Here is a 461373-nt window from a genome sequence, read left to right as displayed (position 1 = left end):
ATCTAATTTTAACTGAACATGTAATCCCCATGGTCCATCGCAGCCACGATCCTCGAGGATTTCAATCATAATGGAACGTGCTATCACATCACGACTTGCTAAATCTTTAGTATTAGGAGCGTAACGTTCCATGAAGCGTTCGCCATATTTATTTAGTAAATAACCACCTTCACCACGACATCCTTCGGTTATCAATACGCCAGCACCAGCAATGCCTGTTGGGTGAAATTGCCACATTTCCATATCCTGTACCGGAACACCTGCACGTAACGCCATCCCTATACCATCACCAGTATTAATATAAGCATTAGTGGTAGATTGATAAATACGTCCAGCTCCTCCAGTAGCTAAAATAGTAGCACGTGTTTTAAAATAAACTATCTCACCATTTTCAATACAAATAGCAATACAACCAACAATAACATTATCTTGATTTTTAACTAAATCTAATGCGTACCATTCAGAAAAAATAGTAGTATTATTTTTTAGATTCTGCTGATAAAGAGTATGTAATAAAGCATGTCCTGTACGGTCAGCTGCTGCGGCAGTACGTGCTGCTTGTCCACCACCAAAATTAAGAGATTGTCCACCAAAAGGACGTTGATAAATACGACCATTATCTAAACGAGAAAAAGGTAATCCCATACGCTCAAGTTCTAGCACTGCTTCTGGACCAGTTCTGCACATGTATTCGATAGCGTTTTGATCTCCAATATAATCAGAACCTTTAACAGTATCATACATGTGCCATTCCCAATTATCTTCATGATTATTACCTAACGCGACAGTAATACCACCTTGTGCCGATACTGTATGAGAACGAGTAGGAAAAACTTTAGATATTAGCGCACAGGATAGCCCTATTTGAGAAATTTGTAGTGCAGCACGCATACCGGCGCCACCAGCACCAATAACAATAGCATCAAACGTTCTGACAGGCATTTTCATTGAAAAATCCTATATTAAAATAGCTCCACACAATACATAAACTAACAATGTAATAACGACTATTAGTTGTAATACTAGTCGTATTGCTAGAGGCTTAATATAATCAGTAAGTACTTGCCACAATCCAATCCAAGCATGCACTAGAATCGAGAGTAATGTTAGCATTGTAAATACTTTAGTAATCGTTAAAGAGAAAAAATTATGCCAAATTTCATAAGTAACATACGGCACAGTAATAATAAAGCCGCAGAGATAAAAAATATATAAAAGAATAATAATTGCAGAAGCACGTAGCAATAACCAATCATGTATACCATTACGCCCTAATGCAGAGACATTATTTACCATAGAAGTACTCCAACTAAAATCGATAGCATTAAGGTTAATATTATTATCACTTGAGCAGAGCGAATACCTGTTACTAAATCTTCTTTTATATAATTAAAATCCATTAATAAGTGACGTATACCACCACAAAGGTGATAAGCAAGTACAGTAAGTATTATCCAAAAAATAAATTTAACTACGGGATGACTCAAAATAATAGTAGCTTGCATAAATCCTTCTTGAGAAGAAAGAGAAATACTTAATAACCACAAGAAGATACCAATAGTAACAAAGGTTATTATGCCAGAGATGCGATGTAAGATAGATACTATCGCGGTAACAGGCATTTGAATCGTTCGTAAATCTAAATTGACAGGTCTTTTTTTTTTCACAGTTTGCCTATGCAGCTTTATTTTATTTTATTTTTTCCAGTTCTGAGTAAAACTCAATTAGTACTAAAAGCAAAAAAATATTAAGATAGTGTGCTAATAAATAGCATATTTAAACTTATTAATTGCTATAATGCTAGATGTTCTTACTTTAAGAGAATCTGAAAACCCAATAAGAGTATAAGTGGTTCATATTATTATTACAATTCTCTGCTAAAATAATTAGTAATATTTCTTCTAAACATGATTAAGATTAATTCTTTAGAGAATAAAATATTTCTTATTTAAGAGGCATCTAACGTAATAGTAATAAAGAGTATAGACAAGTTGAACTAGGATACTATTCTTAATAGTATCCACAGGTTAAAGTCTATATCCTTTATGTAATTTACTACAATACTTTGTGTAATAAAATTATGATGAATATAACTCTATACATCTATAGCTATAATTATTTTTAATAATTTTAATTTTTTAAAATTTATTTATTTTAATTAAAAATTAAGATACGTTGGATATTTACGCATCACTAAAGTGGCATTAGTGCCACCAAAACCAAAACTATTAGACATTACTGTAGTTAATTCACGTTTTGTTATTTTAGTAATAATATTCATGTCTCGTGCTGCTTTGTCAATATTATTAATATTAATACTAGGGGCAATAAAACCGTGTTTTACCATTAGTAATGTATAAATAGTTTCATGCACCCCAGCAGCACCTAAAGAGTGACCAGTCATTGCTTTAGTTGCTGAAATTGCTGGGGCGTGATTGATAAAAACTTTTTTAATAGCATCTAATTCTTTTAGATCACCCAAAAATGTAGAGGTACCATGAACATTAATATAATCAATAGAGGTATCTTCTACGCCTATCATAGCCATTTTCATGCAACGAACAGCACCTTCACCAGAAGGTGCTACCATATTATCACCATCAGAGGTCGCACCATAGCCAATAATTTCAGCATAGATATAAGCATCACGTGCTAATGCATGCTCTAGCTCTTCAACTACTACCATGCCACCACCACCAGCAATAACAAAACCGTCTCGATCTTGATCATAAGGACGTGAAGCTTTCTCTGGTTCATCGTTATATTTAGTCGAAAGTGCACCCATGGCATCGAATTCGCATGCCATTTCCCAGCAAAGTTCTTCACCTCCACCAGCAAAAACTATATCTTGTTTACCTAATTGTATTAATTCAACGGCATGACCAATACAATGAGCAGAAGTAGCACAGGCAGAACTAATAGAATAATTTACACCTTTAATCTTAAAAGGGGTTGCTAAACAAGCTGAAACTCCAGATGCCATTGCTTTAGTTACCATATAAGGACCAACATTTTTCACGCCACGAGAACGCATTACATCAGAGCCAGCAACTTGATTTTTAGGAGACCCCCCACCAGAACCAACAACTAGACCACTACGTTCATTAGATACCTGACCTGGTTCAAGACCAGAATTTTTAATAGCTTCTTTCATTGCAAGGTAAGCATAAACAGAAGCATGACTCATAAAACGTGATACTTTACGGTTAATTAAATGAATAGGATCAGTCTCGTATTTAATGTTACCCCATACGTGACTTCGCATACCTATATCTATGAACTCTTTTGACAAAGTGATACCAGAACGTCCTGCTTTCAAAGATGCTAATACTTCCTCTTGGTTATTACCTATGCTTGAAATAATACCTAGACCAGTAATCACCGCATGTTTCATTTAATACCTCTTTAAAATTTTATTATATCTAGGACGTTATTTCACACTTTAGCGTACAGTTGTATACCGAACAAGTCCGATTAAAATAAAATTTAATAGACTTATTTAGAAACTATAATTTATCTAATTTCCATTACAAAACCCTTGAATAACTTAAAATTAAATGCCTCTAATTAATAATAATATATAGATATTTACTTAACTTTTTTATCAACGATTACTTAAGTTTTTAAGGTATGTCTTTTTTATGATTTTTTTATTTTAGTATCTTTATTACTTTATATTTCTGCTTAATGTAGCTTGGTAGACCTTAAAACGACTATTCTGCGCAAGAATTTCATGGCTACCAAAAACAGCATCAAGCATAGAGGAATAAGGTAAAAACGCATTAGCTACTATACGTAATTTTCCACTAGTATTAAGATGTTCCTTAGCATCACGGATTAACCTATCTGTTATGCGTAGGCAAGTTTGTGATCTTTCATGAAATGGAGGATTAGAAATAATAAGGTCAAAATAACCATCAATATCAGAATAAAGATTGCTAGCAATTACTTTTGCATTAATATTATTAATACTTAAAGTAACACGACTAGCTTCAATTGCAGCAGCACTAACATCGCTAAGGATTAGTTTAATTTTAGGTGAATTTTTAGCTAAAACTGCAGCTAATACACCACTGCCAGATGCTATATCTAACACGCTTCCTTCTAGATTTGGTTTAAAAGTAGAAAGTAATAATTGACTACCTGCATCCAAGTGGTTACGACTAAAAACACCTGGCAAAGTTTTTATTATTGTGTCACTAACCTGATAACTATACCACCAACTATTATAGTTAAATTTTACTTGCTTATCTAAGCGACCGTAATATAGCCTACAACGATATGCGCTATCAATTTTTCTCATTTTTATCATAGAAGTTAATATTTTTTCCACGCTACGTACGCCACTACGATTTTCTCCGATAATAAAAATATCGCTACCAATTACTAGTAAAGATAGTAAGTTAGATAATTGAAATGCAGCTTCTTGTTTGCTTTTTGGCCAAAAATAAAGTAGTGTATTACAGTCTGTAATTATATTTTTATTTGCTAGTAAACTGAATTGAACTTTTTTTTCTAAAGTATCTTTTAGCGTTTGCCAATAATTATATTGACTAGTATGAACTTGCGTTTTTATTGTTTTAAATTTTGCTGGTAAATCATCTTGTAAATTACCAGCAAATAAAATAGAACGTTGAGCAAATTCATTGCGATGACGCAGTAGCATTTTGCTAGTTGTAGTTAGCATTAACATTAAAATTTTCCTTGTAACCTATTAAATCATTATAATATTGTATTATTTAGTTTAGTTATTATTAAGGTTATTGGTGTGTATCTGATTGGTTTATTAGCATAACAATAAATTAAGTTTATTATTGATAGAAAAATGGCATCAAGAAGAGACTGGTTATTACAACAATTTGGAATAACGCAATGGACATTATATAACCCAACTATTTTACAGGGTGATGTTACTATTACTCTACCAAAAAATATTCGTTTACTGATTGTGGCACAATCGTTACCTAATTATACTGACCCAGTACTCTGTGATATTTTACTTAGTTTACGTCTTGTTCCTAAACAGACTTACAGGTTAACTCCATATCAGGTTATGATGTTGCCAAAGCAAACTCAGTGTAATAGTTGGCGTTTAGGCATTGATGAACCCTTAGCTATTAAGGGAGCGCAATTATATAGTCCAAATTTAATTGATCTTTATCATAATAGTTATGCTAAACGTGTACTTTGGCGGCAAATTTGCCAATTTGAAACAGATTTCTATTCTAATACTAGCAGATTTAACGCGTACCCACTAGATTAAGTAAAGGTCATACTTTTATAGATTTAAAAAATTTTATCAGCAATCATAGCAAATTATATCTTGCTATAAATTATAGTATTAATTATTAAATAGTAGGTTATGTAATTACATAAAAAGCATGGGATAAAATAATATTTATGATAACATATAGGTATATCATAAAATTAAGAATAACTAATAGGTTAACTCTAATTAATTTATATATTAAAGATAGTTAAATGTATTAATAATACTAACACAATAATAATATTAAACTATTCATACTAATAGAGACTTGTTTTTTATTTTAAAAAGAAACTTATATCTATTGTATATTTATATAAGATTAGATTTTTTAAATCTTATAAAGAGATAATAATAATATAAAAATATTTATTTATTTTTATGATTATCTACTTATTAAATTAGCATAATAAAATGTATTGTTAGTACATGCAAAAAGTATGTTAATCTATAAATAAATTAATAAAAATATTTTGATAGTATATTTATATTTTATTAAGTAAGTTTTATTAATTAGATCTGTTTCTTATAATGGATAATTATTCGATTTAGTAAATATTACGATAATCTTTTATCAAAAAATACTGAAAGAATTCTAATAAAAAATTTAAAAAAATTTCTTAAGCAACTTGGTGATTTTTTAAAATGGGTAAAAATGTCGTCGTATTAGGGACTCAATGGGGTGACGAAGGTAAAGGTAAAATTGTTGACTTACTAACTGAACGAGTTGACTATGTTGTGCGCTATCAAGGAGGGCATAATGCTGGTCATACTTTAGTTATTAATGGCGAAAAAACAGTTCTTCATTTAATTCCTTCTGGTATTTTACGCGAAGATGTGATCTGTATTATTGGTAATGGTGTTGTTTTAGCGCCAGATGCTTTAATAAAAGAAATTAAGCAGCTTAAAGAACATGGCGTTCCGATAATTAAACGATTATTAATTTCGGAAGCCTGCACATTAGTCTTACCCTATCATGTTGCCCTAGATAATGCACGTGAGGAGGCGCTTAATGAAAATACTATCGGAACAACAGGTCGTGGCATTGGCCCTGCTTATGAGGATAAAATTGCTCGTCGTGCTTTGCGTGTTGGTGATTTATTTGATAAAGAACTCTTTATTGCTAAGTTAAAAAAAATTATAGCATATCATAACTTTCAATTAGTGCATTATTATAAAGTTGAAGGAATTAATTATAAAAAAGTACTGGATGAGATATTAGCTGTTTCAGATATTTTAACTTCAATGGTAGTTGATGTTGTACAGTTATTAAATAATGCACGTAAAAAAGGTGCTCGAATCATGTTTGAAGGTGCACAAGGTGCCTTGCTGGATATCGATCATGGCACTTATCCTTATGTGACTTCATCTAATACTACTGCTGGTGGTGTTGCTACAGGTTCTGGTGTAGGACCATGTTATTTAGATTATATTTTAGGTGTTGTAAAAGTCTATACAACTCGTGTTGGTGCTGGACCTTTTCCTACTGAGTTACATGATGATAATGGTAAATTTTTATGCAGTCAGGGGCATGAGTACGGTGCTACTACTGGTCGTAAGCGTCGTACTGGTTGGTTAGACATTGTAGCACTACGTCGCTCTATTCAGCTTAATTCTATTTCTGGGTTTTGCCTTACTAAACTAGATGTATTAGATGGTTTAAAAGAAATTAAGATTTGTGTTGGTTATAGCGTACAGTATAAACCTAAGATTAGTACAAATATTAAAATAACTAATAAAACAATAACTAAGACAATGTCTGAGATAACTCAATTAACAGCAAAGAACTGGGAAAATATTGAACCTATTTATGAAATATTACCAGGTTGGCAAGAAACTACTGTTGGCATAAAGGAGTACTACAAATTACCACAAGCAGCTCGTAATTATATTAAACGTGTAGAAGATTTAACGGGCATATTAGTAGATATTATTTCTACTGGTCCTGATCGTTCAGATGCTATCATTCTAAAAGATCCTTTTATGTGTTTAATGAAGTAATATAACATTAAACAATAAAAATAGATTATAATTATAATAATATACTCATGATAATTATTAATTAAATATTAATCATAAATAATATTGTACTAACTTAATATATAGAATACTTTACTTCGTAATAGTTTACTTACTTCGTTAATATAAAGAATAGAACCTAAAATTATAAATTATTAAAAAATGTAAGTGATTAATGAATTAATACTATCAATAATAAAAATCTAAAATAATTTACAAACATTTCTTTCTTTATAATTAATAAAATATAAATATTGTAATTTATATTACACATAATAATTTTTTAGATAGATTATTGAATAAAACTCTTTAAATGATACTCTACTAGTGCATAGTACTCCTTAATTTCATGTGATAAATAATAATTTTACAATAAATATTTTATAAAAAATAACTATATGAAAAATATTTATAATAGGCTTATTAATAACTTAACTTTTATTTTTTCCATTTTGGAAACTCCATTGCATCATATTTAACTATGTGGGTGCCACGAGTAAACTTATAACTAAACCAGATTACTAAAAATAATGGCATACCAATATATGTTGCTACTAAGGTATACCAATCAATTTTATTTGCTAGAAAAGCTTGATAATTTTGTCCTAAGGTAATAGCAAAACATAACACAAAGGCAAAAATTGGTCCTAATGGAAAAAAAGCAGAGCAGTATGGTAAATCATTTAGATTAAACCCTTGTGCTATATATCCTTTACGAAAACGGTAATGGCTAATAGCAATCCCTAACCAGGCAATAAAACCAGTCATCCCAGAGGTGTTTAATAACCATAAATAGATAATCTTATTACCAAACATTGAACTTAAAAAACATAAACCTGCTACTGCAGTAGTAGCATACAACGCATTATGAGGTACTTTACTTTTTGATAAACAAGCAAAAATCTGTGGAGCCTTGCCTTCTTTTGCTAAAGTAAATAACATGCGAGTAGAAGCATACATTCCTGAATTACCTGCTGATATTACTGCTATTAAAATTACTACATTCATTACTGCAGCTGCAGACAATAGTCCAGCATTTTGAAATACTAGGGTGAATGGACTAAGACTAATATCTTTTGTATTATTACGTAATAAATTTGGGTCAGTATAGGGGATAACTAAGCTAATGATTAATATCGTAAAAATATAAAATAATAAAATACGCCAAAAAACTTTTCGAACTGCTTGTGGGATGCTTTTATCTGGATTTTTTGATTCTCCAGCAGCAATACCTATTAACTCAGTTCCTTGAAAAGAAAAACTAACAATCATTGCTACTCCTATTATTGCAGAAAAACCACCAGCGAAGGGAGCGTCATCAATTATCCAATTATGCCAACCTGTGTTTTCACCACCACATATAATTCCAGTTATCATTAAAACACCAACAATAATAAATAGTATGACTGTAGTAATTTTGATTAATGATAACCAGTACTCTATTTCACCAAATCCTTTAACTGAAATATAATTAAGCAAAAATATTAGACTAAGGAACAAAGCGCTCCATATCCAACCTGGTGTTTCTGGAAACCAATAGTGCATTACTAATTGAGCCGCAACTAAATCAACGGCAATAGTTATTGCCCAGTTATACCAATAATTCCATCCTAGAGCAAAACCAAAACCTTCTTCAACATATTTTGAACCATAAGTAGAGAATGAACCGGAAACAGGCATAAATGCTGCTAATTCACCAAGACTAGTCATTAGAAAATAAACCATTAAACTAATTAGTGCATAAGAAAGTAAGGCTCCACCTGGACCTGCCTGTGAGACTGTTGCGCCCGAGGCAATAAATAAACCAGTGCCAATAGAACCACCTATAGCAATCATCGCTAAATGTCGTGATTTTAGTTGGCGACGTAATCTTGGGGCATCTTGTTGTTCCTGCATACTAATATCTTGTTGGATCACTCTTAGTCTCATCCATTAATAATAGAATAAAATAAGATTATAACAAATCTTAATAAAGGCTAGTAAGTATTATATATCGTGATTATTTTTATTAATAAATAATAACTAATATTAATGTATTATTAATTATTTTTATAATTAACTTATATGACTCTAGCATATTTTATATTGAATGTATTTTCATAATAGCGTGTATTATATATTTAATTAGTGATGTATTTTTTTATTTTTAATTTAAACATAATATAAAATATATACATTAAATTTAGTATCTAGTCTTTTAATTCCGTTATTATTGTTAAATTTACTATTATATTACTTGCTATAAAGTTTTTCATTTTAAGTAGTAAATGCTTAATATATTAATTTTAAATTATTTAATTTTTTTATTTATCTTATATTATTAAATAGAGATATAAATAGTGTTTTATTATATATTTTATCAAAAAACTAAATTGTATTAGCGATTAAAGTTAGTTATCAAAATAACTATAGCATTGTTATGTTTATAATAACTAGAATACTATTTATATAAATGGTAATAAATTACATATTTATCTTTTATAATAGCACTTTAATTAAATAGATATATATTTAATAAGTTACTAATAATACTTGAAATTTATTCAAAGTTTTTCTTGCTTGATGACATTTTATTAAAAATAATTTAAACAAAAATAATATATATCATTTACTTTTAGTAATATAGTTATGTGTAATATACTTAGTAAGTAATTCATTAAAATAGAATAATACATTAGTAAAATATCTATTTTTCTAAAGCTATTAATACTAGTAATGCAGCATCTCCCCCCCATTTTTTAGGTGCTTGATGAAATGCTAATATATCTGGGTGTTGAGCTAACCATAGTGGTATTTGTTGTTTTAAAATATGTTTACCATAACCATGTATCACGTTAGCACAATGTATGCGTTCATGTTTACAAACTATAAGCATCGCTGCTAGTTCTTGTTTAGCTTGTCTTTGGGTTAAACCATGCAGATCTAAAAATATATCTGGTAAATAATCTCCACAACGAAGTTTTTTGATTTTAAAATTCGCAGTATCCTGACGTATATAACTGGTTAGGTCTTTATTATTTAATTGTGTATAATATTCATCAAAAAAATAATAATTTGTAGCAATTTTTTTTTGTAATAGGTTAATATATTGTTTTTTATGTTGTTTTTGTGGTTTAAAATAATCCATAAACGTATCTTGTTTTAGTTTTTTAGTCCCTATTATTGACATTTTAAAGAGATGTTGTTCTTCATCACTTAGCTGATATTTTTTTTTCATTTTATCTATTATTCCATTTATTTATTATAAATTACTATATTATGCCCATCTAATAATGCTTTTTATTAATATCTAGGTAAATGAATTTTAATAAAAACCAGTCTAGAAGCTGGTTTTCATTACTGTTTAAGATAATCTAATTATTATACATTAGTAAAACGAGACTGTGTTGGTGCTACAGAAACTGCCGTATCACTACCACGAGATGTAAAACGTAAAGCATCACGACTATTACGACTACGTTTACCATTATTTTCACTACGTTCGCTACTATAAGAACGATACGGAGCAACATTTTCAGTCCCAAATAGACGATTGCTACTACGACGCTCATTGTGTTCATGTTCTCGTAGTTGCACGTCACCTAATAGTTGCATATTTATAGGCTTATTTAAAATACGAGTACGAGTAAGATGTGAAAAGGTATTTTTTAATATTGCTTTTGGTAGTTCAATAGTTGAATATGCAGGAAATAATTTAATATTACCGATATAACGGCTACTGATATCACCTTCGTTAGCTATAGCACCAACAATATGACGAACTTCCACACCATCATTACGACCTACTTCAATACGATACAATTCCATATCGCCAATATCACGATGTTCACGTCTTACTGGGCGGTCGTTACCTACTCGATTATCGAAACGGCGTTCCCTATTATAATCACGATAGCGTGTTTCATAACGTGGACGCGGAGCTTCGGGTGGTAAAATAAGTGGCCGTTCACCCTGTGCCATTTTCAATAATGCTGCTGCTAGCATCTCTATATCAAAGCTTTCTTCTGGCTGTAATTTAGCTAGTAATGCACGATATTGATCTAAATCACGACTTTCTAGTTGCTGGCTTACTTTCGTAGAAAACTTAGCTAGTCGGCGTTCACTAAGTAATTTCGTATTAGGTAATTCAACTTCAGTAATAGTTGAATCTATTATACGTTTAATATTACTTAATAAACGGCGCTCACGGTGCTCAACAAATAGTAAAGCACGACCTGTACGGCCCGCGCGACCTGTACGGCCAATACGATGAACATAAGATTCTGCATCCATTGGAATATCGTAATTAATTACTAAACTAATACGTTCAACATCCAAACCGCGAGCAGCAACATCAGTTGCGATTAAAATATCTAGGCGCCCGTCCTTTAAACGCTCTAATGTCTGCTCACGTAGTGCCTGATTCATATCACCATTCAAGGCTGCGCTATTATAACCATAATTTTCTAAAATCTCAGTAACCTCTAGTGTTGCATTTTTTGTACGTACAAAAATAATAGCTGCATCAAAATCTTCAGATTCTAAAAAACGTACTAGCGCTTCATTCTTACGCATACCGCCATAAACTATCCAGTAACTTTGATTAATATCTGGACGAGTTGTCGTATTTGATTGAATACGTACTTCTTTTGGTTCTTTCATAAAACGGCGAGTAATACGACGAATAACATCTGGCATAGTAGCAGAGAACAGGGCAGTTTGGTGTTCCGCCGGGATTTGCGCCATAATAGTTTCTACGTCTTCAATAAAACCCATGCGTAACATTTCATCTGCTTCATCTAATACTAAACCACTTAAACTAGATAGATCAAGATTACCCCGTTTTAAGTGATCTAATAGGCGACCTGGAGTGCCAACAATAACTTGTGGTTTTTGGCGTAACGCACGTAATTGAATGTCATAACGTTGACCACCATAGAGTGCTACAACATTAACTCCTTTAATATATTTAGAAAAATTAGTTAATGCTTTAGAAACTTGAATGGCTAATTCACGTGTTGGTGCTAAAACTAGCACTTGTGGAGATTTAATGTTCGCTTTAATATTATGTAATAGTGGTAATCCAAAGGCTGCAGTTTTACCACTACCAGTCTGTGCCATACCAAGAACATCATAACCATTTAATAATTGTGGGATACATTGTAGTTGGATTGGAGATGGTTTTTCATATCCTAAATCAGTAAGAGCAGTAATAATAGGAACAGATAGTCCTAAATTAGTAAAAGAGGTTTCAAATTCAGTAGTCACGTATAAATGCCTCATTAGCAATGGTGGCCAGTCTACATAACTTGTCGAAAAAATTTTCTATTGTTTTCATTGAAAAGTTTTAACTGGCTCGATTTAGATTATAAAACAAATAACAAAGCTACCTTATATTAAGATAATTTCATTAATAAAAATAAAATATATCAGAATAATAATTGCTTGTTAGTTAATAGATTTCTTTTAAAATATTTGATAGTAACTCGTTCACTAAAGTTTTAAAAGATATCTCTTATTGATGTAATTTTAATAGGATGTTTTATTTTTAACTTAAAGTATTAGGTCTAATAATACATATTAATATTCAATAAAATTATAAATATTGTTAGTTACTATTAATGTAAATAATATACAAGTAATACTTTTGTTTCTTTAATTTAGGTAATATATTCTTAAATAGAAGTTAGTTTTACTTAGATGCTCAGCGAGAGAAGTATTATCTATTACGTCTTCCTTGAATTTTTTCAGCAAGATTTTCTTTAATTTTGCTAAAATAAATTTGATAATATCCGTCCTTATTATCCTCTGACCAATTTTTATATGGAAGGGATTATTTAGAGTATCTTCATAAAGTGCTTACTAATTTTCAGCGTTAATAGAAAAGAATTACTGTAATAGAAAAAACACCCCAATTTAAATGTGTATAATTATAAATTAGATTAAATTTTAACATAGAATAAATAGTTTATAAGTAGTATTAAAGTTACCTATTTATATAAATAAATTCTCAGATAGTTAAAAACCTTTATTATATAGGATAAAAATTAATATTTACAAAAATTATTTTACGTAAATATTCATAATCTACATCTATTATATAGTATTTTATATTAATATAAAAGCTGTACGCATTCATCATCCATTAAATATTAACTGATAAAAATTTACTCTATTTAAGTTAAATAACTTCCTCTTGTAATAGCTTAGATTAAAATAATTAAATTTCGTATTTATACTAATAATAATCACTTAATCCTATTAATATAATTAGTACGACGAATAATACTAGTATAAGAGAAGTTTCATTTTTTAATTTTTAAAAATAAATATAATCTAGTATTCTTCATTTTTACTTAAATATGATTTTATCTAATTAACTACAGTTAAATATAAGAAGTCTAGAGTGGCGCTATTTACTTTGTGTTAGGGTTTATTCTGTTTTAGAGTACTATTTATTTCTGTATCTAAATTTAAGCTTAGGTTTTCTAAACTAGAAACATTACTATTAGTAGTAAGGGCTTCCTTAATACTAAGACGTATGCGACCTTGGCGATCAATTTCCATTACTTTAACTGATACTACTTGTCCTATTTGTAGATGATCAGTTACTTTATCTACACGTTTATTAATAATTTGAGAAATATGAACCAGACCTTCTTTCCCGTTTCTAGTAGTAATAAAAGCACCAAAATCAACGATACGAGTAACTTTACCTGAATATATGCATCCAATTTCAAGTTCGGTAGTAATTTCATTAATACGACGAATAGCATATTTTGCTTTTTCGTTATCTGTTGCTGCAATTTTAATGGTGCCATCATCTTCAATTTCAATAGTAGTACGAGTTTCTTCAGTTAATAAGCGAATCACTGAACCTCCTTTACCGATAACTTCCCTAATTTTATTAGGATTAATTTTGATAGTATGAATACGAGGTGCAAATTTTGAAATATCACTACGAGAAGTGCTAATTGCCTCTTCCATTATATCTAGAATATGTAAACGTGCTTTTTTTGCTTGATATAATGCTTTATGTATAATTTCACGAGTTATACCTTCAATTTTAATATCCATTTGTAATGCTGTTATTCCTTGGCTACTACCAACTACTTTAAAATCCATATCACCAAGATAATCTTCATCTCCAAGGATATCTGATAGGATAACAAAATTTTCACCTTCTTTGATTAAGCCCATAGCAATCCCAGCTACAGCTGCTTTAATTGGAATACCAGCATCCATCAAAGCTAAAGAAGCACCACAAACAGAGGCCATAGAAGAAGAGCCATTAGATTCAGTAATTTCTGCAACAACACGTATAGTATAAGGGAAGATCTTTTGATCTGGCATCACAGCTAATAAACCACGTTTAGCTAAGCGACCATGACCGATTTCGCGACGTTTAGGTGATCCTATCATTCCAGTTTCACCAACACAATATGGAGGAAAATTATAATGTAGTAGGAATGTATCAGTACGTTCCCCTGTTAATTCATCAATACTTTGTGCATCACGGGTAGTACCTAAAGTAGTCGTAACTAGCGCTTGTGTTTCACCGCGGGTAAAGAGTGCAGATCCATGAGTACGGGGTAAAATACCAATACGTATATCTAAGTTACGTATCATATCTTTTGAACGACCATCAATACGTGATTTACCTGTTAACACACGATCACGAACTAGTTTTTTTTCAATATCATCTAAAATATCTTGAATTTTTAATATATTTAAGGTTTTATCTTTTTCTAATAGCTCATTAATAATTTTAATTTTGATAGCATTAATTTCAGTATAACGTTCTTGTTTTTCAATAATATAATAAGCGTTTTTAAATGGATTAATTGCTAATTCTTTAATGAATTTATATAACTCTTGATTGATTTTTTCTGGTTGCCATTCCCATTTAGTTTTGCCAACATCTACAACCATAGCATTAATATTTTTAATAATAATTTGTTGTTGCTGATGACCAAAAACTATAGCGCCTAACATTTGATCTTCACTTAAGATATCAGCTTCTGATTCAACCATTAATACTGCGTCAGGAGTGCCAGCAACAACTAAATCAAGACGACTAGTTTTTAATTCTGTTGTTGTCGGGTTAAGTAAATATTTATTATCAATAAAACCAACACGTGCTACACCTATAGGACCATTAAATGGAATACCTGAAAGACAAAGAGCAGCAGAAACCCCTATCATTGCGACAATATCTGGGTTAATTTCTGAATTTACTGACATAACAGTTGCAATAATTTGAACTTCATTAAGAAATTCTTTTGGAAATAATGGACGAATTGAACGATCAATGAGACGTGAAATTAAAGTTTCACTCTCACTTGGACGGCCTTCGCGGCGAAAAAAACTACCTGGGATACGTCCAGCAGCATATGCTCGTTCTTGATAATTAACTGTTAGCGGAAAAAAATTTTGATCAGCTTTAGTTTTTTTTTGACCTACAACAGCAATAAATACTGTGGTATCATCGATACTAACCATTACAGCGGCTGATGCCTGGCGTGCTATCATGCCAGTTTCAATGGTTACGATATATTGGCCGTATTGAAACTTACGGATAGTTGGATTTAACAAAATAGCATCCTTATTACTTAATGAGGGTGTTTAATAATAAATAGTTATCAGAAGAAAGGGGCCTAGATTGGCCCCTTTCTTCTAAAATTAGGTCAACTAATGACGCAAACCTAAACTTTCAATCAAAGTAGAATAAAACTCTATCTTTGTGTATTTTAGGTAATCTAAAAGTTTACGACGTCTAGCTACCATACGCAGTAAACCACGACGACTATGGTGATCTTTTTTGTGTTTAGCAAAATGCTTTTGCAAATGGTTAATTTGAGCAGTTAAAAGTGCAATCTGAACTTCACTAGAACCAGTATCATTAGTATTACGACCAAACTTAATAATAATATTAGCTTTTATTTCAGTATTTAGAGACATTGTATCACTCCATATAACAAAATTAAGATAAGTGCCAATCTCTAATTCAGCAACTTAAGATAAAACTACATTATTCTACTCCTTGATATTATAGATGACAAGATAACAGTTTATTAATAAACCTCGAAACTAATGTTATCTTATAAAATACTAATCTTAAGAATAGTTATGACTAATAAGAAAAATTAATTTATTATATCATAAATTTTTTATTTTTAATTCTTTAAATATAATATATATAATCTTACACTTAGACTATATAATAATTTTAATATAATTATATTGCTTTTAACTAACTTAGAATTTAGCATTACGTTCATTAGTTATGGTATTATCTAGCCAACACTTATACAGTAAAAATCCTAGATATATACGAATAGCAATATCTGTAATATAGAAAACACTAATCTAAGGTAGTAAGTTAAATAAATTAAACTTTAATGGCACCTAATAAAATTACTAATAAATAGATATAATAGTGACATTACTTAAATATAAAAATCTATTACGTATTAAAATACATTAAATTTTACTATAAGATATATTAATAATAAATAGAATTTCTTTAAATTAATTAGAAAAGACATACCTTAAAAACTAAGTAATTATTAATAAAAAAGCAAATTAGTTACCTATATAACTATTTTTAATAAAAGATATTATGATTTTAGATTATTCAAGAGCTTTATATATAAATATATCTTAAAATTAAAATAGTAATAGATATAAATTATTTAAGACTAGTAAAATTTATTTAAATTTAATATCACTTAAAAAATAAAAAAATCTTTTACACTAAAAGATAACTTAATTATAATTTATTAGCTAGTATACATTAAATAAAATGCTATTAATATGATTAAACAATTTAAAGTTATATTATATTTTACTGAAATAAAGAATAATAGTTTAAATTAAGATATAATTTAACTACAGTAATTTATAGCATAAAAATTAGATAAATAAGAGTTTTTAAATTTATTCCCTGCGATTATTAAATTAGTTTTATTACATATAAAAAGACTAATCCAAAAAATTTTAAATAAAAAATTAATATAAAATATCTTTTATTTTTTATAACTTTATTTAAGTTGCGTTATAAAATCCTTACTGTATGTAATCTACCCTACTAATGAATAGCCTAATAATAGCGTTTAATATAATCGATTTACTATTGCTAGCAGTACCTATTACTAAAATTAAATTATCTTTTGCTACATTAGTTAATATTATTATAAGAATAATTAAGGTGTTTATTTTGTGATAATAACTAAATACTAAATATAAAATAATAAGTAATTTTTATTGTTACTAAAAAATTATTTTTTAATTATTAAATTTTATTGTAATCAAAAATTGAACTATTCTTTTTCTATATAGTTAATACTATATAAGTTGAATACTTTTGTTAATAAATATTAATTAAGATTAATATTTATTAATTATTTTATAAGAACTTATGTTTTATCTGTTATAAGTTTAAACATTGTTTTTTATTTAAAGTTGCTGCTATAATATTTGCGTTTGGCTGTTATTTAACAAATTTTATTGTTATAAGCGCTATTAACATATATTAGTATGTACTCGTGGTTTATAATAGCTATAAAATTATAGATTAAATATCTTATGTTTTATATTAAAAATAACAAACTAATTAAAATTTATTATAGACTCTTAGTCTATATGAGTACGAGGTAATACTTATTTAATAAAATATATATAATATGAGAAAATAGATTATATTAATAATGTAAAACTACATATTTTTTTCAAAGAAGTATTTTATTTATGGTAAGTAAAAAAATTAAATCTACGTATTTATTAAGGGGTTTTCTTAGTTAAAAACTTATTTTTAGTAAAAGCTATATTCATAAAGAAATAGAAAAATTTATTATTTTGTATAGAATTAAATATTAGAATAATACTTCTTTAATTAAATATATTTAAATAAAAGTTTTTATTAAAGTATTTTACTTAATTTTATATCAATGGTAATCTAAAAATAGCTTAATAATTAAATAGTAATATTTAGTTAATACGCTTATGTTAAATTTTTTAATCAAAATTAATATCAGCAATAAAATAATACATAGTAGATTTTAGTACATGATTTATAGTAGTCAGCAAAAAAGTATTTATTGATTATTTTAGATATATTATTAGAGCTTACAATAATTCATTAATAAAAAATATTATTAACATTAACTAAAAAATTTTAAAAAATAGATTTTTTAGAGCTAAAAGAATTATTTTTAAATGGATGCGCTTAATTTAGAAATAAAAGCTAAAAGTTACTTTTATTTATGCTATTAGCACTTTGATGTAAATTAGTAGTGTTACTTTTAGTGTAGATAATTACATAAAGTTTTGTATTAAACTCTATTTATATATCATAATTTTAATAAAAGTAATTATATTATATAATTTGTAGGATAAAACTTTAATCTAAAGAGATACTTCTATGAAAAATCGTAAAATTGTTTTTATTGGTGCAGGAAATATGTCTCGTGCAATTATTTCAGGATTAATTTTTAGTGGTTATCCTGCTACGAAAATCAGTGTTTGTGCTCCTTCTGCTGATAAACGTAATGCCTTATCTAAAGAATTTAATATTACAAATAGTAGTAATAATATTGCTTCAACTCAACAAGCAGAAGTTATTATATTAGCAGTAAAACCACAAGTTATGATTGAAGTTTGCCAGTCTCTACAGGATGGAGGAATTAATTTTTCTAACAAATTAATCTTATCAGTTGCTGCTGGAATTAAAATTTCACGTTTTTACGATTTATTAGGCGATAAACTTAATATAATTCGTGTTATGCCAAATATGCCTGTGTTAGTAAGAAAAGGAATGAGTGGTTTATTTGCGCCAACACATATTAATCAGGCAGATCGTAATTTTACAGAATATCTTTTATGTTCAATTGGTAAAATTTGTTGGCTAAAAAGCGAACAAGATATTAATAAAGTTATTGCTACTACTGGTAGTGCCCCCGCTTATTTTTTCTTATTAATGGAAGCTATGCAACAACAAGCTATTAAGCAGGGGTTTAATGAAGCAACAGCACGGTTACTAGTACAACAAGCAGCATCTGGTGCTTTAGCACTAGTTGAAGCTAATTCACAGTTACCTTTATCTAAATTACGTGAACAAGTTACCTCTAAAGGAGGTACTACAGCAGCAGCATTAAAGGTTTTTAAAGAACAAGATTTATCTGGCATTATTTCTTGTGCTATGCAAGCAGCAACCTTTCGTGGAGAAGAAATGGAAAAATTATTTTAGTTATAATTTTTGAATAAGAATGCATATCATATAATAGGTTTTGTAAAAATTTAATGCAATTAAGGATTAAAAATCATTTATGCTAACATTAATTTTTTTAACTAAAACTATCATTGATATTTACGTTATGTTATTATTATTACGAATCTGGATGCAATGGATTCATAATGATTTTTGTAACCCATTTGCGCAATCTATAATAAAATTTACTCAATTATTTGTTTCTCCTTTACGTAAAATACTGCCATCATTAGGAGTAATCGATACAGCATCATTGTTACTAGTATTTTTACTAATAACGATAAAGTATCCGTTGTTATTATTAATTCAAGAGAAAAGTATTGTATTGAATCCCTATAATCTTTTATTAAGTATTATCTCTTTAATTAAAGCAGTAGGTCATCTTATTTTTTGGATGATGACAATTAGGACATTAATGAGTTGGATTAGCCAAGGTTATAGTTCAATAGATTATCTATTATATCAATTAACTGAACCACTGATAATCCCGATTCGTTGTATTATTCCATTGATAAATGGTATTGATTTTTCTCCAATAATAGTAATATTAATTTTATATACAATAAATTATCTAGGAATAGATTTACTCGGTGAGCTATGGTTAGCTCTCTAAAAAACTTATCTTAATTCTCTTATATTAATCGTATTTTAACCAAGTACTTTATTAAAAATAAGTTTAGAATCTTTATTTACTCTTTTTTATATATAAAATATTATGCATTTTTATCTATCTTATTTATCTAAGTGCCTCTCAAAAAGATTCAGAATTTAATAGAAAATAATTTCGCAGAAAAACTAGATTAATTAATTAAAATTTATTAATGTAAAAAATTTTATTAGTCTCTAATAATTTAGATAAAGCAATATAATTAGTAGACTCGCTATTTGGTTATAATTTACGTATTATTATGTAAATAATGAAATATTATCTATATTAAAGACCATAGCCTTACTTATTAAAAAGCTATTTTAAAAACGCATTGTCTCATATAATTATAAATTTCTCTTTCTATTACCAATAACTCTAATTTAATTATAAATGTATTAAGAGAGTACTAGAAATATTTTTAACTCACTATATTGATAATTATCATGTTAGTGATAGCAAAAAATATAAAGAAGCTACTAATTAGTATGAAAGATATATTTAACTAATAATAAAGAATACAGTTTTATTTCGTATTGATTTATATGTCATATGACTAATCTAATTCCATTCATACTACACAGTTATTAGTAAGAAAAAATAATTTATGATAAAATAGGTAATGAAGAATTTTAGTTATTATTCTATTTTTATATTTTTTAATTCTACTATTATGTATTAGAATTCAAAGATATAAAATAGGTATCTTTTATTATTCTTAAACATCAAAAATTATTGTTAAATACTTTTAAAAATGATTCAATTACCATTAATAAGTCTTTATATTCATATTCCGTGGTGCATACAAAAATGTCCTTATTGCGATTTTAACTCTCATATATTAAAAGGAAAAATTCCTCATGAAGAATACGTTAAGCATTTACTAGCTGACCTTGATGCTGATATACCACTTGTCAATGGAAGAGAAATTAGCACTATTTTTATTGGTGGTGGTACCCCAAATTTACTAAGTGCTGAAGCAATACAGCAATTATTACAAGGTATAAGGGAGCGATTACCATTAGTAAAATATGCTGAAATAACAATGGAAATAAATCCAGGTGTAATTGAATCAGATTATTTTAGTCATTACAAACATGCTGGAGTTAACCGTATTTCTGTTGGCGTACAAAGTTTTGACAACCGTAAACTTATGCAAATTGGACGTATGCATAATAGTAATGAAGCTAAACAAACAGCAATTTTAGTAAAAATGTTACAATTACGTAGTTTTAATCTAGATTTAATGTATGGATTACCTAATCAAATATTTTTAGAAGCTATTGAAGATCTTTATAAAACAATTATCTTAAATCCATCTCATATCTCTTGGTATCAACTTACTATTGAACCAAATACTAATTTTAACTCTCATCCTCCTATTTTACCAGACGAAGATACATTATGGGAAATTTTTCAACAAGGGCATTATATTTTAAGCAATGCAGGTTATCAGCAATATGAAATTTCAGCGTATGCCAAACCGGGCCATAAATGTCAACATAATCTAAATTATTGGCGTTTTGGTGATTATCTTGGTATTGGTTGTGGTGCTCATAGTAAAATAACCTTTAATGATAGTCAAATATTACGTATAATAAAAACAAAGTATCCACGTAAATTTATGCAAGGTAAATATAAAAATCAACAGTATAATGTTAAAAAAACTGAACGTCCATTTGAATTTTTTATGAATCGTTTTCGTTTATTAGAAAGGATACCCCGTATTGATTTCTGTAATTTAACAGGATTAACAGAAAGCACGATTCGTTTTCCTATTGAACAAGCTATAGTTAAAGGTTATTTGGAAGAGACTAATAAATATTGGCAAATTACTGAAAAAGGAAAATTATTTCTTAATTCATTATTAGATTTGTTTTTATTATAAAATTATTAATAAATCAATTAACTCTCCTAACACTTTATAAGTAATTTAGTATTTTATTTCATTGATATACTATCTTGCTTTTAACTATAAATAATATTTTCTTATCATAATCCTATTACGTACTACAAATTTTACATTACTTAGTACTTATATCTTTCATATACTTGTATGTATATATAATTTTTTATATTTTATACGTTTTAGACTAATAATACTTAATGCTTTTATAAAAAAATTAAACTGATAATTCATACTTTTATTTTAATAACATTGGATTAGTAATATAAAAAGTAAGTTTAACTAGGTATTATCATTGTTGTTAACTTACATATTATCATCTTATTATGCTTTATAGCTAATAAGAATTAGCCATATACTAAGTATTTTATCTTATTATTCGAGATTTTTAATCTAAATAATACTATTAATAATTAGGTTAGCTAGTAGCTTAAAAGCTTTTCTTAGTAAAGAATAATTTGCTGAATTATTCTATTATTTATCTGAATATTAGCAAAATTATATGATAATACTATAAATTTTTAATAAGTAACTTACTTTCATAAACTTTAAGATTAGTTATTTATTAATTAAATTTATCATATAGATTATTTTAATATATATTTTATATTTATAAATGCTAAAACTAGTAGTATCGCTTTTCTTAGATATGTATGCAGTAGCATCTAGATTAATTTAATTCTTTACTAATTATATATTGCCTATAAATCCAGGTTAGTAATTATATATTACATATATTATTAATTTATAAAGCAAGCTAGAAAATTTATTTAAGTACGGATTATTATCTATTAATAATTACTAATAAAATCGTACTGAGTAAACTTTAGTGGTAGCGTAAAAGTTACGATATTAATATAGTTGAAAAATATTATTTTATTTTTTTATTATTTCTTTGAAAACTCTTATTTATCTAATTTTATATTATAAATTACTATAATTAGATCATATCTTAATTTAAATCATTATTACATATTTTAGCAATAATCTAATATAATTTTAGATTAATTAATTATACTAATAGTATTTTATTTAATACATACAACTTAATAAGTTATAATTAAGTTATCTTTTAGTACTAAAAAATTTTTTCTTTATTTTTTAAGTGATATTAAGTTTAAATGAATTTTATTAGTCCCAAGTAATCTATATCTATCATTATTTTAATTATAAGATATATTTATATATAAAACCATTAAGTAACCTAAAATTATAATGTCTTTTATTAATAACAGTTATATAGGTAACTGCTTTACTTTTTATTAACGATTACTTAGTTTTAAGGTATATCTTTTATTTTTAATAAAATTTTTTATGTTTTTGTTGGTTTAAACAGTATTTAGTAGCATTAATAAGTATACGCTGATGCTATATATTACTTTTGATGCATAATTATTACTTATCTTATAGTTTTAAATAATAGAAAAAATAACTATGATATTCTCATAGATAATTAAGAATTATTAATAAATAATTATCTAAATATATGAGTTTTTAACTAATGTTATTTATTTATACTTATCTACTAGTTAAGTATAGTGTAGATCTTATTACTTGATGTGTAAGATAAAAATAATTAATATTAAAATATTAGAATAATATTAATTATTTTTATCTTCTTTAATTTTAATGTTATGTTTATTTTAAATAAATATTAATTATAATAAATCTATTATTAATATCTAAATTGTTAGTTTTTAGTAAATATTATTTTTTATTAGTAAAGTACTAATAATATTTTTTACATTATTAATATTGATACTATACAATAAAATAGGTAGCTTAAAATTTTAATAATATAAAATTAAATAATTAAAGATTTAGTTTCTTGAGAAGATATATTTCATATATAAAATATAGATAATAAAATTATTACAATAAATCATTAAATAATGAATAGAGTATTTTACTAAAAGTTGAATAAATTTATTTTAAAATATAGATAATACCACAAAGTTAAGATACTTAGAAGGTAATAATCCATAGTATAAGCATATAAAAAACAAAAATATTTTATTATAAAAATGTATAGTACATAATAAATTTTATAAAAAACTTAATGATTATATGGGCGTAGATAAAGGACTAACAAACATAATAAACGTTGCAATGCTCCCTGATTTTTATACAAAACATTAATAGCTTGTTGTCCATGATAAAAAAGGCGATTTTTATCACTAAGTAAAAAATTTATTTTCTGCACTAATGATAAGATATTAGTAACTGTAATTAACCCTTCTGCTTTTATTAATTTAGTACAAATCTCTTTAAAATTAAAAGTATATAGCCCCATAAGGATAGGTATAGAATGAGCGGCAGCTTCTAATGGATTATGTCCGCCATATTTTACTAAACTTCCACCAATAAAAGCAATATCAGCGATGCCATATAATAGTAAAAGCTCACCCATAGTGTCGCCAATAACAACCTGAATATTAGCTGAAGGAATTTTATTACAGCTACGTAATATATAATTCAAACCAGCTTTTTTAACCAGTTCTATTACTATAGAAAAACGTTCAGGATGTCGTGGTACTAGAATTAGTAATAGATTTGGATGCATTAATAATAATTTACGATATGCGGATAATAACAGTATTTCTTCACCATTATGAGTACTAGTAGCTATCCATACTGGTCGATGTGGTGCCCATTTACTACGTAAATTAGCGGCATTAGTAGCTAGTTCTGGCGTAATAGTAATATCAAATTTTAGGTTACCTATGATATTGAGTTGACAGCGCTTTAATCCCAGAGAAATAAAACGCTCTCCATCTTCATGGCATTGTGCGACAACTAAAGTAATACGCTGCAACATCTGGCGAATAAAGTAACCTAATTTTCGATAACGCGCTGCTGAACGTTCTGAAAGGCGCGCGTTAACGACGATTAATGGGATAGATCGACGATATAATGTATAAATTAGTGTTGGCCATAATTCAGTTTCCATGATAATTACTAAATGGGGATTAAGTTCATTAAGAAAACGATTTATAGCACACGGAAGATCATAGGGTAAATATACATGATAAACTTTATTATTTAAAATAGATTTTACCAGTTCAGATCCTGTGGGAGTCATGGTAGTTACTGTAATTGGCATATTAGGGTAATGGTAACGCAAGGCTTTAATTAATGGAATAACTGCTAATGTTTCGCCAACTGAAACGGAATGTAATAAAATACCATTAGCTACTACCTTACCAGTACAAAAACCATAGCGTTCCCCCCAACGTTGACGATAAACAGGAACTTTATGACTACGTAATAGTAAATATAGCCATATTAATGGTTGAATAAGATAAAATAGTATTTGATATAAACATAATAACATGAAGTTCCTATAATTTATTAATCCTAGCATACTATTAATATAGTAATATTATAATTAATTTATGTAGATAATATCATATTATTTTAATATATTATTACTTAATTTTTTAATTATAAAATCAGTAATTTCACTAATTGATATTAGTTCTGGATTATCTTTTTTATTAGCACTGCGATTTTTGTATTCTACTTTTTTATTTTTTAAAGTACGATCACTAATTACCACACGATGTGGTATGCCAATTAATTCCATATCAGCAAACATTATACCTGGACTTTCTAGGCGATCATCTATAATAACTTCAATATTTTGATTAATTAAATTTTTGTATAATTTTTCCGTAAATTCTTTTACTTGAGAAGAAATATGCATGTTAATTGGTATGATAGCAATCTGAAATGGAGCAATTGTATCTGGCCAAATAATACCACGATTATCATGGTGTTGCTCAATAGCAGCAGCAACTACACGAGATAAACCAATACCATAACAACCCATTATTATCATTTGATTAGTGGAATCTTTACATTGCAACGTTGCTTTCATTACTTCTGAGTATTTATTGCCTAGTTGAAAGATATGACCAACTTCAATGCCACGTTTAATCTGTAATGTTCCTTGTCCATCAGGACTATTATCACCCTCTTGTACATTACGGATATCTGCCACTTGCGGTAATGGTAAATCACGATCCCAATTAATACCAAAATAATGTTTATTATTAATATTAGTGCTAGCACTAAAATCACTCATTATAGCAACAGAGCGGTCAGCAATAATAGATGAAGATATTAGGTTAATTGGCCCTGAAGAACTTAATTTTGTATTTACCCATTCTCGAATTTCTTGATCATTAGCAAAAATAAGTGGAACGGCAACTTGAGGTAATTTTTCTATTTTTATTTTATTAAGCTGGTGATCACCGCGTAGTAACAACGCAATCAGTTTATGTCTGTTTGTTTCTGTTTTATATGCATGCACAAAGAACGTTTTTACTGTTTTTTCGATCGGTATTTTAAACTGCGCTACTAGATCAGCAATAGTTTTTACATATGGCGTATCAATAATACGTAAGTCTTCAGTAGCTATTGCTCGTGTCTGTATTGGTGTTACTGCTTCAGCTAGTTCAATATTTGTCGCAAAATTAGATTTAGTTGAGAAAACAATATCATCCTCACCACTATCTGCTAATACCTGAAATTCATGAGAAATATTGCCACCAATTGAACCAGTGTCAGCTAATACTACACGGAAATCTAAACCAATACGAGTAAAAATTTTTTTGTACGCGGCGTACATAGCATCATAAGTTTCTTGTAAAGATGTTTTTGTAGTATGGAAAGAATAAGCATCTTTCATTAGAAATTCACGAGCACGCATTACACCAAAACGTGGTCGCACTTCATCACGGAACTTAGTTTGAATTTGAAAAAGGTTAAGAGGCAATTGTGTATATGAATGAATATTGTTACGAATAAAATCAGTTATTACCTCTTCATGGGTAGGACCAAGTACGAAATGTCGCTTATTACGATCAATAAAACGTAGTAGTTCAGAACCATATCCTTGCCAACGCCCAGTTTCTTGCCAGAGACTTGCTGGTTGCACTATTGGCATAGACACTTCAATTGCCCCAACTTTACTCATCTCTTCACGTACAATATTTTCGACTTTTCTTAATACTCGAATACCAGTTGGTAGCCAAGTATAAAGTCCTGTAGCTAATTGACGTATCATACCTGCGCGTAGCATCATTTGGTGGCTACTAATTTCAGCATTAGCAGGAATTTCTTTTAGTGTAGCAAGTAGATATCGACTGGTGCGCATGATGTATTAGTTACCATAAAAATTAAAAATTATTTCTTATAAAATCTGTTACGTGCTACATATTCTATATTGTATAGCACTTATAATTTTCATGTACTCGTTGTACATAGTAATTACTACACTCTATTTATTTTAAGTTGTAGTATTTATGATAATTCTATAGAAAACTAATAATTTTACATTTAATTATTAGTTTTCTATAGAATTATCATAAATAATCTAACTAGTTCTTTATTAAACTGCTATTAAAAATTTTATTAGCTATAGTGATACTTTATTAGATTAATAGGTCTCAATAAATTTTTTATATTTTTGTTTCTTTATTATGTGTGTAAGTAGTAATCAAATTAACATAAAGTAAATCTTAATTTTTTAATAACAAATTATATTAATCAATATTAAATTAATCTAACTACTGTAAATATTATTAATCATTATGAGGTAACTTTACTAATTATTAAATAATATAGTAATTGAGGAATTTCTAAATCAATAAATTTTATATTTTAGCACTTTATTACATTTAAAATAATAGAAAATAGGATAGTATTATTTTTTAGTTTTAGTAAGTCTTGTTTTTGTGATAGTAATAAAGTACGATTAAGACTAAAAGAATTATTAAGTAGAACTATTTTTGAGTTAGATTTAGTTTATCTAATAATTTAGTTTTTTGAATAAAATAATATGACAAACAAAAAACATAACTAATCATACTAATTTATAATTTTAATCTTCAATTTATTAACCTAAATAAAGAGTATATTATAAAATATTAACATTAATATTATTCTTATTAAGCACTTTATTAAGTAGTATATAATTATTAAAAATTATAAGTTATGCATTTAAACTATACTATCCTAGTTACTTTTTAATAATTTATGTATCTACTTACCCAGAAGTATTTATAACACTGATCTTAATATATTATAATCTTCTTCTTTTTATCTATAAGTTATAAGAATTAAAGAACTAATTAATATACTAATTACTAGGTAGATTTTAATTTTATAAACATATTTTTCTATTTAATATAAGTTAATGGGTCGATAATTAGTAATTCTCAAAACCTATTTAAAATTTGTAATATTCTATGAAATTTCATTAAATATAAACCCAATGTAATCATTAATTTTTTTAACTATAAAAAGAACTATATAAGTTTGTTATTAAAACAGTGATTAGTATTAATACTAATTAATATTTATCACTAAAGTGATTATGTTACATAATTCCTATTATATTAATAATAAATAAGATTAAATTAAAGTACTATGTAAAAAACTATAATATGATATTATTTCTCTATTTTTTATGAAATTATTTAAATAATATTTGAACTTCGACTATAAATATAAAATGATAGTATTTTTTTTGATTTATTTTCATTTAAGCATCATTCATGATATTTTAGTGGATATTCAAAGTAAACATATTACTGATAATTTAAGATATTAATGATTTAATTATCAGTAAATTATATTAGACAGATTAAAGTGGTGCAATACTAATGCAGTATTTATTACTATATAATTATAACTTGTATATCCATATTGATAGGTAATATAACTAACCTAGTACAATAGTTTTCTTCCAGTAATATATAACTAATTAGAATAATTAAAATAATAATCACTACATTAACTAAACTAGGTAACTCTTTAAGGTGATAACACTTTTTTAAAAATTAATAATGGTATAACCCCTATTACTTAGACTATTTGAATTAAATCAAATAGGATTTCTAATATATTCTTAGTTATACATGTAATAAAAGAACAGTACTTATGGATAATAGTATAATAGAACCTACTAGATTAATAAAAGTACTAATTATAAACGAGTAAAATAAATAATCTATACTAGTAAGATAATAAAATAATAAAATAATAAAATAAAATATTAACTAGCGTGGGTAATAATTTATACAATGTAGTATTTAAAATTATTTGTTATAGATAAAATAAATATAGTAATACTTAACAGTAATCTACTAATAAAACTAAAAAATTAGAAATAAAGTTATTGATGCTTACTAAATACTTTAGTATAGTAACTAAATAATTATTTTAGATATAATCTGAAGTATCTACTTTTATATGATAGTACTATAAAAATATAATAGTAATTCATCCTTTTTATGCTTCATTGTATATTTTAACTAACATAATGTCAAATTTAACTCTATTAATATAATCTAATTATAAACTAAAAATACTAATATTGATATTAAAGAGATATCCTAATTACAAAATTAATGGTACATTAATAGATTAATCAGTAATTCTAATTTCAATAAGAAAAAATATAATTTAATTCTGATTATACATTAAATGTTGTTTTATAATCATTAGGAGTATGTAAAAGTAACGTAGCTAAATAAATTATTATACTAAAGGTATTTATGAATAAAAAATATTTTTTACTAATACTATCTATTTAATTAATTTATTTACATTAATTATAGTAATTTGATTAAAATATGTTTTGTTATATTTATTTTATGAGTGATTAATAAGATAGTTAATTCCAAATAGTAGTTAATATCTTTTAATAATTTTAAAATATAGTAGAATAATTTATTATAGGATTTATAACTATAAGTTATTTCATCATATAATAAAATTTTAGGATTACTTGATAAAAAACATATAACAACTATACATTATTTTTATTTGTTAGAAATAGTTAATTGGATAGTATTTTATTTACCTATTAATCTAACTAAATTTAGTGATTTACTTATTCTTCTATTTATTTAGTATAAGGTAAATTATTTAATTATAATAATAAAGTATTATTACCACAATAGTATGGTAAAATAAATTAAAATGTTAAAAATTATTTTAATTTAACGTTAAATCTTTATAAGTTACTTTATGAATAATTATGGTGAAATCTTATTCATTAATTAATGCTCAACTACTAGTGATATACTTCAGCATGTTTGCATGGAGAATTAAGATACTCTTCCTACTTCAGAAGCACTGATAATATTATAGATCTATTTAATAGAAATATGAATTTTACTTACTTTTAGTTTTAGTACTTTACTAATGTAAGAAAAATCTAATTACATTATTCTAATTTTTTACTATAAAGTTTATTGTAAAAATAAAAATAAAATTAAATATAATCAATATCTACATTAAATACTTAGATATCCTGATAGTTAAGAAGATAAATAATGTCATTCAAATAATTAAGTACATGGGTAATGCCTTTTTAAAATATTAAATAATTAATAATAATATGATACTAGATAAATTATCCCTGTATCAAGGGACTACTAAATGAATCAATCTATTCCAGCGATATTTTTAGATCGAGATGGTACTATAAATATTGATTATGGGTACGTATATAAAATTGATGATTTTCAATTTATAGAAGGTGTAATTGAGGCTTGTCGTAAATTAAAGGCTATGGGGTTTGCTTTGGTACTATTGACTAATCAGTCTGGTATTGCCAGGGAAAAATTTACAGAAGCACAGTTTATAACTTTAACTAAATGGATGAATTGGTCATTAGCTGATAATGGTGTAAATCTTGATGGTATTTATTTTTGTCCACATCACCCTAAAAGTAATGCAGATAAATATCGTCAGTTTTGTTATTGTCGTAAACCATCACCTGGTATGTTACTACGGGCAAAAAATGAGTTGCACATTAATATGGCCGCTTCTTATATGGCTGGAGATACAATTGAAGATATGCAGGCTGCTCAAGCTGCACACGTTACTTCTAAAGTATTATTAAGAAGCGGAAAGAAAACAACTGCAGCTGCTATAGCAGCTGCTGATTGGGTATTAGATAGTCTTGCTAATTTACCTACAATGATTAAAAAAAGATAAATAATCTAAATTAGTTTAAATAAATATAAAAAATAAAAAAATTTATTTCAAATTATATTATTCTCAAATAGATTCTTGCAATCTCTACTTTATTAGAAAAATAATCAATAATAATTTATTTAAAAATATCTAATAAAATAAAAAATTTAAGAATAAAAAATCTTAACTCTAGATATTAATAAACATTAAATTTACTTTTTCATATTTTATAAAAAATCAGTTTATACAGATACTGATAAATTATTAATATATTATTTTAATAATTTATCAGACAATCTGTGTGGGCACCAGTAATATACTATCGCTTAGTTTTGAAAGATACTAAGTAAAAGTAAGAATAAAGTGCTAAAGATATAAATATATCTATAGTTATTTTGTTTGTATGTTTTTGATGCAAAATAATTAAGATAAATTTTTTATATTAAAACACAAAATATTAAATAAAATTGAAGAGTTTGATCATGGCTCAGATTGAACGCTGGCGGCAGGCCTAACACATGCAAGTCGAGCGGCATCGGAAAAATAGCTTGCTATTTTTGCCGGCGAGCGGCGGACGGGTGAGTAATATCTGGGGATCTGCCTGATGGAGGGGGATAACTATTGGAAACGATAGCTAATACCGCATGATGTTATAAAACCAAAGCGGGGGATCTTCGGACCTCGCGCCATTAGATGAACCCAGATGGGATTAGCTAGTAGGAGAGGTAATGGCTCCCCTAGGCAACGATCCCTAGCTGGTCTGAGAGGATAACCAGCCACACTGGAACTGAGAGACGGTCCAGACTCCTACGGGAGGCAGCAGTGGGGAATATTGCACAATGGGCGAAAGCCTGATGCAGCCATGCCGCGTGTGTGAAGAAGGCCTTCGGGTTGTAAAGCACTTTCAGCGAGGAGGAATGAATCAATACGAAGAATATTGTTAATAGACGTTACTCGCAGAAGAAGCACCGGCTAACTCCGTGCCAGCAGCCGCGGTAATACGGAGGGTGCGAGCGTTAATCGGAATTACTGGGCGTAAAGGGCATGTAGGCGGTTTCTTAAGTCAGATGTGAAATCCCTGAGCTTAACTTAGGAACGGCATTTGAAACTGAGAGCCTAGAGTCTTATAGAGGGGAGTAGAATTCCAGGTGTAGCGGTGAAATGCGTAGATATCTGGAGGAATACCAGTGGCGAAGGCGGCTCCCTGGATAAAGACTGACGCTGAGGTGCGAAAGCGTGGGTAGCAAACAGGATTAGATACCCTGGTAGTCCACGCTGTAAACGATGTCGATTTGTAGGTTGTAGTTATAAACTGTGACTTACGGAGCAAACGCGTTAAATCGACCGCCTGGGGAGTACGGCCGCAAGGTTAAAACTCAAATGAATTGACGGGGGCCCGCACAAGCGGTGGAGCATGTGGTTTAATTCGATGCAACGCGAAGAACCTTACCTACTCTTGACATCCAGAGTAGTTAGCAGAGATGTTGACGTGCCCTTTGGGTAACTTTGAGACAGGTGCTGCATGGCTGTCGTCAGCTCGTGTTGTGAAATGTTGGGTTAAGTCCCGCAACGAGCGCAACCCTTATCTTTTGTTGCCAGCACGTAAAGGTGGGAACTCAAAAGAAACTGCCAGTTATAAACTGGAGGAAGGTGGGGATGACGTCAAGTCATCATGGCCCTTACGAGTAGGGCTACACACGTGCTACAATGGCGTATACAAAGAGAAGCAAGCCTGTGAGGGTAAGCGGATCTCATAAAGTACGTCGTAGTCCGGATTGGAGTCTGCAACTCGACTCCATGAAGTCGGAATCGCTAGTAATCGTAGATCAGAATGCTACGGTGAATACGTTCCCGGGCCTTGTACACACCGCCCGTCACACCATGGGAGTGTTTTGCAAAAGAAGTAGGTAGCTTAACCTTTAGGATGGCGCTTACCACTTTGTGAACCATGACTGGGGTGAAGTCGTAACAAGGTAACTGTAGGGGAACCTGCGGTTGGATTACCTCCTTATCTAAAGATAAGTATTTATCTGGTGTCCACACAAATTGTCTGATAAAAGTAAAACTAAACTTAGCTTAGTTTTATATCTTGTTGGGTCTGTAGCTCAGGTGGTTAGAGCACACCCCTGATAAGGGTGAGGTCGGTGATTTAAGTCCACTAAAACTTGACAATAACATAAATAATAGACTATTATAGTATTATAGTAATAAAAAATTATAGTATTTGTATCTTATTTAAAAAATTATAATGATGATATTATTAATTTTTTATGTAGTGGGAAGTCTCCTGCGTATAAGGCATGAGGTTAGTAATTCAATCCCGCTTAGCTCCACCATATAAAAACTATTTTATAATATATTGATATTAAAAGTAAAAATATATTAAGGAATAGTTGCTCTTTAATAATCTAGATCAAGTTAAAGTTAAGATAACAAAGTTATGCGTTATATAAAGTTAACGTATATCATTGTAATAACTTAAAACCTAAAGATAATTTTGGGTTGTAAGGTTAAGTAGTAAAGCGTACAGGGTGGATGCCTAGGCAGTCAGAGGCGAAGAAGGGCGTGCAAATCTGCGAAAAGCGTCGGTAAGCTGATATGAAGCGAGATAACCGACGATTCCCGAATGGGGCAACCCAGTGTAATACGTTACACTATCGTTAGATCAATACATAGTTTAACGAAGCGAACCGGGAGAACTGAAACATCTAAGTACCCCGAGGAAAAGAAATCAACCGAGATTCCCTTAGTAGTGGCGAGCGAACGGGGAGCAGCCTAGAGTATATTTATTGTTAAGGGTATTAGAGGAATGGTTTGGAAAGACCAGTAATAAAGGGTGATAACCCCGTACTTAAAAATACGCTAACATTTTACTCAAAAAGTAGAGCGGGACACGAGAAATCCTGTTTGAAGAAGGGGGGCCCATCCTCCAAGGCTAAATACTCCTGACTGACCGATAGTGAACTAGTACCGTGAGGGAAAGGCGAAAAGAACCCCGGCGAGGGGAGTGAAAGAGATCCTGAAACCCTGTACGTACAAGCAGTGGGAGCCTTGTATAAGGTGACTGCGTACCTTTTGTATAATGGGTCAGCGACTTATATTTTGTAGCAAGGTTAACTGTTTAAGGGAGCCGTAGGGAAACCGAGTCTGAACAAGGCGATAAGTTGCAAGGTATAGACCCGAAACCCGGTGATCTAGCCATGAGCAGGTTGAAGATAGGTTAACGTCTATTGGAGGACCGAACCGACTTATGTTGAAAAATGAGCGGATGACTTGTGGTTGGGGGTGAAAGGCCAATCAAACCGGGAGATAGCTGGTTCTCCCCGAAAGCTATTTAGGTAGCGCCTCGTGAGGTTATCTTTGGGGGTAGAGCACTGTTTCGGCTAGGGGGCCATCCCGGCTTACCACCCCGATGCAAACTACGAATACCAAAGAATATATCACGGGAGACACACGGCGGGTGCTAACGTCCGTCGTGAAGAGGGTAACAACCCAGACCGCCAGCTAAGGTCCCAAAGTTATGGTTAAGTGGGAAACGAAGTGGGAAGGCGAAGACAGCCAGGATGTTGGCTTAGAAGCAGCCATCATTAAAAGAAAGCGTAATAGCTCACTGGTCGAGTCGGCCTGCGCGGAAAATGTAACGGGGCTAAAACCATACACCGAAGCTGCGGCAATAATCATTACATTTGTAATAATTATTGGGTAGGGGAGCGTTCTGTAAGCCGTAGAAGGTAAATAGAGATGTTTACTGGAGGTATCAGAAGTGCGAATGCTGACATAAGTAACGATAAAGCGGGTGAAAAACCCGCTCGCCGAAAGACTAAGGGTTCCTGTCCAACGTTAATCGAGGCAGGGTGAGTCGACCCCTAAGGCGAGGCTGAAAAGCGTAGTCGATGGGCAACAGGTTAATATTCCTGTACAGTTTGTTATGACGAAGTGGTGACGGAGAAGGCTATATTATCCAGGAGATGGTTTACCTGGTTTAATCGTGTAGGAAGTGTAGTTAGGCAAATCCGACGACACATAATTCTGAGGCGAGATGAGGAAGTATGTAAAGTACTTAAGTGATAAATGCCCAGCTTCCAGGAAAAGCCACTAAGTGAGATGTAACAAATAATCGTACCCAAAACCAACACAGGTAGTCAGGTAGAGCATACTAAGGCGCTTGAGAGAACTCGGGTGAAGGAACTAGGCAAAATGGTGCCGTAACTTCGGGAGAAGGCACGCTAATATAAGTGAAGCACTGAAAACGTGCTGAGCATATGTAAGTCGCAGAGACCAGCTAGCTGCAACTGTTTATTAAAAACACAGCACTGTGCTAACACGTAAGTGGACGTATACGGTGTGACGCCTGCCCGGTGCCGGAAGGTTAATTGATGGTGTTATCTATAAAGAAAAGCACTTGATCGAAGCCCCGGTAAACGGCGGCCGTAACTATAACGGTCCTAAGGTAGCGAAATTCCTTGTCGGGTAAGTTCCGACCTGCACGAATGGCGTAATGATGGCTAGGCTGTCTCCACCCGAGACTCAGTGAAATTGAATTCGCTGTGAAGATGCAGTGTACCCGCGGCAAGACGGAAAGACCCCGTGAACCTTTACTATAGCTTGACACTGGAAATTGAGAATTAATGTGTAGGATAAGTGGGAGGCAATGAAATGTAGGCGCTAGTCTATATGGAGCCGTTGTTGAAATACCACTCTTTAGTTTTTGATTTTCTAACTTAGCGCCGTAATCCGGTGTAAGGACAGTGTCTAGTGGGTAGTTTGACTGGGGCGGTCTCCTCCTAAAGAGTAACGGAGGAGCACAAAGGTTAGCTAATCACGGTCGGACATCGTGAGGATAGTGCAAAGGCATAAGCTAGCTTGACTGCGAGAGTGACAGCTCGAGCAGGTACGAAAGTAGGTCTTAGTGATCCGGTGGTTCTAAATGGAAGGGCCATCGCTCAACGAATAAAAGGTACTCCGGGGATAACAGGCTTATACCGCCCAAGAGTTCATATCGACGGCGGTGTTTGGCACCTCGATGTCGGCTCATCACATCCTGGGGCTGAAGTAGGTCCCAAGGGTATGGCTGTTCGCCATTTAAAGTGGTACGCGAGCTGGGTTTAGAACGTCGTGAGACAGTTCGGTCCCTATCTGTCGTGGGCGTAGGAAGATTGAGGGGGGCTGCTGCTAGTACGAGAGGACCGGAGTGGACGCATCGCTGGTGTACGGGTTGTCATGCCAATGGCATAGCCCGGTAGCTAAATGCGGAAGAGATAACCGCTGAAAGCATCTAAGCGGGAAACTTGCCCCAAGATTATTCTTCCCAGAGATAAAAATCTCCGAAGGGACGTTTAAGACGAAGACGTAGATAGGCTGGATGTGTAATTACAGTAATGTATTGAGCTAACCAGTACTAATGACCCAGGAGTCTTAACCTTACAACACCAAAGTTGTTTTTATGTTAATTTAACTTGTTTCTAGAACGAATATTTTAAAAAAAGAGTTTTGCCTGGTAGTCTTAGCACGATGGTCCCACCTGATCCCATTCCGAACTCAGAAGTGAAACGTTGTAGCGCCGATGGTAGTGTGGGGTTTCCCCATGTGAGAGTAGGACACTGCCAGGCTTCATATTTTACATTATCAATATTTTACGTTGATAACATAAGAGAATTAGTGGTGCGGTAGTTCAGTTGGTTAGAATATCGGCCTGTCACGCCGGGGGTCACGGGTTCAAATCCCGTCCGCACCGCCATTATAATTTTTACGTATACAATGATTTTTTAATAAATCATTGTATATTTATTATTAATTTTTTATTGCTTTAAAGCATTACTAACAACTACTCTAAATAAACTTTTAATTTATTTAAATATTTTTGAAAAATTTATTAATACTTTTTATATTACTATATAAAATTAGTAATACATTTATACAAATTAATTTAATACTAAAATATTAGCTCTTACACCATTGTTTAAATTTATTAATTAAAGCATTTGTTGAGCTATCATAACTAGAAATATTTGTACTGTTCTGTAATTCAAGTAAAATTTTATGAGTTAATTGTTTACCTAGTTCTACGCCCCATTGATCAAAACTAAAGATATTCAAGATTACTCCCTGTGTGAAAATCTTATGCTCATACAAAGCAATTAATAATCCTAGACTAAATGGAGTAATTTCACGTAGTAAGATTGAGTTAGTTGGTTTGTTTCCTTCAAAAACTTTGAATGGTATAATATTTTTTGTTTGTGCTAAATTTTTACTAGTAAATTCAGTTTCTACTTCAACTCTAGTCTTACCAAATGCTAGCGCTCTTGTTTGAGCAAAAAAATTTGATAATAATTTAAAATGATGATCATTAAGTGGATTATGACTGATAGCTGGGGCAATAAAATCACAAGGAATTATTTTACTACTTTGGTGAATTAATTGGTAAAAAGCATGTTGACCATTAGTACCAGGTTCGCCCCAAATAATTGAACCAGTTTGGTAATTTACCTGTTGACCATTACGATCAATACATTTACCATTAGATTCCATATTACCTTGTTGACAATAGGCAGGAAAACGATGCATATATTGATCATAAGGGAAGATAGCTTCAGTTTCTGTACCAAAAAAATTACTATACCAGATAGAAATTAGTGCTAATAAAATTGGTATATTCTGTTTAATTGGAGCGTCTTTAAAATGACAGTCCATTGCGTAAGCGCCATCTAATAATTTTAAAAAATTATTAAAGCCAATTGACAATGCGATAGGTAAACCAATAGCAGACCATAGAGAGTAACGACCACCCACCCAATCCCAGAATTCAAACATATATACTATATTGATACCAAATTCACTTACTGCTTTATTATTAGTAGATAATGCTATAAAATGTTTTGCAATATCTTTTTGACTAGCTGTTTTAAGAAGCCATTTACGAGCACTATGAGCATTAGTCATTGTTTCTTGGGTAGTAAATGTTTTAGATGCAATCAAAAATAGTGTTGTTTCCTGTTTAAGTGTTTTTAATGTTTCAGTAATATGAGTGCCATCAACGTTAGAAACAAAATGTATTTGTAGATGATTTTTATAATAGTAAAGTGCCTCAGTTACCATATAAGGACCAAGATCTGAGCCACCAATCCCAATATTAACCACATCAGTAATTGCTTTACCGCTATAGCCTTTCCAAACTCCATCTATAACGTCCTGACAGAATTTTTTCATTCTTGTTAGTACATTATTCACTTTTGGCATTACATTTTCACCATCTAGTAAAATAGGATTATTACTACGATTACGTAAAGCGATATGTAAAACTGCGCGGTTTTCTGTACGATTAATTTTTTCACCGTTAAACATTGAATTAATTGCGTCTTGTAAATTAGTCTCCTTTGCTAGAGCTTGTAATTTTTTCATAGTTGTAGTAGTAATACGATTTTTTGAAAAGTCTACTAATAATTGATCATCAAATATAATTGAAAATTTATTAAATCTTTCTTTGTCTTCAGCAAAAAGATCACGGATATGCACATTTTTTATTTTTTTAAAATGTTGCTGTAATGCTATCCAGGCAGGAGTATGGCTAGGATTAATATTTTTCATGATAATATTCTTCGCTCTGAGAGAAAAATACAATCTATTTTTTATATGGAATGGCGATATGATATAATTATATTTAATAATAAAAGTAATTATATTAATATATTATTTATTATTTTTTTGTGATTAACATACTTAATTTCTATTAAGCGCTATTATTTGTATATATTAAGACTTATTTTCTTTAATAACTACATATTTTAGTAAAAATGTTAATAAAAATAGTAATCTTAACATTATGTAGAAATGAATTATTTATATATTAAATATTAAATTATAAGACTATTAATATAGCATAATTTAGCATAAAATATTAAATTTATTCTATGTAATAGTGTTATTGTTTGGTAATTTGCCTATATCTCTAATAATATAATGAATAAATATAATAAATTAATTAGCTACTTATACCTATAAATTGCTTATCTTAGATTAAGCATATTATCTTAAGGTAAATGATTTATATCGTGAACTTTAAAGATCAGTATAATACCAATATTGATTTAATTTATTAAAAATAATAAATTTTACTAGAATAAAATAATTTATAAGATTACTATACATTATTAATATTCACTCTAATAACTTTAGATATAAATCTAAAGGTTTAAATTACTTTATATTTTTATATTTTTATATTTTTATATTTTTATATTTTTATAAAAAGAATATTAATTTAATAAAGAAATTTAGTATTTTTTAATACTAATTTAGTTTTTTGCTAAAAATAATTAATATTATGATATTAAGTTTAAATAATAATAATTAAATTAATTAGTTATAAAATTTTAAAAATTTTTTAATTAACATTCTATTTATTAATAGCAATAAACTTGTACACACAGGAGTTTTATTATTTTCAAATATACTAGAATATTAAAGTTATAGCAAAACATAATGCAGTAAAAATTATAAAATAATACTATAGCTATTTAATAATAATTGTATTAATAGATGCTAAATATTAGGATAAATGAATTTCTTTAGCTTAGAAAATTTTATATTTTCAGATTAATAATAAATTAATAATACTGTTAACAGATTATCATTAATAAAACTTATATAAGTTAAGGTAAGTAATTTTTAGTAAAAGTATAATCACTAAAAATATAGCTAATACCATTCAAGTAATTTGCTTAAGCTAATACTATAACATCTTAGATATTACATAATAAATAATCTTAAGTTAACTAATATCTTTAGTTGAGACTAAGTTTTTATCTTGACGATTATATATTATAGATTATGTAATAATAACGAAGAATAAAAGATAATTAAATAGCTAATAGTTATTTCTTATAAATTTTCAATAAGTATATTTTTATCAAATAATTAGTAATTATTTTGATGTTAAATGGTTTTTAAAAAAGGTTAATAATTAATCTAGTATTTATTATATATATGATACTATATAGTGTTATATATGTTAGTAAAGCTAAAGACTTCAAAACATCTTATTTATTACTTTATACCAGACAAGTAACCTGAAATAAAGCATTTAGTTAAGAATATTGTTCAAATTAATATTACAGTAATATATACTAAAACTGAAGTATTTCACTAAAATATAATAATATTAAATATTATTAGTTATGATATAATGTTTCATTAGATATAATAAACTTTACCTATTTATTTTTCTTAGTGTAGATATTTATCCTTATCTACCATGCATCGTAAAGTAATATATTAAAAAGAGAATATTTCAATTTAATTCTTAATCCCTGTGCAATGCAAAAAAATATTAGTATTAATATAAAAGTTATTTCTTATGCATAAATACTATCTTAGTATTTATTCTAATCATTCTTATTTTTATTTATAACATTAAATTAGCTATTGCTTAACTCCATATACAAAAGATTTTATCGGTAATAAAAAACATTAATAACAAGTAAACTATATTTGCTAATACCTCACTAATAAAGATTAATAAGTATTAATTTAATTAATTTTCCCAGATAGAAACTATTAGCTAAGTATTTTCTTTTTAGAATCTAGTTATATTCTTAATTGAATTAAAATTCTATATCAAATAATGGAAAAATAATTTTTTTGGAAAAATATTAAGATCCTATATAATAAGAATTACCTTTAATACATGCTAGCTATATATCCATGTTTTATTTATTTGTTAAAGTAAATTATTAGGTAGTTGCAGTTATTTATCTAAAATTCAATACAGAACAGACTATGTGAGGTAATACAGAATTTTATCAGTCTTATATCTGTAGGATAATTAACTATAGAATTTACCTAGGAAAATTTTTGTTAGATTTTAGTTTATTTATAATAGATTTACTTTTAATATTGTTAATTAAAGTAACAAGTCATAAAATTTAGATATAAAGTATCTATATAATATTTATTTCATTATTTAAAATTAACGCGTACTAATTCTATAGTTACATTAATAACTTATTCATAAAAATAATCTCTATCTAGAAAAAACGTAAGAGTTATTATTGTTTTAAGGTTTAAGATGATAAATTAAATAAAATACTTTAATATTAGTTATATGATATAAAATAGACAGTATCTTCTTGTATTATTTTTAAAGGTAATTATACCATAATGTTATAAAAATTAATGTAACGCTATGATAAAGCACTAAATAATAATTATATTCATGATATTATTTTAGTTAATTAAAAAGATTAACTTATTTAGGTTATTAGTATATTTTCTTTATTAAATATTACTTAATATAGATAAAACTATTACCAATAACTATCACAAATAAGTATGATCATGAAAATAGATTAGAAACATTATTTTTATTAAATAAAATGAATAATAATTATTACTGTTAAAGTTAACTGTTTTTGAATTTAATTTAATAAATCCATAATGATTCACATAATCATGTCATAATTAGATATTGGCAAGTAATACTACTTAAAAATAAAAATATTAGTATGCTAAAAAATATTTAAGGCATAGATACTAAAAATATCAAATTTTATTAAAGTATATAAAAGGATTACAAGCATTGCTTAACACTAAAATTGAAACACTTATAAGAGTGCCAAGTATTTAGTAAATATTGGTTAAAAGAATTTACTATACATTAAAATATAAAAGTTAATGTTGCATTATACTGTCCTTTATCTCTATCAAACTAGTATATCACTATGCAATTGAATATACCGACCTGGCTTACTTTATTTCGTATTGTACTTGTTCCGTTTTTTGTTCTAGCATTTTACTTGCCTTTTACATGGGCGCCAATGTTTTGCGCTATTATCTTTATGTTTGCTGCAATAACTGATTGGTTTGATGGTTTTTTAGCTAGACGCTGGAAACAAACTACTCGTTTTGGAACATTTCTTGATCCAGTTGCGGATAAAGTAATGGTAGTTATCGCTCTTATACTTATTATAGAATATTATCATATTTGGTGGATCACATTACCTGTAGCAATTATGATTACACGTGAAATTATCATATCTTCATTACGTGAATGGATGGCAAAAATAGGTAAAGGTAGCAGTATAGTTGTTTCTTGGATGGGTAAAATGAAAACAATGGCACAAATGTTATCATTAGTAGGTTTGCTTTGGAGACCAATACCTATTATTGAATTTACTAGCATTATCTTACTTTACGTTACTATGGTATTAACCTTTTGGTCAATGTTTCAATATTTAAGTAGGGTATATAAACCTTTTAAGAAATTACATAATTTTTAAATAAAATAAAATAAAATAAAATAGAAATCTTATAAAGATTACTAATATACATAGTAACAAATAATATTAAAAATACAGTAATAAATAGCTACTATTTTTTATTTATAAATAATTATTAATTAAAAGTAATGCTAATATTTTTTTAGAAAAAAATAATCAACCTAATAGATACATGTACAATACACGACTAAATACCGCAAGTGGCACTATAACTAAAATAGTACTTTATTGTAAGAGGAAACACACGATAAAGGGTGATGAACACAAGGGTATATGCATATATTTTTCCCTAGTTAATACAAATAAGTCTGCTGTACAAAATTTTAATTTTTTTAAACTTAAATAATACATATTTTACGTTAATACTTTTCTATAAACTAACTATAATCATTAATCCTAAATTTTAGGAGTTTACTCTATTACCTAGAAGTACATAATTAATAATGATTATTAATATAAAAATAATTATGGATAGTAGTACTACAGTATAGTTAGATAGCTGAGTTTTTTGTTTTTAAAATTTATTTTTATCGTATATTAACCTACATTTATCTGTCTTAATATTGATTAATATAATACTAAATTTAAAGTACTATAATTTCTATTTAGTTAATCAATAGTAGTAGCATATATGCATAAATAATAAAAAGAAAGATACTTATATTCTATTAGTTAATAGAAATAACAATACATAATTTTGTGTTAAATTAAAAAATAAGCTTTAGGCTTAAAATAAAAATAAAAAATAAAAATAATAATAGAGAATTCAAGACATGATAGAACAAATTAAAATTGATAGAAACTCTAAACAAAAAGAAATAAAATATCTACAGCGTAATCTTTCTAATCGTCATATTCAATTAATTGCTATTGGTGGTGCTATTGGTACTGGATTATTTATGGGTGCAGGCAAAAGTATAAGTATTGCAGGTCCATCAATTATTTTTGTATATATGATAATTGGATTTATATTATTTTTTGTAATGCGTGCTATGGGTGAGTTATTATTATCTAATATAGAATATAAATCGTTTAGCAATTTTGCTACTGATTTATTAGGATCTTGGGCTGGATTTTTTACTGGCTGGACTTACTGGTTTTGTTGGATTATTACTGGAGTAGCTGATATTATTGCTGTTACTGCCTATATACAATTTTGGTTACCAGAATTTTCATATTGGTTCTCTTCTTTATTAGTTATTTTACTATTATTATCATTAAATTGGGCAACAGTAAAAATATTTGGTGAAATAGAATTTTGGTTTGCAATGATTAAAATCATATCTATTATGGTATTAATTATCATTAGCATTACTATGGTATTAATGAGTTATCCATCTATTTCTGGCTCTGTCGCTTCATTTAATCATCTATGGAGTGATGATGGTGGCATGTTTCCCCAAGGTTTAATGGGATTTTTTGCTAGCTTTCAAATAGCTATTTTTTCTTTTGTTGGTATTGAATTAGTTGGAACTACTGCGGCAGAAACGAAAGATCCTAAAGTAATCTTACCTCGTGCTATTAATGCTATTCCTATTCGTATTATTTTATTTTATATTTTTTCTTTAATGATGATTATATCTGTTATTCCTTGGAATTTTATTACTATAGATAAAAATCCTTTCGTTGAACTATTTATCTTAGCTGGCTTACCTACCGTTGCAAGTATAATTAATTTTGTTGTGTTAACTTCTGCATTATCTTCCGCTAATAGTGGAATCTTTTCTACTAGTCGTATATTATTTGGTCTTGCACTAGAAGGAGATGCACCTAAACAATTTAGTCAGTTATCACGTTATTCTGTACCAATATTTAGCTTAACATTCTCTTGTATTTGTTTATTAGGTGGTGTTATATTAATATATCTTATACCTAATATAATTACTATTTTTACTCTTGTGACTACAGTATCTGCTATTTTGTTTATGTTTGTATGGACAATTATTTTGTGCTCCTATCTGGTATATCGTAAAAAACACCCAGAACTACATGGAAGATCTACCTATAAAATGCCAGCTGGGATTTTAATGTCAGTGGTCTGTTTAATTTTTTTTGCTTTTATTTTAATATTGCTTGCCTTTGAAACTCATACCCGTCAAGCATTAATGGTCACACCATTATGGTTTATTATTTTATCAGCAGCATACTGGTTGTTACAAAAATATAAAATAAAACTACAATAAATAAATCTTCTATATTCATAATATTTTATATACTATAAATATAGTATAATTAAAATATAAAGATTATAGTTAATTAAACTGTGACTTTAATATACATATTAAAATGTATATTTTAACTTTTCTTTAATTATCTAAGTAATATAAAATTATTTATATTTTATTTCAATCTTATCTTATATAATTATAATATTTATGTATTATAGTTAAATATTTATATCTTATTCATTTACATGAACATGTAATTTTATACTGTACTATATAAACTTAATTATAAATTTTAATTTTATAAAAAAGAGTAGTACTCTATTATTTATTACTTATTTATAAGTTTTATAATAAGAAAATAAAATATTTAACTTATTTATTAAATTATTAAAAATTACTTAATAGCAACAACATATAACCTTACAGATTAAAAAATAAATAATTTTATAATTATTTATTTTTTAATCTAACCACGAATGTAATACTAGTTCAATAACGCTAAAATTAAAATATTACTTATAACTAAATATATTCTATATTTTTTCTCTTCGAAAAATTTTAATATTAGTAAACCCTTGTTCATATAAATAAAGTGCTTGTAAACGGCTCATAATACCACTATTACAATATAATAAATAAGTTTTACTTTGATCAAGTTTACTAAATTCACTATTTAATTTATAAAATGGCAAAATCTGCACTTTATCTAAATTTAGAGGTTTCTCTTCTTGCTCATTTTTAGTACGAATATCTAATACTATATCGTTATTAGTTAACTGAGTTACAGTTTCAATTTGTACTAATAACCCAGCACTTTGTTGTATAATTTTATGATCAAATTCACGCATATCTGTCTTTTTAGCTTCATTTATTACACGATTAAGAATAGAAAAATCAAAATTAGATTCTTCAGTTTCAATTTGTGTTTTTACTGCTTTTACTGTTGGTTTTTTCGAAATTATGCCACAATATTCCGGAATAGCTCTCGTGAAATCTTCAGTACCAATTTTTCTTGCTAATTTAATAATTTCCTCTTTATCATAAGAGATCAGTGGTCGCAAAATTAGTGTATCGGAAGCATTATCAATTAAACGTAGATTTGTTAATGTCTGACTAGATACCTGCCCAAGAGCCTCACCTGTTACTAAGGCCTGTATTGCATAGCGCTCGGCTATTTTTGATGCCACACGTACCATCATACGTTTTAGCACTACCCCTATTTGACTGTCAGTCACTTTTTCTAAAATTTCAGTGATAATTGGAATAAAATCAATCGTAATAAAACGTAACCGATGTGATTGACTAAAACGACGCCATAAATGATAGGCAACTTGCTTAACATTAGTTTCATAAACAGAGCTACCAAAATTAAAAAAACAAAAATTTACACGACAGCCACGACGCATTAACATATAACTTGATACTCCTGAATCAAATCCACCTGAAATTAATGATAATACTTCTTCTTGCGTACCAATTGGAAACCCTCCTAATCCCTTATAACGCGCTCTAATTAAAGTTAATTTATCTTGATCTATCACTAATTGTATTTTTATTTGCGGGTTAGTAAGATCAACCTTAGTGTTTTTGATATATTGTTTAAGGGCATCTCCAATATAACGTTCTACATAACTTGAAGTAAATTCATGTTGACCACGACGTTTTACCCTTACACAAAACGTTTTATCAATTAACATTATGCGATAAAATTCTAATGTATGCTCAAAAATATGATGTATATTTGTATAATGTCGCTCTTCAACATCAAGAATATGGTGGATACCAGGTATCCGTGTTAACTCATCACAAATTTCTAATGAAAATTTACTATTTTTTGTACGTACTTCAATATAATCCCAATAGCGAATAACTACTAATAAATTATCATATGATTTAAGTAGATTGCGAATATTAGTAGTAAGAATTTTAGTAAATCGTAAACGGACTGATTGACTTTTAATAGTAATTTCTGGAAATAATTTAATAATAAACTTCATAGTAATTTTTACTAAATAGTTAGTAACTGTGTATGTAACAAATAAATCTTTAACAAAACTATAATTTTACAGTACAAGAATAATAAATTATCTATTATTTTAATTTATTATTCTTGTTACAATATAATAAGAATTAGCGTTATTTATCATATTATCGTTTATATTGATATGTTAAATAAATTTAACTCTGTATATCTAGAATCTGTTTAAAATCTCTTATACTTACTTATATAATGATAATAATGTTATAAAAATCTATTTAAATTTTTTAGTTAATTTTTATGCGAGAAAAAATAAATAGTTTATTTTTAGATGTAATAAAAATAGAAAAATAAACATTTTGAATACGTTTTAAATAAATTTTTTAATTAAATGATAGTTAATATAAGAAACTCTAAATATTCTAATAAAAGAAAGCTATATTAATGAGTATTAATAATAAATATTATATTATGAATGATAATGCGTAGATTTTTCTGGTAATTTCATAAAACGAAAGAAATCACTATCAAGACTAAGTATCATTATATCATTAGAACTAAAACTTTTTACGTAAGCACGTAGACTTCTAATAAAAGCATAAAAATTAGGATCCTTACTGAAGGCCTCAGAAAATAATCTAGCAGTTTCTGCATCACCTTGACCACGCGTAATACGTGCTTGACGTTCTGCTTCTGCTAGTGTAAGTGTTACTTCATAATCAGCAGTTGCTCGCAGTTTTTCTGCCTCTTCCTGACCTTGTGAGCGATGGCGACGAGCTACTGCTTCACGTTCCGCACGCATACGCTGAAAAATAGCGTCAGAGACTTCAGTGGGTAAATTAATTTGTTTAATCCGTACGTCAACAACTTCAATACCTAAGGCTGCCATACTATTTGGGTTAACTGCTAGTTGTTTGCCATGAGTTTCTTGTTCAACTCGAGCTGCTGCAATTACAATTGCATCATCTGCATCAGTAATAATTATTTCATCATCAACTGTGCCCGTATTTAAAGCATTACGTACATCAGATGTAAGTTTACCACGAGAATCAGTTACAATATCCTTTACATCTAAACGACCAATTTCAGAACGTAAGCGATCACTAAATTTACGTTTTAGCAATACCTCGGCTTGTGAAACATCTCCACCTCCTGTCGCTAGATAGTAACGACTAAAATCACTAATGCGCCATTTTAAATAGGAATCAACAATAAGATCTTTTTTCTCTTTAGTAACAAAGCGATCTGCTTGGTTATCCATAGTTTGAATACGTGCATCTAATATTTTTATAGTTTCAATAAGCGGTAATTTAAAATGAAGTCCTGGTACATAAACTAATGGCTTATGATCATTATCACGTAGTACTTTGCCAAAACATAGTACAATACCATGCTGGCCTTCCTGTACAATAAATACTGATGCATAAAATGTCATTACTATTACAGTTATGGTAAATAAAAAAAGTTTACGCATTGATTATTCTCTCCCTACACGAATGGAGACACTACGCCTAGTGTTAGTTTGATCTTGATTTGAGAGATTATCTGTACTTGTACTTTTTATATTCTTACTTTGACTATTTTTAGCAGTCAAAGGTTGGTTTAGATTAATTAAACTAGTATTTTTATTATTATTAACTTTATTTGACGTTATCTGTTTATGTAGCATTTGATCTAGAGGAAGTATCATTAAATTTCCTCCTTTACTATTAACTAATACTTTACGGCTATGACTTAACACATTTTCCATAGCATCAATATATAGTCGTTCACGTGTAATTTCAGGCGCAGCCTTGTATTCAGGTAATAATTTAGCAAAACGGGCAACTTCACCATATGCTTCTAACACTGTGCGTGCAGCGTAAGCTTTAGCATCTTCTAACAAACGCTTAGCTTGGCCATTAGCACGAGGTTGAACCTCATTAGCATAGGCTTCTGCTTCACGAATATATTGTTGCTCATTCTCACGAGCTGCAATTGCATCGTCAAAAGCTGCTTTTACTTCTTCTGGTGGACGAGCAGTTTGAAAGTTAACATCAAGTAAAGTAATTCCCATTTTATATGGTCGGATAGTTTCTTCTAAGACACGTTGTGTTTCGCTTCGAACGATGGTACGTCCTTCCGTAAGAATTTTATCCATGGTAAATTTTCCAATAACTCCTCGTACAGCACTATCGGTTGCTTGGCGTAAACTATCGCCAGGATAAATTACGTTAAACAAGTAAGCAGCAGGGTCAGTAACCCTATATTGAACATTCATTTCAACTCGTATAACATTTTCATCAGAAGTTAACATAACACCAGCTGCTGCTAATTCTCGTACTGCCTCAACATTAACTGGAGTGACCTCATCGATAAAAATAGGCTTCCAATTCAATCCTGGCTGTACGATACGGTCTAATTTTCCTACACGAGTTACTACACCACGTTCAGCTTCCCTAATAGTATAGAAACCGCTGATTGCCCACGTGACAATCATAACTATTACTATAGTGCTAACAATACGACCAAACCTCCAATCAGATACGCTGATATTATTATTACCCTTCCTTTTACTACCATAATTACTTAATTTTATACTTAGTTTACGGATGATATCGTAAAAATTAGGTATTTTCTTCTTATTACTGTTTTTATTATTTCCGCTGAGGTTGCCGCTATGATTACTACTTCCCCACGGATCGCGGTCTTGTCCGTTATTACCGGGCTGATTCCACGCCATGTTTAGCTCCACTTTATAATTGGTTTTCTTTGTACCAAGAGTTTTGCTCTAAGAAATAAATCATTTATTATACAAAATTTAATTTTATAATAATACCTGTTTAACCATTACTATGGGCTAAGTGATATAATTAACTAATTTTATTTTGTTTATATAAATGATGCTATTTATAAAAAGTTAAATCTCTCTTCTATTTAGGAGTAATTTTAATTTATGTTATATTATCTTATAGTTAAGGCATTCGCTTAATGCTTAAAATCGTAATGACTAGCTTTATTTTATGTTAAGACTAATATTAGAATAGGTATATTTTTATATCATAACCAATACGTAACATTATTCTAAATAATTTTATAAAATTTATTAATTACTATGTAAACTATTATTATATTATTATTAACATATAGATCTATATTATTATACAATAATAATAAGGTTATTATATTTTCTGTAATATTATTTTAAAGGTAGCAACTAAATATTTAGTAGATACCATATAAAATTAATTGTTTTCGTTAATATAACATGTTTAGCATCTATTGCATTGATGCATATAAAATAGATTAAAAGTAGCAAAAGGTTAGGCAGATATTACGTAGATTGATTGCTACGCTATATGCATGCCTTCCTATTTGTATAATTTACTACTTATTCTAATTAATCTATAATTAAACTAATACAATTACTAATAAATAATTTTTTAGTTTTTTAATTTAATTTTTTTTACTAGCTATTTAAAACTATATACTCCTTTAATTGTATTCTATACATATCTAATCATATACTAACTTAATAATAATAATAATAATAATATGGTATAATTACATTAATTTAATTTGTAAATTACTTTTAATAATATTTACCTTTTAAATCTATACTAAAGAAAAATAGTCATTTAAACTTATACAAACTTATGTATTTTATTTTTTAATAGTAAATATACTAGTATAATTAACACTATACTTTATAAAGTTAAATAGTAAATATATACTTAAGTAGATAAAAATTGCTAGCTTAAAAATATAAAATTATATTTTTATACTATTACATATCCTTATTTATTAATCATGTTTATTATTAAGCGTCATTATTTTTTATCTACTACTGTTGTAGTACAAACAATAGGGTTATTATCCTTACGGTGTAATACTTGACGGTCAGGTACGACAGTAGAAATAGCGTGTTTATAGACCATTTGGTTCACTTTACTTTTTAAGACAATAGTAAACTGATCAAAAGACTCAATCTGCCCCTGAAGTTTAATACCATTAACCAAATAAATAGAAACAGAGACCTTCTCACGACGTAGTTCATTTAGGAAAGGGTCTTGTAAAGATTGCCCCTTATTAGTCATTCCATTTTTTCCTTATTATTTATTGTTTATAAGTAAGTAACTAGCATCTTGAAGAAAAACTACGTAAAAATTTAGCCATAATATTTTGAACAATTATGTGTAATTACTCATGTTATGTGTCAATAACTTGTATTATAGAATCTAAAGTTTGTTGTGGTTTATCACTATCGAACCATTGAACAGTATTCCAGCTTCGTAGCCAAGTTATTTGGCGTTTTACAAGTTGACGTGTCGCACAAATTCCGTGGTAAACCATGTCATTATAGTTATAATCACCAGTAAAGTAAGACCACATATGGCGATACCCAATACAACGCATAGATGGCATATCCTTATGCAAATCTCCACGCTCAAAAAGCGCCTTAGCTTCCGCTTCAAATCCAGTATCTAACATATGATGGAAACGAGATTCAATTCGCTTATGTAAAAAATTACGATGCATAGGCGCAATTGCAAATTGATAAACCCTGTATGGTAAAGCTTTACCAGAAGTTTTTATCAATTCGGTTAAAGAACTGCCAGAAATAAGAAATATTTCCAGCGCTCTAATTAGTCTTTGAAAATCATTTTTATGAATTCTTTTTGCTGTAAGCGGATCCACACTAGCTAACCGTTGATGCAAAGCTGCCCATCCTAATTTTGTTGCTTGCTGCTTAAGTTGCTGACGTATTGCAGAATTTGCTGATGGTAAAGGTGATAAACCCTCTAAAAGGGCTTTAAAATATAGCATAGTACCACCTACTAGTAATGGAATACGCCCGGTAGAGCTAATTTTAGTTATTTCTTTTAATGCATCTCGACAAAAATTTGCAACAGAATAAGATTCAGCTGGATCACGAATATTAATTAAGCGATGTGGTGTTATTGCTAATTCTTGAACACTAGGCTTTGCAGTGCCAATATCCATACCACAATAAATTAGCGCAGAATCAACACTAATTAATTCTACTGGTAAATACTGTCGCAACGCTGTTGATAGCGCTGTCTTACCAGAAGCAGTTGGTCCCATAATAAAAATTACACTAGGACGAGTTACATTCTTAATTTTATTCATGTAGTAATATTATCAATGTACACTATATATTAACAAATTGTAAAAAAATCCTATTAGTGAAGATAATACTAAATAAAAGTAAAAGTATTCAATATTAGTTAATAACTATATTTTTTATAAAATATGCTATATCTTATATTTATTACTAAGATATATAGTAAGTTACACAGTCAAAACTTAGACAGTATTTTATCCTACTTAGATAAATAAATTAATAATTCTAGTATTAATTTTTACAAATTTAATTATTTTATATATAAAGTTACTTAATATTATAAGTCTATGGCGCTTATATGTAATAATTTTATTTTATTTAGATCAAGATGTAATGTAATGGGTAAAAATATATCTATAATATATGTAGTAATTAGTAAGTTATACTTATTACGAGTAGTGCTTAATGATAAATAAAACTATAGTGTAATCTTCTAATAACTATATCTAATTAACATATAACAGGATAGAAATATTATTAATACCTAACTTAAGCTATGATAAGAATTATTCTTAATACTATAATGATTAATATAAATTATTTTATATTAATCCTGTATAATAAATTATTACTATTAATATTCTAGTGTTATTTTTAAATAATTTTTATTATATGTATTTATTAAATCTAGCAGAAATGCTAGCTTAAACTACTAGTCAGATATTTCTAATACAACTCCAATATTTAATACAAGCTAGACGTAAGATTATAGAGCTTAGATTATATACTTTTTATTGTTAAGCTTTATGTTAGAAAACTACAGTAATAATTTAATAAATAAAATAATAGAAACCTAACTTAACGGAATTATTCCTTTTATTTTATCTAATATGCATTGATATTAACTTAATAGCGATTAAAAAAATTTAGATAGAGCATATTAATAGTACTGATAACTATCCTTAATAAATTTTTTATTAGATTAACGGATGATATAGTTTATAATGTAATTACTATCATACACTTATTAACTTAATATTATCTATCTTTCTAAGATTAACACTATTAGTCTTAGTTTTACATGAGTATTGCTAATAATCTTCTAACAAGAAGCTATCTATACAATATGAAATAATAAATAAAGATACTAAAAAAAATTTATTGTTTAATTAGTACTGGATATAGTTTAACTTAAAAATAATAAAAATATTTAATATTAGACAAGTATAAATAAACATAATAATTAAAACTAAGATTATGTTTAGATAATTATTTATTATAATCCTCAAGTATTTACAATAGAATTGTAGTTATTTTTTTGTTAGCTAAAATTATAAGATAAGTAATAATTACATATTAAAAAGTAATATGCAGTATTAGCGTATACTTATTAACACTACTAAATACTGTTTAAATTGACAAAAACATAAAGAGTTTTATTTAGAAAAAAGACATACTTTAAGAAGTAAGTAGTCATTAATAAAAAAGTAAAACAGTTATCTATATAATTTTTACTAATAAAAGACAATTTAATTTTAATTTTAAATTACTCAAGGGTTTTATGTATAAATAAATCTTATTATTAAAATAATAATAAATATAAATTATTTAAGACTAGTAAAATTCATTTAAATTTAATACTACTTAAAAAATAAAAAAAATTTTTTTAATACAAAAAGATAACATAATAATTATAAGTTATCAAGCTAGTATACATTAAATAAAATGCTATTAGTATAATTAAATAATCTAAATTATATTGGATTATTACTAAAATAGGTAATAATGGTTTGAATTAAGATATAATCTGACTATAGTAATTTATAATATAAAAATTAAATAAATAAGAGTTTTTAAGAAATTTAATGAACAAATTATATTAAATATTATAACGTAATTTACTAATCTGTAAAGCTAAGTAATTAGCAATTTTTAAAATTTTATTTTTGGTATTTATATTTCATAAAATATTTTTATTAAACATAGGATACTAATCCATGGCGTCTTAGGTTACTACTTGTAAAGTATCTTGCTTAATAAAATGCTGATGCTACTATTATTATAAATATTTCTTAGCTATTTTAATTGCTTTTAAAATACTTTGCTTAAAGTAGAAATTAGCCACTGACGTAGCTAGTCAGTGGCTTCTATCATGTAAAAGTACTAACAGTTGAATAACTAAAATAATTAAAGAATAGCTAAAATGAAGAAGCTTACAAAAAAGTAGATATACAATAATCTATTGATTATATATTTTAGCAATAGTTATACTTTAATTAGTAATTATTTAGTATTGATTAGCAATATAGCATTTAATTCTCATGAAGATTAGTAATAAATAATATAGGATTTATTTAATTTTTATCCATATATTATTCTAAATTTTATAATATTAGCGTCAATTTACCTGACAACTTGATGCTGTCGATAGTATACTAAATCTTTAATTGTAAGTACTGGCATTTTATGTTGTTTGGCAAACATAATTACTTCTAGCATTCGCGCCATACTACCATCATCATTAGTAAGTTCACACAATACTCCAGCAGGCTTTAATCCTGCTAATTGAACTAGATCAATAGCTGCTTCAGTGTGTCCGCGTCGAGAAAGTACACCATTTATTTCTGCACGTAACGGGAAGACATGACCTGGACGATTTAAATCGGTAGGTTTTGCATTATCAGCAATAGCTGCAAGGATAGTTGTTAGCCGATCTGTTGCCGAAACCCCTGTTGTTACACCTTTTGCTGCTTCAATACTTACAGTAAACGGAGTTTTGAACTGACTAGAATTTTTATTAACCATCATAGGTAATTCAAGTTGACAACGACGATCTTCAGTAATACACAAACAAACAATACCGCTACCATGACGGATACTTAATGCCATTTGCTCTACGGTCATTGTTTCTGCCGCAAAAATCATATCACCTTCATTTTCACGATTTTCATCGTCCAGTACCATAATACCAAGACCATTACGTAAAGCACATAATGCATGCTTTACCCGATCTATAGAAGGGCCAAATTCAGAGCATAGTGTTTGATCCACAGTAAAAAACCTCAATAAAATAAGTTTTCATAGACACCACAAGGGGATGAATTACTATTTAGATCTTTATATATACTGATCTAAAAATAAGATTTAGAACTATATCGTTAATTATTCATACAGGCAATCCATAAAATTAACTTATAGTAAAACCTATTTATTACATATTACTAATAGTTTTATTAAATAAGTAATACTACTAAAAAGTTTATCTAAAATGGATCAAGTATTAGATTTATAGTATCTTAACTACAAATTTCATTATTTTTTAAAATCTAATTTTAAAATATATTTTTGAATTTAGAGTCTGCATCAGACTTCTTATAAAACTAGTACTTATATAGAAGTACTAGTTTTATAAGAAGTCTAATAGATTTTATTATAAAAAATAAATACTATAACTTTAATGTATTTTTTAAATTGCTATATCTTTATTTTTTAGTTATTATAAGTATAATAAATTATTTTATTGCTAATATTTATAATACAATATTTAGAACTATATAAACTTTATTTATTACACTCTACTACAAATAAAATTATATAAATTAGATAAATAGTATTATAAGATTTTATGTATAGGTTTTATTTCTATCTTAATGAATTAAAAGTTAATAACTAAATTGTTTACTAGCAGTAATTCTTTATTTTATATAATCTAATTATTATATACTAATTAAAATACCGGAATATTTGAAAAATTATTATATATTTAATTTACTTATTTAAGTAATTAGTAATATAATTACCACATCAATATATAATTATAACATATTATTTTAGCTAATATTTACTAATTTAATTTTTTTTTCATTTAATAAAAATGTAAACTTATAACTAATAATATTGATATTATTAGTTATATTTTGTAACCTTTATTTAAATTAAAGGTTAATGATAAGTATTTTAAATAAATAATAAAGTAAAAAGATTTAATAATTTTTTAAATAAAAAATTTAATTCATTAACATAATACAGAATAAAAAATATTTTTATTATTAATAAATTTTAAGATAATATTACTAATTATAGATTTTTATGAATTTATTAATTAGATTTAATCTGTAATTTATTTTTCTACTATTATTATTATTGATATAAATAGTAATATCTTTATTTAAAATAATAAACAAAATACTATATTAAGTAGATAGTTATTAATATATTATCTTTAATACTTATTATATTTTACCATATAATCTATACGAAGTAACGCTAAAATGATATGCAGAATTTTTAGCAGGACACTTTATTATTTAGTAAATTTGAAATATATTGGGAATAAAAAATTCAGCTAAAATAACACTAATTAAATACTATAATCTTGATCAATATTATTATATTAATTATAATAAAGACGTAGCTCTTTATGTTATATTGCTGATTTCTTTAGTCTATACTATTTCTACCTACATTATTTTTGCTAAAAATTAGTATAGTATTAGCTTAAATATAAAAAATTAGTGTCTATTTAAAAAGTTACCAAAACATAGTATAATGTTTAAGAAAAATATTTTTAATTAAAAAGACTCCTTAATTACTTAATTAATTACTAATACCAGTTTTCTAGCTAAAGATAGTATTTAAGATTCTTTATTTATAGGTAGGTATTACTTTAATTTTTTAGATATATTTACTTAATCATTCATTATCAAAAATAATTTTAAATTGTAACTTTAAAATAATTTATTATTAAAATTCTATTATGAATACTATTTTTAAGAATGTTTTAATTACACAATAAAATATTTAGACATTGATTCTAATCCTAGAAAAGATTAGTTAAAAAGTAACGATGACACATAATAAATATTATGTATTTTAGCTATTATTAACCCATTAACTTTCTTACAAAGATCTAGATATTTAAATAAATAGTAATATGTTTAGTACGTAGTAATTGATATATGAAGGTATTAAATGTTACATGATAAGTTTTATAAAAATTCATTAATATCTGTATCTCAAATAACTTTTATATAAAATTAAAAATTATCTTATTTTTCCTATTTTTATCTAGTATTATATCTACATTTAATCTAATCCAATAACTAAGGCATAGATGTAATAATATTTATAAGTAATAACTACATTAGTTATTATATTGATAGAAATGTTATATAAAGTTAGTTTTATATTTAATTTTAAAAATTTAATATTAGAGACTAATAAATTATATGCTTATTAAAATTTAAGTTATCAGGTCAACTAAGAAATAGTAGTAACTATTATATTACAAATTATAAATTAGTTTAATTTAAATATAATAAAAATTATCTAAATCTTTACAAGAACTAAAAATATTTTAATAATTTACCTAGATCATTAATAAATAATACTGACATATCTATTTATACAATTTTAGCTTCATTTTATAAATCTTTAAAATAAATTGAAAATCTTTTATTATTAGTTCTATATTAACATCTCTGATTATTTAGATTATCCTTAAGTATTAGGAAGTAATTATATTTATTTTATTTATGATATGATAGCTAATACTATAGCTTAATAATAATTAATGACTTAAATACTATTTGTATTTAAATTTTTTAGTTTATTGTAAAAAACTAAAATATCTTATTTATACTAGATTTATTATAAAATCTAGTATAATAGACTATATTATAAATTTTATATTGAGTATATTTATAATTATCCTTATTACTATATATAATAATTATTATACTTAAGATACTTGAACTTTGTAATATTTACTAAGATTTTATCTTTTTATTAAAAAACAAGTTTATTAAAATAATAATAATTAATCTATTTCCAAATTAATAAATAATAATATTTTTTGCCACGACGCAGTAAGCTATAGCGCCCAAATAAGCGATCGGTCTGAACAAAACAGTATGATTTATCAAACTGTTTTACTCCATTTAGAGTAATTGCACCTGAATCTATTAGGGCGCGAGCTTTATTTCGTGATGGAGCTAACTCAGCATTAACCAGTACTTGTTGTAAATCAGTATTATAAGTTAACTCAATAGTAGGCATACCATCTTGTGCTAATTGAATAAAATCTTGTTCGTTCATTTCATATAAATTACCAGAAAAAAGACTATGTGTTATACGTTGTGCAGCTGCTAATCCTTCTTTATGGTGTATTAACCTAGTAACCTGTTCTGCCAATATTTTTTGTGCTTTTGGTGCTTTATTGCTATTTCTATCTTCATCCTCTAACATGCTAATTTCTTTTAATGTCATAAAAGTAAAAAATTTTAGGAAATGATAAACATCAGCATCAGCAGTATTGATCCAAAATTGATAAAATTTATACGGGCTAGTTTTTTTAGCATTTAGCCAAATAGTACCACTTTCTGTTTTACCAAACTTAGTACCATCAGCTTTAGTAATTAGTGGTACTGTCAGACCATAAACCTTCTTTTTATATAAACGACGCGTTAAATCTATACCTGAAATAATATTGCCCCATTGATCAGAACCACCAATTTGCAGTTCTACTTTTAGAGTATTATTTAAATAAGCAAAATCATAACTTTGTAATAAATTATAAGAAAATTCAGTAAAAGAAATGTTACCATTATCATGATGTAAACGACTTTTTACCGCTTCTTTATTAATCATTTTATTAACTGAAAAGTATTTGCCTATATCACGTAAAAAATTTAATACCTTCATATTAGCAAACCAATCTAAATTATTAACTATAATTGCACTATTATTATAACAGTTAAAATTAAGAAATAATGTAATCTGTTTGTGGATTTTTTTTAACCATTGGTTAACTACTTTCTTATCATTTAATTGACGCTCGCCTGCTTTAAAGCTAGGATCACCTATTAGTCCTGTTGCGCCACCTATTACTACAATTGGTTTGTGACCTGCTAACTGAAAGCGTTTTAAACAAAGTAAAGGAACAAGATGTCCTAAATGCAAACTATCAGAAGTAGGATCAAACCCACAATATACTGAAATAGAACCTTTTGTTAATCTATCTATTAAGCCATTTTCATCTGTAACCTGAGCCACAAGCTCTCGCTCTTGTAATTGTTGAATCAAATTATGATTCATTATTAATGGCTCCATTATTTATTAATTTAATAAAAATATGAATTAAATATAGTTAATACGATTTAAAAATCTATTTCTGTAAAATATCAATAAATATAATAGATTTTTATAGAACTTAGATATACAGGCAGTCAATTTTTCAATCATCGTATTCTATAAATCTTTTTCTAGTAAATAAAATTATATACAAATATAGCTTTTTTTGCCAAAATTCTATACTATCAAAAATCACGCAAAATCTCCAAAAAAAATCTAGCATAGAAATATTAGATAACTAAAATTTTTTTAATATAATAAATTAATTTTTCTTATATTTTTTGATTAAGAGTACTTATAAATTAATTATATACTTAGTATTAATCTAATTATAAATGAATCAATGAATGAAGTAATTTTTTTTCAGTAGCATATAATTTTAGTTTTACTTAATAAAATAACTTACCTATTTAATTTATATTAAGGAAATAATAAGTTAATATAAAAAATTTTTCTAAATATAATATTTTATAGCCTTTAAATTAATAAGAAATATTATTCCTTAATACTATAATCTTTAATTAGTACTAAATACTAAGAAAGTTATTCGTAGTTATCTATAACGACTATACATATAACATTAGAGTTAACTAGATGCACTTTATAAATTTCAGTCAATAGTGTATAAAGTTAAACTAAAGGATAAAAGGCAAAAAAATTTACTTATTATAATCGATAATATTTATATCACTTATCAGTAATAATAAATTTATTATTAACCATATATAATCCTTGTAATGTGCTAATAAGAATCTTTACCATATTCATGGTAAATAAGATGCAATCAAAAAACGTATGTAGTAGTATAATTATCTTATAGTTAGATTTTAATTTTATTTTAACTACCTTCTTTCATTAAACGAATTGTATAACTTAGTTATTAATTTCTTTTTATTTTATATTTTTAAAAAATTAAATTAGTACTTAATTATATTTAAAAATAAGCATAATTAGTTTAATAATAGCTATTATTTTAATAGAAATTTTTATAATAAAATTATTAATTTTCTTTATTATTGCAATAACCTTAAATAGATATTTGAATTTTTTTATATGTTATTAAATAGTATCTTACCGTGTGTTAGGTAAAATAAGTATAAAATATAACTTTATATTATAATGTATCTATTCAATTAGTAAAAGATTTAAGAAAAAAATAAATTCATTATTATTAGTATAATTATAGATAATATTAGGTAGATTTTATGGGTAATATTACTAGAATAATAGAAGATAAAACTTATTTATAATAGTAAGCATAGTTACTTAGTATATTAAAATTCAGCAATATAAAATAAATTAAATAATATTAAGTATATAACTAGAAATTTATAATAATAATAACTTTATGATTTTAGTTACATAAAAATAAGGTGCAAATAAATTTAGTACAAGTCTATATTGTTATGTTAATTAGTAGTAGCAGTAATATTAACACCATTGTATAGTGATTTTTTATGCTATTATAAAGTTTAAGATTAAAATAAAACTAAGCATATTATAAAAATAAATAAATTTTTTGTTACTTATTACTTTTTATAGTTTACATTATTCTCTTTTTGCTTATAAGAATAGTATTATTTTTAGTAATTACTTAATATCATCTTATAATATATTAATTAAAATCTTTTATCTATTTTTTAATAAACTTATTAATTTACTTAATAAGTTTATACTTTATTAGTAACGCTATCTTTATAGTATAGCAAACACTAAAGTAGATATACTAATTTATTAATTCTTTTATCTCTAATTAATTAAAATACGAATAGGTAAAGATTATTTAATACTTATTAATTTTTACAAATCATGTCTAAAACAAGAAGTTTTACCTAAATTATAAACATTGTATACTACAACTTAATAAGATTAAGTAACTCTTATATTTTTAGCCTATTATTAATTATTGTTTACCATTAACAATTAATTGTATTAGATTAAATCTTAATATCAATTCTACATAATTATTAATTTAAAAAAAGTTTATTATATTAATAATAAAATTATTTATATAAGTTTTCTATTTATAATTAATTAATTTAATCTATATTATTAGTTCTTATACCATACAAAGTTATAGTAATAATTAACTTTACTCCTTCTTTTATTTCTTTTCTAAAATTAGACTGTAATGATAGTTTTAATAAATAATTAGCATTATTATCCATAATGTTATTAACATTTGATTTATTTATCTAATACTTTTTAAGTATATTGCTATAAATTTTTTTAATTTAAAAATTATTGGTCATATTAAATATGAAATTATATGTAGATTTTTTATAGATACTTAATATTTTTAGCAGTAATTTTATAATTTATTAAATATATAGTACTTTACTTACTCTAAAATTATTAGTTAATACCTCCTAGATATTAAAATTACAATAAATTTCTAATTGATTAGATGTATATTTAATTAGGAATATCTTGAATTAATTAACGATACGTATATTTCTAGAGATATTTAATAATTTTTGTATTCATCAATTATATTCTAGATGATATTACTATTAATATCTTAGTTAAATGAATCTTAAAATAAATTATGTATATTACGCTATGTTTTCTAATAAACTAATTCTTTAAATTATATTAAAAAAATTATTTTTTCTTAATATTATACATAATTTCTATTTTATAAAATTTAATATACTATAATCTAAATAGTATATAATAGATAATAAATTATTAATTATTATTACCTAGAAAAGTTAACCTATTATTTATAATAATATTAATTATACTAACAGAATAAATAATAAATTAATTTTTATTAAAAAATTTTTTTATAAAAAATCTAAAATAAATATATCTTTTAACTATATAGCAATATTAATATAAATAAATTTATTAAACTAAACAATAATAATTATTATTATATAATTTAACTGACAATAGTAATTGTTATAATTAAACAGTATATAAAATATATAATATTTATTATTTAACTAATTTTTTTAATATGATACTTATCATAAATTAGATTAAATAAAAAAATTTTTTATTTAAATTTAATTAACTATAAAAATAATCAAATTATTTTACAATTTTAAATTGTAATGGCTAAAATATATTAATATATAACTATTTTTAAAATTAATAACAAATATAGTTTTTATTATATGGTGAGTGCTATATATAAGTTATTCTATTAGATAATACCTATTATAAAAGCTTGCGTTAAATAATTACCTAATTTTTTTACAAAAATTATTTATTAAATAACAAATCTCAGTACTTCTCTCATTAGTGTCTTACTATTTAGTAATAAATATGTCTACAAACGTTATGATTTGAAGTATGAAGCACTTATTCTTACAAAAAAATAAAAAATAAGCATAAATTTTTATTTATGAACACTACTATGAATAGAATAATTTTATTATGCTTAAATATCGTAATTAAGGTTATTTTTGTGGTACTCTTAGTAAAAGTGAAGCTATTTAATCATAGCTTTTGTTAAATTAATATATAGAGGTGCTAGTATGGAACAATATCCACGTCCTAATAGTTCTATTATTGAACGAATCAACACAGACATTCAGACATATATGGCAAAAGTTTACGGCTGGATGAGTTGTGGTCTTTTACTAACGGCTATTATTGCTTGGTACGCGGCTAATACCCCTGCTATCATGAATCTTATTTTTTCTAGCCAAATTACTTTTTTTGGACTTATTATTATTCAATTAGGTTTAGTTTTTATTATTTCAGATATGATCAATCGTTTAAGTATAACCTTAGCAACTAGTTTATTTATGCTATATTCTACTTTAATGGGTTTAACCATATCTAGTATTTTTGTTATATATACAAACTCATCTATTGCTAGTACTTTTATTATTACAGCAGGGATGTTTGGAACTATGAGTTTCTATGGGTATACTACTAAACATGATCTAAGTAGTCTTGGTAACATGTTATTTATGGGACTTATAGGTATTCTCTTAGCTTCAATAGTTAATATTTGGCTTAAGAGTAACATGTTAATTTGGGTTACTACTTATATTAGTGTTTTACTATTTGTTGCTTTAACTGCCTACGATACTCAGAAACTAAAAAATATGAGTAGACAATTAAATACTAGTGATCAAGATAGATTCCATAAGTATACCATAGTTGGTGCATTAATGTTATATCTTGATTTTATTAACTTATTTTTAATGTTATTACGTATTTTTAGTAATCGTCGTTAATCAAATAGATAACCTAGAGTATTTTTAAAAAAAATTAGTTCTTTTCTATATCTTTAGCCTGTAAATCTGCATGATAAGAAGAGCGAACAAAAGGGCCACAGGCAGCATGGGTAAACCCCATTGCTAATGCCTGTGTTTTCATTTGATTAAATTCATCAGGACTAACATAACGCTGAACAGGTAAATGGTTTCGACTTGGTTGTAAATATTGTCCTAACGTTAACATAGTAACGCCATGGCAGCGAAGATCATGCATTACCTCAATAACTTCGGTATTAGTTTCACCTAAACCAACCATTAGGCCAGATTTAGTTGGAATTTTTGGATGCCGGATATTAAAGCTTTCTAATAGCTTAAGTGATCCCTTATAATTTGCTCCTGGTCGTACCTGTCGATAGATTCGCGGAACATTTTCTAGGTTGTGATTAAATATATCAGGTGGAGTTAATGTTAAAATATCTAACGCTAGATTCATACGTCCACGAAAATCTGGCACTAATATTTCAATTTTAATTGCTGGGTTACTAGCTCTAATATGGACTATACAATTAGCAAAATGTTGCGCACCACCATCATGCAAGTCATCTCGATTGACTGAAGTAATTACTACGTAACGTAGATCCATACTTTTAATAGTTTGCGCTAATTTTTTAGGTTCATTACTATTAAGCACCATAGGACGACCATGAGAAACATCACAAAATGGACAACGACGTGTACATATTGCTCCTAAAATCATAAATGTTGCTGTTCCATGATTAAAGCATTCAGATAAATTAGGACAGGAAGCTTCTTGGCATACTGTATATAAACCATTTTTTTGCATTATAGCTTTAATTTTTTGAATTCTGCTTGAATCAGTAGGAAGCTTTATTTTCAACCACTCAGGCTTAGATAATTGTGCTTGCTGCTTAGTCATAAAAGTTTTAACCGGAATTAATGTTGTCTTATCTAAATTATGGTATTTTGTACCAAGTTTTATAGAGACGAATTTATTCATAGTATAGATTCCAATTTTAAAATAGGTTTTTGTTAAATCTAAGTTTGATGAATAATTTTCGTATAACCTAGCTGTTGAATAAATTTATCTATTAAAATCATTTGTATTTTTTTAAAGGTTATAACTTTATTAGTTAATGCACTGATTTGTGTCATTTTCATATTGGCATGACCACAAGGATTAATGTGTAAAAAAGGTTCTAAATCCATCTTGACATTAAGTGCAAATCCATGCAATGAACATCCCTTACGGATACGTAATCCTAAAGAACAAATTTTTTGTGGGTTAGATTTTAAAACATACACACCTGGTGCGTAAGGGCATGAATAAGAAATGATTCCAAAGTTATCTAATGTTTGTATGACTGTATTTTCTATTGCTGTAACTAGTTGACGTACACTAATTTTTAATCGTTTTAAATCTAACATGACATATATAACTTGTTGACCAGGGCCATGATAAGTAACTTGCCCACCACGATCACTCTGGATTATAGGAATCTCTTTAGGAGGCATTAATAAATGTTCAGCTTTACCTGCTTTACCCTGAGTAAAAACAGGAGGGTGTTGTACTAACCAAATCTCATCTAAAGTATTGTGCGTACGATACTCAGTAAAATTATGCATAGCCTGACATACTAGCATGTAAGGCTTTAGCGCTAGCTGACGTAAAATAATCTGTCGTGATTGTAAAGAACTCATGGATTATAATACTATACGTACTAATGGTAACTTACCTAATTCATGATATAACATTTCTATTTGCTTAATACAAGTTGCAGTAATAGTAATAGAAACTGAATTATAATTATTTTTATTACTAGATTTAATTTTTGGCATATAGTCTCCTGGAATATGACGTTGTACTACGGCAAGTATTTTATCAATAAACTGATCATCAGCAAAACCAATCACTTTATAAGTAAAAAAACAAGGAAATCTAAGTAACTTACCTAATTTATTTTTCATCTCTATTCCTATTATTAACTTTTAACCAAACAAGTGATGGAATACTAATTTGATATAATCAATGAAACATTTAAAGATACTACCTTGTTTTACTTCTTTCATAACAACTAATGGATGCTGAGCAATAATCTTACCATCAAGTTGAAAGTTAATAGTACCTACTACTTGGTTTGTTACTAATGGCGCGTATATTTCTGGGGTATTAAGAGTATAACTAACCTTTACATCTGGTCCTTTACCACGAGGAATAGTAAGATAAACATCTTTTGCTGCACTTAATTGAACTGTATTGTCATTACCAAACCAAGTAGGTTTAGAAATAAATTCCTTATTAGCCTTTAATGGTACAATAGTTTCAAAAAAACGAAAGCCCCAGGTTAATAGTTTTTTACTTTCAATTTCACGTTCTTTAAATGATTTACTACCTAGAACTACCGAAATTAAACGCATCTGTCCTTCCGTTGCTGAAGCTACTAGATTATAGCCAGCAGCTAAAGTATGACCAGTTTTAATACCATCAACCTTAAGGTCTTGATCCCAAAGTAAACCATTACGATTTAACTGCCGAATATTATTAAAGGTAAATTCTTTTTCTTTATAAATAGCGTATTCATTAGGTACATCGTGGATTAATGCCTGACTAATTAATGCCATATCTCGTGCTGAACTATACTGTTGATCGGCATCTAATCCATGAACTGTTTTAAAATACGTATTTTGTAATCTAAGAGTAGTTACGTAGTTATTCATTAAATTAACAAAAAAATCTTGATTACCAGCAATATAATCAGCCATAGCAACACAGGCATCATTACCTGATTGTAAATCAATACCACGGATTAATTTAAAAACTGGCACGGTATCACCAGGCTTTAGAAACATCAATGAAGAACCTTTGAAAATAGGATTATTTGTCGCCCACGCATCGTTACTAATAATTACTTTATCATCTACACTAATTTTACCTAATTTAACAGCCTGACCAATAACATAACTAGTCATTATTTTTGTCAAGCTAGCAGGGGCATGTCGTACATCAGCATTATTTTCAGCTAATACTTTTCCAGAGTTATAATCCATCAATATATAGGCTTTTACATTTATTTTTGGTTCACTAGGAATCATAGTTATTAAATTAACATCATCAGTATTAGCGAAGGAAGTAGTACTAATAATAATAATACTAATACTAATACTAATACTAATTAATACTATATTTTTAATTAAACTAAAAGTAGTAATATATTTCATAATTTATACTTATTATTTATCAAAGCAAATATATGTAATATATTACATAATAAACTCTAAATTTTAAATAATATTTTTCTATGTGCATGTATTAAATTAATATACTAAAAATTTATCATTAGAATAATTACACTAAACAATCGTAGCTAATTAAAGTAAAAAGAATACTAACAATAGGTAAAATCCACTTACCATACCAATATTAATAAATACATACATAAATAAAAAATTAGCATTAAAGCGTTAGTTATTATACAACTAAAATAATCTGTATATTAGAGCTATTGTTACTATTCCACGCATAATAATAGGATAGAATATTAACAGGATTAATACACCATAACCCTAATTTTTGCTAACACTACAAAAATAAAAAATCAATATTGTATTAAGAAAATTATAACTATAATTAAGTATCTTGTAGTAATCCTTAACAAATAGGCTATTAAATTTAATAATAACTTTTAACTAGTTAATATAACAACTAGTATCTAAAAGATCTTTTTCTAAATTAAATAACATAATTACTTAATCATACTAATAACCATGCATAAAAAACTAAAAAATAAGAAAATCCTACTAGAAACAAAGTAGTAATACTAATTACAAGTTAGCTACTCTAGTTAAAAACAAGATAAATAATCTAAAGAATAATTAAAAAAATTAAAATACCTAAATTATATTTTTTACTATTATGAATAAAATAGATATAAAAATAATAATTAATATAATAATAATATTTTTAATAAAGATAAATAAATATTATGATTTATAAAGTATGGACTATTAAAGAAACAATAACTTTAATAATCTATAATAATTATAAATATAATATACCTAAATTAAGTTAGCACTATGCTCCTTTGCTAATTTTATCTAAATATATCGCACCTAACGCCAATAAAATAATATAGGTAAGTAAAAATAGAGCGCTAAATTTTTAATATATTTGTAATGAGATTTATACTATTAATAATATTGTAATAAACCTACGATAATCTAAGTAACCTAGCTTATTATTTCTGTTTCTTATTTGCTGATATTTTATATAGTAAAAATACTATAGTACTAATGATATAATACTATAAATCAATAATAAAATATTAATATATATTTTTGATAATAGTAATCTTATTTATTAGTTTTTAGTTATTATTAAATCTTTTAAAATTAAGTAGATCTTATTATATTAATTGTAATTAAGCATTATTGTAAATAAGTAAAATATAATCTATAATTTAGTAAAAAATTACATCTATAATAGCACTCTTACTTTTATTATCTAATAAGTTGCTATTACCATGATTAGATTTACGGATGATACAAAGAAATTGTTAGTTTATAATTAAATAAATGTGTAGTAATTTTATTAAAATAATAGTTTTTACAAACATAAACTTGTATTGTACTTAATTTTATGACATTCTTGTAGTTGTATATTTTTAAAATCCTAACAATTCATATAATTAATGTAATTAGTTGTATCATATACTTTATTTTTTACTATCCCTTAATAATTAGATTGCTATTAGCCATTACCGTTTTAATGAATATTACCAATCTATAACTGCTTCTTTTACTAATAGAACATTAAACATTATTAATTTTAATATTTAATAGTAAATAAATATTTAATAATAAATAAATATTTTTAACCGCACCTTATTAATTAGTATTATTAATACTTTTACTTTATTTATGTGTTAACGTAATACAATACATTTTTTAGATAAATTAATATCAGCATACTTACTATATCTAAATTTTATAATCTACTCTAATAACTTATTAATTCCTATGCTATAATAATCTAGCAAATACTTATTAATCCCTCTATTACTTTAGCAAAATTTAAATATTTATGTTACAAATTTTTAATTGTAAAAATATTTTTTAGGTTTAGTGACTATAGCTAACTAAGTTTAAATAAACTAATATTTCTATTACTAACGCTGATGCTAAGTTATAGATACTATAATAATATATAGTATTATTATTAATATCATCTGATAAATATCCTGTATCATACGATTAATAAGTAAATGATCAAGATCCTTTAATAATATATAACAATCTTTATTAGAGATGTCACTAACAAATAAATTAGCATTATGACTATAGTTAAAAACTAAAGAATTGATACCTTTTCATTTTGTAGATTAGTTATTATTATAGTAAGCCTAATCATCTTTTATTAACTACTTAATATAGATCTATAGTTTTAAATCTAGTATCAGATAGATACCTTTTCTATTTTATGTAATTGCTACTAATATGATCTTATCATGATCATTAATTATTAATTTCAATTACTCTATAACTTATTATGTCATTTTACTAGGATCTATTTTATTTAGACATTAAATATATTTATTATTAATTTTAGAATATAGTTAATTACATGAATAAACGTAGAACTATAAGGATAATAAAATTATTAATAACTATTAACTTTTATACTTAAAAACAGAATTAGTTAACAGAAAAAAATATAATTTGCATCTTTATAACAGAGTTTTAACTATATTAGAAATAAAAGATATAAATGCTTGTATTTTTTTAAAGTTAATAATATACTTACTTATTAAATTAATAATTAAATTTAACATTTGTAAGATTATTAATAAATTTCTCTATTTTTTCTGATATGCTTATATTTGATAAACAACATAGTTTAACATTAAGTAAATATTACTATAATTATAAATTGTATAACTAATTAATACTAGTAAAAAAGTTTAATATAATCCTTAACATAGCTTGTATAATAATCTTTAAAAAATATTATCTATATATAATAAAGATTAGTTGTTAATATGTTACTTAATAATAAAATATTACAAAATATATTAAATATATATAATAAAAATAACTAACTTAGTTGAATAATTATAAAATAAACTAATTTTTTATTATTTAATAATTAGTATTATAATTCACTTAAATTCATTATCTAATAGTTCTCTATAATAGAGAGAATATATGTTAAATTTATAGCATAATAAATATTTTTTATAACTAAAATACATAACTAAAGGATAAAACATAATATTAGCAAAAGTAATTATTTTTATGCTATATAATATTAATTTAATAAATACTTTACTAACTAAGGTATTTATCAAGATGTACTAAAGATATCTAGAATAATAATTTGAAAATTTTACTTGTAGCGGCTAGCATTAATTTTAATTTTTGTCTTAAGTACTTATGTTGATTTATAAAGTATTTATTTAGAGAGATAACATAAGTAATTAGCAACATTCATTTATACTTAAATGGTATTTTTTGTTTTGAATAACAATTACTTATATTTTTACTATTAACTCTAAAAGAATTAAATATAAAAATAATCTAATAAAATTAGATAAATTATTTTTAATAAAACTAAAATAAATTAAATATAACTTTTTAATTATTATTTACTAAAAAATTAACTATTAATTTTTATTAATTATTACTATAATATATCAATATTAGTATTATTATTGCTAATAAAATGTATTTTTCAAAGCTAGCCATACTATATTCATTAATATTTACGAACTAATTATTATCCATAAGTCAAAATTAAAAATAACATGTAAAATAATTATTTTTAACAACTATTAATCAATAAAAGTGATATGTTACATAGTAACTATTATTTTAAATATAAATAGGTTCAAATAAAATCACAGGATTGCTGCTGTAACAATGTAATTTTTATTAATTAATATAGAAATAAAGTTAACCTTCTATTTTGATAATATCAACAAATTTTTAATTATAGAATGTAATAAATAATATATTTATTACTCTCTTATTTTTACGCTTAATAAATTTTACTTTTATTTATTTTTGTAGTGAAATTTGAATAAATTAGTTAGGCTTATAGTATATTTTAATTAATATTAATAATAATTCATTAAATTATAGGAATATATTACATTAATGCTTACTAGTTATTGCCTATATTATTTTAATAATCTTGCTTATTTTTAGTAATAGTTTTTAGAATAGGTAGTTACAAATAGTGAATGATAGTTTATTAGAGTTATTTCATTACAATCATGTTATAAAGGTAGTAATCCATTACTAGAATAAGTACTAGTATTACTAGATACATTTAATAGAGTCATCACTTTTAGGCATATCTACACATTCTAACTTAAAATAAAAATAACAAAGATCTTAGTCATAATAAGTCTTAATTAAACATATATAAAAGTATAAATATTATATTCAAGGTATTATAACTCTATCCAATAATATTTTATTTAAGTGATTAATAAACTTTTATAAAACTACATTCATGCTATATAGTGAGGTATATAAAAACTTAACATTAATTTTATTTTATAACCTGGGTTCTATAAGAAGTCTAATGAATACAACGAATCAAACAGTTATTTCTGCTTCTACACTTTATGTAGTACCAACACCAATCGGTAACTTAGGTGATATTACTTATAGAGCATTAGAAGTGTTACAACAAGTTAGTATAATAGCAGCAGAAGATACACGTCATACAGGTTTATTATTACAGCATTTTGCTATTAAGACTAATATGTTTATATTTCATGATCATAATGAAAAAAAACAAGCAACAAACCAACTATTAAAAAAATTACAAGCTGGTCAAAGCGTAGCTCTAGTTTCTAATGCAGGAACACCTTTAATTAATGATCCTGGTTATCATTTAGTACGGTGCTGTCATAAAGTTGGCATAAAGGTAGTACCTTTACCAGGAGCTTGCGCTGCTATCACTGCGCTTTCTGCAGCGGGTATCGCTTCAGATCGCTTTTATTATGAAGGATTTTTACCTGCTACAAAAAAAGCACGTAAAGATAGGTTGCAATTGCTTGTTAAAGTACTACCAACTTTAATTTTTCTTGAATCAACCTATCGACTTAAAGAAAGTTTAGCAGATATAATTAGCATATTTGGTTCAGTACGTTATGTAATACTTGCGCGAGAATTAACAAAAATTTATGAATCAATTTACGGCGCGCCAGTGAAAGAACTTTTAGCTTGGGTACAAGAAGATAAATATCGTAGTCGTGGTGAAATAGTATTGATTGTTGAGGGATATAAAGCTTTAATTAATGATTCAATACCTGCAGAAGCATTACGTACTTTAACATTATTACAGCAAGAACTACCATTAAAAAAAGCGGCAGCATTAACTGCTAAAATTCATAGTATAAAAAAAAATATTTTGTATCGTTATAGCATAGTTTAAGAAAAATTTAAAATAAGTTTTAATGACATTTTATTATAACCTTGTTATAATTATTCAAGGAGTTAACCAGACAGTCGCCGTTTTAACGTAATTTTTTAAAAGAATTATGATAGAGGGGAGGAAAGTCCGGGCTCCACAGAGCAAGGTGCCAGGTAATTCCTGGGAGGCTTAAGCCTACGACAAGTGCAACAGAGAGTAGACCACCAATGGCTCGTGCAAACGAGATCAGGTAAGGGTGAAAGGGTGTGGTAAGAGCGCACCGCGCAACTGGTAACAGTTTTGTGGCATGGTAAACTCCACCTGGAGCAAGGCCAAATAGAGGTTCATATGGTGCGGCTCGCATTGAACCTGGGTAGGCTGCTTGAGCTAGTAAGTGATTATTAGCCTAGATGAATGACTGTCTACAACAGGACCCGGCTTATCGGTTAACTCCCCAATACAAAACGTTAAATAATAATATTTATTATTATTTTTGTGAGTTTTTTAGAAAATTATAATACCTTATAGAAAAGTTGATATAACTATATATAAGGCATTAACTACCTATAGTATAATAGGTAGTTAATATAATAGTTTTTTAATAATCTATCAAATAAGGGAATTATAAAATAATAAAGAATAACAGAATTAAATTATTCTAATTTAAAAATATAATAGTATAAATTTTTACTTTATGCTACATATTAAATAACATTAAAAATTAATAGCACTATAACTAAAAACTTAAGTATAATATTATATATTATACTATACAAAAACTTGCTTTGATATTTTTTATTAATTGCTATTAAGTTAACTAACTAATCAAAAAGCTTAGTTATTTAATATAATATTAAAATTTTTTAATAATAAATTATTAAATACTATTATTACTTTTTCAATACTCTAGATATCATAAAAAATATTACTATGAGTAATAAGGTTATTATAATTAACTTAAATACTATTAATTAAAGAAGTAAATATTAATTTTAAATTAGATCATAAATTTTTATCTTTATTATGATTTACATTAATGTGTTTTTTACGCCATATAAAAAAAAGTGAACCAAATAAGCTAATCACGAGTAATACTATTGGTAGTAATATTAAAAAAAACATTATTTGATCTTCATATTTAATAAAAATTGGCATTTTACCTAATACGAACCCTAAAGAAGTAAGGATAAAGACCCAAAGAAAACCACTAACTGAATTGAAAAACTGAAAACGTGTATTACTTAAACCAGTAATACCAGCAATTGTCGGTAATAAAGTACGAATAAAAGCCAAAAAACGACCTAATAAAAGAGCAGATAAACCATGATGATATAACAATTGGCATGACCTTTCATAATAATGAATAGGAAGATAGGCAAGCCATCCTTTCATGATTTTAGTATTACCCAACCATCGACCCTGAATATAACTCAACCAACCTCCTAAGCTAGCGGCTATTGTTAGCACAATTATTGTAATAGAGAAATTCATTGTATCCTTTGCTACTAACACACCAACAAGAATAAGCAGGCTATCACCTGGTAAAAAAGCAGTAGGTAGTAAACCATTTTCAAGAAAAATTATTATAAATAATAAAATATAGACAGCATAAACTAAAGAGGGGTTCGCTAACATTTCATAATCTTGTTGCCATAGTGCGTGTAAAAGTTTTAAAAAAATATCCATATGTTCTTCCTGGTAACCAAGCCTCTTTTGAAACTTCTACATAATATGTATTCCATATAGTGTAATACTTTCCCATTCTTGTATGCTAAATACACTTCTTATACTTTATTTTTTAATTACTTTTAGGAAAGTAAGATTAAAAATATTACTATAGTAAAATCACGGATATAAAATAGATAAATATAGAATAATAGGTAATGTTTATTAATTATTAGCTAAATGCAATAATTATTTAATGCGTATATATAAAATATATTCTTTAGAAACCTATTTTAAATCTCTTATTATTATCATATTTTAATTAAATAATTAATTAAAACTTATTTAGTATACTTATTTGTTTTTTCGTATATAAAAAGTAAAACTATATTTTACCTATTTTTGACCATTTTGCTTAAATAAAATATCATTTCATATCATGTTGGTCAAAATAGACGGTTAATTAGTAAGAGTGAGTATTTATTTCTATGCTTAATCAAGGACAATCTTTAAAACATCTTAATACTTTTGCTTTACCTGTATACGCTACTCAGGTAATAAGTGTTAATTCAGTTAGCGCATTAATTGCTACCTGGAATGAAGCAAGAATAATAGATCAAGCTATTTTATTACTTGGTGAAGGCAGTAATGTGTTATTTATTGAAGATTTTTCAGGAATCTTATTATTAAATCGAATCAAAGGTATTAGTTATACTGAGGATAATAGTGCTTGGTATTTACATGTCGGTGCTGGTGAAAATTGGCATTATTTAGTTTGTTATACATTACAACATTGTATAAATGGACTAGAAAATTTAGCCTTGATTCCTGGTTGTGTTGGTGCAGCTCCAATCCAGAATATTGGTGCCTATGGAGTTGAGTTACAAAACGTCTGTCAATATATTGATTTACTTGATCTAAATAACGGCACAAGTCAGCGTTTGATGGTTGAAGATTGTAAATTTGGCTATCGTGATAGTATTTTTAAACATTCTTATAAAGAAAGTTTTGTTATTATTGCAGTAGGGATTAAATTAATTAAAGCATGGATTCCAACATTAAGTCATAGTGATTTAAATCAGTTAGATCCATCAACCATTACTGCTAAAGAAATTTTCAATAAAGTTTGTGCTATACGTAGGCGTAAAATACCTGATCCAACTATTACAGGGAATGCTGGTAGTTTTTTTAAAAACCCAATAGTCAGTAGAAAAAAGGTAATGGAGATCTTAAAAAAATATCCCAAAGCTCCTTATTATATTCAGCCTAATCATTGTATAAAATTAGCAGCAGGGTGGTTAATAGAGAACTGTGCTTTAAAAGGATATCGTGTAGGAGGTGCAGCAGTACATCAACAACAAGCTGCAGTGTTAGTTAATATTAATAATGCTGTTAGCCAGGATATATTAAATTTAGCTCGTCATGTATATAAACAGGTGGCTACGAAATTTGCAATTTATTTAGAGCCAGAAGTTAATTTTATTGCAGCGAATGGGAAAATTAATCCATCAGAGTGTGTTAAATGAAAAATATTAAACTTCATTTAAAATTAATAAATATATTGGCTGATGGTTTTTTTCATTCTAATGAACAATTAGGTAATATTACAGGAATGAGTTATGTAGCTATTTATAAGCATATTCAAATTATTAGAGAGTGGGGACTAAATATATTTACCTTATATGATAAAGGTTATTACCTACCTTATCCAATACAATTACTTAATAAACAACTAATACTTAGCTATACTCCTTTAAGACAGGTGAATGTTTTATCTATAGTAGACTCAACTAATCAATACCTATTAGAACATATAAATGAACTTCAATCTGGTGACGCTTGCGTTGCTGAATATCAAAGTGCTGGTCGGGGACGATATGGTCGTCAATGGATATCACCATTTGGTGTTAATCTTTATCTCTCTATGTATTGGTATTTAAAGCAAGGTTGTTCTGCTACTATTGGGTTAAGTTTAGTTATTGGTATAGTTATAGCAGAAGTATTAAAAAAGCTAGGGGTACACGATATCCGTGTAAAATGGCCAAATGATATTTACTTATATAATAAAAAATTAGCAGGGATCCTAATAGAATTAATAAGTAATACTGGTAATGGTACTCAATTAATTATTGGAATAGGTATTAATATTTTAATGCGAAGATCACACACAGAATTAATTGATCAAGATTGGATTAATTTAGAGGAAGTAGGAATTAATATTGATCGTAATCAATTAACTGTAGAGTTATTATCTGTATTGCAATATGAGATATCTCAATTTGAAAAAAATGGATTAACAGATTTTATTCCACGCTGGTTTAGATTAGATAATTATCTTAATCGCCCAGTAAAACTAATTATTGGAGATCAAGAAATACTAGGTATAAATATAGGTATTAATCTACAAGGTGCATTATTATTAGAACAAAATGGTATAAAAAGAATCTATTTTGGTGGTGAGATATCACTTCGTGGTCTGTAGATTAACTAATATTCTGTTAGTTAGCAATTAAAAAATTAAAAATAATATTATTTATATAATTACTATAATAGTATGCTAACTCTATTAAATGTTATTTAAATTCTATTTCTATTAGAGATAATTAAAAAATAATTACTATTATAATATAATTAGTGTTGTATTTATAATAATAAAATAAAAAATATTTTAGATAAAAAATTTAAATAAAATATTAGATAATTAAATAAAAATTTATAATATTAGTTACTAACTATATGACGAATATATAATTCAATTATTTATTTTATTAAATAGATTTGTTACCTGATGATTTTTATTTATAATTTTATTTAAATCAAGCTATAAATAATATAATAGATATAGTATAGTTTAATTAGATTAAATCTCTTATAACTAAAATTATAAAATAAAATAAATTTTTTTAAAAAAATATTATTATTTAAGAAATTCATTAAAAAATTTTATGAATATGAAGATATAATTAAATATAAAATAATAAAAGCGCTTTAATCTATTTAAAATAATTATTTTAGTTTTATTATTCTAAATATCTTTGTGTAGGGTTTAATGCTAGTAAAGATGGTAAGATAGATTTCGTAATTAATAGTATTTTAGGAGAATATAGTGATCTTTTAAAAAAATATTAAAATTTTAATAAATAGTCATTACCCATAATTTTATAAATTTAAGATGCTAAAATTAGTCCTGTATTTATTTTGTATTCATATAGAAAGATTGCATTAATAAAGTTTTAGATAAATTAAATACTAAGGCTATCATACTATAAAAATAATATTAAAAAATACTTAAGAACCTGTCTAGAATCTATTGCATAACACGTGTATTACTTTGTTTTACAGAGGAGTTATATGTTTACGATTTATTACTCCAATCAATTAGATATATTAAAAGAATTAACTGCTATTATAATGGAGCGCAATCCTTTAAAAAATCCTTTTCAGCAAGAGGTAATACTAGTACAAAGTTCAGGTATGGCGCAATGGTTACAGATTCAGTTAGCACAAAAACTTGGTATTGCAGCAAATATTCAGTTTCCTCTTCCTGCAGCCTTTATTTGGGATACCTTTACTAAGGTGTTGCCTAATATTCCTAAAGAAAGTGCTTTTAGTAAACAGGCAATGAAATGGAAATTAATGTGGTTATTACCCACTTTACTTGAAAATCCTATTTTTACTGAAATAAAACATTATCTAGGTGATAATAATGAAAAGAAAAAAATTTATCAATTAGCAACACGGATAGCTGATCTTTTTGATCAATATTTAGTTTATCGTCCTGAATGGTTAAAAAAATGGGAAAATGGACAGTTAATTGATGGACTTGGTAATGCGCAACAATGGCAAGCACTTTTGTGGGCAGAATTAATACAATATACCCATCAACTAAAACAATCTAAATGGCATAGAGCTAATCTTTATCAGCATTTTATTTATAGATTACATGAAAATAATATATGTCTTTCTAGTTTACCTAAGCGTGTGTTTATCTGTGGTATTTCTGCATTACCTCCTATTTATTTACAAGTTTTACAAGCCTTAGGGAAACATATTGAAATTCATCTAATGTTTACTAATCCTTGTCGTTATTTTTGGAGTGATATCCAGGATTATACGTTTCTAGCAAAGCTAGAAAATCGTAAAAGACGTTATTTTCAAGGATCTTTGTTACCTAATTTATTTCGTAATCCACAGTTAATAAATAAATTATTTAATACTGAAGGCCAACAAAATCTTAGTAACCCATTACTTGCTTCTTGGGGAAGATTAGGGCGAGATTATATATATTTATTATCACAATTTGACGATACTCAAGAGGTCCATGCCTTTGTAGATATTGAACCTAATAATCTCTTGCATACAATACAGAATAATATTCTAGAATTAGAAAATCATACAGTCATCGGCGTTAATGAAAAAACTTTTACTCATAGTAATCAAAAACAATTATTAGATTTGCAAGACTATTCAATTAGCATACATGTCTGTCATAGTCCACAGCGGGAGATAGAAGTTTTACAGGATTATATATTAGATTTATTATCGGTTAATGAACAGTTAACAATACGTGATATTATTGTAATGGTAGCTGATATTGATAATTATACTCCATATATCCAAGCTGTATTTAGTAACGCAACTGCTGAGCGTTATTTGCCCTTCACTATTTCAGATCGTAAATCTAGTCAAGTTCATCCTATATTACAAACATTTATTACATTGCTTAATTTACCACAAAGTCGCTTTACTTCAGAAGAGGTATTAGCACTATTAGAAATTGATAGCTTAGCAAAAAAATTTGGTATCGATAAAAGTGAATTACGTTACTTGCGTCAATGGGTAAAAGAGGTGGGTATACGTTGGGGATTAGACGATGATAATGTGCGACAATTTTCTCTACCACCAACTGGTCAGCATACTTGGAAGTTTGGATTAACTCGTATGCTTTTAGGCTATGCTATGGATAGCAAAGCAGGTGACTGGCAAGGAATATTACCTTACGATGAATCAAGCGGTTTAGCTGCTGAACTAGTTGGACGGTTAGCGGAAATGATTATGCAACTTAGTTTATGGCGTCAACAACTAATTAATATACGCACACTAGCAGAATGGTTACCTATATGTCAACAATTACTTAACGCTTTTTTTGAACGTTCTGAAGATAATGAAGAGATTTTAGCATTAATAGAACAACAATGGCAAAAAATTATTAATTATGGTGAAGCAGCGCAATATCCTGATAATATACCTATTACTTTATTACGAGATGATTTGATATCATACTTTAATAACGAAAAGATAAGTCAGCGTTTTTTAGCTGGATCAATTAATTTTTGTACACTAATGCCAATGCGCTCTATTCCTTTTAAAATTATCTGTTTATTAGGTATGAATGATGGTAACTACCCAAGAACAGTGCCTCCATTAGGTTTTGATTTAATGGCACAACAAGCACAAAGAGGTGATCGTAACCGTCGGGATGATGATCGTTATCTTTTTCTAGAAGCATTAATATCTGCTCAACAACAGCTCTATATTAGTTATATTGGTAACTCTATTCAGGATAATAGTAAATGCTATCCTTCAGTCTTAGTTAGTGAACTCCTTAACTATCTAATACAAAGTTATTATATACCGGGAGATGGTAACCTTAATGCTGATGATAGTGCTAAACGTGTAGCTCAGCATATTGTTAGGCAACATACATGTAATCCTTTTACCATAGATAATTTTATCATTAACTGTAAACAGCAAAGTTATGCAGTAGAATGGTTACCAGCAGCACAAGCTCATGGTCAAATATATCCTAATTTTAGTTGCCCCCTAGTGACGAAACCATTAACTAAACTAACTCTAGATGATTTAATACGTTTTTATCGCCATCCAGTACGTGCTTTTTTTCAATTACGCCTTGGCGTAAACTTTGTAATTAAAGAAACAGAATTATCTACTGAAGAACCTTTTATCTTAGATAATTTAGCGCGTTATCAATTTAATACTTTATTTTTAAATACCTTAATAGAGCAAGAAGACATTAATAAATTTATTGCCAGATCCAAGGCTTCAGGTACTTTACCTTATAGTTCTTTTGGAGAAATATATTGGCAGAGTCAACAAAAAGAAATAGCATCACTTGCAAAACAAATCCGTAGTGAGCGTAGTAAATATCATAGTATAGAATTAGATATTAAATTGGGAGAAACTAAACTAGTTGGCTGGTTACATCGAGTACAAACTGATGGATTGCTCCGCTGGCGACCAACAAAACTAACAGCTATGGATGGAATGTTACTATGGTTAGAACACCTTGTTTATTGCCTAGCTGGGGGTAATAATGAAAGTCGGATATATGGTTGCAAAGGAACTATGTGGCGGTTTAAATCTTTATTACAATCTGACGCACAACACTACTTACAACTTTTATATACTGGATATCAGCGAGGAATGAGCCAACCTTTATTGCTATTATATAAAAGTGGTTGGTCATGGTTGATAAATTGTTTTCATACAGAAACTGGACAAATTTGCTGGAATGAAAAAACACAAACTAAAGCTAAAGAAAAATTATTGCAAACATGGCAAGGTAATTTACAACAAAATACAGGAGAAAAAAAAGATTTTTATATCCAACGTATTTTACAGATAATAGATGATAAATATCTACAAATTATCTTACAAGAAGCTGAACGTTATTTGTTACCAATAGCTCGTCATGGTTTAATTAAATGCTAATTATTACAATAATCTTATAACTTAATATTTAATGTATAAATAATTTATTTTTGCACAATATTAAGATTATTTATCTATTTATATTTTATTAACATGCATTAGCTATTAAAGAAAATAAGCTCTAGTCTATATATAAATAATAATATACTTTAATATAGGAAATATTAATCTAAAGTAGTGAGTTAAATAAATTATTATTACTTAACATCTAATAAAATTATTACCAAATAAATATAATGGTATTTTGCTTAGTATAGAGAACTATTCTGATGCTTATTAACAGAAATATTTAATATTTAGCAGAAATACTCAAAGTATTTATCATACATTTAAGCATATCAAGCTTTGCTATAAAATTTTAGCATAGACTCTATGATTTACGTTTTAGCAATTAGAATACGTATTAATTCATTAAGTGTCCTTAAGAGATGTTGTTAATTATTGATGCTTTTAATTATAATGTTAATAATAAGATTTTTTATTGATGCTGATATTATATTAAATAGGGAACGCAAATAAGATTAAGTAATGAGTAAAATATTTAGTAGTTTGTTATATATTCTTAAGTTATTTTTTAATTTTGTTATAATCTTAAATATTTCTCTAACTAAGCAAAAATACTTACTAACTATCTTATAGATGTTTTTTAATAATAATTAAATAGTGTCTATTCAACTATTACTGAAAAACATCTTTTTATATATATTTCTTTATTTTCTTAAATTATGCTTCTTAATTCGTAGTAAAATACTTAATAATTTTCTAAGATTCTATTATAAATATTTTTATTACTATGCCTAAAAGAAAAAATAAACATAAAAGTATAGTTTTTCATATGAAATAAAAGAAATTAGTGAATATTTTAAGTTAGTTTTTGATAAATAATTTGATTAAACACAGTGAATATAAAAAATTTTAAATAGGTTCTAAAAAATAACGATATAAATAATAATTAGAGTATTGACAGATAAGAAATTTATTCAAACCTATAAGGAAGCAAAATGACTTTTACTTTAATATTAGCTTATTTATTAGGCTAGATCCTTAGTATTTACTAGTCCAAAGATTCTATAGTCATAATAGGATTACCTTTTAGTTTAAAGTTTTCCGTATCTATTTACTACTATTATTTATGGTATTTTGTTGGTTAATAGTACACTTTATTTTCCGTAATATCTCTCTAGAAAAAATGTAAACTAATATAGTTTTGCCATTAGTTATTCACCTAATATTAGTATTTATGTTATCTGTTTATTTCTATGCATATCAACATACAGTAAGGGTTCTTTAACAAATACTTCATTAGTAATTGCTTTATGGAAGGATTTATCTTAGTCATAACCACATAACACTATTACCTACATTAATTTAGTTCATTTATCAATGGATTATAGGAAGAATATATGAATATAATTTGGACTGTAATTTTATTAACTACGATATAGAGGGAGGTTACCAGTGGTTTGTTATTTCTAGAAGTCCTAGAAAAAATTTATTATTTTAGTTCGTTATTACAATAGTATGACATTAAATGAATACTATATATTCGCTATTAAAATAGTTACTACATAGCTAACAAGTACTAGTTTATTAGTTACCTTAATTAGTACTATGACTGCATAATTTATTAGTAGAGTCTATTTACTAGAAACAGTTATAAATATTACTTATATCGAAGCTGTGTATAATGGAGTTATCCTTAGTATTATTATTATAGCAATATTAATATTTACATGTATTTAGCTAGAGTATAGGACATATATTTATTATATTAGTGAATCTTAATCATATTATTCTAACACTAATAATAAAAGTGCTTCTACTATTTTGCAGCTAAATATTTTTAGCAATAAATAGTAATTATTGTATCAATAAATAATCTTTAGTTACTACAATTATTAGTAACTTTTATTAAAGATTTATACCTTAATTGACGATCTAACAAAATCAGTAATGAAAAATAAACTTATCTATATTCTAATCTATCAATGCTGTTACTTAGATTATTGTCACTACTAACAGTATGACGACCACTAAAAATAATTATTTAATTTAATCTATTGGTTTTAAGTATTCTAGAAACTATATTTTTATAACTATTAGTACTCAGGATATATTAACAAAATGCTAATGCTTATAGCGCGCATGCTTAACTCAATAATATTTCTCATTCTATGCTATACTCTACTTGTTAGTTTAGATATTAAATTAATAAGTCTACGCCCAATTATCTCCTTATTCTTACTAAGTTTATTGGCTTTTATATTAGTAATCAATTTACAAATTAACAACTAATCTATACTAAAAGCTAGATAATATTAAATAATTTTTATAAAATCTACTGAGTAGTATGTCTTAGATTTTACTTAACTTAAAATAGTTATATCTTAGAGATAGTTTTAAATAAATATTACAAATGATCATGCTAAATCGTTTAATAGTAAATTATACCTCTTTTAAAAAAACAATACTCTTATTCTTGCATGAGTATTACTAATAATCTCTTAAACAAAAAAGATCTCTGTATAATATAAAGAAATAAATAAAAATGCTAAAAGAAAAAAATTTATTATTTAATTAGTATTAGATATAGTTTATATTAAAAATAATAAATATATTTAATACTAGATAAGTATAAATAAATAATAATAATTAAAATTAAGATTATGTTTAAATGGTTATTTATTAAAAATACTCAAATATTTACGATAGTGTCATAGTTATTTTTTGTTAGTTAAAATTATAAGATAAGTAATAATTACATATTAAAAAGTAATATACAGTATCAGCGTATACTTATTAACACTACTAAATATTATTTAAACTGATAAAAACATAAAAAGTTTTATTTAGAAAAAAGACATACTTTAAGAACTAAGTAGTCATTAATAAAAAAGTAAAACAGTTATCTATATAATTTTTATTAATAAAAGACAATCTAATTTTAAATTACTCAAGGGTTTTATGTATAAATAAATCTTATAATTAAAATAATAATAAATATAGATTACTTAAGACTAGTTAAATTTATTTAAATTTAACATTACTTAAAAAATAAAGAAAATTTTTTAGTATTAAAAGATAACTTAATTACAAGTTACGTTAGATCATTACTAAAATAGGTAATAATGGTTTAAATTAAGATATAATCCAATAACTACAATCATTTATAGCATGAAAATTAGATACAAGAGTTTTTAAAAAAGTTTAATGATAAAGTTAGAAACTTATCATCTTTAGATTTATATAAAGCTAAAGATGATAATCTTACATAAAACGATTAAGATATAAAGTAATTTATCATTATAGAAAATTCTATTATTGTAGAAAAATTAGTGAAACGCAACATAACTAATCTTTATAAATTTTAAGTTATCAAATAAGATATTAATATATTAGATAATCTAATATATTTAGACTTAATTTTAATCAATTATAGTTTTTTATTTTTATATAAAATACGCTAATAATATAATTTGAAGAAAGTAAAATTGAATAGCAGTATAATTTTTTATATAATAAAAAGCTAATAGTAGTAGCAATTAATCTTTATTTTTACTATTAGTTATTAACTAACTATAAATATAGTCAAATATAATTTTTATCTATTAAATATATAAATATGAAATAAAAATATATCATAATAAAAATATTACTCTTAATATAACCTAACAATGAAAATTATATAATATAAAAAATTAAGAAAAATAAATTAATTAAATATTAGTTATGATACGCTTAATTAACTTTGGTCCATGAAAAATAAGTCCTGAGTAAATTTGAATTAAAGTAGCACCAGCTGCTATTTTTTCTCGAGCGGCGATTAATGAATCAATACCACCAACACCAATAATAGGTAGTTGACCTTGTAACTTTTGTGATAAACGCCGAATGATAGTAGTACTAGAAAGTTGCAACGGACGACCACTTAAGCCGCCATTCTCTTGACAATATGGCAATCCTTGAATTAAAGAATAATCTAAAGTAGTGTTAGTAGCAATTACTCCATCAATTTTATATTTGATTAATGCATTAGCTATTTGAGTTAATTCTTCTTCTGTTAAATCAGGAGCAATTTTTATTGCAATTGGTACATATTTACTATATTTTTGATGTAATTCAATTTGTTTATTCTTAATTACTATTAATAAATCATTAAGTGCATTTCCATATTGTAGCAAACGTAGTTTAGGAGTATTAGGTGATGAAATATTAATTACAATATAATCAGCATAAAGATAAATTTTATCCATACATATTAAATAATCATTTTTACTTTGCTCAATTGGAGTATCTTTATTTTTGCCAATGTTTATACCAAGAATGCCACTAAAATTTGCTTTCTTAACATTATTAATTAGATTATCAACCCCTTTATTATTAAATCCCATGCGATTAATAATCCCTTCTGCTGTATTAATTCGAAATAAACGTGGTTTATCATTACCTAATTGTGCTCGTGGTGTTACTGTTCCAATCTCAATAAATCCAAAACCCATAGAAGCTAAAATATTAATATATTCACCATTTTTATCTAACCCGGCAGCTAAACCTAATGGGTTTTTAAATAACAGCCCCATACAATTAACTACTTTTGTTGGTACTGATTGACGCAATAAGAATGCTAAAGGTGTTCCTGTAATTCGTTGTAACCCTTTCAGTGTTAATTCATGTATACGCTCAGCATTAAATTGAAATAAAACTTTTTTAATCAGTGAATAATGCATTTTGTTCTTATACCCCTATGAATTTATTTAAAATTACTTATACTTATTATATTTAGTTAAATAATTTATTAAAAAATATACTCAACATGTTTTTATTTTTATAGAAATAGTAAATTATATCTTTTTACCTATTTTCCTAAACACTAAAAAGATTTAAATAGTTTTAGTTAATAGTTTATTAAAAAGTTAGCATCAACTGTTGTTATAAATAACACCTACTACTAAATTTACTGTAGTTAAATCTTACTATTTAAGATATAAAATATTTAGTTTAAATTTATTATTTTCTAATAAAAGATAAATATCATTTATTTTTATAAGTATTTTACTGTAATTTTAGCTTACAAACGCGTTACTACTACTTAGTCATTATGTATATCCTTTGTTTTATATAAAAAATTAATATAAGATTTAAATAATAAAAGATTTATTTTATAGTAGCATTATATAGCTTACTAAACTAGTAGATATATTTTAGCAATTACCTAACTAATAATGAACGGTTATTCATTTTCTTTTCTATTAATATACGTATTCTACGTAAAGTAATAAATAGAATCTTAATACTATTTACAAACTAAAGATTTAGATATTATTATGTATAGCTGGCTAAATAAATCTAAATACTTGGCAATTTAATATACGTTAATAGTATATTAGTTTATATCTAATAATAAATTAAATTAAATTAAATTAAATTAAATTAATATAATTTTAGCAACCATAATTATGTAAAATGTATATATTGTATTTAAGAATATAATATACGATGATAAATTTTTTAATAATAAGTTTATTAATAAATCACTATATTTTAAAAATTTTTCTTAGTAATTTATATTTTTAAAGATACGAAGAATACTTGCATAATTTTATCTATACTAAAATTTATAATATAAATAATAACTATTTTATCATTACATTATAGATTAGTTTTATTACATGATACGGTTAATTATACTAGATAACTACATTATATATCATATTGTATTATACATTATAATAAAATAGAAAATACTAATTTAAAGTAGTGAATTAAATAAATCAAACATTACTTAACATTTAATAAAATTATTACTAAATAGATATAGTAGTGTTTTTGTTTAGTATAGAGAACTATTCTAATACCTATTAATACAGGATACTTAATATCTAATAAAAGTATTCATTAATACTTTTAATTATAATATTAATAAAAATATTTTCTATACCTAAAATAATCTAAGACTTGATAACTAAAGCATCTTAAATTAATAGTTATTATTAAGGACAATATATATTTTGTAGATACTAGAATATTTAAAATATAATATTAAAAATCGAGGTAGTATTTTTAATACTTTCCTACTTGTTTTTTATATCTAAAATTTTATAATAGCACCTTTATAATTTTATTTTACTTAGTTATAAGAGTACTGTTATATGTTGTTAATAATACAATTTAAGGAAAAAGTTAGTATCGAACTTGTTATATACTATGATATTTTAATAAAACTAAATATACTTTTAAGTAACATTAAGATGCTGTTAAATTTATAATTCTATGTTTCTATGTATAAAAATACTAGGTAAAATTTAATTTACAGGAATAAGTATTATACATTATAATAATTTTTATAATATTATAATCAAGGCTATAAATTAATTTCTTCATAGAAAATATTAAGACAAATTAAATAAATAAATAAATAAATAAATAAATAAATAATAGTTTAGAAATTAATCGTAGCAAAATACTAATAATAGAATAATGATATAGTAATAAAAAATAGATATAAAGTATATGAATTAATTTTTTTCTAAATATTCTTATGTTATGTTTATACAATAATTAATAAAATAAACAAAAGAATAAAGGTAGATTACTTTTATATAGAGTAAAAGGAAGAAATAAGTATTTTAGTATGTTTTTGATAAAATTTTAAATAAGATTAGAGATTTTAAATAATTAATAGGCTTTATGACTAACATGATATTAAGTTTTAATATTAATCATATTATGACATATATAGTATATATAGTACTTAGTATCTTAATATTATTTATGTATTTTATAGTTAAATAATCTTGAATTATATTGTGTCTATATTAACGTAAGAATTATCATTATATTAATATTATTAATATGTTTTTACTCGTAATAATTTAGGTATAGATAAATTTAGATACGATATCAACTAATAAGATAACAACTATCGTAATAAAAAAATTTAAATTATATTTTTTATTATCTAGTTTTTAAAATGTTAGGAAATGACTACTAAGAATGACTTAATATTATTATTTATTAATACTAATATAAATATATTGATATTAATAGCATTATTAGTACATTCTATATTAAGATTTATACAAGTATTCACGTTAATGCATCTAATACCTCGATTATTAAAAATAATAACAGAATATCACTAAAGCAGTAGTTTATGTTCTTATTAAATAGTTAAAGATTAATACTGATAATGGAATTGTTTATTATAAGGTTAAATTTATTGTTATGTTAGTTAATATTTAACCTGTAAATATTAACTATACTACTGCAAATAAGGCAATAGTTATAAATTTAATATTCATAGCTAGTAAGATAAAAAACTAAAGAAGGAAATACATATTCAATGGCTATTTTAGGTCTAGGTATTGATATTGTTGCTATAGCACGTATCAAAATTATTGTTATGCGTTCTAATAATAAACTTGCACAACGTATCCTTCATCCATCAGAATTAAAAAGTTATTTACAACATCAACAGGCAATTCGTTTCCTAGCAAAACGTTTTGCTGTTAAAGAAGCAGCTATGAAAGCTTTAGGAATAGGGATGCATAATGGTCTAAGATTTAATCAATTTGAAGTATTCAATAATAAATTAGGTAAACCATTTTTACGATTGCATCAACGAGCTAAAGAACTAATGACAGATCTTGGTATGACATCATTGCATGTTTCATTATCAGATGAAGAGCACTATGCTTGTGCTACTGTTATTATTGAAGGATGCGCAAGCTAGTAAACTCTTAGAGAGCTATCATTTAGAGAAGAATATGTTTACTAAACATAATGATGAATATTGGATGAATCAAGCATTGATATTAGCACAGCGTGCGCAGGCAGAAGGTGAGGTACCGGTAGGCGCGATTTTGATTTTAGATAATAATATAATTGGTCAAGGTTGGAACCGTCCCATTGCCTATCATGACCCTACGGCCCATGCAGAAATTATAGCTTTGCGTCAGGGAGGGAAAAAACAAAAAAATTACCGTTTACCTAATACTACCCTGTATGTGACGTTAGAACCATGTATGATGTGTACTAGTGCTATAATTCATAGTCGTATCTATCGTCTAGTATATGGAGCTAGTAATAAAAAAACTAGGATATTAAGCTCAATATTAGATATTTTACATTATCTTGGCATAAATCATCATATAAAAATCAGTACTGGAGTATTAACTGAAGCCTGTTCACAATTATTAAGTACTTTTTTTAATAAGCAGCGACTACAACAAAAAATAAAAAAACTTACTCAACAAGATAATGCATAATAGACAATGTGTGTCTATTAATTAATATATATTAATAAACTATTTTTATTGCGTTATGCTATTATCTTATTATCTAATATCGATAAAGATATATCCTATTTTCTGTAAAATAATATTAATATTTATAATTAGGATAGTATTTAATACTATATAGATATTTTATTATATTATAGATCAATAATTATTCTTAATTATAACATAACAACTCAATAGCATACTTAATTAATTACCTAATAATATAGCATTCTATGTACTTAAACATAAGGAAGTGTAGTCATTTGATATCTACTACTATCACTAATTACATATAACTTTAATTTATTCTATATTGATTAATCCTAAAAATAGAATAAAAAAATTTAATTTTATAACCTATTCTAGTATAAATTATTATATATTTTGTAATTTTAGTTATTAGTATAATTACTTATTTTAACTAAGTACTAATATACTTAAAATATATAAACATTGTAATAGATTTTATCTTTTTTTAAAAAAGTTTTTCTAGTATTTATGCTATATAAATAACTATGATTTTAATATTAGTATGTATTAATAATTTTTATATTTGTTATTTATTTAATTAGGGACAGTAACTAATTTTATAAATTATGCTAATAGCTTTACATAAGAAATATAATTATTAATATATTTAAATAATATTATTATTAAATATATATTTTAGTGTTACATTTAATAGAATTATATGCATTATATCTTAACTTATATCTATTAAGGATCTATATTTTTCTTTTATTAAGCATATACATGACATTTTACTAAAAATTATGAGTTAGAGTATAATTTATAAAAATATTACTAGATTCTTAATAAAAAGCTAAACCTATAACTTAAATTTTTTTCTACTAAAAGTATTGATTTATTAAATTAGTAGTATTAGTTTAATAATTCACTGTTACTTTAGTGGTAATAATTGTATAAATTTTTTTATAAATAAAATATTATTTTTATAATATTATAACTATCTTAAAAAGAATTTTAAAATAGTTCTTAAAATTATTATAATGTTTAATTTTAATAAATAATAAATAAATCAATACTAACATAATATAAAAATATAAATTTTTATATTATGTTAGTATATTTTAATATGTTAGGATAATCTTTTGGTAATAGTTATTTTCTTCTCTTGATCTTACTTATTAGTAAGTAAAGATTTATTTTACTGATAATATAATACCTGAGTAATATATTCTAATTCATTTACTATGATCTTATTTTATTAGTCTACCTAATTTTAACTACAAAGATGTTTTTATATTATTGTTATATTAAAAACATAAAAATATTAGTTACTAATACAAAAAATGTTATCCACCTTACTAAGATTATCTCATAGTAGATGCATATTTCCGTTTTCTATAAATAACTTATAATATTACATTAATGCAGGATTAAGTATTAAGTATTATTAAAAATTAGTATGCACTAATTATTAAAAACGAAATTATTAGAATTATATTCTAGATAATAATATTATCATTGATAATGCAAATATCTACCAGAATTTTTTATCTACCATTATTATTAATTACTAAAATTGATATCATAAAGGTTATACTAATTGTTACTAGTATCTTTATTAGTAGCTACATATTTTACTGAAGATCATGATATATTAGACTGTAAGTAGTACTTCATATCATTATAAAAGATAAATATTTTAAATTTTATTGATATCCTATTATTTAGTGATAACTAATAATTAGCTAATTTTAGTTACTCTAAATAATCTAAAAATATTCATAAATATGATTTGTTAAAATTAGAATTTACTAGTATTAAAATTTTATAATCATTTATAATATAGTAAATAAAGTTTTTAATTAAGCTCCATATAAATAATATTGATCTTAGAAATCTACATATTAATAAGCATTATATTAATATCTGCTAATATAGGAATATTAGACTCTATTATAGAGTAATAGTTATTCAACCTTTTTGTAAGCATTAATTTATATAATTTTATTAATTTTTTTACTTTAATAGTAGCTGCTTTAAACATACTTACCGTGAACAAGTACTAACTTTATCTAGTTCTTGTATATAGTTACCTATAATTTAACTATCTTACTCTAACAATCTAAGATTATTAGAGTAAGTTTTTGCTTAGCTTATAATAATAACTAAGGATTTTAAATCCTGTAGAATAGCCTTAATTTCTTTAATTTATTTCTGTACTTATTTAGGCTTAATTAATACTAATAAATGACCTTATTAAACTTTATTATTAATTTTTCTATATAAATATTATATTTAGCTCATAATTTTAATATTAATATTTATTTTATACACTATATTAAGTTTACTAATTGCTAGTACATACTATAATAGTGCTATTATAATTTAATTTAAATAAAATCTAAAAAATAGAAAGATAATATTATCTTAACAATAAAAACTACTACTAGATACTTTAGATGTAAAGCCTTAGAGTATATAGTAATAGAAAATATTATTACTATATATAACCAAAAACACCAATAATAAAGAATATTTTATTAAAGTACTTTTACTTAATGATATTAAACTAATCATTAAGTTATTATAAAATATATTACTAAATTCTGTTAGTTAATACTAATAAATAACATAATTATATTTGTTTCATTGTTAGAAATTATTAATAATTTATCTAGTTCTATATATAAGAATTAGACTAAACAATATTAGTACTAAAGGATATCACTCTTTTTCTATTGCTGTTATTAAGTTACATTATGCTAGTTATTTAAAGTTTAGTAATAATTAAATCATTAACTCTATAATAATAATTATATAACTTATTTAAATAAAATTATAATCTTAATATAATTCAAAAAATTAGATATATAAAAAATTATTAACTCTTTATAGTGCGTATATTAAATAAGATTAATCTATTAGAATCATCATTCTTAGCTATGGAGCTATGTTACTATTAATATTTATTATTTATTATTTAGTTAAAAAGAAAATTTGAGGTAATAGATGAGTAATAGTTATCTAGTATTTCCTAACTTTGATCCAATTATTTTATCTATTGGCCCGATATCTCTTCATTGGTATGGTCTAATGTATTTAGTTGGTTTTATTTTTGCTATGTGGCTTGCTATTCGCAGAACGAACAAACCAAATAGTGGTTGGAACAAAGAAGAAGTTGAAAATTTACTATATACAAATTTTTTAGGTATTTTTATTGGTGGTCGTATTGGTTATGTATTATTTTATAATTTTGAATATTTTTTAAATAATCCACTTTATTTATTTAAAGTATGGGATGGTGGCATGTCATTCCATGGCGGATTAATTGGGGTTATCTGTGTCATAATACGATTTGCTCAACATACTAAACGTAGTTTTTTACAAGTATCAGACTTTGTAGCTCCCTTAGTTCCTTTTGGTTTAGGCGCTGGTCGTTTAGGTAATTTTATTAACGATGAACTCTGGGGTAGAGTGACAATTAATACGCCTTGGGCAATGTTATTCCCTAGCTCCCACAATATAGATATCACTATTGCTTCTACAAATTCTAAGTGGCAAAATATATTTAACCAATATGGTCTTTTACCGCGTCATCCGTCACAACTTTATGAAATGATTCTTGAAGGCTTAGTATTATTTATTCTTCTAAATTTATTTATTAAAAAACCAAGACCAATGGGAAGCGTTTCTGGTTTTTTTCTAATAAGCTACGGCTTATTTCGTATTATTATTGAATATTTTCGTCAGCCAGATGCACAAATTGGTTTATTTAATGGATTTATTACTATGGGGCAAATTCTTTCTATGCCTATGGTATTAGTAGGTATGATGATAATGATTTGGGCATATCGTCGTATTTAGCTATAATTTTTGCGAGGTAATATGCACCAGTATCTAGATCTTATGAATAAAGTATTAGTCGAAGGTGCCAAAAAAACTGATCGTACCGGTGTAGGTACATTGTCAATTTTTGGGTATCAAATGCGTCTTAACTTACAGAATGGTTTTCCATTAATAACAACTAAGCGCTGTCATATACGCTCTATTATATATGAGTTATTGTGGTTTCTTAAAGGTGAAACTAATATTCATTATTTAACAGATAATAAGGTTACCATCTGGGATGAATGGGCGGATGAAAAGGGTAATCTTGGACCAGTATATGGTAAACAATGGCGTGCCTGGTCTACTTCTGATGGACGTCAAGTTGATCAACTTACTAAAATAATTGAACAATTAACGTGTAATCCTAACTCACGTCGTCTAATAGTATCTGCGTGGAATGTTGGTGATCTGGAGCAGATGGCGTTGGCTCCTTGTCATGTTCTTTTTCAATTTTATGTAATAAATAAAGTACTCTCATGCCAATTATATCAGCGTTCATGTGATGTCTTTTTAGGTTTACCGTTTAATATTGCTAGCTACGCATTGTTGATACATATGATAGCTAAGCAATGTAATCTTATTGTTGGAGATTTTATTTGGACCGGAGGAGATGTTCATCTTTATAATAATCATCTGGAACAAGCAAGATTACAATTAAGCCGAGAACCACACCCGTTACCTAAATTAGTAATAAAAAATAAAAAAAAATTATTATTTGATTATTGCTTTGATGATTTTACTATTGAAAATTATCATCCACATCCAATGATTATAGCTCCAATTGCCATCTAAGGATCTATCTAAAATTCGCTATAATACTAATATAATATATAATATAAAGCTTATCTAATATAATAGTTATTTAGAATTTCTCTGATTAGTTAGTGTTATATATATTTATATATTACTAACTTAATAGAAGTTTATAGTAAAAGTTAGCCTTTTATTATTATCTGCTATTATATAAAGAATAGTTTCTGCTAAATAAGCATAAAAATAAATACTTTTTATTTTTTAATAAATTTAAAATATTACTGATACTTTATTATATAGAAAACCTATTTTAAAATCCACATATTAATGTTATCATATAATTGATTATTGCTAATTTTATTTTTTTCTAATTTTTTACCGTTAATTAATAAATAAATTATTTATAATATCTTAATATCGCTATTGTTAATTTCTAATATAGTTAAATATAGTTAAATATAGTTAAATATAGTTAAGATATAAAGATTTTTCATTAATTTGATTAACCGTTAACACAAGTAAGATAAGAGATTCTTTTTTATAGATAGCTTAAAATTTATTTATCAATAGTATTTAATTTATCTAGTTATAATGCTATATAATTATATAAATATACATTAAAAGCTAGATAATTAGTAAATAAATAAAATATAGGAGAAAGTTTATTATAAATACTAATACTGATAGTAGTATATTAGTTATGTTAAAATTATGATAGCAATATCACTAGGGAACTAGTGAGGCTAGCGTATTAATATCAACACTACTTACCATTACCACTAGTAGTAATGGTATAACTGTTTTTCTTTGTTACTAATATTATCATGTTACCTTATGTTTATTAGCTAATTACCAATATTGTTCGTTACTAATATGTCCTATTTTACTACTTCTTATATATTTTTTCATCTGATGGATATCTTGTAATATTTTTTGTGTATCGCGTATCATTTGTGGATTACCACATAACATGATATGACTATTTTTAGCAGTAATTTTTAATCCTACAGTTTTTTCTAGAGCATTATTTTTAATTAGTTCAGGTATACGTCCATATAACGAGTTAATAAATTTTTCTCTACTAACAATAGTACAGATACGTAATTTACCGTTATATTCTATTTCTAATTGTTGCATCAAAGATAAATAACTAAGATCACAACCTAATCTTACAGAATGCACTAATACTAGATGGTTAAAGCGTTCTAAATCTTTTTTTTCCTGTAAAATTGATAAATAAGGTCCAATACCTGTACCGGTTGCTAACATCCATAAGATATTACATTGAGGAATTTCTTTTAAAATAAAAAATCCAGCAGGTTCTTTGCTTATCATAAGCATCATTCCGGCTGATAATTGACATAAATAGGGGCTAAGCTCACCTTGAGGCACATTAATTAAATAAAATTCAAGATTTTTATTACTTGGAGCATTAACATAAGAGTAAGCACGCTGTACCCGTTTATTATTAATCTTTAGTGCTAATTTAGCGTATTGACCTGGAAGAAAACTGTCTACTGGTGCCATAACTTTAATGCTATATAAACTACTTGTATAACGCACAACATTAATAACCTTACCGCTAACCCATTTGGTCATAACTTTTTACTACTCCCTATCAGTATAATTTTATTTAATCTACTTTAGTATAAAATAATATTTACTTATTTTTTGATGCGAAGAATAGGTGTTTTACCTACAATAACAGTACCAGAGAGTTTGATTAAACCTTTTATTTCATCCATATTTGAAATAACTACTGGCGTGAAAATAGATTTTACTTTTTTTGTTAGTAAAGCAAGATCAAACGCAATAATAACATCACCTTTTTTAACCTGTTGACCTTCTTTAGCAAAACGTATAAAACCCTCACCTTTTAGTTCGACCGTATCAATACCAAAATGAACAAATATTTCAATACCATCATTGGATTTAATAGAAAAAGCATGATTAGTCTCAAAAATTTTACCAATAATTCCATTAACCGGAGCAACTACTTCATTGCTAGTAGGATCGATAGCAATCCCATCGCCTACAATTTTTTCAGCAAAAACAATATCTGGCACATCTTCAATATTTATAATTTTTCCAGATAATGGAGCTACTATCTCAATAGTACTATCATTTTTCTTATTATTTGAAACTAAAAATTTTAGTCTTTCAAATAATCCCATGATTTTCTCCTAGTTATTAACTATTTAGTTATAGTCTATAAATTATAAGTGTTAAGTTTTTTTACTGCGATAAAATCATTAATCAGTTTCATTACACCCGATACCGTAGTCTGAGCAAGAGCTTCTTCTGCTAATATTTTTATGTCTTTAAAATGAGTATTACGAATGATCTGTTTTATACATGGAATTAAAGGAGCGCTCATACTAAATTCATCTAATCCCATGCCAAGAAGCAATAATGTAGCACATTTATCTCCTGCAAGTTCACCACACATGCCTGTCCATTTACCTGCGACATGTGAAATATCAATAACCTGTTTGATTAAGCGTAAAATAGCTGGAGACATTGGTTTATAAAGATCAGAAATAAGCTCATTACCACGATCGACTGCTAAAGTATACTGAGTTAAATCATTTGTTCCAATACTAAAAAAATCAACTTCTTTTATTAAAATGTCAGCAATAACTGCAGCTGCTGGTGTCTCTATCATTATCCCTACTTCAATATTCTCATCGAAAAGTTGACGTTTTTTTTGTAATTGTTCTTTTAATTTAGCAAGCTCTATTTGTAATTGATGTACTTCTTCAACCGAGATAATCATTGGAAACATAATACGTAATTTACCAAAAACTGATGCACGTAAAATTGCATGTAATTGAGTACGTAAGATTTCTCTACGATCAAGAGAAATTCGAATAGCTCGATAGCCTAAAAATGGATTATCCTCTTTTGAGAGTTTCATATAGGATAAATTTTTATCACCACCAATATCCATAGTACGAATAATTACTGGTCGCGAATTAAATGCTTCTGCAACAATTTTATACGCCATAAACTGTTCTTCTTCTGTTGGCAGACTATCGCGATCCATAAATAAAAATTCAGTACGATACAAACCAATGCCTGATGCACCATGTCGCTTAGCTATTTGAATATCACGCGGAGTACTGATATTAGCTACTATTTTAACCTGATACCCATCTAGTGTTATAGCAGGTAAATTTTTCTCTTGCGCTAAAGTATTTTTCTTTAAAATATAATCATTTCTCTGTTTTGTTAATAGAGCGATTATCTCATTAGTTGGATTAATATAGATATGATTTTTAACTGCATCGAGGATTAAATAATCATTATTTTTTACTTTTTTACTCATATTACCCGTACCAACAATAGCTGGTAATTCTAAGGAACGTGCCATAATTGATGTATGGGAAGTAGTGCCTCCAACATCAGTAATAAAACCAAGCACCTTATTAAGATCAAGCTGTGCAGTTTCAGATGGTGATAAATCTGTCGCTACTATAATTACCTCTTCTGAAATAGCACTTAAATCAACAACAGCTAAACTAAGAATATTTTTTAGTAGGTGTTTACAAAGATTAGCTGTATCAATAGCACGTTCTCTAAGATATTTATTATCTAGTTCCTGCTGTTTTTTTACTTGTTTTTGGAATACGGAATTAACAGCAGCACCTGCCGTTATATGTTGTTCCTTAATTAAAATAATAATTTCCTGTTCAAGTTCTTCGTCTTCTAACAGCATAATATGACCCGCAAAAATATCTGCTTTTTCTTCCCCTAAGCTTTTAACTGTTTTACTTTTAATAACAGTTAATTGCTTACAAGCTTTAGCCCGACCAGCTCTAAAAGCAGCGATTTCCTCTACCACCTGTTCATTCGAGATTTTTTCTCGATTGAGAATAATTTCATCTTCTTGTAACAAAAGTGCTTTGCCGAAAGCAATACCTGGTGATACTGAAATGCCTGACGTCATACTTTATCCTACTCATATACTGGTTTAAAAATTATATTCTCTATTTAAGTTCATTAATTAGATGCGCTAGATGCTCTACAGCCTCTTTTGCGTCTTTACCCTCAGCAGAAATTGTCATAATAGCTCCTTGATTCAGACCTAGAGTTTGTAGTTTAAATAAACTTTTTGCATTTACAGGATTACTGTCTATAGTAACAGTAATCTCAGAATGGAATTTTTTTGCTTCTTTAACAAATATAGCAGCAGGACGGGTATGTAAACCATTGGGTGAGGTAATAATAACTTTTTGCTTAAACATGCAATTTTTCTCAACTTATCGGATTGATATTATAAAGATCAAGTATAATGAAAAGTGTAGAATAAACTTGTTAAAATAATAAATTAGTTAACTACTAAACTTTAAGGGCTAAATTAATTATAGTGTGATATGAATCTTTATTTAGTCTACATGAAAACTAATTAGATTAATTTTTTTACTTTTTAGCATAAAGTACTAATTTGTAATTTAATCATTCTTAATGACATCTATAACATTTGCTATGCCTATTAATTTCCTATGGTCTCGAAACTTAGAGTATCATATAGGTAATTTTTACTAACTAACCATAAGTTATATGAGTAATAAATAAAAATAACGAATATAACTTTTATTATAAAATATAAGCATAGATTTGTACTGATGTACATTGGATTTATTACTTAGTTGTTTATTTATGTCATAGAGTTATAAAATCTATAGTTAAACTTATTAGTAATAAAAGTTAAAGGATAGATATATATTCTAGCAATAATCTATGGATACATTAAAAATTATAGAGATTTTAATAATGTAAAATTTGCGTCTAATGTTAATTATTATTAGTTTAAGTGTTATAATTACCTTGTTATTTAATATCCTTTGGATTAACCATAGAAACATTTTTTACTTTTTTGTAATTTCTTAGATAAATATCTATGATATAAAGATAAAAAAATCTATTGGATGAAGAAGTAGAAGAAATGTGCATGGTTGTGTCTATTTCTCATCAGGTAGATCTTATTTTGTTAGCATAACCTAAATAAGTTTACAATAAATTAAGAAAAATCTTGTATTTATACTAACGATATTAATAAATGAAAATAACCTAATGATATCACTAATACCACAAACTACGATAATACTATCAGTACTGACTAAAGAAACTAAACAAGAAGAAAAAGTTGAGTAAAAAATAAAAAATAAAGCAAGAAATATTAATAAAAACTATATTAATACTTAATATTTTAGTTTATCTAAGTAGCTTAATTATAGATTAATAGTTATTAAAAAGTATTCATCAAGCAGGATTATACTTTAATAAAATTAATATTTTCCATTATTACTTTAATTCAGCAAGTAATTACACGATATTATTTAATTTAATAAATATAGTTAAACTAAGATTTTTTGATCTTGTAAATATAACAAATTTTACCATATCTAGTATATCTCTCTTAATAGTTATACCTTCTTGTGGTGATGCTTATCAAAATTTTAAGTTTATGTTATAATCAGCTCAATGCATTGCTAATAATCTAGCCGTATAGTATAAGATGATGAGCATATTATTATAACACCATAGAAGTTTGAAATTTATAAAATGCGTATCCATCAAATATTAGATATAACTAGTAAATTATGAAACTGATAATTCAACAAATTAATCAACTATGTACTATATTGAATCATCATAGATATCGGTATCACGCTTTAGATGATCCAGAAATATCAGATGCAGAATATGATTGTTTAATAAATGAATTGTATAAATTAGAAAATAAATACCCTGAGTTCATTAATAAAGATTCACCAACTCAACAAGTTGGTATAATACCTCAGAATATATTCGAACAGGTAAAACATATAACTCCTATGTTATCATTAGATAATGTTTTTAATGAAGAAAGCTATTTAACTTTTAACAAACAACTATATGCTAACTTAAACAGTACAAACTTTGATATTAGCGCACAATTAGCTTTCTGTTGTGAACTTAAAATAGATGGTGTAGCAATTAATTTATTATATGAAAATAGTGAATTAGTACAGGCAGCAACTAGAGGCGATGGTAATATTGGAGAAAACGTTACACGTAATATAAAAACTATTCACAGCATACCTTTACGTCTACATGGTAATAATATTCCACAGAAAATTGAGATTCGTGGTGAGATTTTTGTATCACAACGCGATTTTATATATTTCAATGAAGAAGCAAGACGTAAAGGGAATAGGGTTTTTGCTAATCCACGTAACTTAGCAGCAGGTTCTTTACGTCAACTTGATCCTTATATTACAGCTAAAAGACCATTATCATTTTTTTGTCATAGTGTAGGTTTATTAAACTGGGAATTATTGCCACAGAGTCATATGCAGTGTCTGATGCAATTTAAAAACTGGGGTTTACCAGTTGATAATCATACTAAACTTTGTATTGGTAGTAATCAAGTTATTACTTTTTACCATCAAATTGAACAACAACGGGATAGCTTAGGTTTTAATATTGATGGTCTAGTTATTAAAGTTGATAATCTTTTATTACAAAAAAAATTAGGTTTTAGTACACGAGCACCTCGTTGGGCAATAGCATTTAAATTTCTAGCTCAAGAGAAAATAACGCAAGTGCATGACGTAGAATTTCAAGTTGGACGAACAGGAGTCATCACTCCAGTTGCTCGGTTAAAGCCTGTGAAAATAGCTGGTGTAGTCATTAGCAATGCAAGTTTATATAATACTGATGAGATAAAACGTTTAGGTTTACGTATCGGTGATACTGTAATAGTACGACGTGCAGGTGATATTATTCCACAGATTGTTAGCGTAATAATCAATGTGCGGCCTACAAATACACAAGAAATTATTTTTCCCTTATATTGTCCAATTTGTGGCTCAGATATCAAGCAAATAGAAGGTAAAGTTATACTACGTTGTAGTGCCGCGATATCTTGTGCTGCACAACATAAAAAGGCTATAAAACATTTTGTTTCTCGCCGAGCATTAAATATAGAAGGTATAGGAGAAGAATTAATTGAACAATTAATAAAAAAAGAATATATACAAAATCCTGCTGATTTATTTTATTTAACCGTTGAAAAATTAATTAGATTAAACAGGATAAGTTATAAGTCAGCACAAAATCTAATTTATGCATTAGATAAAGCAAAACAAACAACTTTTACTCGTTTTCTTTATGCACTAGGTATCCGTGGTGTAGGAGAAGTAATAGCGGCAAATCTGGCTGTACATTTTCGTAATTTAGAAAACTTACAAGCTGCTAATATTGAGGCATTTAAAAAAGTACACAATATAGGTACAGTTAATGCTACACGTATTATTCATTTTTTAGCACAAAAAAATAATAAACAGATTATTGCTGCACTTAAAAATATTCTATATTGGTCAGAAGTCTCGAAACCAAAAGAAAATATTACTGTTAAAACTAATAATCCATTCGCAGGTAAAATAGTAGTATTAACTGGTCGTTTAACTATATTAAATCGTAATGATGCTAAAGATCGTTTATGTGCTTTAGGCGCAGAAATTAAGAATTCTATTTCAAATAAAACTAATTTAGTAATTGCTGGCTTGTCTGCTGGTAAGAAACTTCAAGAAGCTCAAAAATTGAATATTAATATTATCAATGAGATCGAAATGATAAATCTATTTAATAATTAATCTTTTTGTATATTTTATTACTAATAAATAAAAAATAAAGTAGCAACTAAAATACAATACAGTAAAATTTATTAAACTGCATTGTATAACTTAATTTTATCATCAACAATAATATTATAAATAATAGAATCTAAATAATTAATTAACTATAATGAATGCATTAGAGTTAATTAATTAAATACATCTTAATACTAGTTATAGTAATTAAATAATAAGTATAATACATAGATTAATTTAATTGAAAACTAAAGTAACTAATAATAAATTTATCATTACTAATTTTAATATTAATACTAAATTAAAATTAGTAATGATGATAGAATAAATAAATTACTATATCTTTTTATTAGTATTTTTATTAATAAAAAGCTAAACTACATTGATTATGTAACTAACATTATATATAAGAAAAATATTTAATATAAATAATAGTAATACTATTATTTAAGCGTACCTTTTTCATTAATTATAATGCTAATAAAATTAATTATACTAAGGATAATAATTTAATAGATTTATAGAATCATATTAAATAATAATACTCTCTCTATAATTTTTTATTAATATCTAGAAATATTTTCTTTTAAGATCATATTATAATATGATATCTCTATGTATAATTAATTTCTATAATTAAGAATATTATTCTTTGGTAATAGTATTACTTATATTTAAATTTATTTGTAATTAAATGTTATTACTTTAATTTAATAGTAAACGTAGTTAGTTTATGTAGTACTATCATACACTATTTAATAAACTTTAAATTTATACTCTACTATTTATTACCTGAATTATTATCCTGTATAATAAGTAAAAGAAAAACATTCTAGTTTAGATAAAATATTTTTAAAATTAGTACTTATTATACTTAGTACATCTTATTTTTAATATATTAGTAAAGTTTTATATTTAATAAATTTTAAGGTATGTTAAGTTAGTAATTAATTAAATCCTAAAAAAGGTATAAATGGTACATGACTAGAGTTATTACAGCAACAAATATCATCATAATTTGAAAAGCAAAAGATATAAATATTACATAAAATATTTTAACTAATAAATATAGTCTTTCATTACTAATTACTGTGATAGCAGCATAATACTTCACTTTAATACTAATTATTATAGTAATCTCATGAGAAAAAATGATAAATCAATTATATTGGGTTATTTTAAAGTAATTAAAATATTAATAAAATAATAGCATATTATTAAAATTCATCCATCTAACCTTTATGCTAATAAAATTTTTCGTTATTATTCCTGTTTTTTGATATTACGCTTGATATAACCTTATAAGTTATGGGTAAATAGTTAGTATTTTACTACATAAACAGTAGTCAATAGACTTTTATCTAGTCATAGTTCATTATATGAAGTCAAGACATCTAATACGCATTAGGTTTATGAGAAGTCTGATTATTTATCAATATCTTATTAAATTATAACATGTAAAGAGTACGGAATCATACTTATGGATATTCGTAAAATTAAAAAGCTTATTGAACTAGTTCAAGAATCTGGTATTGCAGAATTAGAAATTTTAGAAGGCAAAAGGTCAGTACGTATTAATAGAACACCAGCAGTACCTTATTACCCAATGATGCAACAACCTTCTTTTACACCCATAGACCCTTCTGTACCTACAACTGCAATAAAATCCACGGTAGTTGAATCTTCTGCATTAGTTAATACTAGTGGTCATATTATATATTCACCCATGGTTGGTATCAGCTATCTCTCTCCAAGACCGGGAGAAAAAGCATTTGTTGAAGTAGAACAAAAAGTAGTTGTTGGTCAGATTTTATGTATTGTTGAAGCAATGAAAATGATGAATGAGATTCAATCAGATAAAGCTGGTATAGTAAAAGCTATTTTAGTAAAAAATGGTCAACCAATTGAATATAACCAACCTCTTATCATTATCGAATAAAGAGGCACTTATGTTAAAGAAAATTGTTATCTCCAACCGAGGAGAAATTGCATTACGTATTTTAAGAGCTTGTCAAGAACTAGGAATCCATACAGTTGCAGTTCATTCTACTGCTGATCGTGATTTAAAGCACGTATTACTAGCAGATGAAAGCGTTTGTATTGGTCCTGCTCCTTCAATACATAGTTATTTGAATATTCCAGCTATCATTTCAGCTGCTGAAATTACTAATGCAGATGCTATCCATCCTGGCTACGGTTTCCTATCTGAAAATGCAGATTTTGCTGAAAGAGTAGAACGTTCAGGATTTATTTTTATTGGTCCTGAACCAGAAACTATTCGCATGATGGGAGATAAAGTATCAGCAATTACTGCCATGAAGAAAGCTGGTATTCCTTGTGTTCCTGGTTCTAATGGTTTATTACAGAATGATACAGAACAAAATAAAGAAATTGCAAAAAAAATTGGGTATCCTATTATTATTAAGGCATCTGGTGGAGGAGGAGGGCGTGGAATGCGCGTAGTGCATAGTGAAACTAGTCTAGAACAATCCATTACCTTAACCCGCAGGGAGGCTAAAGTTACTTTTAATAATGATAATATTTATATGGAAAAATATCTTGAGAATCCGCGTCATATTGAAATTCAGATTCTAGCTGATGGCCAAGGTAATGCTATTTATTTAGCTGAACGTGATTGTTCAATACAACGCCGTCATCAAAAAATTCTCGAAGAAGCACCAGCTTCTGGCATTCTTAGCAGTGTAAGACATCATATTGGTAAATGCTGTGTTAAAGCTTGTATTAATATTGGGTATCGTGGTGCTGGTACTTTTGAATTCCTCTATGAAAATGAGGAGTTTTATTTTATTGAAATGAATACTCGAATTCAAGTTGAACATCCAGTTACCGAAATGATAACCGGTATAGATATAATTAAAGAGCAATTACGTATTGCTGCTGCTCAAATACTTAGTATAAAACAAGACAATATAAAAATTTCTGGACATTCTATTGAATGTCGTATTAACGCTGAGGATTCAAATACTTTTTTACCTAGCTCCGGTAAAATTACACGTTTTCATGCGCCAGGGGGATTAGGTGTACGTTGGGATTCACATATTTATGCAGGTTATACTGTACCATCTTATTATGATTCAATGATTGGCAAACTTATTACTTATAGTGAAAATCGTGATATTGCTATCTCTCGTATGAAAAATGCATTAGGCGAGTTAATTATTGATGGCATCAAAACTAATATTGAATTACAAAAACGAATTATTAATGATCCTATTTTCCAACAAGGAAGTACTAATATCCACTATTTAGAGAAGAAACTTAGATTACAAGAAACCTAATTTTTGTCCTTCCTAAGGAGCTACATGCTCCTTAGACTCTTTTTACTAATGAATATACCTAGAAAAAAGTTAACTATAAACTGGAAATTTTTTACAAATCTTCAAAACTTTTACTTTAGTTGCCTGAATAATATCTTTATTCTTAATATTATCTAGAATATCACATATCCAATCTGCTAATTTACATGATTCAAACTCTTTAAAACCTCGACGCGTTATAGCTGGTGTGCCGATACGAATACCAGAAGTAATAAATGAACTAAGAGGATCATTGGGTACTACATTTTTATTAACAGTAATATTAGCATAACCTAAGGCAGTATCAACATCTTTACCTGTTAGTTTTTTATCTATTAAACTTATTAAAAATAAATGATTATCAGTACCACCTGAAACTACTTTATAACCACGCTTTAGAAATATCTTCACCATTTCTTTAGCATTCTTGATTACCTGCTGCTGATAAGTTTTAAAGTTAGGTTCTAATGCTTCTTTAAATGCGATAGCTTTAGCAGCAATTACGTGCATAAGGGGCCCCCCCTGAGAACCAGGAAATACGGCAGCATTCAATTTTTTGTAGAGAGTTACACTATCTAGTCTTTTATCATTATATGTAGTAATATTAGCACTATTTTTAGCAAGAATTAACCCACCACGTGGACCTGCTAAAGTTTTATGGGTAGTAGTAGTGACAACATGAGCATGAGGGAGTGGGGTATCATAAATTCCAGCAGCCACTAATCCTGCTACATGAGCCATATCAACAAATAAATAAGCATTAATGCTATCGGCAATCTCACGCATTTTAGCCCAATTAACTATGTTAGAATAGGAGGAAAAACCACCAATGATCATTTTTGGTTTGTGATTGTAGGCTAAATATTTTAGCTCCTGATAATCAATTTTTTCAGATTTATCAACACCATAAGAAATAATATGATATAATTTTCCAGAAAAGTTTACAGGTGAACCATGAGTTAGATGACCACCATGAGCTAAATTCATACCCAGTACAGTATCACCTGGTTTAAGCAAAGCCATATAAACAGCTGCATTTGCTTGTGAACCAGAATGTGGCTGTACGTTAGCGTAATCAGCAACAAATAATTGTTTAGCACGTTCAATTGCTAATTGTTCAACTAGATCGACATATTCACAACCACCATAGTAACGTTTTCCTGGATAACCTTCGGCATATTTATTAGTTAACTGCGAACCATGAGCCTGCATTACTAGTGAACTAGCATAATTTTCAGATGCAATTAATTCAATATGTTCTTCTTGACGCTCTACTTCTTGTTTCATTGCTTGCCATAATTCTTTATCATAATTAGCAATATTTATTCTACGTTTTAACATCTAGATCTCCTAATTAAATGTACAGCTAATAAGCTATTTACCTAGATTAGTAATCCTACATATTTTAATGTAATAAAAAGTTTAATATAAGTTAAATTAGGAATAGTCAATTACTTTTATAAATAACCTTCTTGTATAAATTATTACATGATGTAAATAGTTTATTTTGTAATGTAATGAATAAATAAACGAATAAATAATAGTAGATTTAGTTTTACTAAAAATTAATATTATTTTTATTAGTATTAGCTAATTAATAATTTATCTTCTATTGATATTAATAGAGAATTTTTTATATTAATAATTTATTATGGTACAAATTAGTTTTAAATATTTCGTTAAATATGCAATAAGTAATTAACATATAAATTTTATCCTAACTTAAAAGTATTTATTTAGTAAATATATTATATTATAAAGTTTATTTAATAATAATTTATTAGCCTACTATATTAATTCTGTAAGATAGATAGAATCTCTCATGTCACATGTGCTTTTTAGAACTAAATAAAATATATTCTGTAATCACTATTACTATTAATTAAGATTTAAGATTACGGTTGATAATAGAGAAAACATAATTAATTAATTTTAATTAAATTAGTATAAACATAGATAATCAACTTAGTATTAGGAATGCACTTAAGCGCATCTATATAGGTAATTATATTATATTACTATATAATTTTTGCATGATTTTCAATATACTATTAAGTATAGTTTATTTGTACTGCTTTTTTAATACATATAATCTCACTACTTATAATGATTTATTACTTATGCCTAACTCAGTAACTAATATTTTTTATGCACTATATTTTTTAGTTAAAATACTGCTATTATAACTAATATATAATATTTTTTATAAAAATGTCTTTAATATTTAAGTCTTACTAATACGAGATAGTTACTATAAATTTATTAATTTCTTATTGAATAATGTCATAGATTATCTGTATATTTTATTTGTATGATAAATATCACGCTAGTTTGTTTGTTATGCCTAGATTATACTAATACTTTACTAGACTTATTACAAAACTATTAGTGGATTTATAACCAATTAATGAACTTTAAATTTTTCCAAAAATGATACTTTATAGTAATTTATGTTTTAGATCCATTAATTATATAGAGGAACAGCGGCTCAATGAATAACCTTGCTACAAAAATCACCCCGGTTAACATCGAGGAAGAGCTGCAACGCTCCTATTTAGATTATGCAATGTCCGTTATAGTCGGACGCGCGCTACCTGATATTCGTGATGGGCTAAAGCCTGTGCATCGTCGTGTACTATTTGCAATGAGTATATTAGGTAACGATTGGAATAAAGCTTACAAAAAATCTGCCCGCATAGTTGGTGATGTTATTGGTAAATACCATCCTCATGGTGATAGTGCAGTCTACGACACTATTGTACGGATGGCTCAACCATTCTCATTACGCTATATGTTAATAGATGGACAAGGTAACTTTGGTTCAGTTGATGGCGATTCTCCTGCTGCAATGCGTTATACTGAAATTCGTATGTCAAAAATTGCTCACGAACTACTAGTAGATTTAGAAAAAGAAACTGTTAATTTTGTGCCTAACTATGATAATACGGAGCAAATTCCAGAAGTTATGCCAACTCGGATTCCTAATCTTCTAGTTAATGGTTCGGCTGGTATTGCTGTAGGGATGGCAACTAATATTCCACCACATAATCTTTATGAAATCATTAATGGTTGCCTTGCTTATATTAAAGATGAAAATATTAGCATTGAAGGTTTAATGAAGCATATTAAGGGACCAGATTTTCCTACAGCAGCAATTATTAATGGTCGACAAGGAATTATAGAAGCCTATCATACTGGACGTGGTAAAATTTATCTTCGAGCACAAGCTAAAGTAGAAACTGATATTAAAATTAAGCGTGAAACTATTATTGTAAGTGAAATCCCTTATCAGGTAAATAAAGCACGACTACTTGAAAAAATTGCTGAGTTAGTAAAAGATAAACGAATAGAAGGCATTAGTGCACTACGGGATGAGTCCGATAAAGATGGGTTACGTATCGTAATTGAAGTAAAACGTGATGCTACTGGAGAGGTAGTACTAAATAATTTGTACTCGCTTACACAATTACAAGTAACTTTTGGAATTAATATGGTTGCTTTATATAAAAATCAACCCCGATTACTGAATTTAAAAGATATTTTACGAGAATTTATTCATCATCGTCGTGAAGTTGTTACTCGTCGTACTCTATTTGAATTACGTAAAGCACGTAATCGTGCCCATATTCTCGAAGCTTTGGCAATTGCTTTAGTAAGTATTAATACTATTATTGAACTTATTCGTATAGCAAAAAATAGCACTGAAGCAAAAGATAGCCTAATGAAACAATCATGGCAGTTAGGCAATCTTACTAAGGTGCTAGAACAAACGAAAGATAATGCTATCTATCCTGAAATATTAGAAAATAATCACAATATTCATAAAGGACAATATTATTTTAGCGAACAACAAGCACAGGCTATTTTAGATCTACGCTTGCATAAATTAACTAGCATTGAACATGAAAAGTTAATAAATGAATATGAAGATTTATTAAAAAAAATTAGTGAATTAATTTTAATTCTGGCTAATTCAGAAAAACTTTTAAAAGTCATTTATGAAGAATTAATAAAAATTAAAGATGAATATACAGACAAACGTCGTACTAAGATTACTGATAATATTATAGATATTAATGTAAAAGATTTAATTAATCAAGAAGATGTGGTTGTAACTTTATCACATCAAGGTTATATTAAATATCAGCCACTAAATGATTATCAAGCACAACGTCGTGGTGGTAAAGGTAAAACAGCAGCACGAATTAAGGAAGAAGATTTTATTGATCAACTTTTGATTGCAGATACTCATGATACTATCTTATGTTTTTCTAGCAGAGGTCGCCTCCACTGGATAAAAGTTTATCAGTTACCAGAAACAAGTCGTAATGCACGTGGTCGTCCAATTGTTAATTTATTAAGATTAAAAGAAAATGAACGTATTACAACTATTCTTCCAGTGCAGGCATATGAAGCAAAGCGCCACGTTTTTATGGCTACAGCCTGTGGTATTGTAAAAAAAAGTATACTAACTGATTTTTGTAATCCACGTAAAGATGGTATTAATATTATTAATTTAAAAGAGGATGATGAATTAATAGCTGTTGCGTTAACAGATGGTAATGATGAAGTAATGTTATTTGCTACTTCTGGTAAAATGGTACGTTTCCCAGAAGAACGCGTACGTTCTATGGGTCGTAGTGCAACAGGTGTGCGAGGGATGAAGCTTAAATATAATGATCGTCTTGTATCACTTATTATTCCTAGTGGCGAAGGTCAGATTTTAACAATTACTGAAAACGGTTTTGGTAAATGTACTCCTTCTGATAAATATCTAATTAAGTCTGGTCGTGGTAATGAGGGGGTACGCTCAATCAAAGTTAGTAAACGTAATGGTAAGCTTGTTGGTGCTATTCAGGTTATGGCTAGTGATCAAGTTATAATTATTACTAATACAGGTACATTAGTACGCATAAGAGTAGCTGAAATATCGATTGTAGGTCGCCAAGCTCAAGGAGTAACTCTAATTCGCACAAAAGAAAATGAACATGTAGTTGGCCTGCAACGTGTAACAGAACAAAACAATAAAATATTTAATAATAAAGATAATACTTAGGAGGTATCATCTATAGATTAATGAGTATTAAATAAGATAGAACTACTTATAAAAAATTTAGTAAATAATTTAAAATTAAGATATAGTGATCTTCATTAGTATTTAATATCTAAGATTATTTATATTATAAATAATGTAGATTTAAGTTATTTAGTAATTTTTAAAAAATTTGATATTAGTTATTAACTATTATAGTAAGATAGATATAAAATATTAGCACATTTTTTTATAAAAACTTTTTTGTCATTTAATAGAAAAGTTTTTAATTAATTCTTAAAATAAAATAATAATTTATATTATACATTATAGATAGGTTTGTTATATAATTATAAGACACATATGATAGTATCTATTAACCCTATGCATAACTTGTTTAATTTTAATTATTAATTATATTTATAGTATTAGATTTATCTATAGTAATTATTTACTATAATAATCTTTACTAAACATAACTAATATTGAAATTTAAACTATAAATAACTTTAAATATTTATTACGAAAAGTATTTTATACTAAATAATAATTTTTTATAGCATCGACTTTATTATTTTTAATAAATTTTATTTTAAATTACTAGGCAATACAAGAACAAATTTAATATTGTTTTTAACAATAGTAGATATAGTATATAGACAATAACATTAGAGAATATAATAAAATTTTAATAAAATAGTAGAATTGCCACGTATATTTAATAATAAAAAAATTTTTAACTAGATTAAAGCGTTATTTTTTACCTATTAATGATAAAAATATTTATTTTATATTAGAAAATAAAATCTTGCTGTAGCAAGATTTTATTACTAGTATAAAATAGGTAAATTTAAGGTTATATTTAACTAATACAAAAAAATTTAATAGGTAATTAAATTATATAGAATACTATTATTATAGTGTAGTATTTTATAAAAACTTATCAAACTTAGATAGCTTATTTATAGATCTTGCTATTTTATATGATACTATTTAAAAATAATCATATTTAAATAGCTACTAACTAACAAAAGAGTTAGGGTAATTAATTAGTTACCTTAAAATAAGTACTAAAATTATTTTTTAATATAAAGACAATACTCTATTAAGATTAAAATAATTTAAAATAAGTAAATTATTTATTTTTAAACTCTGATTAGCTTAGATTTTTATTAATTAATAGATTAATAGTAAGAATGTTTGCCACGCTGATGCTCGGTGATATCTCTTACTCCTTTTAGTTCAGAAAAAGTTTGCAATAATTCTTTCTCAATGCCTTCTTTTAAGGTGACATTAACCATAGAACAACCGTTACAACCGCCACCAAATTGTAAAATAGCAAATGCATCATCAGTAATTTCAATTAAGGTTACCTTCCCACCATGACTTGCTAACTGCGGATTAATCTGTGATTGTAATACATACTCTATTCTTTCCATTAATGATGCATCATCAGTTACTTGACATATTTTTGCATTAGGAGCTTTTAAGGTAAGTTGAGAACCAAGCTGATCAGTAACAAAATCAATTTCAGCATCTATTAAATAAGGCGCACTTAGTTTATCAACAAAAGCAGACATTTGTTTAAATTTTAATTCAGTATCTGTTACTTGAATTGTATCTTGAGGACAATAGGATACACCACATTCAGCCATAGGGGTGCCAGGATTCATAACAAATACACGAATTTGCGTTCCTTTTTTTTGGTTTGCTAATAATTTAACAAAATGATTTTGAGCATTATCTGTTATTTTTATCATGGCATTTAACTCAATAATTAATTTTTTATTAACTATAACACGCTTAACTATAATACGCTTATTAATAGCATAGAGACAAGTTATGATAAAATATTATATTATAATAATATAATATTTTAATCTGAGAGCATATTAGCAATTTTAATCACAATATAGTAAAAAATTTACAATTTACTTTAGATAAAGTTATAAAAATAAAAAGTTAATTATGAAATATTTTTATTCTAGCTAGTTTATATTTAATATGGTAAATACCATATAATACTAATTTTTTAATAACTATTAATTAATAATATGCTATTATTAATTAATAAAATAGGTAATGATATGTTTCTGCTATATTTATTGATATAAGTTATAACTTTATTACATAATTTATTTTTATTTATATTAGTTTTTAAGATTATATAGTTATAGTAAATTTAATTTATTAATCTTTTAATTAGATAAGATCTAAATAGTTATTTTTAATTATTTTTAAAATTTTATAAACTTATTTATTGATAAGTCTTTTATTTTTTTTATACCTTACTAATAGTTATTTGACTAGATAAAATTAATAAGAAAAAATTTTATAGAGAATAATTAGTTTTTTCTTATTAATTTATTAATTTATATAAATAATATATACTTAAATATTTTTATTAAAAATAATTTTATTATACATTTTATAATTTTTTATAATACAAGAAGTATTATATGCTAATTAATAGATTCAATAATAGTAATAGTAATTTATAATAATAATGTTTCTATTAAAAATAGTGCTTCAAAACATATTTTTTGATTAAAAGATAACATATAAATTATTTTATTACCTTTAATTTGATAAAGAGATTTTAAGTTATTACTTAAAAATAAAACAAAATTTTCTGTATCATTATATTAACATTAGTAATATTTTATTAGATAAAACCTATTAGACATTATATTTAATATCTTTATAATTTAATATAATTAATTATCATATTTTGTTATGATATTAAAAATAAATATTTTATATTAACCTAATATACTTCTTTTTGATATAACTTAAAGTTAATTAGAAAAATTTTTTAAATCTTACTAAAATAAAATTAATAATATTATTAGGAAATATTATATAAATAATTAGTTTCTATAGATTAAATACAGGATTATCTATAATAATTTTAAATTATTCTTTAATTATATATATTAAATACAAAGAAATATAATTATATTTATGAAGTATTTTAAGCAATAGTAAATACTAAAACTATAATCTATTAATTTCAATATTAAATGCACTATTATAGTAGTTTATTACTTATTAAAAATATTTAAATTTATAAAATATAGATATATTATAACTAAAAGTAAAAAGTAATTAATACTATTCCGCTAAAATATACTCAATACCTGTATGTAATTTATTTTATTCCTTAATAAAATATAAGTGATATATATTAATCTTAAGCACTAATGTACTCATTACAACATCATAATTTATTATTGATCTATATAAAAATAGTTTTTAAGAAATATATTTAAAAGTAATGATTTTATAGTATTCATTCCTATTTTAATTTTATTGCTTCCCACAAATATTTATTTTTTATTAATTTTTTCTATTTATTATTTCTTCTACAAAAAATTTTTTATAACTAAAGTAATTAGAAAATATTATTTCTAATAAATTAGTTTTAATAGGTATATAATCTTAATTAAACTATACTTAGCACAAACTTAAAAATTATTATACTAATTCAATCAGTTTTTAGCGCTAATTTTTTAGCACTATAGATTTTTATTATGATAAAATAATACAGTTATGCTAGTAGTATAAGAAGATTAAAACTTATAAAATTAACTAAGACCTATAATCGTAATATTTTTACTTTATAATGAGTAGTGTAATTAATAGAATAATTAACTTTGATAAATCTTTGTCTAAAAATACTACTACTGTAGCAGTGCTATATTATTATAAGAATTTATAATAATTTTATAATCATTTAAGATATAGATAATTTATAATACTAGTAATTGTAAAATGATTAGTAGAATTAATCTAATATTAGTTTTTAATAGTCAGTTAATAGTAAGTAAATTTACAAATTACTTTTTCTATCATAACTTCTTTTGATTTTTTTAACTTAATATTTCATTGTGGCATAGTAATAGTACTACTATATAGATGCTAATAATTTTATTACTATGATATTAAAAGTTAGGTAACTTTAATATCATAGTGTAGTTATTTTAAAATATCATCTTTACATATTTTATTTAATACTATGCTAAATAATACGCATTAGGTTATAGTAAATTCATAGATATTCACTAGTTATTTCATTGTTGCATACCTAACATTAATCTTTATACCAGAATTTTATTCTAAAAAATAAGCGTAATTAATACTTTAGATAGTATCCGGTAATTATTTATCAATAGTACTTAATACTATATAATTATCATTAAACCCTATATAAAATAAATATAGCTAATTTTACATACAATATTACGGGTTATTATTTCAATATCTACATATACTTTAGTAGTAATTTTATCGTTAATAATAATCATATTAGTTTTAACTTAGATTTTTTTATAAGCAATGCTAATTTTTTGTATTCTATTACAAAATTATATCAAATACTATATTATAAATTTAGCTAGTTATTTTACTAGGATACCTCTTTTAAAATAGATTTTAAAATAAAGAGATATTTTATCATTTTTATCTTGTAGGAATTATAAATTAATTTATGCTATTTTATTTTTTGCTAAAATTTATACTTTATTCTAAGTAGACTAGACCTAACAGGTATAGATAGATTCACATATAGATGACTATCATAAGTTTTTATTTTGAAGGTTATTTATTTTTAGTAAAATATTTTTAATTACCTTCAAATATATTTGAACATTTTTATTAAAAATAGTGGTTCCAGATAAAAATTAAATTATAAAAAATAAATAATACAAATATTAACTATACTATTTTAAAAATTTATTTAAAATAACTAGAGTAAAAATTAATTAAAAACTAAATAATAAAATATATTTCATATAAAGTAACTAATAACCTTAAGTTTATTATTAATGAAATATTCATATACAACAAATTTAGATAAAAAATTAAAAATTATATATTCTATTAAAAAATTATTAGAAGATTGTTATGTAATTAAGATATTCTTTAAAATTAAGAGCTAACTCTAACTAAATCAGATTATAACTATCTAGAGCTATGATCTGATTTTTCTAAGAATTTTCTAATATAAGGTAAAATAATTTAGTAAATTATTTATATTGGAAAAGTACTCTTTATTTTTATAATTCTCCAAATTAAAAATATACTAATTTTTATGTTATTAGTCGTATGATAATTCTTTATATATCTTCTAGATAGCAGAAATAAATAAAAAATTTAAATTTAAAATAAATAATTAATATTTGTTATTATCTAACCTCTTACTCTAGAAGAAAAAGGTATGTAGTACTTCTAAGTACTATATATTTAAAGATATTATTTATTATAAAATAGCAGATATTTATTAATAAAATCACTAAACTTATTGCTTGGTAGATACTTTTAAAAAATTTAAGTTATTAATAAATATAAAATTTTTAATAAATTTAGATAAAAATAATATTAGTTGTTTGTCTTTATCTTAGTCATATATTTAATTCTTTAGAATTTAAAAATTAATATCATACAACATAATAACTTTTATTATAATATATTAATTAATATTAATACATTACTGTTTATTTTCATAAATAATCTATATTATTCTTACCATAAGGTTTTAGACTTAAAAAATAAATAAGAAAGTATTAAAATACTATCTTATTTTTTAATATTACATCTTAAGTATTCTAGTATTTATATAATATACATTACCTATAATAATAACTGCTGCTTTGAGATACTTTAATTATCAAGTCTTAGGCTATTTAGGTATAGAAAATATTGTTATTAATATTGTAATTAAAAGCATTATAATTAATAATATCCCTTAGTTATGCCTAATAAATTAGTACATATTCTATAGTGACTAAAACGTAAATCATAGAGTTCATACTAAATTTTATAGCAAAGTTTAATATACCTTAATGTATGATAGATACTTACAATGCTTCCACTCTAGATATTAAGTATCCTGTATTAATAAGTATTAGAATAGTTCTCTATACTAAGAAAAATACTATTATATCTATTTAGTAATAATTTTATTAGATGCTAAGTGATGTTTAATTTATTTAACTTACTACTTCAAATTACTATTTCCTATACTAAAGTATATTGTTATTTATATAAATTAGAATTTATTTTTCTTTAATAGTTAATACGTGTTAACGAAATGTTAATGAATAATTAATCTTGATATTATGTAAAAATAAATTATTTATATGTTAAATCTTAAATTATAAAATTTTAATTTCTCACTTTCTATTTATTTAATCTTTCGTATAATAAAGCTTTTATTTATTATATAGTTTTAACTAATAAAAAATAAGTATGATATTTTATAGATATTTAAAAGTTATTATAAGTAGTTCTATAAACATAATCTGAATTATAATTTTTTTGCTAACGTTTATTTGCTTTATTAAATATCTTTATTTTTCTTTTACGATATTTTTATTGCTTTATGTTTCATAAAGTATTTTAAATATCATAAATCACATGTTATTAATTTTATATTATAAAATACTTGCAATTTTAATTTTTTTAGTTTTCAATAAAGAATAATAAATACATAGGATATTTAAAATAATAAATGGCACTATTAATGCTATTAACTTAAATACTTTAAAATTTACCCATATATCTTGTGGTAACTAAAATACAATATAAAAATTAATTATACTCTATAAATTAAGAAAATAATACCTAAGCTATATTGAATTTTAATTATACAATATCAGATAATGTTAATCTTTATTTTGGTATACTATAAATCAGTGATTTTTTCAGTACTTATTAACTAATTAGCAAAATAATAGAGAAAAGAATATAAATAATAGTTACTTTTCATTTAATAAATAAATTACTATAGAAAGAAAAGTTAAAAAGTTAGAAATAATGATTATAATTGAAGTAATTAGTATTATTTCATCTATTTTACAATATTTAATTATGATAAAAATCAAAACTGATAATATAGTTAATAACAATATAGTGAAAGTAACAAAATATCGTATATTTTATAAAAAATAAAGAATATTATTAACGAAATAAAATTTAGAAGTTATTTCACTAAAAACTTATTTACTTATATGACACTAATTATAACTAATATAATTAAATATAGTTTATTATAAAATTAACTATTATGTAATAGCATATGTAGACGAAATAAGTATACTAATAGTAATGCAGATAATAAATTATCTAATGTACTTAGTATAATATCTATAATTATGGGCGTAGAAATAACTATATAGCTAATTAATAGCAATAATAATAATTTTGCACTAAACCACAATATCATTGTTGGAGCTATTAAACGCATATTAGTAAAAGCTAATTTTGCACTGCTTTTAATTACAGTAGAAATTCTAATTTTTTTATTAGTGATAATCATTGGTGTTAAAGAGACAGCTAAGGCAATAACTATACCAGGTAAAATAAATAACGTTAATCCAAACTGAATAAATAATGTGCAAATAAATATTAAAAGAGATAATCGTGGTAATGTTGAAAGTGAAAAAATTACTATTTGCCACACATTAACGTGATATCCTTGAGACACTAATATCATTAAGGATAACATAGTACCAATTAATAGCACATTACCTAGTAATGTTGAAAATGCAGTAACAGCTGATAATTTAAGTAATATCATTTGTTGCTCAGGAGTCATTGATCGTGCTATTTCTTTAATCCCTACCCCCTTCAATGATTCAAAATTATTTTTTACTGTACCTAAAATTTTTAATTGCTCAGCATCAGGAGTAAATGTCTGATTTAATATGATAGTAATTAAGGCAGTTAGTAACGCTAACAGCAGAATATTAAATAATTGGCTACGTGCAAAATTAAAACTGTCACGGTATAAAATATTAGCCACAATAGGCATGTAAGTACTCCTCTAGATTTAAAAATAAAATAATATTTACCAGTGACTATGCTCTGTTATATTTATTTTTCTATAAATTAAAGATAAAAATAAATTTGTGTAGTTCTAAAATAAATATATTAAAATTTTTATATTTTGGATAAAACCTATTTAGAATTGTTGTAAGAGCTTATTAAATCTATTTTGAGTCGTCTTAAGAAACGTTTAGACAAGAAAATAGATAAAAGATATAGCTTACTCTTTTATATATAAAAGTAGTAAATAAGCATTTTAAAATTATTTTTAATAAAATATTAGTAAGAATAAAAGATTTAGAAAAAGATTTAGGCACAATAATAAAGAACGAGTTTAGTCTCTAGTGTAGTTATTTTGCTTATATTTTATTATAGATAATTTTACTTCAAAAATAATATAAATAATTTTTTTATTACTTAGTAGGCAGGTTGCCTATAGAATCATAAAAAAGCTTAATTTTTACTTAATATTTAAAAGTTTTAGCCTTAATTTCTATAAATCTAAAAAATTTTTATCTCAAATATAGTTAATTTATTCTAATAATTATTATTATAACATTAATAGATTTCTTTCAAAACTAATATTCCATATAAACATAAGCTAGTTTAAAAGAGGTTTGTTATAGATTTTATTAAAAATAATTTAAAATCTTTTATATTTACTGATATTTTATTAAGAACTATTTTAAATATTCATTACTTTATAATTTTACTTAACAAAAAATATAATTTTATAAAAAGTCTATTAATATAGTTTTTTGAATTAAGTAATTTATGTAAGAATAATGGGATAAATAGTTCTACTATTTAATTTTAGCCAATAAATACAGTAATATTAGTTATCTAAAAGGATTACTGTTCTTATGATCACGTTTTATACTGTAATTAGTTGGCTTTTTTTCTTCAGTTATTGGTTGCTTATTGCTGGAGTAACATTACGAATATTAATGAAACGTCGTGCTGTTCCTTCAGCAATGGCGTGGCTATTAATTATCTATATTCTGCCATTAGTTGGAATCATTGCTTATTTTTTATTTGGTGAATTATATCTTGGAAAGAGACGCGCTGAACGTGCTAAGTCAATGCAACCTTACACTACTAATTGGCTAAAAGCACTACAAAATTATCAACATATCTTTACTACCCAAAATAGTGACGTAGCTATTCCATTATTTAAGCTGTGTGAGCGACGCCAAGGGATTGGCGGTGTTAAAGGTAATCAGTTAGAATTACTCACTCATGCTGATGATACTCTTAAAATATTGATTCAAGATATTAAACGGGCTCGTCATAATATAGAAATGGTATTTTACATTTGGCAATCTGGCGGGTTAGTTGATCAGGTAGTTGAATCATTAATAGCTGCCGCAAGTCGTGGAGTGCATTGTAGATTAATGTTAGATTCTGCTGGTAGTCGACAGTTTTTTTGTGGTTCCTTTCCTATAAAGATGCGTAATGCAGGTATTGAAATTGTTGAAGCACTTAAAGTTAATTTATTTCGTGTATTTTTACGACGAATGGATTTACGCCAGCACCGAAAAGTTATATTAATTGATAATTTTATTGCTTATACTGGCAGCATGAACATGGTTGATCCACGTTGTTTTAAACAAAATGCAGGTGTAGGACAATGGATTGATTTGATGGTTCGAATGGAAGGTCCAGCTGCTACAACTATAGGAATAGTCTATGCTTGTGACTGGGAAATCGAAACAGGTGAACGGATTTTACCTCCTCCACCTTGTATAAATAAAATACTTTCCGCACAAAAAAGTAACCGTATTATTCAAGTTATTGCTTCAGGTCCAGGTTTTTCTGAAGAATTAATCCATCAGGCATTATTAACAGTGGTCTACGCTGCACGTCGACAGTTAATTATGACAACACCTTATTTTGTTCCTAGTGATGATTTATTACATGCCATTTGTACCGCCGCGCACCGGGAGGTTGATGTTAATATTATTGTACCTCGGAATAATGATTCCATGATGGTACGTTGGGCAAGTCGCTCATTTTTTACTGAATTATTAGAGTCAGGAGTAAAAATTTATCAATTCAAAGATGGTTTATTACATAGTAAAAGTGTATTAGTTGATGGACAACTTAGTTTAATTGGTACTGCTAATTTAGATATGCGTAGTTTATGGTTAAATTTTGAAATTACTTTGTTAGTTGATGATGCTATTTTCGGTAGTACTTTAGCAGGAATTCAAGATGATTATATAGCACATTCAGTTTTGCTCGATGCAGATCAATGGGCAAAACGTTCTTTTAAATCTCGAATAACTGAACAACTTTTTTATTTTTTTAGTCCATTACTATGATGACAACCTTATAACTTAATTTAAATAAAATCATAAAAAATAAAGAGATAACGTCATATTAACTCTTATTTAAAGTACTTCAATTTAAGTCTATGATATTCGATATAGTAGATATTATCTAATATTATTACTTTTATTAAAAACATTAATTAATATTAATATATTAATATTTATTTTTGCAATCAATTTACATAGATTTTCCACTATATTAGTAAGTATCATGATAATTTTTATATCGAATAATAATATTATTATATTTATCTTAATGACAAATTTACTTATATTTTAAGTAAAGTTAATTTGTTTAATCTACTAACAGGCTCATGTTTCCTGTACTTTAGAGTTTATTCTAAATCTTTTTTACTATGCTTATAAAAAATAATTAAAAGCATATTTTTAACGAAATATAGTAACAGTATAGTATAGTTTTGATTATATAATAGATACTATCAAATATAAATATATGATGTAATTTACATATGATAGTTTTATTATAATAAAACTATTCTACCATATCAGCGATATAACAAATTTAGCATAAATTTTAATTAATCCTAGTCTATTATCTTTAAATCTAAACGCTCGAGTTCAGCATGATAACTAATTATATTTTTGTAACTGGAGGAGTTGTATCTTCTCTGGGTAAAGGTATTACCTCTGCCGCTTTAGCTGCTATACTCGAAGCTCGCGGCCTTAAAGTAACTGTAATGAAACTAGATCCTTACATTAATGTAGACCCAGGAACAATAAACCCAACACAACATGGAGAAGTCTTTGTTACTGAAGATGGAGCAGAAACAGATCTAGATTTAGGGCATTATGAACGTTTTATCCGTACTAAAATGACACGCCATAATAATTTTACTGCTGGTCGTATTTATTCTCAGGTTTTACGTAAAGAACGTCGAGGAGATTATCTAGGTGCAACAATTCAGGTTATTCCGCATATCACTAATGCAATAAAAGAAAGCATTATTAAAGGAGGTTTCAAGTATAATATTATACTAGTTGAAGTTGGTGGTACCGTAGGAGATATTGAATCGCTACCATTTTTAGAAGCTATTCGTCAAATGGCAGCAGATGTTGGTCGTGAACATGTTTTATATATACATTTAACATTAGTCCCCTATCTAGCGTCTGCAGGCGAAGTAAAAACTAAACTAACACAACACTCGGTTAAAGAGTTACTTTCTATCGGTATTCAACCTGATGTATTAATTTGTCGTTCTGATCGTAAAATTCCTGCTAATGAGCGAGCCAAAATTGCATTATTCTGTAATGTGCAGGAAAAAGCAGTAATATCTCTTATAGATGTTGATTCTATTTATAAAATTCCTGGATTACTACAACTGCAACACCTAGATAATTATATCTGCCAGCATTTTAATTTAATCTATCCTAAAGCGGATCTATCTGAATGGCAACAGGTTTTATGCCAGGAATCAAATCCACAAGGGGAGGTTACTATTGGCATAATTGGTAAATATATAGAATTACCAGATGCTTATAAATCAGTAATTGAAGCATTAAAACATGGAGGGTTGAAAAATCGTTTGATAGTAAAAATTAAGCTTATTAATGCAGAAAAGGTAGAAACACAGGGTGAGAATATACTTCAAAAACTAGATGCGATCCTTGTTCCAGGTGGTTTTGGCTATCGAGGTGTAGAAGGCATGATTAATACAGCATGTTATGCGCGAGAAAATAATATCCCTTATTTAGGTATTTGCTTAGGTATGCAGGTAGCTTTAATCGAATTTGCTCGTAATGTTGCTGTTATGAAAGATGCTAACTCAACAGAATTTGTGCCAGACTGTCAGAATCCAGTAATTGCGTTAATTACTGATTGGTATGATAAAAAGGCAGTTACTGACATCTGTAAAAAAAGAAGTGATTTTGGTGGAACTATGCGAGTAGGTGGACAACAATGTTACTTAATTAAGGGCAGTAAAGTACGGCAGATGTATGGTGCTACTATCATTACTGAGCGTCACCGTCACCGTTATGAGGTAAATAATATGTTATTGCAGAAAATTGAAGAGGCTGGGCTCTCTGTTGCTGGGCGTTCTGCGGATAATAAATTAGTAGAAATTATTGAATTACCAAAACATCCATGGTTTATAGGTTGTCAATTCCATCCAGAATTTACTTCTACACCACGTGATGGACATCCATTATTTATCGCTTTTATTAAAGCGGCCAGTGACTACCAGAAATCAGTAAAAATAGTTTAGCTTATGTATGCTAGAGGAAAACTTAATGTCCAGAATTGTTAAAATTATCGGTCGTGAGATTATTGATTCTCGCGGCAACCCAACTGTAGAAGCTGAAGTACATTTAGATGGTGGTTTCATGGGATTAGCTGCTGTACCTTCAGGGGCATCTATTGGTTCTCGTGAAGCACTTGAATTACGTGATGGTAATCAAAAATATTTTTTTGGTAAAGGTGTAACTAAAGCTGTTACTGCAGTAAATAGTGTTATTGCTGCTGCTATCAATGGTAAAGATGCGAAAAATCAAATAAATATTGATAAGACTATGATTGATTTAGATAGCACTGAAAATAAATCTAAATTTGGTGCAAATGCTATTTTAGCAGTATCCCTTGCGGTAGCAAAAGCAGCAGCAGCGTCCAAAGGCATGCCTCTATATGAACATATAGCCGGATTAAGTAGCACGCCATTAGATAGACTTTCGCTACCATTACCCATGATGAATATTATTAATGGTGGTGTACATGCTGATAATAATCTTGATATTCAAGAATTTATGATTCAACCAGTTGGTGCTTCATCATTTAAAGAGGCACTACGTATCGGTTCTGAAGTATTCCATACTTTAGCAAAAATTTTAAAAAAGGGGGGGTTTAATACAGCTGTTGGCGACGAAGGTGGCTATGCACCTAATTTAGCGTCTAACACTGCTGCATTGCAAGTTATTAAAGAAGCTATAGAACAAACTAGTTATGTACTAAATAAAGATATAACTATGGCAATAGATTGCGCAGCTTCAGAGTTGTATAACAAAACAACTGGGAAATATGAGTTAAAGGGTGAAGAAGCAACCTTTAGTTCAAAGGAATTTACTCATTATTTAGAAAAATTAACTCAAGAATACCCTATCACTTCTATAGAGGATGGTCTTAATGAGTCTGATTGGGATGGTTTTATTTATCAGCATAAGGTGTTTGGTAAAAGAATTCAATTAGTAGGGGATGATTTATTTGTAACTAATGCTAAAATTTTGCAAGAAGGGATTAAGAAAGGTATTGCTAATGCTATTTTAATTAAATTTAACCAAATTGGTTCTTTAACTGAAACACTAGATACTATTAAAATGGCAAAAAAAGCAGGTTATAATATTATTATCTCTCACCGTTCAGGGGAAACAGAAGATGCTACTATTGCTGATTTAGCAGTAGGAACTGCTGCAGGTCAAATTAAAACTGGTTCTATGAGCCGTTCTGATCGAATTGCTAAGTACAATCAACTTATTCGTATTGAAGAGGCATTAGGCAAACAAACTGGTAAACCAGCAAAGTGTAGCTGGTTAGAAGCTAAAAATTAACTATAATAATTTTTATAATAATAAATAACCTGCTATGACAGGTTATTTATTATGATTTAATAAAAAATTTAATTAATTTAAGATATTTATTATATATTTTAAAGAAGTCTAATTATTTTAATTTAAAATGGTCTATTATTATAACGTTTATTTGCTATATCCCAATCCACTACATTCCAAAATGCTTTAACATAGTCAAGGCGTCGGTTTTGATATTTAAGATAATAAGCGTGTTCCCATACATCTAAAGCAATAATTGGATAACCAGCAGATACGCCCATGATAGTTTCACCCATTAATGGGTTATCTTGATTAGCCGTAGAAACTACTGCTAACTTATTATCTTTACTTACTAACCAAGTCCATCCTGAACCAAAACATGTTACCGCTGCTATTTCAAACTTAGTTTGAAATTCTTTAATCGTACCAAAATTAATTTCGATAGCTCTTTTTAAGTTGCCAGCTAGAATGGTACCAATTTTTAGGCCTTGCCAAAATATGCTATGGTTAGCGTGTCCACCAGCATTATTACGCATAAAAGTACGTTTTGTATCAGGAACTTTATTTAAATCTTTAATTAATTCTTCAACTGGCTGTTCTGCTAAGTATGGGTAAATCTCTAATATAGTATTAGCATTGTTAATATAAGTTTGATGGTGTTTAGTATGATGAATCTCCATTGTTTCCTTATCGAAATAGGGTTCTAATTTATCATAAGCATAAGTAAGGGTAGGTAATAAATAACTCATATCATATCTCCATAAGTTTAATTAGTTGATAAATTATTACATAAAGACCTTATATCATATAAAGATAGCATTACTATGCTAAATTAAATACTATAATATACTTAGAAACATATTTAAAATTTCTTATTTTTGCTATTTTAGTTAAATACTTATAAAAAATAAACTACGTTTTACCTATTTTTTACTCTTAAATACTATAAAAAGTTAGATATGCTCTTATTAAGTTATAAAGAAAGTTATTTTCACGTAATTATTTATTATTTAGATCTTATATTATTTATAATTCTTAAGAATTTCAGTATTAACTTAAGTTATTTAGCTATTATTTTATATAAAAACTATAATTTTAAGTAGTATTTATTTTTTTAAATTTTTAGAAGAAGTCTATTATAAGTTTTAATTTATCAATTTAGACCTTTAAAGTATAATAAACTAATATATTACACCATCTAAAATAGTATCAGACTTTATCTATAAAAAATAGAAGCTTATCTATAATAAAAAATTTATATACTAATTGAATACCTCATTATTACTATAATAAGTTTTAATAATCATAGTAATAATTACTATATGACTATTTATAAAATCTTTTAATAACTAAATACTAGTGATAGAAATTAGAGGGTAATAGTTTTAATTATTATGCTTCTTAGAAATAAATAAATAAATTTTAAAAATATATTATTAAAAATTTTGTCTTGATAATACAGGTTAATATTAAAAATAAAAACAAGGTTACACAACCACTTTTATTTTTTCTTATACTTAAAAAGCGTAGTTTCTAACTATAATAAATTTTTGAATAATCTTTTAATACTAACGATATATTTTTTTGAATATTATTCACTTTTATTAGATAACGACGTGATTGGCTAGCAGGATGCTTAGTGATTAATGTGTTAAATACCTCTCCTGGTTTCATATTATTTATCATAATAAATGCCTGGTCTTTATCTTTAGAAAATAAACGTAATACACTACTTACGCCACCGTTATAAGACATAACCATAATATAATAGCGTGAAGTATTATTATGGATTTTTCCTAAATAATTCTCTTGTAAAATAGATAAGTAGGCAACACCTATATCAATATTATTTTTTGGGTTAAATAAATAACTGCAACTTGGATAACCATTTTGACCTTTCATTTTAAATACATCTTTTCCAGCAGTTTGTTGCATTATCTGCATTAGACCTAATGCATTAGTGTTACTGGTAGCATAAGGATTAAAGCTAGATTCAATCTGAATAATAGCTAGTATTAATGATTCTTTAATTTGATATTTTATAGCTGCTTGATGTATTAAAGGTAAATATTTATGTGCTCGTTTATTTAAATGATTAGGTACTAATTGCACTGTAATTGACCAAATAACCTGTAAACTCTTATTACGTTTTTGTATTCTATTTTGTAATAAAAATTCTGCAAACTGGCTAGCATGCCATTTCCAGCGAATTGGTTTACCATTATTATCTAATATTTGACCATATAAAAATGGTTCTTTACTAATTTGAATATCATCAACATCAGAATAAAGATTAATTAGACTAGAATCGTCACCCATAAGTAAGGTGGCGATAATAGTTTGACGTAAATGAGTCTTAGGATTAGTTTTAGCGATAGTTTCAAAGGTAATAGTGCCAGCATAAAAATTAATATGACTACGTGTTTGATATTTATCCGTATATTTTACGTAGTCTCTTGAACTAGCTATTAAAATTTCATCTAAACCCCAAATATTTTCAATATTATGGGCAAATTGCCCAATTAAAATATCAAAACTATTAGTATCTTTAATATAATTTTTATTATTAACCTGCTCTTTATTACATGAGCAAGAAAGCAGTAAAGGTATAATTATAAGTAAAACTAAAATTCTCTTTATCTTATGGCTTACGCCTGATAAAAAAAGGACTTTTTTAAAAATCATCTAAACCTTTATGACTTGCTTAGCAGGATACATAGTAGATAGTCGTATAGGTACAAAATTATTTATAATAACTTTATTATACATATAATATGTATTTTTTAGCCTATTAATAAAAAATTACACATTTCTTTTTCTAGAAACTGGCGATCAGCAAAGTTTATCATACTTAACTTTTTTTCATTGATCAATATAGTTTGTTTATTTATCCATTGTGCCCACGCTTCTTTAGAGATTTCATTATAGATACGTTTTCCTATTTCTCCTGGATAGATTTGAAAATCTTGCTTTTCAGCTTCTTTTTTTAAAAATGTACAGTAAATTACTTTACTCATACTTTATTCTCTTTTAATCAATATTTGATTTTATTATAATAAGGATTTAAATGGAGTGATGAATTTAATTAAATATAATTACTCAAATTATACTAAAGATTAGCATTTTAATTTATACATTCTTTTAATAAAAAATTATAAAACTATATAGAAATAATACCCAAGTAAAACAGTTAAAAATTCAATAGCAAAAGAGACTAAATTAATGTGAATCTTTTTCTTATAATCAATATATTATAACTAAAAAAAATAGTTTATACACTAGTTATGCTATAATAAAATATAGAAAATAAAATAAAACACTCCATAACTTAACTAATAGCTATGAGTAGTATGAGATTAACAGCTATTATTAAGTAAATAAAATTTACATTTTTAGTTAAGATTAAGTGTATAATTCGTGCTTAAATCTATTATAGTTTAATAGTTTTCTAACTACTTTAAAGTTAGCTAACTGACTCTTAAATGATAAGATGATAACATCTACTTAATATTATTATTAAAGATCAAAAATATTACTATAATGTTAGAATTAAAATAACATTAGCCATAAAATATTCTAATACTATAAATTATATCAATTTTAATAAAAGCAAAATCTAAACTTATCTATAATTGGTGTTATGAGCTACTATAAATAAATTTATAAATATATTCTTTATATTATAAATTATAGTGATATTAATTGCTTATACTAATTCTAGTCATGTACTACTTAGATTTACTAATTATCATTAGTACTGTAACTTAAAATATATTAGGTATAAATAAATAAATTTTACATTAGATTATAGTATAGAGTTATAAAACTATAAACTTAATTTTTATTAAGAGCTAGAAAGCTTCATGATAAATACAGTTATATCAAAACAATTTATTAAAAATAATTACGGTTTGCGTCGTGTTCGTAGTTTTGTCCGTCGCCAAAGGCGATTAACTAAAAAACAACAGCTTGCGTTAGATAGTTATTGGTCATTGATAGGTATTGACTATCAAACAACAGTTATTGACATTAACTCAGTATTTGGTTGTACAGCGCCATTAATATTAGAAATTGGCTTTGGTATGGGGTCATCTTTTGTAACGATGGCAGCATGTAATCCACAACAAAACTTTCTTGGTATTGAAGTTTATACTCCTGGGATAGGAGCCTGTCTAATAGCTGCATATGAAATAGGCTTAAAAAATCTACGTATTATACATCATGATGCACTTGAAGTATTAGAAAATATGTTACCAGATAGTTCAATAGATAGATTACAGTTATTTTTTCCTGATCCTTGGCCTAAAGCTCGTCATAATAAACGGCGTATTATACAGATATCTTTTGCCGAACTAGTAAAAAATAAATTAAAAATAGGCGGAATATTTCATGTGGCAACTGATTGGCATCATTATGCAGAATATATACTAAAAATAATGTCAAATATTGCTGGTTATCATAATCTTTCTACTAATAAGATGTACATTGCTCGTCCTGATTCACGACCATTAACTAAATTTGAATTACGAGGTCTATGTCTAGGGCATGATATTTGGGATCTAATGTTTAAATATAAGGAATAAATTTTATAAAATTTAGTTTTTTTATTACATGAATGAATAATCCGTAATTATTTACGCTAAACGATAAAACTTATTCTAGAATTTAGTTTTTTAGTTCTAGTATTTAGTGGTACTATAAAGAATATATCATATAAGTTCACGAAGAATGATTATGCTAAATTAAGATAATCTAGTTACTTGTTATACTATATCTATCTGTTAACCATAACATTAGTTTTAGTATCCTAAATAAAAATTGAAGTTAATATAAGTTGTATGCTACCATTTACTAAAATTCTACTTAGTTTAAGTATTTTATAATAAATTTAGTACTTTATTGATTATTTTTAAATAAAATTATTACTAGTAGTTTAATTATAAATTATATAATAATAGTGACAAAATAATAAAATAATTTGTACTTATTAGTACTGTTTATTAAATATATATATTATCTAGTAATTTAATTATGATAGTAATATTTTTACTTGTTTAAATTAGTTGTCTAAAAGTATTTTTAGCAAACGAATATAACTAATTATATATTTAATTTAAATATTATCTAACATATTTAATATATCTAATGTGTCTAATATAAAATATTTAGTTAACTCTTAATCATATTAAGAAATTTTTAATTTATTTTTACTGATAATTCATGGATTAATTATTATTAATATATTATGTTATGTAATATTAAATACTTTAAATTTTTATTTTATATAATGTTAACTAAAGATATCACCTAGCACTCCAAACCTTTGAAGTATTTTTATATAATAGTATATAATAAACTAATTAATTAGAAAAATCATAGTAATCGCTAACAGTATTTTACTAAATTTAAAATATATCTTTTAACTTTAAGATTTTGGTAATATTAATTATTCATGCTATTTAGATTAGATAACATCTGTATGCTTCTAATGTTTAATTTATTATTATTTTGTCATAATTTAAAATTTATTAAATTTATATAGAACTATTATAAAATTATGTTGATAGTTAGCTATACTTAATATTCATAGCAGAAGTTATATAGTTACTTATAAAAATAAATAATAATAGATTATAAATTATAGATAATTAGTATTTAATTTTTTTCTTAGCTAGCAATAACTTTTATTTTTTACTATAAAATTATGTATTTTCTAGATAATAATAATTAATTGGTTTTAAATTTGTATTTAATTCGTACACTAAAGGTACAGCAGTTGGAATGTTAAATTTGAAAATTTGATCTTCATTCATATTATAAATATATTTTATTAGTGCTCGTAAAGAATTACCATGAGCTACAATAATAACACGTTCGCCACTAGCGATACGCGGTTGTATAACTTCATCCCAGTAGGGAATAATACGCTTAACTGTAGCTGCAAGACTTTCAGTTAATGGTAATTGGTTTATACTAAGTTTTGCGTAACGTGCATCATAACCAGGAAAACGTTGATCCTCTTTAGTTAATTTAGGGGGAGAAATAGTAAAACTACGACGCCATAACTTTACTTGATCATTGCCATATTTTTTAGCTGTTTCTAATTTATTTAATCCCTGTAATGCTCCATAATGACGTTCATTTAGTATCCAAGATTTTTCAACTGGTAACCAAGATTGACCCAATATATCTAATACATAATTTAGAGTATGGATAGCTCGTTGTAAAACTGAAGTATAAGCAAAATCAAAAATTAAGCCTTCTTTTTTTAATACTTTACCAACCCGTTTTGCTTCATTATGACCTTTCTTAGATAAATCAACGTCTGTCCAACCAGTAAAACGATTTTCTTTATTCCATTTGCTTTCGCCATGCCTTACTAGAACTACTTTAATTACTGCCATGTCGTAAAATCCTTAACTTATTAATTTATTTAACGAACAATATGGTATTATTGGTGGTAATGTGCATAAAATTATTTATTTTAATTACAGCTAATTTTACTTAATTACTATTTAAGTAAATACATTAGATAAATGAAAATAGTAAATATATAAAATTAAATACATAATAAAATCTAATAGCACCTATAAAAATATACTAGGCTAAGCTATAAATTATTCTAAGTAATATAGTAAAAATAATCAGGAAAATATGATTCTATAAAAAATTTAATTCTGCTAAGAATATATTATTAAAAAATTTAATATATATTAGTAAATGAGATAATAGGTATTTTAAAATACACTAACAGTTATTTTGATAAAATTATATAAATTATACTCATTTTAAATAGATAATAAAATAAAAGATACTATAGCTTAAGTATAAGTTATTATAAAATACGTAATTAGCTAACATGTTGTAAGAATTCACGTAATCTGTTACTAGATGGATTAGAAATAAGATGATCAGGCTTACCATCTTGTATAATTCGTCCTTTATCAATAAATAATAAACGTGACGCAACTTTATGAGCAAAATCTATTTCATGAGTCACTATTACCATTGTCATACCTTCTGTCGCTAAATCTTTCATTACTGTTAAAACTTCATAGCGTAATTCTGGATCAAGCGCAGAGGTTGGTTCATCAAATAACATAAGTTGTGGTTTTACTGCAAGTGCACGAGCAATAGCAACACGTTGTTGTTCTCCTCCTGAAAGTTCAGAAGGGTAATGATATGCACGTTCTAATAGTCCTACCTTTGTTAATAGCGTAAGAGAAAGTTTTTTTGCATCAGTTTTTTTAATACCACGAACATAAATTGGACCAAAAGAAACGTTTTCTATTGCTGTTAAATGGGGGAAAAGATAGAATTTTTGGAAAACCATACCAGCTTCTTGACGAATCAAATATTCTTTAATAATAGAATTATTAACGTCAAAACTATTAACTATTAGTTGGCCGCTAGTAATTAATTCTAACTTATTAATACAGCGTAATAATGTAGATTTTCCTGAACCCGAAGGACCAATAATTACTACTACTTCTCCTTTAGTAATATTTAAATTAATATTATGAAGTACTTGGGTTTTTCCAAAATATTTAGAGACGTTTTTAAATTTAATCATATTATCTTCAACTTTTTTTCTAGCTTACGTAAAACAAAACTTAGTACCAGTATAATAATTAGATAAATCCCTGCAACTGTAGACCATATTTCCATAGCACGGAAATTGCCAGCAATGATTTCCTGTCCTTGACGGGTAAGTTCAGCAACACCAATAACAATAAATAACGATGTATCTTTTATACTCATAATCCATTGATTACTTAAAGGTGGCAACATACGCCGCAGTGCTAAAGGTGTAATAACATAGCGTAGCGTATCACGTTTAGATAAGCCTAACGCAAGACTAGCTTCATAAAATCCCTTATGAATTGATAGCACTGCGCCACGAGTGATTTCGGCAATATAAGCACTAGAATTAATCATAATTGTAATTACTGCTGCAGTGAAAGGATTAATGCGTATAGGTACTATTAGTGGTAGTGCAAAATAAATAAACATCACCTGTACAACAATAGGTGTACCACGGATAAGTTCAATAAATATCAATGTAATGCAACTACTTACTTTATTAGCATAAGCACGAATAAAACCAGCAATAATACCAATAATTAAACCACCAAGCATCCCGAGCACCGAGATCCATAAGGTTAATTTAGCACCCTCAAGTAGAATTGGGATGGCTGGCCAAATAGCATTCCATTCAAACAACATGGATATTCTCCTGATCTAACATATTAAAAATAAATTAGTTAGGCTCTACACCAAACCATTTTTTATAGATAGTAGAATAACTGCCTTTTGCACGCAAAGTTTTGAGTGCATTATTAACTTTTTCTCGTAATTTACTATCTGCTGGAAAAGCAATACCATATTGCTGTGCCTTAATGGGTGTACCAATTATCTTAAACTGACCATTACTAGTTGTTTTAATAAAATATAAAATACTAGGAGCATCATGTAATACAGCGTTAGCGTTACCAGTTACTAATTCTAGATAAGCATTATCGATATTAGGAAATTGGCGTAAAATTTTACTTTTAATATTTATTTTAGCGTAGTCTACGGAGCTCGTACTACTTTTTACTGCAATAATTTTTCCTTGTAAATCTGCTTCATTTCTAATATCATTATTAGTTTTTTTTACCATAATTAATAAACTACTATTATAATAACCATTTGAAAAATTTATGGCTTTTTTACGATTATCAGTAATAGTAATACCCGCTAAGGCTAAATCAACATTTTTAGTTTGTAAAGCAGGAATAATACCACTAAAATCCATAGGTTTTAGTTGATAGTCTAGTTTTAATTCTTTAGCAATAGCCTGCCAAAGATCAATATCAAAACCAACGTATGTGCTCCCCTGTTTAAATTCAAAAGGAAAAAAAGCAGTATCAGTAGCTACAATTAATTTTTTTTGCGCATAGGATACGTTAATAGTAAAGACAAATGTTAATATTGTAATTAATAAAATTTTTATAAATAACATCATAAGAAGAAATTCCTATGTTTTGGGTAAAACATCCACTTTAAATTAATACAACATAATCTATTACTAAAATAGATCTCTTATAATCTATTATTTAGCACACAATAATTTTATAAGAAATTTAATATTATATATTGTTTTTAAATCATCCAATAATACAGTGTTTTTACTTATTTCTTTGTCTAAGTTTGCCTATAAAAATTTTTAAGTAATCTTGTTAGTTTCTCAAAAATAAAAATTAACTATATGTAAATAAAAGTTATAACACGCATTAACTAGAATATACAATAAGCACATAAGAATTAAGAATGTTTCATAATATAGAATTAGCAATGTTGGATAGATTTTACAATAAGCTTATTATTTATTATATTAGTTTTAATAAACTATAAAAAAATTTATCTAAATTTTTAAATATAAATAGCAAGCATATTAATATCTTCTAGCATAAGCATTTATGTATTTAATAATATAGACATAAGATCATATATTATAATATAAAAAATAATAAAATTTATATTACTTGTATCCTAATAAGTTTACCTAATAATTAATACTAAATTAGTTAATTAGAGAGATATTTATCTTATTCTTAAATACAATAATTTTATTTATCTATTAATATTATTATTAATAGTATAGAACTTAAAAGATTTAATTTTTGTTAATTAATAATATCTATAATAGATATTTTCTTTTATAAAGATTACATATTTTGTTCTTTTATTGAATCAATGTAATAAAAATTAAGGACCTTATGATTTAATTTAAATAAAATTATCAGGAAGCAAAGCAATAATGTTATATCCTAAATTTTTATAAAGCACTTTGACTTAAGTATAATTTTTTGTTGATATAGGAAATGTTGTGTAACCTGTTAGCTTTATTAATAATTATTAATTAATATCAATATGTTATTGTATAGTCTTATAAGTGACTTATATAGTCCGTACTATACTTATTAGATACAAAGCACAGCTTTTAAGTTAATTTATATTAAAATTTTTTATTACTGGAGTAGTACGTTAATTTAATATATTTCCTATAAAACTACATTAACATCACTGAAAAGTATGCTAGAAGTCTCGTGGGTATCTAGGGTGAAATAATAGACCTCTTTGCTAATAACAACGGAGATACTGTAATGTTACAAGATCCATTCCTGGAACGAGAAATAGCAAAATATAGTTCTCCTATCCCAAGCCGAGAATTTATTTTGACCCATCTAGCAAGTCGTAAAGCGCCTGCTAGCCGTAAGGAGATAGCTAAAGAATTTAATTTATCTAGTAAGGAACTTTTAGAAGCACTTCGTCGTCGATTGAAAGCTATGGAGCGTGATGGTCAACTAGTATTTACGCGTCATCAATGTTATATCTTACCAGAACGCTTAGATTTACTACGTGGTACTATTATTGGTCATCGTGATCGTTATGGTTTTTTACGACTCAAAAATCGTAAAGATGATTTATATCTTTCTATAAAACAAATGAAAAAAGTAATTCATGGTGATGAAGTATTAGCTCAGTCTTTAGGAGTTGATCGTAAAGGACGCCGTGAAGCACGTATTGTTAGGATATTAGTACCTAAAATTAGTCAGATTGTTGGACGGTATTTTATTGATACTAGTACTCATCTTGGTTTTGTTGTGCCAGATGATAGTCGTTTTAGTTTTGATATTATTATTCCTCCTGATAATGTTTATAATGCCTGTATAGGCTCTATTGTAGTAGCTGAACTAATTAAACGCCCAACTTTACAGACTAAAGCTATAGGTAAAATTATTGAAGTATTAGGAGAAAATATGGGTGCTAATATGGCAATAGATATTGCTTTGCGTACCTATGAAATTCCTTATATATGGCCAGTAGAGGTAGAAAAGCAAATTGCATTATTACAAGACCAGATACCAAAAGCTGCAAAACAGGGGCGAATTGATTTACGTAATTTGCCCTTACTTACCATAGATAATGAAGATGCTCATGATTTTGATGATGCTGTTTATTGCCAACAAGATAATGATAAAAAAAATAGGAACGGTTGGCGTTTATGGGTTGCAATTGCTGATGTGAGTTATTATGTACGACCACAAACAGCACTGGATAATGAAGCGCGTAATCGTGGTAACTCTGTTTACTTTCCATCAAAAGTAATCCCAATGCTACCAGAAATATTATCTAACGGTTTATGTTCGCTTAATCCACAGATAGATCGTCTCTGTATGGTTTGTGAAATGACAATTTCTTCAGCAGGTGAGCTTTCTACATATAAATTTTATGAAGCAATTATGAATTCTCAGGCACGTTTAACATATACTAAAGCATGGAAAATTATTAATGGTGAACAATCTTTACATAATCAATATCAGCCATTTGTATCTCATCTAATAGAATTACATAAAATGTATAAGACTTTAGATAGAGCTCGAATCAGGCGTGGTGGTATTACTTTTGAAACAGAAGAAGCCAAATTTATCTTTAATAAAAAACAGCGTATTAAACGTATTGAATTACTTGTGCGTAATGATGCTCATAAATTGATTGAAGAGTGTATGATCCTAGCAAATATAGCTGCTGCCAATTTTGTAGAAAAGCACAAGAAACCAGCATTATTTCGTGTACATGATCGTCCAAGTGATGATAATATCACTGCATTATCTAGTGTATTAAACGAGTTAGGTTTAGCTATGACAGGTGGTTTAAAACCTAAATCAAAAGATTATGCTTTATTAATGAATAAAATTTCTCATCGTTCTGATCATCAGATGTTACAAACAATGTTATTACGTTCAATGAAACAAGCGGTTTATGACTCAGAAAATCGCGGACATTTTGGATTAGCATTAGATTCATATGGACATTTTACTTCACCTATCCGCCGTTATCCTGATCTAGTTATGCATAGAGTAATTAAATATCAATTAGCTAAAACACTTGTTCCACATGAAGAATATCGTACAAAAACTGGTGGTTGGCACAGTAATTATCAAGAAATGCTACAATTAGGTATACGTTGCTCAATGACTGAACGTCGTGCTGAAGAAGCCACACGTAATGTTTCTGACTGGTTGAAATGTGATTTTATGCGTGATCAAGTTAATAAAGAATTTACAGGAATTATTATTAATGTTACTGGATTTGGTTTTTTTGTACGACTAGATGATCTTTTTATTGACGGTCTAGTACATGTTTCTAGCCTAGATAAAGATTATTATCGTTATGATAATATTAGTCAGCGCTTAATTGGTGAATCCTCTAGTAGGGTATATCGTCTAGGAGATAGAGTTAATATTATTGTAGCAGCAGTACATATAGATGAAAGAAAAATTGATTTTTTCTTAGTTTCAAGCACGCGTAAAATATGTAATAAAGATAAAATTATACGAAAAAAATTAAAAAATTATACGCAGTCTCTACGTAATAAAACTATATTAAAATATAGTGCTAATCTATCAATAACTAAACCAGTAGACTAGTTAATAGCTAGTTAAGTAATAGTATCTAAATAAATAAAAAATATTTAATTATAACTTATGTAAAAAAATAATAATTAACTATTTTAATATCTATTCTTTAATTAAAAACTATCGTAGTTAGGTAAATACTATCTTATAAAACGTGGTAAATTTACCATGATGCAAATTTTTTCAATAAAAAAGATAGTGATATAATTAGTTATAGCGTATAAAAATTTAACTAGAAAAATATACAGAATACTATCTCTTATAGTACATAACATTACTAAAAATAATTTTATAGTAGGCAATATTAAAAACTAGTCTTATAAGTAAATTTAATAATTATTTTAACACTAGACAAATGATATATTTAATTTTGCTAATTAAGTAATTATTCATGAAAATCTTAAGTAATTACAAATAAAATTATTCACTTAATTTCATCATTGATAATTATTAATATTATTATATTATTAATAGCAATATTAATAAATAAAGAATATAATAAGTAAAATAATGAATCACGTATATTTTAGGAAAAACTTATTCTATTATCTATCATCTAACTAAAATAAGATCAATTACTAAATTTTCTAACTATTTTATTATAATAAGTAATTTATTTTTTTATTAAATATACCAACCTTATTAGTAATATCTTTATTTTTATATTATTCATTATATTTATAATATTAACTCTTAACTTAATACTATAACTAGACACTTTTATTAGATCTAAATAGAATATTATAAGTAACAATAAGTATAGCAATACCATATGAGCATCTTACTTAAATAACCGAATAATTACTTATAATAAACTATCATCTAGGTCATTTATTAACCTATCAATTAACAATACTACAAATTTATTTATCATAATATTAGTAATGTTTATCTATTATTATTGCTAATATAAAACTTAGTAACAAATTTTAACTCCATTTAATAAATTTATTATATTCAGGTAGGCATTCACTACTAAGTATAGCAATACTAATATTAACGATAACTAGCAATATAGCTATGCTGATAACTACTATCTAGTATAATAGTAAACAATAATTTTTAAAAAATTCCTATTTAACAATTTTAAAAGGAGTTTTCTAATTTTATAAGTGACTATTATTATTAATAATAAAATTAAATTTAATTAGTATTAAATTAGATCGTTTAGTAACATATAAGGTGCTTTTTATTAGTATTAAAATAATTAGTTAAAATATTATTTTGATTCTCTGAGGGGGAAAATCTACTCTTTTATAATATTAATAATTCTTAGAAGTGCGCTTTATTTGTTCGTTAAGATAATAGTATTAATCTTTTTTAGCAAAAAGAGCCTCAATAAAATCGTTTGCTTTGAATGTCCGTAAATCTTTAATGCCTTCGCCAATACCAATATAACGAATAGGTATATTAAACTGATCTGCGATAGCAAAAATTACCCCTCCTTTTGCACTGCCATCAAGTTTAGTTAATATAATTCCAGTTAAACCTATAGTTTCGTTAAATAATTTAACTTGGCTAATAGCATTTTGTCCAGTGCTAGCATCTAACGTTAGCATGATTTCATGGGGAGCATTAATATCAAGTTTTTTCATTACTTTGACTATTTTTTTTAACTCTTCCATTAAATAAGCTTTATTATGTAATCGCCCCGCAGTATCTGCTAGTAAGATATCAATCTTACGCGCTTTGGCTGCTTGAAATGCATCGAAAATAACTGAAGCAGAATCAGCACCAGTATGTTGCGCTATAACAGCAACCTTATTACATTCACCCCATATCTGCAATTGTTCAACAGCAGCGGCACGAAAAGTATCACCTGCAGCTAGCATAACTAATTTACCTTGTGACTGAAACTTATGTGCTAATTTACCTATAGTAGTCGTTTTGCCTACACCATTAACTCCAACTATCAAAATAATATACGGAGCCTTATAATTTATATTCAATGGCTTATCAACTTTAGCAAGAATTTTAAACATTTCCTCTTTTAGCTTAACATATAATATCTCTGCATCTTTTAACTGTTTATGATTAGCATGAGTAATTAGTAAATTAATAATTTTACGTGTAGTATTTATACCTACATCAGCAATCAGTAGTTTTTCTTCTAACTGTTTAAATAAATCATCATTAATTTTTTTATTACGAAAAAAACTAATAAAACTAAAACCAATATTTTCTTTAGTTTTTAATAAACTACGCTTTAGATAAAGAAAGAAACTTTCTTTGTCTATCTGCTTTTGTTCTTGTTGTATTATTGGTGCAATATGAACATTAAAAGATTGTTTTGATTCTTTATATACATTATTTCCTGTTTTTTTATTAATTTTCTCTGGTAGCATCATGTCAACAATAGGTTCTTGAGATTGTTTTATCATTTGCTTATCATTATGATGGCTAAAACCTAACCATGAAAAAAGTCCAGGTTTTTTTTCTTTTGCCATTAGTAGTTATACTCCTAGTATTTAAATTATGACTAATATATAGTCAAAATTTTTTTGTAAAATCTATTAGGTATTGAAACTATATTTTTATTTAGTATTTAATTAATCTAGCATTTTCTAAGTTATAGTAACTAAAATAAGTTATTTTTTATAAAAATATTATTTAAGTCTTTCCTGTATAGCATAGTTATCGGTAGAATAGTGAATAATTTTTCTTATTTCTTTATATAAAATGACAAAAAAATTACAATCTTCTTCCTTAAAGACAGTCCGTATAATTGGTGGCAAATGGCGTAGTCGTAAACTACCAGTACTTATTAGTTCAGAATTACGTCCTACGATGGATAGAGTGAGAGAAACCCTATTTAACTGGCTTGCTCCTATAATTCAAGGGTGTCATTGTTTAGATTGCTTTGCTGGTAGCGGTGTATTAGGACTAGAAGCTCTATCACGTTATGCATCAACAGTAACTTTATTAGAATCAAAACAACATATTGTACGCCAACTAATAAATAATTTGAAATTATTAAAAGCAAAAAATGGCCAGGTAATTCATACCAATACACTAAACTGGTTAAAACAATTAGGCCAACCCTATGATTTAGTATTTTTAGATCCTTCTTTTCGTCATAATTTGCTTGCTACAAGCATACATCTGCTAGAGAAAAAAAATTGGTTATCTGATATAGCATGGATTTATGTTGAGACTGAGATAGAAAATATAGCTATAAACTTTCCTACTAATTGGCAATTATATCGAGAAAAAACTGCTGGGCAGGTTATTTATAGATTATATATTCGTCAATCTTTTAATACTAAAATAAGAAAATATCAATTAATTTAGATTGATTATTAACATTAATAACATGAAGATTTTTATTTTTAATTTTTTATTATTTTTTGAATTCTTAAGGTACTTTATCAGTATTACTATTATGTTTGTAACATTAATATATAGCTTATAATTAATATACTATTAAGGTTAATTAAGAATAAAGATTAGGTAATCATTACTAGTAATAGACTAATATTTTTATTTTAGTTTCTTTAAGATATCAGTTTAACAAAAATAATAACTTAAGTTACTTCAAAGTAATATTATTATTTAATTAAAAATAATATTTGAAATAGATAGAAGATTATCTAATCTTAATATATTCAAATCCTTAGTATTTAGTTTTAACCGACCAATTAATGGTCTGACCTGCTAAAAAAGGAATAATCGAGCTTTGGTCTACATTAATTTTCTCTACCTGAATAAAAGAGTTACGTATTAATTCAATAAAGCCTTCATTTTTAGGTAGACCATAAAAATTTGCACCATTTTCAGAACAAAATGCTTCTAAATGCTTTAGTGCATTTAATTCTTCAAATATAGCGGTATAAATAGATAACGCTCCTGGTGCATTAAATATCCCTGCACAGCCGTAAGCTGATTCTTTATATTCTTTAATATGGGGCGCTGAATCAGTACCAAGAAAAAAACGGTTACAGCCCTTTGAAAGAGCTGCACGTAGTGCTTGTTGATGATGACTCCGTTTTAATATTGGTAAGCAAAATAAATGAGGATGAATACGACTAGCTAACATATGGTTACGATTAAACATTAAATGTTGTGGTGTAATAGTAGCAGCAAGAAACTCATCAGCATCTAATACATATTCAACTGCTTCTTTAGTAGAAATATGTTCAAATACAATTTTTAATTGAGAAAAACATTGACGAATAGGAGTTAATATTTGGTCAATAAATCGCGCTTCACGATCAAAGATATCTATCGCTGTATCTACTACTTCACCATGAATAAGTAATGGCATACCCAACTTTTGCATTTGTTCAAATAACGGATAGATAGCAGTAATATTAATTACGCCATGATTAGAATTAGTAGTAACATTAGCAAGGTATAATTTAGCTGCGTAGAAGACTTTTTTATTAAAACCTTGCTTTAACTCGGCAACTGATAATGTTTCTGTTAGGTAACATGTCATTAATGGAGTAAATATATGCCCACTAGGTATTGCTTCTATAATTTGTTTTCTATAATTCTCAGCAGCAGTAACTGTAGTAATAGGTACTGTTAAATTAGGCATAATAATAGCACGTCTAAAGGTTTGACTAGTATAGGGTAATATAGTTTTAAGTATTCTACCATTACGTAAATGAACATGCCAATCATCTGGGCAACGAATTTTAAGGATTTGTGGTTTTATAGCCATTAATTAGACTCCATTGAGCATGACATAGTAGATCTTATATGATCTGATTATTTTTATTAAAAACTATTAATTAATATCATAATTTAATGAAATTATTTAATAAGTTATAGCTTAGTAACTGGAATATATGTCTGATTAATAATGGCATAACTACTAATAGAGTCTTTTTATTCATAAAATTAAATAAAGATTACTGTCAATTATTATATACTAGAATTTGTGTAATATAACCTAGTATAACTACTTTAGTTATAAACATACTAATATAATACTTGAATAATATCCTTAATAGATAAGTTACTATAGATTTAAAATCTACTAACTTGTTTTCTTATATATAAATAAATATTATAATAAAACTATTTTATTAGGCGTATAACAATAGTTATCTTATAATTAATATTATTAATTATATTATTAACGGTATTATTAGTAATAATACCATAAAGTTTATGGTTATTTCATCTATAATATTATTACTTATAATAACTGGTGCTTGCGTCAAAGTAGTATTTTGTTTTGTTGGTACAATAGATCCTGAACTGGTCTGTGTTATCTGTTCTGGCCTATCTCTTTGTTTTATCCATTTTACTAATGGGTAACTAATCCATATTTTACCTGAAGCCATTTCTGGTGACGCAAAAGCACCTACTAATGGCATAGCAGATTTAATTGGATAACGTTCATCACGATACCGACGTCGGCGTTGATTACTCATACGTAGATGACGTGGTGAGCGGCGTGAACGGTGCGGCATACTGTTTTCATTACTAATTATATTTCCATTATTAACTAAACAGTCATTATTATTCTCATTAGTTTTTGTAATGGTTGTTAATGGTGATATATGAGGCATAGCACTATCTTTAACTATTTGTAAGTTTATTTTTTTAGATAGTGGACGATTTTGTTGATGCGGCGTAATAATCTGTGGTGTTTCTTTTTGCTCAAGTTTAATTTCTTGTTTTATTACAATTACATCTGTTATTTTCGATTCTACTGACACTTGATGTTTATTATTTTGCTCATGCTTTTGCTGATTTTTTTGTAGTGTTTTTTCCAAATTAATAGGGATATTAATTAACATATTAGATGATAAGGTTCGTTTTTTACGTTTTTGCTCTTCACGGTTTTCACGCGTATTATGTTCTACTTGATCTTTGCGTTCATTACCTTGACAACATGATTGACGACGATCTGACTGATTATTCTTAGTAGTATTTAGTTTTGTTTTAGCAATAGATTGAATAGATTCAATTGAAGGATTAAAAAATCCCTTTAGATTAGTTAATAAACGCTGAAACAGGCCAGTTACAGTGGTTACCTTGGTTGAACGTGGTAACATCGACAAGTTCATAGTAACAGAATCAGCAATAGATACTGTTTTTAATGGCGAAAATGTAGATAATGGCGGCGATAATGCTGGCTGTTCTGGACGTTTATATTCATTAGATATTTCTTCTTGTGACATCGCTATCTCTGGATTATATCGTTGTGCTAGTAGATAACTTAATGTGGGTGCTTCTTCACCTTTACGTACTCTTGATACTGAATAGTGAGGTGTTTGCATTTTATCTTTAGGGACTATTACAGCACGAACCCCACCTTGTCGTTTTTCAATTGCATTAATAGAATCACGTTTTTCATTAAGTAAGTAAGATGCAATCTGTACAGGTACAATAGCATGTACTTCATGAGTATTTTCTTTCAGCGCTTCTTCTTCAATTAAACGTAGGATTGATAGTGATAAGGATTCATTATCACGAATAGTACCAGTGCCACTACAACGTGGACAAACATGATGACTAGATTCTCCTAGTGATGGATTAAGACGCTGACGTGACATTTCTAATAGACCAAAACGAGAAATGCGACCAATCTGAATACGGGCACGATCTTGACGTACTGCGTCACGCAAACGATTCTCTATTTCACGTTGATGACGCATTGGTATCATATCAATAAAATCAATTACGATCAGTCCTCCAAGATCTCGCAAACGGAGTTGACGAGCAATTTCATCAGCAGCCTCGAGGTTAGTATTAAATGCTGTTTCTTCAATATCACCCCCACGTGTCGCACGCGCAGAGTTAATATCAATAGCAGTTAATGCTTCGGTTGTATCAAAAATAATGGAACCACCAGATGGTAAACGTACTTCACATTGGAAAGCTGATTCAATTTGCGACTCAATCTGATAATGACTAAATAAGGGAACCTCACCACTATACAATTTAACTTTATCGTTAAAATCAGGCCTACCTAAGGCAGTAATATGTTTCTTAGCAAGATTAAGAATCTTAGGGTTATCAATTAGTATTTCACCAATATCTTGACGTAAATAATCACGAAAAGCACGAACGATTACATTACTTTCCTGATGAATTAAAAAAGGAGCATCACGCTTTTTAGCTGCTTCTTTAATAGCTTCCCAATGTTTTAAGCGAAATGATAGATCCCATTGTAACGCTTCAGCATTTTTACCAACACCAGCAGTGCGAACAATAAGTCCCATATCATTAGGCAATTGCAATCCAGATAGGATTTCTTTTAGATCAGTACGATCTTCTCCTTCAATACGACGAGAGATGCCTCCAGCACGAGGATTATTCGGCATTAAGACTAAATAACTACCTGCTAAGCTAATAAAGGTCGTTAATGCAGCACCTTTATTGCCACGTTCTTCCTTATCTATCTGAATAATAATTTCTTGACCTTCACGTATAACTTCTTTAATATTAACACGGTTACAAGAAGAGTTACTAGAGAAGTAATCGCGTGAAATTTCTTTTAATGGTAGAAAACCATGTTTTTCTGCACCATAATCAACAAAAGCTGCCTCTAAACTCGGCTCAATTCGAATAATTTTACCCTTATAAATATTTGATTTTTTTTGTTCATGGCCTGGAATTTCTATATTCAGATCGTAAAGTTGTTGTCCATCTACAAGAGCAACTCGCAGCTCTTCCTGCTGCGTTGCATTAATCAACATTCTTCTCATCTTAACTTACTCATTATCTTTTTGCATTGGTATTAAAACTATGAGCAAACAACCCACTAATGCTCTAATATTAGGATAACTTTTATAATTCCTATTTTCTAGCTCAGTTAATTACTCACAGCTCGTTAATTACTTGATTTTATATTATGTCTTATGCCATTGCTGTGTTTTGCGTGACCAAGTAAATTTTGTTATTTCACAGGTTAATAAAAAATTAACATGAAATTTGCTGCATTATTTCATTGCTGATACTGATATAGCAAGATGACTTTGCTTCTTCAGTAAAGATTATACTAATAAGTATCTTGCTAAAGACATAAGTTATTAAATTGAATAATATATTTTTTAGGATAAATAAATCTAATAATTAAATTAGATACATATAAATTGTAAATGTTACTTTTAATAATTAATTAAATAGTTAAAATAAAAAAATAGGTGGCGATAATTTTTCACTATATTTAAAATAATAAATTATGAAAATAAATAGTTCTTCAGTACAATTAATTAATATCTCTGCTGATGAAGCCGGTCAGCGACTCGATAATTTTTTGTTTGCTAGATTAAAGGGTGTACCAAAAAATCTAATCTATCGTATTATACGTAAAGGTAAGGTTCGTGTTAATAAAGGACGTGTTAAATTTAAATATAAACTAGTTGCTGCCGATATTGTACGATTACCACCTGTGCGAGTAGCACAACGTAAAATGATACAAGTATTAACAAAGTTAGATAAATTTATGTTACCAGCTAATTGCATCTTATTTGAAGATGAGTATCTTTTAGTGCTAAATAAACCCTCTGGCATTGCAGTACATGGTGGAAGTAAACTTAATTTTGGTATTATAGAAGCATTACGTGCTCTGAGACCAGAAGCTCGTTTTTTAGAGTTAGTTCATCGACTAGACCGTGACACATCAGGCGTGTTATTAATTGCTAAAAAACGCTCTATTTTACGTTTATTGCATCAACAGTTACGCTTAAAAAATATGCAGAAAAATTATCTAGCACTTGTACGTGGTCAGTGGCCATCTCACTATAAAGTAATAGAAGCTCCTTTGTTAAAAAATATTTTACACGGTGGTACAAGAGTTGTGAAGGTGAATAATATCGGTAAACCATCAAAGACTCATTTTCAAGTTAAAGAACGTTTTTTACAAGCAACTTTAATAAAAGTAAGCCCAATAACAGGTAGAACACACCAAATTCGTGTTCATACTTTACATGCGGGATGTCCAATTGCCGGTGATAATCGTTACGGTGATCGTGAGTTTAATCTCCAATTACAAGGTATTGGATTATATCGTTTATTTTTGCATGCAAACACACTTCGTTTTAAACATCCATATTTTGGTACAAATATAAGTATAGAAGCACCATTGGATAATCAATTACAGTATTGTTTGCAAACTTTACACAAGACATCCCTTTGTCTTTGACTATATACCATTAGAAAATTAGTATACACGATTTATGCAAAAGTTAAAATTACCCTTAACTATTGATGCACTTAGCAGTGCTCAAAGATGCTTAGATTACTCTGGTATCTATCTTGCGAAGCAAGTAATGCGTGTTGCTGCTTCAGTAGTTAATGTGAATAGTGATGTTAAAGTCTGGTTGTCAGTTAATTTTGATGACCAATGTTTAGTAGTTATTACAGGTAATGTAGATGTTGATATAACATTAATGTGTCAGCGTTGTGGTAATAATTTCTCCTATCATATTCATACTACATATTGTTTTAGCCCAGTAACTAATAATCAGGAGGCTGAGACACTACCTGAAGTTTATGAACCAGTTAATATTAATAAATTTGGTAAAATTGACTTATTAGCAATAATTGAGGATGAAATTATTCTTTCAGTACCTATGATTCCACTACATAAATCTGAATATTGTGCAGTAGAAACAAATATGGTGTGTGGTCAACTTCCTAAAGAAACAGAGAAACCTAATCTGTTTAGAACATTAGTAAATTTGAAAAAACAATTAAGGAGTAAGGCTAATGGCCGTACAAAAAAATAAGCCCACTCGATCTAAACGTGGTATGCGTCGCTCTCATGATATGCTAACTGCTTCCCTTCTTTCTAAAGATAAGACTTCCGGTGAAATCCATTTACGTCATCATATAACTACTAATGGTTATTACTGTGGTCATCAAATTTCTGAAGAGCAAGAAGCTATTAAATCAAGATTACAAGAAAAAACTAAGACTATTAATAAGGCTACAAAAGAAAAAAGACAAGCTAGAAAAAAAACTAGGAAATCTAATAAATAGTTCTATTAATATCTTTACTTATAATTTAATTTACAGAATACACAAGTTTCCTGTAGGGACTATATTACAAAATAGTTATGCTATTAATTAGTAACTTTTTATTACAGAATTTTTATTAAAAATTATAGACGCTAGATAAATAGGGTAGCCTTAAAGCTTTCTAAGCGTGCTATTACTTAAGATGACAAGACATGTACACTAAGATATTTGGTACGGGAAGTTATCTGCCCGAACATAGGCGTAGTAATGCGGATTTAGCAAAAATGGTAGATACCTCCAACGAGTGGATTGAAACTCGTACCGGTATCAAAGAAAGACGTATTGCTTCGGATAAAGATACAGTAGCTAAAATAGGTTGGTATGCTGCAGAAAAAGCGTTAGAAATGACGCGAGAAGTAATAAAAGAATTCGATAAAAACGATATTAATTTAATTATCGTTGCAACTACTTCTTCGACCTATGCATTTCCAAGCTCAGCTTGTCAAATTCAACAAATGTTAGAAATTAAGGATGCCATTTCTTTCGATTTAGCTGCTGCTTGCACAGGATTTCTTTATGCATTGAGTGTTGCTGATCAATTTATTAAAAATGGTACTGTAAAACATGCACTAGTAATTGGTTCTGATATTCTAAGTCGTATGCTTGATCCACAAGATCGTAAAACTCTTATTTTATTTGGTGATGGTGCAGGAGCAGTAATATTAGGTGCATCAAAAGAGCCAGGAATTCTCTCAACACATTTACATGCTAATGGTTATTTTGGCAATTTATTAACATTATCTTATCAATATTCCCAGAAACAGCCTGCATATATTACTATGAAAGGAAATGAGGTATTTAAAATTGCAGTAACCAAATTAGCTCAAATTGTTGAGGAAACATTAGAGGTGAATAATTTACAACGTGAAACATTAGATTGGTTAGTGCCTCATCAAGCTAATTTACGCATTATTAAAGCAATAGCTCAAAAATTAAAAATAGACATGCAAAAAGTAGTAATTACTTTAGATCGATATGGTAATACTTCTGCGGCATCAGTAGCTTCTGCACTAGATGAAGCCGTACGAGACGGACGAATTCAGCGTAAACACTTAGTATTGTTGGAAGCCTTTGGTGGTGGTTTTACCTGGGGATCAGCTTTGATTAGATTTTAATTTCATAGGGAAATAAAAATGATAAAATTTGCAATGGTATTCCCAGGACAAGGCTCTCAAACTACTGGTATGTTAGCAGATTTAGCCGCTAAATTTCCATTAATTAAAGCAGTGTTTAGACAAGCATCATCAGTATTAGGTTATGATTTATGGCAGTTAGTACAACAAGGATCAGCGATAGAATTAAATAAAACCTGGCAAACTCAACCGGCATTATTAACATCTTCAGTAGCTATTTGGCGCGTTTGGGAGCAACAACATGGTTCATTACCATTGATGATGGCTGGTCATAGTTTAGGTGAATATTCTGCTTTAGTTTGTGCAGATGTATTGAATTTTGAACAAGCAGTTCGATTAGTTGAATTACGTGGAAAATGGATGCAGCAAGCAGTTCCACCTGGTATTGGTGGGATGGAGGTGATTATTGGCCTTAATAATAATATTATTACTAAGATTTGTGCAGAATCAGCACAAGGTCAGGTTGTTTCATTAGTTAACTTTAACTCACCATATCAAGCAGTAATTGCAGGTAATAAAGAGGCTATAAAAAGGGCCGTTGTTGCTTGTAAGATAGCAGGAGCAAAACGTGTACTACCTTTACCTATTAGTGTGCCTGCGCATTGCATTCTAATGAAACCTGCTGCGGAAAAAATGGCTATTGCATTGGAACAAATAATTTTTAACCCACCAAGATGCCCAATTCTAAATAATGTTGATGTGAAGATAGAAAGCTCACCTGAAGCTATTCGTAGTGCCTTAGTACGTCAAATTTATAATCCAGTTCGTTGGGTTGAATCTGTTGAATATATGGCGATGAAAGGCATTAAGCAGCTACTAGAAATAGGTCCTGGTAAAGTTTTAACTGGCCTAAATAAGCGTATTATCAATACATTGAATGTAGCATCAATCAATGATGTTGCTTCTTTATATTCTGCGCTTAAACAATAACTAAAGAGGATAATATGAGTATTAAAGGAAAAATTGCGCTAGTAACAGGTGCTAGTCGTGGTATTGGTCTTGCTATCACACAATTATTAGTTGAACGTGGTGTTAAAGTATTTGGGACCGCAACTAGCAAAAAGGGAGTAAAAAATATTGATGATTATTTAGGTGAAAAAGGTAAGGGTTTTATATTGAATGTTGCTGATTCTATATCAATTAATAATTTAATGGAAGATATTAAAAATATTTATGGTAAATATGGTGTAATTGATATTCTAATAAATAATGCTGGTATCACAGCTGATAATTTACTAATGAGTATGAAAAATGAGCAGTGGCAAAATGTTTTAGACACTAATCTAACTTCAATATTTTATTTATCAAAAGCAGTATTAAAAGCTATGATAAAAAAACGTTTTGGTCGCATTATTACTATTGGTTCAGTAGTTGGTACTACAGGTAATGCAGGACAAGTTAATTATGCTGCTACTAAAGCAGGCATTGTTGGTTTTAGTAAATCATTAGCACATGAAGTTGCTACACGTGGCATTACTGTTAATGTTGTAGCGCCAGGCTTTATTGAGACAGATATGACGGAGGTATTAACAGAAAAGCAACGTGAATATATTTTAACAAAAATTCCTGCTAATAGATTTGGTAGCGCTAAAGAAGTTGCTAGTGCTGTTGTATTTTTAGCTTCAGCTGAAGCTAGTTATATTTCTGGTGAAACATTACATGTTAATGGTGGCATGTATATGTTTTAAGAAATTATGCAAATTATTTATATAATTTGCCGTAAAAATCGCATAATTATGTAAAAATAGTGGTTTGATTAATTGAGATTTAGTTGCATCTTTTCCAGTATTTTATAAACTACAAGAACCATCGCGTAAGCGAGTTTTGATAGGAAATTTAAGAACATGAACACTATCGAAGAACGTGTTAAGAAAATCATCGTTGAACAACTGAGTGTTGCAGAAGCAGAGGTTGCTTTAACATCTTCTTTTGTGGAGGATCTTGGCGCGGATTCCCTGGATACCGTTGAATTAGTAATGGCTCTAGAAGAAGAATTTGATACTGAGATCCCAGACGAAGAAGCAGAAAAGATTACAACAGTTCAGGCAGCTATTGACTATATTACAGCACATCAGGATATATAATTTTAGTAACAAATAAAAAATATCTGGGCGATCATTAGATCGCCTAAGTTTTTTAGATAACTTTTTAATTTACCTTATTTTAAAAAATTATACCTAAGTATTAAGTTATAAATATAAAATTAAATATTAAAACTTTATAGTACCAAAAGATATCAATAAATAAATATCTATAAAATTATTAGTTTTAATGTTATATGTATATTAAGTACTAATTACTCTTAGAATAAAGTACATAATAATATTATTTAAGCTAAAAGTAACAATGCTCTTAGCAGTATCATGAGTATATAAAAATATAGTGTATAAAATTTATGAAGTAATAGTTTTTAATAAATAATTCATGCTTATAATATAGTTTTAATAATGCAAATCATCTTTTAGTTTTTTATAAAATTATAGATTAATAGTATAATAAGTTGTTTCAAAATATTATTTATTTTTTATTTTCTATTTGCCTATACAGAAACTGGAAAAAATCTGTCCTAATAAATCATCTGACCTAAATACCCCTGTTATTTTACTTAAAGCCTGTTGTGCTAAACGTAATTCTTCGGCTAATAATTCACCAGATTGCATATCTACTAACTGTTGATGTCCGTTTATTAAGTGCTGAGTTGCTACTTCTAATGCTTGTAAGTGGCGACGACGAGCTAAGAATTTACCTTCTATATTACCAGTAAAACCTATGCTATGTTTAATATGTGTGCGTAATATATCAATCCCTTCACCAGTATGAGCTGACAAACGAATTAGTGAATACTTTTTCATTTGAGTTAAACCAATTTGTTCACCAGTAATATCTACTTTATTACGTATTACCGTGATTGGTAATGTTGCTGGTAATTGTTCAATAAATTCTGGCCAAATATCAGAAGGATCTATGGCCATGGTAGTAGTGCTATCAACAATAAATAGTAAGTTATCAGCTTGTTTGATCTCATTCCAGGCGCGTTCAATGCCTATTTTTTCTATTTCATTGTTAGTTTCATGTAGCCCCGCAGTATCAGTAATATGTAGTGGCATACCATCGATGTGAATATGCTCTCGTAATAGGTCACGTGTTGTACCAGCAATGTGAGTAACTATTGCTGTTTCACGTCCAGTTAATGCATTAAGTAAACTAGATTTACCTGCATTAGGACGACCTGCAATCACTACTTTTGTTCCTTCACGTAGCAAGCTACCTTGGTAAGCTTTGTTTTGTGCTACTTTTAAATCATCCAGTACTCTATTAAGTTGTACCTTAATTTTTCCATCGGATAGGAAGTCTATTTCTTCAGCTGGAAAATCTATTGCTGCTTCTACATAGACCCGTAAATGCGTTAGTTTCTTTACTAATTGATTAATATGATTTGAAAAAACACCTTGTAATGAATTAATGGCTGAACGTGCTGCTTGTTCTGAGTTAGCATCAATTAAATCAGCAATAGATTCAGCTTGAATTAAGTCAAGTTTTTCGTTGAGAAAAGCTCGTTCTAAAAATTCTCCAGGTTGTGCGATACGTAAACCTGGTAGTATCAAAATACATTTTAGCAATAAATCCAAAACAACCGCACCACCATGTCCATGTAATTCTAATACATCTTCTCCAGTAAAAGAATGAGGAGAAGGAAAGTAAATAGCAATTCCCCGATCAAGTATCCTGCCGTCAGTATCATAAAATGGCAAATAATTAGCATAACGTGGACGAGGTAACTTCCGTAATATTGCTCGTGCTACTTTCTTTGTTGCGTAGCCAGAAACTCGTAAAATACCAATACCCCCTCGTCCTGATGGGGTAGCTTGTGCAACTATAGTATCCCTATATTCATAAGTTCTCTCAAAAAATTTATCTACGATCATGTAAACCACATTTTTCTAAACCATGATAAATAATCTGCTGTTGCATAATAGTAACTAGGTTACTAATAATGTAGTAGAGTACTAAACCTGCAGGAAACCAGAGAAAAAATACTATAAAAATAATAGGCATAAATGTCATTATTGTCTGCTGCAGAGGATCAGTGATAGTAGTTGGTGATATTTTTTGTATAAAATACATAGTAATACCCATTAATATCGGTAAAATATAGTATGGATCTTGTGCTGATAAATCATTTATCCATAACATAAAAGGTGCATGACGTAATTCAACAGAACTCATTAACATGTAGTATAGTGCTAAGAAAATTGGCATCTGAATAATTAATGGTAAACAACCACCAAGTGGGTTAACTTTTTCAGTTTTATATAATGCCATTATTTCTTGGCTTACACGTTGTTTATCATTACCAATACGTTCGCGTATAGCAGTTAACTTAGGTTGAAGAGTTCTCATTTTTGCCATTGAAGTATATTGTGCTTTAGTAAGGGGGTACATAATACCGCGAACAATAAAAGTGATTACAATGATAGAAACCCCCCAATTACCAACAAAACTTTCAATAAATTGTAGTAACTTAAATAATGGTTGAGATATAAACCATAACCAACCATAATCTACAGTTAAATCAAGGTGAGGAGCAATAGCTGCCATTTGATTTTGAATTTCTGGGCCAATCCATAATTTAGCAGTGAGTTTTTTTTGTGTACCTGGTTGCACAACTACGGGTGCACTTTTAAAACCAATAACTGCTAATCCATTGGCTAGTTCACGAGAATAAAAAGTATTAGTAACGTTTGCATCAGGAATCCAAGCTGTTGCAAAGTATTGTTGTAGCATTGCAATCCATCCACCTTGGGTTACAATTTCTAAATTAGCATCTTTAATTTTACTAAAGTTATATGTTTGATATTTGATATTATCAGAAGAGTAAGCTGCACCACGATAAGTATGTAAAGCAAAATTACTACTACTAATATCGCGGTATTTAGGTAAATTAATACTTTGTTTTAATTGACCAAATAAGATTAATTCCAATGGTTTTTCAGATACATTTTTTACTTGATAATTAACATTAATCGCATAATTATTACGTTTTAGCACAAAGGTTTTCGTAAAGACAGTGCCATCTTTATTATTAAAAGTCAGCGGAATACATAGTTCATTCTGTCCATCTGCCAAAATAAAATCTGACTGAGTAGTATAAAAAAGTGAACGATTACCATTAATAGGATTATCTAATCCATCTTTACCTGTTAAGCCACTTTGTGCTTGATAGATAAAAGTTGGTGTAGTTTCTAGTAACTCAAAAGTTTTATCAGAACCTAGTGTATCAGGATAAGCTAGAAGCTTAGCCTGTTCAATATCACCACCACGTGTATTAATAATTAATGATAACACATCAGTTTTTACCTTAATAAGTTGTCCTTGACTATTAGTAGGTATTATTTGGTTTTTACTATTAGTAATATAATCACTAATTGAACTTGTATTTTGTTGCTTAATCTGCATAGTGAGCTGTGTATTATTATCTACTTGCCAGGTTTGCCAGATAATGAAAGACACAAACAGAAAAGCGATAAGAAGAAGATTACGTTGCGCATCCATCATTATTGTTCTCTATTATCTTCAGATTTAAGTAGTACAGGATCATAGCCACCGGGATTTAAAGAGTGACATTTTGATATACGTTTTAGCGTTAACCAACTGCCTTTTATTAGGCTAAACTTGTCTATGGCTTCAAGAGCATAATCAGAACATGTAGGATAGAAGCGACAACGTGACCCGAATAGTGGACTAATAATATTCTGATAACCCCTGATAAGTTTAATTAAGATGCTACAGCTTAGAAATAATAACAATGCCATAATTTTTCCAACATTTGCGTTAAAACAGGATTAGTTAGGTTATCTACACCTCTTTTAACTAGTATTACAAAATCCATAGAAGATAACTGATACTGATATAAACGAAAGCTTTCTCGTACTAAGCGCTTAATTCGGTTACGTTCATGAGCACGTTTAACATACTTTTTAGCTATAGCAAGCCCAAGACGGGGATGACCTAATTTATTTAAGCGTCCTAGTATAGTTAGTTGTGATGTACTAACACGTTGTGGCTTCTGAAAAACAAAAGTAAAATCAGAAGGAATTAATAAACGTAACTCCCTAGGAAATGATAATTTAACCACGTCGGGTAATAAGCTTTATTATTTGGAAATAGTCAAACGAGCACGACTTTTTGCTCGACGACGAGCCAGAACTTGACGACCATTTTTAGTAGCCATACGAGCACGGAAACCATGACTACGATTACGCTTTAGTATGGAAGGCTGGAAAGTGCGTTTCATAAAAATTTACCTAAATAGGATGGATGATTGTAGATTATTAAATAATTATCTCCCAGGCTAGTATTAATTTACTATTATGGGTAGTAGAATTAGTAATTATACTGACTCCTATTAAAATCACAAGAATCATATTAGCCTAATTTTTTTCTAATATATAAATAAAAACTAGACTATTAATTTATTTCTGCGCAATATCAAGATTACTTATCTATTAATATTTCGTTAGTATATATTAGTTATTAAAAAAGAAGTCATGATATATAGTAGGTACCACATGATGTAATCACTTTAATTAACAATCATTAATCAATATCAATATTTTATTGCTTATTTAAAAATAATTTACATGATCCCTACTATATAAAATTATAGTAAATTGTATAACTTTAAAGATAGTATCGTAACAATGACATACCTAATAGTTTTTAGATAAAAATATTTAATCTGTTAGGAAGAGGAAGATCTATTGTATTATTTACGCTATTATCTTCTGCTATGTAGTTAATTTTGTATTTTAGGACTTAGTAATATCTAGTTTCTTTTTCTTTCTTTTTATTGATTTTGTTAGAGTGGAGTTTACCGTGTCACATTCTCTTTGGCAGCAATGTCTTACCCGATTGCAGAATGAGTTACCTGCCACAGAATTTAGTATGTGGATCCGCCCATTACAGGCAGAACTAAGTGACAACACGTTAGCGCTTTACGCTCCAAATCGTTTTGTTTTAGATTGGGTTTGTAATAAATATTTAAACAATATTAATGGTTTTCTTAATGATTTTTGTGGAGCAGATGTGCCATTGTTACGTTTTGAAATAGGTAGTAAGTCTATTACCTCAACTATTAATCAACCGAAAGTAGCAAATATTAATGTGTTTACTGAGCCAGTGATCTGCGGTACATCTACTCATCCAAATTTAAATAGTTCTCCTATTAAACCTAGGTATAACCATCGCTCAAATGTTAATCCAAAGCATTCCTTTAATAATTTTGTTGAAGGTAAATCTAATGAATTAGCATATGCAGTAGCCTATCAAATTAGTAATAATCTAGGTGTTGCGTATAATCCTTTATTTCTATATGGTGGTACTGGTTTAGGTAAAACTCATCTTCTACATGCTGTAGGTAATGGCATTCTTGCTTATAAGGCTAATATGAAAGTAGTATATATGCATTCTGAACGCTTTGTGCAGGACATGGTTAAAGCACTACAGAGTAATACGATTGAAAAATTTAAACGTTATTATCGTTCAGTTGATGCGTTACTTATCGATGATATTCAATTTTTTGCCAATAAAGAGCGTTCTCAGGAAGAATTTTTTCATACTTTTAATGCTTTAATAGAGGGTAATCAGCAAATTATTTTAACTTCAGATCGCTACCCAAAAGAAATTAATGGGATAGAAGATCGTTTAAAATCACGTTTTGGCTGGGGATTAACAGTCGCTATTGAACCGCCAAAATTAGAAACTCGCGTTGCTATTTTAATAAAAAAGGCAAATGAAAATAACATTCACTTACCAACTGAAGTAGCATTTTTTATCGCAAAACGCTTGCGTTCTAATGTATGTGAACTAGAAGGTGCATTAAATAGAGTAATTGCTAACGCTAATTTTACTGGTCAAGCAATTACTATTGATTTTGTACGCGAAGCTTTGCGTGATTTGCTTGCGCTGCAAGATAAGTTTATAACTATTGATAATATTCAAAAAACAGTAGCTGAATATTATAAAATAAAAGTTGCCGATTTACTTTCTAAACGACGTTCTAGATCGGTGGCTCGTCCACGACAAATGGCGATGGCAATGGCTAAAGAACTTACTAACTATAGCTTGCCTGAAATTGGCGATGCCTTTGGTGGTCGCGACCATACTACTGTATTATATGGTTATCGAAAAATTCATCAATTAAGCGAAGAAGATCACGGCATTAAAGAGGATTTTTTAAATTTAATTAGAGCTTTATCTTCCTAATATTATGAAATTTATTGTTAAACGTGAATACTTACTAAAGATACTACAACAAGTTAATAGTCCATTATCTGGACGTCCAGTATTTCCTATTCTTAATAACATATTGCTCCAAGTAACTGAAGGTGCTTTGCAATTAACTAGTACTAATTTAGAAATAGAGATTAGCATTAAGATATCTTTAATTCAATGTCATAAGCCTGGAGCAATAACTGTAAATGCACGAAAATTTCTTGATATCTGGCGTAGTTTGCCGGAGGGAGCAACAATTATAGTAAAGCTAGACGGTGAACGTGTATTATTATGTTCAGGGCGTAGCCGTTTTTCATTTGTAACACTACCAGCTAGCTCTTTTCCTAATAGAAAAAGCTGGGAGAAAAAAGTAGCGTTGACATTGTCTCAAGCAACCTTAAAGCGATTAATTGAGTCTACTCAATTCTCAATGGCATATCAGGATACACGTCATTATCTTAATGGAATGTTATTTGAAACTGAAAATAAACTATTACGCACAGTAACAACTGATGGTCATCGTTTAGCTATCTGTTCAATGCCTATTGATAAAATTATTTATTCAACATTTACTGGTGATTTTTTGTATCCAATAATAGTACCTCGTAAAGGGGTGATGGAGTTAGTGCGTTTATTAAATAGTAAAGATACTAAATTAGATTTAGAAATTGGTAGAAATTATATTTGTGCTTATGTAGATGATTTTGTTTTTACTTGCAAATTAATTAATGGTCGTTTTCCTAACTATCGGCTAATATTGCCAAAAAACCCTCGTAAAATTGTTGAAGTAGACTGTAGTTTATTGAAGCAGGCATTTTTACGTGTGGCAATTTTATCTAGTGAAAAGTATAGAGGTGTTCGACTTAAAATTACACATAACCAGCTTAATATTATGATAAGTAATTCAGAACAAGAAGAAGGGAAAGAAATCCTTGACGTTAATTATGAAGGAGATGAATTAGAAATTTGTCTTAATGTAAACTATATACTTGATACACTCAATGTCCTAAAATGTGAAAAAGTACATTTATTACTAACAACTTCTGATTCTAGTGTACAAATTAAAGACGGCACTAACTTAACACAATCTGCAAATTATATTATTATGCCGATACGTTTTTAATTTTTTAATAATATATTTAAAAATTTATAAGTTCATTCAACCTGAAATAATCCAAAAACTTATTTAAATAATATAATAAAGTTTTATGATAACAAACTATTTATACATAAATATCAGTAATCGAAGATTTTTTTTACTTATAGAATATTAATCTTGTTTGTATCTGCTTAATAATTTTAATTATAAATCGGAAATTAATAATTTATATTTCTTAATTACATGCTTGTAAGCTATTCAAGTATAGGTATTTATTAGTATACTTAGTATTAAATATACTACTGATATACTTAGTAATAAAGATAAGATGTTTTTTATAGAATATAGTAAAAATTAATATTTAATCATAGAATTAAAATAAGCGAGAAACACTAATGTCAAATACTTATGATTCTTCAAGTATCAAGGTATTAAAAGGTTTAGATGCGGTTCGTAAGCGTCCTGGCATGTATATCGGTGACACTGATGATGGCAGTGGTCTACACCATATGGTATTCGAAGTTGTTGATAATGCAATTGACGAAGCTCTTGCTGGTTATTGTAAAGAAATTATCGTGGTAATTCATACAGATAACTCAGTATCGGTACAGGATGATGGTCGTGGCATTCCAACTGATTTACATAAAGAAGAAGGAGTTTCTGCGGCACAAGTCATAATGACAGTACTTCATGCTGGTGGTAAATTTGATGATAACGCCTATAAAGTCTCTGGTGGTTTACATGGTGTTGGTATATCAGTGGTGAATGCATTATCAGAAAAACTAGAATTAGTTATTCATCGCAAAGGTAAGGTATACAAACAAACTTACATGAAGGGAGAACCACAAACCCCCCTTAAAATTATTAATAAAACACAACAAACAGGTACTAAGGTACACTTCTGGCCAAGTTTACAAATCTTTGCTAATAACACAAAGTTCCAATATGAAACGCTAGCAAGGCGTTTACGGGAATTATCTTTTCTTAATTCTGGTATTTCTATTAAATTACAAGATAAATGTAATAATAAAGAAGATCGTTTCCACTATAAGGGAGGTATTTTATCATTTATTAAATATTTAAATAAAAATAAAAATCCAATCCATCCAAAAGTATTTTATTTCTCTACCATTAAAGATGGTATTAGTTTAGAAGTAGCGTTACAATGGAATGATGGTTTTCAAGAAAATATCTATTGTTTTACCAATAATATTCCACAACGTGATGGTGGTACCCATTTAATTGGTTTTCGTACTGCAATGACCCGTACATTAAATAACTATATAGATAAAGAAGGTTATAGAAAAAAACTAAAAATTAGTGCTACTGGTGACGATGCTCGTGAAGGTTTGATTGCAGTAGTTTCCGTGAAAGTACCTGATCCTAAATTCTCTTCACAAACTAAAGATAGGCTAGTTTCTTCAGAAGTAAAAACTGTAGTTGAAACCATAATGAATGAGAAACTAGTAGAGTATTTATTAGAGAATCCAACTGATGCCAAAATTATAGTAAACAAAATTATTGACGCAGCCCGTGCTCGTGAAGCCGCACGTAAGGTACGCGAATTAACGCGTCGTAAAAATACTTTAGATTTAGCTGGTTTGCCAGGTAAGCTAGCTGATTGCCAGGAGAGAGATCCAGCATTATCAGAACTTTATCTTGTAGAAGGGGATTCTGCTGGTGGATCAGCTAAACAGGGCCGTAATCGTAAAAATCAGGCAATTTTACCATTAAAAGGTAAGATTTTAAACGTAGAAAAAGCTAATTTTGATAAAATGCTTTCTTCACAGGAAGTTGCAACACTGATAACTGCCCTAGGCTGTGGCATCGGGCATGATGAATATAGTTTAGATAAATTACGTTATCATAGTATTATTATTATGACTGATGCTGATGTTGATGGTTTGCATATTCGTACCTTATTGTTAACTTTTTTTTATCGCCAAATGCCAGAACTTATTGAGCATGGTTATGTATTTATTGCGCAGCCACCTTTATATAAAGTAAAAAAAGGTAAAAAAGAGCAATATATTAAAGATGATGAAGCATTAGAGCAATATCAAATATCTTTGGCTCTTGAGGATGCGACATTATATAGAAACACATATACACCAGCATTAACTAGTAAGTTTTTAGAAGAATTAATTATAGAATATTATAGTGTACAAAAAACTATTAAACACATGGAGCAGCATTACCCACTAGCTTTATTAAATAATCTAATTTACCAACCAAACTTAAAAGAAAAAGAATTAATCAATAAAGAAATTGTTCAACAATGGACGAATTCTTTCGTAATATCATTAAACATAAAAGAACAACAAGATAGTAGTTATAGTTTTATAATACATGAGAATTTTGAGCGTTCGCTATTTGAGCCAATATTACGTATTCGTACCCACGGAATCGAGACTAACTATAATCTAAATTATGATTTTATCTATGGAAGTGAGTATCATAAAATTTGCCAATTAGGTAATAAACTACGTGATTTATTAGGAGATGGGGCATTTATTGAAAGAGGAGAACGTCGTATTGCTATAAAGAGTTTTGAAGAAGCATTAGATTGGTTAATGAAAGAATCCCGTCGTGGTCTAACAATCCAACGCTATAAAGGATTAGGAGAGATGAACGCTAATCAATTATGGGAAACTACAATGGATCCTGCAAGTCGTCATATGTCACGTGTCATGATAAAAGATGCTATTACTGCTGATCAATTATTTACTACTCTTATGGGTGACGCAGTAGAGCCTCGACGTATTTTTATTGAAGAAAATGCATTAAGAGCTGCTAATATAGATATTTAATAATTAAGAAAAATTATCAAAATCTATATTAACATATCTATTTTTAGAATATATTTGTAATAGATACATAAATTATAATAAAAAATATATTATCACTCTAAATTAAAATATATAAACTTTAATATTTAGAAGATTGTATTTTTGAGTAATAATCATAGTTATACTAGACATTATATTAACTTATTGTTACTCTAGCTTCGGCATCTAATAAAATACTTTATTATGAACTTATAAGATTTATCAAAAATTATTATTTCATTAATTATTTTTATAATATAGTAATGGATATTTAACGTAATAACTTTAATAAAAATAAATTTATTAATATAGATATATTAATACTATTTGCATAAGTAACCTATAGGACATAGTATACTGCTAAATAGTTATATCTTTAATCTAGATAATGCCTAGTTCTAAGTAATTACATTAGTAGTATCTATTATATAAGCCACTAATTTATTTATAAATCTTATGCATCATCTATATAATCTGTTATTAGCTTATTAATCTCATAAAAGACATGGGGTAGAGAATAGATAATAGTTTACTGTTGATAACAAGCAATTACAGTAATACTTTTAAGTAAATATATGATCTTTTAAAAACTATTATGTAGTGCTAGATAATATAAATTATATTACATGATGTTTATGAATTTTTTATTCATAGTACTATAGTTACTATATATGAAATACTTTAGCGTTTTTAAATGAGATCAAGATTTTACAAGAAATCTAATATATTTTGATATATAAATTAAGAAATAATAGCTAATACTATAATTTTTAACCAAAACTATCCTTTTTAATAGTATAGAATAAATTATAATAATACTTGATTTGATTTTTTTATCAAATATTTTTTTAATAAAATTTAAGGCTTTTCATAATAAAAAGAAACAACTTACTTAACATATTAAAATACTTGCTAACAAGTGAACTGGTACTAATCAATAATTTACGTTTATGTTACTAATAGTAAATTACTTATGCATTTACTAATTAATCTCCGCCAAAATAATGCCAGTTTATGTGAAATATAATAATAAAATCTCTGAGACCATAAAATAATATATGCGTGAATCAGGACTAAATTTTAATACTTAGAATATTAATATGCCCACTATACTTGAGACTATTTATTAAAATATTCTATAGTACAAAAGTTTAAATAAGCTTAAATTAAAATATTATATAGTTTTTTATCTAATATATAAAGTTATCATATTATACCTGATATATTAAAACGTTTGCTAAAGCGTTCTGCACGACCACCAGTAGCAGCATCACGTTGTTTACCTGTATAAAATGGGTGACAAGCGCCACAAATATCTAAATTTAAGTTATGAATAATAGTAGAACTAATTTTCATATTGTTACCACAAGAGCAAGTTGCAGTAATGGTATAACATTTAGGATGGATATTTTTTTTCATATAAACCTCTAATAAAATTTATGTATCCATCTGATATAACTTTATCAGATGCTACACGTATTTGTTAATAGTAATTAATACTATGTATGTTATTGATATTATTAATTAATGCTAAATTATACTAAAGATATAAAATTATATAAAAGTAACTCTATAAGTAATCTATACTAAAGATTAAACCTATTCAATTGATAATATATTAATCTATTTTATACCATAAATGATAGCAAAACTATAAAACAATACGCTAACTATGTATGCTAGAATACAGAAAAATAATCTTGTACGTTTAAAATAAACTAAGAGGATTACGTAATAGTCATTGCTAAATTAAAATTTACTCTAAAATAACTACTATTAAATATATTATATAGTAATTCCTACAATTCAGATAACATTTTCTATTAAAATAGAGTATAAATAGTAATATTATTCACTCTATTTTATCCAAAGGTATTGTATTAGAGAAATTAATATAGATTTATTATTATAAATAAAAATAAATAATACTATAAAAATTTATATTTTTATCATAAAAATATACTAACTTATATAATAGTAAAATCAAAAAATATGAATAACTAGATATTTATGTCTTATATAATTATTAATACCTTTAATAAAATTGTACTTTTAATAAATATACAATAATTACAGATAGGAAATTATTCTAAAGTAAAGCAAAAATTTATATTAGTACATATCCATACAGAAGTATATTACTATATAATTTTTTTATTAAATCATATTTAATATAGTAAAAGTATTTATTCAAGATAATATTGTTATTTATAGCAATTAATTTAGTAATCATTATAATGTTAAATTATTTATTATAGTCATAAACTAACCATATCTAGCAACTAATAGGATAAGTAATAAAATTCAAGTATTTAAAAAAATTAGAAAAAAAATCAATAAACTACTATTAGTAGTATTTTATTTAAAATAAAAAATTAAAAAATTAAAGGAATAATACCATACTCAAAATAAGTAAATTAAACAAGAAAAGTATGTTTTATAGGAATAATTAGGATAGTTATTATTTAAAAATCTAAGAAGCTAAAGAAATTTAATAAGGCTATTTTATATGTCATATTTTCTTAATTTTTAATGTTTTATTTTAGTATATTTAGCAGAATAAAATCTAGGTTTCTTGTATATCTATTACGTAGTATAAATTTTATGTTACATTTTAATTTTTATCTTTATGTATTTTTATACATGCTATAACTTTTTAATAAGTTAACTATTAATTTATTCTTTTATAGGATCTATCTTAAGTATCATTATTTAACCTTAAATTTATAATATAGATTTAATTACCATTTTTTTAAGAACATAAGTAGCAATAACAAAGATAAAAGTTATTTGAATCATTGCACTTCATATAAACAGAATTAATCTATTATAAAGTTTTTTCTATATTAATCTACTTAATTAGAAAATTAATCTGTTATTTTAATATCTAAATATAACTCTAATAATTATAAAAATCTATTTTTGCATTCTACTTTATACCTACTTCCTAGTATATTAAGTATCTTATAAGTTAATTGTAAAAATTAATAATTAATAGTAATATTAATTATCAAAGTTAATCATATTACATAATATTTATTATTTAGGTAGTAATAAATTATTTCCATATTACGTATTAAGTTATAAGATTTTTATTTTAAACTTAATCTTTATACAAGATTATAATCCATTTATTTCTATTGTTTTGAGCTAATTATGGAGCTAATTCGCGGTATACACAATATTCGGGCATGTCATCATGGTTGTATGCTGACTATTGGTAACTTTGATGGGGTTCATCGTGGGCATAAAATGCTATTACAGAAGTTAAAATATAAGAGTCAGCGTTTAGGATTACCAGTAATGGTGATGATATTTGAACCACAACCATTAGAACTTCTTACTAAAAGAAAAGCTCCTGCTCGTTTGACCCCTTTACGTGATAAAATTAAGTATTTAGCACAAATAGGAATAAATTACTTATTATGCATTAAATTTAATTCCTTTTTTGCAGCTATCAGTGCACGTATTTTTATTACAGAGTTACTTGTAAAAAAATTAGGCATTAAATTTTTAATTGTTGGCGATGATTTTCATTTTGGCGCAGATCGCCAAGGAGATGTTAAGTTATTAAAACAAGCAGGAGAAGAGTTTGGTTTTAATGTTGTCAACACTAATAGTTTTTATGATTATGGCTTACGTATTAGTAGCACTATTATCCGGCAAGCGTTAAAAAATGCTAATTTTACTTTAGCAACAGCATTACTTGGTCGTCCTTATAGTATTTCTGGACGCGTAGTTCGTGGTAATCAAGTAGGGCGAACATTAGGTTTTCCTACAGCAAATATAAAGTTAAAACGTCTGCTTGCTCCAATTAAAGGGGTCTACGTAGTTAATGTTTACGGCTTAAGTTATAAACCTTTACCTGCTATTGCTAATATTGGAACTCGTCCAACAGTTAACGGGTTCTATCAACAACTTGAAGTTCACCTGTTAACAAATTTATCGTGTGACACTAATCTATTGCATGAAAGTAAAATGTTTAGCATATGTTACGCTAAAAAAATGCAAATACATGAAAATAGCAAACACTACACTTCACAGAGTATGTTTCATCACAGAATATCTTTAATAAAAGATTTAAAAATAGACTGTTACGGGTGCTACATTGAGGTAGTACCACTTATAAAATTACGTGATGAACATCATTTTATTTCACTTGATGCTTTACGACAGCAAATTATTAATGATGTGCTAGTAGCTCGTAAATTTTTTGAGCTAGAAACATAAATTAATATTTTTAGCTATAACGGAACAAAAAATATAATGAATGATAATAAAAATACCCTTAATTTACCACGAACAAATTTCCCAATGCGCGGAAATCTTGTTAAATATGAACCTGAAATACTTAAACGTTGGTATCAACAAGATTTATATGGAATAATTCGTAAAGCTAAAAAAGGTAAAAAAAAATTTATCTTACACGATGGCCCTCCTTATGCAAATGGTAATATTCATATTGGTCATGCAGTTAATAAAATTCTTAAAGATTTTATTATTAAATCTAAAGGTTTAATGGGCTACGATGCACATTATGTTCCAGGCTGGGATTGTCATGGGCTACCTATTGAACACAAAGTAGAACAAATTATTGGCAAAGTAGGTGAAAAAGTTAGTATTGAACAGTTCCGTAGCGCTTGTCAGGAATATGCTAGCGAACAGATTAGGAGGCAGAAAAAAGACTTTATTCGCTTGGGTGTATTAGGTGATTGGAATAATCCTTATTTAACAATGGATTTTAAGACTGAAGCAAATATTATTCGTGTTTTAGGTCAGGTTATTGCTAATGGTCATTTATATAGAGGAGATAAACCAGTGTATTGGTGCACTGATTGTAGTTCCTCGCTAGCAGAAGCGGAAGTTGAATATTATAATAAAGTGTCTATCGCTATTGATGTATGTTTTAGGGTAATTGATGTAGCCGCAATCTATAAAAAATTATCTCTTACTGCTATAGATTATCCTATTTATATAGTTATTTGGACAACTACGCCTTGGACAATGCCTGCAAATCGAGCAATAGCAGTACACCGTGAATTTGTTTATCAATTAGTACAAATTAAAGATAAATGTTTAATCCTTGCAGCGGATTTAGTTGTTAGTGTTATGAAACGTTCTGGTATTACAGAATGGCAAATTCTAGGTGATTGTAATGGTATCGATTTAGAACTATTACGCTGTCAGCATCCCTTTATGTCTTTTAATGTACCTATTATTTTAAGTGATCATGTAACACTAGATGCGGGTACCGGTGCGGTGCATATTGCACCAGGTCATGGTATAGAAGATTTTATTGCTGCACAAAAATACGCATTAGAAATTACCAATCTTGTGGGTGCTAATGGTTGTTATCTAAAAGCAACCCATCCAGCATTAGATGGATTATTTGTACTAAAAGCAAATAATATTATCATTAAAATCTTAAATAATGCTGGTACATTACTACATGTTGAAAAACTTATACACAGTTACCCCTGCTGCTGGCGTCATAAGACATCAATTATTTTTCGTACTACCCCACAATGGTTTATTAGTATGGATAAACAAGGGTTACGTCAACAGTTATTACAAGCAATTAAAAAAGTACATTGGATTCCAGATTGGGGGCAAGCACGTATTGAAAAGATGATAACTAAGCGTCCTGATTGGTGTATTTCGCGTCAACGAACCTGGGGCACACCAATACCTTTATTTATCCATAAAGAGACACACGAACTTCATCCACGCAGTCTTGAGTTAATTGAAGAAGTAGCTAAACTAGTAGAACAACACGGTATTCAAGCTTGGTGGAATCTAGGTATAATGGAAATTATAGCTGATGATGCAGTTAATTATGTTAAAATTACTGATACTCTTGATGTTTGGTTTGATTCAGGTTCAACACATACTTCTGTTATTGATATCCGTCCCGAATTTAATGGGCATTCACCTGATATATATTTAGAAGGTTCTGATCAGCACCGTGGCTGGTTTATGTCATCATTAATAATTGCAACAGCTATTAAAGGTAAAGCGCCTTACCGGCAAGTCTTGACTCATGGTTTTACTGTTGATAAACAAGGACGAAAGATGTCTAAATCTAATGGTAATACCATTAATCCACAAGATAAAATTAATCAATTAGGTAGTGATATTTTACGTTTATGGGTTGCTTCTACAAATTACAGCAATGAAATAGTAATTTCCGACGAAATTCTAAAACGCTCTACCGATTTATATCGTCGCATTCGTAATACTGCACGATTTTTATTAGCTAATCTTACTGATTTTGACCCACAACAACATAAAGTACAACCTGAAGCAATGACTATTCTAGATCGTTGGGCAGTAGGACGCGCTCAGGCGGTGCAAACAGAAATAATTGCTGCTTATGAAAATTATAATTTTCATCTAGTAGTACAAAGTTTAATACAATTTTGTTCAATTGAAATGGGATCTTTCTATCTTGATGTCATCAAAGATCGTCAATACACATCTAAAAAAGATAGCGTAGCACGTCGTAGTTGTCAAACAGCCTTATTTCATATTACTGAAGCATTAGTGCGTTGGATAGCACCAATTACGTCTTTTACTGCAGATGAAATTTGGCAATATCTACCAGGGAAACGTCAAGCTTACGTCTTTACACAAGAGTGGTATGATTCTTTATTTAAATTGAGTGTACATGAAAACATGAATGATGCTTTTTGGGCAGAATTACTTAAAGTCCGTACAGAAGTAAATAAAGTACTTGAACAAGCACGTAATAATAAACAAATTGGAGGATCATTAGACGCAGCTGTTACCTTATATGCTGAGCCATTACTAGCTGCTCGATTAGAGAGTTTAGAGGATGAGTTACGTTTTGTCTTAATTACTTCAGCAGCAGAAGTAAAAAAATACGTTGTTGTTAATAATCTAGCTAAACAGAGCGAGCTAATTAGTGGTTTAAAAATTGCCTTTAATAAAGCTGAAGGTAAAAAATGTTCACGTTGCTGGCATTATACACAAGATATAGGTTTAATAGCAAAATATGCAACATTATGTAATCGTTGTGTCATCAATATTGCAGGTAACGGTGAAGAGCGTAGATTCGTTTAATGAGTAAATATCTTATTTTAACTAAATTACGCTGGCTATATCTAGGGTTTGCAGTATTAATATTAGATCTAATTAGTAAACAGTGGATTATCGCGCATTTTTTATTAAATGAAAGTATAACATTGATTCCCTCATTAAATATTACCTATGTACAAAATCCTGGAGCAGCTTTTAGCTTTTTAGCAAATAAAAATGGCTGGCAACGTTGGTTATTTATTTTTATTTCCGTAGTTATTTTACTAATATTAATAGTAGCTATGTATCGCTCTAATAACAAGCAATACATGATAAATTATGCTTATACATTAATTATCAGTGGGGCGCTAGGTAATTTATTTGACCGTATCATATATGGTGTGGTTATTGACTTTATTGATTTTTATATTAATTATTGGCACTGGCCAATATTTAATTTGGCTGATACTTCAATTTGTATTGGTATGATATTAATTATACTTGATGGGTTTAGAACTTATACAAAATAGAAAATAATTCTAAAAAATAACGAATGATATTAATTTTAATATATAAAAATAGCATAGTATTAATATTTTATATTATAGCAAAATATAATTTAATATAAATCTATACTATCTAGTTTGGATAATAATAGTTTGCCTATAGCACTAAAATAGTAATTATTAAAATTATAAATTAGCTATAGGTATAATTTTTCTTTATTAGTAGGGATAATTTTTTAGGATAATAAATCTTAATGTAATTCAATTTTTTTATTTTGTAATTTTACTAAAATCATATATCCATTATATGGGTGCTATTATATTATTTATAATAATGGATAATAATAAAATGCAAGATATCACGTGCATAATTAATAGATTAATTATTGTTAATTTTAATTATCTATTAGTGAGGTAAGCACTTAGTTTTGCTATTGACATATTAAAAATTAATTTCAAATAAGGAGATAAACCATGCAAGTATTATTGGCTAATCCACGTGGTTTTTGTGCAGGTGTCAATAGAGCAATTAGCATTGTTGAGCGCGCTTTAGCAATGTTTAGTACGCCTATCTACGTGCGACATCAAGTAGTACATAATTACTATGTAGTTAATAGTTTATTTAAACGTGGCGTTATTTTTATTGAAAATATTTCTGAAGTGCCCGATGATGCTATTTTAATTTTTTCTGCTCATGGTGTTTCTCGGGCAGTACGAGCAGAAGCCCAAGCTCGTCAATTACATTTATTACTTGATGCTACCTGTCCATTAGTAACAAAAGTCCACATGGAAGTCTTACGAGCTAGTTATAAGAGTAAAGAAGCTATTCTTATCGGTCATGCTGGACACCCTGAAGTGGAGGGTACTATGGGTCAATACAGTAATCCAGAAGGCGGTATGTATTTGGTAGAATCCGTAGAAGATGTTTGGCAATTAGTTATTAAAAATAAAAATAACGTGTGTTTTATGACACAAACTACATTATCAGTAGATGATACTTCAACGATAATTACTGCCTTGCGGCAGCGTTTCCCACGAATTATTGGCCCGTATAAAAATAATATTTGCTATGCCACTACTAACCGTCAAGAAGCAGTACAGGATTTAGCAAAGAAAACAGATCTTGTGCTTGTGATTGGTTCTAAAAATTCTTCTAATTCTACTCGTCTTGCTGAGCTAGCACAACGTATGGGAAAACCTGCCTATTTAATTAATTCTGCGTCTGATATTCAAGCAAATTGGCTAACAAATATTCGCTACATTGGCATTACAGCAGGTGCCTCAGCACCTAATATTTTAGTAAAAGCAGTTATTAAACATCTACAATCATTAGGCGTTCAAAAATTTATTGAGCTTATTGGTCGTAAAGAAAATATTACTTTTAAAGTACCAAAAGAGCTACGATTTAATATTAAGCAGATTAATTAATTATTTATTTGAATAGATATTTATACATATTATCTAATATATAATTTATATATTAATATGACTAGGATTTAATAACTAAAATGATACGTATTGCTATAGCAGGTGCAGCAGGTCGCATGGGCAAACAACTTATTCAGGCTATTGTATACAGCAAAGTTTTAATGTTGACTGTAGCATTGGTGCGTAAAGGATCAGGATTAGTAGGAAATGATGCTGGTAAGCTAGCTGGTATTGATCAATTACATGTCATAGTTAGCGATGATTTATATACATCTATTAGTGATTTTGATATTCTTATTGATTTCACGACACCACAAGCAACCTTAGTGAATCTAGAATTATGTCGTCAACATAAAAAGTCTATAGTAATTGGTACTACAAATTTTAATCAGCAAGAAAGAAAAATAATTGAAAAAGCAGCTAAAGATATTGCTATTATATATGCTGCTAATTTTAGCATTGGTGTAAATTTAATGTTACAGCTTTTAGAAAAAACGACAAAAGTAATGGGTATATATAGTGATATTGAAATTATAGAAACACATCATCGTCATAAAGTAGATGCTCCTTCAGGAACGGCTTTAGCAATGGGTGAGGTTATTACACAAACATTAAGTAGTGATTTACAAAATTATACTATTTATTCTCATAGTAATCAAAAACGAAAATTAGGGACTATTAAATTTACTTCTATTCGCACAGGAGATGTTATTGGCGAACACACAGTTTTATTTACTAATATTAGTGAACAAATCAAAATTACCCATAAAACTACCCAACGGATAACATTTGCTCATGGCGCAGTTAAAGCTGCTATTTGGTTAAAAAAAAATCATAAACTATGTGGTCTATTTAATATGAATGATGTGCTTGGTAATAAATTTCTTGAATAACTTACTTTATACTATAAACCCATAACAGTTTTGTAAGAAGTTTAATGTTAGTAAACGCTAATACTTTTTACAGTGTTTGTAATAATTAGATAAATTAATTATTTACTATTAAAATTATATGTAACTTGTTAAAAATTAATATTAATAATGATTATATATTTATATATATTCTTCAGATAAATTAGTAAATAATACAATTTTTTATTATACCTATTTAAATTAGCTTAAAAAATATTTTATTATAGTAGATAAGTATAAATAAATAACAAGTAGTTTAAAACTTAGGTTACATTTAGAGAATTATTTATTAATAATCCTTAAGTATTTATGAGAGTATCATAGTTATTTTTCTATTAGCTAAAATTATAAGATAAGTAATAGTTATATATTAAAATAATATAGTATCAGTGCATACTTATTAATATTACCAATAAATATTATAAATAAAAATATTATGATTTTAAATTATTCAAGGATTTTATATGTAAATATATCTTACAATTAAAATAATGATAAATACAGATTACTTGGAATCAACAAAAATTTATTTAAATTTAATATTACTTAAAAAAATAAAAAATTTTTAATACTAAAAAATAACTTAATAATCATAAGTTAAATAAAATATTATTATTATAATTAAATAATCTAATATGATTAGATTATTTAATTATAATAATAATAGTTTAAATTAAGATATAATCTGACTATAGTATTTCATAATATAAAAATTAGATAAATGAGAGTTTTCGAAGAGGTTTGATACTTGGAGGATATTTTGATGAAGTCAGCGCTATTAGTTCTCGAAGATGGAACCCAATTTTACGGTCGATCGATAGGATCGGTAGGAATAGCAGTGGGGGAAGTAGTTTTCAATACATCAATGACTGGTTATCAAGAAATTCTTACTGATCCTTCCTATTCTCGTCAAATCATCACTTTCACTTATCCCCATATTGGTAATACTGGTACTAATAATACTGATAATGAATCTGCTAAAATACAAGCTCAAGGTATAATTATCCATGATTTACCTTTAGTCACTAGTAGTCATCGTAATGAAGAAAATCTATCTGAATACCTCCAGCGTCATCATGTTGTTGCTATTGCAGATATTGATACACGTAAACTAACACGCTTACTTCGTAATAAAGGCACAAAAAATGGTTGTATTATTGTAGGTAATTTTTCCAATATAACGCTTGCTTTAGCATTGGAAAAAATAAAACAATTTCCTGGTCTAAAGGGCATGGATTTAGCAAAAGAGGTAAGTACTAAAACAAGTTATGTTTGGTTAGAAGGTAATTCAGTACAAAAGAAAAAACTATTAGAGACTCAAAAATTAACTGATATAATTTTCCATGTAGTGGTTTATGATTATGGCATTAAGCGTAATATCTTACGAATGCTAGTTGATCGAGGCTGTCGTTTAACGGTAGTTCCAGCGCAGACGTCAGCAGCAAATGTACTACAATTAAATCCAGATGGTATTTTTTTATCTAATGGCCCAGGAGATCCAGAACCTTGTGATTATGCAATTACTGCAATTAAACTTTTACTTAAAACTAATATTCCACTATTCGGCATCTGTTTGGGGCATCAACTATTAGCATTAGCTAGTGGTGCGAAAACCATAAAAATGAAATTTGGTCATCACGGTTCTAACCATCCAGTACAAGATTTACGTAATAATTTAGTAATGATTACCACTCAGAATCATAGTTTTACAGTAGATGAAGCAAGTTTACCAGCTAATTTACGTATCACACACCGTTCTTTATTTGATGCTTCTTTACAAGGAATTGCACGCACGGATAAAGCCGCATTCGGTTTTCAAGGTCATCCTGAGGCTAGTCCCGGACCGCATGATGCAGCTACTTTATTTGATCATTTTATCGAGCTAATGAAAATCTATCAAAATAATCACAGGATTATAATAGCCACTAATTAAGAGCACAGATCATGCCAAAACTTAGAAATATAAAAAATATCCTAATTTTAGGTGCAGGACCTATTATTATTGGACAAGCTTGTGAATTTGATTATTCCGGGGCACAGGCTTGTAAGGCACTACGGGAAGAAGGTTATCGAATAATTCTAGTTAACTCTAATCCTGCGACTATCATGACCGATCCTGAAATGGCAGACGCTACCTATATTGAACCAATCCACTGGGAAGTAGTACGTAAAATAATTAAAAAAGAGCGCCCAGATGCTTTATTACCAACAATGGGTGGGCAGACGGCCTTAAACTGTGCTTTAGAATTAGAATATAGAGGTGTTTTAACTGAATTTAGTGTTACCATGATAGGCGTTACTGCTGCAGCTATTTATAAAGCAGAAAATCGCCGTTTATTTGATATTGCGATGAAAAAAATTGGCCTAGAAACCGCACGTTCTGGTATTGCAAATAATATGGAAGAGGCATTAGTAGTAGCGGCTAAAGTTGGTTTCCCCTGTATTGTTCGCCCTTCTTTTACTATGGGTGGTGCTGGAGGAGGAATAGCTTACAATTATGAAGAATTTAAAGAAATTTGCCAAAATGGTCTTGATCTTTCACCAACTAAAGAATTATTAATTGATGAATCACTTATTGGTTGGAAAGAATATGAAATGGAAGTAATTCGTGATAAAAATGATAACTGTATTATTATTTGCTTAATTGAAAATTTTGACGCAATGGGGATTCATACTGGTGACTCTATTACTGTTGCTCCAGCACAAACTTTAACTGATAAAGAATATCAAATTATGCGTAATGCTTCAATGGCAGTATTACGTGAGATTGGTGTAGAAACTGGAGGATCTAATGTACAATTTGCAATTAATCCTAAAAATGGTCGTTTAATAGTGATTGAAATGAATCCTCGTGTTTCACGTTCTTCCGCATTAGCATCAAAAGCGACTGGTTTCCCAATTGCAAAAATTGCTGCTAAACTTGCTGTAGGATATACATTAGATGAATTAATGAATGATATTACAGGTGGTAATACTTCAGCAAATATTTTTTGCCAAAGTAACGAGCAAATTATTATTCAAACCACACAAAATACAGCAAATTTTTCCTATTTACCCGCTTCTTTTGAACCTGCCATTGACTATGTTGTTACTAAAATTCCACGCTTTAATTTTGAAAAATTTATTGGGGCTAATGATCGTCTGACAACACAGATGAAATCAGTAGGTGAAGTCATGGCCATTGGGCGTAATCAACAAGAATCATTACAAAAAGCTTTACGTGGATTGGAAATTGGCGTAACAGGTTTTGATGCCAAGATTAATTTAGATGATCCTCATGCGTTAAGTAAAATTCGTCGTGAACTCAAAGAAGCTGGTGCTGAACGTATTTGGTATATTGCTGACGCTTTTCGTGCAGGTATGTCAATTGATAGCGTTTTTAATCTAACTAATATTGATCGCTGGTTTCTAATGCAAATTGAAGAGTTGATATGTTTAGAAGAAAGTGTTATCAAATATGGTATTAATGGTCTTAATGCTAAATTTTTACGCGAGTTAAAGCGTAAAGGTTTTGCTGATGCACGCTTAGCAAAACTAGTCGGTGTTTCTGAAAGCGAAGTACGTAAATTACGCTATAAATTTGCTCTTCATCCAGTTTATAAAAGGATTGATACCTGTGCAGCAGAGTTTGCTACTGATACAGCTTACATGTACTCAACCTACGAAGAAGAGTGTGAATCAAACCCTAACCATAATCAACCGAAAATTATGATTCTGGGGGGTGGACCTAATCGTATTGGTCAAGGTATTGAATTTGATTATTGTTGTGTACATGCTTCTCATGCATTACGTGAAAGCGGCTATCAAACTATTATAGTAAACTGTAACCCGGAAACAGTTTCAACAGATTATGATATTTCTGATCGACTTTATTTTGAACCGGTTACCTTAGAAGATGTGTTAGAAATTGTACGTATTGAACAGCCACAGGGTGTTATTATACAATATGGTGGTCAAACACCACTAAAATTAGCGCGTGAGTTAGAATCTGCTGGCGTGCCTATAATTGGTACGAATCCTGATGCAATTGATCGCGCAGAAGATCGAGCGCGTTTCCAGCAAACAGTTAATCGATTAGGCTTAAAACAACCAGCTAATGCTACCGTTACTACACTTGATCAAGCAATTAAAAAAGCTCATATTTTAAAATACCCACTAGTAGTTCGTCCTTCTTATGTATTAGGAGGAAGAGCAATGGAAATTGTTTATGATGAACATGATCTATGTCATTATTTCCAAAACGCAGCAAATGTTTCTAACAATGCTCCAGTATTACTCGATTGTTTTCTTGACGATGCAATCGAAGTTGATATTGATGCTATTTGTGATGGTGAACGTGTACTTATTGGTGGTATTATGGAGCATATTGAACAGGCAGGTGTACACTCAGGTGATTCTGCCTGTTCATTACCAGCTTATACTCTAAGTCATGACGTCCAGAATACTATGCGCCAGCAGGTAGAAAAACTTGCATTTGAGCTCTGTGTTAAAGGTTTAATGAATGTACAATTTGCGGTAAAAAATCAGGAAGTTTATTTAATTGAAGTTAACCCACGTGCTGCCCGTACAATTCCCTTTGTTTCTAAAGCAACTGGTGTGCCATTAGCAAAAATTGCTGCTAAAGTTATGGTTGGCCAATCATTAATACAACAGGGTATATTAGCTGAAGTAATCCCGCCTTATTATTCAGTGAAAAAAGTTGTATTACCATTTGATAAATTTCCAGGTGTTGATCCTATTTTAGGCCCCGAAATGCACTCAACTGGCGAAGTTATGGGTGTGGGTAGAACCTTTTCTGAAGCTTTTTCTAAAGCGATGTTAGCAAGCCAATCTGGAATAAAAAAACGAGGACGTGTATTACTATCTGTTCGAGCTGGTGATAAAGCAAAAGTAGTTGATCTGGCAAACAAGCTATTAGCACAAGATTTTATGTTAGATGCAACGCATGGTACAGCAATCGTATTAGGAGAGGCTGGAATTAATCCACGTTTAGTTAATAAAGTTTGTGAGGGGCGCCCACATATTCAAGATAGAATTAAAAATGGAGAATACACTTATATTGTAAACACAACAGCAGGACGTCAAGCAATTGAAGATTCAAAATTATTACGTCGTAGTGCTTTACAATATAAAGTATATTATGATACTACGCTAAATGGTGGTTTTGCGACTACAATGGCATTGAACACTAATCCAACTGAACGTGTTATTTCAGTGCAAGAAATGCATGATGAAATTAAACGAATACCAAAAATAAAATGATAATTAGTTTGATTGCTGTATTAGCAAAGAATCATGTAATTGGTGTAACAAACACAATACCCTGGCATTTACCAGCTGATCTCGCGTGGTTTAAGGCTAATACGTTGGGTAAACCTGTCATTATGGGACGTAAAACCTTTGAATCTATTGGTCACCCACTCCCTAATCGTTTAAATATTATACTAAGCAGCAGATTATATAGTGATCATGGGGTAACTTGGGTAACTTCAATTAAGCATGCATTAGCTGTAGCACAAAATGCAATAGTAAAAGATACTGCAGAAGTAATGATAGTTGGTGGTGGTAATATTTATACTCAATTTTTGTCTTATGCCAATCGACTTTATTTAACACATATTGACACTGAAGTAACAGGTGACACTTATTTTCCATATTATCCAGCTAATGAATGGCATAGATTATTTATAAAATCTTTTAATATGAATAAAACAAATGCTTATAATTATTATTTTGAAATCCTTGAAAGACAAGTCATTCCAAAATAGACTTTTTATGAGAAAATTATAGTAGGTATTATAAATTTAAGGTAAAAAATAAAAATATAAATATAATTTTTAGGTCATTATTCTAATTAAAGATTTTATCTTTACTCGTGAAATATATTAGTATTCTATTAAATTATATAGTTTTATTATCATATAATTTTATCTGTTATTTAATACAAAACCTAATCTAATTTAGGTTAGGCTCTATATTAATTTTTTTGCATGATTAAATTCATAGTTAGAAAAAAATTATTTTTAATATTTAAGATTCTAATAATAAGAATAAGTATTCTTGTTAGTTATTATTTAATTTTTTGATATAGTATTAAATATAGCATAGTATATTATTATAATTTTATTTAAATTTTTTTTATTTAGTTAGCGCTTTATTTTTTGTTGCTTAGTTAATTTTCTAGCTAAAATTTGTTTTATTTAAGTAGATTAAGTATCTAGTTCTAATTTAAGATCTTTATTAACACTAGTTATAAAAGTCTATTAGTTTTCTTGCTACTAAAATTCATGAGTTATATATAAAATACATTAAAAACTAATAGTTAGATATTTAATTGGATTTCTAGTATATTTTTATTTTCCTGTTAATTAGCTGATATCTTTTGTTTTATTTACTTAAATATGAATCTTTTTGAATCTAGAAAAACTTTTTCTATTAAATTTAATAAATTAATATAAATACATTATCATAATAGATATTAATATAATTAATGTTATATTTATTATCTATAAAATCATAAATTTAGATTATATAGATGTATATTAGGTATCCTAGTAAATATCTATTGTTACTTTTTAAAATGGAATTTGGCAGTATTTAAAGAGTAATCATACTATTATAATTTATTATTACTAACTATATATCTATGAGTAAAATAAAAAATAATAGATAATTTATAAAGTATTTAAAAAATAAATTCTTTATTAAGTACTCAAATTTAAATCTTTTATATATACATAGATATAATGTAACCTATTAATTTTTATTAATAACTATTGATATGTTAATTTCATTTAATTAATAATTTATATAACCCTACTATAATTTTTTAAGTATTAATAATTATTTATTTTTAGTTATTTGTTATTAAGATTAATAATAATTAATTAATAAGAAAAAATAATATTAGTAAATAAATTATAAATTAATAGTATACAAAACTATTAATTTATAATTTAACTATTTTAGTATTATTTAAATAATTTCTTTATTATTAGTTAATAACTACATAGATTAATATCTTATAATAAAAAATAAACTAATTAATATTTATACTAATATAATATGTGATATTAATACTTTTATTAAAGTAGTTATGATTAGATAATAAATAAAATAATAATTTTACTTTATACCATGAATAATAACTAGTAGTTCATAAAATTTTTTGCAATATGTTTTATAAAATAATATCTACAAAATAGTTATTAATACCTATACTATTTAATTTATAAATTTATATTGATAAGATCTGCAATATATAATATATTTGAATTAACTATAAAACTAAAAGCATTTAAATATAAAAAATGGACTTAATTACTTGATACAGTATTAGGTTATTTAGGCTATAGTATAACTAAATGATAAAATTATGGGAAAATAATTAATGTTATTTGTTGTTAAAATAATTAAAGATTTTAAGTTTATTTAAAGTTATTATCAGCTTTGTTTAGATGAAGAAAATAAGATTATTATGATAGATTAAATTTTTCTTATTTATAATACTATATTTTATAAAAAAAAACTGATAAAGTTATGTTTTATTATAAAATAATAGAAATAAATATTATATGTATTTATGTATATATTTTGTACAAATTTATTAGTAAATAAAAGCTAAAAAAATAAGCTTATAGTTTTTGTGTTATTTTTATAAAATATATTTGGGAGTTATACTTTGGCAAATATTAAATCAGCTAAGAAGCGTGTTAAACAATCTAAGAAGAGTCGTCAGTATAATACTAGTCGTCGTTCAATGATTCGAACTTTTATTAAAAAGGTTTATGCCGCAGTTGCTAAAGGCAACAAAGCTGTCGCACAAGAAGCATTTAAAAACATGCAACCTATAGTTGATCGTCATGCCTGTAAGGGTCTTATTCATAAAAATAAAGCAGCACGTCATAAATCAAATTTATCAAAACAAATTAAAAAAATGCTTTGATAGCATTTTAGAATGAATTAAAATAAAATAGTTAAATTTAATAGCTTTTTAAATAAAAGCTAATTAAAGATTAGTTTTAAATTCTATTAATAGTATCTTTATTAATAAAATAAGCTTATAAGTCTATAACTTTTTGTTTTATGAATTATTTATAAAATTATTTTTTCTAATTTATTCATGATAGTAGTAGCTGAAAGAGTAAACATGTTCTTTTGTTTAGAGAATACTGAGTATTGATTTTTTCCATAACCACCAATTAAACTTGGATCTGTTGGACCAAATAATGTAATATTAGGGCAATTTAAAGCGGCAGTTAAATGACTTAGTCCAGTATCAACAGAAACTACAGCTTTAGCTCCAACTAAAATTTCTGCAATTTGTTGCAACTGAAGCTTAGGCAATACTTCTACATGAGGAAAAGAAGTGGCTAAACGCATAGCACGCTGGTATTCATGTTTTGCCCCCCAAGGTAATTTAATTTTTAAACCTGTTGGTTGTACTAATTTAATAAGTTCAGACCAGTATATTTCTGGCCAATGTTTGTTAGCTTTCGTTGTTGCATGTAAAAATACTAAATATTGTCCAGTGTCAGCTGACAATGTATGCAAAAAATGCTGAGCAATTGCATAATTACCATAACTTTGAGGTTTATCGTAACAAAGACTTTTAGCAAATAACTGACGAATACGTTCTACTGCATGTTGTTGTTTATTAACATGATGGCAATAATGATAAAACCAACTCACTAAAGGTTCTCGTGCACTTCTATAATCAAAACCATGTTTTATTCCTTTAGCTAAGTAAGTAATAAATATAACACTTTTCATTAGACCCTGTGCATCAATTACAAGATCGTAGTAACGTTGTTGTATTTGCTGTTTAAAAGCAGCGCGTTCTTGGCGAGTATTGCTGCTAAACCAACTTTTACGCCAACGTCGGATAGCTATTGGTATTACTTCATTAACTGCTGGATGCCAACTAGGAATTTGACAAAAATTTTCTTCTACCACCCAATCTACACGCAACATGGGGATAATAGTAAGCATATCAGTCAGTGCTGGTAAGCTGTGTAGCACATCACCCATTGACGAAGTTTTAACTATAAGAATATACATTAATAGGTCTTTTATTATAAAAATAAGTCTTTTATTATAAATTAAGATGATAATTGCTGGTTAAGAGCTATCATAACCTGTTCAGGTGTAATATTAATTAGGCTCTGATCATATCCTTGAATAATAGAATCTTTACCTCTTTTATAATAGTTAGTCGTTAAACGAATCACCTTAGCTTTTTTTGATAATGGCGGAGTAAAATTTGGACTAGTTGGTCCGTATATAGCAATAAGTGGTTTATTTAAGGCAGCAGCTATATGCATTAATCCTGAATCATTACTTACTATAGCGTTACAGGCAGCAATTAATACTACTACTTGTTCAAGTGAGGTTTGGCCTGCTAAATTTAAATAATTATAGTGATTGTTTTTATTAATAACTAAACGAATTTCTTCACCAATAAAATAGTCTTTTACTGAGCCAAATAAAGCAACCTGATAACCATTATTAATAAGTTGTTGAGCTAATATAGAGTAATAATAGTGTGGCCAGCGTTTAGCTAGACCAGATTCAGCACCAGGACATAAGCCAATAATAGGGCGTTTATTAGTAATATTAAATAGTCTAGTTATTTCTAATATTTCTTCGTTCCGAACTTGCAATTGTGGCCAAAGCAATGGTTGTAATAAATCAGCTGCTGAACGTATATCTTTTTTATCATAAGTCAACGTGATATAACGTTGTATCATCATTGGAAAAGCTAATTTATCTAACACCCGAATATCATTGAGTAAACCATAACGCATCTCGCCACGCCAACCAATACGCTGTGGAATATTAGCAAAAAAAGGTACTAATACTGATTTAAATGAGTTAGGTAATACATAGGCACGCTCATATTGAGATGCACGCAGAGATATACCTAAACGACGACGCTCACTAATAGCCAAAACGCCATGATCTAGTGGCATTGACAAAGTTTTATTTACTTCTGGCATTCTTTTTAATAGTGAGCGACACCATTGAGACGCCATTACATCAATCCTTGCAGTAGGGTATTTTACTTTAAGCGTGCGGTACATGCCTTGTGATATCATTGTATCACCAACCCATGAAGGAGCAATGACTAATATTTTCATATTACTTATCCCCTTCTTTATTATAATTATAGATACTATATATTATTTTCTATTCTTAATTATTAAGGATGTTAAGCCAGGTTAAATATTCTTTTGTGCCTTCAAAAATACTTTTAAAGGATTTCTTATAACCAGCAGCACGTAGTTTATTTAGATTAGCTTGTGTAAAACTTTGATAACGTTTTTTTAGTTGTTGCGGAAATTCAATGTATGATACTGGTATACTTTGATAATACTCTACTACTAAGTTAGCTACGACTTTAAATGATTCTGCATAACCTGTACCACAATTATAAATTCCAGAAATACCGTTTTTCCAAAACCATAGATTCACTGCAGTAACATCATCTACGTAAATAAAATCACGTTTAAAATTTTCACTACCAAAAAATAATTTCGGACTCTTACCAGCATTAACTTGATTATTCAGGTAAAAAATAATACTAGCCATACTATTTTTATGGCTTTCACGCGGACCATAAACATTAAAGTAACGAAAACCACAGATTTGTGAAGTTACCTTAGGTAAAATACTTCGAACATATTGATCAAAAAGAAATTTAGAATAACCATATATATTAAGAGGTTTTTCGTATTGATACTCTTCAATAAAATTATCTGTGCGATTACCATAGACAGCAGCAGAAGAAGCATATAAAAAAGCAATATTATTATTGAGGCAAAAATGTAAGATATCTTTAGAGTATTGATAATTATTATCCATTATATATTTTCCATTCCACTCAGTGGTTGAAGAGCAGGCACCTAAATGAAAAATAGCATCAATATTACCCATATCATTTCCAGCGGTAATACTAGTGATAAAATTTTTTTTATCCATGTAATCAATAATACTAAGATCAACTAAATTAATAAACTTAGTGCCATCTTTTAAGTTATCAACTACTAAAATATCTTTATATCCTTCTTTATTTAATCCATTAATAATATTACTACCAATAAAACCAGCACCTCCAGTAACAATAATCATCGGATTCACTCCTACCAATTTTCTTAATTAAGTACTATGTTGCATGATTTAATTAGTTTATCTTTTTTAGTATGGAATTAATTATTTTCAATTTGTTTAATCTTAAGTAATAGCACGATTAATGATTAACTAACAGTAATTAATTAGCTTACAAACGAAAGATACAACCTTGCTATAAATGTTTTAATGATAACCACATGAGACTAAAATATATATGGTATTTTTTAGTAATAAGAAAGAGAGTTAATGCTAAAAATACTATTATCATTTTTATATTTGTTTAATAGAACAAATTACTTAGTCCTCTAATTAATTTATATATCATAGAATCTAGTAATTAAATAAATTTTTATATTAATCTTCTTGATCTTAAAAGAAAGGTTAATTGTAATTAACATATATTTATAGGCTATATGTTTATTTCTTTAACAAAAATTAAGTTATTATTAACTTATTATAATTTTAACTAGTCTTTAAAGAAACATTAATGCTATCCAATATAATAATCCAGAAAGTACTATAGAAATTGGTAATGTTAAAATCCAGGCTAGTGTGATATTTTTTACCGTTTTATTTTGCAAGCCACTACCACCTACTAACATAGCACCAGCAATTGCTGAAGAAAATACTTGAGTAGTAGAAACTGGCATACCTGTATAACTAGCAATACCAATAGAAACTGCTGCCGTCATTTGTGCCGAAACACCTTGGGCATATGTCATGCCATTTTTACCAATCTTTTCACCGATAGTCACTGCAACACGTTTCCAGCCAATCATTGTTCCTAATGAAAGAGCTAAAGCGACAGCAACAACAATCCAGGTAGGAGCATATTCTACTGTTTTAAGTAAATCTTTACGCATATTATATAAAAAACGTCGATTTTTAGCACTAGTTTCAGGTAATTTAGCAGTTATAACCGCAGTTTCTGCTGCACATAATAATAAACGACGCATATGACCACGTTGGTCTATATTTAATTGATTATAATTTTGTAAATTATTTAATAAGGCTGTTGCAAAATCAAGTGCTAGAATAACAGAAACACTATCACAATTAAATTGTGTCATAGTATTTACTATATTTTTAGTTGGAAGAGTAGTTGATATCTTGGGCTCAATAACCGGAGTTAATTCAACACTATGTTGTTTATAATATTGTTGTAAATTAGTGATTGCATTACGTGTGTACGTAATATCATGACTTGTAGCATTCATATCCAAGATAAACCCCATTGGTGCGATACCAATTAATACTAACATAATTAAACCAATTCCTTTTTGCCCATCATTAGCACCATGAGAAAAACTAATACCAATAGCAGAAATGATTAGAGCAATGCGTATCCAAAAAGGTGGTTTATGTTTACCATCTTTTTGTATGCGTTTAGTAGGTGTTAGATGAATAAGTTGATACTTTTTTGTTCCACTCCAATAATAGCGTAATAAAAATAATATCAAACTAGCAATAACTAATCCTCCTAAAGGAGATAAAATTAATGATAAAAAAATTTGTATCATCTTAGGAATATTTATCGCGTCGATAATCGATACATTAGTTATTAATGTATTAGTTAATCCTACACCAATAATAGAGCCAATTAGTGTATGCGAGCTAGAAGCAGGTATACCAAAATACCAAGTACCAAGATTCCAGATAATTGCTGCTAATAACATAGAAAAAACCATTGCTAACCCATGGGCTGAGCCCATATTAAGCAGTAAATTAGTTGGTAGTAAATGAACAATAGCATAAGCAACACTTAATCCACCTAGCATTACGCCAAGAAAATTAAATATTCCAGCCATAATAACAGCAACTTGAGAACGTGCTGCACGAGTATATATCACTGTTACAACAGCATTAGCAGTATCATGAAAACCATTAATGGCTTCATAAAATAGCACAAAAAATAGAGCAAGAACTAACATTAGGCTAGTATGGAAATCAAGACCAGTAAAAAGATGCAGCATATAATGTTACGCCATTTTTAGACATCAACATACTCTATTATCTATGATAATAGAGATTAAGGAAAATAAAAATATAACTTTTCTTTAGTTTAGTTACTTATTATTTTAAATAGAAAAATCTATATTTTATATCAATAAGTTATCTTATATTATTTAATTATTATTTTAATATATTCTAAAAATTAATATCTTTTATAATAATTCAATTCATACAATTTTATTGTTAAATGATTAGTGTCTTTGACATGTTATTTTTATTCATAGAAATATTACTCTAATAATTACCTTTAATTTTTCTAAATAATTTAGTTTAATATGGGTTATTTATATTTTCAACATAAGTATAATGTCTACTAATAATATTTTTTAGTATTAATAATTAATGACCATAATTAGTATTATTATAAACTTCATTAGTAAAAATTTATTATTAATACTAAAAATTAAAGCAATTTATTGATAGTAAGTTTACTTACTAGGTCTTTTCAACTTAAAATTAATTATATTTAATATAGCAAATATTATATAACGCAATTAATTTTTAGTAATGCTATTACTACCATTAATACTAATTAGTAATTATTACTAATTTTTATAATAAATTTATACATTATTTAATATAGTATCTAAGTCTTAACTTATAAAGAATTTATTGATAATTTATTACCAATATTAGATATCTTAGCGTATATTTATTAATATTACTAAATACTATTTAAACTAATAAAACATAAAGAGTTTTATTAAGAAAAAAGATATACCTTAAAATACTAAGTGATAGTTTATAAAAAGTAGATTAGTTACCATATATAACTATGATTAATAAAAATATTATAATTTCAGATTACTTAAGAGCTTTATATATAAATATATCTTACAATTAAAATTGTAATAGATATAGATTGCTTAAGACTAGTAAAATTAATTTAAATTTAATATCAATTAAAAAAATAAAGAAAAAATTTTTAGCACTAAAAGATAGCTTAATAATTTATTATTATTAAGCTAGCATGTGTTAGATAGAATATTATTAGTATAATTAAATAATCTAAAGTTATATTAGGTTATTACTAAAATAAGTAATAATAATTTAAATTAAGATATAATTTAATTATAGTAATTTATAACATAAAAATTAGATAAATAAGATCTCTTAAAGAAGTTTAATACAAAAAACTAAATTAATCATTAAATACCTATCTATTATTACCTACAAATACTTAATAGTCTTATCAAATACAAAAATATTCAAGATAAAGAGTTTTAATAAATGATTATTATAATATAATCTCTGTTTTCGTATAATTTTATTTAAGTCATGTTACAATATTTCTACTATAACTATAATTAAACATTTTTAACTAAATTGGATTTTATTAAAAAATTGTTTAATATATTTATATTGTTATCTAAAATTACTATGTATTAATTATTAATAGCTCAATACTGAAAGAAATTAGTCATTAATATAACTTAATGAACTTATGTTAATAAAACATTATATCTTATACCTTTTATATAGGTTCATTATGTATAAATGATACTAATCAATTATATAATATTATTTATAAAAAGTAGCTAGATTAAAAATATTGATGTTTTCCCTAGTATAATGTATACTTTTATAATGATAAAGATTAATAAATGATCATATTATAATAAAAATATTTTACGTAAATAATGAGGAACTGCATCATTAGCATTAGAATCAATAATTTCTAGTGTAGGTAATTCTTCTTTTAGACGTGCATGCGCATTTTCCATAATACAGCCTTTACCTACCATAGAAAGCATTTCTTTATCGTTCATGCCATCACCGAAAGCAATACAATTTTTTAATGAATAACCAAAAATTTGCGCAACCTGTTGTAATGCATGACCCTTAGACACTCCTGCTCCCATGACTTCTAGGCATGTAGGTAATGAAAAACAAACATTAACACGATTACCCCAACGTATTTTAATCTCTTGTTCTAATGGCAGCAATTTTTCATGGTTATGGCTAATAAAATAGATTTTACATACACCATCAGTAGGTAATGATGTAATCTCCATAATTTTATAATCAAAAATAGATTCGTGAAAAAAATTAGCTTGTTCAGGATTTTCACGATTGATATACCAATCGTTATTACGATAAATATTGGTTAGAATATAAGGATTATAATATTCCATTACGCAGAGATCATAAACAATATCTTCATCAAGATTATTACTAAAAATTAACTTGCCCGTAGCATTATGCACTCGCGCACCATTTGAAGTAATCATGAAAGCGTTAATGGCAACTCTAGCACGAATTTGTAAAACATCAACATGATGGCGGCCAGTAGCAAAAACAAAATGTACCCCACGTTCTGTTAGTAACTTAAGAGATTCTTTAGCGTACGGAGAAAGTGTATGATTAGGAGATAGCAAGGTGCCATCTAAATCAGAAGCAATAATATGATACATAACAGTCTATTTTAGCCCTTAATAAAATTAATATTAATCTAGTTAATAACTGTAGATTAGCATTTTAATACTATGCAATAGTATCATTGCTTTCATAAATTATTGAGATACTTACATATTACTTTATAAAAGTAGCGCCAAAATATTTTAGTTTTCACTATCTTTATATTATTAATGTTTAATAAATTCTATTAACGGTTAGTATTTTCTAATATTTGCAATAAAGTTATGTTATTAAATGTATATAAAAAATATTTATTTCATTAACTATTAATTTATACAGTTTACATAAATTGAAAAATAATTCATTATTGCTGATAATTTATTTATTGTATATTTTATGGTTATTAGGGAGATTTAATTTTTAGTATTTTTTCTAAATTTAAAATCTTTGATCTATAACATTGATAATGATAGTAATATTTTAGATTTTTAATATCAACTAAATAGCTTAAGTTAGTTTTAGTATAGAAGATATCCCAATATCTTAATATAATTTACCTAAATAAATTAGTTAATTCAATTTACTAGTTTAGTGAACTATTGCTTCTCAAAATTAGTACTAAAAAATTAATAATTAATTACTACTTATAGTTTTAATATGACGATTACTTATGCTACATAATATATTAGTAATGTATTTTGCTACGAACGCTAATGTATTAAATAAGCACAAGATAATATCTTTTATCTATCTGTTAAATTATTCTAACATGATGGCAGTAGATTTATATTTTAGTAAATACTATTGCATTTAATTATTGATTACCTAACCTAATATTTATAATTTTATAAAAGCTTAGTTATTTTATCTATTTTTACTCGATTATTAAAATAAATATTTGACTAATTTAAAGTATGGTATTCTATGCAAAAGTTACACCCTAACTATAAGATATTATATGTTTTATCTACTATTAAAAGTATAAATAAAACATGGTAATTACTTAGGAAAATTTTTTATAGATATTTAATAGGTATATAAAATAATATAATTTAATTATTAAAATAATTAGTTATTACTTTTATTTATTATTAATCTTAAATATAGTTTAAATAGATAGTAGTAGTATATAAGATAAAACTATCTATTACTAGTTTATTATTGTATAAGTAAAGCTAAAATAGTACGACTAAACTAAATCTTTTATTACTAATATAAGTATATAATAGTGTTAGATTTGTAATAATTAGCAATAATTTTTATTATTTTAACCTAAATTATTTGTAACTAAAATATTGTATAATATTTTTATAACTTATTATTCTTTATCTATCATCTTCTTATATCCATAAAAGATCTAATATTTTTCTTATAAACACCTATTAATTTATAACCATTTTTTACGTTTAAAATAAAGATAAGGTGCAACACCTGCAATAATCATTAATCCTACTGCTCCAGGATAACCAAATGACCAATATAATTCTGGCATAAACTGAAAATTCATGCCATAACTTGAAGCCACAAGTGTAGGAGGTAGAAAAATAACTGAAACTACTGAGAAAATCTTAATAATACGATTTTGTTCAATATTAATAAAGCTCATTGCTGCTTGCATTAAAAAATTTACCTTTTGAAATAGGGATTCATTATGTGGTAATAAAGATTCAATATCACGCTGTACTTCACGTGCTTGTTCAAGTTGTCCTACAGGCAAGCGTGTTTTGCGAACAAGAAAATTTAATGCTCGTTGGGTATCCATTAAACATAGCCGTACCTTCCAGCCAATATCTTCTTGTTCTGCTAAAATAGATAGCGCTGCATCATACTTATCACCTTGTTGACCTTCCATAATTATTCGACTTAATTTTTCTAAATCATTATAGATATTTTCTATTTCATCAGCAAGTTGCTCAATTTTAGTTTCAAACAAATCTAATAATAATTCATAGGCATTACCATCTATTAGTTTTTGTGTACGAGCACGCATTCGGTAAAGACGAAAAGCTGGTAATTCACGCTCACGTAAGGTATACAAACGACCATCACGAATAGTAAAAGCTACAGTGGTATTACCTGCATGATCTTCTGTATCCTTATAATAAAAAAATGAATGAATATGCAAACCATCTTCATCTTCAAAGAAACGCGCAGAAGCCTCAATATCATCTAGCTCTGGCCGAGTTGCTAGATTTTGGCCTAATTCAGTTTGTACCCGTTCACGTTCTATTATCTCTGGTTCCATTAAATCAACCCATAGTGCAGCAGATAGTTTATCTAACTCATCTGGTTCTAAACGGGATAACCGATGATTATCTAATTTAAATGCACTTAACATATTCCATTGACTCCGCCTAATTTGTAGGGTTATATTATTTTTAATTTTGCATAGGCGATTACTAGCCATTTTACTTTCTTATTACGAAAAATTACTTGTACTCGTTGTTGTTTATCATTATTTTCTATTTTTGCTATTATACCATTGCCAAATATAGGATGATTTACACGTTGACCTATAGCAAAATTACTATCATCTTTATGTAGATAATGATCCCTTGAATATTTTTTAAATGAATAAGAAACCATAGTACGTAATTGAATTTTCTTAATACAAATTGATGGGAGTTCATTAATAAAACGAGAAGGTAGTTGTTTTATATCCTTACCGTAATAACGACGACTTTCAGCATAAGTTAATGTTAATTTTTGCATTGCACGGGTGATGCCAACATAAGCGAGGCGGCGTTCTTCTTCTAAATATTCACTTGTATCCAATGATATTTGGTGAGGAAATATACCTTCTTCTACGCCTACAATAAAAACTTGCGGAAATTCTAAACCTTTAGCAGAATGAAGTGTCATTAGTTGTACTGCATCTTGATGAGAATTAGTTAATCCTTCATTCATTTCTAACATAGTATGAGAAATAAATGCTGATAATGGTGATACATCTAAATCTTCATGTTGATATTGTTCAGTTGCTGTTACTAGTTCTATAAGATTTTCAATTCGGACTTGGCCTTTTTCACTTTTTTCTTCTTTATACATTAACCATAGGCCAGAATTATGAATAATTTTATTAGTTTGTTTGTGTAATGGTAAATTAGTAGTTTCGTATGCTAATGTCTTTATTAGTTCAATAAAACATTGTAGTGCCGCAGCAGCACGACTTGTCAAGACGTTATTTTGTAATAATATCGTAGTAGATTGCCATAAGGTTAATTGTTGTTCACTAGCATATTGACGTAGTATCTCTAAAGTGCGATCACCAATTCCTCGTGTTGGTGTATTTACTACTCTTTCAAATGCAATATCATCATTACGATTATGAACTAGACGCATATAAGCTAAGGCATCTTTTATCTCTTGACGTTCAAAAAAACGCTGACCACCATAAATATGGTACGGAATAATAGCATGCATAAGAGCATCTTCTAATACTCGTGATTGTGCATTATTACGATATAAAATAGCACAGTTTTTTAGTAAACTACCTTTTTCTTGCCAATTTTTAATCTGACTAACAATAAAACGAGCTTCATCCCATTCATTGATAGCTGTATAGATAGCAATAGGTTCTCCTATAGCTGCCTGTGTCCATAAATTTTTACCTAGTCGTTTATTATTATTAGAAATTAATGCATTAGCTGCCATCAGGATATTACCTGTAGAACGATAATTTTGTTCTAATCGAATAGTTTTTGCAGTAGGATAATCCTTTAAGAAGCGTTGAATATTTTCAACCTGTGCTCCGCGCCAGCCATAAATTGATTGATCATCATCACCAACAATCATTACGTTAGCTAAATCTCCAGCTAGTAAACGAACCCAAGCATACTGAATACTATTAGTATCTTGAAACTCATCAACTAAAATATAACTAAAACGTTGTTGGTAATAATTTAGGACATTTGATTTATGTAGCCATAACTCATGAGCTCGTAATAATAATTCTGTAAAATCAACTAATCCATTTTTATTACAGACTTTATGATAGGTTTGATAAATACTTAACCAGGTAATCTCTGTTGAAGAATTATAATTTTCAATATGTTGTGGACGTAATCCAGCTTCTTTTTTACTATTAATATACCATATAGCTTGACGTGGTGTCCATTTTTTGTCATTTAGATTAAGATCTTTAATTATGCGTTTAACTAAACGTAACTGATCATCACTATCAAGAATTTGGAAATCTGATGGTAAATTAGCATCTAAATAATGAATCCGTAATAGCCGGTGTGCTAGTCCGTGAAAAGTACCCATCCAAATACCATGGTTATCATTACTATTGCCTAATAAATAGTTAATACGGTAGCGCATTTCAGTAGCTGCTTTATTAGTAAAAGTAACTGCAATAATGGAAAATGGCGATACTTTTTTTTTAGATAATAACCATGCAATACGATGCACTAATACCCTGGTTTTGCCACTGCCAGCACCTGCTAATACTAATCTATTACTTAGAGGAGCTATCACAGCTTCACGTTGTTTTTCATTTAAACTCTTAAGTAGATAAGAATCATCCATAAGTGCTGTTTAGTTTTTACCTCGTCTCTCTTTTAGAGAAGTAGTATTATGCATTATTTATAAATATTAAAAAAATTAAGATAAATATAAATTTATGTAGTAGATAAATCAGTACACTAAGTAGTTCTATACAATATAAAAATCATTGTCAGATCCTAGCATATAAATAGAAAAAATACTAAAAATTTATGTGAGTAGCATAGACATTTATGCTTTATTTTGTGTTTCTTACCTAGTAAAGTGTTTTATACATTATTTAGTAAAATAGACATACTAATATTGGCTAAAATAATATTTTTTTTGTAAAAAAGATATTATATAGAGATAACTAATATTATTAATAAATGATTACTAGCACAACTATAAGAACTTTGATTGTTCATTTTTACTGCCTTTATTTCATTCTAAACTTCATAATCCAAACTTTATTTTAATGAATTCTATATAATTAGTGACTTATTATACTTGATTTCGTATCTGTAAACTAATATTATAAATTATTTTAAGCATATTTAATTATAAATTATTAAGGTAATTTATAATTAAATATACAGTAATTAATTATTAAATAAATATTAACATCTATTAATAAATAATGCTTACTATGCTAATTATTATATCTTTTATTAAATTAATTTAAAGTATTCTCTATTAATAGCTAGATTTAGCTATAGCTGCAATAAATATTTGCGTAGTATTTATTTAAATCACATATTTTATTAACTTAAAAATTTATATTATAGCTATTTGATTTTATTGTGTAGCATTTTAATTATTATTCAACCTAACTAGAAATACTATTCATTATAAGATAATAAGATCCATGTTTTTAACTAAAAATATATTTTAAATAAAAATAAAATTCACATAATATATATTAGTTAAAAACTTAATCATTTAACTTGATATTAATTAATTTTAATATACTAAATAGCCATTAGTATATTAAAATTAATTATAAATGAATAAATCCATCGTAGAGATAAGTAGCTTTTCCTGTCATATATATTGGATGACCTATACCTTGCCAATTAATACGTAAACTACCGCCTTGCATCTGTACATCAACTTTTTTATTTAATATTCCTTGCTTAACGCCAATAGCAACAGCTGCACAGGCAGCACTACCACAAGCTTTTGTTTCACCAACTCCACGTTCATAAATACGTAAGTAGATACGTTCTCGATTAACTATTTGCATAAAACTAATATTAACACGCTGTGAAAAACATTCATGATTCTCTAGTATTGGACCTATTAATGCCACATCAGTAACTGAAATATCTTTTACTTGTAATATACAGTGTAAATTACCAACAGAAACTACGCCACAAATCGTAATATATTTAGTAGCAAGCAAAATATATATTTTTTCAGTTTTTGCTATGCAAAAAGAAATAGCTTGAGAAGTAAATATAGGTTCACCCATATTAACACAAACTTGTTTATTATTAATTATATGTAATACTATACGTCCACTTTGTGTACTAACATAAATATGCTGTTTTTTTGTTAATCCTTTGAGATGTACAAATAAGGCAAAACAGCGAGCACCATTACCACATTGATAGGCTTCGCTACCATCTGCATTAAAAATACGATAATGAAAGTCTAATTCAGGATCATAAGGTGCTTCTACCATTAACATTTGATCAAAACCAACACCAGTATGTCGGTCTGCTAGACGACGAATAAGTTCTGGTGAAAAATAAATATTCTGAGTCACAGCATCGATAATCATGAAATCATTACCAAGACCATGCATTTTAGAAAACTGCATATTATAACTCCGATAACTATTGATAGGCTAAATCAGGATATATTGTTACTATTTTATGTTTTTAACTTTTTATATTATAGTTGGAAGTAAATAAAATAGTCCTTTTAATCTATAGTCTCTTACCTAACTCTATATTATCGTGATTATTAGCTAATTTTATTATTTTATGATAATGATTTCTGTTATTTATCTATAATTCTTTACAATTAGTAATTCAATTATTAAAAGTAAGTAAAATTATTTAGGAATATTATAAAGATTATTTGTGTCTTTTAATTAATACTTAAATAAATAAAAATAATAAATAGCGTAATTTATAAAATATAAATGATACTATCTTTTTTGATAAAGTACTAATAATAGAATAGGAGATATTAAACGTATTTTTAGAAGAAATAATAGTTAATTTAGAATAAAATTATTTAATAACTATTAAAAATATAAAAACTAGTATAATTAAGCTAGTTTTAATTAGCTAAGAAATAGAGATTAAGTACTAAATTATAGTAAACTTTAAAGTGATTAAGAATGGTAATCATATATTAATATAGTGTAGCATATTACTAGCTTTGCGTAGCAAGACTAATAATTCTATTTATAATTAGAGTTATAAAATAACCACTTTTTATAAATTTATACTATTTATTTAAAATTATAATGAGAAGAATAAAAATAGAAATAATAAATATTAAGATAATTATGGTTTGTATCATACTAAGTAATAATATTAGATTGCATTACTAAAATTAGCTTAGTGCTAATACTTTATTAGGAAATAACCTATTTTGGTTTATTAGTTAATATCAAATAATTAGTATTAGTTGCTTACTACTACTAATTAAATGCCCAATTTAACAGTATAAACTAATTTATTAGTACCAAAAATAATCTATTGCTCTCTTAGTTATAATTTAGTGAAACACTAACTAAGTCTATAACTATAAGCTAATAAAAGCATATTAACTTTATATCTAAAAAAACAATTTTATTTAGCAATAAAAGACTATTAAATTAAATTTAATAAATATATTAATAATTAATAGTCTAAATTATTAATTACTGATTGATAAAAAATTTATTAAAAATTTAAATATAATTTAAACAGTAACATATAGGATCATGGAGTCTATTATAAAAATATATTGAACTAATAATGTATATAATCTAATAATTATTACTTTTTATATCTATAGTTATTTGCTAGAAAATATTTCTAAGGTACCCTAAAGGATACTGCTATAAATAAATATAATTGTTATAAATTAGACCTAACTATAATGATAATGTATTATTTTATATCTTTTTGCTAATAATAAGTTATTTATAGTAGTAAAAGTACTAAAATAACTTAGTATCTAGTTAAATTTATAATTAAATAATATGCTTACATTATGGTAATAAATTTTTTAAGAACCATAATCGTTAATTTTAATATTACTCGCTACTCTCCTAGTAGAAACTAACATTAATAAAGCAATTTGGTTATTAATAATTAGTAATTAAATGGTACTGATAATAATTAAAACTATACCAATACCTAATTATATTCAAACTGTTTTAGTATTATTAGCTAGCTAATATGAATTGTGAATTCTTATAATAATCTAGCTTGATAGTAATTAACATTACTACATAGTAGGATTATTTTAGTTTTATAGCACTAATAATGTTATTTTTATTTTATTATTCATTAATTACTAAAGTTAGATTAATATATAACCTATATTTGACTTATAAAAGAGACTTAAGGTTTCTTTTATAAATTTATTTAAATGAATCTCAAGTCAAAAAATTAATTATACAAGGCGTAACGAAACAAGTGATTAAATTATCTACTAATTTTATTTTTTATATTTAGAGAAATCAATTTATGAAAAAAACTATTTTAATATTTAGTACATTAGCATTAAGCATAAGTATAATTGTTATTCCAATTGTAACTGCTACTACAAAACCTTTTTTTAATAATGAAATAGGAGATAACCAGATAAGTAACGAGCAATTATTACCAAGTTTAGCACCAATGTTAGAGGGCGTAATACCTGCAGTAGTTAGCATTAATATTGAAGGTAGCACTACTATTAAACGAGACCAGAGATCATCGCAGTTTTTTAGTGATGCTTTTCCCTTTTGCCAAGAAGATTCTCCATTCCAGAACTCACCTTTCTGTTGGGGTAACCAAAAGAATTATAATCAGCCCATAGAAAAAAACTTTAAGGCATTAGGCTCAGGTGTAGTTATAGACGTAAATAAAGGTTATGTTGTTACTAACAATCATGTAGTAAATCATGCGAGTAAAATTCAAGTACAATTAAGTGATGGTCATCACTATGATGCAAAAATTATTGGTAAAGATCCTCGCACTGATATTGCTTTGCTGCAATTAAAGGATTTTAAAAATCTAAAAGCAATAAAAATGGCTGATTCAGATAAATTACGAGTAGGAGATTATACCGTTGCTATTGGCAATCCTTATGGTTTAGGAGAAACTGCAACATTCGGTATTATTTCTGCATTGGGACGTAGTGGTTTAAATTTAGAAAATGATGAAAATTTTATCCAAACCGACGCAGCTATTAATCGTGGTAATTCTGGTGGTGCTTTAGTTAATTTACAAGGTGAACTAATTGGTATCAATACAGCAATTCTTGCCCCTGATGGTGGAAATATTGGTATTGGTTTTTCTATTCCAAGTAATATGATAAAAAATCTTACAGCTCAAATGGTAGAATTTGGGCAGGTAAAACGAGGCGAACTAGGAATTATGGGCACCGAGCTTAATGCAGAATTAGCAAAAGCTATGCGAGTAGATGCACAAAAAGGAACTTTTATTAACCAAGTACTACCAAATTCTTCTGCTGCTAAAGCAGGTATTAAAGCTGGAGATGTAATTGTTAAATTAAATAATAAACCAGTTAATAGCTTTGCTTCTTTCCGTGCTGAAATAGGTAGTTTACCAATTGGAACAAAAATGACGTTAGGTTTATTACGTAATGGCAAACCTGTTATTGTTAATATTACACTAGAACAGGGTTCTCAAGTTCGTGTTAGTTCTGGTACGCTTTATAAGAGAATTGAGGGGGCAGAATTAAGTAATGCCACTAATATTCCAGGAGTAAAAATTGGCGAAGTAAAACCAGGTTCTGCAGCTTTTCGTATTGGCTTAAAAAAAGATGATATTATCATAGCAATTAGCCAGGAAAGAGTACGAAATTTAGCAGATTTACGTAAAATTCTCGATAAAGAACCTAAGATCTTAGCATTACGTATTTGTCGTGGTGATAATGATATTTATCTTTTAGCATAATAATAACTACCTGTGGACAAGATAAAGCTTGTCCACCTTTTAATTTTAATAAAATATTTTTTGTATAATAGATCTTAAATAAATCTTGGAGCTGTTATTAATTACTAATACTGCTAGTATTAAGATTATAGTTACTCCATATAAGCTTAATTTTTTCTGTTAATTATTTTTTGATTATTAAGTCTTTTTGCGTATTGAGAAAATTCATTATATCCCAGCATAGTAAATGAACACCACTATAATTTGCTGCTGATATTAGATAATATTTATCTCGCCATTCTAGTGCTGTAATAATTTTTTTTGCATATTTTTCAGCTTCTTTTTTATCTAATAAATCAATTTTATTAAAAACTAACCAGCGTACTTTATTAATAATATTAACTTTATATTGTTGTAATTCATTAATAATTATATTGATATTTTTAATTGGATCGGAACCATCAATCGGTGCAATATCAACTAAATGTAATAATAGACTGCAACGTTCTAGATGTTTAAGAAAATGAATCCCTAAACCTATACCTATTGAAGCACCTTCAATTAATCCTGGGATATCAGCAATAACAAAACTTTGTTTATAATCCATTCTAACAGTACCAAGAGTTGGCACTAAAGTAGTAAAAGCATAATTGGCTACTTTTGGTTTAGCAGCAGAGATAGCACAAACAAAAGTAGATTTACCTGCATTAGGTAATCCTAACATACCAACATCCGCTAGTAATAAAAGTTCCATAGTTAAATTACGCATCTCTCCAATTGTACCCATTGTTTTTTTACGTGGAGCACGGTTAATAGAAGATTTAAAACGTGTATTACCTAGTCCGTGAAAACCTCCTTTTGCTACCATTAGGCTTTGCTGATGACATAACATATCACCTAAGATTTGATTGGTACTTTGATCTAATATTCTAGTGCCAACTGGTACTTTAAGGGTAATATCCTTGCCACGCTTACCAGTACAATTATAACTTTGACCATTTTTACCATGCTCAGCATGAAATGATTTTATAAAGTGATAGTCAACTAAGGTATTAAGATTATTATCCGCAAGTAGATAAACATCACCTCCATCACCTCCATCACCTCCATTAGGTCCACCATGCGGGATGTATTTTTCGCGACGAAAACTTGCACAGCCGTTACCGCCATTACCAGCTATAACGAGAATCATGGCTTTATCTATAAACTTCATTTCATTTTCTCCGTAAATTAGTTATTGGGTACAGAGAACTTATTAAACTAATAGTAGAATTTATAGTATCTAATAGATTTTATAAGAAATCTATTCTGTATTTTACGAGATATATCTTAGAGTCTATTTTAAATCTCTTGTGTTTATCATGTTTTAATCAAATAACTTGTTAAAAACAAACTTAAAATAATTATATTATCTTTTAGATAATTTAGAATAACTCAAAATAGAAGTTAACTTTAACTAAGCATAACTTTGTATTATTTTTTCTGTTAATATTAGAAATCTTTCCTGCTATTATTAGTACATTGTCATAATATTTAGTTAGTATTAATAATTCTAATAATAATTTTTTAATTTTATTAGCCTATCAGATATTAAGGTAGATCAGGTATGTTTACAGTTTAATGACCTTACCGTAAAATACTAATATAGATAAAAGTAATAATAGATCTCTATCTACTGACAAGTAGTATAAAATTAATAAAAGAATTTAAAAAGGTCTAGTAGCGCGTTATTTTATCATTGAGGTCATTAAATGAGACATAATAGTTATATTAAAAGTATAAAGATACTTTCTTTATTTACTGCAATAATAATACTAAGTGGTTGCGATACTATTTTAATGAATCCTAAAGGAGCTATCGGAGTTGAACAGAAAAATCTAATACTAACAGCAATAGGTTTAATGTTAATTGTTGTTATTCCAGTTATCTTTATGACCTTAGTTTTTGCTTGGAAATTCCGTGCTAAAAATAAAAATTCTGCTTACACCCCCTATTGGTCTCATTCTAATAAAATTGAGATCATTATTTGGTTAGTACCAATTATTATTATTACTATATTAGCAGTAATAACCTGGCAAACTAGCCATAAACTTGATCCCTATAAACCATTAGTTAGTGATAAAAAACCTATAACTATTGAAGTGGTATCTCTTGACTGGAAATGGTTATTTATCTATCCAGAGCAAGGTATTGCTACTGTTAATGAATTAGCATTTCCAATTAATATTCCATTAAATTTCAAGATTACTTCTAATTCAGTAATGAATTCGTTTTTTATTCCTCAGTTAGGTGGGCAAATTTATGCAATGGCTGGAATGCAGACTAAACTACATCTTATTGCTAATGATGCTGGTAAATACAAAGGTTTTTCCAGTAGTTATAGCGGTGAAGGTTTTTCAGGAATGAAATTTACTGCTATTGCCACATTAACAGAAGCAGATTTCAATCAGTGGGTTAGACAAATAAAAGCATCATCATATACCCTAAATAATACTAATGATTTTAATAAATTAGCACAGCCCAGTAAAAATAATCCGGTTAAATATTTTTCCAGTGTAAAGCCTGGACTATTTAAAGAACAAATCAATAAATTCATGGGTGATATGCAAATGAATAGTAACTACCTGACAGGCAATAAAATACATGAAAGTATATATAAAGGTAAATAGATTCATATAGGACCGAGGAGTAAATAATGCTAGGAAAATTAACACTTGAAGCGGTGCCATTTCATGAACCAATCATTATGATAACTATAATGTTTATTATAGTTGTTGGACTAGCACTGACGACTTTTTTAACTTATTTTGGTAAATGGAAATGGTTATATAATGAATGGTTAACCTCAGTTGATCATAAAAAAATTGGTATAATGTATATTATTGTTGCTATAGTTATGTTGATGCGTGGCTTTGCCGATGCAATTATGATGCGCGGCCAACAAGCATTATCCTCTGCGGGGGAAACTGGTTTTTTATCACCTCATCATTATGATCAAATTTTCACTGCTCATGGCGTGATTATGATTTTTTTTATGGCAATGCCTTTTATTATTGGTCTAATAAATGTGGTCGTGCCATTACAGATAGGTGTGCGTGACGTAGCTTATCCATTTTTGAACTCTTTAAGTTTTTGGTTATTTATTGTTGGTGTATTATTAATTAATATTTCTCTTGGGGTAGGTGAATTTGCACAAACTGGTTGGTTAGCTTATTCGCCACTTTCTGCGAAAGAGTATAATCCTGGTGTGGGTGTTGATTATTGGATATGGAGTTTACAAATTTCAGGTATAGGTACTCTATTAACTGGTATTAATTTTTTTGTTACTATCTTAAAAACACGTGCACCAGGAATGTCTATGATGAAAATGCCAGTTTTTACCTGGACTGCGCTTTGTGCTAATATCTTGATTATCATTGCTTTTCCTATTTTAACTGTAACCATAGCATTACTAACACTAGATCGTTATATAGGCACTCACTTTTTTACCAATGATATGGGTGGTAATATGATGATGTATATCAACCTAATTTGGGCTTGGGGGCACCCAGAAGTTTATATCTTAGTGTTACCTGTATTTGGTATATTTTCTGAAGTTACCGCTACTTTTTCGAAAAAACGATTATTTGGGTATACTTCATTAGTATGGGCAACTATTGTTATTACAATACTATCATTTATTGTTTGGTTGCACCATTTTTTTACTATGGGATCGGGTGCTAATGTAAATGCTTTTTTTGGCATTGCTACCATGATTATTTCTATTCCAACTGGGGTAAAAATATTTAATTGGTTGTTTACTATGTATCAAGGACATATCCAGTTTAACTCAGCTATGTTATGGACAATTGGTTTTATTATTACCTTTTCTATTGGTGGAATGACTGGTGTATTATTAGCAGTACCTGGTGCTAACTTTGTTTTACATAATAGTTTATTTTTAATTGCTCACTTTCATAACGTTATTATTGGTGGTGTAGTATTTGGTTGCTTTGCAGGTTTAACTTATTGGTTTCCTAAATCTTTTGGTTTTATTTTAAACGAAAAATGGGGTATTCGTGCATTCTGGTTTTGGTTGATTGGTTTCTTTATTGCTTTTATGCCTCTATATATCTTAGGTTTTATGGGAATGACTCGCCGTTTAAGCCAAGATATTAATCCAGAATTTCATCCAATGTTAATGTTAGCGGCAGGTGGTACTTTACTTATTGCCTGTGGTATTTTATGTCAGTTTATCCAGATTTTTGTTAGTATCCGTGATCGTAAACAGAATTATGATTTAACCGGTGATCCTTGGGGAGCACGTACATTAGAATGGATGATACCTTCACCCCCTCCATCCTATAATTTTGCTATAGTTCCATATATTCATGAACGTGATGAATTCTGGCGAATGAAAGAGACGGGTGAAGCATATAAACGTCCAGAAAAATACAACGAAATACGCATGCCTAAAAATACTAGTGTTGGCGTAGTTATTGCTAGTTTTAGTTTAATCTTTGGTTTTGCTATGATTTGGTACATTTGGTGGTTAGCAGTTATTAGTTTTGCTGGCATAGTTATTACTTGGATTATAAAAAGTTTTAATGAAGATTTTGATTATTGTATATCTATTGATGAAATTAAATATATTGAAAATCAACACTATAAACAAATCAATAAAGTATAGGCGTAAATCATGTTAACTAAATCTCTAATCCAAAGTAATTTTGACTATAATATAACTCATACAGAGCATAGTCATCATAATAATGGAGCTATAAAAATATTTGGTTTTTGGATCTATTTAATGAGTGATTGCATTCTATTTGCAACATTATTTGCAACCTATGCAGTTTTAGTTAATAACACCGCAGGGGGGCCTTCAGGTAAAGATATTTTTAATTTAAGTTTTGTATTGATAGAAACTTTTTTATTACTATTTAGTAGTATTACCTATGGAATTACAATGCTTAGCATGAACAAAGGTAATAAAGATCAGGTTAATTTATGGTTAGCATTAACTTTTATACTTGGATTAAGTTTTATAACAATGGAATTTTTTGAATTTCATGAACTAATTACTAAAGGTTATGGTCCTAATCGTAGTGCTTTTTTATCAAGTTTCTTTGTGTTAGTAGCAACTCATGGTATTCATGTAAGTGTTGGTCTAGTTTGGATTATTATCATGATAATTCAAACAATAAAACGTGGTTTAAGTACAATTAACCAAACTAGATTAATATGCCTAAGTTTATTTTGGCATTTCCTTGATATAATCTGGATATGTGTATTCACTATTGTTTATCTATTAGGGGTCATATAAATGAATATTTCTACTGATGACCATATTAACAATTATGCTCATGCTAAAGATAATTATATGGGCGTTAACCATGAAAGCTTAAAATCTTACCTGATTGGCTTCGTATTTTCTATTATTTTAACTGTTATTCCATTTGTTATGGTAATATATAATAATATCTCTCATAATATAATTTTAATAACAGTAGTTGCCTTTGCTTTAGTACAGATTTTTATACATTTAGTATATTTCCTACATATGAATCAATCTTCAACAGAGCGTTGGAATTTAGTAGCTTTTATATTTACTATTATAGTTGTTACTATTATCATAATCGGCTCACTTTGGATCATGTATAATCTTGATATCAATATGACAATTAGTAATGAGTAACCTCTAATGATTAAACAATATTTGCAGGTTACTAAACCAGGCATTGTTTTTGGTAATTTAATTTCTGTTACTGGGGGATTTATTCTCGCAGCCCAGGGTGTAATTAATTATCCTTTATTTTTTTCTACACTCCTTAGTGTCTTATTAGTGGTCGCCTCTAGTTGTGTATTCAATAATTATATTGATCGTGATATTGATAGCATTATGCAAAGAACAAAGAATCGTGTCTTAGTAACAGGTCTAATTAATAAAAAAATAATCTTGATCTATGCCTCAATACTAGGTGTTACTGGTATACTATTACTTTATTTTATGGTTAATGTATTAGCAATGGTATTATCAATAATAGGTTTTATTATATACATTGCAATCTATAGTCTTTATATGAAACGTCATTCAGTCTATGGTACATTAATTGGTAGTCTATCTGGTGCGGCTCCTCCTGTTATTGGTTATTGTGCCGTTACTAATAAGATTGATACTGGTGCTTTTATTCTATTCTTAATTTTTAGTTTATGGCAAATGCCACATTCTTATGCAATTGCTATTTTTCGCTACAAAGATTATCAGGCAGCGAATATTCCTATTTTACCAATAATTAAAGGCATTTTTATCACTAAAAACCATATAATACTTTATATTTTAGCGTTCATGCTAGCTACTTCAATGTTAGTATTAAGTGGCTATACTGGATATAGTTATCTTTTTGTAGTTACTACTATAAACCTTTGGTGGCTAGGTATAGCATTACGAGGTTACAGAACAAGAAGTAATATTATATGGGCAAAAAATCTATTTATCTTTTCAATAATTACTATTACTTCGCTTAGCATTATGATGTCTATTGATTTTAATGCAACCACCTCTGTCGCATTACTAGTTAATGCTAATTAATAAAATTTTTATGGATTTTATGAATGATAATAAAATGACATCATTAGAACTACGAGCTGCTTGGGGATTAGGAATTATTTTTTCGTTACGCATGCTCGGTATGTTTATGGTTTTACCAGTTATTACTACTTATGGTATGGCACTAAACGGTGCTAATGAAGTACTTATTGGTATTGCTATTGGTATTTATGGTTTTACTCAAGTAATCTTTCAAATTCCTTTTGGATTTATTTCTGATCGTATTGGCCATAAACCTCTTATTATCTTTGGATTAATAGTTTTTATGTTTGGTAGTATCGTCGCAGCATTAAGTAATTCTATTTGGGGTATTATACTAGGGCGTGCATTGCAAGGTTCTGGTGTAATTGCAGCAGCAGTAATGGCATTACTCTCTGATCTAACTCGCGAACAAAATCGTACTAAAGCGATGGCACTTATAGGTATTAGCTTTGGTATTACTTTTGCTATTGCTATGTTTCTTGGTCCTATGATTACTCATTCTTTTGGCTTAAATATCTTATTTGGGAATATCGCTATACTTGCTTTACTTAGTATTATTATTGCTATAACTATTGTTCCTACAACCAATACCCATATTCTTAATCGAGAAGCGAGTATCGTTAAAAGCAGTATTACTAAAGTATTTAATAATTATCGATTGTTAAAAATAAATTTTGGTATTATGTGCTTGCATATTTTATTAATGTCAAATTTTATTGCTTTACCACACGTAATAGAAAGCGCTAAATTATCACCTAAGCAGCATGGATACATTTATTTAATAACAATGTTAATTTCTTTTGCGATGGTAGTGCCTTTTATTATATATGCTGAAACTAAACGGCATATAAGACAGGTTTTTATTAGCTGTGTAGCAGTGCTTTGTATTGCTGAAATTATACTTTGTAATGCTAGGCAACATCTTTGGATAATTATTATTGGTATGCAATTATTTTTTATTGTTTTTAACTTAATGGAAGCTATTTTACCATCATTAATAAGCAAAGAGTCTCCTGCTAGTTACAAAGGTACAGCCATGAGTATATACTCTACCAGTCAGTTTATTGGTACAGCTATCGGTGGTAGTTTAGGAGGTTGGATATTCGGAGTTGCTGGAGCTGAAGCGGTATTTATAAATAATGCAATAATTGCATTATTATGGTTTGCTATTAGTTGTACTATGCAAGAACCACCTTATGTTAGTAGTTTACGCATTGTACTTTCTGCAGCAGCTATAAAAGATGTAAACTTAGAAAAATACTTCAGAAATCAGCTTGGCGTCACCGATGTAGTAGTAGTAAGAGAAGAACAAAGTATCTACGTAAAAGTAGATACAAAACAAACAACTCGCCACCAATTAGAACAATTAGCCAATAAGTTTACTACAAAACTACAGTAAGTGCTATAAGTTTCATTAATCTCTTCAAAAACTCTTATTTATCTAATTTTCATACTATAAATTACTATAGTTAGATTATTTCTCAATTCAAATTATTATTACCTATTTTAGTAAAAATCTAATATAACTTTAGATTATTTAATCATACTAATAATATTTTTATTTAACACATGCTAACTTAATAAGTTATATTATAAGATTATCTTTTAGTATTAAATATTTTCTTTATTTTTTAAGTAATATTAAGTTTAAATGAATTTTTACTAGTCCTAAGTAATCTATATTTATTACATTTTAATTGTAAGATATATTTATGCATAAAGTCTTTGAATAATCTAAAATTAAATATTTTTATTAATAAAAATTATATAAATAACTACTTTATTTTTTATTAATGACTACTTAGTTTTTTTTAAAATATGTTTTTTCTAAATAAAACTCTTTATGTCTTTATCAGTTTAAACAGTATTTAGTGGCATTAATAAGTATATGTTAATATTATATATTATTTTAATATATAATATTACTTATCTTATAGTTTTAGTTAACAGAAAAACAACTACGACACCCTTGTAGATATTTGAGGATTATTAACAAATAATCCTTGAAATATAATCTAAATTTTTTAACTACTGTTGCTTATAAGAGTAAGAACATTGATTTTTAAAAGAAATATAATGATTAATTAATGACTTACATAAAATTTCTTATAATATATTATATTATATTATATTATTAATATTATTTAGATATAAATAAGTATAACTAGAGTTAATAGGATAAAAAGTAATTTTTTCTTATCTAGTAAGTAATAAAAGCATAATTTAATTATATCCTGTCATTGACTAAAATACTATTTATTGGTTAAAATAACTATTTAATGTCTACCTATCAGGTATCATTTTAGTAAATATGAAATATTTAGCTATATTGAAGTAAAAACTAAAGATTTAGACAGAAATGATAGCACAATACTGCTAGTACTAGTAGTATTTAATATCTAGCCCTATATTAATTTTATTAAAATAATTAGTATATAACTATAATCTAGGCATGTAATAATATAATTATTAAATTATTATTAATTAGCATATTACTAAGAATAATTTTAGATATTATATTAGTATAAAACTGTAAAGCGCAGTATTAAATACTTATAGTAGACCTTAAAACTCAAAAAAACACTAGATAACTCTAAATCTAAATAATGGAATATGTAAAATATTAGTAACATCTATATATGTTCTTTATTAGTATAAGTGGGAGGATAATAGTAAAAAGAGAATTAACAAAACTTAAAATAATGATAGAATTAATAAAATAATTAACAAATAGAACTCTATAATCTTAAGATTATAGAGTTTAATAAAAAGATAACTAAGCTATTTTATTAGTTACTACTTGTTTTTATTAGAAAATATCTAGTGTTTATTAGGTTAAGTGTACTACTGCAGTATAGATAGCGCGTACCATAGATTCTAGCCCTTGAGAACGATGCGGCGTTAAATGTTGACTTAATGCCAGCTCAGAGAAAAAGGGCTGTATATCTAACTTAATGATTTGTTCTGGTAGCAAATTTTGATAAAGAATAAATACTATTGCCATTAACCCTTTAACAATTACAGTATCACTGTCTCCAGCAAATAATACTTGATTCTCTTTTGTTAATGTAACGCTAATCCATACTTGGCTATAACAACCAGCAATTAAATTTTGTGGTTGCCGTTGTTCTTTCGTTAATGCTGGTAATTGCATCCCTAATTCAATTATATAACGATATTTTTCTTCCCAATTAAGGCAACGATTAAAATTAGCAAGCAATTTTTGTTTACTTGGCAATATTGCCATAGCTTTTCCTTAATACGTAAAATTAAAGCTACTTAATTATATTATAATGGTTAATTTAAAAGGCACTCAATACTTTGTAATGCAGTAACCAGTTGATTAATTTCTTCATACGTATTATATAGCGCCAGAGAAACACGACACATAGTAGATACGTTATAAAATTTCATTAGTGGTATAGCACAATGTTGACCTGTACGAATAGCAATACCATACTTATCAAGAAAAATACCAACGTCATAGGAATGATGCTGCCCTAAATTAAAAGCAATAACTCCAGCACGATTTTTTTCTGAACCATAAAGTTTAAAGTTTGGTACTTGCTTTAACTTTTTTAATGCATAAGTCATTAGTGACTGTTCATAATGCTGAATTCTAGTTAATCCTAGCTGATTAATATAGTTTATAGCAGCTCCCATGCCAATAATAGCAGCAGTATTAGGTGAACCAGCTTCAAAGCGTACTGGAGCATCAGCAAAAGTAGTTTCTTCTGTTAAACTGACAGTTTTAATCATTGATCCCCCACTTTCCCAAGGAGGCATCATTTGTAATAATTTATTTTTACCATATAGTATGCCAATACCAGTCGGTCCATATAATTTATGGCCAGAAAATACATAAAAATCACAATCTAATGCTTGTACATCAACTTGCTGATGCATTACTGCTTGTGCACCATCAACCAATACTACTAAATCTTTTGCAAGCGCTTTTGCTTTCATTACAATATCATGTATTGGGTTTATCGTACCTAGTACATTAGAAATATGTGTAATTGCTAGTAAATGGGTATGGTGATCAATTAATTTTGATAGGTCATTTAAATCTAATTCTCCAGAAGTTGTTAAATGCCATATTTTAATAATAAGACCACGTTTCTTGGCTAAAATTTGCCAAGGAACAATATTAGCATGATGTTCCATCTCGGTAATAATAATACTATCACCAGTATTAAGAAAATGATCCCCATAGCTATTAGCTACTAAATTAATACCCTCAGTAGCACCTTTAACGAAAACAATCTCTTGTTCTGTTTTAGCATGAATAAAATCTGCAACTTGACAACGTACGTGTTCCATAGCTTCTGTTGCTTTTTCACCTAAAGTATGGATACCACGATTTACTGCTGCGTAATACTTACGATAAAAATTCATTTCACTATCAATTACTACTTGTGGTTTTTGTGCACTTGCTGCGCTATCTAAGTAAATAAGTGGAATATTATTAACCTGTCTACTGAGTAGTGGAAAATCAGCTCTAATTTGTTCTATAGAAAAATTTTTTATTTGCAGATTATTGTCTACTTTAGCTTGTTTATTATCATGCAAGTTATTATTAATCATATATCTATCCGTTTTAAACGTTTAGTGATACGGGTTACTACTTGTTGATGAATAATCTTATTCTTTAGTGATTCTGTAAGTTCAGCAGCAAAAGCAAAAATAATCATTTGTTTAGCTTTAGTTTTACTAATACCACGAGACCGTAAATAAGACACCTGTTCAATATCAATATATCCTACTGTTGCACCGTGGCTACATTTAACATCATCTGTATAAATTTCTAACCGTGGTTTTGTATTAACCTCTGCTTGTTTGCTAAGGAGTAAGTTATTGTTAGTTATTTTCCCATCTGTTCTTACAGCATGTGGTGCTACTTTTAATATGCCATCAAATACTGCCTTACCATTATTATAGACTATAGTTTTATGTAATTGTTGACTGTGGCAGTGACCTTTATTATGCTCTAGATAAGTGCGACTATCACATATCTCTTCTCTAAAAGGTAATAATAGACTATTAATTGATATATAACTTCCTTTGCCATTAAGTTGAGCACTAGTATGGTGCCTGGTTAAATTAGCACCAAGTAGAAAACTATCGCTATGTGCGTAGGCATGATTTCCAAGTATTAAATCATTATGAGAAAAATGATAACTATGCTGATTTTCAAATGCTAATTTATAATGCGTTAACTGTGCATTATCACCTAGGGATATTGTTAAGCGTGCACAGGTAAAGTGTGACTGATTATTTAGACTAACAAAATGTTCTATTACCTGTATTTTTGCATTCTCTTCTATTAATAAATGATGACGATAATAACTACTGTTAATTATATTTTTATTTTGATTATCTGTTTGGCCAGAGCTAATATGTAGTAGATATAATGGCTTATTACTTTTTTTTCCTGCAGCTAAACGAATTAATAAACTTTCTTGTGCTAAACTTTCTGTAAGATGTAAAAATACTTCTGCATGTACTGCTACTGGTATGTTTTTTTGTTCTACCAAAGAACTAACCTGGTAGGATTCATAAATATTATCACTGAGAGATGCAATAAATCTACCATTTAAAAATACTAATCGGTGACTATCTAACGGTAATGCTAGACAATCACATTGTTGTTTACTTATTTTCAATTTTTGTGCATAATTAAATCTATATTGTAATAACCGATCGAGAGATGTATACTTCCAATCTTCATGTTTGTGATTTGAAAAACCTAATTTTATTGTTTCTTTCCAGTGATACTGTTGCCAATGAGCTTGCATGTTAGATAAACTAGTCCGTTGCTGAAATAATTGGCTAAACTGTACTAGCAGATCATTATCTGGTAATAAGCCAGTCATAACCTTGTTCCTCCAATTTTTTTGCTAGCATAAAATCTCCAGTTTCGATAATTTTACCTTGATATAGAACATGTACAAAATCTGGTTTTAGATAATTTAAAATACGCTGATAATGAGTAATAATAATAAAAGCACGCTTATTATTACGCAGTGAATCAACACCATCAGAGACAGTTTTTAAAGCATCAATATCTAAACCGGAATCAGTTTCGTCTAAAATACATAGATTAGGTTCTAATGTTATCATTTGTAAAATATCATTACGTTTTTTTTCGCCACCAGAGAAACCAACATTAACTGAGCGGGTTAGTAAATCTTTTTTCATCTTTAATAAATTAATTTTTTTTTCAATAAAATCTGTAAAATCAAAATGATCTAATACAGATTGTTGCCGGTATTTACGAATAGCATTAACAGCCGTCTGTAAGAAAAAAAGGTTGCTAACCCCAGGAATTTCAACTGGATACTGAGAAGCAAGGAAGATACCTTCCCTGGCTCTTTCCTCTAGTTTTAAGTTTAATAAATTTTTATTTTGAAATAAAATTTCACCATGAGTAACCTTATATCCTTCCTTTCCAGCTAATACAGCTGCAAGAGTACTTTTTCCTGAGCCATTAGGGCCCATGATAGCATGTATTTCTCCAGATTTTACTTTAAGATTAATCTCTTTGAGGATAGTTTTACCTTTAATACTAGCTGTTAGCTGCTTAATACTTAACATAACATACTATTTCCTTTATACACTAAACATGAGTGAGTAGATTACTAAAAATAGAGTATTAACCAACGTATATTCTAGGTTAATAGCTAATAATTTCTGTGTTTCTACTATACACTAAACATGAGTGAGTAGATTACTAAAAATAGAGTATTAACCAACGCTATGTTCTAGGTTAATAGCTAATAATTTCTGTGCTTCTACAGCAAACTCTAACGGTAACTCTGAAAATATATCTTTACAGAACCCATTAATAATCATCGAAATTGCATCCTCTTCACTAATGCCACGTTGACGACAATAAAATAATTGATCATCACCAATTCTTGAGGTTGTTGCTTCATGTTCTAGTTGGGCTGAATGATTTTTTACTTCAATATAGGGAAAGGTATGAGCAGCTGAATGACTACCAATTAACATAGAATCACATTGGGTAAAATTTCGTGCATTACTAGCACTAGATAGAATTTTTACTAACCCACGATAAGTATTCTGGCTATTTCCGACTGAGATTCCTTTAGAGATAATAGTTGATTTAGTATTTTTTCCAATATGGATCATCTTTGTACCAGTATCAGCCTGTTGTTTTCTATTAGTTAGTGCTACTGAGAAAAATTCTCCAATAGAATAATCCCCCTGCAAAATTACACTAGGGTATTTCCAGGTAATTGCTGATCCAGTTTCTGATTGAGTCCACGACATTTTTGACCCAGTGCCTTGACATAAGGCACGCTTGGTAACGAAGTTAAGGATGCCGCCAGTAGCATTTGAACCAGCAAACCAGTTCTGCACCGTAGAATATTTTACCTCAGCATTTTTATGCAAAATTACTTCAACTACAGCAGCATGTAACTGAGAAGTATCACGCGCAGGTGCTGAGCAACCTTCAATATAGCTAACATAACTATTTTCATCAGCGATAAGAATAGTGCGTTCAAATTGACCAGTTTTAGCTGCATTAATACGGAAATAGGTTGATAACTCCATTGGACAGCGCACACTTTTAGGTATATAGATAAAAGTACCGTCTGAAGCTACCGCTGCATTAAGAGCAGCAAAAAAATTATCTTTTATGGATACAACCGAACCGAGATATTTTTGTACTAGTTTAGGATATTTTTGAATGGCTTCACTAAGTGAACAAAAAATAATACCATGTGCGGATAATTGTTTACGATAGGTAGTAGCAACAGAAACGGAGTCAAAAATAGCATCAACAGCAACTTCAACCCCCTCACGTACAGGTACACCAAGCTTAGTAAAAGCAGATTCAACCTCAGCAGTAAGATAAAAATTTTTTCCTATGCTATTGGTAGATACTTCTTCTACTATATCTTTTGAGTCATAGTTATTGTCACAATAATTATAAGAGGGCGCAGAGTAATAGCTATAATCTTGATAATTAAGATTTTTATAGTGTGCTTTTAACCAGTGTGGTTCTTTCATTTTTAACCATCCATGATAAGCATCTAGCCTAAATGTTAACATCCATTTTGGTTCGTTACGTTTAGCTGAAATAGCACGGATTACATCTTCGCTAAGCCCTTTAGCTAATTGGTCAGTTGCTAATTGGGTAAAAAATCCTTCTTTATAATATCTGCTATTAACCCAAGCTAATGCATCCTTAGAGTTTTTATCATTACTTTGTGTCATTTATATCACTCAAACGCTAAAGCTCTCACCACATCCACAGGAATGTTGAGCTTTAGGATTATCAAATTTAAAGATCTGATTTAGTCCTTCACGGACGTAATCCATTTTAGTCCCATCAATAAAGGGCATTGCCTTTAAAGGTACATAGAGTTTTGCTTTCTGGTATTCAAATAAAAGATCATCATTAGCTGGTGATTTAACAATATCTAGAACATAAGTAAAATCTGCACAGCCAGATGATTTTACGCTTAGTTTTAGTCCTTTAGCATGTAAATTTTGTTGCATCAATTTTACAATTTGCATAGCAGCATTTTTAGTAATGATGATACCCAACCAATTATTATCATTAATCAAGAATTCCTTAACAATACTTTGTTGCATATAAACCTACCTTATTTTTTATTTAAAATCTATTTATAACCTCTTATGTTTACTATGTTTTTAATTAAGCTGTTAGCTAAAATACGTTTAATATATTAATTAATTTCTTTTTATTATATATGATAGTAAACTACTCTATGTGCTAATTTTAACTAAAAATCCTTACTTAGGAAACTTTTGCTTGCTTATCTATATATTTATTAATAAAATTATAAGTTTTAATAATTTCTGTTATATTTTTTAGAGTATAACTACTTAAGTAAAAATTACTCTTTAAAACTTAAGACTATGTACTATAATTATAGTTTTATAACTTAATATTTAATAGATAAATAATTTATTATTAAACATTATTAAAATTACTTATCTATTAATATTCACTTAATACGTATTAACTATTAAAGAAAAAATAAGCCTTATACATGTATAAATAATAATCTTTAACATAGGAATATGCATCTAAAGCAATAGACCTAATAAATAAAATCTTGTTTAACGCATAGTAAAATTACTACTAAATATATATAACAGCATTATATGTCTCTTACTTATTTTTGATTCTTAATCCTATTAAATATAAATAGGACCAAGTAAAGCCTTTACAAAAAGTAATAATATAACAATATCTTTTATTTTATTAAAACTTTATATAAATTAAATTATAAGATTCTTGATATAGAAAATTTATTTATTAAAAACAAGTAAATATATTTTAATTACGCTGCTATAATTTAATAAATTGTTTTTATAATAAAACTCTTGTATACCTTTATTTTTTAAATTACAGCAGTATTAGTTGCTCATACTCATCTTAGTTATGTGTTACTTATATACTTTTTAGAATTAGATTAATTATTATTTTGCTATAATTCAAAACTTATTAGGTATAGTTTTGTATAAAACTATGTTTTCACCTATTTTAGGTTTTATAAGATCTAATCTGTTATTTATTATAATAACTAAGAGACTAATGATGAATAATTTACAACAAGAATATTATGATTTACCTAAATTAATATTTTGCATATTATTTATTTTAGTAATGATAATTGCCAGTTTTTGGATTATAAAACCTTTTATTATAGATTTAACTTGGGCTGGCATAGTAGTAATTGTTACTTGGCCATTATTAATCAAGTTACAAGTTTTGCTCTGGAAACGACGTTTTCTAGCTGTTATTATTATGACATTATTACTGATTTTATTCTTTATTATCCCAATTTCTTTATTAGTTAATAGTTTACTAACAAATAGTTTGCCCTTGATAATTTGGGCAAGCAGTCGTGCTAATATGCATTTTCCTGAAATGAAATGGTTAAATGCTGTACCTTTAGTGGGAGGTAAAGTTTATAATAGTTGGCATAGTTTAATTGCTAGTAGCGGTAATGAAGTATTAATAAAGTTACGACCTTATGTAGGTAAAACAGCTACTTGGTTTGTTTCACAAGCAGCTTATCTTGGGCGTTTTATTATTCATTTAACACTCATGTTGTTATTTAGTATTTTATTTTACTTTCGTGGCGAGCAGATTGCTCAAGGTATCCGTTATTTTGCTATGCGATTAGCAAATAAAAATGGAGATTTTACGATTATTTTAGCTATACAGTCTATTCGAGCGGTAACATTTGGAGTAGTAGTAACCGCATTAGTCCAAGCTATTTTAGGTGGTATTACTTTAGCGATTGTAGGTATTCCTTATGTAACTTTGCTTACTGTTCTTATGTTTATTCTTTGTATTGTTCAACTAGGGCCTTTATTGGTGCTTATACCAGCTATTATTTGGCTTTATTGGGATAATAACCCAGTTTGGGGAAGTATGTTATTGGTATGGAGTTGTATCCTTAGTATTTTTGATGCTGTTTTACGTCCATTATTGATTCGTAAAAGTGCCAATTTACCAATGATATTGATTTTTTTTGGTGTTATTGGTGGTTTATTATCTTTGGGTATGATTGGTTTATTTATTGGTCCGATGGTTCTGGTAATTTCTTACCATTTACTTTCTACTTGGATCGATGAACAAATTAAACCTTAAGTTTTGATTAAATTAATAACAAAAGTGATAGAAACTTATGTTACTTTTTACTCACACATAGCTAAACTTAATTTATTTAAGACTGATAGTCTTAGTGAATAATTATTTACTAGTTTATTAATATATTTATACTATTCTTATAATTTAAATTAATGTTTATTATCTTAAGTTAATAACTTATATTAGATAATAATATCATCTAATATTTAGTAAATTTTTATCTGACTATATTATGTAATTAACAATGTATTCTATTACACTATATTAATATTTATAATGCAAAATATATAGTAATCTATATTTAGTTTCTATTTTAAATATTATTTAATAAGGTTTTAATATTTTAAAAAATTTACTAATTATATTAAATAATATATCAACACTATCTTTAATAGAGGAAACAAATATATTTTCTATATTAAATTTATTATTTATTTTATCTAGACAATAATTTTTTATGTTATCTATAGTAATAAAATAGGAACAATACATAAATATAATAATTATTATTTATAGCTATATTTTTATTAATTATATATGTAATATAATAGGTTATTATTAATAATGTTATTTATATTTTTGCTAAAATTAGCATAATTTCACTGGTTACCGTCTAGGATAAATCTTTATTCTAGTATATATTTAATATTATACTTACTATAGAAAAATATAAGAAATTATATCATTAAATATATAAATAAAAAATTTAATAAAACTAGTAATATAAAAACAAATATTACCAATTTTATCTAAATAGCTTTCTTTTTAGAAAAATTAATTAACTACCAAAAAATTAATGTAAATTTTAATAAAAGAATTAATCTAAATAATATTTATTAACTAATAAATATTATTTAGATTAAAAGATTACTATTTACCTATTCATATTTTACTATGAATAGGTAAATAATTAAAACATTATATCAATAATAGTAATAGGTTATTATACTGTCAATATATTATAGTACTTTATATTATAAAGTAATATAAATAAGAGATGATGCAACCAAAATATTAAGATAAGACAAATAAGTTAAACTTAAGTGGTTAACTAAGGAGATAATAGCTCTAATTAAGTAAGAGTCTAATTATACTATTTATAACATAAAATAATGAATAAGTAGACCTATATATTAGATTTACCATAAATACTTACTAAACAAGTAACATTGTCACTTGTTCTTAAATATATGTCCCATTTTAGCCTCTTTAATAGCAAGATATTTTTTATTTTTTGAATTTTCACCAACGATGAGTGGTACTCGTTTAATGACATTTAATCCATATTGCATTAATATTTTAACTTTTTCTGGGTTATTAGTTAATAACCGTACTGTTTTGACCCCTAGTATCTGATAGATGTCAGCACATAGCGTAAAATCTCTTTCATCACTTTTAAATCCTAACTGATGATTCGCTTCAACAGTATCTGCTCCTTTATCTTGAAGGGCATAAGCACGAATTTTATTTAATAAACCAATATTACGCCCCTCCTGACGATGGTAAATAAGAATACCACTACCTTCTTCAGCAATTTGCTGCATTGCAGCATAAAGCTGAAAACCACAATCACAACGTAAACTAAATAATGCATCTCCAGTTAAACATTCTGAATGGATCCGAGAAAGTATAGAAGATTGGCCTGAAATATCACCAAAAATTAATGCTAAATGTTCATGACTACTCGTTAGTTCTTCAAAACAAACTAGTAAAAAATCCCCCCAAGGAGTAGGTAATTTAGTTTCTGCTACACGTTTTAGTTTCATATAAATATAGGACTCTGAAGGAAAATGTTTTCCTGTATTTTATTTAAATAGATAATGATTTAGTATTATCTATTGCTCATTATATAATTTTTATTTACTAATAGTAGCATAGTTACTTTAATAAACTTATAATATTATTTTATGTATCATATTTTTAATATAACTATACTACAGTAGATATTATGTAGCATAATTACTTTTTTATAAATATTTACTAATTAATATTTTTTATTTTTACAAGTAACTACACAACCTATGAATATTAATTCACTCTACGGAGTAAAATTTGAAATATTTACTATTTTTTTTGTTAATGCTTGCAATCTTAATAGTTTCTATAAGCTTAGGAGCATTTAATAATCAAATAATTACCTTTAATTATCTATTAGCTCAAGGTGAATACCGAGTATCAACGTTATTAGTAATTTTTTTTACAATTGGATTTTTATTAGGATGTATTATATGTGCTTTATTTTATCTACAAGTATATATTTCTCTTTATAAAGCGCGTCGAAAAATTAAACAACTTAAATTATAGCTAGATTAATTAATGGTAAATAACAACCCTATCTACATCTAATATAACTCTTTAGTAGAAAGTTATTTTGTGTATATTAATATATGTGGTGTAAAAACTTTTAGTAAAATAAATAAAACACCAATCACTTATTTATAAATATAGATATTAAAGTTAATTTTTTTCTTTTTCTAATTAAAAACGAAGTAGTAGACTTTTATTTTAATATATTATAAAAATATTTCTATTATTAAAGCATATCATAATATCTTGAGAAATTTATTTCTTATACATATAAAGTTAATTATAAGATATATTTATTAAGTATTAATAGAAAATTCCTTTTTAGTTTTTAAATATAATTATTAGTTATTTAATAATTAGATACAATTATGTAGTTACTGTCTATATGACAATTCTAAAGATATATTAATTTATTAATTAATAAGTAAAACTTTTATATTTTTGCTATATAGTGGTTATTAATATTTTATTAAATTATAAATAATTAGGTAATTATAATTTTTATAGTACAAAATTAATTAGGCAATGTAAAGAAGACAAACACTTAAAATAGCTTATTTTATTATAAAATAGTATTATAGACAATAATAAAAATTTTATTTGGATAAAACTAAAAAATATCAAAAGCAATATTAAGAAATGAATAGTATAATAAAATATTAGTATTTTAAAATAAATTTATATTAATAAGACTAAATTTATTAAGGAGTTATTTTACTAAAATAGATCCTAAAATAGGATAAAGAAGCTATTAGAATAACTTTTTCTATGTAATAATATCATTATTATTAATATTTATATGAAGTTAAAAATTAAATAAAGTTTTTATAGTTTTATGCTAAAATATAGTAATGTTATAAATCAACTTATATTAGTAGAGTAGATTAAGAATAAAAAAAAATAAAATGTAGCGTAACTTTTTATCTATTAATATACTTTTATTTAATTAATACAAAAAAGTTGTATAAAGATAACTTAGTGTTATTGCGTAATATATTTACTAGATAGTGTACATTGAATTACGTTGTTATTTTTATGAATATTACTTAATCACATATTTATTTTTATTAGTACCATCATTTACATTAAACTTTAATCTTAATTAGGTTAATTATAGACTAAATAAGTAATAGAAGTGTTTAGTAAAAATTTTATTTTATAGAAGATTAAAAATAAAAGCTAAAATAGGAAGTAAGAATATCATTAATTCATCTCCCATTATTGTGGCGTTAGATTATGCTAATATCAATCATGCGTTAGCTTTTGTTGATTGTATTGATCCACAGGTATGCCAGTTAAAGGTAGGTAAAGAAATGTTTACCTTATACGGTGCTGTATTTATTCGAAAATTGCATCAGCGTGGTTTTAATGTTTTTCTTGACCTTAAATTTCATGATATTCCTCATACCACAGCGCGAGCAGTAGCAGCAGCTGCAGAACTAGGTGTATGGATAGTAAATATTCATGCTAGTGGAGGTAGCAGAATGATGCAAGCAGCTAAAAAAGCTTTGTTACCTTATGGCAATGATGCACCTTTGCTAATTGCTGTTACGGTATTAACTAGTATGGAATCTATTGATTTATTAGATATTGGTATTAATATCAGTCTTTCTGAACAAGTAGAAAATTTAGCTAAATTAAGTCAAAATTGCGGTCTTGATGGGGTAGTTTGTCCTGCCCAGGAAGCATTTAAATTGAAACAATTTTGTGGTAAAGCATTTAAATTAATCGCACCAGGTATACGCCCAACAGGAAGTGCTAATAGTGATCAACGATATACTATGACACCAAAACAAGCACTTAATGCCGGAGTAGATTATATAGTAATTGGGCGACCTATCACTAAATCTACTAATCCTGTACAAACTCTTAGTACTATCTTTAATTCATTAATTTAAATAATAGATTATAGGTAATAATATTATTTAATATATTCTATTAAAAGAAACTTTATTAAGTTACCTAAAATAAAAGCTAAATAGTTAATAGAAAATAGTATTATTTATATTTGATATAAACGTGTAGTTACAAAAGAAGATGTATATTTAATGATAGTATATAGTAAGAAAATGAGTAACTTAATATATTAATAGTAGAATTAAAAAATAACATAACTATAGTATATTATAAAAAGAAATTATCTAGACTAATAAGATAAAAGAGTGCTGATAAAACAATTATTTAAGAAAAAAATATGAAAGTAAAATTAACAGAAAAAATCTAAATATTATTCGAAAAATTTCTAATAAATTATTAGTAAAATTTTCGTAATAAAGAATAAATTTTTAAAAGAAACTATAAAGTAGATTCTTTTTTTGTAAACGTAATCTTTTTACTTATCATAAAATTTATAGTATTTGCTGCGTTTTTTGCAAGAAACCTATTAAGCATAAATATTATCTTATTTATATGAAAGCGCATATTTTACTACATTATTTAGGATAAAATAATAGAAAATTACAAGATAAAAATTATTTTATAACTTTTATTTAAATAGATAAAATCTATTATATCGTTAATAAAAAATTATTTATGAAGACTTTTTGTTTTAGTAAGTATTTATTAATCTAATTATCATTTAGTTAAGTAGATTTTAAGTTGTTATATTTAACATAGCAATAAATATAAATTATATAAAGTTATTTATTATATATTGATACACTATAAATTTTTAGTTTTAACTATAAGGTATTTTACTGCTATAATTTAAAATTAAAATCATTTAAACTAATGCATATTATCAGTCCCCTTAATAAAATTAATAAATATTTTAAATACCTAGCATTAACATATTGGTAGATTAGTTATCTAATTATAAGAAAACTAGCTAAGTAATTTAGTATGCGCTCTATACAGTAATTACGTATAGCATGATAGTATAAAAATACTAGTTTACACTAAGTAAGATTAGTCTAATTAATTTATCTAGATAACTTTTAAGTACAAGAAGCACCTAAAATAGGTAGATTTAATCAAAAATACAAAATATCATTATTATATCATTAATTATTGATAAATATAAAATTATTACTATATGAGTAGATCTTAAAGATTATGCTATTTATAATAACTAGTAATTTTAAATAATATTAAACTACTTGTATTTTTTAGACATAAAAGATTATAGTTGATACTTATAGAGTCATAATAATTAAAAAATACATGATAAATAATAGCTATAATATATTTTTTAATAAAAATAATTTAGTTATTAAACATAAAAATATTATTGATGGTTGCATTAAATTTATTAACCTAATATTTTAGTTATAGATTATAAGCTTAATAAATAATATTATTATAATTTAGTAACTTACTATTATTTTAATAGTTAATATTACTTAATAAATGTTAAAGGTATTAGTTATATATAATAATTCTTAAGGTGCAACGGATTATATTAATTATTATAATTATAATAAAGCAGTAAATACTCTTAAGTTTAGTATAATTAATATTAATTATACTGTTGTAAACAAGTTAAAATAACTATATCTCTAACTTTAGTTTTGTAATAAATATTAATTATTTAATAGCTTATACTTAAATAAGTATAATGGACTATATTAGTAATACTATATTAGATTTTTATTTTTATTATAATAATTTAATTATAAAATAGATATTTAATGCTTTTAATATTATCTGTAAAATATCTATTATAGCTAATGTAAAAACTACAATAGATATAATATATTTATTAATCCTCTTTGAAAATAAATATTTAATAACTTCTTTATAAACTAACGTTTTATATGAGTGTTATTAATGATCTTTTAAACAAGAAAGTATCTATAGAATACAAAGTAATAAAGATACTAGAAAAAAATTTATCATTTAATTAGCGCTAAATATAATTTAACTTTAAAAATAGTAAAAAATACTTAGTATAATAGATAAATACAAGTAAATAATAAGTAGTTAAAAACTTAGGTTATGTTTGGATAACTATTTATTAATAATCCCCAAGTATCTACGATACTATCGTAGATACTTTTCTATTAATTAAAACTATAGAAAAAAATAAGAATTATATATAATATTTTTATATTAAATATAAAGACACTCAAAAGTTATCATCAAATAATAATGAATGTCATATTGACTGTTATTTGCTTTTAATATAGTTAAAAACTCTCTATTATATATTCAATAATATAAAAGTATTTTACCTTACTAAGAAATACTAATATAAATTAGTTTTAGCTTATTATTAGTGTTTTTATAATTATGATTTTCCATATTGAGCATAATATTTATAGTATTTACCTTAGCAAATTGCTTTTAACAGTTTTATACTAAAATAAATTTAAATTAATAATAATTTTTGTAATATATACTAATTAAATATCTAAATAATTATCTAATTATTTAGATGATTTTATAGATTTTTTATAATTAAGTTAAATAATAGATAAAATAATTTATTAGTATTAGTATTAGTATTAGTATTAGTATTAGTATTATCAGTGCTAATTATAGCATATATACTAGTTCATAGTGCATTATGAATTTTTATTATAATTCCTATAAGAAATTATTCTAAATTATTTATAAATCGTAAAGTAAATAATTTTAATATATTATTTTAATAATTTTATATATTATTATGCTAGATAATATAGATATATTAAAGGATAGCTTTATAGGAAATCTATTTAATTTTTTTAGAGGCAAAAGTAATGACTATTATTCGTATAGAAAAAGACTCAATAGGGTTAATTGAAGTTACTAATGATCGTTTATGGGGAGCACAAACTGCACGTTCATTAAAATACTTTGCTATTTCACAGGAAAAAATGCCTAAAGAATTAATCTATGCACTAGCTATAACAAAGCGTGCTGCAATAAAAGTTAACATGAATTTAAAACTTTTAGGAGAAAAAAAAGCAAAGGCTATCATTCAGGCTGCTGACGAAGTGTTAGAAGGTAAGCATTTAGATGAATTCCCACTTTCTATTTGGCAAACAGGTTCAGGCACACAAACTAATATGAATATGAATGAAGTATTAGGTAATCGTGCGAGCGAAATTTTAGATGGTCAACGTGGTCAAAACAGTCTAATTCATCCGAATGATGATGTAAATAAAAGTCAAAGTTCTAATGATGTATTTCCTACTGCGATGCATATTGCAGCGGTAATAGGTATAAATAAAAATTTATTACCAGTATTAAAAAAATTATACCAAACATTAATAGACAAAGAATTCTCTTTTAAAGATATTATTAAAATTGGACGAACTCATTTGCAGGACGCAACACCATTAACATTAGGACAAGAAATATCTGGCTGGGCATCAATGTTAGCACATAGCAAGACACATATTGAAGCAACGATCTCACATTTATACGAACTAGCTTTAGGTGGTACAGCAGTTGGCACCGGATTAAATACACATCCTAATTATGCAAAACAGGTTGCACAAGAAATTGCAGAGTACACAAAACAGCCTTTTATTACTGCTTTTAACAAATTTGAGGCATTAGCAACTTGTGATGCATTAGTCCATAGTCATGGTGCATTAAAAGGTTTAGCTGTTTCTTTAATGAAAATAGCAAATGATATTCGTTGGTTATCATCAGGTCCGCGTTGTGGTATTGGTGAAATATCTATTCCAGCAAATGAACCAGGTAGCTCTATCATGCCAGGAAAAGTTAATCCAACACAATGTGAAGCAATGACAATGCTATGTGCTCAAGTAATTGGTAACGATGTTGCGATAAATATTGGTGGTGCTTCTGGAAATTTTGAATTAAATGTATTTCGTCCGATGATTATTTATAATTATTTACAATCTATTCGATTGCTAACTAATGGTATTCATTGTTTTAATCAATTTTGCGTAATAGGTATTAAACCTAATAAAAAACGCATTGCTCAATTACTTAATGATTCTTTAATGTTAGTAACAGCACTAAGCCCATATATTGGTTATGATAAAGCAGCCGAAATTGCTAAAAATGCACATGAAACAGGAATAACATTAAAAGATTCTGCTCTAATGCTAGGATTAACTGAGAAAGAATTTGAACAATGGGTAAAACCAGCAGATATGTTAAGTAGCGCAATAAATAAGAATAATAATAAATAGAAAAAGTTGCGCTTATAAGATATTATTCCTAATATTATTACGTATAATATATTTTTAATAACTTATTTCTAATATTACACATATAAAATATATTATACTTTTATTAGTTATTAATTGAAATTAAATTTCTGGTAGTTATTATGTTTCATTAATTTTTATTTATTTATGTTAAATATAACACTAGATAAAAGCAAAAATTTCTATAATATTTTAGTTATTATAGAGCTAATTTTATAGCTTAATTTTTTTGTGAATAATTTATATTTGATTTTTTTAAAATAAATAAATGATCTGTATCATAATAACTAACAAATTTAACTTAACTTTAAGTATATTACTATTTAAAGTAATACTATAGTATAGTTATAAATAGTAAGAAAAACGGTGAGATGTCTGAGTGGTTGAAAGAGCATACCTGGAAAGTGTGTATACGTGAAAGCGTATCAAGGGTTCGAACCCCTTTCTCACCGCCATATTTAATATTTAAGATAAGATAATAATAAAATTAATACCATTTTTTATTTATTATATCTAATACAAGAAAATTTTTAACTAAATCATCAATAGCTTTCATCTGTTGTAAAAAAGGCTCAAGTTTATCTAATGGTAATGTTGATGGGCCATCACATTTTGCTATCCTAGGATCAGGATGTGCTTCAAGAAATAATCCTGCTAACCCCACTGCAATACCTGCACGTGCAAGTTCAGCTGCTTGTGTACGACGCCCACAGGAAGTTAGGCTAAAAGAATCACGGTATTGTAATGCGTGAGTTACATCTAAAATAACAGGGTATCCACCAGTTGTTTGTATCATAACATTAATACCTAGCATATCAACAACTAAATTATCATAACCAAAATTACTACCACGATCACAAATAATAATCTGATTATTGCCTGCTTCTATAAATTTTTCGACAATATTTTTCATTTGTCCGGGACTAATAAATTGAGGTTTTTTGATATTAATCACCTTACCTGTTTTAGCCATTGCAATAATTAAATCAGTTTGACGTGCTAAAAAAGCAGGTAATTGCAATATATCAACTACTTCAGCTACAACCTGTACTTGACTGATTTCATGTACATCTGTCACTATTTTTACACCAAAATTTCGTTTTATTTTTTGGAGAATTTTTAATCCCTCTTCTAATCCAGGACCGCGATAAGAATGAATTGAAGATCGATTAGCTTTATCAAAAGAAGCTTTAAATACGTATGGAATTTGTAGTTTATTAGTAATATTCTGATAGTGTTCACAAATATCCATTGCTAGTTTAGATGATTCAAGCACATTCATTCCACCAAATAATACAAAGGGATTATTGTTTGATATTTTTATATTATCGATACTAATTATTTTATTTTTCATATTATAAACTTTTTAAGGATAAGTAAAATACTCTCCTTAAAAGTATATTTAAAACCTATTATATTAGCAAATCAAATGTAAAATAATAATCCACTATTAAATTAAGTAAATTTATATTTTATCATTTTAATAATAAAGCTTCTGGATTTTATTTAATAAAACCGTTTAACTTAAAAGTAATAATATAATTACATTTAAGATTAATGTAGATTAAACTATAGTTATTAACATAATCAGAATTATTTTAATCTAAATTAATACCACTTTACTAAAACTTAAATTTAATTATATCTATGTTTTTTATTAATATAATTTGTAATATATAAAGTATTTTACAAGTAATTATTATATTTTACTTCTATTCAGATCTTCATCTTATTAGTTTAGCATATTTATTTAAATTTTCTTTGCTTTAAGTGTTGATATTATATTTATTCATTATTTTAATATTTAACATTTAGTGTTATTATCTAATAAATTAATTAACTATATCTCTTTATTTAATAAATTCATACAAAGAATTAACTAAAAATATATAATATAAAAAATAATATTTAATAAAAGGAAATCTCTTAGTATTAATTTAATAAATTACCTAATTATTACAAATATCTATAAATATAGTTAGGATAAAATTTTTTACTAGTTCATTTGGTAACTAATAGTACTTTATAACCAAGAGATACAGTATTAAACTTAAACTTAGTAATAAAGCTAATAAATATATTATTCATAATTTTAAATAGTATCTTCATTACTATTAGTTTGATAAATTACTAGCATTATATAGTATTTAATTTATTGACTATTTAAATATTATTAACTAAATTCCATTGACCAAGTGTGATCCTATCATGACCAGCGTAATCTTTATGAGTAATTACTGAGTTAAATCCAACCTTATAGAATAAATCTTGTATTTGTTTAGCTTGTTGCCATCCATGTTCTACTAGTAACCAACCAGAAGCAGTAATATAGTAAGGTGTTTGTTGTATAATTGTAGCTAAATCTGCTATGCCATTTAATTTTGCAATCAGCGCCTGAGAGGGTTCATAACGTACATCACCCTTAGTAAGATGTGGATCATTAGCATCGATATAAGGTGGATTGCTAACTATTAACATAAAACGTTGATCTAGTGGCTTAAACCAATTTCCTTGAATAAAGTATGCATTATATAGTGCTAGTTTTCTTGCATTATAACGCGCTAACGCTATTGCTTCAGCGCTAATATCAACACCTATCACTTTACAATCAGGACGCTCACTCGCTAAAGCTAATGCAATTGCTCCGCTACCACTTCCTAAATCTAAAATATTACAAGCAGTACGTGGTAAATAAGACAGAGCTTGCTCAACTAAACACTCTGTATCTGGACGCGGGATTAAGACAGCAGTAGATATAGTTAATGGTAAAGACCAAAATTCTTGTTCACCAATTAAATAGGCAATAGGTTCACCTTGCTGTCGTCGATTAACTAAAGGAGTTAATAGCGCTAGCTCCTTTAGTGTTAACAAAGTTTCACCAAAAGCTAATATAAAACTACGTGATCTACCTGTAATAAAACTTAACAAAATTTCAGCATCACATTTAGGGCTCTCACTATTAATAAATTGGTTAGTCGCTATTAATAACCAATGTTGGTAATCCATCATTAAATCTTTTGAACACTCTTATTTATCTAATTTTAGGTTATAAATTACTATAGTCAGATTAAATATTAATTTAAACCATTATTACCTATTTTAGTAATAATCTAATATAACTTTAGATTATTTAATTATATTAATAATATTTTTATTTAATTCATACTAGTTTAATAACTTATAATTATTACGTTATCTTTTAGTACTAATGAAAATTATTATTATTTATGCACATATGCTGAAATTTTTTAAAATTATATGTTTTAGTGAAAATTAATTAATAAATAATCTTAATATTATGCAAAAATAAATTATTTTATATTGAATAAAGTTATAAGACTACTATTGTAGGATTAATTTTTTTATTTCTTAATAGTAATTTTTATAAAAATTTGAACGACTAATTAACATAAAGTTTTTAATAGATATTAATCTACGTTACTTAATAAATATTAATCTACGTATTTATCTATGTTATTTTTTAATATAACTAATATCATTATAGAAATATAGTATATTTTAATTCTATGGAACGTTTTTATATAAAAATTATTGATTAATACTATTTAAAATTTACTCGGTAGTATTGACCTTTATTATCTTAAATTACTAAAACTAAAAATTAATTCTAAATCACATAATAATATTATAACATAAAATAGTTAACTCATCTTATTAAGTTAATATTTAATTATATTTTATAGAATTAAATTCTATAATAAAAAATCAACTAGTAGTGGATTATGGTCAGAAGCCCTAGTTATTAACACTAATGCTTTATCTACATATAGATCACGAAAAAAAATAAAATCCAAGGGATGCCCAAATGCTCGACTACGATTATCAATAATAAATTGAACTTCCTGTAACTTCATCTTATGTACAAATAGACGTAATGCATTTATCCGTTGATGACTCCATGCATTAAAATCTCCTGCTAATATTAATGGTCCTGAATGTAACGTAATTTGTTTACTTATTAATCTAAGTTGCGTATTATAAACATCTATACCTAAACTAAAATTTACTGCATGAATATTTACTACCATTAGTAAACGTTTGTTATAAATAGGATAAATATTGATTAAAGCAGATTTAGATAAACGTAATAACGGTTCTTGTTTACGTAACGGATAACAATATACGGGATAAGCTGTAGCTAAAGTCATTACACCAGAAGAGTGGTGTGAAAACTTAAAAGCAGGAACCTGATCTGTAGCTAAATAGTTAGATGTAGCGAAATGTACCATTTCAGGTGTAGCTCTTGCTTCTTGAAGCAAAATAAGTTGAGAATCTTTACCAAATTTTTTAAGTATAGATAGCCAATTAGTACGTTGCTGCTTAAAAATATTCCATACCATAACACGTAAAGATTTTGATGCCCGTAAAGGTTCGCCTAATAGTAATTCCCATACTTGTGGACGAACTGAACTTGGAAAAATTTGTTCAGCTGGTCGGCCTGCCACATACCTTATTGCATAAGTTCTTTTTGGCATGTTACTAATCTTTTTGTTAGTGAATTATAATTAAAACTATATCATAATTAAGATATGCACTTATATTAGAAGATTTTATAACAGTAACATAAAATAATAAATAGTAACTTATTATTTTAACTATTTAGATTTATTCTATTATTTATCAATTATATTGATTTTAAACTTAGCTATAAACTATTTAACCTAATTAATTGATTAACTACTAATTCTATTATATTATGTTTTAATATAATGTTGTGGTATTTAACAATACTAGTAACTACATTATTTCTATAAATTTGATAGATAGTACTTTTACTTAGTTAGCACTTATTTGTAAATTTATAATTTTTTCTTGTATTTAAAAAACTAGTTATTTTTTACTAGTTAGGTTATCTAAATCCTTATTAATTTAGTAGTTGCTATTAAATTTTTAAATTGCATAACATGGGACTTAGGTAATATAATATAATAGGGAAAAGTTATCATATTATGTTTGTATCCTGCATTATAAGATTTTAAACAAGTTAGAGGCAAACCTAACATTTTAGCAGCTTGCGTAAGTTTTATCTACTGTCTAATATCAACACGGACTAATCTATTTTTTTCGCTAGTTTTTGGCAAATTTAAACCATACTTTTTATGATTTTTAATAATATCACTTAGAGCTAGCATTTTAGATACATAAATAGAGGTTTGATTAGGTAGTGATAACATCCAAAAATTAAGTTGTTTACCCTGTGCTTTGTTAACTTTTATTGCTCGTCTAACTCGCCCTTCACCACTATTATAAGCAGCTATAGTAAGTAACCAATCACCATTAAAAGTATTATTTAAATTTTGTATTAAATTAAGCGTAGCATTAGTTGAAGCTAATACATCACGGCGACCATCGTACTATTCGTTTTGTTTTAGACTATAATGTAACCCAGTACTAGGTACTATTTGCCATAGACCTGCAGCATTAGCAGATGAGGTGGTTTTTGGATTAAAAGAACTTTCTACTATAGATATAAATACTAATTCCATTGGAATATTACGTTTCTTAATCTGCGATACAATTAGGTATAGATAAGGTTCTGCTCGTACAATTACATCACAGAGATTAATCTTATTTTTTAAATATTTTTGTCGTTGCTTATGAATTAGAGCATTATCCTGAACTTTTATCTTCAGCTCGTTACTAATAAAATCCCATAAATTTTTTTGTAAGAGGATGTTATCCTTCCATAGTATTGTGTTTTTTTAAGTTAGTATCTATATATTTTTTTCTTTATTTTTTTTTACTCGCTAAAGACAAACTATGCGCATGCTGTACAAAAAATCTATTGATCAAACTTAGATATTTGATATCCTATAAGCAAGACTAAGACGAGCAGCATCTTTTTAGTCCTCATAGATATCTTAATATCTTATCTAGTTGATTAAAACTTAAGCAATAGTACTTTATTATAATAAATAATACAATAAAAATTTTAAAAACAATCTTTCATGATTCTTAAGGCAGAAAAAATCAAAGATAAGGGAGTAGAATAAGGTGTAATCCCTAATTTTTTTTGTAATTCAATATCATTACAGCGTAAAAAAACATTTACTTCACGCTCTAGCTGTAAAGTTGTTGGTAAACTAGGGTAATTTATCGCTCGTAATTGCTTAACACGTTGTTCATATATTTTAATTTTTTTATCTTGAGGTAAAATTGAACGAGCAAAAGCTAAGTTTGAAACTGTATATTCATGCGCTGAACAAATTAGAGTAGTATCAGGCAATTGCATAATTTTTTGAATTGACGAATACATTTGATTATAAGTGCCTTCAAATAAGCGACCACAACCAGCAGAAAATAACGTATCCCCACAAAAAAGATAAGGAGCATTATAATATGCAATATGACCTAAAGTATGTCCTGGAATAGCAATAATTGAGAAGTTTTGACTACCAATAATCAGGTTATCACCTTCCTTAACAAGAATAGTCGCACCTTTATTAGCGGTTTCTTGTGGTCCATACACTGGTAAATTTGGAAAATATCTAAGTAATTCAATGACACCACCAAGATGGTCATAATGATGGTGTGTTAGTAAAATTGCATTAGCTGTTAATTGTCGCTTAATTAATGCAGTAAAAACAGGCATCGCAGATCCTGGATCGATAATTACACAATTTGCTTGTGTATCTGCTAATAACCAAATGTAATTATCTTTTAATGCTGGAATATTAATAAGATCCATATAATAGTTACTAACCTTTTAATAAAAGATAATAAAATATGAAGCCTAAGCAATTATATCTGAAGATTCATACACCCAAGTCCTGGAGTGAACTCCAGTGGGGAGAATATTACCGTTCTGCTATTGAAAAAAAATGCAACCTTGGTGGCCAAAATTTTTTGGTTTTTATTTACTAAAAATTGGTAATCTTAGCACTGAAATTACTAGTGATCAGTGTACTATTACCCATCAAATTAGTATTACTGAACAAAGTCGAGCTATACAAATATTTACTAATCCTTATCGATTACCTTTTTCTAAAAAATCAGTAGATGCTGTATTATTAGCGCATACTTTAAATTATTGTATTGATCCTTATGGTATTTTATGTGAGCTTGATCGTGTTCTAGTTGACGATGGCTGGTTAATAATTAGTCATTATAACCCATTAAGCTTATTAGGAATAGGTAAATTATTGCCAATATTACGTCAACATCAACCTTATTCTAGCAGAATGTTTACTCAAATGCGTGTACTTGATTGGCTTAATATACTTAACTATCAGGTAATGCATCAATCATGTTTTCATGTTTTGCCATGGCATAAGCAAGGCGGAGGCTTTATTAATGCCTATCTCTCCGCATTAGGTTGTGTTAGCTTAATTATTGCCCGTAAACGTAAATTATCACTTATATTTAATTCTATAAAATTTGTTACAAATAAACCTTCATTTAATAGGATACTAGGTGCTACGAAAAATTATTGTAATCTACTTTAATTTAGTGATTATTCAGGTTGATATCCAATATCATTTTTAGTTGGGGTATTAGCTGCAATACGAGCAAGCTCATCACAACGTTCATTTTCTAAATGACCAGCATGACTCTTTATCCATATCCAAGTTATTTGATGGTGTTGAATTACATTATCTAATCTTTGCCATAAATTAGTATTTTTTATAGTATTATGATTGGTTGTTTTCCAACTACGTTTTTTCCAATTATGAATCCATTGGTTAATACCTTGATGGACATATTGACTATCAGTGTAAAGCTTAACTTGACAAAATGAAGTTAATGCTTCAAGAGCGATAATAACTGCCATTAACTCCATACGGTTATTCGTAGTTAAATAATAACCACCATTGAAAGTTTTTTCATAGTGTTTATAACGTAAAATCGCACCATAACCACCATGGCCTGGATTACCAAGACACGAACCATCAGTAAAAATTTCTACTTGTTTATGCATTTCTAATATACCTTAATTATTTATTTAAATTTTAAGTCTGATATAAGTACCTATTATAAGCACTTATAATTCTCTAAAAAATTTTGGATATTAAAATAATGACTCTAAATAATTAAGTTTTATGTAAATTAATAAAAATTTAACTATTTAAAAATTTAAGATTTATTTTTATTTAATTAATTTTTTTAAATAAATAATTTTTTATATTTTAAAAATAATATTTATTACTGTAAGTATTTAGAATTTTAACTAAGTATAAATGTTTAGAATGCCTAAATTATTACGTTATCTTTTAGTGCTAAAGAATTTTCTTTATTTTTTTGAGTAATATCAAGTTTAAATAAATTTACTAGTCCTAAGTAATCTATATCTATTACTATTTTAATTATAAGATATATTTATACATAATGCCCTTAAGTAATCTAAAATCACAATATCTTTTATTAAAAATAGTTATATAGGTAATTAATTTATTTTTTTATCAACGATTACTTAGTTTTTAAGGCATGTCTTTTTATAAATAAAACTATTTATGTTTTGTCAGTTAAACAGTATTTAGTAGCATTAATAGGTATACACTAATGTTATATATTACTTTTTAATAAATCTTTATACTTAGATAAATTAGCGGTATACTGCTTAATTAATATGCTCTCTATCTATTTAATAGCTTATATTAATAACTTTATATAGTAAAATTTTTATAAGTGTTTATAACAATAAACAATGCAATATTTATTGCCTAATATTTACTAACAATAGTAATCATACTGCATGATATATACAATAATATACATAATATAGAAGTAAAATTATCAAGTTAATTTTGAACAAAGAATATTAAAAATATTAGACAATATCAATTGAGACTCAGAAGATCTAAAGATAATATTTAATAAATAAAAAAGAGAATGTTACTTTTATTTCTAAAAAAGCTATAATAATTAGGAAAAAAATTAAAAATTAGGAAAATACTATACTTAAAAGAATATGCAAATACTTCTACTTAATATAACAAGTAAAGTTTTATTTACCTAATAATAGAATTAGAACTATAAAAATAGATTATATTAGTATAAAACTAAAGTGTAATAATAAATTACTATATTATTGATACAATAAACTATTAGTTTAATTTACTATAAATAGGTAATTACATAAAATTATATACAAACTTAATTGTTACTATTTGTTTAAAATTTTGAGTCTAATATGAGCATCTACTATGAATACTACTAATAGGCAACAAATTTTTTTAGATACTGAAACTACAGGTTTAAATAAACTAGGAGTGCCCTATAAAGGACATCGAATTATCGAAATTGGTGCTGTTGAAATGATTAACCGGCATTTAACAGGTAATAACTTTCATGTTTATCTAAAACCAGATCGACAGGTAGATCCTGAAGCTTATGCTATTCACGGTATAAGTAATGATTTTCTAGTAGATAAACCTACATTTGCTAATACTGCTAAAGAATTTCTTAATTTTATTCGCGGAGCTAATCTTGTTATTCATAATGCAACTTTTGATATTAGTTTTATAGATTATGAATTTAGTATGTTAAATGAAAGTATTCCAAAAGTTGAAACTTTTTGTACCATAACCGATAGCCTAGTAATGGCGCGTCGTTTATTTCCGGGTAAACGTAATAATTTGGATGCTTTATGCGATCGTTATCATATTAATAATACTAAACGTAAATTGCATGGGGCGTTACTTGATGCTGAAATTTTAGCAGATGTTTATTTAGCAATGACCAGTGGACAGACATCTATATCATTTTTACTAGAAAGCAATCAGCAACTACAATCACAAGATGTAATAGAAGAAAATATTAAACCAGTCATCCACCCAACTTCATCACTAAAAATTATTCATGCAAACACTAATGAATTAGCTGAACATAAAATACAACTTGATATAATAGCAAAAAAGGGCAAATGTTTATGGCATAATCTTTCATTTGGTAAAGATGTTATTAAATAAGTAACAGATATATTTCAGCAAGCAATATTGTTATTTAAATATAGCTAGTAATATTTACTATTAGCTTATTTTTTACTATTAATCTATTAATTTAAAATATTGGTTGCATAAATTTTACGAATGAAATTAAAGGTTGTGGATATATGCCTAGAAAAATTACCGTAATAGCACAGATTAATACTATAATACCCTCAACAGTTAATATCCAATTATATGCGATACCGTATTGTAATTCCTGTGTTGAAATTAGAAATAGATCAGCAATGACACGTAAATAACAATATAATCCAATAATACTACCTAATATAATAACGCTTGTCAAACACCATAAATGAGCACTAATACCTAAGGTAATAATAAAAAACTTACCAATAAAACCGATTGTTAATGGGATACCTGCAAGTGATAGCATCATTACTATCATTACTACTGCTAAAAGAGGTTTTTGCCAAAATAAACCACGTATATCTACCTTTTTGTATAGGTTAGATATTAGGCTAACTACACCAAAAGCCCCTAGATTACTACATAAATATCCTAACATATAGATACCAATAATATCTAATGATGATTGGAGTGGTGCTATAATTAATGTAATTAGTAAATATCCTAAATGTGCAATTGATGAATAACCTAATAGCCGTTTTATATTATTCTGTGTTATAGCCATTAAATTACCGAATAAAATAGAACTAATTGCTATTATAGTTAACAATACATTTATAGCTTTGTCATTGGAGACAGGGGCATAAAGAAATAAACGCATAACTACTACAAAGATAGCAATTTTACTAGCTGTCGCTAAAAAGGCTAAAACTGGAGCTGGTGTGCCTTGATAAATATCAGGTGTCCATAATTGAAATGGTACTAGTGAAAGTTTAAAACATAAGCTAATCAGTATCATACCTAATCCAGCCATAATCAAAGGTCGATGTATAAGACTGTTATTTAGGCTGCTACCTAACTCACTAAAAAATAAACTACCTGATTCAGCATATAATAATGCTATGCCAAATAATAAAAATGATGATGCCACTGCTGAGAGCAGCATATATTTAATACTCGCTTCTAATGAATAATTTTGGCGATAAGCATAACCAATCAATCCGAATAAAGGTAATGAAATAAGCTCAATACCTAGAAATAGTGCAGCTAAATGGTTAGCGCTTACTAATAAAATACTACCTAGTGTAGCAATTAATAATAATAGGTAAAATTCTTCGCGATTATCAGGATAACTCGTTAACCATGGGTAAGCAAAAGTGACACTTGCTAAACTTGCTAGCAATATTAAACCTGTATAGAATATTGAATAGTTATCAATACGTAATAATGTTACATTTAGCGGTACTATTTGCCAAACAAAATAAAGAGAAAATAATGCTACATTCAAACCAATAACTGTCAAGATAACATTAATAAAATGATTACGTTGCCATGCAACGGATAGTATTATCACTACTACTGTTAATCCAATAATTAATAGTGGCAGCATACCAATTAATTGTTGTAGAGTTATTATCATTATGAATTATAGCCCTATATTTGAAGTTAATAATGTTGAGGAGATTAAGGGCATTAAAAACCATCTCTGTATATCACTTATAGTTGCATAAGAGATATTAAGAATAGGTTGTGGATAAAATCCAAGTAGTATTAATAGCACAGCCAATAGAAGAGTAATTGACCATTCTCTTGTTGTTATATCTGATAATATTTGTTTTGATTTTACTGTTCCATAATAAGTACGTTGTATCATTACTAAAGAATAAACCGCAGCAAATACAATACCAAAAGTAGCTACTACAGCGATCAGCGGCACCATCTGAAAACTACCAAATAAAATCATAAATTCGCCAATAAAATTACCAGTTCCTGGTATGCCAAGGATTGCCATTGCAAAAAATAGCGATAATGCCGGTAAATATTTTATACGTGCCCATATACCACCCATTTGATACATATTATATGTATATAAACGCTCGTATAATTGACCACAGATAATAAACATACCTGCAGCAGATAAACTATGTGCAATTATTTGTATAATTGCTCCTTGATAAGCTAGTTGGCTACCACTATAAATCGCAATTAATACAAAACCCATATGTGATACGCTAGCATAAGCAATTAAACGCTTAATATTAGTTTGGCAAAACGCCATCCAAGCACCATAAAAAATACTTATTATACCAAGCCACATAGCAATAGGCGCGAAATCATGAGATGCCCGTGGGAATAATGGTAAACTAAAACGTAATAAACCATATGCTGCTGTTTTTAATAGAATACCAGCTAAATCAACAGAACCAGAAGTTGGAGCCTGACTATGTGTATCTGGTAACCAGCCATGTAATGGCACTACTGGCATCTTTACTGCAAAAGCAATAAAAAAACCTAGCATTAATAGATACTCTGTACTTCGAGACATTGGTGTTTTTAATAATAATGTATAGTTAAATGTCCAAATCTGCATTGTCTGATAATGTACTAATACTAAAGTAATAATTGCAATTAACATAATTAAGCCACTAGCTTGAGTATAAATAAAAAATTTAGTTGCGACAGAGATCCGGGTTTTATAACTTGATAACTTATTACCCCATAACGTAATTAGAAAATACATTGGCACTAACATCATTTCCCAAAAGAAAAAAAAGAGAAACATATCAATAGCAAGAAATACCCCAATCACAGCACCAATGATCCATAAGAGATTTAGATGAAAAAGACCTAGATTACTTTGAATTTCATACCACGAACAGAGAATGGCTAATAGACCAAGTAGGCCAGTTAGCATTACCATTAATAATGATAAACCATCAAGAGCTAAATGGAACTCAATATAAAAACTTGGAATCCAAGGTAAAGTAAACTCGATCTTCCATCGAGGAAAATCTATTAGCTGTATTAATTTATTGTTACTTAGCAAGCCTTCCAAAAAAAAATACTGTAAAAATAAATATGCTATTAGTACTAATACTAATCCCATAGAAAATAACGCTACTATACGCGGTGCTTTAGCTCCAAAACGCTCACACTGCCAGCATAGCAGTCCACCAATAAAGGGAATAAAAATTAGCCAAGGTAACAACATGGCGTATCGCATCTCTCAATAAGACATCTATTAAATCTAAATATAGATTACTAGAGGTCTGTTAAATAAACAGCAGTATTAGTAATACAATGACTGCCCCTAAACCCATTGATGCTAGATACCAACGTATTTTGCCATTTTCACTAAAAGATAAAGCATAATTAGCTAAATAAGCAAATGACGCAAAAAAATTCATAAATAAATCAAGCGGATCTCTTTGTAAAATTTTTGCAATCCATAGATAAGGCTGCACAAATAACTTATTATATAACCAATCAAAACTCCAGGCATAGAACCAACAAAAAATCATAAATTTTCTTGATACACTTTGTGCGATATTACTAACTATTTGCCGTTTACCTAAATATAATAGTGATGCTAGAGCAATACCACTAATAACTAGTACACTAGAAAAAACTTCTAGTGCTATTTTATCACTTTTAGCAATGTAGTTTTCAGGCAATACACTTGTAAGTGGCAGTTTAATTAATGCACCGATAAAAGTAGATAATACAAGTAAGACTAGTAATGGTAAACTATGGCTTATTCCTTGTACAGGCTGTATATATTTTGATACATTAAAAGCAGCTTTACCATGAAAAACAATAAAAATCATCCTAAAAGTATAAAGTGCTGTAAGAAATGTACCGATTAGACCTACAATTAATAAGTTAATATGACCACTAGCTAATACACCCCAGAGAATTTCATCTTTACTATAAAATCCTGCAGTAATAATAGGTAATGCTGCTAAGCTTGCTCCTCCAACTAAAAAACAAATATATACCAGTGGAATAATTTTAAGTAATCCACCCATTTTAAAAATATTTTGTTGATGATGACATGTAATTATAACTGAACCAGAAGCTAAGAATAACAATGCTTTAAAAAATGCATGGATCATTAGATGAAAAATTGCTGCATGCCATGCTTGTACCCCTAATGCAAGAAACATATAACCAATTTGACTCATCGTAGAGTAAGCTAGTACATGTTTAATATTAGTTTGCACTAATGCTGCAAAACCAGCTAACAGTAAAGTAACAGCTCCAATGATACCTACAAGGTATAATACTTCTGGTGCCATCAAAAATAAACTATAGGTACGAGCAATCAAATAAACTCCAGCGGTCACCATAGTTGCAGCATGAATAAGTGCAGAAACAGGCGTAGGACCAGCCATTGCATCTGCTAACCAAGTTTGTAATGGTAATTGCGCAGATTTACCTACTGCACCACCAAGAAGCATAAGTGTTGCCCAGGTTATGACGTTTGAACCTATTGCTAGTTTTTGCGGTGCTAATATTATTAATTCATGAATATTTAGCGTTCCTAATTCTTTGTAGAGAATAAATAAAGCAAAAGCTAAAAATACATCACCAATACGAGTAACAATAAAAGCTTTTATTGCTGCAGATCCGCTAATAGGGTTACTATAATAAAAACCAATTAGTAAGTAACTACATAGTCCAACACCTTCCCAGCCTAAATATAGTATTAGCAGATTATCTGCTAATACTAATACTACCATACTAGCAATAAATAAGTTGGTATAAGCAAAAAAACGTGAATATCCTTCTTTAGTACGCATATACCAAGAGGCATATAAATGAATAAAAAACCCAACACCAATTACTACAGATAACAGAATTAGAGATAAATTATCTAGTCTTAAAGTTAATGGGATACTAAAATTATCTACTATAATCCAATGCCATAACGTTTGGTTAAATACTTGAATTCCTACTGCCTGTTGACTAAGAAAATTAATTGCAATATAAAAAGTAACTAATGTGGTTAAACCTATTGATCCTACACCTATAAAGGCTGATATATTTTCTAGGTAACGCCCAGCAGAGAAAGCTAGTAACAGGAAACCTAGCAATGGTAAAAGAATAGTTAAAAATAATAGATTCATCCACGCATCTCACTGAGGATATCAATATTTAAAGTATGTCGACAACGGTAAAATTGTAGTAATAATGCTAAGCCGATACTAGCCTCGACCGCCGCTAAACTGATTGCAAAAATATACATAATCTGACCATCTGGTTGACACCAATAACTACCAGCAGCCACAAAAATAAGTGCCGCTCCATTGATCATTATTTCTAGGCTAATTAATATAAATAATAAATTACGGCGTATTAATAACCCAGTTAGTCCAAGTATAAATAGTATTGTCGCTAAAATTAAACTATGCTGTAATGGAATCATTGAGAGGCCTCTTCACGACCAAAATGAAATGCTACTACCAGACCAGTTAGTAGTAATATTGAAGCTAACTCTACCGCTAATATGTAAGAAGTAAATAAACTGATACCTACTTGTTTAATATCTACTATAGCACTACCTATTTCATAATCCGAGATACTATGAAAAGAAATAATTAGTATAATTAGTAAGGTTAATGATAGTAAACTAGGACCAATCCATAAATTAGGTTTTAACCAAGCACTTTCTTGTTGTTGTACAATATTACCTAGATTTAACATCATTACTACAAATACAAAGAGCACCATAATAGCACCGGCATACACAATTATTTCTAGTGCACCAACAAAGTAGGCACCAAGTGAAAAAAATATCGCAGCAATTGCTAATAAAGAGACAATTAAGTATAATAAAGCATGTACTGGATCATTATGAGAAATTACTTTTAGTGTTGCTAAAACTGCAATTACTGCTGCACTATAAAATATAAATTCCATAAAAATATTTCCTTAAGGCATTAGACTTTTAACATCAATTGGCTTCGCTTCATTTTTAGCTTCACCTTTTTGCTTACCCTGGATTGACATACCTGTCATGTGGTAGAAATTGTATTGTGGATATTTACCAGGACCTGAAATTAATAAATCTTTTTTTTCGTAGACTAAATCTTGTCTCTTAAACTCACTCATTTCAAAATCTGGTGTTAATTGAATAGCTGTAGTTGGACAAGCTTCTTCGCATAAACCACAAAAAATACAACGAGAAAAATTAATACGGAAAAATTCAGGATACCAACGACCATCCTGTTTTTTAGCTTTTTGTAGTGAGATACAATCTACAGGACATGCTACTGCACATAAATTACAGGCAACACAACGTTCTTCTCCATTAGGGTCACGCGTTAGTACAATACGTCCTCGGTAACGCGGTGGCAAATAAACCTGTTCTTCAGGGTACATTTGTGTCTCACGCTTATGAAAAATATGCAAAGCAATCATCCATAGACTACGTACTTGGGTACCAAAACCTACAACTAACTCTTTAAATGTCATAGCTATTGCCCTCTTTTATTGAGAGTTATATAAAACAACTACAGTGGTTACTAGTAGATTTAGCAGGGTCAATGGTAAACATACTTTCCAGCCGAACGACATTACTTGATCATAACGTGGACGTGGTAGTGCAGCACGGATTAGAATAAACATAATCATAAAAAAAATTGTTTTTAGTGCAAACCAAATAAATGGGGGTAAAAACGATCCCTGCCAACCACCAAAGAATAAGGTTACAATTAATGCAGAGACAGTAATGATAGCAATATATTCACCAACAAAAAATAAACCAAATTTCATACCTGAATATTCAATATGATAACCATCTGCTAATTCTTGCTCTGCTTCTGGTTGATCAAATGGATGACGATGACAGACTGCTACTCCTGCAATGGCAAAAGTAATAAAACCAAAAAATTGTGGGATTATATTCCAAATATATTGTTGATGATTAACAATATCTTGCATATTAAAAGAACCAGTTTGTGCAACTACACCCATTAATGATAAACCAATAAATACTTCATAACTTAGAGTTTGTGCGCAAGCACGCATTGCACCTAATAGAGAATATTTATTATTACTTGCCCAGCCAGCAAAAAGAACGGCATAAACTGCTAAACCTGCCATCATTAAGAAAAATAAAATACCAACATTTAAATCTGCCACTACCCAACTTGGACTAATTGGGATAATAGCAAAAACTAATAATAACGAAGTAAAAGCAATCATTGGTGCTAAAATAAAAATAATACGATCAGAAAAATTTGGTACCCAATCTTCTTTAAAAAAAATTTTAATCATATCAGCAACTAGCTGTAATGATCCCCCCCAACCAACACGGTTAGGTCCATAACGATTTTGAAATAAACCTAGTAAGCGACGCTCAATAAAGCTCATAAAAATACTATAAATTATAACTACCAATAATGTAATTAATGCTTTTAAGATTGAAATTAAAATAATATTAAAATCAGGAGTAAACCAGTTCATCATATAATTGCCTTTCGTAAATCCTTAACAAGTTCACCAAGCAAAATAGGCGAAATGCCTGGTAAACCTAATGGTAAACCAACCTGCCCTTGAGCTAAATTTTTACTACAACGTAGCGGTAACCGTAATTTTTGACCAGTACAATTAAACTCAAGAAGAGTACCTACAGTTAGCCCAAGTTGTTCGGCATCTTTAGGATGAATTATCAAATAAGGATCAGGCATTCTCTGTTGAATAACATCGACACATTGTGATGTCTCTTCACTACCAAATAAGTGATAATATGGAGCAACAACCCAACTATTAGATGCAGGATGAAAAGCAATCGGTACTTGATCAAAGTAAGCTAAATTTCCTATGCTAGCTTCAATTAAACGGATACCAGGATCACCAGAAAGTAAAGCACCCCCCACTTCTACTTGAAATTTATTCCATGCTTGAGGAGAATTCCAACCTGGTGCCCAAACAAAGGGAATTTGTTGATAGTTAGCTAATGGTCCACTATTCCCTTCCATAGAAAAAGCAAAAGACGTATCAATATCCTGTGGTTGACGTGGTTCATGTACACTAATATTAGCACGTATTGCAGTACGACCACTATAGCGATGTGGAGAACGAGCTAATTTTTGACCATAAATGCGAAAAGTTGCATCTGGCGCTGCATTAACAATACCTTGTAACTGTGGCAAAGTAGTAATACAATCTTGAATAACATCATCAAGTTGCGTCCAATTAATTGGGTGATGGTGATAAACTGATATTAGCGCATAAAGCCAACGCCAGCTTGCTTGCATAAGTGTTTTTTTATCTGGTGTATCATAATAAGCTGGATCATAAACCCGGAAAAAACGTTGTGCACGGCCTTCTTGATTAACTATAGTACCATCACTTTCAGCAAAACTTGCCGCAGGCAAGATTAAATTAGCTTGATCCATGATAGCGGTATATTGATGATCTAATATTAATATATTTTTTGCTGATTTTAATGCCTTATCTATTTTATTAGCAACAGCATGACGATACAGATCATTTTCTAATAAAATAACACTATCTGCAGTACCATTTGTTAATTGTTCTAAAGCTTGATCTAATGAACCACCACCTATCATCATTAATCCAAAGCTATTTGCTGAAGTGGAAACAAAACTAATACCAACATTAATATCTTGACTTTGTAATGCTTTGGCAATATTAGCAGCCGCAGCAATGATTGCCTTACTACCTGAACTACTGCCACTAATAATTAATGGTTTTTTTGCACTAGCTAATGCTTGCACAATAATATCAACTTTAACTTGTAAGCTATCAGCTAAATCGCTAACCGCAGGAGCTGAGGCATCTAATCCGTGCGCAATAGCAAAACCTAAACGTGCTTGTTCATCCACAGGCGCATAATAACTCCAAGCAGCAATGTCATCTAGGCGAGTATTATCAACATTAGTAATAAATAAAGGATATTTAGCATGTTGCCCAATATTTAATACTGCAGAAATTTGCCAATCTGCAACTTTTTGTGCCGCAGCCATTGCATATGCTTTACCTTTAACTGCTTGACGAACTGCTAAAGCAATACGTGCTGCTGTTTGTGTTAGATCTTCTCCTAATACTAGTACTGCATCATAACTTTCCATTTCACGTAATGCTGGTGTATGGATTCCTGCTTCACGTAATATTGTTAACATTAATTGCAAACGACTCTGCTCACCATCTGCTATACCAGTATAGAAATTTTCAATACCAACCAATTTGCGTAACGCAAAATTACTTTCTAAACTTGCTCGTGCTGAACCTATGCCTATAGTTTTTTTTGTTTGGTGCATCATATTAGCTGCAGCTTGTATCGCACACTCGGCATCTAGAGTAATCCAAGTATGAGTAAGTCGTTGCTGTGGTTGACGTGGTCTATTTTTAAAATTAACATAACCATAACCAAAACGACCAAGATCACAAATAAAATAATGATTAACGTTGCCATTATAACGATTTTCAATACGACGTAATTCGCCATAACGTTCACCGGGACTAATATTGCAACCAACACTACATTGCAAGCAGATGCTTGGTGCAAATTGCATATCCCATTTACGGTTATAACGTTCGGAATGAGTTTTATCAGTAAAAACACCTGTTGGACAGACTTCTACTAAATTACCAGAAAATTCGCTCTCTAATATACCGTTTTTAGGTCGACCAAAATAAATATTATCATGTATACCATAAACGCCAAAATCAGTACCATCCGTATAATCTCTATAATAACGTACACAACGATAACAAGTAATACAGCGATTCATTTCATGAGAAATAAAAGGACCAAGTTGCTGATTTTCATGTGTTCGTTTAGTAAAACGATATCGTCTAATATTATTTCTAGTCATCACCATCATATCTTGTAAATGACAATTTCCACCTTCTTCACATACCGGGCAATCATGTGGATGGTTAATCATTAACCATTCCATTACATTAGAACGAAACTCTTTAGCTTCGTTATCATTGATAGAAATAAAGCTACCATGGATAGCTGGTGTCATACAGGACATAATCAAGTGGCCACAGGTATCATCTGCGTTTTTATATTGTTTCACTGCACATTGACGACAAGAGCCTACACTTCCTAGTACTGGATGCCAGCAAAAGTAAGGAATATCTAGCCCAAGGGAAAGACAAGCTTGTAATAGGTTATTAGCCCCATTAACATTATATTTTTTGCCATCTACATGTATCGTCGCCATAAGCATGTTTCCAAGTTGGCTGTTAGACTTCTTACAAAACTTATTGTGGTATAAATTATAGATTATTTAATACTTATAATTCTTATATATTATTATGTATGTAGTTATTACTATATTTTATCTACCTTAACTTTATACTACTCCTCTTTTAAGAAGCTATTTTTCTGCCAGCGGATATTTAATAAATTATTATCTTGAATACCTTTAATAGATACTAGATTATTAAAACAAGTATTGTTTTTATTAATGATATTAGGATAATTATAATCTTTATTTGCTATGCCAGCAGTGAATTCAGAGCGAAAATATTTAATTGCACTTTGTAATGGCTCAACTGCGCCAGGCGCATGAGCACAAAAAGTTTTGCCTGGTCCTAATAAACGACATAACTGTTCTAATATTTCAATATCACCAGGTTGTCCCTCACCGCGTTCTAAGGCTTGTAGAATTTTTACACTCCACGGTAAACCATCACGACAAGGAGTGCACCAACCACAGGATTCACGAGCAAAAAATTCTTCTAAATTACGAGTCAGAGAAACCATACTGATTTCATGGTCAACTACCATTGCTAATGCTGTACCTAAACGGCTACCAGCTTTTCTAATATGTTCAAAATCCATTGGTAAATCAAGGTGTTCTGCTATTAAAAAATCGGTACTTGCTCCTCCTGGTTGCCATGCTTTACATTTTAATCCATCACGCATCCCTCCAGCATAATCTTCCAGAATTTCCCTTGCTGAAATACCAAAAGGAAACTCCCATACCCCAGGATTTTTTACTCGACCAGAAAATCCCATTAACTTAGTACCTGTATCATTACTTTTACCTGCTGTAATTTTTCGATACCAATCAGCCCCATGCTCAAGAATAGCTGGAATGTTACATAACGTTTCTACATTATTAACACAAGTCGGTTTACCCCATAGGCCTGATAATGCTGGAAATGGTGGTTTAGAACGTGGATTAGCACGACGGCCTTCTAACGAATTAATTAGTGCTGTTTCTTCACCGCAAATATAACGTCCAGCACCAGTATGAATAAATAGCTCAAAATTAAAACCACTACCCATGATGTTTTTACCTAATAACCCTTCTTCTATAGCTTCGTTAATTGCCTGACGTAAATATGCTGTTGCATTAATGTATTCACCGCGTAAGAAGATATAACCACGGTAAGCTTTGAGTGCAAATGCACTAATTAACATACCTTCTATTAATAAATGAGGTAAACACTCCATTAATAGACGATCTTTGTAAGTACCAGGCTCCATTTCATCAGCGTTACATAATAAATAACGGATACTAATATTCTCATCTTTTGGCATTAAACTCCATTTTAAACCAGTAGAAAACCCTGCGCCACCACGGCCTTTTAGGCCTGTATTTTTAACTAAGTTAACTACATCTGATGGTGTCATACTAGTTAATGCAATCTTTGCACCTTGATAACCATTTTTATTACGGTATTCATTTAGCCATAGCGGTTGTTTGTCATCACGTAAACGCCATGTTAATGGGTGAGTAGCCGCAGTTATATGATAATTCATAGATATCGCTCCAATAACTGTTCAATATCTTCAGGTTTTAGATAACTATATGTGTCTTCATCAATCATTATTGTTGGTCCTTTATCACAATTACCTAAACAACAAGTAGGTAATAGAGTAAAACAACCATCAACTGTAGTTTGACCAGGTTTAATGCTAAGTTTTTTTTCAATTGCTAATTGTAGCCCTTGATAACCATTAATAAAACAAACTACACTATCACAATAACGAATTACATGACGACCAACAGGTTGACGAAAAATCTGACTATAAAAAGTAGCAACACCTTCAACATCACTAACTGGAATATCTAATATATCAGCAATAGCATAGATAGCATCATCTGATACCCAACCTCGTTTCTTTTGCACAATTTTTAATGCTTCAATTGATGCTGCACATGCGTTTTCATAATAATATTTTTCTTGCTCAATAGCAGCATATTCCTCGTTACTAAGTATAAAAACAGATTTAGTAGCAAGAGAAACTGTATTAAGTAGATTTTTATGATGCTGTTTCTCTTTTTGATTATTCATAACTAACGATCCACATCAGACATAACAAAATCAATGCTACCTAAATAGACAATTAAATCAGAAACTAGGCTGCCACGAATTACCGATGGAATCTGCTGTAAATGAGCAAAACTTGGAGTGCGTATTCGTGTACGATAACTCATAGTACTGCCATCACTAATTAAATAGTAACTATTAATTCCCTTGGTTGCTTCAACCATTTGAAATGATTCATTATGAGGCATAATTGGTCCCCAGGAAACTTGTAAAAAATGAGTAATAAGCGTTTCAATATGTTGTAGAGTACGTTCTTTAGGTGGCGGCGTTGTTAATGGATGATCTGCTTTAAACGGACCTTCTGGCATATTTTTATAGCATTGTTGTAAAATACGTAAACTCTGACGGATTTCTTCAACTTTAAGCACTACCCGAGTATAGCAATCGCTATTTCCATCACCTACAGGAATATCAAAATCAAAGTTTTCATAACCAGAATAGGGGCGCCATTTACGTACATCAAATTTAATGCCAGTAGCACGTAAACCGGCACCCGTTACTCCCCATGCTAAAGCTTCTTCAGCATTATAGGTAGCCACACCAATAGAGCGCCCCTTTAGAATACTGTTTTTCAGCGCAATTTTAACATAAGAATCAAGGCGTTTTGGCATCCAGTTAAGAAAGTCGTGTAATAAATTCTCCCAGCCTTGTGGTAAATCATGCATTACACCACCAATACGAAACCAAGCTGGATGCATACGAAAACCAGTAATTGCTTCAACTAGATTATAAATTTTTTGTCGATCAGTAAAAGCAAAAAATACCGGGCTCATAGCTCCGACATCTTGAATAAAAGTACTTATATATAATAGATGACTATTAATACGAAAAAGTTCTGATAGCATTACACGAATAGTATTTACCCGGTCTGGCACCACAATACCAGCTAGTTTTTCCACCGCTAGAATATAAGGCATTTCATTAATGCAACCACCTAAATATTCAATACGATCAGTATAAGGGATGTAACTATGCCAAGATTGGCGTTCAGCCATCTTTTCCGCACCGCGATGATGATACCCTATATCTGGTACACAATCGATAATTTCTTCACCATCTAGTTGTAAAATAATTCGAAAAGCACCATGCGAAGAAGGATGATTTGGTCCTAAATTGAGAAACATAAAATCTTCGTTTTTACGCTTAAGTTTCATGCCCCATACTTCTGGCTTAAAAGTCAGCGACTCCATCTCTAAATCTTCTTTTTGTTTAGTTAGAATAAAGGGATCAAATTCTGTGGCACGTGCTGGATAATCTTTACGTAATGGATGCCCCTGCCAATTTTGTGGCATCATAATACGTGTTAGATGGGGATGACCATTAAAGGTAATACCAAACATTTCCCAGGTTTCACGTTCATACCAATTAGCATTAGGGAAAATATCACAAATACTAGGAAGCCATAAATCTTCTTCAGACAACGCTACTTTTAAGATTATATCACGATTACGTTCAATAGAAAGTAAATGATAAAAAACAGAAAAATCTGCAGTAGGCAGTTTCTCACGATGAGAGCGTTGGCGTTCATCGACGCCATGCAAATCAAATAACATTATGTAAGGCTGTGGTTGTTTTTTTAACCATAACATCAAATTAAGCAGTTGTTCTCGTTTTATCCACAATACTGGCATACCCATACAAGTTACTTGTAAAATAAAAGTCTTGGAACCAAAAAAATATGATAAAGATTTAATTATTGGATCATCTAAGTGATCATAGGTATGATATAATGTTCGAGTATCAACGGGCTCTGGTAAATCTGTCATGATTTTTGAACTCTAAATTTTATCAGGTGTGCACAGATTAGTTACCGCAATACGCTTATCCCGCTTACGATCTTTTTCTGACTGCATATTCGCACGATAAATTCCTTGATCTCCTATTACCCAAGAGAGGGGGCGACGTTCTTTACTAATAGATTTTTGTAACAATAATAAGGCTTCTATGTAAGCTTCTGGTCGGGGCGGACACCCAGGAATATAAATATCAACTGGTAAAAATTTATCAACACCTTGCACTACTGAATAAATATCATACATACCACCTGAATTAGCACAAGCTCCCATAGAAATTACCCATTTTGGTTCAAGCATTTGATCATACAAACGCTGAATAACAGGTGCCATTTTAATAAAACAAGTGCCTGCTACTACCATAAAATCAGCTTGACGTGGTGAAGCACGCAGTACTTCAGCACCAAAACGCGCAATATCATGCACAGCAGTAAATGCTGTTACCATTTCAACATAACAACAAGAAAGACCAAAATTATACGGCCATAATGAATTTTTTCGCCCCCAATTCACTATATTATGTAACGCATTTTCTAGTTTTTCCATGTAGATACTACGATGAACATGTTGCTCAAGAGGATCACCACTAATGGTTTTTTGAGATTGTAATGGATAACGGTTGTTTTTACTATTTGGTTCTGCTCGTGTTAGAGTATAATCCATGTTAACGCCTCGCTTTTAATTTCTAGAGAATCTATTATTAATAATATTAATAGCGTTTGGTTTTATTCGATGACAAGATTGTTCTGGTGCCCAATCTAAAGCACCAATACGTACCAGATAAACTAATCCAGCTAATAATATAAAAATAAAAATACTAGCTTCAATAAAACCTATCCAGCCACTTTCACGAATAGAAATTGACCATGCATACAAATATAATGCTTCGACATCGAAGATAACAAAAAACATAGAAACTAAATAGAATTTAGCAGATAACCGCATACGTGCTGAGCCAACAGAGTTTATACCAGATTCATAGGGAATATTTTTAGCACGGGCATGAGCTTTGCCACCAAGAAAAAACGCTAACAGTAACATTAAACTACATAGACCTATTGCTACAATACAAAATACCGCGAACGCCCAATAATGAGCGATAATTTCAGTTGTTATTGGCATATTATTTACTTATTAAAATAGTTTTAAACAGTAAACTTTTAGTAAAATTAGTCAAGTAATATAAATCCTATATCATTTATAAAATATATTCTACTTTATAGTTAGCAACTTATATAGTAGAATATGTAAATATTATTACATCTTTTACTTTGCTAGAAAATTTTTTTGTAAAAACTAAGATTTTCTACTTTTAGCTAAATATATTTTTGATCTAAGATACATTCTTACCACTCTTAAGTAAGCGAAAAAGAATATAATAAAATATAAGAAAAATTCTTTATTTTTTATAACAAAAACTAACTTATTAGTTGATATGCAAATACTATCATATTAATCTGTATCAAATAAAATTATCGTTAGTTATAAATATTTAATGAATAGGATATTTTTAAAATAATACTTGGAAAAAATAATCGTAGATATCATTTCTTAGTAAACTTACAAATATTTAATGCTATAAACTTGTATGTTATCAATAATAAGCTCTAATAATATTTTAAATAATTAGCACTCCTATATATTTTTAAAAAGTTTACTGTAATATCTATTTAATTTTTTCTTACTTTACTATATATCAATAACCTAAAATATATTATAAGTCTTTAAATTCAGTAGAAATTTTTAAATTTGATTTAAATAAAACCATACAAAATAAAAAATTAACATTACATTTTACTTTCTATAAATAATTTTAGTTTAAATTCATTTTATTAAGTATAATATAGGTAAATTACTATATAAAAATTCTTTATAAGAACTATATTTTAGAATATAATATAAATAGATCATAAATTTATTATAATAGTGTTAAATCTAAAGATAAAATATTAGTCATTGATAATATTTATTACTAATTAGCAATTAGTAATAAATCATGATAATAGTAAAAGATTAATTTTAGTAGCTAGATAGCAAAGTAAATCCTAACATTTATAATTTACTTGCCTAAATTAAGCAACAAAAATTTTTAAAATAAAAAATATTAATTATTATAATTTAGCTTTGTTTATCTATATTCAATCTATAAACCACAAACTTTTATAGTATTTAACTCTTTGTATAGGTTTTAGTAATTAAATACTGGTTACTTATTAGCTGATTCATTTTTTTATTATAATTACAATATCTTTTAGAAAATTAAATTAAGTCATACTTTACAAGTTACTATACACTGTTTATAGTACTTCTTATTCATTATGGAGGGGTGGCCGAGTGGTTGAAGGCAACGGTCTTGAAAACCGTCGATAGGTAACTGTTCGTGAGTTCGAATCTCACCCTCTCCGCCAAAAATAATTTTTTAATATTTTGCTAAATTTTAAATTCTAATGTATTAGATTCTTGTAAAGCCTAAGAGCATACTAAACATGTTTACTAACTATTTTTATATAAAAGAATAAAACTATAATTTCCTTTCTTATAAGCATTATTTAAGAAAAATTTAAGATAACTTGTGACACTATAATTTTTGTGTACTAAACATTATTATTTAATATAAAAACTTACTGTTTTTAATTGGTTTAATTAAAAATCAAGAAATAGTTACCTACACTAATTTTACTTATAAAAAATCCAAGTTACTATAATTGTAGTAGGAGAGTTATTAACTTGATACACAATATCAAAATAATTTATTTATTAAATTTGCCTATATATATTAGGTATTAAAGAAGAACCTTAATATAAGTATAAACACTAATACACCTTAATTCATAGTAAGAATTATATAGATGAATATTAAAATAACAGTATATATTACTATTAATTAACACTTACTAATAGAAATTAGTATTTTACGTTATATCTATTATATAGAACATAAATAAACTAAGCTAAAATATTTTATAAAAAGTAATTATAAAATGTTAACTATCTATTTTTAAAATTATATATAAATTAAATTATAAGCATTTTTATGTATTGAATATTACTATCCTAATATAGCTAATACTTTTTAGTTTTTAACAGTAATTATAATTATCATGGAAGTCTACTATTAATAGCAGATTATATACTATATAGTGATTATATAGTATATAGCTATAATAAATAAGGAAAATAAGTATAATTATAAATTAGAAAAATAAATCTAGTAAGTGACACTACAAAAAGTTTAAGTCTTAATACTGATATAAAGATTCTATAATAACTTAGTAATTTATAGTTTTATTTACTGCCTAAATAATTTTTCACTAAAACACTACCGTTTTAATTATAGTTTTGATTATAAAAAATTATTTAGCTCATTCTAGGGTTACCTGTAACAGAGTTATATTCCTTACTTAAGAGAAAAAAATGATTATTATTAGCGCAAATATACGCAATACAAGAGGTAAAGGTGCGAACCGTCGTTTACGTGCAGAAAATAAATTTTCGGCAATTATTTATGGCAATTCAAAACAACCTATATCTATTACTCTCGATCATGACAGTATTAAACATGCTGAATTAAAACCTAATTTTTATAGTAAAATACTAGTTATAGCAATCGATAAAGAAGAAATTAAAGTTCAGGTACAAGAAGTTCAACGTCATCCGTTTAAACCTAAACTTATTCATATTGATTTTATTCGTATCCCTGATAAGCCATTAACTTCTTAGAATCTATTATAAAATTTTTAGATTATTTTTTATAATCAAGATAGAGGCAGGCCATAAGGCCTGTCATTTTATGTCATTATATAAATTAACTAACAGAGCAAATAATAGAAAGTTCATACTGATAACATAATATGAAGTTCTAATTAAAGAATACTCTTTCATAGTAAAATAAATACTAACTATTAATAGTTAAAAACTACCATAATATAATTATATATCTTATTGAGCTTTTTAAATTTAGTATTTATTAGCTAGATATCATAGTTATAATTTTATAACTTTATGCGTAATATGCATATAATTTATTTCTGCATAATATTAAAATTATTATCTATTAATATTTTATTAATATTTGTATTTTTTAAATAAAATAAGTTATAATTTATACATGAATAGTAATATACTTTAATATAAGAGATGTAAATCTTAAGTGGTAAATTAAATAAATTAACATTGTTTAGTACCTAACAAAATTACTACTAAATAGATATATAGCATTATTACTTTATTAATTCTAAAACATTTATATTAATTACAGTAATAATCTAAGTATTTAATAATAATTCAGCTACTTGAGCAATATAATTATAGGATAAAAAATTTCTTTATAAAATAGTTATTATTTCAAAATTATTTTTTATAAAATAGTAAAAGAATTTACTTTTATTAAATTTTTAAAAATTTAAGGTACTATATATAATTATAAAAAATCTATAGTATAATAGGTTAATTATTAATAGTTTATTCTAGTATTTACTATTTAAAATAAGTTAATATTACTTAAGACTACTATATATTTTAAATATATATTCAAATAAAACTTGAATTAAATAATTATTTTCTAATATTAATTATTATTTTAATATTATTTATTGGACTAATTAAATATTCTTTAGTTTTATTAAAAATATAATCTTTTCTTTTTAAGCCAGTATTATTATCAGTAATAATATTTTTATTATATTTTTTATGAACTAATAAAAAATTTATTAAAATTTATTTTATACATATTATATGGTATTTATTAATCATTGATATTAGTAATCTATATTAATATTATTATTAATTATATGTCCTTTATATTCTAAATTAAAAGGGATAAAAAATTTTTAGTAAAAATATTAAATATTTAAATAACACAATACTATTGTGTAATTTTTTATTTTTATATCTTAGCTTATTTCTTAAAAATTTTTATATCGTAAATATTTTATTTAATTTAAATTTTTTATTTAAAAATAAATTTTTTGTGCTCCTCTTAATAGGAGAGTTTCTATCTAGCTTATTATTTTTAAGTATATTGTAAATATTTATAAATACATTTTTTATAATTATCTATATTTTATATAGTTAGGATTAATTCTATAAAATAAAGATAAACTATATTGTTGTTTACATTAGATGATATCTATTGTGTAATTAAGATTTAATAATACTATTATGTTATGTATCATGGAATCATAAAACCTATTGCCATGTATACTTTTTTAAGCGTTTCCTGTGCACGTTTTTGTGCTTGAGTTGCTCCTTCACGCATTATTTTTTTTAAATTATTTTCGTCTTTACGTTCTTTGTAATAACGTTCTTGTAAATTACTAAGTACATGAATAAGCGCAGTAGTTACCGTTCTTTTTAGATCAATATATTTTTGTCCTATAAATTGTGTTTCTAATTCAGAAATAGGTTGCCCATTAATACCTGATAAAATATCTAATAAATTAGATATTCCTGCTTTTTTTTTTACATCATAACGGATTATAGTGGGTTTATCAGAATCAGTTACTGCTCGCTTGATTTTTTTTTCTACTAAATTAATATCTTCTAATAAGCTAATAATATTATTATTATTGCTATCTGATTTAGACATTTTTTTATATGGCTCTTGTAGTGACATTATTTTTGATCCTCCATTTTTAGGCAAAAGAGGTTCTGGAATAGTAAATATTTTACCATATCGTTCATTAAAACGTTGAGCAATATTTCTGCTTAATTCTAGATGCTGTTTTTGATCTTTACCTACTGGTACTTGGTTAGCTTGATATAGTAGTATATCTGCAGCCATAAGTATTGGATAACTAAATAATCCTGCATTAATATTTTTAATGTAACCTGTTGATTTATCTTTAAACTGGGTCATTCGGTTTAACTCACCAAAATAAGTATAGCAATTTAATATCCAGCTTAATTGAGCATGTTCAGGAACATGTGATTGCACAAAAATAGTGCTCTTTTGTGGATCAATGCCACATGCTAAATATAAGGCTAAGATATCTAATGTTCTTTTACTTAAAGCTTTAGCGTCTTGATGTACAGTAATAGCATGTAAATCAACAATACAATAAACACAATCATAATTATCTTGCATCCTTACCCATTGACGTAAAGCACCTATATAATTGCCAATAGTTAATACACCAGAAGGTTGAGCACCACTAAATACAATAGATTTTTGTGCTATTTGATTCATTTATTTTTCCTTAAAATGGTATCTTTTATAAATGGGGATAAAACCTTTACTAATTCACACCGCATCATCTCAATAACTGTTTTATAATTTGGTTGTTTAAAAATAGCAGAACCTGCGACAAACATATCTGCCCCTGCTTTTGCTACCTTATAAATATTTGTTATATTAATACCCCCATCCACCCCTAATCGAATATCATAATCCCCTTTATCTATGAGTTTTCGCACCTGATATAATGTATTTAGTGTTGTCGGAATAAATGATTGACCACTAAATCCTGGATTAACTGACATCAATAAAATGATATCTAATTTATCCATTATTTTTATATTATTTAAATAACTTAAATCTGTATTAGGATTAAATACTAAGCCAACTTTACAGCTCTCATTTTTTATAAGAGCTAAAGTATAAGCAATATCTTTAGTAGCTTCTGGATGAAAAGAAATGGAGGTGGCACCTGCTTTAGCAAAAGCTATTGCTAAGTGATCAACAGGTTTAACCATTAAATGCACATCAATAGGAGCTAGGATCCCATAATTTCGTAAAGACTTACAAACTATAGAGCCAACTGTTAAATTAGGAACATAATGGTTATCCATTACATCAAAATGAATAACGTCAGCGCCAGAAGCTAGTACCTTGGCTATATCTTCACCTAAACGAGCAAAATCTGCTGATAGAATAGATGGGGCAATTAAAAATTCTTTCATTTTATTTCTCCAAAATTTTTATTTGCTCATAATCTATTTTTACTAAAAATAAAATATAAGAAGCTATTAAAAAATTTATTTAACTATAGAGTACTAAATACTCATTTATTTTATAATAACCAAAAATATTGTTACTAATAACACGACTAATTTTAACCTGATAAAAGATTACTTAATAATACTAGATTCGTATTAATTCAGTATCATGATTAAAAATAAGTATCGGAATCTAGTTTTAGCCAAAAAGTTTATAAACTAAACATGCTAGCTTTTTTGATCTTTTATAGTATAATTATTATTATAAGAGGTGAAATTAGTAGTTGTTGATAAAAGAATATAATATAAGTCACAATATACAGCTGTACCATAGATCACTTTTAGTAAAGTTTGTTGGTAATGCTTGTAAATAAAAGTAGTATATTGTGCTTTTCTGTAAATTAATATGTTCTAATTTAAGAAAATAAGGTTTTTATAATAACCAAAAGATACATTAAATTTATTCTTTGAATTATTATAATATAATCTATTATAATAATGGCAATTAAAATAGAGTAAGAGAAGCGCGCAATAATAAGTGTCTTGTTTATAACTTAATAATATTATATAATTTAATAAGATTATAATTAATATCAACTAAAATATAAGATTTATATTTAGTATTCAAAAACACTGAATTAGCACTAATAAATAGTTTAATTAAATATTCTCCTAAAGATAGATAGGATCGTATATTATTAATTAGTTAATATATTAATTTATATCGTGTTTACTAAAAATCATATCTTAATACAAAATAACAAGTTAAAAAATCTGTTTAAAATTTCTACAAATATATAGGATAGTAATTGCTGTTATTTATTTTAAAATCATCTATTAGTTCTAAATCATTTATTTAATCTATCTAGTTAAAAACTAAACTTTCTACTATAATAATTAGATAAATTATTTTAAAAGAAAATGTCATATTAATTGATTAAATTAAAAATATCATACTAATGATATAGTATTATCATACTTATAATATTAGGCCTATTATATATTTTATATGTAGCATAAATTTAAGTTACCAATACTTAAATATTACTAAAGAAGGATTTGAAATAGGATCTAATTGTATTAAAGAACTATATGCAACTAATAGTTATAAGAAGTACTATGTATACAATATTAATTATTAATATTTTTGCCCTATTTTATATATTTTAAATAAAATTAGCCATTATGTTACTAACTATTAGATTAGAAGAGTAATTCTGTAATATTAGTATTTTTAAGTACTAATATTAGTCTCCGTAAAATAATTTAGTAATCTTTTAGTTTTTTGATTATTAATATTCATACAATTACGATTGTACTATGTAATCAGATATTATATCAAATAAATTATCTAATTAGCTTTAAGATTATTTAATTATAAAATTATTTTAATAATATAAATATAGCTAGATTACTAAATAACTTAAAAATCTATAGTAATAAGACAATTACGATTACTAAGTATAATAATAACTTTCACTATATAATGTGCTTAATGCAAATATTAGTTATTACCTAAAAGATTAATAATTTGATTAGCCACTAGTTTTGCACTTTGGTTGTCAGTATGGATGGTAAAATCCGCAATTTCTTCGTATAAAGGTTTATATTCTATTGCTAATTTTTCTAACACCTTTTGTCCAGGTTCATTCATTTGCAATAGCGGGCGTTTTTTATTATGTTGCGTACGTGTTAGTTGTTTTTCTATGGTGATATCTAGATATATTACTATACCACGAACTGATAAATAATTACGGGTTTCTTTAAATTTTACAGACCCCCCTCCAGTTGCTAACACAATACCTTGTTTTTTTGTTAGTTCATTAATAATTTTTTTTTCACGATTACGGAAGCCATCTTCGCCTTCTACATCGAATACCCAGCCTACATCGGCCCCAGTCCTTTGTTCAATTTCTTTGTCAGAGTCAAAGAAATCCATATTTAGTTGTTGAGCTAATTGACGCCCAACAGTACTTTTACCAGCACCCATAGGCCCGACTAGAAAAATATTTTGTTTCTCTGTCATATTTTAGTATTAATAAAATTGTTCGTTAATGATAACTAGCCTTGCTAATTATATCAATAGCTAGGCATAATATAGATATATTAAAACTTATTACTTAAATTATGTTATTATAAGTTTATTATCTACAACGTATTTGTTACCTTATTTTAGTAATTCTTCTATAACTCTCTATAGATTATAACTATCTAAAATAAGTTAGATATTAATTTAAATGAATAGAAATAATAAAAATTCTACTATTTTTAAATTAAAGATATTTTAGCACTTTAATAAATTTTTTAAAAACTAATCATATAAAGTATAGTAAAACTACTAATTAATCCTAATAATTTATATATATTTTAATATTTTTTACTATAAGATATTTAAAAATATAATAATCTTACCATATTTACTGTAATCTATATTTTATTTCCAATTTATCAATAGTAAAGATTTTCTTTTATATATTTAATTGTTATTTTAGGTATGTTCTGATTAATTTTAATATACAGTAGATGTATTACTTCAATTATTATAATCTTGCTAAGATAAGAATCTAACCATACCTCAAGTAATTATAATTTTTTATAAATTTTGTATAATATTAGAAATACTGAGACGATTTGCTAAAAATATTAATGGAAACTCGTAAGTATTAGTTTAATTATTTCTTGAATATTCTATACTACTTAGATAAAATCTTCTAGTAATAAGATATTTATTAAAATAATAGTATAATCAAGCAATATAACCATTGATTAAGATAACTAAGATAGTTTACTTTAATTTCTTGCTAATTAAAAGCTTGATATTATTGTTATATGTTAACAATTAAACACAATATTCTATAGGTAGAATATTGTGTTTAAAATTAACTTGATATAGTAGTTACTATTGTATAAACTTTATTATATAAAAATACTTACAAAGATATTATAAGTAATATTTAAACTACAATTAAAAGTATTTTTTATTTAGTATAAACTAAGATTTATAGACTGTTAGCAACTTTACATATTAATAATATATTAAAACTATTGAACCTAAGATAAATGATAACATAAGATAGTAATATAGAATAAGATATTTAACATTAAATATCTTATTCATTTATTTTTTATAATTATTTATTGCTAAATAATATACATATGAAAGCATTATAAATGCTTTTTATAATAAATTAATCAGTAATACATTGTTATTTATGCTTATTTATAGGAATATTATAACTAATATAAATTTTAATTTAAATAAATTTAAGATATCTTATTCATGAATAAGATTAACCTAATAACTACTTCTATTATATATCTATCACTATTAACATAACAAATATAGTTTTTGTAGTTATTAGATAGATAATAGTTAAAAATATGAGCTACTAATGATATGTAGTGCTTTCTAGCAAGAGTGTTATGTAACTAAAATAATACAAATATATGCTTTAACTGTACTTATAAGCAAGTTAGCATGTATTATAAGAAGGTTACTAGAAAAATATATTTAATATTTTTATTAGAAATAAATACTAGAAAATTTAACAAATATAATCAATAAAAAATTTAATTTGCATGCATGATTAGTAATATCTAAGATTATTATCTTGTAATGCTTAGATTAATATGATTTTATTTTATATAATGACAATATAACTACAGTATTATTTAGAATATTAATTTATCAGACAATATCTAAATTTACTTATAATATTTATTAACTCTATTAGCTAGATCTAATTATAGTTTTATTATCTTAGATAATAATTTTATATTAGCATAGATTTATATAGTTAATTCATGTATTAATATTGTAATTAAAATACATGGCTAATTGGTTTATCTCTTTTTTTATATTAGTAAAAAACAAGTAAGAAAAAGTAGATAGTAATAATACTAGAATCTTTATTATACTAATTACTCCTCGTACCATAATATCTTAATTAGTTAAGGTAAATACAATACTATATTTAAATAGAAATATTAATAAAATTTTTTGTCTTAAAGATTTACTGTAACTAGATAGTACAGGGCAAAATTAAAAAAATTTATATAGTTATATGTATTTTACTTATAGCATGATATAATATTAATTAATTATTGTTTTATAAAAATATGTAGATAGATGTTGTAATTTTTTGGAGTAAATTATGAGTGATAAAATAAAAAATTTGCAAGGCAATAACTTTAATGCTGAGGTGCTACAAATAAATAGTGCAGTATTAGTAGATTTTTGGGCTGAATGGTGTTCTCCATGTAAAATAATTGCTCCAATGCTCAATGAAATTGCTGATGAATATGCAGATAAACTAACTGTTGCTAAATTGAATATTGATGAACATATACATGGGGGAAGAGAAATAGCAGTAGAATATGGTATTCGTAGTATCCCTACATTGTTATTATTTAAAAATGGGAAAATTCTTGCTACTTGTGTAGGAAATATATCTAAAGATAAATTAAAAAAAATTCTCGATGATAATCTATGATTTAATTTAGCTATAAAAAATAAGTATTTAATATAAATAGGGTTTCTTTTATTCATAGCTAGACGTCTATGAAGAAGCATGTTAAATTTAATAAAAACTATGTATTAGTCTATTATTATAGGTAATAATAGAGTTTTTAGTATCTAAATTCTAGAATATTAAATTCTATAGCATAGAATAATTAACTTAATTTTTAATCTATACTAAAATAGTAGTATCTAAGAATAAACTATACTCAATAATAGATAGTGTTAAAAATTACTTTTATATATAAATTAAGTCAAAAGTAGTTACTACTTATCTGTTTTAGCTATTTATCTTTTTATAAAATTAGTACAAATATTTATTTGTAAGCTGCCATTTCGTGCAAGTCTAATATGGTTGATTATTTACATCATTTTCCACCGATTGTTATAGAATGCTCCATTGAGCTGGTTCGGATATATTACCGTACCTTTCACAATAATATTTCGAGATACCCCCGAGTTAAAAGAACCCACCATTATGAATCTTACCGAATTAAAGAATAAATCAGTCACTGAATTAGTAAATCTTGGCGAAGAAGAAATGAAACTAGAAAGTCTTGCTCGCATGCGTAAACAAGATATTATTTTCGCTATTCTTAAACAACATGCAAAAAGTGGAGCCGATATTTTTGGTGATGGTGTATTAGAAATATTACCTGATGGATTTGGTTTTCTTCGCTCTGCAGACAGTTCCTATCTTGCTGGTCCTGATGATATTTATGTTTCTCCTAGCCAGATTCGTCGTTTTAACCTACGTACTGGTGATACTATTTCTGGTAAAATTCGTCCACCAAAAGAAGGCGAACGTTATTTTGCTTTGTTAAAAGTGAGTGAAGTTAATTATGATAAACCAGAAAATTCCCGTAATAAAATTTTATTTGAAAATTTGACACCTTTACATGCTAACTCACGTTTACGTATGGAGCGCGGTAATGGTTCAACAGAAGATATAACTGCCCGTGTATTAGATTTAGCTACTCCTATTGGTCTTGGTCAACGTGGTTTAATTGTTGCGGCACCAAAAGCAGGCAAAACAGTTTTATTACAAAATATCGCCTCTAGTATTGCCTATAATTATCCAGATGCTGTTTTGATGGTACTGCTGATTGATGAACGCCCAGAAGAAGTAACAGACATGCAACGTTCAGTTAAAGGTGAAGTGATTGCTTCTACTTTTGATGAGCCTGCATCTCGTCATATTCAAGTAGCTGAAATGGTTATTGATAAAGCTAAACGTTTAGTTGAACATAAAAAGGATGTTATTATTTTACTCGATTCTATTACTCGTTTAGCTAGAGCCTACAATATGGTAGTGCCAGCTTCAGGAAAAGTTTTAACTGGTGGTGTTGACGCTAATGCTTTACAGAGACCTAAACGTTTTTTTGGTGCTGCCCGTAACGTTGAAGAAGGAGGTAGTTTAACTATTCTAGCTACTGCACTAGTAGATACCGGTTCTAAAATGGATGAAGTTATTTTTGAAGAATTTAAAGGTACTGGTAACTGTGAAATGTGTTTATCACGTGAAATTGCTGATAAACGTATTTTTCCAGCAATTGAATTTAATCGTTCTGGTACACGTAAAGAAGAATTACTCACAACCTCTGACGAGTCACAAAAAATGTTTATTTTGCGTAAAGTACTTCATCCAATGGGGAAAGTTGAGGCTATGGAGTATCTCTTAGGTAAATTAATACAGCGTAAAACTAATGATGAATTTTTTGAGATGATGAAAAAGCATTCAAGATAATAACTTTATTAAAAGTTAAGGTGCTATTTAGAATAAATTCTAAATACTTCAAGCATAGGAATCCACAGAATACAAAATACATATGTAATTACAAATATTAGATAATATAAAATTTACAACGTGTAGTTTTATAATAATAGTAGATTTATAAAAAAATCCTATTCATAGTTATTGTTTAAAGATGGAAAAATTCTTAAAGCTAAACTAGCATAATATATTAGGTTTCTTAAGAGATTTATTAAGGTACTTAGAAACCTAAAGAGTGAAATTTATTTTTTTCTAAGTGCTGCTAAACGAGATTTTTACTCACAATGAGTATAGAAATACTAATTATTTTCCTATTTTCTCTAGTCTTTTTGTTTTTCGCACGCATAGTGGCAAAAAAGGTTGGTTTAGTTGACAAACCTAATCATCGTAAGTGTCATCAAGGTCTAATCCCTTTAGTTGGTGGTATCTCGGTTTATGCAAGTATTTGTTTTGCTTTTCTAAGTAGTAGTCAGAATATTCCTCATTTTAGACTCTATTTAGTCTGTGCAGGCGTATTAGTGCTAATAGGTGTATTAGATGATAGATTTGATTTAAGTATCAAGATCCGTGCTTTAGTACAAGCTTTGGTAGGTATTATGATGATGGTTTATGCTGGGTTATATATATATAGTTTTGGTCATGTATTTGGTTCTTGGGAATTAGTATTAGGACATTTTTCTTGTGTGATTACACTACTTTCCGTTTGGGCGTTAATTAATGCTTTTAATATGATTGATGGGATAGATGGTTTATTAGGCAGTATATCTTGTATTTCTTTTAGTGCATTAGGTATATTATTATATCAAAAAAACTACTTCGAAGTTGCTTCATGGTGCTTTACTATGATCGCTGCTATTATACCATATATTTTACTAAATCTCGGTTTATTAGGACATCGCTATAAGGTTTTTATGGGTGATGCAGGTAGTACATTAATTGGTTTTACCACAATGTGGTTATTATTACAAACTACACAGGGTATTTCGCATCCAATTAAACCAGTTACTGCATTATGGATTATTGCCATTCCTCTGATAGATATGATTGCTATTATGTACCGCCGTCTGCGTAAAGGTATGAACCCCTTTTTGCCTGATCGTCAACATATTCATCATCTAATTATGCGAGCTGGTTTCACATCAAAACAAGCTTTTATATTAATTACATTAATCGCTGTATTGCTTACTGCCATAGGTATGATGGGTGAATATCTAACTTTTATGTCAGAATGGATAATGTTGTTATTATTTTTGCTAGTATTTTTAGTGTATAGTTATTGTATTAAACAAGCTTGGCGTGTAGCACGTTTTATTAAACGTGTAAAACGTTAGATACAGGAAATACTTAAACTCATTTCTTAATTATAGATTTAGTAATTACTATAGAAAATATATCTATATTTATAAAAGTAATATTCATAAAATATCAATTATAAAAAATATGGTAAGCAACAAGTTACTTATTGATAATAAATTAGATGTTCATAGTCTTTATTATAGTAAACTATAGATGATAGAAATAGTAATTTATTTATATTTATGTTAGCATTTTCTACATAGATAAACCTATAGTTAATAGTTTAATTAGATACTATTTATAATAGTAAATATATTTAATCTATATAAGTTGCTTCTAATTCTATGATTATTAATAAACAATCAAGTTTTCTATTAAAATATATAATAAGTTAATTGTTTAATTAAAAACTACATAGTAAGTACTACGCTTTCTAGTATTAAAGTTATTATTAAAAGTAACATCGATAAGATAATATAAAAACTTGTTACCTATAATAATCTAAAAAATTATTTTCTAACAAAATATAGGCACTATTAATAAATTACTTAGTATAAATATAATTTTATCACACTATATTAGTATATAATAAATATTACTCATTTACTATAATAGACCTTAATATAGATTAAGTAATTATACTATTTAAATCCAATTAAGCTATGATTTCAACATTATAAAGTAATTTAGGATATAAAAATCTTATCTTAAGTTAATAGGCGTAAAACTAATTTTAAAGTTTTTAATTCTAATATTATTTATTTTTACAGTAATATAATTATAACTTTTATTACTAATTTAGTAGTATAGCATTAGTGTATTTCTGTTAGATATATTAAGATAGTTATACATAAAAAATATTTATTTTTATTAGTTATAAGAATTTGATTATTGATTGATTTAGTAATTATTACTATATTATTTTATACTTATAATTAATATATAATAAAAAAATTTATTTATAGTAATTTATATTTTATTTCAATATATATTACATGTTAAAAACGATTAATTACTTAAGCAATATATTTTTCTTGATATTAATTTATAATAAACAAGCTATCTATATAGCTATTTATAAATAAATATTTCATAGTTATAGCTAAATGTAAAAGTACTACATTTCTATTAATGTCTAATTAATCATAGCAAAAAATCTATAACTAACATATTTAATTTATATACATGCATATTAAACCTCTTCTAAAACTCTTATTTATCTAATTTTTATATTATAAATTACTATAGTTAGATTACATTTTAATTCAAACTATTATTATCTATTTTAGTAAAAATCTAATGTAACTTTAAATTATTTAATTATACTAATAGTATTTTTATTTAATGTATGCTAAATTAATAATTTATAATTATTATATTATCTTTTTATATTGAAAAATTTTTTCTTTATTTTTTAAGTAGTATTAAATTTAAATAAATTTTACTAATCCTAATTAATTTATATCTATTACTATTAAAATAGTAATAGATATATTTATACATAAAACCCTTAAGCAATCTAAAATTATAGATAACATTCATTAATAATATTTATTAGTAATAGTTACTAAGTATATACTGACACTATATGTTATTTTTTAACATACAACTATTACTTATCCTATAGTTTTAGTTAACAAAAAATAAATACGATACTCTTATAGATGTTAGGAATTATTTATTAATAATCCTTAAACATAACCTAAGTTTTAGCTGCTATTATTTATTTATACTTATCTATTGATTAATTATTTTTTCTCTTTAATAAAAGTTAATTACCTTTAAACGCTAATTTCTTTTATAATTTATTACTTTATAAGAAATATTCTTATCTTTATGTATAAAATAAAATTAATCAAATATATAATATTACTATAAATTGATTATTAGTCATATAAGAAAGATCTTATATAGATAGTTTACTAACGAAATTATTTTTTAATAATTAGGTCAATTATAATCTATAATATGTATTATAAATAATTGAAATAAAATTAAAAAATTGGAGCGGGAAACGAGACTCGAACTCGCGACCCCGACCTTGGCAAGGTCGTACTCTACCAACTGAGCTATTCCCGCTTTAGGCATCTAAATTATCTTTGATAGTACTATACAGTAATGCTTTATAAACAAAAAGTATTTTATTTATAATCATCTACTAACATACTAGAACCTAGTATACGAGAATTTTCTGTAACAGCAAGTCTTATAGAAAAAATATTTTTATTGATAATAATACACAAAAATATAATTAATAACGAATAATAATTTTATAAGAGCTTAATATTTTTTGAAGTAGTTCATAACTTAAATAAAAAGATTTTATAATCCATAAAAATGATACAGTTAAACCTGGTAATTTAAATAGCAAGGTATTTTAACTAATAAGTATTAACTAATATGATTATTTAATTAGTAGTAAAAAATTTATGTTAATGTTAATGCTAATAAAAAAATAAATAAGTATGATTAATATCATTTTTTCAATAAAACTTAATTTGATAGTTTCTATGAATCTTTTCCAAGGATTACTGAATAATATATAATAATTATAGATATTTTTTAGTAATTTCTATTATAATAAACTTTCAACATTAAATATTTATGTAAAAATCAATATTTAATTAATTTACTAATATTGATTTATTATAGTTTTTTCTAGTAATTACTAAAATAACTAATTAATTACTGAATAGAGATTATTAATTTTATATCTTTAATTAAGCCATTACTATTATAATTACAAGATTTAATAAAGATTAGCATTAAAATAATTATATCTAGTGAATAGTAGCTAAAAAGTAGTTTAAAAGAGTCATTAAATAAAAAGATATTAGAGACAATTATTCTTGTTTTTAATTTAGCCTATTTTTAATTAGTTTTTAATTTGAGATGGCATTATTATTAATTTTTAAGGTATAATAAAAATATAAATAAACAAAAAACTACAATTTATTTTAATAAAAGATTATATTAGTAATTTTTATAATAAACAATATTCTGTTATAATTAAGATTTTAATTAAGTATTAATTTAACATGAATTTAAAAGTCATATTTAGTATAAAAATATATAAAAGTATAGTAGGAATATTTTAATTTTTAAAATTAAGTAATAATATATTATGTTACTAAAATTATTACTTTTCTTAAAAATTTATTATGCTACATAGCAAATTTATTATATTGTATAAATATTATAAGTAAATCTAATCTCATTAGAGGATATATATCCTAAGTTTATATAAATTAGAGTTTATTATAAAAATAATATGATTGATCATTTACTTATAATATTTTATAACTTTTTCTTATAATTCTAACTAGATAAAATACATACTCATTAATAGTCACCGTAATTATTTTCTTGTATGGACTATAAATAATATAAACTAGATACTATAAAATAAAGCTAAATTCTAATATTTAATTAAAATTACACTATGTTTTTTAATAACTTTATATTAAGTAATCCAAAAATATTTTAGATAAACTGTCTAAAAAACTGTTTGTATTCAAAGAAAATATTTATATGTAACATGATTAAGGTAAACTTAGTGATAAATTCTATCTATAATAAAATAAAATTATTAGTTATAAAAATAAATTTTTTAACTCTAGGTTATTATATAGAAATTAAGAAAAGCATTAAAGAAATTCTATATAATTATAATTATAATTATATAAGTATAAACTTAACACATATGAGTTTTTTAGTAGGTTTTTTATTAAATTATTATATTAATAATAAATTAAACAATAAATTTAGTAAGTATTAATTAAATAAATTTAGCTATAGTTGATTTATATAGATTAATTATAAAAAATAAGTAAATAAATATTACTACTAATTCATATTATTTACACAGATAATAATGCTATATAGTGTTTACTATATAATTTAACTAAGAAAATGTATATTCGTTAGAGTAAATAATATTAGTATTAAGTAAAGAGGCAAAGTTAATTTGTGCAGCATAAAAACTAGAAGTTTTAAAATAATATTATTGTTATATGAAGAAATGTTAAATATTAAAACGTGTAAAGCATATGTTTAGTAAAATATTACTGAAATTGTGAAACCGTTTAATTTTAACTTAATTAATAATAATCTAGTAAAACACTAAACTGTATTACAAATATATATATTCAATAAATTTTTTTGGGCTAAATTACATGAATTATCCTGAAATTACTTTCATTAAAAAATAAGATGAAAGTTAATAAAATAATATGGTGTATAATGTCACTATGCATGACGAGCACTTGCAAATACTATTTTAATACCATTTATAATAAAGTAACTATATCTTATATTCTAAAAAATATATTATTAATTTAAAGATAAACTATATTGTAAAGTTTTTTCACAAAGATTACAGATATAAAATGGTACCAATAAATTTTTTTTGCTATCATTTACAAGCTTTACTTAAATCTAATCATTATGCAATAGTTATTTGTACTATTTATTATTATATAAAATTCGTAGTATTTGTAGCACCATTAGTACTACAATACTCTATATTTTTAGAAGGATTATTTAAATCTAATCATAATATACGTCAAGAATTTTTCTAAATTGCTACTTATCATGTAAACTTATATATAAGATTATAATCTTATAACTATAACATAATTAAAGCCTAAAATTTGTATAAAAAGAATTAACTGTATTTATATATTAATTTAATATCTATATTATTTTATTACTAACATGGAATTTGCTTTTTATAACAATAGACTTTACTAAAATAGGCTACCTAGTATTAATTAATACGATTATTATTAAAGAAATAACTACTCAAAAATTTATAATTTAAATTTATAAAGATAAGAAATATATATTCTAAATATTAATTATTTTAAAAATAAATTATACTATAAATATATTATAGTCATCTATAATATATTGTATTAGGTTATAATAAAAGATTTAAGTTATAAAAACCAAATTATATTCTTATAAATTCTGTGTAAATATAAAATTGGTTAATTAAGATTGATCTAACAATAAAATATCATTAATAAAAGAAAAATAAATATATAACTCCTTATCATATGCTAAATTATAGCAAAATGCTATATAAAATGATTTTTTTGATTTATATCGAACCATATTTAGTAATATTAAAGTAACAAAATAACAAGCTAGTAATGTGTTATGTTAACAAGCATAAGAATATTAAAAACAATTAGATTATATCAATTTATATAATCAATAATATAAGCTAGACATAAATTAATATAGTAATATTACTATTACTTAAAGACAAAATAACAAGAAATTATTACATTAATTTTAATATTTTTTATTGTATTAACACAAAAAATAGAAAAATGTATTATCTTATATAAATTTATATAAGATAATACCTATTTTTAGTGTATCTAACAAATTATTTGACTAATATATAGTAGATATAAAAATTTTAAATAAATTATAAACTAAGTTATTACTCTAAAAATTTATTGATCGAAACATTAGAGTATAATAAAATAGTAATTATAGATTTTTAACATTAAAATATAGATTAAAATAACATATTTAATTAACCATTTTAGGTTACTCTATTGATACGTGGTTATTTATTAATATTATAAAAATAATTAAAATAGTTGGTCTATTAATATTTTTAAGATAAACAATTATAGTTTTTATTACTTATTGATTATATGTTAATTAAGTAAAATAGTTATTAAAAATTTAGTATTAGACTTATTAAGTAATTTTACTAATAAATATTAAGATAATTTAACTATTTTTATTTGATTAAAATTGTTAAGTAATATTATCTTAGTTGATATAACTGAGCTAACTGCAATAGATGTCTATATCTAGTATTGATGACCTAAAATATTTACTTAAATTTTTTTGTTGCTACTTTTTGTACTAATTAATTAAATTAATTTTTTATTAATATAAACCTACTTGAAAAAATTAAATTTTTTAGTTTCTAATTATTAGAATTATGACGATTGTTCGTATAATTTTCAATGATTATTTATTAATCTTTAATTACAACCAATCTATTATAATTAGTCACTATTCTATAAAGTTGTAGTATATTTTTACTATATGATATTTAGTAGATTATTAATGTTAATAGTTATTAATGTATTTCTTTTGGTAATTTTAAGATAATAAAATGTCTATTGCAGAATCAAAGAAACTATATAATATTTTTTCTGAAACTATTAATTAGTTTATTAAAAATATTATTATTATTTTATCCTTAGATTAAGTGATTAAAGGAGATGGTCTTTTATAGTAATTTTTATAAAATAAGATATTTTAAGTAGTAATAATTATAAGCATAACAATATTAATTTAACATTATTAATATATAACATATAGTTTGCTATAATAAATAGATATTATTTAATCTTATTATAAGAATATCTACTAAAAATGCTAGCAAAAATAAATAAATATAGAATTCTAATTTTATTCATATTATTTTCAGTACTACCATATCTATTAACGTTCTAATTAATTATTTAATCTTTAAATAATATATTTAATTTATTTATAATTTTGGTTATATTGATTTTAATAATTAACTAGCTAGTAATTTACTTAATAAATCGAAAATTTCATAAATAAAATACTCGAAGGTATATAGCATAGTTTCAAAGTAATTTAATGTCCTTACAATAATTATTATTTATTTTATTTTCTTACATTAATTCTAGTAACAATATATTTAATTAACTAATACTTTTATGAATATTTATATAATAATATATTTTTCTACTAAAAACATATAAAAAATAAAAAATAAGTTTATAATAATTAAAAATTCTAATAAAACTTAATTAAGTAAGATTACTTACTATTCTAATACAAATTTTTTCTATCTTATCTAGTATAAAGTAGATAATTCTGTTTGAATTGTTTACTTTTTACTAAGAACACTAATGTATCCAGGCAAATAAAATATTATTGTTATTAATTAATTAGAATATAAGTAATTTGTAATAAAAAATTTTTTTATGTTAAAATAAAAAATAATTATAATATAAGCAAGTTAAAAGTAAAAAAATATAATAAAATTTATAATAAATAAAAATATTTATAGTAAAACTAAAACTAAAAAACTAAACATAAAATTATTCTTAATTTAGATTCTAGAATTTAAATTCTAATATTTATAGTAAATAATAAGTTCTACTATTTTATATAAATTGCATAATGCATACTAAATTTTTATTATTATTTTATAGTAAAAATACTTACGATAGATAATCTCTAATTATAATAAAGATTCTATTACCATAGACTCAGCACTTATACTAAGTATATAATAAATTATATAGTTTACTATTTAGTATATGTTAAATTAAAGAAAATCTTAACAATTTTTAGTTATATATAACATTATAATTATATAAAATAAAGCATTTATTGTAATATATCTAAAATAAATAATTTATATATTTAGCATAAATAGAAGAAATAAAGTTATGAATATAATTCATTTTTAGATTAATTTATTGTAGATTTTTTTTGTTTTAAAGAATAAAATTTATATAATATGTTATATGACTTAAAGATTTACTATGAAGTGTAATAGTAAATCTTATTTTAAAGCTTGTCTATTAAGTATATCATTAACCTAAAAAATATTATTTAATAATAAATTTTAAAATTAATAGAGTCTAATTTTATCTTAAAACTTAAGCGATATCATTTTATAGAACTATAATGATAAATTATAAGTAAATATAGTAAAAATTTTAATATATCCATCAAAGCTAATAATTAGACATTACATTAAAATAGACTGGACATCTGACAAGATGTAGTTTATTTATACATTGTTTTAAATTAGTAACATTAAAATATGTATAATAAAAATGCGGGCAATTAAAATAACTTGCCAACGCATTAAGAGTATGTAATAACAATCATGGGTAAAATGAGGTAAAGTTCTGTATATATGTGGCATTTTTAGTAAAGAAGTTCTGAGTAAAAGCGTTATCGTGGATATCGTTTCTCTGTTGATCTTTATCTTAGTGCCTCAAACAGTAACGACTCAAGTTTATCTATTTAAATGCCTACGGGCGAATAAAATAATCTAAAGGAAATACTCAAGATGGCAAAGATAAAAGGTCAAGTTAAGTGGTTCAACGAGTCTAAGGGGTTTGGTTTTATTACGCCATCTGATGGTAGCAAAGATGTATTTGTACATTTCTCTGCAATTCAAAGTAATGGATTTAAAACTTTAGCAGAAGGTCAGATTGTAGAATTTGAAATTCAGGATGGACAAAAAGGCCCTTCCGCAGCAAATGTTAATGTTATATGAATCAATTATAAACCCGTCTAGTGACGGGTTTTTTAACATATTAGCATAATATTTTATATTAGATTATGAATCTACAAAAAATCTACTTAGTAAGTAAAATATTAATGATAAAAAAACTTAATGATAATTTATAAATTTTTAGCATATGGTCATATAAAAAATTAATAGTAATAGGATAAGATCTGATATTGCTTAACTTAAAATAATTTATATTATGATAATTTTTATTTTATCTATTTATTAATTAAAACGGATAGTAAATAAACTAAAGATAAAAATCATTTAGTTAATTTTTTAATAAGTTTCGTCAATATCATTAATAATATTAATTTCTTTTTTGCAACTATAGATTCTTCTATAATAAAAAGTTAGTAAATATAAAAAAATTAAAGAGAATAAAAAGAGTATTAGTCTAAGTAAAATTATTAATAGTATTATATTATATTAAAAATAAAAATACATTAAAAGCATAACGTTGAGTATTAGTAATACTATATTAAAATAGTATAAAAAATTTAAGGTGATGTTTAATTATCTGTATATTCTTTTAAATTTTAAGAGATAAGATTAAATTATTAGGGATATAAAAAATAAAAAAATCTAATAATTATGTATATTTATATCTCTATAAAATGCTTTAACTTAAATTTATTTATGTTTGATATAGTGATATCATTATAATAGTAATATTACTACAACTTACATATGATATATGAACAATTTATTATTTTATGATATAAATATTATTTATCTATTATATATTATTAATATATATAGCTATTAAAAAAATAAGTTCTAGTCTGTATATAAATAGTAATACACTTTAGTATAATAAATAATGATCTAAAGTAGTGAGTTAAATAAATTAACATTATTTAATATCTAATAAAGTCACTACTAAATATATAGTAATAGTATTACTATATATTATAGAAAACTATTCTAAGAATTATTAGCATAGGATACTTAGTATTTAGCAGAATTATTAGAATATCTCTTATACATTGAAATATATTGAATTTTACTATAAAATAGTAGCTTAAATACTATAAATTACATTTTTTTAGTAACTATAAAGTATATATTAATTTATTAGTACCATTAAGAATTATTACTTATTATTAGTATTTTTGGTGTAATATTAATAATAATATTTTACATATCTAGAATAGCTAAGATTTAATACCTAAAATATTTTAAATAGATAGTTATTATAAATAACATGTATTTTACAAATATTAAAATATTTAAGGTATAAAAATAAAAATTAAGATAATTTTTTAATATTTTTCTACTTATTTTATAAACTAAAATCTTAGGATATGATCGTATAGACTGCTATAAAAATAATTAATAATATATTAATATTATCTAATATTTTAATAAAAGTTATTATACAATATAATATTTATTATAGATTCTAAAAAAATTGAGCACATAACTAAAATAAAATAAATAGTTAATACTATTATTGCCTAAAAAGCTAAAATATATTAATTATTTTTTTCTTTCTTTATCATTATAATAATATAGAAGGATAATTCTATATCCAACCTTTAGAAATAGTTTGGTTACTTAATAATGAAAAACGCAACTTTCTATATTATTTCACAAGAAAAACTACCTATTAAAAATATAAATTATAAAAAAGATTTTAAAGAAGAAAAATATTTTACTAAATTATATTCATATGAAATTTTAGCCTGTAAGTTAGCATCTAAATATTGGCGATCTGGTAAGCGAATACTAATTAACTGTGAAAATAAGATACAGGCACAACGGTTAGATAAAATACTATGGCAACGAATACCTGAAGAATTTATACCACATAACTTAGTAGGAGATGGACCAAAAGATGGTGCGCCAGTTGAGCTAGCTTGGCCGGAACAGTATGGAAATTCTTCACGTGATCTATTAATTAATCTATTGCCACAGCTTACAGATTTTACTATTACTTTTCATCAAGTAATAGACTTTGTTCCATGCGAAGAAAATTTAAAACAACTAGCTCGTGAGAGGTACAAATCTTATCGTAGAGCTGGTTTTCGTTTAATTACAACAATATTACCAACTTAACTAAATAAAATATGGAAAAGAATAATTACCCCCTTAATACAATCTACGATCCTCAAAAAATTGAACAACCGCTATATAGCTATTGGGAAAAACAAGGTTATTTTAAACCAAATAATAATAGTAGCCAAGAAAATTTTTGTATTATGATTCCACCACCAAATATTACTGGTAGTCTACATATGGGGCATGCTTTTCAGCAAACTATTATGGATATACTTATTCGTTATCAACGTATGCAAGGTAAAAATACTTTGTGGCAGGTAGGTACTGATCATGCAGGAATCGCTACACAAATGGTAGTTGAACATAAAATTGCTACTGAAGAAGGCAAAACACGTCATGATTATGGTCGTGAAGCTTTTATTAATAAAATTTGGCAATGGAAAGAGGAGTCTAGTAATAATATTACTCGTCAGATGCGACGTCTAGGTAATTCTGTTGATTGGCAACGCGAACGTTTTACTATGGATACAGGTCTATCAAATGCAATAATTAACGCATTTATTTCTTTATATAAAGAAAATCTTATTTATCGCGGTAAGCGTTTAGTGAATTGGGATTTAAAGTTCCATACAGCTATTTCTGATCTTGAAGTTGAAAACCGTGAATGTAATAGCTTTATGTGGTATCTACGATATCCTTTGGCAAATAATGTTAAAACTACCGATGGCAAAGATCATATAGTAGTTGCAACTACTAGGCCAGAAACTATATTAGGTGATACTGCGGTAGCAGTTAATCCACAAGATTTACGTTACCAAGATCTTATTGGTAAAACTATAATTTTACCACTAACAGGGCGTTATATTCCAATTTTAGGTGATGAGCACGCTGATATGAAAAAAGGTAGTGGTTGTGTAAAAATTACACCTGCTCATGATTTTAATGATTATGAATTAGGTAAACGTCATGCACTACCCATGATTAATATTTTAAATTTTGATGGCAATATTCGTAATCAAGCAGAAGTTTTTGATACATATGGCAACATTAGTAAGCAATACAGTCAGGTAATCCCATTACAATTTCAAGGATTAGAGCGTTTTAGCGCCCGTAAAGCAGTGATTGCTGAATTACAACAATTAAGTCTAGTAGAAAAAATTAACGTTCATACATTAATGGTACCTTATGGAGATCGTAGTGGTGTAGTAATTGAACCAATGCTTACTAATCAATGGTATGTTCGCACTATGCCTTTAGCAAAAATTGCTATTGAAGCAGTAGAAAAAGGTTATATCCAATTTATTCCTAAACAATATGAAAATATATATTACAATTGGATGCGTAATATTCAGGACTGGTGTATCTCACGTCAATTATGGTGGGGACACCGTATCCCTGCTTGGTATGATCAACAAGGTAATATTTATGTAGGGCATAACCAGGTAGAAATACGTTTTGAATATAAACTAAGTGATGATATACTATTATATCAAGATGATGATGTTCTCGATACTTGGTTCTCTTCTAGTTTATGGACTTTTTCTACTCTTGGTTGGCCAGAACAAACTATAGAGTTAAAAACATTTCATCCTAGTACAGTAATAGTAAGTGGTTTTGATATTATTTTCTTCTGGATCGCTCGTATGATTATGTTAACTCTACATTTTATTAAGGATGAAAATGGAAAAGCACAAGTACCATTTAAAACTATTTATATAACTGGATTGATCCGTGATGATGAAGGGCATAAAATGTCTAAATCTAAGGGAAATGTGTTAGATCCCTTAGATATGATAGATGGCATCTCTCTAATAGATCTGCTAGCAAAACGTACTCGTAATATGATGCAACCACGATTAGCAGAAAAAATTCGTATACGTACTAAAAAACAGTTTCCCAATGGAATAAAACCACATGGTACTGATGCGTTACGTTTTACATTAGCTACATTAGCATCTACTGGACGTGATATTAACTGGGACATGAAACGGTTAGCTGGTTATCGTAATTTCTGCAATAAATTATGGAATGCTAGTCGCTTTGTATTAATCAATGGAAAAAACTATACTCAAAATAATAAACAAGAAAATAGCCATTTACTAGCTGATCGTTGGATTCTCGCTGAATTAAACCAAACTATAAAAAGGTATCGTGAAGCACTAGATAACTATCGTTTTGATTTAGCTGCTAATATTTTATATGAATTTACTTGGAATCAATTTTGTGATTGGTATCTTGAGCTTGCAAAACCAATACTTAATAATAGCTTAGGAGTTGAATCAAGTAATACACGTTATACTTTAATTCGTGTATTAGAAGTATTACTACGTTTAGCACACCCTATTATTCCTTATATTACAGAAACACTTTGGCAACAGATAAAGAGCTTACGAGGAATTACAGCTGATAGTATCATGTTACAACCTTTTCCACAATTTAATGCCTATCAGGTCGATCAACAAGCTCTAAATGATTTAGAATGGATTAAACAAGTAATTATTGCAGTACGTAATCTACGTGCTGAAATGAACATTGATCCTGTTAAACCATTAGCTATATTATTAAGTGGAGCGAGTAACGAAGCTCAACGTCGATTACAGGAAAATCAGTCTATAATCTTATCATTAGGCCGTTTAAGTTCAATTAGATTATTAACTAATGATGATAAAGAGCCTCTTTCAGTAATTAAATTAGTAGCAGATGCTAAAATTTTAATCCCTATAAGTGGTTTTCTTGATAAAACTAACGAATTAAATCGACTAAAAAAAGAAATTACAAAAATTAATATTGAGATAACATGTATTACAGAAAAATTAGCTAATAAAAATTTTACAACGCGTGCACCGCAACAGATAGTTAGTAAAAAACGTGAAAGATTAGCTATCTGTCTACAAGATAAAGAAAAGTTGTTAACACAACAAGCTATTATTACAGCTTCATAACTATAAAATATAAAATAAACGAAAAAAATTTCTACATACTATAAACTAATTACTGCTAAACACTAATAAATAATGTATCGTGAATTAATTAAGGCTGAACTTCAGCAGGCAGCTAATATATTAGATATTTTCTTGAATTATAATGTTAATATTAATGCTATTCAGCGAGCAGGAATATTATTAGCAGAAACATTTAAAGCAGGAGGCAAGATACTTGCTTGCGGTAATGGAGGGTCTCATTGTGATGCGATGCATTTTGCTGAAGAATTAACCGGTCGTTATCGTGAAAACCGTCCTGGTTATGCAGCAATTGCTATTTCAGATGTAAGTCATTTTTCCTGTGTAAGCAATGATTTAGGTTATGAGTATGTTTTTTCTCGATACATTGAAGCAGTAGGTAAGGCAGGAGATGCATTGTTAGCTATTTCTACTTCTGGTAATTCAATTAATATTATTAATGCTATAGAAGCAGCACAGAAAAAAAAGATTAAAGTTATTATATTAACAGGTAAAGAAGGTGGCAAAATAGCTAAGAGAACTAAACCTGCTAATGTTGAAATTCGAGTACTACATTTAGATTATGCCGATCGTATTCAAGAAATTCATATTAAAGTAATACATATCTTAGTTTTATTGATTGAAGAAGAAATGAAGAGAATAGTATAAATTAACTTAATAAAATAGATCAATAATTCTATAATATATCTAAATAAATAGTAGTAATACGCCTATTTTAAAAAATTTAATTATAATTAAATAAATCCATAAAAATTTATTTTTAAATTACTATATTATTTCATAGATTTAGTTAAATTCTATGTTATGTAATATTAATAAAAATTATTATAAATAAGTTTTATAATATATCTTTATAACTTAATGCTTAATATATAAATAATTATTTCTATATAATATTAAGATTACTATCCATTAATATTATATTATAATATATTAGTTATTAAGAAAAAATAAGCTATTAGTATATATATAAATATTAATACACTTTAGTAAAGGAAATATTATGTATCTATATGATTTTACCAAAAGATTTCAATCTTTTTTCTCTAAGGCTAGTCTTTAGCCATTAGCCGTAATCATCTCAATTTATTGAACCACTCCATGTAATAAGTACTTTACTTAATTAAAATAAAGAAGCAGTTTTATTATTGTTCTCTTTAATTAATATTAATACAGATAATTTAAATATTAAAATTAATCACGTTTTAGATAAAATTTCACAAATTAAAAAGTATTAATGGTGATCTACAAATACCAAAAGATTCAATACAATTATTTGATCTTTACGATAAATATATACAGAAACGTACGGATAAATATATTTCTTCTGAAATATTTATTTCAGTAGTACTTGAAAAAAATAGTACCTTAGCTAATATGTTAAAAACAGCAGGTATTTTAATAGAAATAGAAAAAGTAAATAAAATTATTAAGAGTACCTATAGTGATAATAAAATGAATAATACTAAAATAGAAAATCAATACTGGGCTTTAAAAAAATTTACTATTAACCTAACAGAGCGCGCTGAACAAGGCAAGCTTGACCCACTTATTGGTCGAGATGAAGAAATTCGCCATACTATCCAAGTATTACAACGTCGAACGAAAAACAATCCAGTACTTATTGGAGAGCCTGGTGTTGGCAAAACTGCTATTGTTGAAGGCTTAGCACTGCGTATTATTAATAATGAAGTGCCAGAAGGTTTAAAAAATAAACAAGTATTATCGCTAGACATGGGAATATTAGTAGCAGGTACAAAATACCGTGGTGATTTTGAAGATCGATTAAAAAGATTACTTAATGAGTTAATAAAACAAGAGGGTAATATAATTTTATTTATTGATGAATTGCACACCATGGTAGGTGCTGGAAAAAGTGATAGTGCAATGGATGTTGGTAATATGCTAAAACCAACGCTAGCTCGAGGTGAATTACATTGCGTAGGTGCTACTACTCTAGATGAATACCGTAAATATATCGAAAAAGATGCTGCTTTAGAACGTCGTTTTCAACAAATTTACGTTGATGAACCTAGTATAGAAAATACTATTGCCATTTTACGTGGTTTAAAAGAACGCTATGAATTGCACCATCATGTACAAATCACTGATCCTGCAATTGTAGCAGCAGTAACTCTATCGCACCGCTATATTACAGATCGTCGATTACCTGATAAAGCAATAGATCTAATAGATGAAGCAGGCTCTAGTATTCGTATGCAGATAGATTCAAAACCAGAGTCACTAGATCGATTAGATCGTCGAATTATTCAATTAAAATTAGAAAAACAAGCATTAATGAAGGAATCTGATGAAGCTAGTAAAAAGAGGTTAAAAATACTTAATAATGAATTAAAACAAAAAGAACTTAAGTATTTAACACTAAAAGAAGAGTGGAAAGCTGAAAAAGCCTCATTAATTAGCACTCAAAATATTAAGACAAAATTAGAACAAGCTAAAATTACCTTAGAGCAGGCTCGACGTGTTGGTAATTTAGCGCATATGTCCGAACTCCAGTACGGTAAGATCCCAGAATTAGAAAAAAAACTTAATATAGCTACTCAGTTAGAAAATAAAACTATAAAGTTATTACGTAATCGGGTTACTGACATTGAAATTGCTGAAATATTAGCACGTTGGACAGGGATCCCAGTATCACGCATGATGGAAAGTGAGCGAAGTAAACTATTACACATGGAACAGGATTTACATAAACGAATTGTTGGCCAAAACGAGGCAGTTGAAGCAGTATCAAATGCAATTCGACGGAATCGTAGTGGTTTAGCTGATCCTAGTCGTCCTATTGGTTCTTTTCTATTTCTTGGTCAAACTGGGGTCGGTAAAACAGAGTTATGCAAAGCATTAGCTACTTTTTTATTCCATAATAATAATGCTATAGTACGAATTGATATGTCTGAATTTATAGAAAAACATTCGATATCACGTTTACTTGGAGCGCCTCCTGGTTATATTGGTTATGAGGAAGGAGGGTATCTAACAGAAGCAGTACGCCGTCGCCCTTATTCTATAATCTTACTCGATGAAATAGAAAAAGCACATCCAGATATATTTAATATCTTGTTACAAGTGTTAGACGATGGTCGTTTAACTGATGGACAAGGAAAAACTGTCGATTTTTGTAATACTGTAGTTATTATGACATCTAACTTAGGTTCAGAATTAATTCAAGAATATTCTACCCAAATAGATTTTATTAAAATTAAAACTATAGTTATGGAAATTGTTCGTAAGCATTTTCGTCCTGAATTTATTAATCGTATAGATGAACTAATTATTTTTCATCCACTAAAAAAAACACATTTAATATCTATCGTGCAAATACAGTTGCAACAATTATATCAACGTTTAGCAGAACAAGGTTATCACCAGGTTAATATCAGTGAATCTGCATTAGAATTATTAATTAAGATAGGATTTGATCCTATTTACGGTGCTCGACCATTAAAACGAGCTATTCAGAAAGAAATTGAGAATCCTTTAGCACAAAAAATACTTTCTGGTCAATTAATACCAAATATGCCAATCATTTTAGATGCTAAATTAGATGCAGATAATAAATATATTTTTGTTAAACAATAAAACAAAATTCTATAATAAATTTGGTATAAATTTAAGTTAATTTAGTACATATTTGGATAAATCTATTGTACTGCCATTAAGTAAATTCTTTAATATTAATTAAAGTTGCTGGTGCTGATACCCAGATTCGAACTGAGGACCTTACCCTTACCAAGGGTATGCTCTACCAACTGAGCTATATCAGCACATTAATAAATTAGAACGAATATCTAATGGATACTACTATCAGCAGTACAATATTTTACTTCTAAATTTAAAATAGAATTATGTAAAACTATTTCACCAGAATCATAAAACTAGATATTAGAGTTGTTACTTTTCTTTATAGATAACACCATCAATTAACCTTCCGGCACCGGGCAGGCGCCACACCGTATACGTCCACTTACGTGTTAGCACAGTGCTGTGTTTTTAATAAACAGTTGCAGCTAGCTGGTCTCTGCGACTTACATACGCTCAGCACGTTTTCAGTGCTTCACCTATATTAGCGTGCCTTCTCCCGAAGTTACGGCACCATTTTGCCTAGTTCCTTCACCCGAGTTCTCTCAAGCGCCTTGGTATACTCTACCTGACTACCTGTGTTGGTTTTGGGTACGATTATTTATTACATTTCACTTAGTAGCTTTTCCTGGAAGCTGGGCATCTATTACTTGAGTACTTACATACTTCCCCATCTCGCCTTAGAATTATGTGTCGTCGGATTTGCCTAACTACACTTCCTACACGATTGAACCAGGTAAACCATCTCCTGGATAATATAGCCTTCTCCGTCACTACTTCGTCATAACAAACTGTACAGGAATATTAACCTGTTGCCCATCGACTACGCTTTTCAGCCTCGCCTTAGGGGTCGACTCACCCTGCCTCGATTAACGTTGGACAGGAACCCTTAGTCTTTCGGCGAGCGGGTTTTTCACCCGCTTTATCGTTACTTATGTCAGCATTCGCACTTCTGATACCTCCAGTAAACATCTCTATTTACCTTCTACGGCTTACAGAACGCTCCCCTACCCAATAATTATTACAAATGTAATGATTATTGCCGCAGCTTCGGTGTATGGTTTTAGCCCCGTTACATTTTCCGCGCAGGCCGACTCGACCAGTGAGCTATTACGCTTTCTTTTAATGATGGCTGCTTCTAAGCCAACATCCTGGCTGTCTTCGCCTTCCCACTTCGTTTCCCACTTAACCATAACTTTGGGACCTTAGCTGGCGGTCTGGGTTGTTACCCTCTTCACGACGGACGTTAGCACCCGCCGTGTGTCTCCCGTGATATATTCTTTGGTATTCGTAGTTTGCATCGGGGTGGTAAGCCGGGATGGCCCCCTAGCCGAAACAGTGCTCTACCCCCAAAGATAACCTCACGAGGCGCTACCTAAATAGCTTTCGGGGAGAACCAGCTATCTCCCGGTTTGATTGGCCTTTCACCCCCAACCACAAGTCATCCGCTCATTTTTCAACATAAGTCGGTTCGGTCCTCCAATAGACGTTAACCTATCTTCAACCTGCTTATGGCTAGATCACCGGGTTTCTCGGGTCTATATCTTTTTGCTTTATCTAGATCATTAAATAGGAATAATATAAAATATATTTTTAGTCTGTTTAAAAGATTTTTATCTAGTTAATATTGTTTTATGTAATATGGCGTCCCCTAGGGGATTTGAACCCCTGTTATCGCCGTGAAAGGGCGATGTCCTAGACCCCTAGACGAAGGGGACGGAAATATTTAGTATATAAAAATGAAATAATTTTTATCAGACAATTTGTGTGGACACCAGATAAATACTTATCTTTAGATAAGGAGGTAATCCAACCGCAGGTTCCCCTACAGTTACCTTGTTACGACTTCACCCCAGTCATGGTTCACAAAGTGGTAAGCGCCATCCTAAAGGTTAAGCTACCTACTTCTTTTGCAAAACACTCCCATGGTGTGACGGGCGGTGTGTACAAGGCCCGGGAACGTATTCACCGTAGCATTCTGATCTACGATTACTAGCGATTCCGACTTCATGGAGTCGAGTTGCAGACTCCAATCCGGACTACGACGTACTTTATGAGATCCGCTTACCCTCACAGGCTTGCTTCTCTTTGTATACGCCATTGTAGCACGTGTGTAGCCCTACTCGTAAGGGCCATGATGACTTGACGTCATCCCCACCTTCCTCCAGTTTATAACTGGCAGTTTCTTTTGAGTTCCCACCTTTACGTGCTGGCAACAAAAGATAAGGGTTGCGCTCGTTGCGGGACTTAACCCAACATTTCACAACACGAGCTGACGACAGCCATGCAGCACCTGTCTCAAAGTTACCCAAAGGGCACGTCAACATCTCTGCTAACTACTCTGGATGTCAAGAGTAGGTAAGGTTCTTCGCGTTGCATCGAATTAAACCACATGCTCCACCGCTTGTGCGGGCCCCCGTCAATTCATTTGAGTTTTAACCTTGCGGCCGTACTCCCCAGGCGGTCGATTTAACGCGTTTGCTCCGTAAGTCACAGTTTATAACTACAACCTACAAATCGACATCGTTTACAGCGTGGACTACCAGGGTATCTAATCCTGTTTGCTACCCACGCTTTCGCACCTCAGCGTCAGTCTTTATCCAGGGAGCCGCCTTCGCCACTGGTATTCCTCCAGATATCTACGCATTTCACCGCTACACCTGGAATTCTACTCCCCTCTATAAGACTCTAGGCTCTCAGTTTCAAATGCCGTTCCTAAGTTAAGCTCAGGGATTTCACATCTGACTTAAGAAACCGCCTACATGCCCTTTACGCCCAGTAATTCCGATTAACGCTCGCACCCTCCGTATTACCGCGGCTGCTGGCACGGAGTTAGCCGGTGCTTCTTCTGCGAGTAACGTCTATTAACAATATTCTTCGTATTGATTCATTCCTCCTCGCTGAAAGTGCTTTACAACCCGAAGGCCTTCTTCACACACGCGGCATGGCTGCATCAGGCTTTCGCCCATTGTGCAATATTCCCCACTGCTGCCTCCCGTAGGAGTCTGGACCGTCTCTCAGTTCCAGTGTGGCTGGTTATCCTCTCAGACCAGCTAGGGATCGTTGCCTAGGGGAGCCATTACCTCTCCTACTAGCTAATCCCATCTGGGTTCATCTAATGGCGCGAGGTCCGAAGATCCCCCGCTTTGGTTTTATAACATCATGCGGTATTAGCTATCGTTTCCAATAGTTATCCCCCTCCATCAGGCAGATCCCCAGATATTACTCACCCGTCCGCCGCTCGCCGGCAAAAATAGCAAGCTATTTTTCCGATGCCGCTCGACTTGCATGTGTTAGGCCTGCCGCCAGCGTTCAATCTGAGCCATGATCAAACTCTTCAATTTTATTTAATATTTTGTGTTTTAATATAAAAAATTTATCTTAATTATTTTGCATCAAAAACATACAAACAAAATAACTATAGATATATTTATATCTTTAGCACTTTATTCTTACTTTTACTTAGTATCTTTCAAAACTAAGCGATAGTATATTACTGGTGCCCACACAGATTGTCTGATAAATTATTAAAGAGCTACTATAAAAGATTTATTAAATTACTACTATGTTAGTAAAGGTATATTATAGAGAATTTATCTCAGTCTGCAACCATTAATTTAAAAAGAATTTTTTAATATAATGATAAAATTCTTTTACTTTTCATTTAATATAATGATAAAGTTTTTAATAAAATAATTTATACGCTGCTAATTAGCGCATTTTACTTTTTTAATTTCTCTTATCTAAAAGTTTTGTCTGATCTGTGTATGTTAGTTTCCCTCTTAAACTAATTTTTCTAGTAAGACTATTTACTATTTATATCCTACTAATACTATTAAATTAGCACTAAATACCTATATTAGCAAATCTTTATCAACTATTTCCTTAGTTTATTAACAAATTTTATTCTAATACTAACTTAGTAACTCCTTTACATAACCTGCTTTTCTATTTTTAAGTTTTAAAATAATAAAAAATTCTTTATCTTATTAGTTGATTTATCAAAAATTACTGAACTACTAATATATTTAATACAGTAGATTAAAAGATACAAATAACATAGTTTTTATTATATATAAATTAGTTATAACTATAATATTAGATAGTATTTTCATAAAATATTAAGTTATAAAGCAATGAATTTCTTAAAAAGTAATGATAAATATCATATAAAGTAATTACTTTTATTAATATAAAATAAGTAATAATACGTTAATGTTACTATTTTATAAATAGTTTATATAATTTATGATTATTAACTAATAGTAGAAAATAATTCTACATGAAATATTTTTTATTTTCTACTATAGAAAAATAAGATTTTTTTAAACAAAAAACAGGGTTTTAATGTTATTAAAAATTTTATTATTAATTATCTTTTTTATTGTAATTATTATAAAAAATTTACTTAAAAATATCTATTCTTGTTTGTTAGTTAAACCTGCATTAAGTAATTCAGCAAAATTTGCTGTTGCTTCATCTTCACTTACTGGCTGTAAAAGCGATTTTTCTCCTTGTAAACGGTTGCGCATACGCTCTTGATGATAAGCATAACCAGTACCAGCTGGAATTAATCGACCTACAATCACATTTTCTTTTAAACCACGTAATTCATCGCGCTTACTTGCTACTGCTGATTCAGTTAGTACCCTCGTAGTTTCCTGGAATGAAGCCGCAGAAATAAAGGATTCTGTTGCTAAGGAGGACTTAGTAATGCCTAATAAATCACGAGTATAAGTTGCTTTAAGCTTGCTTTTATTTGCTAATTGACGGTTAGCGATTTTAATACGTGATATCTCTACCTGTTCTCCTTCTAGGAAGGTTGTTTCTCCAGTATTGATAATAGTTCCTTTACGTAGCATCTGACGAACAATAACTTCAATATGCTTATCATTAATCTTAACACCTTGGAGACGGTATACTTCCTGTACTTCATTAGTAATGTAACGCGTTACTGCTTGTACACCACGTAAGCGTAAGATATCGTGTGGTGATTCTGGACCATCAGAAATAACATCACCACATTCTACTGCTTCACCTTCAAATACGTTAAGTTGGCGCCATTTAGGAATCATCTCTTCATAACTATCACTACCATCTAGAGGTGAGATTACTAGACGACGTTTTCCTTTAGTTTCCTTACCAAACGAGATAATTCCACTAATTTCAGCTAAAATAGCAGGCTCTTTTGGACGACGTGCTTCAAATAAATCAGCAACCCGCGGTAAACCACCAGTAATATCTTTAGTACCACCAGATTCTTGTGGAATTCTCGCTAAAGTATCTCCCGCACTAATCTGAATGCCATCTTCTAACTGAACAATAGCCTTACCAGGTAAAAAATATTGTGCAGGAATATCCGTGCCTGGAATAAAGACATCTAAACCGTTAGCATCAATAATTTTCAATGCTGGGCGTTGGTCTTTACCGCTACTAGTACGCTCTGCACTATCTAGTATTACAAGAGAAGATAAACCAGTTAGATCATCAGTCTGACGAGTAATGGTTTGCCCGTCAATCATATCAATGAAACGAATAAAACCATTAACTTCAGTAATTACTGGCATAGTATGTGGATCCCAGTTAGTGATTATTTCACCACCATCAACTTCTGATCCATCATTTTTATTCATTACTGCACCATAAGGAATTTTATAGCTTTCCTTAGTACGACCAAATTCATCAATTATTTTAAGCTCAGTGTTACGTGAAATAATAACTAATTTACCCATACTGTTAGTAATACATTTAACGTTATTAAGTTTGATCTTACCTTTACTCTTAACTTGAATACTTGATTCTGCTGCAGCACGTGATGCAGCACCGCCAATATGAAAGGTACGCATGGTAAGCTGAGTACCAGGTTCACCGATAGATTGCGCAGCAATAACGCCTACCGCCTCCCCTTTATTAATAAGGTGACCACGTGCTAGATCACGACCATAACAATTAGCACAAACACCAAAGTCAGTTTCGCAACTTACTACAGAACGCACCTTAATACTATCAACTGAACTTTCTTCTAATAAATCACACCATTTTTCGTTTAATAAAGTGTTACGTGGCATAAGAATATTATTCGTACCTGGCTTAAAGATTTCTTCTGCAATAACACGACCTAATACACGTTCACGTAATGGTTCTTTAACATCACCCCCTTCAATTATTGGTATCATTACAATACCATCATGAGTACCACAATCATCTTCTGTTACTACTAAATCCTGTGCTACATCAACTAAACGACGAGTTAGATAGCCAGAGTTTGCTGTTTTTAATGCAGTATCCGCTAAACCTTTACGTGCACCATGAGTTGAAATAAAGTATTGCAGTACATTTAAACCTTCACGGAAATTAGCAGTAATAGGTGTTTCAATTATAGAGCCATCAGGTTTAGCCATTAAACCACGCATACCAGCTAACTGACGTATTTGCGCTGCAGAACCACGAGCACCTGAATCTGCCATCATAAAAATACTATTAAATGAAACTTGTGTTTCCCATTTACCATAGCGATTATAGGCTTTTTCTACTGATAAATTTTCCATCATCGCCTTAGCTACGCGTTCATTAGCTGCTGCCCAAATATCAATAACTTTATTGTAACGTTCTCCAGCAGTGACAAGGCCTGACTGGAATTGTTCTTGGATTTCAGCAACCTCAGTTTCTGCTTCTTTGATAATTTCTTCTTTTTTCTGTGGAATAACCATATCATCGATACCAACTGAAGCACCTGAACGTGCAGCATAAGTAAAACCAGTATACATAATTTGGTCAGCAAAAATAACTGTTGATTTTAATCCCATAATACGATAGCAAGTATTTAACATTTTAGAAATAGCCTTTTTACCTAAAGGCTGGTTAACGATGGAATATGGCAAACCTTTCGGAACAATCATCCATAAAATAGCACGACCAATAGTTGTGTTAACAATACTAGTTTGGTTAAAAATTTTACCTTCTGTATTACGTACCTCTTCAGAAATACGGACTTTTACCCTTGCATGTAATGAAGCTATTCCCATACGATATACGCGTTCTGCTTCTTTTGGTCCTGTAAGTAACATACCTTCACCTTTGGCATTAACACAGTCACGGGTTATATAATATAACCCTAAAACAACATCTTGCGAAGGAACAATGATTGGTTCTCCATTCGCTGGTGATAGTATATTATTGGTTGACATCATTAGTGCACGGGCTTCTAATTGAGCTTCTAATGTTAATGGCACATGTACAGCCATCTGGTCGCCATCAAAATCGGCATTATAAGCAGCACATACTAATGGATGCAATTGAATAGCTTTACCCTCAATTAGAACTGGTTCAAATGCCTGGATTCCTAAACGATGTAGTGTAGGTGCTCGATTTAATAGCACGGGATGTTCACGAATAACTTCATCTAAAATATCCCATACTACAGCTTCTTCACGTTCCACCATCTTTTTTGCTGCTTTGATTGTTGTCGCTAAACCACGTAATTCTAACTTGCTATAAATAAAAGGTTTAAATAATTCAAGCGCCATTTTTTTTGGTAAACCACACTGATGTAGATGCAGACGTGGTCCTACCGTTATAACTGAGCGACCGGAATAATCAACACGTTTACCTAATAAGTTTTGTCGGAAACGACCTTGTTTACCTTTAATCATATCAGCTAAAGATTTAAGCGGACGTTTATTTGATCCAGAAATAGCACGACCACGACGGCCATTATCTAGTAAAGCATCGATTGCTTCTTGTAACATCCGTTTTTCATTACGCACAATAATATCAGGTGCTGCAAGATCTAATAGACGTTTTAGGCGGTTATTACGGTTAATTACACGACGATACAAATCATTTAAATCAGAGGTTGCAAAACGACCTCCATCTAAAGGCACTAATGGACGTAAATCAGGAGGCAATACTGGTAATACAGTTAGTATCATCCATTCTGGCTTATTACCTGACTGAATAAATGCTTCTAATAGCTTAACACGTTTAGTTAGTTTTTTACGTTTAGTCTCAGAATTAGTTTCGTCAAGTTCTTTATAAAGTTTATCACATTCTGCTTCTAGTTTTATATTTTTTAATAGATTCTGGATTGCTTCAGCGCCCATCTTTGCATCAAATTCATCACCAAATTCTTCTAGCGCATCAAGATACTGTTCTTCAGTTAATATTTGACGGTGTTCTAAATTTGTCATTCCGCTTTCAACAACAACATAAGACTCAAAATAGAGTACACGCTCAATATCACGCAGTGGCATATCAAGTAATAAACCAATACGTGATGGTAACGATTTCAAGAACCAAATATGCGCAGTAGGAGAAGCTAATTCAATATGTCCCATGCGTTCCCGACGCACTTTAGTTTGGGTTACTTCAACACCACATTTTTCACAAATAACACCACGGTGTTTTAAACGTTTATATTTACCACAAAGACACTCGTAATCTTTTACGGGACCAAAAATACGGGCACAGAAAAGGCCATCACGTTCTGGTTTAAATGTACGATAATTAATAGTTTCAGGTTTTTTAACCTCACCAAATGACCATGAATGAATCATATCTGGTGATGCTAAGGAAATCTTAATGGCATCAAATTCTTCAGTTTTAGCTTGTGCTTTTAAAAACTTTAATAAGTCTTTCACGGAATTTGCTCCTGTCTGAGTTAGATCTGTTGGCTACTCAAACCTATGTTTAAATAACCCTGTGACCAATGTAAATACTGATAAACTCTCCTGGCTCTAAAAAGTTTATCGTCTTGGAGAAAAATTATTCTTCTTCCAACTCAATATTAATACCCAGTGAGCGAATTTCTTTCAATAATACGTTGAAAGACTCCGGCATACCTGGCTCCATACGATAGTCACCATCTACGATATTTTTATACATCTTAGTTCGGCCATTGACATCATCAGACTTAACAGTAAGCATTTCACGCAATGTATACGCAGCACCATAAGCTTCTAATGCCCACACTTCCATTTCACCGAAACGTTGACCACCAAACTGAGCTTTACCACCTAGCGGTTGCTGAGTAACTAGACTATAAGAACCAGTAGAACGTGCGTGCATTTTATCATCAACTAAATGGTTTAGTTTAAGCATATACATATAGCCAACGGTAACCTTTCTTTCAAATTTTTCACCTGTACAGCCATCATATAAAGTAATCTGACCTGAAGCTGGTAGATCACCTAATTTTAGTAATGCTTTTATCTCTTTTTCAGTTGCACCGTCGAAAACTGGTGAAGCAATGGGTAAACCGTTTTTAAGATTATCAGCTAAACGTAATATTTCATTATCAGAAAAAGTACTAAGATCAATTTTTTGACACACATGATTACCAAGATCATAAGCTTTTTGAATAAATTCACGTAAATTAGCTACTTTTGCATGTGTTTTAAGCATAAAATTAATCTTTTCACCGATACCTTTCGCAGCCATACCTAAATGCGTTTCTAAAATTTGACCAATATTCATGCGTGAGGGCACGCCAAGTGGGTTAAGTACGATATCAATTGGTGTACCATTTTCATCATAAGGCATATCTTCAGCTGGGTTAATCTTAGAAATAACTCCTTTATTACCATGGCGACCTGCCATTTTATCACCTAACTGTATTTGACGCTTAACTGCTAAATAAACCTTAATAATTTTTAATACGCCGGGTGCAAGATCATCACCTTGAGTAATTTTACACCGTTTGCCATCTAATTTCCTTTCAAAATCAAATTTTATTTCATCATACTGTTTAGCTAACTGCTCTAGTTCATTTTGTTTATCTTCATCGTCTAAGCTAAGTTTTAACAAATGCTCACGTGGTAATTTATTAAATTTACTAATCTCTATTCCACTAGCAACTAGTACCGTGTGGATACGAGCAAATAAACCAGTTTCGAGGATTTGCAATTCTTCTGTTAGGTCTTTTTTTGCTTGTTTAAGTTGCATTTCCTCAATTTCTAATGCACGTTTATCTTTTTCTACACCGTCACGCGTAAAGACCTGCACATCAATAACTGTACCAGAAACACTATTTGGTACCCTTAAAGAAGAATCCTTCACATCAGATGCTTTTTCACCGAAAATAGCACGTAATAATTTTTCTTCTGGTGTTAACTGAGTTTCACCTTTCGGTGTTACTTTACCAACTAAAATATCACCGCCAGTAACTTCAGCACCAATATATACAATTCCAGACTCATCTAATTTAGAAAGGGCAGCTTCGCCTACATTTGGAATGTCAGCAGTAATTTCTTCAGGTCCTAATTTAGTATCACGGGATACACAAGCTAACTCTTGAATATGGATAGTAGTAAAACGATCTTCTTGCACAACGCGTTCAGAAACTAAAATAGAATCTTCAAAGTTATAACCATTCCAAGGCATAAAAGCAACACGCATATTCTGTCCCAATGCTAACTCACCAAGATCAGTAGAAGGACCATCCGCTAGTACGTCACCACGCTCAATAGGTTCGGCTAAACTAATACAAGGTATTTGGTTAATGCAGGTATTTTGGTTGGAACGGGTATATTTAGTTAAGTTATAAATATCAATACCTGCTTCACCTGGAAGTGTTTCATCTTCGTTAACTTTAATAACAATACGTGATGCATCAACATACTGTACAACACCACCACGTTTCGCTACCGAAGTTACCCCCGAATCAACTGCTACTGCACGCTCCATACCTGTGCCTACTAACGGTTTATCAGCACGTATAGTTGGAACTGCTTGGCGTTGCATATTTGCTCCCATTAAGGCGCGATTAGCATCATCATGTTCTAAAAAAGGAATTAATGAAGCACCAACAGATACTATCTGTTGAGTAGAAACATCCATGTAATCAACTTGTTCTCGGCTAAATAAACTAGATTCATCTTTACTTCTACAAGTAATTAAATCTTCTATAAAACAATTTTTTTTATCTAAATTAGAATTAGCCTGAGCAATAACAAAATTACCTTCTTCAATTGCAGATAGATAGCTAATTTTATTTGTTATTACAATATCACCAATTTCTAGACCAGCAGCTTCATTATCATTTAAATTAACAAGATTATTATCACGTAAACGTACAGTATTCTTAATACCTTTATATTCCCCTATGTAGATACCTACACAACGATAAGGTGTTTCTAGAAAACCATATTCGTTAGTTCTTGCATATACTGATAGAGAATTAATTAAACCAATATTTGGGCCTTCTGGTGTTTCAACTGGGCAGACACGACCATAATGAGTTGGGTGTACATCTCGTACTTCAAAACCAGCACGTTCACGAGTAAGACCACCTGGTCCTAATGCAGAAATACGACGTTTATGTGTGATCTCAGACAGTGGATTATTTTGATCCATAAATTGAGAAAGTTGGCTAGAGCCAAAAAATTCTTTTACTGCTGCTGAAATAGGCTTGGCATTAATCATATCCTGTGGCATTAATGTATCAAGATCCCCTAAGGAAAGACGTTCTTTAACTGCACGTTCTACCCGAACTAAACCGATACGAAACTGATTTTCAGCCATTTCACCCACAGAACGAATGCGACGGTTACCTAAATGGTCAATATCATCAACTTCACCTTTACCATTACGAATATCAATAAGTTTTTTCATCACGTCAATGATATCTTCTTTACTTAAGATACCTAAACCTTCAATCTGAGGACGCGCAAGTGAACGATTAAATTTCATACGGCCAACCGCTGATAGATCATAACGATCTGCAGAAAAGAAAAGATTTTCAAATAAATTTTCTGCCGCTTCACGCGTAGGTGGCTCACCAGGACGCATCATTCGGTATACTTCAACTAAGGCACTTAAGCGATCACTAGTTTGGTCAACACGTAGGGTCTCAGAAATATAAGCACCATAATCTAAATCATTAGTAAATAGTGTTTCGATGTGTTTGTAACCTGCTTTACTTAGTTTTATCAGTAAATCTGTTGATAACTCCATATTAGCAAAACAGATCATTTCGCCAGTATTTAAATTAACATAATCTTTTGCTACTATTTTACCGGTAATATATTCAGCTGGTACGTTAATAGAATTAATTTTATCTTTTTCAAGATTACGGATATGACGTGCGGTGATACGACGATTCTTTTCAATATAAACCTTACCATTAGCCTCAATATCAAAAGAAGCTGTTTCACCACGTAAACGTTCTGGTATTAATTCCATTTGTAAATTGTTATCACAAATTTGAAATGAAACCTTTTCAAAAAAGAGATCCAAGATCATTGATGTAGTATAATTCAATGCACGTAACATAATAGTTGCCGGTAATTTACGGCGTCGATCAATGCGAACAAATAAATTATCTTTAGGATCAAATTCAAAATCTAACCATGAACCGCGATAAGGAATAATTCGTGCATTATATAGTACTTTTCCCGATGAATGAGTTTTTCCCTTATCGCTATCAAAAAATACACCAGGACTGCGATGGAGTTGGGATACAATAACTCGCTCAATACCATTAATTACAAAGGTACCATTTTCAGTCATTAATGGGATGTCACCCATATAAACTTCTTGTTCTTTAATATTTTTAACTGTACTTTCAGATGCTTCACGCTCATAAATAATTAAACGTAATTTAACTCTTAGAGGTGCCGAATAGGTTATGCTACGAACTTGACATTCTTTAACATCAAAGACTGGCTCACCAAGATGGTAGCCGACATATTGTAATTCTGAATTACCATTATAACTTTTAATTGGAAATACAGAACGGAATGCTGCTTCTAGACCGTGTTGTCCTGTCAGATCCCGCTCAATAAATTTCTGAAATGAATTAAGCTGGATAGAAAGGAGATAAGGTATATCCAGTACTTGTGGACGTTTACCAAAATCTTTACGAATACGTTTTTTCTCGGTATAGGAATAAACCATAGGGTTCCTTAGCTCGCTGATCTTATGACCCATTCTATCTTAAGAACGTTGTTCAAAGATAATTAATTTAATACTATTGATTTTAATCAATTTTCTCAATTATCCATTATGGCTGCAGTAATGAAACATTTTTTCATACTTTTGTCTGCTATTCTTAAATTATTTTATCATATTACTTACTTAATTTATCTTAGTGATTGTAGTTAAAAACCTTACTTAATTTATCTTAGTGATTGTAGTTAAAACATAGTATATTAAGTTATTAATAAAAAATATTAGCACAACTAGAATACGAACAACATGTAACTTTACTCGGTCTTAATAGCGTAAAAGGCTGACGATAAAAAATTACTAGCTATCAGCTATCAAATTAGATTATAAACTAAAATTAGCTTATTTAAGTTCAACTGTAGCACCTGCTTTTTCAAGATGTTTTTTTAATTCTTCAGCCTCTTTTTTATCAATAGCTTCCTTTACTGTTATTGGAGCAGCGTCTACCATATCTTTTGCTTCTTTTAAACCTAAGCCAATTGCAGCGCGTACTGCTTTAATAACTGCAATTTTGTTCGCTCCAAAAGAGGTCATAATAACATCAAATTCAGTTTTTTCTTCTGCTACTTCAATAGGTCCCGTAGAGTTAGCTATCACAGGAGTAGCTGAAACACCAAATTTTTCTTCCATAGCAGAAATCAATTCAACAATTTCTATTACTTTTAGTTCCGCAATTGCATCCAAAATTTGTTCTTTACTCATAGACATAATAAGTGTTCCTAAAATACAGAAATAATTTATACATTAAAAAGTAGCACAGAAAAGAAGCAATCAAACCGTTTCTTTCTGAATACATAATGCAGCCAAAATACGAACTAATTTGCCTGCAGAGGCTTCTTTCATGGTTGCCATCAGACGTGAAATTGCTTCTTCATAAGTTAGTAAAGTTGCTAAACGATTAATCTGTGCAGCTAGGATTAACTCGCCTTCAAAAGATGCAGCTTTAACTTTAAACTTTGCATTTTCTTTAGCGAACTCTTGAAATAAACGAGCAGCAGCACCTGGATGTTTAAAGGAAAATGCAATTAAGGTTGGACCAACAAAAGTATCTTTTAAGCACTCAAATGAAGTATCTAAAACAGCGCGTCGCATTAAGGTATTGCGAACAACATGCATATATACGCCAGCTTCACGACCTGCTTTACGTAGAATAGTCATTTTGTCTACGGTAACACCACATGAATCAGCAATAACTACAGAAAGTGCCTTTTTGGCTACTTCCCTAATTTTAGCAACGATCTTCTCTTTTTTATGAAGATTTAATGCCATTAGCTTTTACTCCTAGATTAACGGGATTAATGGAGATATCCCCTTATACTCGCATAATCTTAACGCCTTAATACATTTAAGACAGCGAGGTTATCTAAATATGGCAAGTAGAATTTAGTAAATAAGTTTAAGAATATTCCACTATCTATAAAGGAATTAGGTATTTTATAATACACCTATAATTTTAAGTAGAAGCTTATATAAATAAGCTTTAAACTACATAATTTAATAATTAAATAACTTAATAATCATGTGTTATTACAAAATAACTAGATCGCTTTGATTAATACTAATACCTGCACCCATAGTAGTAGATAAACTAATTTTTTTAATATAAATACCCTTTGTTGTGATAGGTTTAGATTTTTTTAGTGCTAAAATTAAAGATTCTAAATTTTCTTTTAATGCAGCAGTATCAAAATTAGCCTTACCAATAGTAGCATGGATAATTCCATGTTTATCATTACGATAATGAACTTGACCTGCTTTAGCGTTTTTTACTGCTTCTACAACGTTAGACGTTATGGTACCAACTTTAGGGTTAGGCATCAGACCGCGTGGACCTAAAATTTGTCCTAATTGACCAACAATATGCATTGTATCAGGAGAAGCAATGACTATATCAAAGTTTATCTCACCTTCTTTAATTTTATTAGCTAAGTCATCCATTCCTACTAGTTCAGCACCCACATCTTTAGCAGCTTTAGCAGTAGCACCTTGAGCAAATACAGCAACACGTATTGAACGACCAGTACTATGTGGTAGAACAGTGGCACCACGAATGTTTTGATCAGATTTACGCGTATCAATACCAAGATTAATAGCAACGTCTATACTTTCTATAAATTTAGCAATAGCTAATTCTTTAAGTAGAGCAAAAGCTTCATCAATACTATAGTTTTTAGTAACGCTAACTTTATTACGTATTATTTGCATTCTTTTAGTTAGCTTAGTCATTTCATTACCCCTCTATTACTAAGCCCATAGAACGAACTGTACCTTCAATAGAACGCACCATAGCATTAATATTAGCACCTGTCATATCCATAGCTTTAGTCTGTGCGATTTCAAGAATCTGAGCATTAGTTACCTTACCTACTTTTTCTAAGTTTGGCTTACTAGAACCGGACTTGATACCTGCTGCTTTTTTTAGTAAAACTGCAGCTGGTGGAGTTTTAGTTATAAATGTAAAAGAGCGATCAGAATATACAGTAATAATAACAGGAATAGGCAAACCCTTTTCAATACTTTCAGTTCTAGCATTAAATGTTTTACAAAACTCTATAATGTTAACGCCTTGCTGCCCCAAAGCTGGCCCTACTGGCGGGCTTGGATTTGCTGAGCCTGCCGCTACTTGTAATTTAACATGGGCTTGTACTTTTTTAGCCATTTACCATTCCTTAATTTGGGTAAATAATGCCTTATTTATTTAAGGCTTTCCTTGTACTATCTTATTTTACTTATTATGATCAAAAAGTAAGATATTTTATATATTCTTCACTATAGAAAGTGAAAGCTAAATAACAGAAATGAAAGCGCAGAATTCTATTTTAGTTTCACGTTAGTAGCAATACTGAGACACAATATATAGTAGAAAATTAACTTTTTTCAACTTGATTAAAATATAATTCAACTGGAGTAGATCGACCAAAGATAGAAACAGATACTTTAAGACGACTTTTATCATATTCAACTTCTTCAACAATACCACTAAAATCAGCAAAAGGACCATCATTAACGCGAACTGATTCACCTGGTGTAAATAATATTTTTGGTCTTGGTTTATCACCTATTTGTTCTAGACGACACATTATGTTTTCATATTCTTTGTCACTGATAGGAGCAGGATGATCAGAAGTGCCACCGATAAACCCTTGTACTCGAGGTACACTCCTTACTAAATGCCAACTAGCATCATTCATTTGCATATGCACAAGTACATAACCAGGAAAAAGCTTATTCTCACTTTTAACGCGCTGCCCACCTGGGCGTACCTCAACAACTACTTCTGCTGGCACTATTATTTCACCAAAAAGCCCCTCTAAGTTGTGTAATTTTATATGTTCACGTAATGCTACTGCTACACGTTTTTCATGGCCGACAAACGTTTGAACAACGTACCAGCGTTTTCTAGGTGCTTCGGACATTTTTTAAAACCTCAGACTAGTAATAAACGATACCAGACGAACAAGGATACTATCAAGCCCCCAAAGTATGAGCGACATTATAGTAGTTACTGCAGCAACAACTAGGGTAGTTTGCATTGTTTCCTGTCGAGTAGGCCAAATTACTTTACGTATTTCAGTATGTGCTTCACGAGCAAAGGTAATAGTGGCCTTTCCTTTTGCTGTTATTAATACTATAGCACCGGCAATTATAATGATCACTAGTACTACTAACGCACGTAACATCAAAGTAACATCACGGTAATAGTAATTACCTATAACGGCTACAATTAATAATATGACAACAATAGACCATTTAAAAGTTTCTATACCACTATGGCTACTTTGAGCTTTTGTATTTACACTCATAAACTAACCTATTATTTTAAATCAAACAAATCCTAAAGTAATAATTTTGTGATTATATCACATTTATAAAAACAGATCAGTCATCTTTAATTTATCCGTAAACATAAAATAGTTATGGAAAATTAAGAGAAACGACACTAGATTGGTGTATAGGTATATAAAATATGTCTTTTTTGCTAAAAAACATAATATAATCTTGGAGCGGGCAGTGGGAATTGAACCCACATCATCAGCTTGGAAGGCTGAGGTAATAACCATTATACGATGCCCGCAAGTACTTAGTAGAAAAATTAAATTTGGTGGTGGGAGAAGGATTCGAACCTTCGAAGTCTATGACGGCAGATTTACAGTCTGCTCCCTTTGGCCGCTCGGGAAACCCACCTACATTTAAAATCTGAATGGTGCCGGTACCAAGAATCGAACTCGGGACCTACTGATTACAAGTCAGTTGCTCTACCGATTGAGCTATACCGGCATTAAGTATAATATATTCTAAGCAGAATAAAGATACTATACAATAAAAAAAATTATTTTATAAATTTTTTACCTATAAAATTTATAAATATTTATTAAATAGTAATTTATTAAGTTAATTAATACTTTTATACAGTTTATATTTTTATAATAATTTTATGTTTTTTAAAACTTAAATGATAAAAAATTAGAATATTTTATATTACTTTACTAGAAAATAGTAGTTTTATATTCAGAAATATATTCTAAATATTTATTAAATAATCATATATAATATTATGATTATTTAATTTAATTATTCTAATATTTTACATGATAAATAAGTATAGAGTACTTATTTAAAATTCTTTAATTTTTATATCTTTAATTTTTAGTAGTTACTTTGATAAAATTATACAGTCAATGTTAGGAATTTAAATAGACTAAATTTATCTAAATATTAATACTTTCTTATAGTTATCTTCTGATAACTAACATTTTTTTAAAAGATAGTTATGCATAAATATATTATGCTATATTCTGTAATGTAATCATCTAAATATTATTAGATTATAAAATAACTAGTAGGTATTTGCTAAAATATCTACTAGTTATTTAACCTAGACAAGATATAAATTAATTATCAAAAATATATAGAGTACATACAAGAGTATACTATAACATAATTTAAATAACTTAAATAATATTTATTTAGTTTAGTTAAATAAATATCTAACTAAAAAATAAAACTATGGTTAACTTAGTTTTATTTTTTAGTTAGTACTATTCTTTCGTTAGTAATATTACTTTATAATATTAAAATATTAAAATATTTTATTATCTACATAATAATTCTATTCTTAAAGAAGACTCTAATATACTAGAATAAATTATTAGGATAATTAAAATAGTCAATTAATTAATAGAATATACCTATTTATTATAAGTAACAAAAATAATTTTTCTTAAAAATTTATTAAATTTTAATTACAAATAGACAGTACTAGCTATCATGTTATTTTTAATATTTATATTATGATAATTAACACTTTTAATTATAAAATTAATATACTATTATTGATTTTATTACTAATTTATTAAAAATAAATAAGTGATGATAGGTCATTATTTACTATAATATTAGTAGTAATTTACTATATTATTCTTATAAATAAGAATAATATTTATAATTATAATAGTAGTTAATAAAACCTATTCACTAAACTATAAACTAAGTTACAAATTCTTAGTTAAAAACTCTTTTACTATTATACTTATAAATTGATAATAGTTATGTATACTATAACTATTCTTGCTAAGAATAGTTATAGTTGTTAACAATAAATATTGCTAATTGCGTTATTTGAAACAAGTCTTACAAAATTAGCTATATCGTTATTTTTAACTAGGAACTATTAATTGTTAATCATTTTACCACTTAGTTGCAATACAATACAAACCATAATAGGTAAAGAATTGAAAATAATTTAATAGGTACAAATAGATAATAAATTAATTACTCGATTATATAGTGGTTGAGTAAAAAAATAAAATTACATAAACGGATATCATAAAAAATTTATTTAAATAAGCTATTTTTCTTTAAAAAAGATCGTGAGCGTTTATGCTCGTATATTTGATTTGGTTTTAATTTATTATGTTTATCTATAAAAGGATTGTTGCCTTCTTTAAATTGAAGGCGGATTGGCGTTCCCATTACTTTTAATGAACGACGAAAATAGTTCATTAAATAACGTTTATATGTATCAGTTAATTCTGCCACTTTATTACCGTGAATCACTACAATAGGAGGATTATGCCCCCCAGCATGGGCATATTTAAGTTTTACACGACGACCACGAATTATTGGTGGCTGATGTTCTTCTTTTGCCATACGCATAATTCTAGTTAGTAACGAAGAGTTTATTTTTTTAGTTGAACAGTTATAAGCTTCCTGCACTGAAATAAAGAAACTATTAATACCACTCCCCTGTATAGCAGAGATAAAATGAATACGAATAAAATTGATAAAACCAAAACGTAGATTAAACATCTCTTTTATTTTATTGCGATCTTCTAATTTTATACTATCCCATTTATTTACTAGAATTACTAATGAGCGACCACTATTAAAGATAAAGCTCAACAAAGATAGATCCTGATCAGAAACACCATCATGAGCATCAATAATTAATAGTACAACATTAGAATCCTCAATCGCTTTTAATGTTTTAAGCATTGAAAATTTTTCAATAGCTTCTTTAATTTTACCGCGCTTACGTATACCAGCAGTATCAATAAGAATATATTTATGCTTACCACGAAGCATTGGAATATAAATACTGTCACGTGTAGTTCCTGGAATATCATATACTAACACTCTTTTCTCACCTAAAATACAGTTAGTAAGTGTCGATTTCCCCACGTTAGGACGCCCAACAATAGCTAATTTAATTGGTAAATCATGTAGATTAAAATTATTTTCTAACTTTTTTTTATCATATTGTTTTTTTTGTTGAAGCCAATGAAAGGTATTAAATTGTTCTTTAGTTAAAATTGATTTAGATTTTTTAGTAGCAATAAATGTTACCATAACTTTTTCTATTAACTGGATAATACCATGTCCATGAGAAGCTGTAATTGAATGAATCTCACCTAGACCTAATGAGTAAAAATCAGCTATAGCGCTATTAGAATCAATACCATCAATTTTATTAACAAGTAAATAAATATCTTTTTTTTGACTACGTAAATGTTGAGCAATACTTTTATCTGCAGGTATTAATCCCGAGCGGCCATCCACTATAAAAAATATTATATCAGCCTCTTTAATTGCTAATAAAGATTGCCCTGCTATTTGTGTCCTAATATCCTCTTTTGTGTCATCAATACCACCTGTATCAACAACAATAAACGTATGACCTTTTAATTTAGCACGACCATATTTACGATCACGTGTTAATCCTGGAAAGTCAGCAACTAATGCATCATGAGTGTGCGTTAAACGATTAAATAATGTAGATTTTCCTACGTTAGGACGCCCAACTAGTGCTATGATAGGTATCATTTATTGAAGCCTTATAATTTTCACAAGGTAAATATTATTAGGAATCCATGATCTTTTAATTATAGATATAAGCAGTACGTAAAATATATTATTTTTGCTTTATGTAATTAATTTATTACTAATAATGAATAGTATACTAAGAATACTAAACCCATTATCTATCTGCTATTACATTAGTAAATCATATCTTCTTTGTTTAGCTAATTTAAGCATCCTTTACTATCACCAATAACTAGATAAATTATTATTTATGACCAATTAGTTAGATTATAATATAATAAATAGCTTTTATTATAAATAGTTACACAATTATATAATTGTAGCAAGCAATATAATTCATTTTAGTTAGCTAATAATATACTCTAAATATTTAACATATAATTTATGCTTCTTTATTACTAGCATAGATATAAGAATTAGCTATCTTTAGTTATTAACTAGTATTTCTAATTTTCTACTACTAGAAAAATAAATTTTTACTAGATTAATATGCTAATTTATTTACTACTAATTATCTCCATTACCTATATAGAATACTCGATATTTTATCAGTAATAAATTAATTTATACCTTTTGGTGGGGATAATAGAATTATTATTTTATTTTTATTATTAAGTAATAAATGACTACTTAACAATAATTAATATCAATCCTAATAAAAAAATTAATTACATAATTACATAAAAATTCTTTTTTAAAAACTTTTTTAAATTTATTAGGGTTATTAATAATATATTAAAATTATATTTAATATATTTCCTTAAAAAACTATAATGAATATTATAAAGTTATAGCATTTTAGAGTGTAGTAATAATAATTTACAGGCAATATATAAAGATTACGTAATACTAAATTTATAAAATCTAAATATATTATTAGTTACTTAAATTATCTAACTTTAAGTATAATAACATTTGCAATGCCTGGGAAGTATTATATTTGATAGCCTTAATATAAGCAGCACGTGCCGCGATTATATCTCCTTTACCTAATAATAAATCACCACGTATATTTTCAGCAATCGCTATCCAACCTTTGTCTTGTATTTTATTTAGTGTTTTTAATGCTGTATCTAATTTTTTTAAATGTAGCTGTAATCTTGCTAAACGTAAATTAATTAAAGATAATAAATTTTTATCTTTCGTTTGACTTGTAGCAAGGATTAGATACTGCTCTGCTTTATCAAATATTTTTTGTCTAATGAAGTAATTAGTTAATTCTAGAGCAACGAAAATACTATAATTACTATTATTATTTTGAATAAATTTTTCAGCTGTAGCAATATAATTATCTTTGTTAATTAATTTTTTATTACTAAGATCTTTATCATAAGAAAAAAATATTTCACTTAACTCTTGATATGAAAAAGAAGATGTCTCTAATATTTTATTTTGATAGTTTTGCCAATAATACCAACCAATTAAAATACTAATGCTAAGCACTATACTTACAATTAGCATCCTAATATTTTTACTAAATAAATAACATGCTGTATTAGCTTGGTTATTTATATTAGCGTAAATTTTCACGATATATATCCTTATTAAAAACTGTTATAAATCTTTTATACTTATAGTGTTTTAGTTAAGTTATATATAAAAAATAACTTAACATACTTAGTTATTTATTTTTATATAAAGAAAAATACTTTTTATCTATTTTCTTCTTTTAAGCATATTAAAAAGATTTGGAACAAATTATTAAGTTAATAGTGCCATAAGACGCGAAACAACATTAACTAATACTAATGTTTCTTGCTCACCAGTACTAAGATTTTTTAGTAGAATTTGTTTAGTAGCAAGCTTGTCTTTACTAAGAATTAAAAAAAAACGTGCTCCATACTTATTTGCACGAGTAAATTGCTTTGCTAATTTATCACCACGGTAATCAGTCATTAATTTTAAATGAGGCATTACATTACGCAAAGTTTCAGATAATTGTATCGCTATGCTCAAAGTATTTTCACCTAAAACGGCAAAATATAAATCAATTATAGATGCAGTAAAGCAAGGTTGAACCTTTTTAAATAGTAAGGCAAGCCGTTCCAATCCAATAGCAAATCCTACTGCTGGAGTTTCGCGACCACCTAATCGTTCTACTAATGTATCATAACGACCACCAGCACAAACTGTACCTTGCGATCCTAAACTCTTAGTTACCCACTCAAATACTGTACGATTATAATAATCTAATCCGCGTACTAACCGTGGATTAATTCTATATTTAATCTTTGTTTGATCTAAAAGTGTACATAAATCTGTAAAATGCTGTTTTGATTCTTTATCAAGGTATTCAGAAAGTTTTGGGGCATTATCAAGTAGTTGTTGAATATATGGATCTTTGGTATCAAGTACCCTTAATGTATTTGTATACATACGACGTCGACAATCTTTATCTAACTTATCTTGATATGTTTCCAAAAATTTTATTAGTGCTTGACGGTAGGCAGTACGTGCAACTAAAGATCCAATAGAATTCAGCTCAAGTTCAATATGATCCATAATACCTAGTGCTTTCCAGCAACGCGCACTTAGTAGAATTAATTCTGCATCAATACTTGAGTCAGATAAACCAAAAGCTTCTACGCCTAACTGATAAAACTGACGATAACGTCCTTTTTGTGGACGTTCATGACGAAACATTGCGCCACTATACCATAAACGTTGTTGTTGATTATAAAATAAACCATTTTCAATACCAGCACGTACGCAGCCTGCAGTGCCTTCAGGTCGAAGCGTTAAACTTTGACCGTTGCGATCTTCAAAACTATACATCTCTTTTTCTACTACATCAGTAACCTTGCCTATGGCTCGTTTAAACAATGGTGTTACTTCTAATATTGGCAAACGTATTTCACTATAACCATAACTCGCTAATACCTGTTGCAATATACTTTCAATTTTTTGCCATACTATTGTTTCTGCCGGCAAATAATCATTCATACCACGAATAGCCTGAATATTTTCTACTTTTATCACATCTTTTCTCTAAAATAATGGTTTAATCAATTCAATGTTAATAATATTTTTTTAAATTTTTTAATTTTTATATAACAAGCTATCATACTAGTTAATTTAAATATGATTTTTTTTATCTAATATTGCTGCTTTTGCTCTAATTTTAGTCTCAAGTTGATCAATCATATCCTTATTATCAATACGCTCTTTTTTAAGGCGCATACCATCTATAAACAATCCACTTTTATTATGCCCACCAGTTATACCAATCGTTGAAACTAAAGCTTCACCAGGACCATTAACTACACAACCAATAATAGAAACATCCATAGGCACGATTAAATCCTCTAATCGTTTTTCAAGTGCATTCACCGTGCCAATAACATCAAATTCCTGTCGTGAACAAGTTGGGCAAGCAATAAAATTAATTCCTCGTGTCCGAATACGTAATGATTTAAGAATATCAAAACCTACTTTAACTTCTTCTACTGGATCAGCAGCCAAAGAAACACGTAATGTATCGCCAATACCTTCAGAAAGAAGTAATCCTAAACCTATTGCTGACTTCACTGAGCCACTACGTAATCCACCTGCTTCTGTAATACCTAAATGTAATGGCTGTTCAATTTTTGTTGCCAATAAACGATATGAATTTACCGCTAAAGAAATATCTGAGGCTTTAACACTTACTTTAAAATTATGAAAATTAAGATCTTCAAGGATTTTTACATGACGCATAGCTGATTCTACTAATGCTTCTGCTGTTGGCTTACCATATTTTTCTTGAATATCTCTTTCTAAAGAACCGCTATTAATTCCAATACGAATTGGGATATTTTTATTTTTAGCACAATTTATGACTGCACGAATACGATCTATATGACCTATATTACCTGGATTAATACGTAGACAATCAGCACCATATTCTGCCACTTTCAAAGCAATACGGTAGTCAAAATGAATATCTGCTATTAGTGGAATGCTAACTTGTTTCTTAATCTTCTGGAAAGCTTCTGCATCATTCATTGTCGGCACAGAAATACGTACAATATCTGCACCAACACGTTGCAAGGCTAAAACTTGTTTTACTGTTGCAGTAATATCACTAGTATTAGTATTAGTCATCGACTGTACAGTAATAGGAGCGTTATTGCCTATTGGTACTCCACCCACATGAATCCGAGTAGATTTACGACGAATTATGGAGGATGAATTATAAATCACATTTTTTCCTTATATAGTAGAATAATACTAGGCCATTGCTCTAGTTAATAGCAAGGTAAATTGATACTATATACTTTAATAAATTTAGCCAAATCTATACATTTTACTTTAGTATTTAATACTAATTAGACTCATAACTTCAGTGGTTAATTTATAAAGTATTTTGCAAATAAATTTATTATATATCTTTATATATATCTTAGATAATCTATTATTACTATCAATAACTTATATTTGGTGATTTACAGAAAAATTTATAAGAAAGTCACTTTCTAATTTAAATGTATTACACCATATCGTAAATATATATTAAGATATTGTCATAATTATAAAGATTATTTAATTCACTACAATTATCTAAGTGGTGGAATTCTATTATAACTTTATCAGATATTATAATAATAGAGTTATTACTATTAGCACTTATTAAATAATATTAAACGGTAGTTAGTTTTACGTGGTAGTAAGTTTTATTTGGAAGCATATAGTTGATTTGTCATAGCCTTAAATTACTCTGCCTGACTAATTTGATAGTTAAAATAATATTATTCTTAATAAACTTTTGCAAAGTTTAAGTACTTATTATTTTATATATTTAAAACTTATATAGTTTAATAAGAACTAATTATTTTAATTTTAATTTTAATTTCATAAAAGTCTACTCTCTTTGTTATAATAACAAACATAAAAATTTTAATATAAATTATAAAAAATTAGAATAAATTTTATAATATTTAAATTATTTGTAACATTTAAATTATCTTATGTTAATAGTTTTAGTGATAATTCATTTTTTAATGCTCGTTTTGTACGGTCAATTATTACTCCCGTCAATTGACCGCAAGCAGCATCAATATCATTACCACGAGTTTTGCGTATAATAGTAGTAAAACCATACTGTATTAATATTTTAGCAAATTGATTCACACTATTTTTTGAACTACAATTATACATTGCACCCGGGAAAGAATTCCAAGGGATAAGGTTAATTTTGCAAGGTGTATCTTTTAAACAATTAGCCAATTGATGGGCTTGTTCTATTTGATCATTAATACCATTAAGCATGACGTATTCAACAGTAACACGTCCTTTATTAGCATGAGATTTTATTAGATAACGACGTACAGCAGCTAAAAAAGTTGCAATATTATATTTACGATTAATTGGCATAATTTTATCACGGATATTGTCTGTTGGGGCATGTAGAGAAATTGCTAAAGCTACATCAATCATATCACCAAGTTTATCTAAAGCTGGTACAATACCAGAGGTTGATAAAGTAATACGGCGTTTAGATAAACTAAAGCCAAAATCATCCATCATAATTTCCATTGCAGGTACTATATTATTTAGGTTAAGTAACGGTTCTCCCATTCCCATCATAACAATATTAGTAATTGGACGGTGACCACTTGGTTTTAAGGAGCTAATAATTTTAGCTGCACGCCATACTTGACCGATAATTTCTGCAACTCGCAAGTTACGGTTAAAGCCCTGTTGAGCAGTTGAACAGAATTTGCATTCTAATACACAACCCACTTGTGAAGAAATACATAAGGTAGCTCGATTACCTTTTGGTATATAGACAGTTTCAATTTGTTGATCGCCAACTTTAATTGTCCATTTTATAGTACCATCTATTGAGCGTTGTTCTTGTACTACTTCAGGCGCGCTAATTTCTGCCATTTGTTGTAGTTTAGTACGTAACACTTTATTGATATTAGTCATATGCTCAAAATTATCATAACAATAGTGGTATATCCATTTCATTACTTGGTCGGCACGAAATGGTTTTTCTCCTATTTGGATAAAAAATTCACGTAATTGTTGGCGATTTAAATCAAGTAAATTAATTTTAGCTCTAATCATAGTGATAATCTTAATCCATCAAGATAAAAGTATTTTATTGTATAAAATAGGAGATAAAATAAATTATTTAAGTATATAGTTTTTAAGTATAAATATGAGTACTTTTATATAGTATTTTATTAAATGTTAAAGAAAAAATAATTTATTTAAAGTAAAAATATTACAAATTAGTTATATGAGAAAATTTCATTCTCAGTAAAAAAATAAGAAATTTCACGTTGAGCTGATATTATTGTATCAGAACCATGCACTACATTAGCGGTAATATTATCAGCAAAATCAGCACGTAGTGTACCTGCTAGTGCTTGACTTGGATCGGTAGCACCTATCATATTACGGTAACGCTGCACTATATTTTCACCCTCTAGAACCTGGAGCATTATTGGTCCCGAGGTCATAAATATAATTAACTTACTAAAAAATGGACGATTTTTATGTTCTACATAGAAACCTTCTGCTTGATCTTGAGTTAAATGTAGCATTTTTGCTGCAATAATTTTACATTTAGTCATTTTTAAACGCGTATAAATAACGTTAATAATATTTTTAGAAATAGCATCTGGTTTAATTATAGATAAGGTACGCTCAATAGCCATAACAACCTCTATTTGTTTTGTAAAGAACTTATTATAATTATTTCTTTGAAATTTAAAGTATTTGGAGTATGTTATAAAAATTATAATTAAGTAATATATAATGCCGATAAATAATAAGTTTATAAGAAGTCTGCATTTAATAAATATTAAGAAAAAATTAATTATATATTAAATTTCTAATAAAACCTGTTGCTTGATATGATAATTTAGTAGCCTGTTCAAAATAGTTATTTATCAATATTATTTTTATAAGGTTTATTAAAAAATCTATATGTTACTTAACAGTTAATGGTATTGGTTTATATTTTATAGTAAATTAATTTAAAGATTTTAGCTTAAAGCTTAATGTATAATATAAAAACAATCTATTTATGTATAGTACCAAGATAACTTAAAAAGTTCTCTAAGTTTTATATAATTACCAAAAAATAAGTACTAGTATATACGTAAATAGTAATACGTTTTGGATAAAATATATAAATCTGAGATATTAAATCAAATAAATTAAATCTTATAAACATGTAATAAAATTACCACTAAATAGATATATAAAATATCATGTATCTTATTTATTTTATAGATCTTAATTCTATTAAATATAAATATAATTAAGTTAAAATATTTTATAAAAAGGCTAATATAATATTATTTTCTATTTTTTTATAACTTTATTTAAATTAGTTATAATACTATTATTATAGAATAATTTACATATTAATTAAACTTAGATTTTTTAATTTACTTTTTATACTATTATTCTGCTACAAATATTTATTAATTTTTTCTTCTTACTAATACAGTACTATATTACATAAATAACTTGTATGTAGTGATCATATATATTATTATTAGTATAATAACTATATAAAATCATTTATTTATCATTATCTTAGTCCTATTAAAGATATATTTAATTAATACAATAATTAGATAATTATTGTATTATAGTGAATTTAATTTTATTAAATAATTTTTTTATTTTATCATAATTAATTATTTAATAAAATTAAAGTTTTTTACACTAAATAGAAAAAATATGAATTTATTAAAGTCATTAATAACTGTTAGTTCTATGACTCTGTTTTCACGTATATTAGGTTTTGCTCGTGATGCTGTTATAGCAAGAATATTTGGCGCAGGAGTTGCTACTGATGCATTTTTTGTTGCATTTAAATTGCCTAATTTATTACGCCGTATTTTTGCTGAAGGTGCCTTTTCGCAGGCTTTTGTGCCTCTCCTCGCTGAATATAAAAACCATAAAGGAAAAGAAGCAACACGTGATTTTGTGGCTTATGTTGCTGGATTATTAACTTTAGTGTTAATTGTAATTACACTACTAGGTATATTAGTGGCACCTTGGATTATTTTTATTACCGCTCCTGGATTTATTAATACGGCAGATAAATTTATATTAACTTCTTCATTATTACGTATTACTTTTCCTTATATCTTATTTATTTCTCTTTCTTCATTAGTTGCTGCTATTTTAAATACTTGGAATCGTTTTTCTGTCCCAGCTTTTACCCCTATTTTTTTAAATATTAGCATGATTTGTTTTGCCTTGTTTGCTACTCCTTATTTTTATCCACCAATTTTAGTTTTAGCATGGGCAGTAGTGTTAGGTGGTGTACTGCAATTAGGTTATCAATTACCCTATTTAAAAAAAATTAATATGTTAGTTTTACCGCGATTAGATCTACGTAATACTGATATTTGGCGAGTAATAAAGCAAATGGCACCGGCTATTTTTGGTGTTTCTGTTAGCCAAATTTCGTTAATCATTAATACTATTTTTGCTTCTTTTTTAGTGTCTGGCTCGGTTTCTTGGATATATTATGCTGACCGTTTAATGGAGTTTCCAGCTAGTATATTAGGGGTAGCATTAGGTACTATTTTATTGCCTACATTAGCTAAAAGTTTTTTTGTTGGCAATAATGATGAGTATTCTTGTTTAATGGATTGGGGTTTACGGCTCTGTTTTTTACTAGCGCTACCAAGTACTATTGCTTTAGGGATTATAGCTAAACCTCTTACAGTAGCATTATTCCAGTATGGTAACTTTAGTGCGTTTGACGCACTGATGACTCAACACGCATTAATATCTTATTCTATAGGCTTGATAGGATTAATTACAGTAAAAGTACTAGCTCCAGGATTTTATTCGCGGCAAAATATTCAAACACCTGTTAAAATTGCTGTAGTTACCTTAATTATAACACAAATAATGAATTTAATTTTTGTTACACCCTTGCAACATGTTGGATTATCACTATCTATTGGATTAGGAGCATGTTTAAATGCTAGTTTATTATACTGGCAATTACGTAAACAAAAGATTTTTTATCCACAACCTGGTTGGTTACTATTTATATGTAAATTATTAATTGCAGTATTTATTATGTGTATAATATTATTAATAGTATTAGGATTAATGCCGCCTTGGGATAATGGTAGCATGATGTATCGATTATCACGCTTATTCTTAGTTATACTAGTTGGTATAGGATCGTATTTTTCTGTATTAGGATTATTAGGCTTTAGACTACGTGATTTTATATATTATAATATTTCTAAATCACATTCGCTCCACTGTCTGGATCCCTAGGGTATCTAAACCTTGTTTTAATGTTTTAGCTGTAAGCAATGCAAGTTTAAGACGACTATGACATGTTTGTTTATTAGTTGCATTTAAAATAGGACAGTGTTCATAAAAACTTGAAAATAAAACAGCAAGATTATATAAATATATACACATAACATGTGGTGTACCATCACGCGCTACTATGGTAATAGTTTCTTCAAATTGTAATAAACGTGTTGCTAATATTGCTTCGCAATCTTCATTAATAACAAGTGGCATAGTAAGGCTAGTTTCATCGATTGCAGCACGTTTAAATATAGAAATAACACGAATATAAGCATATAACATATAAGGTGCAGTATTACCATCGAAAGTAAGCATATTATCCCAATTAAAAATGTAGTCAGTAGTACGATTTTTAGATAAATCAGCGTATTTTACTGCTCCAATACCAATAGTATTAACTAATTGTTTTAATTCTTCAGCTGGCATATCTAGATTTTTTTCGCGAATTAATTTATCTGCTCTCTTAATAGCTTCATCTAAGAAATCAGCTAGTTTAATATTACCGCCAGTACGGGTTTTAAGAGGCTTGCCATCCTTATCTAACATCATTCCAAACATATGATGTTCTAGCGACACTGATTCTGGTATATAACCAGCTTTACGTGCGATATTCCAGGTTTGCATAAGATGTTGATGTTGACGGGAGTCAGTATAATAAAGAATTCGATCTGCGTTAAGAGTTTCACAACGATATTTAACGCAGGCAATATCAGTAGTTATATAAAGATAACCGCCATCTTTTTTTTGAATGACAACAGCTTTTGTCTTACCAGCCTTATTTTTGTGTTCATTAAAAAACACCATGGTTGCACCTGTATTCTCTACTGCTATCCCTTGGGCTTTTAAATCTGCAACTATGCCTGGCAACATTGGATTATATATACTTTCTCCCATGATATCATTTTTAGTTAGAGTAACATGCAAACGATTATAAGAAATCTGATTTTGCGTCATGGTAATATCAACTAACTGCCGCCATATTTTACGACACTGTTCATCACCTACCTGTAATTTTACTACATAAGCCCTTGAACGTTGTGCAAATTCTTCATTTTCATCGTAGTTTTTTTGTGCAGCACGGTAAAATACTTCTAGATCAGATAATGTCATATCATCAAGGTTATTATGCTGCACTTTTTCTAGATAAGCAATTAACATACCAAACTGAGTCCCCCAATCACCTATGTGGTTAGCGCGAATAACGTTATGACCAAGAAATGTTAAGGTACGGACAATAACGTCACCAATAATAGTAGAACGTAGATGACCAACATGCATCTCTTTAGCTACATTAGGGGATGAATAATCAACAACCACAGTTTGTGGCAATACTGAGGCAATACCTAGTCTTTTAGGTGCTATTAATATTTGATCAATCTGCATTGCTAACCATTGACGATTAAGAAAAATATTAATAAAACCAGGTCCTACTATTTCTATTTTACTAGTAACATCCTTAAGATCAATAAAGTTAATAACTTTTTTAGCTAATTGTCGCGGTGGTATAGCTAATATTTTAGCAATAGCCATTATGCCATTAACTTGATAATCACCAAACTGTGACTTAGCTGATTGACGGATCTTGGCATCACTATCTATGGGTGCACCTGCCATGATTAGTGCTTTACTGATTTTATTGGATAGAAGAGCTTGAATGTTCATCAAGTTGCCTTAATCTAAAAAGTTGGATAGTAACTCTAATATTTAGTATAGAGTTATATGATAAAGAGTTATATAACAAAACACTCTTTTATGTAGATTTAAATGTATATTTCCCTGTTATCATATCTTATTAATAATTATTTTAATTTTAACTTTATTAACATGTTTAGCATCCATTTCAGCAATGGTATAAGTTAAACCATGCCATTCAATTTGGTTGCTAATAATAGGTTTATTACTTAACAGATGTATTATAAATTGTCCTAAAGTTTGTTGATTATCTATAGTTTTTTCTAAATTTAAACCATAAATATTTGAAATATCTTTAAGATTAACATCTATCTCTAAAATAAAATTACTAAAAAAAAGTTGATTAAGCTGAATACTCGGTGTTTGACTAAAAAGTTTACCTAAAATAGGTAAATCATGTTTATGACTAATAATATATAAAATATCTTCTTTTTTTAAGTAAGTTTTACCTGTTAGATGTAATAGGTCTTTATCACAAAAAAGTGCTATAATATTAGTTTTTTTTGGCATTCCTAAACTATATAATGTAGCTATAACGTACCATTTGTTAAAACTAAGTTGATAAATAAACTGCTTCCATTGATTGTTAATATCAATGTCAAAACCAACTTGCAAAATAGGAGTTAAGGGTGAAGTAGCTACAAGTTTAGTCTTACGGGCAGCAAATGATAAGGTAGTACCTTGTAGCAGTAAAGATACTAACACTACAAAAAAAGCAACATTAAAAAATAAATGAGCATTAGCTAATCCAGCCATCATAGGAAAGACAGCTAAAATAACAGGTACTGCACCTCGTAACCCAACCCATGAAATAAAAAAACGTTCACGAAGATTAAAACTACGAAATGGTAATAATCCAATTAAAACTGAAACTGGACGAGCAAACAAGATCATCCATAGTGAAAGTGCTAAAGCAGGGAAAGTAATTAGGAATAACTCACTAGGGTTAAGAAGTAAACCTAATACTAAAAACATACCTATTTGACTTAGCCAAGCTAACCCATCGAAAGTTTGTAGTATTCCAGAGCGATTACGTATTGGGCGATTACCAAGTGTTAATCCACAAAGATAGACTGCTAAAATTCCACTACCATTCATTGCTGTTGTTAAGGCAAAAATTGCAATCCCACCACTGACGGCTAATAGAGGATAAAGACCATTAGCTAGTTGCATGCGATTAATTAACGATAATAATAAAAAACCACCGCTAAGCCCTATTAGAATACCTAACCCAAATTGTTGTAATAGATGAACTAAAAATATCCAACTTAAATGGCTATTACCATTAGCAATCATAGAAATTAAAGTAATCGTTAAAAAAACAGCCATTGGATCGTTACTACCAGATTCAATTTGTAGGGTAGCGCTTACTCGTTCATTAAGCCCTTTATTACCTAATAAAGAAAATACTGCTGCTGCATCTGTAGAGCTAATAATAGCACCAATCAATAACCCTTGAATAATATCTAAATTAAACAACCAAGCAGCAAACCATCCAGTCAATCCTGCAGTAATTACTACGCCTACGGTAGCTAATGATAGTGCTGGCCATAAAGCAACACGAAATGATGATGCTTTTGTACGCATGCCGCCATCAAGAAGAATTATTGCCAATGCAAGATTACTTACTAAGTAAGCAAGCGAATAATTATCAAACGGAATACCTCCGATACCATCAATACCTGCTAACATGCCTATAGCAAGAAAAATGACTAAAATAGGGATCCCTAAACGAGATGATAATGAGCTAAGTAAAATACTCGATCCCACTAATATTGCGCCGATCAAAAAGAGGTTGTTGATAGTGATGGCGTCCAAAGTAGGCAGTCTCCTAATTTAATAAAGGATTACTAAAAGCGGTTACTAATACATAGGATGAGTTAATATTATACACAGAAACATGTAAATAAATGTTAAAACAAATACTTAATTCAAGTACTTTATTTATATTTATATTTATATTTATAACTACTCTAGATCTTTTTCATTGTATTTAGCAGAAGGAATATATGAAAAATAGAGAAAATATACAAAAAATAGTAGTGATCTTTTGTATAAAATATAGAAGAGTCAATAAGTATGTTAAATATATTTTTATATAAAAACTTAACTAAACATAATAAAAACAAAGAATTTTTAAATAGATTGTTAATTAATTATATAATGAAGGTTGTCCCTCTGGGCGTGTTTTGAAACGCCGATGTAACCACATATATTGATCAAAAGCACTAATAATTTCTTTCTCTACTACTTTATTCATAAAAGCCGTTGCTTCAATTTCATTATCTAATGGAAAATTTTCAATTATAGGTTGTATAACAACATGATAGCCTTTACCATTTGTTAATCGATGTGGAGTAAAGGGGATAACATTGGCTTTACTTGTACGTATTAACAGGTAACTACCAGTAGTTGTTGCTGTTTGATTAACAGCAAAAAAAGGGACAAATACGCTGCTACGTGGTCCATAATCATGATCAGGGGCGTACCAAATAATTTCTCCTTTTTTTAGGTTACGTACCATGCCCTTTATGTCTTTACGATCAAGCATGGCTTTATTTGAACGGGTACGCCCCCAAGTTTGTATACAGTCTATTACTTTATTATTATTGGGACGATAAACACCGATACCTGGTGTATTAATACCAATAATACGAGCACCTAATTCTAAAGTGAGAAAATGCAAACCGATAAGCAATACTCCTTGACCATGTTCTTGTGCCCGTTGGATATACTCTAAACCACTAATACGACTCCAGCGTTTAATTCTCCAATCTGGCCAGAACCATGCCATGCCAGTTTCAAATAAACCCAGACCAACAGATGTAAAATTTTTTGCTACTAATTGGTCTCGTTCAACACAAGACATTTGAGGAAAGCACAGCTCTAAATTACGTTGTGTAATATGTACTCTATATCGCAAGAAGTGCATTGAAAGACGGCCAATAAAAATGCCTAAACGATAGATAATAGGATATGGAAGTAGTACTAATAAATAAAGGAGAACAAATCCGCACCAAGTAAGCCAATAACGTGGATGCAGTAACGAACGATAAAAAATAGAAGTTTGTATCATTTGTTTTTAATATAAAAGTAGATTATCAAGAGTATATTAACTTATTCTCAAGATAACTATAAATCTGTTAGCATATTATTTTTAAACCTATCATAGGGAAGCGCGGTATGTCAGCATTATATAATCAAATTTCTAACAAAGAACTCAAAGCGCGCATGTTTGCTGAAACTGAACAACGAATAACAGTTTCTTTTTATAAATACTTTAATTTGCCAGATGCACAAATATTCCGTGACAATCTTTATTGTCAGTTTATAAAACTGGGTGTATTTGGGCGTGTTTATATTGCTAAAGAAGGAATTAATGCTCAAATTAGCGTGCCAGTTAATCATTATAACGTATTTAAACAAGTATTATTTAAAGTTCATACAGAATTAGATAAAATACGCTTGAATATTGCTCTTGAAGATAATGGTAAATCATTTTGGGTGCTACGCATGAAAGTTCGCCAACGTATTATTGCTGATGGTATTAATGATAAAGGCTTTGATCCAACAAATATTGGTCACTATTTACAAGCTGATCAAGTAAATGAAATGATTGATGATCCAAATACACTCTTTGTAGATATGCGTAATCATTATGAATATGAAGTTGGTCATTTTAAAAACGCAATAGAAGTCCCATCGAATACATTTCGTGAGCAGTTGCCAATGGTTGTTCATATGCTACAGAATTATAAACAGAAAAATATTGTTATGTATTGTACTGGAGGTATTCGCTGCGAAAAAGCTAGCGCTTACATGCGTTATAATGGTTTTAAAAATATTTATCATGTTGAGGGAGGCATTATTCAATATGTTCATAAAGCTAAAGAGCAAAATTTAACACTAAAATTTATAGGTAAAAATTTTGTTTTTGATGAACGTATGGGAGAAAGGATTTCTAATGATGTAATTGCTCATTGTCATCAATGCAGTATATTTTATGATACACATACTAATTGCAAAAATCATGAATGCCATTTACTATTTATTCAATGTCAAAATTGTATGCAGAAATTTGCAGGATGTTGCAGTAAAATTTGTCAAAATAAATTACAATTATCGAATAAACAATAAAATACTATTTATAGGTAAATAAATAGTATAAAATTTTAATAAATTCAAAAGATTATAAATTAGCGTACTTATACTATTAAGTATATTAAAGAATAGTCCTACTAATACCTAATTTTATTTTTAAATACTAATATTATTGCTATAATAATATTAGTATTTTAATAATTTAATTTTTAAAAATATATACTTATAAAATATAAATTAGTTTATACCTAATATAGGTAATTGATTAAAGTATCCTATCAATAAATACCTATTCTAGTAATTTATATTTATCAGTGTCTTCTTTAGGTAAATAATGAAAGCATATTATTAAATAATACACATTTATTATATTAATATTCTAACTTACTAATGGATCAGTTTATATATTTTATTATTTTTATATATAAAACTACTATTTTTTATTGATCATTAATGTTTAAAAATAATTAAAGCTTCATAAGTTTTATTAACCTCCTCTAAAACTCTTATTTATCTAATTTTCATGCTATAAATTACTATAGTCAGATTATATCTTAATTTAAACTATTATCTATTTTAGTAATAATCTAATATAATTTTAGATTATTTAATTATACTAATAGTATTTTTACTTAACACATGCTAAGTAAATAACTTATTATTAAGTTATCTTTTAGTATTAAAGAATCTATTTTATTTTTTAAGTAATATTATATTTAAGTAAATTTTACTAGTCCTAAGTAATCTATATCTATTATAATTAAAATTGTAATAGATATTTATACATAAAGTCCTTGAGTAATCTAAAATTAGATTATCTTTTATTGATAAAAATTATATAGATAACTGCTTTACTTTTTTATTAACGATTGCTTAGTTTTTAAGATATGTTTTTTTTAAATAAAACTTTTTGTGTTTTTATCGGTTTAAATAGTATTTAGTAATGTTAATAAGTATATTCTGATACTGTATATTATTTTTTAATACATAATTATTACTTATTCTATAGTTTTAGCTAACAAAAATAACTATGATAATATCGTAGATATTTAAGGATTATTAATAAATAATTATCTAAATATAATATGAGTTTTAACTATTATTATTTATTTATACTTATCTATTAGTTAAGTATAGTATAGATCTTATTGCTTAATGTGTAATATAGAAATAATTTATTCTTATATAAGATAGTAGATATTATATACATAATGACTTTTATTAATAAAAATAATTAATATTAGTATATTTATTTAGTAATAACTCTATACGTATTAAGTAACATTTAAATAGTTTAGTATATTTGTTTTAGACTAGCATTTTTATAGTGGTATATATTACTATTTATGCATATCTATAACTTCTTATAAAGCTAACTATGTTAGTAAATTTAATAGGTAAGTAATTTTAGTATTGTACATGGCTGGATAATTTATCCTTTACACGTTAAATTATAAAATTATTACTGTATGTTTTTATGAAATATCTTCACAACATATTTAAGTAATAAATAATATAGTATTAATAATACCAAAAGCAACGGAGTTAAGATGATTATTAATTATAGTAATTAAACAAGATAAAGCTGACATGAACTTTTATTATTTGGCTCCCCTGACTGGATTCGAACCAGTGACATACGGATTAACAGTCCGGTGTTCTACCAACTGAACTACAGAGGAATAATATAAATAATGTGTATTATATTCAACTGTAATTATACTGTCAATGCTAAATTTTTTAAAAAAATAAGATAGATTAAAGTTTTACTAGAATGATAGTATTAGCTAGAAAAATATTAAATAAATGTTCTTTAATTATTAATTAATCATATTATTAAATAGATAATATTTTTATTTTGGTAAAACCATATTGTTGTAAAATAGGTAATAAAAGATCAGTATTAGTGTTTTTAACAAGACAATAAGCAATATTTTCTTTAGTTGATATTTTTTTATTAAATGATGAAAGTAATAAAAATGTACGACGTGCTATTGCTGCCCCTGAGTCTATTATTTGGATACCTTGTGGTAAAATTTGTATTAATTCTTCTATTAGCAGAGGGAAATGTGTACAACCAAGTACTATGGTGTCAGGTAGTTTTTTCTTATTAATCCAGGGAATTAAAATATCTTTTAACATATCAATAGATACCATAGTGCCATGTAATTTTGCTTCTGCTAACTTAACTAATTCAGAAGACCATAGTTGTCTAACCTTACAACCACTAGCAAAGCGTTTAATTAAATCTTGTGTATAAGAACAAGCAATTGTTACTTTAGTTGCTAATAAGCCAATTATCTTATTACGAGTGAGTAATACAGCAGGTTTTATAGCGGGAACCACACCAATTATAGGAAAAGAAAAACATGTACGCAAGGTAGGTAAAGAAATAATACTAGCAGTATTACAGGCGATAACTACTAGTGTTAATGTATGGTACTGGTGTATTACTGCAATAATTTTTAATACCCGTGTTATAATAAATTCTTCTGATTTTTCACCATAAGGAAAGGCGAAGTTATCAAAAGTATAAATATAATGAAGATTTGGCAGTAATCTTTGGATATGCTTGTATACTGATAAACCACCAACTCCTGAATCAAGAATTAGCACAGTTGGCAATAGTGAAATTTGGCTAGCATTAGAAATTATAGTTTCTAATGAAGTATTTTTTGCATTCTTTGATGTAATTACCATAAACTATTTTTTAATTTTTATTAAATAATAAGCGATTTTATCATAAACAGCATAGTTATTATTATAGATTAAAAGGTGCTATTTTAAGTAATATATCAATAGTTAATCGCAAGACCTCAGTAATCTTTAATACTACTCTTAATAGAAGCTCTTTTCATTAATTAGCAAAAAGTAGCTTTTTCTCAGGTATGATATCTATATCTGAAGCAATTTAAGATATAGATATTTAATTTATTAATAAGATATTACCGTAAGAAAATAAAATTTCAAGTATAAGATAATAAAAGATAACTTTATTACATTGCTTAATTAAGACTAAATTTAATTATTTAAAATAATAAAACACTTAGTATCATAGTTATTTTTGTTAGCTAAAACTATAGAATAAGTAATAATTATGTATTAAAAAATAATATACAGTATCAGAATATACTTATTAACATTACTAAATACTATTTAAACCGATAAAAACACAAAAAGTTTTATTGAGAAAAAGATATATCTTAAAAACTAAGCAATCGTTAATAAAAAAAGTAAAGCAGTTACCTATATAACTTTTATCAATAAAAGATAATTTAATTTTAGATTACTTAGGACTAGTAAAATTTACTTAAATATAATATTACTTAAAAAATAAAATAGATTCTTTAATACTAAAAAATAACTTAATAATAAGTTATTTACTTAGCATGTGTTAAGTAAAAATACTATTAGTATAATTAAATAATCTAAAATTATATTAGATTATTACTAAAATAGACAATAATAAAATAAAAGTTTTAAAGAATTTATTTTGCTAATTAGATACTAGTTATAACTTATATTAAAAGATTTATTTCTTAATAAAAAATTAATAAATTTAATATAATTTTCTTCTGAAAAATTTATGTTATTAACATATAATAAATTAATAATATAATTATATTTAGATATTCTATTAATGTTTATTAAATTATATTCTATTAAAATAATATAATTTATATGATCTAAATATTTTTCATTATTTTATCTATATTAATAAGATTAGGTTATTACAAGAATTTATATATAATGAATAATAATTAGCAATAATTAATTTTTAATAGCTAAAATATTATAATATTTACTAAAATTATAGTAATATATAAATATATGTGATAAAAAAATCATTTTTTAATAAAACTTTTATAGTTTTAAAAAATATAACTAAGCATAATTTATAAATTAATAATATTTCTTTTTGTTATGTAAATATTCTATTAAGATAAAATCAATATTTATAATTATCATGAAAATTCATGATTACTTTTCTAGGTATAAAATATATAATAAAGCCTATGTTATATTATAGATATATCTTAATTTTATTTTATAAATAAATAATTTATAGAATAAAATTATTATAAAGTTATAACAAACTACTAATAAATATTAGTATTGAATTTGGTGCATCCAGAAGGATTCGAACCTTCGACCGCTCGGTTCGTAGCCGAGTACTCTATCCAGCTGAGCTATGGATGCGTAAATTATATGGCGGTGAAGGAGGGATTCGAACCCTCGATATAGTTTTTAACTATATACTCCCTTAGCAGGGGAGCGCCTTCAGCCTCTCGGCCACCTCACCCTATGCTTTTAAGTTATACTTACTACATTTAAGAGATTTATAGATACCATATAAGATGTATATTACTTCTCTATATTTATAAGTCAAATAATTTTTTTGAGTTTATATTTTTAGTTATATAGTTAATAGATAATATGTGTATATTAAATTATATCTAATTACTCAAATCTTGTATAAAATCTTTTATTTTTATTAACATAGAAGAATACCTATTTAAATTATACTATAAAAATAAATCTTATATGTATTTATATCTAATAATACTAATTACATACCTATTTTATACACAAAATATATTTGATTTAATTATGCTTTTTAAGCAAAAAATGATTTCAAAACTTAATAAGAATTTAATTTATCTAAATCTAAATTTTTTTCTAATATTTTTAATATAGTAGATGCTTACTTGTTTAATAAAATTATAGGAAAACTATCAATGCTATTTATTGCAGGGTTATTCGTAAGTAATTTTAGTTATTTTAATTTTACTATACGGGTCTTATTATTTATAAGGCACGCTTGTTAAAATAATTATTACTAGATTATAATGTTATTAACAGTATTTTTCTATAAACTATGCGTAAAATAATAATTTTATCGTATTCTCTAATATTAGAACAATATTTATTATAACTACCACTTTTATGATAGAATCGTTAATTTAAAATAATAAATAATAAGTGATATTAATATTTAAATACTGGTTAATTAGATTTTTAAAGTAAATTTAAACTAAACTAGAGATAAATTATAATGAATAAATATTTCATAGCTAATTTTATTTATTGATACTAAATTTTACTATATTGTATTATATAAAATATTTGCTATTTATATTATTTTATCGTAAAAGTTACGTACCTAGATATAAAAACCATCTACTACCGTAGAGATTTTTTAGTGCATTAAATTCAACAACAATCACAACAAACATTGTGAAAAAAATAATAAAAGTATCTAAATTATATTTAGTTTAGCTAAATATAGTAATAAAGACAGAGATTTTCATACAAATCATTTTTAACAGTTAATACTTTATTTATAGTAGCTAATACTTTATTTTTATATAATATTAAAAATAATATAATATTACATAGTTTAATTATCTATCTATATATAATTAATAAAACTATATAAGTTTAGATATATCTAGTCTAAACATAATAGATATAATATTATTAAAATTTGCTAAAATTTTCTTATTCTAGATCTTTATGTTAATAAATCTTAAAGTAATCTAAATAGCTAGTAATTTTAAATTACACTTATTACCAATCTAATTAATAGCATTGTGGCTAAAGATAATAATTATCATCATATTAAAACTAATATAGTAATATTTTATATCATAACATATTATAATAATATTTCAATATTTTATTATATTCGACTATCTATCAAAATAACACTGAAACTTATAATTATAGCAAATCTATTTTTAATTGTTAATAAGTAATTTTACTATTATTTTTTAAATTATGATAAGTATTAGTATCTATATTTATACTACCTTATTAAGGATAGTATAATAAAAATTATAATAAAATGAAGTAGAGGTTACGTATTTTTAATATATCGTGATATATTTTTATTATCTACAGTATCAAAGAAACTTGCATATATTAAAATTATTTGAGCTTACATACTAAATTACTAATTTAACTATTATTATACCATTATAATATAAATTTTTGTAACAAACTAATTTTCTAAATAATTTTTTATTATATGACAAAGTATCCTCTTAATAGGAATAAGGTTATCTGTGCAATACTTTTTTATTTAGTAAAACATCTAACAATTTAATACTTTGTTTAGCATAAACGTAAGATAGTTTATAAAATACTATATATTTAACAAGTAATATTCTAAAATTATCTTAGAAAAGATATGCTAAATTATTTTAGCTTTTAAGGATAATTTTTATGGTAACTTTTAGATTATAAACTTTATTAATATTAATTTCATTTCATATAAAATCATCTATAATAGATGGTGCTTTATAATTTAATTTAAATAAATTTATAAAAAACTTAATAAATAATATTATTTTACTCCTTTCTATAAAGTGTATTAATTTAAATTTATTTATTTAATATAGTAGGTACTAGGCAATACAATTGCTTTAAATATTAACTATTAATTAATATTAAGCATTAGTAGTTAATATTATTTAGTTAGTGATAATTTATTAATTATGTATTAATTCTATGCTAGGTTTGTATTTTTAGGTAAAAATTGCATATGATTTAACCTATATTCATGAAAACTAGTAATACTAATATTATAAATACATAGTTTAGATTATCGCTAAATAGAGTACTACTCTAGTTAGAGACAATAATAAAGAACAATAAATAAGAAGATATATAGCAGGAATACAATAAGTAAATAATTCTTAATAAATAGCAGATCTAGCCATAAAAAGGTAAAAGATAATCAAAAAGGAACTCTATGTTAAAATATAAAGAGGTTATACACTAGTATAGTGGCAATTATATTAACAGAATAAATGTTAGAGGTATTTATTAATGAAACAGGTCCCAATGACAGTTTATGGAGCCGATAAACTAAATAAAGAATTAACATATTTAAAGAATATACGCCGTCCTGAAATTACCACAGCTATTGCTGATGCCCGTATGCATGGTGATTTAAAAGAGAATGCGGAGTATCATGCTGCACGTGAGCAACAGAGCTTTTGTGAAGGTCGCATTAAAGAAATTGAAACTAAACTTTCTCATGCTACTATTATTGATATTACTAAAATTACACCTACTGGTGGTGTTATTTTTGGTGTTACTGTTACCGTATATAATATAGATACAAATAAAACATTAGTTTATCGCATTGTTGGTGATGATGAAGCAGATCTTAAACAAAATTTAATTTCAGTTAGCTCACCAATAGCACGAGGCTTAATGAGTAAAAAAATTAATGACAAGGTAATTATTACGACACCTGGTGGTAAAGTTACATATCAAATTCTTAAAGTAGAACATTTGTAATTTATTTTATTCATAGCGTTTATATTCTATTTTTGATATATATTATCTAATATTTATAGCCTACTAAGGATAGTGGGCTTGGGATGTGTTTGATAATCTAAAAATACTAAATTAAAAACAGATAGAATTACTAACAATGTAAGAAGAATTTTAATTCTTTAGCAGGTTGACAAAGTATTAAAATATAGTAATTATTTTATCTTATTTGTAATAATATTGCGAATGATAATCCGAGTAATTAGTAGTTTAATTTTATACTTTTTAGTAAAAATTTGATCCTTAATAACCTTATCGTATTTTAGTTCTTGATTTATTTCTGCTAGAATTTTTATAGCTAAGCTGTTATATACAATATAAATATTAATTTTAGTTTATAAGCTAAACCTTTAAGTGTTATTTTGTTTGTTATTAAGAACTATTTCTTTTTTACTTAAACTAGGATTGAAAATACATATTCTAACGCAATCTTATATGTATTATTAAATCATTTAACTTATAAAATAATTTACAATAATTTTATTATAATATTCTAAAAATAGATAATATGAAAATAAATATCGTTTAAATAACAATTTAAAATAATATAATTAAAAGAATAATTAAAAAGTAATGATTGGAAAATAATATGGCTAATAAAAAGCGTTCAGCTAGCTCTAACCGCTGGTTAAAAGAACACTTTAGCGATAAATATGTATTACAGGCACAGAAAAAGAAGTTACGTTCACGTGCTTGGTTTAAACTTGAAGAAATACAGCAAAAAGATAAGCTTTTTAAACTTGGAATGACTGTAATTGATTTAGGTGCAGCGCCAGGAGGTTGGTCACAATATGTCATTCAACAAATTGGAGAAAAAGGACGTATTATTGCCTGTGATATATTACCAATGGATCCTATTATTGGTGTTGATTTTTTTCAAGGTGATTTTCGTGATGAATGCTTATTACAGATATTGCTTAATCAGGTAACAAATAAAAAAATTCAAGTAGTTATGTCTGATATGTCTTTAAATATGAGTGGAGTTTCAGTAGTTGATACACCAAGATCGATGCACCTAGTTGAATTAGCATTAGATATATGTCGTTGTGTGCTCTCGACAGGTGGTAGTTTTTTAGTCAAAGTATTTCAGGGAAATGGTTTTGATAAATATCTACAAGAAATTCGCTCTCTATTTACAAAAGTAAAAGTTCGTAAACCAAATGCTTCGCGTACACGATCTCGTGAAGTATACATTGTAGCGACGGGAAGAAAATTATAGTACTCTAACCGCTGTTTGTTAACATAGTTGTAATATGAGGCTAATCCCTTGAGTGACATGGTGAAAAACCTAATTCTCTGGTTAGTTATTGCAGTTGTATTAATGACTGTGTTCCAGAGTTTTAGTTCAAGCGAATCAAACAGCCGTAAAGTAGACTACTCTACTTTTATGTCCGACGTGATCCAAGATCAAGTTCGTGAAACACAGATAAACGGACGCGAAATCAACGTTAATAAAAAGGATAATAGTTGGTATAAAACTTTTATTCCAGTAAATGATCCTAAGTTATTAGATACTTTATTAGCAAAAAATATTAAAGTTGTTGGCGAGCCACCAGAAGAACCTAGTTTATTAGCTTCTATCTTTATTTCTTGGTTTCCAATGTTGCTATTAATTGGGGTATGGGTTTTCTTTATGCGTCAAATGCAAGGAGGTGGTAGAGGGGGGGCCATGTCTTTTGGTAAAAGCAAAGCACGAATGTTAACAGAAGATCAGATAAAAATTTCTTTTTTAGATGTTGCAGGTTGTGATGAAGCAAAGGAAGAAGTTAGTGAACTAGTTGAGTACTTACGTGAGCCAGCTCGTTTTCAAAAGTTAGGTGGCAAAATTCCTAAAGGTGTATTAATGGTAGGTCCGCCAGGAACTGGTAAAACATTATTAGCAAAAGCTATCGCTGGAGAAGCAAAGGTTCCTTTTTTCACTATATCAGGCTCTGATTTTGTTGAAATGTTTGTTGGTGTTGGAGCGTCTCGTGTTAGAGATATGTTTGAACAAGCTAAAAAAACAGCACCTTGTATTATTTTTATCGATGAAATAGATGCTGTAGGTAGACAGCGTGGTGCAGGTTTAGGTGGTGGTCATGATGAGCGTGAGCAGACATTAAACCAAATGCTTGTTGAGATGGATGGTTTTGAAGGTAATGAGGGTATTATTGTTATTGCAGCGACAAATCGCCCTGATGTTCTAGATCCCGCGCTACTACGTCCAGGACGTTTTGATCGTCAGGTTGTAGTTGGTCTACCTGATGTTCGTGGTCGTGAACAAATCTTAAAAGTACATATGCGTCGTATACCACTTGAGATTGATGTAAACACTTCCGTTATAGCTCGTGGTACTCCTGGTTTTTCTGGAGCTGACTTAGCTAATTTAATCAATGAAGCTGCATTATTTGCTGCTAGAAGTAATAAACGTGTAGTTTCTATGGTTGAATTTGAAAAAGCTAAAGATAAAATTATGATGGGTGCCGAACGACGTTCTATGGTAATGACAGAAGAACAAAAAGAACTAACAGCATATCACGAAGCAGGCCATGCAATCATTGGTCGTTTAGTACCAGAACATGATCCAGTGCATAAAGTTACTATTATTCCTAGAGGACAAGCACTTGGAATAACATTCTTTTTACCAGAAGGTGATGCTATTAGCGCAAGTCGTCAGAAATTAGAAAGTCAAATTTCTACATTGTATGGTGGTCGTATTGCTGAAGAAATCATCTATGGTATAGAAAAAGTTTCTACTGGTGCTTCGAATGATATTAAAGTAGCTACTTCTATTGCACGCAATATGGTAACACAATGGGGTTTTTCCGAAAAATTAGGACCATTATTATATGCTGAGGAAGAGGGTGAAGTATTCTTAGGACGTTCTGTAGCTAAAGCTAAACATATGTCTGATGAAACTGCACGTATTATTGATCAAGAAGTTAAACTTATTATAGAGCGTAACTATAAACGTGCACGTAATTTACTTATGAGAAATATAGATATTTTACATACTATGAAAGATGCATTAATGAAATATGAGACTCTTGATGCTCCTCAGATTGATGATCTTATGAACCGTAAAAGTATTCGATCTCCTGCTGGTTGGGATGATATTATCAAGGATAATTTATCTAATAATAACACAACACCGCAGGCACCAACTTCAATGGATGATTCTAATACACCAAACGTTAGCAATACTGCTTCATAAAAATAACGTAACAAAAAATATATTCTTAAGTAAGAGTAAAATTATTTATATCATCATAATAAACTTCTAAAAAAATTTACTAAGTACCATGAGATTATGCATTACTTACGTACTAGTTACATTATTAGCACTACTATTTTTAGGTATATTAACTTTATATAATAAACTATAGTTTTTTAAGAAATATTAAAAATAATTATATTATATCCTATACAAATCCTTTATATTGATCTTCATCTAAGAATGATCCTTAGATGAAGCATCACTAATGTTATTTTTAAGAAAAGTAAATTTATAATTTTTTATTATTATGTTATTTAATTTTTTATTGGCTTAAATATTAATATTTTAATATTTTTTTGCTAAAATACTATTTTATACCAATACTAATTTAACAGTAGATATTACATACAGTATTTATTAAGTATAATTTAATAGTTTATATTTAAATAAACACTAGAAAATAATAGATTTTATCATGCTAGTTTTAGATAAAATTTATTACATATTATAGATATGGTTTTATATATAATATCTACTAAGTATTAACTAATTATTAACAAAATATTAAAAATTTAATATTTTGTTAATAATATTTTTAAATAAAATAAAGTTATTAACTAATAAATTACTATAGAATCTACTTTTACTAAAGTAACTTTATAAAATACTATTTTAAGCAAACTAAACAGATATTAATTTTAGATAAAAACTGTAAATTATAACTTAATTTTTAATTAATAGTAAGTGTTAATATTTTATTATACCAATATAATACTAATTATTTAGTTAAGTAATTGAATAAATATGACATTATTACCGTTACTATTTATAAAAAAGCTAAAATATTTTTATATGCATACTATTTTTTAAAAAAATTGTATGCTAATAGTAATAAATTTTATTAATAAAAAGTTTAATACTAATTAATTCAATTGTATTACTAATTATAAACCATCAAATATGCCTAAAATTATATGTATTGTATTATTTATATTGACATGTAGATCATGCTAGTAAAACTATTTATTTTATATTGATAAATATAAAATATTTTAAAGCATCAAATATTTACTTAATTAAAGAATATCAATTAAATTTAGCAATTAAAGTTTTTTAATTTAAAAGAGATGTAAAAAGCATGTAGTCTCCAAATTTTTAATTAAAAAGTAATCTATGGATTACTTAAAATATTTATTAGAATAAAGACTAAATATAATTTGATATATATTAGTTAACTTAATAGTTTTATGTGTATATTTTAATAAAATATAGTAATTTTTATTATTATAAGTTATTAACTTAAATTTTTAAAGAAAATAGAATATTTTAATATCATAGTTAACTTACAGACTAATATGAGTAATAATTTATATTATCATCATAAAATATTTTATAGAAAAACATTAAAAATTAATTACATAACTAAATTTCTTTTTACTAGGAAGTAAAAAAATAAAGAATTATATAATAATTAAATAGGCACTAGATGTGAACTATAATAAATTATATTTTATATAAATAGAAATAAAAATAAAATATTAAATTTACTAGATAATATTATTAGTAATATTACTATTTTTATTATAGAAATAATTTATAGACAAACTAAGTTTTTTAAATTATTTACCTAATCTATTTTTTTAACGATATAGTAAAATGTATGAATAAAAATACTGTAATATTATAAATAATAAAATAGTTAGAATCTAAAATTCTTTTATGCCAAGAATTCTCAAGTTTTTTATTAGCTTATCTGCTTAATTTTAAAGTAAAAGTATTTTTATTCTTATCAAAACAAAAGTAAATATAACTTAAATTGCTTATTTACTTAACAAGATTCTAATTTAGGAAGAATTTATATAAATAACTTGTTTTTTAATAATGCACTTTTGACCATAGGTCTTATATAGATGCCTTATTATATATGGTTTTATAATAATTTTTATTACTAAATAAATTTTTAGTAGTTAAAATAACAATAGTTTTATTGACTATAATAATTACATTAATTTTTTATTTTTTAATACAGTAATTATCATACTAAATTATATTTATTAGTAAGTTATTAGTTATGCATAGCATTTTAAGTACATGGTACTTTTGGTAAGTAATTTTAACTGAAATACTAAGCATAATAATTAAGATTATAATATAAATAAACTATTTTCTAATAAATCTTAAATAATTAAACTAGATAATTAATTTAATTTTTTATAAATTTACTATCATAACATAGGTAATTAAATGTACTATAAAATATATTTTTATTACAAACTAAGCATTAATTACTTAATAGTGTGCTATGTTACACTTAGCATGCTATTTTGTATAAACTTAAATATAATATTAGAAAAACCCTCTAACTATTTTAGTTTAGTTATAAATAATAACTAAATAAAATATAGTATTTTTTATAATATAAAAATAATCTTATAAACTACTAATAAAAAAGTAAAAATAGTAATATTGTACAATCCTACTATATAGTATTATAAAGATATTTTATTCTCAATTAAGATAATTTATTATATTGAATATAAAATCAATATGATACTAATCATAACTAATTTTTTTACTATTGCAGTTAGCAATTTATGTATTAATTTTTTTCAAAACTAAATATTATATTAGGATAAGAATATATAATGATAAATATAGTACTATCTTATTTATTAGTTAAATTTTTTAATCTTATTAATTTATAAGATTTTGATGCTATACAGTAATAGTTTTATAACTTAATGCTTAGTATATCAATAATTTATCTATATATAATATTAAAATTACTATCCATTAACATTTTATCAATATGCATTAACTATTAAAGAAAAATAAGTCTTATTAAGGATAAATCAATACTATTGATACCTAATAAAATTATTACTAAATAGATACAATAGTATTATTATTTAGCACATTAAAACATATTAAATTTTGCTATAAAAAATATAGATTATAAATCTTTTTTACTAGCTTAGATAATAAAAAATAGATAAAAGTATCATTATACTATATGTGCAACATAAAATAATTAATGAATATTTTAAAATTATTCTTAATGATCAGCCTAATTAAAATATAGTGATAATAATAAATTTAAGTAAATTATTAGATAATAAGCATTAAACCCGCCTGCTAAGGCGGGTTTATATTATCAGCAAAGAAAAATCAATTAAATATTAATGACATTTGCTGCAGATGGACCTTTAGCACCATTTTCAATAGTAAACTGTACCTGTTGCCCTTCAGCTAAAGTTTTAAAACCATCGCTATTGATTGCAGAAAAATGCACAAAAACATCTTTACTGCCATCATTTGGTGTAATAAAACCAAAACCTTTAGATTCGTTGAACCACTTTACTGAGCCTTTTTTTGTATTAGACATATATATTTCCTTTATTAAAAAATTTACCGCCACGGGCATATTATAGCCAGCTATCAGTCATTACTTATGGAGGCATGTATTGAAAAAAATTCGTCAGTGAAGGATTATCAACGATAACGCTTTAAATATGAACTACTTTACTCAAGATGTCGTGCATAAATAGGTAGATCTGTACCACAGGCTAAGGTATATTAACTCATGAATTATTTTTAATAGCAACATTTTTTTGTAAACTATAGTATCATATATCATATAAATTTTTATTAGCTTAGTATTTTACTATAACTCAAGAGAATTATTCTAAAAAATATTTTTATTAGTTTCTATACAAAATATATTAAATAAATGAAATTAAAGAAAGAATTTATATTCGCGATTAGTTTATAGTACACTAATTGTAATAAATTTTTACGAAAATTTATTACAGTAGTAATAAATAAAAAACTAGTTGAGATCTATCATGAATATCAGGTAATACAAGCTTAATATTACGTAATATATTTAATAATAAATTTTTTAATAAGACTTATATAGTAAGGAGTATACTATTAAAAATAAACAATAGTAATAAGTTATTTAATAGCAAGAAATTTGCGGTTATTGTTAAAATTATATATTGAACTATTAAGACGAGTTTACTTTTAATTTATAAATGATTAATCTGTAATTTAATTTTTTTAGTCGCTTAAGTAAATAATTAAAAAGCAATACTATTATAAATAGCAGATGAAAAATTATTTAAATGTTTTTCTATTATCATAGTTTAGAAAAAATAGAAATTATTACTGTTCTTAGCATTAAGTATAATGATGCACTTATTGCATTATTATCTTTATTAGAGTATGCTAATTTTAGTATAGTATATAATTATTAACAAAAATAAAAATAACTATAATGCTAATAATTCATAGAATATGCAATATAGATATAATTTACGGTTAAAATAAACTTTAATATAATGAAGCGTAAATAAGAGAATAATATTCCTGAAAGATCTCTATCTTGTTTATTTATATCATACCTAATCAATAAATCATTAAATTAATTTATAATAATTATATAAATTATAAAAAATTTATTAGTAATTTTATCGCTATATTATGTGGATTATATAGATGTAAATATAAAGGTAGAAATTTATAATTGCTATAAATATCTTATAGTATTTAACTTAAAATATAAAAGTTACTCTTGTTTAGGAAAGTTAGGTTACAAACCTAAATTATATAGTTTTATAATAATAAGCAATAATGGATTTGTAAGAGATTTCTAACAAATTATATAGCCAATATTTAATAATTAAATTTATGTTTTTATCTGAAAAATAATATAAGTAATTTACTATTAATTTTACATTACTAAATTTTGTTTATTATATCTATAATAACGATGAGTATTACTATGTTAGTAATAACATAATCAGTTACATAATCCTATTTACCTATTATCTAAAAATAAATAATTAAATTTAAATTATTATTTAAAGACAACGAAATTAGGACTATAGCTAATTAAATTCTAATTTAAGTTAGGTTGCTACTAACTATAGATATTCTAAAATATATTATTAATCTTATAAATAGAAGTGCAATAAAAAAATATTTTCATTAGATATTTGAATATTAAATAATAAGTTTAAATAATTCAATTTTTTAAAAACTAAAAATCATTAAATTAACATTATAATGTTAATTTATTAAATAAATCATTAACTACTATTAGTAGTAGTTATATCTGTATTAATTAAATAATTAATTTCTTATAGAATATACTTAAGAAACTTAATACGAGAAGTTAACCAGTAAATTTTATATCAATTATACTATAATACTAAGTGTTTTTTAATAATATTAATAATAAAATTACTGTTTTTGTCACCTAAACATGAGATTTTATCTATTAAGTCGTTTGTAAGTATTGGTAAAATAAAATTTTATATACCTAAAGTATCATAGAAGTAATATAAAAAATAATTAGCTTCCTTTAGTATAGATATTAAAATCTATAACGTATAACATAGTAATAGTATTAGCTAAACTAAAGATATTACCCAATATAATTAATACCAGTATTTATATAATAACTAAATATTATCATGTTATTTTAATTAATTAACTTCATTTATTCTGTTTTACATCCTTTCTACCTATTTGATAAAACTGTAATATGTATATTAAATTTATAGGGTGACTTTTTTGGTTACCAATAGCCTCTTAAAAAAATTAGAAATGAAATATATACGAAATTTTTCTATTATTGCCCATATAGATCATGGCAAGTCAACATTATCTGACTGTATTATTCAAGTTTGTGGTGGTTTGGCTAAACGTAAGATGGTGGCACAAGTTCTTGATTCTATGGATATTGAACGTGAACGGGGTATTACTATTAAAGCACAAAGTGTAACTTTAAATTATTGTGCTAAAAATAATCAAAGCTATCAGCTTAATTTTATAGACACTCCTGGACATATTGATTTTTCTTATGAAGTTTCCCGCTCGCTAGCTGCTTGCGAAGGAGCATTGTTAGTAGTTGATGCCAGTCAAGGAGTAGAAGCACAAACATTAGCTAATTACTATACCGCAATAGAAATGAATCTAGAAGTAGTTCCAGTGCTAAATAAGATTGACTTACCAGCTGCTGATCCTGACCGTATTGCAAAAGAAATTGAAGCTACCATGGGTATTAGCACAATTGATGCTGTGCGTTGTTCAGCAAAAACTGGTATGGGTATTAGCGATGTATTAGAACGACTAGTTCGCGATATCTCTCCTCCGATAGGAGATGCTAGTGCTCCATTACAAGCATTAATTATTGATTCGTGGTTTGATAATTATTTAGGTGTTGTTTCTTTGATTCGTATTAAAAATGGCACTCTATGTAAAGGTGATAAAATTAAAGTAATGAGCACATTGCAAAGCTATAACGTAGATCGTTTAGGTATTTTTACTCCAAAACGCATTGAACGTGATAGACTTAATTGTGGCGAAGTAGGCTGGGTAGTTTGTGCTATTAAAAATATTCTTGGTGCACCAGTTGGAGATACATTAACATTAATTCATCAACCAGCAGAAAGCGCTTTACCTGGTTTTCAAAAAATTAAGCCTCAGGTTTATGCAGGTTTATTTCCAATTAACTCTAATCATTATGAAACTTTCCGTGATGCACTAGGTAAACTAAGCTTAAATGATTCCTCTCTTTTTTATGAACCAGAGAATTCCACAGCACTAGGTTATGGTTTTCGTTGTGGTTTTCTTGGATTATTACATATGGAAATTATTCAAGAACGTTTAGAACGCGAATATAACCTTAATCTAATTACTACTGCGCCAACAGTAGTATATGAAGTACAGACTACAAACAAAAAAACTCTATATATTGATAGCCCATCGAAATTACCTGCATCAAATAATATTATAGAATTACGCGAACCTATTGCTCAATGTCATATATTGTTACCACAGAAATATCTAGGCAATGTTATCGCATTATGCATCGAAAAACGTGGTATACAGACTAATATGGTGTATAACTACAATCAAATTACTTTAACTTATGATATTCCAATGGCAGAAGTAGTATTAGATTTCTTTGATCGTCTAAAATCAATATCTCGTGGATATGCATCTCTAGATTATAATTTTAGCAGATTTCAAACTGCAAATATGGTACGAATTGATATATTAATTAATAATGAATGTATTGATGCTTTAGCTTTAATTACTCATCGTAATATTGCACAATATCGTGGTCGTGATTTAGTAGAAAAAATGAAAGAACTTATTCCACGTCAACAATTTGATATTGTAATTCAAGCTGCTATCGGTAATCAAATTATTGCGCGATCAATAGTAAAACAACTGCGTAAAAATGTTATTGCCAAATGTTATGGTGGCGACGTTAGTCGTAAAAAGAAACTTTTACAGAAACAGAAAGAAGGAAAAAAACGGATGAAGCGGGTTGGGAATGTAGAATTTCCACAAGAAGCTTTTTTAGCCATTTTATATATGGGCAAAAAAAATAAATAGGAGATCATATGGCTAATATATTTGTTTTACTTTTAACTATAACAACGCTAATAACAGGAATTATTTGGTGTTTAGAGCGTTTTAAATGGTCAGTAATTCGTAAAGCGAAAATTGCTGCTATTAATGTTACTAATAGCAATCTACTAGATAATAATATACAACAAAAAATAGCTAAACAACCTAGATGGATCGAACATACTGTTTCAATTTTTCCTATATTAGCGCTTGTATTCATCATACGTTCGTTTATTTATGAGCCCTTTCAAATTCCTTCAGGTTCTATGATGCCAACATTATTAATTGGTGATTTTATTTTAGTAAATAAATATGCTTATGGAATTAAAGATCCTATTAGTTTAACAACATTAGTTACAACTGGTCATCCTAAACGTGGTGATATTGCTGTATTTAAATATCCGTTAAATTTACGACTCAACTATATTAAACGTATTATTGGCCTACCTGGTGATCGAGTAAGTTATGATCCTATTAGCAAAAAGGTAACAGTGCAGCCATCTTGTGATAGTAATGTTTGTGATCATAAACTAACAATGGCTTATAGTGCACTCTTACCAAGTAACCTAGTACAGACATTTAATTTTTTAGATAATAATGAGTCATTAGTAGGTTTTTTTCAGATACCACTAGATTGTAAAATACCACAAGAAGGGATACGCTTACATACTCGTAATGAAAGTATTGCATCAACGACGTATTCTATTTTAACTATTCCAGGTGCTTATGACCAGCTAAGTTCTTATTATCAACAACCTGGCCAATCTTTTGGTGTGTGGGTAGTACCTGCAGGTCACTATTTTATGATGGGTGATAATCGAGATAACAGCGCAGATAGTCGTTATTGGGGTTTTGTACCAGAACGCAATTTAATAGGTAAAGCAACGGTTATCTGGATGAGTTTTGATAAGCAGGAGGGGGAATGGCCAAAGGGAGTGCGTTTAAACCGTATTGGTAGCATTTATTAGTAGATGCTTAAATCTATTATATGCTATAAATTTTATGTTAGTGGAGTTTATAATCCTAATGTATTAAATGTAATTATTATACTTCAGATGTTTTGGCTTCGTTCTATATAAGAAATTATGTATTTATAATAAGTCGAATAAAAAGATTTATCCTATTTTTAACATATTATTAAATATTGGTAATTCATGAATTATCCTATCTTAATAGATAAACTACAACGTAATATAGGTTATGTTTTTAAGCAACCTGCACTTTTACTACAAGCATTAACACATCGTAGTGCTAATAGTCAACACAATGAACGTTTAGAGTTTTTGGGAGATGCTATTTTAAGTTTTATCATTGCTAATGAACTTTATCAACGTTTTCCCTCAGTGGATGAAGGTGATATGAGCCGAATGCGTGCAACTTTAGTTAGGGGTGGTACCTTAGCTGAAATAGCGCGTGAATTTCATATTGGTGAATATTTATATTTAGGATTTGGTGAATTAAAAACTGGTGGTTTTCGTCGAGAATCTATTTTAGCAGATACAGTAGAAGCACTTATTGGTAGCATATTTTTAGATAGTAATATACAAAAAATTGGGCAGTTAGTTCTAATCTGGTATGCTGAACGTTTAGAGGAGATTCGCCCTGGTAAAGAACAAAAAGATCCAAAAACTCGTTTACAGGAATATTTACAGCATTTTCGTAAACCATTGCCCTTTTACCTAATTACTCAAATTAGTGATGAGGCTAACGACCAAAAATTTACTATCCATTGTCATGTGAGCGGATTAAGCAAACCTGTAGTGGGACGTGGTTCAAGTCGTCGTAAAGCTGAACAGATAGCAGCAGAGCAAACATTAATGCAGCTGGAGCAGCAAAGTGAGTAAAGTACTAAAAAAACACTGTGGGTTTGTTTCTATTATTGGGCGTCCTAATGTTGGAAAATCTACTTTACTTAATGCATTATTAGGACAAAAAATTTCAATTACTTCGCATAAACCACAAACTACACGTCATTGTATTACAGGTATTCATACTGAAGGGGGTTATCAAATTATTTATATTGATACACCTGGGCTAAACATTAAAGAAAAATACGCTATTAATAAATTAATGAATCGAGCAGCTAGTAGTACTATCAGAGATGTTGAATTAGTAATATTTGTAGTTGAAGGAACTCACTGGATACCTAATGATGAAATGATACTTAATAAGTTACGTCATGCACAATGTCCTGTATTATTAGTTATTAATAAAATTGATAATATCATTGATAAACTAAAGCTGCTACCACATATACAATTTATTAGCCAACAAATGTCTTTTCTTGATATCATTCCTATTGCAGCGATAAAAAAGATAAATTTAATAACAATCGCTAATATTATACGCCAATATATTCCAGAAGCAGAATATTGCTTTCCAGAAAATTACATTACTGATTGCTCACAACACTTTTTAGCATCAGAAATTATTCGTGAAAAATTAATACGTTTTTTAGGTGAAGAGTTACCTTATTCTATAACAGTTAAAATTGAACAATTTGCAATTAATATATATGGTCATTATATTATCCATGGTTTAATTTTAGTCGAGCGTGAAAGTCAAAAAAAAATAGTTATTGGTAATAAGGGAGCAAAAATTAAAATTATTAGTGTTAAAGCACGTCAAGATATGGAGCAGATATTTATGGTTAAAGTCTATCTTAAATTATGGGTAAAAATAAGATTAAAATGGACAGATGATGAATATATATTACATAATCTAGAATATATTAATACTTATAATAAGCAACATTAAGGATTACTTAACATAGTGTATTTGTTTTATATTGTATACATATAGTAAATTTAGTTTATTACTGAATTTTCTTACTAAAAATAAAGATAAATAACTACTCTTATTAAAAATACGTATGATCAAATTTTTACTTAAAATTTAATTTTTTAATTTTTTATTTTATCATTAAAGAATTATAGTGTTAGCGAAGAAATAAAGTTTTGTATAATACAAAACTGATTACTATTGTTTTTCTACTAATAAAATTTTTATACAATAAATTATATATAAACAAGTTATTATTACGTATTTCAAATTTAGGATTAATTATTTAAAGCTATTTTACTTATCTATTCATCAGACCTTATCAGAAATAGTATTTATATAAAAACTGCTAGTTTTTGATGAGGCCTGAGATATCTTGTGGAAATAAAAATATAGCACCTATTATGTAACTATAATTGATAAAAGTTCTCTGTATTTATAACTTAATATCATTAACTATAAAACTATAAAACTATAAAACTAGCAATTATGTTTAATTAAAATCTATAGAACTTATAAAATACATAATTTTACTATTATGTAATGGTAGTATTAGTAAAAATTTATATGTAGTAAATTAAAAGTGCTTCAAGTAATCTTGAAGAAAATTATCAATATAAAAATCTTTTTTAAATTATAATATTAAGTAAATAAATGAATAAATTATTAATTAAGTTACGTAATAATAAAAAAAATAATTATATTATAGCACTAAGTTAGTATTTAGTTTAAGTTATTTACAAATTTAACTTACTAATATTTTTTAATAAAGTTATCTAGTATAGGAATATATTTAGATAAAAAATTTAAGTATTATTAATTAGATTAAAATATCTCTTTTAATTTAGAAGAATCTATTAGTTAATTTTATTATAATCTATTTCATTATATACTTATATTTAAACTATAAATAAATGATTATACAAACGTTTATATTTATAATCTTTGATAACTTTATTAACCTACATAACTTTAAAATAAAAATATCTCATACTAGTAATCAAAAAAATTATTTAGCCTTTATTCTTAAGAATTTATTCAAAACTTAATATACTTACTAATTTTTATAAAAAAATAATTAATGTAATTAAGTATTAACTAGAATTTAAAATGATATTTTATTGTTTATAATAACTTTATTATTTCCAAAATATTAAACCATTTTTTGGTATTTTTAGTAAATTTTCTTTTAAAGATTCACCATTAGGAAGAATTAACCCTGATGCAATATTCTCTAAAGGATAAAGCATAAATTCTCTTTCTTTTAAACCATAATGAGGAACTATAAGACGCTCGCTATTTATAATATAATTACCATATAAAATAATATCTAGATCTAATGTACGAGATTCCCACCGTTGTTTTTTTCTAACTCGTCCCTGTTTAAGTTCAATATCTTGAGTGTAATCAAGTAATTTATCTGCTGATAATAAAGTATCCATAGCAACTACAGCATTAAGATAATCTGGCTGTTCTTGCAAACCTAAAGGCTTGCTACGATAAAATGGCGAACATTTTATCAGGTTACTATATGGCAAATTAGATAATGCTTTTAATGCTAATCTAATTTGCTGTAATGGTTGTGCTAGGTTACTGCCTAAGGCAATATAAATGCGGATCATAATATTTTTTTTTCGTTACCATTTTTATAGCATTTATGTTTTTCATTTGCAGAGCAACAAAAGTAACATGGTGCTACTGTTAAAGTTTCTAGCATTAATTGCTGTTGTTTTGGTAGTTCTTTTTGAAATTTACTCCACCATTGACTCATACTTTGTAATTTATAACTTTTTTCTATTTCTGCTCGTAATACAAGCAGGTCATAAGCAGCTCTAAATTTAGGATGCTCCATAAGTTGGTAAACATATTTTAATTGACGTAAGGGAAAGCGTAATTGTAATAACCAAATATCTTGTACTATCATAGTAATGCGTTTTGGAATTGCTAATGAACGGTTTGCTTCTTCTAGAATATTATCTATTGCTAAAGAAAAAGCATTACAATAGCATAGTATACTTTCCTGTTTTAGTTTTTGAGTACATTCAATTAATGGATACCATAATATAGTCGCAAATAAAAATGCTGGATTAACCCGTTGATCATGATGTAATCGATAATCAGTATTTTTTAGTAATTGAATTAAAATACGCTCCATTAATAAATTGTTGTGCTGAGTCGAATAACGAGAAACTAGCGGGAATAGTGGTTGAAAAAGCTGGTATTCACAGAGCTTTAAATAACTTTTATAGCTATAACCGCCCTGTAATAATTTAAGAGTTTCTTCAAACAAACGAGCTGATGGAATTTTGTTTAATAGTGAAGCCATACGCGGGATAGGTTCGGCTGTTTCAGGACTAATAGTCATATCTAATTTAGCCGCAAAACGCACAGCTCGCAACATTCGTACAGGATCTTCTCTATAACGAACTTCAGGATCGCCGATTAAGCGAATAATCCCCTTTTTTAAATCAAGCAAACCATCAGAGTAATCCCGTAATACAAAATCTGAACCTCCATAATAAAGACTATTTATCGTAAAATCACGACGTTGCGCATCTTCTTCAATAGAACCAAAAATATTATCTTGTAATAGCATTCCATTTTTAGTTTGCTGTAAAGGGTAATTGTTGCTATTTACATCATGATGACCACGAAAAGTTGCGACTTCAATAATTTCATGACCAAATATAATGTGAGCTAAACGAAAACGACGTCCAACTAAGCGACAATTATTAAATAATTTACGTATCTGCTCTGGTGTAGCATTAGTTGTAATATCAAAATCTTGTGGCTTTTTACGAAGTAATAAATCACGGACACCGCCACCAACTAAATATGCCTCGTAACCAAATCTATTTAAACGATGAAGTACCTTCCATGCGTTATTACTAATATCTCTGTGAGCAATGTTATGCTTACTACGAGGAATAACTGTCATTAGGTACTTTTTCTTAAGTAGATTCCTCGTAGTTATTTGATCAAGATCTTTATCTTTAACAATAACTTTACTTTTATAGAACAAGATCTTGCGGAAAAAATTGATAACTCGAATAAAAATGACATACCTCAATAGTAATAAATAAAAAATTAAATAATAATAAAAAACCTAGCCTGTCATTTGCTTTTCACGTATTTCAGCTAAAGTTTTACAATCAATACATAAATCAGCTGTAGGTCGCGCCTCTAAACGACGAATACCAATTTCTTCATAACAGATATCACAGAAACCAAAGTTTTTATTTTCGATTTTATTCAGAGTTTTTTCTATTTTTTTTAGTAATTTACGTTCACGATCACGGTTACGTAATTCAAAACTAAATTCTTCTTCTTGTGCTGCTCTATCAACAGGATCAGGAAAATTAGTAGTTCCATCTTGCAAATGAATTACAGCATGATTGATTTCATTTTTAAGTTGATGTCGCCATTCTATTAGGATCTTCTTAAAATGAGTTAACTGATTAATATTCATGTACTCTTCATTTAATTTTTCTTTGTAATGTTCTAACCCAGCATTGGCGAGAATGCTTAAGGGTATCATTTTATGTTTCTGTCCTTCTTGCATAATGCTTCTCCTGTATTTATATGTATACTATGTTCATATATTTTATCAAAATTCTAAATAGAAAAAATTAAATCGTTATAACTAATAAATAAAATATAAATTAAAAAATTACTTTTATTATTAGTTTAGAAGTATAGCTAATTATCTTTACTGTAATATGTTAGTGGCTATAACATGGCGATAATAACTATTTTGATAGTCTATTAAAAATCTGTTGTGCTAGCTTATGTTTAGTAGGCAAATAATTTTAATTTAATAGCTAACTTATAACTCTCTACTAGAAATAATCTAACTATAGCAATAGGTATATATAGTATTTTTATTAATATATTTAATATTTATAATCTAATATATAGCACAAAAATAATAAGGCTAACTTAGCTAAAATAGCTCTACAGGTAATTTATATTTATCTCCATTAAAAATAATATAAAATAAGTATAATAAAATCTAGAATAATCTATATTTAGTATATTGTTATATACGTGTTATATCAAATAGATTATTAAAGATAATGGTTATGTTAAAATAAAGGCTAAAACAGTTTAGTTTTAAATAATCTTATAAGAGATCATGAGACTGTTTACTATGTTAACAAATAGGATGCTAAATTTACATTTAGAATTAATATTTAAACTTATAGGTATCACTACTATAATCTAATTTAAATAAGTTATAAAAAACAGAAAAATAATATCGTATTATTAATTTATATAAAGCGTTTTAACTTAATCTAATTTATATCTAATAAAATTTTAGACTTGGAAAACAAATAGGAAAGCATTAAAATACTATCTCAGTTTTTAATATTGTATCTTAAGTATTCTAGTATTTATAGAATACATATTACTTATAATAATAACTATTGCTTTAGGAAGTTTAGGTATTAAGTTTTAGACTATTTTAGGTATAGAAAATATTATAATTAATATTATAATTAAAAATATCAATAATTAATAACATCTCTTAGCGATATCTAATAAATTAATACGTATTCTAGTTGCTAGAATATAAATTCTAGAGTCTATTCTAAAATTTTATAGCAAAATTTGATGTAATTAAATACATGATAAATACTTTGAGTATTTTACTAGATATTAAGTATCCTGTATTAATAAGTATTAGAATAGTTCTCTATACTAAGCGAGTATGCTATTTATTGTATCTATTTAACAATAATTTTATTAGATAATAAGTAATGTTTAATTTATTTAATTTACTATTTCAGATTATTATTTCTATATTAAAGTATATTGCTGTTTATGTGTAGACTAGAGCTTATTTTCTTTTAATAGCTAATACATGTTAATAAAATATAAATAGATAAATAATCTTGATATTATGCAAAAATAAATTATTAAATATTAAGTATTAAGTATTAAGTATTAAGTATTAAGTTATAAGGTTGTTATTATAATTTTTAAAGAGATCCAACAATATATTATAAGTAATAGTAAAATATTATATAAAATAAAAGGTATAATAGATTAGATCTCATTATAGTGGAAATTAATAAGACTATTTATGACTAAAAATAAGTTATAACTGATATAAAATTAAGAGATATAATTCTTCTAAGAATATTATAATAAAAATTATTACAGTAAGCAGATTCTAAAATAGAAAAGATAATTAGTTGTAAATTCTACTATTAAATAATAGTTTAATTAATTAGCTAAAACATTATTAATTTTTCTATGATAGCACATATTTATCCTTTTGCACTTCCTTTCTTGAATTTCTTTTTCTAAATTTAATCCTTAATATTTGTATATTATGTAAATATAATACTTAAAATAGTTAAAGAAAAGTGTTCTAAGTAATCCTTTAGTAACTAAGTTTGGATTAATTTAATTATATATTTACAAAGGGATATTTAATGTAAAAAATATTAAATAGAATTACAGTACCATAGATATTACCTAAACAAAATGCTAATAGAGATAAGTTAAATAACTATTATAAGTCGTTATAAGTAATTATAACTAGGATCTATAAAACTAAGTAATTAATAAATAGCTATTAATGTAATAAAAGTTATAACCTTACTGATAGGTGATAGTTAATTTAATAAGAAAGATAAGTAACTATTATTTTATTTCTAAATACCTTATATATAAGTAGTAAAGAAGCTAATATTAACACCATAATTTAATTTTTTATAATTAACTAATTAATAGTTATTTTCTACATTAATTATAAATTGATTACTATTCTTATAATATACATTATAGTATAACTATACTGGTAGTCAATAAATTAAGTTAAATAAGACTAATAATAATTTAACTATAATTCTAGAAATAACAATAAAACTTATTGTTAAAAGATCTTTAAGAAAAAAATAGAGCCTAGCTCTAAAAATAATATTAAGATCTATAAATTCTAATATTAACAGAAATTAATTATATAATTAAACATGAAAAATATAATTAAGATTCTGTAGTATCTTATATAATTAATAGCAAAATACATAGTAATATATTAATATTTTTAAAAATAAAAAAGAACTAAAAATATTAATTATTATAGTAATTTATAATATTAAATTATAAGTTTAGACTCTAATAAATTATTATATGCCTACATATTACATAAATAATGATATTTACTAATAGTAGTACATTAATGTTAAGTATATTATAACTATCTTTAGTTATGTGTGATTACTAAAGATAGTTATATTTTTGTAAATATAAACTTATATTCAATATATTATTATATTACATAATTACTAATTAATATTTTATAAAATATATAAATTTTAATTAATTTTTTTATTTATTATTATAGAAATAGTATAATAAGAATTATCAAATATTATTTAAATTAATAAAAATATAAAAAGTTTTATTGAGAAAAGATATATCTTAAAAACTAAGCAATCGTTAATAAAAAAGTAAAGCAGTTACCTATATAACTTTTATTAATAAAAGACAATTTAATTTTAGATTACTTAGGACTAGTAAAATTTACTTAAATATAATATTACTTAAAAAATAAAATAGATTCTTTAATACTAAAAAATAACTTAATAATAAGTTATTTACTTAGCATGTGTTAAGTAAAAATACTATTAGTATAATTAAATAATCTAAAATTATATTAGATTATTACTAAAATAGATAATAGTTTAAATTAAGATATAATCTGACTATAGTAATTTATAGCATGAAAATTAGATAAATAGTTTTTGGAAAGCTTGATATTTATAAATAAAACATTAATTATTACTTCTTTTTTAATTTTTTGATCATATTACTTGAAACCATTTATTATCACCCCAATGTAGCTAACATTGTTTTATTTATTAGGCTTAGATTGAGGTAATTTAATAAATATGAAAAATCAAGAAACTCGTGGATTTCAATCTGAAGTCAAACAATTACTTCATTTAATGATCCACTCACTTTATTCAAATAAAGAAATATTTTTGCGTGAATTAATTTCAAATGCTTCAGATGCTGCTGATAAATTACGTTTTCGTGCGCTTTCAATGCCTAAGCTCTATAATGGCGATACCTCATTACGAGCTCGCGTTTCAGTTAATAAAGAAAAACGTACGTTAACTTTAAGTGATAACGGTATCGGTATGAGTTATGATGAAGTAATTGATAATTTAGGAACTATTGCTAAATCTGGTACTAAAAATTTCCTTGCATCTTTAGGGTCAGATCAAGCTAAAGATAGTCAATTAATTGGTCAATTTGGTGTTGGCTTTTATTCTGCTTTCATTGTAGCAGACAAAGTTACTGTTCGCACTCGTGCTGCTGGCGAGCCAGCTGATGCTGGTGTATTTTGGGAATCTACTGGAGAAGGTGATTATACTATCGCTACCATTTCCAAAGAAGATCGAGGCACTGAAATTATACTTCATCTACGTGAAGGCGAAGATGAGTACCTTGATGATTGGAAAATACGTTCAATCATTAGAAAGTATTCTGATCATATTGAGTTACTAGTAGAAATTGAAAATAAAACAAAAGTAGAACCAGAGATAAAAGTTAAAAAAAATAAAGATACAGAAATAAATAAAGAATCCATCACTAATACTACAGAGACTAATAGCATTACTCAAGATTCTTTAATAACTAATACAGAAGAAACAGTTACCTGGGAACCAATTAATAAAGCTAAGGCACTCTGGCTTCGTAGTAAAAATGAAATTAAAGATGAAGAGTATAAAGAATTTTATAAATATATCTCTCATGACTTTAATGATCCATTAATTTGGAGTCATAACCGTGTAGAAGGTAAGCAAGATTATACTAGCTTACTTTACATCCCTAAACAAGCACCTTGGGATTTATGGAGCCGCGAACATAAACACGGGTTGAGACTTTATGTGCATCGGGTATTTATTATGGATGAAGCAGAACAATTTTTACCTAACTATCTACGTTTTACTCGTGGTTTAGTTGATTCAAATGATCTGCCTCTTAATGTATCACGAGAACTTTTGCAAGATAATAAAATTACACAAAATTTACGGAATGCATTAACAAAAAGAGTATTAAAAATACTGATAAATCTAGCCGAAAAAGACAATGAAAAATATCAACAGTTCTGGCAACAATTTGGTCTAATCTTAAAAGAGGGGCCAGCAGAAGATCATGTTAATAAAGAAAATATAACTAAATTATTACGTTTTGCTTCAACGCATAATAATAGTTCAGAACAAGTTGTCTCTTTAAAGGATTATAAGGTACGGATGGCAACTGAACAGGACAAAATTTACTTTATTACTGCTGATAGTTATACTGCTGCTAATAGCAGTCCACATCTAGAATTATTCCGTAAAAAAGGAATTGAAGTACTACTATTATCTGATCGTATTGATGAATGGATGATGAGTCATTTAACTGAATTTGAAAGTAAAGCATTCCAATCTGTTAGTCAAGTTGATGATTCATTAAAAAAACTAGTTGATGAAGAAACTCCTGAACAACAAGCAGCAGAAAAAGCTTTAGCACCTTATATTGAAAGAGTAAAAATATTATTAGGCAATAGAGTAAAAGATGTACGATTAACATATCGTTTAACAGGGACACCAGCTATTGTTACCACGGATAGTAATGAAATGAGCACTCAAATGGCTAAATTGTTTACTGCTGCAGGTCAAAAAACACCAGAAGTAAAATATATTTTTGAGCTTAATCCAGAACATGAATTAGTTAAACATGTTATTAACATTAAGGATGAAGGTCAATTTGCAGAATGGATTGAATTATTTTTTGATCAGGCATTATTAACTGAAAGAGGTGCATTAGATAATCCTGGTCAATTTATGCACCGCATGAATAAATTACTATTAAACTGTAATTTTTCTTAATTACCTCCTTACTAGCAAGAGCCGTGGCTATAATTTTTATAAATCTCCCATGGCTCTTTGTTTTAGTTTATTAAAAAATTTAAATATTATATTCTAAAATCTTACATAGAATAGATCTTGTTATTTTATCATATTAGCTATGCTTGTATGTAATGATATAGTTAAATATATATAAATTTTCTTATAAAATTTATCTTGTATTAAAGATTTTTTTGTTATCTGATAACATGATTTTTTATTTATATAAACTATATAGTTATTAAACTTTAGTACTTTAATTTTAGAGTATTCGCTATAATCTTATCAAAACTCTACTATATAAAATTACATAATCAAAGGGATTTATATAATGCGTATTATTTTGCTGGGTGCTCCAGGTACAGGAAAAGGTACTCAAGCTCAATTTATTATTAAAGAATATGGTATTGTACAAATTTCCACTGGCGACATGTTACGAGCTGCCGTTAAGATATCTTCTCAATTAGGCCTACAAGTAAAAAAAAATATAAATGAAGGGAAATTGGTTACTGATAAATTAGTTATAGCATTAGTTAAAGAACGCATAAAACAAGATGATTGTCGTGATGGCTTTTTGCTTGATGGGTTTCCTAGAACTTTACTTCAGGCTAATGCTATAAAGGTTATAGGCATTAAGATTAATTATGTACTAGAATTTACGGCGCCTGATAAAATTATTATTGAACGTATTACTGGCCGTCGTGTTCATATTGCCTCTGGTCGTATTTATCACATAAAATATAACCCACCTAAAATTAAAGATAGAGATGATATTACTGGCGAGCAACTTAGTATTCGTAAAGATGATCAAGAAGAGACGGTGCGTAAACGCCTAGTTGAATATTATCAACAAACTAAACCTTTACTTTCTTATTATCATCAAGAAGCAAATCAAGGTAATATTTACTATTATAAACTTGATAGTAATCGTAAAATTAGTGAAATTAACTCTGAATTAACTATGATTCTTAGTAAATCATGTAATGATTTTATCTATTTTAAATAAATATAATTAAAGGTTATAATTATTAAAAATTATTATAAAAAGGTTGTCGTAAGATAAAATGATAGTTATCATTACTTATTCTATTTAATTTAAGATTTAATCATACAGGCTTGGTAGCCGTGTATTATACAATAAATAGCAAAAGAGAGGAATTAGGCATAATGCATAATAAAAAAGTTGGTGTACTGATAGTTAATTTAGGTACGCCTGATGCACCTACCTCTCTTGCTATCAAAAATTACTTAGCACAATTTCTTAGTAATCGTAGAGTTATTGAAACTTCTCCTATATTATGGTGGCCATTGTTACATACAGTAATTCTACCTTTTTATGCACCTCGTCTTGCTAAAATTTATCAATCTATTTGGATGAAAGATGGATCACCATTATTAGTTTATAGTCAGCGTCAACAAAAAGCATTAATAGCACGATGTTTACCGTATATCTCTATCGAGTTAGGTATGAGTCATGGTTCACCCTGTTTAATTAAGGCAACTAAAAAACTTTTATCACAAAACTTAACTAAGCTTATCATCTTACCGCTTTATCCGCAATATTCAGCTTCGACTAGCGCAGTTGTTTGGGATACTGTAGCAGATATCTTAAAAAAATATCGATGCTTGCCATCTGTTTATTTTATTCGTGACTATGCTGATCATCCAGCCTATATTGATGCTTTAAAACAAAGTATTGAGCGCTCATTTAAAAAACAAGGCCAACCGGATAAATTAATTATTTCATTTCGTGGCATTCCTAAATGTTATATAAAAAAGGGTGATACTTATCCTGAGCGTTGCGAAGATACTTATCATGCACTTCATAATGCTTTAGCCTGGCCAAAAAATAAGATGATCATGACGTATCAATCACGTTTTGGCTATAAATCTTGGTTAACGCCTTATACAGATAAAATTTTAAAAAAATTACCTGTTCAGGGTGTAAAACATATTCAAATCATATGTCCAGGTTTTTCAGCTGATTGTTTAGAGACTTTAGGAGAAATTAAGCAGCAGAATCGTGAAATATTTATAAAAGCAGGCGGCGAAAAATTTGAGTATATACCAGCATTGAATGATGAGCCAACGCATATTGATTTGTTAGAACAATTGATTACTATGAATACAAAATAAAATATTAAATAAGATAATTAATCATTGATTTTTTATAAAATATTTATATTAGTATATATGTCAGTATAGTAAATAAATAAAATATATTATATTAATATAAAAAATAAAAAATTTAAATAATATATTAGTAACTACAAGTTAATGATAGTAGCGTATTTATTAATTTATTAAAGCAATTCAAAAACTGAATTACTAAACATATGGAAAATTTTTTATAATTATTTTATTTAAACAAATAAGTCATATAAAGATATAATTATAACTTTTAAAAAATTTAAAAAAAATAATTAATTTAGAACATATCTATAATTAAGTAGTTCCATAATTATTGTAATCTAATATTAAGAATAATTATATTAAAAATATATACTATACATACTAATTAACTAAAATAGAATATAAATGAATTAATTAATATTTCCTATTTAATATTTTTAAATATTCTAATACTACTATAAATAGTAATTTTTCTATAAGTAATTCTTTTACTATTATTTAGTAAATTAAATAAAACTAATAAATAAAAAAATTTATGTCTAAGAGTTTATTTTTAAATCTTCTTAAATATTTTCTAATAACTTATTAAAAACCTATTAATGCATCCAGAATCTTTTTTAAAATCAATTAATTCTGCTATTTTCTGGCGAGGATCTAGTAAATTATTAGGTCTAGCTAAACATGTTATTATTGCTAGTGTTATTGGCTTAAGTGCTAAACTTGATAGTTTTTTTATAATGACGGCATTACTAGGTATTTTAGTGCTTTCTTGGGGTGAAATGATTGATATTATAACTGTACCTCATATGGTACAAAGTTGGCAAAAGGGAGATACAAAAGAATTTAGAAAAATTACATCAGGTTACATGACACTTACTTTATTAGGATCTTTATTATTAGCTTCGCTTATTTATTTTTTTCGAGACAAATTACCGTTACTGGTTATTGGTTTTGAAATGGAAAGAGGGCAGCTTCTTATTGATGCTGTACCTTGGTTATTACCAGTAATTATTTTTTATACCCCTTTTCGATATATTGGTGCTGTTTTACGTGCTAAACGACAATTTTCACTATTTTATAAAGCTGAATTTTTATTAGCATTAGTTACATTATTATGTTTAGAGTTTTTTAATCAACAGCCTAATGTTTTATTTTGGTCTTATAGCTTTGGTGTAATGGTAGCATTTTTATATCTTCTTGCAAGGAATTGGCGTTTTTTTCTACCATTAGGCAATCCTTTTTCAAGTACTATACGCCAATCACTAATATTAGCACCAGGGCTCTTTATTTTGCAAAGTGTACAATATATTTATGTTTTAACTGATCAAATATTTGTTTCATTTTTGCCTACTGGTATGGTCTCAGCACTATTCTATGCTACGCTGTTAATTTATTTACTACCTACTATTATTAGCTTAGATAGCGCTTTTATTACTATTATTTCAGAGCAAACTGATAAACAAGAAAGAACAAAAAAATTAAATAATTTACTATCATTAGTAATTTTTTTTAGTTTAGGAGCTACTCTCTTTATATTTGTAGCAGGTAAAAATATAATTACATTATTACTTGAACGAGGCTTATTTACAGCTATAGATACTCAAAGTGTTACTTTTGCTGTAATAGCATATAGTAGTGTTATTTTGCCTTCTTTTCTTAATAAGCCATTCGATCAAATTTTTCAGGTGGAACGTAGAATTGGCTTGATAGTGCGTCGTACTATACTAGGTTTTATAATTAACTTAATTTTAAATACTATATTTCTTTTTATTTTGCATTGGGGGTTATTTGGTATTGCACTTTCTACTTCAATTAGTTACTGGGTAATGCTATTAACTAGTTTACAAGCATTAAGAAAAATAGGTTATCCAATAAATTTATTACGAGCATTAAAATGGGGGGGTTGGCTTACGTTATTTTTAACTATAGCTTATTTTGGCTGTAAGTTTATTCTTATTTATTTTTCTAATAATTTAGTAATATTAGTTTCATGTGCTTTATTAATTATTAGTGCTTTATTTTTAGCAGTACTATTTTACCAAGGTGAAGAAAAGAAACCAATAAAAACAGTTATTAAGTATTATAGAAAATTTATTCTAAAATAAAATATTATGATTTTAAAGATTATTAATAATAATATTTTATAGCTATTAATTTATAAATTAATAGCTTATTTAAGAAATAGTAATAATAATAAAAAAAATAACTTATTATGTATAATATAGTTTATTAAAAAATTAATTACCTATATAGATGTATCTATAAATATTTTAATAAATATTAACTATGCTGTTTTAATTATAATAAATACCTAAATAAGATTATTATAAATTTATAGTAATAAAAATTTTAATTCTATTGCTATAAATAAAAGATCGTAAATAATTATATATAATATTAAGGATAAGATTATTAGTAAATATATTAATATGCATATTAATAAAATTTTATAACTATTTTATTTAAAAACAACACTAACTATCTAAAAATAAATATGTTACTATTTGAATAGTAATAGCATTAATTATTAAGATTTAATTTTTAAATTTAAAAAAATTTATGATTAGTAATCAATTAGTTTAGCTTGTAATTATAATTACAAGGAATATATTAATAAATATTAAGAAATATTATTTTAATTTTTTACTATTAAAGATTATAAATCACGTATTAGTTTAATTTATATAATATAAAAAGATTAATTATTAAATATTAAAAAATTTTTTTACTTATATTTTTATTAATTTTTTAAGATTTTAGTTTGAAGATATAAATTTGTTAGAAATGCTTAAATATTATTTAAAAATAAACATAGGATAACTACATTAAATAAAGTTTTTTATCTAATAAAATAATTATTAAGATAATTATTTTATCTATAATAAATTTATTCAATATATTAAACTAAGTAAGCAATTAATTCTTTAATTTAATCTAATTTTAGGAAAAATAAAATTAGATTAAATTTTATTTTAACACAATTAATTTATTTAAATATATATTTTATACTATAGAATAATTTACATTAATATATTTTATAAGATATAAAAAAGAATATAAAATATTTTTTAATTTAGACAGGATTCTATCTTTTTAACTATATATTTAATAATAAGAAATAATTGAATTATTATTCGTATTTTAGGTAATAGATATTAATAAATTTATCTTAAAATTAATTTTCATAAAATCATAAATAGTATTCATGTTATACTAATATTTTTGGATCTATATCCTATTTTATAATATAAAGAAATGATATGAAATATAAAACAGCATATAATATTATGCTTACAACACTTTTATGTGCTTTTTTAAGCATTAATAGCTTTATTTTTAATCCGATATATATAGTATTTTTTATTATTTTAATTTTTATTGCCATGTTTATTTTAATTAGTGGTAAAATAAATATTTTTTCACTATTTACTATTTATTTTGCATTATTATTTTTTTTATTTCAAATTTTAGGAATGTATTTTACAGATAAAACAGTTACTTATGTAGGAGGTATTAATATTTTATCTCCACTTTTGATGATGTGTTCAATATTAATTAGCATAGGAATTTCAGAAAGTATAAATAAATTAAAAGAAATTGATAGAATAAAAATATACAAAAACACTTTTACAATTGCAATAATATTTTTTTTAATTGAATTTACTACTAGATTGGTAATTGGAGATAATAACAAAGAATTTATATATAAGTTTAAAGATAGTTTATTTTATTTTGATTCTAATTTCACAGGTTTAGTTATTATGTCTATGCTATTTTTAATAGCATATCTAAACATTAGATTTAATTATAAAAGTAAATTAAATAAATTTATTTTTTTTATGTTAGGAACATTAACATTTTCACGTGCTGTAATTATTACGATGTTAATAGGTAGCTATGTCTTTAATAACAAAGAAAAATATAAAAGAAGATCAATATTTATTTGTTTTAGTGGGTTAACTTTATTTTTATTTTTAGTTAAATTTTATATTTTTAATGGAATTAATTATAAATTAATTGATAATAGTTTTAACTCTAAATTCTATATTATAGAAAAAATAATTAATTTTTATAATCATCAGTCAATAGGTACAAAATTATTTGGAATTGGTCTAGGTAATTCAGAAAAAATTATTGGTATTTTTGCGCATAATATATTTACAACCTTTTTTTTTGAAATGGGGGTTATTGGTAGTTTTTTTTTATTTTTTATATTTATTTATCTATAAAAATATCAAAAGGTTTTTCTTTATATATCTGGATACCAACATTTGTTGCTGGTATTTCTTTATTTAGTGTTTATTCTCCTTTTTTATTTATTATAAATGCCATTATATGCTGTGAAGAAAAATTAAAAAATAAACACAAATAAAGATATATTTTTATCCATTATTTATAATATAGATAAAATCTATAAAATCTATAAAATCTATAAAATCTATAAAATCTATAAAATTTTAAAAATTTATTCACTAAAAATATTTTTATTTAAAAAATTTATATATATTTAATAGAGTTTTATTATTGTTAAATAACAATTTAATAAAATTAGATAGGTGGTAATAATTTTTTTTATATAACGAAAATTAAATTTTTTAATAAATAAAAGTTTTACTTAGTTTATTATAAACTAATTTCAATATCACAAAAGAAATAAAAAATTTTTTTAAAACTACTAAGTCTTGTAGATATTAATTTTTAATATAGTTAATTTACTATGTAACCCCTAAAATCTTAGAAAGCATTAGTTATATTTTCCATTACTAAAGATTATCATCTATTTTCTAAGTATTAAATTATAATTTTATTTTAAAATATATAAATTTATAAATAATTATAAATATGATAATTTTATAAGCTAATATTTAGTCCATCTTATAAAAATTTTTATTTATAAAAAAGATTTATGTACTTTATTAAGAATAGATATAATTATTTTAAAATGGCTTAAATTATTTTAATTTTTATGTTTTATAGCATTAATATATAAAATAAAGTATTTATATAAAAATTTTTAGTTAGACCAACAGTAGTATTATAAATAGAATAGGAAATTCTAAGTGAAAAAAATTTGTTTATTAATAGAAGATATAACTAAGTCTGGTGGTACTGAACGCGTTATTTCAGTATTAAGTCAGTACCTTAATGAATTACCTGAATTAAAGATAGAAATAGTATCTATTAAAAATAAAAATAAAGAACCTTTTTATAAAATAAATGGTAATATTTACTATTTAGATCAAATTAAATTATCTTACCTAAAGGTTGTACAATTTATTAAAAATAAAAAATATGACTCTGTTGTAATTATATCTATGAGACGTTTATCTATTTTTATGACACTTGCTCTTAAATTTTTAAATTTTAAACAAGAAATAATTTTAAGTGAACATACTTCTTTTAATTCTTTACCTATTTTCATAAAAATATTAAAATTAATTGTATATAATCTTTGTACTAAGATTATAGTTTTAACTACTCACGATAAAAAAGTAATCTCTAAAAAATTATTTAATATTAGTAAAATATATTCAATAACTAATATATCTCCATTCTCTACGCAACCAATTAATTTATCACCATCTAAAAAATTTATTGCTATTGGTCGTTTAAATAAAGAAAAAGGATTTGATCTATTACTAAAATCATGGTTCTATTTTAAAAAAAATAAATATAGTGAATTTTTGCTTGAGATTATTGGTTGTGGAAAGGAAGAAGCTTTTCTTAAAGATATAGCACTTAAATTAAATATACATGATTCTGTAATTTTTTCTGGTTTAAAAAGTAATATTTCTGAAAGTTATTCAAATGCTTATGGTATTTTAATGACTTCTCGCTACGAAGGATTACCAATGGTTCTTATAGAGGGTCAGTCATTTGGTATTCCTTGCATCTCTTTTGATTGTTTAACTGGGCCTAGAGATATTATTTGTGATAAAGAAAATGGATTTCTTGTAGAAAATGGCAATATTCTTGTATTTAGTGAAAAAATATCTTTGCTTGCAAATGATATAGATTTAAGAAATAAGATGGCTGCTAAAGCATTAGAAAATGCAAAAAGATTTTCTTTTAATACAATTGCTTCTGATAATACAATTGCTTCTAAATGGCTAGAAGTTCTATGTGGGAATATAGTTTAATTTTATATTTTATTAATATTATATTATATATTATATTTTTATTTAATTATAATTTTATCTATTAACTATTATAGGTAAAACTAACTAATTAAAAATTAGTAATTTTAATCTTATAATTAGAAATTAATAAGATGTTATCTTTTAGTGTGCTAATTTCTTTATATAAAAATGAAAAACCACAATATTTAAATGATTGCTTATCAAGTATTGCTAATCAAACATTAACTCCTAATGAAATTATTTTAGTTCTAGATGGATCAGTAGGAATTGAGTTAATAGAAGTTATATTTAAATGGCTTAAAATTATTCCTATAAAAATTATAAAATTAAGTAAAAATGTTGGTTTAGGTCAAGCTCTTAATATTGGATTACAACAATGTAAATTTGAATTAGTTGCTAGAATGGATACAGATGATATCTGTTATTCTACAAGATTTGAAAAGCAGATTAATTATATAATAAAATATCCTAATATAGCAGTATTAGGTTCTAATATATATGAATTTAATAATAATATTTGTAATATTAGAGGAATTAGAACAACCCCTTCTTCATATGAAGATATAGTAAAATTTTCAAAAATTAGAAATCCTTTTAACCATATGACAGTTATTTTTAAAAAAAGTATTATCCAAAAAGTTGGAGGTTATCAACATCACTTATATATGGAAGATTATAATCTTTGGCTTCGCGTAATCTCAAATAAATACTATGTCAAAAATCTTCCTAATATTTTAGTATATGCCCGTGTAGATGATAAAATGATTTATCGTCGTAGGGGTTTAATTTATATAAAAAGTGAATTTAAAATAGCTATATTAAAAATGAAATTAAAAATTCAAAATCCTTTTTTATCATTAATTACCTTTTGTCTAAGAAGTTTATTGAGACTTTTATCAGTAAGATATATTTCTTTAATTTATAAAAAAATTCGTAGATATAATAATAATTTAAAAAGTTAAACACGCTTAATAAGTTTAGATATTTTATAACTAAATCTAAGATATAGATTTAAGGAAATTATTTATGTATTAAAAATAAATTAAGTAGTAAGTAAAATATTAAGCATTTAATATTATATTCTTTAGAAATATATTTCTATTTATAAAAAATTACATAAAATACATAAAAATTTAATTAAAAAAATAAAAAAGCAAATATATATAGCTATATTTATGTAAATTTTTAAAAAATATTATACTAAATCTACAAAGTAGATCGTAAAGCATTACATATTAATGTTTTACAATCCATTCCTATTTTAGCAATGTTATTAACTAATCGACTAGCTTCCTGCGGCTTATAACCTAGAGTTATTAATGCTAATATAGCCTCAGTTTTAACATCTATATTTGATACTTTTGCTGGTTTATCTATTAGTAAAGTATTTCTATATTTATTAAATAGCTTATCATGTAAATTTTTAAAACGATCTTTCATTTCGACTACTAAACGTTTTGCTGTTTTTTTGCCCATTCCAGGTAGTTTAATTAAATTAATAATTTCCTCCTTCTCTACTGCGTTAAAAAATTCATATATTGACATACCAGATAAAATTCCTAGCGCTAAATTAGGTCCAATACTATTAATTTTAATTAGTTCACGAAAAATAGTATGTTGCTGTTTATTATTAAAACCATAAAGTAACTGTGAATCATTACGTACTATTAATTGAGTAAAAATAATTACTTCTTGCCCTAAATTAGGTAACTGACAAAAACATGTCATAGGTAACCTAATTTCGTAGCCAACACCTTGAACTTCTAATAATATTAAGGGGGGCTCCTTCTCTAAAATAATACCACTAAGACGTCCTATCATACCGTCTCTCTTTGAGATAATACTGGATTAAAATGACAATAAGTGATAGCTACTGCTAAAGCATCAGCAGCATCTACCTGAGGATTAGTAGGTAATTTTAATAAAGAACGTACCATATACTGTACCTGATTCTTGTTTGCTGAACCTATACCAACTACTGTTTTTTTAATCTGTCGAGTAGCATATTCAAAAACTAGTAAATTCTGATTTACAGCTGCAACTATAGCTGCCCCCCGTGCTTGACCAAGTTTTAATGCAGAAGATGCATTTTTTGCCATAAAGACTTGTTCAATAGCAAAAAAATTTGGTTGCTGCTGAATAATAATTTCAGTGATACCAGCATAAATTAGCTTTAATCGGATAGATAAATTATCTAACTTTATACCCTCTACTTGTGTATGAATACATCCACTATCTAGATAACTTAAGCAGTTTTGTTGTTGATGAATAACACCATAACCTGTAATACGAGAACCAGGATCAACACCTAAAATAATTGCCATAACTAGCATTTTCCTTTGGCGTTAATTATAAAAGATAATTATAATGTAGCAGTAATTTTATTGGAAATTTTACCATTATGATAAACTTCTTGCACATCATCTAATTCTTCTAGAATATCAATTAAATGTAATAGTATCGACATAGTATGCGTATCTAAATCTACTTTAACTGAAGAAATAAAGGATATTTCAGCCATCCGTGCTTTTAAACCAGATGTCTCCAATATATCTTTTACTGAATTGAAATCCTCCGGTGTAGTAAGTACATCAATAGTTCCATCATCATAAACTATTATATCATTAGCGCCTGCCTGTATTACTAGATCTATTATCATTATTTTATTTTTATCAGACGCATAAGATATTACTCCCTTTTTGCTAAATAAATAAGCTACCGAACCATTAGCACTTAGATTACCTCCGGTTTTGGTAAAAGCATGCCGTACTTCAGATACTGTACGGTTATGATTATCACTTAAGCACTTAACCATAACTGCGACACCACCAAGAGCATACCCCTCATAGATAATATCTTTCATATGATTATTTTCGTTATTACCAATACTACGAGCAATCGTACGATTTAATGTACTACGTGTCATATTATTCAGTAATGCTTTATCAATAGCGGTCCTTAAGCGTGAATTTATTGTTGGATTATTACCGCCTAATTTAACAGCAGTTACTATCTCACGTATAATTTTATTAAAAATTTTTCCACGTTTAGTATCCTGCATAAATTTGCGGTATTTAGTATTTGCCCATTTACTATGACCAGCCATAAAGATCTCCAAAAATAATTTTTCTAGAACTCAATATTATCATCGATAATTCCAGGGTATTTATGACTCATCTAGCTCCTTCATATTTTTCATTACTAACGTATTAATTGATAGTTCTTGTAATAAATAAGTACTAGCAAAATTAGGCGCTTCTGTTAACAAACAAGCAGCAGCAGTAGTTTTTGGAAAAGCGATTACATCACGAATATTATTACTTCCTGTTAGTAACATTACTAAACGATCTAAACCAAAAGCTAAGCCTGCGTGCGGTGGCGCTCCATATTTCAGCGCATCAAGTAAAAAACCAAATTTTTCACGTTGTTCTTTTTGATTCATTCCAATAATAGAAAATACTTGTTGTTGCATTTCACTATGGTGAATACGCACTGATCCTCCACCAACTTCATAACCATTAATTACCATATCATAAGCATTAGCTATAGCAGCAACTGGGTTTAACTTAAGTTCAGTTTGTGTTATTTCTTTAGGTGCAGTAAAGGGATGATGTATAGCGGTCATACTTCCAATTTTATTACCCTCAAATAAAGGAAAGTCAATTATCCATAAAGGAGCCCAGCTATCTTGTTTAATTAATTTCATGTCAATTGCTAGTTTTGCACGTAGAATCCCCATTGCATGGCTAACTATTTTAAAATCATCTGCAGCAATAAATAAAATATCATTATTCTCAGCTTTAATACGTTCCAGAATATTTTTTAATATATTAGAATTCAAAAATCTAACAATAGAACCTTCGACGCCATTTAATCCAGCTTTATGATTATTTATCTTCAACCAAAATAAACCTGAAGCACCTTGTTGTTTTATAATTTTAGTATATTCATTAATTTTTTTACGAGTAATTTGTGTTCCATTTTTAACGCGTATTACGATTACTCGCCTTGCTACATCATTAACGTAATCTGCAAAAATTTTGTAATCAATTGAGGTAACTAAATCAGCTATGTCAACTAGTTCCAATGGATTACGTAAATCTGGTTTGTCAGAACCAAAACGACGTATAGCTTCAGAAAAAGTGATAACAGAAAAAGGACCAAGATTAACTCCTTTAATTTCTTTCCATAATTTACAGATCAATTCTTCCATTAAATAACGGAGCTGTTCAGCATTCATAAAAGAAGTTTCAACATCAATTTGGGTAAATTCAGGTTGACGATCAGTACGTAAATCTTCATCACGAAAACATTTTACAATTTGATAATAACGATCAAAACCTGATATCATTAATAACTGTTTAAACAACTGCGGTGATTGTGGCAAAGCATAAAATTTACCTTTATTTACTCGACTTGGTACTAAATAATTACGAGCACCTTCTGGTGTGATTTTAGTGAGCATCGGAGTTTCAATGTCAAGAAAATCATGGTTATCCATAAAATGGCGTATAAAATGAGTAACTTTAGCGCGTATTTTTATTTTCTGTGTCATTTCTGGACGCCGTAAATCTAAATAGCGATATTTTAAACGAGACTCTTCATTATTAATCTGCTTATTATCTAATGGGGATGATTCGCTATAATTAATAATATTAAGCTCCTTAGCAAGAACCTCAATTTCACCAGTTAGCATTTTTTTATTTATTTGTTTGCCAATACGTGCCCGCACAGTACCTATTATTTGAATACAGAATTCATTGCGTAATAATAATGCCTGTTTAAAAACATGTGGTTGGCTCTGATCAAAAAATACCTGAACAATACCTTCTCGATCGCGCATATCAATAAAAATAGAACGACCAAAATCACGATAACAATTGATCCAGCCACATAAAACAACTTCTTGATTAATATGGGATAAATTTAATTGTCCACAATATTTAGTGCGCATATCTTACCTTTTAAACTATTTTTTAATGAAGTTACCGAAAACTATTTTATTTATTTTTGCTAATTAAAAATAACTTTGTCTTAGTTTAATTAATAGCTAAAATCAAAAACATTTTTTATTTTTCTGTTATTTTGTTAAGTCTTTATATAAGTAATATAAAATTTTAAGAGTCTATTAAAAATTATTGTAAGCAAAGCTTTGTAGAAGGCATAAAGCATGGTTTCTATCTTATTTATATTAAAATTTTTCTTGCTATTAGCGCATATAAAACAAAAAGTTACTAAAATAAATTATACTTAAATTTGTAGAATAAAAAATTCTTATTATAAAAAGTAAGAAAGACATTAAAGTTAAGTTATGGAGTCTAAAATGATTAGTTCATTTTATATTATTTTAAGTATAATTTTACTGATTAAGTTTTCATTGAATATAGTAAAACTTAGAAATCAATACCAGGTAACTTATGGTGATGGTGGTTTTTCTAAATTGCAAATTGCGATTACTGTTTATAATAGTGCTGTGGAATATATTCCTAGCGCACTTATTTTACTTATAATACTTGAGATGAATGGCGCAGAAACTTGGATAATTCATCTTTGTGGATCAATATTAATAGTCGAACGTTTATTGTATTTTTATTACTTGCACTATATTGGTAATAATCAAAAAAGTTTTACAATTAATACAATTTATATTTCCCTTATACTTATAGTTATAAGTAATATTTATTATATACCATGGAATCAGTTCTTTAATTTACATTAATAAAATTTTTTATTTCTAGGTTAAATTATTATAGATAATTTATTATATGCTACTTTTATTTAGTTATCTAATTAGTGCTAAATTAATATTTATCATATGAAATTAAGTTTATTATTAATAATAAAGAAATAGACCATTTTCATTATTAATAATTCATTATTATAGCACATACTAATATACTATTTCTTTTGTTTTATCAATGAGAAAAACTTTGTTTATGGAAATACTGCAAGCTTCACCTGCCTTGTCAATTTTTAGAATCACTAAACTACTATCTTGCTGTCAAGATATGCAATTACCAGTACGTGATATCTATGCTGAATATGTGCATTTTATTAACCTTAGTGCGCCATTGAATACTGAGGAAGATACTAAATTACAACACTTACTTAAATATGGGAATGTTTTACCTAAACGTACAGTATCAGGAGTTTTACGTTTAGTGACGCCTCGCCCTGGCACTATTTCTCCTTGGTCCTCTAAAGCTAGTAACATTGCACATAATTGTGGTTTATCTAAGGTGCTACGTTTAGAACGTGGTATTGCTTTTTATATTCAAAGTAGTGAGATGACATCTAATCAATGGCAACAACTAGAAACGATATTGCATGATCGGATGATAGAAACAGTATTTAATGAATTAACACAAGCAAAACAACTTTTTTCTTATCGTTCTCCTAAAACATTACAATGGATTGATATTACAAGAAAAGGACGAAAAGCATTAGAGGAAGCAAATAGTCAATTAGGTTTAGCGCTTGTAACAGAAGAAATAGACTATCTAATGTCAACTTTTACGACCCTTGGACGTAATCCAACAGATATTGAACTTTATATGTTTGCTCAGGCTAATTCAGAGCATTGTCGCCATAAAATTTTTAATGCAAATTGGCGAATTGATGGAGTTGACCAGCCATATTCTCTATTTGATATGATTAAAAATACATTTAAACAAACGCCAGATTATGTGTTATCTGCTTATAAAGATAATGCAGCAGTAATGCAGGGCTCTTTAGTTGGACGTTTTTTCGCGGCACCACATAATCACATCTATGGTTATCATCAAGAAGAAGTACCTATTTTAATAAAAGTAGAAACCCATAATCATCCAACAGCAATTTCACCTTGGCCAGGAGCAGCAACAGGTTCTGGTGGTGAAATTCGCGATGAAGGTGCAACTGGACGTGGTGCTAAACCTAAAGCTGGATTAGTCGGTTTTTCAGTTTCTAATTTACGTATTCCTAATTTTGAACAACCTTGGGAAGAAAACTTTGGTAAACCTGATCGTATCGTAAGTGCACTTGAAATCATTACTAATGCACCTCTTGGCGCTGCTACTTTTAATAATGAATTTGGTCGACCTATATTACTCGGTTATTTTCGTACTTACGAAGAGCGTATTGATAGTTATAATGGCAGTGAGTTACGTGGTTATCATAAACCGATTATGCTAGCAGGAGGAATGGGTAATATTCGTGCTAATCATGTAGAAAAAAGTAAAATTAATTTAGGTACAAATCTAATTGTTCTTGGCGGAGCAGCAATGAACATTGGTTTAGGGGGTGGTTCAGCCTCTTCAACAATTTCTGGTCAATTAAATATTGATCTAGATTTTGCTTCGGTGCAGCGAGCTAATCCAGAAATGGAACGTCGTTGTCAGGAAGTAATTGATAGTTGTTGGCAGTTAGGTAATTATAATCCTATCTTATTTATTCATGATGTAGGGGCTGGCGGCCTATCAAATGCAATACTAGAACTAATCAATGATAGCGAATGTGGTGGATGCTTTGAGTTACGGAATATCCCAAATGACGAACCTAGTATGAGTCCATTAGAAATTTGGTGTAATGAATCACAAGAGCGTTATGTATTAGCAATTGCATCAGAGCAGATGAAATTATTTGATGAAATTTGTAGTCGTGAACGTGCTCCTTATGCAATTATTGGAAAAACAACTAAAGAAAAAAATTTACTAGTAAAAGATTATAATTTTAATAATCAGCCAATCACTATGCCATTAAATATTTTATTAGGTAAAACTCCTAAAATACGACGTGATGTTATGCAATTACAAGCACATAGTAAGCCATTAGAACGCGTACAGATTAATATTACTGATGCAATAAAAAGAGTCTTACATTTACCAGCAGTAGCTGAAAAAACATTTTTAATTACTATTGGTGATCGTACGGTTACAGGTATGGTTACACGTGATCAGATGGTAGGTCCATGGCAAATTCCAGTAGCAGATTGCGCTGTTACAAGCGCAAGTTTAGATAGTTATCATGGTGAAGCTATGTCTATTGGTGAACGTGCTCCTGTAGCTTTATTAGATTTTGCTGCTTCAGCTCGTCTTGCTGTTGGAGAGGCGTTAACTAACATTGCTGCTAATCAGATTGGTGATTTAAAACGCATTAAGCTTTCAGCTAACTGGATGTCCGCTGCAGGACATCCAGGAGAAGATGCTGGATTATATGCTGCAGTACGTGCTATTGGTCAAGAACTTTGCCCTGCTCTAGGGTTAACTATTCCAGTCGGAAAAGATTCGCTTACAATGAAGACTAGTTGGAAAGAAAATAACGAGTATCGTGAAATGATATCACCACTATCATTAATAATCAATGCTTTTTCCCGTGTAGAAGATGTTCGCCGTACTATTACACCACAACTACAAATTGATTGTTGTGAAAATGCATTATTATTAATCGATTTAGGGGCAGGGCATAATGCATTAGGAGCTACTGCATTATCCCAAGTTTATCGTCAATTAGGAGATAAACCTGCTGATGTGCGTAATGTATCGCAGTTAGCAGCTTTTTTTAAAGCTATACAGATACTAATTACCAATCAGTATCTATTAGCTTACCATGATCGATCTGATGGTGGCTTATTAGTAACCCTAGCAGAAATGGCATTTGCTGGTCATTGCGGTATTGATATAGATATTCAATCTTTAGGTAAGGATTATCTTGCATCATTATTTAATGAAGAATTAGGCGTAGTAATCCAGGTACATTCTAAACAGCGTGCAATGGTAGAGCAACAGTTAGCTCATCTAGGTTTAGCAACTATTGTACATTACTTAGGAAAAGCAGTAATAGGTGATAATTTTATTATTCGTCATGGTAATGAAATTATATATCAAGAGAGTCGAATAAAGTTACGCTGTTGGTGGGCAGAAACTACCTGGCAAATACAGAGGCTTCGTGATAACCCATATTGTGCGGATCAAGAACACCAAGCCAAACAAGAAGAAACGGATCCGGGTCTTAATGTTAAACTAAGTTTTGATCCTAATGAAGATATTACAGTCCCTTATATTACTCAGCAAATACGCCCTAAAGTAGCGGTATTACGTGAACAAGGCATAAATTCTCAGGTTGAAATGGCTGCTGCTTTTTATCATGCAGGTTTTGATGCTATTGATGTGCATATGAGTGATTTATTAAGTGGTAGAATCAATTTAAATCCTTTCCAAGTGGTAGTCGCTTGCGGAGGATTTTCTTACGGTGATGTTTTAGGTGCAGGTGAAGGTTGGGCTAAATCTATTTTATTTAATAACCGAGTACGTGATGAATTTACTGCTTTTTTCCAACGTCCGCATACTTTAGCATTAGGTGTATGTAATGGTTGTCAGATGATGTGTAATTTACGTGAACTAATTCCTGGTACGGATCATTGGCCAAATTTTAGACGTAATCTATCCGAACGTTTTGAAGCACGTTTTAGCCTAGTTGAAGTGGTTGCAAGTCCTTGCTTATTTACACAGAACATGGCAGGCTCACGTATACCTATCGCCGTTTCGCATGGTGAAGGAAGATTAGAAGTACAAAATATGGCACAACTAACAATGTTACAACAGCAGAGTCAGGTAGTTATGCGTTTTGTTGACAATTTTGGCCAAGTTACTGAACGTTATCCTGCTAATCCAAATGGCTCCATACAAGGTATTACTGCAATAACTAGTAATAGTGGTCGAGTAACAGTTATGATGCCTCATCCAGAACGGGCTTTTCGTACTGTTAGCAATTCCTGGCATCCATTAGAGTGGGGTGTAGATGGTGCATGGATGCAAATGTTTCGTCAAGCACGCAAAGAATTAGGTTAGTATTACTATTTATTAGTTATATAAAAGCTATTAGTATTAATACTAGTGTTTGTCTATTAGACTATATTTAATATAGTAAAATATCTAGATTAAAATTATTCTATGATTTCAATCTTGCTTAATATTATTTAAAATAGCACTAGTTATTACGGTGCTAGTTTTATAAGATAAAGTAGCTGAAAATTAGTTTATATTTCCTAATATATTATTTTATGTTATAGCAACTAGTTAATAATTACTAGAATAAGATCTTAATCCTGTAATTTAATTCCTAATTTTCCAACTATTTCTCATTATGTAATTATCTACACTTTTTTCTAGCATAAATTAAAGTTAATAATTTTACTATTAGCTAAATCCTAGTTACTAGTATTATACTAATAAGTTATTAGTATAATACTAGATGTAGTTATCTAATTTAGAAATCATATTTTTTTATTTTAATATTGTGTATAATTTAGTTAGTCATGATATTTCTTAGTATGTAACTAAAGATTTTATATCAAATGTATTAAATACACACAAATCAAGAACTCACTTTTTTTAAAAGTATTAATAAAGTATTAATAAATACGGTATATATTATAAAGATATGATCTGTATCATATTCATCATTAAGAAAAAATTTTTCATTTTTCTTTTCTTGTGTGATCTAGAAATTAAATTCTTATCATACTATCTTATTATAACTAATTAAAGATTATATTTATAATATAAATTTCAATAACTAAACCTTTTTAAAAATTAATACTTTTACGCTTATGTAAGTATCATTAATAATATCCTAAATAAGAAGATTTCTATATAATATAAAAGTAATAAATAAAGATGCTAAAAATAAAAAAGCCACTTAATTAGTAACAAATACAATTTAGCTTAAAAATAATAAAATATTTAATATAGCAGATAAGTACAAACAAATAACAGTAGTTAAAAAAATTTAGATTAACTAAAATTATAAGATAAGTAATAATTATATACTAAAAAATAATACATAATATCAACGTATACTTATTAATATTACTAATGAATATTATTAATAAAAGATATCATAATTTTAGATTATTAAAGGGTTTTATGTATAAATATATCTTATAATTAAAATAGTAATAGATATAGATTACTTAGGACTAGTTAAATTAATTTAAGTTTAATATTACTTAAAAAAATAAAGAAAAAATTCTTTAGCACTAAAAGATAATATAGCAATAAGTATTAAGCTAACATATATTGAACAAAAACACTATTATTATAGTAGAAATTATATAAGCTATTTATAAAATAAGCATTATTATATTAATAATAATTAATATTTATTAATAAAATTATATTACATGGCACTTACTGTAGTATGTAGTATATAAGGATTATAAGTATAATATAATATAAAATTTGTAATAGATAATAGTTTTTGTAAATAATCTAATTAAATTTAAGCGATAACACGTTAGACATATTTACCTTTGGAGGTAATATGAAGTTTGAGTTACAAAAAACTGATGGGCATGCTCGTCGTGGTCGCTTGATTTTTGAAAATGGGTCAGTAGAAACGCCAGCATTTATGCCAGTTGGTACTTATGGTGCGGTAAGAAGCATAACACCAGAAGAGGTTAAGGCCAGTGGTGCACAAATTTTATTAGGTAATACTTTTCATCTTTGGTTACGTCCAGGCCAAGAAGTTATTAAAATGCATGGTGATCTTCATAATTTTATGCAATGGCATGATCCAATCCTAACTGATTCAGGTGGCTTTCAAGTATTTAGTCTAGGAGCAATGCGCAAAATAAAAGAAGAAGGCGTTTATTTTAAGAATCCTATAAATGGAGATAAAGTATTTCTTAGCCCAGAAAAATCTTTAGAGATACAGCGAGATCTAGGTGCCGAAATTATGATGGTTTTTGATGAATGTACACCATATCCAGCTAATTGGAACTATGCTAAGCATTCAATGGAATTATCATTACGTTGGGCTGCACGTAGTCATCATCAACATTTTAATAAATTAAATAATAAAAATGCATTATTTGGTATTATTCAAGGAGGTGTATATCAAGATTTACGTGATATTTCGCTATATGGGTTGCAAAATATTGGCTTTGATGGTTATGCTGTGGGCGGTTTAGCAGTAGGTGAACCAAAAGAAAAGATGTACCGTATCTTAGAGCATATTTGTCCACAGATTTCTCAAGACAAACCACGTTATTTAATGGGGGTTGGTAAACCACAGGACTTAGTTGAAGGGGTACGTCGTGGTATTGATATGTTTGATTGTGTTATACCAACACGTAATGCGCGTAATGGTTATTTATTTGTCTCGGAAGGAATTATTAAAATTCGCAATGCTAGATATAAGAAAAATGAATCTAAGCTAGATAAAAATTGCGATTGCTATACTTGTTGTTATTATAGCCTTGCATATTTGCATCATCTTAATCGCTGTAAAGAAATATTAAGTGCTAGGCTTAATACTATTCATAATTTACGTTATTATCAACGCTTAATGACTACTTTGCGTCAGGCTATTGAAAAGGGTATATTAGACAGTGTAATTACAGAATTTTATAAGCAAATTAAAAAATCTGAATTAAAAGTTTAGTGCTGTAACTATAGATTTTATAGCTAGAATTAAATAAATAATAACTTCTAATTACTAGTAAAATTTTAATTAATATTTAATATCAATATAATATAAGGTTACATTAATGAGTTTTTTAATTTCTAATGCTATTGCTTCTGTTGGTAATCCAACACAAGGAAGTACGTATTCTATAATAATTACAATGGTAGCATTTGGTCTAGTTTTTTATTTTACGATTTTACGTCCACAACAAAAACGAACAAAAGAACATAAAAAATTAATAGATTCAATTACTAAAGGAGATGAAATTTTAACTACAGGTGGACTGCTAGGTCGTGTTATAAAAGTTACAGAGATGGGTTATATTATTATTGCACTCAATGATGCTACTGAAGTAATGATTAAACGTGATTTTGTGGCTGCTATTTTGCCAAAAAATACTATAAAAGCATTATAAGTTTTAATTTTTTCCAAAAGGAACTACTGTGTTAAATCATTATCCTTTATGGAAGTATTTGGCATTAATATTTTTGTTATTTATTAGCTTGCTATATGCGCTACCTAATCTTTATGGTGAAGATCCTGCAGTACAGATTACTGGTACTCATAATATCATTGCTAATGAAACTAGTTTAAACCAAGTTCGTAACTTGCTAGAAAAAGAAAAAATAGTAAGTAAAGCTATTACACTTAAAAAAGGTATTATTCTTATTTGCTTTAAAGATACTGATGCTCAATTACATGCTTATGAAACATTAATGGTAAAATTAAGGGATAAATATATTATTGCATTAAATTTAGTACCATCAACACTATCTTGGTTAGCTAAGTTAGGTGCCAGACCAATAAAATTAGGGCTTGATTTACGTGGTGGGGTCCATTTTTTGATAGAAGTAGATATGAATTCTGTATTAAATAAGTTACAAGAACAAAATATAGATAGTTTATGTTTTGCTCTACGTCAAAAAAATATTCCTTATACTTCTGTGTCTAAGTTTAATAACTTTTATGTTAATCATAGTACTACTATTAATTTTGCTAATAGTACTACACGGGATGTAGCAATAAACTACCTGTCATCTCATTATAATAATTTAGTAATAAGTAAAAATGGAAGTCAAAGACTAAAAGTATTAATGAATAATGAGTATTTACGTAAAATACGTAGATCTATATTACAACAAAATATTAGTGTTCTACGTAATCGAGTTAATCAATTAGGAGTTACAGAACCTTTAATACAGCGCCAAGGTGCTAATCGTATTGTTATTGAATTACCTGGTATCCAGGATATGGTACGCGCTAAAGAAATCCTTGGTGCTACTGCTACACTTGAGTTTCGTTTACAAAATACTAACGTTAATGTTAATGCTGCAATGGTAGGGCAAGTGCCAAGTAATTCAGAAGTAAAAAATACTCGTGAAGGACAACCAATTATTCTATATAAACGAGTAATTTTAACTGGTAATCATATTATTAATTCAACTTCTATAACTAATGAATACAATCAGGCACAAGTTAATATTTTATTAGATAATGAAGGCGGATCGATTATCTCTAATTTTACTAAAGATAATATTGGCAGACCAATGGCAACTTTACTTATAGAATATAAAAATAGCGGCAAAAAAGATACTAATGGACATATAATTTTAGTTAGGGAAGAAAAAGTGATAAATGTAGCAATTATTCAATCGCGTTTAGGTAATAATTTTTGTATTACTGGTATTGCTAATCTGGTTGAAGCACAACAGCTTTCATTATTATTACGAGCCGGCACTTTAATTGCGCCTATTCAAATTATAGAAGAGCGTACTATTGGTCCTGCTTTAGGAGTACAGAATATTACCCAAGGTCTAACTGCTTGTTTTTGTAGTTTGACTACATCAATTATTTTTATGGTTTTTTACTATCGTAAATTTGGTTTAATTGCTAGCAGCGCTCTACTTATTAATTTAGTACTCATTGTGGGTACAATGTCACTTTTACCCGGAGCTACATTAACCATGCCAGGTATTGCTGGTATTGTATTAACGTTAGCTGTAGCTGTTGACGCGAATGTGTTAATTAACGAACGAATAAAGGAAGAAATTAGTAATGGTAGATCAATTCAGCAAGCTATACATTATGGCTATAAAGGTGCCTTTTCTAGCATTGTTGATGCAAATATAATAACATTAATTACAGCAATAATTCTTTATACATTAACTACTGGTTCAATTAAAGGTTTTGCTATTGCTACTATTATTGGTGTATTAACTTCAATGTTTACTACTATAGTTGGGACACGTGCTATTGTTAATCTACTTTATGGTGGCAAACGTATTAATAGGTTATCCATTTAAGGAATAAATAGTGATACAAAATTATACTATTAAACAATTAAACTATAATCGTAAAGTAAATGATTTTATGTGCTGGAATAATATAGTTTTTAGTATTTCTTTATTATTAATGGTAGCATCCATTACGATCATATTAACCCGTAGTTTTAACTGGGGATTAGATTTCACAGGTGGTGCTATTATTGAAGTTAATTTAAAAAATCCAATTAATCTTAATGAATTACGTAATACGCTGCAAAAAAAAAGTTTTACTACACTAATTATTCAAAATTTTGGTAGTACACATAATATCATAATACGTTTACCGCTAATTAAAAGTTACTCCACAATGTCTTCTGTTGCAAAATTTTCTACTATAGCTTCTTCTACTACTATTAATACAAGTCAGAAACTAGGTAATGAAATTATTACTACTATAAATAATTTATTTGATAAAAATGCAAAAATTAAACGTATTGAATTTATTGGGCCTAGTGTAGGTAATGAATTAATTCTAACAGCTGGTATGGCATTACTAATTGCGCTACTCTTCATTATGATTTATGTCTGCTTTCGCTTTGAGTGGCGGTTAGCATTAGGTACAGTTATTGCCTTAGGTCATGATATTGCTATAACCTTAGGTATTTTATCTTTATGTAGAATTGAGATTGATTTAACTATAATTGCTTCTTTGATGTCAGTTATTGGTTATTCATTAAATGATAGCATTGTCATTTTAGATCGAATTCGTGAAAATTTTCGTAAGATAAATCGTGGTACACCATATGAAATAATAAATATATCATTAACACAAACGTTAAGTCGCACTATTATGACCTCATTAACTACTTTAACAATGGTGTTAATACTGTATATTTTTGGAGGGACTATGCTAAAAGGGTTCTCTTTAACTATGTTAATTGGAATTTTTATTGGAACAATTTCATCTATTTATGTAGTTTCTGCATTAGCTTTAAAATTAGGAATAAAACGTGAAGATTTGCTACAACAAAAAGTTGAAAAAGAAGGGATTTAATTAGTTTTTAATTTTTTTAAATATTACTACTTATTAAGATGAAGGTTCTTATAAGTAGGTTATCAATAATAGTTTATTATATTTCCTGCTTTTTATAATGGATTAAAAGAATTATTAAGCTTTTTATATTAAGATAATACTTATTACTTATTATTTAGTAAAAAACTTTTATAGTTAATTAGTTTATAAGATCTATATTTTAATTATTTTATTATTTTTTTTCTAAAAAATTTTATGTATAAATATAATTCAAAATAAGACTATTTTCTAAACTATATTAATAGATTAAATATAATTTTCTTTATATTAAAAGACTAACTTTTAATATAAAGAAAATTATAGATATTATAATAATTAAAGTTTATATTTTAATAAATTAGTAAATAATTTTTCACATTTCTTTTAATAATTATTAAAATAACAAAAAAATTTTTATATAAGTAAAAAATAAAAAATTTTTATAAAGGTATTTATTTTCAATTTAATAAAAAATTTAAAATAAATAAATGAAAATATTAAAAATAATTTAATATTAAAGCTATTAAGTAATATATATAAATATAAAAATTTAACATTACATATTATTATTAATTAATACATAAAAAGAAAAAATAGTAACCAGTCATAAAAATATAAAAAATAAAAATACAGAAATTAAGTAATAAGACAAAAAATAAAAAATTAAAATTTTTATATTATTAAATACTTAGATAATAAGATAATTTCAATATAAATTCTTTTAATAGTGTAAATTACTTAATTAATAAATATTAATAAAAAAGTAATCAGTAGATATAAAAAATAAAGATGTAAGTTTAATATAACATTACATCAATTAGTAAATTATGTTATTAATAACATTAATAAAAATAATTTTTATTAATAATTTTATAAATACTAATGAATAAATTTATTAATCTTTTTAATACTATATCTAGTTTTTTATATACCTATACATTATTTAGATAAAATCTTAACTAAATTAAAAAATTAATATTTTTTGTTAAAAACTTTTATTTAAAAATATAAATATATGATCTAGTCAACATATAATAAGAATTATATAAACTAGTTATAAAAATAATAATAATATATTAATGTAAATAACATTAATGTAAATAACATTAATAGTATATTACTTTTGTAATATTATATTATCTATAGATAATATAATATTTAACGTAACTATATAACTTAGAAAGTAATATAGCTTATTATTAATAAGATTTTACAAATAACTATTAATAATAGTAGTATACTATACTAAATATTTTATATTATAATAATGTTTTACTATCATTAATAGTAATCTTTTATCTATAATTTTATAAAAAGATTATCTATTAATAAAATACACACAAATATTAATATATTGTAGTATAAGGATACTATATTTTCTAAATAAAATTCTAAGCATAAACTTAGTTATTATAAATATCAATTTACCTAACTAATTTCTCTAGCAATAGTGATTATTTAGGATTATAAATTAATTTTTATCTTATATAATAGTAAAATTATAGATAATTATTTTTTTAATACAATAAATATACTATTATCGAAAGTATATTATACTTATTAAAAGTAAATTTTTTATTAAAGGTAAAGTAGTACTTACATTTTTTTTAAAATAATTTTTTTGACCAATTTAATTTAGTATTTAACGTATTAAAATAACTATAATTTTTAGGATGAATAAGATCAAGATGACATTTACTACGGCTAATCTCTATATATTCACCTTTTCTAATTGGTAGAGTAATCTGACTATCACAAGTAATTTCTAAATCATTACGAAAAATTTTTAAACGGATAATACTGCTATTTTTAATAACTAGCGGTCTTGCTGATAGAGTATGTGGAAACATTGGCACTAATACAATAGCATCAAGAGTTGGCGTTAGAATAGGGCCACCAGCAGAAAGTGAATAAGCTGTGGATCCTGTTGGTGTAGCAATAATTAATCCATCAGAACGTTGTGAAAAGGAGAAGTAATTATCAATGTAAACTTCAAATTCAATCATTTGTACTCTTTTACAGGAATGCAAAATAACTTCATTAATTGCTGTACTAGATTTTTTATAACAGTTTGTATGAAAAATATTAACTTCTAATAAAAAACGTTGTTCGCTCAAATATTCACCTGCTAATACTTCAGTAAGCTGCTTTTGAGCAGTGTCTGGGTCTAAATCAGTTAAAAAACCAAAGTTACCTCTATTGATACCAATTACTTTGATATCATATTTAGCTAACTCTCGAGCAGAACGAAGCATATTACCATCACCACCAACTACAACCGCTAAATCTGCATTTTTACCAATATCTGTTAAGTTACCTACAGTAGTATTTCTTAAAGCAAGATCTTTAGCAATTTGCTCTTCAACAATAACCTCATAACTTTCAGATCTTAGCCAATGATATAGTATTTTATGTGTATCTAACGCAGTCTGTTGGCGTGGATGCCCAAGAATACCAATACAATTAAATTTTTTTGTTATTATTGGTGTTTTTCTCACAGGAATTTTTTCTTCTTTTAACATTGTGATTAATTCCCTTGAATCCATTATTTTAATCCCCATAATAGACCAACTTAGGAGATTAATGCTAAAAAGCGGAGATATCTATGAAGAATGATAATAAAGAACAGAAAACATCTATCGATAAAATATTAACAGAAGAAAATAAACAAATAATCGAACAACAAGCAAGCGAAACATTAAAAATTAATGATATTGCAAACCAACGTATTACTGAGCTAGAAACTAAAATTACCATGCTAGAAATAGAATTAGCAGCAGCTAAGAAGAGCGAACGTGAAAGTCTACCTCGTAAAGAAGCTGAAATCCAAAATATTCGTCGTCGCGCAGAAAATGATATCGAAAAAGCTAAAAAATTTGCATTAGAAAAATTTTCTAGTGAATTATTACCAGTAATTGATAGTTTAGAAAAAGCATTATCTTTATTAGATGGATCGAATAATGAACTTTTACCTATGATTGAAGGGCTTAAATTAACACTGAAGTCTTTATTAGATACTATGGGAAAATTTGGCATTGAGATAATTTCAGATATTCAGATACCATTTAACCCAGAGTATCATCAAGCAATGAAATTATCTGCATCTAACGAAATACAGTCAAACTATGTTATGAAAATGATGCAAAAAGGTTATAAACTTAATGGTCGTTTATTACGACCAGCAATGGTTGAGGTGTCAAAAGGCAAAGCAGAAATTTAACACTTTTTCGTGTCATTAAGGCACTGTTAAAAGTGCCTTTTTGTAATGTTATCCTAAACTAATAATCTTAGTTACCAGTTTATTGGTGATAAATTATACTCTTGTAATAATTGGTTTGTTTTCGAAAAATGCTTACAACCAAAAAATCCACGATAAGCAGATAAAGGTGAAGGATGAGCTGCTTTTAGAATAAAATGACGTTTTTTATTAATTATCTGTCCTTTTTTTTGTGCATGAGATCCCCATAATAAAAAAATTATACCTTCTCGATATATATTTAATACGTCAATAACTCTATTAGTAAAAATTTCCCAACCAAGATTTATATGAGAACATGCTTTACCTGCTTCAACTGTTAATGTCGTATTTAATAATAATATACCTTGTTGTGCCCAGTTTTTTAAATAACCATGATTAGGATATGTAAAACCTAAAATATCTGTCTTTAATTCTTTATATATATTCATTAGCGAAGGAGGGATAGGTATTCCAGGTAATACAGAAAATGATAAGCCATGTGCTTGGTTTTCTCTATAATAAGGGTCTTGCCCAAATATAACTACTTTAACTTCTATTAAGGCAGTAAAATGGAAAGCGTTAAATATATTTTGCTGCTTAGGATAAATTATTTTACCAGTATCAAGTTGTTCTACTATATAACTTAATATATTTTTAAAATAAGGCTGTTGTTTTTCCTGACTAATAACATCATACCAAGTAAGAGCAATCGACATACTAGAGTTCCTTTACTTTAATTAAATAGTAACCTTTCTGCAATAATACTATTAGCATACTGATATGTTTAATTATTAATAATTAAAAAATTATATAATTATTTTTTAAAATACTAACATAAAAATAACTTATTTTTATGTTTATTAAACTATTAATAATTAACATTTTTTTAAAAAAATACTTTAAAGGTAATTTATTAAATATTATTTAATACACATTAAATAATAAAAATATAATTTTTTAATTTTTATGAATGAATTATATTTTATTTTAGCCTATTATTTATATAATTAGATATAAATATTACTATTATTTATCATACGAAAGTTTCTTTATTAAGTAATAGTATTCTAAACACTATTACTTAATCATTTATACTCGCCATATTTTTAATTAAGTTATTTATTAAAAATATATTTAGAATGATTACCAGTTATCTTTTATTATTTAAAAATAAACATAAACTTTATATTTTTATATATTTTCTTCATCTAAGTATAACTAAATAATATTTCAAATAAATTCTTAATTTTTTATAACTAACTCTTAAGATATAATTTAACTATTTAGACGTATTAATTTACATTATTTTAGTTTAAATTTATATGGCTATTTTATATATAGTCTATACAATTCACTTATTTTATAAACTAATACTTTTATAAGAGTATAGTACAATTTTATAATATATTAGATAAGTGCAAATAAATAATAGATAGTCAGAAATTAGGTTATGTTTAGAAGATTATTTATTAATGATCCTCAAACATTTACAATAGTATTGTAGATATTTTTTTGTTAATTAAAATTATAAGATAAGTAATAATTATATATTAAAAGTAATATAAAGTATCAGCGTATATTTATTAATACTACTAAATGCTATTTAAACCGACAAAACATAAATAGTTTTATTCAGAAAAGACATACTTTAGTACTAAAAAATAATACGATAATCATAAGTTATTGATTAGCATAAATTAAATAAATATTATTAGTATAATTAAATAATCTAAAGTTATATTAGATTTTTACTAAAATAGGTAATAATGATTTGAATTAAGAAATAATCTAACTATAGTAATTTATAGTATGAAAATTAGATAAATAAGAGTTTTCGAAAAGATTTAATGTAAGGATAATGTCATGCTTATTTTTAAAATTGCATTACCGGTACCACTAGCTCAAACTTTCGACTACCGATTAGATAGTATTGCAATATCCCCTGTTGTGGGTGCCCGCGTAAGAATTCCCTTTGGTAATCGTAAAGCTATTGGTATAGTAACCGGGATCAGCACAACTAGTATATTACCTTATGAAAAACTTAAATCTATTGAGGCTATTCTAGATGGTCAAGGACTATTTCCTATTAAATTATGGCATATTCTTTGTTGGGCCGCTGATTATTATCATTATCCTATCGGGGAGGTATTATTTCATGCATTACCTATCTTATTACGCCAAGGAAAACCTGCTTTATTTATGCCATTATATCAATGGGTTATTACTGAACAAGGAAAAGCAATACCTCTAGAAAACCTAAAATCTGCTCCAAAACAACAACGAGCACTTGCTGTTTTATTACAACAACCACTTTACCATTATCAAACTAATGAAATGGGACTAACGTCTACTGTCTTAAAAAGTTTAAGAAATAAAAAATTAATTAAAATGTGTAAGCAAGACAAAATAAATACTAACTGGCATTATCAATTTTTATGTACAGGTAAGCGTTTACAACTTAATAACGAACAAGCAGCAGCAGTAGAAGCTATAAGTCATGAGAATCAACATTTTGTTGCCTGGTTATTATCTGGCGTAACAGGTTCAGGTAAAACTGAAGTCTATTTAAGTATATTAGAAAATATTCTTTCTCAAGGAAGACAAGCACTAATTTTAGTACCTGAAATTAGTTTAACACCACAAACTATAGCACGTTTTCGTGAGCGCTTTAATGTACCTATAGCAGTACTACACTCAGCATTAAATAACAGTGAACGATTATTAGTATGGCTACGAGCACGTAATGGCGAAGTAGCTATTGTTATAGGAACTAGATCAGCATTATTTACTCCTTTTTCACAACTAGGTGGAATTATTATTGATGAAGAGCATGATAATTCATATAAACAACAGGATGGTTGGCGTTATCACGCACGCGATCTTGCTATATTTCGGGCGCGGGAAGAAAATATCCCTATTGTTATGGGGTCAGCAACACCAGCATTAGAAACATTATATAATGTACAGCTAGGAAAATATCGACAACTTACTTTATCTAAACGCGCTGGTAATGCTACAGTTGCTAACCATTATTTAATTGATATAAAAGGATTATATCTTAAGGTTGGACTTTCTAAACCCTTGCTAGAGCAGATACAAAATCATCTAAAAGCTAAGAATCAAGTTATGTTATTTCTTAATCGTCGTGGTTATGCACCTGCTTTACTTTGTCATAAATGTGGCTGGATTGCTGAATGTCAGCGCTGTGATCACTATTATACTTTACATCAAAACCAACAACATTTACGTTGTCACTATTGTGATAATCAACGATTAATAATGATACAGTGCCCAGAATGTAACTCTACTAATTTACTTTCTGTAGGTATAGGTACTGAACAATTAGAAAATAATTTACGCCCTTTATTTCCTAATACACCTATTACACGAATCGATCGTGATACAACTAATCGTAAAGGATCATTAGAAAAATATTTAAATGATATTAACCAAGGAGGGGCACGTATTTTAATTGGCACACAAATGTTAGCCAAGGGGCATCATTTTCCAGATGTCACCTTAGTAGCTCTATTAGATGTAGATGGCGCATTATTTTCAGCTAATTTTCGTTCATCTGAAAGTTTTGCTCAACTTTATATTCAAGTTTCAGGTAGAGCAGGGCGATCAGGAAAACAAGGAGAAGTTTTTTTACAAACACATTATCCTGAACATCCTGTGTTACAAATTTTATTACAACAGGGTTATTTAGCTTTTGCTAAACAAACACTAATAGAGCGACAGAGCGCATTTTTACCACCTTATACTAGTCATATAATCGTACGTAGTGAAGATCATGATAACCAACAATCAATGTTATTTTTACAACAATTACGTTATTTATTAGAATTAAACTCCTTAAAAGATGATATGCTTTGGATCATGGGACCAATAATGGCTTTACAAGCAAAACGAAGTGGGCGTTTTCGTTGGCAATTATTAATCCAGCATCCTTCACGTTATCGATTACAGCAACTAGTGAGTTACTTACAACCATTAATCGTTAAGTTGCCACTTGCTAAAAAAGTTAAATGGGCATTAGATGTTGATCCTATAGATAATTAATTATTTTCATAAAATTTTATATATAATAAATCTATAATTTATTATATAGATTAAAAACTAATAATCTTTAAAAGATAAATAATACTTATACTAAAAAACTTAATTACCTACAATATAAAACTTAATTTTTATCTAGAGTAGATATATAGTAAAAGACATATAAATTAATTATGAAAATAAATATAACATGTTAATACTAATTGACAGTTATTAATAAAGTAATTATATTACTTAATATTTATTATATTAAATATAAATAAATTTAAATTAGAAATTTTTATAAAAACAACAATATAATATTAGCCCTCTACTTTCTTATAATTTTATTTAAATCAGATTATACATCCGTATTATAAACATATTTTGTATTATACTAATATATAGAATTTAGTTTATGATAAAAAAATTAATTATTAACAATGTATTACTTAAAATTTAATCGGACTCAGTGGGCAGCTTTACGTCATTTAATCCCATTTACATTAATAAAAAAAGAATTTATTAATCTTCAAGAGATTAATAAAAATTTATTACCAGAAGAAGTAGCACAAATTTATCTTCCTTTATCATGCTTACTTAATTTTTATATTAACTCTAAATTTAATCATCAGGTAATGCTAAAACAGTTTTTAGGTAACTATAGACAAAAAATTCCTTATATCATTGGTATTACTGGTAGCGTTGCTGTTGGTAAAAGTACCGTTGCACGTCTATTACAAATATTACTGAGTCGTTGGCCAGAACATCAATGTGTTGAGCTTGTTACTACTGATAGTTTTCTTTATCCTAACAAAGTATTACATGAACGTGGTTTAATAAAAAAAAAAGGTTTCCCTCAGTCCTATGATATATATAATTTAATTAATTTTATTACTAAAATTAAATCAGGAGACCATCAGGTAAAGGCTCCATTTTATTCGCATCTAATGTATGATATAGTACCTAATGGTAATAAGTTTATTAAACAGCCTGATATTCTTATATTAGAAGGATTAAATATATTACAAAGTTGGATAAATTATACTAATAATTTAAATTATATATTTATTTCTGACTTTATTGATTTTTCAATTTATATCGATGCGCCTGAGAATTTATTAAAAAACTGGTATATTAATCGGTTTCTTAGATTTAGACAGAACGCATTTACTAATCCAAATTCTTATTTTTATCATTATACTCTATTATCAGAAAAAGAAACAGCTAAAATAGCCGACCAATTATGGGATGAGATAAATGGACTAAATTTAAAGCAAAATATTTTACCTACCCGTAAACGTGCTAGCTTGATTATAAAGAAAAGCGTTAATCATGTAGTAAAAAGTATATGGCTCAGAAAATGATCGTGATTTTGTTATAATCGCGATACTGTCCCACCATTAGTAAAATAAGTCTTAATGCCTGCAAATATAGATTCAGCTATCTGTTGTTGAAAATAGTTAGTACGTAATTTTCGTTCTTCCTCAAGATTACTGATAAATGCGGTTTCTATAAGAATAGATGGAATATCTGGTGCTTTTAGCATCGCAAATCCTGCCTGCTCAACACAATTTTTATGTAATTTATTAATCTTATTCATATAGTTAAGTACTTCTTTACCAAACTTTAAACTATCTTTAATAGTTGCAGTTTGTAATAAATCAATTATCGTATGATCTAAATAGTGATCACCGCTCTTGCTAACTCCACCTATCTGATCTGCTTCATTTTGAGTTTGTGCTAAAAAACGTGCTGCAGTACTTGTTGCGCCTTTAGTTGAAAGCGCAAATACCGACGAGCCTTTAGCTGAGCGATTAGTAAAAGCATCTGCATGTATAGAAACAAAAAGGTCGGCACGCAGCTTACGTGCTTTAGCAACACGAACGGTTAGAGGGATAAAAATATCTTCATTGCGAGTCATATGAACTTGCATATTAGGTTCTTTCTGTATCAGCATCCTTAACCGACGGGCAATCTGTAGCACAATATCTTTTTCACGAGTTTTATTTTTACCGATAGCACCAGGATCTTCTCCACCATGTCCGGGATCAAGCATAATAATAATTGGTCTATCATGACCTACTTTACCTACTGATGATGATTTATCTAGCAAAATATGTTCTAAATTATTTCTGTTATAATCTTTTAATAAAGCTAATAGTGGATCATCTTTTGTTGTTGTGCTAGTAACTGGATAAAGATCAATTACTAAACGATAGTTAAATTTTGCAATAGGTTTTAAGGTAAAAAGCTGTGAATTTGTATTTTGTTTAAGTTTAAGAATAAAACGTAATGTATTTTTATTAAATTGACCTACTCGTATTTGCTTAAGATAAGGATCAACTGATTGAACTTGACTATTTATTTTCTTAAGCGCTTTATTTAAATATAAACCTTCGATATCAATAACAATTTTATTTAGTTTAAATAAAGAAAATTGCTGGTATCTAAGAGGGATATTTGATTCTAACGTAATCCGCGTATAAGTTGATGAAGGCCAAATCCGTACTGCAATAATTTGCGTAGGGGTAGCGAACCCAATTTTGCTAACACTAAGCATCCAACATGCTGCTATAGCCTGTAATAGACGGCGACACTCAGGATTATAAATTAAATTTAACATGATACTCCTAAGGTCGTTATTACATTAGTTTTGCTTCTTACTAATTTTACTATTATAATTTAGTAAAACTTATTACTTTTAATATTACAGCATAAAATTATTAATAATTTACACAAATCTATTACTAAGTGTTTTAATAATAAAAATATTAAAAAATAATTTTTTACTATAATTCTTTAATTAATAAATTATTTAATAACATAATAAATATGTATATTCCTTTCAATTTTATTCGTTACTAATACATTTATAATATTATTAACTAATTTAAATAAAAATAATATTAAGAACTTTAGTATTCTCTATTAATATAGTAAAAGTGATTTAATATAATTAATATTTAAATAATTACCTTTACTGTTTTTATTTTTTTCTATAGTGTTTAATATTCCTATTTGAGGTCTTAAACTACTAGATACTCAATAATTTTATGCATTACTACTCTTTTATATAGATGATCATCTATTAGCTAGTAAAATGCTTTATTAATTTTGCTTATATAATTAAAAAATTATCATATAAGTTAACAATATTAAAATTTTTAAAATATTTAGTATTATTTTACTATTAGACTAATTGCATTGCTAACTATATATTATAAATTCAATGTTATATGATACTTACAATCTTTATGTGTTTATAGTTAATAATATTTTGTGTACTCTATAGTTTTATATAATAAAGTTATAGTTTCATAGAAGGCTAATATAGCTAATAGTAAATTAATACCATAATATAAGTTTATATTATGGTATTAATTTATAGTTAAGGGAAATTAAAGATAGTTTACTAGATTTATTTATTACTTTCTTATAGTATAAATTACTAGTTTTATGTGTTATTTTAAAAATATATGTTAAGTTAGACAACTATATTGTTGTTTACAAATTACTTTATAATATTATATTAATTAGTTAATAACAAGATGTCTATAAGATTTTGTTAATACTTTAGTGTTAAGATCTTTACTGAATATATATAGTACTTATCTGTTATAAATTAAGTTAAATAAAGTGTTTGATATTAATAAATACTAGCTTTCTAAAACTTTTCATTAACATGGTCTTATTCATTAAATAATTTTTATTATAAAATATTTTAATTAAATATTACTTAGTTTTAATTTTACTAGTTATCAATAATTTTTTTAGAGGCATTGTAGTATGAGTTGTCCAGTCATTCAACTCGCAAAACAATTAATTAAACTTCCATCGCTTAGCCCAGCAGATAAAGGTTGCCAGACGTTACTGACGGAACGTCTAAAGCAAGCTGGTTTTAATATTGAGCTAATGGATTTTGCTGATACTAAAAATTTTTGGGCATGTCATGGTCAAAGTAACGAGGAGACATTAGTTTTTGCTGGACATACCGATGTTGTGCCTATTGGTGATGAATGTGAGTGGATCAATCCACCATTTGATCCTACTATTCGTAATGGAATACTTTATGGTCGTGGTGCTGCTGATATGAAAGGTTCACTAGCTGCAATGGTAGTTGCTGCTGAACGTTTTATTGCTACAAAACGTAATCATAGTGGTCGTCTATCGTTTTTAATTACTTCAGATGAAGAAGCTAAAGCAACTAATGGTACAATAAAAGTAGTCCATACGTTAATGAAACGTAACGAACGATTAGATTATTGTTTAGTTGGGGAGCCTTCTAGTATACGATATGTTGGTGATATAATTAAAAATGGTCGGCGTGGTTCTATAAACGCTAACTTATTAATACATGGTATACAAGGGCATGTTGCTTATATTCATCTATTAGATAATCCAATTCATCGTATACTACCTATTTTACAAACACTATTAGCCACAGAATGGGATTCAGGAAATCAATTTTTTCCTGCTACTAGTATGCAAATTACCAATATACAGGCCGGTAATGGAAGCAGTAACATTACTCCTAATAAGCTATTAGTGCAGTTTAATTTTCGTTTCAGCCCAGCATTAACTGATACGTTAATTAAAGAAAAAGTAGAAGCATTATTAACTAAATATCAGTTAACTTACGATATTGATTGGGTGATTTCTGGTCAGCCATTTCTAACAAAAAAAGGAAAGTTACTTGAAATAGCAATTAAAGCTGTAGAGCATCATAGTAAAATTACACCACGATTACTCACTACTGGGGGCACATCTGATGGTCGTTTTATTGCTTTAATGGGTGCGCAGGTAATAGAACTTGGGCCTATCAATACTACTATTCATAAAGTAAATGAATGCGTTAAGGTTGCTGACTTACAATTACTAAGTCGTATTTATCAGTGTATTATGGAAAAAATTCTTAAATAAATTTCTTATATAAACTACTATATAGTGTAAATTTAATATTATGTGATACTTAAAATCTTCATACGTTTATATATAATATAAAATAACTACGTATCTAGTGCTTTAATTTAATACCCTACGTAATAATTTTTCAAGAAATTTAATGAAGATTATTTAAACCAATAATTTTTAGACCTATTTAAACTTTTATATTTGTTAATTTTATATGAAAAAATAATTTTAAAATATTTATTAATTTTTTTATTATACATAAAAGTATAACTACATTTTATTTATTTTTTCTTTGTATAACATAGTTAAAAGATTTATAATATATTTTAAATATTTAAATAAGATCTTTTTTTAATGATTACTACTTTACTATTATAGAAGTTATATTAAAAAGGTAAAGATATGGATTTCTTAGGAGATATACTTTGGTTAAAAAATTATTGGTGGTTAATATTAATTTTATTAATAAGTATTATTTTAAATGCTATCAAAGAATTATATCAGCTTGATTATAAAAGTTATCTAAAAAATAAACCGCAATTACCTCTTAATCGTGAAGGTAATACTAAGTTGGATAATAATAAAGATTCAAAAGTTAAATATGATAGAAATAGTCTTATAAGTTAATTTAAATAAATTCGTAATAAAATAAATTAACAGTAATATTATGTTACTATTTTTACGGAATGCTTTAACTTAAGCTATTTGTATTTCATAGGATTAAGATTCAGGTAATAAATAGAAAATATATAATATTATCATATTTATTTAGTAATAATTTTATTATATATTAAATAAGGTTTAATTTGTTTAATCCACTACTGTAATTTTAGTATTTTCTATACTACATATATTATTATTTGTATATATGCTAAGATTTATTTTCTTTTATAATTATAGATATTAGTAAAATTTTAATAAATAAGTAATCTAGATAATTATGCAGAGATAAATTATTTATATAATAAATGATAGTTATAAGAATCTTTTACATGGACCCTGCTATAAAATTAAAGACCTAGTAAATTAAATAAATAAACAAAAGGTATTTAAAAATTAACCTAGTTTTTTATTATGCCTATCTCTAAAACCAATACTCTTACTATTACGTGAGTATTACTAATAATATCCTGAATAAAAAATCTCTGTACAATATAAAGCAATAAATAAAGATGCTACAATAAAAAATTCGTCGCTTAATTAGTACTAAATATAATTTAGCTTAAAAAATAATAAGATATTTAATACAGTAGATAAGTATAAATAAATAACAGTAGTTAAAAACTCATATGTATTTAGGTAATTATTTATTAATAATTCTTAAGTATCTATGAGAACATCATAGTTATTTTTTCTATTATTTAAAACTATAAGATAAGTAATAATTATGCATTAAAAAGTAATATACAGCATTAGCGTACACTTATTAATGTCACTAAATACTGTTTAAACCGACAAAAAACATAAAGAGTTTTATTAAAAATAAAAGATATAGTTTAAAAACTAAGTAATCGTTAATAAAAGTAAAGCAGTTACCCATATAACTTTTATTAATAAAAGACATTATAATTTTAGGTTACTTAATGGTTTTATATATAAATATATCTTATAATTAAAATAATGATAGATATAGATTACTTGGACTAATAAAATTCATTTAAACTTAATATTACTTAAAAAATAAAGAAAAAAATTCTTTAGTACTAAAAGATAACCTAATTATAAGTTATTAAACTAACATGCATTAAATAAATACCATTAGTATAATTAAATAATCTAAATTATATTAGATTTTTATTAAAATAGGTAATAATAATTTAAATTAAAATATAATCTAATTATAGTCATTTATAGCATGAAAATTAGATATAAAAGTTATAAAAAAGGTTAGTATATAAAAACTTCTATATTTAATAGGTATATCCTAAGTCTTAAGGTAAGTGTTTGTTTAATTATTTTACTTTATACATATAAATTATTTCTTCGTTTTATAATAATTTTAAATATTTTTCTTAGATCATATTACAAGTAAATTATTTTATTATGAATTACCTTATGATAGGTTTATAAAACATATAATTATATAAAACTAATTAAATAATTTATTATGTGACATCCTTTTTAGTCATTCTAATATTTCTAAGTAATTATAAGTAGTATTTTATATTTATATTTTATACTCATTACCACGATGGAATATAATAATTACTTAACTTTTTATCAAAATAACTAGCTTTAGTATATCGTTAAATAATAAAATTATATCATTAAATAATAAATTTAAAATATCTAATATTAGTGTTTAATTTATATATCAAATATAGGAATAATAACTTCTATAAGATAATTAACATTTCTAGTCTTCTAATTAGAAGATGATAAATAAATTAACTTATCGATTTTATTTTTAATACATAGATACTATCATATTTTAAAAACTGATTAATAATGTTTATTGATAACTTTAATATTATTACTAATATTAACAAGTAAAATTACATACTAGTGCTTAAAACACTACATAATTTATCAATTAATCCATAATTTTAAGTTATTAACTTTTAGTTTAATAACTATACTTTTTCTATTTTTGGTATGGGTAATTTTTTAATTAATTAACTAATATAATATTAATTATTAATTTTTTTGGTAAGATTATTAAATAATTAAATATAAATATACGATAAATATTTTATTTAAAACTAAATGTATACTATACTTTATTAGTAATATGCATATCTATAATTAACAAGGAATAATTAATATAAAAGCAATTAATTTTTTATAAAATTACTAGTACTTATATACGTATATCTAATAATTTACTTATTCTTATAACTAGATATTAAAATAGTTTGATATAAATTTTTTAGGTCGTAGTCTGAGAATATAACTTGTATTCTTGCTAAAATTAGGCTTTTACCCAATAGATATTTGCTTCTTATTAAAACAAACTTAAATTTTTATGACTACTGTACTTTTTATTCTATATGTAGTATAAGTTATAGAATTATAATTCATAAATCTTTTATTACTGATAAATATTAATTTTTTAATTACTAAAACACTTAGATTAAAAGAATATTATACAATAACTCTAAAATATACTTTAAAGTATATAAGAATATATAATAAAATATCCTGTTTATGAATGCATCAAAATATTATGTTTTTAGTTAAAATAACTATGCTATAAGCAAAAAAATTGAATAATGAAGTAAATTATTTTTGCTAATATTAAGAAAAAAATTTATAAATCCTCAAAATATGATAGTGATTACTAGCAATTACTAAATGATTATTATAGATAACTAGTTTTTTGCACAATAATATTACTATTTTTGGTATATCCTATTGATAAATAAAGCGCACTAGATTTATAGTTAGGTACTACTTTAAGTAGATAATATTAGTTCTAATAGACTAGATTCCGTTTCTATAACTGAATTATATGTACATTACGGCTTATTTTTATTGAACAGGCAGTGCGTAAGGTATCATAATCAAAAAATTTTTAAGAAATTTTATTAAAAATAATTTAGAATATTATCTAATAATATATAGGCTTACAATATCTAGGTGTACTAGGAAGCAAATTAATAAAGTATGGAGTTTTATTTAATAGAGTTTTTAGCAATACGTATATAACCTTAGTTACTAGATAATAAAATTATCTTTTAAAAACTTTACTAAGTTAGTATTATGATTAATTAAAATTAACGTGATATGTTATCTCAGATATTGTTTAAAACAATATCATAATTAGATTTGTTAATTTTTTAAAATTTGTTATTCACAATCAAAATATTATTTATGTATTATATTAAATAATAATTTTTTTGTATAAAACATCAAAAGGTTAATTAATCAAAAATAATTTTACCTAAATTTTTTAGAAAATAGTGTAATGCAATACATACACCATAATCTTCGTTAATTAATATATGTTTTTAATTTAGTAAAACGTATCTTATAAAATTTATCTAAATTAGTATAATAAATACTAAGATACCTATTATTCAATTATTAGATTATTTTTGTTATTGTTTCTTATAGTACTTGTTTATCAAAAAACAATTAAACTTAGTTTTTCTTAATATGAGTGCTTCTTAATTTATTATAACTTTATTAATTTTAGTATTAGTATTTAAAAACTAACAATTATCTTGTTATATTAACGTAATCTCTCCCTACCTAAGATAGGGAGAGTAGGTAATAACAATTTAATCATCAAGAAAACTGCGTAGTGTTTCAGAACGGCTTGGGTGACGTAGTTTACGTAATGCTTTAGCTTCAATTTGGCGAATACGTTCACGAGTAACATCAAATTGTTTACCAACTTCTTCTAAGGTATGGTCAGTATTCATATCAATACCAAAACGCATACGAAGTACTTTTGCTTCACGAGCAGTAAGACCCGCTAGTATATCATGAGTTGCTGAGCGTAAACTTTCAGAAGTTGCTGACCCAAGCGGTAACTCTTGTATTGTATCCTCAATAAAATCACCCAAATGTGAATCTTCATCATCTCCAATCGGAGTTTCCATTGAAATTGGTTCTTTAGCAATTTTTAGTACCTTACGGATTTTATCTTCTGGTATTAACATGCGTTCTGCTAATTCTTCTGGTGTTGGTTCTCTTCCTATTTCCTGTAACATCTGGCGTGAAATACGATTAAGTTTATTTATTGTTTCAATCATATGTACTGGAATACGAATAGTACGTGCTTGGTCAGCAATTGAACGGGTAATTGCTTGACGAATCCACCAGGTAGCGTAAGTAGAAAATTTATAACCACGACGATATTCAAATTTATCAACTGCTTTCATTAAACCAATATTACCTTCTTGAATTAGATCAAGAAACTGTAGGCCACGATTAGTATATTTTTTAGCAATTGAAATTACTAAACGTAAGTTAGCTTCTACCATTTCTTTTTTTGCACGCCGTGCTTTAGCTTCACCAATTGACATACGACGATTAATATCTTTAGCTTGTTCAATAGTTAAACTAGTCTCTTCCTCAATATAGCGTAATTTTTGAAGGTTACGTTTTACTTCATCAGCAACGTTATGCAATTTTTTAGACCAGCTTTTACCCATTTTTAAAGCATTTTCAAACCAAGTTTCACTAGTTTCGCTATTAATAAATAGAGTAATAAAAATTTTCTTTGGCATTTCGCATTGATCAACACAGAGTTTCATAATAATACGTTCTTGGGTACGAACACGATCCATCATTAAACGCATATTATTAACAAGATAATCAAATTGCTTTGGTACTAATCGGAAATGTTTAAATATTTCTGAAAGTTTTAGAATTTCAATAATAGTATCAGCGTGGTTACGACCATTTTTTTTAATTTCTTTCCTAGTATTTTCATATTGTTCACGTAGTTCACTAAATTTTTGTTGTGCAAGCTCGGGATCAATACTGTTATCAGTTTCAGTATCATCATTATTATCTTCATCATTCTCATCATTATCTACTATTTCTTCAGTAGGTAATTCAGAACCAATATGAGTAGCGGTCGGTATTATATCTTCTTGTGCATCCGGATCAACAAATCCAGTTATTAGATCAGATAGTCTAGCTTGATCAGAAGCAATACGATCGTACTGTTCTAATAAATAAGTAATAGCTTCAGGATATTCAGCAACTGAACATTGTACTTGATTAATTCCTTCTTCAATGCGTTTGGCAATATCAATCTCACCTTCTCGTGTTAAAAGTTCAACAGTACCCATTTCTCGCATGTACATACGTACAGGATCAGTTGTTCGCCCAATTTCAGTTTCAACACTAGATAACACTTGTGCTGCTGCTTCTACAGTATCATCATCAGTATCAGTGGTATTTTCGGCTAACATCAAATCATCAGCATCAGGTGCTTCTTCTAACACTTGTATGCCCATATCATTAATCATCTGGATGATATCTGCAATCTGTTCAGAATCAATGATGTCTTCCGGCAGATGGTCATTGACCTCAGCATAGGTCAAATAGCCTTGCTCCTTACCACGAGTGACAAGTAGTTTTAGCTGTGACTGCGGGTTTTGTTCCATAAGACGGTATCCATGCTTGCGAGTAATATTTAGGTTGGTGTTAGCTAGTAAAGTTGCCAACAATAACATTTGGGTTCTGGATTACCGCTACCTAATCTAGCGGTTAATACAGAGGATTATCCTTATATTTATCAATAATTAGATTATTATATATTTCATTTTTTTCCTCGCGCCTCATTGATTAGACGAACTTCTTCACGCTCTTGAGCATTTAAGCCATGCGTAGTACGGGCGCGGGCAATTAAAATTTCTAATCGTTTTTCTAGTGCTGAATCAAAAAGATGGTTTAACGCATCTTGAAAGGTTATTTCAATAATTTCTTCTACCTCTATTATATTCCAAGTTGCTAATTTTTTAAGTTGCTTACTAAATTTAGCGCTACGATATTGCTCTAGAAGTTGACCAGTATTTAAACCTGGCTGGGTAAGACAAGTTTTTACCAATTCAGTAAATAAGGATAAACCAACTAATTTCGTTTGTTTAATACCTTCTAATGATGGTACTAGTGTTACCAGATGTGGATATTGTAATAGCAATGCAATAAGTATACGTATAGTTGTTAATTTTAACTGTGGCTGTAGGTAGGTATTAATATTTTTAGAGCGCTTAGGTATTAGTTTATCTAAAAGATAATCATCTAGAATACCTAATTTATTACCTAATTGTTGACGCAAACAGAGTCGTAATGTTTCTCCTGGTACTTGAGCGATTAATGGTAAAGCTAAGGCGCTTAGTTTAGCGCGCCCATCAGGATTACTTAGATCAACCTGTAGTATTAGTGTTTCAAGCAGGAACTGAGAGAGTAGCGGCGCCTGTTTCATACGTTGTTGAAAGGCTGCTTGCCCTTCTTTACGTATTAGAGTATCGGGATCTTCACCTTCAGGTAAAAACATAAAGCGTAGCTGACGTCCGTCATTTAAATAAGGAAGCATTATTTTTAATGCTCGCCAAGCGGCGTCCCTTCCAGATTTATCGCCATCATAACACCAAATAATATTATCTGTGATGCGAAATAATAATTGAATATGTTCAGTGGTTATTGCTATTCCAAGTGATGCAACTACATAATGAATACCAAATTGCGCCAAAGCTATTACATCCATGTATCCTTCAACGACTAATAAACATGTTAGATTAGACTGTTTAGTTAACGCTTCATATAAACCATAAAGTTGGCGACCTTTATGAAAAATTTCTGTTTCAGGTGAATTTAAATACTTAGGTATATTATTACTAAGAACACGACCACCAAAAGCAATGATACGGCCACGTTTATCACGGATTGGAAACATAATACGTTCACGAAACCTATCATAGTTATGTTCCGTACCATTCTGTGCTACTTGACTATGTTGCATACTATTAACCACTAACATGCCAGTTTTATTTAATATTGCACGATTTTCCTTGTTATTGCCAAAATGTTTTATTAGGTTATTCCAACCAGCAGGAGAAAAACCAATAGCAAAGCGCTGGATAATCTCTTTACTTAATCCGCGTCGCTTAAGATAGTGGTAGGCAGAGCTTGCTGACGGACTATTAAGTGATTGTTGATAAAACCTGCCTATTTGTTCCATCAATTGATAAATATTTTGTCGTTGCTGGTATTCAATGTAGTTAGCAGCAGTTCTATTTTCATAAGGCACGGTCATTCCGTTGATAACAGCTAATTCCTCAATACTTTCAATAAATTGTAATTGATCATAATTCATAAGAAAATCTATTGCATTACCGTGAGCACCACAACCAAAGCAATAATAAAATTGTTTATCACTATTGATAGTAAATGAAGGTGTTTTCTCATAATGGAATAGACAATGCGTAATATAATTTTTACCTTGTTTCTTTAATTTTGCCCGAACCTTAATTAGATTAACAATATTGGTACGGGCTAGTAACTCATTAATAAATATGCGTGGAATACGTCCAACCATAATGCCTTTATTTGCCAGTTTGCTAAAATAACTTTATTTATAGTTTACTAAACGAGAATAAATTATATTTTCCTATCAAAGAGTACGGCTATATTTCTTGTATAATAAAACAGATAAAGAATAATTAAATAATAAAATTTTTTGCTTTTAAAATCAATATAGACGAATACGACGCATAGCTTCACGAGTAACTTGCTTTATTTTACGTTTTACTGCAGAAGCTTTAGCTCGTTTCCTTTCAGTAGTAGGCTTTTCATAGAACTCACGACGACGTACTTCAGATAAAACTCCTGCTTTTTCGCAAGCACGCTTGAAACGGCGAAGAGCCACATCAAAAGGCTCATTTTCACGTACTTTAATTATTGGCATATACTGTGATCCTTGGTAAAATCAATTTATAACTAATTTTAGAGACTAGTTATCTTTTAAAGATATTAAGAAATTTTACTGCATTAGTAGTACTTTTGTAAAGTACTACTATAGATGTTCATACTAAAATATAGTTAATTGTAGATAACTAACCTATAATAAATTATATGATAATATTCTAAGTATTCTATTTTAAAGGTAAAGTAATATATTTATTTACTTTTTAGGTTACAGTAGTATTATTTGCTTATAGTAATCTTAGTCATGTAATACCTGTAAATTACTAGAATTCAATTAATTACTATCTTAGTATAACTTAAAAAAATTTATTAAATATAAACTTCTTATAAAATTTCCTGTGCGCTATAAGTGATATACTAAAATTCTGTATTATTAGTATTTATAATTCTCTTGTACTTTGTATATGTACTAGGTTTCTACGTATTATGTATTCTAATTTTTAAATACTTACTATAATTCGTAAGAAACTTGATAAGGTAAGAACAATGGGAAAAATAAAGTGCGTTTTAGGTATAGAAACTTCCTGTGATGAAACAGGTATTGCTGTATATGATGGTGAAAAAGGTTTATTAGGTAATCAATTATATAGTCAAGCAAAATTACATGCTAATTATGGCGGCATTGTTCCTGAATTAGCTTCCCGTGATCATGTACGAAAAACGGTACCACTTATCCAAGCAGTACTACAAGAGGCCAAGCTTAATAGTAAAGATATTGATGCTGTTGCTTATACTGCTGGCCCTGGACTAGTAGGTGCATTATTGGTAGGGGCAACTGTAGGTTGCGCATTAGCCTTTGCCTGGCAAATTCCAGCAGTACCAGTACATCATATGGAAGGTCATTTACTTTCTCCAATGTTAGAAAATTTCGCACCATCATTTCCTTTTATTGCATTACTAGTTTCAGGAGGACATACTCAACTTATCAGTGCAACAGATATCGGCAGGTATCAACTTTTAGGAGAATCTATAGATGATGCTGCTGGAGAAGCTTTTGATAAAGTTGCAAAATTATTAGATTTAGATTATCCTAATGGTGCCATGTTATCATGTTTTGCAAAACAAGGAAATGCAAAACGTTTTATATTTCCGAGACCTATGACTGATCGTCCTGGTCTTAATTTTAGTTTTTCTGGTTTAAAAACATTTGTAGCTAATACTATTCGTACTAATAACAATGAAAATCAAACTCGTGCTGATATTGCGCGTGCATTTGAAGATGCAATCATTGATACACTAGCTATAAAATGTAAACGTGCATTAGATCAAAGTGGTTTAGCTCGTTTGGTAATTGCTGGCGGGGTGAGTGCTAATCATACACTTAGATCTAGGTTAGCTGAAATGATGCGCCAACGTGGTGGTGAAATATTTTATGCTAGACCGGAGTTTTGTACAGATAATGGTGCTATGATTGCTTATACGGGATGGGTTCGGTTAAAAACTAATTCAGATATAAAGAATGATCTTAATATTACTGTAAGACCTAGATGGTCATTATCAGAGTTGACTTATTAATAGGTAATATTATTTAATTAATGAACATCTTATATTTATAAAGTTATTCTTCATAAGAATATCCGTATCTACAGGTAGAAATTTTTGAGGTATAAAATAATATTTTTTGATATACCTTAAAAATATTTTTAACTAACTTTAGTTAAAGTTATTAACATAATTTAAGCTGCTTAATTTAAATTATAGAGAAAAAGAGGTTATATTAAAATTTTATAGATCCAAATAAAATAAATAAAGTTTAAAAGATTAATTTAGTTCTTAATATAAAATAGATAAACAAGATTTTTATACTACATTCTAAAAAATTGCGCTGATTTTTTATATATTTTTTTAGAGTAGTAGATTATTTTTAAAATTCAAATTTATCTTTATTTCTAACTTTAATTAAAGTTAGATAAAATAATCCATTTATATTATAATATAAATAAATATATTTCATAAAAAATATTTTATAAATAAAAATTTTTGAATATATATTATTTAAATTTTTTTGATAGTATAAATAATAATAAAAAAATTAAGTAAATATTATGATAAATAAAAAGAATTTTTTAATAAGTAGAGACTTATAAAAAATTACAAGATTATCTTAAAATAATTATAAATATTAAAAATATAAATTAAAGAAAAATGCTCCGCAGTAATTCTTATATTTAAGGACTAATGCGTTAAAATAATTTATAATCTTACTTCTAAATAAGGTTTATGATATAAAAAATCAATTAATGTTATACTAATTAACAATAATCTCGTAACAATCTAATTAAGCTTATAAAAGAACTTGAGTGTATCATAAAGTATATTATTGGGTTTAATTTTGCTAATTTCCTATATGTTATACTAGCATATAATTTTTGCAAGTTTCTTAAAACCAAAAAAGAAATGTAAATCACCTAATATAATACCAATATGTTATACTAATTTGCAAAAAGCATAAACAATTAGAATAACTTTTTATAAATAGTAATAAATGATTTAATCCTTCTATAAGATTTCTAGTTTTAGGAAACAGAGAATACTCCTCAATGGATATCATATTTATTAAACAACTCTGTGTTATGACTACTATTGGTGTTTATGATTGGGAACAAAGTATTCGCCAGAAATTAATTTTTGATATTGAAATAGGATCAGATAACCATAAAGCTGCTATTAGTGATAATATTAAAGATAGTTTAAATTACGCAGAAATTAGTAAGGTTATTTTACAATATGTAGAAAAAAATAGTTTTGCTCTAATCGAACGGGTTGCGAATGAGGTTGCTGAGTTATTATTAACACATTTTCACTCGCCTTGGGTACGGATAAAGGTTAGCAAACCAAATGCAGTACCACAGGCTAAGTATGTTGGGGTAATTATTGAGCGCTGCTTATATTCATGCAAAATATTAAAATAAATACATAAAAGACATTTTTATAAATAAAGAATTATTAGTTAGCACTAACATATAATTTAATATTATATTTTATGTTAGTTTTAATTTACCTAATAAGATCACATATTTGTTTTTTAAATTTAATAATATTGATTATTTATACTTATTTTTAGTTATATATTAACTAGATATAATTAATTACTGTCTTACCGTAATAAAAAATTTATTAGATATATGTAAAAAGAATTTCTTATGTTTTCTAAGAAAAATAATTAAAAATACGTAACTAAAAAATAAGAATATATACAAATAAAATTATTAACTTTTAGTATATAAAAAATTTACATAAATACTTAAAGTAATAGTTTAATTATAAAAATATACTTAAATTATTTTTTTAATATTGATTAATCTTATGAAATTATAAGTATTGTAATTAAGTGTAATCTTAATAAAATAACAAGATTTATTAGGTAATATTATTTAAATTTATAAAGATAAAGTAGTATAATTTAAAAATTTATGCTAAAATAAAAATTTTTTTATAAAAATTAATCTGTTAATCTTTAATTTATGTGTAAACATTTTAATTAGAAGATGAATATCTTAATAACTTAAATTCAAAAAATAATATTATGTAATAGTTTATAATAACTATTATACTTAAACTTATATTAAAAATAGATTTTTTTATCTACTTATTTATTTTTTTAATTTATTTTTTATTAAAATATTAAAAATCATGTTAACTAATATGAAAAATTATTTTTGGTCTTTTCCCCATCGAACTAAAGCTAGTTGGCGTTGATGTTTTAGTTCATCCATAATAGCACTACCTTTTAAGCCACTGGTAATTACTGCTTGTACTGATATTGCTTTAGCTATACGAAAAGCATTACGTAAATAATCTCCCTGAGGGTAAGAATTATGTTCAAACCCAGCACGCCCACGAGCATCAGCTTCACTAATTATAATCATTTGATATAAACGATATGGCTTACGCCAAGCATCAATTGCGTCGAATAATTTTAGTAAGGTTTTAGGTTTAAAATTATTAACTATATGAATTAGATCATGATATTTTGCTGCTAATTTAGCTAACTCACGTATTGAAGCTGGTACTTTTAAACGTTGACATAATTGTTCTACTAACTTTACTCCCATTAAATTATGACCATGATGATGAGGCCAAAATTCTTTAGCCGTTAATCCTTTACCAAGGTCGTGGCATAATGCTGAAAAACGCACTTCTATTTGCGTACTTAAACAAGCAGCAATATCCAGTGTCATTAATGTATGAATACCGGTGTCAATTTCAGGATGCCATCTGATAGGAGCGGGTACGCCAAATAGTGCATCAATTTCAGGGAATAATACGGCTAGTGCCCCGCAATCACGTAATATCTGAAAATACTTATGTGGACTTTGGCTTATTAATGCTTTTTTAGTTTCTTGCCAAACCCGCTCTGCAACTAAATTAGATAACTCGCCATTATTAACTATTTTTATCATTAGCGTAAAGGTTTCTGAGGCAATAGTAAAACCTAAATGCGCAAAGCGTGCGATAAAACGTGCTATTCGTAGTACACGTAGAGGGTCTTCAATAAAAGTATCAGAAACATGACGTAACACACGATTAGTAAGATCTTTTTTACCTTGATATGGATCAATTAATTTATTATTTGTATAATCACGAGCCATCGCATTAATCGTAAGGTCTCGTCGATATAAATCTTCTTCTAATGTAACATCAGGTGCTGCATAACAGGTAAAACCCGTGTAACCATGACCAGACTTATGTTCCGTACGTGCTAAAGCGTATTCCTCACGAGTAATAGGATGAAGAAAAACAGGAAAGTCTCTTCCTACTTGTTGATAACCTAAAGAAAGTAATTTTTCAGGAGTTGCATTAACGATTACCCAATCTTTTTCACTAATTGGCAGATTTAATAAACTATCACGAACAGCACCACCTACTAGGTATATATTCATAATTTTACTCCTTAGAAACTATTTAAAATCTCTTATATTTGTTAAGACTTTATTAAATATATTTTAAATATTTATTTTTTGTCTATTTTCTATTTTTAGAATATTAAAAAAATTGGAATAGGCAATAATAGTAAATTTAATTTACTCATTAATTTCTTATAGTTAAAAATAAGATATATAATGATTAACTTAATATTTACTATTTCTAGTTATATTATTGCTACACATAAACTATTATAAAATAATTATTTATTATCTATAATTAATTAAGAATATTTACTTTTATACTATTAGATGAGTTATATTTACGTAGTATATAAATTATAGTTTTTATTGGTGTTACATAATTACTTAGTTTAGATAATAAACTGAACTAATTAAGAGGTAACTGGATGATTTAGTTTATTAAATTATGAATTAAATGATAATTATCATCATAATTTATATTAAATAAGTGAATTTATTATTACTTAAGAAGTTAATAGTGTATTATTAGTTACTAAAATAGTTCTGTATATAGCTAACAGGTAAATAAAAAATTATATATTTTCTTCTATAATTACTTTAAGTAAAATCTAACATTTTAGTATAATACTACATGCGTATTTCTCTTAATATATATATGTTTTTTTACTTTAAACTATATTTTAGTAGTAATTGCGTAGTTTATTTTCTAATTTAATACTTACATCTAATTTTCTATTAAAATAATATTTTTGATAGAAAATAACTCTAATATATAATAATAGGTACTATAATATAATCCTATAATCAATATAGGATAACTTTATTAAGAATCTTCTATAATTAATATTAATTTAGATTATAGTTAAAAAACTACTTATACTAGTAGTAGTGTGCTAATACTGATATATACCTAAAATATTCTAAAATAGCTAGGTATTATTAGTTAAAATATTACTAGTTAAATTGATAACTACTGCTAATAATCACTTGTTTTATGATAACTATATTTACAATGCTTTATATTAATATACTAATAAAAAATTAATATTTACTATAAAAAATCTCTATCTCAGTAAAAATTTTAGTTATTTATTTTATTAGAAGTATATTTGTTAGGCTTACTCATAACTTGAGTAAATTATTATACTATTTGCAAATTTTAGTTTTTAGTTATATAATTATAATTATAATTATAATTAAATTATTTATTTGTCTTTTGCATGAGTTTAGATATATTACTAAATAATAATTCAGTATTAAAGAAAGTTCTTTTAGTCAAATTTTAGATTTAATTTTTTATTATTATAAATTTTAAGTAGCTTAAGTATATTATTTCGTATTTATTATTTTTTTACTTTAATACTATAAGATAACTTATTTTTTTATTTAATTAATTTTTTATAAAAAATAACTTTTATAAAATAAATTTTCATAGAGATTATTTTATAATAATACGAGTTAGATCGTACTTTAAATCAGTAATAATAGTAATAGCGAGTTTGATTTTAATGTAATTAATGAAATATAGATAGCAAATAAACCGTAATTATATAAAATTAACTAACTTATTTTTTATAACTTAATTTCATTAATGTAAACAGGTCAAACCGAAGTATTTTATTTTATAAAAATAAATAATATAACGCTAATTATTTATTTTTATAACTTTATTCATATTTATTTATATAGTTCCTAAAATGCCTATCTTAGTAGTAAGTTTATATATATCAGCAAGTTTTAATTCTTTTATTTATATCATTAATTAATACTTTCTATACTAAAGTAAATTACTATATATGTTAAGATTTTTTTATTTAATAGGTAATACATGTTACTTAAATATTAATGGATAGTCATCTTAATATTATATATAAATAAATTATTTATGTATCATATGTTAAGTTATAAGATCTTTATTATGTTCTTAACTTATATATATTTATAATTATTTCATAATTAATAGTAATTATTAGCATAATATCTTAAATTTAAATTATTTAAGTTAAGTAATATATATATTTTATGTATTAATTGTAGTAACTAGTTAATAAATGCTTTTATAACATACTAATAGGCATATTTAGAAGTACTATATATTTCAAATAGCCACTTAACAGATGTTACTAGATCTAATTATCAATACCTAGATCTTATATAATTTGCTTAGCTAGTAATTTTATTACTATCAGATTATGTCTAATAATTATTTAATTACTCGTAATGCTGGGTATTTACCTTTTTGTTTTCGTTGTGACTCATAATCATCGGATAAATTATTATTAATTTTTTTAGACGTATTATTAATCAATATTAACTTATGGAACGCTGTTAAGTTTTTATTATTAATATGAGATAGATTTATCGCTGCTGTTTCTATGTTAGTATTATATGAGTCTTCTAACCCAAATTCCATGCCGATCCCATTTTCTTGGGCATAGATAGCTAATACTGCTTTTATTGGTATTTTTATATGAAATGGAATATGGTTAAAGCTTGCTTGAAAATTTAGTTCAGTATTACCTAATTTTAAATTTTCTACTGCTTTAGTGCTGATATTTAAAATTATTCGTCTATTATCATTAGTTTGCTTTTGAGGAATTTGTATATGAGATTGCGTAGTATCAACTAATATATAGGGAGTATATTTATTACTAATTAACCAATTATAAATTGTTCGTAACAAGTAAAAGCGATGTGAATATATACTTATTGTTTTCATAAAAAATTGTAACCTTTTGGCCGCATTTCACGTTCAGCTTCAGTTAATGAGTCTAGAAAACTTTTGCGTTTAAAAGTACGGCTCATATAGTTTTTTAGCTCTTTAGCACTTTCTTTGCAATTTATTAAATTATCAATTTCAAGCACTTTTAAGCGCCATAATAGTGGAACTAGAAAACAATCAACTAAGCTAAATTCATGACTCATAAAGTAAGAAAATTTTTTAAAAGTTGGTGCAATTTCTAATAATGCTTTACTTAATTGTTGACGTGCTACTGTTGCTTCCTGAGTATTGGCTTGTTTGATTTTAGTTTGCAATGAATACCAGTCATTTTTTATACTATACATTAGTAAACGACTTCTAGCACGGGCTATTGGATAAACTGGCATTAAAGGTGGATGTGGATAACGTTCATCTAAGTATTCTAAAATATTAAGAGTTGGATATAATGTTAGATCTCGTTCTATTAATGTAGGAACAGTACAAGAAGGGTTAAGATTACGTAAATCTTGTGATGGATTATCGAGGTTAACCTCCTCAATTTGAATACCGATACCTTTTTCTGCTAAAACAATACGTACTTGATGACTAGAAATGTCGGTTGGATCAGAAAACAACGTTATCACCGAACGCTTATTAGCAGTGATACCCATAAAAACCTCTAAGTTAGCCTGAAATATTAAAAATAAACACATAAATAAATGATAGTTTACTAGATAATTAAAACCCGGCATTAAATACCGGGTTTTAGTATAAACTTTATACTGTAAAAAATTAACGCTTAGAAAATTGTGGACGACGGCGTGCTTTACGTAGACCTATTTTTTTACGCTCAACTTGACGTGAATCACGTACCACAAAACCAGCATCACGCATTGCGCCACGTAGATATTCGTCATATTTTATTAATGCACGAGTGATTCCATGACGAATAGCTCCAGCTTGACCTGAAATACCACCACCTTTTACAGTTATGTATAAGTCAAATTTTTCTTCCATATTTATAAGTTTTAACGGTTGACGCACTACCATGTGAGCTGTTTCACAACTAAAGTAGCTCTCCAGAGAACGTTGGTTAATTGAGATTTTACCACTGCCCAGTCTAGCAAAGACACGGGCGCAAGAGGTTTTGCGACGACCAGTACCATAATATTGATTTTCAGCCATTACTATAATCCCAATTAAATATTTAAAACTTGCGGTTGTTGTGCTGCATGTTGGTGCGCGCTACCTGCATAAACTTTAAGTTTACGATACATTTTACGACCTAAAGGCCCTTTTGGTAACATACCTTTAACCGCGATCTTAATTACCCGTTCAGGGCAAAAAGCAATCATTTCTTCAAATGTTGTTTGTTTAAGGCCACCTACGTAACCAGTATAACGGTAATAAATTTTTTCTTTACGTTTATTACCTGTTACTATAATTTTGCTCGCATTTAACACAATAATATAATCACCAGTATCAATGTGTGGAGTATATTCCACTTTATGTTTTCCACGTAAACGGTGAGCTAACTCAGTTGCAAGACGACCCAATATTTTACTAGTAGCATCAACAATATACCAGTTACGTTCTAAAATTTCTAGTTTAGCTACTAAGTGACCTAAAATTATTCCATTCGCATCAACAACAGACCAATTATGTTTTATAGCTCTTGGGTGTGTGAGTTGAATAATCATTTTATCATTTTTATTGATAATAGACCAATCATCATGGTTTATTATAGTTCCTGGTTTTGCAATACGAGCTACTGTTTTTCCACTAGAATTAACAAAATACCAGTGATAATATTGTGTAGTGTTGCTACTTTTATCGATAATATTTTTATAGTTAATACTAGTTATATCAATAAAATCATGTTTATTACTAACATCTCTCCATTTTACGAGACGACCAAGAGTCTTATTATCTTCACTAACAACATACCAGTTAAGAGTATCTGGTTTAGCTGTAAAAGTTTTCATTAAACACTACCTAATTAATAAGTTATATATTAGTGAATATTCAATACATATAACTTGAGATTCACAGAACTATCTTATTTAAGAAATTATTATTACTAATAATCTAAAAACTTATATAAAATATATTATATCTGTTAATATACCATTAAAAATTAATCTAATATCTTTATTTATTCTCTTTATTAGACTATTTGCATATTTGTTATAGGATGTAATACATATTACGTAATACTAAGAATTTTTATATATATTATTATATTCTAAGTACATTGACTTTATATAATAAATAATGATTTATAAGATTTGTTATACATAGTAAACTGATCATATCTTTATAGGTTAACACGGTATAACTAGTTAATAAATATCGTGCACTATATTTTAATTTTATTTATACAATAAAACTATTTCTTAAAAAGCTTACTATATAGTTTCTGAAAAAACTATATTAATAATATAGAATTATAGAATTATAGAATTATAGAATTATAGAGAACTTAACTATAAAAATCGAATTATTTTTATATAAAAGTATTAATCAAAACTAACAGAAGACTTTTGTAAACCTTTTGTTTATTGTATTAAGCTAAGAGACCTAGAATATAGTAAAATATAGTATATGATGTACAAGATATCTTGTTGTTTTATTTGAATAAAATTATAAGAAAATATCAGGTAAATACTGCATTATTGTTCTTCATGAAATATTTTAATTTAAACCTATTTATACTCGATATAATCAAGAATTAAGAATAAGTAAGAAGATACATAAAACTTATATTTTTATACTAAAAGTTATTACTATTTATACATATTAAATTTTTTTAGTTCAATGTTAACATATTCTAGTAAAATCTTAATAGATAAATAATCTTAATATTATGTAGGAATAAATTATTTATATACTATATATTGAATTACAAGATTCTTATTATATAAAAGTTATAAGAACTAGATAAGTAAAATTTATAGCTAGTATTTGTAAATACATATTAGATTTAAGAAATATGTCAGGTTTGTATTATTCTATATTTAAGGAATATGTGGTAATCTAAGATATTTTTCGCTTTGCATCTCTTGTAAACGCGATAAGCACCTCTGGTATTCTAATTTAAGATGTTTTCCTTGATATAATTTATGCATTGGAACTTGTGCAGCAATAATAAGTTTTACTTTATGTTCGTAGAATTCATCAATTAACTCTAAAAAACGTCGCGCATGATTTTCTTCATTATGCACTAATGTTTCTACTACTTTCATACAGGGAACATTATGTAATAATACTGTATGATATTGTTGTGATAATACAATATAATCTAAAAAACTACGAGCTTCTTTACATAAAACATGAAAATTAATTGCTAATATTCCTTCGGCTCTACAGATTATATGCATTGATCGGTGATTAACTTGCAACATGGACGATGATTTTTCTTTAGTTCCAGCTAATTTGATAAAAAACTGTGTCATTTTTTGTTCTGTTTGATGATTAAGAGGTGTTAAATATAAAGGCATTGAAGTTAATGAACGTAGACGATAATCAATACCAGCATCTACATTCATAATCTCACAATATTTTTTTATTAATACAATAGCTGGTAAAAAGCGATCTCTCTGTAAACCATTACAGTAAAGATTATCTGGCGGTATATTAGATGTAATGACTAAAGTAATCCCTCTAGCAAAGAATGCCGCTAATAACGTTGTTAATAACATAGCATCAGTGATATTTGAAACAAAAAATTCATCAAAACAAAGCACATCAGTTTGAACTTTAAATTCATCTGCTACTTTTTCTAACGGATTTTCATTTCCCTGAAACTTAGTAAGTTGCTGGTGAATTTGTAACATAAAATAATGAAAATGTAGTCGTAGTTTGCGTTTCCCAGGCAAGTTATAAAAAAATAAATCCATAAGCCAGGTTTTTCCTCGACCAACTCCTCCCCATATATACAACCCTTGAATAGGTTGATTAAGCAAAGCAGATTTTTTTTTACCTAGTAAATAAGTTAAACATCTATATAAAGTGTTAGGTGTTTGTGGTATATTTTGGCGATGGATAATCTGTTGATAAAGAGCTTCCAGACGAGTAATAGCCATATATTGGCTATCATCTGAATAAAAACCATCAATGTTTAAGGCATTTTGGTAAAGTGAGATAAGAATGTTTGATTGTATTTTTATCAATAATTAAAATTCCATTAAAATAATAGCAATGGTTATAGTAACTAATTAAATTTACTGTAAAGCCTAACTACATATTTATAGATATGCACTATTAATTTTATGCTATCCTGTACTAGTAGTTCTTATATATTTACATATATGCTATAGTTATTTTACTTTAAATATCTTAACTTAATAGTGTTTCCTATAGTCCTGTAAGAATTCTATGGAAAAAATTTTATTAAGCAACTAAATTAACAAAGAAATTACTATAACTTAGAGTATATATTAATTCGATAATAATTAGAGTTATAGTAATGTGCTTTAATGATAATAAGTTATGTTAATGATAAAAAATAAAATAAACTAAATAAAAATAAATTAAATTTAGAAGTATACTCTAAAAAATAATTAATTATTTTTTCTTTTATTACTAAATTGCTTAATAATATAACGCATGATCACTATTAATATTAGTATATAATAAAAAAATTTAGATATCTATTATTAAATTTATCGTTATAAAATAGTTCTCTACATTATTAGATTATTGAATCTAAAGTTTATAAGGATAAATCTTTAATAAAATTATTATTACGTAACTGCCCTTAGTATTTACCACTTTAACTAAGATCTTTAATTATGCCTATTTATAATATATACTAATTTTTTAGGCTTATTAGAAATTTACTATATATTTATCTATATTAAAAACTCTTTACATTTTAGATACCTTAAATTTATAGTTTTTCTATATTTTTACAATAAATCTATTATTTAATTTTGTAATAAGTCTATTATTAAAGATATTAACTTTTATTTACAAAAGTAAAAAAGACTTATTTATTATAATATTAACTATAAATTAATTATAAAACAATTAATAAAATTATATTAATAAATATTTGTCAATAAAAATAATTATGTTACATAGCATCTACTATATTGAATATAAATAAAATTTTAGACTTAAAAAACAAATAGGAAAGCATTAAAATACTATCTCAGTTTTTAATATTGTATCTTAAGTATTCTAGTATTTATAGAATACATATTACTTATAATAATAACTATTGCTTTAGGAAGTTTAGGTATTAAGTTTTAGACTATTTTAGGTATAGAAAATATTATAATTAATATTATAATTAAAAATATCAATAATTAATAACATCTCTTAGCGATATCTAATAAATTAATACGTATTCTAGTTGCTAGAATATAAATTCTAGAGTCTATTCTAAAATTTTATAGCAAAATTTGATGTAATTAAATACATGATAAATACTTTGAGTATTTTACTAGATATTAAGTATCCTGTATTAATAAGTATTAGAATAGTTCTCTATACTAAGCGAGTATGCTATTTATTGTATCTATTTAACAATAATTTTATTAGATAATAAGTAATGTTTAATTTATTTAATTTACTATTTCAGATTATTATTTCTATATTAAAGTATATTGCTGTTTATGTGTAGACTAGAGCTTATTTTCTTTTAATAGCTAATACATGTTAATAAAATATAAATAGATAAATAATCTTGATATTATGCAAAAATAAATTATTAAATATTAAGTATTAAGTTATAAGGTTATTGATGTATAAAATAATTTTCCTAAAAATAAAATAATTTATTAAATTTTAAAAACTTATTATAATAAACTCAAAAATAATATAAGATGAATTAAAATAACTAAAATCTTTAAAATTGTTTTAAGAAAAATAAAAAGAGAGTATGGATAAATTAAGAAATTTTTAGTAAAACAATATTATTGATAGTGTTACTACTAAATTGTATATAAATATAAATAAAAATATAGAAAAATATTCATTATTTTTAAAAATAAAATAGATATTAAAAAAAATCTAAAAAATAAATAACTAAAACATAAAATACTAAAAATTACAAAAAAGAATTTTTAGTGTTATTTAATTTTTAAAAAACTACATGAAATACAATAATAATTTAAATAATACTAATAATATATGTTACTGAATTTTTTATAACACTTATAAAAACTACTACCACATGGTTATTGATCAATTAAAATAATAAAATTATCCTATTGCATTATAAAAAATAAGGTATAGCTAATCTTGTTAAGTTAATTAATATTTAAAGTAGATAATTACATGAAGAAAAAAATTAACTAATACTATATTTTCACTACAAAAAATAGCGATAAAAAATTTAAATAATTATTATTATATTGTATAGTTTTTAAAAAAATTAATGGTAAATTTTAAGATTCTTGCTATCTAAAAATCTAGTCTAATAATAAAACTAAAAACTAATATGTTCTTTTAATCATCTTAGAATATCTTACATTAGGATAAAATTAGAGTTTATATTTATATCTAAAGTAAGATAGAGATATCTATCTCTATAAATATATTATTTATATCGTAACTAAGTAATATCAAACACTTAAGAAGTGTATTCTAGTATACTGAACTATACAAGTTTTACTACTAATATGTAGTATATTAATTTTAAAAAAATAAACTATACTATTACTTATAACTTAGGTAACTATTAGGTAGCACTATTAATTTCTATAAGGCTATATCTATACTTTAAATTTAATTATGAATTATTTCATGTTTTTAGTAAAAATAATATTTTTTATTTTTTAAGATAAAATCCAAATTTTAATATATTTATTAAATAATTTTTGAATATTAACTAATCTTTGTGCCTATTTAATTATCTAACTTATTTTTTTAGAAGATATATCTTAGATAATTGTTATTATTAGCTATGATTATTGTTTTTTAATATATTTTAGGTATTATGTAAATTACATAACGTTAAGATAAAATCCATAAATATTAAATATTAAATATTAAATATTTTGATTTATTTTTTATAATATTAATTTAATTAACTTAAAAAAGTTAATTGTTATAAACAACCTATTATTAGGTAAATACTTTCTATAAGTATTTTTCTTAAATAAATAATTTTTTATATTTTATATATATTTTTATAAATTTATAAGAATACTACTTAAATAATTTATATATTTAGATAATTTAATAATTTTTTGTGTTTGTTTAATTATTATTATATTAAAATTGGTGGAGCTGGGGGGATTCGAACCCCCGTCCGAAATTACTACGCTTTCGGTACTACATGCTTAGTCCAATTATCATATTCATTAATTAGTTGTGGATGGACACACTACTAACAAACTAGCTTGATTAAATTTAACGCTTTAACCCCAAGCAAGGTATTTTACGCTGTCTCTTTTAAATTTGACCTCTCTTAATCCCCGTCCTAAGAGCGGAGGCTAGGGAGAAGAGGGAACCTTCAGTTTTTTAATCTGATTAAGCTGCCATAGCAACAGGTTCGTGTATTGCATCGTTTGCAACTATTTTTTTACGGTTTTTTACGAGGCCACCGCACCTCGGCATGCACCTTAGGGTTCGCTAATCTCGTCGAATCCATAATCAGCCCCAAAAAAATCTAATTAGTAAAATCTAATTAAGTAAAATAGAACTTTATGTACTTAATTTAGTTACTTAAAGCTAATATTTTTCATAATACGCGCCTTATTTGTAAGCCATTCACGATTTTTAACTATCTCTCGTTTATCGTGATCTTTTTTACTTTTAGCAACACCAATCTTTATTTTACTCCACGCATTTTTCCAATACATAGAAAGGGTTATTATGGTATAACCTTCACGATTAATACGTCCAAACAATGAATTAAGTTCACGTTTATTAAGTAATAGTTTCCTGGTTCGTGCTGGATCATAGTTTAAATGTGTAGAAGCAACGCTCAACGGCGTAATAGTTGCGCCTAAAAGCTGGGCTTCACCATTTTTTAATATTACATAGCTATCACTAATATTAACCTTCCCTGCACGTAAAGACTTAACTTCCCAACCTTGTAGAGATAATCCTGCTTCAAATTCTTCTTCAATGAAGTAATTATATCGCGCACGCCGATTTTGTATAACAGGTGCAGAACTAAATTTATATATTTTTTTCTTTATCATAACATTTATTATTATACTATATATTAATAAGTAAAATAACTTTTTATTAGATGTTAACAATTTATATTAAAATACATATTAGTATATTCTATTAGCGAATTAACGCTATTATTTAGTAGCTTTAGATTCTATTAGTATTTATATTATAAATTAGGTATATTAAACTAGTATTATTTATTATGGAATAAACGTATAAATTAGTAAATAATGCACTCTTTTATACTGAATTTTTTATCTAATTATATTAGTGCTCGTGTAATTAGTACTAGTTATCTTAGAGGTTAGTTAGTACTATATAAGTTACTAAAACAGAAATAAATAAAACATTGATTACATGTAATACACTTATATAACTATAAAATTAATACAAAGTTAATTAATAGTCTTTTCTGTAAATTTTTAAGAGGATAATATTTATGTTTTTATTTCTAAAGTCTATAACATAAAGTTATATTTTAATTTTAATTTTACTGTATACTTACTATATTTAAAAGACTAATTATTAATTATAATATCTAAAAACTAAGACGTATTGTTCAATTAAGCGCATTAATAATACTAATAATCCATTAATGCATAAGTAGATAATACCAGCTGCAGCAAATGCCATAATGTCATAAGTACGACCGTATATCATTTGACTATAACCCATTACTTCCATTAATGTAATAGTATAAACTAATGAAGTACTTTTAAATATTAAAATTACTTCATTAGAGTATGAAGTAAGTGATTGTTTTAATGCAAAAGGAAGTAAAACCCGTAAAGAATGCGTTCTTGTCATACCTAAAGCAATACAAGATTTCCATTGACCTTGAGGAATAGCTCGTACTGCACCATAAAATAACTGAGTGCTATAAGCGGCGCTATTTAACGTAAGTGCTATCATAGCACATAACCAAGGTTGTGATAATAAATTCCATAACCATGGATGTTCATGAATTGATGGAAATTGTCCTGAACCATAATAAATTAAGAAAATTTGAACTAACAGAGGAGTACCGGTAAATAGTGTGATATAAATTTTTACTAAAAGTGCTAATAATGGTATTTTAATAATACTTCTTGACATAAAACTTATCATGGAATAGGTATCTTGTTGTATATTTATGTCATAAAACTCATTACGTTGTCGTAAAAGATCTATTGTTAAAATAATAGTAAATAATACAGCTATCAATAAACCAAGCAGTAGTGATGTTATAGTTAATGTTAGATTAATTTGTAATCCTTTTATTATTTGAAGTAAATATTCAAACATCAGTTAATTTCCGTTCAAAATTTGTAGTATGAAATTCAATCCGTTTAATAATATATTGACTTATTAAAGTAATTACTAGATAAATTATTGCTACAATAAGATACCATGTGAAAGGCTCCTGTGTACGAGTAATAATACTCTTAGTTTGTAACATTAAATCATTAATGCCAATTAATGATACTAATGCGGTATCTTTTAATAATACTAACCATTGATTACCTAAACCAGGCAGTGCATAACGCCACATTTGCGGCATAATTAGCCGAAAAAAAATCACAGTAGGCTTAAGAGCTAGTGCTTTAGCTGATTCCCATTGGCCAATTGGTATAGCTTTTAGTGCACCACGTAGAGTTTGTGAAGCATAAGCAGCATAAAGCAAAGCTAAAGCAATTACCGCACATAAAAAAGGATCTACTTCAATATTATCAATATTTAATTTAAGTAGTAATTGAAATAAATAAAAATTTAATGTAAATCCATCAGATAACAATATAAATAACTGAGAAAAACCAAAATAAATAAAAAGAATTACTAAAATTTCTGGCAGTCCACGTAATAGCATTACAATAAACGTACTTATATAACGAAAAAATCGCCAACGTGAAGACTCCCAAACAACAAATAGCGTTGCTAACAATAAACCAAGAATTAATGCACAAACAGCAAGACAAATGGTTATTCCTGCAGCATTAATTAAAGACTGAAAGTTATTCATATAAGCATATCCTAAACTATTTATTGCTTAAACCACTTATTATATAAAATTTGATAAGTACCATCTTGTTTTACTTGTGCTAAGGCTGTATTTAATTTATTTAGCAACTCAGTATTATTATAACGTACTGCAATTCCTAAACCATTATTAAAATAATTAGCATCAGTAACTTTATCACTAACTGTAACTAAAATATTAGTATTTTTTAACCACTCATTCACTATAGCAGTGTCGCCAAATACTGCATCTAGACGATTATTTTTTAGATCTAGAATTGCATTTTGATAACTGTCATAGGAAACAATGGTAATTTCAGGATATTTATCCTGTAAAAATTGTTGATGAGTCGTACCATTTTGTACACCAACACGTTTATTATGCAAAGAACTAATATTAGTAATTATATTTTTCTGCTTAAGTATCTTACGCGTAATAAATAGTGCAGAATTTTTATAATAAGACTTACTGAAATTAACTTGTTTTAAGCGCTCAGTAGTAATATCCATTCCTGCAATAATTGCGTCAAAACGATGAAATTTTAAACTTGGAATTAAACTATCAAATGTTTGATTAGTAAAATCACAAGGAATACCTATTTTTTTATATAAAGCTTGTACTAATTCAATATCAAAACCCTGTATTTTGTTATTAGCACCAATAAATTCAAAAGGTGGGTAAGAAGCTTCTGTTGCAAAATGAATCGGTTTAGCTGCAAAAACAATAAAATTAAAATTGGCAATAAATATAGTAATAATTAATTTTTTCATCTTGTATTTTTAATAAATATCAATGTGATAAATAATAAGCAAAAGCTGTAGTTTTAGGGTTAATAAAGTGCCTAGTATCACCTTGCTCTATTATATGTCCTTTTTCCATATAAACTATTCGATTAGCAATTTTACGTGCTATTTCAACTTCGTGAGTTACTATTACCTGTGTGATCCCAGTTACCGATAATTCAAGAATAATTTTTACTATTTGTGCGGTTATTTCTGGGTCTAATGCTGCAGTAGGCTCATCAAATAATAATACTTGAGGTTTCATCATTAGCGCACGAGCAATTGCCACTCGTTGCTGTTGACCACTAGAGAGATGATCAGGGAAATGTTGAATAAAATCAGCTAAACCTAAACGATCTAACAATTTTTGTGCACGTTCTTGTGCTTCTTTTTTTGATAAATTTAATACTCGACAAGGCGCTTCTATTAAATTTTGCATGACTTTAAGGTGTGGCCATAAATGATATTGTTGAAAAACAATACCTACATTACGGCGTAATTTTTGGATAGCAATTGCTTTTAGATTTTGGTTAAAATTAAATTGGCTACCCGCAATTGCTAATGATCCTGAACGTGGTATTTCCAATAAATTTAGTACCCGTAATAATGAACTTTTACCAGCACCACTAGGGCCTAGTAATACTAATATTTCTCCTGTAGGGCAATTTAAGGTAATATTAAACAATGCCTGATGAGAACCATAGTAACAATTAATAGAGTTAAGTTGAATATTCATGCTAAAAATCTAAATAATTAATAATTTTAATAAGAGTAACTATTATTGAATAATAATGCAATTTTTGTGTATTAATTACAATATAATCGTATGAAACCATTATTAAATTTTAATGTATATAAAAAAGATTTATTAATTTTATTAAATTAGAGGTATTTATATTAAATAATCAAGAAACACAGAAATTATATTGGCAGTATTTACTATATAATATGTTATATAAAACCATAAAAAAGTTAGTATTTAATATTTTATATTAAACTATTTTTTCTATTATTATAGAATTTTTATAAGGTTATAATGTTATTATTAGATATAATTTTAATGATTTATATAGAATATAAATACTAAATTCAGAAAGATTTATATATAAAATAGTTAGAATTCTTAAATATTTATCAGTTAAAAAATATATATCCATAAGAATATATAGTCTAACAAGTTAATAGCTATCTTAATAAGTTTTAATCTAAATTCAATTATATTTAATATTTTTTATGTTGTAACCTTACATTTATTATTTAAGAATATCTTTTCTAGTTACTTAATATTAAAGTTTATTAATGAGTGCGAAAGGTTTTAAATAACTTTAAAGAAGTATATGTAATCATTTAACGTCCTAATTATATCGGAGAGTTTGTAGTTAGTAAATACTTTATTATTAATGGTCATATCACACTAAATATTAATATATTTTAATTTTTTATTAACATATATGATCTTATTATTAGTTGGATACTTAAAAAGTAATAACATTAAAAATAATATAGAAGTATTAATATAATATAGATTAAAATACAAATTTTTTTATAAAAAATTTCTATAGTTAAATACTATTAAAAGCTAAAATTTATTAAAAAATATCTAAATATCTACTTAAGAAAATATTCATCTAAAAATATTAAATTTTATTTAAAACAGATAAAACCTATTTATATACTAATAGTTAACTAGATTTTTTATAAATTACTTAGTTACTGTTAAGATAGTATATTAATAATTAATATTACTAATTTATTATAAATAATAAATAAATATACTGAATTAAATAAAAACTTTTTAATAGAAAAACTTATAGAATAAAATAAGATATAAGAAAAATAAAAAAGAAAAATAAAAATTAAAAACTAAAATTTTTTATTAAATCTATGTTATTTTGTAAATAAATATTAATTTTTTATAAATTTAGTATTTTAATAAGAACCATATAACTAAGAGCGTACTCAAGTGATACACTTATTTTTAATATATATTAGTAACAGATTCTTTATATAACTCGTTTACGTAATAAGAATTAATGTTATATGAAAATTTTTTAATGTTTGTATGTACTATATTGTAATTACACTATAAATATTTTATTTTATATAATAAATTATATTTTTTAAGTAATTTATTATTTATTTTTTATTTATTTTATAATTATAACTAATACTAATAAAAAACTCATAATTAGGTATATCTTACAGGTAAATGGTTAGAAAAAGTAGTAATAATAATGTTTGTTGTACAATATGTTCAATACTTTCTTTGAATTTTGCCAGATGTGCAATACCAAGAAGTAAAATAAATTCTTCTTCATTTAATTAATTACGTAATAGACGATAAGTAATAGCTATGTAAAGATCAAAGATATATCCTAAATTAACAAGCTAAAGTATTATTTTTTAGTTTCCTAGTAATTAATAGTACTATAAACTAAGTCTTTTAAGCGCTAAATCTTACAATGAAATAATTCTTTAATGCGTGACCAATTATTTGGTAAACTAATATCTATAGTACTAGATAAAACAACAACCCGTTTAGGTTAGGCTGCCATTGTTGTTTGTTAAAACGTAGTACAGTATCGTTAGCATTAGTGGTAGTAATAAAATGATTAATGGTGCCTAGTAATTTTATAAGCAGTCCGTCAGTTAAATTATTAAATTTACTACTAGGTACAGATATAGCTAATTATTTATGTACTTTAATTAGTAATTGTGTTATTATCTTAAAGTAATAACAGATTTATGTTAATAATCGACTAATGTTAAATTTATTAAATTAAGATTAAATATTTCCTTAATCTATATATCATTAAAAGTATCCTAACTAATGTTTAGCAAGTATCAAAAATCACTATTGATAGCAATCATATAAATATTATTACCTAAATTAAAAATAGTTTTTCTATAATGGATTAATTTTACTATGAGTATAAAGGATTGCAATATATATATTTTTAAACCATAAAAAGCATAAACAATAGCTACTACAGTATTACTAGATATTACTATTAAAATAGTAATAGAATAATTAGTTAATACTCTTCAGTTAATATCTGTACTATAAAATGGGCACTAAAGTCCTTAAATTCTAATGTAGGGATATAAAATAATTCTAACACCGTAATTATTTTAATTTTCTTCTATAGTGATCAGGAACGTAGTAAACATAAAGGCTGCTTTAACTTTTTTGGTTATTACCTGTAAAATTATTTCATCGCTGATAAAAACAGAGAGCATATAACTACTATGAGTAATAAAATTCTATTTTAATAGATACTCAATTTTTATCAAGGTAAATTCAGGTATTTCTAATAGAAATAACCTCTGCTGCTTGCCAATACCCTGTTACAATACTTCCATAAAGCTAACATGTTACGCATGATTTTTTAAATTATATAATTTTATGCCTTATCTTAGTAATCGGGTACCTTTTTATTTAGACAACAAATATGAATAAAATCTTCCTGTTATTTTATAGATAGACTTCTTACAGACAGTACGTAACACATTTTATTGTTTCTTTATCACGAGAATAGTAAACATAGTTAAGCTAAAACTAAAAATCTTATAGATTAAAGCGCTTTTAGCTTGTACAGCAACCTGACGTGCCTTAATAAAATTAAGTAGCAATTCTATACAATAAGGTTCAGCAATAACATCTTCATTAATTTAATAGCTAAATTTATATTTTACTATGATAAGCATGTATAAAATTAGTAAGATGACATCCATGATTTATATAGTCTTAAATTTTATATTTTCTAGTAAAATATCACGTGCAATGGCAGTAAAAATTTGAATTCTTGGATAAATTATTACTCAGAACTAATCTAAATTAGGAATCTATTTGATAATACTGCCGTGTTTTTCTAATATTAATTGTATCTACTAAAATAACAGGAGATAATATTGTTATAGTAAATATCGTTAGAGATTATTCCTTTTAATATACCCATCATAGTAAGGAGTATTACAGTATCTAATTGCTAGCTACAATATTTATTCAGTGCCATCAATGCTGCGCTACTATCAAATAAGCGCTTAACCTAACTCAGATCTAATTAGTATGTTTTTTTCTGATATTATTTTTACTGTTATAGTTTTATTAATTTTTTGGCAAAATCTCTACTAACATTAATAAATGATATTTTTTGTATTTCTTATGGTATTTTAGCCAAAAAGTAACATGTATTAAATAAGCTAGATTTATTAGCTATTTTAACTATAATATAATTATCTTCCCTTCCTAGTAAACTGCCATTGATAGTTGATACTGTAGCACCTAAAGTATTAAAATCTACGATGATATTACTTATTGATACTAACGCAAAAACTCTAACCATAATTATTTTTCTTATTTCTAGGATAAGATACGCAAAATGTTGGTAAAATTCCTGTAACAATAACATTATTACCGACATTATAGCCATATAATATTATGGGTAAGGGTTTATAATAATGACTGTAAAATACTAATATATTTTTATTATTTTTAACTTTATATAGCAGATCACTACTATCAACTGCTTTAATTTTTACTTAACAGCAACCTTTTTCAATGATACCATCATAACGTAATACTTTACCCTGTTGCCACGCTTTTATTATTTTTTTATTAAAATTCTTATCTAATGATAGTAAACGATCCAAAAAGGTTACTGCATTTCAATATATATTAAAGCTGGAGGTAATATAGATTTGATAACGATATCACATAATTCTGATTTATAACCTACTTCTCTATAAATAATTAATAACTTATAGGCAATATCTATGCCTGATAAATCATCACGCGGATCAGGTTCGGTGTAGCTTTGTTTTTGTGCTACTAGAATAGCAGTAGACAAGGTCATACCTCTTCATCTAGTTGACTAAAATAAAGGAAAGTGAACTAGATAAAAAACTATAGAATCGCTCTAATTGATCACCAGTATTAAATATATTTTGCAAATTTTCAATAACTGATAAGTTAGCACTAATATTAGTATCGTATAGAAATTTATGGCAAAATAACGCTGCTGTCCTTCGTAATTGATAGTAATAATTCATTGAAGCAACAGTATTTAGCTTTTTATTTACTGTTACTACATGACAACCTGTAGCTAAAAAAAATTGATATATTGCTTAGTAATAGTCTCACTAGAGGTATAGTCAACAATGACAGGATTTAGTAAGTAATTTATTTTTATTAGTTGAATTAATTAGTTCATATTAAAAAGTTGTAGAGAAAGTTTGAGCTGTTCTCTCCAGTTAGCTAAATTAATGCCTCTAATATCTATTAATATACTTTTAGAATTAGTTATACCATATGCTCGTAAATCAATATATTTTTATTTTAACTAACGTTGTTGATGATAAATTTACTTAATTAACGCACTACTAATACCATCAGCACCAATAACAAAAACTTTAATTACTTGATCAGCATTAAACATCACTTGATGACAAATACGCATAGCAGTAGTTGCCATATCGTTATTGATTACTGCAGAAATAGAACGTTTAGAAAAACCTTGTACAATAGCAATAATATTAATATTAGCATGTTCTAGTGCAGAGAAAAAGCGGGCAGAAATATCATGTTGTACACGTATACTATCCCCGATAATTGAAATAATACTAAGTTTCTCTATTATTGTTAATGGATTTAATATTCCCTGTTTACGCTCTAAATAAAATTCTTCTCGCAAAGCTTTATCTGCGCGTAATAATTCACTTTGTGGCACACAAAAACTTATGCTATATTCAGAGGAAGATTGTGTTATCAAAGCTACGGAAATACCGCTATGTGATATAGCAGTAAATATCCGTGCTACCATGCTAACCATCCCTTTAATACCTGATCCAGATACATTAATCATTACCATGTTACTAAGATTAGTAATTCCTTTCACTAAATAACCATCATTACTTTTTTTACTACTAATTAGAGTGCCAGGTGCCTCTGGATTAGTAGTATTTTTAATTAAACAGGGGATTTTAAATTGAGAAATAGGAATAATAGTACGTGGATGTAAAATTTTAGCACCGAAATAAGATAACTCCATTGCTTCTTGATATGATAATGATTGTAGTAATTTTGCATTTGGTACTATCTGTGGATCACAGGTATAAATACCGTTAACATCTGTCCAAATTTCACAACTTTCTGCTTTTAAACAAGCAGCTAGTACTGCAGCTGAATAATCAGAACCATTACGACCCAGTAGTACTAATTCGCCTTTATCATTACCTGCGATAAAACCTGCCATTAAAATAATATGATTATAGGGTATTTTTTGTAAATTAATACGTAAAATTGATGCCGCAATATCAATAGTAGAACCAAGATAGTGTCCATGTGCTAGTAAGTTTTCAACAGGATTAACAATAGTGACAAAACAATTTTTTGCTTGCAATAATGCTGCCATAATGGCAACAGAAAATTTTTCACCATAACTAATAATAGCAGCATTAATAGCTGCTGGGCATTGTCCTAGCAAAGAGATACCATGTAATAATTGATTAAGTTGATCAAATTCTTGTTTTAGTAAGTTACTTAATGGTTCTTTAGCAAGTTTTGGTTGTGCTTCAGTCAGATTATATAATAAATTAAAAAAAAAATTTTGCATCTCTCTAATCATTAAAGAAGTGTCTTGTTTAGGTTTTGCGATAGCGCTCTCGATCATTGCAACAAAGTTATTAGTTATTTTTGCTGGCGCAGATAATACGCTTGCAATTTGTTCTTGATCTGCCCTGTCTTTAATAATCTTAGCAACAGACATAAATTGTTTTGCATTTGCTACTGAGGTTCCGCCAAATTTCATTACTCGCATTTCTATTTTCCTATATTAATTTAAACCACGAGTACCATGGCATTATTAACCTGTAATTTATAACTAATTGATAACTATATGCACTATTAATATTAGATAATATAAAAATCAGTATATATTTCAGGTTATTAATTTTTATATTAATAACTATAATTCATATTAATTAATATCTATCAACAAAATAGTTATATTATATAACTCCTTAATATATATACTAATAATATTACAATAATCAGCTTACAATAAATATTAACTAGTATTCATAGGACTGTTATATATTCATTATTTACTTTATATCTAAATATTATTCTAATAATTTAGGATAAACATAAGTATTTTTACTAAAATATATATTTATATATAATAATTTGACTTTCTATTATTCCATTGTACTACTTATAATATAATAAATAAGTTGTGCTTTTATTTTATTAGCAATTTTAGGCTATAAATATATAAATTCTATATGTTTTAATCACAAAATATAAATTAATTACTCGTAATATCCTAGGGTACTTTAAAACGGAATATTATGATGTTTATAAACTAATAATAATATAGAAATACATTCTATTTTGTCTAAAATTTTATTAATTTATTTATAGAAAATATTAATCTACCATATAAGATATGTATTACTAGCTCGAAAATTACGCAAATAAGCTAGTATTATTTTAATTTTTCTAACTAACTATAATAATATAATCAATAGGATTCTTGTTTTAAATTTATATAAAATATATTAGCAAATTATTTAATACATGCTAGTATAGCTGTTTATACTTATAATATATTTTTGTAAACTATAAATTTAAATAAGTCCTGTAAAAAAACTAAAGTGAATAGAAAATTATAAGTTTAATAACTAAAGATTAGGTATTAATAATCATTTACTAATGTAACTTACTAATAAAAACTATAAATTATCATATAGCAAACTTCACGCTATCTTATATTCTTAAATAAATTTAACTTTTACGAAATCTTAGGCGCAATTCAGTCTTGTAATAAATTATTAAAAACATAGTATGAATTTAAATTTAATGATTATACTATTAATATTCTTATCTACTATATACATAAGAATTTTGAGTTAATGTTTAAGTGTATTAAAAATTATTACTACTGTTTTAGTATTAAATTAGTTTCTATTATAACTAATAAGATATATTATAATATTTATGTTTTCCATTAAAATATAATAAATAAGTTTTCTAACTTATTCCATATTATGCTGTATACCTATTAATTATTTTTATGATAGCTATACCAGTAATAAAATATGTTTGTATCTAAAGAATATTTTTTAATATTACTGTAAAACTAGTACCATAAATTATTTCTCTAATATCTAAAATATTAATAATAAATTTTTCATAATATATCTCTTTAATAATTCTCTTTTAAATCTTTAATAAATAATAAAAAAATTAAAGCATATGGCATATAATAATATTTATTAATATGCAGTAAATAAGGATTATTTAAATAAAACCACAAAAGATTTAAGTTATAAATTAGATTTAAAAAATTATTATTAAATTAATTCAAGCTAGTTAAATAGTTAACTATTAAAAACGTAATACTTATATTAAAGTTTGAAAATATTAATCTAAAAGAAAAAAATTAGTCTTTATTATATATTTCAAGATTTTCTATTTCATTTTGATAATACAATACCTGAGCATTATCACGGTGTAATAATACAAGAGAATCTAAATAATTCTGATTAATATCTTTAGTAATATAATTACCATCAAACACTGAACACTCAAATTCAGTAATATTAGAATTATTATCTTTTACCGCATTAATAAGATCAGCTAAGTTCTGAAAAATTAATTCATCTACACCTATTAGCTCTCTTATTTTATTTACTTCACGACCATACGCAATAAGCTCATTGACATTTGGCATATCAATACCATATACATTAGGAAAACGGATTTCTGGTGCTGCTGAAGCAAAATAAACTCGTATTGCACCCGCATCACGTGCCATTATTACAATTTGCTTTGAAGTAGTGCCACGTACAATAGAATCATCTACTAATAATACTTTTTTATTTTTAAATTCTGCTCTATTAACATTTAATTTACGACGTACTGATTTATGGCGTTCCTGTTGGCCTGGCATAATAAAAGTACGACCTACATAACGATTTTTTACAAATCCTTGACGATAGGGTTTATCTAAAATACGCGCGATTTCTAACGCGATATCACAGGAGGTCTCAGGAATAGGAATGACTACATCAATGTCTAATTGTGCCCATTTATCAGCAATTTTTTTACCTAGACTCTGTCCCATACGAACTCGAGCGCTATAAACAGAAATATTGTCAATATAGGAATCTGGGCGAGCAAAATAAACGTACTCAAATAAACAAGGATGATATTGAGGATTAGAAGCACATTGATGAGTAAATAAATTACCTCTTTCATTAATATATATTGCTTCACCTGGTGCAAGATCACGTAACAATTTAAAGCCTAATGTATCAAGAGCAACGCTTTCTGAGGCAACCATATATTCAATACGACCATCTTTTAAAATATAGTTACCCATTACTAATGGTCGTATACCATTAGGATCACGAAAAGCAACCATGCCGTGACCAATAATCATTACTACGCAAGCATAGGCACCTTTTATCAATTTATGAGTTTTAGCTACAGCAGTAAAAATATCCTCTTCTGTTAAAGGATAATTCTGCGAATTATCTAGAGCACTAGCAAAAATATTTAATAAAACTTCTGAATCAGAAGTAGTATTTACATGGCGACGTTTTTTTTTAAATAAGTATTCTCTCATTTCTTTCGTATTAGTTAAATTACCATTATGAGCTAAGGTAATGCCAAATGGGGAATTTACATAAAAAGGTTGTGCTTCTGAAACGCTAGTACAACCAGCCGTTGGATAACGTACGTGACCTAGTCCCATAGTGCCCTGTAAATGCAACATGTGATGCATTTCAAAAACATCCTTCACTAAACCATTAGCTTTACGTAAATGAAATCTATTATTAGAATCAAGAGTAACTATGCCAGCAGCATCTTGTCCACGATGCTGAAGCACCATTAAAGCATCGTAAATTAACTGATTCACTGGTGTAAAACCAGCGATACCAACAATACCACACATATTATTTTCCTTACTAACGTTAATGGATTATTATAAGGTTACGTATAAACTTTATTGATCCTATAAAAAATTTGACGTATTATGTAAGTAGTTAAAGAACCATTTAATTATATAATTAAATTGTGGGATTAATTGTGATTTTTTCCATTCTATACTTTGCGTAAAATCAGTAAAGGTATCTATAAAAAATAATATGATGGTAACAATGAGAATACCACGTAATGCCCCAAAAAATACACCAAGAACCCTATCAATTTTTAATAATCCAGTACGGATAATCAGACGACTCATCAATGAATTAATAATAGCACCAATAATTAAGGTAGTTATAAATAAGATAATAATAGCAATACCATTACGAATTACTTCGTTTCTAAAATAAGTAAAATATACTGTAAGATATAGATAAAAATGATGAGTAATAAAAAATGCAGATCCCCATGTTATAAGTGATAGCGCTTCATAGAAAAAACCTCGAATTAAACTAATCAAGGTTGAAAATAAGATAATAAAAATAATAGCGTAATCAATCCAGACCATAAAAAGACTTTAATATTTTTACCTTACCATTGAGGTTATTAAGAGTATTGAGTTTATACAATACTGTCTATAATTTCTTTTTAGAATTATTTACTTCTAACATAATATAGATTATTTATTAGTATGGATAATAATGGTAGTTAATAACCTAACAAGTATAATTTTACTATAATACTATTTGCATTAATAATATTATTCAAAATACTAATTAGTCACATAAATAGTACCTGTTTAGATTTTTTTATTTTATTTATAAGCTTGACAGAGTCAATTATACTCCATAGTTACTATATAGGTAAAATTAGTTAATTAATAAATATTCTTATATTAATTTTTTTGCAAAAAAAATTAAGTTTGGGTATTAACTTAATAATAGTAAATAAATTCTTCTAATACTTCTTTTATTATTAAATAATATTGTTAGAATTATTATTCTTCTTATAAAAACCAAAATAATAGCACTAACCAAAATAATTCTTAAATTAACTCTTAACCCTATTTCATAGCTAAAAATATTAATGCTTATTATATTAATAAATCTCTAATTTTCAATTTTATAGTTATTAAATTGTTTTTAATGCTGTCATAACAAGAGCAACGGTACGGAAGGATCCAAAAACAATAACAACATCCTGTGGATCTGCGTCATGCATTGCTTGATGCCATGCATGAATAACATTATTAAATAAATAAGGCGTATTTTTATTTACATTTTGTTTTGGTAAATATTGTGTTAACCATTCCACGGATGCGCCATGTAAATCAAATAATGATGCACAGTACCATTTATCAACTTGTTTAGATAAACAATTAAGAGTTGCTGCAATATCTTTAGTATCTAACATCGCTACAACAGCACGTACTTTACCTGATCGTTCTGGTAATTTAGCGAGTTGTTGGGCTAAATAAGAAGCAGCATGAGGATTATGAGCAACATCTAGGATTAACATAGGTTGTTTACTAAAAACTTGAAAACGTCCTGGTAAACAAGCAGTCTGTAAACCTTTATGAATAGCTAATTTGCTGACAAAAAAAGTAGAGTAATGTAGCATTGCTAATGCTGTCGCAGCATTTTGTAACGGTACTTTAGGTAAAGGTAAATTATCTAATTGGTATGAACCACTTCGCCAGTGCCAACTGCTATCTTGGCGACTAAATTGCCAAGCATCATGATAACGATAAAGCCTAGCTCCTAACTTTGCGGCAACTGTTTCAATAGAATAAAGTCTCTCAGGTTCGCCTACTATTGCTGGTTTATTATAACGAAATATACCTGATTTTTCACGCGCAATACTTTCTTTATCAGCACCTAACCAATTAGTATGATCAAGACCGATATTAGTAATTGCAGCAATATCAGAATTAATAATATTAGTAGCATCTAAACGACCACCAAGTCCAACTTCTAAAATAACTACATCAAGCACTGCTTGTTTAAATAGATATAACGCTGACAAAGTACTAAATTCAAAATAAGTTAATGAAATATTACCACGTACCGCTTCAATCTTAGAAAAAGAATGACAATGTGTTATTTCGTTAAGCTCTTTTCCTTGAATACGTACACGCTCTGTATAACATAAAAGATGTGGTGAACTATAGACCCCTACCCGTAAACCAGCAGCAAGAAGAATTTTTTCTAATACACAACAAGTTGTACCTTTACCGTTAGTACCAGCAATAGTAAATACATAAGTTGCAGGTTTTAACAGTTCTATACGTTCGGCAACTTTTTTAACGCGTTCTAGACCTAAATCAATTTCCTGATTATGTAATAATTCTATATAGGATAACCAGGTTGCCAAAGAAGAAGTTGATTTAGGTGAAAAAGAAGAATTATTCATTTAGCATTACTGCAAACTGTTTAACGTTAGCAACAGTAACAACCGGCTGTGGTTTATGGGTAAGTTTAGATAAGAGACTCGCTAGGATTTCTCGCATTTGTAGGCGATGCACAATCATATCAATTGCTCCTGTTTCAATTAAAAATTCACTACGCTGAAAACCAGAAGGTAATACTTCTCTTACTGTTTGTTCGATTATCTTAGGACCAGCAAAACCAATTAACGCTTTTGGCTCCGCAATATTAATATCACCTAGCATTCCTATACTAGCAGAAACACCTCCCATAGTTGGATTAGTTAGTACCGAAATATATGGTAAACAAGCTTCTTGCATCCTAGCTAGCGCAGCACTAGTTTTTGCCATTTGCATAAGTGATATTAATACCTCTTGCATACGTGCGCCACCACTAGAAGAAAAACAAACCAGCGGACAACGATCTTTTAACGCTTGCTCAACCGCACGCACAAAACGCGCTCCAACAACGGAACCCATGGATCCTCCCATAAAAGAAAACTCAAAACAAGCTACTACGAGAGGCATAGAAAATAAAGTTCCTTTCATAACAATAAGAGCATCTTTTTCATTAGTTTCTTTTTGTGCCGCAGCATATCTGTCACTATATTTTTTAATATCTTTAAATTTCAAAGTATCCTTTGGTGTAAGTTCTTTTCCTAGTTCTATCATATTATTATCTCTATCTAGAAAAGCTAGCAAACGTACACGTGCAGAAATATGCATATGATGGTTACATTTAGGACAAACTTCTAGATTATGTGTTAATTCAATACGATAGAGAATTTTTTCGCAACTATCACATTTAGTCCATACCCCTTCAGGAATATTAGCTTTACGAGAGAATGCAATTTTATTAGTAAGAATTCGTTCAATCCAGCTCATTATTAATTTCCTAGCATAATATTGCTTATGAAATTATTTTAGATATATTAGTTTCATAACACAAATTATAGTTTTATAAAAGGTTTATTTTTGCTGTATTGCTACGTACTAATATTTATAATTTTTATAAATACTACCTATAAAAATCTTTATTTTTGCTGTTAGTATTTATAAGATTATAAATCTTACCTAAAATAAGTCTGGTAATATGATTTGAAATAAAGGTCACTAAAAAATTTTTTACTAAATATGACTATTGATATAGTTAAGTGTGTTATCTGTAACTAGAAATACTATAAAATACTCATAAGATAAATATTAAAATGATTATAAAATAGAATACTACTAATAAGGCTAGCGATATGTAATAATAAGCCTCCTAGCAGGAAAGATATGGCTACTAACTATCTAATAAAAGAAAGTTAAAAATATAATTTAAAATTAAAAGCTATATTATATTACTGATTTTACTAAATAAATATAAACACATAAAAATTTAATTAATCATTAAATTTATAATTTTTTGTATGTTACTTTTAGATCAAATATTATTCTAATAGATTTATGTGTAATCTACTATATGGTGTAAATTTAATATCACCTAATACTTATAATTTTTATGTACTTTTATATTAATAAAAACTATTAATGTAATAGTATTTTAATTTTATATAATAAATACTAAATTTAAAGAGTTTAATGAATTAATTGTTACTACCTTTCCTCATAAAAAAGGGTACTGATGTGCTTTGTGGTAACATAAATCTCGTTGGATAATCAACACCTACTAAATATAGGCCATCTGCTTTTGCCATTTTAATAGCCTGAGTTTGATCTTTTAGTGTAAGTAACTGTACTAACCAATCCTCATTTTTATGACCCACACCAATTTCTATTAAACTACCAACAATATTACGTACCATATGATGCAAAAATGCATTAGCTTTAATGTCTATTATAATATAATTACCATAACGACTTACTACAATATGTTTTATTTCCCGTCGTGCAGATTTAGCTTGACATTGTAATTTTTTAAATAAAGTAAAATCATGCTCTCCTAACAAATATTGAGCTGCATGCGCCATTTTTGATGTATTGAGTAATTTTGGATAATGAGTAACCTTATGTATAAGAATCGCAGGACGATAATGGTGATTAAAAATAATATAATTATAGCGTCGAGCATTAGCACTAAAACGAGCATGAAAATCTTTAGTAACATTTTTCATCCAAATAATAGTAATATTTTCAGGCAAATATGCATTAGTCCCTATTATCCAAGCAGATTCTTTACGTAAAGCTGTAGTAATAAAATTAATTACTTGACCTGTAGCATGAACACCTGTATCAGTGCGCCCGGCACAAAATATGTTTATTAATTGATTAGCAATCTTGGATAAAGCCGTTTCAAGACATTCCTGTATGCTTATATTTTGTTTTTGACGCTGCCAACCATGATAGCCATTGCCATTATATTCAACTCCTAAGGCAATATTATAGTATTTAGACATGCTACTTAAAATTATTCCAGTTAAATATTAAAACTTAATTATCGTAAAGGTCAGTGCTAGATGTATCGTTATATTAAGCATATAGAGATAACTATTCCTATCACTCTTAATAGTATTTTGTAAGTTATAGAATCAATAAACATATATTATACAATATACAATACTATTATTAAATTATACATTATATATCAAGTTATTTAATTATCTTAATTTATTTTCATCTAATATTTTATAAAATCGTAGCAGATTAAATTTTATAGAAGGATAACAAATAGAATAGTTTCTATAAATTATATTTTTATATTTTATAATAATTCTGGAGTAATTATTATTACTAAATGTATTATCAAAGCATTAGTGTTGGTTAATACTAATTGTAGTGTTGGCTAACCTAATAAATTCTTTATAATATTAATACATTAAAATAAGATTTTATATAATATGTTTGTTAACTAAAGTTTTTATTTTATGTTTTAGTAAAATACTGTTACTTGATAGATAATATAGAAACTCTTTTTGTGTCACAAGTAGAAACCTAATCTTTCTAATAAACTTATATAGCCTTATTTTAGAAATCATAAAAAATTACATAAAATGCTGGAGGCAATATATAATACTCTGTATAATGCCACGGCAATATTTTGTCTTTTATCCTTTGCTTTGGTGAGATATTGCCCATGTTACGAATTTTAAAAGAAGCACTAACCTTTGATGACCTTCTTATAGTTCCTTCCTATTCAACTGTTTTACCTAAAAATACAAAACTCGAAACTCAATTAACCCAAACTATTAAATTAAATATTCCTATGCTCTCTGCAGCTATGGATACTGTTACCGAGTCTCGTCTCGCTATTGCATTAGCACAAGAAGGTGGTTTGGGTTTTATTCATAAAAATATGTCTATTGAACGACAGGTTGAAGAAGTTCGACATGTAAAAAAACACGAAAGTGGCGTAGTTACTGAACCACAAACTATTACCCCAACAACAACTCTACGTCAAGTAAAAGAATTAATTTGCCGTAATGGTTTTGCTGGCTATCCTGTAGTTACTAAAGATTGTGAACTAGTAGGTATCATCACTAAACGTGATGTTCGTTTTATTACTAATTTAGATCAGCCTGTTACAGCAGTTATGACATTAAAAGAATGCTTAGTTACTGTTAAAGAAGATGAATCACGTGAAGTTATTTTTCAAAAAATGCATAAAAAACGAGTAGAAAAAGCTTTAGTTGTAGACGAAAATTTTCATTTAATTGGTATGATTACTGCTAAAGATTTCCAAAAAGCAGAAAATAAGCCGAATGCTTGTAAAGATAAAATGGGACGTTTGCGTGTTGGTGCTGCTGTTAGCGCTACTATTAGTGATGATAATGAAAAGCGAATTGATGCACTAGTAGCAGCAGGTATTGATATTTTATTAATTGACTCTTCCCATGGTCATTCAGTAGGTGTATTACAGTGTATTAGTAATACACGCACTAAATACCCTAATTTACAGATTATTGGTGGTAATGTTGCAACTGCGGCCGGTGCGATAGCACTAGCTGAAGCTGGCGTTAATGCAGTAAAAGTTGGTATTGGTCCTGGATCAATTTGTACTACTCGGATTGTAACTGGTGTAGGTGTACCACAAATTACTGCTATTTCTGACGTAGTAGATGCGCTTACGAAAAGAAATATTCCAGTTATTGCTGACGGTGGAATTCGTTTTTCTGGTGACATTGCTAAAGCAATTGCTGCCGGGGCATCTTGTATAATGGTAGGATCAATGTTAGCAGGAACAGAAGAGTCACCAGGTGAAATTGAGTTATATCAAGGGCGCTCATTCAAATCTTATCGTGGCATGGGATCACTAGGAGCAATGTCTCAGGGATCATCTGATCGTTACTTTCAAACTAATAATACAGCAGAAAAACTAGTGCCAGAAGGTATTGAAGGTCGTGTTCCTTATAAAGGCTTACTTAAAGAGATTATTTATCAGCAAATGGGAGGGTTACGTTCATGCATGGGGCTAACAGGTTGCGTAACTATTGTTGAGTTACGTACTAAAGCAAAATTTGTTCGTGTTAGTAGGGCAGGTATTCAGGAAAGCCATGTACACGATGTGACTATTACTAAAGAATCACCTAATTATCGTATAAGCTAATTTGGATATAGTAAAATGATAAAAAATATTCACCAGCAGCATCGTATTCTTATTCTTGATTTTGGTTCTCAATATACTCAATTAGTCGCACGCAGAGTGCGTGAGATTGGAGTTTATTGCGAGATATGGGCATGGGATGTAACTAAAGAGCAAATTTATAAATTTCAGCCAAACGGTATTATTCTCTCTGGTAGCCCGAAGAGTACTATAGAAGATAATAGTCCACGCGCACCAGAATATGTATTCACCGCAGGTATTCCTGTGTTAGGTATATGTTATGGTATGCAGACAATGGCGTTACAATTAGGTGGAAAAGTATCAAGTTCTAAACAACGTGAATTTGGGTATGCTCAAGTTGAAATTAAAACAAAGTGTATTTTAACTGATAATCTTCAGGATGCCTATAGTCCTGTTCGCCATTCATTACTAGATGTCTGGATGAGTCATGGAGACAAAGTAAGTATGATTCCACCAGGATTCATTACTGTAGCTAGTACGGATAACTGTGACTTTGCTATCATTGCTAATGAAATAAAACATTTTTATGGTGTACAATTTCATCCAGAAGTTACACATACAAAAAAGGGGCAACATTTATTAAAGAATTTTTTATTACATATCTGTCATTGTGCAACATTATGGACATCTACCAATATTACTGAAAATATAATAAATAATTTACGTAAAAAAATTAAGACTGATCAGGTTATCCTAGGTTTATCCGGTGGCGTTGATTCATCAGTAACAGCTATGTTATTGCATTACGCGATTGGTAAGCGCCTGACTTGTGTTTTTATTAATAATGGTCTATTACGTACAGGAGAAACAGAGCAAGTACTAGCAATGTTTGGTGATCAATTAGGCCTTAATATTATTCCTATTTCTGCTGAGGATCGTTTTCTAGAAGCACTATTTGGTATTAATGATCCAGAAGAAAAACGTAATATTATCGGACGGATATTTATTGAGGTATTTGAGCAACAAGCAAGTAAACAAAAAGGGGTTAAATGGTTAGCACAGGGTACTATCTACCCTGATATCATTGAATCTGCAGCATCAAGTACTGGTAAAGCACATGTTATTAAATCTCATCATAATGTAGGTGGTTTACCGAAAAATATGAAGTTAGGGTTAATTGAACCGTTAAAAGAACTTTTTAAAGATGAAGTACGTAAAATTGGTTTAATGCTTGGCTTGCCATATAACATATTATATCGTCATCCATTTCCTGGTCCAGGTCTCGGCGTTCGCGTATTAGGCCCAATAAAAAAAGAATACTGTGATTTACTACGACACACTGATTCAATATTTATTGAAGAACTACATAAATTTGATTTATACAATAAAGTTAGCCAAGCTTTTACCGTTTTTCTGCCAATACGTTCAGTTGGTGTGATGGGTGATGAGCGTAAATATGATTGGGTTATTTCTCTACGAGCAGTAAAAACTATCGATTTTATGACGGCACATTGGGTACATTTACCGTATGATTTTTTAGGTCATGTTTCTAATAGAATTATTAATGAGGTAAAAGGTGTTTCTCGTGTAGTATATGATATTAGTGGTAAACCTCCAGCAACAATAGAGTGGGAATAATAGATAAAAAAATTTATGAATAGCAATCATTTAGCAAATATCAAATAGATATATTTAAAGATATAGTTAATGTAGCCTATTATTTTGTATACTTACTTTATATAGCAAATAAATCCATAAACATCTATATTATTATATAATAATAACTAATAGATACAATTAATCACTAATATATTTAAGTATGATAGTAATAATAATACTATTACCAATACAATTGAATTGTAATAAACTATTAACTAACATTCATTACTAGCCGTTTAGATTAATACAATTTTATTGACTAATTTTAACAAATACATTACTAGAGAGAATTATTAATAAATTAGCATATTTATATATTAGTATTATGCTAATAACCTTTAATATTTTATGCTATATTTAAAAATTCAATGCTATATTAATCTTAATTTACGCCTAATATTACTAATACTCGAGTACTCAAAGAATAGATTATATCTAATACCTACCTTATTTATATCATAATAACTTGCATAAAAATAAAAAATTATAGTTATTATTTTAGTATTTATGATAGCATCATAGTTATTTTTGTTAGCTAAAACTATAGAATAAGTAATAATTATGTATTAAAAAATAATATACAGTATCAGAATATACTTATTAACATTACTAAATACTATTTAAACCGATAAAAACACAAAAAGTTTTATTTAAAAAAACATATCTTAAAAACTAAGCAATCGTTAATAAAAAAGTAAAGCAGTTATCTATATAATTTTTATCAATAAAAGATAATCTAATTTTAGATTACTCAAGGACTTTATGTATAAATATCTATTACAATTAAAATTGTAATAGATATAGATTACTAGAACTAGTAAAATTTACTTAAATATAATATTACTTAAAAAATAAAATAGATTCTTTAATACTAAAAGATAACTTAATAATAAGTTATTTACTTAGCATGTGTTAAGTAAAAATACTATTAGTATAATTAAATAATCTAAAATTATATTAGATTATTACTAAAATAGATAATAGTTTAAATTAAGATATAATCTGACTATAGTAATTTATAGCATGAAAATTAGATAAATAAGAGTTTTAGAGGAGATTATTAAAAAATAAAGTAACTACTGTTTTTAACATTAGTTAAACTAGTAATAGCAAACTAGAATAAATTTTTTTAAGAAATAAGAACAAGAATTATTATATTTTTTAGGTATTATTTTTATCTTTTACAATATTATTGTAATTTACTAATTTTAAATTTTTTACTATGAACAGATAATTTAATAATAAATCATATTTTATATAGCATTAGTTTATTATTATTTTATAATATTATAATTTTTAAATTTTTTAATATTTTTGCTTAAAAATAAAATAATAGTTAATAGTTAATAGTTAATAGTTAATAGTTAAGTTTATTAGTACGAACAAAATACTACACTTTAAAAGTGTTATTTTATCGTACTAATTAAATTATCTATTGCAGAAAATAACATAGCATTCTATTATTATGTATATATTCCCACTATAATTATTAATTTGAGACTAGGACTAATGAACGAATTATTAAAAACACTTAACAACGTGCGTACTTTACGTATTCAAGCACGTGAATGCGGTCTTGAAACATTAGAAGAAATTTTTGAAAAATTACGTACTATTCTTGAAGAACGCCGTAAAGACGAAAAGAAAGAAAGGGAAAAATCCGAAGAACGTACACATAAAAAACTTGAATATCTTAAAATGTTAGCCGCTGATGGTATTGAGCCTGCTGAATTATTACAGAGCACTGTATTATCTAAAGATATAAATAAAAAACAACGTATACAACGTCCACCTAAATATAAATATATTAATGAAAAAACTGGTGAAAGTAAAACTTGGACTGGTCAAGGACGTACTCCTGCAGGGATTAAAGAAGGACTTAAAAAAGGTAAATCACTAGAGTACTATCAGATTAAGTGATATTATGTTATTTGTTTTTACGCGATAAAGTAGGCTAGCTTAGTTAAGAGAGCGCTTTATCGCGCTCTATGAATTTTATCTTTTAATTAATTTTTATTTAAATTAGATTTTTTTTATTTTTTGTTAACTATTCAGCTGATATATCTATTGATAATATAATAAATAAATTTTTAGCATATAGTTATCTAGAAAATATAAATTACGGTTATTAAAATAATGAATATTTAAATTTATTTTTTAATATGATAAAATTAGGTATTTAGTAATTCTAGTATTGAGTATAGATAATTAATATTTAGTCTTCTACAAAATAAAATCCTATCTTTATTAATTAAAATTTTTATATTATTTTCATAGAATATCTACTTAAATACAATTAAGTACTTTTATATATATCATATATATAAAGTTTAAAAATAAGTACTAAAGTATAAGTATTTTATTTTTTAATTAGCAGCTAAAGTACTGAAAAATAAATTGTGTTAATTTATATTTTTACCAATTATTAATGTCTTAATTAATTTATAATAAATTAACTTAATGGCATTATTTTAATTATTCTAATTTAAAAAAATAAGAACCATTATAACCATAACTAGAATAGATGCAATTATAACCTATACATAAACATAAGTTAATTCTTTAACTTATTTTTTAATATAGCACTAAATAATTTAGTTAGATTAACTATTTTATGTATAAAGTTAATTTAGTGATTAACGTATAGTTAGCTATATATTTAGTTTATTTAGTATTATGCATATCTATTAATATTATGTTATTATAATTAAAACACTTACATAATTTATAGATTAACTTAGATATTTAATTATCATCATTACTAATAATAATACATTCTATATATTCATAATTAGAAGCTACTAATTATTATTTTAATAATATGTAGCTTAATATTATATTAAAAGAATTTTGTTAATTACATTACTGTATAATTGTTTTTTATTATAAGATAGTCTTTATCTACTTTATCTACTAAAATTATTAATTTATTAATTATAATTTTTATGATTATTTATGTAATTAACCATAATTAAAACTACCTACATAACATATTGCAAATTAATAATTATTTTTATAAATATATGTTAATAGTAATTAATGGATGCTAGTATCATACTACTAGTTATCTAGCTTATAGAAATATAATCAAATTACGTAATACTATTACGTGTTAAAGAGAATAATGTTAATTTATAACTATTTATATAACTACTTTGTAATTTTGCTATTTTTAACATTAAAAATTAATATAAAATATATTATGTTCCACCTCTTATAATACTGTTACTTAAACTAATTCTAAATAACCAACGTTAAAAACTATTGTTTTCATAATTTTATCTTAAATATTAAAATCTATAACTATCCAGCACTATAAAATGGTAAGACTATATTAGATAATCTTTTAAAATATATAGAGTTACTAATTATTAAATTATAACTACTTATTAATGGTAAATATTACCTTATAATTATAACCTTATAGAAAAAAGTTATAGAAAAGTACTACACTTTTTTTCAAAGTTATCTTTGAAGTATAAAAGATTTGACTATAAAATATTGTCATAAACACGCATATAACATTCTCAAGGTATATAATTTTGTTACCTACTTTAGGTAAATTGTATTTAAAGCATTTAATAGCATTCTATTGTCTAGCTAAATTTTATTTTTTCCAATATTAATATTGGCTTATAAATTAGTAAAATTAGACTAATATTTTTATGTTTAAAATAATAATATTCAAGTAATAATAGGGTTAGCTATAAAATTATGTATGGCATAATAATTTATTTAACTGTTTTAGCTATTCTTTATTTATAGTGAATATTATTTTTTATTTTACTAAATACTATTATTAGATAATATTAAATAATACGTGTAATAACAGGTAGCTAGTAAATTACTATTATTAGTTTTAATAATATCTAAATAATTAAATATTACTTAATTATATTAAGTAACGTAGTAATATTAAGTGCTAACCTCAGCCATTTTGTAGTAATTAATTATTGATAACTAATTTTTTGTATTAAACTATCATTTATTATGATACTAAAGTTAAGTGGTAATTATATTACTTTTTATAATTACTATGCAATTAACTTTAACTTTAATCAAATTTATTTTTTAAAGATCGCAGAAACAAATAAACTAGAACAAAAACAAGTTAATACTAACTCTTATAAATATACAAGATTTATTATAAGTTTTAGTAAAATATCACTAATTTCTAAGCATAATATTTGAATAATATTTATTATATTACCAATTATAAAAATAATAAATACTAAAATTTTTTATCTCTTATATTAATAGATATAGGTTAAATTTAATTCTGCTAATTCCTATGCATAGTTAAATCTAAAAGAATAGATCTAGCTTAGCTTAGCTTACTGAGTTATTTTAATATTTATTATTAATCATTTCATAATATACAAAAGTATTAAGTAAACTAAAATAACTAGATAATACTAAATAAAAACAATATTATCTTACATAATTAATTTTTTATTTATTAATTATCCTTCTACTAAGAATTATTTTAGTATATTTACTATAAGTAGTAACTTAAGATGAACACTTATATTTATTATAATTTAGCATTCTTTTAAGAAGTAATTATTACTATTATTTTATTGATTCAGCATATTAAGATACAATCTTATTTATTTTAATAATTAAATATTAAAAGTCATATTTTATATTAAAAATAAAATTTTTTAAATTATATAACTGTTATTAAAATTAATTTTAATAACATAAAAAAATTTATTATTAGCAATAATAAATTTAAATCTAACGTGTCACTAATCTTCATTGAATTTTTCCATTAAATTTTTCTGTAAAGCGATAATAAAATTAATTTTTAGTAAAGTTATTAATATAATACTATAATTTCAGTAATTATTTTAGCTATGATATAGAAGTAATTACTAATTAAAATTACTATATAACATACTAATAAATTTTTATTTGTTATTTAGTACATAAATTTATTTACATAAAAATGGTTATAAAAATGAAATTTGTTTCTTTTAATATTAATGGGTTACGAGCCCATCTTCATCAACTCTCAGCAATTATTATACAGCAACAACCTGATATAATTGGTCTACAAGAAACTAAAGTTCATGATGAACTATTTCCCTTAAAGGAGGTTAGCCAACACGGATATCACGTATTTTATTATGGACAAAAAGGACATTATGGCGTTGCACTATTAACTAGACAGTGGCCACTAGCTATACGACGTGGCCTCCCTACTGATGCTAATGATGCACAACGCCGTATTATTATGATTGATTTGCAGACACCAAGGGGTATTTTAACGATAATTAATGGTTACTTTCCACATGGAGAAAACCGTAACCATCCCACTAAATTTCTAGCTAAAAAAAAATTTTTTGATGATTTACAAAATTATTTAGAACAATATTTTTCTTATAATTCTCAGATTTTAATTATGGGAGACTTAAATATCAGCCCAACAGAACAAGATATTGGTATTGGTGAAGAGAATCGTAAACGCTGGTTACGTAGTGGAAAATGTGCTTTCTTACCAGAAGAGCGTAACTGGTTAGCTCGTTTACAAAATTGGGGTCTTATTGACACTTTTCGTATAAAACATCCTAGATACAATAATAAATTTTCCTGGTTTGATTATCGTTCTCGTGGTTTTGATAAAAATTGTGGACTACGTATTGATTTGTTGTTAGCAAGCCATTCCTTAGCGAAATATTGTATTGCAACGGACATTGATTATCATATTAGAGGTATGGAAAAACCATCTGACCATGCTCCCGTATGGTCAGAATTTATTTTTTAAAAACTAGTCAATTTACTATTGTTAAATAAGTAAATTAACTCTAATATGATTTAATCCTATATATTATAAAATAATATACTATTTATTATTTATAATACTATAATTTAGTATAACTTTAATTTTTTAATAAATACATTAATAAATATAATAGTTACTATTATCAATATTAATTATTATTAAGTTTTCTAAAAGCTTTATTAATAATAAAACTATAAAGTCAATGTTTTATATTTAATCTAGAAACTGCTAAAACAATAGAATATAAAATAAAACATAATAATATTATTCTTTATTAATTTTAATACATCTTCTATCCATAATACTTTTAGTATTTATTTTTTATTAAATTTAGTAAATTAATATTTTTATTAAGGATTTTTATTAAAATATTCACTAATCTATTAAACACTAAAGATAAAAATTTATTATACTTAGTATATTAAATTTTTTATAACATAATTATTAAAAACTGTATAAAATCTTACTAAAAATAACTTTTAGTTTATTTATGTTAATACTGTTTATAAGTCTACTATTAATTATTAACTATATAATAATAGATAATATATAAACTAGTATTTTACTAATAAGTTTAGAATAAATGTAATAAATTTTAAAAAATATGTTTAAAAGATAACTTAATAACATCTAATAAATTATTTTAGTATCTAAATTATTAGTAGTACATAATAATTTAGGTCATGTATAAAGCATATGATTCTAGTTATAACTAATAAAAATTATATAAGTAAAAAATATGTAAGTTATGTTTGCTATTTAATTAATTTTTTATAGATTATTTCATTTTTTTAAAACGTGATAGTAGTATACTTTTCTTTTCTTCATTATATTTTTTTATTACTAAATAATGCTTAAAACCTGCTATAATAAGAAAACGTACTATTATAGATTTATTTCTAGCAATCTATAATTAAAAGAAATAATTATGAAATTACATATCTATATTAAATATCTTAGATATAACTTTATATTAGATTATAAATTTTTGCTTTCATATAAAATATGAAGTTAAATTAGTTTTATTAGTAAATAAAGTAAGAATAATAGCATTATGTTTGTCTGTTCATTATCTTAGTAATAGTTATAGTATTTATTATTAATTATTAATAGTGATAGCAAAGTAGATCGATGTACTCAATAATATTGAGTTCTTTTTAGTATTTATCAAAATGCTTATTAAAAATAATAATATTATAAGTAAAAACAGGTAATTAATTTGTAATTTTCAACTATAATACTAATAAAAAGAAGAGTAGTATAGTTTTTAGTTCTCTTTTATTACTCTATAAAGTAATTCATACAAAATATCTAACATATAATTAATAATACATTTTATTAATGACTATACAAGAATAATTTTTTCTTTATCTTTATAGTTTTTATTAGAGTTGTTAGGTTAACGTGGATAATAAAATACTCTTGTATAATACCTATATGCATATAGCTTTAAATAAATTTTTTAAGACAAAATTTTAATTTTTATTATGATATACTATCAATGATAGTAGTATAATTAAGAGATTGTGGATCTAAGTTAAATTAATATCATTTAATTAATTTGCTTATAGTTATGTTAATATAAATGAAGTAGAATAAACTTGCTATTACAACATGATATTTTTACTATTAATTTAACTGCAAACTAATTTAATTTATTGATTGAGCAATGATAAAATATTCTATTATATTTAGAATATTAATTCTAAATATTAAATACTTATGTTTACTAGTAATTATCTTTTATAATTTAGATCATTAATATAATTTATATTAATATTTAATATGATAGCTTTTAAAGCACATTGAGTTACTTATTTATATCTAGTAATAATTAGAGATACTGTTATTTAACAAATAGGTAAGTTAAATAATAACTAGTAGATTTAACAATTATAATAAGTATTAAGTATCGTTTATTATAATAAATCTTTAATAGACTAAGTTAGTCTTATAATAATTATGATAAGTAATAAAGTTTTTATATAACTTATATTACTCTTATACTACTCAAGTAAATAATCAATAATTATATATTAACTAAGTTTTCTAATAATAAAAAGTTACATGATTTAATCTAAAAATTACATAAAAATTTAAAAATTAAGTAATAAATCTTAATTAATTTTTCTGATAATAATTTTTATTAGGGTTAAAATGGTATACATTACTAGTTTAGTATTAAAATTACTAATCAAAAAAATCAATAAAACAGTTAAAACTAATATTTATTTTAAAGATGATTAGGATATAATTAGCTGTTAGATTTATATTGGAGACTATATGTGCATTTTGTGGCGATTTATTGCTAGCATTATTAAGCATACATGGTATTTGTTAAATTTTATTAGAGAATTTTTTCTTAATTTATTTTTTATTTTATTAATTTTAATTGGTATTAGTCTTTATTTTCAATTTGAAAAAAAAACTACAAATTCCACTAATAGTGCGCTATTAATTGATTTAAGTGGTATTATTATCGACAAACCAATTATGAATGATAAATTACTAGAATGGAGTCGTGAACTACTAAGATCTTCTAGTGCTCATTTGCAGGAAAACTCTTTATTTGAAGTGGTAGAGAAAATTCGCCAAGCTAAGACTGATAATGATATCACAGGTATTGTATTATCATTGAATAACTTTATTGGTACAGATCTATCATCATTACAATATATAGGTAATGCGTTACATGAGTTTCGCAAGAGTAATAAACCAATTTATGCTATTAGTGATAGTTACAATCAAATGCAGTATTATCTAGCTAGTTTTGCTAATAAAATTTATCTATCACCACAAGGTTCAGTTGGACTTAAAGGTTTTTCTAGTAATATTTTATATTATAAATCATTATTAAATAATCTAAAAATTACAACTCATATCTTTCGTGTAGGTAGTTATAAGTCTGCAGTTGAACCAATGATTCGCGATGATATGTCTTCGAAAGCACGAGAAGCGAATAGTCACTGGATAAAAGGATTATGGCAAAATTATTTAATAGAAGTAGCTTCTAATCGCAATCTTAGTAAAGAGCAATTATTCCCAAATATGGCTACTGATATTATTAGTAAATTACAAGCCGTTAATGGTAATTTAGCTCAATATGCGTTAGATCATAAACTTGTTGATAAATTAGCTTCTCGTTCTACTATAGAAGCTGAATTAACTGATATTTTTGGTTGGAATAAAGAAAATAAAGATTTTAACTTTATTAGTATCTATAACTATCGAATAAAAGAAAAGTTACAACAAAATAACCAAATAGCAGTTATTCTAATAAATGGTACTATTATTGATGGTTTACAAATACCAGGTAGTGTTGGAGGAGATACTGCCGTTGCACAAATCCGTCAAGCACGGCTAGATCCTAAAATTAAAGCCGTTATCTTGCGAGTAAATAGCCCAGGTGGCAGCGTTAATGCCTCTGAAGTTATACGCTCAGAGTTAGTGGCACTTCGTGCTACAGGTAAACCATTAGTAGTCTCTATGGGTGGAATAGCCGCATCAGGTGGCTATTGGATTTCTACTCCAGCCAATTATATTATTGCTAATCCAAGTACTCTTACTGGTTCTATCGGTATTTTTGGTGTAATAAATACTATTGATAAATCACTTGAGAGTATTGGTATCCATACTGATGGAGTAGCAACTTCACCACTAGCAAATGTTACTACAATAAAGGCACTTCCCCCCGAGTTTAGCCAAATAATGCAAATGAATATCGGGTATAATTATCAAACTTTTATTAATTTAGTTGCTACTGCTCGGCACAAAACACCTAAACAAGTAGACCAAATTGCTCAGGGCCGTGTATGGATGGGATCAGATGCTAAAAATAATAACTTAGTTGATCAATTAGGTAATTTTGACGATGCAGTAAAAAAAACAGCTGAATTAGCTAATCTTAATGATTATGAATTGCATTGGTTTATTGATCATAATAGTTTAAGTAATATGATTTTAAATCAAATTAGCATTTCAGTAGAAGCAATATTACCTACTCCATTATTTATTATAATAACCATGATAAAAGAAAAAATAAATTCATTTAATCAATTTAATGATCCACAAAACTGTTATGCATTATGCTTAGCTTGCGGCGATCTTCATTGATAAGTTTTTAGTTTATCATGTCTAGCTTATGAGGTAACTAAACTTTAGGTCTATTCTAATTTTTTGATTTAATTAACATTCTATAAATAAATTATTATTATAATTCCTATTTACTATTCATTATTATCTAACTATTAGAGCTGAAAATTATTATAACATAAATATTTATAAACTATTCTTCAGTTCTATTAGAAATCGTTAGTAGAATATATAAAGCTATGATAAATGTTATATAACATAATAACTTTTATTAATAAATATTAATTTATCACTAATATGATAGTATTATTTTTATAATTAATTTATAAGTCATCTATATAAATTAATACCTCTTAACTAGAGATATTTTTATACTTATTACGTATTATTTAAATAATTTATTAGAATAGATTAAATATCCATTTATTCTCTCTTTATTATAAAAGAGTAACTATGTTTTTTATTTACCTCTATTATCTAAAAGTTTCTTAAGAAGATTTAGAATAAATTATAAGTGAATAGTAAAGTATAAAGTATTATAATAATGAATATTGATAAGATTCTACTTATGCTTATTAAGGTTTTTATGGTTTTATTTACTACTTTTGTATTCATTAATATATAGCGGATGGAATATAATGGCTATTAAAATAGGTATTAATGGGTTTGGTCGTATTGGTCGTATTATTTTCCGTATTGCTCAACAATATTCTCACATAGAAATAGTTGCAATTAATGATTTATTAGATACTGATTATATAGCTTATATGTTGAAATACGATTCTACACATGGTTCTTTTAGCGGTAGTTTAAAAGTAAAAAATGGTGATTTAGTAGTTAATAATAAAATTATACGTATTACCTCTGAAAAAGATCCTGTTAACTTAAAATGGAATGAAGTGAATGTCAATGTTGTAATAGAAGCTACAGGGCAATTTCTTACTAATGCGGCTGCTCGTAAGCATATTATGGCAGGAGCTAAAAGAGTAGTACTCACTGCTCCCCCTAAAGATGATACACCAATGTTTGTTATGGGAGTTAATCATAAGACTTATGCTAAGCAGGAGATTATTTCTAATTCTTCTTGCACTACAAATTGTCTAGCTCCATTAGCAAAAATTATTAATGATAAATTTGGTATTATTGAAGCATTAATGACAACAGTACACGCAACTACCACGACACAAAAAATAGTAGACAGCCCTTCCTGTAAAGATTGGCGTAGTGGGCGCGGTGTATTACAAAATATTATTCCTTCTTTTACTGGTGCCGCTAAGGCAGTAGGCAAAATAATTCCTGAACTCGCAGGAAAATTAACAGGAATAGCTTTTCGCGTGCCAATAGCAAATGTTTCCGTTATCGATCTTACAGCGCGCTTAGTAAAATCTACAACCCATAGAGAGATCTGTACGACTATTAAAGAAGCTGCTGAAGACAAAGACAAACTAAAAGGAATTCTAGGATATACAGACGATGAAGTTGTTTCTAGTGATTTTAATGGAGAACAATTAACTTCAGTATTTGATGCTAAAGCTAGTATCATACTAAATGATAATTTTGTAAAACTAATTGCTTGGTACGATAATGAAACTGGTTACTCAAATAAAGTACTAGACCTAATTACCTATATTAGTAATGCAGATATTTTTAAAAATTAGAGCGGGAATCTACAACTTAATTTAAATCAAGTTATAAGAAAATAAAAGCAAACATTATATTCTTGTTCTTAATAAATACTTTAAATTAAACTATTAATTATATAATCTTAAATTATATTATATTTTATTGAAATAAGTAAAATAGTTTAAATTAAGATGTAATCTAATTACAGTAATTTATAACATAAAACTAGGTAAATAAGATCTTATAAAGAGATTTAATAAATATTTGTTCTAACCTGAATAAAAATACCTAGTATAGTTTTTATGAATTAGTATGTAATATAATAGGAACCCTAGTTGCTAATGCGCACATGAGTTCATAACTAATAGTATTTGCTGCTGCAGCAACTATATCAATTGATAGGTTTTCTCCCCATAATTCTACATCACTATTAATATCTGCTTTAGGACAAGGCGTTAAGTCTACGGCTAACATATCCATAGATACCATTCCTATAGTATGAGTTAAAAAACCATCAACAATAATAGGCGTACCCTGTGGTGCATGACGAGGATAACCATCAGCGTATCCACAAGCTACAATACCAATACGCATAGTAGTTTTAGTTTGACAAAAATTACCATAACCAACATTAACCCCTGCCTCTAAAGTCTGTACAGCTAATAACTTTGAATATAGGCTCATTACAGGACGTAATCCTGTATCATTAAGAATAGTAACATGGCCGTTAGGTGCAGCACCATAAAGAATAATTCCTGGGCGTACCCAATCATGATGTGTCGATGGATGCCATAAAATAGCAGCAGAATTTGCTAAACTGCGTTCAGCAAGAATACCTTTACAACTTTTCTTAATAAAAATGTATTGATCTTGTATAGTTTTAATATTATCAGCACTACTAAAATGACTCATAAGCGTTATCTTGTTAATATTATTATTTGCTTTTGCTTCTTGCCAAATTTTATATATAGTTTCACCAGAAAATCCTAAGCGATTCATTCCACTATTTAATTTTAAATAAATATCTAATGGCGCTTTTAGCTTTACCTTTTTTAGCATAGCTAATTGCCAAGAACTATGCACTGTTGTGGTTAAATGATACCGAATCAATAACGGTAAATCCGACGCTTCAAAAAATCCTTCTAATAATAAAATTGGTTTTTGCCAACCTTGTTCACGTAGAAAAATAGCGTCATTTAGATCTAACAGAGCAAAACCATCAGTCATAGCTAAACTTTGCCAAACATGAGCTAGACCATGTCCATAAGCATTAGCTTTTATTACTGACCATATTTTAGATTTTGGTGCATAATGTCGTACTATCTTTAAATTATTACTTAAAACAGGAAGATTTAAAATAGCATATATTGGACGTGGCACGATACTCCTTAAATAAATATGACACTATTATCTATTTAGATAAACACTAATAAAAAGTACGGCAAATTTTTATTAGTGTTTATCCCCTACTAAATAACTCTATTACTTTTATTATAAATTTACAAAAATCTATGATTTATTTATAATCTATACATAAAACTATTAATTAATAGTAAAACTCATAGCTAGTTATATATTTTATGATTTAAAAATCATAACGCTTTATCTTATTATAAAGTTCTTCTAATTTATTTAAAATCAAATAATAAATATAATTATCCATATATAAAACTAATATTTTAAAAATACTATAGTCTAGTATAATAAACACCTTTACATTATTTTTTATATTTTAACTATTACTAAAATCTTTTATATTTTATCTAGGTTTTTAAAAAATATTATCTATTAAGAACAAAAAAATATTGACATATTCTATCAATAAGTTCTTAAATAAGTATAGCGTACTAGCTTATCTAACTTTGCTAATATTTTAAAAATATTTAAAATTTTTGCTTTGCTAATAAAATAAATCTAATAAGAACTTTTTCTAAATACTTTTAATAAGATATTTTTAGTGAAACCAATAAAATTTACGCTTTTATAATTATTAACTATGATAGCTTGTATGATGCTTATTATTATATTAATAGTATCATTATACTACATAAGATATAGCTTAAAAAGATCTATCAATTATTAAAAAATTCTATAAAATTAGAATTTACTATATAAAGCTAAAGTACTTAGCTTATACAAATAATAATATAAGAATAATTATAAATATCTAATTTTTGCGTAATATATAGATAATGAATGAATTTATTTTCATTAGAAATAAAAGAATTATTACATAAAACATAAAGATATGTTATGATTTTTAATTAATGCATTAAAATATATAATAATTATAAATTAATTATTATATTAGGAATAATTCTTGAGCTAATAATTTTTTATTTCTATTGTGTAATATTAATATAATCATACATTATAGTATTTGTGAACTATATATTTGTTAGATATTATTATATCATTAATAAGTATTTTTTATTAATTTACTGTTGTGTTATGTTACTATTTTTTATAGATATATAATTTTAATAAAAATGTTAAATTAATCTAATGGCATATATTTTACCATATTTAGTAATTGTAATATTTTTATTATTTTTTCTATATAATTATTAAATACATTTATTATTTATAGCAATTACTTACTATAAATAATAGTAATTTATGTCGTTTAGTATATAATGCTAATTATTAGTAATTTTTTAATTTATTTATTAGTTAGTATATTAATTTTATGAACTAATAAATAAAATCAAAAAACTTAATATTTTAAAATACTAATTTTTAGCAACTATCTTAACTAAATTAATATTAGTGCTAATAAATTTATTCAAATTCTATTAATCGTAATAATGAAATAATTTCTACTCTTTGTCTAATATTTTAATCTAAAATTTTTATAGTAAACATGATACATTTTATATGTATCATAATATAAATTTGTACTAAGTTAATAACTATTAAAATATTAATACATAAAAATTTATTTAAAATTTATTATTTTTACTAAAGACATTAATAGCTTTATATTTAATATTTAATATATAAATAATTTATTCTTGCATAATATTAAGATTGCTTATTCATTAATATTTTACTAACATATATAGTTATTAAAAAAATAAACTACAACATATATACAAATAGTAATATATTTTACTATAGTAATACAAATCTAAATTAGTTGATTATATAACTTTATTTAAATTAGGTTAAATAGTACTATTATTAGTAGTAATATTCATTACTAGTAATAGTTTTTATTTATAGAAGATAACTAAGATAAAAATAAGTTTTATAGGTACCTTCAATCCTGATAAATCATGATAGAATTATCTAACTTAGTTTATACTGAGCAATTATAATAAACGACCACAAGGATTACTATTATGGGGTTTCTTACTGGCAAACATATTCTTATCACTGGTGTAGCGAATAAGTTTTCTATTGCTTATGGCATCGCACAGGCAATGCGACGCCAAGGTGCTGAATTAGCATTTATCTATCAGAATAATCAATTTAAAGGGCGTGTAGAAGAGTTAGCTAATAAACTAGATTCAAAATTAACTTTTCCTTGTGATGTTACAAAAGATGCAAGTATTACTGAGCTATTTAAAAAATTAAAAGAAAAATGGCCTGTATTTGATGGTCTAGTACATTCTATCGCTTTTGCCCCTCGCGATCAACTTTGTGGTGATTATGTTAATACTGTTACCCGCGAAGGTTTCGCTATCACGCATGATATTAGTTCTTATAGCTTTGTAGCGATGGCGAAAGCCTGTCGCCATATGCTAAAAAAAAAATCAGCATTGTTGACATTAACATATTTAGGTGCTGAACGTGCAATTCCTAATTATAATGTAATGGGCTTAGCAAAAGCATCATTAGAAGCAAATGTACGCTATATGGCAAATGCAATGGGACCACAAGATATCCGCGTTAATGGTATTTCAGCAGGACCAATACGTACTCTGGCAGCATCCGGTATTAAGAATTTTCGTAAAATGCTAAATTATTATGAAGTTATTACCCCAATATGTCGCACTATAACTCTTGAAGATATCGGTAATCCCGCTGCTTTTCTCTGTTCTGATCTTGCAGCAGGTATTACTGGTGAAATCCTGTATGTTGATGGTGGTTTTAGCATTGCTGCAATAAATGAATTAACACTAGAATAACAAATTCTATTAAATTGTTTCATAGATAATTCTATTTTTGTTTACTTTTTTATAAGAATAACCCTAGTTTAGGACGAATTATTAAAAATTTGTTCTAAACCTTTTCGTTATGATTAGATAAAATAGTTATAATTTCAAGTCTATTGTTAACAACAATATATTAATAATCATATAAATTCTTAAAATTATTTACAATTTAAATCTTAATTACTTCTGCTAAAATAACGTTTATTTTATAGCAACGCGCTTATTACAAAATATTTATCATTTTTTATGATACTTGAAGCTGTAATTTTTACTTTGTATTCAAAACTAATCTCATTAAATTTTTTATTATCTATAATATTTAATATATTAATTTAAGACTAAGTTTTAAGGTAAAGTAATATTAAATTTTAAATTTATTTTAGATTACAGAGTAAGTTTAATTGAACCTCTTCAAAAACTCTTATTTATCTAATTTTTATGTTATAAATTACTATAGTTAGATTATATCTTAATTTAAACTAGATTATCTACTTTTATTATAAAAATTCTTTATTTAGGATATTTTTATTAACTTATTTAAATAAATGTTAATTTATAAGAAGTTCTATTACATCTTAAATATTTTAGCATTTATAGAACAGATATTATCTATAATAATAACTACCTACTTTAAGATACCTTAAATATTAAGTCTTAAACTTTTAGGTATGGAAAATATGATCATTAATATTATAATTATAAGCACTAGTAATATAAATTAACTATATCTATAAAATAAATAATAGTAATAATTTTTAGTTAAAAAAATATTTAAAATATAGATTACTATTTAATAAATAGTCATTATTATGCGAAATACTATTTAAAAACTACTGGTAAACCAATCAATATTTATTTAATAGTTTATAATAGTATTATCACTGTTAAAAAATTATGGAGATTGTTATGTGTTCTATTTTTGGGGTACTCGATATTAAAGGAAATGTAAGCCTATTACGCACTAAAGCTTTAGAGATGTCACGTTTAATGCGTCATCGTGGTCCTGATTGGTCTGGTATCCATGTTAGTGACAAAGCTATTCTTGTTCATGAGCGTTTATCTATCATTGATATTAATACTGGTGCCCAACCGTTATATAATGCTAACAATACTCATGTTTTAGCTGTTAATGGTGAAATTTATAATCACCAAACACTACGTCAGCAACATAGAAATAGTGGTGAATACTATAAATTTCAAACATACTCGGACTGTGAAATTATTCTGGCACTATATCAGAAAAAAGGAAAGCAATTCCTTGATGATCTACAGGGCATGTTTGCTTTTATATTATACGATAACATAAAAGATGCTTATCTTATTGGTCGTGATCATCTAGGCATTATTCCACTATATATGGGATTTGATAAACAAGGTAATAGATTTATCGCTTCTGAAATGAAAGCACTTGTTCCAATTTGTTATACTGTAGAAGAATTTCCACCAGGAAGTTATTTATGGAGTCAGGATGGTGAGATCCAGCGATATTATGATCGTGATTGGTTTGATTACAATAAGATTAAAGATAATGCTACCAATGCTGATACTAAAATACTACAGAGTACTTTAGTAACTGCGGTGAAAGCCCATCTAATGTCTGATGTTCCTTATGGTGTCTTACTGTCAGGAGGGTTAGATTCTTCTATTATTGCAGCAATTAGTAAAAAAATTATTGCATGTCAAATAGAAAATAAAGAACACAAGAATGCCTGGTGGCTACAGCTTCATTCATTTGCTGTAGGTTTAAAGGGATCACCTGATCTAGCTGCCGCACAGAAAGTAGCTGATAATTTAGGTACTATACATCATGAAATTCATTTCACTATACAAGAAGGGCTTGATGCTATCCAAGAAGTAATTTTTCATATCGAAACCTATGATGTAACTACTATTCGAGCATCAATACCTATGTATCTTATGGCACGTAAAATTAAGTCTATGGGTATTAAAATGGTATTATCAGGCGAAGGTGCTGACGAAATATTTGGTGGTTATTTATATTTCCATAAAGCACCTAATGAGCGAGAATTTCACGAAGAAACAGTACGTAAATTATTTGCGCTACATATGTATGATTGTGCACGTGCTAATAAAGCAATGTTAGCCTGGGGTATTGAAGCCCGCGTCCCTTTTCTTGATAAAAATTTTATTGATGTAGCAATGCGTATCAATCCACAAAAAAAAATGTGTGGTAATGGAAAAATAGAAAAATATTTACTACGTAAAAGCTTCTCATCTTACTTACCAGGTGAAATTATACAGAGACAAAAAGAACAGTTCTCTGATGGTGTTGGCTATAGTTGGATTAATTCTTTAAAAAATATAGCTAATAAACAGATTAAAGATAAGCAGTTAAAAAATGCGTATTCCTATTTCCCTTATAATCCCCCAATATCTAAAGAAGGCTACTTATATAGAGAGATTTTTGAAAAATTATTTCCTTTAGCGAGCGCTGCGAAATGTAGTTCTGGAGGACCTTCAGTAGCGTGTTCTTCCGCTACAGCTATTGAATGGGATCAATCATTTAAGGATATTGATGAACCATCAGGTCGTGCAGTAGGTATTCACCAGTCAGCCTATAAGTAAAAATTAATATTAATTATATTAGTAAATAATTATACTCGTTATTATTATATATTTTTTAATATTAATGGGGTAATTAATAGGTAATTTTATTAAAAATAATATGCAGTATTATCTATAATTATCTCTAAACTAATAGAGTATAAGAAAGTTATTAAATTAATTAAGGTATATAGAAATTTATTTAAAGAAAAATAAAACTGTAGATCAGTAATTTAAAAAATATGGCTGGGATACCAGGATTCGAACCTGGGAATGCCAGGATCAAAACCTGGTGCCTTACCGCTTGGCTATATCCCAATTATAACAAAAATAAACTTCAATTCTGGTGCGGAAGGCGAGACTCGAACTCGCATACCTTACGGTGCTAGAACCTAAACCTAGTGCGTCTACCAATTTCGCCACTCCCGCAAAATAGTGGCTACGACTGGATTTGAACCTGTGACCTCAGCATTATGAATGCTGTGCTCTAACCAATTGAGCTACGTAGCCATATTATATTGTATCTATCACTCTAATATTACTAAGTATAATTATGCGGATATGCTTGATTTACGTCAACTACTTTTTAATAAAAAAGTAAAATTAAAGTTAATTTAGCTAGTAAACATAATAATAAGCTGAATAATTAATGATAAAGCTAAATACATACTATAAAATAGATTTTTTAAGATATCTAAAATAGATTATCTAAAAAATCAAATTAGATATAGATTAAAGTACTATTAAATACTTTTAACGTAATATCTTATTTTAATATATTAAATAAATATATAAAATAAGATTATAGTTAACTTATTAGTGGATAGCCAATAAATATTATTTAATAAATATTACAAAAATAACTTATTAAATTTTTTTACGCCATAGTAAATAATATATTATTATTGATATAGTGATAAATATCAATATATCATTACTATTTTATAGATAACTTATATAGCTCCTATTTATAGTATTAATTTTGTAACATTGATAATAAATAGTTATATTTTATATTTTATATTATGCTTTTGTTGTTATTCAACTAAATTAAGTTACTGTTTAATTATATGAAATTCTCATTCTAAAGATGACATAATCTTTTAGTATTCCTTAATTCTATAACGTTAATAGCAGTATTAAATTTTTTATTAAGATAAAAAAATAACTTAAAATAATAATATAATTTATTTAATTGAGCCTATTATTATTTATGTTATACTAATAAATTTTTTATTTATTAGTATAAATTAATCCCTAATTTTAAATACTATATTAGAAATTAATATAAACTAAATTAAAATTTATATTAAATATAATAAATGTAGAATAAATAAAATTTATTATAATTATCTATTAGTTTTTTTAGTAAAAAAGACTTTTTATCTATTTTTATTTATTTAACAAGTAGATAGTAGTTATTAAAAAATTATTAATAATCTAATCGTGTATTTTTTATTAGTTTAAAAATATATTAACTAAATATAATTCTTGCTATAGATATGCTTTAGCACTTTTATTTAAATTACTATTATATAAATTTGATTAATTCTTAAGTTATTTTATAACGAATTTAAATTCTAGTATTATTATATATTTTGATCTATTACATGTTATTAATTTTGATAAAATAAAAAAGTAAACAGTACTATATCTATAAAACTACATAGTTTGTCTTTAAAAATATAATCTTTCATATAAGATAAAGTTTTTATCCTATAATATACATGATAATTAGCGGATAAAATGTTCACGATAATAAGCTAATTCAGCAATTGAATCATAGATATCCTCAAGTGCTCGATGATTATTTTTTTTTGTAAGTCCTTTAAGTATATTAGGCTGCCAACGACTAACTAGCTCTTTCAAAGAACTAACATCTAGATAACGATAGTGAAAGTAAGCTTCTAAAATTGGCATGTAATGGAAAAGAAAACGACGATCTTGTCCTACGCTATTACCACAAATTGGTGATTTTCCTTTAGGTACCCATTTTTCTAAAAATATAATCGTCTGTGATTCAGCTTGATTTTCAGTAATTTTACTTGTTCTTATTAAACTAAGTAACCCGCTATCGGTATGGGTTTTAATATTCCAATCATCCATCATATTAAGTTGTTCACTAGATTGGTGTAATACTAATTCTGGCCCCTCAGCAAGAACATTTAGATTAGCATCAGTCACGAGGGTAGCGATTTCGATAATACGATTTTTCTGTGGATCAAGACCTGTCATTTCTAAATCTATCCAGATTAGATGATTTTCATTTTTTGTCATAATAATTTTACCTGCATAAAATATGAGAACTTATTCTTAATTTTCTTGAGCAATCCTTATATATAACAACTGTTAAAAGAATAAATAAAAAATTAATTCATATAATAATATATATTATTATATCTTTTTAAGATTCCCTAAATGATAAATATAGAGTCAAATAAGAAATGGTAAAAAATAAATCAATTAAAAACTAATAACATTGAGTATAATCAAGTCATTAGTAATGATTATATAGATAACTTATTATTAAATATTTTATTCTTTAGCAAGGTATAAAAGATTATTATTAGTTGTTTTAATTAGCGTTCTAGTATAAATACTAATGATAGTATACAGTATTGCGTTGTATATTAATCATATTTTCTTTTATCTGATAACTAGTAGTGATGTGGCATAAGTGCTACGTATTGAGTAGCAAGAAACAATTCAGGCAAAAGATATTATTGATAACATTTATCTATGTACTTCTATTTTAATACATCCTAATTTTTATAATAGTATAAAATCGATTACTGCTAATATTAATCAAATTATTATTTTTTTGCTATCTTATTTAAATTATTTGTTAATATTACTAATCATTACTTAATAAGTTTTAAAATCTTGAAGATAAAATCACTAATTCTATTAAATGATATTAATTTACTAAGTTTATGCTAGTTATAAACAGGTTAGTAGTATCATGGTTATCTCATAATATATAAATTATTCTATATTCAAAATTTCTAGTCTTAATAGAGAAAAATGAAGGTTTTTATTTAAGTATTAACTGGGTGTATCAGTATTTTTATTAATTAATTAGAAATTGGTAACTCTAGTCTATTAGATAACTCGTCACCTACTGTTAAAAATAAATTTTTTATTAATATAATTTCATATAACTCAAATCTATATTAATACACTAATATAGTATCATGTTTATATATTTTTAACAGATAGTGATTTAGTTAATTAACTTAATATATATAAATTTAGTCTTTGGTATTTAATGTCATAACAAGTAGCTTAAAAATTTATTAAGCCTCTTAACTATTTGAGACGCTATAAATTTTGTAATTATTGTTATCTTAATAATCTCAACTGTGCATTACATAAGTTATTAAGCGTGGTAATATTACTAAATAATATATTAATAATTATTATCGTATATTAGATGAATTAAAATAAATTAAGACCTAAAAATTATTTTTTAATAGCTAGTATTTGTAATTAATAGTTTATAATAATAAATTTTTTACAAAACCATAGTTTACTATAAGGTTAAGATATCTAGTATACAGTAATTTTTTGATAACTTATAAATTTTCATGAGGTTTTTATGTTAAAATACATCAAAATAAAATTTCAATATTTACTTCCTAAACAATGGCTAACATTATTAGCTGGATGGGGGGCTAATAAACAAGCAGGCTGGCTAACTCAGTTAGCAATAAAAATATTTAGTCGTTATTATAAGATAGATATGAAAGATGCAGAGAATCCTGAATTCTCGTCTTATCATTCTTTTAATGAATTTTTTATACGCCCATTTCATGCTAATGCTCGTCCTATTACTACTGGTAATCAAGTATTAGTCCAACCAGCTGACGGCATTATAAGCCAGTTAGGTACTATTCATAATGAACAAATTTTGCAGGCTAAGGAGCATAATTATAGTTTAGAAGCATTATTAGCGGGTAATTATCAATTAGCAACAGAATTTAAAAACGGGAAATTTGTTACTACTTATTTAGCACCTTATAATTACCATAGAGTACATATGCCTTGTTATGGTATATTACGTGAAATGATATATGTTCCAGGTGATTTATTTTCAGTTAATCCGTTAATAACAGCTAACATTCCTAATCTATTTGCTCGTAATGAACGGGTTATCTGTATCTTTAATACTACTTTTGGTATCATGGCCCAAATTTTAGTTGGTGCAACTTTTATCGGTAGTATAGGAACAGTTTGGGCAGGTAGCATTACCCCACCAAGAAAGGGTATAATACGTCGTTGGACTTATCCTACTTCAGTCAATGATAAAGGGGTTATAGTATTAGAGAAAGGACAAGAAATGGGACACTTTAAACTAGGTTCTACGGTAATTAATTTATTTGCAGAGAATAAAGTTTATTTAGCTGTACAATTAAGTAATGGTTCTATTACTCGTATAGGCGAACCATTAGCAGAAGCAATTATGCTAACAGCAATATCTTAATATAAGGTAGAATCATGAAGTAACGATAAAAAGAAAACAAGGAATTATCACGTGCGTCTGATAATAATATGTATATTTACTCTATTATTTACTATAATAGCTCAGGCGACAACTCAGGTTAATGAAGCACAGCTTAAGCAAGCTGTGCAACAGGCATCATTAAATACCAAGACACCTAATCACGCAGAAATTATTCAGGCATTGCAAGGTGCGCTTAATTGGTTAGAAGAAGCAAAAGAATCTAAAAATAAATCTATTCAATATCAAGCTATTATTAATAATTTCCCTAAATTAATTATAGCATTACAAAAAAAAATAATAGAAGAAAATAATAAATCACCACTAGTATCTACTACTCTTACTACTAATGAACTTGAACAACAAATCCTTAAAGTTAGCAGTAAACTATCAGCTTTAGAACTCCAGATGCAACAAGAGCAAGAACGTACAAGAGAAATTAGTGATTCTATTGTATATATACCATTACAACAATCAGAAACACGACATATTCTTGCTGAAATTAAGCAACAACTCCAGTCTTACAGCAATTCAATGACACCCCTAGCACAAGCTAAATTTTATTTATTACAATCAGAAATTGTAGCTCGTAAAGCAACGATTAATGAATTAGAGTTATCTCAACTTTCTGCTAATAATAGACAGGAACTTTCACGGATACGTATTGAGTTATATAAAAAACGTTATGAACGTATGGATGCATTATTGCAGGTTTTACGTAATACTATTAATAATCAACGACAGCAGGAAACAGAACAAGCATTACAACACACTGAGTCATTAGTAGGACAAGGAATTAATTTACCAGTATCTATTAATAACCAGTTACAAACTAACCGTACGCTTTCTTATATACTAAAACAACAAACCCAGCGAATGAATATAATTGCAGCTTCACAGCGTACAGTTGCAGCACAAACTTTACAAGTACGTCAAGCGCTAAATACTATTTGTGAACAAGCGCGATGGATTAATGTATCTCCTGCTTTAGGAGAAACCCTAAGAATGCAGGTAGCTAGATTACCTGAAATGCCAAAATCTCAGCAATTAGATCGTGATATGGCTCAATTACGTGTCCAACGGCTTAACTTAGAAGATACTTTAGAAAAACAACAACATAAAATGAAGTTTATCCAAGATAATGGAAAACCACTAACTATTGAACAACAACGTATTCTTTATGCGCAATTAAGTACACAGCGTCAATTACTTAATGTATTACTATCGGGTTATGATACCCAAATTTTAGAGCTAACTAAACTTAAAGTAGCAGATAGCCAGTTAGTAGATGCGCTAAATGAAGTACGTGAAGCTGCACACCGTTATTTATTTTGGGTTGCTGATGTTAATCCACTGTCTCTTTCCTATCCGACTAATGTTGCTCGCGATCTTGCTCGTTTATTCTCTCATGAAACTTTGTCACAACTCAGTGGCGCTTTAGTAATGATGATGACTAATAAACAAACAATAATCCTAATTGTTGGTGCGTTATTTTTTATAGGATTTAGTATTAGCTCTCGTCAACATTATTATGAATTTCTCGAACGGACAAATAGTTGCCTTGGTAAAGTTAATCAAGATAAATTTTCATTAACATTACATACAGTATTATGGTCAATTCTAATAGCGTTACCATTGCCAGTATTATGGGCGGTGCTAGGTTATGGTTTACAAAATACCTGGTTTTATCCAATTGCTGGAGACATTGGTATTGCTGTTACTGCAACAGTGCCTGTATTGTGGATATTTATGATAAGTGGTGCTTTTACGCATCCTTATGGTTTATTTATTGCTCATTTTCGCTGGCATCCTACACAAGTTGCTAAAGCAATGCGTTTCTATCGCATGTCAGTATGGTTAATCATTCCACTAATGATAATTTTAATTACTTTTGAAAATTATAGTGATCGTGAATTTGCAGGTACCTTAGGACGATTATGTTTTATTCTATTATGCATTGCACTTAGTTTGGTAACTAATAGCTTGAAACGTGCTGGTATACCGTTATATCTAGATAAAGAAGGTCATAGTCAGAAGAGGCTAAATTATACATTATGGGAACTATTACTATCTGCCCCTTTAGTTGCAGCGTTAGCTTCAGCACTGGGTTATCTTACTACCGCTCAAGAGTTACTAGTACGTTTAGAAACTTCAGTTGCTATCTGGTTTTTTTTACTAGTTATTTACTATATTATTCGGCGTTGGATGTTAATTCAACGCCGACGTATTGCATTTGATCGCGCTAAGCAACGCCGTGCCGATATTTTAGCACAACGGGCACGTGGAGACGATGAGAATGCTTTTAATATTAATCCTGAAATTTCTAACGAAACTGAAGAGCCTATGATTAATCTTGATGTAATTAGCGCCCAGTCACTACGATTAGTTAGATCAATTCTTACTATGATTGCTTTAGTTTCTGTTATTGCTCTATGGTCAGAGATTCATTCTGCTTTTAGCTTTTTAGAAAACATTTGTCTTTGGAATGTAACTACTACACTTAATGGAATTAAAAGTATACAGCCAATTAGCATAGGATCAATATTAATTGTTGTTTTAGTTATAATTGTTACTACTCAATTAGTACGTAATTTACCAGCATTACTAGAATTAGTTTTATTACAACATTTAAATCTTGCTCCTGGTACAGGTTATGCTATTTCTACTATTACTAAGTATCTATTAATGTTACTTGGTGGCATGGTAGGTTTCTCATTATTAGGTATTGAGTGGGCAAAATTTCAATGGTTAGTTGCTGCTTTAGGTGTTGGTTTGGGTTTTGGTGTACAAGATATTTTTAATAATTTTATATCTGGCCTAATTATTTTATTTGAAAAACCGATTCGTATTGGTGATACCGTTACTGTACGTGATTTTACCGGTAGTGTAACAAAAATTAATACTAGAGCAACTACGATTTCTGACTGGGATCGTAAAGAAATCATCATACCAAATAAAGCATTTACTACGGAACAATTTACTAATTGGTCGTTATCAGATCCAATTACTCGAGTAGTTTTAACTGTTCCAGCACCTATTGAAGCTAACAGTAAAAAAGTTACTGAAATATTATTAATCGCATCACGTTGTTGTTCATTTGTACTGGATACGCCAGCACCAGAGGTATACTTAACTGATATACAGCAGGGGATTCAAATCTTCGAATTACGTATTTATGCTGCTGAAATGGGACATAGGATGCCACTAAGGCATGACATCCATCAATTAATACTTGCTGGATATAAAGAACATGGCATTACTTTACCATTCCCTACTTTTCAAATGAATATAGATAAACTTAGTTATATGAGTAATTTATTTTCTAGTAAAAATAATAATAATTATATTAAGGATAACTTATAATTAAGATTATATAAAATTTTAGTAAGTACCGTAAATTTTAGTTAAATATAGCGTTACTACAGTATACTTAATTATATAATTTATACTTTTATCCAGCCTTTTCTAATAGGAAAGGCAAAATAAAGGTGATAGATATTAAATAAATATTGAGTGATACAATTACCTAATAAATACCATATTACTTGTGACAATAAACAACCTATAAGCCCAATAAAGAATGCGCCAAGCATATCTAATGGCCAATGAATACCAAGGTAAATTCTTGACCAAGCAATAGCTAATGCAATAATAATTAAACTCATACCAGACCATAGTCTATGCCAAAATAAAAAAGCCAGTGCAAAAGTAAATATTGCGCTACCATGGTTACTTGGAAAAGAACTATCAGGAACATGAACTAAAAAAATATAACCAAAATCTTCAACAAAAGGTCGTTTATGAGGTAGTAGTTGACTAATAAATATAGAAAATAACATTGAAAAAACTAAAGCAGTAGCTGTTTTAACAACTAGTTGACGTTGTAATACTATATTATTTGCAGTTCCCCATAACCATATGGCAATTAATGATAAAGGAATAATAAAAATAACATATCTAGCAAGTATAATAGCAAATATAATTACCTTGAAATTAGATGTAGGAGTAGCATTAATTAAAGTAAAAAGAAGATGATTTAATTGTTCCATTATTAACTCCGTGATTATTATCATAATAATGTTATTAATAAACCTATTATATAATTTATTATATAATGTAAATTTAGTGTAATATATAATAGTAATTATTTATATACTCTTATATGATAAAGATCACTTAACATTATATACGTTAGCTTTAAATGTTATAATATAAAATTAAATAAATAAGAATTATAAAGAAACCTATTATTAAAATACATGATGATTATTATTAATTTATAATGAGTTATTATAATTATTAATAATAGAAACTGACTTTAAGAGAATGCTATATAATTAGTTTATATAATATTAAAAATCAATATAATAAAAATTAATTCTATCCTACTAGGATAGAATTAATTTAATAAAGATTAAGTTCATAACATTAAATAGATTAAAGATAAATATTAAGAACACGAATAAATAAATTATTTTTTCTTATTATATATTTAGCTAATATCTATAAATTTGCTTAAATTAGAAAGATACACTAGATTAAGATACAATTAATGCAATATTATATCTTAACTTAGGATTTAATTATCATATAATTCTGTAGATCTATTATATTGATAATGAATAAATTAATTAGATCTAAAAGATATAATAATTATTAACTTTAGTTAATATTTAAATATTTTTACAATTATAACATTAAAACTTAGTACTATACACACTATTAGTATTAATGTTAACCTTCAGGTATCTTAAGTAAACTAGAATAACACTATCTTATAGTGTTATAAAAAAATTAGAACTATATCTAGCTAAATATAAATTAGTAAATTTATCTTTTAATATAGTGATTACTAAAATTATCTGAGATTTTGTATGTTCTATTTTTTTAGACTTTTACTATTTTTCAAGTATGTTAGAAAAAAATTTTTTAACCTATCGTAGAAAAAGATAATACTAATATTACTAAAATAAAAAATAATTATTGTTAGCTAGTAGGCATGTAAGCAATGTGTATAAATTCTAAATAAGATTTTCACTTTTTCTTGAATTTTTTATACTGTCTAAGTATAGTTACATATTACTTTTAGTGTAAATAAATAGTTCCTTGTCTCTATGAAGTAGTGGTTAATTCCCTAATCAAGGAGGCTGAATAATCCGTAAGGAGCACAATTCTATGCGTCATTATGAAATCATTTTTATGGTTCATCCTGATCAAAGCGAACAGGTTCCAAGTATGATCGATCGTTATAGCGCTATCATTAATAAATCTGCTGGTCAAATTCATCGTATGGAAGACTGGGGTCGTCGTCAAATGGCTTATCCAATTAACAAATTGCAGAAAGCCCATTATATTTTATTAAATATTGAAGCTTCACAAGAAGCAATTAATGAACTAGAAATGAATTTCCGCTTCAATGATGCTGTTATTCGTAATATAATTATGCGCATTAAAAATGTAGTAACTGAAGCATCACCAATGATAAAAACAAAAGATGAACGCCGTGAGCGTCCTAACTTTATTGTAGAACATAATAATGAGGTAGACATTAGGGATCCTAAATAGTAAGTACCTTAATGATAATTAATTAGGTAATGCTTCTATTATTTGCCAGCTATAAATGGTTATTAATCACATGTATTAATTTATAGTATAATGATTGATATTCAGTTAACCATGTAATTTTTTTGATTACTATTGGAGTGTAATAGATTAAATAAACTAATTCTATATGCTAAGCAAATTAAATAAATAAATTCTGGAGATTAGCTAAATGTCACGTCATTATTACCGTCGTCGTAAGTATTGCCGTTTTACTGCAGAAGGTATTAAAAAGATTGATTATAAAGATATCAGCATGTTAAAGAATTATATTACAGAGAATGGTAAAATAGTACCAAGCCGTATTACTGGTACTCGCGCTAAATTCCAACGACAGCTTGTTAGGGCTATCAAGCTTGCACGTTACTTATCTTTATTACCTTATACTGATAGTCACTAATAATTAAGTTATTTATAATGACTTTAATGAGGATAAAGTAATGGAAATCATTTTACTTGAAACAGTAAAAATTAATTCAGCGAAAAAATTAGGTATGTTAGGTGATCGAATTAATGTAAAAACTGGTTATGCTCGTAACTTTTTAATTCCACAAGGAAAAGCGGTGCAAGCAACCAAAAAAAATATAGAAAATTTTGATATACTTCGCACTAAAATTAAAACTGAATTAGCTAAAAATATAGCTAAAATTAAAGATCGTATTCATGAATTTGAGAAATTAGGTAATGTTACGCTCAAAGCAAAAGTTGGGGTAAATAACAAATTATTTGGTTCTATTAGCAGTAATGATATTGCGCAAGCAATAAATACAGCTGGTGTTTCTGTGAATAAAAAAGAGGTACGCTTAAAAGATAAGTTTTCTATACGTAGCTTAGGTGTACATGAAATTCGCATTCAAGTAGCTCGGGATATGTCTGTACAATTAACGGTAACGGTAATTGCACAGGAATAATCGTATTATAAGTATATTTATGAAATTATAGCATTAAATATAGCTGTAGCAATATATTTGCATATATGAAGATAGTAAAATATGTAAGTGTATTTATTAAGTAACATATAGGACTAACTTATTAAAACGCCAGCTCAGTGCTGGCGTTTTAATTTATTCTAGCAATTTTAATCTCAACAACTTAAAAAACATTAACCTAGGATTTTATAATGTTAAAAATTTTTAATACTTTAAGTCGCATAAAAGAAGAGTTTAAACCGATCCATGCAGGAGAAATTAGCATGTATGTATGTGGTATTACTATTTATGACTTATGTCATATTGGGCACGGACGTACTTTTGTTTCTTTTGATATGATCGTACGTTATTTACGATATTTAGGTTATTTATTGACTTATGTTCGAAATATAACCGATATTGATGATAAAATAATTACACGTGCTACTGAAAATAATGAAAATTATCAGCAACTTACTACAAGAATGTTAACAGAAATGCATCGTGATTTTAAAACATTAAATTTGCTATCTCCTGATAAAGAGCCACGAGCTACGCAATATATTAAAGATATTATTATTATGATTCAGAAATTAATTGAACGTCAGCATGCTTATATTGCAATTAATGGTGATGTAATTTTTGCTGTGGATAGCGCTCCTAATTATGGCTTGCTTTCTCGTCAGGATTTAGAGCAATTACAAGCAGGGTCACGTGTAGAAGTAACCGACGCAAAACGTAATCCAATGGATTTTATATTATGGAAAATATCTAATTTTGGTGATCCAAGTTGGGATTCACCTTGGGGTAAAGGGCGTCCTGGGTGGCATATTGAGTGTTCAGCAATAAATAATAAAGAGTTAGGTACATATTTTGATATTCATGGTGGTGGTGCAGATCTTATATTTCCCCATCATGAAAATGAAATGGCACAATCTACCTGTGCTCATGGTAATTCTCATGTTAATTATTGGATGCATACAGGCATGGTAATAATTGACAAAAATAAAATGTCAAAATCGTTGAATAATTTTTTTACCCTTCGTGAGTTACTTATTAACTATGATGCAGAAACTATACGTTACTTTTTTATGTCTGTTCATTATCGTAAAGAACTTTGCTATAACGTAAAAAATTTAAAATTAGCACATGCAGCTCTTGAGCGTTTATATATTGCTTTACGAGGCACAGACGTTAATGCTGTCGCTGCTGGAGGTAAAGATTTTATTAGACGTTTTCATAATGCAATGAATGATGATTTTAATACACCAGAGGCTTATTCTGTATTATTTGATATTGCTCGTGAAGTAAATCGTTTGAAAAAAAAAGATCACGTAGCTGCTAGTGGGTTAGCTATAGAATTACGTAATATGGCGTCAGTTCTTGGTTTATTAACACGAGACCCAGAGTATTTTTTACAAAATCATAGTCAGATTGATAATTATACAATTAGCAAAATTGATATATTAATTAAACAACGTAATACTGCTCGCAAAAATAAAAATTGGGCACTAGCGGATTCTATTAGATGTCAGTTAGATGAGATGAATATAATGCTAGAAGATGGACCACAAGAAACAACCTGGCGTTATAAATAAATATTAAAAAAATTTATTTTTATTTAACAGAGTATAAAGTTATTACTTTACATACTAACCATTAATCTCCATAAAAACGTATCAATTATATAATACTAACTAAAGTATAGATAAAAACTGGAGAAATTAATGCCTCGAGCTAATAGAAGAGTACAGCAAATACGTTCTATAAATTTTACACGTTATTATACAAAATATGCAGAAGGTTCGGTATTAGTTGAACTTGGAGACACTAAAGTATTATGCACTGCTACCATAGAAGAAAGCATTCCACGTTTTCTTAAAGGCCAAGGGCAAGGTTGGGTTACAGCTGAATATGGTATGTTGCCACGTGCTACCCATATTCGCAATCCTCGTGAAGCAGCTAAGGGCAAACAAAGAGGGCGTACACTAGAAATTCAGCGTCTAATTGCTCGTTCACTACGCGCTGCCATTGATCTTAAAAAACTTGAGGAACGTACTATTATAATAGATTGTGATGTACTTCAAGCAGATGGAGGCACTCGTACAGCAGCAATCAGTGGTGCTTGTATTGCATTGTTTGATGCATTAAATAAGTTACTTAAAAAAAATAAGCTAAAAACTAATCCACAGATTGGATTAGTAGCAGCTATTTCTGTTGGGATCGTGGAAGGTGAAGCGCGTTGTGATTTAGAATATGAAGAAGATTCTATCGCTGAAACTGATATGAATATAGTAATGATTGAAGATGGCAGAATAATTGAAGTACAGGGTACAGCAGAACGCAATCCATTTAGTCAAGAAGAATTATTAACATTACTAGAATTAGCTCGCAATGGTATTGCAACTATTTTTGAGGCACAAAAAACAGCATTAAAATAGTAATTTTATTAAGGCTTACTTAAAATCTCTATAAGTTATACCTAGATAAAGAAAAACAAGCAAAAGTATAATTACGTGATACATAAAAGTTATCAAATTAATATTTGAGTCTATTTTAAGCGAAATATCCACTATATAATAAATTTAGAATAAATTCTAAGAAAGGAACACATTTTAATGCAAGATTATCAACGCAATTTTATTGAATTTTTACTTCGTAAACAAGTTTTAAAATTTGGTAAATTTAATCTAAAATCGGGACGAGTTAGTCCTTATTTTTTTAATACTGGATTATTTAATACTGGAAAAGATTTAGCAAAATTAGGGCGTTTTTATGCAATAGCTTTAATGAAAAGTAATATTAAATTTGATTTAGTATTTGGGCTTGCTTATAAAGGTATTCCAATTGCTGCTACTACTATAATTGCATTAGCAAATGATTATAAACGAGATATTTCTTATTGCTTTAATCGTAAAGAAACTAAAAATTATGGAGAAGACGGTAATTTAGTAGGAAGTCCATTACAAGGAAGAGTAATGCTAATAGATGATGTAATTACCGCTGGCACCGCAGTTCGTGAAGCAATAGATATTATTGCTACCTATAATGCCTCATTAGCTGGTGTAATAGTTTCCCTAGATCGACAGGAAAGAGGTAATAGTAAAATATCAGCCATAGAAGAAGTTAAGCAGAATCATCATTGTCAAGTAATTTCTATTATCACTTTAAATAATTTAATTAGTTATCTTAAAGAAAAATCTGATATGACTGATAACTGGAGTGCTATAGAAAATTACCAAAAAAAATATGGAATAATAAGTTAGCTCTCATAAAATGATAAATAGTCAGTTTAATAGTAAAATACTTGATAACTATTGCAATTAATTATAGTTAAAGATTTATAGTAATAAACTGATAGCCCAGGAGTTATAATAATGAATTTTAAAGGTATTACTTCCCAAGAACTCGCTACCTATGGTATCGAGAATGTTGATGAAATTATATATAATCCAAGTTATGCATTATTATTTAAGGAGGAAACTTCTTTAAGACTAGAAGGCTATGAACGTGGTATCGTTACTTCATCAGGCACAGTTGCTGTTAATACTGGTGTTTTTACTGGTAGATCACCTAAAGATAAATATATTGTCCGTGACAATATAACAAATAATACCCTATGGTGGGCTGATAGAGATAAAGATAAAAATGGTAATAAACCGCTAAGCCAAGAAACTTGGCAGTATTTAAAAAGATTGGTCACTCAGCAATTATCAGGAAAACGTTTATTTGTTATGGATACTTTTTGTGGTGCTAACTATAAAAATCGCCTGCAAGTTCGTTTTATTACAGAAGTTGCTTGGCAAGCCCATTTCGTAAAAAATATGTTTATTCGTCCATCTTATGAAGAACTAGCGCAATTTAAAGCTGATTTTATTGTAATGAATGGCGCAAAATGCATCAACACTCGATGGAAAGAACAGCAGCTTAATTCAGAAAATTTTGTAGTTTTTAATCTGAATGAACGTATGCAATTAATTGGTGGTACTTGGTATGGTGGTGAGATGAAAAAAGGTATGTTTTCAATAATGAACTACCTTTTACCTTTAAAAGGAATTGCCTCAATGCATTGCTCTGCTAACGTTGGCAAGAAAGAGGATGTTGCTATTTTCTTTGGTTTATCTGGCACTGGCAAAACAACTCTATCTACAGATCCAAAACGTAAACTACTTGGTGATGACGAGCACGGCTGGGATGATGATGGTATATTTAATTTTGAAGGAGGTTGTTACGCTAAAACTATTAATTTATCAGAAAAAGCTGAACCAGATATTTACCATGCTATAAAACGTGATGCGTTACTAGAAAATGTCGCGGTACAGATAAATACACAAGTTGATTTTAATGATAGTTCAAAAACCGAAAATACTCGTGTTTCTTACCCTATTTATCATATAAAAAATATTGTCAAACCAATATCTAAGGCTGGACATCCAAAAAAGGTAATCTTTTTAACAGCCGACGCTTTTGGTGTTTTACCTCCAGTTTCTTGCTTAAATATAGATCAAACTAAATATCATTTTTTATCTGGTTTTACTGCTAAGTTAGCGGGTACTGAACGAGGTATTACTAAACCTACTCCTACTTTTTCTGCTTGCTTCGGTGAAGCTTTCTTACTTCTTCATCCAATACAATATGCAGAAGTATTGGTAAAACGAATGCAAGCAGTAGGCGCACAAGCCTATTTAGTTAATACTGGATGGAACGGTAGAGGCGAGCGTCTTTCTATTAAAGATACTCGTGCTATTATTGACTCTATTTTAAATAATGAAATTGATAAAGTAACTAGTTTTACTACTTTACCAATCTTTAATCTTCAGATACCAACGATGTTACAGAATATTAACCCATTAATTCTTGATCCACGGAATACGCACGTATCTTACAAAAAATGGCAACAAGAAGCTGAGATTTTAGCAAAACGTTTTATCATTAATTTTAATAAGTATACTGATACATTAGCAGGGAAAGCATTATTTTCTGCTGTGGGTCCAAAAATAGACTAAATCTAATCAAAAACTGGATGGTACCTTTAAATTCTTTAGTTGGTACCTCCCTAAATTAAATTATATAAAATAAAATATATACGATATAAAAAGCTATTAACGCAGATACTTTCATATTAATTACAATAATTAGTCATAGAAATAAAAATATTATTAGTTAAGATTATTAATCCTAACTTAATATTTATTAAATTTTAATATAATATTTTTAAATAAATCTAGAATATAAACTTTAATTTTTTAATACATAATGCATAATTTGTTTTTTTATTATTCTATACATAGGAAAAATTCTATTATTTCAATAATAGCTTTATTAATTATTAGTTTTAGTTTTTCCTGTTGTAAAATACTACTTTAGTTTTTATTTATGAATGGTAATAATGAATTTTATTAAAAAATTAACTTACTGTTAAGAAAATCTTTAATAGAGTTCAATTTTTTATCTATGTTAAATAATATTTTATTAAAATACTGTATAACAGAAAAAAATTCTAATTTTTAGAATATAAAATAATATCTATATATTTATTGTATTTGCTATAAAAAATATATATACTATAAAATAATTAGATTATTTCTTTAGTTTTAAGTTATTCAAAACAAAATATAGATATCATAATATCATAAAATATTCTTTATCTATAAAATATTTTATTTTAAATTCTTTTTAAATTTAATAATTTTATATAAGTGTTATTTTTACATAAGTAGTATGATTAATTATTTATATATAATTATATTATCAATAAAATAAACGATAAAGAAAGATATATAAAGTACTTCTATTCTTTATTTATTAAAGTTAGTTAGTCAATTTGAATTATTTTAGATTCTAATTATTAATTTAGAAAAAAATTACTTTAATAATATTAAAATTTTTAAGTATTTATTTAACCTAAATTTACCTGAAATATTATTCAGATAATATCTAATTAAATAAAACAGATTACTAGCAATTTACCTTTTAAAACTATATTAATTCTTAGTATTCTTAAAATATTTACTGAAAACAGATATCTTCTATTATTATAGATAATCTATAAACTAGTATTTAATACTATATTTAAATAAACAGGATATAATAGTAAAATATATAAAAGAAAATAGTAATAATAAATTCGTTTATTATACATAATAAATATTTATAATTTTATTTAGAATAAAAATCTAATAGATAGAATTTACATAAAATATTAAATAATAAAAATTATTTTAACTATACAATATAAAATATTATTTTTAATAAATTAACATATTTTATAAAGAAAGAATATATTTTATTAAATATGATATCAGCGTTTAATTATCTATTAAAATAATTAATTTTTTCTACCTAATTAATTTTTCTATCTAATTAAAATCATTATAATACTTTATTCTGTAACATAACTTTATATAAGTAAAATACTTTCTTAAAGCTTATTAAATTATATTAATAAAAAAGAAATAATAATAGAGCATTAAATATTTACATTAAGTAAATAAAAGAGTTAAGTTAACATTAACTAGACTATTTTATTTTTATCTATAAATTAATTATGCTATTTTCAGAATTTATTAATATAATATATTATATTTATTAGTTATACATTTTGATATGTAAAATTTAAAAATTTACTTATACTATAATTTTAAAATTTAATGAATCTCTTTCAAAACTCTCATTTATCTAATTTATTAGATTATAAATTACTATAGTTAGATTATATCTTAATTCAAACCATTATTACCTATTTTGATAATAATCTAATATAACTTTAGATTATTTAATTATACTAATAATAATTCTTATCTAATATATGCTAGCTTAATAATTTATCATTATTAGGTTATCTTTTAGGGCTAAAAAATTCTTTTCTTTATTTTTTAAGTAATATTAAGTTTAAATAAATTTTACTAGTCTTAAACAATCTATGTTTATCACTATTTTAATTGTAAGATATATTTACATATAAAACCTTTGAATAACCTAAAATTATAATATCCTTCATTAATAATATTTATTAGTAATGTTACTAAGTATACGCTAATACTATATATTATTTTTTAATATATACTATTATCTGTCTTATAGTTTTAGCTAACGGAAAAATAACTACGATACTTTTGTAAATGTTTAAGAATTATAGTAAATAATCATCTAAACATAACCTAGTTTTAACTATTATTATTTATTTATACTTATATACTATATTGAATATTTTTATTATTTTTAAGCTAAATTGTATCTGTTACTAATTAAGTGACGATTTTGCTTTTGGTGTCTTTATTTATTGTTTTATATTATATAGAAATTTTTTCTTGTTTAGAAGATTATTGGCAATACTTACATAAGAGTAAAAATATTGATTTTTAAAAGAAATATAATTAATTAGAAGGTGTTATTCTAAAGTAACTTTATAATAAGTAATAAAGTTTATAGTTATAATTTTTGTTAATAACTTTAAGTTTTATATTTTTTATATTAGTTATTTATGCTAGTTATATACTATTTAGGTCATATTAGGAAGCACCTAATTACTAGAATAATATTATATCTATGCCATATAACAAATAATTAAATTGCATGTTAGTCTAAAAAGATTATTTTAATAATTTTTTATGTAATATTGATATTTTTCGAAGCATTACTTTAATATATACTAGCAATCTTATTTTTATTTTTTAATTTAATAAATATTAACTGATCTTAGAGATCTTATTATTGATAAAGGTAAAATACTAATATAGATAAATAATTAATAATCCGTAGTAATTTTACTAAATAATAAAAAATTTATTTATTATAAATAAATAATGTAAAATATTACATAATAATAGATAATTTTTATTTTTTTACAGACATTTTTAATAAATAATTTATTAATAGTTTTATATTCAAAAATCTTTCTTATAGTTTTAGAAATTAAAAGTAATTTTTTACCTAGTTTTCTAGTATAATTAAGAATTAAAGATCTATAATAGTTGATGTAATAATATTAATTACCTATGATTATTATTGTTTACTCTACATAGATAAATAAAAATATACGCTATATTTTTATTTATCTATACTTAATAGGTAATAATATTTACTAATAATATTACTTACTAATAGTTATTATTACTAATTTTTTATTAATCTTATCTTTTTCTAAATGTTTTATTATAATACAGAAGAAAATATCAATGTGCATACTGTAAATTTATATATAATTAATAATTTATTAGTTTTAGTAGATATAATTATTACTATAATTATAGTTATAATGCCTAATTAAATATTAATAAATTATGGTTTATATATTTTAATGTTAGTAATATAATAAACTTTATATAGCTCTACTGTAGTAGTACTTAATACTTCTTTTGCTGAAAGTAATTTTTTATAAATTACTCTAAGATATTTTAGATAATATAGATATGGACTAATTAAATTAGATATTATTTATTAATATAAATAAAATTTGTAATATTCATTACATTTAATATATTTATTAATAGTAAATAGACTAGTAATATATAATAAAAAATTACATGCTATGATATTGATCTAAATAGTATTTATTAATATATCGTAATATTAGTACGTTACTATCTAAACATAATATTAACATTACGAGAAAGTATATTATAGTATAATGAGTATTTGATATTACTTGTAGGGTATGTTATTACTAATTTATATCACGCTAAACTATTACTTATTATAAATATTATATAATAGAATAAAAACCTTCTTTAACATACTGTTAATATACAACCTTTAATTGGTTTGTGACGCACTTATAATAATCTAAATAAATTAAATCAAAAATTATTCAAACTAATATTATAACTCATATTATTTTACTAAAAAGATTTCTATTATTATAAGCTATATAGCATTAATTTAGCGTTACATAATACTCGTAATTTTTATATTTATACGTGTGGACTACAGTTAGTGATGTCTTAAATATATTAATTTCTTATCATAAATTATAACTTTATAAGAAACATAGTTTATTGGTACCCTGAATGACCAAAACCATTAGTACCGCGTTCGCTATTAATAAATTCTTTAACAATATTAAGCTCAACCTGTACTACAGGTACTAATACTATTTGAGCAACACGATCACCAGGTTTAATAGTAAAAATTTTTTCACTACGATTCCATATAGATATCATTAATTGTCCTTGATAATCTGAGTCAATTAATCCTACTAGATTACCTAAAACAATTCCATTCTTGTGACCTAATCCAGAGCGAGGTAAAATCATAGCAGTTAAGTTACTATCATTAATATAAATCGCTAATCCAGTTGATAATAAAGTAGTTTTTCCTGGTGCTAAATCTAATGCTTCATACAAGCAAGCTCTTAAATCTAGTCCAGCTGAGCCGGAAGTTGCATATTTTGGCAAAGGAAATTCTTTACCTATTCTAGGATCTATAATCTTAATATCAATTTTTTTTTTCATAGTTGCTAACAATTTTATTTAATAATGATAACTGATAAAAGATAGAATGTATTAGTATTATTTTTTAAATCTATTTTTAAAAAATACTATAAGTATAAATAAGATCTAAACTTTTTATACTAATTTTTTGTTAATTATATTCTTCTATATTATTAATTTTAATAATAAATAGACAATTATTTACTATTACTACTATACTAGCAATAGCATTTATAATTTTTAATTATTTTTTAGCATAACTTTTTATTCTATTTTTTAATTTTTTTATCTAATACTATATTTAATATAATAAATAGTAATGCTGTATTTTTTAATATATTAATCACATTAATATATTTTATACTTGACAATACCAATAAATGTATCACCTAGTAATAAATATTGCCTTTACTAAATATTTTACTATTGCTTGAGTAATAGTAAAATATTTTTTCTAAACTTTAGTTACTAATGTAATATACTATAGTCAAGTGCTTATATATTAGTTTGGCAATAACTATAATATTTAATTTTCTAAGCGTTACTTATTAAAATAACTTAATACTAAAGTAACCTTTTTATAACATTGAAACATTTAACTAAAATTAATATTGTTATAAATTTAACTGTTATTACCTATTCCTATAGTAAAGTCATGCAACTTAATAGACTTATAAATTAGTCTAATTAACATTTAGTATGCATGCTAAATCTATTAATTTATTGTAGGATAACTAAAATAAAAACAAAAATAACTAAAAAATATTTTTAATAGATTATTTATCATACTACGGAAAGTAATAAGTATTAGTAAATTAATATTAGTTAGCGATATAATAAAATCAGGTTATTTAGAATTTAATATACTTTATTTCTATTTTTTAGTTTGATTGAAAAATTATTAGTAAAAGTATAATCCTTAACTTCCTATAATACAACTAACATCTAAATTTAGACATTTATAAGCAATAATTCTTTAACTATTATAAATATAATATGTTTATTAATAAACCGGTATAGTTACCTATAAATCTTATTACTATAGTTTTCTTTATTAAAGAAGAAAAATAAATATATAAGTACTTTGTATATCACTATTAATTAAATATAGTATTAAAAGATCTTAAAAATACTGAATAATATTATATATAGCATATAAAAATTATAGATGTGGAGATAATTTAGCTTTATACTATCTCGAAAAAATTTCTAAAATTTAAAATAATAACACTAACTGATATAGAATTATTAGCTATTTTTATATACTAAAATATTAGGATTATACGTATTAACAATAACTAAAAAACTAGTTATAGAATTTGATTAGTTAAATAGCCTAATATATGTTAATTTTAAAAAAACTTTGTATTTAAAAATAATAATAAAAAATCTAATTATACATAGATTTTAAAATGTTAGAACTAATAAGTTTCTACTTTTTCTTTTTAGTAAAAGAAAGTATACCATGTAATATTAAAATTATCTATGGATATTTATAACATATTTCTTTTAAAAATCAATATTTTTACTCTTATGTAAGTATTGCCAATAATCTTCTAAACAAGAAAAAATTTCTATATAATATAAAACAATAAATAAAGACACCAAAAGCAAAATCGTCACTTAATTAGTAACAGATACAATTTAGCTTAAAAATAATAAAAATATTCAATATAGTATATAAGTATAAATAAATAATAATAGTTAAAACTAGGTTATGTTTAGATGATTATTTACTATAATTCTTAAACATTTACAAAAGTATCGTAGTTATTTTTCCGTTAGCTAAAACTATAAGACAGATAATAGTATATATTAAAAAATAATATATAGTATTAGCGTATACTTAGTAACATTACTAATAAATATTATTAATGAAGGATATTATAATTTTAGGTTATTCAAAGGTTTTATATGTAAATATATCTTACAATTAAAATAGTGATAAACATAGATTGTTTAAGACTAGTAAAATTTATTTAAACTTAATATT

At 26.8% G+C, this 461373-nt stretch carries 246 protein-coding genes, 14 tRNA genes, 4 rRNA genes, 2 other RNA genes, 17 pseudogenes and 3 other annotated features (1 of these 286 running past the window's edge); of the genes and pseudogenes, 123 read left to right on the top strand and 160 right to left on the bottom strand.

The window, feature by feature from the left end; translation table 11 throughout:
• The 5 genes from sdhA to rsmC form a co-directional block, all read right to left on the bottom strand.
• Nucleotides 1–948: the 5' portion of a succinate dehydrogenase flavoprotein subunit gene (gene sdhA, locus AB4W73_RS01895; protein WP_367680172.1), read on the bottom strand. 819 nt of this gene lie to the left of the window's left edge; the window shows 948 of its 1767 coding nt (coding positions 1–948); it begins with the start codon at nt 946–948; the stop codon falls past the left edge of the window.
• Between the two features lie 9 nt (nt 949–957).
• Nucleotides 958–1296 carry a succinate dehydrogenase membrane anchor subunit gene (sdhD, locus tag AB4W73_RS01890; RefSeq protein WP_367680171.1) on the bottom strand — a complete coding sequence of 113 codons (339 nt, stop codon included), beginning with the start codon at nt 1294–1296 and terminating at the stop codon, nt 958–960.
• Nucleotides 1290–1682, bottom strand: coding sequence for a succinate dehydrogenase cytochrome b556 subunit (gene sdhC / locus AB4W73_RS01885; RefSeq protein WP_367680752.1), 393 nt, complete (start codon nt 1680–1682; stop codon nt 1290–1292). Before sdhC ends, sdhD begins: the two co-directional genes overlap by 7 nt.
• Before the next feature lie 476 nt (nt 1683–2158).
• On the bottom strand, nt 2159–3394 hold the full coding sequence (gene fabB / locus AB4W73_RS01880) for a beta-ketoacyl-ACP synthase I (protein ID WP_367680170.1): 1236 nt from the start codon (nt 3392–3394) through the stop codon (nt 2159–2161).
• A 273-nt stretch (nt 3395–3667) separates the two neighbouring features.
• Nucleotides 3668–4693, bottom strand: a complete 1026-nt coding sequence (gene rsmC, locus AB4W73_RS01875; protein ID WP_367680169.1) for a 16S rRNA (guanine(1207)-N(2))-methyltransferase RsmC — start codon at nt 4691–4693, stop codon at nt 3668–3670.
• Nucleotides 4694–4825: 132 nt separating this feature from the next.
• On the opposite strand from rsmC, the gene AB4W73_RS01870 reads away from it, so the two are divergent.
• Both AB4W73_RS01870 and AB4W73_RS01865 read left to right on the top strand, forming a co-directional pair.
• Nucleotides 4826–5263 (top strand): DNA polymerase III subunit psi, encoded by a 438-nt coding sequence (locus tag AB4W73_RS01870; RefSeq protein ID WP_367680168.1) that lies wholly within the window; start codon nt 4826–4828, stop codon nt 5261–5263.
• 648 nt (nt 5264–5911) lie between these two features.
• On the top strand, nt 5912–7267 hold the full coding sequence (locus AB4W73_RS01865; RefSeq protein WP_367680167.1) for an adenylosuccinate synthase: 1356 nt from the start codon (nt 5912–5914) through the stop codon (nt 7265–7267).
• A gap of 456 nt (nt 7268–7723) precedes the next feature.
• Here AB4W73_RS01865 and AB4W73_RS01860 read toward each other — a convergent pair whose 3' ends face one another.
• The 6 genes and pseudogenes from AB4W73_RS01860 to rpsO form a co-directional block, all read right to left on the bottom strand.
• Nucleotides 7724–9202, bottom strand: a complete 1479-nt coding sequence (locus tag AB4W73_RS01860; protein ID WP_367680166.1) for an amino acid permease — start codon at nt 9200–9202, stop codon at nt 7724–7726.
• A 769-nt stretch (nt 9203–9971) separates the two neighbouring features.
• Nucleotides 9972–10502, bottom strand: coding sequence for an endonuclease SmrB (gene smrB, locus AB4W73_RS01855; RefSeq protein ID WP_367680165.1), 531 nt, complete (start codon nt 10500–10502; stop codon nt 9972–9974).
• Nucleotides 10503–10723: 221 nt separating this feature from the next.
• A pseudogene (locus tag AB4W73_RS01850) lies at nt 10724–12532 on the bottom strand (DEAD/DEAH family ATP-dependent RNA helicase); the annotation flags it as partial.
• Nucleotides 12522–12602, bottom strand: coding sequence for a protein YrbN (yrbN, locus tag AB4W73_RS01845; RefSeq protein WP_367680751.1), 81 nt, complete (start codon nt 12600–12602; stop codon nt 12522–12524). The pseudogene AB4W73_RS01850 and the gene yrbN, both read right to left, overlap by 11 nt.
• A 1088-nt stretch (nt 12603–13690) precedes the next feature.
• Nucleotides 13691–15859, bottom strand: a complete 2169-nt coding sequence (gene pnp, locus AB4W73_RS01840; protein ID WP_367680164.1) for a polyribonucleotide nucleotidyltransferase — start codon at nt 15857–15859, stop codon at nt 13691–13693.
• A gap of 96 nt (nt 15860–15955) precedes the next feature.
• Nucleotides 15956–16225, bottom strand: coding sequence for a 30S ribosomal protein S15 (gene rpsO, locus AB4W73_RS01835; RefSeq protein WP_367680163.1), 270 nt, complete (start codon nt 16223–16225; stop codon nt 15956–15958).
• Between the two features lie 2461 nt (nt 16226–18686).
• On the opposite strand from rpsO, the gene proC reads away from it, so the two are divergent.
• The 3 genes from proC (at nt 18687) to hemW (ending at nt 22066) form a co-directional block, all read left to right on the top strand.
• Nucleotides 18687–19511, top strand: a complete 825-nt coding sequence (proC, locus tag AB4W73_RS01830) for a pyrroline-5-carboxylate reductase (protein WP_367680162.1) — start codon at nt 18687–18689, stop codon at nt 19509–19511.
• A 79-nt stretch (nt 19512–19590) separates the two neighbouring features.
• Nucleotides 19591–20145, top strand: a complete 555-nt coding sequence (locus AB4W73_RS01825) for a YggT family protein (RefSeq protein WP_367680161.1) — start codon at nt 19591–19593, stop codon at nt 20143–20145.
• 787 nt (nt 20146–20932) lie between these two features.
• Nucleotides 20933–22066 (top strand): radical SAM family heme chaperone HemW, encoded by a 1134-nt coding sequence (hemW, locus tag AB4W73_RS01820; RefSeq protein WP_367680160.1) that lies wholly within the window; start codon nt 20933–20935, stop codon nt 22064–22066.
• A 2074-nt stretch (nt 22067–24140) separates the two neighbouring features.
• On the opposite strand, the gene waaA is transcribed toward hemW, so the two are convergent.
• Nucleotides 24141–25418, bottom strand: coding sequence for a lipid IV(A) 3-deoxy-D-manno-octulosonic acid transferase (gene waaA, locus AB4W73_RS01815; protein WP_367680719.1), 1278 nt, complete (start codon nt 25416–25418; stop codon nt 24141–24143).
• Nucleotides 25419–25496: 78 nt separating this feature from the next.
• The gene (locus tag AB4W73_RS01810; RefSeq protein WP_367680718.1) at nt 25497–27245 is read right to left on the bottom strand and encodes a proline--tRNA ligase; all 1749 of its coding nucleotides are present in this window, start codon (nt 27243–27245) and stop codon (nt 25497–25499) included.
• Between the two features lie 3293 nt (nt 27246–30538).
• On the opposite strand from AB4W73_RS01810, the gene gmhB reads away from it, so the two are divergent.
• From gmhB to AB4W73_RS01785, 5 genes are all read left to right on the top strand, one after another.
• Entirely contained in the window at nt 30539–31099 is a 561-nt protein-coding gene (gene gmhB / locus AB4W73_RS01805) for a D-glycero-beta-D-manno-heptose 1,7-bisphosphate 7-phosphatase (protein ID WP_367680717.1), read from the top strand.
• A gap of 443 nt (nt 31100–31542) precedes the next feature.
• Nucleotides 31543–33089: ribosomal RNA gene (locus tag AB4W73_RS01800) — 16S ribosomal RNA — on the top strand.
• 497 nt (nt 33090–33586) lie between these two features.
• Nucleotides 33587–36501, top strand: a 23S ribosomal RNA gene (locus AB4W73_RS01795).
• A gap of 70 nt (nt 36502–36571) precedes the next feature.
• A 5S ribosomal RNA gene (rrf, locus tag AB4W73_RS01790) occupies nt 36572–36687 on the top strand.
• 51 nt (nt 36688–36738) lie between these two features.
• A tRNA-Asp gene (locus tag AB4W73_RS01785) sits at nt 36739–36815 on the top strand.
• Between the two features lie 203 nt (nt 36816–37018).
• On the opposite strand, the gene pgi is transcribed toward AB4W73_RS01785, so the two are convergent.
• A complete protein-coding gene (gene pgi, locus AB4W73_RS01780) occupies nt 37019–38662 on the bottom strand; it encodes a glucose-6-phosphate isomerase (RefSeq protein WP_367680451.1) in 1644 nt (547 codons plus the stop codon).
• A gap of 3131 nt (nt 38663–41793) precedes the next feature.
• Between pgi and pgsA the strand changes: the two genes are divergently transcribed.
• Nucleotides 41794–42351, top strand: coding sequence for a CDP-diacylglycerol--glycerol-3-phosphate 3-phosphatidyltransferase (gene pgsA, locus AB4W73_RS01775; RefSeq protein WP_367680716.1), 558 nt, complete (start codon nt 41794–41796; stop codon nt 42349–42351).
• A gap of 773 nt (nt 42352–43124) precedes the next feature.
• Complete coding sequence (gene cycA, locus AB4W73_RS01770; RefSeq protein WP_367680715.1) at nt 43125–44534, top strand: D-serine/D-alanine/glycine transporter; 1410 nt, start codon at nt 43125–43127, stop codon at nt 44532–44534.
• 518 nt (nt 44535–45052) lie between these two features.
• Here cycA and thiI read toward each other — a convergent pair.
• The 7 genes and pseudogenes from thiI to tyrS all read right to left on the bottom strand — a co-directional run bounded on the left by thiI (nt 45053) and on the right by tyrS (nt 58660).
• Nucleotides 45053–46516, bottom strand: coding sequence for a tRNA uracil 4-sulfurtransferase ThiI (thiI, locus tag AB4W73_RS01765; protein WP_367680714.1), 1464 nt, complete (start codon nt 46514–46516; stop codon nt 45053–45055).
• Nucleotides 46517–46966: 450 nt separating this feature from the next.
• Entirely contained in the window at nt 46967–47971 is a 1005-nt protein-coding gene (hflC, locus tag AB4W73_RS01760; RefSeq protein WP_367680713.1) for a protease modulator HflC, read from the bottom strand.
• 3 nt (nt 47972–47974) lie between these two features.
• Nucleotides 47975–49219: an FtsH protease activity modulator HflK gene (gene hflK, locus AB4W73_RS01755; protein WP_367680712.1), complete on the bottom strand. Its 1245-nt coding sequence runs from the start codon at nt 49217–49219 to the stop codon at nt 47975–47977.
• Between the two features lie 1123 nt (nt 49220–50342).
• Nucleotides 50343–50573, bottom strand: a pseudogene (gene hfq, locus AB4W73_RS01750) (RNA chaperone Hfq); the annotation flags it as partial.
• A 112-nt stretch (nt 50574–50685) separates the two neighbouring features.
• Complete coding sequence (gene miaA / locus AB4W73_RS01745) at nt 50686–51627, bottom strand: tRNA (adenosine(37)-N6)-dimethylallyltransferase MiaA (RefSeq protein ID WP_367680711.1); 942 nt, start codon at nt 51625–51627, stop codon at nt 50686–50688.
• Nucleotides 51628–53965: 2338 nt separating this feature from the next.
• Entirely contained in the window at nt 53966–54613 is a 648-nt protein-coding gene (gene ribB, locus AB4W73_RS01740) for a 3,4-dihydroxy-2-butanone-4-phosphate synthase (protein ID WP_367680710.1), read from the bottom strand.
• 2772 nt (nt 54614–57385) lie between these two features.
• Nucleotides 57386–58660 carry a tyrosine--tRNA ligase gene (gene tyrS / locus AB4W73_RS01735; RefSeq protein ID WP_367680750.1) on the bottom strand — a complete coding sequence of 425 codons (1275 nt, stop codon included), beginning with the start codon at nt 58658–58660 and terminating at the stop codon, nt 57386–57388.
• Nucleotides 58661–62181: 3521 nt separating this feature from the next.
• Between tyrS and AB4W73_RS01730 the strand changes: the two genes are divergently transcribed.
• Complete coding sequence (locus tag AB4W73_RS01730; protein WP_367680709.1) at nt 62182–62892, top strand: Bax inhibitor-1 family protein; 711 nt, start codon at nt 62182–62184, stop codon at nt 62890–62892.
• A 34-nt stretch (nt 62893–62926) separates the two neighbouring features.
• Here AB4W73_RS01730 and lipA read toward each other — a convergent pair whose 3' ends face one another.
• From lipA to dacA, 4 genes are read right to left on the bottom strand one after another with little or no spacing between them, the layout of a single operon-like run.
• Nucleotides 62927–63892 (bottom strand): lipoyl synthase, encoded by a 966-nt coding sequence (gene lipA, locus AB4W73_RS01725; RefSeq protein ID WP_367680708.1) that lies wholly within the window; start codon nt 63890–63892, stop codon nt 62927–62929.
• A gap of 38 nt (nt 63893–63930) precedes the next feature.
• Entirely contained in the window at nt 63931–64593 is a 663-nt protein-coding gene (lipB, locus tag AB4W73_RS01720; protein ID WP_367680707.1) for a lipoyl(octanoyl) transferase LipB, read from the bottom strand.
• A gap of 3 nt (nt 64594–64596) precedes the next feature.
• Nucleotides 64597–64860, bottom strand: coding sequence for a DUF493 family protein YbeD (gene ybeD / locus AB4W73_RS01715; RefSeq protein WP_367680706.1), 264 nt, complete (start codon nt 64858–64860; stop codon nt 64597–64599).
• A gap of 21 nt (nt 64861–64881) precedes the next feature.
• Complete coding sequence (dacA, locus tag AB4W73_RS01710) at nt 64882–66111, bottom strand: D-alanyl-D-alanine carboxypeptidase DacA (protein ID WP_367680705.1); 1230 nt, start codon at nt 66109–66111, stop codon at nt 64882–64884.
• Between the two features lie 4366 nt (nt 66112–70477).
• Here dacA and rsmI point away from each other — a divergent pair.
• Nucleotides 70478–71335: a 16S rRNA (cytidine(1402)-2'-O)-methyltransferase gene (gene rsmI / locus AB4W73_RS01705; RefSeq protein WP_367680704.1), complete on the top strand. Its 858-nt coding sequence runs from the start codon at nt 70478–70480 to the stop codon at nt 71333–71335.
• 58 nt (nt 71336–71393) lie between these two features.
• An RNA gene (gene rnpB, locus AB4W73_RS01700) (RNase P RNA component class A) lies at nt 71394–71772 on the top strand.
• Nucleotides 71773–72316: 544 nt separating this feature from the next.
• Here the strand turns inward: rnpB and AB4W73_RS01695 are convergent.
• Nucleotides 72317–73000: a DedA family protein gene (locus AB4W73_RS01695; RefSeq protein WP_367680703.1), complete on the bottom strand. Its 684-nt coding sequence runs from the start codon at nt 72998–73000 to the stop codon at nt 72317–72319.
• 467 nt (nt 73001–73467) lie between these two features.
• On the opposite strand from AB4W73_RS01695, the gene murB reads away from it, so the two are divergent.
• The 3 genes from murB to recC all read left to right on the top strand — a co-directional run bounded on the left by murB (nt 73468) and on the right by recC (nt 79711).
• Nucleotides 73468–74505 (top strand): UDP-N-acetylmuramate dehydrogenase, encoded by a 1038-nt coding sequence (gene murB, locus AB4W73_RS01690; RefSeq protein WP_367680702.1) that lies wholly within the window; start codon nt 73468–73470, stop codon nt 74503–74505.
• Nucleotides 74502–75461 carry a bifunctional biotin--[acetyl-CoA-carboxylase] ligase/biotin operon repressor BirA gene (gene birA / locus AB4W73_RS01685; protein ID WP_367680701.1) on the top strand — a complete coding sequence of 320 codons (960 nt, stop codon included), beginning with the start codon at nt 74502–74504 and terminating at the stop codon, nt 75459–75461. Before murB ends, birA begins: the two co-directional genes overlap by 4 nt.
• Before the next feature lie 869 nt (nt 75462–76330).
• Entirely contained in the window at nt 76331–79711 is a 3381-nt protein-coding gene (gene recC, locus AB4W73_RS01680) for an exodeoxyribonuclease V subunit gamma (RefSeq protein WP_367680700.1), read from the top strand.
• Nucleotides 79712–83427: 3716 nt separating this feature from the next.
• Here the strand turns inward: recC and pyrD are convergent.
• The gene (gene pyrD / locus AB4W73_RS01675) at nt 83428–84438 is read right to left on the bottom strand and encodes a quinone-dependent dihydroorotate dehydrogenase (protein ID WP_367680699.1); all 1011 of its coding nucleotides are present in this window, start codon (nt 84436–84438) and stop codon (nt 83428–83430) included.
• Between the two features lie 2615 nt (nt 84439–87053).
• On the opposite strand from pyrD, the gene acpS reads away from it, so the two are divergent.
• From acpS to thyA, 4 genes are all read left to right on the top strand, one after another.
• Nucleotides 87054–87443, top strand: coding sequence for a holo-ACP synthase (acpS, locus tag AB4W73_RS01670; RefSeq protein WP_367680698.1), 390 nt, complete (start codon nt 87054–87056; stop codon nt 87441–87443).
• Nucleotides 87444–87477: 34 nt separating this feature from the next.
• Nucleotides 87478–87978 carry a tRNA adenosine(34) deaminase TadA gene (gene tadA / locus AB4W73_RS01665; protein ID WP_367680749.1) on the top strand — a complete coding sequence of 167 codons (501 nt, stop codon included), beginning with the start codon at nt 87478–87480 and terminating at the stop codon, nt 87976–87978.
• 2994 nt (nt 87979–90972) lie between these two features.
• Nucleotides 90973–91827, top strand: coding sequence for a prolipoprotein diacylglyceryl transferase (gene lgt, locus AB4W73_RS01660; protein WP_367680697.1), 855 nt, complete (start codon nt 90973–90975; stop codon nt 91825–91827).
• Nucleotides 91828–91848: 21 nt separating this feature from the next.
• Nucleotides 91849–92643, top strand: a complete 795-nt coding sequence (gene thyA, locus AB4W73_RS01655) for a thymidylate synthase (protein WP_367680696.1) — start codon at nt 91849–91851, stop codon at nt 92641–92643.
• 810 nt (nt 92644–93453) lie between these two features.
• On the opposite strand, the gene AB4W73_RS01650 is transcribed toward thyA, so the two are convergent.
• The 4 genes from AB4W73_RS01650 to AB4W73_RS01635 all read right to left on the bottom strand — a co-directional run bounded on the left by AB4W73_RS01650 (nt 93454) and on the right by AB4W73_RS01635 (nt 96851).
• Nucleotides 93454–94203, bottom strand: a complete 750-nt coding sequence (locus AB4W73_RS01650) for an FAD-binding oxidoreductase (protein WP_367680695.1) — start codon at nt 94201–94203, stop codon at nt 93454–93456.
• Nucleotides 94204–94268: 65 nt separating this feature from the next.
• Complete coding sequence (gene crr, locus AB4W73_RS01645) at nt 94269–94778, bottom strand: PTS glucose transporter subunit IIA (protein WP_367680694.1); 510 nt, start codon at nt 94776–94778, stop codon at nt 94269–94271.
• Between the two features lie 35 nt (nt 94779–94813).
• Entirely contained in the window at nt 94814–96553 is a 1740-nt protein-coding gene (gene ptsI / locus AB4W73_RS01640) for a phosphoenolpyruvate-protein phosphotransferase PtsI (protein WP_367680693.1), read from the bottom strand.
• 40 nt (nt 96554–96593) lie between these two features.
• A complete protein-coding gene (locus tag AB4W73_RS01635; protein ID WP_367680692.1) occupies nt 96594–96851 on the bottom strand; it encodes an HPr family phosphocarrier protein in 258 nt (85 codons plus the stop codon).
• 1013 nt (nt 96852–97864) lie between these two features.
• On the opposite strand from AB4W73_RS01635, the gene AB4W73_RS01630 reads away from it, so the two are divergent.
• The 4 genes from AB4W73_RS01630 (at nt 97865) to accC (ending at nt 103543) form a co-directional block, all read left to right on the top strand.
• On the top strand, nt 97865–98083 hold the full coding sequence (locus AB4W73_RS01630; RefSeq protein WP_367680748.1) for a cell division protein ZipA C-terminal FtsZ-binding domain-containing protein: 219 nt from the start codon (nt 97865–97867) through the stop codon (nt 98081–98083).
• Between the two features lie 127 nt (nt 98084–98210).
• Nucleotides 98211–100247, top strand: coding sequence for an NAD-dependent DNA ligase LigA (gene ligA / locus AB4W73_RS01625; RefSeq protein ID WP_367680691.1), 2037 nt, complete (start codon nt 98211–98213; stop codon nt 100245–100247).
• Nucleotides 100248–101724: 1477 nt separating this feature from the next.
• Nucleotides 101725–102183, top strand: a complete 459-nt coding sequence (accB, locus tag AB4W73_RS01620) for an acetyl-CoA carboxylase biotin carboxyl carrier protein (protein WP_367680690.1) — start codon at nt 101725–101727, stop codon at nt 102181–102183.
• Between the two features lie 10 nt (nt 102184–102193).
• Nucleotides 102194–103543, top strand: a complete 1350-nt coding sequence (accC, locus tag AB4W73_RS01615; protein ID WP_367680689.1) for an acetyl-CoA carboxylase biotin carboxylase subunit — start codon at nt 102194–102196, stop codon at nt 103541–103543.
• Nucleotides 103544–103612: 69 nt separating this feature from the next.
• On the opposite strand, the gene glyA is transcribed toward accC, so the two are convergent.
• Nucleotides 103613–104902 (bottom strand): serine hydroxymethyltransferase, encoded by a 1290-nt coding sequence (gene glyA, locus AB4W73_RS01610; RefSeq protein ID WP_367680688.1) that lies wholly within the window; start codon nt 104900–104902, stop codon nt 103613–103615.
• 1150 nt (nt 104903–106052) lie between these two features.
• Between glyA and gyrA the strand changes: the two are divergent.
• A pseudogene (gene gyrA, locus AB4W73_RS01605) lies at nt 106053–108611 on the top strand (DNA topoisomerase (ATP-hydrolyzing) subunit A); the annotation flags it as partial.
• A gap of 1166 nt (nt 108612–109777) precedes the next feature.
• Here gyrA and nfuA read toward each other — a convergent pair.
• The gene (gene nfuA / locus AB4W73_RS01600; protein ID WP_367680687.1) at nt 109778–110353 is read right to left on the bottom strand and encodes a Fe-S biogenesis protein NfuA; all 576 of its coding nucleotides are present in this window, start codon (nt 110351–110353) and stop codon (nt 109778–109780) included.
• 5297 nt (nt 110354–115650) lie between these two features.
• A complete protein-coding gene (locus AB4W73_RS01595) occupies nt 115651–116406 on the bottom strand; it encodes a YciC family protein (RefSeq protein ID WP_367680686.1) in 756 nt (251 codons plus the stop codon).
• 877 nt (nt 116407–117283) lie between these two features.
• Here AB4W73_RS01595 and cls point away from each other — a divergent pair.
• The 3 genes from cls (at nt 117284) to eno (ending at nt 122311) form a co-directional block, all read left to right on the top strand.
• Complete coding sequence (cls, locus tag AB4W73_RS01590; protein ID WP_367680685.1) at nt 117284–118744, top strand: cardiolipin synthase; 1461 nt, start codon at nt 117284–117286, stop codon at nt 118742–118744.
• Between the two features lie 593 nt (nt 118745–119337).
• The gene (locus AB4W73_RS01585; RefSeq protein WP_367680684.1) at nt 119338–120978 is read left to right on the top strand and encodes a CTP synthase; all 1641 of its coding nucleotides are present in this window, start codon (nt 119338–119340) and stop codon (nt 120976–120978) included.
• 25 nt (nt 120979–121003) lie between these two features.
• On the top strand, nt 121004–122311 hold the full coding sequence (gene eno, locus AB4W73_RS01580) for a phosphopyruvate hydratase (protein ID WP_367680683.1): 1308 nt from the start codon (nt 121004–121006) through the stop codon (nt 122309–122311).
• A 122-nt stretch (nt 122312–122433) separates the two neighbouring features.
• Here the strand turns inward: eno and AB4W73_RS01575 are convergent, their stop codons facing one another.
• From AB4W73_RS01575 to AB4W73_RS01565, 3 genes are all read right to left on the bottom strand, one after another.
• A complete protein-coding gene (locus AB4W73_RS01575) occupies nt 122434–123060 on the bottom strand; it encodes a Fe-Mn family superoxide dismutase (protein WP_367680682.1) in 627 nt (208 codons plus the stop codon).
• 784 nt (nt 123061–123844) lie between these two features.
• Nucleotides 123845–124951: a membrane-bound lytic murein transglycosylase MltC gene (gene mltC / locus AB4W73_RS01570; protein WP_367680747.1), complete on the bottom strand. Its 1107-nt coding sequence runs from the start codon at nt 124949–124951 to the stop codon at nt 123845–123847.
• Between the two features lie 143 nt (nt 124952–125094).
• Complete coding sequence (locus AB4W73_RS01565; RefSeq protein ID WP_367680681.1) at nt 125095–125328, bottom strand: oxidative damage protection protein; 234 nt, start codon at nt 125326–125328, stop codon at nt 125095–125097.
• Nucleotides 125329–126174: 846 nt separating this feature from the next.
• Here AB4W73_RS01565 and trmB point away from each other — a divergent pair.
• Nucleotides 126175–126894 (top strand): tRNA (guanosine(46)-N7)-methyltransferase TrmB, encoded by a 720-nt coding sequence (gene trmB / locus AB4W73_RS01560; RefSeq protein WP_367680680.1) that lies wholly within the window; start codon nt 126175–126177, stop codon nt 126892–126894.
• Nucleotides 126895–128013: 1119 nt separating this feature from the next.
• Here the strand turns inward: trmB and gpmA are convergent.
• The 4 genes from gpmA to glnH form a co-directional block, all read right to left on the bottom strand.
• Complete coding sequence (gene gpmA / locus AB4W73_RS01555) at nt 128014–128715, bottom strand: 2,3-diphosphoglycerate-dependent phosphoglycerate mutase (protein WP_367680679.1); 702 nt, start codon at nt 128713–128715, stop codon at nt 128014–128016.
• Between the two features lie 446 nt (nt 128716–129161).
• Nucleotides 129162–129884 carry a glutamine ABC transporter ATP-binding protein GlnQ gene (gene glnQ / locus AB4W73_RS01550; RefSeq protein WP_367680678.1) on the bottom strand — a complete coding sequence of 241 codons (723 nt, stop codon included), beginning with the start codon at nt 129882–129884 and terminating at the stop codon, nt 129162–129164.
• On the bottom strand, nt 129881–130537 hold the full coding sequence (glnP, locus tag AB4W73_RS01545; protein WP_367680677.1) for a glutamine ABC transporter permease GlnP: 657 nt from the start codon (nt 130535–130537) through the stop codon (nt 129881–129883). Before glnP ends, glnQ begins: the two co-directional genes overlap by 4 nt.
• 34 nt (nt 130538–130571) lie before the next feature.
• Nucleotides 130572–131318: a glutamine ABC transporter substrate-binding protein GlnH gene (gene glnH, locus AB4W73_RS01540; RefSeq protein WP_367680676.1), complete on the bottom strand. Its 747-nt coding sequence runs from the start codon at nt 131316–131318 to the stop codon at nt 130572–130574.
• 1141 nt (nt 131319–132459) lie between these two features.
• Here glnH and rnr point away from each other — a divergent pair.
• Nucleotides 132460–134766, top strand: a pseudogene (gene rnr / locus AB4W73_RS01535) (ribonuclease R); the annotation flags it as partial.
• A gap of 1319 nt (nt 134767–136085) precedes the next feature.
• Here the strand turns inward: rnr and ftsY are convergent.
• Nucleotides 136086–137036, bottom strand: a pseudogene (gene ftsY, locus AB4W73_RS01530) (signal recognition particle-docking protein FtsY); the annotation flags it as partial.
• A 418-nt stretch (nt 137037–137454) separates the two neighbouring features.
• On the opposite strand from ftsY, the gene rsmD reads away from it, so the two are divergent.
• Entirely contained in the window at nt 137455–138066 is a 612-nt protein-coding gene (gene rsmD, locus AB4W73_RS01525; protein WP_367680675.1) for a 16S rRNA (guanine(966)-N(2))-methyltransferase, read from the top strand.
• A 322-nt stretch (nt 138067–138388) separates the two neighbouring features.
• On the opposite strand, the gene pyrC is transcribed toward rsmD, so the two are convergent.
• Both pyrC and rne read right to left on the bottom strand, forming a co-directional pair.
• Nucleotides 138389–139441 (bottom strand): dihydroorotase, encoded by a 1053-nt coding sequence (pyrC, locus tag AB4W73_RS01520; RefSeq protein WP_367680674.1) that lies wholly within the window; start codon nt 139439–139441, stop codon nt 138389–138391.
• A gap of 526 nt (nt 139442–139967) precedes the next feature.
• A pseudogene (gene rne, locus AB4W73_RS01515) lies at nt 139968–142442 on the bottom strand (ribonuclease E); the annotation flags it as partial.
• Between the two features lie 476 nt (nt 142443–142918).
• Here rne and rluC point away from each other — a divergent pair.
• The 7 genes and pseudogenes from rluC (at nt 142919) to acpP (ending at nt 147976) form a co-directional block, all read left to right on the top strand.
• Nucleotides 142919–143881, top strand: coding sequence for a 23S rRNA pseudouridine(955/2504/2580) synthase RluC (rluC, locus tag AB4W73_RS01510; protein ID WP_367680673.1), 963 nt, complete (start codon nt 142919–142921; stop codon nt 143879–143881).
• Between the two features lie 34 nt (nt 143882–143915).
• Entirely contained in the window at nt 143916–144467 is a 552-nt protein-coding gene (yceD, locus tag AB4W73_RS01505) for a 23S rRNA accumulation protein YceD (protein ID WP_367680672.1), read from the top strand.
• Nucleotides 144448–144615, top strand: a pseudogene (gene rpmF / locus AB4W73_RS01500) (50S ribosomal protein L32); the annotation flags it as partial. The gene yceD and the pseudogene rpmF, both read left to right, overlap by 20 nt.
• A gap of 296 nt (nt 144616–144911) precedes the next feature.
• On the top strand, nt 144912–145874 hold the full coding sequence (locus AB4W73_RS01495) for a beta-ketoacyl-ACP synthase III (protein WP_367680671.1): 963 nt from the start codon (nt 144912–144914) through the stop codon (nt 145872–145874).
• 18 nt (nt 145875–145892) lie between these two features.
• Nucleotides 145893–146822 carry an ACP S-malonyltransferase gene (gene fabD / locus AB4W73_RS01490; protein WP_367680670.1) on the top strand — a complete coding sequence of 310 codons (930 nt, stop codon included), beginning with the start codon at nt 145893–145895 and terminating at the stop codon, nt 146820–146822.
• A 14-nt stretch (nt 146823–146836) separates the two neighbouring features.
• A complete protein-coding gene (fabG, locus tag AB4W73_RS01485; protein WP_367680669.1) occupies nt 146837–147580 on the top strand; it encodes a 3-oxoacyl-ACP reductase FabG in 744 nt (247 codons plus the stop codon).
• Between the two features lie 156 nt (nt 147581–147736).
• The gene (gene acpP, locus AB4W73_RS01480) at nt 147737–147976 is read left to right on the top strand and encodes an acyl carrier protein (RefSeq protein WP_367680668.1); all 240 of its coding nucleotides are present in this window, start codon (nt 147737–147739) and stop codon (nt 147974–147976) included.
• A gap of 447 nt (nt 147977–148423) precedes the next feature.
• Here the strand turns inward: acpP and mnmE are convergent, their stop codons facing one another.
• Genes mnmE through rpmH form a run of 5 tightly spaced genes read right to left on the bottom strand, consistent with a single transcriptional unit; the run spans nt 148424 to nt 152187 of the window.
• The gene (gene mnmE, locus AB4W73_RS01475; RefSeq protein ID WP_367680667.1) at nt 148424–149818 is read right to left on the bottom strand and encodes a tRNA uridine-5-carboxymethylaminomethyl(34) synthesis GTPase MnmE; all 1395 of its coding nucleotides are present in this window, start codon (nt 149816–149818) and stop codon (nt 148424–148426) included.
• On the bottom strand, nt 149805–151445 hold the full coding sequence (gene yidC / locus AB4W73_RS01470) for a membrane protein insertase YidC (protein WP_367680746.1): 1641 nt from the start codon (nt 151443–151445) through the stop codon (nt 149805–149807). Before yidC ends, mnmE begins: the two co-directional genes overlap by 14 nt.
• Before the next feature lie 2 nt (nt 151446–151447).
• Nucleotides 151448–151705, bottom strand: a complete 258-nt coding sequence (yidD, locus tag AB4W73_RS01465; protein WP_367680666.1) for a membrane protein insertion efficiency factor YidD — start codon at nt 151703–151705, stop codon at nt 151448–151450.
• Nucleotides 151684–152028, bottom strand: a complete 345-nt coding sequence (rnpA, locus tag AB4W73_RS01460; protein ID WP_367680665.1) for a ribonuclease P protein component — start codon at nt 152026–152028, stop codon at nt 151684–151686. The genes yidD and rnpA overlap by 22 nt, the downstream gene beginning before the upstream one ends.
• 18 nt (nt 152029–152046) lie before the next feature.
• A complete protein-coding gene (rpmH, locus tag AB4W73_RS01455) occupies nt 152047–152187 on the bottom strand; it encodes a 50S ribosomal protein L34 (RefSeq protein ID WP_367680664.1) in 141 nt (46 codons plus the stop codon).
• A 581-nt stretch (nt 152188–152768) separates the two neighbouring features.
• Here rpmH and dnaA point away from each other — a divergent pair.
• The 3 genes from dnaA (at nt 152769) to gyrB (ending at nt 158075) form a co-directional block, all read left to right on the top strand.
• A complete protein-coding gene (gene dnaA, locus AB4W73_RS01450; RefSeq protein WP_367680663.1) occupies nt 152769–154157 on the top strand; it encodes a chromosomal replication initiator protein DnaA in 1389 nt (462 codons plus the stop codon).
• A 4-nt stretch (nt 154158–154161) separates the two neighbouring features.
• Nucleotides 154162–155289 (top strand): DNA polymerase III subunit beta, encoded by a 1128-nt coding sequence (gene dnaN / locus AB4W73_RS01445; RefSeq protein WP_367680662.1) that lies wholly within the window; start codon nt 154162–154164, stop codon nt 155287–155289.
• A 371-nt stretch (nt 155290–155660) separates the two neighbouring features.
• Nucleotides 155661–158075: a DNA topoisomerase (ATP-hydrolyzing) subunit B gene (gyrB, locus tag AB4W73_RS01440; protein WP_367680661.1), complete on the top strand. Its 2415-nt coding sequence runs from the start codon at nt 155661–155663 to the stop codon at nt 158073–158075.
• Between the two features lie 1224 nt (nt 158076–159299).
• Here gyrB and rpmE read toward each other — a convergent pair.
• Entirely contained in the window at nt 159300–159512 is a 213-nt protein-coding gene (gene rpmE, locus AB4W73_RS01435; RefSeq protein ID WP_367680660.1) for a 50S ribosomal protein L31, read from the bottom strand.
• A gap of 1737 nt (nt 159513–161249) precedes the next feature.
• Here rpmE and ribF point away from each other — a divergent pair.
• The 9 genes from ribF (at nt 161250) to rpsT (ending at nt 175921) form a co-directional block, all read left to right on the top strand.
• Nucleotides 161250–162323 carry a bifunctional riboflavin kinase/FAD synthetase gene (gene ribF / locus AB4W73_RS01430; RefSeq protein ID WP_367680659.1) on the top strand — a complete coding sequence of 358 codons (1074 nt, stop codon included), beginning with the start codon at nt 161250–161252 and terminating at the stop codon, nt 162321–162323.
• Between the two features lie 36 nt (nt 162324–162359).
• Nucleotides 162360–165176: an isoleucine--tRNA ligase gene (ileS, locus tag AB4W73_RS01425; RefSeq protein WP_367680658.1), complete on the top strand. Its 2817-nt coding sequence runs from the start codon at nt 162360–162362 to the stop codon at nt 165174–165176.
• On the top strand, nt 165176–165661 hold the full coding sequence (gene lspA, locus AB4W73_RS01420; RefSeq protein WP_367680657.1) for a signal peptidase II: 486 nt from the start codon (nt 165176–165178) through the stop codon (nt 165659–165661). The genes ileS and lspA overlap by 1 nt, the downstream gene beginning before the upstream one ends.
• Nucleotides 165662–166111: 450 nt before the next feature.
• Nucleotides 166112–167065 carry a 4-hydroxy-3-methylbut-2-enyl diphosphate reductase gene (ispH, locus tag AB4W73_RS01415; protein ID WP_367680656.1) on the top strand — a complete coding sequence of 318 codons (954 nt, stop codon included), beginning with the start codon at nt 166112–166114 and terminating at the stop codon, nt 167063–167065.
• Nucleotides 167066–167145: 80 nt separating this feature from the next.
• The gene (gene dapB, locus AB4W73_RS01410) at nt 167146–167958 is read left to right on the top strand and encodes a 4-hydroxy-tetrahydrodipicolinate reductase (RefSeq protein ID WP_367680655.1); all 813 of its coding nucleotides are present in this window, start codon (nt 167146–167148) and stop codon (nt 167956–167958) included.
• A 778-nt stretch (nt 167959–168736) separates the two neighbouring features.
• Nucleotides 168737–169909, top strand: coding sequence for a glutamine-hydrolyzing carbamoyl-phosphate synthase small subunit (gene carA / locus AB4W73_RS01405; protein WP_367680654.1), 1173 nt, complete (start codon nt 168737–168739; stop codon nt 169907–169909).
• Nucleotides 169910–169920: 11 nt separating this feature from the next.
• Entirely contained in the window at nt 169921–173238 is a 3318-nt protein-coding gene (carB, locus tag AB4W73_RS01400; RefSeq protein ID WP_367680653.1) for a carbamoyl-phosphate synthase large subunit, read from the top strand.
• The gene (gene folA, locus AB4W73_RS01395; protein ID WP_367680652.1) at nt 173235–173744 is read left to right on the top strand and encodes a type 3 dihydrofolate reductase; all 510 of its coding nucleotides are present in this window, start codon (nt 173235–173237) and stop codon (nt 173742–173744) included. Before carB ends, folA begins: the two co-directional genes overlap by 4 nt.
• 1913 nt (nt 173745–175657) lie before the next feature.
• Nucleotides 175658–175921 carry a 30S ribosomal protein S20 gene (gene rpsT / locus AB4W73_RS01390; protein ID WP_367680651.1) on the top strand — a complete coding sequence of 88 codons (264 nt, stop codon included), beginning with the start codon at nt 175658–175660 and terminating at the stop codon, nt 175919–175921.
• Nucleotides 175922–176070: 149 nt separating this feature from the next.
• Here rpsT and rfaC read toward each other — a convergent pair whose 3' ends face one another.
• The 8 genes from rfaC to dapF form a co-directional block, all read right to left on the bottom strand.
• The gene (rfaC, locus tag AB4W73_RS01385; protein ID WP_367680650.1) at nt 176071–177036 is read right to left on the bottom strand and encodes a lipopolysaccharide heptosyltransferase RfaC; all 966 of its coding nucleotides are present in this window, start codon (nt 177034–177036) and stop codon (nt 176071–176073) included.
• 41 nt (nt 177037–177077) lie between these two features.
• Nucleotides 177078–178115 (bottom strand): ADP-heptose--LPS heptosyltransferase RfaF, encoded by a 1038-nt coding sequence (gene rfaF / locus AB4W73_RS01380; protein ID WP_367680649.1) that lies wholly within the window; start codon nt 178113–178115, stop codon nt 177078–177080.
• A 55-nt stretch (nt 178116–178170) separates the two neighbouring features.
• On the bottom strand, nt 178171–179106 hold the full coding sequence (rfaD, locus tag AB4W73_RS01375; protein ID WP_367680648.1) for an ADP-glyceromanno-heptose 6-epimerase: 936 nt from the start codon (nt 179104–179106) through the stop codon (nt 178171–178173).
• Nucleotides 179107–179579: 473 nt separating this feature from the next.
• The gene (gene pitA, locus AB4W73_RS01370; RefSeq protein ID WP_367680647.1) at nt 179580–181079 is read right to left on the bottom strand and encodes an inorganic phosphate transporter PitA; all 1500 of its coding nucleotides are present in this window, start codon (nt 181077–181079) and stop codon (nt 179580–179582) included.
• A gap of 1653 nt (nt 181080–182732) precedes the next feature.
• Nucleotides 182733–183533, bottom strand: coding sequence for a sugar/pyridoxal phosphate phosphatase YigL (gene yigL / locus AB4W73_RS01365; protein WP_367680646.1), 801 nt, complete (start codon nt 183531–183533; stop codon nt 182733–182735).
• A 1331-nt stretch (nt 183534–184864) separates the two neighbouring features.
• Nucleotides 184865–185815, bottom strand: a complete 951-nt coding sequence (corA, locus tag AB4W73_RS01360) for a magnesium/cobalt transporter CorA (protein ID WP_367680745.1) — start codon at nt 185813–185815, stop codon at nt 184865–184867.
• 29 nt (nt 185816–185844) lie between these two features.
• Nucleotides 185845–188007, bottom strand: a complete 2163-nt coding sequence (uvrD, locus tag AB4W73_RS01355; RefSeq protein WP_367680645.1) for a DNA helicase II — start codon at nt 188005–188007, stop codon at nt 185845–185847.
• 955 nt (nt 188008–188962) lie between these two features.
• The gene (gene dapF / locus AB4W73_RS01350; RefSeq protein WP_367680644.1) at nt 188963–189787 is read right to left on the bottom strand and encodes a diaminopimelate epimerase; all 825 of its coding nucleotides are present in this window, start codon (nt 189785–189787) and stop codon (nt 188963–188965) included.
• Between the two features lie 1870 nt (nt 189788–191657).
• On the opposite strand from dapF, the gene degP reads away from it, so the two are divergent.
• The gene (degP, locus tag AB4W73_RS01345) at nt 191658–193094 is read left to right on the top strand and encodes a serine endoprotease DegP (RefSeq protein ID WP_367680643.1); all 1437 of its coding nucleotides are present in this window, start codon (nt 191658–191660) and stop codon (nt 193092–193094) included.
• A 166-nt stretch (nt 193095–193260) separates the two neighbouring features.
• On the opposite strand, the pseudogene cgtA reads toward degP, so the two are convergent.
• Nucleotides 193261–194286, bottom strand: a pseudogene (cgtA, locus tag AB4W73_RS01340) (Obg family GTPase CgtA); the annotation flags it as partial.
• 538 nt (nt 194287–194824) lie between these two features.
• Between cgtA and cyoA the strand changes: the two are divergent.
• The 6 genes and pseudogenes from cyoA to AB4W73_RS01310 form a co-directional block, all read left to right on the top strand.
• A pseudogene (cyoA, locus tag AB4W73_RS01335) lies at nt 194825–195688 on the top strand (cytochrome o ubiquinol oxidase subunit II); the annotation flags it as partial.
• Nucleotides 195689–195768: 80 nt separating this feature from the next.
• Nucleotides 195769–197762: pseudogene (gene cyoB, locus AB4W73_RS01330) on the top strand (cytochrome o ubiquinol oxidase subunit I).
• On the top strand, nt 197752–198378 hold the full coding sequence (locus AB4W73_RS01325; protein WP_367680642.1) for a cytochrome o ubiquinol oxidase subunit III: 627 nt from the start codon (nt 197752–197754) through the stop codon (nt 198376–198378). Before cyoB ends, AB4W73_RS01325 begins: the two are co-directional and overlap by 11 nt.
• Nucleotides 198379–198750: a cytochrome o ubiquinol oxidase subunit IV gene (gene cyoD / locus AB4W73_RS01320; protein WP_367680641.1), complete on the top strand. Its 372-nt coding sequence runs from the start codon at nt 198379–198381 to the stop codon at nt 198748–198750.
• Nucleotides 198751–198756: 6 nt separating this feature from the next.
• The gene (gene cyoE, locus AB4W73_RS01315; RefSeq protein ID WP_367680640.1) at nt 198757–199644 is read left to right on the top strand and encodes a heme o synthase; all 888 of its coding nucleotides are present in this window, start codon (nt 198757–198759) and stop codon (nt 199642–199644) included.
• A 19-nt stretch (nt 199645–199663) separates the two neighbouring features.
• Nucleotides 199664–201043, top strand: coding sequence for an MFS transporter (locus AB4W73_RS01310; RefSeq protein ID WP_367680639.1), 1380 nt, complete (start codon nt 199664–199666; stop codon nt 201041–201043).
• A 1431-nt stretch (nt 201044–202474) separates the two neighbouring features.
• On the opposite strand, the gene sufE is transcribed toward AB4W73_RS01310, so the two are convergent.
• The 6 genes from sufE to sufA all read right to left on the bottom strand — a co-directional run bounded on the left by sufE (nt 202475) and on the right by sufA (nt 208272).
• Nucleotides 202475–202891 carry a cysteine desulfuration protein SufE gene (sufE, locus tag AB4W73_RS01305; RefSeq protein WP_367680638.1) on the bottom strand — a complete coding sequence of 139 codons (417 nt, stop codon included), beginning with the start codon at nt 202889–202891 and terminating at the stop codon, nt 202475–202477.
• Between the two features lie 50 nt (nt 202892–202941).
• Nucleotides 202942–204231, bottom strand: coding sequence for a cysteine desulfurase SufS (gene sufS / locus AB4W73_RS01300; protein WP_367680637.1), 1290 nt, complete (start codon nt 204229–204231; stop codon nt 202942–202944).
• Complete coding sequence (gene sufD / locus AB4W73_RS01295; RefSeq protein ID WP_367680636.1) at nt 204228–205520, bottom strand: Fe-S cluster assembly protein SufD; 1293 nt, start codon at nt 205518–205520, stop codon at nt 204228–204230. Before sufD ends, sufS begins: the two co-directional genes overlap by 4 nt.
• The gene (sufC, locus tag AB4W73_RS01290; protein WP_367680635.1) at nt 205498–206241 is read right to left on the bottom strand and encodes a Fe-S cluster assembly ATPase SufC; all 744 of its coding nucleotides are present in this window, start codon (nt 206239–206241) and stop codon (nt 205498–205500) included. The genes sufD and sufC overlap by 23 nt, the downstream gene beginning before the upstream one ends.
• A gap of 150 nt (nt 206242–206391) precedes the next feature.
• On the bottom strand, nt 206392–207891 hold the full coding sequence (gene sufB / locus AB4W73_RS01285; protein WP_367680634.1) for a Fe-S cluster assembly protein SufB: 1500 nt from the start codon (nt 207889–207891) through the stop codon (nt 206392–206394).
• Between the two features lie 9 nt (nt 207892–207900).
• Nucleotides 207901–208272, bottom strand: coding sequence for a Fe-S cluster assembly scaffold SufA (sufA, locus tag AB4W73_RS01280; protein WP_367680633.1), 372 nt, complete (start codon nt 208270–208272; stop codon nt 207901–207903).
• A 973-nt stretch (nt 208273–209245) separates the two neighbouring features.
• On the opposite strand from sufA, the gene ydiK reads away from it, so the two are divergent.
• Entirely contained in the window at nt 209246–210307 is a 1062-nt protein-coding gene (gene ydiK, locus AB4W73_RS01275) for an AI-2E family transporter YdiK (protein ID WP_367680744.1), read from the top strand.
• Nucleotides 210308–211479: 1172 nt separating this feature from the next.
• Here the strand turns inward: ydiK and ribA are convergent.
• Nucleotides 211480–212073, bottom strand: coding sequence for a GTP cyclohydrolase II (gene ribA / locus AB4W73_RS01270; RefSeq protein WP_367680632.1), 594 nt, complete (start codon nt 212071–212073; stop codon nt 211480–211482).
• Between the two features lie 286 nt (nt 212074–212359).
• Between ribA and AB4W73_RS01265 the strand changes: the two genes are divergently transcribed.
• The 4 genes from AB4W73_RS01265 to AB4W73_RS01250 all read left to right on the top strand — a co-directional run bounded on the left by AB4W73_RS01265 (nt 212360) and on the right by AB4W73_RS01250 (nt 219179).
• A complete protein-coding gene (locus AB4W73_RS01265) occupies nt 212360–212611 on the top strand; it encodes a LapA family protein (protein WP_367680631.1) in 252 nt (83 codons plus the stop codon).
• Nucleotides 212612–213786: 1175 nt separating this feature from the next.
• Entirely contained in the window at nt 213787–214512 is a 726-nt protein-coding gene (pyrF, locus tag AB4W73_RS01260) for an orotidine-5'-phosphate decarboxylase (RefSeq protein ID WP_367680743.1), read from the top strand.
• Between the two features lie 2784 nt (nt 214513–217296).
• Nucleotides 217297–218706, top strand: coding sequence for a class II fumarate hydratase (gene fumC / locus AB4W73_RS01255; RefSeq protein WP_367680630.1), 1410 nt, complete (start codon nt 217297–217299; stop codon nt 218704–218706).
• A 383-nt stretch (nt 218707–219089) separates the two neighbouring features.
• Nucleotides 219090–219179 (top strand) — tRNA-Ser (locus AB4W73_RS01250).
• Nucleotides 219180–219211: 32 nt separating this feature from the next.
• Here the strand turns inward: AB4W73_RS01250 and kdsA are convergent.
• From kdsA to gloB, 5 genes and pseudogenes are all read right to left on the bottom strand, one after another.
• Nucleotides 219212–220078, bottom strand: coding sequence for a 3-deoxy-8-phosphooctulonate synthase (gene kdsA / locus AB4W73_RS01245; protein WP_367680629.1), 867 nt, complete (start codon nt 220076–220078; stop codon nt 219212–219214).
• Nucleotides 220079–220887: 809 nt separating this feature from the next.
• On the bottom strand, nt 220888–221730 hold the full coding sequence (prmC, locus tag AB4W73_RS01240) for a peptide chain release factor N(5)-glutamine methyltransferase (RefSeq protein WP_367680742.1): 843 nt from the start codon (nt 221728–221730) through the stop codon (nt 220888–220890).
• Between the two features lie 707 nt (nt 221731–222437).
• Nucleotides 222438–223220, bottom strand: a complete 783-nt coding sequence (locus AB4W73_RS01235) for an endonuclease/exonuclease/phosphatase family protein (RefSeq protein ID WP_367680628.1) — start codon at nt 223218–223220, stop codon at nt 222438–222440.
• Between the two features lie 390 nt (nt 223221–223610).
• Nucleotides 223611–224411 (bottom strand): annotated as a pseudogene (locus AB4W73_RS01230) (transglycosylase SLT domain-containing protein); the annotation flags it as partial.
• A gap of 266 nt (nt 224412–224677) precedes the next feature.
• On the bottom strand, nt 224678–225433 hold the full coding sequence (gene gloB, locus AB4W73_RS01225) for a hydroxyacylglutathione hydrolase (RefSeq protein WP_367680627.1): 756 nt from the start codon (nt 225431–225433) through the stop codon (nt 224678–224680).
• A 38-nt stretch (nt 225434–225471) separates the two neighbouring features.
• On the opposite strand from gloB, the pseudogene AB4W73_RS01220 reads away from it, so the two are divergent.
• A pseudogene (locus tag AB4W73_RS01220) lies at nt 225472–226190 on the top strand (class I SAM-dependent methyltransferase).
• An 8-nt stretch (nt 226191–226198) separates the two neighbouring features.
• Here the strand turns inward: AB4W73_RS01220 and rnhA are convergent.
• A complete protein-coding gene (rnhA, locus tag AB4W73_RS01215) occupies nt 226199–226663 on the bottom strand; it encodes a ribonuclease HI (protein ID WP_367680626.1) in 465 nt (154 codons plus the stop codon).
• 1225 nt (nt 226664–227888) lie between these two features.
• Between rnhA and dnaQ the strand changes: the two genes are divergently transcribed.
• The gene (gene dnaQ / locus AB4W73_RS01210) at nt 227889–228653 is read left to right on the top strand and encodes a DNA polymerase III subunit epsilon (protein WP_367680625.1); all 765 of its coding nucleotides are present in this window, start codon (nt 227889–227891) and stop codon (nt 228651–228653) included.
• 91 nt (nt 228654–228744) lie between these two features.
• Here dnaQ and nuoN read toward each other — a convergent pair whose 3' ends face one another.
• The 13 genes from nuoN to AB4W73_RS01145 all read right to left on the bottom strand — a co-directional run bounded on the left by nuoN (nt 228745) and on the right by AB4W73_RS01145 (nt 243781).
• Nucleotides 228745–230178, bottom strand: coding sequence for an NADH-quinone oxidoreductase subunit NuoN (gene nuoN / locus AB4W73_RS01205; RefSeq protein WP_367680624.1), 1434 nt, complete (start codon nt 230176–230178; stop codon nt 228745–228747).
• 6 nt (nt 230179–230184) lie between these two features.
• On the bottom strand, nt 230185–231750 hold the full coding sequence (gene nuoM, locus AB4W73_RS01200) for an NADH-quinone oxidoreductase subunit M (RefSeq protein ID WP_367680741.1): 1566 nt from the start codon (nt 231748–231750) through the stop codon (nt 230185–230187).
• A gap of 61 nt (nt 231751–231811) precedes the next feature.
• Nucleotides 231812–233668, bottom strand: a complete 1857-nt coding sequence (gene nuoL, locus AB4W73_RS01195) for an NADH-quinone oxidoreductase subunit L (RefSeq protein ID WP_367680623.1) — start codon at nt 233666–233668, stop codon at nt 231812–231814.
• Nucleotides 233665–233967, bottom strand: coding sequence for an NADH-quinone oxidoreductase subunit NuoK (nuoK, locus tag AB4W73_RS01190; protein ID WP_367680622.1), 303 nt, complete (start codon nt 233965–233967; stop codon nt 233665–233667). Before nuoK ends, nuoL begins: the two co-directional genes overlap by 4 nt.
• Nucleotides 233964–234461 carry an NADH-quinone oxidoreductase subunit J gene (gene nuoJ / locus AB4W73_RS01185; protein ID WP_367680621.1) on the bottom strand — a complete coding sequence of 166 codons (498 nt, stop codon included), beginning with the start codon at nt 234459–234461 and terminating at the stop codon, nt 233964–233966. Before nuoJ ends, nuoK begins: the two co-directional genes overlap by 4 nt.
• A 12-nt stretch (nt 234462–234473) precedes the next feature.
• Nucleotides 234474–235016, bottom strand: coding sequence for an NADH-quinone oxidoreductase subunit NuoI (gene nuoI, locus AB4W73_RS01180; protein ID WP_367680620.1), 543 nt, complete (start codon nt 235014–235016; stop codon nt 234474–234476).
• A 15-nt stretch (nt 235017–235031) separates the two neighbouring features.
• The gene (gene nuoH / locus AB4W73_RS01175) at nt 235032–236009 is read right to left on the bottom strand and encodes an NADH-quinone oxidoreductase subunit NuoH (RefSeq protein ID WP_367680740.1); all 978 of its coding nucleotides are present in this window, start codon (nt 236007–236009) and stop codon (nt 235032–235034) included.
• Nucleotides 236009–238744 carry an NADH-quinone oxidoreductase subunit NuoG gene (nuoG, locus tag AB4W73_RS01170; protein ID WP_367680619.1) on the bottom strand — a complete coding sequence of 912 codons (2736 nt, stop codon included), beginning with the start codon at nt 238742–238744 and terminating at the stop codon, nt 236009–236011. Before nuoG ends, nuoH begins: the two co-directional genes overlap by 1 nt.
• 137 nt (nt 238745–238881) lie before the next feature.
• Entirely contained in the window at nt 238882–240294 is a 1413-nt protein-coding gene (gene nuoF / locus AB4W73_RS01165) for an NADH-quinone oxidoreductase subunit NuoF (RefSeq protein ID WP_367680618.1), read from the bottom strand.
• Nucleotides 240291–240830 (bottom strand): NADH-quinone oxidoreductase subunit NuoE, encoded by a 540-nt coding sequence (nuoE, locus tag AB4W73_RS01160; RefSeq protein ID WP_367680617.1) that lies wholly within the window; start codon nt 240828–240830, stop codon nt 240291–240293. The genes nuoF and nuoE overlap by 4 nt, the downstream gene beginning before the upstream one ends.
• A 2-nt stretch (nt 240831–240832) precedes the next feature.
• Nucleotides 240833–242632 (bottom strand): NADH-quinone oxidoreductase subunit C/D, encoded by a 1800-nt coding sequence (gene nuoC, locus AB4W73_RS01155; protein ID WP_367680616.1) that lies wholly within the window; start codon nt 242630–242632, stop codon nt 240833–240835.
• Between the two features lie 12 nt (nt 242633–242644).
• Nucleotides 242645–243322, bottom strand: a complete 678-nt coding sequence (locus AB4W73_RS01150; RefSeq protein WP_367680615.1) for an NADH-quinone oxidoreductase subunit B family protein — start codon at nt 243320–243322, stop codon at nt 242645–242647.
• 15 nt (nt 243323–243337) lie between these two features.
• Nucleotides 243338–243781, bottom strand: coding sequence for an NADH-quinone oxidoreductase subunit A (locus AB4W73_RS01145; RefSeq protein WP_367680614.1), 444 nt, complete (start codon nt 243779–243781; stop codon nt 243338–243340).
• Between the two features lie 1198 nt (nt 243782–244979).
• Here AB4W73_RS01145 and AB4W73_RS01140 point away from each other — a divergent pair.
• Nucleotides 244980–245067, top strand: a tRNA-Ser gene (locus AB4W73_RS01140).
• A gap of 1006 nt (nt 245068–246073) precedes the next feature.
• Nucleotides 246074–246379, top strand: a complete 306-nt coding sequence (gene rplY / locus AB4W73_RS01135; RefSeq protein WP_367680613.1) for a 50S ribosomal protein L25 — start codon at nt 246074–246076, stop codon at nt 246377–246379.
• A gap of 1450 nt (nt 246380–247829) precedes the next feature.
• On the opposite strand, the gene trpS is transcribed toward rplY, so the two are convergent.
• The 5 genes from trpS to aroK all read right to left on the bottom strand — a co-directional run bounded on the left by trpS (nt 247830) and on the right by aroK (nt 251621).
• Entirely contained in the window at nt 247830–248846 is a 1017-nt protein-coding gene (gene trpS, locus AB4W73_RS01130) for a tryptophan--tRNA ligase (RefSeq protein ID WP_367680612.1), read from the bottom strand.
• Nucleotides 248843–249559 (bottom strand): ribulose-phosphate 3-epimerase, encoded by a 717-nt coding sequence (gene rpe, locus AB4W73_RS01125; protein ID WP_367680611.1) that lies wholly within the window; start codon nt 249557–249559, stop codon nt 248843–248845. Before rpe ends, trpS begins: the two co-directional genes overlap by 4 nt.
• Before the next feature lie 264 nt (nt 249560–249823).
• The gene (locus AB4W73_RS01120; protein ID WP_367680739.1) at nt 249824–249967 is read right to left on the bottom strand and encodes a hypothetical protein; all 144 of its coding nucleotides are present in this window, start codon (nt 249965–249967) and stop codon (nt 249824–249826) included.
• Between the two features lie 175 nt (nt 249968–250142).
• Complete coding sequence (locus tag AB4W73_RS01115) at nt 250143–250289, bottom strand: DNA adenine methylase (protein ID WP_367680738.1); 147 nt, start codon at nt 250287–250289, stop codon at nt 250143–250145.
• An 810-nt stretch (nt 250290–251099) separates the two neighbouring features.
• Nucleotides 251100–251621, bottom strand: coding sequence for a shikimate kinase AroK (gene aroK, locus AB4W73_RS01110; RefSeq protein WP_367680610.1), 522 nt, complete (start codon nt 251619–251621; stop codon nt 251100–251102).
• 2128 nt (nt 251622–253749) lie between these two features.
• Here aroK and trxA point away from each other — a divergent pair.
• The 3 genes from trxA (at nt 253750) to wecA (ending at nt 257219) form a co-directional block, all read left to right on the top strand.
• Nucleotides 253750–254088 (top strand): thioredoxin TrxA, encoded by a 339-nt coding sequence (gene trxA / locus AB4W73_RS01105; protein WP_367680609.1) that lies wholly within the window; start codon nt 253750–253752, stop codon nt 254086–254088.
• Nucleotides 254089–254592: 504 nt separating this feature from the next.
• Entirely contained in the window at nt 254593–255861 is a 1269-nt protein-coding gene (gene rho, locus AB4W73_RS01100) for a transcription termination factor Rho (protein WP_367680608.1), read from the top strand.
• 311 nt (nt 255862–256172) lie between these two features.
• Nucleotides 256173–257219, top strand: coding sequence for a UDP-N-acetylglucosamine--undecaprenyl-phosphate N-acetylglucosaminephosphotransferase (gene wecA, locus AB4W73_RS01095; RefSeq protein ID WP_367680607.1), 1047 nt, complete (start codon nt 256173–256175; stop codon nt 257217–257219).
• Between the two features lie 1968 nt (nt 257220–259187).
• Here wecA and AB4W73_RS01090 read toward each other — a convergent pair.
• Nucleotides 259188–259263, bottom strand: a tRNA-Gly gene (locus tag AB4W73_RS01090).
• A gap of 5861 nt (nt 259264–265124) precedes the next feature.
• Between AB4W73_RS01090 and AB4W73_RS01085 the strand changes: the two are divergent.
• From AB4W73_RS01085 to clpB, 6 genes and pseudogenes are all read left to right on the top strand, one after another.
• Nucleotides 265125–265240 (top strand): annotated as a pseudogene (locus AB4W73_RS01085) (DUF2627 domain-containing protein).
• 42 nt (nt 265241–265282) lie between these two features.
• Nucleotides 265283–265492: a transcription antiterminator/RNA stability regulator CspE gene (gene cspE / locus AB4W73_RS01080; protein WP_367680606.1), complete on the top strand. Its 210-nt coding sequence runs from the start codon at nt 265283–265285 to the stop codon at nt 265490–265492.
• A gap of 1581 nt (nt 265493–267073) precedes the next feature.
• Complete coding sequence (locus AB4W73_RS01075) at nt 267074–267568, top strand: DNA polymerase III subunit chi (protein WP_367680605.1); 495 nt, start codon at nt 267074–267076, stop codon at nt 267566–267568.
• 11 nt (nt 267569–267579) lie between these two features.
• Nucleotides 267580–270453, top strand: a complete 2874-nt coding sequence (locus AB4W73_RS01070; protein ID WP_367680604.1) for a valine--tRNA ligase — start codon at nt 267580–267582, stop codon at nt 270451–270453.
• Between the two features lie 72 nt (nt 270454–270525).
• Nucleotides 270526–271119, top strand: a complete 594-nt coding sequence (gene lpcA, locus AB4W73_RS01065; protein WP_367680603.1) for a D-sedoheptulose 7-phosphate isomerase — start codon at nt 270526–270528, stop codon at nt 271117–271119.
• Between the two features lie 545 nt (nt 271120–271664).
• A pseudogene (gene clpB, locus AB4W73_RS01060) lies at nt 271665–274071 on the top strand (ATP-dependent chaperone ClpB); the annotation flags it as partial.
• Nucleotides 274072–274113: 42 nt separating this feature from the next.
• Nucleotides 274114–274599: a sequence feature (23S ribosomal RNA rRNA prediction is too short), on the bottom strand.
• Nucleotides 274600–274621: 22 nt separating this feature from the next.
• Nucleotides 274622–274993, bottom strand: a sequence feature (23S ribosomal RNA rRNA prediction is too short).
• A 20-nt stretch (nt 274994–275013) separates the two neighbouring features.
• Nucleotides 275014–275661 (bottom strand) — a sequence feature (23S ribosomal RNA rRNA prediction is too short).
• A 52-nt stretch (nt 275662–275713) separates the two neighbouring features.
• On the opposite strand, the gene AB4W73_RS01055 reads toward clpB, so the two are convergent.
• From AB4W73_RS01055 to ndk, 19 genes are all read right to left on the bottom strand, one after another.
• A tRNA-Glu gene (locus tag AB4W73_RS01055) sits at nt 275714–275789 on the bottom strand.
• Nucleotides 275790–275868: 79 nt separating this feature from the next.
• A 16S ribosomal RNA gene (locus tag AB4W73_RS01050) occupies nt 275869–277415 on the bottom strand.
• 1074 nt (nt 277416–278489) lie between these two features.
• Complete coding sequence (rpoC, locus tag AB4W73_RS01045) at nt 278490–282710, bottom strand: DNA-directed RNA polymerase subunit beta' (RefSeq protein WP_367680602.1); 4221 nt, start codon at nt 282708–282710, stop codon at nt 278490–278492.
• Nucleotides 282711–282834: 124 nt separating this feature from the next.
• Complete coding sequence (rpoB, locus tag AB4W73_RS01040) at nt 282835–286965, bottom strand: DNA-directed RNA polymerase subunit beta (protein WP_367680601.1); 4131 nt, start codon at nt 286963–286965, stop codon at nt 282835–282837.
• Between the two features lie 393 nt (nt 286966–287358).
• Nucleotides 287359–287724, bottom strand: a complete 366-nt coding sequence (gene rplL, locus AB4W73_RS01035; RefSeq protein ID WP_367680600.1) for a 50S ribosomal protein L7/L12 — start codon at nt 287722–287724, stop codon at nt 287359–287361.
• A gap of 63 nt (nt 287725–287787) precedes the next feature.
• Nucleotides 287788–288285, bottom strand: a complete 498-nt coding sequence (gene rplJ / locus AB4W73_RS01030; protein ID WP_367680599.1) for a 50S ribosomal protein L10 — start codon at nt 288283–288285, stop codon at nt 287788–287790.
• Between the two features lie 258 nt (nt 288286–288543).
• Nucleotides 288544–289242, bottom strand: coding sequence for a 50S ribosomal protein L1 (gene rplA, locus AB4W73_RS01025; protein WP_367680598.1), 699 nt, complete (start codon nt 289240–289242; stop codon nt 288544–288546).
• 4 nt (nt 289243–289246) lie between these two features.
• Nucleotides 289247–289675 (bottom strand): 50S ribosomal protein L11, encoded by a 429-nt coding sequence (gene rplK, locus AB4W73_RS01020; RefSeq protein WP_367680597.1) that lies wholly within the window; start codon nt 289673–289675, stop codon nt 289247–289249.
• Between the two features lie 208 nt (nt 289676–289883).
• Nucleotides 289884–290432 carry a transcription termination/antitermination protein NusG gene (gene nusG, locus AB4W73_RS01015; RefSeq protein WP_367680596.1) on the bottom strand — a complete coding sequence of 183 codons (549 nt, stop codon included), beginning with the start codon at nt 290430–290432 and terminating at the stop codon, nt 289884–289886.
• 3 nt (nt 290433–290435) lie between these two features.
• Nucleotides 290436–290819 (bottom strand): preprotein translocase subunit SecE, encoded by a 384-nt coding sequence (secE, locus tag AB4W73_RS01010; RefSeq protein ID WP_367680595.1) that lies wholly within the window; start codon nt 290817–290819, stop codon nt 290436–290438.
• A gap of 197 nt (nt 290820–291016) precedes the next feature.
• Nucleotides 291017–291091, bottom strand: a tRNA-Gly gene (locus tag AB4W73_RS01005).
• A 25-nt stretch (nt 291092–291116) separates the two neighbouring features.
• Nucleotides 291117–291201, bottom strand: a tRNA-Tyr gene (locus AB4W73_RS01000).
• A 17-nt stretch (nt 291202–291218) separates the two neighbouring features.
• Nucleotides 291219–291294, bottom strand: a tRNA-Thr gene (locus tag AB4W73_RS00995).
• 1557 nt (nt 291295–292851) lie between these two features.
• Complete coding sequence (gene der, locus AB4W73_RS00990; protein WP_367680594.1) at nt 292852–294339, bottom strand: ribosome biogenesis GTPase Der; 1488 nt, start codon at nt 294337–294339, stop codon at nt 292852–292854.
• An 876-nt stretch (nt 294340–295215) separates the two neighbouring features.
• Entirely contained in the window at nt 295216–295869 is a 654-nt protein-coding gene (locus tag AB4W73_RS00985; RefSeq protein ID WP_367680593.1) for a YfgM family protein, read from the bottom strand.
• 171 nt (nt 295870–296040) lie between these two features.
• Entirely contained in the window at nt 296041–297315 is a 1275-nt protein-coding gene (gene hisS, locus AB4W73_RS00980) for a histidine--tRNA ligase (RefSeq protein ID WP_367680737.1), read from the bottom strand.
• 99 nt (nt 297316–297414) lie between these two features.
• Complete coding sequence (gene ispG, locus AB4W73_RS00975; protein WP_367680736.1) at nt 297415–298518, bottom strand: flavodoxin-dependent (E)-4-hydroxy-3-methylbut-2-enyl-diphosphate synthase; 1104 nt, start codon at nt 298516–298518, stop codon at nt 297415–297417.
• 765 nt (nt 298519–299283) lie between these two features.
• On the bottom strand, nt 299284–300390 hold the full coding sequence (locus AB4W73_RS00970; protein ID WP_367680592.1) for a bifunctional tRNA (adenosine(37)-C2)-methyltransferase TrmG/ribosomal RNA large subunit methyltransferase RlmN: 1107 nt from the start codon (nt 300388–300390) through the stop codon (nt 299284–299286).
• A 167-nt stretch (nt 300391–300557) separates the two neighbouring features.
• The gene (gene ndk / locus AB4W73_RS00965; RefSeq protein WP_367680591.1) at nt 300558–300986 is read right to left on the bottom strand and encodes a nucleoside-diphosphate kinase; all 429 of its coding nucleotides are present in this window, start codon (nt 300984–300986) and stop codon (nt 300558–300560) included.
• Nucleotides 300987–302022: 1036 nt separating this feature from the next.
• On the opposite strand from ndk, the gene murJ reads away from it, so the two are divergent.
• Nucleotides 302023–303591 (top strand): murein biosynthesis integral membrane protein MurJ, encoded by a 1569-nt coding sequence (gene murJ, locus AB4W73_RS00960; protein WP_367680590.1) that lies wholly within the window; start codon nt 302023–302025, stop codon nt 303589–303591.
• Here the strand turns inward: murJ and argS are convergent.
• The 3 genes from argS to AB4W73_RS00945 form a co-directional block, all read right to left on the bottom strand.
• Complete coding sequence (gene argS / locus AB4W73_RS00955; protein WP_367680589.1) at nt 303562–305295, bottom strand: arginine--tRNA ligase; 1734 nt, start codon at nt 305293–305295, stop codon at nt 303562–303564. The genes murJ and argS overlap by 30 nt on opposite strands.
• Before the next feature lie 120 nt (nt 305296–305415).
• Complete coding sequence (locus AB4W73_RS00950; RefSeq protein WP_367680588.1) at nt 305416–307143, bottom strand: potassium/proton antiporter; 1728 nt, start codon at nt 307141–307143, stop codon at nt 305416–305418.
• Nucleotides 307144–307477: 334 nt separating this feature from the next.
• Nucleotides 307478–308401 (bottom strand): Kdo(2)-lipid IV(A) acyltransferase, encoded by a 924-nt coding sequence (locus AB4W73_RS00945; RefSeq protein ID WP_367680587.1) that lies wholly within the window; start codon nt 308399–308401, stop codon nt 307478–307480.
• 107 nt (nt 308402–308508) lie between these two features.
• Here AB4W73_RS00945 and AB4W73_RS00940 point away from each other — a divergent pair.
• Nucleotides 308509–309520, top strand: a pseudogene (locus tag AB4W73_RS00940) (rhodanese-related sulfurtransferase).
• Between the two features lie 1512 nt (nt 309521–311032).
• On the opposite strand, the gene AB4W73_RS00935 reads toward AB4W73_RS00940, so the two are convergent.
• The 4 genes from AB4W73_RS00935 to AB4W73_RS00920 all read right to left on the bottom strand — a co-directional run bounded on the left by AB4W73_RS00935 (nt 311033) and on the right by AB4W73_RS00920 (nt 313729).
• Nucleotides 311033–311108: transfer RNA gene (locus AB4W73_RS00935), tRNA-Asn, on the bottom strand.
• A gap of 154 nt (nt 311109–311262) precedes the next feature.
• The gene (gene murI / locus AB4W73_RS00930; protein ID WP_367680586.1) at nt 311263–312126 is read right to left on the bottom strand and encodes a glutamate racemase; all 864 of its coding nucleotides are present in this window, start codon (nt 312124–312126) and stop codon (nt 311263–311265) included.
• A 1423-nt stretch (nt 312127–313549) separates the two neighbouring features.
• Nucleotides 313550–313626 (bottom strand) — tRNA-Arg (locus AB4W73_RS00925).
• A gap of 10 nt (nt 313627–313636) precedes the next feature.
• Nucleotides 313637–313729: transfer RNA gene (locus AB4W73_RS00920), tRNA-Ser, on the bottom strand.
• Between the two features lie 2531 nt (nt 313730–316260).
• On the opposite strand from AB4W73_RS00920, the gene greA reads away from it, so the two are divergent.
• The 3 genes from greA to ftsH all read left to right on the top strand — a co-directional run bounded on the left by greA (nt 316261) and on the right by ftsH (nt 319966).
• Nucleotides 316261–316737 carry a transcription elongation factor GreA gene (greA, locus tag AB4W73_RS00915; protein ID WP_367680585.1) on the top strand — a complete coding sequence of 159 codons (477 nt, stop codon included), beginning with the start codon at nt 316261–316263 and terminating at the stop codon, nt 316735–316737.
• 625 nt (nt 316738–317362) lie between these two features.
• Complete coding sequence (gene rlmE, locus AB4W73_RS00910) at nt 317363–317992, top strand: 23S rRNA (uridine(2552)-2'-O)-methyltransferase RlmE (RefSeq protein WP_367680584.1); 630 nt, start codon at nt 317363–317365, stop codon at nt 317990–317992.
• A gap of 48 nt (nt 317993–318040) precedes the next feature.
• The gene (gene ftsH / locus AB4W73_RS00905; RefSeq protein WP_367680583.1) at nt 318041–319966 is read left to right on the top strand and encodes an ATP-dependent zinc metalloprotease FtsH; all 1926 of its coding nucleotides are present in this window, start codon (nt 318041–318043) and stop codon (nt 319964–319966) included.
• 3175 nt (nt 319967–323141) lie between these two features.
• Here ftsH and cspE (AB4W73_RS00900) read toward each other — a convergent pair.
• A complete protein-coding gene (cspE, locus tag AB4W73_RS00900; protein ID WP_367680582.1) occupies nt 323142–323354 on the bottom strand; it encodes a transcription antiterminator/RNA stability regulator CspE in 213 nt (70 codons plus the stop codon).
• A 2228-nt stretch (nt 323355–325582) separates the two neighbouring features.
• On the opposite strand from cspE (AB4W73_RS00900), the gene lepA reads away from it, so the two are divergent.
• The 4 genes from lepA to era all read left to right on the top strand — a co-directional run bounded on the left by lepA (nt 325583) and on the right by era (nt 330154).
• Complete coding sequence (gene lepA / locus AB4W73_RS00895) at nt 325583–327382, top strand: translation elongation factor 4 (protein ID WP_367680735.1); 1800 nt, start codon at nt 325583–325585, stop codon at nt 327380–327382.
• A gap of 8 nt (nt 327383–327390) precedes the next feature.
• Nucleotides 327391–328365, top strand: coding sequence for a signal peptidase I (lepB, locus tag AB4W73_RS00890; protein ID WP_367680581.1), 975 nt, complete (start codon nt 327391–327393; stop codon nt 328363–328365).
• Nucleotides 328366–328551: 186 nt separating this feature from the next.
• Nucleotides 328552–329241 carry a ribonuclease III gene (rnc, locus tag AB4W73_RS00885; RefSeq protein ID WP_367680580.1) on the top strand — a complete coding sequence of 230 codons (690 nt, stop codon included), beginning with the start codon at nt 328552–328554 and terminating at the stop codon, nt 329239–329241.
• Nucleotides 329234–330154, top strand: a complete 921-nt coding sequence (gene era / locus AB4W73_RS00880; RefSeq protein WP_367680579.1) for a GTPase Era — start codon at nt 329234–329236, stop codon at nt 330152–330154. The genes rnc and era overlap by 8 nt, the downstream gene beginning before the upstream one ends.
• A gap of 1163 nt (nt 330155–331317) precedes the next feature.
• Here era and folK read toward each other — a convergent pair.
• From folK to dksA, 3 genes are read right to left on the bottom strand one after another with little or no spacing between them, the layout of a single operon-like run.
• Complete coding sequence (folK, locus tag AB4W73_RS00875; protein WP_367680578.1) at nt 331318–331800, bottom strand: 2-amino-4-hydroxy-6-hydroxymethyldihydropteridine diphosphokinase; 483 nt, start codon at nt 331798–331800, stop codon at nt 331318–331320.
• On the bottom strand, nt 331797–333236 hold the full coding sequence (gene pcnB, locus AB4W73_RS00870) for a polynucleotide adenylyltransferase PcnB (protein ID WP_367680734.1): 1440 nt from the start codon (nt 333234–333236) through the stop codon (nt 331797–331799). The genes folK and pcnB overlap by 4 nt, the downstream gene beginning before the upstream one ends.
• Before the next feature lie 48 nt (nt 333237–333284).
• The gene (gene dksA / locus AB4W73_RS00865; RefSeq protein ID WP_367680577.1) at nt 333285–333740 is read right to left on the bottom strand and encodes an RNA polymerase-binding protein DksA; all 456 of its coding nucleotides are present in this window, start codon (nt 333738–333740) and stop codon (nt 333285–333287) included.
• Nucleotides 333741–337080: 3340 nt separating this feature from the next.
• Here dksA and htpG point away from each other — a divergent pair.
• From htpG to AB4W73_RS00830, 7 genes are all read left to right on the top strand, one after another.
• The gene (gene htpG, locus AB4W73_RS00860) at nt 337081–339072 is read left to right on the top strand and encodes a molecular chaperone HtpG (protein ID WP_367680576.1); all 1992 of its coding nucleotides are present in this window, start codon (nt 337081–337083) and stop codon (nt 339070–339072) included.
• Between the two features lie 349 nt (nt 339073–339421).
• Nucleotides 339422–340096, top strand: a complete 675-nt coding sequence (adk, locus tag AB4W73_RS00855; protein WP_367680575.1) for an adenylate kinase — start codon at nt 339422–339424, stop codon at nt 340094–340096.
• 161 nt (nt 340097–340257) lie between these two features.
• Nucleotides 340258–341226 (top strand): ferrochelatase, encoded by a 969-nt coding sequence (gene hemH, locus AB4W73_RS00850; RefSeq protein WP_367680574.1) that lies wholly within the window; start codon nt 340258–340260, stop codon nt 341224–341226.
• Nucleotides 341227–341822: 596 nt separating this feature from the next.
• Nucleotides 341823–343328 (top strand): lipid II flippase MurJ, encoded by a 1506-nt coding sequence (locus tag AB4W73_RS00845; RefSeq protein ID WP_367680573.1) that lies wholly within the window; start codon nt 341823–341825, stop codon nt 343326–343328.
• A gap of 1155 nt (nt 343329–344483) precedes the next feature.
• Nucleotides 344484–345452 (top strand): hypothetical protein, encoded by a 969-nt coding sequence (locus AB4W73_RS00840; RefSeq protein ID WP_367680572.1) that lies wholly within the window; start codon nt 344484–344486, stop codon nt 345450–345452.
• Nucleotides 345453–346283: 831 nt separating this feature from the next.
• Nucleotides 346284–347363 carry a glycosyltransferase family 4 protein gene (locus AB4W73_RS00835; protein WP_367680571.1) on the top strand — a complete coding sequence of 360 codons (1080 nt, stop codon included), beginning with the start codon at nt 346284–346286 and terminating at the stop codon, nt 347361–347363.
• A 131-nt stretch (nt 347364–347494) separates the two neighbouring features.
• The gene (locus tag AB4W73_RS00830) at nt 347495–348325 is read left to right on the top strand and encodes a glycosyltransferase (RefSeq protein ID WP_367680570.1); all 831 of its coding nucleotides are present in this window, start codon (nt 347495–347497) and stop codon (nt 348323–348325) included.
• Between the two features lie 244 nt (nt 348326–348569).
• Here the strand turns inward: AB4W73_RS00830 and ruvA are convergent, their stop codons facing one another.
• Genes ruvA through aspS form a run of 4 tightly spaced genes read right to left on the bottom strand, consistent with a single transcriptional unit; the run spans nt 348570 to nt 352317 of the window.
• Nucleotides 348570–349184, bottom strand: a complete 615-nt coding sequence (ruvA, locus tag AB4W73_RS00825) for a Holliday junction branch migration protein RuvA (protein ID WP_367680569.1) — start codon at nt 349182–349184, stop codon at nt 348570–348572.
• On the bottom strand, nt 349181–349687 hold the full coding sequence (gene ruvC / locus AB4W73_RS00820) for a crossover junction endodeoxyribonuclease RuvC (RefSeq protein WP_367680568.1): 507 nt from the start codon (nt 349685–349687) through the stop codon (nt 349181–349183). The genes ruvA and ruvC overlap by 4 nt, the downstream gene beginning before the upstream one ends.
• Nucleotides 349688–349725: 38 nt before the next feature.
• Nucleotides 349726–350469: a YebC/PmpR family DNA-binding transcriptional regulator gene (locus tag AB4W73_RS00815; protein ID WP_367680567.1), complete on the bottom strand. Its 744-nt coding sequence runs from the start codon at nt 350467–350469 to the stop codon at nt 349726–349728.
• Nucleotides 350470–350529: 60 nt separating this feature from the next.
• On the bottom strand, nt 350530–352317 hold the full coding sequence (gene aspS / locus AB4W73_RS00810; protein WP_367680566.1) for an aspartate--tRNA ligase: 1788 nt from the start codon (nt 352315–352317) through the stop codon (nt 350530–350532).
• Nucleotides 352318–352686: 369 nt separating this feature from the next.
• Between aspS and AB4W73_RS00805 the strand changes: the two genes are divergently transcribed.
• The 6 genes from AB4W73_RS00805 to secF all read left to right on the top strand — a co-directional run bounded on the left by AB4W73_RS00805 (nt 352687) and on the right by secF (nt 363128).
• Nucleotides 352687–353082 carry an MAPEG family protein gene (locus AB4W73_RS00805; RefSeq protein ID WP_367680565.1) on the top strand — a complete coding sequence of 132 codons (396 nt, stop codon included), beginning with the start codon at nt 352687–352689 and terminating at the stop codon, nt 353080–353082.
• 217 nt (nt 353083–353299) lie between these two features.
• Nucleotides 353300–357190 carry a phosphoribosylformylglycinamidine synthase gene (gene purL, locus AB4W73_RS00800; protein WP_367680733.1) on the top strand — a complete coding sequence of 1297 codons (3891 nt, stop codon included), beginning with the start codon at nt 353300–353302 and terminating at the stop codon, nt 357188–357190.
• Nucleotides 357191–358664: 1474 nt separating this feature from the next.
• The gene (gene tgt, locus AB4W73_RS00795; RefSeq protein ID WP_367680564.1) at nt 358665–359786 is read left to right on the top strand and encodes a tRNA guanosine(34) transglycosylase Tgt; all 1122 of its coding nucleotides are present in this window, start codon (nt 358665–358667) and stop codon (nt 359784–359786) included.
• A gap of 106 nt (nt 359787–359892) precedes the next feature.
• Nucleotides 359893–360225: a preprotein translocase subunit YajC gene (gene yajC / locus AB4W73_RS00790; protein WP_367680563.1), complete on the top strand. Its 333-nt coding sequence runs from the start codon at nt 359893–359895 to the stop codon at nt 360223–360225.
• A 28-nt stretch (nt 360226–360253) separates the two neighbouring features.
• On the top strand, nt 360254–362113 hold the full coding sequence (gene secD / locus AB4W73_RS00785; protein WP_367680562.1) for a protein translocase subunit SecD: 1860 nt from the start codon (nt 360254–360256) through the stop codon (nt 362111–362113).
• Nucleotides 362114–362123: 10 nt separating this feature from the next.
• Nucleotides 362124–363128 (top strand): protein translocase subunit SecF, encoded by a 1005-nt coding sequence (secF, locus tag AB4W73_RS00780; RefSeq protein ID WP_367680561.1) that lies wholly within the window; start codon nt 362124–362126, stop codon nt 363126–363128.
• 1625 nt (nt 363129–364753) lie between these two features.
• Here the strand turns inward: secF and nadK are convergent.
• Nucleotides 364754–365626, bottom strand: coding sequence for an NAD(+) kinase (nadK, locus tag AB4W73_RS00775; RefSeq protein WP_367680732.1), 873 nt, complete (start codon nt 365624–365626; stop codon nt 364754–364756).
• 125 nt (nt 365627–365751) lie between these two features.
• Between nadK and grpE the strand changes: the two genes are divergently transcribed.
• On the top strand, nt 365752–366366 hold the full coding sequence (grpE, locus tag AB4W73_RS00770) for a nucleotide exchange factor GrpE (RefSeq protein ID WP_367680560.1): 615 nt from the start codon (nt 365752–365754) through the stop codon (nt 366364–366366).
• Between the two features lie 71 nt (nt 366367–366437).
• Here grpE and ung read toward each other — a convergent pair whose 3' ends face one another.
• Nucleotides 366438–367100 (bottom strand): uracil-DNA glycosylase, encoded by a 663-nt coding sequence (gene ung / locus AB4W73_RS00765; protein ID WP_367680559.1) that lies wholly within the window; start codon nt 367098–367100, stop codon nt 366438–366440.
• 1147 nt (nt 367101–368247) lie between these two features.
• Here ung and priA point away from each other — a divergent pair.
• Both priA and coaA read left to right on the top strand, forming a co-directional pair.
• Nucleotides 368248–370446, top strand: a complete 2199-nt coding sequence (gene priA / locus AB4W73_RS00760; RefSeq protein ID WP_367680558.1) for a primosomal protein N' — start codon at nt 368248–368250, stop codon at nt 370444–370446.
• Between the two features lie 419 nt (nt 370447–370865).
• Nucleotides 370866–371789, top strand: coding sequence for a type I pantothenate kinase (gene coaA / locus AB4W73_RS00755; RefSeq protein WP_367680557.1), 924 nt, complete (start codon nt 370866–370868; stop codon nt 371787–371789).
• A gap of 11 nt (nt 371790–371800) precedes the next feature.
• Here the strand turns inward: coaA and amiC are convergent, their stop codons facing one another.
• On the bottom strand, nt 371801–373048 hold the full coding sequence (gene amiC / locus AB4W73_RS00750) for an N-acetylmuramoyl-L-alanine amidase AmiC (protein ID WP_367680556.1): 1248 nt from the start codon (nt 373046–373048) through the stop codon (nt 371801–371803).
• Nucleotides 373049–374211: 1163 nt separating this feature from the next.
• On the opposite strand from amiC, the gene dapE reads away from it, so the two are divergent.
• Together dapE and AB4W73_RS00740 are read left to right on the top strand one after the other, a co-directional pair.
• On the top strand, nt 374212–375345 hold the full coding sequence (dapE, locus tag AB4W73_RS00745; RefSeq protein ID WP_367680555.1) for a succinyl-diaminopimelate desuccinylase: 1134 nt from the start codon (nt 374212–374214) through the stop codon (nt 375343–375345).
• 411 nt (nt 375346–375756) lie between these two features.
• A complete protein-coding gene (locus tag AB4W73_RS00740; protein ID WP_367680731.1) occupies nt 375757–375963 on the top strand; it encodes a hypothetical protein in 207 nt (68 codons plus the stop codon).
• Between the two features lie 3306 nt (nt 375964–379269).
• Here AB4W73_RS00740 and AB4W73_RS00735 read toward each other — a convergent pair.
• The 4 genes from AB4W73_RS00735 to rpsU all read right to left on the bottom strand — a co-directional run bounded on the left by AB4W73_RS00735 (nt 379270) and on the right by rpsU (nt 383704).
• Nucleotides 379270–379359, bottom strand: a complete 90-nt coding sequence (locus AB4W73_RS00735) for a hypothetical protein (protein WP_367680554.1) — start codon at nt 379357–379359, stop codon at nt 379270–379272.
• A gap of 200 nt (nt 379360–379559) precedes the next feature.
• On the bottom strand, nt 379560–381470 hold the full coding sequence (rpoD, locus tag AB4W73_RS00730) for an RNA polymerase sigma factor RpoD (protein ID WP_367680553.1): 1911 nt from the start codon (nt 381468–381470) through the stop codon (nt 379560–379562).
• A gap of 86 nt (nt 381471–381556) precedes the next feature.
• On the bottom strand, nt 381557–383335 hold the full coding sequence (dnaG, locus tag AB4W73_RS00725) for a DNA primase (protein ID WP_367680552.1): 1779 nt from the start codon (nt 383333–383335) through the stop codon (nt 381557–381559).
• A 153-nt stretch (nt 383336–383488) separates the two neighbouring features.
• Entirely contained in the window at nt 383489–383704 is a 216-nt protein-coding gene (gene rpsU, locus AB4W73_RS00720; RefSeq protein WP_367680551.1) for a 30S ribosomal protein S21, read from the bottom strand.
• A 506-nt stretch (nt 383705–384210) separates the two neighbouring features.
• Between rpsU and tsaD the strand changes: the two genes are divergently transcribed.
• Complete coding sequence (gene tsaD / locus AB4W73_RS00715) at nt 384211–385239, top strand: tRNA (adenosine(37)-N6)-threonylcarbamoyltransferase complex transferase subunit TsaD (protein ID WP_367680550.1); 1029 nt, start codon at nt 384211–384213, stop codon at nt 385237–385239.
• Between the two features lie 1025 nt (nt 385240–386264).
• Nucleotides 386265–386636, top strand: coding sequence for a bifunctional dihydroneopterin aldolase/7,8-dihydroneopterin epimerase (gene folB / locus AB4W73_RS00710; protein WP_367680549.1), 372 nt, complete (start codon nt 386265–386267; stop codon nt 386634–386636).
• A gap of 741 nt (nt 386637–387377) precedes the next feature.
• Here the strand turns inward: folB and AB4W73_RS00705 are convergent.
• From AB4W73_RS00705 to truA, 20 genes and pseudogenes are all read right to left on the bottom strand, one after another.
• On the bottom strand, nt 387378–388607 hold the full coding sequence (locus AB4W73_RS00705) for a multifunctional CCA addition/repair protein (protein WP_367680548.1): 1230 nt from the start codon (nt 388605–388607) through the stop codon (nt 387378–387380).
• A gap of 2170 nt (nt 388608–390777) precedes the next feature.
• The gene (locus AB4W73_RS00700) at nt 390778–391293 is read right to left on the bottom strand and encodes a stringent starvation protein B (protein ID WP_367680547.1); all 516 of its coding nucleotides are present in this window, start codon (nt 391291–391293) and stop codon (nt 390778–390780) included.
• Nucleotides 391290–391946: a glutathione S-transferase N-terminal domain-containing protein gene (locus AB4W73_RS00695; protein WP_367680546.1), complete on the bottom strand. Its 657-nt coding sequence runs from the start codon at nt 391944–391946 to the stop codon at nt 391290–391292. The genes AB4W73_RS00700 and AB4W73_RS00695 overlap by 4 nt, the downstream gene beginning before the upstream one ends.
• Before the next feature lie 121 nt (nt 391947–392067).
• The gene (gene rpsI / locus AB4W73_RS00690; RefSeq protein ID WP_367680545.1) at nt 392068–392460 is read right to left on the bottom strand and encodes a 30S ribosomal protein S9; all 393 of its coding nucleotides are present in this window, start codon (nt 392458–392460) and stop codon (nt 392068–392070) included.
• Nucleotides 392461–392474: 14 nt separating this feature from the next.
• Nucleotides 392475–392906 (bottom strand): 50S ribosomal protein L13, encoded by a 432-nt coding sequence (gene rplM / locus AB4W73_RS00685; RefSeq protein WP_367680730.1) that lies wholly within the window; start codon nt 392904–392906, stop codon nt 392475–392477.
• A gap of 276 nt (nt 392907–393182) precedes the next feature.
• A pseudogene (gene rplM, locus AB4W73_RS00680) lies at nt 393183–393260 on the bottom strand (50S ribosomal protein L13); the annotation flags it as partial.
• 1032 nt (nt 393261–394292) lie between these two features.
• On the bottom strand, nt 394293–395438 hold the full coding sequence (gene zapE, locus AB4W73_RS00675; RefSeq protein ID WP_367680729.1) for a cell division protein ZapE: 1146 nt from the start codon (nt 395436–395438) through the stop codon (nt 394293–394295).
• Nucleotides 395439–398506: 3068 nt separating this feature from the next.
• Nucleotides 398507–398888: a transfer-messenger RNA gene (gene ssrA / locus AB4W73_RS00670) on the bottom strand.
• A gap of 60 nt (nt 398889–398948) precedes the next feature.
• Nucleotides 398949–399434 (bottom strand): SsrA-binding protein SmpB, encoded by a 486-nt coding sequence (gene smpB, locus AB4W73_RS00665; RefSeq protein ID WP_367680544.1) that lies wholly within the window; start codon nt 399432–399434, stop codon nt 398949–398951.
• Between the two features lie 502 nt (nt 399435–399936).
• Nucleotides 399937–400695: an arginine ABC transporter permease ArtM gene (gene artM, locus AB4W73_RS00660; RefSeq protein WP_367680543.1), complete on the bottom strand. Its 759-nt coding sequence runs from the start codon at nt 400693–400695 to the stop codon at nt 399937–399939.
• Nucleotides 400688–401410, bottom strand: a complete 723-nt coding sequence (gene artQ / locus AB4W73_RS00655; RefSeq protein ID WP_367680542.1) for an arginine ABC transporter permease ArtQ — start codon at nt 401408–401410, stop codon at nt 400688–400690. Before artQ ends, artM begins: the two co-directional genes overlap by 8 nt.
• A gap of 20 nt (nt 401411–401430) precedes the next feature.
• Nucleotides 401431–402177: a transporter substrate-binding domain-containing protein gene (locus AB4W73_RS00650; RefSeq protein ID WP_367680541.1), complete on the bottom strand. Its 747-nt coding sequence runs from the start codon at nt 402175–402177 to the stop codon at nt 401431–401433.
• A 19-nt stretch (nt 402178–402196) separates the two neighbouring features.
• On the bottom strand, nt 402197–402925 hold the full coding sequence (gene artP / locus AB4W73_RS00645) for an arginine ABC transporter ATP-binding protein ArtP (protein ID WP_367680540.1): 729 nt from the start codon (nt 402923–402925) through the stop codon (nt 402197–402199).
• A 3427-nt stretch (nt 402926–406352) separates the two neighbouring features.
• Nucleotides 406353–406535: a hypothetical protein gene (locus AB4W73_RS00640; protein WP_367680539.1), complete on the bottom strand. Its 183-nt coding sequence runs from the start codon at nt 406533–406535 to the stop codon at nt 406353–406355.
• Nucleotides 406528–409007, bottom strand: a pseudogene (thrA, locus tag AB4W73_RS00635) (bifunctional aspartate kinase/homoserine dehydrogenase I). The gene AB4W73_RS00640 and the pseudogene thrA overlap by 8 nt, the downstream one beginning before the upstream one ends.
• 1626 nt (nt 409008–410633) lie before the next feature.
• On the bottom strand, nt 410634–412151 hold the full coding sequence (gene purF, locus AB4W73_RS00630) for an amidophosphoribosyltransferase (RefSeq protein ID WP_367680538.1): 1518 nt from the start codon (nt 412149–412151) through the stop codon (nt 410634–410636).
• Between the two features lie 60 nt (nt 412152–412211).
• The gene (locus AB4W73_RS00625) at nt 412212–412691 is read right to left on the bottom strand and encodes a CvpA family protein (RefSeq protein ID WP_367680537.1); all 480 of its coding nucleotides are present in this window, start codon (nt 412689–412691) and stop codon (nt 412212–412214) included.
• Nucleotides 412692–413254: 563 nt separating this feature from the next.
• Nucleotides 413255–414535: a bifunctional tetrahydrofolate synthase/dihydrofolate synthase gene (gene folC, locus AB4W73_RS00620; RefSeq protein ID WP_367680536.1), complete on the bottom strand. Its 1281-nt coding sequence runs from the start codon at nt 414533–414535 to the stop codon at nt 413255–413257.
• Nucleotides 414528–415433, bottom strand: a complete 906-nt coding sequence (gene accD / locus AB4W73_RS00615; protein WP_367680535.1) for an acetyl-CoA carboxylase, carboxyltransferase subunit beta — start codon at nt 415431–415433, stop codon at nt 414528–414530. Before accD ends, folC begins: the two co-directional genes overlap by 8 nt.
• Before the next feature lie 704 nt (nt 415434–416137).
• The gene (truA, locus tag AB4W73_RS00610; protein WP_367680534.1) at nt 416138–416947 is read right to left on the bottom strand and encodes a tRNA pseudouridine(38-40) synthase TruA; all 810 of its coding nucleotides are present in this window, start codon (nt 416945–416947) and stop codon (nt 416138–416140) included.
• 677 nt (nt 416948–417624) lie between these two features.
• Between truA and guaB the strand changes: the two genes are divergently transcribed.
• From guaB to gap, 6 genes are all read left to right on the top strand, one after another.
• Nucleotides 417625–419094: an IMP dehydrogenase gene (guaB, locus tag AB4W73_RS00605; RefSeq protein WP_367680533.1), complete on the top strand. Its 1470-nt coding sequence runs from the start codon at nt 417625–417627 to the stop codon at nt 419092–419094.
• A 15-nt stretch (nt 419095–419109) separates the two neighbouring features.
• Nucleotides 419110–420690, top strand: coding sequence for a glutamine-hydrolyzing GMP synthase (gene guaA, locus AB4W73_RS00600; protein ID WP_367680532.1), 1581 nt, complete (start codon nt 419110–419112; stop codon nt 420688–420690).
• Between the two features lie 1530 nt (nt 420691–422220).
• A complete protein-coding gene (locus AB4W73_RS00595) occupies nt 422221–422631 on the top strand; it encodes an H-NS family nucleoid-associated regulatory protein (protein ID WP_367680531.1) in 411 nt (136 codons plus the stop codon).
• Nucleotides 422632–425674: 3043 nt separating this feature from the next.
• Nucleotides 425675–426481 (top strand): exodeoxyribonuclease III, encoded by an 807-nt coding sequence (xthA, locus tag AB4W73_RS00590; RefSeq protein WP_367680530.1) that lies wholly within the window; start codon nt 425675–425677, stop codon nt 426479–426481.
• A gap of 2301 nt (nt 426482–428782) precedes the next feature.
• Nucleotides 428783–430612, top strand: a complete 1830-nt coding sequence (sppA, locus tag AB4W73_RS00585) for a signal peptide peptidase SppA (protein WP_367680529.1) — start codon at nt 428783–428785, stop codon at nt 430610–430612.
• A gap of 617 nt (nt 430613–431229) precedes the next feature.
• Nucleotides 431230–432249 (top strand): type I glyceraldehyde-3-phosphate dehydrogenase, encoded by a 1020-nt coding sequence (gene gap, locus AB4W73_RS00580; protein ID WP_367680528.1) that lies wholly within the window; start codon nt 431230–431232, stop codon nt 432247–432249.
• A 265-nt stretch (nt 432250–432514) separates the two neighbouring features.
• Here gap and alr read toward each other — a convergent pair whose 3' ends face one another.
• Nucleotides 432515–433594, bottom strand: coding sequence for an alanine racemase (gene alr / locus AB4W73_RS00575; RefSeq protein WP_367680527.1), 1080 nt, complete (start codon nt 433592–433594; stop codon nt 432515–432517).
• A gap of 205 nt (nt 433595–433799) precedes the next feature.
• Complete coding sequence (locus tag AB4W73_RS00570) at nt 433800–433943, bottom strand: hypothetical protein (protein ID WP_367680728.1); 144 nt, start codon at nt 433941–433943, stop codon at nt 433800–433802.
• Nucleotides 433944–435558: 1615 nt separating this feature from the next.
• Here AB4W73_RS00570 and fabI point away from each other — a divergent pair.
• Together fabI and asnB are read left to right on the top strand one after the other, a co-directional pair.
• On the top strand, nt 435559–436347 hold the full coding sequence (gene fabI / locus AB4W73_RS00565; RefSeq protein WP_367680526.1) for an enoyl-ACP reductase FabI: 789 nt from the start codon (nt 435559–435561) through the stop codon (nt 436345–436347).
• A gap of 933 nt (nt 436348–437280) precedes the next feature.
• Nucleotides 437281–438960: an asparagine synthase B gene (gene asnB, locus AB4W73_RS00560; protein ID WP_367680525.1), complete on the top strand. Its 1680-nt coding sequence runs from the start codon at nt 437281–437283 to the stop codon at nt 438958–438960.
• A gap of 222 nt (nt 438961–439182) precedes the next feature.
• Here asnB and AB4W73_RS00555 read toward each other — a convergent pair.
• The 4 genes from AB4W73_RS00555 to orn all read right to left on the bottom strand — a co-directional run bounded on the left by AB4W73_RS00555 (nt 439183) and on the right by orn (nt 441216).
• Nucleotides 439183–439257 (bottom strand) — tRNA-Gln (locus tag AB4W73_RS00555).
• A 26-nt stretch (nt 439258–439283) separates the two neighbouring features.
• Nucleotides 439284–439368: transfer RNA gene (locus tag AB4W73_RS00550), tRNA-Leu, on the bottom strand.
• 7 nt (nt 439369–439375) lie between these two features.
• Nucleotides 439376–439449: transfer RNA gene (locus tag AB4W73_RS00545), tRNA-Met, on the bottom strand.
• Between the two features lie 1224 nt (nt 439450–440673).
• On the bottom strand, nt 440674–441216 hold the full coding sequence (gene orn / locus AB4W73_RS00540; RefSeq protein ID WP_367680524.1) for an oligoribonuclease: 543 nt from the start codon (nt 441214–441216) through the stop codon (nt 440674–440676).
• 1321 nt (nt 441217–442537) lie between these two features.
• Here orn and asd point away from each other — a divergent pair.
• Both asd and mscM read left to right on the top strand, forming a co-directional pair.
• Nucleotides 442538–443422, top strand: coding sequence for an archaetidylserine decarboxylase (gene asd / locus AB4W73_RS00535; RefSeq protein WP_367680523.1), 885 nt, complete (start codon nt 442538–442540; stop codon nt 443420–443422).
• 51 nt (nt 443423–443473) lie between these two features.
• Nucleotides 443474–446803 carry a miniconductance mechanosensitive channel MscM gene (gene mscM / locus AB4W73_RS00530; RefSeq protein WP_367680522.1) on the top strand — a complete coding sequence of 1110 codons (3330 nt, stop codon included), beginning with the start codon at nt 443474–443476 and terminating at the stop codon, nt 446801–446803.
• Nucleotides 446804–446883: 80 nt separating this feature from the next.
• Here mscM and ybjG read toward each other — a convergent pair whose 3' ends face one another.
• The gene (ybjG, locus tag AB4W73_RS00525; RefSeq protein WP_367680521.1) at nt 446884–447489 is read right to left on the bottom strand and encodes an undecaprenyl-diphosphate phosphatase; all 606 of its coding nucleotides are present in this window, start codon (nt 447487–447489) and stop codon (nt 446884–446886) included.
• Between the two features lie 1126 nt (nt 447490–448615).
• On the opposite strand from ybjG, the gene rpsF reads away from it, so the two are divergent.
• The 7 genes from rpsF to pckA all read left to right on the top strand — a co-directional run bounded on the left by rpsF (nt 448616) and on the right by pckA (nt 454955).
• A complete protein-coding gene (gene rpsF, locus AB4W73_RS00520; protein ID WP_367680520.1) occupies nt 448616–449005 on the top strand; it encodes a 30S ribosomal protein S6 in 390 nt (129 codons plus the stop codon).
• A gap of 208 nt (nt 449006–449213) precedes the next feature.
• Nucleotides 449214–449441: a 30S ribosomal protein S18 gene (gene rpsR / locus AB4W73_RS00515; protein ID WP_367680519.1), complete on the top strand. Its 228-nt coding sequence runs from the start codon at nt 449214–449216 to the stop codon at nt 449439–449441.
• Between the two features lie 40 nt (nt 449442–449481).
• Nucleotides 449482–449952, top strand: coding sequence for a 50S ribosomal protein L9 (gene rplI, locus AB4W73_RS00510; protein WP_367680518.1), 471 nt, complete (start codon nt 449482–449484; stop codon nt 449950–449952).
• A gap of 209 nt (nt 449953–450161) precedes the next feature.
• On the top strand, nt 450162–451547 hold the full coding sequence (cysS, locus tag AB4W73_RS00505) for a cysteine--tRNA ligase (RefSeq protein ID WP_367680517.1): 1386 nt from the start codon (nt 450162–450164) through the stop codon (nt 451545–451547).
• A gap of 129 nt (nt 451548–451676) precedes the next feature.
• Nucleotides 451677–452390, top strand: a complete 714-nt coding sequence (gene rph / locus AB4W73_RS00500) for a ribonuclease PH (protein ID WP_367680516.1) — start codon at nt 451677–451679, stop codon at nt 452388–452390.
• Between the two features lie 177 nt (nt 452391–452567).
• A complete protein-coding gene (gene pyrE, locus AB4W73_RS00495; RefSeq protein ID WP_367680515.1) occupies nt 452568–453215 on the top strand; it encodes an orotate phosphoribosyltransferase in 648 nt (215 codons plus the stop codon).
• A gap of 111 nt (nt 453216–453326) precedes the next feature.
• Nucleotides 453327–454955 (top strand): phosphoenolpyruvate carboxykinase (ATP), encoded by a 1629-nt coding sequence (pckA, locus tag AB4W73_RS00490; RefSeq protein WP_367680514.1) that lies wholly within the window; start codon nt 453327–453329, stop codon nt 454953–454955.
• Nucleotides 454956–458942: 3987 nt separating this feature from the next.
• Here the strand turns inward: pckA and dut are convergent.
• Entirely contained in the window at nt 458943–459401 is a 459-nt protein-coding gene (dut, locus tag AB4W73_RS00485; RefSeq protein ID WP_367680513.1) for a dUTP diphosphatase, read from the bottom strand.
• Between the last annotated feature and the right edge of the window lie 1972 nt (nt 459402–461373).

Source organism: Candidatus Fukatsuia anoeciicola, from assembly GCF_964059965.1.
Taxonomy (GTDB): Bacteria; Pseudomonadota; Gammaproteobacteria; order Enterobacterales; family Enterobacteriaceae; genus Fukatsuia; species Fukatsuia anoeciicola.
The sequence above is the reverse complement of the archived record's forward strand: the minus strand, read 5'-3'. Positions and strand labels throughout refer to the sequence as shown.

What these genes read in the sequence shown, in the direction of transcription:
- sufS (WP_367680637.1), bottom strand. Translation starts at nt 204,231, where the DNA reads ATGATTAATAATAACTTGCATGATAATAAACAAGCTAAAGTAGACAAT.
- folA (WP_367680652.1), top strand. Translation starts at nt 173,235, where the DNA reads ATGATAATTAGTTTGATTGCTGTATTAGCAAAGAATCATGTAATTGGT.
- dacA (WP_367680705.1), bottom strand. Translation starts at nt 66,111, where the DNA reads ATGAAATATATTACTACTTTTAGTTTAATTAAAAATATAGTATTAATT.
- coaA (WP_367680557.1), top strand. Translation starts at nt 370,866, where the DNA reads ATGTATTACTTAAAATTTAATCGGACTCAGTGGGCAGCTTTACGTCAT.
- acpP (WP_367680668.1), top strand. Translation starts at nt 147,737, where the DNA reads ATGAACACTATCGAAGAACGTGTTAAGAAAATCATCGTTGAACAACTG.
- rpsR (WP_367680519.1), top strand. Translation starts at nt 449,214, where the DNA reads ATGTCACGTCATTATTACCGTCGTCGTAAGTATTGCCGTTTTACTGCA.
- cls (WP_367680685.1), top strand. Translation starts at nt 117,284, where the DNA reads ATGATCACGTTTTATACTGTAATTAGTTGGCTTTTTTTCTTCAGTTAT.
- kdsA (WP_367680629.1), bottom strand. Translation starts at nt 220,078, where the DNA reads ATGAAAAATAAAATAATTAGTATCGATAATATAAAAATATCAAACAAT.
- sufE (WP_367680638.1), bottom strand. Translation starts at nt 202,891, where the DNA reads ATGGCAATATTGCCAAGTAAACAAAAATTGCTTGCTAATTTTAATCGT.
- dapE (WP_367680555.1), top strand. Translation starts at nt 374,212, where the DNA reads ATGAGTTGTCCAGTCATTCAACTCGCAAAACAATTAATTAAACTTCCA.
- ileS (WP_367680658.1), top strand. Translation starts at nt 162,360, where the DNA reads ATGAATGATAATAAAAATACCCTTAATTTACCACGAACAAATTTCCCA.
- waaA (WP_367680719.1), bottom strand. Translation starts at nt 25,418, where the DNA reads ATGTTATTATGTTTATATCAAATACTATTTTATCTTATTCAACCATTA.
- thiI (WP_367680714.1), bottom strand. Translation starts at nt 46,516, where the DNA reads ATGAAGTTTATTATTAAATTATTTCCAGAAATTACTATTAAAAGTCAA.
- mnmE (WP_367680667.1), bottom strand. Translation starts at nt 149,818, where the DNA reads ATGATCGTAGATAAATTTTTTGAGAGAACTTATGAATATAGGGATACT.
- trpS (WP_367680612.1), bottom strand. Translation starts at nt 248,846, where the DNA reads ATGAATCAAATAGCACAAAAATCTATTGTATTTAGTGGTGCTCAACCT.
- priA (WP_367680558.1), top strand. Translation starts at nt 368,248, where the DNA reads ATGCTTATTTTTAAAATTGCATTACCGGTACCACTAGCTCAAACTTTC.
- nuoL (WP_367680623.1), bottom strand. Translation starts at nt 233,668, where the DNA reads ATGAATCTATTATTTTTAACTATTCTTTTACCATTGCTAGGTTTCCTG.
- tsaD (WP_367680550.1), top strand. Translation starts at nt 384,211, where the DNA reads ATGGGAAAAATAAAGTGCGTTTTAGGTATAGAAACTTCCTGTGATGAA.
- lipA (WP_367680708.1), bottom strand. Translation starts at nt 63,892, where the DNA reads ATGAATAAATTCGTCTCTATAAAACTTGGTACAAAATACCATAATTTA.
- ligA (WP_367680691.1), top strand. Translation starts at nt 98,211, where the DNA reads ATGAAACTGATAATTCAACAAATTAATCAACTATGTACTATATTGAAT.
- ruvA (WP_367680569.1), bottom strand. Translation starts at nt 349,184, where the DNA reads ATGATAGGACGTCTTAGTGGTATTATTTTAGAGAAGGAGCCCCCCTTA.
- AB4W73_RS01695 (WP_367680703.1), bottom strand. Translation starts at nt 73,000, where the DNA reads ATGGATATTTTTTTAAAACTTTTACACGCACTATGGCAACAAGATTAT.
- folB (WP_367680549.1), top strand. Translation starts at nt 386,265, where the DNA reads ATGGATATCATATTTATTAAACAACTCTGTGTTATGACTACTATTGGT.
- glyA (WP_367680688.1), bottom strand. Translation starts at nt 104,902, where the DNA reads ATGTTAAAACGTAGAATAAATATTGCTAATTATGATAAAGAATTATGG.
- folK (WP_367680578.1), bottom strand. Translation starts at nt 331,800, where the DNA reads ATGATCCGCATTTATATTGCCTTAGGCAGTAACCTAGCACAACCATTA.
- nuoC (WP_367680616.1), bottom strand. Translation starts at nt 242,632, where the DNA reads ATGACAGATTTACCAGAGCCCGTTGATACTCGAACATTATATCATACC.
- pitA (WP_367680647.1), bottom strand. Translation starts at nt 181,079, where the DNA reads ATGCTGCATCTTTTTACTGGTCTTGATTTCCATACTAGCCTAATGTTA.
- ribA (WP_367680632.1), bottom strand. Translation starts at nt 212,073, where the DNA reads ATGAAACTAAAACGTGTAGCAGAAACTAAATTACCTACTCCTTGGGGG.
- der (WP_367680594.1), bottom strand. Translation starts at nt 294,339, where the DNA reads ATGATACCTATCATAGCACTAGTTGGGCGTCCTAACGTAGGAAAATCT.
- ptsI (WP_367680693.1), bottom strand. Translation starts at nt 96,553, where the DNA reads ATGACGTCAGGCATTTCAGTATCACCAGGTATTGCTTTCGGCAAAGCA.
- hemH (WP_367680574.1), top strand. Translation starts at nt 340,258, where the DNA reads ATGCATAATAAAAAAGTTGGTGTACTGATAGTTAATTTAGGTACGCCT.
- dnaG (WP_367680552.1), bottom strand. Translation starts at nt 383,335, where the DNA reads ATGGTTGGACGTATTCCACGCATATTTATTAATGAGTTACTAGCCCGT.
- AB4W73_RS00840 (WP_367680572.1), top strand. Translation starts at nt 344,484, where the DNA reads ATGAAATATAAAACAGCATATAATATTATGCTTACAACACTTTTATGT.
- AB4W73_RS01235 (WP_367680628.1), bottom strand. Translation starts at nt 223,220, where the DNA reads ATGCCAAAAAGAACTTATGCAATAAGGTATGTGGCAGGCCGACCAGCT.
- AB4W73_RS01575 (WP_367680682.1), bottom strand. Translation starts at nt 123,060, where the DNA reads ATGAGTTATTTATTACCTACCCTTACTTATGCTTATGATAAATTAGAA.
- accC (WP_367680689.1), top strand. Translation starts at nt 102,194, where the DNA reads ATGTTAAAGAAAATTGTTATCTCCAACCGAGGAGAAATTGCATTACGT.
- dapB (WP_367680655.1), top strand. Translation starts at nt 167,146, where the DNA reads ATGATACGTATTGCTATAGCAGGTGCAGCAGGTCGCATGGGCAAACAA.
- yrbN (WP_367680751.1), bottom strand. Translation starts at nt 12,602, where the DNA reads ATGAAAACAATAGAAAATTTTTTCGACAAGTTATGTAGACTGGCCACC.
- accD (WP_367680535.1), bottom strand. Translation starts at nt 415,433, where the DNA reads ATGAGCTGGATTGAACGAATTCTTACTAATAAAATTGCATTCTCTCGT.
- nuoI (WP_367680620.1), bottom strand. Translation starts at nt 235,016, where the DNA reads ATGACATTTAAAGAGTTAGTTGTAGGTTTTGGTACCCAAGTACGTAGT.
- tgt (WP_367680564.1), top strand. Translation starts at nt 358,665, where the DNA reads ATGAAGTTTGAGTTACAAAAAACTGATGGGCATGCTCGTCGTGGTCGC.
- AB4W73_RS01585 (WP_367680684.1), top strand. Translation starts at nt 119,338, where the DNA reads ATGATAACTAATTATATTTTTGTAACTGGAGGAGTTGTATCTTCTCTG.
- ybeD (WP_367680706.1), bottom strand. Translation starts at nt 64,860, where the DNA reads ATGAAAAATAAATTAGGTAAGTTACTTAGATTTCCTTGTTTTTTTACT.
- dut (WP_367680513.1), bottom strand. Translation starts at nt 459,401, where the DNA reads ATGAAAAAAAAAATTGATATTAAGATTATAGATCCTAGAATAGGTAAA.
- AB4W73_RS01325 (WP_367680642.1), top strand. Translation starts at nt 197,752, where the DNA reads ATGTTAACTAAATCTCTAATCCAAAGTAATTTTGACTATAATATAACT.
- AB4W73_RS01865 (WP_367680167.1), top strand. Translation starts at nt 5,912, where the DNA reads ATGGGTAAAAATGTCGTCGTATTAGGGACTCAATGGGGTGACGAAGGT.
- prmC (WP_367680742.1), bottom strand. Translation starts at nt 221,730, where the DNA reads ATGGATTACCAACATTGGTTATTAATAGCGACTAACCAATTTATTAAT.
- trxA (WP_367680609.1), top strand. Translation starts at nt 253,750, where the DNA reads ATGAGTGATAAAATAAAAAATTTGCAAGGCAATAACTTTAATGCTGAG.
- guaB (WP_367680533.1), top strand. Translation starts at nt 417,625, where the DNA reads ATGTTACGAATTTTAAAAGAAGCACTAACCTTTGATGACCTTCTTATA.
- rplK (WP_367680597.1), bottom strand. Translation starts at nt 289,675, where the DNA reads ATGGCTAAAAAAGTACAAGCCCATGTTAAATTACAAGTAGCGGCAGGC.
- AB4W73_RS01495 (WP_367680671.1), top strand. Translation starts at nt 144,912, where the DNA reads ATGTACACTAAGATATTTGGTACGGGAAGTTATCTGCCCGAACATAGG.
- ybjG (WP_367680521.1), bottom strand. Translation starts at nt 447,489, where the DNA reads ATGGAACAATTAAATCATCTTCTTTTTACTTTAATTAATGCTACTCCT.
- rplI (WP_367680518.1), top strand. Translation starts at nt 449,482, where the DNA reads ATGGAAATCATTTTACTTGAAACAGTAAAAATTAATTCAGCGAAAAAA.
- secE (WP_367680595.1), bottom strand. Translation starts at nt 290,819, where the DNA reads ATGAGTGTAAATACAAAAGCTCAAAGTAGCCATAGTGGTATAGAAACT.
- dnaN (WP_367680662.1), top strand. Translation starts at nt 154,162, where the DNA reads ATGAAATTTATTGTTAAACGTGAATACTTACTAAAGATACTACAACAA.
- rpsU (WP_367680551.1), bottom strand. Translation starts at nt 383,704, where the DNA reads ATGCCAATAATTAAAGTACGTGAAAATGAGCCTTTTGATGTGGCTCTT.
- rho (WP_367680608.1), top strand. Translation starts at nt 254,593, where the DNA reads ATGAATCTTACCGAATTAAAGAATAAATCAGTCACTGAATTAGTAAAT.
- sppA (WP_367680529.1), top strand. Translation starts at nt 428,783, where the DNA reads ATGTGCATTTTGTGGCGATTTATTGCTAGCATTATTAAGCATACATGG.
- ydiK (WP_367680744.1), top strand. Translation starts at nt 209,246, where the DNA reads ATGAATAATTTACAACAAGAATATTATGATTTACCTAAATTAATATTT.
- AB4W73_RS00625 (WP_367680537.1), bottom strand. Translation starts at nt 412,691, where the DNA reads ATGGTCTGGATTGATTACGCTATTATTTTTATTATCTTATTTTCAACC.
- purF (WP_367680538.1), bottom strand. Translation starts at nt 412,151, where the DNA reads ATGTGTGGTATTGTTGGTATCGCTGGTTTTACACCAGTGAATCAGTTA.
- nuoG (WP_367680619.1), bottom strand. Translation starts at nt 238,744, where the DNA reads ATGGCGACGATACATGTAGATGGCAAAAAATATAATGTTAATGGGGCT.
- dksA (WP_367680577.1), bottom strand. Translation starts at nt 333,740, where the DNA reads ATGCAAGAAGGACAGAAACATAAAATGATACCCTTAAGCATTCTCGCC.
- recC (WP_367680700.1), top strand. Translation starts at nt 76,331, where the DNA reads ATGTTTACGATTTATTACTCCAATCAATTAGATATATTAAAAGAATTA.
- ndk (WP_367680591.1), bottom strand. Translation starts at nt 300,986, where the DNA reads ATGGCTATTGAGCGTACCTTATCTATAATTAAACCAGATGCTATTTCT.
- rfaF (WP_367680649.1), bottom strand. Translation starts at nt 178,115, where the DNA reads ATGAAAATATTAGTCATTGCTCCTTCATGGGTTGGTGATACAATGATA.
- crr (WP_367680694.1), bottom strand. Translation starts at nt 94,778, where the DNA reads ATGGGATTATTTGAAAGACTAAAATTTTTAGTTTCAAATAATAAGAAA.
- AB4W73_RS00945 (WP_367680587.1), bottom strand. Translation starts at nt 308,401, where the DNA reads ATGATACAAACTTCTATTTTTTATCGTTCGTTACTGCATCCACGTTAT.
- ung (WP_367680559.1), bottom strand. Translation starts at nt 367,100, where the DNA reads ATGTCGATTGCTCTTACTTGGTATGATGTTATTAGTCAGGAAAAACAA.
- carB (WP_367680653.1), top strand. Translation starts at nt 169,921, where the DNA reads ATGCCAAAACTTAGAAATATAAAAAATATCCTAATTTTAGGTGCAGGA.
- AB4W73_RS00705 (WP_367680548.1), bottom strand. Translation starts at nt 388,607, where the DNA reads ATGAATATATACCTAGTAGGTGGTGCTGTTCGTGATAGTTTATTAAAT.
- yajC (WP_367680563.1), top strand. Translation starts at nt 359,893, where the DNA reads ATGAGTTTTTTAATTTCTAATGCTATTGCTTCTGTTGGTAATCCAACA.
- pgsA (WP_367680716.1), top strand. Translation starts at nt 41,794, where the DNA reads ATGCAATTGAATATACCGACCTGGCTTACTTTATTTCGTATTGTACTT.
- AB4W73_RS00640 (WP_367680539.1), bottom strand. Translation starts at nt 406,535, where the DNA reads ATGGTTAGAGTTTTTGCGTTAGTATCAATAAGTAATATCATCGTAGAT.
- hflK (WP_367680712.1), bottom strand. Translation starts at nt 49,219, where the DNA reads ATGGCGTGGAATCAGCCCGGTAATAACGGACAAGACCGCGATCCGTGG.
- lpcA (WP_367680603.1), top strand. Translation starts at nt 270,526, where the DNA reads ATGTATCGTGAATTAATTAAGGCTGAACTTCAGCAGGCAGCTAATATA.
- lepA (WP_367680735.1), top strand. Translation starts at nt 325,583, where the DNA reads ATGAAATATATACGAAATTTTTCTATTATTGCCCATATAGATCATGGC.
- nuoK (WP_367680622.1), bottom strand. Translation starts at nt 233,967, where the DNA reads ATGATTCCATTACAGCATAGTTTAATTTTAGCGACAATACTATTTATA.
- ruvC (WP_367680568.1), bottom strand. Translation starts at nt 349,687, where the DNA reads ATGGCAATTATTTTAGGTGTTGATCCTGGTTCTCGTATTACAGGTTAT.
- rpsI (WP_367680545.1), bottom strand. Translation starts at nt 392,460, where the DNA reads ATGGCTGAAAATCAATATTATGGTACTGGTCGTCGCAAAACCTCTTGC.
- yceD (WP_367680672.1), top strand. Translation starts at nt 143,916, where the DNA reads ATGCAAAAGTTAAAATTACCCTTAACTATTGATGCACTTAGCAGTGCT.
- nuoJ (WP_367680621.1), bottom strand. Translation starts at nt 234,461, where the DNA reads ATGGAATTTATATTTTATAGTGCAGCAGTAATTGCAGTTTTAGCAACA.
- accB (WP_367680690.1), top strand. Translation starts at nt 101,725, where the DNA reads ATGGATATTCGTAAAATTAAAAAGCTTATTGAACTAGTTCAAGAATCT.
- rfaC (WP_367680650.1), bottom strand. Translation starts at nt 177,036, where the DNA reads ATGTATATTCTTATAGTTAAAACTTCGTCAATGGGTGATGTGCTACAC.
- AB4W73_RS01730 (WP_367680709.1), top strand. Translation starts at nt 62,182, where the DNA reads ATGGAACAATATCCACGTCCTAATAGTTCTATTATTGAACGAATCAAC.
- AB4W73_RS01595 (WP_367680686.1), bottom strand. Translation starts at nt 116,406, where the DNA reads ATGCCTATTGTGGCTAATATTTTATACCGTGACAGTTTTAATTTTGCA.
- rpoB (WP_367680601.1), bottom strand. Translation starts at nt 286,965, where the DNA reads ATGGTTTATTCCTATACCGAGAAAAAACGTATTCGTAAAGATTTTGGT.
- rfaD (WP_367680648.1), bottom strand. Translation starts at nt 179,106, where the DNA reads ATGATTATTGTTACTGGAGGTGCTGGTTTTATTGGTAGTAATATTATT.
- cspE (WP_367680582.1), bottom strand. Translation starts at nt 323,354, where the DNA reads ATGTCTAATACAAAAAAAGGCTCAGTAAAGTGGTTCAACGAATCTAAA.
- glnQ (WP_367680678.1), bottom strand. Translation starts at nt 129,884, where the DNA reads ATGATTAAATTTAAAAACGTCTCTAAATATTTTGGAAAAACCCAAGTA.
- purL (WP_367680733.1), top strand. Translation starts at nt 353,300, where the DNA reads ATGGAAATACTGCAAGCTTCACCTGCCTTGTCAATTTTTAGAATCACT.
- birA (WP_367680701.1), top strand. Translation starts at nt 74,502, where the DNA reads ATGAAAAATATTAAACTTCATTTAAAATTAATAAATATATTGGCTGAT.
- cyoD (WP_367680641.1), top strand. Translation starts at nt 198,379, where the DNA reads ATGAATATTTCTACTGATGACCATATTAACAATTATGCTCATGCTAAA.
- murJ (WP_367680590.1), top strand. Translation starts at nt 302,023, where the DNA reads ATGAATTTATTAAAGTCATTAATAACTGTTAGTTCTATGACTCTGTTT.
- rplA (WP_367680598.1), bottom strand. Translation starts at nt 289,242, where the DNA reads ATGACTAAGCTAACTAAAAGAATGCAAATAATACGTAATAAAGTTAGC.
- rph (WP_367680516.1), top strand. Translation starts at nt 451,677, where the DNA reads ATGCCTCGAGCTAATAGAAGAGTACAGCAAATACGTTCTATAAATTTT.
- fabG (WP_367680669.1), top strand. Translation starts at nt 146,837, where the DNA reads ATGAGTATTAAAGGAAAAATTGCGCTAGTAACAGGTGCTAGTCGTGGT.
- htpG (WP_367680576.1), top strand. Translation starts at nt 337,081, where the DNA reads ATGAAAAATCAAGAAACTCGTGGATTTCAATCTGAAGTCAAACAATTA.
- miaA (WP_367680711.1), bottom strand. Translation starts at nt 51,627, where the DNA reads ATGAATAAAATTAAGAATGTAACTCGTCCTAGTGTAATTTTTATTATG.
- smrB (WP_367680165.1), bottom strand. Translation starts at nt 10,502, where the DNA reads ATGAAAAAAAAATATCAGCTAAGTGATGAAGAACAACATCTCTTTAAA.
- AB4W73_RS01075 (WP_367680605.1), top strand. Translation starts at nt 267,074, where the DNA reads ATGAAAAACGCAACTTTCTATATTATTTCACAAGAAAAACTACCTATT.
- AB4W73_RS01825 (WP_367680161.1), top strand. Translation starts at nt 19,591, where the DNA reads ATGCTAACATTAATTTTTTTAACTAAAACTATCATTGATATTTACGTT.
- uvrD (WP_367680645.1), bottom strand. Translation starts at nt 188,007, where the DNA reads ATGGATGATTCTTATCTACTTAAGAGTTTAAATGAAAAACAACGTGAA.
- rluC (WP_367680673.1), top strand. Translation starts at nt 142,919, where the DNA reads ATGAAAATAAATAGTTCTTCAGTACAATTAATTAATATCTCTGCTGAT.
- ribF (WP_367680659.1), top strand. Translation starts at nt 161,250, where the DNA reads ATGGAGCTAATTCGCGGTATACACAATATTCGGGCATGTCATCATGGT.
- nuoH (WP_367680740.1), bottom strand. Translation starts at nt 236,009, where the DNA reads ATGAACTGGTTTACTCCTGATTTTAATATTATTTTAATTTCAATCTTA.
- truA (WP_367680534.1), bottom strand. Translation starts at nt 416,947, where the DNA reads ATGTCTAAATACTATAATATTGCCTTAGGAGTTGAATATAATGGCAAT.
- yidD (WP_367680666.1), bottom strand. Translation starts at nt 151,705, where the DNA reads ATGGCATTGTTATTATTTCTAAGCTGTAGCATCTTAATTAAACTTATC.
- rpoD (WP_367680553.1), bottom strand. Translation starts at nt 381,470, where the DNA reads ATGTTATTGTTGGCAACTTTACTAGCTAACACCAACCTAAATATTACT.
- glnP (WP_367680677.1), bottom strand. Translation starts at nt 130,537, where the DNA reads ATGTTGTTTGAATGGAATGCTATTTGGCCAGCCATCCCAATTCTACTT.
- eno (WP_367680683.1), top strand. Translation starts at nt 121,004, where the DNA reads ATGTCCAGAATTGTTAAAATTATCGGTCGTGAGATTATTGATTCTCGC.
- artQ (WP_367680542.1), bottom strand. Translation starts at nt 401,410, where the DNA reads ATGAATAACTTTCAGTCTTTAATTAATGCTGCAGGAATAACCATTTGT.
- AB4W73_RS01810 (WP_367680718.1), bottom strand. Translation starts at nt 27,245, where the DNA reads ATGCGCACCAGTCGATATCTACTTGCTACACTAAAAGAAATTCCTGCT.
- rpmH (WP_367680664.1), bottom strand. Translation starts at nt 152,187, where the DNA reads ATGAAACGCACTTTCCAGCCTTCCATACTAAAGCGTAATCGTAGTCAT.
- AB4W73_RS00700 (WP_367680547.1), bottom strand. Translation starts at nt 391,293, where the DNA reads ATGAAAACAATAAGTATATATTCACATCGCTTTTACTTGTTACGAACA.
- fumC (WP_367680630.1), top strand. Translation starts at nt 217,297, where the DNA reads ATGACTATTATTCGTATAGAAAAAGACTCAATAGGGTTAATTGAAGTT.
- AB4W73_RS01650 (WP_367680695.1), bottom strand. Translation starts at nt 94,203, where the DNA reads ATGACCAAATGGGTTAGCGGTAAGGTTATTAATGTTGTGCGTTATACA.
- rpsO (WP_367680163.1), bottom strand. Translation starts at nt 16,225, where the DNA reads ATGTCTCTAAATACTGAAATAAAAGCTAATATTATTATTAAGTTTGGT.
- pyrC (WP_367680674.1), bottom strand. Translation starts at nt 139,441, where the DNA reads ATGGCTATAAAACCACAAATCCTTAAAATTCGTTGCCCAGATGATTGG.
- AB4W73_RS01565 (WP_367680681.1), bottom strand. Translation starts at nt 125,328, where the DNA reads ATGAGTAAAGTAATTTACTGTACATTTTTAAAAAAAGAAGCTGAAAAG.
- cycA (WP_367680715.1), top strand. Translation starts at nt 43,125, where the DNA reads ATGATAGAACAAATTAAAATTGATAGAAACTCTAAACAAAAAGAAATA.
- fabI (WP_367680526.1), top strand. Translation starts at nt 435,559, where the DNA reads ATGGGGTTTCTTACTGGCAAACATATTCTTATCACTGGTGTAGCGAAT.
- AB4W73_RS00830 (WP_367680570.1), top strand. Translation starts at nt 347,495, where the DNA reads ATGTTATCTTTTAGTGTGCTAATTTCTTTATATAAAAATGAAAAACCA.
- degP (WP_367680643.1), top strand. Translation starts at nt 191,658, where the DNA reads ATGAAAAAAACTATTTTAATATTTAGTACATTAGCATTAAGCATAAGT.
- guaA (WP_367680532.1), top strand. Translation starts at nt 419,110, where the DNA reads ATGATAAAAAATATTCACCAGCAGCATCGTATTCTTATTCTTGATTTT.
- rsmI (WP_367680704.1), top strand. Translation starts at nt 70,478, where the DNA reads ATGAATACAACGAATCAAACAGTTATTTCTGCTTCTACACTTTATGTA.
- argS (WP_367680589.1), bottom strand. Translation starts at nt 305,295, where the DNA reads ATGAACATTCAAGCTCTTCTATCCAATAAAATCAGTAAAGCACTAATC.
- hemW (WP_367680160.1), top strand. Translation starts at nt 20,933, where the DNA reads ATGATTCAATTACCATTAATAAGTCTTTATATTCATATTCCGTGGTGC.
- nuoN (WP_367680624.1), bottom strand. Translation starts at nt 230,178, where the DNA reads ATGATAATAACTCTACAACAATTAATTGGTATGCTGCCACTATTAATT.
- gpmA (WP_367680679.1), bottom strand. Translation starts at nt 128,715, where the DNA reads ATGGCAGTAATTAAAGTAGTTCTAGTAAGGCATGGCGAAAGCAAATGG.
- greA (WP_367680585.1), top strand. Translation starts at nt 316,261, where the DNA reads ATGAAACAGGTCCCAATGACAGTTTATGGAGCCGATAAACTAAATAAA.
- yigL (WP_367680646.1), bottom strand. Translation starts at nt 183,533, where the DNA reads ATGTATCATATTATTGCTTCTGATTTAGATGGCACCTTGCTATCTCCT.
- folC (WP_367680536.1), bottom strand. Translation starts at nt 414,535, where the DNA reads ATGAATAATTCTTCTTTTTCACCTAAATCAACTTCTTCTTTGGCAACC.
- rpmE (WP_367680660.1), bottom strand. Translation starts at nt 159,512, where the DNA reads ATGAAAAAAAATATCCATCCTAAATGTTATACCATTACTGCAACTTGC.
- corA (WP_367680745.1), bottom strand. Translation starts at nt 185,815, where the DNA reads ATGTTAAGTGCATTTAAATTAGATAATCATCGGTTATCCCGTTTAGAA.
- pgi (WP_367680451.1), bottom strand. Translation starts at nt 38,662, where the DNA reads ATGAAAAATATTAATCCTAGCCATACTCCTGCCTGGATAGCATTACAG.
- sufB (WP_367680634.1), bottom strand. Translation starts at nt 207,891, where the DNA reads ATGACACAAAGTAATGATAAAAACTCTAAGGATGCATTAGCTTGGGTT.
- AB4W73_RS00650 (WP_367680541.1), bottom strand. Translation starts at nt 402,177, where the DNA reads ATGAAAAAATTAATTATTACTATATTTATTGCCAATTTTAATTTTATT.
- rplL (WP_367680600.1), bottom strand. Translation starts at nt 287,724, where the DNA reads ATGTCTATGAGTAAAGAACAAATTTTGGATGCAATTGCGGAACTAAAA.
- rlmE (WP_367680584.1), top strand. Translation starts at nt 317,363, where the DNA reads ATGGCTAATAAAAAGCGTTCAGCTAGCTCTAACCGCTGGTTAAAAGAA.
- thyA (WP_367680696.1), top strand. Translation starts at nt 91,849, where the DNA reads ATGCACCAGTATCTAGATCTTATGAATAAAGTATTAGTCGAAGGTGCC.
- yidC (WP_367680746.1), bottom strand. Translation starts at nt 151,445, where the DNA reads ATGGATGCGCAACGTAATCTTCTTCTTATCGCTTTTCTGTTTGTGTCT.
- rplJ (WP_367680599.1), bottom strand. Translation starts at nt 288,285, where the DNA reads ATGGCATTAAATCTTCATAAAAAAGAGAAGATCGTTGCTAAAATTAGG.
- artP (WP_367680540.1), bottom strand. Translation starts at nt 402,925, where the DNA reads ATGAATATTCAACTTAACTCTATTAATTGTTACTATGGTTCTCATCAG.
- tadA (WP_367680749.1), top strand. Translation starts at nt 87,478, where the DNA reads ATGTTTACTAAACATAATGATGAATATTGGATGAATCAAGCATTGATA.
- gloB (WP_367680627.1), bottom strand. Translation starts at nt 225,433, where the DNA reads ATGGATCTTATTAATATTCCAGCATTAAAAGATAATTACATTTGGTTA.
- lepB (WP_367680581.1), top strand. Translation starts at nt 327,391, where the DNA reads ATGGCTAATATATTTGTTTTACTTTTAACTATAACAACGCTAATAACA.
- proC (WP_367680162.1), top strand. Translation starts at nt 18,687, where the DNA reads ATGAAAAATCGTAAAATTGTTTTTATTGGTGCAGGAAATATGTCTCGT.
- nuoF (WP_367680618.1), bottom strand. Translation starts at nt 240,294, where the DNA reads ATGAATTATCATATAACTGCGGCTACTCACCCATTAACATGGCGTTTA.
- gyrB (WP_367680661.1), top strand. Translation starts at nt 155,661, where the DNA reads ATGTCAAATACTTATGATTCTTCAAGTATCAAGGTATTAAAAGGTTTA.
- AB4W73_RS00695 (WP_367680546.1), bottom strand. Translation starts at nt 391,946, where the DNA reads ATGGGTATCACTGCTAATAAGCGTTCGGTGATAACGTTGTTTTCTGAT.
- hflC (WP_367680713.1), bottom strand. Translation starts at nt 47,971, where the DNA reads ATGCGTAAACTTTTTTTATTTACCATAACTGTAATAGTAATGACATTT.
- rnhA (WP_367680626.1), bottom strand. Translation starts at nt 226,663, where the DNA reads ATGCATAAACAAGTAGAAATTTTTACTGATGGTTCGTGTCTTGGTAAT.
- fabB (WP_367680170.1), bottom strand. Translation starts at nt 3,394, where the DNA reads ATGAAACATGCGGTGATTACTGGTCTAGGTATTATTTCAAGCATAGGT.
- artM (WP_367680543.1), bottom strand. Translation starts at nt 400,695, where the DNA reads ATGTTTGAATATTTACTTCAAATAATAAAAGGATTACAAATTAATCTA.
- sufC (WP_367680635.1), bottom strand. Translation starts at nt 206,241, where the DNA reads ATGTTAAGTATTAAGCAGCTAACAGCTAGTATTAAAGGTAAAACTATC.
- adk (WP_367680575.1), top strand. Translation starts at nt 339,422, where the DNA reads ATGCGTATTATTTTGCTGGGTGCTCCAGGTACAGGAAAAGGTACTCAA.
- wecA (WP_367680607.1), top strand. Translation starts at nt 256,173, where the DNA reads ATGAGTATAGAAATACTAATTATTTTCCTATTTTCTCTAGTCTTTTTG.
- nuoM (WP_367680741.1), bottom strand. Translation starts at nt 231,750, where the DNA reads ATGTTGTTACCTTGGCTAATTTTTATTCCCTTTATTGGTGGACTGCTA.
- murB (WP_367680702.1), top strand. Translation starts at nt 73,468, where the DNA reads ATGCTTAATCAAGGACAATCTTTAAAACATCTTAATACTTTTGCTTTA.
- asd (WP_367680523.1), top strand. Translation starts at nt 442,538, where the DNA reads ATGTTAAAATACATCAAAATAAAATTTCAATATTTACTTCCTAAACAA.
- cyoE (WP_367680640.1), top strand. Translation starts at nt 198,757, where the DNA reads ATGATTAAACAATATTTGCAGGTTACTAAACCAGGCATTGTTTTTGGT.
- ispH (WP_367680656.1), top strand. Translation starts at nt 166,112, where the DNA reads ATGCAAGTATTATTGGCTAATCCACGTGGTTTTTGTGCAGGTGTCAAT.
- sufA (WP_367680633.1), bottom strand. Translation starts at nt 208,272, where the DNA reads ATGCAACAAAGTATTGTTAAGGAATTCTTGATTAATGATAATAATTGG.
- dnaQ (WP_367680625.1), top strand. Translation starts at nt 227,889, where the DNA reads ATGAATACTACTAATAGGCAACAAATTTTTTTAGATACTGAAACTACA.
- AB4W73_RS01310 (WP_367680639.1), top strand. Translation starts at nt 199,664, where the DNA reads ATGAATGATAATAAAATGACATCATTAGAACTACGAGCTGCTTGGGGA.
- glnH (WP_367680676.1), bottom strand. Translation starts at nt 131,318, where the DNA reads ATGATGTTATTTATAAAAATTTTATTAATTACAATATTAACATTTGTC.
- rpsF (WP_367680520.1), top strand. Translation starts at nt 448,616, where the DNA reads ATGCGTCATTATGAAATCATTTTTATGGTTCATCCTGATCAAAGCGAA.
- rplY (WP_367680613.1), top strand. Translation starts at nt 246,074, where the DNA reads ATGATTATTATTAGCGCAAATATACGCAATACAAGAGGTAAAGGTGCG.
- rsmC (WP_367680169.1), bottom strand. Translation starts at nt 4,693, where the DNA reads ATGTTAATGCTAACTACAACTAGCAAAATGCTACTGCGTCATCGCAAT.
- xthA (WP_367680530.1), top strand. Translation starts at nt 425,675, where the DNA reads ATGAAATTTGTTTCTTTTAATATTAATGGGTTACGAGCCCATCTTCAT.
- trmB (WP_367680680.1), top strand. Translation starts at nt 126,175, where the DNA reads ATGATAAATACAGTTATATCAAAACAATTTATTAAAAATAATTACGGT.
- AB4W73_RS01070 (WP_367680604.1), top strand. Translation starts at nt 267,580, where the DNA reads ATGGAAAAGAATAATTACCCCCTTAATACAATCTACGATCCTCAAAAA.
- rsmD (WP_367680675.1), top strand. Translation starts at nt 137,455, where the DNA reads ATGACAAAAAAATTACAATCTTCTTCCTTAAAGACAGTCCGTATAATT.
- rpe (WP_367680611.1), bottom strand. Translation starts at nt 249,559, where the DNA reads ATGAAAGAATTTTTAATTGCCCCATCTATTCTATCAGCAGATTTTGCT.
- pyrE (WP_367680515.1), top strand. Translation starts at nt 452,568, where the DNA reads ATGCAAGATTATCAACGCAATTTTATTGAATTTTTACTTCGTAAACAA.
- gmhB (WP_367680717.1), top strand. Translation starts at nt 30,539, where the DNA reads ATGAATCAATCTATTCCAGCGATATTTTTAGATCGAGATGGTACTATA.
- grpE (WP_367680560.1), top strand. Translation starts at nt 365,752, where the DNA reads ATGAAGAATGATAATAAAGAACAGAAAACATCTATCGATAAAATATTA.
- rnc (WP_367680580.1), top strand. Translation starts at nt 328,552, where the DNA reads ATGAATTATCCTATCTTAATAGATAAACTACAACGTAATATAGGTTAT.
- orn (WP_367680524.1), bottom strand. Translation starts at nt 441,216, where the DNA reads ATGACAAAAAATGAAAATCATCTAATCTGGATAGATTTAGAAATGACA.
- nfuA (WP_367680687.1), bottom strand. Translation starts at nt 110,353, where the DNA reads ATGATAAAAATAACAGATAATGCTCAAAATCATTTTGTTAAATTATTA.
- asnB (WP_367680525.1), top strand. Translation starts at nt 437,281, where the DNA reads ATGTGTTCTATTTTTGGGGTACTCGATATTAAAGGAAATGTAAGCCTA.
- nuoE (WP_367680617.1), bottom strand. Translation starts at nt 240,830, where the DNA reads ATGAATAATCAAAAAGAGAAACAGCATCATAAAAATCTACTTAATACA.
- AB4W73_RS00595 (WP_367680531.1), top strand. Translation starts at nt 422,221, where the DNA reads ATGAACGAATTATTAAAAACACTTAACAACGTGCGTACTTTACGTATT.
- sdhD (WP_367680171.1), bottom strand. Translation starts at nt 1,296, where the DNA reads ATGGTAAATAATGTCTCTGCATTAGGGCGTAATGGTATACATGATTGG.
- lspA (WP_367680657.1), top strand. Translation starts at nt 165,176, where the DNA reads ATGAGTAAATATCTTATTTTAACTAAATTACGCTGGCTATATCTAGGG.
- nusG (WP_367680596.1), bottom strand. Translation starts at nt 290,432, where the DNA reads ATGTCCGAAGCACCTAGAAAACGCTGGTACGTTGTTCAAACGTTTGTC.
- AB4W73_RS01150 (WP_367680615.1), bottom strand. Translation starts at nt 243,322, where the DNA reads ATGGATTATACTCTAACACGAGCAGAACCAAATAGTAAAAACAACCGT.
- murI (WP_367680586.1), bottom strand. Translation starts at nt 312,126, where the DNA reads ATGGTAATTACATCAAAGAATGCAAAAAATACTTCATTAGAAACTATA.
- amiC (WP_367680556.1), bottom strand. Translation starts at nt 373,048, where the DNA reads ATGTTAAATTTAATTTATAATCCTGAGTGTCGCCGTCTATTACAGGCT.
- AB4W73_RS01635 (WP_367680692.1), bottom strand. Translation starts at nt 96,851, where the DNA reads ATGTTTAAGCAAAAAGTTATTATTACCTCACCCAATGGTTTACATACC.
- gap (WP_367680528.1), top strand. Translation starts at nt 431,230, where the DNA reads ATGGCTATTAAAATAGGTATTAATGGGTTTGGTCGTATTGGTCGTATT.
- fabD (WP_367680670.1), top strand. Translation starts at nt 145,893, where the DNA reads ATGATAAAATTTGCAATGGTATTCCCAGGACAAGGCTCTCAAACTACT.
- AB4W73_RS01145 (WP_367680614.1), bottom strand. Translation starts at nt 243,781, where the DNA reads ATGCCAATAACAACTGAAATTATCGCTCATTATTGGGCGTTCGCGGTA.
- AB4W73_RS01870 (WP_367680168.1), top strand. Translation starts at nt 4,826, where the DNA reads ATGGCATCAAGAAGAGACTGGTTATTACAACAATTTGGAATAACGCAA.
- sufD (WP_367680636.1), bottom strand. Translation starts at nt 205,520, where the DNA reads ATGACTGGCTTATTACCAGATAATGATCTGCTAGTACAGTTTAGCCAA.
- aroK (WP_367680610.1), bottom strand. Translation starts at nt 251,621, where the DNA reads ATGACAGAGAAACAAAATATTTTTCTAGTCGGGCCTATGGGTGCTGGT.
- cysS (WP_367680517.1), top strand. Translation starts at nt 450,162, where the DNA reads ATGTTAAAAATTTTTAATACTTTAAGTCGCATAAAAGAAGAGTTTAAA.
- aspS (WP_367680566.1), bottom strand. Translation starts at nt 352,317, where the DNA reads ATGCGCACTAAATATTGTGGACAATTAAATTTATCCCATATTAATCAA.
- lipB (WP_367680707.1), bottom strand. Translation starts at nt 64,593, where the DNA reads ATGAGTTCTTTACAATCACGACAGATTATTTTACGTCAGCTAGCGCTA.
- smpB (WP_367680544.1), bottom strand. Translation starts at nt 399,434, where the DNA reads ATGATAAAGAAAAAAATATATAAATTTAGTTCTGCACCTGTTATACAA.
- dapF (WP_367680644.1), bottom strand. Translation starts at nt 189,787, where the DNA reads ATGCAGTTTTCTAAAATGCATGGTCTTGGTAATGATTTCATGATTATC.
- pyrD (WP_367680699.1), bottom strand. Translation starts at nt 84,438, where the DNA reads ATGCATTATTCACTGATTAAAAAAGTTTTATTTCAATTTAATGCTGAG.
- AB4W73_RS00815 (WP_367680567.1), bottom strand. Translation starts at nt 350,469, where the DNA reads ATGGCTGGTCATAGTAAATGGGCAAATACTAAATACCGCAAATTTATG.
- acpS (WP_367680698.1), top strand. Translation starts at nt 87,054, where the DNA reads ATGGCTATTTTAGGTCTAGGTATTGATATTGTTGCTATAGCACGTATC.
- pckA (WP_367680514.1), top strand. Translation starts at nt 453,327, where the DNA reads ATGAATTTTAAAGGTATTACTTCCCAAGAACTCGCTACCTATGGTATC.
- AB4W73_RS00970 (WP_367680592.1), bottom strand. Translation starts at nt 300,390, where the DNA reads ATGATTAGAGCTAAAATTAATTTACTTGATTTAAATCGCCAACAATTA.
- cspE (WP_367680606.1), top strand. Translation starts at nt 265,283, where the DNA reads ATGGCAAAGATAAAAGGTCAAGTTAAGTGGTTCAACGAGTCTAAGGGG.
- AB4W73_RS00845 (WP_367680573.1), top strand. Translation starts at nt 341,823, where the DNA reads ATGCATCCAGAATCTTTTTTAAAATCAATTAATTCTGCTATTTTCTGG.
- AB4W73_RS00805 (WP_367680565.1), top strand. Translation starts at nt 352,687, where the DNA reads ATGATTAGTTCATTTTATATTATTTTAAGTATAATTTTACTGATTAAG.
- lgt (WP_367680697.1), top strand. Translation starts at nt 90,973, where the DNA reads ATGAGTAATAGTTATCTAGTATTTCCTAACTTTGATCCAATTATTTTA.